The organism is Micromonospora taraxaci (assembly GCF_007830095.1).
GTDB lineage: Bacteria > Actinomycetota > Actinomycetes > Mycobacteriales > Micromonosporaceae > Micromonospora > Micromonospora taraxaci.
In genome coordinates this window covers 3943005-4390493 of the sequence record NZ_VIWZ01000001.1, presented here as the reverse complement: position 1 = coordinate 4390493, position 447489 = coordinate 3943005, and the positions used below count along the sequence as shown (strand labels likewise).

The 447489-nt window shown below is 71.1% G+C and carries 437 protein-coding genes, 6 pseudogenes and 3 riboswitches (1 of these 446 cut by a window edge); of the genes and pseudogenes, 231 read left to right on the top strand and 212 right to left on the bottom strand.

Annotated elements, in window-relative coordinates; translation table 11 throughout:
- A protein-coding gene (locus FHU34_RS20370) for a sulfotransferase family protein (protein WP_145783009.1) crosses the window boundary here: on the bottom strand, nt 1-110 show its beginning. 670 nt of this gene lie to the left of the window's left edge; the window shows 110 of its 780 coding nt (coding positions 1-110); its start codon is at nt 108-110; the stop codon falls past the left edge of the window.
- Nucleotides 103-1065, bottom strand: a complete 963-nt coding sequence (locus FHU34_RS20365; protein ID WP_145783007.1) for a sulfotransferase — start codon at nt 1063-1065, stop codon at nt 103-105. Before FHU34_RS20365 ends, FHU34_RS20370 begins: the two co-directional genes overlap by 8 nt.
- Before the next feature lie 262 nt (nt 1066-1327).
- On the opposite strand from FHU34_RS20365, the gene FHU34_RS20360 reads away from it, so the two are divergent.
- Genes FHU34_RS20360 through FHU34_RS20350 form a run of 3 tightly spaced genes read left to right on the top strand, consistent with a single transcriptional unit; the run spans nt 1328 to nt 4539 of the window.
- Nucleotides 1328-2611, top strand: coding sequence for a glycosyltransferase (locus tag FHU34_RS20360; RefSeq protein WP_145783005.1), 1284 nt, complete (start codon nt 1328-1330; stop codon nt 2609-2611).
- Nucleotides 2608-3624: a sulfotransferase gene (locus FHU34_RS20355; protein WP_145783002.1), complete on the top strand. Its 1017-nt coding sequence runs from the start codon at nt 2608-2610 to the stop codon at nt 3622-3624. The genes FHU34_RS20360 and FHU34_RS20355 overlap by 4 nt, the downstream gene beginning before the upstream one ends.
- 3 nt (nt 3625-3627) lie before the next feature.
- On the top strand, nt 3628-4539 hold the full coding sequence (locus tag FHU34_RS20350; protein WP_145783000.1) for a sulfotransferase family protein: 912 nt from the start codon (nt 3628-3630) through the stop codon (nt 4537-4539).
- Between the two features lie 41 nt (nt 4540-4580).
- Here FHU34_RS20350 and FHU34_RS20345 read toward each other — a convergent pair whose 3' ends face one another.
- Both FHU34_RS20345 and FHU34_RS20340 read right to left on the bottom strand, forming a co-directional pair.
- Nucleotides 4581-5312: a TIGR03943 family putative permease subunit gene (locus FHU34_RS20345; RefSeq protein WP_145782998.1), complete on the bottom strand. Its 732-nt coding sequence runs from the start codon at nt 5310-5312 to the stop codon at nt 4581-4583.
- Complete coding sequence (locus tag FHU34_RS20340) at nt 5309-6274, bottom strand: permease (RefSeq protein WP_145785702.1); 966 nt, start codon at nt 6272-6274, stop codon at nt 5309-5311. Before FHU34_RS20340 ends, FHU34_RS20345 begins: the two co-directional genes overlap by 4 nt.
- 332 nt (nt 6275-6606) lie before the next feature.
- Here FHU34_RS20340 and FHU34_RS20335 point away from each other — a divergent pair, with 332 nt between their 5' ends.
- Nucleotides 6607-7023, top strand: coding sequence for a Fur family transcriptional regulator (locus FHU34_RS20335; RefSeq protein ID WP_145782997.1), 417 nt, complete (start codon nt 6607-6609; stop codon nt 7021-7023).
- A gap of 151 nt (nt 7024-7174) precedes the next feature.
- Here the strand turns inward: FHU34_RS20335 and FHU34_RS20330 are convergent, their stop codons facing one another.
- Nucleotides 7175-8452, bottom strand: coding sequence for a CobW family GTP-binding protein (locus FHU34_RS20330; RefSeq protein WP_145782995.1), 1278 nt, complete (start codon nt 8450-8452; stop codon nt 7175-7177).
- Nucleotides 8453-8606: 154 nt separating this feature from the next.
- Between FHU34_RS20330 and rpmB the strand changes: the two genes are divergently transcribed.
- The 7 genes from rpmB (at nt 8607) to FHU34_RS20295 (ending at nt 12811) form a co-directional block, all read left to right on the top strand.
- A complete protein-coding gene (gene rpmB / locus FHU34_RS20325) occupies nt 8607-8843 on the top strand; it encodes a 50S ribosomal protein L28 (protein ID WP_145782993.1) in 237 nt (78 codons plus the stop codon).
- A complete protein-coding gene (rpmG, locus tag FHU34_RS20320) occupies nt 8843-9010 on the top strand; it encodes a 50S ribosomal protein L33 (RefSeq protein WP_145782991.1) in 168 nt (55 codons plus the stop codon). The genes rpmB and rpmG overlap by 1 nt, the downstream gene beginning before the upstream one ends.
- A gap of 1 nt (nt 9011) precedes the next feature.
- Entirely contained in the window at nt 9012-9317 is a 306-nt protein-coding gene (gene rpsN, locus FHU34_RS20315; RefSeq protein ID WP_145782989.1) for a 30S ribosomal protein S14, read from the top strand.
- Between the two features lie 140 nt (nt 9318-9457).
- Nucleotides 9458-10135: a hypothetical protein gene (locus tag FHU34_RS20310; protein ID WP_145782987.1), complete on the top strand. Its 678-nt coding sequence runs from the start codon at nt 9458-9460 to the stop codon at nt 10133-10135.
- Nucleotides 10136-10312: 177 nt separating this feature from the next.
- Nucleotides 10313-11131 (top strand): basic amino acid ABC transporter substrate-binding protein, encoded by an 819-nt coding sequence (locus FHU34_RS20305; protein WP_145782985.1) that lies wholly within the window; start codon nt 10313-10315, stop codon nt 11129-11131.
- A 76-nt stretch (nt 11132-11207) separates the two neighbouring features.
- A complete protein-coding gene (locus tag FHU34_RS20300) occupies nt 11208-12002 on the top strand; it encodes an amino acid ABC transporter permease (protein WP_145782983.1) in 795 nt (264 codons plus the stop codon).
- A 5-nt stretch (nt 12003-12007) separates the two neighbouring features.
- Nucleotides 12008-12811 carry an amino acid ABC transporter ATP-binding protein gene (locus tag FHU34_RS20295; protein ID WP_145782981.1) on the top strand — a complete coding sequence of 268 codons (804 nt, stop codon included), beginning with the start codon at nt 12008-12010 and terminating at the stop codon, nt 12809-12811.
- On the opposite strand, the gene FHU34_RS20290 is transcribed toward FHU34_RS20295, so the two are convergent.
- Nucleotides 12808-13335: a GNAT family N-acetyltransferase gene (locus tag FHU34_RS20290; RefSeq protein WP_145782979.1), complete on the bottom strand. Its 528-nt coding sequence runs from the start codon at nt 13333-13335 to the stop codon at nt 12808-12810. The two genes, FHU34_RS20295 and FHU34_RS20290, sit on opposite strands and share 4 nt — an antisense overlap.
- A 278-nt stretch (nt 13336-13613) precedes the next feature.
- On the opposite strand from FHU34_RS20290, the gene FHU34_RS20285 reads away from it, so the two are divergent.
- The 4 genes from FHU34_RS20285 to FHU34_RS20270 all read left to right on the top strand — a co-directional run bounded on the left by FHU34_RS20285 (nt 13614) and on the right by FHU34_RS20270 (nt 21125).
- Complete coding sequence (locus tag FHU34_RS20285; RefSeq protein WP_145782977.1) at nt 13614-14618, top strand: multicopper oxidase domain-containing protein; 1005 nt, start codon at nt 13614-13616, stop codon at nt 14616-14618.
- Between the two features lie 155 nt (nt 14619-14773).
- Entirely contained in the window at nt 14774-18580 is a 3807-nt protein-coding gene (locus FHU34_RS20280) for a ThuA domain-containing protein (protein ID WP_244311747.1), read from the top strand.
- Nucleotides 18581-18588: 8 nt separating this feature from the next.
- Nucleotides 18589-20115, top strand: a complete 1527-nt coding sequence (locus FHU34_RS20275) for an OmpL47-type beta-barrel domain-containing protein (RefSeq protein ID WP_145782974.1) — start codon at nt 18589-18591, stop codon at nt 20113-20115.
- A gap of 32 nt (nt 20116-20147) precedes the next feature.
- Nucleotides 20148-21125 (top strand): hypothetical protein, encoded by a 978-nt coding sequence (locus tag FHU34_RS20270; protein WP_145782972.1) that lies wholly within the window; start codon nt 20148-20150, stop codon nt 21123-21125.
- Between the two features lie 169 nt (nt 21126-21294).
- Here FHU34_RS20270 and FHU34_RS20265 read toward each other — a convergent pair whose 3' ends face one another.
- Both FHU34_RS20265 and FHU34_RS20260 read right to left on the bottom strand, forming a co-directional pair.
- The gene (locus FHU34_RS20265) at nt 21295-21618 is read right to left on the bottom strand and encodes a hypothetical protein (protein ID WP_145782970.1); all 324 of its coding nucleotides are present in this window, start codon (nt 21616-21618) and stop codon (nt 21295-21297) included.
- 87 nt (nt 21619-21705) lie between these two features.
- Nucleotides 21706-21921, bottom strand: a complete 216-nt coding sequence (locus FHU34_RS20260; protein WP_233578732.1) for a winged helix-turn-helix domain-containing protein — start codon at nt 21919-21921, stop codon at nt 21706-21708.
- A 439-nt stretch (nt 21922-22360) separates the two neighbouring features.
- On the opposite strand from FHU34_RS20260, the gene FHU34_RS34180 reads away from it, so the two are divergent.
- Both FHU34_RS34180 and FHU34_RS33005 read left to right on the top strand, forming a co-directional pair.
- The gene (locus FHU34_RS34180; RefSeq protein WP_145782967.1) at nt 22361-22579 is read left to right on the top strand and encodes a flavin reductase; all 219 of its coding nucleotides are present in this window, start codon (nt 22361-22363) and stop codon (nt 22577-22579) included.
- Between the two features lie 461 nt (nt 22580-23040).
- Nucleotides 23041-23670 carry a hypothetical protein gene (locus tag FHU34_RS33005; protein ID WP_167524733.1) on the top strand — a complete coding sequence of 210 codons (630 nt, stop codon included), beginning with the start codon at nt 23041-23043 and terminating at the stop codon, nt 23668-23670.
- Nucleotides 23671-23759: 89 nt separating this feature from the next.
- On the opposite strand, the gene FHU34_RS20240 is transcribed toward FHU34_RS33005, so the two are convergent.
- Nucleotides 23760-24857, bottom strand: a complete 1098-nt coding sequence (locus tag FHU34_RS20240; RefSeq protein WP_145782963.1) for a DUF1996 domain-containing protein — start codon at nt 24855-24857, stop codon at nt 23760-23762.
- A 469-nt stretch (nt 24858-25326) separates the two neighbouring features.
- On the opposite strand from FHU34_RS20240, the gene FHU34_RS20235 reads away from it, so the two are divergent.
- The 4 genes from FHU34_RS20235 (at nt 25327) to FHU34_RS20215 (ending at nt 28477) form a co-directional block, all read left to right on the top strand.
- Nucleotides 25327-25986, top strand: coding sequence for a hypothetical protein (locus FHU34_RS20235; RefSeq protein ID WP_145782962.1), 660 nt, complete (start codon nt 25327-25329; stop codon nt 25984-25986).
- A 77-nt stretch (nt 25987-26063) separates the two neighbouring features.
- Nucleotides 26064-27332: a L,D-transpeptidase gene (locus FHU34_RS20230; RefSeq protein WP_145782960.1), complete on the top strand. Its 1269-nt coding sequence runs from the start codon at nt 26064-26066 to the stop codon at nt 27330-27332.
- Between the two features lie 57 nt (nt 27333-27389).
- Nucleotides 27390-27842, top strand: coding sequence for an Rv0361 family membrane protein (locus tag FHU34_RS20225; protein ID WP_145782958.1), 453 nt, complete (start codon nt 27390-27392; stop codon nt 27840-27842).
- A 251-nt stretch (nt 27843-28093) separates the two neighbouring features.
- Nucleotides 28094-28477, top strand: coding sequence for a MerR family transcriptional regulator (locus FHU34_RS20215; RefSeq protein WP_145782956.1), 384 nt, complete (start codon nt 28094-28096; stop codon nt 28475-28477).
- Between the two features lie 73 nt (nt 28478-28550).
- On the opposite strand, the gene FHU34_RS20210 is transcribed toward FHU34_RS20215, so the two are convergent.
- Entirely contained in the window at nt 28551-29645 is a 1095-nt protein-coding gene (locus FHU34_RS20210; RefSeq protein WP_145782955.1) for an ROK family transcriptional regulator, read from the bottom strand.
- A 50-nt stretch (nt 29646-29695) separates the two neighbouring features.
- On the opposite strand from FHU34_RS20210, the gene FHU34_RS20205 reads away from it, so the two are divergent.
- Complete coding sequence (locus FHU34_RS20205) at nt 29696-30913, top strand: MFS transporter (RefSeq protein ID WP_341874446.1); 1218 nt, start codon at nt 29696-29698, stop codon at nt 30911-30913.
- A gap of 27 nt (nt 30914-30940) precedes the next feature.
- Here the strand turns inward: FHU34_RS20205 and FHU34_RS20200 are convergent, their stop codons facing one another.
- Together FHU34_RS20200 and FHU34_RS20195 are read right to left on the bottom strand one after the other, a co-directional pair.
- Entirely contained in the window at nt 30941-32269 is a 1329-nt protein-coding gene (locus FHU34_RS20200) for an alpha/beta hydrolase (RefSeq protein WP_145782951.1), read from the bottom strand.
- A 93-nt stretch (nt 32270-32362) separates the two neighbouring features.
- Nucleotides 32363-33748 carry a serine hydrolase domain-containing protein gene (locus tag FHU34_RS20195; protein WP_145782950.1) on the bottom strand — a complete coding sequence of 462 codons (1386 nt, stop codon included), beginning with the start codon at nt 33746-33748 and terminating at the stop codon, nt 32363-32365.
- Between the two features lie 231 nt (nt 33749-33979).
- On the opposite strand from FHU34_RS20195, the gene FHU34_RS20190 reads away from it, so the two are divergent.
- Nucleotides 33980-35356 carry an FAD-dependent oxidoreductase gene (locus FHU34_RS20190; protein ID WP_145782948.1) on the top strand — a complete coding sequence of 459 codons (1377 nt, stop codon included), beginning with the start codon at nt 33980-33982 and terminating at the stop codon, nt 35354-35356.
- A gap of 46 nt (nt 35357-35402) precedes the next feature.
- Here FHU34_RS20190 and FHU34_RS20185 read toward each other — a convergent pair whose 3' ends face one another.
- The 6 genes from FHU34_RS20185 to FHU34_RS20160 all read right to left on the bottom strand — a co-directional run bounded on the left by FHU34_RS20185 (nt 35403) and on the right by FHU34_RS20160 (nt 42446).
- Entirely contained in the window at nt 35403-35879 is a 477-nt protein-coding gene (locus FHU34_RS20185) for a heme-degrading domain-containing protein (protein WP_145782946.1), read from the bottom strand.
- 29 nt (nt 35880-35908) lie between these two features.
- Entirely contained in the window at nt 35909-37381 is a 1473-nt protein-coding gene (locus FHU34_RS20180) for an SDR family oxidoreductase (protein ID WP_145782944.1), read from the bottom strand.
- A 181-nt stretch (nt 37382-37562) separates the two neighbouring features.
- Nucleotides 37563-38468 carry a siderophore-interacting protein gene (locus FHU34_RS20175; protein WP_145782943.1) on the bottom strand — a complete coding sequence of 302 codons (906 nt, stop codon included), beginning with the start codon at nt 38466-38468 and terminating at the stop codon, nt 37563-37565.
- Nucleotides 38469-38490: 22 nt separating this feature from the next.
- Nucleotides 38491-40590, bottom strand: coding sequence for an iron ABC transporter permease (locus FHU34_RS20170; protein WP_145785701.1), 2100 nt, complete (start codon nt 40588-40590; stop codon nt 38491-38493).
- A gap of 5 nt (nt 40591-40595) precedes the next feature.
- Complete coding sequence (locus FHU34_RS20165) at nt 40596-41579, bottom strand: ABC transporter substrate-binding protein (protein ID WP_145782939.1); 984 nt, start codon at nt 41577-41579, stop codon at nt 40596-40598.
- A 33-nt stretch (nt 41580-41612) separates the two neighbouring features.
- Nucleotides 41613-42446 carry an ABC transporter ATP-binding protein gene (locus FHU34_RS20160; RefSeq protein WP_145782937.1) on the bottom strand — a complete coding sequence of 278 codons (834 nt, stop codon included), beginning with the start codon at nt 42444-42446 and terminating at the stop codon, nt 41613-41615.
- A 113-nt stretch (nt 42447-42559) separates the two neighbouring features.
- Between FHU34_RS20160 and FHU34_RS20155 the strand changes: the two genes are divergently transcribed.
- The gene (locus tag FHU34_RS20155) at nt 42560-45739 is read left to right on the top strand and encodes an ATP-binding protein (RefSeq protein WP_145782935.1); all 3180 of its coding nucleotides are present in this window, start codon (nt 42560-42562) and stop codon (nt 45737-45739) included.
- Nucleotides 45740-45900: 161 nt separating this feature from the next.
- On the opposite strand, the gene FHU34_RS20150 is transcribed toward FHU34_RS20155, so the two are convergent.
- A complete protein-coding gene (locus FHU34_RS20150; RefSeq protein WP_145782934.1) occupies nt 45901-46728 on the bottom strand; it encodes an ABC transporter permease in 828 nt (275 codons plus the stop codon).
- On the bottom strand, nt 46725-47705 hold the full coding sequence (locus tag FHU34_RS20145; RefSeq protein WP_145782932.1) for an ATP-binding cassette domain-containing protein: 981 nt from the start codon (nt 47703-47705) through the stop codon (nt 46725-46727). The genes FHU34_RS20150 and FHU34_RS20145 overlap by 4 nt, the downstream gene beginning before the upstream one ends.
- A 160-nt stretch (nt 47706-47865) precedes the next feature.
- On the opposite strand from FHU34_RS20145, the gene FHU34_RS20140 reads away from it, so the two are divergent.
- Nucleotides 47866-48477: a dihydrofolate reductase family protein gene (locus FHU34_RS20140; RefSeq protein ID WP_145782930.1), complete on the top strand. Its 612-nt coding sequence runs from the start codon at nt 47866-47868 to the stop codon at nt 48475-48477.
- Between the two features lie 51 nt (nt 48478-48528).
- Here the strand turns inward: FHU34_RS20140 and FHU34_RS20135 are convergent, their stop codons facing one another.
- On the bottom strand, nt 48529-48993 hold the full coding sequence (locus FHU34_RS20135; RefSeq protein ID WP_145782928.1) for a GNAT family N-acetyltransferase: 465 nt from the start codon (nt 48991-48993) through the stop codon (nt 48529-48531).
- A 151-nt stretch (nt 48994-49144) separates the two neighbouring features.
- Between FHU34_RS20135 and FHU34_RS20130 the strand changes: the two genes are divergently transcribed.
- From FHU34_RS20130 to FHU34_RS20120, 3 genes are read left to right on the top strand one after another with little or no spacing between them, the layout of a single operon-like run.
- Nucleotides 49145-49540, top strand: coding sequence for a GntR family transcriptional regulator (locus tag FHU34_RS20130; protein ID WP_145782927.1), 396 nt, complete (start codon nt 49145-49147; stop codon nt 49538-49540).
- Nucleotides 49537-50436 carry an ABC transporter ATP-binding protein gene (locus FHU34_RS20125; protein WP_145782925.1) on the top strand — a complete coding sequence of 300 codons (900 nt, stop codon included), beginning with the start codon at nt 49537-49539 and terminating at the stop codon, nt 50434-50436. Before FHU34_RS20130 ends, FHU34_RS20125 begins: the two co-directional genes overlap by 4 nt.
- On the top strand, nt 50433-51410 hold the full coding sequence (locus FHU34_RS20120; RefSeq protein ID WP_145782924.1) for an ABC transporter permease subunit: 978 nt from the start codon (nt 50433-50435) through the stop codon (nt 51408-51410). Before FHU34_RS20125 ends, FHU34_RS20120 begins: the two co-directional genes overlap by 4 nt.
- A 182-nt stretch (nt 51411-51592) precedes the next feature.
- On the opposite strand, the gene FHU34_RS20115 is transcribed toward FHU34_RS20120, so the two are convergent.
- From FHU34_RS20115 to FHU34_RS20065, 11 genes are all read right to left on the bottom strand, one after another.
- On the bottom strand, nt 51593-52396 hold the full coding sequence (locus FHU34_RS20115; RefSeq protein WP_145782922.1) for a class I SAM-dependent methyltransferase: 804 nt from the start codon (nt 52394-52396) through the stop codon (nt 51593-51595).
- Between the two features lie 6 nt (nt 52397-52402).
- Nucleotides 52403-53200 (bottom strand): ABC transporter ATP-binding protein, encoded by a 798-nt coding sequence (locus FHU34_RS20110; RefSeq protein WP_145782920.1) that lies wholly within the window; start codon nt 53198-53200, stop codon nt 52403-52405.
- Nucleotides 53200-53943: an ABC transporter ATP-binding protein gene (locus tag FHU34_RS20105; protein ID WP_145782918.1), complete on the bottom strand. Its 744-nt coding sequence runs from the start codon at nt 53941-53943 to the stop codon at nt 53200-53202. The genes FHU34_RS20110 and FHU34_RS20105 overlap by 1 nt, the downstream gene beginning before the upstream one ends.
- Entirely contained in the window at nt 53940-54950 is a 1011-nt protein-coding gene (locus tag FHU34_RS20100) for a branched-chain amino acid ABC transporter permease (RefSeq protein WP_167524850.1), read from the bottom strand. Before FHU34_RS20100 ends, FHU34_RS20105 begins: the two co-directional genes overlap by 4 nt.
- Complete coding sequence (locus tag FHU34_RS20095; protein ID WP_167524964.1) at nt 54947-55840, bottom strand: branched-chain amino acid ABC transporter permease; 894 nt, start codon at nt 55838-55840, stop codon at nt 54947-54949. Before FHU34_RS20095 ends, FHU34_RS20100 begins: the two co-directional genes overlap by 4 nt.
- Nucleotides 55840-57033 carry an ABC transporter substrate-binding protein gene (locus FHU34_RS20090; RefSeq protein ID WP_145782912.1) on the bottom strand — a complete coding sequence of 398 codons (1194 nt, stop codon included), beginning with the start codon at nt 57031-57033 and terminating at the stop codon, nt 55840-55842. The genes FHU34_RS20095 and FHU34_RS20090 overlap by 1 nt, the downstream gene beginning before the upstream one ends.
- A gap of 51 nt (nt 57034-57084) precedes the next feature.
- Nucleotides 57085-57489, bottom strand: coding sequence for a roadblock/LC7 domain-containing protein (locus FHU34_RS20085; RefSeq protein WP_088989969.1), 405 nt, complete (start codon nt 57487-57489; stop codon nt 57085-57087).
- Nucleotides 57490-57505: 16 nt separating this feature from the next.
- Complete coding sequence (locus tag FHU34_RS20080) at nt 57506-59887, bottom strand: sensor histidine kinase (RefSeq protein WP_145782910.1); 2382 nt, start codon at nt 59885-59887, stop codon at nt 57506-57508.
- A 254-nt stretch (nt 59888-60141) separates the two neighbouring features.
- Nucleotides 60142-60651 carry a helix-turn-helix transcriptional regulator gene (locus FHU34_RS20075; protein ID WP_145782908.1) on the bottom strand — a complete coding sequence of 170 codons (510 nt, stop codon included), beginning with the start codon at nt 60649-60651 and terminating at the stop codon, nt 60142-60144.
- Between the two features lie 239 nt (nt 60652-60890).
- Nucleotides 60891-62183 carry a cytochrome P450 gene (locus tag FHU34_RS20070; RefSeq protein WP_145782906.1) on the bottom strand — a complete coding sequence of 431 codons (1293 nt, stop codon included), beginning with the start codon at nt 62181-62183 and terminating at the stop codon, nt 60891-60893.
- Between the two features lie 469 nt (nt 62184-62652).
- Nucleotides 62653-65007 (bottom strand): AbfB domain-containing protein, encoded by a 2355-nt coding sequence (locus FHU34_RS20065; RefSeq protein WP_208745043.1) that lies wholly within the window; start codon nt 65005-65007, stop codon nt 62653-62655.
- Nucleotides 65008-65218: 211 nt separating this feature from the next.
- Between FHU34_RS20065 and FHU34_RS20060 the strand changes: the two genes are divergently transcribed.
- From FHU34_RS20060 to pdxY, 3 genes are all read left to right on the top strand, one after another.
- Nucleotides 65219-66235: a LacI family DNA-binding transcriptional regulator gene (locus FHU34_RS20060; protein WP_145782904.1), complete on the top strand. Its 1017-nt coding sequence runs from the start codon at nt 65219-65221 to the stop codon at nt 66233-66235.
- 177 nt (nt 66236-66412) lie between these two features.
- Nucleotides 66413-67207, top strand: a complete 795-nt coding sequence (locus FHU34_RS20055; protein WP_145782902.1) for a S1 family peptidase — start codon at nt 66413-66415, stop codon at nt 67205-67207.
- Nucleotides 67208-67346: 139 nt separating this feature from the next.
- Nucleotides 67347-68198: a pyridoxal kinase PdxY gene (pdxY, locus tag FHU34_RS20050; protein ID WP_145782899.1), complete on the top strand. Its 852-nt coding sequence runs from the start codon at nt 67347-67349 to the stop codon at nt 68196-68198.
- 107 nt (nt 68199-68305) lie between these two features.
- Here the strand turns inward: pdxY and FHU34_RS20045 are convergent, their stop codons facing one another.
- The 4 genes from FHU34_RS20045 to FHU34_RS20030 all read right to left on the bottom strand — a co-directional run bounded on the left by FHU34_RS20045 (nt 68306) and on the right by FHU34_RS20030 (nt 72337).
- Nucleotides 68306-68638 carry a putative quinol monooxygenase gene (locus FHU34_RS20045; RefSeq protein WP_145782897.1) on the bottom strand — a complete coding sequence of 111 codons (333 nt, stop codon included), beginning with the start codon at nt 68636-68638 and terminating at the stop codon, nt 68306-68308.
- Between the two features lie 98 nt (nt 68639-68736).
- Nucleotides 68737-70155, bottom strand: coding sequence for a WGR domain-containing protein (locus FHU34_RS20040; RefSeq protein ID WP_145782895.1), 1419 nt, complete (start codon nt 70153-70155; stop codon nt 68737-68739).
- 120 nt (nt 70156-70275) lie between these two features.
- Nucleotides 70276-71214 (bottom strand): acetamidase/formamidase family protein, encoded by a 939-nt coding sequence (locus FHU34_RS20035; protein WP_145782893.1) that lies wholly within the window; start codon nt 71212-71214, stop codon nt 70276-70278.
- Between the two features lie 97 nt (nt 71215-71311).
- Nucleotides 71312-72337, bottom strand: coding sequence for a polysaccharide deacetylase family protein (locus FHU34_RS20030; RefSeq protein ID WP_145782891.1), 1026 nt, complete (start codon nt 72335-72337; stop codon nt 71312-71314).
- Between the two features lie 453 nt (nt 72338-72790).
- On the opposite strand from FHU34_RS20030, the gene FHU34_RS20025 reads away from it, so the two are divergent.
- The gene (locus FHU34_RS20025; protein ID WP_145782889.1) at nt 72791-73870 is read left to right on the top strand and encodes a glycoside hydrolase family 19 protein; all 1080 of its coding nucleotides are present in this window, start codon (nt 72791-72793) and stop codon (nt 73868-73870) included.
- 247 nt (nt 73871-74117) lie between these two features.
- The gene (locus FHU34_RS20020; RefSeq protein WP_145782887.1) at nt 74118-79733 is read left to right on the top strand and encodes a GH92 family glycosyl hydrolase; all 5616 of its coding nucleotides are present in this window, start codon (nt 74118-74120) and stop codon (nt 79731-79733) included.
- Nucleotides 79734-79852: 119 nt separating this feature from the next.
- Here FHU34_RS20020 and FHU34_RS20015 read toward each other — a convergent pair whose 3' ends face one another.
- Nucleotides 79853-80482, bottom strand: a complete 630-nt coding sequence (locus FHU34_RS20015; RefSeq protein ID WP_244311746.1) for a TetR/AcrR family transcriptional regulator — start codon at nt 80480-80482, stop codon at nt 79853-79855.
- Nucleotides 80483-80662: 180 nt separating this feature from the next.
- Here FHU34_RS20015 and FHU34_RS20010 point away from each other — a divergent pair, with 180 nt between their 5' ends.
- Nucleotides 80663-82165: an MFS transporter gene (locus FHU34_RS20010; protein ID WP_145782885.1), complete on the top strand. Its 1503-nt coding sequence runs from the start codon at nt 80663-80665 to the stop codon at nt 82163-82165.
- Nucleotides 82166-82237: 72 nt separating this feature from the next.
- Here FHU34_RS20010 and FHU34_RS20005 read toward each other — a convergent pair whose 3' ends face one another.
- From FHU34_RS20005 to FHU34_RS19995, 3 genes are read right to left on the bottom strand one after another with little or no spacing between them, the layout of a single operon-like run.
- Nucleotides 82238-82825 (bottom strand): histidine phosphatase family protein, encoded by a 588-nt coding sequence (locus FHU34_RS20005; RefSeq protein ID WP_145782884.1) that lies wholly within the window; start codon nt 82823-82825, stop codon nt 82238-82240.
- A complete protein-coding gene (locus FHU34_RS20000; RefSeq protein WP_145782882.1) occupies nt 82822-83595 on the bottom strand; it encodes a CbtA family protein in 774 nt (257 codons plus the stop codon). Before FHU34_RS20000 ends, FHU34_RS20005 begins: the two co-directional genes overlap by 4 nt.
- Nucleotides 83586-83789, bottom strand: a complete 204-nt coding sequence (locus FHU34_RS19995; RefSeq protein ID WP_088989954.1) for a CbtB domain-containing protein — start codon at nt 83787-83789, stop codon at nt 83586-83588. The genes FHU34_RS20000 and FHU34_RS19995 overlap by 10 nt, the downstream gene beginning before the upstream one ends.
- A gap of 34 nt (nt 83790-83823) precedes the next feature.
- A riboswitch (cobalamin riboswitch) is annotated at nt 83824-83978 on the bottom strand.
- A gap of 258 nt (nt 83979-84236) precedes the next feature.
- On the opposite strand from FHU34_RS19995, the gene FHU34_RS19990 reads away from it, so the two are divergent.
- From FHU34_RS19990 to FHU34_RS19970, 5 genes are all read left to right on the top strand, one after another.
- Nucleotides 84237-85115 carry an amidohydrolase family protein gene (locus FHU34_RS19990; RefSeq protein ID WP_145782880.1) on the top strand — a complete coding sequence of 293 codons (879 nt, stop codon included), beginning with the start codon at nt 84237-84239 and terminating at the stop codon, nt 85113-85115.
- 510 nt (nt 85116-85625) lie between these two features.
- The gene (locus FHU34_RS19985; RefSeq protein ID WP_145782878.1) at nt 85626-86633 is read left to right on the top strand and encodes an ABC transporter permease; all 1008 of its coding nucleotides are present in this window, start codon (nt 85626-85628) and stop codon (nt 86631-86633) included.
- Between the two features lie 40 nt (nt 86634-86673).
- A complete protein-coding gene (locus FHU34_RS19980; protein ID WP_145782876.1) occupies nt 86674-87726 on the top strand; it encodes an ABC transporter substrate-binding protein in 1053 nt (350 codons plus the stop codon).
- On the top strand, nt 87726-88544 hold the full coding sequence (locus FHU34_RS19975) for an ATP-binding cassette domain-containing protein (RefSeq protein WP_145782874.1): 819 nt from the start codon (nt 87726-87728) through the stop codon (nt 88542-88544). Before FHU34_RS19980 ends, FHU34_RS19975 begins: the two co-directional genes overlap by 1 nt.
- Nucleotides 88545-88584: 40 nt before the next feature.
- Complete coding sequence (locus FHU34_RS19970) at nt 88585-89583, top strand: aldo/keto reductase (RefSeq protein WP_145782872.1); 999 nt, start codon at nt 88585-88587, stop codon at nt 89581-89583.
- A gap of 9 nt (nt 89584-89592) precedes the next feature.
- Here the strand turns inward: FHU34_RS19970 and FHU34_RS19965 are convergent, their stop codons facing one another.
- Together FHU34_RS19965 and FHU34_RS19960 are read right to left on the bottom strand one after the other, a co-directional pair.
- Nucleotides 89593-90318 (bottom strand): FadR/GntR family transcriptional regulator, encoded by a 726-nt coding sequence (locus tag FHU34_RS19965; protein ID WP_145782870.1) that lies wholly within the window; start codon nt 90316-90318, stop codon nt 89593-89595.
- Nucleotides 90319-90325: 7 nt separating this feature from the next.
- The gene (locus FHU34_RS19960) at nt 90326-91720 is read right to left on the bottom strand and encodes an enolase C-terminal domain-like protein (RefSeq protein ID WP_145782868.1); all 1395 of its coding nucleotides are present in this window, start codon (nt 91718-91720) and stop codon (nt 90326-90328) included.
- Between the two features lie 634 nt (nt 91721-92354).
- Nucleotides 92355-92568, top strand: a riboswitch (cobalamin riboswitch).
- 190 nt (nt 92569-92758) lie between these two features.
- On the opposite strand from FHU34_RS19960, the gene FHU34_RS19955 reads away from it, so the two are divergent.
- Together FHU34_RS19955 and FHU34_RS19950 are read left to right on the top strand one after the other, a co-directional pair.
- A complete protein-coding gene (locus FHU34_RS19955) occupies nt 92759-95092 on the top strand; it encodes a ribonucleoside-diphosphate reductase subunit alpha (protein ID WP_244311978.1) in 2334 nt (777 codons plus the stop codon).
- Between the two features lie 50 nt (nt 95093-95142).
- The gene (locus FHU34_RS19950; RefSeq protein ID WP_145785697.1) at nt 95143-96138 is read left to right on the top strand and encodes a ribonucleotide-diphosphate reductase subunit beta; all 996 of its coding nucleotides are present in this window, start codon (nt 95143-95145) and stop codon (nt 96136-96138) included.
- Here FHU34_RS19950 and FHU34_RS19945 read toward each other — a convergent pair.
- Complete coding sequence (locus FHU34_RS19945) at nt 96135-97049, bottom strand: MerR family transcriptional regulator (RefSeq protein ID WP_145782866.1); 915 nt, start codon at nt 97047-97049, stop codon at nt 96135-96137. The two genes, FHU34_RS19950 and FHU34_RS19945, sit on opposite strands and share 4 nt — an antisense overlap.
- 119 nt (nt 97050-97168) lie before the next feature.
- Between FHU34_RS19945 and eno the strand changes: the two genes are divergently transcribed.
- Together eno and FHU34_RS19935 are read left to right on the top strand one after the other, a co-directional pair.
- Nucleotides 97169-98440 carry a phosphopyruvate hydratase gene (gene eno, locus FHU34_RS19940; RefSeq protein ID WP_145782863.1) on the top strand — a complete coding sequence of 424 codons (1272 nt, stop codon included), beginning with the start codon at nt 97169-97171 and terminating at the stop codon, nt 98438-98440.
- Nucleotides 98440-98937, top strand: coding sequence for a GNAT family N-acetyltransferase (locus FHU34_RS19935; protein ID WP_145782860.1), 498 nt, complete (start codon nt 98440-98442; stop codon nt 98935-98937). Before eno ends, FHU34_RS19935 begins: the two co-directional genes overlap by 1 nt.
- 14 nt (nt 98938-98951) lie before the next feature.
- On the opposite strand, the gene FHU34_RS19930 is transcribed toward FHU34_RS19935, so the two are convergent.
- The gene (locus FHU34_RS19930; protein WP_145782858.1) at nt 98952-99305 is read right to left on the bottom strand and encodes a TraR/DksA family transcriptional regulator; all 354 of its coding nucleotides are present in this window, start codon (nt 99303-99305) and stop codon (nt 98952-98954) included.
- 115 nt (nt 99306-99420) lie between these two features.
- On the opposite strand from FHU34_RS19930, the gene FHU34_RS34070 reads away from it, so the two are divergent.
- Both FHU34_RS34070 and FHU34_RS19920 read left to right on the top strand, forming a co-directional pair.
- Nucleotides 99421-100011 carry a TetR/AcrR family transcriptional regulator gene (locus FHU34_RS34070; protein ID WP_167524849.1) on the top strand — a complete coding sequence of 197 codons (591 nt, stop codon included), beginning with the start codon at nt 99421-99423 and terminating at the stop codon, nt 100009-100011.
- A 123-nt stretch (nt 100012-100134) separates the two neighbouring features.
- Nucleotides 100135-100485, top strand: coding sequence for a DUF1330 domain-containing protein (locus FHU34_RS19920; RefSeq protein WP_145782850.1), 351 nt, complete (start codon nt 100135-100137; stop codon nt 100483-100485).
- A 51-nt stretch (nt 100486-100536) separates the two neighbouring features.
- On the opposite strand, the gene FHU34_RS19915 is transcribed toward FHU34_RS19920, so the two are convergent.
- From FHU34_RS19915 to FHU34_RS19895, 5 genes are all read right to left on the bottom strand, one after another.
- A complete protein-coding gene (locus tag FHU34_RS19915) occupies nt 100537-101748 on the bottom strand; it encodes a sulfurtransferase TusA family protein (RefSeq protein ID WP_145782845.1) in 1212 nt (403 codons plus the stop codon).
- Nucleotides 101745-102590 carry a phosphate/phosphite/phosphonate ABC transporter substrate-binding protein gene (locus FHU34_RS19910; protein ID WP_145782840.1) on the bottom strand — a complete coding sequence of 282 codons (846 nt, stop codon included), beginning with the start codon at nt 102588-102590 and terminating at the stop codon, nt 101745-101747. Before FHU34_RS19910 ends, FHU34_RS19915 begins: the two co-directional genes overlap by 4 nt.
- Complete coding sequence (locus tag FHU34_RS19905; protein WP_145782836.1) at nt 102590-103759, bottom strand: acyl-CoA dehydrogenase family protein; 1170 nt, start codon at nt 103757-103759, stop codon at nt 102590-102592. Before FHU34_RS19905 ends, FHU34_RS19910 begins: the two co-directional genes overlap by 1 nt.
- Nucleotides 103760-103836: 77 nt before the next feature.
- Nucleotides 103837-104784: an ion transporter gene (locus FHU34_RS19900; RefSeq protein ID WP_145782831.1), complete on the bottom strand. Its 948-nt coding sequence runs from the start codon at nt 104782-104784 to the stop codon at nt 103837-103839.
- Nucleotides 104785-104924: 140 nt separating this feature from the next.
- Nucleotides 104925-105758: an alpha/beta hydrolase gene (locus FHU34_RS19895; RefSeq protein WP_244311745.1), complete on the bottom strand. Its 834-nt coding sequence runs from the start codon at nt 105756-105758 to the stop codon at nt 104925-104927.
- Between the two features lie 63 nt (nt 105759-105821).
- Between FHU34_RS19895 and FHU34_RS19890 the strand changes: the two genes are divergently transcribed.
- Both FHU34_RS19890 and FHU34_RS19885 read left to right on the top strand, forming a co-directional pair.
- Nucleotides 105822-106511, top strand: coding sequence for a TetR/AcrR family transcriptional regulator (locus FHU34_RS19890; protein ID WP_145782822.1), 690 nt, complete (start codon nt 105822-105824; stop codon nt 106509-106511).
- 116 nt (nt 106512-106627) lie between these two features.
- Nucleotides 106628-106987 (top strand): hypothetical protein, encoded by a 360-nt coding sequence (locus FHU34_RS19885; RefSeq protein WP_244311744.1) that lies wholly within the window; start codon nt 106628-106630, stop codon nt 106985-106987.
- 64 nt (nt 106988-107051) lie between these two features.
- Here the strand turns inward: FHU34_RS19885 and FHU34_RS19880 are convergent, their stop codons facing one another.
- Nucleotides 107052-107909, bottom strand: a complete 858-nt coding sequence (locus FHU34_RS19880; RefSeq protein ID WP_145782818.1) for an SDR family oxidoreductase — start codon at nt 107907-107909, stop codon at nt 107052-107054.
- Nucleotides 107910-108005: 96 nt separating this feature from the next.
- On the opposite strand from FHU34_RS19880, the gene FHU34_RS19875 reads away from it, so the two are divergent.
- A complete protein-coding gene (locus FHU34_RS19875; RefSeq protein ID WP_208745182.1) occupies nt 108006-108401 on the top strand; it encodes a winged helix-turn-helix transcriptional regulator in 396 nt (131 codons plus the stop codon).
- Here FHU34_RS19875 and FHU34_RS19870 read toward each other — a convergent pair.
- Together FHU34_RS19870 and FHU34_RS19865 are read right to left on the bottom strand one after the other, a co-directional pair.
- Nucleotides 108398-109051, bottom strand: a complete 654-nt coding sequence (locus FHU34_RS19870; protein ID WP_145782811.1) for a DUF6624 domain-containing protein — start codon at nt 109049-109051, stop codon at nt 108398-108400. The two genes, FHU34_RS19875 and FHU34_RS19870, sit on opposite strands and share 4 nt — an antisense overlap.
- A gap of 46 nt (nt 109052-109097) precedes the next feature.
- The gene (locus tag FHU34_RS19865; protein ID WP_145782809.1) at nt 109098-110060 is read right to left on the bottom strand and encodes a helix-turn-helix transcriptional regulator; all 963 of its coding nucleotides are present in this window, start codon (nt 110058-110060) and stop codon (nt 109098-109100) included.
- 463 nt (nt 110061-110523) lie between these two features.
- Between FHU34_RS19865 and FHU34_RS33785 the strand changes: the two genes are divergently transcribed.
- The gene (locus FHU34_RS33785; protein ID WP_244311743.1) at nt 110524-111150 is read left to right on the top strand and encodes a hypothetical protein; all 627 of its coding nucleotides are present in this window, start codon (nt 110524-110526) and stop codon (nt 111148-111150) included.
- 125 nt (nt 111151-111275) lie between these two features.
- Nucleotides 111276-112787, top strand: a complete 1512-nt coding sequence (locus FHU34_RS19855; protein WP_145782806.1) for a CehA/McbA family metallohydrolase domain-containing protein — start codon at nt 111276-111278, stop codon at nt 112785-112787.
- 83 nt (nt 112788-112870) lie between these two features.
- On the opposite strand, the gene FHU34_RS19850 is transcribed toward FHU34_RS19855, so the two are convergent.
- Complete coding sequence (locus FHU34_RS19850) at nt 112871-113425, bottom strand: MarR family winged helix-turn-helix transcriptional regulator (RefSeq protein WP_145782805.1); 555 nt, start codon at nt 113423-113425, stop codon at nt 112871-112873.
- 114 nt (nt 113426-113539) lie between these two features.
- On the opposite strand from FHU34_RS19850, the gene FHU34_RS19845 reads away from it, so the two are divergent.
- From FHU34_RS19845 to FHU34_RS19835, 3 genes are all read left to right on the top strand, one after another.
- Nucleotides 113540-115198 (top strand): LLM class flavin-dependent oxidoreductase, encoded by a 1659-nt coding sequence (locus FHU34_RS19845; RefSeq protein ID WP_145782802.1) that lies wholly within the window; start codon nt 113540-113542, stop codon nt 115196-115198.
- Nucleotides 115199-115261: 63 nt separating this feature from the next.
- Nucleotides 115262-115855, top strand: coding sequence for an ArsR/SmtB family transcription factor (locus tag FHU34_RS19840; RefSeq protein WP_145782800.1), 594 nt, complete (start codon nt 115262-115264; stop codon nt 115853-115855).
- A complete protein-coding gene (locus FHU34_RS19835; protein WP_145782797.1) occupies nt 115852-117117 on the top strand; it encodes an MFS transporter in 1266 nt (421 codons plus the stop codon). Before FHU34_RS19840 ends, FHU34_RS19835 begins: the two co-directional genes overlap by 4 nt.
- 115 nt (nt 117118-117232) lie before the next feature.
- Here the strand turns inward: FHU34_RS19835 and FHU34_RS19830 are convergent, their stop codons facing one another.
- The 4 genes from FHU34_RS19830 to FHU34_RS19815 form a co-directional block, all read right to left on the bottom strand.
- Nucleotides 117233-117928: an alpha/beta fold hydrolase gene (locus FHU34_RS19830; RefSeq protein WP_145782793.1), complete on the bottom strand. Its 696-nt coding sequence runs from the start codon at nt 117926-117928 to the stop codon at nt 117233-117235.
- Nucleotides 117929-117968: 40 nt separating this feature from the next.
- Complete coding sequence (locus FHU34_RS19825; RefSeq protein WP_145782788.1) at nt 117969-118349, bottom strand: VOC family protein; 381 nt, start codon at nt 118347-118349, stop codon at nt 117969-117971.
- Between the two features lie 23 nt (nt 118350-118372).
- Nucleotides 118373-119413 (bottom strand): L-dopachrome tautomerase-related protein, encoded by a 1041-nt coding sequence (locus tag FHU34_RS19820; RefSeq protein ID WP_145782783.1) that lies wholly within the window; start codon nt 119411-119413, stop codon nt 118373-118375.
- Between the two features lie 129 nt (nt 119414-119542).
- Complete coding sequence (locus FHU34_RS19815; RefSeq protein ID WP_145782780.1) at nt 119543-119962, bottom strand: MmcQ/YjbR family DNA-binding protein; 420 nt, start codon at nt 119960-119962, stop codon at nt 119543-119545.
- 152 nt (nt 119963-120114) lie between these two features.
- Between FHU34_RS19815 and FHU34_RS19810 the strand changes: the two genes are divergently transcribed.
- On the top strand, nt 120115-121917 hold the full coding sequence (locus tag FHU34_RS19810) for an acyl-CoA dehydrogenase (RefSeq protein ID WP_145782777.1): 1803 nt from the start codon (nt 120115-120117) through the stop codon (nt 121915-121917).
- A gap of 4 nt (nt 121918-121921) precedes the next feature.
- Here FHU34_RS19810 and FHU34_RS33000 read toward each other — a convergent pair whose 3' ends face one another.
- The gene (locus FHU34_RS33000) at nt 121922-122098 is read right to left on the bottom strand and encodes a hypothetical protein (RefSeq protein ID WP_167524848.1); all 177 of its coding nucleotides are present in this window, start codon (nt 122096-122098) and stop codon (nt 121922-121924) included.
- 116 nt (nt 122099-122214) lie between these two features.
- Nucleotides 122215-122934 (bottom strand): polyamine aminopropyltransferase, encoded by a 720-nt coding sequence (locus FHU34_RS19805; protein ID WP_145782775.1) that lies wholly within the window; start codon nt 122932-122934, stop codon nt 122215-122217.
- Between the two features lie 130 nt (nt 122935-123064).
- On the opposite strand from FHU34_RS19805, the gene eccB reads away from it, so the two are divergent.
- Complete coding sequence (eccB, locus tag FHU34_RS19800; protein WP_145782772.1) at nt 123065-124441, top strand: type VII secretion protein EccB; 1377 nt, start codon at nt 123065-123067, stop codon at nt 124439-124441.
- Between the two features lie 5 nt (nt 124442-124446).
- Here eccB and FHU34_RS19795 read toward each other — a convergent pair whose 3' ends face one another.
- Genes FHU34_RS19795 through FHU34_RS19780 form a run of 4 tightly spaced genes read right to left on the bottom strand, consistent with a single transcriptional unit; the run spans nt 124447 to nt 128311 of the window.
- On the bottom strand, nt 124447-125052 hold the full coding sequence (locus FHU34_RS19795; protein ID WP_145782771.1) for a class I SAM-dependent methyltransferase: 606 nt from the start codon (nt 125050-125052) through the stop codon (nt 124447-124449).
- A gap of 45 nt (nt 125053-125097) precedes the next feature.
- Nucleotides 125098-125964, bottom strand: a complete 867-nt coding sequence (locus tag FHU34_RS19790) for a carbohydrate ABC transporter permease (RefSeq protein ID WP_145782769.1) — start codon at nt 125962-125964, stop codon at nt 125098-125100.
- Nucleotides 125964-126920: a carbohydrate ABC transporter permease gene (locus FHU34_RS19785; RefSeq protein WP_145782767.1), complete on the bottom strand. Its 957-nt coding sequence runs from the start codon at nt 126918-126920 to the stop codon at nt 125964-125966. The genes FHU34_RS19790 and FHU34_RS19785 overlap by 1 nt, the downstream gene beginning before the upstream one ends.
- The gene (locus FHU34_RS19780) at nt 126917-128311 is read right to left on the bottom strand and encodes an ABC transporter substrate-binding protein (RefSeq protein ID WP_145782765.1); all 1395 of its coding nucleotides are present in this window, start codon (nt 128309-128311) and stop codon (nt 126917-126919) included. Before FHU34_RS19780 ends, FHU34_RS19785 begins: the two co-directional genes overlap by 4 nt.
- Before the next feature lie 115 nt (nt 128312-128426).
- Between FHU34_RS19780 and FHU34_RS19775 the strand changes: the two genes are divergently transcribed.
- The 6 genes from FHU34_RS19775 to FHU34_RS19750 all read left to right on the top strand — a co-directional run bounded on the left by FHU34_RS19775 (nt 128427) and on the right by FHU34_RS19750 (nt 133788).
- The gene (locus FHU34_RS19775; protein ID WP_145782763.1) at nt 128427-129464 is read left to right on the top strand and encodes a zinc-binding dehydrogenase; all 1038 of its coding nucleotides are present in this window, start codon (nt 128427-128429) and stop codon (nt 129462-129464) included.
- Nucleotides 129465-130286: a sugar phosphate isomerase/epimerase family protein gene (locus FHU34_RS19770; RefSeq protein ID WP_145782761.1), complete on the top strand. Its 822-nt coding sequence runs from the start codon at nt 129465-129467 to the stop codon at nt 130284-130286.
- On the top strand, nt 130283-131638 hold the full coding sequence (locus FHU34_RS19765; RefSeq protein ID WP_425280539.1) for an MGH1-like glycoside hydrolase domain-containing protein: 1356 nt from the start codon (nt 130283-130285) through the stop codon (nt 131636-131638). Before FHU34_RS19770 ends, FHU34_RS19765 begins: the two co-directional genes overlap by 4 nt.
- Nucleotides 131639-131693: 55 nt before the next feature.
- Nucleotides 131694-132092 carry an NUDIX hydrolase gene (locus tag FHU34_RS19760; RefSeq protein WP_145782759.1) on the top strand — a complete coding sequence of 133 codons (399 nt, stop codon included), beginning with the start codon at nt 131694-131696 and terminating at the stop codon, nt 132090-132092.
- A gap of 42 nt (nt 132093-132134) precedes the next feature.
- Nucleotides 132135-132551, top strand: coding sequence for a DUF2267 domain-containing protein (locus tag FHU34_RS19755; protein WP_145782758.1), 417 nt, complete (start codon nt 132135-132137; stop codon nt 132549-132551).
- 88 nt (nt 132552-132639) lie between these two features.
- Nucleotides 132640-133788, top strand: a complete 1149-nt coding sequence (locus tag FHU34_RS19750) for an FUSC family protein (protein ID WP_244311742.1) — start codon at nt 132640-132642, stop codon at nt 133786-133788.
- 10 nt (nt 133789-133798) lie between these two features.
- Here the strand turns inward: FHU34_RS19750 and FHU34_RS19745 are convergent, their stop codons facing one another.
- Nucleotides 133799-134437 carry a TetR/AcrR family transcriptional regulator gene (locus tag FHU34_RS19745; protein WP_145782756.1) on the bottom strand — a complete coding sequence of 213 codons (639 nt, stop codon included), beginning with the start codon at nt 134435-134437 and terminating at the stop codon, nt 133799-133801.
- 71 nt (nt 134438-134508) lie between these two features.
- On the opposite strand from FHU34_RS19745, the gene FHU34_RS19740 reads away from it, so the two are divergent.
- Nucleotides 134509-135273: an SDR family NAD(P)-dependent oxidoreductase gene (locus FHU34_RS19740; RefSeq protein WP_145782754.1), complete on the top strand. Its 765-nt coding sequence runs from the start codon at nt 134509-134511 to the stop codon at nt 135271-135273.
- Here FHU34_RS19740 and FHU34_RS19735 read toward each other — a convergent pair whose 3' ends face one another.
- Together FHU34_RS19735 and FHU34_RS19730 are read right to left on the bottom strand one after the other, a co-directional pair.
- Nucleotides 135274-136515 carry a hypothetical protein gene (locus tag FHU34_RS19735; RefSeq protein ID WP_145782752.1) on the bottom strand — a complete coding sequence of 414 codons (1242 nt, stop codon included), beginning with the start codon at nt 136513-136515 and terminating at the stop codon, nt 135274-135276.
- Between the two features lie 26 nt (nt 136516-136541).
- On the bottom strand, nt 136542-137057 hold the full coding sequence (locus tag FHU34_RS19730) for an NUDIX hydrolase (RefSeq protein WP_145782750.1): 516 nt from the start codon (nt 137055-137057) through the stop codon (nt 136542-136544).
- A gap of 51 nt (nt 137058-137108) precedes the next feature.
- On the opposite strand from FHU34_RS19730, the gene FHU34_RS19725 reads away from it, so the two are divergent.
- Entirely contained in the window at nt 137109-137600 is a 492-nt protein-coding gene (locus FHU34_RS19725; RefSeq protein ID WP_088989909.1) for a type II toxin-antitoxin system PemK/MazF family toxin, read from the top strand.
- A 25-nt stretch (nt 137601-137625) separates the two neighbouring features.
- On the opposite strand, the gene FHU34_RS19720 is transcribed toward FHU34_RS19725, so the two are convergent.
- Entirely contained in the window at nt 137626-138276 is a 651-nt protein-coding gene (locus tag FHU34_RS19720; protein WP_145782748.1) for a flavodoxin family protein, read from the bottom strand.
- 118 nt (nt 138277-138394) lie between these two features.
- Between FHU34_RS19720 and FHU34_RS19715 the strand changes: the two genes are divergently transcribed.
- Both FHU34_RS19715 and rox read left to right on the top strand, forming a co-directional pair.
- Nucleotides 138395-139411, top strand: coding sequence for a phosphotransferase enzyme family protein (locus tag FHU34_RS19715; RefSeq protein ID WP_167524847.1), 1017 nt, complete (start codon nt 138395-138397; stop codon nt 139409-139411).
- Between the two features lie 162 nt (nt 139412-139573).
- Complete coding sequence (gene rox, locus FHU34_RS19710) at nt 139574-141004, top strand: rifampin monooxygenase (protein WP_145782744.1); 1431 nt, start codon at nt 139574-139576, stop codon at nt 141002-141004.
- 4 nt (nt 141005-141008) lie between these two features.
- Here the strand turns inward: rox and FHU34_RS19705 are convergent, their stop codons facing one another.
- The gene (locus tag FHU34_RS19705) at nt 141009-141650 is read right to left on the bottom strand and encodes a GGDEF domain-containing protein (RefSeq protein ID WP_145782742.1); all 642 of its coding nucleotides are present in this window, start codon (nt 141648-141650) and stop codon (nt 141009-141011) included.
- A gap of 263 nt (nt 141651-141913) precedes the next feature.
- Here FHU34_RS19705 and FHU34_RS19700 point away from each other — a divergent pair, with 263 nt between their 5' ends.
- The 7 genes from FHU34_RS19700 to FHU34_RS19670 all read left to right on the top strand — a co-directional run bounded on the left by FHU34_RS19700 (nt 141914) and on the right by FHU34_RS19670 (nt 147744).
- On the top strand, nt 141914-142153 hold the full coding sequence (locus FHU34_RS19700; RefSeq protein ID WP_074309213.1) for a DUF397 domain-containing protein: 240 nt from the start codon (nt 141914-141916) through the stop codon (nt 142151-142153).
- Nucleotides 142154-142299: 146 nt separating this feature from the next.
- Nucleotides 142300-143181 (top strand): helix-turn-helix domain-containing protein, encoded by an 882-nt coding sequence (locus FHU34_RS19695; protein ID WP_425280579.1) that lies wholly within the window; start codon nt 142300-142302, stop codon nt 143179-143181.
- 121 nt (nt 143182-143302) lie between these two features.
- Nucleotides 143303-144346 carry a LacI family DNA-binding transcriptional regulator gene (locus FHU34_RS19690; protein ID WP_244311741.1) on the top strand — a complete coding sequence of 348 codons (1044 nt, stop codon included), beginning with the start codon at nt 143303-143305 and terminating at the stop codon, nt 144344-144346.
- A 2-nt stretch (nt 144347-144348) separates the two neighbouring features.
- A complete protein-coding gene (locus FHU34_RS19685; protein WP_167524846.1) occupies nt 144349-144552 on the top strand; it encodes a hypothetical protein in 204 nt (67 codons plus the stop codon).
- 97 nt (nt 144553-144649) lie between these two features.
- Nucleotides 144650-146104, top strand: coding sequence for a serine/threonine-protein kinase (locus FHU34_RS19680; protein ID WP_145782734.1), 1455 nt, complete (start codon nt 144650-144652; stop codon nt 146102-146104).
- A gap of 33 nt (nt 146105-146137) precedes the next feature.
- The gene (locus tag FHU34_RS19675) at nt 146138-146779 is read left to right on the top strand and encodes a histidine phosphatase family protein (RefSeq protein WP_145782732.1); all 642 of its coding nucleotides are present in this window, start codon (nt 146138-146140) and stop codon (nt 146777-146779) included.
- A gap of 89 nt (nt 146780-146868) precedes the next feature.
- The gene (locus FHU34_RS19670) at nt 146869-147744 is read left to right on the top strand and encodes an alpha/beta fold hydrolase (RefSeq protein WP_244311740.1); all 876 of its coding nucleotides are present in this window, start codon (nt 146869-146871) and stop codon (nt 147742-147744) included.
- Nucleotides 147745-147754: 10 nt separating this feature from the next.
- On the opposite strand, the gene FHU34_RS19665 is transcribed toward FHU34_RS19670, so the two are convergent.
- The 4 genes from FHU34_RS19665 to FHU34_RS19650 are packed head-to-tail and all read right to left on the bottom strand — an operon-like array spanning nt 147755 to nt 150331.
- Nucleotides 147755-148261: a DinB family protein gene (locus FHU34_RS19665; RefSeq protein WP_145782730.1), complete on the bottom strand. Its 507-nt coding sequence runs from the start codon at nt 148259-148261 to the stop codon at nt 147755-147757.
- A gap of 44 nt (nt 148262-148305) precedes the next feature.
- Nucleotides 148306-148746, bottom strand: coding sequence for a VOC family protein (locus FHU34_RS19660; protein ID WP_145782728.1), 441 nt, complete (start codon nt 148744-148746; stop codon nt 148306-148308).
- Nucleotides 148743-149576 carry an MOSC domain-containing protein gene (locus FHU34_RS19655; RefSeq protein WP_145782726.1) on the bottom strand — a complete coding sequence of 278 codons (834 nt, stop codon included), beginning with the start codon at nt 149574-149576 and terminating at the stop codon, nt 148743-148745. Before FHU34_RS19655 ends, FHU34_RS19660 begins: the two co-directional genes overlap by 4 nt.
- Nucleotides 149577-149632: 56 nt before the next feature.
- Nucleotides 149633-150331: a carbon-nitrogen hydrolase family protein gene (locus tag FHU34_RS19650; protein ID WP_244311976.1), complete on the bottom strand. Its 699-nt coding sequence runs from the start codon at nt 150329-150331 to the stop codon at nt 149633-149635.
- A gap of 82 nt (nt 150332-150413) precedes the next feature.
- On the opposite strand from FHU34_RS19650, the gene FHU34_RS19645 reads away from it, so the two are divergent.
- From FHU34_RS19645 to sigJ, 5 genes are all read left to right on the top strand, one after another.
- The gene (locus FHU34_RS19645) at nt 150414-151196 is read left to right on the top strand and encodes a DedA family protein (RefSeq protein ID WP_145782722.1); all 783 of its coding nucleotides are present in this window, start codon (nt 150414-150416) and stop codon (nt 151194-151196) included.
- Nucleotides 151197-151290: 94 nt separating this feature from the next.
- Nucleotides 151291-152415: a sensor histidine kinase gene (locus FHU34_RS19640; RefSeq protein ID WP_244311739.1), complete on the top strand. Its 1125-nt coding sequence runs from the start codon at nt 151291-151293 to the stop codon at nt 152413-152415.
- Nucleotides 152406-153050 (top strand): response regulator, encoded by a 645-nt coding sequence (locus FHU34_RS19635; RefSeq protein WP_145782720.1) that lies wholly within the window; start codon nt 152406-152408, stop codon nt 153048-153050. The genes FHU34_RS19640 and FHU34_RS19635 overlap by 10 nt, the downstream gene beginning before the upstream one ends.
- A 521-nt stretch (nt 153051-153571) precedes the next feature.
- Entirely contained in the window at nt 153572-154306 is a 735-nt protein-coding gene (locus tag FHU34_RS19630; RefSeq protein WP_145782718.1) for an SDR family oxidoreductase, read from the top strand.
- A gap of 81 nt (nt 154307-154387) precedes the next feature.
- A complete protein-coding gene (gene sigJ / locus FHU34_RS19625; RefSeq protein WP_145782716.1) occupies nt 154388-155380 on the top strand; it encodes an RNA polymerase sigma factor SigJ in 993 nt (330 codons plus the stop codon).
- 89 nt (nt 155381-155469) lie between these two features.
- Here sigJ and FHU34_RS19620 read toward each other — a convergent pair.
- Nucleotides 155470-155735, bottom strand: a pseudogene (locus tag FHU34_RS19620) (ISAzo13 family transposase); the annotation flags it as partial.
- Between the two features lie 210 nt (nt 155736-155945).
- On the opposite strand from FHU34_RS19620, the gene FHU34_RS19615 reads away from it, so the two are divergent.
- A complete protein-coding gene (locus tag FHU34_RS19615) occupies nt 155946-156365 on the top strand; it encodes a protein-tyrosine phosphatase family protein (protein ID WP_208745042.1) in 420 nt (139 codons plus the stop codon).
- Nucleotides 156366-156430: 65 nt separating this feature from the next.
- Here FHU34_RS19615 and FHU34_RS19610 read toward each other — a convergent pair whose 3' ends face one another.
- Nucleotides 156431-158725 (bottom strand): ATP-binding cassette domain-containing protein, encoded by a 2295-nt coding sequence (locus FHU34_RS19610; RefSeq protein WP_145782714.1) that lies wholly within the window; start codon nt 158723-158725, stop codon nt 156431-156433.
- Nucleotides 158726-158892: 167 nt separating this feature from the next.
- Here FHU34_RS19610 and FHU34_RS19605 point away from each other — a divergent pair, with 167 nt between their 5' ends.
- The 3 genes from FHU34_RS19605 to FHU34_RS19595 all read left to right on the top strand — a co-directional run bounded on the left by FHU34_RS19605 (nt 158893) and on the right by FHU34_RS19595 (nt 161783).
- The gene (locus tag FHU34_RS19605; RefSeq protein WP_145782712.1) at nt 158893-159648 is read left to right on the top strand and encodes a MerR family transcriptional regulator; all 756 of its coding nucleotides are present in this window, start codon (nt 158893-158895) and stop codon (nt 159646-159648) included.
- A gap of 10 nt (nt 159649-159658) precedes the next feature.
- Nucleotides 159659-160867, top strand: a complete 1209-nt coding sequence (locus tag FHU34_RS19600) for a D-alanyl-D-alanine carboxypeptidase family protein (protein WP_145782710.1) — start codon at nt 159659-159661, stop codon at nt 160865-160867.
- A 70-nt stretch (nt 160868-160937) separates the two neighbouring features.
- Nucleotides 160938-161783, top strand: a complete 846-nt coding sequence (locus FHU34_RS19595) for a peptidylprolyl isomerase (RefSeq protein ID WP_244311738.1) — start codon at nt 160938-160940, stop codon at nt 161781-161783.
- Between the two features lie 133 nt (nt 161784-161916).
- On the opposite strand, the gene FHU34_RS19590 is transcribed toward FHU34_RS19595, so the two are convergent.
- Nucleotides 161917-162954 (bottom strand): LacI family DNA-binding transcriptional regulator, encoded by a 1038-nt coding sequence (locus FHU34_RS19590; RefSeq protein WP_145782708.1) that lies wholly within the window; start codon nt 162952-162954, stop codon nt 161917-161919.
- A 338-nt stretch (nt 162955-163292) separates the two neighbouring features.
- Between FHU34_RS19590 and FHU34_RS19585 the strand changes: the two genes are divergently transcribed.
- From FHU34_RS19585 to FHU34_RS19575, 3 genes are all read left to right on the top strand, one after another.
- Nucleotides 163293-164132 (top strand): M15 family metallopeptidase, encoded by an 840-nt coding sequence (locus FHU34_RS19585; RefSeq protein ID WP_244311737.1) that lies wholly within the window; start codon nt 163293-163295, stop codon nt 164130-164132.
- Nucleotides 164133-164181: 49 nt separating this feature from the next.
- Nucleotides 164182-164688 carry a DinB family protein gene (locus tag FHU34_RS19580; RefSeq protein ID WP_145782706.1) on the top strand — a complete coding sequence of 169 codons (507 nt, stop codon included), beginning with the start codon at nt 164182-164184 and terminating at the stop codon, nt 164686-164688.
- A 281-nt stretch (nt 164689-164969) separates the two neighbouring features.
- Nucleotides 164970-166439, top strand: coding sequence for an arabinofuranosidase catalytic domain-containing protein (locus tag FHU34_RS19575; protein ID WP_208745041.1), 1470 nt, complete (start codon nt 164970-164972; stop codon nt 166437-166439).
- A gap of 50 nt (nt 166440-166489) precedes the next feature.
- Here the strand turns inward: FHU34_RS19575 and FHU34_RS19570 are convergent, their stop codons facing one another.
- Nucleotides 166490-167677, bottom strand: a complete 1188-nt coding sequence (locus FHU34_RS19570) for a spore photoproduct lyase family protein (protein ID WP_208745040.1) — start codon at nt 167675-167677, stop codon at nt 166490-166492.
- Between the two features lie 157 nt (nt 167678-167834).
- Here FHU34_RS19570 and FHU34_RS19565 point away from each other — a divergent pair, with 157 nt between their 5' ends.
- The 3 genes from FHU34_RS19565 (at nt 167835) to FHU34_RS19555 (ending at nt 171181) form a co-directional block, all read left to right on the top strand.
- The gene (locus FHU34_RS19565) at nt 167835-169142 is read left to right on the top strand and encodes an RICIN domain-containing protein (protein ID WP_244311736.1); all 1308 of its coding nucleotides are present in this window, start codon (nt 167835-167837) and stop codon (nt 169140-169142) included.
- A gap of 21 nt (nt 169143-169163) precedes the next feature.
- Nucleotides 169164-169625: a hypothetical protein gene (locus tag FHU34_RS19560; protein ID WP_145782703.1), complete on the top strand. Its 462-nt coding sequence runs from the start codon at nt 169164-169166 to the stop codon at nt 169623-169625.
- Between the two features lie 356 nt (nt 169626-169981).
- Entirely contained in the window at nt 169982-171181 is a 1200-nt protein-coding gene (locus tag FHU34_RS19555) for an RtcB family protein (protein WP_145782701.1), read from the top strand.
- 41 nt (nt 171182-171222) lie between these two features.
- Here the strand turns inward: FHU34_RS19555 and FHU34_RS19550 are convergent, their stop codons facing one another.
- The 6 genes from FHU34_RS19550 to FHU34_RS19525 form a co-directional block, all read right to left on the bottom strand.
- A complete protein-coding gene (locus tag FHU34_RS19550) occupies nt 171223-172014 on the bottom strand; it encodes a maleylpyruvate isomerase family mycothiol-dependent enzyme (RefSeq protein ID WP_145782699.1) in 792 nt (263 codons plus the stop codon).
- 110 nt (nt 172015-172124) lie between these two features.
- On the bottom strand, nt 172125-173618 hold the full coding sequence (locus FHU34_RS19545) for an MFS transporter (RefSeq protein WP_145782697.1): 1494 nt from the start codon (nt 173616-173618) through the stop codon (nt 172125-172127).
- A 34-nt stretch (nt 173619-173652) separates the two neighbouring features.
- Nucleotides 173653-174282, bottom strand: coding sequence for a TetR/AcrR family transcriptional regulator (locus FHU34_RS19540; protein ID WP_145782695.1), 630 nt, complete (start codon nt 174280-174282; stop codon nt 173653-173655).
- A gap of 141 nt (nt 174283-174423) precedes the next feature.
- Entirely contained in the window at nt 174424-175320 is an 897-nt protein-coding gene (locus FHU34_RS19535) for a Gmad2 immunoglobulin-like domain-containing protein (RefSeq protein ID WP_167524845.1), read from the bottom strand.
- Nucleotides 175317-176699 (bottom strand): sensor histidine kinase, encoded by a 1383-nt coding sequence (locus FHU34_RS19530; protein WP_145782693.1) that lies wholly within the window; start codon nt 176697-176699, stop codon nt 175317-175319. The genes FHU34_RS19535 and FHU34_RS19530 overlap by 4 nt, the downstream gene beginning before the upstream one ends.
- Nucleotides 176700-176713: 14 nt before the next feature.
- Nucleotides 176714-177394, bottom strand: a complete 681-nt coding sequence (locus FHU34_RS19525; RefSeq protein WP_145782690.1) for a response regulator transcription factor — start codon at nt 177392-177394, stop codon at nt 176714-176716.
- A 166-nt stretch (nt 177395-177560) separates the two neighbouring features.
- Here FHU34_RS19525 and FHU34_RS19520 point away from each other — a divergent pair, with 166 nt between their 5' ends.
- Complete coding sequence (locus FHU34_RS19520) at nt 177561-177899, top strand: L-rhamnose mutarotase (RefSeq protein WP_244311735.1); 339 nt, start codon at nt 177561-177563, stop codon at nt 177897-177899.
- A 129-nt stretch (nt 177900-178028) separates the two neighbouring features.
- Here the strand turns inward: FHU34_RS19520 and FHU34_RS19515 are convergent, their stop codons facing one another.
- Nucleotides 178029-178541, bottom strand: coding sequence for a hypothetical protein (locus tag FHU34_RS19515; protein WP_145782687.1), 513 nt, complete (start codon nt 178539-178541; stop codon nt 178029-178031).
- Between the two features lie 190 nt (nt 178542-178731).
- Between FHU34_RS19515 and FHU34_RS19510 the strand changes: the two genes are divergently transcribed.
- Nucleotides 178732-179628, top strand: coding sequence for a hypothetical protein (locus tag FHU34_RS19510; RefSeq protein ID WP_145782685.1), 897 nt, complete (start codon nt 178732-178734; stop codon nt 179626-179628).
- Nucleotides 179629-179700: 72 nt separating this feature from the next.
- On the opposite strand, the gene FHU34_RS19505 is transcribed toward FHU34_RS19510, so the two are convergent.
- Together FHU34_RS19505 and FHU34_RS19500 are read right to left on the bottom strand one after the other, a co-directional pair.
- Entirely contained in the window at nt 179701-182868 is a 3168-nt protein-coding gene (locus FHU34_RS19505) for an AfsR/SARP family transcriptional regulator (protein ID WP_145782683.1), read from the bottom strand.
- A 357-nt stretch (nt 182869-183225) separates the two neighbouring features.
- Entirely contained in the window at nt 183226-183807 is a 582-nt protein-coding gene (locus FHU34_RS19500; protein ID WP_145782681.1) for an AMIN-like domain-containing (lipo)protein, read from the bottom strand.
- 308 nt (nt 183808-184115) lie between these two features.
- Between FHU34_RS19500 and FHU34_RS33780 the strand changes: the two are divergent.
- The 3 genes and pseudogenes from FHU34_RS33780 to FHU34_RS19490 all read left to right on the top strand — a co-directional run.
- Nucleotides 184116-184523: pseudogene (locus FHU34_RS33780) on the top strand (snapalysin family zinc-dependent metalloprotease); the annotation flags it as partial.
- Nucleotides 184524-184541: 18 nt separating this feature from the next.
- Complete coding sequence (locus FHU34_RS33775) at nt 184542-185234, top strand: S1 family peptidase (protein WP_244311975.1); 693 nt, start codon at nt 184542-184544, stop codon at nt 185232-185234.
- 121 nt (nt 185235-185355) lie between these two features.
- A complete protein-coding gene (locus FHU34_RS19490) occupies nt 185356-185988 on the top strand; it encodes a hypothetical protein (RefSeq protein WP_145782677.1) in 633 nt (210 codons plus the stop codon).
- 24 nt (nt 185989-186012) lie between these two features.
- Here FHU34_RS19490 and FHU34_RS19485 read toward each other — a convergent pair whose 3' ends face one another.
- Nucleotides 186013-186849, bottom strand: a complete 837-nt coding sequence (locus FHU34_RS19485; protein ID WP_145782675.1) for a DUF3152 domain-containing protein — start codon at nt 186847-186849, stop codon at nt 186013-186015.
- A gap of 138 nt (nt 186850-186987) precedes the next feature.
- Here FHU34_RS19485 and FHU34_RS19480 point away from each other — a divergent pair, with 138 nt between their 5' ends.
- Together FHU34_RS19480 and FHU34_RS19475 are read left to right on the top strand one after the other, a co-directional pair.
- Nucleotides 186988-187488: a SigE family RNA polymerase sigma factor gene (locus tag FHU34_RS19480; protein WP_145782673.1), complete on the top strand. Its 501-nt coding sequence runs from the start codon at nt 186988-186990 to the stop codon at nt 187486-187488.
- A complete protein-coding gene (locus FHU34_RS19475) occupies nt 187485-188237 on the top strand; it encodes a hypothetical protein (RefSeq protein WP_145782671.1) in 753 nt (250 codons plus the stop codon). The genes FHU34_RS19480 and FHU34_RS19475 overlap by 4 nt, the downstream gene beginning before the upstream one ends.
- 31 nt (nt 188238-188268) lie before the next feature.
- Here FHU34_RS19475 and FHU34_RS19470 read toward each other — a convergent pair whose 3' ends face one another.
- Entirely contained in the window at nt 188269-191073 is a 2805-nt protein-coding gene (locus FHU34_RS19470; RefSeq protein WP_145782669.1) for an ATP-binding protein, read from the bottom strand.
- A gap of 204 nt (nt 191074-191277) precedes the next feature.
- Between FHU34_RS19470 and FHU34_RS19465 the strand changes: the two genes are divergently transcribed.
- On the top strand, nt 191278-192729 hold the full coding sequence (locus tag FHU34_RS19465) for a M28 family metallopeptidase (RefSeq protein ID WP_145782668.1): 1452 nt from the start codon (nt 191278-191280) through the stop codon (nt 192727-192729).
- A gap of 63 nt (nt 192730-192792) precedes the next feature.
- Here the strand turns inward: FHU34_RS19465 and FHU34_RS19460 are convergent, their stop codons facing one another.
- Complete coding sequence (locus tag FHU34_RS19460) at nt 192793-193491, bottom strand: SDR family oxidoreductase (protein ID WP_145782666.1); 699 nt, start codon at nt 193489-193491, stop codon at nt 192793-192795.
- Between the two features lie 149 nt (nt 193492-193640).
- Here FHU34_RS19460 and htpG point away from each other — a divergent pair, with 149 nt between their 5' ends.
- Both htpG and FHU34_RS19450 read left to right on the top strand, forming a co-directional pair.
- Nucleotides 193641-195569, top strand: a complete 1929-nt coding sequence (gene htpG / locus FHU34_RS19455; protein ID WP_145782664.1) for a molecular chaperone HtpG — start codon at nt 193641-193643, stop codon at nt 195567-195569.
- A 328-nt stretch (nt 195570-195897) separates the two neighbouring features.
- Nucleotides 195898-196038: riboswitch (cyclic di-AMP (ydaO/yuaA leader) on the top strand.
- On the top strand, nt 196039-196704 hold the full coding sequence (locus FHU34_RS19450) for a LysM peptidoglycan-binding domain-containing protein (protein WP_145782662.1): 666 nt from the start codon (nt 196039-196041) through the stop codon (nt 196702-196704).
- Between the two features lie 88 nt (nt 196705-196792).
- Here FHU34_RS19450 and FHU34_RS19445 read toward each other — a convergent pair whose 3' ends face one another.
- The 3 genes from FHU34_RS19445 to FHU34_RS19435 all read right to left on the bottom strand — a co-directional run bounded on the left by FHU34_RS19445 (nt 196793) and on the right by FHU34_RS19435 (nt 198935).
- Nucleotides 196793-197128, bottom strand: a complete 336-nt coding sequence (locus FHU34_RS19445; RefSeq protein WP_145782660.1) for a hypothetical protein — start codon at nt 197126-197128, stop codon at nt 196793-196795.
- A gap of 124 nt (nt 197129-197252) precedes the next feature.
- Nucleotides 197253-198461: a DNA polymerase IV gene (gene dinB / locus FHU34_RS19440; RefSeq protein WP_425280538.1), complete on the bottom strand. Its 1209-nt coding sequence runs from the start codon at nt 198459-198461 to the stop codon at nt 197253-197255.
- Nucleotides 198462-198497: 36 nt separating this feature from the next.
- Complete coding sequence (locus FHU34_RS19435; protein ID WP_145782656.1) at nt 198498-198935, bottom strand: VOC family protein; 438 nt, start codon at nt 198933-198935, stop codon at nt 198498-198500.
- A 95-nt stretch (nt 198936-199030) separates the two neighbouring features.
- Here FHU34_RS19435 and FHU34_RS19430 point away from each other — a divergent pair, with 95 nt between their 5' ends.
- Nucleotides 199031-200005, top strand: a complete 975-nt coding sequence (locus FHU34_RS19430) for a helix-turn-helix transcriptional regulator (protein WP_145782654.1) — start codon at nt 199031-199033, stop codon at nt 200003-200005.
- Here FHU34_RS19430 and FHU34_RS19425 read toward each other — a convergent pair.
- From FHU34_RS19425 to FHU34_RS19410, 4 genes are all read right to left on the bottom strand, one after another.
- Nucleotides 199900-200484, bottom strand: coding sequence for a GNAT family N-acetyltransferase (locus FHU34_RS19425; protein ID WP_145782652.1), 585 nt, complete (start codon nt 200482-200484; stop codon nt 199900-199902). The genes FHU34_RS19430 and FHU34_RS19425 overlap by 106 nt on opposite strands.
- Nucleotides 200481-201008 carry a GNAT family N-acetyltransferase gene (locus tag FHU34_RS19420; RefSeq protein ID WP_145782649.1) on the bottom strand — a complete coding sequence of 176 codons (528 nt, stop codon included), beginning with the start codon at nt 201006-201008 and terminating at the stop codon, nt 200481-200483. Before FHU34_RS19420 ends, FHU34_RS19425 begins: the two co-directional genes overlap by 4 nt.
- Nucleotides 201009-201353: 345 nt before the next feature.
- Nucleotides 201354-202928 carry an FMN-binding glutamate synthase family protein gene (locus FHU34_RS19415; RefSeq protein WP_145782648.1) on the bottom strand — a complete coding sequence of 525 codons (1575 nt, stop codon included), beginning with the start codon at nt 202926-202928 and terminating at the stop codon, nt 201354-201356.
- Nucleotides 202929-203037: 109 nt separating this feature from the next.
- On the bottom strand, nt 203038-204168 hold the full coding sequence (locus FHU34_RS19410; protein WP_145782647.1) for a peptidoglycan recognition protein family protein: 1131 nt from the start codon (nt 204166-204168) through the stop codon (nt 203038-203040).
- A 187-nt stretch (nt 204169-204355) separates the two neighbouring features.
- Here FHU34_RS19410 and FHU34_RS19405 point away from each other — a divergent pair, with 187 nt between their 5' ends.
- Nucleotides 204356-205396 carry a mechanosensitive ion channel family protein gene (locus tag FHU34_RS19405; RefSeq protein ID WP_145782645.1) on the top strand — a complete coding sequence of 347 codons (1041 nt, stop codon included), beginning with the start codon at nt 204356-204358 and terminating at the stop codon, nt 205394-205396.
- A 208-nt stretch (nt 205397-205604) separates the two neighbouring features.
- Nucleotides 205605-206858, top strand: a complete 1254-nt coding sequence (locus tag FHU34_RS19400; protein ID WP_145782643.1) for an MFS transporter — start codon at nt 205605-205607, stop codon at nt 206856-206858.
- A 46-nt stretch (nt 206859-206904) separates the two neighbouring features.
- Here FHU34_RS19400 and FHU34_RS19395 read toward each other — a convergent pair whose 3' ends face one another.
- The 3 genes from FHU34_RS19395 to FHU34_RS19385 all read right to left on the bottom strand — a co-directional run bounded on the left by FHU34_RS19395 (nt 206905) and on the right by FHU34_RS19385 (nt 208615).
- Nucleotides 206905-207291 carry a VOC family protein gene (locus FHU34_RS19395; protein ID WP_208745039.1) on the bottom strand — a complete coding sequence of 129 codons (387 nt, stop codon included), beginning with the start codon at nt 207289-207291 and terminating at the stop codon, nt 206905-206907.
- On the bottom strand, nt 207291-208013 hold the full coding sequence (locus tag FHU34_RS19390) for a hypothetical protein (RefSeq protein WP_167524844.1): 723 nt from the start codon (nt 208011-208013) through the stop codon (nt 207291-207293). Before FHU34_RS19390 ends, FHU34_RS19395 begins: the two co-directional genes overlap by 1 nt.
- Before the next feature lie 188 nt (nt 208014-208201).
- Nucleotides 208202-208615, bottom strand: a complete 414-nt coding sequence (locus tag FHU34_RS19385; RefSeq protein ID WP_145782639.1) for a YchJ family protein — start codon at nt 208613-208615, stop codon at nt 208202-208204.
- A gap of 76 nt (nt 208616-208691) precedes the next feature.
- Here FHU34_RS19385 and FHU34_RS19380 point away from each other — a divergent pair, with 76 nt between their 5' ends.
- Entirely contained in the window at nt 208692-209402 is a 711-nt protein-coding gene (locus tag FHU34_RS19380) for an MBL fold metallo-hydrolase (protein WP_145782638.1), read from the top strand.
- Between the two features lie 10 nt (nt 209403-209412).
- Here FHU34_RS19380 and FHU34_RS19375 read toward each other — a convergent pair whose 3' ends face one another.
- From FHU34_RS19375 to FHU34_RS19360, 4 genes are all read right to left on the bottom strand, one after another.
- Nucleotides 209413-210513, bottom strand: coding sequence for a magnesium and cobalt transport protein CorA (locus tag FHU34_RS19375; RefSeq protein WP_145782636.1), 1101 nt, complete (start codon nt 210511-210513; stop codon nt 209413-209415).
- A 95-nt stretch (nt 210514-210608) separates the two neighbouring features.
- Nucleotides 210609-211220, bottom strand: a complete 612-nt coding sequence (locus FHU34_RS19370) for a class F sortase (RefSeq protein ID WP_145782634.1) — start codon at nt 211218-211220, stop codon at nt 210609-210611.
- Nucleotides 211221-211306: 86 nt separating this feature from the next.
- Entirely contained in the window at nt 211307-211792 is a 486-nt protein-coding gene (locus FHU34_RS19365; RefSeq protein ID WP_145782633.1) for a hypothetical protein, read from the bottom strand.
- Between the two features lie 278 nt (nt 211793-212070).
- The gene (locus FHU34_RS19360; RefSeq protein WP_145782631.1) at nt 212071-212898 is read right to left on the bottom strand and encodes an ArsR/SmtB family transcription factor; all 828 of its coding nucleotides are present in this window, start codon (nt 212896-212898) and stop codon (nt 212071-212073) included.
- A 134-nt stretch (nt 212899-213032) separates the two neighbouring features.
- Here FHU34_RS19360 and FHU34_RS19355 point away from each other — a divergent pair, with 134 nt between their 5' ends.
- Both FHU34_RS19355 and rnhA read left to right on the top strand, forming a co-directional pair.
- Nucleotides 213033-214271: a lycopene cyclase family protein gene (locus FHU34_RS19355; RefSeq protein ID WP_145782628.1), complete on the top strand. Its 1239-nt coding sequence runs from the start codon at nt 213033-213035 to the stop codon at nt 214269-214271.
- Nucleotides 214272-214403: 132 nt separating this feature from the next.
- Nucleotides 214404-214877 (top strand): ribonuclease HI, encoded by a 474-nt coding sequence (rnhA, locus tag FHU34_RS19350; protein ID WP_145782626.1) that lies wholly within the window; start codon nt 214404-214406, stop codon nt 214875-214877.
- Nucleotides 214878-214880: 3 nt separating this feature from the next.
- Here rnhA and FHU34_RS19345 read toward each other — a convergent pair whose 3' ends face one another.
- The 3 genes from FHU34_RS19345 to FHU34_RS19335 form a co-directional block, all read right to left on the bottom strand.
- Entirely contained in the window at nt 214881-215117 is a 237-nt protein-coding gene (locus FHU34_RS19345; protein ID WP_145782624.1) for a preprotein translocase YidC, read from the bottom strand.
- Between the two features lie 151 nt (nt 215118-215268).
- Nucleotides 215269-216156 (bottom strand): pentapeptide repeat-containing protein, encoded by an 888-nt coding sequence (locus tag FHU34_RS19340; RefSeq protein ID WP_145782622.1) that lies wholly within the window; start codon nt 216154-216156, stop codon nt 215269-215271.
- A gap of 69 nt (nt 216157-216225) precedes the next feature.
- On the bottom strand, nt 216226-217323 hold the full coding sequence (locus FHU34_RS19335) for a DUF5919 domain-containing protein (protein ID WP_145782620.1): 1098 nt from the start codon (nt 217321-217323) through the stop codon (nt 216226-216228).
- 179 nt (nt 217324-217502) lie between these two features.
- On the opposite strand from FHU34_RS19335, the gene FHU34_RS19330 reads away from it, so the two are divergent.
- Complete coding sequence (locus FHU34_RS19330; RefSeq protein WP_145782618.1) at nt 217503-218111, top strand: hypothetical protein; 609 nt, start codon at nt 217503-217505, stop codon at nt 218109-218111.
- Nucleotides 218112-218117: 6 nt separating this feature from the next.
- Here FHU34_RS19330 and FHU34_RS19325 read toward each other — a convergent pair whose 3' ends face one another.
- Nucleotides 218118-218924, bottom strand: a complete 807-nt coding sequence (locus tag FHU34_RS19325) for an SDR family oxidoreductase (protein ID WP_145782616.1) — start codon at nt 218922-218924, stop codon at nt 218118-218120.
- A 61-nt stretch (nt 218925-218985) separates the two neighbouring features.
- Between FHU34_RS19325 and FHU34_RS19320 the strand changes: the two genes are divergently transcribed.
- Nucleotides 218986-219588, top strand: a complete 603-nt coding sequence (locus FHU34_RS19320; protein WP_145782614.1) for an MBL fold metallo-hydrolase — start codon at nt 218986-218988, stop codon at nt 219586-219588.
- 113 nt (nt 219589-219701) lie between these two features.
- Complete coding sequence (locus tag FHU34_RS19315; protein ID WP_145782612.1) at nt 219702-220733, top strand: extracellular catalytic domain type 2 short-chain-length polyhydroxyalkanoate depolymerase; 1032 nt, start codon at nt 219702-219704, stop codon at nt 220731-220733.
- Nucleotides 220734-220767: 34 nt separating this feature from the next.
- Here the strand turns inward: FHU34_RS19315 and FHU34_RS19310 are convergent, their stop codons facing one another.
- The 7 genes from FHU34_RS19310 to FHU34_RS19280 all read right to left on the bottom strand — a co-directional run bounded on the left by FHU34_RS19310 (nt 220768) and on the right by FHU34_RS19280 (nt 230139).
- A complete protein-coding gene (locus FHU34_RS19310) occupies nt 220768-222189 on the bottom strand; it encodes a DUF6297 family protein (protein WP_145782610.1) in 1422 nt (473 codons plus the stop codon).
- Nucleotides 222186-222809 (bottom strand): ABC transporter ATP-binding protein, encoded by a 624-nt coding sequence (locus tag FHU34_RS19305; RefSeq protein WP_088989846.1) that lies wholly within the window; start codon nt 222807-222809, stop codon nt 222186-222188. Before FHU34_RS19305 ends, FHU34_RS19310 begins: the two co-directional genes overlap by 4 nt.
- Before the next feature lie 220 nt (nt 222810-223029).
- Entirely contained in the window at nt 223030-225336 is a 2307-nt protein-coding gene (locus FHU34_RS19300; RefSeq protein WP_145782608.1) for a tetratricopeptide repeat protein, read from the bottom strand.
- Nucleotides 225337-225395: 59 nt separating this feature from the next.
- Nucleotides 225396-227162: an ABC transporter permease gene (locus FHU34_RS19295; protein ID WP_145782605.1), complete on the bottom strand. Its 1767-nt coding sequence runs from the start codon at nt 227160-227162 to the stop codon at nt 225396-225398.
- Complete coding sequence (locus FHU34_RS19290; RefSeq protein WP_145782603.1) at nt 227159-228439, bottom strand: type 2 periplasmic-binding domain-containing protein; 1281 nt, start codon at nt 228437-228439, stop codon at nt 227159-227161. The genes FHU34_RS19295 and FHU34_RS19290 overlap by 4 nt, the downstream gene beginning before the upstream one ends.
- Nucleotides 228436-229068, bottom strand: a complete 633-nt coding sequence (locus FHU34_RS19285; protein ID WP_167524843.1) for an ATP-binding cassette domain-containing protein — start codon at nt 229066-229068, stop codon at nt 228436-228438. Before FHU34_RS19285 ends, FHU34_RS19290 begins: the two co-directional genes overlap by 4 nt.
- Before the next feature lie 93 nt (nt 229069-229161).
- Nucleotides 229162-230139 (bottom strand): helix-turn-helix transcriptional regulator, encoded by a 978-nt coding sequence (locus FHU34_RS19280; protein WP_145782599.1) that lies wholly within the window; start codon nt 230137-230139, stop codon nt 229162-229164.
- Nucleotides 230140-230183: 44 nt separating this feature from the next.
- On the opposite strand from FHU34_RS19280, the gene FHU34_RS19275 reads away from it, so the two are divergent.
- The 4 genes from FHU34_RS19275 (at nt 230184) to FHU34_RS19260 (ending at nt 233630) form a co-directional block, all read left to right on the top strand.
- On the top strand, nt 230184-230663 hold the full coding sequence (locus FHU34_RS19275; RefSeq protein ID WP_145782597.1) for a hypothetical protein: 480 nt from the start codon (nt 230184-230186) through the stop codon (nt 230661-230663).
- On the top strand, nt 230663-231121 hold the full coding sequence (locus FHU34_RS19270; protein WP_145782595.1) for a hypothetical protein: 459 nt from the start codon (nt 230663-230665) through the stop codon (nt 231119-231121). Before FHU34_RS19275 ends, FHU34_RS19270 begins: the two co-directional genes overlap by 1 nt.
- 62 nt (nt 231122-231183) lie before the next feature.
- The gene (locus FHU34_RS19265) at nt 231184-232692 is read left to right on the top strand and encodes a flavin-containing monooxygenase (RefSeq protein WP_145782593.1); all 1509 of its coding nucleotides are present in this window, start codon (nt 231184-231186) and stop codon (nt 232690-232692) included.
- A gap of 20 nt (nt 232693-232712) precedes the next feature.
- Nucleotides 232713-233630 carry an SDR family NAD(P)-dependent oxidoreductase gene (locus FHU34_RS19260; RefSeq protein WP_145782591.1) on the top strand — a complete coding sequence of 306 codons (918 nt, stop codon included), beginning with the start codon at nt 232713-232715 and terminating at the stop codon, nt 233628-233630.
- Between the two features lie 12 nt (nt 233631-233642).
- Here the strand turns inward: FHU34_RS19260 and FHU34_RS19255 are convergent, their stop codons facing one another.
- Nucleotides 233643-234824 (bottom strand): low temperature requirement protein A, encoded by a 1182-nt coding sequence (locus FHU34_RS19255; RefSeq protein ID WP_208745038.1) that lies wholly within the window; start codon nt 234822-234824, stop codon nt 233643-233645.
- Nucleotides 234825-234849: 25 nt separating this feature from the next.
- Entirely contained in the window at nt 234850-235269 is a 420-nt protein-coding gene (locus tag FHU34_RS19250) for a DoxX family membrane protein (protein ID WP_145782590.1), read from the bottom strand.
- Between the two features lie 184 nt (nt 235270-235453).
- Between FHU34_RS19250 and FHU34_RS19245 the strand changes: the two genes are divergently transcribed.
- Together FHU34_RS19245 and FHU34_RS19240 are read left to right on the top strand one after the other, a co-directional pair.
- On the top strand, nt 235454-236539 hold the full coding sequence (locus tag FHU34_RS19245) for an S-(hydroxymethyl)mycothiol dehydrogenase (RefSeq protein WP_145782589.1): 1086 nt from the start codon (nt 235454-235456) through the stop codon (nt 236537-236539).
- A complete protein-coding gene (locus tag FHU34_RS19240; protein WP_145782587.1) occupies nt 236539-237168 on the top strand; it encodes an MBL fold metallo-hydrolase in 630 nt (209 codons plus the stop codon). Before FHU34_RS19245 ends, FHU34_RS19240 begins: the two co-directional genes overlap by 1 nt.
- A 21-nt stretch (nt 237169-237189) precedes the next feature.
- Here the strand turns inward: FHU34_RS19240 and tsaA are convergent, their stop codons facing one another.
- Nucleotides 237190-237618, bottom strand: coding sequence for a tRNA (N6-threonylcarbamoyladenosine(37)-N6)-methyltransferase TrmO (gene tsaA / locus FHU34_RS19235; RefSeq protein WP_145782585.1), 429 nt, complete (start codon nt 237616-237618; stop codon nt 237190-237192).
- A gap of 48 nt (nt 237619-237666) precedes the next feature.
- Between tsaA and FHU34_RS19230 the strand changes: the two genes are divergently transcribed.
- The 3 genes and pseudogenes from FHU34_RS19230 to FHU34_RS34265 form a co-directional block, all read left to right on the top strand.
- Nucleotides 237667-238131, top strand: coding sequence for a VOC family protein (locus FHU34_RS19230; RefSeq protein ID WP_145782583.1), 465 nt, complete (start codon nt 237667-237669; stop codon nt 238129-238131).
- Between the two features lie 526 nt (nt 238132-238657).
- Nucleotides 238658-238850 (top strand): annotated as a pseudogene (locus tag FHU34_RS34270) (hypothetical protein); the annotation flags it as partial.
- Between the two features lie 80 nt (nt 238851-238930).
- Nucleotides 238931-239371: pseudogene (locus FHU34_RS34265) on the top strand (hypothetical protein); the annotation flags it as partial.
- 60 nt (nt 239372-239431) lie between these two features.
- Here the strand turns inward: FHU34_RS34265 and FHU34_RS19220 are convergent.
- A complete protein-coding gene (locus FHU34_RS19220) occupies nt 239432-240802 on the bottom strand; it encodes an alpha/beta hydrolase family protein (protein WP_145782579.1) in 1371 nt (456 codons plus the stop codon).
- Between the two features lie 339 nt (nt 240803-241141).
- On the opposite strand from FHU34_RS19220, the gene FHU34_RS19215 reads away from it, so the two are divergent.
- From FHU34_RS19215 to FHU34_RS19195, 5 genes are all read left to right on the top strand, one after another.
- Nucleotides 241142-241453, top strand: coding sequence for a MazG-like family protein (locus FHU34_RS19215; protein WP_145782577.1), 312 nt, complete (start codon nt 241142-241144; stop codon nt 241451-241453).
- A 959-nt stretch (nt 241454-242412) separates the two neighbouring features.
- Nucleotides 242413-242979: a hypothetical protein gene (locus FHU34_RS19210; RefSeq protein WP_145781693.1), complete on the top strand. Its 567-nt coding sequence runs from the start codon at nt 242413-242415 to the stop codon at nt 242977-242979.
- A gap of 263 nt (nt 242980-243242) precedes the next feature.
- Entirely contained in the window at nt 243243-244211 is a 969-nt protein-coding gene (locus FHU34_RS19205) for a hypothetical protein (RefSeq protein ID WP_244311734.1), read from the top strand.
- 97 nt (nt 244212-244308) lie between these two features.
- Complete coding sequence (locus FHU34_RS19200) at nt 244309-245283, top strand: pirin family protein (RefSeq protein ID WP_145782575.1); 975 nt, start codon at nt 244309-244311, stop codon at nt 245281-245283.
- Nucleotides 245284-245365: 82 nt separating this feature from the next.
- A complete protein-coding gene (locus FHU34_RS19195) occupies nt 245366-246034 on the top strand; it encodes a hypothetical protein (RefSeq protein WP_145782572.1) in 669 nt (222 codons plus the stop codon).
- Nucleotides 246035-246318: 284 nt separating this feature from the next.
- Here FHU34_RS19195 and FHU34_RS19190 read toward each other — a convergent pair whose 3' ends face one another.
- Nucleotides 246319-246984: a DUF1345 domain-containing protein gene (locus FHU34_RS19190; RefSeq protein ID WP_145782570.1), complete on the bottom strand. Its 666-nt coding sequence runs from the start codon at nt 246982-246984 to the stop codon at nt 246319-246321.
- 42 nt (nt 246985-247026) lie between these two features.
- Complete coding sequence (locus FHU34_RS19185; protein ID WP_088989827.1) at nt 247027-247299, bottom strand: DUF2795 domain-containing protein; 273 nt, start codon at nt 247297-247299, stop codon at nt 247027-247029.
- Between the two features lie 155 nt (nt 247300-247454).
- On the opposite strand from FHU34_RS19185, the gene FHU34_RS19180 reads away from it, so the two are divergent.
- From FHU34_RS19180 to FHU34_RS19160, 5 genes are all read left to right on the top strand, one after another.
- Nucleotides 247455-247865, top strand: coding sequence for a DUF2267 domain-containing protein (locus FHU34_RS19180; protein ID WP_145782568.1), 411 nt, complete (start codon nt 247455-247457; stop codon nt 247863-247865).
- Nucleotides 247866-248082: 217 nt separating this feature from the next.
- Complete coding sequence (locus tag FHU34_RS19175) at nt 248083-249108, top strand: TerC/Alx family metal homeostasis membrane protein (RefSeq protein ID WP_145785680.1); 1026 nt, start codon at nt 248083-248085, stop codon at nt 249106-249108.
- Between the two features lie 75 nt (nt 249109-249183).
- A complete protein-coding gene (locus FHU34_RS19170) occupies nt 249184-249783 on the top strand; it encodes a sulfite oxidase-like oxidoreductase (RefSeq protein ID WP_145782566.1) in 600 nt (199 codons plus the stop codon).
- Nucleotides 249784-249790: 7 nt separating this feature from the next.
- On the top strand, nt 249791-250555 hold the full coding sequence (locus tag FHU34_RS19165) for a ferredoxin reductase (protein ID WP_145785679.1): 765 nt from the start codon (nt 249791-249793) through the stop codon (nt 250553-250555).
- Between the two features lie 24 nt (nt 250556-250579).
- The gene (locus FHU34_RS19160) at nt 250580-250873 is read left to right on the top strand and encodes a DUF6510 family protein (protein WP_145782564.1); all 294 of its coding nucleotides are present in this window, start codon (nt 250580-250582) and stop codon (nt 250871-250873) included.
- A 16-nt stretch (nt 250874-250889) separates the two neighbouring features.
- Here the strand turns inward: FHU34_RS19160 and FHU34_RS19155 are convergent, their stop codons facing one another.
- Both FHU34_RS19155 and FHU34_RS19150 read right to left on the bottom strand, forming a co-directional pair.
- Entirely contained in the window at nt 250890-251534 is a 645-nt protein-coding gene (locus FHU34_RS19155; protein WP_145782562.1) for a hypothetical protein, read from the bottom strand.
- A gap of 83 nt (nt 251535-251617) precedes the next feature.
- Nucleotides 251618-252205: a CGNR zinc finger domain-containing protein gene (locus tag FHU34_RS19150; RefSeq protein WP_145782560.1), complete on the bottom strand. Its 588-nt coding sequence runs from the start codon at nt 252203-252205 to the stop codon at nt 251618-251620.
- Between the two features lie 122 nt (nt 252206-252327).
- Between FHU34_RS19150 and FHU34_RS19145 the strand changes: the two genes are divergently transcribed.
- A complete protein-coding gene (locus FHU34_RS19145) occupies nt 252328-253320 on the top strand; it encodes a LacI family DNA-binding transcriptional regulator (protein ID WP_145782558.1) in 993 nt (330 codons plus the stop codon).
- Between the two features lie 98 nt (nt 253321-253418).
- Nucleotides 253419-253946 (top strand): GNAT family N-acetyltransferase, encoded by a 528-nt coding sequence (locus FHU34_RS19140; protein ID WP_167524842.1) that lies wholly within the window; start codon nt 253419-253421, stop codon nt 253944-253946.
- Between the two features lie 120 nt (nt 253947-254066).
- Here the strand turns inward: FHU34_RS19140 and FHU34_RS19135 are convergent, their stop codons facing one another.
- Nucleotides 254067-255536 carry a M1 family metallopeptidase gene (locus tag FHU34_RS19135; protein WP_244311733.1) on the bottom strand — a complete coding sequence of 490 codons (1470 nt, stop codon included), beginning with the start codon at nt 255534-255536 and terminating at the stop codon, nt 254067-254069.
- Nucleotides 255537-255694: 158 nt separating this feature from the next.
- Between FHU34_RS19135 and FHU34_RS19130 the strand changes: the two genes are divergently transcribed.
- Nucleotides 255695-256996, top strand: a complete 1302-nt coding sequence (locus FHU34_RS19130; RefSeq protein WP_145782554.1) for an NAD(P)/FAD-dependent oxidoreductase — start codon at nt 255695-255697, stop codon at nt 256994-256996.
- On the opposite strand, the gene FHU34_RS19125 is transcribed toward FHU34_RS19130, so the two are convergent.
- The 3 genes from FHU34_RS19125 to FHU34_RS19115 all read right to left on the bottom strand — a co-directional run bounded on the left by FHU34_RS19125 (nt 256967) and on the right by FHU34_RS19115 (nt 260007).
- Nucleotides 256967-258061, bottom strand: coding sequence for an AI-2E family transporter (locus FHU34_RS19125; RefSeq protein WP_145782552.1), 1095 nt, complete (start codon nt 258059-258061; stop codon nt 256967-256969). The two genes, FHU34_RS19130 and FHU34_RS19125, sit on opposite strands and share 30 nt — an antisense overlap.
- Before the next feature lie 58 nt (nt 258062-258119).
- Entirely contained in the window at nt 258120-258914 is a 795-nt protein-coding gene (locus FHU34_RS19120) for a spermidine synthase (RefSeq protein ID WP_145782550.1), read from the bottom strand.
- Nucleotides 258915-259029: 115 nt separating this feature from the next.
- Entirely contained in the window at nt 259030-260007 is a 978-nt protein-coding gene (locus FHU34_RS19115; RefSeq protein ID WP_145782549.1) for a DUF2267 domain-containing protein, read from the bottom strand.
- Between the two features lie 201 nt (nt 260008-260208).
- Here FHU34_RS19115 and FHU34_RS19110 point away from each other — a divergent pair, with 201 nt between their 5' ends.
- Nucleotides 260209-260523 (top strand): hypothetical protein, encoded by a 315-nt coding sequence (locus FHU34_RS19110; protein WP_145782547.1) that lies wholly within the window; start codon nt 260209-260211, stop codon nt 260521-260523.
- 71 nt (nt 260524-260594) lie between these two features.
- Here the strand turns inward: FHU34_RS19110 and FHU34_RS19105 are convergent, their stop codons facing one another.
- Entirely contained in the window at nt 260595-260921 is a 327-nt protein-coding gene (locus FHU34_RS19105; RefSeq protein WP_145782545.1) for an STAS domain-containing protein, read from the bottom strand.
- Between the two features lie 174 nt (nt 260922-261095).
- Here FHU34_RS19105 and FHU34_RS19100 point away from each other — a divergent pair, with 174 nt between their 5' ends.
- From FHU34_RS19100 to FHU34_RS19080, 5 genes are all read left to right on the top strand, one after another.
- Nucleotides 261096-262853, top strand: coding sequence for a PP2C family protein-serine/threonine phosphatase (locus FHU34_RS19100; protein ID WP_145782543.1), 1758 nt, complete (start codon nt 261096-261098; stop codon nt 262851-262853).
- Nucleotides 262850-263887 carry a cobalamin B12-binding domain-containing protein gene (locus FHU34_RS19095; protein ID WP_145782541.1) on the top strand — a complete coding sequence of 346 codons (1038 nt, stop codon included), beginning with the start codon at nt 262850-262852 and terminating at the stop codon, nt 263885-263887. The genes FHU34_RS19100 and FHU34_RS19095 overlap by 4 nt, the downstream gene beginning before the upstream one ends.
- Before the next feature lie 117 nt (nt 263888-264004).
- A complete protein-coding gene (locus tag FHU34_RS19090) occupies nt 264005-264355 on the top strand; it encodes an STAS domain-containing protein (protein WP_145782539.1) in 351 nt (116 codons plus the stop codon).
- 68 nt (nt 264356-264423) lie between these two features.
- Complete coding sequence (locus FHU34_RS19085; protein ID WP_145782537.1) at nt 264424-264870, top strand: response regulator; 447 nt, start codon at nt 264424-264426, stop codon at nt 264868-264870.
- Nucleotides 264871-264984: 114 nt separating this feature from the next.
- The gene (locus FHU34_RS19080) at nt 264985-265506 is read left to right on the top strand and encodes an ATPase (protein WP_145782535.1); all 522 of its coding nucleotides are present in this window, start codon (nt 264985-264987) and stop codon (nt 265504-265506) included.
- A 30-nt stretch (nt 265507-265536) separates the two neighbouring features.
- Here FHU34_RS19080 and FHU34_RS19075 read toward each other — a convergent pair whose 3' ends face one another.
- From FHU34_RS19075 to FHU34_RS19065, 3 genes are all read right to left on the bottom strand, one after another.
- Nucleotides 265537-266388, bottom strand: coding sequence for a hypothetical protein (locus tag FHU34_RS19075; RefSeq protein ID WP_167524841.1), 852 nt, complete (start codon nt 266386-266388; stop codon nt 265537-265539).
- Nucleotides 266389-266934: 546 nt separating this feature from the next.
- On the bottom strand, nt 266935-267360 hold the full coding sequence (locus tag FHU34_RS19070; RefSeq protein WP_088989808.1) for an OsmC family protein: 426 nt from the start codon (nt 267358-267360) through the stop codon (nt 266935-266937).
- A 68-nt stretch (nt 267361-267428) separates the two neighbouring features.
- Nucleotides 267429-268361 (bottom strand): serine/threonine-protein kinase, encoded by a 933-nt coding sequence (locus tag FHU34_RS19065; RefSeq protein ID WP_145782533.1) that lies wholly within the window; start codon nt 268359-268361, stop codon nt 267429-267431.
- A 211-nt stretch (nt 268362-268572) separates the two neighbouring features.
- Between FHU34_RS19065 and FHU34_RS19060 the strand changes: the two genes are divergently transcribed.
- The 5 genes from FHU34_RS19060 to FHU34_RS19040 all read left to right on the top strand — a co-directional run bounded on the left by FHU34_RS19060 (nt 268573) and on the right by FHU34_RS19040 (nt 274699).
- Nucleotides 268573-268803, top strand: a complete 231-nt coding sequence (locus FHU34_RS19060) for a hypothetical protein (protein WP_088989807.1) — start codon at nt 268573-268575, stop codon at nt 268801-268803.
- A 119-nt stretch (nt 268804-268922) separates the two neighbouring features.
- On the top strand, nt 268923-269663 hold the full coding sequence (locus FHU34_RS19055) for a response regulator transcription factor (RefSeq protein WP_425280578.1): 741 nt from the start codon (nt 268923-268925) through the stop codon (nt 269661-269663).
- 10 nt (nt 269664-269673) lie between these two features.
- Nucleotides 269674-271146, top strand: a complete 1473-nt coding sequence (locus tag FHU34_RS19050; protein ID WP_244311732.1) for a sensor histidine kinase — start codon at nt 269674-269676, stop codon at nt 271144-271146.
- A 44-nt stretch (nt 271147-271190) separates the two neighbouring features.
- Nucleotides 271191-273446 (top strand): ArnT family glycosyltransferase, encoded by a 2256-nt coding sequence (locus FHU34_RS19045; RefSeq protein ID WP_145782528.1) that lies wholly within the window; start codon nt 271191-271193, stop codon nt 273444-273446.
- A complete protein-coding gene (locus FHU34_RS19040; protein WP_145782526.1) occupies nt 273443-274699 on the top strand; it encodes a bifunctional glycosyltransferase family 2/GtrA family protein in 1257 nt (418 codons plus the stop codon). The genes FHU34_RS19045 and FHU34_RS19040 overlap by 4 nt, the downstream gene beginning before the upstream one ends.
- A gap of 10 nt (nt 274700-274709) precedes the next feature.
- Here FHU34_RS19040 and FHU34_RS19035 read toward each other — a convergent pair whose 3' ends face one another.
- The 3 genes from FHU34_RS19035 to FHU34_RS19025 are packed head-to-tail and all read right to left on the bottom strand — an operon-like array spanning nt 274710 to nt 277453.
- Entirely contained in the window at nt 274710-275828 is a 1119-nt protein-coding gene (locus FHU34_RS19035; protein WP_244311731.1) for an FUSC family protein, read from the bottom strand.
- Nucleotides 275829-275864: 36 nt separating this feature from the next.
- Entirely contained in the window at nt 275865-276239 is a 375-nt protein-coding gene (locus tag FHU34_RS19030; protein WP_208745037.1) for a sensory rhodopsin transducer, read from the bottom strand.
- Nucleotides 276239-277453, bottom strand: coding sequence for a D-arabinono-1,4-lactone oxidase (locus FHU34_RS19025; RefSeq protein WP_145782525.1), 1215 nt, complete (start codon nt 277451-277453; stop codon nt 276239-276241). The genes FHU34_RS19030 and FHU34_RS19025 overlap by 1 nt, the downstream gene beginning before the upstream one ends.
- Nucleotides 277454-277572: 119 nt before the next feature.
- Here FHU34_RS19025 and FHU34_RS19020 point away from each other — a divergent pair, with 119 nt between their 5' ends.
- The 5 genes from FHU34_RS19020 to FHU34_RS19005 all read left to right on the top strand — a co-directional run bounded on the left by FHU34_RS19020 (nt 277573) and on the right by FHU34_RS19005 (nt 284678).
- Entirely contained in the window at nt 277573-279381 is a 1809-nt protein-coding gene (locus FHU34_RS19020) for a glycoside hydrolase family 15 protein (protein WP_145782523.1), read from the top strand.
- A gap of 158 nt (nt 279382-279539) precedes the next feature.
- The gene (locus FHU34_RS32995) at nt 279540-279689 is read left to right on the top strand and encodes a hypothetical protein (RefSeq protein WP_165947858.1); all 150 of its coding nucleotides are present in this window, start codon (nt 279540-279542) and stop codon (nt 279687-279689) included.
- 17 nt (nt 279690-279706) lie between these two features.
- On the top strand, nt 279707-281137 hold the full coding sequence (locus FHU34_RS19015; protein ID WP_145785674.1) for a class I SAM-dependent methyltransferase: 1431 nt from the start codon (nt 279707-279709) through the stop codon (nt 281135-281137).
- The gene (locus tag FHU34_RS19010; protein WP_145782521.1) at nt 281130-283163 is read left to right on the top strand and encodes a sulfatase-like hydrolase/transferase; all 2034 of its coding nucleotides are present in this window, start codon (nt 281130-281132) and stop codon (nt 283161-283163) included. The genes FHU34_RS19015 and FHU34_RS19010 overlap by 8 nt, the downstream gene beginning before the upstream one ends.
- 231 nt (nt 283164-283394) lie before the next feature.
- A complete protein-coding gene (locus FHU34_RS19005) occupies nt 283395-284678 on the top strand; it encodes a citrate synthase (RefSeq protein WP_145782519.1) in 1284 nt (427 codons plus the stop codon).
- A gap of 220 nt (nt 284679-284898) precedes the next feature.
- On the opposite strand, the gene FHU34_RS19000 is transcribed toward FHU34_RS19005, so the two are convergent.
- The 3 genes from FHU34_RS19000 to FHU34_RS18990 all read right to left on the bottom strand — a co-directional run bounded on the left by FHU34_RS19000 (nt 284899) and on the right by FHU34_RS18990 (nt 287499).
- The gene (locus tag FHU34_RS19000; RefSeq protein WP_145782516.1) at nt 284899-285543 is read right to left on the bottom strand and encodes a maleylpyruvate isomerase N-terminal domain-containing protein; all 645 of its coding nucleotides are present in this window, start codon (nt 285541-285543) and stop codon (nt 284899-284901) included.
- A gap of 246 nt (nt 285544-285789) precedes the next feature.
- A complete protein-coding gene (locus FHU34_RS18995; RefSeq protein ID WP_145782514.1) occupies nt 285790-285969 on the bottom strand; it encodes a hypothetical protein in 180 nt (59 codons plus the stop codon).
- 84 nt (nt 285970-286053) lie between these two features.
- Entirely contained in the window at nt 286054-287499 is a 1446-nt protein-coding gene (locus tag FHU34_RS18990) for a glycosyltransferase family 4 protein (protein ID WP_145782510.1), read from the bottom strand.
- 291 nt (nt 287500-287790) lie between these two features.
- On the opposite strand from FHU34_RS18990, the gene glgX reads away from it, so the two are divergent.
- Genes glgX through treZ form a run of 3 tightly spaced genes read left to right on the top strand, consistent with a single transcriptional unit; the run spans nt 287791 to nt 293937 of the window.
- Nucleotides 287791-289908 (top strand): glycogen debranching protein GlgX, encoded by a 2118-nt coding sequence (glgX, locus tag FHU34_RS18985; RefSeq protein ID WP_145782508.1) that lies wholly within the window; start codon nt 287791-287793, stop codon nt 289906-289908.
- A 1-nt stretch (nt 289909) separates the two neighbouring features.
- Nucleotides 289910-292216 carry a malto-oligosyltrehalose synthase gene (gene treY, locus FHU34_RS18980; RefSeq protein ID WP_145782506.1) on the top strand — a complete coding sequence of 769 codons (2307 nt, stop codon included), beginning with the start codon at nt 289910-289912 and terminating at the stop codon, nt 292214-292216.
- Nucleotides 292213-293937 carry a malto-oligosyltrehalose trehalohydrolase gene (treZ, locus tag FHU34_RS18975; RefSeq protein ID WP_145782504.1) on the top strand — a complete coding sequence of 575 codons (1725 nt, stop codon included), beginning with the start codon at nt 292213-292215 and terminating at the stop codon, nt 293935-293937. Before treY ends, treZ begins: the two co-directional genes overlap by 4 nt.
- Before the next feature lie 95 nt (nt 293938-294032).
- Here treZ and FHU34_RS18970 read toward each other — a convergent pair whose 3' ends face one another.
- Nucleotides 294033-294914, bottom strand: coding sequence for a DUF4231 domain-containing protein (locus tag FHU34_RS18970; RefSeq protein ID WP_167524840.1), 882 nt, complete (start codon nt 294912-294914; stop codon nt 294033-294035).
- 365 nt (nt 294915-295279) lie between these two features.
- Here FHU34_RS18970 and FHU34_RS18960 point away from each other — a divergent pair, with 365 nt between their 5' ends.
- The 5 genes from FHU34_RS18960 (at nt 295280) to FHU34_RS18945 (ending at nt 299916) form a co-directional block, all read left to right on the top strand.
- A complete protein-coding gene (locus tag FHU34_RS18960; RefSeq protein WP_208745036.1) occupies nt 295280-296581 on the top strand; it encodes a hypothetical protein in 1302 nt (433 codons plus the stop codon).
- A 166-nt stretch (nt 296582-296747) separates the two neighbouring features.
- Nucleotides 296748-297890, top strand: coding sequence for a helix-turn-helix domain-containing protein (locus FHU34_RS18955; RefSeq protein WP_145782500.1), 1143 nt, complete (start codon nt 296748-296750; stop codon nt 297888-297890).
- A 265-nt stretch (nt 297891-298155) separates the two neighbouring features.
- Nucleotides 298156-298371, top strand: a complete 216-nt coding sequence (locus FHU34_RS33770) for a helix-turn-helix domain-containing protein (protein ID WP_244311729.1) — start codon at nt 298156-298158, stop codon at nt 298369-298371.
- Between the two features lie 27 nt (nt 298372-298398).
- Nucleotides 298399-299391 (top strand): XRE family transcriptional regulator, encoded by a 993-nt coding sequence (locus FHU34_RS18950; RefSeq protein WP_244311728.1) that lies wholly within the window; start codon nt 298399-298401, stop codon nt 299389-299391.
- Between the two features lie 132 nt (nt 299392-299523).
- Nucleotides 299524-299916 carry a hypothetical protein gene (locus FHU34_RS18945; RefSeq protein ID WP_145782499.1) on the top strand — a complete coding sequence of 131 codons (393 nt, stop codon included), beginning with the start codon at nt 299524-299526 and terminating at the stop codon, nt 299914-299916.
- Between the two features lie 90 nt (nt 299917-300006).
- Here the strand turns inward: FHU34_RS18945 and FHU34_RS18940 are convergent, their stop codons facing one another.
- The 3 genes from FHU34_RS18940 to FHU34_RS32990 form a co-directional block, all read right to left on the bottom strand.
- Nucleotides 300007-301044, bottom strand: coding sequence for a fatty acid desaturase family protein (locus FHU34_RS18940; RefSeq protein ID WP_145782497.1), 1038 nt, complete (start codon nt 301042-301044; stop codon nt 300007-300009).
- Complete coding sequence (locus FHU34_RS34065; RefSeq protein WP_280116491.1) at nt 301041-301175, bottom strand: hypothetical protein; 135 nt, start codon at nt 301173-301175, stop codon at nt 301041-301043. Before FHU34_RS34065 ends, FHU34_RS18940 begins: the two co-directional genes overlap by 4 nt.
- A gap of 115 nt (nt 301176-301290) precedes the next feature.
- Nucleotides 301291-301449, bottom strand: coding sequence for a hypothetical protein (locus tag FHU34_RS32990; RefSeq protein WP_167524839.1), 159 nt, complete (start codon nt 301447-301449; stop codon nt 301291-301293).
- On the opposite strand from FHU34_RS32990, the gene FHU34_RS18935 reads away from it, so the two are divergent.
- Complete coding sequence (locus tag FHU34_RS18935; RefSeq protein ID WP_145782494.1) at nt 301448-302296, top strand: alpha/beta fold hydrolase; 849 nt, start codon at nt 301448-301450, stop codon at nt 302294-302296. The genes FHU34_RS32990 and FHU34_RS18935 overlap by 2 nt on opposite strands.
- 56 nt (nt 302297-302352) lie before the next feature.
- On the top strand, nt 302353-302883 hold the full coding sequence (locus FHU34_RS18930; RefSeq protein WP_145782492.1) for a VOC family protein: 531 nt from the start codon (nt 302353-302355) through the stop codon (nt 302881-302883).
- A gap of 4 nt (nt 302884-302887) precedes the next feature.
- Here the strand turns inward: FHU34_RS18930 and FHU34_RS18925 are convergent, their stop codons facing one another.
- On the bottom strand, nt 302888-304129 hold the full coding sequence (locus FHU34_RS18925; protein ID WP_145782490.1) for a DUF6357 family protein: 1242 nt from the start codon (nt 304127-304129) through the stop codon (nt 302888-302890).
- 4 nt (nt 304130-304133) lie between these two features.
- Complete coding sequence (locus FHU34_RS18920) at nt 304134-304787, bottom strand: hypothetical protein (RefSeq protein ID WP_145782488.1); 654 nt, start codon at nt 304785-304787, stop codon at nt 304134-304136.
- A gap of 142 nt (nt 304788-304929) precedes the next feature.
- On the opposite strand from FHU34_RS18920, the gene FHU34_RS18915 reads away from it, so the two are divergent.
- A complete protein-coding gene (locus tag FHU34_RS18915; protein WP_208745035.1) occupies nt 304930-305271 on the top strand; it encodes a GlsB/YeaQ/YmgE family stress response membrane protein in 342 nt (113 codons plus the stop codon).
- 25 nt (nt 305272-305296) lie between these two features.
- Here FHU34_RS18915 and FHU34_RS18910 read toward each other — a convergent pair whose 3' ends face one another.
- The 3 genes from FHU34_RS18910 to FHU34_RS18895 form a co-directional block, all read right to left on the bottom strand.
- Nucleotides 305297-305674 carry a hypothetical protein gene (locus tag FHU34_RS18910; protein ID WP_145782486.1) on the bottom strand — a complete coding sequence of 126 codons (378 nt, stop codon included), beginning with the start codon at nt 305672-305674 and terminating at the stop codon, nt 305297-305299.
- Nucleotides 305675-306076: 402 nt separating this feature from the next.
- The gene (locus tag FHU34_RS18905) at nt 306077-307528 is read right to left on the bottom strand and encodes an aldehyde dehydrogenase (RefSeq protein ID WP_145782483.1); all 1452 of its coding nucleotides are present in this window, start codon (nt 307526-307528) and stop codon (nt 306077-306079) included.
- 142 nt (nt 307529-307670) lie between these two features.
- A complete protein-coding gene (locus FHU34_RS18895) occupies nt 307671-308510 on the bottom strand; it encodes an oxidoreductase (RefSeq protein ID WP_145782481.1) in 840 nt (279 codons plus the stop codon).
- 167 nt (nt 308511-308677) lie between these two features.
- Here FHU34_RS18895 and FHU34_RS18890 point away from each other — a divergent pair, with 167 nt between their 5' ends.
- Nucleotides 308678-309223: a TetR/AcrR family transcriptional regulator gene (locus FHU34_RS18890; protein WP_145782480.1), complete on the top strand. Its 546-nt coding sequence runs from the start codon at nt 308678-308680 to the stop codon at nt 309221-309223.
- Between the two features lie 104 nt (nt 309224-309327).
- Here FHU34_RS18890 and FHU34_RS18885 read toward each other — a convergent pair.
- Nucleotides 309328-309700 (bottom strand): annotated as a pseudogene (locus tag FHU34_RS18885) (transposase); the annotation flags it as partial.
- Nucleotides 309701-309714: 14 nt separating this feature from the next.
- Between FHU34_RS18885 and FHU34_RS18880 the strand changes: the two are divergent.
- Nucleotides 309715-310053: a YciI family protein gene (locus tag FHU34_RS18880; RefSeq protein ID WP_145782478.1), complete on the top strand. Its 339-nt coding sequence runs from the start codon at nt 309715-309717 to the stop codon at nt 310051-310053.
- Nucleotides 310054-310085: 32 nt separating this feature from the next.
- On the opposite strand, the gene FHU34_RS18875 is transcribed toward FHU34_RS18880, so the two are convergent.
- Complete coding sequence (locus FHU34_RS18875; RefSeq protein ID WP_208745034.1) at nt 310086-310292, bottom strand: hypothetical protein; 207 nt, start codon at nt 310290-310292, stop codon at nt 310086-310088.
- A gap of 59 nt (nt 310293-310351) precedes the next feature.
- On the opposite strand from FHU34_RS18875, the gene FHU34_RS18870 reads away from it, so the two are divergent.
- A complete protein-coding gene (locus tag FHU34_RS18870) occupies nt 310352-311020 on the top strand; it encodes a class I SAM-dependent methyltransferase (RefSeq protein WP_145782476.1) in 669 nt (222 codons plus the stop codon).
- Nucleotides 311021-311141: 121 nt separating this feature from the next.
- On the opposite strand, the gene FHU34_RS18865 is transcribed toward FHU34_RS18870, so the two are convergent.
- Entirely contained in the window at nt 311142-312215 is a 1074-nt protein-coding gene (locus FHU34_RS18865) for a glycoside hydrolase family 43 protein (RefSeq protein WP_244311727.1), read from the bottom strand.
- 64 nt (nt 312216-312279) lie between these two features.
- Between FHU34_RS18865 and FHU34_RS18860 the strand changes: the two genes are divergently transcribed.
- The gene (locus FHU34_RS18860; RefSeq protein ID WP_145782473.1) at nt 312280-312966 is read left to right on the top strand and encodes a Type 1 glutamine amidotransferase-like domain-containing protein; all 687 of its coding nucleotides are present in this window, start codon (nt 312280-312282) and stop codon (nt 312964-312966) included.
- A gap of 13 nt (nt 312967-312979) precedes the next feature.
- Here FHU34_RS18860 and FHU34_RS18855 read toward each other — a convergent pair whose 3' ends face one another.
- The 5 genes from FHU34_RS18855 to FHU34_RS18830 all read right to left on the bottom strand — a co-directional run bounded on the left by FHU34_RS18855 (nt 312980) and on the right by FHU34_RS18830 (nt 315858).
- Nucleotides 312980-313651 (bottom strand): acetoacetate decarboxylase family protein, encoded by a 672-nt coding sequence (locus FHU34_RS18855; RefSeq protein WP_244311726.1) that lies wholly within the window; start codon nt 313649-313651, stop codon nt 312980-312982.
- A gap of 260 nt (nt 313652-313911) precedes the next feature.
- The gene (locus FHU34_RS18850) at nt 313912-314334 is read right to left on the bottom strand and encodes an SHOCT-like domain-containing protein (RefSeq protein ID WP_145782471.1); all 423 of its coding nucleotides are present in this window, start codon (nt 314332-314334) and stop codon (nt 313912-313914) included.
- An 11-nt stretch (nt 314335-314345) separates the two neighbouring features.
- The gene (locus tag FHU34_RS18845) at nt 314346-314603 is read right to left on the bottom strand and encodes a hypothetical protein (protein ID WP_145782468.1); all 258 of its coding nucleotides are present in this window, start codon (nt 314601-314603) and stop codon (nt 314346-314348) included.
- Nucleotides 314603-314980 carry a DUF2089 domain-containing protein gene (locus FHU34_RS18840; protein ID WP_208745033.1) on the bottom strand — a complete coding sequence of 126 codons (378 nt, stop codon included), beginning with the start codon at nt 314978-314980 and terminating at the stop codon, nt 314603-314605. The genes FHU34_RS18845 and FHU34_RS18840 overlap by 1 nt, the downstream gene beginning before the upstream one ends.
- Nucleotides 314981-315192: 212 nt before the next feature.
- Entirely contained in the window at nt 315193-315858 is a 666-nt protein-coding gene (locus FHU34_RS18830) for a TetR/AcrR family transcriptional regulator (protein WP_145782454.1), read from the bottom strand.
- 101 nt (nt 315859-315959) lie between these two features.
- Here FHU34_RS18830 and FHU34_RS18825 point away from each other — a divergent pair, with 101 nt between their 5' ends.
- The 6 genes from FHU34_RS18825 to FHU34_RS18800 all read left to right on the top strand — a co-directional run bounded on the left by FHU34_RS18825 (nt 315960) and on the right by FHU34_RS18800 (nt 320678).
- Nucleotides 315960-316874: an SDR family NAD(P)-dependent oxidoreductase gene (locus tag FHU34_RS18825; RefSeq protein WP_145782447.1), complete on the top strand. Its 915-nt coding sequence runs from the start codon at nt 315960-315962 to the stop codon at nt 316872-316874.
- Between the two features lie 170 nt (nt 316875-317044).
- Nucleotides 317045-318022 (top strand): RNA polymerase subunit sigma-70, encoded by a 978-nt coding sequence (locus FHU34_RS18820; protein WP_145782441.1) that lies wholly within the window; start codon nt 317045-317047, stop codon nt 318020-318022.
- Nucleotides 318023-318062: 40 nt separating this feature from the next.
- Entirely contained in the window at nt 318063-318497 is a 435-nt protein-coding gene (locus tag FHU34_RS18815) for a DUF6069 family protein (protein ID WP_145782434.1), read from the top strand.
- A gap of 80 nt (nt 318498-318577) precedes the next feature.
- Nucleotides 318578-319201 (top strand): DUF6518 family protein, encoded by a 624-nt coding sequence (locus tag FHU34_RS18810; protein WP_145782427.1) that lies wholly within the window; start codon nt 318578-318580, stop codon nt 319199-319201.
- A gap of 328 nt (nt 319202-319529) precedes the next feature.
- Nucleotides 319530-319862 (top strand): hypothetical protein, encoded by a 333-nt coding sequence (locus tag FHU34_RS18805; protein WP_145782420.1) that lies wholly within the window; start codon nt 319530-319532, stop codon nt 319860-319862.
- A 72-nt stretch (nt 319863-319934) separates the two neighbouring features.
- A complete protein-coding gene (locus FHU34_RS18800; protein WP_145782414.1) occupies nt 319935-320678 on the top strand; it encodes a hypothetical protein in 744 nt (247 codons plus the stop codon).
- A gap of 40 nt (nt 320679-320718) precedes the next feature.
- Here FHU34_RS18800 and FHU34_RS18795 read toward each other — a convergent pair whose 3' ends face one another.
- The 6 genes from FHU34_RS18795 to rph all read right to left on the bottom strand — a co-directional run bounded on the left by FHU34_RS18795 (nt 320719) and on the right by rph (nt 328967).
- Nucleotides 320719-321363, bottom strand: coding sequence for a dihydrofolate reductase family protein (locus FHU34_RS18795; RefSeq protein WP_145782408.1), 645 nt, complete (start codon nt 321361-321363; stop codon nt 320719-320721).
- Nucleotides 321364-321463: 100 nt separating this feature from the next.
- Nucleotides 321464-321994 carry a hypothetical protein gene (locus tag FHU34_RS18790; protein ID WP_145782402.1) on the bottom strand — a complete coding sequence of 177 codons (531 nt, stop codon included), beginning with the start codon at nt 321992-321994 and terminating at the stop codon, nt 321464-321466.
- A 79-nt stretch (nt 321995-322073) separates the two neighbouring features.
- Nucleotides 322074-323582 carry a DUF1996 domain-containing protein gene (locus tag FHU34_RS18785; RefSeq protein ID WP_145782397.1) on the bottom strand — a complete coding sequence of 503 codons (1509 nt, stop codon included), beginning with the start codon at nt 323580-323582 and terminating at the stop codon, nt 322074-322076.
- A 332-nt stretch (nt 323583-323914) separates the two neighbouring features.
- Complete coding sequence (locus tag FHU34_RS18780) at nt 323915-325102, bottom strand: MFS transporter (RefSeq protein WP_145782390.1); 1188 nt, start codon at nt 325100-325102, stop codon at nt 323915-323917.
- A gap of 293 nt (nt 325103-325395) precedes the next feature.
- The gene (gene bla / locus FHU34_RS18775; RefSeq protein WP_145785670.1) at nt 325396-326331 is read right to left on the bottom strand and encodes a class A beta-lactamase; all 936 of its coding nucleotides are present in this window, start codon (nt 326329-326331) and stop codon (nt 325396-325398) included.
- Nucleotides 326332-326357: 26 nt separating this feature from the next.
- Complete coding sequence (gene rph, locus FHU34_RS18770) at nt 326358-328967, bottom strand: rifamycin-inactivating phosphotransferase (protein ID WP_145785669.1); 2610 nt, start codon at nt 328965-328967, stop codon at nt 326358-326360.
- Between the two features lie 269 nt (nt 328968-329236).
- Here rph and FHU34_RS18765 point away from each other — a divergent pair, with 269 nt between their 5' ends.
- Nucleotides 329237-329680 carry a DUF5990 family protein gene (locus tag FHU34_RS18765; protein ID WP_145782384.1) on the top strand — a complete coding sequence of 148 codons (444 nt, stop codon included), beginning with the start codon at nt 329237-329239 and terminating at the stop codon, nt 329678-329680.
- A gap of 14 nt (nt 329681-329694) precedes the next feature.
- On the opposite strand, the gene FHU34_RS18760 is transcribed toward FHU34_RS18765, so the two are convergent.
- The gene (locus tag FHU34_RS18760) at nt 329695-330786 is read right to left on the bottom strand and encodes a winged helix DNA-binding domain-containing protein (protein ID WP_145782382.1); all 1092 of its coding nucleotides are present in this window, start codon (nt 330784-330786) and stop codon (nt 329695-329697) included.
- Nucleotides 330787-330812: 26 nt separating this feature from the next.
- A complete protein-coding gene (locus tag FHU34_RS18755) occupies nt 330813-331529 on the bottom strand; it encodes a carbonic anhydrase (RefSeq protein ID WP_244311725.1) in 717 nt (238 codons plus the stop codon).
- Between the two features lie 217 nt (nt 331530-331746).
- On the opposite strand from FHU34_RS18755, the gene FHU34_RS18750 reads away from it, so the two are divergent.
- Nucleotides 331747-332346 (top strand): hypothetical protein, encoded by a 600-nt coding sequence (locus FHU34_RS18750; protein WP_145782379.1) that lies wholly within the window; start codon nt 331747-331749, stop codon nt 332344-332346.
- 8 nt (nt 332347-332354) lie between these two features.
- Here the strand turns inward: FHU34_RS18750 and FHU34_RS18745 are convergent, their stop codons facing one another.
- Nucleotides 332355-333038 (bottom strand): DUF4396 domain-containing protein, encoded by a 684-nt coding sequence (locus FHU34_RS18745; RefSeq protein WP_145782377.1) that lies wholly within the window; start codon nt 333036-333038, stop codon nt 332355-332357.
- Nucleotides 333039-333218: 180 nt separating this feature from the next.
- Here FHU34_RS18745 and FHU34_RS18740 point away from each other — a divergent pair, with 180 nt between their 5' ends.
- The 3 genes from FHU34_RS18740 to FHU34_RS18730 all read left to right on the top strand — a co-directional run bounded on the left by FHU34_RS18740 (nt 333219) and on the right by FHU34_RS18730 (nt 336019).
- The gene (locus FHU34_RS18740) at nt 333219-333887 is read left to right on the top strand and encodes a HEAT repeat domain-containing protein (RefSeq protein ID WP_145782375.1); all 669 of its coding nucleotides are present in this window, start codon (nt 333219-333221) and stop codon (nt 333885-333887) included.
- Nucleotides 333888-333891: 4 nt separating this feature from the next.
- Nucleotides 333892-334893 carry a HEAT repeat domain-containing protein gene (locus tag FHU34_RS18735; protein WP_145782373.1) on the top strand — a complete coding sequence of 334 codons (1002 nt, stop codon included), beginning with the start codon at nt 333892-333894 and terminating at the stop codon, nt 334891-334893.
- A 136-nt stretch (nt 334894-335029) separates the two neighbouring features.
- Nucleotides 335030-336019 (top strand): hypothetical protein, encoded by a 990-nt coding sequence (locus FHU34_RS18730; RefSeq protein ID WP_145782371.1) that lies wholly within the window; start codon nt 335030-335032, stop codon nt 336017-336019.
- Between the two features lie 60 nt (nt 336020-336079).
- On the opposite strand, the gene FHU34_RS18725 is transcribed toward FHU34_RS18730, so the two are convergent.
- The 7 genes from FHU34_RS18725 to nhaA form a co-directional block, all read right to left on the bottom strand.
- Nucleotides 336080-338137, bottom strand: coding sequence for an amylo-alpha-1,6-glucosidase (locus FHU34_RS18725; RefSeq protein WP_145782369.1), 2058 nt, complete (start codon nt 338135-338137; stop codon nt 336080-336082).
- Between the two features lie 3 nt (nt 338138-338140).
- A complete protein-coding gene (locus tag FHU34_RS18720) occupies nt 338141-338494 on the bottom strand; it encodes an SCP2 sterol-binding domain-containing protein (RefSeq protein WP_145782367.1) in 354 nt (117 codons plus the stop codon).
- A 69-nt stretch (nt 338495-338563) separates the two neighbouring features.
- Nucleotides 338564-339763, bottom strand: a complete 1200-nt coding sequence (locus FHU34_RS18715) for a WD40/YVTN/BNR-like repeat-containing protein (protein ID WP_145782365.1) — start codon at nt 339761-339763, stop codon at nt 338564-338566.
- Nucleotides 339750-340301 (bottom strand): RNA polymerase sigma factor, encoded by a 552-nt coding sequence (locus tag FHU34_RS18710; protein ID WP_244311724.1) that lies wholly within the window; start codon nt 340299-340301, stop codon nt 339750-339752. Before FHU34_RS18710 ends, FHU34_RS18715 begins: the two co-directional genes overlap by 14 nt.
- Nucleotides 340302-340368: 67 nt before the next feature.
- Nucleotides 340369-342006, bottom strand: a complete 1638-nt coding sequence (locus FHU34_RS18705) for an ABC transporter permease (RefSeq protein ID WP_208745032.1) — start codon at nt 342004-342006, stop codon at nt 340369-340371.
- Nucleotides 342003-342893 (bottom strand): ABC transporter ATP-binding protein, encoded by an 891-nt coding sequence (locus FHU34_RS18700; protein WP_145782363.1) that lies wholly within the window; start codon nt 342891-342893, stop codon nt 342003-342005. The genes FHU34_RS18705 and FHU34_RS18700 overlap by 4 nt, the downstream gene beginning before the upstream one ends.
- Nucleotides 342894-343007: 114 nt before the next feature.
- Nucleotides 343008-344327, bottom strand: coding sequence for a Na+/H+ antiporter NhaA (gene nhaA / locus FHU34_RS18695; protein ID WP_145782361.1), 1320 nt, complete (start codon nt 344325-344327; stop codon nt 343008-343010).
- Between the two features lie 151 nt (nt 344328-344478).
- Between nhaA and FHU34_RS18690 the strand changes: the two genes are divergently transcribed.
- The 5 genes from FHU34_RS18690 to FHU34_RS18670 all read left to right on the top strand — a co-directional run bounded on the left by FHU34_RS18690 (nt 344479) and on the right by FHU34_RS18670 (nt 348594).
- Entirely contained in the window at nt 344479-344982 is a 504-nt protein-coding gene (locus tag FHU34_RS18690; protein ID WP_145782355.1) for a DUF6584 family protein, read from the top strand.
- 220 nt (nt 344983-345202) lie between these two features.
- A complete protein-coding gene (locus tag FHU34_RS18685) occupies nt 345203-346153 on the top strand; it encodes an SRPBCC family protein (protein WP_145782349.1) in 951 nt (316 codons plus the stop codon).
- Nucleotides 346154-346182: 29 nt separating this feature from the next.
- The gene (locus FHU34_RS18680; protein ID WP_145782344.1) at nt 346183-347355 is read left to right on the top strand and encodes a zinc-dependent alcohol dehydrogenase; all 1173 of its coding nucleotides are present in this window, start codon (nt 346183-346185) and stop codon (nt 347353-347355) included.
- Nucleotides 347356-347514: 159 nt separating this feature from the next.
- Nucleotides 347515-348099, top strand: coding sequence for a GNAT family N-acetyltransferase (locus tag FHU34_RS18675; protein ID WP_145782338.1), 585 nt, complete (start codon nt 347515-347517; stop codon nt 348097-348099).
- 108 nt (nt 348100-348207) lie between these two features.
- Nucleotides 348208-348594: a DUF2267 domain-containing protein gene (locus FHU34_RS18670; RefSeq protein WP_145782332.1), complete on the top strand. Its 387-nt coding sequence runs from the start codon at nt 348208-348210 to the stop codon at nt 348592-348594.
- Nucleotides 348595-348637: 43 nt separating this feature from the next.
- Here the strand turns inward: FHU34_RS18670 and FHU34_RS18665 are convergent, their stop codons facing one another.
- Together FHU34_RS18665 and FHU34_RS18660 are read right to left on the bottom strand one after the other, a co-directional pair.
- Nucleotides 348638-349720, bottom strand: a complete 1083-nt coding sequence (locus FHU34_RS18665; protein ID WP_244311723.1) for a S66 peptidase family protein — start codon at nt 349718-349720, stop codon at nt 348638-348640.
- Nucleotides 349721-349818: 98 nt separating this feature from the next.
- Nucleotides 349819-351297, bottom strand: a complete 1479-nt coding sequence (locus FHU34_RS18660) for a glutamate-cysteine ligase family protein (RefSeq protein ID WP_145782326.1) — start codon at nt 351295-351297, stop codon at nt 349819-349821.
- A 155-nt stretch (nt 351298-351452) separates the two neighbouring features.
- Between FHU34_RS18660 and FHU34_RS18655 the strand changes: the two genes are divergently transcribed.
- Nucleotides 351453-351791 carry a DUF3817 domain-containing protein gene (locus FHU34_RS18655; protein ID WP_145785665.1) on the top strand — a complete coding sequence of 113 codons (339 nt, stop codon included), beginning with the start codon at nt 351453-351455 and terminating at the stop codon, nt 351789-351791.
- 39 nt (nt 351792-351830) lie between these two features.
- Here FHU34_RS18655 and FHU34_RS18650 read toward each other — a convergent pair whose 3' ends face one another.
- Nucleotides 351831-352379, bottom strand: coding sequence for a hypothetical protein (locus tag FHU34_RS18650; protein WP_208745177.1), 549 nt, complete (start codon nt 352377-352379; stop codon nt 351831-351833).
- Nucleotides 352380-352521: 142 nt separating this feature from the next.
- On the opposite strand from FHU34_RS18650, the gene FHU34_RS18645 reads away from it, so the two are divergent.
- Genes FHU34_RS18645 through FHU34_RS18635 form a run of 3 tightly spaced genes read left to right on the top strand, consistent with a single transcriptional unit; the run spans nt 352522 to nt 356555 of the window.
- On the top strand, nt 352522-353646 hold the full coding sequence (locus FHU34_RS18645; RefSeq protein WP_145782316.1) for a baeRF2 domain-containing protein: 1125 nt from the start codon (nt 352522-352524) through the stop codon (nt 353644-353646).
- Nucleotides 353639-355393: a thiamine pyrophosphate-binding protein gene (locus FHU34_RS18640; protein ID WP_145782309.1), complete on the top strand. Its 1755-nt coding sequence runs from the start codon at nt 353639-353641 to the stop codon at nt 355391-355393. The genes FHU34_RS18645 and FHU34_RS18640 overlap by 8 nt, the downstream gene beginning before the upstream one ends.
- Nucleotides 355394-355442: 49 nt before the next feature.
- Nucleotides 355443-356555, top strand: coding sequence for an iron-containing redox enzyme family protein (locus FHU34_RS18635; protein WP_145782304.1), 1113 nt, complete (start codon nt 355443-355445; stop codon nt 356553-356555).
- 334 nt (nt 356556-356889) lie between these two features.
- Here FHU34_RS18635 and FHU34_RS18630 read toward each other — a convergent pair whose 3' ends face one another.
- Entirely contained in the window at nt 356890-357120 is a 231-nt protein-coding gene (locus FHU34_RS18630; RefSeq protein ID WP_145782301.1) for a CDGSH iron-sulfur domain-containing protein, read from the bottom strand.
- Between the two features lie 145 nt (nt 357121-357265).
- Between FHU34_RS18630 and FHU34_RS18625 the strand changes: the two genes are divergently transcribed.
- Both FHU34_RS18625 and FHU34_RS18620 read left to right on the top strand, forming a co-directional pair.
- Nucleotides 357266-358708 (top strand): hypothetical protein, encoded by a 1443-nt coding sequence (locus tag FHU34_RS18625; RefSeq protein ID WP_244311722.1) that lies wholly within the window; start codon nt 357266-357268, stop codon nt 358706-358708.
- 223 nt (nt 358709-358931) lie between these two features.
- Complete coding sequence (locus tag FHU34_RS18620) at nt 358932-360074, top strand: SigB/SigF/SigG family RNA polymerase sigma factor (RefSeq protein WP_088989760.1); 1143 nt, start codon at nt 358932-358934, stop codon at nt 360072-360074.
- A gap of 91 nt (nt 360075-360165) precedes the next feature.
- On the opposite strand, the gene ctaD is transcribed toward FHU34_RS18620, so the two are convergent.
- The 5 genes from ctaD to FHU34_RS18595 all read right to left on the bottom strand — a co-directional run bounded on the left by ctaD (nt 360166) and on the right by FHU34_RS18595 (nt 365893).
- Complete coding sequence (ctaD, locus tag FHU34_RS18615) at nt 360166-362154, bottom strand: aa3-type cytochrome oxidase subunit I (RefSeq protein WP_145782290.1); 1989 nt, start codon at nt 362152-362154, stop codon at nt 360166-360168.
- 124 nt (nt 362155-362278) lie between these two features.
- Nucleotides 362279-363001, bottom strand: coding sequence for an ATP-binding protein (locus FHU34_RS18610; RefSeq protein WP_145782286.1), 723 nt, complete (start codon nt 362999-363001; stop codon nt 362279-362281).
- A 111-nt stretch (nt 363002-363112) separates the two neighbouring features.
- Entirely contained in the window at nt 363113-363571 is a 459-nt protein-coding gene (locus FHU34_RS18605) for a DUF4383 domain-containing protein (RefSeq protein WP_145782281.1), read from the bottom strand.
- Between the two features lie 77 nt (nt 363572-363648).
- Nucleotides 363649-364806: a glycosyltransferase gene (locus FHU34_RS18600; RefSeq protein ID WP_145782272.1), complete on the bottom strand. Its 1158-nt coding sequence runs from the start codon at nt 364804-364806 to the stop codon at nt 363649-363651.
- A 22-nt stretch (nt 364807-364828) separates the two neighbouring features.
- Nucleotides 364829-365893 carry a glucosyl-3-phosphoglycerate synthase gene (locus FHU34_RS18595; RefSeq protein ID WP_425280536.1) on the bottom strand — a complete coding sequence of 355 codons (1065 nt, stop codon included), beginning with the start codon at nt 365891-365893 and terminating at the stop codon, nt 364829-364831.
- A 144-nt stretch (nt 365894-366037) separates the two neighbouring features.
- Here FHU34_RS18595 and FHU34_RS18590 point away from each other — a divergent pair, with 144 nt between their 5' ends.
- From FHU34_RS18590 to FHU34_RS18555, 8 genes are all read left to right on the top strand, one after another.
- Nucleotides 366038-367048 carry a Gfo/Idh/MocA family protein gene (locus FHU34_RS18590; protein WP_145782262.1) on the top strand — a complete coding sequence of 337 codons (1011 nt, stop codon included), beginning with the start codon at nt 366038-366040 and terminating at the stop codon, nt 367046-367048.
- A complete protein-coding gene (locus tag FHU34_RS18585) occupies nt 367041-368129 on the top strand; it encodes a zinc-dependent alcohol dehydrogenase (RefSeq protein ID WP_145782258.1) in 1089 nt (362 codons plus the stop codon). Before FHU34_RS18590 ends, FHU34_RS18585 begins: the two co-directional genes overlap by 8 nt.
- Nucleotides 368130-368222: 93 nt before the next feature.
- Complete coding sequence (locus tag FHU34_RS18580) at nt 368223-369998, top strand: ABC transporter ATP-binding protein (protein ID WP_145782254.1); 1776 nt, start codon at nt 368223-368225, stop codon at nt 369996-369998.
- Between the two features lie 72 nt (nt 369999-370070).
- A complete protein-coding gene (gene secA2, locus FHU34_RS18575; protein ID WP_145782248.1) occupies nt 370071-372362 on the top strand; it encodes an accessory Sec system translocase SecA2 in 2292 nt (763 codons plus the stop codon).
- A gap of 181 nt (nt 372363-372543) precedes the next feature.
- Nucleotides 372544-373284, top strand: coding sequence for a GAF and ANTAR domain-containing protein (locus FHU34_RS18570; protein ID WP_145782244.1), 741 nt, complete (start codon nt 372544-372546; stop codon nt 373282-373284).
- A gap of 228 nt (nt 373285-373512) precedes the next feature.
- Entirely contained in the window at nt 373513-374010 is a 498-nt protein-coding gene (locus FHU34_RS18565; RefSeq protein ID WP_145782239.1) for a DUF2231 domain-containing protein, read from the top strand.
- 100 nt (nt 374011-374110) lie between these two features.
- Nucleotides 374111-374305 carry a helix-hairpin-helix domain-containing protein gene (locus tag FHU34_RS18560; RefSeq protein WP_145782233.1) on the top strand — a complete coding sequence of 65 codons (195 nt, stop codon included), beginning with the start codon at nt 374111-374113 and terminating at the stop codon, nt 374303-374305.
- A 128-nt stretch (nt 374306-374433) separates the two neighbouring features.
- On the top strand, nt 374434-375192 hold the full coding sequence (locus tag FHU34_RS18555; RefSeq protein ID WP_145782229.1) for a class I SAM-dependent methyltransferase: 759 nt from the start codon (nt 374434-374436) through the stop codon (nt 375190-375192).
- Nucleotides 375193-375276: 84 nt separating this feature from the next.
- Here FHU34_RS18555 and FHU34_RS18550 read toward each other — a convergent pair whose 3' ends face one another.
- Both FHU34_RS18550 and FHU34_RS18545 read right to left on the bottom strand, forming a co-directional pair.
- On the bottom strand, nt 375277-376224 hold the full coding sequence (locus FHU34_RS18550; protein WP_167524837.1) for a DUF3500 domain-containing protein: 948 nt from the start codon (nt 376222-376224) through the stop codon (nt 375277-375279).
- 32 nt (nt 376225-376256) lie between these two features.
- Nucleotides 376257-376649, bottom strand: a complete 393-nt coding sequence (locus FHU34_RS18545; RefSeq protein ID WP_145782224.1) for an ankyrin repeat domain-containing protein — start codon at nt 376647-376649, stop codon at nt 376257-376259.
- 225 nt (nt 376650-376874) lie between these two features.
- Between FHU34_RS18545 and FHU34_RS18540 the strand changes: the two genes are divergently transcribed.
- The 11 genes from FHU34_RS18540 (at nt 376875) to FHU34_RS18485 (ending at nt 384535) form a co-directional block, all read left to right on the top strand.
- Nucleotides 376875-377252, top strand: a complete 378-nt coding sequence (locus tag FHU34_RS18540) for a cupin domain-containing protein (protein WP_145782219.1) — start codon at nt 376875-376877, stop codon at nt 377250-377252.
- A gap of 111 nt (nt 377253-377363) precedes the next feature.
- Entirely contained in the window at nt 377364-377819 is a 456-nt protein-coding gene (locus tag FHU34_RS18535; RefSeq protein ID WP_145782205.1) for a cysteine dioxygenase, read from the top strand.
- A gap of 46 nt (nt 377820-377865) precedes the next feature.
- On the top strand, nt 377866-378351 hold the full coding sequence (locus FHU34_RS18530; protein ID WP_145782200.1) for a rhodanese-like domain-containing protein: 486 nt from the start codon (nt 377866-377868) through the stop codon (nt 378349-378351).
- A gap of 50 nt (nt 378352-378401) precedes the next feature.
- A complete protein-coding gene (locus FHU34_RS18525; RefSeq protein ID WP_145782194.1) occupies nt 378402-378953 on the top strand; it encodes a winged helix-turn-helix domain-containing protein in 552 nt (183 codons plus the stop codon).
- 246 nt (nt 378954-379199) lie between these two features.
- Nucleotides 379200-379805, top strand: coding sequence for a winged helix-turn-helix domain-containing protein (locus tag FHU34_RS18520; protein ID WP_145782189.1), 606 nt, complete (start codon nt 379200-379202; stop codon nt 379803-379805).
- Nucleotides 379806-379846: 41 nt separating this feature from the next.
- Nucleotides 379847-380509, top strand: coding sequence for a nucleoside/nucleotide kinase family protein (locus FHU34_RS18515; RefSeq protein ID WP_145782184.1), 663 nt, complete (start codon nt 379847-379849; stop codon nt 380507-380509).
- 163 nt (nt 380510-380672) lie between these two features.
- On the top strand, nt 380673-381071 hold the full coding sequence (locus FHU34_RS18510; protein WP_088989739.1) for a TraR/DksA family transcriptional regulator: 399 nt from the start codon (nt 380673-380675) through the stop codon (nt 381069-381071).
- 48 nt (nt 381072-381119) lie between these two features.
- On the top strand, nt 381120-381992 hold the full coding sequence (locus FHU34_RS18505; protein WP_145782183.1) for a DUF72 domain-containing protein: 873 nt from the start codon (nt 381120-381122) through the stop codon (nt 381990-381992).
- A gap of 290 nt (nt 381993-382282) precedes the next feature.
- Nucleotides 382283-382711, top strand: a complete 429-nt coding sequence (locus tag FHU34_RS18495) for a DUF2267 domain-containing protein (RefSeq protein WP_145782179.1) — start codon at nt 382283-382285, stop codon at nt 382709-382711.
- A gap of 234 nt (nt 382712-382945) precedes the next feature.
- Complete coding sequence (locus FHU34_RS18490; RefSeq protein ID WP_145782174.1) at nt 382946-383251, top strand: hypothetical protein; 306 nt, start codon at nt 382946-382948, stop codon at nt 383249-383251.
- A gap of 9 nt (nt 383252-383260) precedes the next feature.
- Nucleotides 383261-384535, top strand: a complete 1275-nt coding sequence (locus FHU34_RS18485; RefSeq protein ID WP_145782169.1) for a cupin domain-containing protein — start codon at nt 383261-383263, stop codon at nt 384533-384535.
- Between the two features lies 1 nt (nt 384536).
- Here FHU34_RS18485 and FHU34_RS18480 read toward each other — a convergent pair whose 3' ends face one another.
- The 7 genes from FHU34_RS18480 to FHU34_RS18450 all read right to left on the bottom strand — a co-directional run bounded on the left by FHU34_RS18480 (nt 384537) and on the right by FHU34_RS18450 (nt 392997).
- Nucleotides 384537-385052 (bottom strand): trypco2 family protein, encoded by a 516-nt coding sequence (locus FHU34_RS18480; RefSeq protein WP_145782166.1) that lies wholly within the window; start codon nt 385050-385052, stop codon nt 384537-384539.
- 40 nt (nt 385053-385092) lie between these two features.
- Entirely contained in the window at nt 385093-387687 is a 2595-nt protein-coding gene (locus FHU34_RS18475; RefSeq protein ID WP_145782161.1) for a CHAT domain-containing protein, read from the bottom strand.
- 82 nt (nt 387688-387769) lie between these two features.
- Nucleotides 387770-388432, bottom strand: a complete 663-nt coding sequence (locus FHU34_RS18470) for a hypothetical protein (protein ID WP_145782156.1) — start codon at nt 388430-388432, stop codon at nt 387770-387772.
- The gene (locus tag FHU34_RS18465) at nt 388429-391104 is read right to left on the bottom strand and encodes an FtsK/SpoIIIE domain-containing protein (RefSeq protein WP_145782151.1); all 2676 of its coding nucleotides are present in this window, start codon (nt 391102-391104) and stop codon (nt 388429-388431) included. Before FHU34_RS18465 ends, FHU34_RS18470 begins: the two co-directional genes overlap by 4 nt.
- The gene (locus FHU34_RS18460; protein WP_145782147.1) at nt 391097-392185 is read right to left on the bottom strand and encodes a hypothetical protein; all 1089 of its coding nucleotides are present in this window, start codon (nt 392183-392185) and stop codon (nt 391097-391099) included. Before FHU34_RS18460 ends, FHU34_RS18465 begins: the two co-directional genes overlap by 8 nt.
- 6 nt (nt 392186-392191) lie before the next feature.
- A complete protein-coding gene (locus FHU34_RS18455; RefSeq protein ID WP_088989728.1) occupies nt 392192-392452 on the bottom strand; it encodes a hypothetical protein in 261 nt (86 codons plus the stop codon).
- A gap of 152 nt (nt 392453-392604) precedes the next feature.
- Nucleotides 392605-392997, bottom strand: a complete 393-nt coding sequence (locus FHU34_RS18450; protein WP_145782143.1) for an NYN domain-containing protein — start codon at nt 392995-392997, stop codon at nt 392605-392607.
- A 140-nt stretch (nt 392998-393137) separates the two neighbouring features.
- Between FHU34_RS18450 and FHU34_RS18445 the strand changes: the two genes are divergently transcribed.
- Genes FHU34_RS18445 through FHU34_RS18435 form a run of 3 tightly spaced genes read left to right on the top strand, consistent with a single transcriptional unit; the run spans nt 393138 to nt 396249 of the window.
- Nucleotides 393138-395696, top strand: coding sequence for an ATP-dependent Clp protease ATP-binding subunit (locus FHU34_RS18445; RefSeq protein WP_145782139.1), 2559 nt, complete (start codon nt 393138-393140; stop codon nt 395694-395696).
- Nucleotides 395693-395899, top strand: a complete 207-nt coding sequence (locus tag FHU34_RS18440; protein WP_145782138.1) for a hypothetical protein — start codon at nt 395693-395695, stop codon at nt 395897-395899. Before FHU34_RS18445 ends, FHU34_RS18440 begins: the two co-directional genes overlap by 4 nt.
- Complete coding sequence (locus FHU34_RS18435; RefSeq protein WP_088989725.1) at nt 395899-396249, top strand: DUF3140 domain-containing protein; 351 nt, start codon at nt 395899-395901, stop codon at nt 396247-396249. Before FHU34_RS18440 ends, FHU34_RS18435 begins: the two co-directional genes overlap by 1 nt.
- Before the next feature lie 55 nt (nt 396250-396304).
- Here the strand turns inward: FHU34_RS18435 and FHU34_RS18430 are convergent, their stop codons facing one another.
- From FHU34_RS18430 to FHU34_RS18420, 3 genes are all read right to left on the bottom strand, one after another.
- Entirely contained in the window at nt 396305-396550 is a 246-nt protein-coding gene (locus FHU34_RS18430) for a hypothetical protein (protein WP_145782136.1), read from the bottom strand.
- A gap of 46 nt (nt 396551-396596) precedes the next feature.
- The gene (locus tag FHU34_RS18425) at nt 396597-397577 is read right to left on the bottom strand and encodes a LysR family transcriptional regulator (RefSeq protein WP_145782134.1); all 981 of its coding nucleotides are present in this window, start codon (nt 397575-397577) and stop codon (nt 396597-396599) included.
- An 86-nt stretch (nt 397578-397663) separates the two neighbouring features.
- Nucleotides 397664-398272 carry a hemerythrin domain-containing protein gene (locus FHU34_RS18420; protein ID WP_145782132.1) on the bottom strand — a complete coding sequence of 203 codons (609 nt, stop codon included), beginning with the start codon at nt 398270-398272 and terminating at the stop codon, nt 397664-397666.
- A 183-nt stretch (nt 398273-398455) separates the two neighbouring features.
- Between FHU34_RS18420 and FHU34_RS18415 the strand changes: the two genes are divergently transcribed.
- Both FHU34_RS18415 and FHU34_RS18410 read left to right on the top strand, forming a co-directional pair.
- On the top strand, nt 398456-399784 hold the full coding sequence (locus tag FHU34_RS18415; RefSeq protein ID WP_145782130.1) for a M20/M25/M40 family metallo-hydrolase: 1329 nt from the start codon (nt 398456-398458) through the stop codon (nt 399782-399784).
- Nucleotides 399785-399841: 57 nt separating this feature from the next.
- Nucleotides 399842-400504 carry a hypothetical protein gene (locus tag FHU34_RS18410; RefSeq protein WP_145782128.1) on the top strand — a complete coding sequence of 221 codons (663 nt, stop codon included), beginning with the start codon at nt 399842-399844 and terminating at the stop codon, nt 400502-400504.
- A 44-nt stretch (nt 400505-400548) separates the two neighbouring features.
- Here FHU34_RS18410 and FHU34_RS18405 read toward each other — a convergent pair whose 3' ends face one another.
- The 3 genes from FHU34_RS18405 to FHU34_RS18395 all read right to left on the bottom strand — a co-directional run bounded on the left by FHU34_RS18405 (nt 400549) and on the right by FHU34_RS18395 (nt 402193).
- A complete protein-coding gene (locus tag FHU34_RS18405) occupies nt 400549-400740 on the bottom strand; it encodes a DUF5703 family protein (protein ID WP_088989720.1) in 192 nt (63 codons plus the stop codon).
- A gap of 227 nt (nt 400741-400967) precedes the next feature.
- On the bottom strand, nt 400968-401777 hold the full coding sequence (locus FHU34_RS34060; protein ID WP_145782126.1) for an SseB family protein: 810 nt from the start codon (nt 401775-401777) through the stop codon (nt 400968-400970).
- Nucleotides 401774-402193: a YbaB/EbfC family nucleoid-associated protein gene (locus FHU34_RS18395; protein ID WP_145782124.1), complete on the bottom strand. Its 420-nt coding sequence runs from the start codon at nt 402191-402193 to the stop codon at nt 401774-401776. Before FHU34_RS18395 ends, FHU34_RS34060 begins: the two co-directional genes overlap by 4 nt.
- A 93-nt stretch (nt 402194-402286) precedes the next feature.
- Here FHU34_RS18395 and FHU34_RS18390 point away from each other — a divergent pair, with 93 nt between their 5' ends.
- Genes FHU34_RS18390 through FHU34_RS18380 form a run of 3 tightly spaced genes read left to right on the top strand, consistent with a single transcriptional unit; the run spans nt 402287 to nt 404607 of the window.
- A complete protein-coding gene (locus FHU34_RS18390) occupies nt 402287-402619 on the top strand; it encodes a hypothetical protein (RefSeq protein WP_145782122.1) in 333 nt (110 codons plus the stop codon).
- Nucleotides 402616-403677, top strand: coding sequence for a WXG100 family type VII secretion target (locus FHU34_RS18385; RefSeq protein ID WP_145782120.1), 1062 nt, complete (start codon nt 402616-402618; stop codon nt 403675-403677). Before FHU34_RS18390 ends, FHU34_RS18385 begins: the two co-directional genes overlap by 4 nt.
- Nucleotides 403678-403698: 21 nt before the next feature.
- The gene (locus FHU34_RS18380; RefSeq protein WP_145782118.1) at nt 403699-404607 is read left to right on the top strand and encodes a hypothetical protein; all 909 of its coding nucleotides are present in this window, start codon (nt 403699-403701) and stop codon (nt 404605-404607) included.
- Between the two features lie 37 nt (nt 404608-404644).
- Here FHU34_RS18380 and FHU34_RS18375 read toward each other — a convergent pair whose 3' ends face one another.
- Entirely contained in the window at nt 404645-405616 is a 972-nt protein-coding gene (locus FHU34_RS18375) for an aldo/keto reductase (protein WP_145782116.1), read from the bottom strand.
- A 177-nt stretch (nt 405617-405793) separates the two neighbouring features.
- Here FHU34_RS18375 and FHU34_RS18370 point away from each other — a divergent pair, with 177 nt between their 5' ends.
- The 6 genes from FHU34_RS18370 to mshC all read left to right on the top strand — a co-directional run bounded on the left by FHU34_RS18370 (nt 405794) and on the right by mshC (nt 411456).
- On the top strand, nt 405794-406846 hold the full coding sequence (locus FHU34_RS18370) for an LLM class F420-dependent oxidoreductase (RefSeq protein WP_145782115.1): 1053 nt from the start codon (nt 405794-405796) through the stop codon (nt 406844-406846).
- Nucleotides 406843-407679 (top strand): undecaprenyl-diphosphate phosphatase, encoded by an 837-nt coding sequence (locus FHU34_RS18365; RefSeq protein ID WP_145782113.1) that lies wholly within the window; start codon nt 406843-406845, stop codon nt 407677-407679. Before FHU34_RS18370 ends, FHU34_RS18365 begins: the two co-directional genes overlap by 4 nt.
- Before the next feature lie 186 nt (nt 407680-407865).
- Entirely contained in the window at nt 407866-408579 is a 714-nt protein-coding gene (locus tag FHU34_RS18360; protein WP_145782111.1) for an MSMEG_4193 family putative phosphomutase, read from the top strand.
- Nucleotides 408580-408751: 172 nt separating this feature from the next.
- Nucleotides 408752-409336, top strand: coding sequence for a DUF3090 domain-containing protein (locus FHU34_RS18355; RefSeq protein WP_145782109.1), 585 nt, complete (start codon nt 408752-408754; stop codon nt 409334-409336).
- Nucleotides 409333-410151, top strand: coding sequence for an SCO1664 family protein (locus FHU34_RS18350; protein WP_145782107.1), 819 nt, complete (start codon nt 409333-409335; stop codon nt 410149-410151). The genes FHU34_RS18355 and FHU34_RS18350 overlap by 4 nt, the downstream gene beginning before the upstream one ends.
- A gap of 66 nt (nt 410152-410217) precedes the next feature.
- Complete coding sequence (gene mshC / locus FHU34_RS18345) at nt 410218-411456, top strand: cysteine--1-D-myo-inosityl 2-amino-2-deoxy-alpha-D-glucopyranoside ligase (protein ID WP_145782105.1); 1239 nt, start codon at nt 410218-410220, stop codon at nt 411454-411456.
- Nucleotides 411457-411582: 126 nt separating this feature from the next.
- Here the strand turns inward: mshC and FHU34_RS18340 are convergent, their stop codons facing one another.
- The 3 genes from FHU34_RS18340 to FHU34_RS18330 form a co-directional block, all read right to left on the bottom strand.
- Nucleotides 411583-412797 carry an alpha/beta hydrolase family protein gene (locus tag FHU34_RS18340; protein ID WP_145782103.1) on the bottom strand — a complete coding sequence of 405 codons (1215 nt, stop codon included), beginning with the start codon at nt 412795-412797 and terminating at the stop codon, nt 411583-411585.
- A 174-nt stretch (nt 412798-412971) separates the two neighbouring features.
- Complete coding sequence (locus FHU34_RS18335) at nt 412972-413763, bottom strand: GntR family transcriptional regulator (RefSeq protein ID WP_145782101.1); 792 nt, start codon at nt 413761-413763, stop codon at nt 412972-412974.
- 123 nt (nt 413764-413886) lie between these two features.
- The gene (locus FHU34_RS18330) at nt 413887-414756 is read right to left on the bottom strand and encodes a PAC2 family protein (protein ID WP_145782100.1); all 870 of its coding nucleotides are present in this window, start codon (nt 414754-414756) and stop codon (nt 413887-413889) included.
- Nucleotides 414757-415033: 277 nt separating this feature from the next.
- Between FHU34_RS18330 and metH the strand changes: the two genes are divergently transcribed.
- From metH to FHU34_RS18315, 3 genes are all read left to right on the top strand, one after another.
- A complete protein-coding gene (metH, locus tag FHU34_RS18325) occupies nt 415034-418534 on the top strand; it encodes a methionine synthase (RefSeq protein ID WP_425280577.1) in 3501 nt (1166 codons plus the stop codon).
- Nucleotides 418535-418711: 177 nt separating this feature from the next.
- On the top strand, nt 418712-419431 hold the full coding sequence (locus tag FHU34_RS18320) for a hypothetical protein (RefSeq protein WP_244311721.1): 720 nt from the start codon (nt 418712-418714) through the stop codon (nt 419429-419431).
- 220 nt (nt 419432-419651) lie between these two features.
- A complete protein-coding gene (locus FHU34_RS18315; RefSeq protein WP_145782098.1) occupies nt 419652-420032 on the top strand; it encodes a hypothetical protein in 381 nt (126 codons plus the stop codon).
- Nucleotides 420033-420118: 86 nt separating this feature from the next.
- Here FHU34_RS18315 and FHU34_RS18310 read toward each other — a convergent pair.
- Nucleotides 420119-420439, bottom strand: a pseudogene (locus FHU34_RS18310) (helix-turn-helix domain-containing protein); the annotation flags it as partial.
- Nucleotides 420440-420644: 205 nt separating this feature from the next.
- Between FHU34_RS18310 and FHU34_RS18305 the strand changes: the two are divergent.
- Entirely contained in the window at nt 420645-421196 is a 552-nt protein-coding gene (locus tag FHU34_RS18305) for a CbrC family protein (RefSeq protein WP_145779620.1), read from the top strand.
- Here the strand turns inward: FHU34_RS18305 and FHU34_RS18300 are convergent.
- Nucleotides 421169-422992, bottom strand: a complete 1824-nt coding sequence (locus tag FHU34_RS18300; protein WP_244311972.1) for an IS481 family transposase — start codon at nt 422990-422992, stop codon at nt 421169-421171. The genes FHU34_RS18305 and FHU34_RS18300 overlap by 28 nt on opposite strands.
- Before the next feature lie 1074 nt (nt 422993-424066).
- On the bottom strand, nt 424067-424708 hold the full coding sequence (locus tag FHU34_RS18290) for a hypothetical protein (protein WP_145782096.1): 642 nt from the start codon (nt 424706-424708) through the stop codon (nt 424067-424069).
- A gap of 207 nt (nt 424709-424915) precedes the next feature.
- Here FHU34_RS18290 and FHU34_RS18285 point away from each other — a divergent pair, with 207 nt between their 5' ends.
- A complete protein-coding gene (locus FHU34_RS18285) occupies nt 424916-425479 on the top strand; it encodes a dihydrofolate reductase family protein (RefSeq protein ID WP_145782094.1) in 564 nt (187 codons plus the stop codon).
- A 587-nt stretch (nt 425480-426066) separates the two neighbouring features.
- Here the strand turns inward: FHU34_RS18285 and FHU34_RS18280 are convergent.
- The gene (locus tag FHU34_RS18280) at nt 426067-426564 is read right to left on the bottom strand and encodes an N-acetyltransferase (RefSeq protein WP_145782092.1); all 498 of its coding nucleotides are present in this window, start codon (nt 426562-426564) and stop codon (nt 426067-426069) included.
- Between the two features lie 93 nt (nt 426565-426657).
- On the opposite strand from FHU34_RS18280, the gene FHU34_RS18275 reads away from it, so the two are divergent.
- Nucleotides 426658-427002: a hypothetical protein gene (locus tag FHU34_RS18275; protein ID WP_145782090.1), complete on the top strand. Its 345-nt coding sequence runs from the start codon at nt 426658-426660 to the stop codon at nt 427000-427002.
- A gap of 183 nt (nt 427003-427185) precedes the next feature.
- Here the strand turns inward: FHU34_RS18275 and FHU34_RS18270 are convergent, their stop codons facing one another.
- Nucleotides 427186-427611 carry a DUF6924 domain-containing protein gene (locus FHU34_RS18270; protein ID WP_145782088.1) on the bottom strand — a complete coding sequence of 142 codons (426 nt, stop codon included), beginning with the start codon at nt 427609-427611 and terminating at the stop codon, nt 427186-427188.
- A gap of 108 nt (nt 427612-427719) precedes the next feature.
- Nucleotides 427720-428118 (bottom strand): hypothetical protein, encoded by a 399-nt coding sequence (locus tag FHU34_RS18265; protein ID WP_145782086.1) that lies wholly within the window; start codon nt 428116-428118, stop codon nt 427720-427722.
- 100 nt (nt 428119-428218) lie between these two features.
- On the opposite strand from FHU34_RS18265, the gene FHU34_RS18260 reads away from it, so the two are divergent.
- Entirely contained in the window at nt 428219-428695 is a 477-nt protein-coding gene (locus FHU34_RS18260; RefSeq protein WP_145782084.1) for an SRPBCC family protein, read from the top strand.
- A 19-nt stretch (nt 428696-428714) separates the two neighbouring features.
- Here FHU34_RS18260 and FHU34_RS18255 read toward each other — a convergent pair whose 3' ends face one another.
- Nucleotides 428715-429125, bottom strand: a complete 411-nt coding sequence (locus FHU34_RS18255; RefSeq protein WP_145782081.1) for a hypothetical protein — start codon at nt 429123-429125, stop codon at nt 428715-428717.
- 358 nt (nt 429126-429483) lie between these two features.
- Here FHU34_RS18255 and FHU34_RS18250 point away from each other — a divergent pair, with 358 nt between their 5' ends.
- Together FHU34_RS18250 and FHU34_RS18245 are read left to right on the top strand one after the other, a co-directional pair.
- Nucleotides 429484-430254: a hypothetical protein gene (locus tag FHU34_RS18250; RefSeq protein WP_145782079.1), complete on the top strand. Its 771-nt coding sequence runs from the start codon at nt 429484-429486 to the stop codon at nt 430252-430254.
- Nucleotides 430255-430326: 72 nt separating this feature from the next.
- Nucleotides 430327-430995 carry a hypothetical protein gene (locus FHU34_RS18245; RefSeq protein ID WP_145782077.1) on the top strand — a complete coding sequence of 223 codons (669 nt, stop codon included), beginning with the start codon at nt 430327-430329 and terminating at the stop codon, nt 430993-430995.
- A 62-nt stretch (nt 430996-431057) separates the two neighbouring features.
- Here the strand turns inward: FHU34_RS18245 and FHU34_RS18240 are convergent, their stop codons facing one another.
- Nucleotides 431058-431627, bottom strand: a complete 570-nt coding sequence (locus FHU34_RS18240) for a TetR/AcrR family transcriptional regulator (protein WP_145782074.1) — start codon at nt 431625-431627, stop codon at nt 431058-431060.
- 85 nt (nt 431628-431712) lie between these two features.
- Between FHU34_RS18240 and FHU34_RS18235 the strand changes: the two genes are divergently transcribed.
- The 3 genes from FHU34_RS18235 to FHU34_RS18225 all read left to right on the top strand — a co-directional run bounded on the left by FHU34_RS18235 (nt 431713) and on the right by FHU34_RS18225 (nt 433827).
- The gene (locus FHU34_RS18235; RefSeq protein ID WP_145782072.1) at nt 431713-432675 is read left to right on the top strand and encodes a zinc-dependent alcohol dehydrogenase family protein; all 963 of its coding nucleotides are present in this window, start codon (nt 431713-431715) and stop codon (nt 432673-432675) included.
- 57 nt (nt 432676-432732) lie between these two features.
- Nucleotides 432733-433275 (top strand): carbonic anhydrase, encoded by a 543-nt coding sequence (locus tag FHU34_RS18230; RefSeq protein ID WP_145782070.1) that lies wholly within the window; start codon nt 432733-432735, stop codon nt 433273-433275.
- 111 nt (nt 433276-433386) lie between these two features.
- A complete protein-coding gene (locus FHU34_RS18225; RefSeq protein WP_145782068.1) occupies nt 433387-433827 on the top strand; it encodes a VOC family protein in 441 nt (146 codons plus the stop codon).
- Nucleotides 433828-433929: 102 nt separating this feature from the next.
- On the opposite strand, the gene FHU34_RS18220 is transcribed toward FHU34_RS18225, so the two are convergent.
- On the bottom strand, nt 433930-434649 hold the full coding sequence (locus tag FHU34_RS18220) for an SDR family oxidoreductase (protein WP_145782067.1): 720 nt from the start codon (nt 434647-434649) through the stop codon (nt 433930-433932).
- Nucleotides 434650-434796: 147 nt separating this feature from the next.
- Between FHU34_RS18220 and FHU34_RS18215 the strand changes: the two genes are divergently transcribed.
- Nucleotides 434797-435651, top strand: coding sequence for a LysR family transcriptional regulator (locus FHU34_RS18215; RefSeq protein ID WP_145782065.1), 855 nt, complete (start codon nt 434797-434799; stop codon nt 435649-435651).
- A 44-nt stretch (nt 435652-435695) separates the two neighbouring features.
- Complete coding sequence (locus FHU34_RS18210) at nt 435696-436145, top strand: GNAT family N-acetyltransferase (protein ID WP_145782063.1); 450 nt, start codon at nt 435696-435698, stop codon at nt 436143-436145.
- Here FHU34_RS18210 and FHU34_RS18205 read toward each other — a convergent pair.
- Nucleotides 436102-437046, bottom strand: coding sequence for an NAD-dependent epimerase/dehydratase family protein (locus FHU34_RS18205; protein ID WP_145782061.1), 945 nt, complete (start codon nt 437044-437046; stop codon nt 436102-436104). The genes FHU34_RS18210 and FHU34_RS18205 overlap by 44 nt on opposite strands.
- 64 nt (nt 437047-437110) lie before the next feature.
- On the bottom strand, nt 437111-438139 hold the full coding sequence (locus FHU34_RS18200; protein WP_145782059.1) for a trypsin-like serine peptidase: 1029 nt from the start codon (nt 438137-438139) through the stop codon (nt 437111-437113).
- Nucleotides 438140-438341: 202 nt separating this feature from the next.
- Between FHU34_RS18200 and FHU34_RS18195 the strand changes: the two genes are divergently transcribed.
- The 3 genes from FHU34_RS18195 (at nt 438342) to FHU34_RS18185 (ending at nt 440448) form a co-directional block, all read left to right on the top strand.
- Entirely contained in the window at nt 438342-438770 is a 429-nt protein-coding gene (locus tag FHU34_RS18195) for a VOC family protein (protein WP_145782056.1), read from the top strand.
- 82 nt (nt 438771-438852) lie between these two features.
- On the top strand, nt 438853-439437 hold the full coding sequence (locus FHU34_RS18190; RefSeq protein ID WP_145782055.1) for a hypothetical protein: 585 nt from the start codon (nt 438853-438855) through the stop codon (nt 439435-439437).
- A gap of 66 nt (nt 439438-439503) precedes the next feature.
- Complete coding sequence (locus FHU34_RS18185; RefSeq protein WP_145782053.1) at nt 439504-440448, top strand: acyltransferase domain-containing protein; 945 nt, start codon at nt 439504-439506, stop codon at nt 440446-440448.
- 81 nt (nt 440449-440529) lie between these two features.
- On the opposite strand, the gene FHU34_RS18180 is transcribed toward FHU34_RS18185, so the two are convergent.
- The 5 genes from FHU34_RS18180 to FHU34_RS18160 form a co-directional block, all read right to left on the bottom strand.
- The gene (locus FHU34_RS18180; protein WP_145782050.1) at nt 440530-443361 is read right to left on the bottom strand and encodes a PQQ-dependent sugar dehydrogenase; all 2832 of its coding nucleotides are present in this window, start codon (nt 443359-443361) and stop codon (nt 440530-440532) included.
- 86 nt (nt 443362-443447) lie between these two features.
- The gene (locus FHU34_RS34260; protein WP_425280576.1) at nt 443448-444599 is read right to left on the bottom strand and encodes a ThuA domain-containing protein; all 1152 of its coding nucleotides are present in this window, start codon (nt 444597-444599) and stop codon (nt 443448-443450) included.
- Nucleotides 444600-445075: 476 nt separating this feature from the next.
- Nucleotides 445076-445792 (bottom strand): alpha/beta fold hydrolase, encoded by a 717-nt coding sequence (locus tag FHU34_RS18170; protein WP_145782045.1) that lies wholly within the window; start codon nt 445790-445792, stop codon nt 445076-445078.
- A gap of 105 nt (nt 445793-445897) precedes the next feature.
- Nucleotides 445898-446707 (bottom strand): CPBP family intramembrane glutamic endopeptidase, encoded by an 810-nt coding sequence (locus FHU34_RS18165; RefSeq protein ID WP_145782044.1) that lies wholly within the window; start codon nt 446705-446707, stop codon nt 445898-445900.
- Between the two features lie 37 nt (nt 446708-446744).
- On the bottom strand, nt 446745-447488 hold the full coding sequence (locus FHU34_RS18160) for an SAM-dependent methyltransferase (protein WP_145782041.1): 744 nt from the start codon (nt 447486-447488) through the stop codon (nt 446745-446747).
- Between the last annotated feature and the right edge of the window lies 1 nt (nt 447489).

Sequence of the window (447489 nt, the reverse complement as noted above, 5' to 3'; positions counted from 1 at the left end):
CCGCAGCTGATGCTGGAGTGGGAGTCCAGGACGAGGCGCACCATGGTCGTGCCGGAGCGCTGACATCCGACCAGGAAGATCGGTGCGGTACGGGTCGCTGGTTCAGCCACGGTCGGCCGCCTTCGTCTCGGACCGGGCGTCGGCGGCGCACCTGTCGAGCCGGTCGGTCAGCTCGTCGCAGAGGGCCCGCACGCGCCTGTCGATCGGTAACGGCTGGTGGCCCGTTCCGGCGTCGTGGAACTGGCGCGGGGCGATGTGCGCGTGCAGCCCCGGCCGGTAGGGGAAGTCGAGGAAGGCGCAGAGCCGCCGCAGTTGCGCCGCTGGCTCCGCGACGACCGTGTCGTAGCGGCAGAGCAGCACGTCGGCGCGCTGGTCCAGGCCGAGCTGGAAGACGAGCGAGTTGCGGACGTACCAGAAGAGGGCCGCGCCGCTGTGCGGGTCCAGCCTCTGCGGGTCGTGCGCCCGGATCAGCTCTACGGCGTCGGCGTCGAGGCGCTGCCCCTGCCACCGTCGGCCGATGCTGCCGTCGGCGATGGCGCGTAGCGCCCGCAGGTTGGCGTCACCGAACTTGGCGACCTCGGAGCGGGCCCGGTCGTCGACGTCGCGGTAGACCCAGAGCGCGCGGCCGGGCGTCGACCCCGGCAGGGCCAGCAGCTCGTCCACGCGGTGGCTCTCGCAGAGGGGCTTGACCAGGACGTACGCGTGCCGGCTGCGCTGGATCGTGGCGGTCAGCACCGCGTCCGGGCGGAGCTGGAAGCGGTGGAAGAGGGTGCTGTCGTTCTCGTTGCGGACCTCGACCTCGGGGGCCGCGTCCAGGCCACGGACCAGCATGTTCGTGCCGGATCGTTGCAGCCCGACCAGGTAGACCGGCATCGCGGAGCCGGGAGCCCGGCCGGCCCGCCGCCGCCAGCGTCGTTTCGCCAGTGCGGTGCGGACCCGCTCGACGGGGTCGAGGCGGTCCTCTTCGATCAGCCGCCCGATCCCCTCGGTGCGCGCCCAGCGCAGATGCCGCCTGATCCGGCGGGCGGTGTACGCGACTGTGGAGACCTCGTCGTCGGCTGCCACGGGTCCTCCTCGGTCGGGCGCCGGTCCGGCGCACTGGGAAACGGGGGACGACCGGCGGCGCAGCCAGGCTATCGGGAGATCATGGCGGGAGGCCAGGCCGCGGGCCGCACGGGCATACGAAGATCAACCGTTCAGGTACATGCCATAGGTGAACTGGACTCGCAGACCTGCCCTGCATACGGTGGGCCCTGGCCGGGGCGGGCAGACCCCGGTCGTCACCTCCGGGCCCGGTTCGCCCGATCGACGTGAGCAGGCCGAGTCGATGCGCGTGCTGCATGTGAACAAGTTCCTCTACCGCCGTGGCGGCGCAGAGGGTTACCTGCTCGACCTCGCGGACCTGCAGCGGGCGGCGGGGGACACTGTCGCCTACTTCGGCATGAGCCATCCGGAGAACGAGTCGCCGCTCCCGTACGCGCAGCGGTTTCCGACCGAAGTGGAGCTGGAGCCGGCGCCGAGCGGGCTACGACCACGCGCGACGGCCGTCGGTCGGATGCTGTGGTCACCGACGAGCCGCCGAGGGCTGGCCCAGGTGATCGACGACTTCCGGCCGGACGTGCTGCACCTGCACAACATCTACCACCAGCTCTCGCCGTCGGTGCTCGCCGCGGCACGGTCGGCCGGCGTGCCGTGCGTGTTGACCATGCATGACTACAAGCTCGCCTGCCCGAGCTACCAACTGCTGGACCGGGGCCGACCCTGCCAGGCCTGCGTCACCGGAGGCCCCCTGCAGGCGGCCCGCCGCCGCTGCAAGGACGGATCGTTGTCGCGCAGTGGCCTGCTCGCGGTCGAGTCGTGGTTGCACCGGCAGTTCGACGCGTACGACCCGGTGCAGGTCTTCGTCAGCCCGAGCGAGTTCCTGGCGGACGTGATGCGTCGCGCCGGCGTGTACCCGGACCGGCTGCGGGTGGTGAACCACTTCGTCGACCTGGGCGGCATCGCCACCAAGCAGACGCCCGGCGGCGGTGTCGTCTTCGCCGGCCGGCTGGCTGCGGAGAAGGGCGTCGACGTGCTGGTCGAGGCGGTGGCCGCGCTGCCGGACGGAGTCACCGTCGACATCGCCGGGGACGGCCCGGCCCGGCCCGACCTGGAGGCGCTCGCCGCGCGCCGCGCGCCCGGCCGGATCCGGTTCCACGGTCGCCTGGACAAGCCGCGCCTGCACGAGCTGATCCGGTCGGCGGCGGTGGCCGCCGTGCCCTCACGGTGGCACGAGAACCAGCCGATGGCGGTGCTGGAGGCGTTCGCCTGCGGTGTCCCGGTGGTCTCCACCGACCTCGGTGGGCTCCCCGAGCTGGTGGACCCCACAGTGGACGGCAGCATCGTCGGGGCGGACCGGCCCACGGACCTCGCCGACGCGTTGAACGCGCTGCTGGCCGACCCCGAACGGGCGTACCGGATGGGGCAGGCCGGCCGGGCGAAGGTCGCCCGACAGTTCGCCCCCGACCTGCACCTGGCCCGGATCCGCGCGCTCTACGCGGAGGCCGCCGAGGCGCTGCCGACCCGGCGGCGTGAAGACCGCGCGACGGCCGGTGGGGGAGCGGCCCGGTGAGCGCGGTCCGAGTGCTCTACCTCGCCGGCAGCGGTCGCAGCGGCAGCACGCTGGTCACCAACGTCCTGGGGCAGGTCCCGGGTTTCTTCGCGGCGGGTGAGCTGCGCTACCTGTGGCGGCGCGGCATCGTGGAGAACCGGCCCTGCGGCTGCGGGTCGCCACTGGCCGACTGTCCGCTCTGGACGCGGGTACGCGCTGACCTGGCCGGAGCCGACCCGGCCGGGATCGCCGGCCGGTTGGCCGAGCGGCTGCGCCTGCGCGGGCTGCCCGCACTGCTGCTTCGACGGCGTCGCGGTCAACGGCCGGTCGCGGTGCACAGCGACGACACACACCTGACCCGGCTGTACGCCTCGATCGCCGAACACGCCCTCGCCGACCTGCCCGGCGGGGTCATCGTGGACTCCTCCAAGCTGCCCCCGTACGGGGCTCTGCTGGGCTCCCTGCCCGGCATCGACCTGTACGTCCTGCACGTGGTCCGCGACTCGCGGGCCACCGCGTACTCCTGGCGACGGCGACGCCCCCTGGACGGGCACGTGGACGACCGGTTGATGAGCCGGCCACCGGTCTGGAAGGCCGCCCTGCTCTGGCTGGTGTGGAACACCGCCACCGTCCGACTGTGGGGCCGCCGGCCCGCCGACGGCCGCTATCTGCGGGTGCGGTACGAGGACTTCGTCGCCGACCCGGCCGGCACCACCACACGGATCGTCCGGTTCGTCGGCGCGACAGCGAACGACCTGCCCTTCCCGACACCGGGCACGGCGCGACTGGCGCCCACCCACTCGGTGGCCGGCAACCCCTCGCGGCACCGCACCGGCCTGGTCCCCGTGGTCGCCGACACCGAGTGGCTGACCGGGCTCTCCACCCGCGCGTACGCGGTGGTCACCGGACTGACCGGGCTGGCCCTGTCCCGGTTCGGCTACCCGTTGCGCCGCCGGACGGCCACGCCTCCCGCCGCCACGTCCCGTCCGGACCCGGTCGTCCCCTCGTCACCCGCTACCCGGCAGGAAGGCTGAACGATGCTCTCACTGGTGGTGGGTACCGGTCGCTGCGGCTCGACCCTGGTCCAGGAGCTGCTCTCCCGGCATCCCGCTGTCGGTTTCGTCTCCGGCCTGGACGACAAGCTCGCCCGGCTCAACCTCAAAGGCCGGTTCAACGGGACGCTCTACCGGCGTTCGGCGCCGCGCCCGCCGGGGATGACCTCGCTGCGACACAGCCGACGGTTGCTGGAGCGGGGCCGACTGCGGGTGGCGCCGTCGGAGGCGTACCACCTGCTCGACAGACAGGTGCTCGGCGGCTTCTCCCGCCCGTGCCGGGACCTGGTGGCCGAGGACCTGACGCCGTTCGTGGCCCGCCGGCTGCGGGCCTTCTTCGACGAGCGGATCGCCCGCCAGGGCTGCCAGCAACTGGTGCAGCACGTCACCGGCTGGCCACGCACCGGTCTGCTGCACGCCGCGTACCCGGAACTGCGGGTCGTCAACGTGGTGCGCGACGGCCGGGCGGTGGCCAACTCCTGGCTCCAGATGGGCTGGTGGGACGGCTGGCGGGGTCCGGACAACTGGATCTTCGGCCCGCTCCCGTCGGACCTGCGCGAGGAATGGTTCGAGTCGGGCAGGTCCTTCCAGGTGCTCGCCGCCCTGGGCTGGAAGATGCTGATGGAGGCGTTCGCGCAGGCCCGCCTGCGTCATCCCGCCGAGCAGTGGCTCGACGTGCGCTACGAGGACCTGGTTGAGCAGCCCCGCGAACAGGTCGGCCGGATGCTCGACTTCCTGGAGTTGCAGTGGTCCCCCGCGTTCGAGAAGGGCTTCTCCCGGTACGACTTCCCGGCGGGTCGGGCGGCGGCGTACCGCGACGAGCTCAGTCCGGCGCAGCTCGCCGCGATCGAACGGTCGCTGGAGAAGCCACTGGCCGAGTGGGGTTACCCGGTCTGAGTTCGGGACGGTGTCCTCGCCCGAAAACCTCGACAAGGGACTCACTCGTAGGGGTTCTTCGGCGGGGACACCTGTCGCCAGGACTCCACCTCGAGGTACGGGATCTCCTCGTTGTTCACGGGATCGCGGGTGACCCGGTCAGAGTACCGGCCGGTGACCTGGATCCAGGTGTCGCCGGCCAGGCCGACCGGCGGGTTGCCGGCCATGCCGAGTTTGATGGGCCGACCGTCGGCCGCGCAGCAAGACATGATCATGCGGGCGAGGAGGGGCTCTCCGTCCGGCCCCGGGGTGACGAAGCCGGTGAGCTCGACCCGGCGGTTGCCGATCGACCGACCCTTGTCGAACAGGGCACGGCCGGCGTAGTCGAAGACGGTGGTCCTCGCCGGATCGCCGGCGGGCAGCGGAGGCCAGTCGTAGCTTTCCTGGTCGCCGAGCGCCGTGCCCGTCTGCCCGGCGGAGTACGAACCGAGAGCGGGCGGGGCCACCAGCAGCAGGCCGAGGGCTGGCAGGAGCAGCAACCACGCGACTCGGGGCTCGCGGTGGGCGTGTTCGTGCTTGTCGTCTGGTTCGGCCAGATCCCCGCGCCCGTCGACGGGGGGCCGCAGCTCGTGCCAGAGCGTCATCACCGCGGCAGTGATCAGCAGCAGGCTGGCGGCGATGAGGAACGGTCGCAGCTCCGCCTTGACATAGCGCAGGTAGAGGTCGGTGACGGTCGCGCGGAGCACCGCACCGGCAAAGAAGATCATGATGCATGCCTGGGCCAGACGGTTCACCACACCACCATCCCGGTGATGCCCGCGACCGCGACGGCGACCGTGAAGGTGGCCGGGGCGAATCGGGCGGCGAAGCGGCGGCCGAAGACGCCGGCCTGCATGGAGACGAGTTTCAGATCGACCATCGGGCCGACCACCAGGAAGGCCAACCGGGCCGTGAGGGAGAACTGCGACAGCGAGGCGGCGACGAAGGCGTCCGCCTCCGAGCAGATCGACAGCAGGACCGCGAGCCCTGCCAGGGCGAGCACGGACAGCACCGGCCGATCGGCGAGGGTCTGTAGCCAGCGTTCGGGGACCAGGACGTTGATGCTGGCTGCGGCCATCGCGCCGATGACCAGGAAGCCGCCGGCGTGCACCACGTCATGTCGTACGGCGGACCAGAAGGCCTCGCCGCGCCGGAGCCCGTCCAGATCGGGTCGGCGCGAGAGTCGAATCCAGTCCGCGCGGCCCAGGCGCAGCCAGAGCCAGCCCATGACCATCGCCACGACCAGGCTGGCGACGGCGCGGGCGAGGACCATCTCGGGATTGTCGGGAAACGCCACCGCCGTGGCGACCAGGACGATGGGGTTGATCGCCGGTGCCGCGAGCAGGAAGGCCAGCGCCGCCGCGGGTGTGACGCCTCGGTGGATCAGCGAGCCGGCGATCGGGACCGCACCGCACTCGCAGCCGGGCAGGACCACGCCGGCGACGCTGGCGACCGGGACGGCGAGCGCGGGATGCCTGGGCAGGGCCCGGGCCCAGAACGAGCGGGGTACGAAGACCGCGATCACGGCGGAGAGCAGCACCCCGAAGACCAGGAATGGCACGGCCTGCACCATGACCGAGACGAACACCGTCATCCAGGTAGCCAATGACGGTGCGGACAGCAGGCCCGCCACGGGATCGCGCAGGAAGATGAGCAGCACGAGCACTGCCGCGAGGATCTCGACGGAACCGATCCGGCCGCTGAAGAAGGGTTGCAGCCCCTGACCGCGATGGTGCTGGCCAGCGTCGTGGTCGGCGGGCCGGCCGTTCGGGTCGCCTCGGTGGTCCGGCGCTACCGGTTGATCGGCCGCCGTGCTCGTGCCGGACGAGGTCGCGCGCTCGGATGCGGCCACGCCGCCCCCTCCTTTGCTGTGCGGGTGTGACGTCTCTCTGAGCTGCCGAGATGCGAGGAAGGCTCACCGCGGAGGCTGCCAGTGCAGGGCTCGGAAGGCGGCACGTCGTCGGTGCCGGACGGCGACGCATAATGGTCGGACCGGTAGCGCGACGCAACGACGGCACGACAGGCCGACGGCGGCCGCGACAACGGAGGATGGCGGCCACGGTGAATCAGACGATGTCGAATCTGACCCGGAACACCCGGCAGCGCGGGGAGGTGCTGGCGCTGTTGCGCGAGGTGGAGGGGTTCCACTCGGCGCAGCAACTGCACCAGATGCTGCTGGCGCGCAAGGCGGGAGTCGGTCTGACCACCGTCTACCGGACACTGCAACTGCTGGTGGACGCCGGCGAGATCGACTCGACCCGGCTGCCGGGCGGCGAGCAGCTCTTCCGTCGGTGCAGCCAGAGCAAGCATCATCACCACCTTGTCTGCCGTGACTGCGGGCGCACCGTCGAGGTGGCCGGCCCGGCGGTGGAGCGGTGGGCCGACCAGGTCGCCGCGCAACACGGATTCACCGACGTTGGTCACACTCTGGAGATCTTCGGCACCTGTGCCGCGTGCGTGCGCTGAACCGCCCCGTCGATCTCGAAATGGAAACCGTTACCACTGTCAGCACTGTATCGGCTCCGCCGTCCGGACGGTGGCAGGTCCACCGCGGCGGCGCGTCGTCCTCGTGCGCCGACGTCCAGGCTCGCGTCGTGACCGCCCGGACCGCCGAGCTTCAGCCGGGAACCGTGCCCTCGGTGTCGACCGCGATGGGCGGGAAGCAGCCGGCAAAGGGGTCGACGTAACGGAGCCAGGTCTCCTCGCCGTCGGCGAGTTCCGCGTCGGTGAGAAGGCAGCCGCTGAGCGTTCGGTGCAGGTCGGCCGGGTCGAGGTCGAGACCGACGAAGACCAGGTTCTGGTGACGGTCGCCGTAGTACGGGTCCCAGTCCAGGGCGGCGGCGAGGCGTCGTTGGTCGGACACGTGGTCCCAGGAGTCGTCCGGCTGGGCGGTCAGCCACCGGCCCAGTGATGCCATGCTCAGGCCGCCACCGGCGAACTCCCACGCCACCACGGTCTCGGGTTGGCTGGCCAGCCAGAGGTGCCCCCGGGAGCGGATGACGTCGGCGTTGACGGCCTCCAGCGCCTCGTGCAGCCGCCAGGGGTGGAACGGTCGGCGCGAGCGGAAGACGGTGGAGACGACGCCGCAGTCGGCTTGCGGTTCGTGCACTCCCAGCGCGTACCCCTCCAGGCCGCGAGCCAGCACGGCCGGCGTCTCGGGTCGGTGCCGGTCGGTGTCGCGGAGCTGCCGGGACAACTCGGTGGCGTCGACAACGTCGGCGCCGACGTGGACCTGGGTGGCCCACGGTGCCATCCGTTGCAGCAGGACCGACATCCGGCTGGTGTCGAAGGGGCCCTCCGGCGAGGTGCCCCAGAGCACCAGGGTGTCGGCGTACTCGATCTGGCGGACCACGACGTCGGCCAGGGTGCGGTGGTCGTCCGCGGCGGCGTGGATGCCGAGGTCCCGCAGGTCGTCGGTGCTGGCCAACCCGTCGAGAAGATGCTCGGTGTCGACCACTGTGACGTAGGAGTCGACGCGGACCAGGTCGGTGACCGGGGCCCCGTCGACGAGGCAGTGCGCGCAGGCGGCGGCTACCGCTTCCGGTTCGACCACCTCGGGCAGCATCAGCACCAGGTCCCGGTCGGGGTGGGTGCGGGCGAGACGGGCCAGGGTGGGCAGCACGTCTTCGCGCAGCGTGCAGGAGACGCATCCGTGCCTCAGCTCGACGCGCTCGTCGGAGACGATGCCGGCGCCGCTGCGGATGACCCGGCGCACGACGCCCTCCCGAATGCCGCTGATGTCGTGCCGGACCAGTAGCAACGACGGGTCGGCGGCGAGCAGCGTCCGGGCCACGGCGAACGTGGCCGTCGACCAGAAGCCGCCGAGCACGGTGAGTGAGGGGCGGGCCGGTGAATTCGTGGTGGTGCCGGTTGGAGCCAGTGGTGACGACGACATCGCACTCCCCTCGATGCAAATGAAAACCATTGTCATCATAGGTGGGGTCGGAGGTGTCGGTGTCGAGGCCCCCCGGGGTGAACTCGTCGCCACCGGTTGCGGTAGAAACGAAAACCATTGTCGTTATGGTCAGTCCCGACGTGAAGGAGTCCGTGTGTCCCGACGATGTGAGGTCACCGGCGCGAAGCCGAGCTTCGGCAACGCCGTGTCCCACTCCCACCGCCGCACCCGCCGCCGGTGGAACCCGAACCTGCAACGCCACCGCTACTGGCTGCCGTCCGAGCGCCGATGGATCCGCCTCACGCTCACCGCCAAAGCGCTGCGGACTGTGGACCGTCAGGGCGTCGAGATGGTCGTCGCCCACCTGCGCTCCCGGGGAGTGCGGGTCTGATGGCCCGGCAGACCGACATCCGGCCGGTGATCAAGCTGCGCAGCACCGCCGGCACCGGTTACACGTACGTCACGCGCAAGAACCGCCGGACCAGCCCGGATCGCCTGGTGCTGCGCAAGTACGACCCGGTGCTCCGTCGGCACGTCGACTTTCGCGAGGAGCGCTGACGTGGCCAGGAAGAGCCTCGGCCTGCGCCAGGCCCGCCGGGAGACGCTCGTCGGCCGGCACGCTGACCGACGCGCCGAGCTGAAGGGCGTCGTCGCCCACCCGGACACCGACCCGCAGGCGCGGGCCGACGCGGTCCGCCAACTGGCGCGGCTGCCGCGAGACTCCAGCTCCGTACGACTGCGCTCCCGCGACCAGATCGACGGCCGGCCGCGCGGCGTGCTCACCCGGTTCGGCCTGTCCCGGGTGCGGTTCCGCGCGCTGGCGCTGTCCGGCGAACTTCCCGGCGTCCGCAAGGCCTCCCGGTGACCAGCACCCGGGCATCGATCATGCCCGGGTGCTGCTCCGCGAGAGGAAACCGGCTCTGGCGGCCCCGGTCGGCACTATCGACGGGCGTACTCGGGGACCGTTACCCTGTGGCCCCAAGACCATCGATGTGAGGAGATGCGATGGCGCGTCGCACCGGCCGGCCTTCCTACCTGTCCGACAGAGCCGACGAGCGTCGTCGTCGCACAGTGCGCTTCGTGGCGGTCGCGGGGGCGATCGCACTGGTCACCGCTCTGCTGGGAGGTCTGGTCGGCTACCAGGTGGGCCGCCCGGACGCCACCGCGGAGACCATCGCGAGCATCCAGGAAGCCGACGCGAAACGGGACGCCCAGCAGATCGTGGAGCTGACCGAGACGGCCCGCCGCGTCCGCGACCAGGTCGCCCCTGTCCTGACTGCCGTCAAGGAGGAGAAGACCGCCGGACGGGCGCCGGACCCGGGCCGGGCGCGCACCTGGCAGGAGACCATGCGCAAGGCTGCCGAGCCGTTCGCCGACCCGCCCTCGGGGAGTACCGCCACCAACGTGGCCCGGGGTGGTCTGCGCGGAGCAGTGCAGCAGGCGTCGCTCGCCGTCGACACCTACGCGCTGGCCGCCGGTGTCCCCGCCGCCCACCAGGCGGCCCTGCTGGACATCAGCACGCGGCAGGCGGCCGAGGCGGCCACGATCTGGTCGGTCGCGGCGACCCAGCTCGACCAGATCAGCGTCGACGCCGGCCACGGCCACCAGCACGTGTTCCTGGACACAGACCCCCATGAAGGGGCGCTCACCCCGGACGGCGCGGCCGAGGGGACCGGCGGCTGAGACCCGTTGCTGCGCATGTGTCGGGTTTGCCGACGGGTGGTAGCCAGCCGCCCCGATCCGACGGCTGCAGCGTGATCTTGGGGACGACTCGCCGGATCGGGTACGGTCGCTAATCGCAAAGTCTATGAACCAGATTGGCTTTCTATGCGATGGAAGCCGAATCGGAGGGACACAGCCGTGAGGTTCCCAAGCGCCGTGCGTCAGGCCGGTCTCGTCGTGGCGATCGCCGCCCTCGCGGTGACCGCGGGCTGCGCCAAGAAGGACGACAGCGAGGTCCAGGCGAGCGGGGTCAAGCTGGTCACGGCGGGCAAGCTGACCGTCTGCACCCACCTGCCGTACCCGCCGTTCCAGTCCAAGGACGCCAGCGGCAAGGTCACCGGCTTCGACGTCGAGATCATGGACCTGGTGGCCAAGGAGCTGGGTGTCGAGCAGACGATCGTCGACACCCCGTTCGAGGGGATCAAGTCCGGTCAGGACCTGAACACCGGCAAGTGCGACGCGGCCGCCGCCGGCATGACGATCACCGACGAGCGGAAGAAGGTTCTGGACTTCTCCGACCCGTACTTCGACGCCACCCAGGCGCTGCTGGTGAAGACCGGCAAGGCGTACAAGTCCCTCGACGACCTCAAGGGCAAGAAGTTGGGCGTCCAGGCGGCCACCACGGGTCGTGACTACGCCAAGAAGTTCGAGGCGGAGAAGGGCCTGCAGCTCGTCGAGTTCGAGGACCTCGCCGCCCTGCAGCAGGCTCTCGCCAACGGCCAGGTCGAGGCCGCCGTCAACGACCTGCCGGTCTGGACCGAGTACCTGAAGAAGAACCCCGGCGGGTTCGAGGTGACCGCCGAGTTCGACACCGGCGAGCAGTACGGCTTTCCCGTGAAGAAGGACGCCAACCCGGAGTTGCTCAAGAAGATCAACGAGGTGCTGGCCAAGGCCAAGCAGGACGGCACGTACAACACGATCTACGAGAAGTGGATCGGCAAGCGGCCGAGCGCCTGATCACACGTGTAGTGCCGGAGGGCGCGCGTCCCGCGCGCCCTCCGCGTCGGTAACTCCGGGAAGGCAACGAGCCAACGTGAAGCTGCGACGCCGCCAGCGGGAGCGGCTGTCCCTCGGGATCCAGTACCTGGTCTTCATCGCCGTCATCGCCGCGGTGGCCTTCGCCGCGGACTGGGGCCGGTTGGCCGACGCGTTCTTCCGTGTCGACATCATCTCCTCGATGTTCCCGACGATCATCACCGTCGCGCTGCGCAACACCGTCCTCTACACGCTCGGCGCGTTCGCCTTCGGCCTCGTCTTCGGCACCGTCCTCGCACTGATGCGGCTGTCCCGGGTGGCGCCGTACCGGTGGGTGGCGACGGCGTACATCGAGCTGTTCCGGGGTCTGCCCGCGCTGCTGGTGCTCTTCCTCGTCGGCTACGGCATCCCGATCGCCTTCCCGGAGCGGGAGATCCCGGGTGGCGTGTTCGGGTCCATCGCGATCGGCCTCGGGTTGACCGCCGCGGCCTACATGGCCGAGACCATCCGCGCTGGCATCCAGGCCGTCCCGAAGGGGCAGATGGAGGCGGCACGCACCCTCGGCATGTCGCACTTCACCGCGATGCGCACGATCGTCATCCCGCAGGCGTTCCGGATCGTCATCCCACCGCTGACCAACGAGCTCATCCTGCTCACCAAGGATTCGTCGCTGGCCTACGTGCTGGGGGTGACGGCGCAGACCATCGAGATCACCAAGTTCGGTCGGGACATGCTCAACGACCGGGTGAACGCCACTCCGCTCCTGGTGGCCGGCCTGGCCTACCTGATCATCACCCTGCCGCTGTCCCAGGTGGTACGTCGCCTCGAACTCCGCTACGCCAAGGCCCGGTGACCCGCATGACGACCGCACCGACCCGCCCCGCCGTCGAGATCCGCGACCTGCACAAGTCCTTCGGGCCGCTCGAGGTGCTCAAGGGCATTGACTTCGAGGTCGGCCAGGGCGAGGTGGTCTGCGTCATCGGCCCGTCCGGGTCCGGCAAGTCGACGCTGCTGCGCTGCGTCGACCTGTTGGAGGAGCCGACCGCCGGCAAGATCTGGGTCAACGGGGTCGAGATGACCGACCCGGACGTCGAGATCGACGCGGTACGCCGCGGCATCGGCATGGTCTTCCAGTCGTTCAACCTGTTTCCGCACCTGACCGTCCTGAACAACCTCACCGTCGCTCAGCGCAAGGTGCTGCGGCGTGGTCGCGCCGAGGCCGAGCGGATCGCGCGGGCCAACCTGGAGCGCGTCGGGCTGAGCGACAAGGCCGACGCGTTCCCGGCGCAGCTCTCCGGCGGTCAGCAGCAGCGGGCGGCCATCGCCCGGTCGTTGTCGATGGAGCCGAAGCTGATGCTCTTCGACGAGCCGACCTCCGCGCTCGACCCGGAGTTGGTCGGGGATGTGCTCACCGTCATGCGCAAGCTGGCCGAGGACGGCATGACGATGATGGTGGTAACGCACGAGATGGCCTTCGCCCGCGACGTCGCCGACCGGGTCGTCTTCATGGACGGCGGGGTGGTGGTCGAGCAGGGGCCGCCGCAGGAGGTGCTCGGCGCTCCGAAGCACGAGCGGACCCGCGCGTTCCTCTCCCGGGTCCTCGACCCGACCCGGGTCGCCCAGCTCGGTCAGACCGACGACTCACCCGGCTCGCCGGACTAGCCGATCGTGCGGCCTCGCCCCATGCCCAGGCGCTGGTCCACTTTCTTGCCAAGGGATACGCCGGCGTCGGTGTAGCCGTGCCGACCGTAGAAGCGCACCGCGCCGGCGTTGCGGTGGTGGATGCCGGCCGACAGGTAGCGGACCCCCCGGCGGGTCGCCCACCGTTCGGCGGCGAGCACCAACGCTGATCCCACCCCGAGGCCCCTGGCATCGGGCAGCACCACCGTGTGCACCTGCGCCGACGGCTCAGGACGCAGGATCTGGTGCTCCGGCGGGGCCGGGTGCGGTGACACCTCGACCATCCCGACGACCCGGCCATCGATCTCGGCGACGAGAATGCCGTCGCGACCCGTGTCGTCGGCCAGCACGGCCGTGAAGTGGCTGACCACCGCCTCGCGCTGCGGAACGCGGTAGGCGTCGGCGTCCAGAGCGAGGTGAGCCTCGGCGTTGGCCAGGCGCAACAGCACCAACGACGGGACATCTGCCGGACGCGCCGGCCGGACCTCAAGTCGTGCTTCCTGCATCGACCCGATCGTATGCTCGACGCAGCCGTCCCGGGGCCCTGGCCATGCGTGTCAGCTTCATGTCAATCGAAGGCCGTCGTGATGTCAAGGTAATCTTTTTGCAATCAGACCTGTACTTTCGTCGATGGATTACATAAGTTGCTGTCATCCACCGAAAGTTCTGAGCCTTCCGAGCAAAGTTCGCGACGAGCCTCACCCTCAGTCGTGCTACCGCCCCCGTGCTCGGGTCGATGCACCCTGCCCTCGTCGCGTCTTCGCCCGGTTGGGAACGGAGACCCATGGACGATCACGCTGGTGGCCCTCACCGCCACCTCTCCCGCAGATCGCTGATCGCCAGCGGAGCGCTCGCCGCCGGAGCGTTGGGCGCGTCCGCCCCGGCGATCGGCGCCGCGTTCGGAGGCAGCCCTGCGCGGGCCGCCGCGGGCGTCACCAAGAAGATCACTATCTACGCCGAGCAGTTGCCGGGCAACCTGTTCGGCTACGGCCTGGCACCCGGCCAGGCCACCGTCCCAGGGCCGGTCCTGGAGATGTACGAGGGTGACACCCTGGAGATCACCCTGGTCAACACCACCACCCAGCGGCTGTCCATCCATCCGCACGGGGTGGACTACAGCACCGACTCCGACGGCAGCCCGTTCAACGCCTCGTTCAACAACCCCGGCGAGACGCGGACGTACGTCTGGCGCTCCCACGAGATGGTGGCCGCCGCCGGCCGGCGGTACATGCCGGGCAGTGCCGGCTACTGGCACTACCACGACCACGCGATGGGCACCGACCACGGCACCGGCGGTGTCGCCAAGGGCCTGTACGGAGCGCTGATCGTCCGGCGGCGCGGCGACATCCTGCCGTCGAAGCAGTTCACGGCCGTGTTCCACGACATGATGATCAACAACAAGATGGCCCCGGCGACCCCGATGTTCGAGGCGAACCTGGGCGAGCGCGTCGAGTGGATCGCCATCGGGCACGGCAACCTGTTCCACACCTTCCACCTGCACGCCCACCGTTGGGCGGACAACCGCACCGGAATGCTGGAGGGGCCGAGCGACCCCAGCCTGGTCGTCGACAACAAGGACCTCAACCCGGGCAGTTCGTTCGGTTTCCAGGTGCTGGCCGGCGAGGGCGTCGGACCAGGGGCGTGGATGTACCACTGCCACGTGCAGACGCACTCCGACGGCGGCATGGCCGGGATCTTCCTGGTGCGCAACGCCGACGGCAGCATGCCACCGGGCGCCGAGGAGGCGATCCACCGGTTCCAGGGCCACACCCACACGCACGGAAGCTGACCGAACCGAAAGTGGGGACGGGGATGACCAGGAAACTACGACGAACCCTTGCCGCGGTAGCGGCCTTGGCGACACTGATTCCGGCAATGCCGGCGGCTGCGGCCGCACCACGAACGGCAGCCGCCCCGCAGGCGGCGCAACCACAGAAGACAGCGGTGCTGGTGTTCCACGGGCCGGTGGCCGAGCAGCAGGACCCGGTGTCCCGCGCGGTGGACACCATCAAACAGCTTGGTGCCGGTCATGACATCGATGTCACGGCCACCACGGACCCCGGCGTGTTCACCACGGCGGGGCTGTCCGCGTACCGCAGCGTGGTCTTCCTCTCCGCGACGGGCGCCGCGCTCAACCGCGACCAGGAGTCGGCGCTGCAGAGCTACATGAAGGCCGGCGGCGGCTTCGTCGGCATCGCCGACGCGGCGCGCGCGCAGGTCGACTCGACCTGGTTCACCGGCCTGATCGGCACCCGCCCGGCCGGCGCCATCCCGGTGGCCGAGCCGGTGGCCCGGGTGACCGCCAGCGGCGAGAACGCGCCGAACGAGACCAAGGAGAAGCTGACCGACGGCGACGCCAACACCAAGTGGCTGGCCCGCACCCCGACCGCCTGGGTGGCGTACGAGCTGGCCGCCGCCAAGCGGGTGACCGGGTACGCGTTGACGTCGGCCAACGACTCCTCCGGCCGCGACCCGAAGGACTGGACCCTGCAGGGCTCCACCGACGGCCAGAGCTGGTCCGATCTGGACCGGCGCACCGGCCAGGCCTTCCCCGACCGGTTCCAGACCCGCCGGTTCGACATCGCCACCCCGCAGGAGTTCACCCGCTACCGCCTGAACATCACCGCGAACAGTGGGGAGCCACTGACCCAGTTGGCCGACCTGCGCCTGTTCACCGGCAGCACCACCGCCCCGGAACCGCCCGCCGTGAACCGCGCGGTGGTGAACATCCTGGACCGCAAACACCCGGCCACGGCCTCGCTGCCGCTGACCATCACCCGTTCCGACCGGTGGGAGAACTGGGACCCGAACCCGATCGGCACCGTGCACACCCTCGCCCAGGTCGAGGAGCGGCACTACAACCCGGGGGCGGCCGCCAACGGCCCCTTCCACCCGGTGTCCTGGTGCCGGGACTACGACGGCGGCCGGTCGTTCTACACCGGCATGGGCCACACCGAGGGCAGCTACGGTGAGGAGGCGTTCCGCACCCACCTCACCGGGGCGCTGAACTGGACCACCGGCCGAGTGCGCGGTGACTGCCAGGCCACCATCGCCGCCAACTACAAGGTGGAACGGCTCACTGCGGCCAACCAGACCGGCCAGCTGGACCAGATCGGCGAACCGCACGGGCTGACCATCGCGCCGGACGGCACTGTCTTCTACGTCGGCAAGGCGGCCTGCCCGAGCGGCCCGATCGCGGACTGGAACAACCCCAAGGTCGGCCTGGGCTGCGGCACCATCCACTCGTGGGACCCGCGGACCAAGCAGGCCAAGCTGCTCACCACCCTGGAGGTGATGGGCAACCGGGGCAGCGGCTCCGAGCTGGTGAAGAACGAGGAGGGCCTGCTCGGCATCGTGCCCGACCCGAAGTTCGCCGAGAACGGCTGGCTCTACGTCTACTGGATGCCGCACGACTCGGTCGACCGGGTGAAGCGGGTCGGGCAGCGCACCGTCTCCCGGTTCACCTACGACCGGCAGGCGCAGACCGTCGACCAGAGCACCCGCAAGGACCTGCTCCAGTTCCCGGTGCAGATCCACAGCTGCTGCCACGCCGGCGGCGGCATGGCGTTCGACGCCAAGGGCAACCTCTACGTCGGCTCCGGCGACAACAACTCCTCCGAGGGGTCGCAGGGCTACGCCGGCAACAACTGGACCCAGGAATACGAGGGGATCTCGTTCCAGGACGCCCGCCGCACGTCGGGTAACACCAACGACCTCGCCGGAAAGATCATCCGGATCCACCCGGAGGCGGACGGCACGTACACCATTCCCGAGGGGAACCTGTTCCCGCCGGGCACCGAGAAGACCCGCCCGGAGATCTACGTGATGGGCGTCCGCAACATCGCCCGCCTCCAGATCGACCCGAAGCACCAGTGGCTGACCGCCGGCTGGGTCGGCCCGGACGCCTCGTCGCCCAGCCCCACCCTCGGCCCGGCGAAGTACGAGACGGCCACCATCATCACCTCGGCCGGCAACCAGGGCTGGCCGTACTGCATGGGCAACCGGCAGCCGTACCGGGACCGCAGCAACACCGACGCGACGGTCCTGACCGGCTGGTACGACTGCGACAACCTGAAGAACGAGTCGCCCCGCAACACCGGACTGGTGGACATCCCGGCCGCCCGGGACAACATGATCTGGTATTCACCCGACGGCGGCGGCCCGGTGTTCCCGAAGCGCACCGACGGCAGCGGCCTCCCGACCTACGTCGCGGCCGACGCCACCTACACCCAGCCGTACCTGCGCGGCGGCGGCCAGGCCATCATGTCCGGCCCGACGTACCACCGCGACCTCGTCGACACCGACAGCGGCGTGGCGTGGCCGGAGCACTGGGACGGCAAGTGGTTCATCGGCGACCAGTCGAACGCCGCCAACCGGGTCGCGGTGACGGTCGACCCGGCCGGTGTGCCGCAGGCGGCCCCACCGGTGTACGCCGAGTCGCTGCGGACCATCATCCCGGGCGGCAACGGCGACGCGCGCCTACAGAGCTGGATGGACGCCAAGTTCGGCCCGGACGGCGCGCTCTACCTGCTGGACTACGGCGGCGGGTTCTTCAGCCTGCACCCCAACCAGAAGCTGATCCGGATCACCTACACCGGTGGCGCACCCACCCCCGTACCGGCGGCGAACTCTGTCGCCGTGCAGAACAAGCCCCTGACCATCGCCTTCGACGGCGCACGCTCCGGCGGTGTCAGCCACCGGTGGGAGTTCGGCGACGGTGCCACGTCGACCGAGGCGAACCCCCGACACACGTACGCCAATGTCGGCACCTACACCGCGAAGCTGACCGTCACGTACGCCGACGGTGAGACGGCGACGGTGCAGAGCACCGTCACGGTGGGCTGCACGGTGCCGGACGACCGGCAGAACGTCTGGCTCGGTGACAGCGACACCGGCGTGCCCAGTCGCACGGTCGGGCAGGGCTGCACGGCCAACGACCTGATCGACGACGAGAGCACCTGGGCCGACCACGACGGTTTCGTCCGGCACGTCAAGGCGGTGGCCCAGGCGTTGCAGGACGACGACCTGCTCAGCGCCCGGGAGGCCGGCACCCTGACCCGCCTGGCCGCCGCGTCGGAGATCGGCCGGGACGGGCACACCGGGTACGAGCCGCTCTTCGACGGCACCGCCGATTCGCTGCGCGGTTGGCAGCAGGCGCCGACCGGATCGTTCGCGATCCAGCCGGACGGTTCGCTGCGGCCCAGCGGAGGTCTGGGCATGCTCTGGCACACCAAGGAGCTCGGCGACTTCTCGCTGCGGCTCCAGTTCAAGGACATCGCACCGGGCACCGGCCGGGCCAACACCGGCGTCTTCATCCGGTTCCCGGACCTGCGAACCCCTCTGGAGCAGCGCCCACCGGGCAGTTGCGGCACTGTCGGCTCGGCCCGGACCTCGACCGCGTGGATGGCGATCTACTGCGGACACGAGATCCAGATCTACGACGGCGACACCGGTGAGCCGCAGAAGACCGGCTCGGTCTATAACTTCGACCCGGTGCCGCTCGCCCAGGCCGGCGTGACGCCGAAGAACGAGTGGAACGACTACGAGATCCGCGTCGTCGGGCAGCACTACACGATGATCCGCAACGGCGTGGTGATCAACGAGTTCGACAACACACCCGGCAAGCAGTCGTCGCGTGCCGGCGACCCGCCGACCGATCTGCGGCAGTTCCTGCGCGGCTTCATCGGTCTGCAGAACCACGGTGACAACGACCTGGCCGAGTTCCGCAACGTCCGCGTACGGGAACTCTAGGAGAGACGATGCCCCGACGAATAACGGCAGTGCTGGCGGCGCTCCTGCTCACGGTGACCCCGTGGGCGGCGACGCCGGCCTCCGCCGCCCCCCGAGCCGCGGCACAGGTGCTGACCTGGACCGCCGACGGCGACATCACCCGCTACAAGTCCGCACCCGCCCAGGCGGTGGCCGGCGAGACCACGATCATCTGGGAGAACAGCGAGGCCACCGGCAACACCATCGGGATGCCGCACACGCTGACCTTCGATACCAGCACCGAGGGCTACAACCACGACGTCACGCTGAACATCCTGGCCAGTCCGTTCGACGTCAACAACGGCCGCCACCAGGCGACAGTGACCCTCACCCCGGGCCGGTACCGCTACTTCTGCTCGATCCCCGGCCACAGCCAGATGGTCGGCGAACTGGTCGTCACCGAGGGCGGAGGGGGTGGCGACACCACACCGCCGACGGTGGCCGCCACCGTGGCAGGTGACCAGCACCCGGACGGCAACTACCTCGGCGCGGCCACGGTGACAGTCACGGCCACCGACGCCGACTCGGGTGTGGAGACCGTCGAGTACCAGGTCGACGACACGAGCTTCCATCCGTACACCGAGCCGGTGCGGGTGACCGCGATCGGCGACCACTCGGTGCAGTTCCGGGCTACCGACCAGGCCGGCAACACCAGCGCCGTCGGGTCGGTGTCGTTCCGGATCGTCGAGCCGGGGGAGGAGGACACCACTCCGCCGGAGGTGAAGGCCGCGCTGGCCGGCGACCGCGACGGCGACGGCAACTACGTCGGTACGGCCACCGCCACGCTGACCGCGACCGACGCCGGGTCCGGTGTCGCCACCATCGAGTACTCGTTGGACGGGGCCGCCTTCACCGCGTACACGAGCCCGGTCGTCGTGACCGCTGTCGGGATGCACATGCTGCACTACCGGGCCACCGACGTCGCCGGTAACACGTCGGCCGAGCAGATGTCCCACTTCACGGTCGTCGAGCCGCAGGCCGAGGACACCACGCCACCCACTGTCACCGCCACGGTGGCCGGCGACCGGAACGACGACGGCGCGTACGTCGGCGGCGCGACGGTGACCGTCACTGCCACCGACGCCGAGTCGGGCGTGGCGACAGTCGAGTACGCGCTGGACACCGGCGCCTGGACCGCGTACTCCGCTCCGGTCACCGTTCGCGCCACCGGGGCGCACACGGTGCGCTTCCGGGCGGCGGACACCGCGGGGAACTCGTCCGCCGAGCAGTCGACGACGTTCACAGTGGTCGCCGACGGCACCGACGCCTGCCCGGAGTCCGACACCCGGGCGACGGTGGTCATCGACGGTGACGACACCGGTGTCCGCAACGTCGACACCGGCAACGGCTGCACCATCAACGATCTGATCGACGAACACGCCGACTACCCCGGCCACGCCGACTTCGTCCGGCACGTCGAGGCGGTCACCCTCGCGTTGGTGACCGGCGGAACGCTCGACCGGCGACAGCAGGGCGCCATCGTCCGGGCCGCGGCCCGATCGGACGTCGGCGCATGAGTCCTCGAATCTTCTCGACAGGGAGTACCACGATGCCCGGACGTACCGCCGCCAAGCTGGCCACCGTGACCGCCGTCGTCGCCGCCTCGGTGCTGACCGTGGCCCCCACCGCCCACGCCGACCTGGTCACCCACTGCATCGGCACCGGCGGTGCGGTGACCGTTCCCAACGACCTGTACGTGCCGGCCGGCGAGTCCTGCGCGCTGACCGGCACCACGATCACCGGCAACGTCACCGTCGCCGCCGGCGGCAACCTGGTGGTGACCGGCGGCCGGATCAGTGGTGAGGTACGCGTTTCCGCGGACGGCTACCTCGACGCCACGGAGACCACGGTCGACGGCCAGGTGGTGCTCGCCGCCGGTGGGTACGGCATCTTCCTGAAGGACGCCCGGACGGGCACCGTGACGGTGCGGCCGAAGGGCAGCGCGACCATCGACAGCTTCCTCTTCGCCGAGGAGTCGACTGTCGCCGGCAACGTCACGGTCGGAGCCGGCGAGGTCCGGCTCGACCGGGGCACCCAGGTGGAGCGCAACCTCAGCAGCACCGGCACCTACTACACCGACCTGCACGACTCGTTCGTCGACGGCACGCTGTCGGTGCTCAACAGCGCCACCGGCAGTGTGGTGTGCGGCAGCGCGGTGCGCGGCAAGGCCACATTCGCCGGCAACCTGGGCGGCGTGCAGGTCGGCCCGAACGGTGGGCTCGACAGCTGCGCCTCCGGTGGCTACTGGGGTGCCGACGTCAGCATCACCAGCACCACCGGTGGTGTCACGGTGGACGACAACATCATCAACGGCCAGTTGACGGTGACGGGCAACGACCCGGTCGCCCAGGTGGCCGCCAACAACCGGATCCGTGGTGGCGTGACCGGTGACCAGGCGGCGGCGACCACCAACCGGGCGGCGCGGATGGCCGCACCGGACCGGGAGGACGCCGGCGACCAGCGCGCCGAGACCCGCCGTACCTCGGCGGTGCAGGAGGCCACCGAGGCGGGTGCGGCGAAGCTCTGACCGATCGATGCGACGGCGGCCGGTCACCTTTCGGGGTGACCGGCCGCCGCTTTCCAGGTTTGGCGGCCCTGGCGGCTGCGTTTCGCCGATGTGGCGGTATCCGGTGCTGGGGACACCCCCACATCGGCGACCTGGGGTGGATCACCTCGTGGCGGGCTCGCGGCATGACCTATCGCGCTGCCCGCAACGCGGTCGCGACCTGGACGACATCCAGGTCGACGACGACGTCCTCACCATCCCGCATGCCGCGCTCACCGATCGCCAGACCGATCAAGGCGAGTTCGGCGGCATCGTCACGCAGTTCGTACTCTTCGCGGCTCTCCTCGCCGATCCCGCCCGGCTCTTCGCGATTCCAGGCGGCGACGGCTGACTCGGCCAGCGACCGAGGCATCCGCACACTGATTCGACCGACTTGGGGATCGAGACGAGCACCGATCGCCGCAAGCACGGTCCGGTCCTGCTGATATCGCAGGTACTGTTCGCGATCCTCCACGCGCCGAGGTTACGCGAGCCCGAGCGAGCCACCGGCCCCAAGCCGGTTAACGTTGGTGGTCGGGGTACTAGCGACCTGCGGAAGGATCTACTCGGCGACGAAGACCCCAACGCCGGGAAGCGTTTCGGTCATCCCCTTGATCCGTAGCACCTGCATGGCACGATCGATCACGGGCTCCGTGACCCCGTAGTGCTCAATCAGCTCTCGCCGGCTGGGCAGCTTGGAGCCGGGCTGGAACTCGCCTGACGCGATGCGTTCGGCGAGGTCGTCGGCAATCTGCTCGTAGCGGTAACGCGGTGGCACGTGGCTCTCCTCGGTTGGCAACACGAGTAGACCACCTACGTCAGCCCTTGACTACCCAACGGTACCTATGGGAGGTTGCCAAGGAGGTCGATTCCCTCGGTTGGCGCTGTGGGCCGTCCTCGCCGGCGTGGATGTTCGGCGCGTCCCCCGCGCTCGGGCATCCACGCCTCCAGATTGCTCCGGCACAAGGAGGCGGCAGTGCTCCCTTCGACACGGGCAGGGCAGACCCAGGCGCGAGCGGGCGAGGCGAACCGGTGAAGCGAGTCTCGTACGACGAGTACGTGCTGGCAGTGGCACTGACTTTCGCTCGCCGTCATCGGCCGGTCTGGTCCTGGCGACACTGGCGGCGCATCTGCCGCTGCGGAGGCGATCTGCCATGCCGAAGCCGCCACTGCATCCCGATCAACCGCTGCCACTGGCCCAGCCAGGACGGCCCGCAGTGACCACTCACCATCCGATCAAGCCAATCTGGACGTGCGGCGGCTGTGCGGGGGAGTGGCCATGCCAGACCCGACGCCGAGAACTGCGAGCGGAGTACCACCGCGCGCCGGTGTCACTGGCCCTCTACCTGGCCGCCCAACTCGTCGATGCAGCCCACGATCTGGCCCACGTTCCCGCATGCCACCTGCATTACCGCTTCCTCGGCTGGACTCGATGAGCATCCTGCGACCCGGTGACGAAAAGTTCCACAACAGTGACGGCTCGCACAAGTGGATTCCACCGGGCCCGGACTACGACCAGGAGGTCTGGGACGAACAGGTCCGCCAACACAAGCACGGACACCTGAGAAACGAGCGCCCGAAGGTGCGGATCCAGCGCCTCACATCTGATCTCGGCAGTGCAGCAGGGAAGTACAGCAACCGTGCCGGTCCGCCCGAGCCAAGTCTAAGGTGGTCACCGCGGACGTGCGCGGCGGTGTCGTCACCGTCCGCGCTTACGCGGCCTCCGACTACGCCAGGTCTCGGCTGCCTAAAGTCCGCCCGGGTGGACCTCGCTAGGATTCGATCACCGGCCCCGCCGATCCGCGGACCATCTCAGATCGACCGACGCCCTGGCCGGGCCCGTGTCGGAGCGGCCCGTGCTTGCGTGGCGGCGTCGGCGTCGGAAGAATCCCCGGCCATGGCGGAAGATCATCAGTCGGGGCATGGCGGGGACGAGACGGACACCGAGGACCACGTCGCCTCGTGCCCCATCGGCGCGGAGTTGGCCGATCAGCTCATCGGGCTTGCCGACCTGCCCTGGCACGAGCCGGCCGCCACCAGCCGGGCGATGCGGACCCTCGACTGGTCCACCGACGGGGTGCCGACCGACGAGGCGCGCTTCGTCACCCCGGCCGGCCACGCCGTGTACACCGACTACGGCCTCTACCTGCCCTTCGTCCACTACTACGTGGTGGGCGGAGAGTTGTGGCCGGACGACTTCTGGGGTTCGCAACCCGGCTGGACGAGTGAGCGGGGCGCCGGGCGCGTGGAGTTCGAGGCGTACCTCGACGCGGCGATCGACCGGTTCGCCGAGCGGCTCGGCCCACCGGAGTGTGACGTCCGGACCGAGGGCAGGTACCTCGCCATCGGTAGCTACTCCTGGCGGTACGCGGCCTGGCGGCGGGGCGGCACCATCCTCGTGGTCGGCCCTGCCCTGGACGGCTACTCCTACGGCCAGGACGAGGAGGCCGTCGTCTACATCGGGGAGTTTGCCCAGGATCGGGCGTTCCCGGCAGCCGCGGAGTTCCTCAACCTGCTGCGCAAGTAGGTAGGCACCTCGAACGGTGCGAGGCCTCCGGCATCGGGTTCGGCCTGGAAGCCGAACCGTCCACCGGAGACCTCGCAGGACCGGTCAGCTCAGAAGTTGCCGGCCGAGTTGCACTTCACGCCCTGGTCGAGGCAGTTGCGCACCCGTGCGGCGAGCGCCTCGTCCTTCCACGCGTTGAAGAAGTCCGCGTGCATGGAGAACGAGGTGCCGGACGCGAGGGTGATGCCGTCGGTGTTCGCGCTCAACGGGTACGAGATCACGAAGGACACCGAGGGGACCGGCACCGGGTGGCTCTTCGGGCACGCCCCGGTGTGGTCGCCGTTGGCCATGTGGGCCTTGTGGTTCGGGCTGTCCAGATGCTTGCCGTCCCAGCAGTCCGGGAAGGTGATCTGGCGGACGATGTTCGCGGTCTTGGCGCAGACCGGGAACGTCTTGTCCGCGCTGCGGCCGATCTCGCCGCCGATGCCGGCGCACCAGAAGTGGTTGCCCTGCTTGTCCGGGGTGTCGACCTGGTTCTTCGCGTCGCCGGTGATCATGCGTAGGCCGAACGGGAAGGGCTGGGTCTTGCTCGGGTCCTTCAGGCGGGATCCGTAGTAGACGGTCACCTCCGTCGGGTCGACGACCTTGCCGTTCTGGTACATGGTCGGCACCCAGTAGGCGGACTGGTCGTCCGGCGAGTTGCAGGTGGTCGCCTTCGACGCCCGCAACGACTCGGCGGTCGAGTTGGCGTCGGTCGACTTGTTGCCCCAGAACGTGTGGTTGTGGGAGCCGCCGACCAGCTTGGGCAGCACGATCGGGTCGTCGCTGTTGTGGTGGCTGACCTTGCAGCCGACGTTGAACTCGGGCACCTTGACCGGGTTGCCGGTCACCGCCTTGGGCTTGCGCGCGAAGAAGGCCTTCGTCGCGGCGGCCTGCCCGGCGGCGTCGATGGTGATCCAACCACCGGAGGCGGTGGGCGGCGCGGTGCTGGTCGACGGGGTCGCCGGCTTACCGGAGGCGGACGGGGTGGCCGAGGTGCTCGGAGCGCCCGGCGTGGCCGACGCGTCGCCGGGAGCGGCGGACGTGGGCGTCTGCGGGCCGGAGGAGCCGATGCCGGTGTCGCTGGAGGGGCTCGACGCGCCGGGTGTTCCCGGAATGTCCTTGCAACCGCCGGCGAACGCCACGCTCACCAACAGCAGGGCGGTCACGGAACGGCGGAGCCTGGGAGTGGATCGCACATTGAACAAGAGGGGTCACCTTTCTTCCGAGAACGAAGAGTACGAGTCGACCCCCTGCTCCATTCCAACTGAGACGATTAAGTCTCCCTTAAATATCGCTCTGCGATTGCTCGCTCCGCTGTGCGGAGTGGTCGCGCTGTCGTATCAATCTCATTTCCCTGATTTTCTTCGAAAAACTGTAATCGAGGGCGGTGTGGATACTCCACTCTCAGGCGGGCGACTGCCTCGCGCGGGGCAGCGTCGCGCGGCGTTCGTGACTGCCGGTCGCTGGCCTGACCCAGACTCCTCACGTGGCCCCTCACGCGGTGGACGGGGGCCAAGGTCTTGATGATGCCCCCCGCGGTGCGGGTCGGGCTACGGTGTTGGCTTGCGGGGTGCCGGGTCGGGGTCAACTGGTGCAGGCGTGTCCGCGCCTGGTGACGACAGGTAGGAGCCGGCGGTGGAGATGGTCGAGCAGCTCATATCCCGGACGGACGCCACCTACCAGCGATGGTTGGCCTCGGTCACCGACGACGTCGTCGCCGATGGAGTGGTCGTGTACTGCCGGGAATCCGTGCTGGAGCGCAACACGACCTACGAAGTCGGCGAGTGGCTCACGGGCTACCTCATGATCGGCCAAGAAGGCGATCGGGGGTTCTTCCTCAGGTGCGACGGCAGCGGCGGCCCTGTGTTCTGGGCCGACCTGGGCGCTTTCGGCGACGTCGACCTCGATGGTGCCGCCCCGGCGTTCGAGGTGTGGCTGCGTTCCGGCTTCGCCCTGGCAGCCGACCCGGCGCCGGACCTGCCGCCAACCGCCGACGTCTATGTGGGCGGGATTCCGATCGACGCAGTTCAGCTGCTGGCACGGGCAAGGAAGCTGCTGGGTGTGGATTGGCGGTTCGGGGATCTCCGGGGCCTGCTCGCCGCCCAACCGTTCCTGGCGGCGAGGTCAGCTCATCTGTACGCGCTGCGTCGCGCCCTGGCATACGCCCCTGAGTTGCGGCCGTACCTGCTCTACGCCACCGCCCACGGCCTGAAAACGGTATGGCCGACCGACAGCAAAGAGAGTACTGGTCGCGGTCGACGCGTCGACGAAAGCGTTTCCGACTTTTCTTCGTGATTGCCGGAAACGGCGCGATATCGCCTCCCGGCGGGGAAGAATTGCGGCCACGGAAACACGAGAGCCGGGGGCGTTCGATGGGGTTGTGGCGACGGATGGCGCTGGTGGTGGTGTCCGTCGTGGCCACACCGCTGGTCCTCGGTGGATGCACCACCGAGCGCAAGGCCCCCGTGCGGCTCGCGGAGCGGGAGGTGCCGGCGCCGGAGTTGACTCTGACGCCCGCCGACCGATCCCGCGACGTGCCGGTTAGCGCCGAGGTCACCGCACAGGTCACCGGCGGAAAGGTCGTCGTCGTACGCATCGCCGACGACAAGGGCATGCTGGTCAGGGCGGAACGACGGGAGGACAGCTCGGCCTGGGTGCCCACCGTTGCGTTGCGACCACGGAGCACCTACACCGTCGAAGTGATCGCCGTCGGCGACGCCGGCCGGACCACCACCCGTACGACGACCTTCACCACGATGCCGACGTCGACGAAGCCGCAGGTGACCAGCACGCTGTACGTCGCCAACGGCCGGACGTACGGCACGGCCATGCCGGTGACCATCGGCTTCGATCCGCCCGTCGCCAGGGCGGCCCGCGCCGACGTGCAGCGTCGGCTGTTCGTCACGACGAACCCACCGCAGCCCGGGGTCTGGTCCTGGCTGGACGACGGCAGTCAGGTCTACTACCGCGCCCCCGACTTCTGGCGACCGGGCACCACGATCAGCGTCCGCGCCGCTCTGGAGGGTCTGCCGATCGGCGAGAACCTTGTCGGAGACGCCGACCGCACCGCGACGTTCCGGATCGGACGTCAGGTGGCACTCGAGGTCGACAACGCCACCAAGCAGATGCGCGTGCTGCGCGACGGCAAGGTGATCCGCAGGATCCCGGTCAGCCTGGGCAAGCCGAGCACTCCGACCTCCAGCGGCAAGATGGTGATCATGGAGAAGCACCAGCGCACCACCTTCGACACCCGCGGCGAGCCGAACGGCGGCTACGTGGTGAACGTCGCGGACGCGCAACGCCTCACCTGGGGCGGTGAGTTCATCCACGGAGCGCCCTGGTCCGTGTCGGATCAGGGACACCGCAACGTGTCGCACGGCTGCACGAACGTCTCGCCGGCCAACGCCGACTGGCTGATGAAGGTCACCCAGGTCGGTGATCTGGTCACCTTCACCGGCACCGAGGTCCGGCTGGAGGCGGGCAACGGCTGGACGGCCTGGAACACCAGTTGGGAGCAGTTCGTCAAGGGCAGTGCTCTGCCCGTACCCGCTGGTCCTCGGCCGGGACCGCCCGCGACGCCGCGCCCGGGCGCGGTCGCGGACGGCTCGCCGACGCCGGGGCCTACCGCCTCCACCGACTGAACCGGCAGGCGTCCGGCGGGAGTACGACGGTTGCCCGCCGTGCCTACCCTCCGGGCCATGACGTACGAGCCCATGATGGTTGCCCGCCAGAAGCCGAACCGGACCACTCGTACCGTCCTGATCGTCGTCGCCGCGGTGCTCGTGGTGTGCTGCGCGGTCGGTGCCTGCGGAGGTTTCTGGTTCTACCGCAGTGTCAAGGAGGCCGTGGAGCCGGCCCGGGCGGCGACGGTGGCGTTCCTCGACGACGTTCAGGCTGGCAACTACCCGGGCGCGTATGGGCGGCTGTGCGACGAGGTGCGCGAAACGATGACGCTGGAGGAGTTCGCCCGGATCCAGGCCGCCCAGCTGAAGATCAGCAGCTACGAGATCGTCGGTGTGAACGTCAGCAACTACAACGGGCGGGTTACCGCGACGGCCACCGTCCAGGCGGTCCAGGAAACCACGGGAGCGCAGTTCACGCAGGGCATGAGGCTGGTGAAGGAAAATGGTGAGTGGCACGTCTGCCAGTGAGCACGACGTCGTGGGCGACGCCCGCACATGCCCTGACGACTATCGCCCGGTTGGGGCGTAGAAGGCGCTCGGATCGTTGGCGAGGGACGCCTTGACGTGTGCGCTCCACTCGTCGGCAAGGACCTCGATCTGGCCGGCTTCAAGCCTCCTGAGGAGTTTCAAAGACGAGCGGTACGCGCGCTACGCTGAAACCTGACGTGAACGTGAGGGACAAGGTCGTGTGGCAGGCGTCACCGGCCGGGGGAGGATCCATGCGCATCGGCGAACTCGCCACGGCTGCCGGGGTGTCGGTGCGCGCCCTGCGCTACTACGAGGAGCAGGGCCTGCTGACTGCCGCACGCAGCAGTGGCGGGCAGCGTCACTACGGCGACAGCGCTGTCGAGCGGGTACAGCTCATCCAGACGTTGTACGCGGCCGGCCTGTCCAGCCGCACGATCCTGGACCTGCTGCCCTGCGTCGACGCGAAGGTCAACACGCCGGAGTCCCGGGCGCTGCTGCGCGCCGAACGTGCCCGCATCGACGAGCAGATCAGCCAACTCCGCAGCGCGCGGGACCGGCTCGACGCGGTCATCGCCCTCAGCGAGAGCCCGGCCAGCGGATGCACCCACGTGGAATCCGCCGCACTGGTGGCGTAGCGGTTCGACGGCGCGGCACGCCTGGGCGCCGCCGACCGGTGTCGGTGGCCGCGCCCGCACGGTCCGGCGGCGCTCAGATCGGGGCCAGCGCCGGCACGCCGTAGTGCTGGTCGAGGACCTGCATGGCGGCGCCCGCGGCGATGGCGTCCGCGCCGAGGCTGGACAGGGTCACCGTCGTGGTGAGCCAGTCCGCGCGTCGCGCGTCGGCCCGGACGGCCTCGGTCACCGCTGTGAGATAGGTCTGCGGATGCCGAAGGAGGTCCGCGCCGGCCAGCACGACGTGGGCCAGGTCGAGAGTCTGGAGCAGGTTGACCACGCCCACCGCCACGACGCGGGCGGCGCGGGCGATGTCGCCGGCGTCGGTGGCGTGGTTGTGCACGATCTCCAGGCACCCGTGGCGGCCGCAGACACAGCGGGGTCCGTCCAGGTCGACGACAGTGTGGCCGAATTCGCCAGCGTTGGTGTGCGCGCCCCGGTGGGCGGTGCCGCCCAGCCAGAAGCCGCCGCCGATACCCGACTCGATCATGATGAGGGCCGCGTCGCCGAATGTCGCGCCGTGCCGCCAGGCCTCGGCCGTGATCCCCGCGGTGACGTCCTTGTCGAGGTGGACGGGCAGGTCGAGGTGCTTTTCGGCGATCTCGCGCAGCGGTACGTCGTGCCAGTGCCGCAGGCCGTGGGCACCCCGGACCAGGCCGTTGGCGTGGTCCAACGGGCCGATCATGCCGATGCCCACGCCGGTGAGTTTGCCCCGCACGCCGCCGCTGTTGGTCATCGCATCGACGCCGGACGCCAGGGCGTCGAGAAGCTGTTCGGGGGTGAAGTCGTCCGGCAGCGGACTCACCGCCGAGTGGCGCACGGCACCGGCCAGGTCGACCAGGACCAGCCGCAGTGTGCGGCGGGCCACGTGGGCCCCGATCGCGTACCGGCTGTCGGGGACGAGTTCGTAGACGACGGCAGGCTTGCCGATGCCCGCACGACGCACACCGACGGGACGGATCAGGCCATCGCCGGTCAGACGGGCGATGACCTTGGAGACCGCCTGCGGCGTCAGCCCGGTCGCCTCGACCACCGTCGACCGCTCGAACGTCCGCCCGGTACGCCCCAGCGCCATGACCCGCGCCTGGTTGTAGCCGCGCAGGAACGTGACGTCGGCAGTGATGCGAGTCATCTCGCCACTCTATTACGCAACGCTGTTGCTAAATTTTCTCGGTGATCGGGATGAGCAGAGGACGACAGGTGGCGGCGCTTGTCGCGTTGGCACTCGGTGGTGTGGCGATCGGTCTGACCGAGTTCGTGGCGATGGGCCTGCTGCCCGACATCGCGCGCGGTCTGCTCCCGCAGGAGTACGCCCAGTCGTCGTCGAACGCGGTCGCCCGCGCCGGCTGGATGATCACCGCGTACGCGCTCGGCGTTGTCGTGGGCGCACCCCTGATCGCCGCGCTGAGCGCACGCCTGCCACGCAAGAAGCTCGTACTCGGACTGCTCGCGCTCTTCGCCGTCGGCACCGTCGCGTCCGCGATCGCCCCCACCTTCGACCTGGTGATGGTGGCCCGGTTCGCGGCGGCGTTGCCGCACGGCGCGTACTTCGGCGCGGCGGGCCTGCTCGCGGCCACCCTGATGGGCCCCGGCAACGAGGCCCGCGGCTTCGCCATCGTGCTCAGCGGTCTGACCGTGAGCAACGTGGCCGGCGTACCCCTCATCACGCGGCTCGGGCAGGCGGCCGGCTGGCGCCTCGCGTACCTGGTCATCGCCGGTGTCTTCGTGCTCACCCTGCTGGCGGTCCTGGCGGTCGTCCCGGAGGTCGCCGCGGCGGTCGACGGCTCGCCGGCCGCCGAGTTGCGGGCGCTGCGGACGTCGCAGGTCTGGTTGGTCGCCGCGACCGGCGCGATCGGCTTCGCCGGGTTCTTCGCTGTGAACACCTACATCGCACCGGTCACCACCGACGTCACCGGTCTCTCGGCCGCGACGGTGCCCTGGGCGCTGGTGGCGGTGGGTCTCGGCATGACCGTCGGCAACGCCCTGGGTGGTTGGTTGGCGGACCGTGACCTCCGGCGCAGCATGGTCATCGGTTTCGTCGCGATGATCGTGAGCATCACGACGTTCAGCCTCGTCGCGTCGAGCCCGGTCGGCCTGTTCGTCGGCGCGTTCCTGGTCGGCGCGACCAGCCTCTACCTCGGGCCCGTCCTCCAGGCGCGCCTGATCACCGTCGCACCCGGAGCACAGCTGATGGGCGCGGCGCTCAACCAGTCGGCCATGAACATCGCGAACAGCCTGGGCGCGGCCCTGGGCAGCGTCGCCATCGCCGCCGGCCTCGGCTACCTCGCACCGGCCCGGGTGGGCATCGTCCTGGCGGTCGTCGGCCTGGCCCTGGGAGTGGTCAGCTTCGCGGTCGGGCGACGCGAGCGCGAGCGAACCCCGGCCACCGTCGCGGGTTGAGGCAGCCGGGCTGCCCGTCGGACCAGGTCAGAAGTCGTCGACGTTGACCGACACGCGATGGGCGCTCGACCTCCAGTTCGGCACGTTGATCACGTCGTGTCCGCCGCCGCGTTGACCCACGGTGATCCGTACGAGGCCGAGGTGCGCCGGTGCCGCCGGGATGAACAGGTCCATGCCGGTGATGAAGGTCTGGCTGAAGAACTCCGGCAGGGGAGCGGTCAGGTCGCTCACGCCGTCGCTGCCGTCGTCGAACGCGAAGATCGCAATCGTCCGCTTGGTCCGTGGCGCGTTCGCCGCGTTCAGGACGTCAGTGCCGTTGATCCAGAGGTGGTCGCCGGCTTCGCCCTGGTCGCCCCACCATTCCTTTTGGCGTTGGATCGTCAGCGCCGTGTGCCGGTCGCTGGTGTCCACCAGCGCGCCGAGCCCTTCGCCGGGCACGCTCGTCGCGAGGCGTACGAACGAGTCCGAGCGAAGGAACGGCTGGAAGTAGAAGTGGTGCGTCGGTGCGCCGGAGCGCACGATCGCGAACTCGTAGCGGGCCGTGGCGAGCACCGGGACGGGACCGAACGAGCCGTCGCCACTCAGTGCCAACCGGTGCGTGGGCCGGTGCGACAACCGACCGCCGGTCAGGGAGCTGACCGGGTAGACCTCGACAGTCGCGTCGGCGACGCCGGCGTTGCTCGGGAAGAGCACCGCGCGACCGGAGACCCGGGCGGTGCCGAAGAGCTGGGGCGTGATCCGTGTCGTGTGCGGCGCCCGACCCTGGAGGAACCGGAAGATCTCGCCGAACGACTCCGGCGACGACACGGTCTGCGTGTGGGACTGGTCGGGGAGGTGCACGTTCGTCGCGCCGACGACGGCGCGGGCCGGGTCGCCCTCACCCCAGATGGCGAGGGTGGGCACACCACCGGGCAGGGAGGCGGCGGGGCGCCCGTCCAGGTTGACGTAGTGGGCGACGCGGGCGGCGCGTGCCGGTGAGCTGTTGAGATAGCCCTGCATGACGAAGGTGCCGAGGGAGTGCGCGAGCAGGTCGACCCGGTCCGCGCCGGTCGCCGCCAGCAGGCGGGTGATCCGTGCGTCGAGCCCCGCGTACACCTGGGGCAGGATCGTGGCGATGTTCGGTGAGTCGTACTCGTGGGCCTCAATGACGTCGATCGGGTAGCCGTTGCTGGCGAGACGCTTGGCCTGGGACTGGAACTGCGTCGCCGACCCGGCGCTGCCGTGCACGAAGATCACCGGGCGGTACGTCGGTGTGGTGGCGGCGTCGGCGGCCCGTGGGACGGGAGCGACGGACAAGCCGACCGCGAGGGCGCCCCCGGCCAGTACGGAGAGCAGTCTCCGGCGAGACACGTGCATCGGTCCTCCACCCTGAGCGACGAAGTATCTGCACTGATAGCGCAAGTATCGTGTCAGGGTGCGGCGCGGCGGTCTACACCTGACGGTCGTCGATCAGTTGACCTCTTTCGCGAGCAGGTCGCCGAGAGCGGCGCGGACCGGATCGGGATTCGACCAACTCCAGTTGGGGTGCGCGCGGTTGGTGAGCAGCGCGAGGACGAGCTTCCGGGCCGGGTCGACCAGGAGTGACGGGCCGGCGAAACCGGTGTGGCCGAAGGTCCGGGCGGAGGCGAGCCGGCCCATGAACCAACTCTGGTTGAGCACGACCCCGAGTCCGTGGGCGGCGGTCCGGTTGGGCCGCTCCGGGTCGATCGCTGGTTTCCCGGAGTTCTGGTTGGTGAGCATCCGACGCACCGTCGTCGCGGCGAGGATCTTCCTGCCCTGGTGGGTGCCGCCGTTGAGGAGCATCTGCCCGATGACGGCCAGGTCGCCGGCGGTGGCGAAGATGCCGGCGTGACCGGCCACGCCGCCGAGGTGGTTGGCGACGTCGTCGTGGACGGTGCCCCGGAGCAGACCCCGGGACGAGCGGGCGTCGGTGGCGACGAGCCGGCTGGCCTTCGCGCTGCCCGACAGCCAGGTGTTCGGGTTGAAGCCGGTGTCGCGTAGGCCGAGCGGGCCGGTGAGGTTGCTCTTGAGCGCCTGGTCGAGCCGCTGGCCGGTGACCTTCTCGACGATCTTGCCGGCGACCATGAGCCCGACGCTGGAATAGCGGAACGTGGTGCCGGGCACGGCGCCGGAGACCAGCCCGGTGGTGAGCACGGCGTTCCAGCGGGCCGTGTTGTCGGCAAGCCCGGTGACCTTCGCGCCGACCGGGAGACCGCTGGTGTGGGTCAGCAGCATCTCGACGGTGATCCGCTCGGTGCCGGCTCCGGTGAAGCCGGGCAGGTAGTCGCGCACCGGCGCGCCCAGCTCGACCCGACCCTTGTCGACCTGTTGCAACAGCAGGATGGCCGTGTACACCTTCGTGACCGAGGCGAGGTCGAAGATGGAGTCCGGGCGCATCTCGACGCGCTGCCCCGCCGGCAGCAGTTTGGGCCCGGCGCCGTAGCGCAACGCCTCCCCGACCGCGGTGTGCACAGTCGTCTTCCCGTCGACCAGGACGACGGCGACCGCGCCGGGAAAGCCCTTGTGCTGCACGGTCTGCGGCGTGGCGGGCAGGTGCCGCCGCAGCAGCGCCGTCACCTCCTGCGCATAGCGGGCCTGGCCGGCGGGCGCGGCACCGCCGCTCGCGGAGGCCGCGGCGCTCGGCGTACCCGACGGCGGTGTGGTCTTCCCGGCCGCGCCGAAGCCCACCCGGTTGCCGGCGGCGTCGGTCGCGGTCACCGCGTCACCGGGCCCGGCCACACCGGATTCCGGCGCGCCGTTGTCGCCGCAACCGGTGACGGCGGAGGTCGCGGCGGCCAGGCCGGCGAGAAGGAGGGTACGACGCGCAACGGGCATGCCGGAGATCGTGACAGTCGGCATCGTCGCACGCCAATCGGCCGTCCGAACGACGGTCGTGTCCACCCCGTCGTCCGACACGTGGTCATCTGGCAGACACAGACGGTTGCCCTTCAGGTGGTTGTGCGACGATCGGCGGGCGTCACGCCGGACGACCGTCCACCGGTCCGCCCGCCCACCGAACGCCGGCGGCACGGAGGGCACCACACCTCGTATCCCTTGGAGAGCACGATGTCCCTCTCCCCATCCCGGGTCTTCGCGGAGCTGAACGCGGTCCGACCCCCTGACCAGACCTCCCCGACGATGGGTCGGGCCGTCGTGGTCGGCGGCAGCGTCGCCGGCCTGCTGGCCGCCCGGGTGCTGTCCGACCATGCCGACAGCGTCGTCATCATCGACCGGGACGACCCGCAGGTGGCCGGGGCGCGGCCCGGCGTACCCCAGGGGACGCAGCTGCACGCGTTGCTGCCCGGCGGCTTCCTCCAGCTGGAGCGCCTGTTTCCCGGCTTCCGCGACGCGGCGCTGGCACGCGGGGCGGTCGAGGCGCCACCCGAGGCGCGGCGCAACTACCTCGACGGCCGCCCGAAGGTTGTCGTCCCCGACGACGCCGACAGCCTGGCCGGCAGCCGCCCGCTCCTGGAAGGGCTGATCCGCCAACAGGTGCTCCGGCTCCCCAACGTCAAGACGATCACCGCACGCGCCACAGGTCTCGTGTTCGACGGCGCGGCGGTCACCGGGGTCCGCTGCGAGGTCGCCGGGGTGACCGGCGTGGAGACCGGTGACCTCGTGGTGGACGCCATGGGTCGGTCGAGCAGACTCTCGGACTGGTTGGAGCAGGCCGGCTGGGAGCGGCCGGCCACCCGGCGGATGACAGTGCACCTGAACTACGCGACAGCCCTGTTCCGCCGCCCGGAGGTCACCCCGGCCACGACCGTGGTGTTGGCGCTGCACACCCCGAGGATGGCGATGGACGTGGCCGGGGCCGCGTTCTTCGCCATCGAGGACGGTCGGTGGATGGCCATGATGGCCGGCTACGGCAACGACCGACCGGGGCGTACGCCGGAGGACTTCGTCCGTCGCCTGCGCGAGCAGTTCCCGCCGGAGTTCGGCGAGGTCGCCGACCAGGAGATGCTGGGCGACGTCCAGACCTACCACCACGCCGACAGCCGCCGACGGGACTTCCACGCGCTGAAGCGGTTCCCGGCCGGCCTGGTCAGCGTCGGTGACGCCGTCGCGTCATTCAACCCGGTGTACGGGCAGGGGATGACGTCGGCGGCCCTGCACGCGGCCTGCCTGTCGACGTACCTTCGGTCCAACCCGGATCCGCGGACGCCCGCGCGTCACTTCCTCGCGTTGCAGCAGGTCGTCGTCGACGCCGCCTGGTCGATCTCGACCTCCGCCGACCTGGCGTTGCCCCACGTCGACGGGCCCTACCCGCGCGGCTACCGGATCTCCAGTTGGGCGAGCCGCCAGATCATCGAAGCGACCGTCACGGACGTGGCGACAGCACGACGGTTCAACGAGGTCGTCTCCATGCGTGAACACCCGCGCTCGCTGGCCCGACCCGGCGTGCTCCTCGGTGCCCTGCGCGCCAACCGACGGGCGCGTTGACGACCGAACCCGGCGGCCTCGTGTGAGGGCCGCCGGGTCCGCAGCGTCAGCGGGGAAGCTTGCGGAGGATGTCGACGACGAAACGGTGGTCGTCGAGCTGCGGCAGCCCGGAGACACCGACCCAACCCACCACGCCGGTGCCCCGGACGCGTAGCGGCACCGCGCCCCCGGCCGCCGCGTACCGCTCGGCCGGGAGGCCGTACCGTTCGGCCAGCGTCACCTGCTTGTCCTGGCACAACCGGGCCATGTACAGCGACGAGTGCTCGAAGCGCATCACCACCCGCCCCTTGCGGCGCAGCCACGCGTCGTTGTCCGCCGTCGAGCCCGGCAGACCACAGTGGAAGAGCTGGCGTCCCGCCCGCCACACCCCGATCGACACCGGCAGTCGCTGCTCACTCGCGGCGGCGACGGCGAGCATCCCCAGCTCGTACGCGTCCGTCTCGGACAGGCCCGCGAGTTCCAGCTCGCTCTCCTCGCGCAGCAGCTCGTCCAGCGTCGGCCACGCGTCACGGTCGTCTGACATGTTCTTCTTCTCCTCGTCGTTGCGGGCGATCACCAGGCGCAGGGCGCGTAGTCCTTCAGGAAACAGCCGTACAGGTCTTCGCCCTGCTCACCACGGACGATCGGGTCGTACACCCGGGCGGCGCCATCGACCAGGTCCAGCGGGGCGTGGAAGCCCTCGTCGGCCAGGCGCATCTTGGTCGGGTGCGGCCGTTCGTCGGTGATCCAGCCGGTGTCGACGCTGGTCATCAGGATGCCGTCGGTCAACATCTCCTCGGCGCTGGTACGGGTCAGCATGTTCAACGCGGCCTTGGCCATGTTGGTGTGCGGGTGCCCCGGCCCCTTGTAGCCACGGCCGAACTGGCCCTCCATCGCCGACACGTTCACCACGTACTTACGGCGGGCCGACGCGGCGGCCATCGCCGGGCGCAGCCTGCTGACCAACACGAACGGCGCGGTCACGTTGCACAGCTGCACTTCGAGCAGCTCGACCGGGTCGACCTCCTGCACCCGCTGAACCCAGCTGTTGACCGAGTCGAGGTCCGGTACGAGGCCCCCGGCGTCGATTGCCGTGGACGCCGCGATCCGCTCCGGCGAGGCGGAACCGCTGGTCAGCGCCAACGCGGTGAGCGCGTGCGGGGTGAGCCCGGCGGTGAGCGCGCCTGCCGGGGCGTCTTGCCCACCCGGCTTCGCGAATGTGATCAACTCCGGCAGTGGGCCGTCCGGCAGTGCCGCGGCCTCAGCGGCGACCAGCTGCGCGTACGCCCCGGGGGAGCGGCGGACGGTCTGTGCCGCGTTGTTGATCAGGATGTCCAGAGGGCCCTGACTGCTCACCGAGTCGGCGAGGGCGATCACCTGCGCCGGGTCACGCAGGTCGATCCCGACGATGCGCAGGCGGTGCAGCCAGTCGGCGCTGTCCGGCATCGCGGCGAACCGGCGTACCGCATCGTGCGGGAACCGCGTGGTCACCGTCGTGTGGGCGCCGTCGCGCAGCAGCCGCAACGCGATGTACATGCCGATCTTCGCTCGGCCGCCGGTGAGGAGCGCGCGCCGGCCGGTCAGGTCGGTACGGGCGTCGCGGCGCTCCCGGTTGAGCGTCGCGCAGGACGGGCAGAGCTGGTGATAGAAGGCGTCCACCTGGTGGTAGCGCTGCTTGCAGACGTAGCAGCCGCGCGGGTTGTGCAGGAAGCCCGCCGTCTCGCCCGCGACCGATGACGCGAGCGGGATGCCCTGGGTCTCGTCGTCGATCCTCCCGGGAGCACCGGTGGCGGTGGCCTCCGTCACCGCCCGGTCGGCGGCGAGGACGGCGTCTCGCCGCTCATCTCGTCGCCGCTGCTTGACCACCTTGTAGAGCCGGGCGGTGGCCCGCTGCACCCGCACCACGTCCGGGTGGTCGGAGGGCAGCGCCTCCAACGCCTCGAAGACGCTGAGGCAGGTCTCCAGCCGTTCTCGGTCAATGCCCTGCTGACCGCGTTCGCGGTCAAGGCCCTTCTGACCGTTTTCGGTAATGTTGTCCACCGTCATGCGTCGTCGTCTCGTCCCGTATCCCGTGCCGGGTCACCCCAGCTCGCCCCAAGTCCGACCCGAAACTGTACGCACCGCGCGGCCACCGACGCACCTCACGGCCGCCCCGGCCTTCGGACGGACTCGGCGGCTGCCCCCGCCGGCGGCGTGGCTGCCGGGGCGGCGGCGCGGTTCGCGGCGGTCAGGCGGGGTCGGCGTGCCCGAGACGCCAGTAACCCATGAAGGCCACAGCCCGTCGGTCCAGCCCTCGCTCGGTGACCAGGTGCCGCCGCAGGGTGCGGATCACGCCGGCCTCCCCGGCCAACCACGCGTACAGGGGCGCCGCGGCCACCTCCTCGGGGACCTCCCACAGAATCTCGGTGTCCACGTCCAGGTCGACGACGGGTTGCGCGGCCCCGGACGGGCCCGGGAGCAGCAGTTCCTCCGCTGCGGCGGCGACCGCGGGCACCAGCCGGCTGCCGTGTGCGTCGAGGCCCCGAGGAAGCCAGCGGACCTCGATGCCGGGGGGTGTGATCAGCGACAACACGTCGTCGGCGTCGGGCACCTCCAGCAGGACCGTGCCCCGGGTGTCGAGGGGGAGCCGCTCGCAGATGCTGGCGATCGCCGGTACGGCGGTCTCGTCCCCGGCCAGCAGCAGGCAGCTCCCGGTCGACGGCCGGAACTCGATGCCGCCGTGGCTGCCGTCGTAGCCCGCGTCCGGACCGACGAGGGCGATCTCGTCGCCGACGCTCGCGCGCCGAGCCCAGCGCGTCGCCGGACCACCATCGCCGTGCAGCACCAGGTCGACGTCGACCTCGGCCAGGTGGGGCCGAACCGCCCGCACCGTGTAGGTGCGAATCGGGTTGCGCAGGTGCTCGGGCAGAGCCCGCCAGGCCGCGTACCAGTCCGCGCCACCGGCGAGGTTCACCCCGTGTTGGCCGGGCATTGGCAGCACCAGCTTGATCCGCTGGTCGTACCCGTTGTCCGCGAAGCGGTCGAGGTCGACGCCGCTGAAGGTCACCCGGACGAAGGACGGGCTGAGTCGGCGTAGCGCCGCGACGGTGACGGTGAACACGCGCCAGGGGGCGATGGGCAGGGTCTCGGTCATGGTGCCTCTCTCGGCTCGGCAGCTAGCGGGGGTTGTTCGTCATGGCGCGGGAGCGCCACAGCAGCCAGACGAAGTACGGGGTGCCGATCATGGCGGTGACCAGGCCGGCGGGGACCTGGGCCGGAGCGATGATCGTCCGGCCGAGGGTGTCGGCGATGCTGACCAGCGCCGCGCCGAGCAGGGCGGCCACCGGAAGCACCCGGGAGTGCCGCCCGCCCACCAGAGCCCGCGCGGCGTGCGGGGCGACCAGGCCGACGAAGCCGATGACCCCGACGGCCGAGACCGCTGTGGAGGTGAGCAGCGCCGCCGCGCCGAGCGCTACCAGCCGGGTGCGTTCCAGGCGGACGCCCAGCACCCGGGGGGTGTCGTCGTCCAACGCCATCAGGTCGAGCTCCCGACGGGCGGCGACCACTGCCGGGGTGAGCACCAGCAGGGCGATCAGCACCGGCAGCACCTGGGTCGGCATCCGGCCGTAGGTGGAGCCGGAGAGCCAGGTCAACGCCTTCCCGGTGTTCCATGGGTCGAAGGCGACGATCAGGAAGGTGATCACTGCCATGCCGCCCTGCCAGGCGCCGAAGCCGATCAGCACCAGCCGGTCGGAGCTCAGTCCGCCGCGCCAGGCCAGGCCGTACACCAGGGCGAACGCCACCATCGCGCCGAGCCCGGCGACGCCGGAGACGGCCCACACCCCGGCCAACGGCACGAAGGTGAGCAGGGAGACCGCTCCGAGCCCGGCGCCGGCGGTGATGCCGAGGATGCCGGGTTCGGCCAGCGGGTTGCGGCAGACCGCCTGCACTGTGGTGCCGGCGACCGCGAGCGCCGCGCCGGCCAGGACCGCCGCGGCGACGCGCGGCCACCGCTGGTCCAGCACGAAGGTGTACGCGGGCCCGGTGCTGCCGTTGATCCAGTTGACGACGTCCCCGAGCAGCACCCACGTGTCGCCGACGAGCATGCCGACCGTCACGGCGGAGATGGTCACGACGGCGGTGATGGCGACGACGCCGCGGTGGAAGGCAGCGGAGCGGACGGCCGCGTGCCCGCCGGGCGGGCGGCGGGTGGGGCCCGCGTCGCGGTGCCGGCGGGCCAGCCAGATGAGGATCGCCGCGCCGAACAGGGTGGTGACCACGCCGGTCGGAATGTCGACGCCGGCCTGCCCGCCCATCGCGGCCCGGAGCAGCACGTCGGAGCCGAGCACGATGATGACCCCGGCGATGCCGGACAACGGCAGCAGGACGCGGTGCCGGTGCACCCCCGGCACCACGGGGGCGAGCAGCCGGACGATCACCGGGGCGCACAGGCCGACGAAGCCGACCGGGCCGGTGAGGGTGACCGCCGCGGCGGAGAGCAGTACGGCCAGCACCATGACGGTGAGCCGGGTACGCCGCACGTCGAGGCCGAGCACGGTGGCGGTGTCGTCGCCGAGGGCGAGGATGTCGAGGCGGTGTCCGAGCAGCACGAGCACGAGGGCTGCGCCGACGATCACCGGGGCGAGCTGGGTCAGCGCGGTCAGGTCGCTCTGCACCAGAGAGCCGTTGCCCCAGGCGAACAGACCGATGGTGGCCTGCTCGAAGAGGAGCAGCAGCAGGGTGGTCACCGACCCGAGCGCCAGCGCGGTCGCCGAGCCGGCGAGGATCAGCCGGGTGGTGCCGGCCTGCCCACCGGAGGACATCGCCATCACCAGGCCGGCGGCGGCCAGCCCGCCGCAGAAGGCGAGGCCACCGGAGGGCAGCGCTGGCAACGAGATGCCGAACGCGGCGACGGCGACGATCGCCAGATGGGCACCGGCGTTGACCGCGAGGGTGTCGGGGGAGGCGAGCGGGTTGCGGGCGATCGACTGCAACGCCGCGCCGGCGAACCCGAGTGCCACGCCGATGGCCAGCCCGGCGAGCAGCCGAGGCAGCCGGGAGGCGATCAGCACGCGGGCCGCCTCGTCGTCGTCGCCGGTCGCGAGCCGGAGCAGGTCGAGGGCCCCGACGTTCGAGGTGCCCTGGGTGAGGTGCACCGCGCCGACCACGAGCAGCAGCAGGAGCGCCGCGACGAAGACCCCGGCGACGCGGGGTACGGCCAGGCGTCCGCCCGGAGCCGGCCGGGTGGCCGGCTCCGGGCGTGGGGGTGCGTTCAGCACGCTCACACCGTGTACGTCTTGACGAGTTCGTCGATGTACTGCTTGCCGGAGAGCGGCCCACCGAAGGTCCAGATGCCGTTGGGCATCTTGTGCAGGTTGCCCTTCTGCACGAAGGGCAGCGACTTCCAGATGGCGTTGCTGGCGAGCCCGTCGGCGAACACGTCGTCGCCGTCGGAGGCGTTGTAGAAGAGACGCATGTTCGGGTCCTTGAGCACGGTCATGCCCTCGACGTCGGTCTGGCCGAGGCCCCACACCTCATCGGTCTTGCCGGTCCAGGCGTTGGTGAGGCCGAGTTGGATGCCGATCTGGGAGACGAGCGCGCCCTTGCCGAACATCCGGATGCTGACGGTGCTGCCCTCCTTCCAGCCGTCGGCGATGGCGAACGGCTGGCCGGCGGCGCCCGCGTCGGCGATCTTCTTCTTGCCGTCGGCGATGGCCGTGTCGAAGTCGGCGAGCAGCTTCTCCGCCTGCGCGGTCTTGCCGACGGCCTTCGCGATCATGTTGAGGTCCGCGCGCATCCGGCCGAGGTTGTCGGTGGCGTCACTGGCCTTGGCGACCACGACGGGGACGAACTTCTCCAGCTGACTGACGATGGTGCCGCCCCGGTCGTCCTCCATCACGACGAGGTCGGGCTGGAGGGCCACGATCGAGTCGATGCTGGGTTCGCCGCGAGCGCCGACGTCCTTGACGCTCGGGTCGAGCTTCGCGGAGGTGACCCAGGTGCCGTAGCCCTTCGGGTCGGCCACACCGACGGGCATGACGCCCAGGCTGACCAGCATCTCGACCTCGCCCCACTCGAGCCCGACGACCTTGGTCGCCGGGGCCTTGAGGGTGATCTCCTTGCCCCGGCTGTCGGTGATGGTGACCGGCCCGCCGGCCGCCGAGGCGGAGGTCTCGGGAGTGGCGGCCTTCTCGGTGGTGCCGCAGGCGCCGAGTGTCAGGGCGGCCACGACGGCGATGAGGGCTGTGAAACGGGTACGGGTCATGACGGTCTTTCTCTGCTGGGGATGAGGGGTGTTTCAGACCAGGGCGCGGACCGCGTGCCGCCCGACGGGGCGGGTGGTGACCAGTCCGCTGATCGGATCGGTGGTCACCTCGATGCGGATTCCGTAGGTCTCGGTGAGGGCTTCCTCGGTGAAGACGGTGGCCGGGGTGCCGGTGGCACGGACCCTGCCCTGGTGCAGCAGGACCACCTCGTCCGCCACGGCGGCGGCCTGGTTGAGGTCGTGCAGGACGACACCGACGGCGACGCCGTGGTCGTCGGCGAGGTCACGGACCAGGTCCAGGATCTCCACCTGGTAGCGCAGGTCGAGGAAGGTGGTGGGTTCGTCGAGGAGCAGCACCGGAGTGTCCTGGGCCAGGCAGGTGGCCAGCCACACCCGCTGCAACTCGCCGCCGGAGAGTTCGTCGACCGGCCGCTCGGCCATCGCGGTGACGCCGGTGACGTCCATGGCGCGGGCGATGGCGGCGGGACCGTCCGGATCCTCGGTGCGCCAGCGCCCCCGGTAGGGGTGCCGGCCGTAGCCGACGACATCGTGGACGGTGACGCCGCTGGGCACCGGACGGCTCTGGGCGAGCAGGGTGACCCGCCGGGCGAACTCCCGGGACGGGAGGCTGGCGGCCGCGACGCCGTCGGCGAGGTGGACCAGACCGGACTCGATCGGGTGCAGGCGGGCCAGGGCCCGCAGCAGGGTGGACTTGCCACTGCCGTTGGGCCCCACGAGGGCGGTCACGGCGCCGGCGCGAAGGTTGATCATGGCGCCGTGCACTACCGGCACGCCGTGGTAGCCCAGACGGAGGTCGACGCCGGACAGGCTGCGCTCCCCGTTGGCCGACGCCAACTCGTTCTGCATGAGGTTAGGCTAACCTAACGAAATGCCGGCGTGTCAAGTCGGCCAACGGGTCAGCTCACCGGGGACGGACCGGCGGTCGTCGCGGGCTCGCATGCGTGGGGGATGCTGGGTCCGTGCAGATCACCACCCTCGGTCCGTTCGCAGTCGACGGTCAGCCCGTTCGGGGTGAACGTCTCGCGGCGGTGGTCCGCGCGCTCGTCGACGCGCGGGGACGGGCGGTCTCCACAAGCCTGCTCGTGGACGCCGTGTGGGGCGGCACCCCACCCGACGACGCGACAGGTGCCGTGCAGGCACTCGTGTCCCGGGTGCGCCGCCTCGGGCTGCCCGTGGTCGCGGTGCCCGGCGGATACCGGCTGCCCGCCGAGGAGGTCACCGTCGACGCGGTCGAGGCGCGGGGCCTCGTCGACCGGGCGCGGACCGTCTTCGACAACGGCGATCTGCCGGCCGCCCGCAGCCTCGCCGACCAGGCGCGCGCCCTCTTCCCCGAGGTGCCCGAGCTGGTCAGCGCCGAGGACACCCGCCTGTTCGCCGATGTCGCCGCGCTTCGCGCGCAGGCGGCACTCGCCGGTGTGGGCCCGTTCGACGAGGCCGACCTGAGCCGGCTCGTCGCCCGTACACCGCCGGACGAGCCCTCGGCCGCCCTGCTCGTCCGGATCCTCGCCGCCCAGGGACGGGAGGCGGAGGCGCTGGAGGTGGTCGAACGACTCCGGGCCGAGCTGGCCGAGCGGTACGGCACCGACCCGTCGCCGGTGATCACACAGGTCCACCTGGCGCTGTTGCGCGGCGAGCTGACCACCCCGGTCGTCGCGGAGACACCCCGGCAACCGACGCGGATCGCCCTGCCGACCGCCTGGCGTCGGCCGATGACCGCCCTCGTCGGCCGGGAACGAGACGTCGAGGCCGTGGTGGAGGCACTGGTCGACGCGGCAGTGGTGACGATCGTGGCATCCGGCGGCGCGGGCAAGACCCGCCTCGCCGCCGAGGTGGCGCGGCGCACGGGGGCGGCCGGGCAGTCGGTACGCGTGATCGAACTCGCCGGCCTGCGCGCGCCCGACGAGGTGCTACCCACAGTGCTCGCAGCCCTCGGGGGCGCGGACACCTCGTCGACCGGTGGCAATCTCGGCCTGGAACGGCGGGTGCTCAGCCCCGAGGAACGCCTTCGCGCCGTCGCACCCGACCTCGACGGGCTGGTCGTGCTCGACAACTGCGAGCACGTCCTCGACGCGGTGGCCACCGTCGTGGCGGACCTGGTCGCTGTGGCGTCCCCGGAGGCCGCGGTGCTCGCCACGAGCCGGGCCCCACTGGGTCTGGCCGGTGAACTGGTGCACCGGCTGACCGTGCTGCCCGACGCCGACGCCCTCGCCGTCCTCGAGTCGCGCGCCCGGGCCGGCGGCGCGGTGCCCACCTGGGACACCGCGCGGGCGCTGGCCCTCTGCCACCGGCTCGACAACCTGCCCCTGGCCCTCGAGTTGGCCGCGGCGCGACTGCGACACATGCCGATCGACGACGTGCTCGCCGGGCTGACCGACCGGTTCGCGCTGCTCGACGACGCTCTGCGCGGCCTGCCGGAGCGGCACGCCAGCCTGTGGGCGCTCGTCGACTGGAGCAGGGAACTGCTCGCTGAGGACGACCGCGACCTGCTGCAACGGGTCGCGGTCATTCCCGCGCCCTTCACCGCGGATCTCGCCGCCGCCGTCGCGCAGACCCCGGACGTCCGTCGCGGCCTGGCGACACTCGTCGAGCAGTCCCTGTTGACCCTGGTCGAGGGGGACGGCCCGCCGCGCTACCGGATGCTCGAAACGGTCCGTGAGTACGGCGAAGCCCGGCTCGACGCGGTCGGTGCCCGAGGGGCGGCCATGACCGGGCTGGTCACGTGGGCCCGGGAGCGGGCCGTCGCCCTCGCCGGCCGCTTCGTCGGACCCGGCCAGGTCGAGGCGCTGCACCGCTGCGCCGCCGAGCAGGACAACCTGCTCGCCGCCCTGCGCTGGGCGCTCGCCCAGGACGACGAGGCGGCCACTGTCGACGTCGCGACGGCGCTGTTCCACCTCTGGACAGTGCGCGGCCTTCACCTGGAGGTCCTCGGGTGGGCGCGCGGGATAATGGGTGTCGCCGACCCGGTCCGACGACGCCACTCGGCGATCCTGCAGGGTCGTGGTGCCGGGCGACCACTACCCGACGCTGACCGGCTCGCCTGGCTGTGCCTGCTGACCGGGGTGAACTCCGGCATCAGCGGTGAACTCCGGCTCGCGGTGCTCGCCCGGCGGGCACTGCGCACGCTCCTCGCCGAGCGACCCGACGAGGTCTCGTCCCGGTTGACAGCGCTCGCGTCGGCGCTGCCCGAGTTCGACGCCTCCGACGTGGATCGCAGCATGAAGGCCGCTGACGAACTGGTCGCGCACCCCGACCCGCACGTGCAGGCACTCGGCCTGTTCGCCCGCGCCGCGGCCCGGGAGAACGGCGGCATGCCCGAGGCGTCGGTCACCGATGCCGAGCAGGCCTACCACCGCTTCGCGATCGCCGGTGACCACTGGGGCATGGCGATGGCGGCGGGTGCCGTCGGGCAGTTCCTCAACCCCAGCGGGGACACCGGGTCGGCCGAGTGGCTGGCGCGCAGCGTCCACCACATGGAGATGATCGGTGCCGCCCAGGACGCCCGGTCGATCCGGGTGCGCCTGGACGTCCAGCTTGCCCTGACCGGTGACGGGGAGGCCGAACGACGACTGGCGGAGACGGCCGCCCCGGGCGACGGCGAGGCGGTGGACGCCGCCGTCGCCTGCCTCGGGCTGGCTCACCTGGCCTGGCAGCGTCAGCAGTACGACGAGGCCCATGCGTACGGCGCTCGGGTGACCCGGATCCTGAGCGGCTGGACGAGCCCGCAGCCACAGCCGCAAGCCATGCTGCGCGTCGCCGTGGCGGTCCTCGACCTGCGGGTGGCGCAGGCACGGCCAATGCCGGGGGAGAACCCCGACGCGCACGCGGTCGCCCTGTTGACCCTCGCCCGGGAAGACGCGCTCTCCTCGAAGGACCTCCCCATCATCGGCGCGTGGGCGCAGGGCGGCGCCGAACTCGCGGCGTACCGCGGTGACGACGAGACCGCGCGGGAACTGTTCACGCTCGCAACGCGTGTCGGTACCCACGTCGGGATGTTCTTCCCGCCCGGGCAGGCCGAACGACTCGACGCCGCCCTCGCTGACGAGGAGCGGCGCGAGTCGTTGCTGGTCGCGTGGCGGGGGCGGCCGGTCGCCGCAGCCGCCGCCCGGATCCGCGAGCTGATGAGCGACCTGCTCGCCTAGGGCCTGTTTCATAAGGGCGGTCGAGCCGAGGCGGAGTCCGGGCGGCGATCCGGCAAGGCGCGGTTTCGTCCGGATACCGGTGTCGTATCCGGACGAAACCGCAACGCCGCCGGGCGTCGTCCGGGCCCGCCGCAGGCCGGCCAGGTCTTATGAAACAGGCCCTAGATCTTCTTCCGGTATGCGCGCAGCGCGAGTGGCATGAACAGCACCACGAAGCCGGCGCACCAGGCGAGTGTCCACCACACGTGCGAACCGAGCGGGGTGCCGAGGAACAGACCCCGGACCGACGCCACCAGGTGGGTCATCGGGTTGACGTCCACGAACGCCTGCATCCAGCCGGGCAGGGTGTCGGCGCCGACGAACACGTTGGACGCGAAGCTCAGCGGCATGATCAGCGCGAACATGACGCCCTGCACGGCACCCGCGGTACGCACCTTCATCGACACGAGCACCGGCAGCCAGCTCAGGCAGAGCGCGAACAGCACCGCGAGCAGACACCCGGCGATGGCCCGGAACAGGTCGGTCTCGATCCGGAAACCCATCACGTAACCGATCGCGAGGGTCGACACCGTGACGATCACGTACCGGACGACGTCGCCGAGGACCGCGCCGACAAGTGGTGCGGAGCGGGGAATCGGCAACGACCGGAACCTGTCGAAGATGCCCTTGGAGATGTCGGTGTTGAGGTTGACGCCGATCGCGATGGCACCTGTCGCGATGGTCTGCGCCAGGATGCCGGGCAGCAGGAACTGCAGGTAGTCGTGGGTCGATCCGGCGACCGCGCCGCCGAAGACGTACACGAAGATGACGAGGAACAGCACCGGCTGCAACGTGACGTCGATGAGCGCCTCGGGCGTACGCCAGGTCTTGATGAGGCTGCGCTTGGCGAGCGCCAACGAGTGCCGGACCAGTCGGAACGGTCGCGGCTGCGCGGTAATCGTCGACAGTGCCCGGTTCCGGGTGGGTGGTGCGTCGGTCAGTGTGCTCATGCCGCGACCTCCGTGGGGCGGGTGGTGTCGTCTTCGGACGCCGTACGCCCGGTGAGGGTGAAGAACACCTCGTCCAGGCTCGGCAGGTGCAGGGACAGTTCGGTGACCGCGATGCCGGCCGTGGCGAGACGCGCGACGCTCTCGGTCAGGGCCGCGTCGTCGGTGACCGGCACCGCGAGCACGCCCTTGCGGATCTCGTCGGCCGGCGCGCCGGAGCCGACCTGGGTCAGGATCTCCGCGGTCCGGGGCAGGTGCGCCGGGTCGGACGGCCGGACCTCGAGGGTCTGCCCGCCGACCACCCGCTTGAGCCCTTCGGGTGTGTCGTGCGCGATCACCCGGCCGTGGTCGATCACCGTGATCGCGTCGGCGAGCGCGTCGGCCTCCTCCAGGTACTGCGTGGTGAGCAGCACCGTCGAGCCGTTGCCCACCAGTGAGCGGACCACGTCCCACATGTCCTCGCGCTTGGCCGGGTCGAGCCCGGTCGTCGGCTCGTCCAGGAAGATCACGTCGGGCGAGCCGACGAGGCTGGCGGCCAGGTCGAGCCGTCGCCGCATGCCGCCGGAGTAGGTCTTGGCCGGCCGGTTCGCGGCGTCGGTCAGGTCGAACCAGTCGAGCAGCTCGGCAGCCCGCCGCCGGGCGCCGCCGCGCCCCAGCTCCAGCAGGGTGCCGAACAGCTCCAGGTTCTGCCGTCCGGTCAGGTCCTCGTCGACCGAGGCGTACTGGCCGGTCAGTCCGATGCTCTGCCGAACGCGCTCGGCGTCCCGTACCACGTCGAAACCGCCGATCCGGGCGGTTCCGCCGTCCGGGGTCAGCAGGGTGGAGAGGATGCGTACGGCGGTGGTCTTGCCGGCGCCGTTGGGGCCGAGCACCCCGAGCACCGTGCCCCGGGGAACCGCGAGGTCCACGCCCTGCAGCGCCCTCGTCTTCCCGAAGGTCTTGACGAGGCCCTCAGCCTCGATCACCAGGTCAGCTGTCATGCGTACAGCATGCGTGGGCCCGCTGACACCGCCCCGACACGCCACCGACACCGGCTGACACGGTCGAGTCGATCAGCATTGCGCCCCCTCGGCAACATCGAGTGACGTCATACTCCTGCTGAACGTCCACCTGACGGACCCGAACGATGAGGAGTACGCGATGAGCCGCGTTCTGTTGAGCATGAGCGTGTCGTTGGACGGCTTCGCCGCCGGACCCGACGTCACCAAGGAACAACCGATGGGCGCAGGCGGCGAGCGGTTGCACGAGTGGCTGTTCCGGGCTGACGGAGACCGCGCCGTGGCGGCGGACGGCGTCACCCCGGTCGGCGTCGACGCCGCACAGGTACGAGAGGTCCATGCGACGACGGGCGCCGTGGTGATCGGCAAGCGGACGTTCGATGTCGGTGTGGACCTGTGGGAGGACACCCCGTTCCCGGTGCCCTGCTTCGTGGTGACCCATCAGCCGCGCGAACCGTTGACGATGAAGAGCGCCGCCTTCACCTTCGTCGACGACGGCCTGCACAGCGCGCTGCGCCAGGCGCGTCACGCAGCGGGCGACCGCAACGTCCTCATCATGGGCGGGCCCACCACCGCGCAACAGTTCGTCAAGGCCGGGCTGGTGGACGACATCCACATCCAACTCGTACCGGTGTTCCTCGGCACCGGCACGCGCCCGTTCGACCACCTCGGCACCGACCACATCGAGCTCGAACGAACCGCGGTGATCGAATCACCACACGTCACGCACCTGCGCTTCCACGTACCGAAGTAACCGCCGGACGTCCGCCTGCAGACCGGCCGGGCGGGCCACCGGTCGCGTGGATCAGGTGACGGCCAAGCGAAAGACCTGCCGGGATCCCCCTTCCGGACCGGGCTCGACGGCCTCGGCAGGAGCGAAACCAAGTCGTTCGTAGAAGACACGTGCGCCGCTGGCGTGGGCCCCCGGGTGATCGGCGCCAAAGCTCACCACCTCCACGGACCCGGGGCCCCGCACGAACCTGCGCAGGGCTTCTGCCATCAGCGCACGACCAACGCCCTTCCCCCGTGAACGCTCGGATACGACAAGCCAGTGAACGTGATGGGTCGGGGCCTTCGCCGCGAACAACACCCCGCCCAGCAGATCGGGCCCTTCGGAAGCAGCAACGATCGCTGTGCACCGACGAATGTGCTTGCGTACAGCGTCGTGAAAGCCGACATCCTCGACCATCGAGCCGAACCAACACTCGACCTGGGCCGCCAGGCCAAGGAAGCCATTGAAGTCCTGCTCCTCCGCAAGCCTGACGATCACCCGAGCAGTCTGACATTGACGCGGTGAACCCGGCCCGACGGCGTCCTCGGCTCATCACTGGCGGCGCGACGCGGTCGTGGGGGCCCGTCTGCTTCCTTGACCACCCATTTACTGCTTTACTATGGTGCTAGGAAAGCAGTAAGGGGCTACCGTGTTCGTCTTCCGGCTCGACACCCACTCCGGTGTGCCGCCGTACCTGCAACTCGTCCAGCAGGTCCGCCAGGCGGTGCTGCTGGGCTTTCTCCAACCCGGTGACCGCCTCCCGCTCATCCGCGAGGTGGTCGAGGACCTGGCAATCAATCCGAACACCGTCGCCAAGGCGTACCGGCAGATGGAGCAGGAGGACCTGGTCACCGGCCGGCCCGGTCAGGGCACGTTCGTCAACGAACAGCAGTCGGCCGTGATGTCGGCATCGACGTACACGTCGCTGCGCCGCGGCCTGGCGACCTGGTTGCGCCGCGCCTACGCGGCCGGCCTCGACGAGCAGGCGGTCGACGCGCTTTTCACCTCCGTCCACCAGCAGACGAGGAATGAGGAAGTGGCGTGACAGCGACGGAGTTCGCGCTGCGCACCGACGGTGTGGGCAAGCGGTACCGGAAGGGATGGGCGCTGCGCGACTGCACCCTGACCCTGCCGACGGGCGGCGTGATCGCCCTGGTCGGGCCGAACGGCGCGGGCAAGACCACGCTGCTGCGCCTGGTCGTCGGGTTGCTGGCACCGAGCACCGGCACGGTGGAGGTCCTCGGCCACGACGTCACCGCCAGCACCCCGCAAACTCTGTCCCGGATCGGGTTCCTGGCCCAGGACCACCCGCTGTACAAGCGCTTCACCGTCGCCGAGATGCTCCGCTTCGGCCGGGCCTGCAACCTGCGGTTCGACCAGGGGCTGGCCGAGCGCCGGCTGGCGAAGCTGGGCATCCCGCTCGACCGCAGGGCCGGCACGCTCTCCGGCGGGCAGCAGGCCCAGGTCGCGTTGGCGCTGGCCCTGGCGAAGCGACCGGACCTGCTCGTCCTCGACGAGCCGGTGGCCAGCCTCGACCCGCTGGCCCGGCACGAGTTCCTTCAGGTCCTCATGGGCGCGGTGGCCGAAGACGGGGTGACCGTCCTGTTCTCCTCCCACGTCGTGCACGAGCTGGAGCGCGTCTGCGACCACCTGATCGTGCTCAACCGCGGCCGGGTCACGCTCACCGGTGACATCGACACCCTCCTCGCCGAGCACCGGCTGCTCGTCGGCCCGCGCACGGCCACCGACCTCGACCGGGCTGGCACCGTCGTGGAGGCCGTCCACAGCGATCGACACTCGACAGTGCTGGTACGCGACGGAGGGCTCCCGGCCGCGCCCGGGTGGCAGGCCCAGCCGGTCGCGCTGGAGGACCTGGTGCTGGCGTACCTGCGCCGGCCGTCCGAGCCGAGCGCCCAGCTCACGTCGGGGGTGGCGGTGTGACGTGGTTGATCTGGCGCCAGCACCGGACCGAGGTCTGCGTCCTGGGTCTGCTTGTCGGCATGTTCGGCATCGCCCTGCTCGTGCTCGGGACGCAGGCCCACGACCTGTTCCCCGGCGGTCCCGCCCGATGTGCGGGAGAGGCCGGTGTCACCGAGGACTGCGCGGCCTCCTTCCGCCGGCTCGACGAGGAGTACGGGTACGTCGAGAATCTCCTGGCGGCCTTCTATCTGGTCCCCGTCGTCATCGGTGCGTTCCTCGGTGCGCCGCTGCTCGCGCGCGAACTGGAGGACGGCACCTGGCAGCTCGCCTGGACGCAGGCCGTGCCGCGGATGCGCTGGCTGGCGGCCAAGCTCGCGGCGCTGGCCGGCGTCACCGTCGCGCTCACCGGGATGTTCACCGCGGTGCTCACCTGGTTCCGTCAGCCATTCGACGCGTGGGAAGGGCGGTTCCAGTACGACGCCTTCGACCTGGAGGGACTTGTGCCGGTGGCGTACGCGCTGTTCGCGTTCGGCGTCGCCACCGCCGCCGGGGCGATCCTCCGTCGCAGCCTTCCGGCGTTCGGCGTCGCGTTCGGGGCGTTCCTCGCCGCCCGGATGTCGGTGGCGCTGTTGGCCCGTCCCGCGTACGCCACGCCGCTCACCACCATGGAGCCGGTCCCCGTCGGGGGCTCGAAAGACCAGGCTGGGCACGGGCCGGTGTCCGGCTTTGCTGACTGGGTGATCGAACACGGCTACGCAGACGCCGCCGGGCGCAGGCTGAGCTGGACCGAGTACTACGAGCTGGAGGACGCGGCCAACCGGGCCGGCACCAACCTCAACCAGTTCCTGCACGCGCGAGGCGTCCAGCAGTTCGGGGTCTACCACCCCGCCGACCGGTTCTGGACGTTCCAGCTCATCGAGGCGTCCCTGTTCGTCGCCGTCGCGGCGGTCCTGATCGGTGTGGTGGTGTGGCGGGTACGGCGCCGTATCACCTAGTGCACCTGTTCGCCGCCGGACGGGGCCTCTCCGACTGGCTCGCGCACAGACCGGCCGGGCTCCTCACAAGGAACCCGGCCGGTGCGGTCGACGCCTCCGTAGAGCTGTCCGGCTCAGCGGGGGGCGTGCTGCGGCGGGAGCTACGGGCGGCGCGACCGCTCTCCACGCGGTGGTCTACCTGCTCACTCCGGCAGGCGGCCACGCGTGGAGACGAAGTGGTACGACATGACGGCGAACCCCGGGTCACGGACCAGCCGCCGGAAGGCGTTCAGTTGGTTCGGCGACAACCCGGCGGCGAGCAGGTCCGGCTCCAACTGGCGGGAGTTCGTCTCGTAGAGCGACGTTCCGGTCGAACCACCGGCCCAGCTCTGCGAGTGGGTGATGGTGTCCACCTCGGTCAGGCCGGCGAGGGCCATCTCGGTGTGCACGTCCTGCGCCCAGCCCAGGTCGGCGCCGTGGTCCTCCAGGACCCCCATCATGGCGTCCATCACCTGCCCGAAGAGCTTCGCGGCGTCGTCACTCGGCGCGGTCAGCACCCGTGGCGTCGCGGTGCAGTCGAACTCCTCGACCACCAGCCACCCGCCGGGAGCCAGCGTGCCGGTGAGCGTACGCAGGACCCGCCGTCGATCGGGGAGGTGCAGCAGCACCAGCCGGGCGTGGATCAGGTCGTACGCGTCCCCGGGTGGCGGTTCGGTCCGGACGTCGTGTCGGCGTACGTGCAGGTTGCCCTCGGCCACCAGGTGTGTGGGGTCGATGTCGGTGGCGAGTACGGACCCGTCGTCGCCGATCGCGCGGGCGATCCGCCGGGCCATCGAACCGCCACCCGCGCCGACCTCCCAGCAGGTCGCGCCCGGTCCCAGCACCGGGCGGGCGAGTCGGCGCGTCGTGATCGGGTCCAGGAAGGACTCCAGGGCGTGCATCTGGGGAACGGCTTCCGGTTGGCCGTTGTCGAACGTGTACGTGCCATCGCTCGTAGCGGTTGCCATCGGTGTCTACCTCTCCGAGGGGTCGGGTGACGTGGGGGTGTCGGCCCAGAGCCGAGGGGCCGATCGGTTCGGTGGCGGCGGCATGGGGGCGGCGGCGACGCTCAACATCGCCGCCAGCGGGGCGGGGTCGACGCGGGCCTCGGCCGTCGGTCGGTCGTAGACCACCCGGCCGTACTCCAGCACCGCCACCCGGTCCGCGATCTCGATCGCGTGTTGGAGTTGCTGTTCCACGAGCAGCACGGTCAAGCCGTCGGCGGCGAGGCCGTTGACGAGTTCGCGAACCCGCGCCGCCAGGTCGGGCGACAGGCCCTCACAGGGCTCGTCGAGGAGCAGCACCCGTGGTTGGCCGAGCAGTGCGCGGGCGATGGCGAGCATCTGCTGCTCACCGCCGGACAGTTCGCAGCCGCGGTGTCGCAGCCGTGCTGCCAACCTCGGCAGCAGGTCGAGGGTTCGGGCCACCGTCCAGCCCTCGCCGCCGGAGGTGGGGGCCCGCCACGGCGCGGCCGCCAGGTGCAGGTGCTCGGCCACCGTCAACCGGGAGAAGACCCGTCGACCCTGCGGAACGAGACCGACGCCGGATTGGGCGATGCGGTGCGGTTGCCGGCCGGCGAGGTGCACCCCGCCGATCTCGATGCGGCCACTGGGGGCGCGCACCAGCCCGGCGATGGTGTGCACGAGAGTGCTCTTGCCCGCGCCGTTGCGACCCACCACGGCCTGGATGCTGCCGGGGCGTACCCGCAGGCTGACCTCGTGCAGCACGGTCCCTCCGGCGTAGCCGGCGCACAGGCGATCCACGGACAGCATCAGGCCACCCCGTCGGCGTAGGCCTGCCGCACCAGCGGCGAGGTTCGGATCTCGTCCGGCGTGCCGGCGGCCAGGGTGCGACCGTCGCGCAGCACGGTGACCGTGTCGGAGAGGGCGTACACCAGGTCCAGTCGATGTTCGACCAGAAGGACGGCGACCGCCCTGGGCAGCGTCCGCAGCACCTCGGACAGGCGGCCGACCTCGATGGCGGACAGTCCGGCGGCCGGTTCGTCGAGAAGCAGCAGGCGGGGGCGACCGGCAAGGGCCATCGCGATCTCCAACTGGCGTCGTTGCCCGTGTGCGAGGTGCCCGGCGGGCACCGCCGCGACGTCGGCGAGGCCCATCTGGTCCAGCAGCGTGCCCGCCCTGTGGTGCGCGATGCGGCGACGTCCGCCGGGCCACCATCTGCGCCGTGGGATGACCCGCGGCAACGCCGCGACCACGATGTTTTCCGTTGCGGTCAACGTCGGGAAGACCGCAGGACGTTGGTGGATGCGGTTGATGCCCCGGCGGGCGCGGGCCGCCGGTCCCAACTGGCCGACGTTGCGCCCGTCGAAGCTCACCGTGCCGCGCTGCGGTCTCGTGGACCCGCCGATCACGTTGAGCAGGGTCGTCTTGCCGGCGCCGTTCGGGCCGATCAACGCGTGCCGCTGGCCGTCGTGGACGCACAGGTCCACGCTGTCGAGCGCGGCGAGCGAGCCGTACCGCACCGTGACACCCTGGGCTTCGAGCAGGCCGGTCATCGGTGCGACTCCGCGACGGCGGCCTGCTCAGGAGCAGCGGGCTGGTGTGACGGGGCCTCCGGCGGGCGCAGCCGGCTCCGGGCCCGGTTCACGCCGGTGGGCAGCAGGTAGACCGTGGCCACGAACAGCAGGCCCAGCACCAGCGGCGCATGCCCGGGCAGCAGCCCGAACAACCAGTCCCGGGCGGCGATGACCAGCGCCGCGCCGACCAGGGCGCCGCCCACCGAGGCGGTGCCACCGATGACGACTCCGAGCAGCAGCAGCGCGGACGTGTCGAAGCCGAAGTCGGCGGGGGAGATGTACTGCTGGGCGACGACCAGGAGCGAGCCGGCGGCACCGGCGATCGCCCCGGCGGCGATGTGCGCGCCGGACAGGTACAGGGGCACCCGATGCCCGCTGGCCCGCAGCCGCGCCTCGTCGTCGCGGCCGGCCCGCAGCAGCAGCCCGGCCCGGGTACGTAGCAGCAACAGCACCGCGCCGACCAGCGTGGCCGTGACGACCAGGGCGTACAGGTAGCGGGACTGGTCGTTGGCGAGGGTCGGGAGCCCCCAGAAGGGGCGGACCGCGGCGATGCCGGCCAACCCGTCCGTGCCACCGGTCACCGACCGCCAGCGGCCGAGGACGACGACGGCGAGTTCGCCGATCGCCAGCGTGATCATCAGGACGACCACCCCTCGGGCGTGCACGACCAGCGGCACGGTGAGCGCGGCCAGTACCGCCCCGGCGCCCGCCGCGACGGCGAGCTGCACGATGCCGACGTCGGAGACCCGGCTGCCGACCACGGCGCACGCGTAGGCGCCCGCGGCGTACGGCGCGGTCTGGCCGAGGGTCGGCAGGCCGGCGACACCGGTGAGCAGGGCCACGCTCACCCCCACCAGGGCCAGCGCCAGCGTCCGGGCGAGGATCGCCGTGGTGTAGTCGTCGACCACCCAGGGCGCCACGACCAGGCCGGCCAGGACCAGTGCGGCGATCGCGCCTCGTGCCCGCCGGATGACCTCGTGCCTCACGTCGTCCTCCACCTGCTGGCCAGGCCGCGTGCGCGCACGGCCAGCACCGCGGCCATGGCGGCGAACAACAGGAACGGCGCGGCGGACGGCAGCAGCGCCACCCCCAGCGTCTGGATCTCGCCGATCGCGAGCGCGGCCAGCAGGGTGCCTCCCATGGACCCGAGGCCGCCGAGGACGACGACGACCAGGGACAACAGCAGCACTGTGTCGGCGGTGTCCGTGCCGGGGCCGATGATGGGTGCGCCCAGGACCCCGGCCGCGCCGGCCAGCGCGCCGGCGGCGGCGAGCACGCCGGCGCGGATCCGCGCCGGGCTCACACCCAGACAGGCGACCATCTCCGCGTCGTCGACGGCCGCGCGGACCAGCATCCCGGCCCTGGTGCGCCGCACCACGAGGTAGAGCGCGGCGGCGATCACCGCGGCGACGACGATGAAGACCAGCCGGTACGCGGCGTAGCGGTGACCGGCGACCACCACCGAGCCCTCCAGGGCGGCGGGCACCTTGACCTGTGGGTCGTCGGGGCCGAAGCCTGCGACGAGCAGGCTGCCGCCGGCCAACGCCACGCCGAACGTCAGCAGCGCCTGACCCAGGTGGTTACCGGCGGCGACCGGCGCGAGCAGGCCGGCGAGGAGCACCCCCGCCGCGGCGGCGGTCAGCACACCAACCCCCAACGCCAACGCCAGACTTGCCCAGCCGCCGTCGAGCAGCGCCGCGGCGGTGTAACCGCCGATCGCGTAGAGCATGCCGTGCGCCAGGTTGAGGATGTTGGCGACGCCGAAACAGAAGACCAGGCCCGACGCGGCGACGAACACGAGCAGCCCGTAGGCGACTCCGTCCAGCGCCGGTATCAGGTACGGGTCGATCCGGTTCGTGCCGGCCGCCACCGCCATCACCGGCCGACGGTCGCGAGGTCACCCACGACGGTGTTGGACAGCGCCCGGCCGTCCTGGCGGACCTGCCGCAGATACCACTTCTGTACGGGTGAGTGCGTGCTGGTGGAGAACTGCCAGGTGCCGCGCGGGCTGGCGATCTGGCCGAGCTGGCCGATGGCCGTGTTGATGGCCTCCGGGGTCGGGTCGTTTCCGGCGGCGCCGATCGCCCGGTCCAGCACCGCCGCCGCGTCGTACGAGGCGAGCGCGTAGGTCGTCGGCGAACCGTCGTGCTTGGCCTTCCACGCCGCCACGAAGGCGCGGTTCTCGGCGTTGTCGAGGTCGGGCGAGTAGTTGAGTACCGAGTAGATACCTCGGGCCGCGTCGCCCTGCGCGTTGAGCACACCGCCCTCGGTGAGGAACCCGGCCGCGTACAGCGGGATGTCCTTGATCTCGGACTGCGCGTACTGCTTGACGAAGTCGACGGCGGCGCTGCCGGCGTAGAACGTGAAGACGGCCGCCGCGCCGGAGGCCTTGATGCGGGCGAAGTACGGGGTGAAGTTGGTGGTCGCCGGGAACGGGGTGAAGGTCGTCTTGCCGTCGGCGTTCGCGAGCTTCCCGCCGATCTTGCCGAAGGCGTCGGTGAACCCCCGCAGCTCGTCCCAGCCGCCCTGGTAGTCCGGGCCGATCGCGTACACCGATCCCTTCACGTTGTCCCGGACGTGTTGGGCGATCGCCGCTCCGGGCTCGTCCGACAGGTACGAGGTGTGCCAGACGCGGGAGACGTCCTTGAGTTCCGGGCGCCCGTTGGAGCCGACGAGGGGCACCTTGGTCTCCTCCAGCAGGGGGACGACCCCGGCGACCGAGCCGCCGCCGACGATGCCGGTGAGCACGGACACCCGGTCCTGCTTGAGGAGCTTGGTGGCCGCCGGGACGGCGGTCTGGGCGCCGTTGCCCTCGTCAGCGACGACCAGGTCGACCTGTCGGCCGCCGAGCTTGCCGTCGTGGGTCTCGAGGTAGAGCTGGAAACCGTCGCGGATCTCCGTACCGACGGCCTGGTACGTCCCGGACAGGGACGCGAGCAGGCCGATCTTTATCGAGCCGCCAGCGCTCGTGCCCGGCGCGTCGTCGCCGCAGGCCGCGCTGCCGGTCAGGACGACCGCGAGCAGTGCGGCGGTGAGGGCACGGCTGCGCCGAGGGGTGGTGAGAGGCATGTCTTTCTCCAGAGGAAGGGAGGGGTCTCCGGCGTGGGGGCGCCGGGATTGTCAGCGGCTGCGGGCGAGTGCCGCCCGGGCCGCGGGGGTGAGGGCGTCGCCGATGCGGTTGGCCAGCTCGGTCATCTCGTAGGAGACCTTGCCGACGTCGCACTCGGGCGCGGCGAGCACCAGCAGCGAGGCACCGTCGTTGAAGGCCATCGAGAACATGAATCCGCCCTCGAGCTGCGTGACGTTGGAGATCACCGCGCCGGCGTCGAAGAAGGCCGCCGCCCCGCGCAGCAGGCTGACGAGCCCGCTACCCGTCGCGGCCAACTGGTCGGCCCGGTCCGGCGGCAGGTCGCGGGTGGCGGCCACCATCAGGCCGTCACTGGAGATGGCGATCGCATGGCTGACCTCGCTGGCGCGCGCCGCGAAGTTGTCCAGCAGCCAGCCGAGATCCTGTTGGTCGCTCACGTGCTCTCCTGTCGCGTCATTTGTTGCCGAGGTTGATCGGGGTGCGCCGGCGGTTCGCCACACCCCGCGCGTACGCGGCCATCGCCGTCGCCACCTGGGCCGGGTCGCGGTACTCGGATCTCTGCTGCTGGGGGACGGTCACGCCACCGGGCACGAGATGCCGCTGCGGCTGCCGTTTGGGCAGGCCGGAGGTGGTGGTCGTGGTGACGTCGGGGGTGGTCGCCTGGGCGGCGGTGCGCCAGGCGGCGTCGGCGGGGCTGGACCATTCCCGGGCCTCGTCGACGACGTCGCTCTGGAACCAGTGATTGACCTGCTCGAAGATGAGGAGCTCCTCGGTGGGGGCGTCACCCCGGTCCGGGGGCGGGGGTGTCGCTCGGAACACCGGGGCCGCGGGCAGGGTCCGCTCGGCCGGTGGGTGCCCGGCGGTGGGCTCGGGGCGCGGCTGGTACGGCGGTGGAGCGCTGGTCGTGCGGGCCGCCCTCCGGGAGAGCCGTCCGGGGGCGAGCAGGTACTCCTCCGGCGGCAGCGACCGGATGATCGCTGCGGGAAGCGTCGCCTCGGCGAGGGTGCCGCGTCGAGGGCCGCGTCGCAGTTGGACGGTGACGCCCAGGCGTTGTGCGAGCTGACCCACGACGACCAGCCCCATCGCCCGTACTGCGGCCACGTCGATGGCCGGTGGGCGGGCCAACAGCTCGTTGAGCTGCTGCATCCGCTGGGGTGACAGCCCGACGCCCTCGTCGCTGATCTGGATGATGACGCGGTCGCCCAGGCTCCGGCCGCTCACCCAGGTCTCACTGCCCGGCGGTGCGTACGTCGTCGCGTTGTCCATGAGTTCGGCGAGCAGGTGCACGACCTCGTCGACGGTCTTCGCCGCCACGGCGACGTCTCCGTCGATCATGCCGAGCCGGATCCGCGCGTAGTGCTCGATCTGGGACAGCGCCGCCTGGAGCACCTGTTGCAGGGGGACGTCGCGCTGGCGTACGCGGCCGACGCCGACGCCGCCGAGCACCAGCAGGCTCGCGTTGATCCGTCCCATCCGGGTCGCCAGGTTGTCCAGCGTGTACAGCTGGTGGAGCCGGTCGGGGTCGGTCTCGTCCCGTTCGACCAGGTCGACCTGTGCCAGGACGGCATCGACGAGTCGTTGTTCACGGCGGCTCAGGTGGATGAAGATGTCGGCGGTGTTGGCACGCATGACGGCCTGCTCGGCGGCGGTCCGTACGGCGGCCTGGTGGACGGCGCTGAACGCCTGGCCCAGTTCGCCGATCTCGTCGTCGCTGGACGGTTCGAGGGCGGCGGTGGACTGCTGGTGGGCCAGCTTGTCCGGGTCGACGGCGGCGCTGCCCGGTTGCTGGAGCTGGGCCACCACAGCGGGGAGCTGTTCGAACGCGACAGCGTTCGCTGCGTCCCGCAGGCGACGCAGGCGCCGGGTGATCTGTCGGGCGACGACCCAGGTCACCAGCGCGGTGAGGGCCAGCGCCAGGAGGACGCCGACCGCCTCGGCTACGGCTCGGCGGCGCTGGTCGGCGTGCGCGGCCCGCACGTCGTCACGGACGGCGGCGTCGACCCGTGCCCGCAGGTCGGCCAGGCGGGCGACACGCGTCTGCGTGGTGGACACCCAACTGCCGGTCTCCAGTTGCAGCCGTGAGCCCGGCTGGGCGCGGGACACCTCGTCCTGCATTCGTTGCAGGGCGAGCGCCTCCTTGCCGGTGCCGGCCTGCTCCCACCAGCTGCTCCATTCGGGTGGGGCCAGGGCCAGGAACGACAGGCTCGACTCGATGTAGCTGGTACGGGCGGCGGTGATGTCCTGCTGCATGGCCGGGGTCAGCTCACCGCCCGCGACGGTCCGCAGTACGGCGACCTGCTGCTGACCGATCGCCTCGGCGGTCTTCGACAGTGCCGCCGAGGCGCGGATCCCGTCGGCGAGCTGGGCGTCGACCACGCCGTGCGAGACGGCTTCCCGGAAGTTGATCAGATCGGCGATCGCGATGCGGTAGCTGAAGGTCATCGCCGACACCGATGCGTGCGTCGCCGTGCGCACCTGGGTACGCAGCGGGGCGAGGCCGTCCAGGGCCGCGTCGATGCGGCGCAGGAGGTCCCGGTTGGCGTCGGCGTCGGCGGTCAGCCGCTCGCGCTGCGCGCGGTAGCGGCTGACCGCGTCGTCGGTGGCGGTCATCTCCGCGCTGAAGGCGTCCTGCTGCTCCGGCGCGCCGTAGGTGAGCAGGTCGGCGGCGGCGATCCGCTCGCGTTGCAGGCGGTAGGCGAGGTCGCCGGCCTCGGCGCCGACCTGGGCGAGGATCCGAAGGTCGCTGGCACGGGCCGTCTGGCGGGCGCTCTCGGTCAGCGCGAGCCCGGCGAAGCCGATGACGGCGACGAGCGGTGCCGCGACGATGAGGCGCATCCGGCCGGCAATCTTCCAACCGCGTCGGCGGGTCGGGTAGGGTCTGGCCGCGTGGGACCGGGTGCTCGACGCCAAGATTGACTCCCACGACTCGTCGATGACGGTCTATCCGCACGTTGCCGAATGCAAGTCCCATTCGGCCGGAAGCCGCGCTCGTAGACCAGACCTGGCCGTGGTACAAACTGCCCGTACCAGCATCTGTACCCAACGTCAGCAACCGGTGACGCCCTGAGACGGGAGCTGGATCCGTGGGGTCAGCGCTGGTCGTCGTGGGGGTCGGAGGTCAGCTTCGTGCCCTCCGGTGTCTGCCGTCGCTGCGCGTCGCTCGACTCGCCAGAGTCGGCTGGGGCGTTGAGCACCTGGCCGATCAGCTCACGCAGCTCGTCGATCGCGTCCACCACGGCGCCCGGATCACGGGCGTCGCGCCGATCACGTTGACGCGGCACCCTCCGCTGCTGGTGAGGTGGTTGCGAGTCGCGGGGACCCCGGCGGCCGTCGGCCGCCAACTGCTCGGCCGCCACCTGCGGCCAGAGGGCCGCGAGCCGTCCACCGGTGCCGAGCACGTCGTCGCAGCGCAGCGCGAACTCGTGGCTGCCGAACCGGCGACCCGACTCGACCGCCGCGACCGTCTCCCGGCTGAACCGCACCAGATCCGCCAGGGCCCGCTGGGTCAGGCCCCGCCGGACCCGGCAGTCGCGCAGTTCCCACCGGAACCGTTGGCTGGCCGCGGAGTGAGCAGAGCTCGACGGGGACGTGTGCTCCATGCGCTCACCTTCGTGGCTACGGGAATCAGCAGCGAACGCCAGATCGGGATTGGCGGATGAGCTGAACATTCATAGAGAGCAATTCTTAACCCAGGAAGCGATCAGTGTGAAGACGTTCGCCGACATCGATCGTCGGGCAAAGCGTGAAGGATGCGTGCCGGACCGGTTGCGTGCCGCCGGGTGGGGCGGGCAACGCTACCCGACGCACCCTCGGTTCGATCTGCTGGCGCTCGCCCATGTCACGCGGCGTGCGCTTCGGCAGCCACCTCGTCGCGCGCCGCCGGTATGTCGGCAGACGTGCGCGTGTCGATTGTCGCGAGCAGCGTGCGGTGCGCACGGAATGCGACGTTCGGCTTGTACGAGCGCTGCTGCTCGCTCGCCAGACGGAGGCCGGGAATGGAGTCGGCGAGCCGGGTGATGGCGATCTCGGCCTCCAGTTTCGCCAATCCCGCTCCGACGCAGAAATGTGGTCCGTGGCCGAACGACAGATGATTGCCCGCGTCCACCCGGTGTGGGTGGAACTGGTCCGGGTGGGCGAACACCGCGGGGTCGCGGTTCGCGGCTCCGATCAACAGCAGGCAACGCGCCCCGGCGGGAATCGTCACCGTTCCCACTGTGACGTCCCGGCTGGTCACCCGGAGCCAGCCGTCGATGGCGGGCGCGAACCGGAGGGTCTCGTTCACGAACGCGGCGGCGCCTCCCGGGTCCGTGGTCAGCGCCGACCAGTGCTGCGGGGTGGACAGCGCCTGGTCGAGGGCGTGCGCGAGCAGCCCGGCGGTGGTCTCGTGGCCGGCGACCAGGAGATTGAAGGCGAGGCTCGCCACCTCGGGCACCGTCAGCACCGTGTCGTCGTCGTCGCGGTACGCCAGGGCGCGGCTGATGAAGTCGTCGCCCTCGTGTCCGCTGGCCACGCGCTGCCGGACGAGATCCTCGCAGTAGTGCCAGAACTCCAGCAGGTCCCGTGCCAGGCGTACCTGCTCGGCCGGGTCGGGTTGCCCCCACACGAGGGCGATCTGGCCGTCGGCCCAACTCCTGATCCGTCCGATGTCGGCGTCGGGCACCCCGAGGATGTCCAGGACCACCAGCAGGGGAAGCTCGGTGGCGAACTCCGGGATCAGGTCGACCTGGTCGCCCTGGCGGGCGGCGAGCCGGTTCACCAGTTGGTCGACCCTGCGCCGGACGATCGCGCCGTAGTCGGCCTCGACCCGCTCGGCGGTGTTCGCGAAGGTCGCGCGGAGCGCCCGACGGGTTCGGGGGTGCACCGGCGGGTCCGCGGCGGCCGTCGTGGGGGGCGCGTCGATCTGCATGAGCACGCTCAACGCCTCCGGGCAGACCTCGTAGACCGGGGCGAGGGTGAGGGTGTTGGCGAAGGTCGTGACGTCGGCGAGGGCCCGCCGGACGTCGGCGTGCCTGCTGATCAACCACAGGCCCAGATCCTCGGCGTAGTGCACCCCGTCCGGATCGTCGAGAATACGCCGCCAGATGCTTGCCGGATCGGTGAGATAGGTCCCGGTGAACGGATTCAACCGCATGGAACGCCTCCTGATGAACGCGGCGCGAAACCGGCAGCGTCCCCATTCAACGATCCACGTCCAGTTGGGCCGATAATGGCGCGCATCTGCCTATGGCTCTTTACGGTGCGCTGAGCGGCTGCACAAGTCAAGATAGGTCAACGTCTATTTAATGCGCGACATAATGCGGGTTGCAACGGCGAGGTGAACACGGCGGTTTGCAACTTGCGAGTCGGTCCTTGTCGTCAGTCGGCCCAGGCGGGCGGGCCCTCGAACGTCAGGGTCGGGCAACCGGCCATGACGGACTGTGGATTCGACGTGCCGCTCTCCCTCATGACCGGAAGAACGATCTTCCTGTCGCCCGGTGACGTCGCCGTGCCGTCGCGGTCCCGACAGTGGGTGCTCCGCGCTGAACCCGCGTCGCGGGGGCCTCCGGCCAGGCCGGATACCCCCGCGACGTCCTGTCGTGACGACCTTCCCGCGTGCGTGGTCAGGGCGCCCAGGGTGTGGTGATGTTCCAGGTGCTGTCGGCGGTCCACAACGTCGGTGTGTTGTACGCGTCGCCACCCGCGCCGTTGCTGAGCCAGATCTCCGAGTTGTAGTGCCGCAGGTACCTACCCCGGAAGTTGTACGACTCCAGCGAGACCCCAGCGCCGGTCAGCCCGACCCGCGCACACCAGGTGGCGTCGGCACGCATCAGCGTCGAGCCGTCGTCCGGAGAGTTGCGGACCCGGGAGTTCTGGTGGCGTAGGTACTGCCCGGGGAAGTTGACCGACTCGAACGAGTAGCAGCCGGCGTCGGCCAGGCCGGTCCGGACGGTGTACGTGGCGTCGGCCTTGAGCAGGCTGGAGCTCGCGGCGTCGACGACCTCGGTGAAGGCCAGGCTGTCCTGGTGACGCAGGTACCTGTTGGTGTAACCGGGCGTCGTCACCTGCAACGACCGTCGGGTGTTCACCGGCAGGGCCACGGGCGCCGAGCTGCCGATGGTCTTCGAGGCGTTGATCAGGGCGGTGTTGGCGGCGCGGACCCGCGCCTGATCCATCTTGACCACCTGCCGGTCGTAGGTGAGGAAGCCGTTCAGCTCGCCCTCCAGGTCGGTGATCTCGGTGTAGACCGAGGCGCTGAGTCCCTTGCCCAGCATCAGGTTCTGGCTGCCCTGCACCAGACCCACGTACCTGTCGGTGAGGGCGTTCGAGCTGGTCTGCCACTCGTAGGCGAAGAAGCCGCCGCTCGGGCTGTACTCGTGACCGGGGGTGTGCAGGCCCAGCCCGCCGAACTCACCGAGGACGGCGATCCGGCTGCTCGACGGCACGGGGGAGTCGGGTCCGAGGTAGACGTGCCAGTCATCGATGTCGCCGTTGCCGGGGTTGCCGAGGGACTGGCAGCAGTTGTGACCGCTGTGCGGGTTGACCAGCCGTGTCGGGTCCTGGTTCTTGATGTTCTGCGCGACCCGCCGGGTGTCGGCGAGGGAGCGCTCGCCCCAGCCCTCGTTGTACGGCGTGTACGCGACCACGGCGGGCGAGCTGCGGTGCTCGTCGACGATTTCGCGTGCCTCCGCCTCGAACTGGGCCTGCTGGGCGTCGGTGGGGTTGATGTCCTGGGCGGTCAGCGACGGGATGTCCTGCCAGACCAGCAGGCCCAGCCGGTCCGCGTGGTAGAACCAGCGCTGCGGTTCGACCTTGATGTGCTTGCGCACCATGTTGAAGCCCAGGTCCTTGTGCTTCTGCAGGTCGAAGGCGAGAGCGGCGTCGGTCGGCGCGGTGTAGAGGCCGTCCGGCCAGTAGCCCTGGTCGAGTGTGCCGACCTGGAACACGAATTGGCCGTTGAGCTTGGGGCGCAGCACCCCGTTCACCAGACCGGTGCTGATCTCCCGCATGCCGAAGTAGTGCGTGGTCCGGTCCACTGTGGCGCTGCCGGAGTTGCGGAGAGTGATCCGCAGGTTGTAGAGGAACGGGTCGTCGGGCGACCAGCGGCGGGCGTTGGGCACCGGCACGCTGAAGTCGGTGAAGCCGCCGGTGGCCGTTCCGACCACGGTGCTGCCGTTCAGCGCCTCGGCGAGCACGCTGTGGCCGCTCACGTTGCCCCTGGTGAAGACCCGGACCCGCACTGTGTTGTTGCCCAGGTTCGGGTAGACGTCCACGCTGCTGATGGAGGCCGCGGGCACCGGCTCCAGCCACACCGTCTGCCAGATGCCCGAACTCGGGGTGTAGAAGATCCCGCTGGGTGTCTTGGTCTGCTTGCCGATGGCCGGCAGGCTGCCGTTCTGACGGGTGTCGGTGGGATCCCAGACCTTGACGACGATCTCGTTCGTGCCGGTGGTGAGCTGGGGGGTCACGTCGAAGGTGAAGGCGTCGTAGCCGCCGGTGTGCGCGCCGACCCGGGTGCCGTTGACCCAGACGGTGCTCTGCCAGTCGACGGCGCCGAAGTGCAGCAGGGTGCGGCGGCCCGACCAGTTCGCCGGGATGGTGACCGTGCGCCGGTAGAACAGGTAGTTGCGGTTGTCGTTGGCGGCCCGCTGGATGCCGGACAGCGCGCTCTCCACCGGGAAGGGCACGTTGACCCGCTCGGGCAGGTCGGTGCCGAACTGCGGGGCGTCGTCGGTGGCCGACTGGCGCAGCTGCCACTCGCCGTTGAGGTTGAGCCAGTCCGGTCGCGTCATCTGCGGTCGCGGGTACTCGGGCAGCGGCGTTCCGGCCAGGGCCTGGCTGGTCCAGGGGGTGGTCAGTGGTGGCGTCTTGGCCGGCGCGGCGTGCGCCGGCATGGCTGGCGCGGCGAGGATGCCGGCGACCAGGGTGAGGATGAGCAGCAGCGGCAGGGTGGGGCGGATGGGGACCTGACGTGTCATGCCGTCTCCGGGGGGCGAGTCGCCGCGGGCGGTGCAGCCAAGCCCGAAGCGCGTGGGCGGTGGGCATCGGGTGGTCGTCGACGACGGACGGTGGTGGGCATATTGACATCCGTCATCGCCTGTATAACGTTATAGAGCCGCACCGGCCCTCCCGTCAATCCTTGTTCGTCGATGTCTCCGGTCCGGCGGTCCCTGCGAGAAGGGTCGGTGGATGGGCGTCAACCTCAAGGACATCGCCCAACGCGCCGGGGTGTCGCTGGCCACCGTCTCCAACGTGGTCAACGGGTACCGGCCGGTGGGGGAGCGGACCCGGCAACGTGTGCAACAGGCGATCGACGAACTCGGGTACAGCCCCAACCTGGGTGCCCGGCACCTCCGACGGGGGCGTACCGGGCTGATCGCCCTGGCCATCCCGGAACTGAACAACCCCTACTTCGCCGAACTTGCCGAGATCGCCATCTCCGAGGCCGCCGCGCTCGGCTACACGCTCGTCATGGAGAACACCGCCGCCGACCGCAAGGCCGAGCTGGCTCTCCTCGACGGAACCCGGCGGCACATCATCGACGGCCTGATCCTCAGTCCGGTGCGGATCGGCCGGGAGGAGGTGCTGGCCCGGAGCGCTGACACCCCGCTCGTGCTGATCGGTGAGGGTGTCTCCGACGTGCCGTACGACCACATCGCCATCGACAACGTCGCCGCCAGCCACGCGGCGATCCAGCACCTCGTGGCGATCGGCCGCCGACGGATAGCGTTCATCGGCGCCACGCCCGGTGGTGACCGGCAGTCGGCGCACCTGCGGGTACGCGGCTACCGGGAGGCCCTGGTCGCCGCCGGCCTGCCGTACCGCCCCCGGTTGGTCGCCCGCACCGACGCGTTCGGCCGACTCGACGGCAAGCGCGCGATGCGTGACCTGCTCGCCCTCGGTGACCCGCCCGACGCGGTGTTCGGTTACAACGACCTGGTCGCCATCGGCGCGCTGCGAACGTTGGCCGAGGCCGGTCTCCGGGTGCCGGAGGACGTCGCTGTGGTCGGGATCGACGACATCGAGGAGGGGCGCTTCGGTACGCCGACCCTCACCACCATCGCGCCGGACAAGAGGGAGATCGGCCGTCTCGCCGTACGCCGCCTCGTCGCCCGCATCGAGGGCACGGCGGTCGCGGCGCCGCTGACCGTGCAGACGCCGTTCCGGCTCGTCCGACGAGAGAGCACCGGCACGCCGGGCGGATGACGAGCGATCGCCCGCGAGCTGTCCGACGAGCCCGTGCGGTGCGTCTGCCGAGATCCATAGCGCCGGTGGTACGACCCAGAGAGGATGACCCGCCAGATCCAAAGATCTCAATATGATGACCGCTATCTCGAATGCCGGTGCGCTCACGAGGCGTGCCATCCTGATGCGGAGGAATGCATGGTTCGCTGGCGTACCCTCACTGGCCTGCTGGCCACCGCGTTGGCCGCGGTGACCGCGGCCAGCCTCACCCTCACCGCGCCGGCCGCCGCGGCCGACAGCCCCATCACGCCGAACGTCGTCGGCGGCACCCGCGCCGCCCAGGGCGAGTTCCCGTTCATGGTGCGACTCTCGATGGGATGCGGCGGGGCGCTGTACAGCCCCCGGCTGGTCCTCACCGCGGCTCATTGCGTGGGCGCGACCGGCACGAACACCAGCATCACCGCCACGCTCGGGGCGGTGGACCTCCAGTCGTCCAGCCGGATCACCGTCCGGTCGAACTACGTCTACCGGGCCCCCGGCTACAACGGGGCCGGCCGGGACTGGGCGCTGATCCGGCTGGCCAGCCCGGTCACCGGGCTGAGCACGCTGCCGATCGCCAGCACGACCGCCTACGACAGCGGCACCTTCACCGTCGCCGGGTGGGGCGCCGCCCGCGAGGGTGGCGGGCAGCAGCGGTACCTGCTCAAGGCGGCCGTCCCGTTCGTGAGTGACTCCGTCTGCAACGCCAACTACGGTGGCGACCTCATCCCCGCCCAGGAGATCTGCGCCGGCTACGCCAGCGGTGGCACGGACACCTGCCAGGGTGACTCGGGTGGCCCGATGTTCCGGCGCGACGCCTCCAACGCCTGGATCCAGGTCGGCATCGTCAGCTGGGGCAACGGCTGCGCCCGACCCAACTACCCGGGCGTCTACACCCAGGTGAGCTACTTCGCCTCGTCGATCGCCTCGGCGGCGGCGAGCCTCGGCGGCTGACCGTACGACCACTCGGGCGGCCCGGACGACGGTGTCCGGGCCGCCCGCTCGTGCCGTCACCGACGGGCGGCGAGTGGGCCAGCCGACAGAAACGGCGGGCCGCGCGTGCGGTCACCGCCGCGACGGCCATGATGGGCCGGTGAAGATCCTGTCCATCCAGTCGTCGGTCGCCTACGGACACGTCGGCAACTCGGCGGCGGTGTTTCCCCTGCAACGGCTCGGGCACGAGGTCTGGCCGGTCCTGACGGTGCACTTCTCCAACCACACCGGGTACGGTGCGTGGCGCGGACCGATGCTGGCGGCGGCCGACGTGGCCGAGGTGATCGCGGGCATCACCGACCGTGGGGTCCTCGGTAGCGCGGACGCGGTGTTGTCCGGCTACCAGGGTGACCCGGCCATGGGGGCGGTGATCCTGGACGCGGTCGAGAAGGTCAAGGCCCTCAACCCGGCAGCTGTGTACTGCTGCGACCCGGTGATGGGCGACGCCGGTCGTGGCATGTTCGTCCGCCCGGGAATCCCGGAGTACCTGCGCGACACCGTCGTGCCGCGTGCCGACATCATCACGCCGAACCACTTCGAGCTGGACTTCCTCGCCGGGCGTACGACGACCTCGTTGGCGGAGGTGCTCGACGCGGTCGACGTCGTACGCGCGACCGGCCCCCGGCACGTCCTGGTGACCAGCGTGCTGCACGGCGACCTGCCGCCGGACGCGCTGGAGGTGGTGGCCGTCTCGGACGAGGGTGCCTGGGCGGTGACGACACCGCTGCTGCCGATCAACCCGAACGGCGGGGGCGACATCACCGCGGCGTTGTACCTCGCGCACCTCTGGACGACGGGCTCACCCGCTATCGCGTTGGAACGCACGATCGCTTCCGTCTTCGCCGTGCTCGAAGCGACAGTCGCGGCGGGCACCCGGGAGATCCAGCTCGTCGCCGCGCAGGACGTGATCGCCGACCCGCCGGCCCGGTTCACCGCCCGCCGGCTCCGCTGACGGCAGGTCGGCCCCGCTGCCGGCGGTGCGGCGCTCCTGTCGGCGGTGCGGCGCCGCTGTCGGCGGGTCGCCGACGGACCCGCCGACGGCCCGAGGATCCGATCCGGTCAGCGGCCCTCGGGGACGGCCATCTCGCCGAGCAGCGACCAGTCGTCCTGCGGCACAGTGGCGTTCACGATGCGCGGGGTCTCGGCCAGGTGCGGCGGCAGGGTCTCCTGGGCCTTGCGGAAGTGCGCCGACTGCACGTGAGCCCCGCCGGCCTCGCCGTCACGGAACGCCTCGACCAGCACGTACTCGGTCGGGTCGTCCACGCTGCGCGACCAGTCGAACCACAGGCAACCCGGCTCGGCCCGGGTCGCCTGGGTGAACTCGGCGGCGATCTGCGGCCACTGGTCGGCGTGCTCGGGCAGGATGCGGAACTTGGCGGTAATGAAGATCATGGCCCCAGGCTACCCAGAACGACCGGGCGCGGACGGGCCAGCCGCCCAGCGTGGCGTGCGTGCCGCCCCGGCCGGGACGGCACCATCACCCGTGACGGTCAGCGCAGCCGGCGGATGTCGCCGTACGCGCGGTAGTAACCACCGCGGCTGGACTCGCGCACCTCGGTCACCAGATAGCGGGCACCCGGCTCGCGAATCCCCTTGGGGAACTGCACCGACCAGTCGTGCCGGTAGCCGTCGGAGAGCACCTGGACCCGCAGCCGCCCCCGGTCGTCACGGCACTGCACGACCACGCCCGCGCCCGAGTCGCTGGTCACCTCGACGATCGTCGGTTGCACCGGTTGGGGCGCCTGCCGGGGCGCCTTGATGTCGCGTACCTCGGGCACGTCACCGGCCTGGGCGGCGCGGATCGCCGGCTCGCTCGCGTCGATGCAGGCCAGATGGCCGCCGGTGGTGACGACGTAGAGCCGGTCGTCGTGGTACTGCATCGAGTACGCCGAGCCGCAGCCGGTGCCGAGCTTCCACAGCCGGGTGCCGTCCGCGTCGAAGCAGTAGATCGAGGACTGGCTGTCGCCGGCGAAGACGTACCGACCCCCCTCGGCGGTCGCGCAGGAGAACACCGGGGCGTCGCAGAGGTAACTGCGCTCGTGCCGACCCGACTTGGACAGGCGTACCACCTCGCGGCTGCTCGTCCCGGCGAACACACTGCCGTTCTCCTGCCAGCCGAACAGCACCGCGCCGGTCTTGGTGTGCCACAACTCGCTGCCGGTACGCCACTCGTAGCCGGTCACGCCCTGCGAATGGCCGTGGTAGATCGCGTCGCGGTCACACCGCACCATCCAGGCCGAGCGCCCCCGCCCGGGCCTGCGCCACAGGAACTCGTCCTCGTGGTCGACGGCGGTTATCCCACCGTCGGCGTCCGAGACGCCCAGGACGCCGTCGTGGATGTCGAGCCAGTAGATGTCGATCTCCGGAGCGATCGCGTACGCCACCCGGGGCACCTTGCCGGAGAGGTCGTAGACGTTGCCGTCGTCGCAGCCGGCGTAGACCCATGCGTCGTCGGCGACGATGCATTTCACCCCGTCGGGCAGACGCACCTGGCTGCGCACCCGGGCGTCGTGGTCGAGCGTGGTGATGACGCCGTGCTCGTTGCCGACCATGCAGTGCTGCCCGTCGACGAAGATGCCGAAGGCGGGAGCGCCGGAGTCGTAGCGCCAGAGCACCGGGGCGGTGTGCGCGGTCGAGCGGGTGCTGACGATCTGCCGCCGGGAGACGGAGCGCTTCTGCCGGACGCCCGGGACGGCCGGCGCGTACCCCTTGCGGACCTTCTCCCCGATCTTCTTCGCCGCGGCTGCGCGGGCGCGGGCGTTGTCCGGGTAGGCGCTCGCCTTGACCTGACCCTGGTCGCCGATCCGGCCGTAGCGAACGGTCAGCGTGGCGTTGTCGACGATGACCTCGTAGAACTTGTGTGCACCGTCCACTTCGGACAGTTCGAGGTAGGTCGTCTCCTGGGACATGGGCGGGCCTCCGAGGGGTCAGCGACCGGCTCGACGTGGCCGGCGTGGCGACAGTGACCACACGCTAACGACCGCCCCCGACAGAACCGGCAGGCGCTCGTCGGCGCGGACCCCGCGTCATCACCGCCCCGGCCAGCCCAGCGCGTCGTCGCGTAGCACCGCGTGCGCGCCGACGGTCTGGTTCACGATCTGCGTCACCCGGACGTCGACCGCGATGCTGGCCAGCGCCACCGCGTCCGCGCGGCTGAGCCCGTGCAGCCGCTGCATCACTGTCAGCATCGAGTCCAGGGCCGCGAACGTGGCGTCGTCGAGGGACGCGCCGACGCCCAGGGTCAGCCACGCATCCGCGGTGCGCGCCACCGGCCCGGTGAGCGGAAAGTCGTCCCGAACGTCGAGGGTCACCGTCACCTCGTCCATCGGGCACTCGATCGCGGTGCCCCCGACCTCGCCGTCGCCCTGTGCGGCGTGCCCGTCCCCGACCGAGAAGAGCGCGCCGTCCACCGGGATCGGCAGAAACAGTGTGCTGCCGGCGGTGAGGTCCTTGCAGTCCAGGTTTCCGCCGCATGGGCGCGGTGGGATCGTCGAGTGACGTCCCGGCTCGGCCGGTGGCATGCCGAGCACCCCCATGAAGGGACGCAGGGCGACAGTGTGGCCGTGTTGGTTGCGGCCCGTCATCGTCGCCGGGTCCAGCGTCCAGGCGTGTACCACCGGGTGTTCCTCGACGCCGTAGTGCTTGTTGAAGTCGCTCGGCCAACCGCCGGCGACAGTCGTCCCCCAGGTGGCCGGGACGACCGCGTCGATGCGTACCGCGAGGGTTTGGCCGGCGCGCGCACCGCGGAGGGCGACCGGACCGACCAACGCGTGTCCGTGGTCGGGGCGATGCTGCGCGACCCGGGGGCGGTCCCGGTTCGGTCCGCCGGGGTACGGGCCGGCCGACCACCAGCAGTCCAGGGTGCGGTAGGTGACGGTGTCGCCGGGATCGATGGTGAGCACCGGTCGGAAGTCGGGGGAGAAGTGGCCGTGCAGGGTGTCGTCCCCGGGCGTGAGGGTGTGGCGCATGAGGTGCAGGTTAGTGGCGTCCGGTCGGCCCTCATGGGGTGCGCGGTGCGCGGCGGGTGCCGGGCGCACCCGCCGCGCACGTCTCGCCCCGGCGGTGTCAGCCGGAGGTGCAGGAGCGGATCTGTGGACGGGCGCTGCTGTTGCCGTTGGTCATCGTGGTGAAGCCGAAGGTGTTGCCGCTGCCGTTGGACCGCATGGTCATGACGGTGCCGCTGCTGTCCCAGGTGGCGGTGCCGTTCCAGATGGTGGAGACCCGCTGCGGTGAGGTGAGGGCCACGACCACCGTCCACGTGGTGGCGCCGCTGACCGTCACCGACGTGTTGTACCGGTCGCCCCAGACGTTCGTGGTCGTCGCCGTCGCGGTGCAGCTACCGCCGGTGGGGGGTGGGGTGCCGCCGTCGGGCGGCGGGGTCGTGCCGTCGGGCGCGACGGCCCGGCCGGTGGACGGCGAGATCATGCCGGGGCACAGGTTGCGGCTGGTCAGGTTGGCCACGATCTGGGGAATCGCGTCGCGGGTGTTCTGGATCCCGTCGTGCATGAGGATGACCTGACCGGCTTGCAGGCGGCTCGCGTTGGAGACGATCTGGCTGACGCTGGCCCCGTTCCAGTCCTGCGAGTCCACGTCCCACAGCACCTGGCGCATGCCGAGCGAGGACGCGACGGACTGGAGCGTGGAGTTGGTCTCCCCGTACGGAGGCCGGAACAACACCGGCCGGCTGCCGGTCGCCGACTGGATCGCCGAGCTGGTCTGGGACAGGTCCGACTGCATCTGCGACTGACTCATCGAGGTCATGTGCGCGTGGTTCCAACTGTGGTTGGCGACCCACATGCCGGCGGAGACCTGCGCCTGCGCGGGCGAGCGGTTGTTCTGGACGTTCTGCCCGACGTTGAACATGGTGGCCCGTACGCCGTTGCTGCGCAGCACGTTCAGCAGCGCGCCGGTGCTGCCGGTCGGGCCGTCGTCGAAGGTGAGGCCGACGTACCCGTTGCAGGTGGCGGCGCTCGACGGGGTCGAGGTGGCCGCGAGGACGACGCCGCACATCGCGACGGCGGTGGCGAGGACGGCGAGCGCCGCGCGCAACCGCCTCGACCACAGGGCCGTGCGGGGGAAGAGCCTGCTCATCTGGTGCCCCTTCGCGCAGGCCCGGCCGGATGCCTGGGCAGCACGGTCCGGACGGGTGTGGATGAGTGGGGAGGTCATGCCGGCCGACGTGGCTCACATTGACCTCGATGGATCGGAGTATTACAGCGGGAATTCCAACGCGTCAACAACTTCCGGAACAGCTCCGGAACGCGTCAGGGGGCACTGTGGGCAGCCGATCCGTCCCTGTGCTGCATGTCTGGCTGGACGGGAGGCTTCCGCTCAGCGGCTCGGCCGCACCTGCCGTCCCACCCGCCGCGACATGATCCGGAAAGCTGCCGGAAATACCGGTGTCGATCCCGGTGCGACCCCTGCCCACCACCCGCAGCTGGCGTCAGGGGAAACAGTAAAGACTGTGAACAGAAGATGTTACAGTCACTGCCATCGATATCCGGCTGGATTCCGGCCAATGGAGTTCCAGGAAGGAGTGATCACATGACGAGACTGCGCGCGCTGGTCGCGCTGGCGGCACTGATCGTCGCCGGCACGTTTGTCGCGGTCATCCCGCCCACCGCCGCGTCGGCGGCGGCCTGCTCGGCATCGTGGCAGGCCTCTGCCGTCTACTGGGGAGACGCCCAGGTCTCCCACAACGGCCGCAACTACCGGGCGAAGTGGTGGACCCAGAACGAGGCGCCGCCCGGCACGACAGGCGTCTGGGAGGATCTCGGAGCGTGCGGGGGAGGCACCACACCGCCCACCGGCGGCACCTGCAACCACCCGAACTGGGTCGCCGGAACCTGGTACGCCGCCGGCGCGATAGTGCGGTACACCAACGGTCTCTACTACGTCGCCGAGCACGACAATCCCGGGTACGACCCAATCGTCAGCACCTGGTACTGGGAGCCGTACACCTGTGGTGGCCAACCGCCGACCACCCCGCCGCCCACCAACCCGGGAGGCTTCGTGGTCACCGAGGCCCAGTTCAACCAGATGTTCCCGGGTCGCAACTCCTTCTACACCTACTCCGGGCTCGTCGCCGCGCTCAGCGCCTATCCGGCGTTCGCGAAGAGCGGCAGCACCACAGTGCAACGTCAGGAGGCCGCGGCCTTCCTGGCGAACGTCTACCACGAGACCGGTGGGCTCGTGCACATCGTCGAGCAGAACACGGCGAACTACCCGCACTACTGCGACCCCAACCAGTCGTACGGCTGCCCGGCCGGACAGGCGGCCTACTACGGGCGCGGGCCGATCCAGCTCAGCTGGAACTTCAACTACAACGCCGCAGGCAACGCCCTCAACCTGCCGCTGCTGACCAACCCGTGGCTGGTGCAGACCGACGCCGCGGTGGCCTGGAAGACCGGGATCTGGTACTGGATGACCCAGAACGGGCCGGGCACCATGACCGCCCACAACGCGATGGTCACAGGTGCCGGGTTCGGCCAGACGATCCGCAGCATCAACGGCTCGATCGAGTGCAACGGCGGTAACCCCGCCCAGGTGCAGAGCCGCGTCACCAGGTACCAGCAGTTCGTCGGCATCCTCGGTGTGTCGGCCGGAGCCAACCTCTACTGCTGATTGCCCGCCGGGCCTCGGCGTCCCGCCACCGTGCGGCGTCGAGGCCCGGTACGCGTCGCTCCGGGCAACCCGTTGACAGGGCCGTGGTACGCCCGGAACTATCAGCGAACAGTTCACCGCTCCGACTTTCGTTGATCGCCAACCGGTATGACAACGATGTCAGGGCCTGACCAGCACCACCGCACGCTCCACACTGCCCCGACCTTCGACGTACTCGACCGGTTCGAGTCGAAAGGCACCGTCCCCCATGTCACATAGCCCCCCTGCACGTTCCCTGTCTCCCCGCCTGGTCGCCGCGACGACAGCCGTCCTGCTGCCGCTGGGCCTGCTCGTGGCCGCACCCCTGGCCAACGCCGCTCCCTCCTCGGCGACGCCGGGCAACTTCAGCTCCTCGTTCGAGACCGCCGACCCGCAGCCCGCCACCAGCACGGTGGAGGTCGGCGCGAACGGCAAGCCGATTCAGGCGAACCTGAGCGGCACTGTCACCACGTTGCCCGGCAGCCTGCTCGGGCAGGTCAGCGCGGTGACCGCGAGCGACGAGTACCAGCCCCGCGAGATCGCCGCGAACCTCGCCGACGACGACTCGTCGACCAAGTGGCTCGTGTTCCAGACGACCGGCTGGGTGACCTACCGGTTCGCCGAGCCGGTGACGGTCAAGCGCTACTCGCTGACCTCGGCCAACGACGCGCCGAGCCGCGACCCCAAGGACTTCGTCGTGCAGGGGTCGACCGACGGCACCTCGTGGACCGACCTGGACAAGCGCTCCGGTGAGAAGTTCGGCGGCCGGTTCGCCACCAACCGCTACAGCGTCACCAACACGAACGCCTACGCCTACTACCGGCTGAACGTCACCGCGAACTCCGGCGACTCCCTGCTGCAACTCGCCGACTGGAACGTCAGCGACGGCTCGGACGTCCGCCCGCCGGCCACGCCGATGGTCAGCGAGGCCACCGCCGGACCGAACGGCGGCTACACCACGAAGCCGGACGCCGGGTTCACCGGGCTCGCCGCGCTGCGCTACTCCGGCGGCGCCGAGGGCGACGGTCGCTCGTACGCCACCAACAAGCTGTTCGACGTCAACGTCCCGGTGGGGCCGAAGACCCGACTGTCGTACAAGATCTTCCCCGAGTTCACCACCGGGAACGCCCGGTACCCGTCCACCTACGCCGCCGTCGACCTGCACTTCACCGACGGCAGCTACCTGAGTGGACGCTCGCCAGTCGACCAGCACGGCAATCTGCTCACCGCCGCCGGCCAGGGCGCGTCGAAGGTGCTCTTCGCCGACCAGTGGAACCTGGTGCAGGCCGACCTTGGCACCGTCGCCCGCGGCAAGACGATCGACCGCATCCTGCTCGCGTACGACAACCCGCAGGCCACCGGTGACACCCAGTTCCAGGGCTGGCTCGACGACATCGAACTGACGGCCACGCCGGCGTCGATCGACGGCTCGAAGCTGACCAACTACGTCGACACCCGACGCGGCACCAACTCGACCAGCGGTTTCTCGCGCGGCAACAACCTGCCGATCACCGCCGTGCCGAACGGGTTCAACTTCTTCACCCCGGTCACCGACGCGACCTCGGACTCGTGGGAGTACGAGTACCACCGGATCAACAACGCGGCCAACCTGCCCATGCTGCAGGGCCTCGCGATCTCCCACGAGCCGAGCCCGTGGATGGGTGACCGCAACCAGATGTCGGTGATGCCGGTCGTCGGCGGCGGTTCCCTGACCGGTCAGCCGGCCAGCCGCGCGCTCGCCTTCCGCCACGACGACGAGATCGCGCAGCCCGACCTCTACCGGGTCACGCTGCAGAACGGCCTCGTCGCGGAGATGTCACCGACCGACCACGCCGGGATCATGCGGTTCACCTTCCCGACCGGGCAGGCGACCGGAAGTCTCGTCTTCTACAACGGCACGTTCACCATCGGCACGGACGGCACGCTCACCGGCTGGGTGGACAACGGAAGCGGCCTGTCCGCCGGCCGTAGCCGCATGTTCGTGGCGGGTGCCTTCGACCGGGCGCCCACGGCGTCCGCCGCGACGTCGGCCACCTTCGACGTCTCCACGAACCGGGAGGTGACGATGCGCCTCGCGACGTCGTTCCTCTCCGTCGACCAGGCCCGCCGCAACCTCGACCTGGAGGTCACCGGTAGGAGCTTCGACCAGGTCCACGCCGCCGCGACGGCAGCGTGGAAGGACCGGCTCGGCCGGGTCGAGGTGCGCGGTGCCACCGAACCGCAGCTCGTCACGATGTACTCCAACCTGTACCGGTTGAACCTCTACCCGAACTCGCAGTCGGAGAACACCGGCACCGCCGCCGCCCCGCGGTGGCAGTACGCCAGCCCGGTCTCCGCGCCCACCGGCGCGTCGACCCCCACCCAGACCGGCGCGAAGATCGTCGACGGACAGATCTACGTCAACAACGGCTTCTGGGACACCTACCGCACCGTGTGGCCCGCCTACGCGCTGCTGTACCCGGACGTCGCCGCGAAGATCTCCGACGGGTTCGTCCAGCACTACCGCGACGGCGGCTGGATCGCCCGCTGGTCGTCTCCCGGGTACGCCGACCTGATGACCGGCACCAGCGCCAACGTGGCCCTGGCCCAGGCGTACCTCACCGGGGTCAAGCTGCCCGACCCGCTCGCGGCGTACGACGCGGCGGTCAAGGACGCGACGGTCGCGTCCGGGCGCAGCGCGGTCGGCCGCAAGGGCATCGAGACCTCCCTGTTCCTCGGCTACACGCCCACCTCCACGGGCGAGTCGGTGTCCTGGGCGCTGGAGGGGTTCATCAACGACTACGGCATCGGCAACATGGCCGCGGCGCTCGCCAAGGACCCGGCCACGCCGAAGTCCGAGCGCGCCCGGCTCAAGGAGGAGTCCCGCTACTTCCTGGAGCGGGCCCGCAACTACGTCCACCTGTTCGACCCGAAGACGAAGCTCTTCCAGGGCCGCGACGCCGCCGGCAACTTCCTCGCCGGCGACCCGCTGGACTGGGGTGGCGTCTACACCGAGACCAACGGGTGGAACTTCGCCTTCACCGCCCAGCAGGACGGGCAGGGCCTCGCCAACCTGTACGGCGGGCAGAAGGCACTGCGGGACAAGCTCGACACGTTCTTCGCCACCCCGGAGAACGCCGACCGCCCCGGTGGGTACGGCGGCATCATCCACGAGATGGTCGAGGCGCGCGCGGTGCGGATGGGTCAGCTCGGCATGAGCAACCAGCCGTCGCACCACATCCCGTACATGTACAACTTCGCCGGCGCGCCGGCCAAGACGCAGGCGGCGGTACGGGAGATCCTGCGCCGCCTCTACGTCGGCAGCGAGATCGGCCAGGGCTACCTGGGCGACGAGGACAACGGCGAGATGTCGTCGTGGTACATCCTCAGCTCGCTGGGCATCTACCCGCTGCAGGCCGGATCGGCCGAGTGGACCATCGGATCGCCGCAGTTCACCAGGATGACGGTGCGTCGCCCCACCGGCGACATCGTCGTCAACGCGCCGGCCAACAGCACGCGCAACATCTACGTGCAGGACGTCAAGGTCAACGGCAAGAAGCAGCACGGTCTGTCGGTGGACGTGACCGCGCTCGCCAAGGGCGGCACCATCGACTTCCAGATGGGCCCCAACCCGTCGTCCTGGGGCAGCGGCAAGAAGGACGCGCCGCCGTCGCTGACCAAGGGCGACGATGCGCCGAAGCCGTTGCAGGACACCACCGGGCCCGGTCTCGGCACCGCGACCGCGACCGGCGGCCAGGACGCGTCGAAGCTGTTCGACGACTCGTCGACGACGCAGCTGACCTTCACCTCGGCGACGCCGCAGATCACCTGGACCAACCGTGGTGGCAAGCAGAAGCCGACGTACTACACAGTGACGTCCGGGGCCGGTGCCGGCGACCCGGCGGACTGGCGTCTGCAGGGCTCCAACGACGGCATCACCTGGACCACTGTGGACTCCCGCAAGGACCAGGCGTTCCGGTGGCGCAACCAGACCCGCCCGTATACGATCGACAAGCCGGGTCGGTTCGCGCAGTTCCGGCTCGCCGTGACGAAGACCGTCGGCGCCGCGCAGACCAACCTCGCCGAGATCGAGTTGCTCGCCGGCGGGGACCTGGCCATCGGCGGTGGCGACATCACGGTGACCGCCGAGGGCAAGGTCCACGCGACGTCCGGCGTACCGGTCTCGGTGCCGCTGGCATCCGTCACCGGCGGCACCGCCGACGGCTACCGGGCCACGATCGACTGGGGTGACGGCACTCCGGTCACCGAGGGCACCCTGACGCTCAGCTCGCGCGCCGTCTACAGCGTCGGTGGATCGCACACCTACGCCACGCCGGGCTACCACCAGGCCAACGTCACGGTGACCGACGGCGAGAGCCAGAGCTCCGCGACGGTCGGCGTCGAGGTGGCGTACGCCCCGAAGTCCGGCCTCACCGCCGCCTTCGACACCGTCTGCGTCGGCGACGAAGGGGTCCTAGCGGCCGACTGCGACGCCAAGTCGTGGGCGTACTCGCGGGCCGCCCTCACGGCGGGCGGCGCGGTCCAGGGCCAGCGGCAGCAGGTTCCCGGAACGGCACTGCAGTTCACCCTGCCGGTGATCCCGCCCGGACAGCCTGACAACGCCACCGGCAACGGCGCGACTGTCGTTCTCGACCTGCCGGCCGACGCCCGGAACATCTCGTTCATCGGCGCCGGAACGCAGGGCAACCAGAGCACCACCGGCACGGCGACGTTCAGCGACGGCAGCACCGCCAGCATCCCGATCCAGTTCAGCGACTGGACGCTGGGCGGCAACGCCAACGGCACCCCGTCCTACGGCAACATCATCGTCGCCAAGACGGCGTACCGACTGCACGGCACCAGCCGGGACGGCGCCCAGCCGTTCCTGTTCGCCACCGCGCCGTACCAGATCCCGGCGGGCAAGACGCTGGTGTCGGTGACCCTGCCGACGCAGACCGGCGACCCCCGCTCGGCGGGCCGGATCCACGTGTTCGCCGTCGCCAACGACGGCACGCCGGCCCCCGCGCTGACCACCGACGCACCGAAGGACCAGACGGCGAACGTCGGGCAGGCCCTCACGGCGAGCCTCGGTTCGGTGACCGGCGGCGTTCCCGGCACGACGGGCTACCGCGCCCGCGTCCAGTGGGGTGACGGCACGGCTCCGGAGGACGTCACGATCGACGCGTCCGGTGCCATGACCGGGCAGCACACCTACACCAGCGAGGGCACCTACACGGTGCACGTCACCGCGTGGGACACGCTGTCCAGCAGCACCAAGGCGTTCACCGTCACCGTGGCGAGGGGTGGATCGCAGCCGGCGATCGCACTCTCCTCGGCGGGCAGCGTCACCACCGGCGGAGCGATCACCGTCGACGGCAGCGGGTTCGCCGCAGGCGAGCAGGTGACCGTCAGCGTCGGCACCGACCCGGCCCGGACCACGAAGGTCGCGGCCTCGGCGAAGGGAACAGTACGAGTGTCGGTTCCGACGTCCGATGACGCGCAGCCCGGCCGGTACGCGGTCACCGCAACCGGCGCGTCCTCCCGTACGCCGGCCACGGTCACCGTCCAGGTGACCGAGCAGGCGCAGGCGCGGACCTACCAGCCGAGGGTGGCGCTGTTGACGGCCTCGGGGCCGCGCGGAACGGCGATCACCGTCGACGGTCTCGGGTTCGTGCCGAACGAGGTGGTCACGATCGCCTTCGGCAACGGCGTCGCGGTCACCACCGTGCGCGCGAACGGTGACGGTGTCATCTCGGGCGCGACGGTGAGCGTTCCGGGAGCGGCGAAGCCTGGCGCGACAAGCGTCACGCTGACCGGCGAGACGTCGGCCACGAAGGTGTCCCGACCGTTCACCGTCACCGGCTAGAACCGGAGTCGACGCGTCGGGCGGGCCGTGCACACGGCCCGCCCGACGCGGGGCGGAACTGACCGCCGCAGTGCCGTACCGTCGCCCGCGATGGCGGAATACGTGCTGCTCGCGTCCCGTCAGTGAGGTGGCAGCAGTGCGTCGACCAGCTCGCGCAGCGGCCCGACCAGGTCCTGTTCGGTGGCGGCGCTCAGCGGCTCCAACTGGATCGACGACGACCGCAGCACCGCGACGCCGATGCCGGCGGCGAGGGCCATCTGGGCGCGGAGGAGGATCTCCTCGCTGCCTGGTTCACCGGGACGCCACCCCCGGGCTGCCGCCAGTTGTTCGCTGGCCCGGCTGAGGACACCACGCCGGATCTCGTCGGCCCCCGCGTCGCCGGACGAGCGCAACAACAGGGTGAGCTGGCTGGACAGCCCCGCCGTGCCGAGGTCGGCGATGTGCCGGGCGATGGCCTCCGGGACCCGCTCGGCAGGCGTCTGACCGGCCGTCCGGTGCAGCTCGTCGCCCGCTGCCCGCAGGCACGCCTCGAACAGGCCCTCCTTCGACGAGAAGTAGCGGCTGATGAGCGCGACGTTGACTCCCGCGTCGTCGGCGATGTCCCGGACGGTCGTCGCCGCGTAGCCGTCGCGGGCGAAGCGCTGCCGAGCCGCGTCGAGCAGGAGCTGCCGGGTTTCGGTCGCATCCCGGCGGCGACGGGGGGCAGGTTCGCCAGCTGTGGCTGAGGGGACGGGTGGTTCTGCTGTCACGGCGCGTCCTTTCTCGCTCTCTGTGGCGGTGCGGCCGACACAATGTAAACATATGTTGACTTGTGGCTCGAAGCAAGGTCGTCGACCTTCGCCGGGGTGACGTAAACGACTGTTGACATGGCTCTGTGGCTGCGGATACTGGTAAGTCAGCAAACGTTTACATCTAGTTTCGGGAATCTCATGACCCACACCATCGAGGAGCCGACCCGCGTCGGCTCCGCGCCCAGCGCCGCTCCGCGTGCCAACAGCACCCTCCTGGTGCTGTATCTGTCGCTGGGTGGCCTGGCGTTCGCGGTGCTGCAGTCGCTGGTGGCGCCCGCGCTGTCGACCATCGGAAGGGACCTGGGCGTCTCGACCGGAGACATCAGTTGGGTGCTCACGGCGTACCTGTTGGCAGCCTCGGTACTGACGCCCATCCTCGGCCGTCTCGGTGACATGGTCGGTAAGCGCCGGGTCCTCATCGGCGTCCTCGCCGCCCTCGCCGCGGGCACCCTGCTCGCCGCCCTGGCCCCCAACCTGACCGTGCTGATCGTCGCCCGGGCGCTACAGGGCGCCGCCGGCGCGATCCTGCCGCTGTCGATCGGCATCGTGCGCGACGAACTGCCCCGGGAGAAGGTCGGCGTCACCGTCGGCCTGCTGTCGGCGATCTTCGGTGTCGGCGCCGGCGTCGGCATCGTGGCCGCAGGCCCGATCGTGGAGCACCTGTCCTGGCACTGGCTCTTCTGGCTGCCGCTGGTCCTCGTCGTCGTCGCGCTGCTCGGGGCCATCTTCGGGATGCCCGAGTCGCGGGTGCGTACGCCCGGACGGCTCGACATGCTCGGCGCCGCCATCCTGTCGGTGTCGCTGGTCTCGCTGCTGCTGGCTGTGAGCAAGGGGCAGTCCTGGGGTTGGGGGGAACCGAAGACCGTCGGCCTGTTCCTGCTCGGCGTGGTCGCGTTGATCGTGTTCGTCCTGGTCGAGCTGCGGGTGAGCGAGCCGCTCATCGACATGCGCCTGATGAGGATTCGCGGTGTCTGGGCCACCGACCTCGTTGCCCTGATCCTCGGGTTCGCGATGTTCGGAACCTTCGTGCTCGTGCCGACCCTGCTCCAACTTCCCGCGGTCACCGGCTACGGCTTCGGCAAGACGGTGTCCCAGGCCGGCCTGTTCCTGCTGCCCACCGTCCTGATGATGGTGATCTTCGGGCCACTCGCCGGTCTGCTGGACCGTCGCTTCGGTCCCAAGGTCCCGATGTTCCTCGGCGCGGTCCTGGTCGTCGTCGCGTTCGTGCTGCCGGCACTCGCGCACGGCGCGACCTGGCAGGTGCTGCTCTCCGGAGTGCTCACCGGTGCCGGCATCGGCCTGGCGTTCGCGGCGATGTCCAACGCCATCATCGAGAGCGTCCCGGCCGGGCAGACCGGCGAGGCGAGCGGCGTCAACACCATCGCGCGAACCATCGGTAGCAGCATCGGCGCCGCGGTCGTCGCGGCCGTCATCACGTCGCACAGCACACCTCAGGGTCTGCCCACCGACGCGGCCTTCACCGCCGGCTTCTGGGTCTGCGCGGGCGTCGCCGTCCTGGCCGTCTTCGCGGCGCTCGCACTGCCCTCGGCGCGTCGCCGTCACCAGCAGGCCGTCGACGCGGGTGTCGAGGACCTCCCACCCGAGCCCGTCGAGGTGCACCTGCCGCACCGGCAGCGCTGAGAAGCGACACTGTGACGGCTCAGGCCGTGACCACCCACTGTGGCGGTCACGGCCTGAGCCGTCAGCACGATCTCAATCCACCCGAGGCGCACTCAGTCGGAGGTGCCACCGTGCCCCACGGCCGGTGAGCCGGACGATCGCCAACGGCTCCACGTCCACCTGCCGGTACGTTGCCAACGGCAGGTCGAGGGCGTGCACGACCGCGACCCGGATCACCAGCGGGTGCGCGATCGCGGTGAGCCGCCGGTCGGCGCCGCGTTGCCCGTCCAACCAGGCACCGACCCGGTCCCGCACCCCAGCGACGGACTCGCCGCCGTGCGGTGCGGACTCCGGTTCGGACATCCACTCGTGCAGCGCCTGCGGCTGCTCGACGGCGATCTCCTCGACCGACCGTCCGGTCCAGTCGCCGTAGTCGCAGTCCGCCAACGCTGCCTCGATGGTGGGCAGCAGACCGAGTGCGTCGGCGGTATCGGTAGCCGCCGCGGCGGGACTGGACACGCAGGCGTCGTCGACGCCCAGGTGCCCACGTCCGGCCTGGGCCAGGGCGAGGGCGGCACGCAGGCCGCCCTCGTCCAGGCCGTCGTCCGATCCGCCGAAGCGGGCCCGACGCAGGGCAGTGGTGTGCGCGTGGGCGACCAGCCGGAGGCTGGTGGCGGTCACGTGCCCGGAAGTGCAGCGGCGGCCCGGCGACGCCGGTCGTGGTGCATCAGGGCCGCGAACAGCAGGCCGATCCCGGTCCAGAGCACCACCTGGGTGCCGAGCGAGGCCAGCCGGAAGTCCCACAGCAGCTTCGCGGGGAAGTCGGCGGGGACCTCCTGGAACGACGGAAGCACCACATAGGAGACCACGGTGACCAGCAGGAATCCGCCGACCGCCGCGGCGACGCGCTGCCACAGCGGTGCCTGCGCGCCGACCGATCGGTAGCCCAGCGAGCCCGCCCACACAGCAACCAGACCGAGCACCACCATCAGCAGGTAGGTGACGGTGCGTTGGTTGATGGTGGCCGGATCGCCGACCGCCGGCGGGTTCGCCGGGTACTTGAGGAACGGCACGACCACCGCGCCGAGCAGCGCCGCGCCGGCCAGCAGCAGGCCCGACCGTCCGTCGTCGTAGGTCCGCCGTCGGCGTGCCAGCAGGACGTACGCCGTGGCCAGCAGGCCACCCATCGCGGCACCGAACAGGCCGGTGGCCAGGAACAGGCCGCCGCGCTGGCCATTGCGGCTGACCAGGGCATCCTCGTGGTCGTGCGCACCGGCGACCGGCTCGGCATGCGCCGACGCCGCCTCCTCGATCGCGATGGCCGCGTCGACGTGCGGTTCGCCGGCGAGATAGGCGAACGTCCCGGCGAGCAGACCGGCGATCAGGCCGGCGAGCAGACCGCGGACGAGGACGGTGACGAACGGGGGAGCGGTGGCACCCGTCAGTGGCACGGAACACCCAGCAGGTGCCGGCCGTCGTGCATCAGCTCGTGCAGGTACATGCCACTGCGCGACACCGCGCCCTGGTCGAAGGCGACGAGGTAGGCCAGCAGCGCGAGCGCGGTGACGGTCGCCAACACCGTCCACAACAGACGCGTGGTGCCAGCGGGATTCACCAACGGCTGGCTGGACGTGGAACTGGACATGTGATCACGAACCTCCCCGGGGATGACGCGTCCCCATCGCAAGGCTGCGGACGACCGAGCGTCCTGGCTCGCGGTCCCTCTCGAAGTGGGGGAACCGCTCACAGTGGCGCGACCGCGCCGGAATCACACCGGCTTCCCTCGCGTCGCCGCAGATAGTGGGTCGACGGTATCGGTGCCGCCTCAGGCGGTCAACCCGGTCCGGGACAGCGACCCGCCGGCTCGCCGACGTGCGGGCACCGACGCATCGTCACTTCGGCCAGTCGACGGTATTCGTCTGGCCGGAGTGCTGGGGAGTTCCGGCTGGTACGCGCGTTCTGCGGCCTGCGCCTGCCCTGTTACCGCTAACATGGTCACCCTGCAAAATCTGTCGACGGCACCGGGCCTCGCCGGAGGCCCGACCAGTGGCGGAGCGGGGTGGGTGGACGTGAGCGCGCCGGGACGGGTCCGATGACGACCGGTGCGGCCGTGCGGCAGCCGGGGATCGTCGACGCGCACCATCACCTCTGGGTCCGAGCCCGGCACCCGCAGCCCTGGATCGACCCGCACACCATGGCCGCGATCGACGACGACTTCACCCCGGTCGACCTCGGCCCGGCGACCCGGGTCGCCGGAGTCACCCAGACCGTCGTCGTGCAGACCGTCGCGGCCCGGTCGGAGACGCCCGAGCTGTTGGGGATCGCGGCCGACGACCCCCTCATCGCCGGGGTCGTCGGGTGGGTCGACCTCACCGCCGGCGATGTCGTCGAGCGCCTGGAGCGACTTCGGGCGGCGCGGGGTGGCGAGCGGCTCGTCGGGATCCGTCATCTGGTCCAGTCCGAGCCCGACCCGGCATATCTCGACCGCCCCGACGTCCGGAGGGGTATCGCCGCGGTCGGTGCTGCCGGCCTCGCCTTCGACCTGCTCGTACGCCATCATCAGTTGCCGGCGGCCACCCGGCTGGTCCGCGACCTGCCCCAGGTCCGGTTCGTCCTGGACCACCTCGGTAAGCCGTCGCTCGGCGCCGGCGGCCTCGGCGACTGGCCCCGGGACCTGCGGGCGCTCGCCGCCGAACCCAACACGACGGCGAAGCTCTCCGGCCTGGTGACCGAGGTGAGCGGCAGTTCCTGGACGGTCGCGGACCTGCGGCCGGCCGTCGAGCACGCACTGGACGTGTTCGGGCCGGGCCGGCTGATGTTCGGCTCGGACTGGCCGGTGTGTCTGCTCGCCACCTCGTACACCCGCTGGGTCAGGGTGCTCGGCGACCTGCTGGATCCGCTGACCGACGACGAGCGCGCGGCGATCTGGCGACAGACAGCCAGCCGGGAGTACCGGCTCGCGGCGTCGTGACCCGCCGGAGGGCCGTCGGTTGACCGGCCGGGAGTTCGGTGGAGAAAGAGGTGCCCGCAAACGCCACCGGGCATAGCATGTTATCGATAACATGCTCGCGATGGTCCGCCGGATCGAGTCGGGGGCCACCCTAGGGTGCGGGGTGCGCATGGTCGTCGGGGCCGGGCCTGTCGATCCAGTGTGGACTGTCGCTGGTCCAGCGTCCCCTGACGAACCGTCGGCGGATGGTGCCGCGCCGCTCGGCCGCAGTTGTGCCGATTTGATCAGACGTATGCGCGGGATGGCTCGGGTAACGATGTCAAAACATGGTTGTAAGACCTTGGCAACCCACGCGGGTGCATGGCATGGTAACGGCTGATCAAGGGAAACATCCGATCTATCGTCACGGTGCGGCAGGTCCACGCCAAGCCCTCTCCTCTGCGGGGAGGCTCGGTCGCTCATAGGTGCTCGGCACGACGGCGGGTCCTCCGTCGAGTGCCGGCCCCACGCATGGGGAGGTCAGGTCCGACGATGAGTACCGCCGAGGCATCCGCCGGCACGCAGCGCGGCGACATCGGTGACTGGCTCCGGGAACGGATCTCCCACGCCGTCTCCGAGTTCACCGCCGCCACCGCGTTGGTCGTCCTGTTCATCGCGTTGACCATCGCGAGTCCCTACTTCCTGACGGCTGACAACCTCTTCAACATCGGGGCGCAGACAGCGGTGATCGCCATCATCGCCACGGCGCAGACGATGGTCATCATCACGAAGGGCATCGACCTGTCCGTGGGGTCGGTGGCCGCACTCTCCGGTGTGCTGGGAGCGATGGTCGTCCGCGACCTCGGCTTCTCGCTCTGGGCGGCGACGGCGGTCGCGATCGGCGTCGGCGCGCTGGCCGGGCTGTTGAACGGCCTGCTGGTGACGGCAGCCCGGATTCCGCCGTTCATCGCGACGCTCGGAACGATGTCCGTCGGGCGCGGACTGGTCTTCATCATCACCGGCGCGGTCGGCGTCTACGGCCTGCCCCGCTCGTTCCAACTGCTCGGCAACGGGGAGATCATCGGCATCCCGTTCGCCGTCGTGATCACCGTCCTGGTCGCCGTCGGGGTCGCCTTCCTGCTCTCCCAGACCCGCTTCGGTCAATACACCTACGCGATGGGCTCCAACCTGGAGGCCGCGCGTCGCTCCGGCATCCGGGTGGGCCGTCACCTGACCGGGGTGTACGTGCTGGCGGGTGTGCTGGTCGGCCTCGGCGGCATGATCGCTGCCTCCCGGGTCAACTCCGGCCAGCCCAACTACGGGATCTCGCTGGAGCTCGACGTCATCGCCGCCGCGGTCATCGGCGGCGCCAGCCTGTTCGGAGGCCAGGGTCGGATCGTCGGGACGATCATCGGCGCCTTCCTCATCGCCCTGGTGCGCAACGGGGCCGTCCTGCTCGACATCAGCATCCACTACCAGCAGGTGATCGTCGGCCTGATCATCTGGGCCGCCGTCTACTTCGACCAGTACCGCCGCCGGCGGCTGGAATCGCGGGGTTGACATGCCATTCCACGAGTCCGAACGAGGAAGGACACACACCATGGCACACACCACCACCAGTCGACCGGCGCGCACGCGTCTCCTTCGTGCACAGGCCATCCTGGCCGCGGTCGCGGCCACCGCCCTACTCAGCGCCTGCGGCGGAGTGGAGGTCCGGGACGGCGGCGACGGCGCGACGAAGGACGCGAGCGGGCCGTTGAAGCTCGCCGTCGTACCGAAGGCAGTCGGCGCCGACTACTGGAACACAGTGAAGGCGGGCGCGGAGTGCGCCGCGCAGCGCGCCGGGGACGTCACCGTCCAGTGGGACGGGGTGACCACCGAGACCGACGTCGAGGGCCAGGTCAACCTGATCCAGAACTTCGTCACCAAGAAGGTCGACGGCATCGTCTACGCGGCGACCGACTCCAGCGCGCTGGCGCCCGCCACCGACCAGGCGCTGGCCGCCAAGATCCCGGTCGCGATGATCGACTCCGGCACCAGCCCGCAGCCGTCGGGCGTCCCGCTCTTCGCCACCGACAACCGCGCGTCAGCGACCGAGGCGGCGAAGCTGCTCGCCAAGGAGCTGGGCCCCGGCAACCACGACGTGGCCCTGGTCGAGTTCCAGCCCGGATCACAGACCAACACCGAGCGGGTCGACGGCTTCAAGGCCGGCCTCGCCCAGTTCCCCAACCTGAAGCTGGTCGGTCAGCAGCCCAGCAAGAGCGACGTCAACGAGGCGCGGCGGGTCACCGAGAACATCCTCACCGCCAACCCCAACCTCAAGGGCATCTTCGCCGCCAACGAGCCGAGCGTGCTCGGCGCCGCCCAGGCCATCCAGGCGGCGGGCAAGTCGGGCAAGATCGTCATCATCGGTTGGGACGCCGCCCCGGACGAGGTCGCCGGGTTGCGCAGTGGTCAGATCTCGGCGCTGGTCGTGCAGAACCCGTTCAAGATGGGCTACTTCGGCGTCGACAAGATGGTCAAGCACCTCCGGGACAAGGCGCCACTCGCGTCTGCCGACACCGGCGTCACCTTCGTCACCAAGGAGAACATCGATTCGGCGGAGATCAAGGCGGTGCTCGAGCCCAGCTGCGCCAACCCTCCGGTGCAGTGATGGGAACGACTCCGGCGGCCACCGCCGACACCGACAACCTGCCGTCCGGCGGGGAACCGCCGGTCCTGGAAGCGCGCGGCATCGTCAAGCGGTTCGGACACGTCGAGGCGTTGCGGGGCGCCGACTTCACCGTCCACCGAGGTGAGGTCGTCGCGCTGATCGGCGACAACGGCGCCGGGAAGAGCACTCTGATCAAGACGCTTTCCGGCGTGCACCCACCGGACGAGGGCGAGATCCTCGTGGGCGGTCGCCCGGTGCAGTTCTCGACCCCGGTCGACGCCCGGCGGGCGGGGGTGGAGACCGTCTACCAGGATCTGGCCGTCGCCGACGACCTCAGCGTGGCTGCCAACCTGTATCTCGGGAGGGAGATCCTGCGCTCCGGACCGCTCGGTCGGCTGGGCTTGCTGGACAAGCGCGCCATGCGGCAGGGCGCGGCGGCGGCCCTGGACGAACTCGGTGTGCGGATCCCACGGGTCACCACCCCGATCGCCATGTTGTCCGGTGGGCAACGGCAGTGCGTCGCGGTGGCCCGCGCCATCATCTGGGCCACCAACGTGGTCATCCTCGACGAACCCACCGCAGCGCTCGGCGTGGTCCAGACCGGGCGGGTTCTCGACGTCGTCCGACGCGCCCGCGACGCCGGCATGTCGGTGGTGCTGGTGAGCCACAACATGCCGCAGGTGCTCGACATCGCCGACCGGGTCGAGGTGCTGCGCCTCGGCCGCCGCGCGGCCCAACTCCGCGCCGACGAGGTCACCACCGACGACCTGGTGGCGGCGATGACCGGGAGCACCAGCACGGACCGGGACGAGCGGTGACGGCGAACGTCCTGGCCGACGGCGACGGCTGGCGCGGCCGATGACAGGCCCCCTCGGTCGGCGGACCACAGTGGATGCCGCTCGCCCACGGGTGCGGTTCAGCCCACTGGGATTCGGTGCCTCGCAGGGCGGCAATCTCTATCGAAGGACGTCGGACGAGGCGTTCGCCGCCGCGGTGGACACCGCGTGGGCTGGGGGTGTCCGATACTTCGACACCGCGCCGCACTACGGGCTCGGCCTGTCCGAACGGCGTCTGGGTGCCGCCCTCCGCTCCCGACCCCGTGCCGAGTACGTGGTGTCCACCAAGGTCGGCCGGCTGCTCGTGCCGTCGCCGGAGACCGCGCACCTGCGTGACCCGGAGGGGTTCGACGTGCCCGCCGATCACCGACGGGTCTGGGACTTCAGCCGGGACGGCGTACACCGCTCGGTGGAGGCGAGCCTTCGACGCACCGGCCTGGACCGGATCGACGTGGTGTACCTGCACGACCCGGACGACCACTGGGAGCAGGCCGCGTACGAGGCGGTGCCAGCGTTGGTGGAGCTGCGCGAACAGGGCGTGATCGGCGCGATCGGCGCGGGGATGAACCAGTCCGCGATGCTGGCCCGTTTCGTGACGGAGACCGACGTTGACGTGGTGATGTGCGCCGGCCGGTACACGCTGCTGGAGCAGGGCGCGTTGACCGACCTGTTACCCGCCGCGCAGGCCCGCCGCGTCGGTGTGGTGATCGCCGGGGTCTACAACTCCGGGCTGCTGGCCCGGGACCTGCCGCCGAGCGACGCCGCCTACAACTACCAGCGGGCGCCGGTGGAGGTGGTCGGTCAGGCCCGGCGGATAGCGCGGGTCTGTCAGACGTACGGCGTCACGCTGCCCCAGGCGGCGTTGGCGTTCGTCCGTCGGCACCCGGCCGTGGTCTCGACAGTGGTCGGCGTGCGTGACGCGGTCCAGGTGACCGAGACCCTGCGCCGATTCGACACCGACGTCCCGGACCAGCTCTGGGCGGCGCTGTACGAGGCGGGGCTGCTCGACGTGCAGCAGTAGCGTCAGCGATCAGGGTCGCGTCGTCTCGGTGCTGGTCGGGTCGGCGTCGTCGGGCAACCCGTGCAACGACTCCTCCACACCGATCAGGTGGTTGGCCATCCGGGTGCGGGCCCGCTCCGGGTCACGCGCCACGAGGGCCTTCAGGATCGCCACGTGTTCGTCATGGGTACGCCGGTCCGCGCCCTCCTCGTGCAGGCTCCGCCAGAGCCGCCCGCGGATGGTGCGACCGGCGAACGCCTCGATGAGCCCGACGAGCACCGGGTTGTCGGCGTGCACGGCGATGATCCGGTGGAAGGCGATGTCGATCTCGAGGATGCGTTCGTGGTCCTGCGGTGACTGGCCGACCATCCGGGCCGCCTCGTCGAGGAGTTCCCCGGCCTGCGCGAGGGCCTCGTCCGTGATCCTGGTCGCGGCCAGTTGGGCTGCCTCGCACTCCAGTAGCCGCCGGACGGTGTGGATGTGCCGCGGGTCGCCCTGACCCTGGAAGTCGACCACGAAACCCATCGGGGCCAGCAGTTGCGGCGCGTCGAGGTTGGTGACGTACGTGCCGTCACCCTGGCGGATGTTGACGATGCCGAGGATCGACAGGGCCGACATCCCCTCGCGCAGCGAGCCGCGCGAGACGCCGAGCGACTCGGCGAGGTCCTTCTCGATCGGCAGGCGGTCCCCGGGCTTGAACTTCCCGTCCAGGATCATCCGCTTGATGCCGTTCACCACTTCGTCGGTGCGTGACATGGTCCCCCTAGCGGCCAGCGGATGTGGCCGTCCCACCCGCGATCACGTACGGCTCCGGAGATGACACGGTAGTCGGGTCCGCCGCCGCCCAGTAGTGGCCGTCGGGAAAGCGGTAGAGCGCGATCGACTCGGGGCGCATCCGGGTGGAGTAGCCGGGTTGGTCGGGCAGGACGTAGCCGCTGCCCGAGCCGGTGTCACGGATGACGCACGGGTCGGTGAAGTGCTCGTGCAGGTGGTCGACGAACTCGGTGACGCGGTTGGTGAGATCTCCCGAGACCGCGACGTAGTCGAGCACCGACACGTGTTGGACCATCTCGCACAGCCCGACGCCGCCGGCGTGCGGGCAGACCGGTACGTCGAACTTCGCGGCGAGGAGCAGCACGGCGACGATCTCGTTGATGCTGGCCAGCCGGCCGGTGTCCAACTGGCAGAAGTCGATGGCCCCGGCCTGGAACAGCTGCTTGAACATCACCCGGTTGTGACAGTGCTCGCCGGTGGCGACGCCGATCGGGGCGACGGCCCGGCGGACGGCCGCGTGGCCCAGGATGTCGTCGGGGCTGGTCGGCTCCTCGATCCACAGCGGCGTGAACCGGGCGAGGGCGGTGACCCACTCGATGGCCTGGCCGACGTCCCACACCTGGTTGGCGTCGATCATCAGGTTGCGGTCCGGGCCCAGGATCTCCCGGGCGATCGCGCAGCGGCGGATGTCGTCGTCGAGGTTGGCGCCCACCTTGAGCTTGACGTAGCCGTAGCCGCTGTCGACGGCTTCCTGGCACAGCCGGCGCAGCTTGTCGTCGCCGTAGCCGAGCCAGCCGGCCGAGGTGGTGTAGGCGGGGTAGCCGGTCCGGTGGAGCTCGGCGAGGCGGTCGGCCTTCGTGCTCTCCTTGGCCCGCAGGATGGCCAGTGCCTCGTCCCGGGTCAGCGCGTCGGACAGGTAGCGCAGGTCCGCGATGTCGACGAGTTGTTCGGGGGACATGTCCACCAGTAGCCGCCACAGCGGCTTGTCGGCGAGCCGGGCCACCAGGTCCCACGAGGCGTTCAGCACGGCCGCGAGCGACAGGTGGACGACGCCCTTCTCGGGCCCGAGCCACCGCAGCTGCGAGTCGGACGTGAGGAGGCGGTAGACAGCGCCCATGTCGGCCGCCATCGTCGCCACGTCCATGCCCACGAGGAGCTGTGCCTGGTGGACCGCTGCGGCGGCGACGATGTCGTTGCCCCGGCCGATGGTGAAGGTCAGGCCGTGGCCCGCGAGCGGCGCGTCCACGCTGTCGGTGCCGTCGGTGTGCAGGACGACGTAGGCCGCCGAGTAGTCGCCGTCCTTGTTCATGGCGTCTGACCCGTCAGCGGTCAGGGAGGTGGGGAAGCGGACGTCCTCGACGGTGACAGCAGTGATCTGCGGCATGCGCTCCTCGCCCGACTAGGCAAAAGATCAGATGATCATTCGGAGTATACGGAGGCTGGTTCAGGTGCGTCAACGACGTCGATCACCCGACCGGTGCAGACATCCAATGTTTCTGATGGGGACCGAACGTCTGACGAGAGGTGCCTCCCGCGTGGCGTGTTCGGATGCCGGGCGACCGCCGCGACGGCGGTGGTACCCCGTCGTCGCGGCCCGCGTTTGCGCGTGGGCATCGTGGCCGAACACCAAACCGCTGGTGGGTGGCGTTCGCTGTTCCAAGTGGAACTCCGGCCCGTCGAGTGTGTCGAATGGTGGGCGGCGGTCCACCGGTCGGAACGAGGGTCGGAGTCGGCGGCCGAGCCGGGGGTTTGAAGATTGGATGTTCATCTCGACCACCCGCATCGACGGCAGATTATGAGCAACGTTCCTTACATCTGGATCCTGCATACATCGCATCTTTGTGGATCGTCGCCGGCTTTTCCGCGGTCTTGTCGCGCCGCTGGCCGCCGCCTCCCGCTGGCGTCGGCCGGCCGGGGACCGGCGGTCGGGGGCGCGGTCGGGTGACGGTCGTCACCGCCTCCGCCGCCGACACGCCGACACCGACATGTGGGGTGTGACAACCGCTGGGTCCCTATATATGGTGTCGAGCGCAGCTGGTTCGACTGCTCATCCAGGGCGGTCGAGGCAAGAGGGAACCCGGTGGAAATCCGGGACTGTCCCGCAGCGGTGAGTGGGAACGACAGCCGTCATCAGCACTGGACCACACGGTCTGGGAAGCGACGGCCGGTAGGAGACCGGTGAGCCCGGTCGCGCCCACGAGTCCGAAGACCTGCCAGCGCGCCGCGTACCCGCACCCGGGTGTGCGGCGGTCCGAGGCCGCGTGGGACGGCTGACGCCACCTGACCCACGCCGCCGGCGTGGCGTCCGTCGGTGTCTGTCTCCGCGCGTTCGGGCCTCCAGGTCTCGAACTCCGAGGAGCGAGTGGTGACAGTCACCGAGGTAGTCCCGGCCAGCGCCGACGCGGCACTGCGACGGACGCCGATGCAGGTCCGCAAGCGTGACGGCGGCACCGAACCCGTGGACGTGAACAAGATCGTCCGGGCGGTCGAGCGGTGGGCCGACGACCTGACCGACGTCGACCCGATGCGCGTCGCCACCCGCACGATCAGCGGCCTGTACGACGGCGCGACGACAGCCGAACTGGACCGGCTGTCCATTCAGACAGCGGCCGAGATGATCGGTGAGGAACCGCAGTACTCGCGCCTCGCCGCCCGGCTGCTCGCCGGCTACGTCGACAAGGAGGTGCGTCGGCAGGGCATCGCCTCGTTCAGCGCGGCGATCCGGACCGGCCACACCGAGGGCCTGATCGGAGACGACACCGCCGCGTTCGTCGCCACGCACGCCGCAGTGCTCGACGATGCCATCGACCCGGACGGCGACCGGCGGTTCGAGTACTTCGGGCTGCGCACGGTGTACGACAGGTACCTGCTGCGCCATCCCACCAGCCGGCTGGTGCTGGAGACCCCGCAGTACTGGCTGCTGCGGGTGGCCTGTGGCCTGTCCCGTACGCCGGACGAGGCGGTCGGCTTCTACCGGTTGATGTCCAGCCTGGCCTACCTGCCCAGCTCACCGACGCTGTTCAACTCCGGCACCCGGCACACCCAGATGTCCTCCTGCTACCTGGTCGACTCACCGCTCGACGAGTTGGACTCGATCTACCAGCGCTACGCCCAGGTCGCCAACCTGTCCAAGTTCGCCGGCGGCATCGGCATCGCGTACTCCCGGGTCCGGTCCCGGGGCGCGTTGATCCGTGGCACCAACGGGCAGTCCAACGGGATCGTGCCGTGGCTGCGAACGCTGGACGCGAGCGTCGCGGCGGTCAACCAGGGCGGCCGGCGCAAGGGCGCGGCGTGCGTCTACCTGGAGCCGTGGCACCCGGACATCGAGGAGTTCCTGCAACTGCGGGACAACACCGGCGAGGACGCCCGCCGCACCCACAACCTGAACCTGGCCAACTGGGTGCCGGACGAGTTCATGCGCCGGGTCGAGGCCGACGAGATGTGGTCGCTGTTCGACCCGCACGAGGTGCCCGAGCTGCCCGACCTGTGGGGGGAGCGGTTCGACGCCGCGTACCGCGAGGCCGAGGCGCAGGGCCGCTACGTCCGGCAGGTCCCGGCGCGGGAGCTGTACGGGAAGATGATGCGAACCCTGGCCCAGACCGGCAACGGGTGGATGACCTTCAAGGACGCGTCGAACCGGCTGTGCAACCAGACCGCCGAACCGGGCAACGTGGTGCACCTGTCCAACCTCTGCACCGAGATCGTCGAGGTGTCCAGCGACGCGGAGACCGCCGTGTGCAACCTCGGCTCGGTGAACCTCGCCGCCCACCTCGTCGACGGTGACATCGACTGGGAGCGGCTGCGCGCCACGGTGCGTACCGCGGTGACCTTCCTCGACCGGGTCATCGACATCAACTACTACCCGACCACGCAGGCGGCGGCGAGCAACCCCCGCTGGCGGCCGGTCGGGCTCGGGCTGATGGGCCTGCAGGACGTCTTCTTCGCACTGCGGCTGCCGTTCGACTCCCCGGCCGCGCGGGAACTGTCCACCCGGGTCAGCGAGGAGTTGTACCTGACCGCGTTGGAGACCTCCGCCGACCTGGCGCGACAGTTCGGCGCGCACCCGACGTACCCGCAGACCCGGGCCGCGCGGGGCCAGTTGCAGCCCGACCTGTGGGGTGTCGAGGGTACGCAGACCGCGCGGTGGGACGCCCTGCGGGAGCGGGTCGCGGCGCACGGGCTGCGTAACTCGCTGCTGGTGGCCGTCGCCCCGACCGCGACCATCGCCTCGATTGCCGGATGCTACGAGTGCATCGAGCCGCAGGTGTCGAACCTGTTCAAGCGCGAGACGTTGTCCGGGGAGTTTCTCCAGGTCAACACCGCTCTGGTCCGCGAATTGAAGGCCCGTGGTCTGTGGACCGACCGGATCCGGTCGGCGATCAAGCGGGCCGAGGGATCGGTGCAGGACATCGCCGAACTTCCGGCCGGCGTCCGGGAGTTGTTCCGCACCGCGTGGGAGCTGCCGCAGCGGGCGCTGATCGACCTCGCCGCCGCCCGCGCCCCGTTCATCGACCAGTCCCAGTCGCTGAACCTGTTCCTGGCGGCACCGACCATCGGCAAGCTCTCCTCGATGTACCTGTACGCCTGGAAGGCCGGTCTGAAGACCACCTACTACCTGCGTTCGCGCCCCGCGACCCGGATCCAGCAGGCCACCGTCAGCGCCGTCGCGCCCGTAGCCCTCGCGCCCGTCGCCCTCGACGCGGAGGCGCTGGCCTGCTCGCTGGAGAACCCCGAGTCGTGCGAGGCCTGCCAGTGACCCTCGCCGACACCACAGTCACCGACACCTCCGAGACGAGGACCACGCACATGCTGCTCGACCCCGGGATGGACCTCACCCTCCGCCCGATGCGCTACCCGCACTTCTTCGACCGTTTCCGCGACGCCATCCGCAACACCTGGACCGTCGAGGAGGTCGACCTGCACGCCGACCTCGCCGACCTGGACAAGCTGTCGCCGGCCGAGCGGCACCTGGTCAGCCGCCTGGTGGCGTTCTTCGCCACCGGCGACACGATCGTCGCGAACAACCTGGTGCTCAACCTGTACCAGCACGTGAACAGCCCCGAGGGGCGCCTCTACCTGTCCCGGCAACTGTTCGAGGAGGCGGTGCACGTCCAGTTCTACCTCAACCTGCTCGACACGTACGTGCCCGACGAGAGCGAGCGGTTCGAGGCTTTCGCCGCGATCGAGAACATCCCCTCGATCCGCCGCAAGGCCGAGTTCTGCTTCCGCTGGATCGACTCCCTGGGCGACCTTCGGGAGCTGCGCTCGCGCGAGGACCGGCGAACGTTCCTGCTCAACCTGATCTGCTTCGCCGCCTGCATCGAGGGGTTGTTCTTCTACGGCGCGTTCGCGTACGTCTACTTCCTGCGCTCCCGTGGCCTGCTGCACGGCCTCGCCTCCGGCACCAACTGGGTGTTCCGCGACGAGAGCATGCACATGGCGTTCGCGTTCGACATCGTGGACACCGTTCGCGCCGAGGAGCCGGACCTGTTCGACGACGACCTCGCCGAGCAGGTGCGGCAGATGCTCACCGAGGCCGTCGAGTGCGAGGTGCAGTTCGCCGAGGACCTGTTGGGCCACGGCGTGCCCGGCCTGACGTTGGCCGACATGCGGGAGTACCTCCAGCACGTCGCCGACCGTCGGCTCGCCCAGCTCGGCATCGCCCCGCACTACGGGTCGAGCAACCCGTTCGCCTTCATGGAGTTGCAGGACGTGCAGGAGCTGTCCAACTTCTTCGAGCGCCGGGTGTCGGCGTACCAGGTCGGGGTGACCGGCACCGTCGCCTTCGACGACGACTTCTAGGCGGCAAACGATCCGGGGGCCTGGCGTCGCTTGGTGAGCCACCGCATCACGTGCAGGGGGTGCGACGCCGGGTCCGGGATCGGGTGGAAGACGTGTTCCACCACGCCGTCGGCGATGATCAGGGTCAGCCGCTCGTAGAGCGTCATGTCACCGGCGGTGCGGGTCGGCAGGCGCAGCGCGTCGGCCAGGGTCAGTCTCGGGTCGGGGATCAGCGGGTAGGGCAGCCGCAACCGGTACGCCAGTTCCCGCTGGTACCCGGTCGACTGCGCGGACAGGCCGTACACCCGGGCGGCGCCGGCCGCGCGGAGTTCCGCGTGGTGGTCACGGAACCAGGCTGCCTGCTCGGTGCTGCCCCGGGCGCCGTGGACCTCCAGCAGTCCGTTGGGCAGGTCGACGCCCGGCCGCCCGGTCAGTGGGTAGACGAAGATGACGGTGCGCCCGACGCCGAGCGCGCCGAGGTCGACCGGGCGGCCGTCGGTGCCGTAGAAGGACAGCGACGGCAGGCTGGTGCCGACCAGCGCGGCGGGGTCGCCCCCGACCTCGCCGCCACCGGGTACGACCTGGGTCGCTGCCGCGTCCAGGCGCGCGTCCAGGGCGTCCCGCTGGGCGGTCAGCCTGCCGATCCGCTCCTGGAGGGTGGTGATGGTGCTGCGGTACGTCGCCACCGCCGCCGCACACACGTCGGTGTCGTCGGCGCCACCGGCAATCGACTCGACGAACGGGCGGGTTTCCTCGACGGTGAGGCCGAGCGCCATCAGCTCGCGGATCTGCGCGACCAGCCGCACCGCGATCGCGTCGTACTCGCGGTAGCCGTTGCCGAGCCGCCGGGGCACGACCAGCCCCGCCGACTCGTAGTACCGCAGTGCCCGGACCGTCGTCCCGGTCCGTCGTGCCAGCTCACCCACCCGCATCCCGCGACCCTAAACCCGCACCCTGGGGTACGGGTCAACGTGTCCATCGTCGCGGTGCCAGGACCGCCGTTTCCTGCCAGTCTGGGCGACGAAAAGGCAGTGTGACCAGGGAGTGTGTGATGACGGCAGTCAATCGGGTGCGTGCTCGGCAGATCCTCGACAGCAGGGGCAACCCGACCGTCGAGGCCGACGTGGAACTCAGCGACGGCTCAGTCGGCCGGGCGGCCGTACCCTCGGGCGCGTCGACCGGGGCGAACGAGGCGGTCGAGCTGCGCGACGGGGACCCCGCCCGCTTCCACGGCAAGGGCGTCACGACGGCGGTCGCCGCCGTCAACGGCGAGATCGCCGACGCGGTGATCGGGCTCGACGCCGAGGACCAGGCGCTGATCGACGCGACGATGATCGACCTCGACGGCTCGAAGGACAAGGGTCGACTGGGCGCCAACGCGATCCTCGCGGTGTCCCTGGCGACGGCGAAGGCAGCGGCGTCGGCCCACCGACAGCCGCTCTACCGCTACGTCGGCGGCGTCGGCGCCCGCCTGCTGCCGGTGCCGATGATGAACATCATCAACGGCGGCGCGCACGCCGACAACCCGCTGGACTTCCAGGAGTTCATGATCGCCCCGGTCGGGGCACGGACTTTCGCCGAGGCGGTCCGGGTCGGCTCGGAGGTCTTCCACACCCTGAAGGCGTCTCTGGCCGCGGCCGGTCACCACACCAACGTCGGCGACGAGGGCGGGTTCGCGCCGGCCTTCACGACCGCCGACGAGGCGCTGGGTTTCGTGCTGCGCGCCATCGAGGAATCCGGCTACGAGCCCGGCACCGACATCACGATCTGCCTCGACCCGGCCAGTTCGGAGTTCTACCGTGGCGGCGTCTACGACTACGTCGGCGAGGGTCGTCAGCGCTCCGTGGAGGAGCACATCGACCACCTGGTGGATCTGGCCGCCCGCTACCCGATCAGCTCGATCGAGGACCCGATGGCGGAGGACGACATCGCCGGCTGGCAGCGGCTGACGGCACTGGCGGGGGAGCGGGTGCAGTTGGTCGGAGACGACGTCTTCTGCACCGACGTCGACCGGCTGCGCGACGGGATCGAGGGCGGTTACGCCAACGCGATCCTGGTCAAGGTCAACCAGATCGGCACGCTCACCGAGACCCTCGCGACGGTGGACGCCGCCCACAAGGCGGGGTACCGGGTGGTGATGTCCCACCGCTCCGGCGAGACTGAGGACACCACCATCGCCGACCTGGCCGTGGGCGTAGGCTGCGGCCAGATCAAGACTGGCTCGCTGTCGCGTTCGGACCGCACGGCCAAGTACAACCAGCTCATCCGCATCGAGGAGGAGCTCGGCGACCGCGCCGTCTACGCCGGGAGGGGAACCCGCTGATGGTCGACGTCACTGTCCGGCCGATGACCGACGCCGACGCCGGACGGGTCCTGACGATCTACCAGGCCGGACTGGACGCCGGCAACGCCAGCTTCGAGGTCACCGCGCCGACCTGGGCGGCGTTCGACGCCGCGCGCCTGACCGCGCACCGGTTCGTGGCCGTCGACCCCCTCGGCGCGGTCCTCGGCTGGGTCGCGGTCTCGCCGACCTCGACCCGGGAGGTGTACGCCGGCGTGGTCGAACACTCCGTCTACGTGGACCCGGCCGCCCAGGGCCGTGGCGCCGGCCGACTGCTGCTGGACGCGCTGGTCAGCTCCACCGAGGCGGCCGGCATCTGGACGATCCAGTCCGGAGTCTTCCCGGAGAACACCGCCAGCCTGGCACTGCACCAGCGGACCGGGTTCCGGGTGGTCGGCGTACGCGAGCGGGTTGGTCGTCACCACGGACGCTGGCGTGACGTGGTCCTGCTGGAGCGGCGCAGCCCCACCATCGCCTGACAGGCCCAGGGCCGTCAGCGTCGGCTCGCGCAGGCCACGCAGGTGCGCGCCGACGGGCGGGCGACAAGCCGCTCGGCGGGAATCGGACGCAGACACCGTTCGCACACCCCGTAGCTGCCGTCGTCGACCCGTCGCAGCGCGACGTCCAGCTCCGCGAGGCGTCGGCGGGCGGCGTCCAGGACGGCGGTGAGCTGTGCGCGTTCGAAGGCGATCGTGGCGCCCTCCGGGTCGTGCTCGTCGTCGGCGTTTGACGCCCGGGACGCTTCGAAGAGGCTGCGCAGGTCACCGTCGAGGGCGGTGACCTGCGCCTCGGTCTGCTGGCGCAGCCGCAGCAGTTCCTCGCGGATCGCGTCGGAGTTCCTGTCCATGGCCGTTCCACGGTACTGCCGAATGAGCGTGGTCACAGTATTTGCATTCCGAGACGACCGGTCATATCGTTGGCGGTGCCAGCAAGCCGGAACCGCCATCGGAAGGAGCCCCGCCATGCCACGACCGAAGTCGCCAGCCTCCGCCGGGACGCGGCAACGGTTGTCCGACGCCGCGTTGGACCTGTTCCACCTGCGCGGCTACAACGGCACGAGCGTCCAGGACATCGTCGCCGCCGCCGGAGCGCCCAAGGGCACCTTCTACAACCACTTCGCCAGCAAGGAGGACCTCGCCCTCGACTCGGTGGCGAGATACTCCGCGGCGATGGGGTTGGAGATGCTCGACGAGAAGCAGGGCGGCACGCCGCGCGAGCGGATCGTCAACCACCTCCGCTACATCACCGGCCTCGGCGACACCATGGGAGACCGGGGCTGCCTGCTCGGCAACTTCGCCAGCGAGATCCCCGCGCACAGTGACGTCCTACGCGCCGCCGTCGACGCCGGCTTCGGCCGGTGGGTCGCCGCTCTCAGCGTGGCGATCGAACAGGCACGCGCCGCCGATGAGCTGCACGGCGACGAACCGGCCCGCGACCTCGCCGGCTTCGTGGTCTCCGGCTACGAGGGGGCGGCAGCGCGGGCGAAGGCTTCCGGCAACCCGGATGCCCTGCGGGAGTTCTTCACGATCACCACGACGCGGATCCTCACCTGATCCCAGTCGATCACCAGCCGTGACGAGGGGTGTTGTCCCTGAGTCTCAGTTTTTACCAGTTGTAAGACGACCGGTCGTACGCCTTCGGCCGGTAGGCCCATCACCCGCACTGAGGAGTCGGACATGAGCACCTACCTGATCAACCACCTGCGTATCCCCGGCGGCGTGCCCACCGAGGAGTCGCTGCGGTACCTGGAGCAGGTCCAGGCCACCACCGAGGCGTACGGCGCCAAGTGGCTCGCCGTCGACGCCGAGGTGCAGGTCATCGAGGGCGCCTGGCCCGGTTCGGTCGTACTGATCGAGTTCCCGGACGCGGAGACCGCGAAGGCCTGGTACAACTCGCCCGAATACCAGGCGATCCTGTCGCTGCGCACCGCACACACCATCAACGACCTGATCCTGGTGGACTCGGTCGGCCCGGAGTTCACGGTGGCCGGCTACGCGCAGCAGATCCGGACCCTGCTCGGCCAGTGACGTGCGAGGCGTCGGCCCCCGCGTGCACAGCGCCGTGCGCGGGGGCCGCGCCTACATGAAGTTACGGGTGTGCAGGGCCGAGAGCGCGGCAGCCTCGTCCGGCCGGAAACCCAGGCGGACCAGCCGGCGCTGGCGGCCCTGGTCCATCGCCTGTTGCAGGGCCTGCACCCGGTCGAAGCCGGCGGCCACGTCGTCGGGATGCCATCCACCCGCGGCGAGCACCACCAGCGCGTCGAAGACGTCCGCGTTGAGGCCGGCGGTGTCGGCGAGCGCGTCGTGGCGACGGTGGATGGCCGCCCGCAGCCGGTCGCGCAGCAGCGGGTCGAGCCGTGCCTGATGCTCCAGGTGGGCCATGCCGAATACCACGTGCCGGCGCTCGTCCTGCATGGCGAGCCAGCAGATCCGGCGCGTCACCGGGTCCGGCGCGAACTGGTGCAGGAACGAGAGCAGGTCGACGAAGCTGCCCTCCCCGAGCACGGAGAGCAGGAACGAGGCCAACGCGAAGTCGGACTCCGCGACGAGCGTGAACAGCGACTGTCGACCGCCGGCGGATGACGTGCCCATTTCGCTGCCGCGCAGCAGCGCCCGCCGGCTGAAGACCTCCATGTGCCGGGCCTCGTCGGCCATCTGTACGGCGAGGAGCTGCACCACCTCCCGGAAATGCGGGTGGATGCGCCCCACGAACCGGGCCGGCACCACGAGAGCGGCCTGCTCGTTCTCGACCAGGTAGGTCATCACCTGCACCACAGCGGCCTCGACGTCGGCCGGTAACGCGAACGGGTCGTCCCACGGCACAGCGGTCTGCGGGTCCCACTGCCGTGCCGCCGCCTGGGCGTAGAGATGCGGAGCGACGTCGGCCCACACCAGGTCACGGTCGTCCAGATCGAACCGGGCCTCGGGGCCACCGGCTTCGAGCAGCGCGCCCCGGGCACCCAGCCCCCACCGCGCCGGCGGGCGGCTGCTGAGCGCCGTCGACAGGGCTGGCCCGGCCCGCTCCGCGCCGAACCAACGGTCGTCGTCCGCCGTACCCCGCACGATCACCGCGACCAGGTCGCTCCGGTCGTCACGCTCGGGCGACTCGACCCGATGGCCCCGGCCACGGCACCAGGCGGGCAGGTGTACGCGCAACGCCGGGTCGCGGCCGGAGACCGCCAACCGGCCGCCGGGCGGCAGCCCGGCCAGGGCGCGTTGCACCAGCAGGTGCGCGCCCCGGCCGAAACCCAGGTCACCGAGGTCGACCTCGGCGGCCGGTGCCGCGCTCACGGCCGGTAGTCCGAGGCCGTCACCCGCCCGTCGGGGGAGTAGAAGCCGGTGGCATCGACAGCGCCGGCCAGGGCGTCGTACCCGGTGGTCCGGCCGTCCTTCCAGGCCGTCAGCCCTTCCAGGTCGAGCAGCGGGCGCACCTGCGGATCGGCGTACGACATGCCGAGCAGCAGCGTGCCGAAGAGCCGGACCCCGGCGGACTCCGGTTCGCGGACCGTCATGTTGCAGTGGTCGTACGGTGTGGTCTGCGCGATGATCCGGGTGCCGTCGGGCGGCAGGGTGCCCTCCCGGACGAACGCCAGGTGGTTGGCGTCGATCATGCAGGCGGCGCCGACCTCCCCGGCCGTCAGGGCGCGGGCGGCGTCGCGCTCACCACCGATGTGGTCGCCGTGCAGGCCGACGCCGACGTCGAAGCGGCGTACGTCGACAGCGACGCCGGCCGCCGCGAGGTGACCCAGCGGAATCAACGTCGCCTGGGGGCTGTCCACCGCTCCGACGGCGACCGTCATCCCGGCCAGGTCCGCTGTGGTACGCACCGGTGAGTCGGCTCGGACCACCACGACCGAGGTGAGGTCCTGGTCGGTGTCGCGCATGGTCAGCGCGCGCACGCTCGTGCCCGTGGCGACCGCCAGTCGCTCGGCGCGCAGCCAGGCCAGGGGAGAGTTCCACGCCGCGTCGATCCGCCCGGCGACGAGATCCTCGACCTGCCGTTCGTAGTGCGAGTAGAGGACGAAGTCGAAGTCCAGGCCACGGCCGCGCAGCCAGGCGCGGAAACCCTCCCAGATGGTCACCACCTTGGGGTCGTACGCGACCGCTCCCATCAGGACGCCGGGCGCCGGCATCAGCGATTCGCCTCGTCGAGCAGTGGCAGACCGGTGGCGACCCGGCCGACGAAGTCGTACAGCGCGTCGGTGGTGGGTGCCATCACCCGGGCCGCGCGCGAATCGCGGAAGCGACGCTCAAGGCCCAACTCTTTGCGGAACGCGCTGCCACCGCAGAGCTGCATCGCGCCGTCGGTCACCTCGGCGACGGTCTCCCCGGCGAGCGCCTTGACCTGCAGCACGCGCAGCATCGCGTCGTCACGCCCGGTCTCCAAGGCGGTGAGGGTGTCGCCCAGGAAGGCGCGCAGCGCATGAGTGCGGATCATCAGTCGGGCGAGGTCCCGGCGGGTGACCGGCGCGTCGCGCAGGGCGGCGCCGGTGTGGGTGAGCGTCGTCGCGGTGAGGTGCCGGCCCGCCTCGGCGACCGCGCTGTCGGCGAGGCCGAGACAGAACGCGGCGTTGAGCACCAGGAACCAGGGCAGGACCGCGCCGAGCGCGGTGTCGAGCCCCGCCCCGTCGGCAGCCATCATCGCCGTCGACGGGATCCGCAGCCCGTCGGCGGTCATTGGCCGGGAGCCGTTGCCGCGCAGGCCGAGCCCGTCGAAGCTCCCGGTCACGGTCAGGCCGGCGCTGTCGGCCGGTACGAGCCACAGCGTCATCGGGCCGGCGTCGCGGGACAACGGGAGGCTCGACCAGACGTAGCTGGTGGCTTCGCCGGCCGAGGTGACCCAGCTCTTGCGGGCGTCGAGGCGGACGCTGTCCTCGTCGGTGGCGGTGGCGGTGCCGGTCGGTGACCAGAAGTGGCTGCGTGACCCGTACTCGGAGAAGGCCAGGGTGGTGAGGTGGCCGCCGGTCGCGATGGCCGCGCGGACCTCGCGCGGGCCGTGCGCCTCGATCACCGCGGTCGCCGCGTAGTGCATGAGCACCACCATCGCTGTGGAGCCGCACTCGGCGGCCAGCCGCTCGACGACCTCGGCGACCGTCCGCATGCCGTGGCCGGCGCCGCCGACCTCGGTGGAGGAGGCCAGACCGAGCAGGCCGGCCGCGCCGAGGGCGTCGACACCCGACCGGGGGAAGACGCCCTCCCGGTCGACCGACGCCGCCTGCGGCCGGATCACCTCGTCGATGACGGCGCCGAGCGTGTCGGCGACGTCGGGGGTGGACTGGGCATTGTCGACAGTGGACGTCATGCTGGTGCCCCTTCGGCCGAAGCGGTGGGACCGCGGCCGACACTATCCGAACCGGAGTACGCAGCGCGAGTGTCGGATCACCGTCTGGTGCGGGTGCCGTCCCGGTGCGGCCGGCCGTGCCCGTCCTCCCGGTCGATCCGCAACTCCCGCTCCAACTCGGCGATGACCGCCCGCAGGTCGTCCAGCCGTTGGGTCAGCGCGATGCGGTCCACCTCGTCCGGTACGCCGTCGCCGTCCTCGTCGTAGTCGGGGGCCAACCGCTCGGTCATCTCCAACCGGCGTGCCTCCTCCATCGAGTTGACGATGACGGCGATGAGGATGTTGAGCAGCAGGTTGACGGTGATGACGACGTAGCTGACGTAGTAGAGCAGCGTCCACGGCGAGATGGCCATGCCCTGCTCGATGAGGTCCGGCAGCGTCTCCAGCGACAGCAGCACGAACAATGTCAGCAACGACCGGCCGATGTCGCCGTACTCCTCCGGATACCTGTTGCCGAAGATCAACCAGCCGGCCATGCCGTACACGTAGAGCGTCACCACCGCCAGGGCGAGGAAGCCGGTGACGCCCGGCAGGCTGCGCCACAGCGCGGAGACGATGGTCCGCAGACCCGGCGAGAACCGCACCAGCCGCACCATGCGGGCGACCCGCACGACCCGCAGCAGTGCCGGATCGCCGTGCAGGCCCGGTATGAAGATGGCGGCGATCACCACGAAGTCGAAGACGTTCCAGCCGTGCCGGAAGAAGTCCTGTGGACGCCTGCCGTACGCAGCGAGTCGGACACCGATCTCGACGACGAAGACGGCGCGGAAGAACAACTCCAGCCAGTGCAGTGCCGTGCCGGCCGGGCTGAGGTCGTCGTAGGTCTCCAGGCCGAGCACTATCCCGTTGGCGAGGATGACCACGACGATGGCGATCTCGAAGGGGCGCGACCGGGAGAGTCGGGCGCAGCGGGCGGCCCAACCGGATCGGTGGGGTGGGACTGTGGCCGGCCCGCCTCGCTGGGCGGGCGCGGGTGCGTCGCTCACCAGCCGGCCGGCTCGATCGGGCGCGCCGGGGCCGTGGCGTGGGCCCACCTCCGGCCGTCGTCGTGGCGGTGCGGCTGGTGTGCGGGCATGCCCACCAGCCTAGCCAAGATCCATGACGGTGTGCGATCGTGCGCCGCTCGTCAGTGACGCGCCCGCTCCGGCGTGACCGGCGCTGCGAAGAACTCAACGAGCGGGTCGACGATCCTCGGGTGCGCCCGGTTGATGGCGTCGTGGCCGCTGCGCGCGATCGTCAGCGTCCGGGCGCGCGGCAGGGCACGGGCCAGCGCCGCGTTCTGGTCGACGTAGTAGGGCGGACCGTCGGCGCCGCAGGCCAGCAGCACCTCGGCGCTCACCCCGGCCCACCGGGTGGCCGGCCCGTCGTGCGCCAGGATCAGCGCCGTCTCCTCCAATGTGGTCGGTAGCAGGTCACCCATGGTCCGGCCGATCGGCGTCCGCAGGAAGGCGCGGATGATCGCGGTCCGGACGCCGAGCGGGAGTCGTCCCGCTGCCATGTGCGAGTTGATCCCCGCGGTCGTGATGGCGAGACTCTTGGCGGTGTCACCGGCCTCCGCTGCCGCCCGCGCGGCCGGCAGCCACGCCGACGGGAAGCTGCCGTCGATCGAGATCGCGGCGTCGTAGAGGGCGAGCCGGTCGATCGGCAGTCGACGTGCGGCTTCGAGCGCCAGGAAACCTCCGCTGCTGTGGCCGATGACGTTGCCCGACCCGGTGTGCTCCAGCACGACGGCGAGGTCGTCGACCTCCTGGTCCGCGGTGTAGGGCATCGGCCTCGGTGGCGCGTCGGCCCGCCCCCGCCGGTTGTAGAGGTGCACGGTGAACCGGTCGGCGAGCGCCCGGGCCAGCCGTCGGTAGACGTCGATGGTCGTGCCGCCGCCGTGCACCACGACGATCCCCGGCTCCACCCCCGTGGAGTGCAGCACGATCGTCGCGCCGTCCCGTGCCCTGACCTGCTCCATGGTCGCCCACCCTTCCGACACCGACAACAACTGCGAACGACGTTTGCAGTTTACAGTAGATCGGTGAGCGACGCACCCGCCAGTGCCGGCCCCGACCGGCAGCCGATCTGGAGCAGGCCCGAACGCGGCACCCGTGGCCCCACCCCGGCGCACAGTCGGGACGCCATCGTCGTGGCCGCCATTGCCCTGGCCGACGCCGAAGGGCTGGCCGCGGTGTCGATGCGCGCCGTGGCGGGCGCGCTCGGCACGGGGGCTGGATCCCTCTACCGGTACCTGTCGTCCCGCGACGACCTGCTCGACCTGATGACCGACCGGGCGGTGGGGGAGTTGCGCCCGTACCCGCAGGTGGACGGCGGCTGGTTGGACACGATGGTGCTGCTGGGACGTCGACAGTTGGCGCTGTTCGGCGCCCACCCGTGGCTGCTCGACGTGATCCACCGGCCGTCCGGGGTCGGCCCGGAGAGCCTGGCCTGGTTCGACAACTGCATCCGGATCCTGGAGCCCGTACGCTGTCCCGCCGCGGCCAAGTTCGAGGCCATCGCGATGATGACCGGCGTGGTGAGCCTCTTCGCCCGTCGCGAGACCGCCGCCGGGGCGTTCAGCCTCTCCGGGGTCGATCTCACGGCGTACCCGCACCTGGTTGCGGCGTTCGGTCAGCCCTCCGGGCCGGCGCCCCGGGCCGACCTCGTCGAGCGGACCCTGCGTGGTCTGCTGACCGGTCTGCTGCTCCCCGGGTCGACCGAGGCGGGCTGACCTGATCGACGTACCGGTGGTGTCAGTCGACCCACGGCGAGGACGGCTGGTCTAGGTTCGCGTTGGTGGTCGGGGCTGGTCGACGTGGTCCCGCGTCAGCTGCGGAGAGGTGCGGGATGTCCGATCCTGATCTGGTCGACCTGCGAAAACGTGCCGGCAACGGTGACCGGGACGCCGTGGACCAGCTCGTCGAGCTCGCCACCGAACGCGGTGACCTCGCCGAGCTGCGTCAGCTCGCCGAGAACGGCAACGCCGACGCGGCCGCTCAGCTGGTCGAACTCGCCACCGAACGCGGCGACACGGCCGAACTGCGGCGTCTCGCCGACCAGGGCGACCGGGATGCGGCCGACCAGCTCGTCGAGCTGGCGGCAGAGCGGGCGGACGTCGGCGAGCTGCGGCGTCTCGCCGACGGCGGGAATCGGGACGCGGCCGACGTGTTGGCCGAGCTCACCGAGGAGCAGGACGAGGGCGAGTAGGCCCGGGCGGGCGACCGGGCGTCTGCCCGTCACCCGCCCGGAATCAGCGTGGACGACGATCAGGTCAGGCCTGCGCGGCCCGGATGGCGTCACGCAGCGGGGTGCTCGGCCGCCCGATCAGCCGGCTGAGGTCGTCGCTGTCGGTCACCAGCTCGCCGATGGCGATCGAGTGGTCGAGTGCGGCGACGAATCCGGCCGTGCCCGCGTCGAGGCCGACGTTCTCCAGAGCCGAGGCCAGCTCGGCGGCGGACAGGTCCCGGTGGGCGATCGGGGTGCCGGTCACCTCCGTGACGGCCTCGGCGAGCTCGTCGAAGGTGAACGAGGTGCCGCCCAGCTCGTAGACGGCGTTGCCGGCCTCCTCGCGGGTCAGCGCGGCCACCGCGGCAGCCGCGTAGTCGGCCCGGGTCGCGGCAGAGATCTTGCTGCCGCCGGTGGCGCCGAGGATGGTGCCGGACCCCAGGTACTGCGGCAGCTGGTCGGTGTAGTTCTCGGTGTACCAGCCGTTCCGCAGAACGGTGTAGGTCAGGCCGGATGCGGCGAGGACCTCCTCGGTGGCCTTGTGCTCGGGGGCGAGGGGGTTTGTGGTGGTGTCCGCCTTCAGGATGCTGGTGTAGACCAGCCGTTCGACCCCGGCGAGCTTGGCGGCGTCGATGACCGCGGTGTGCTGCGGGACGCGCTGACCGGGGGTGTCGCCGGAGATGAGCAGCAGACGGCGTACGCCGGCCACGGCGCCGGGCAGGGTCGACGGGTCGTCGTAGTTCGCCTTGCGGATCTCGACCCCGCGCGCGGCCAGGTCGGCGGCCTTCTCCGGGCTGCGGACGACGGCGGCGATCTCGGCGGCCGGTACGCCGCTGTCGAGCAACTGCCCGATCACCAGGCGGCCCAGGCGGCCGGTGGCCCCGGTCACGGCGTAGGTGGGCATGGGAACCTCCGATGAGTGGTGTCAATTCTGCATGCACTTACGAATCTACAGCACTATCGCTGAGTAACCGTAAGGTAGGCTGGTGAGGTGAGCGACATGCCCGCCCAGGACCCGGCGGGGCCTACCCAGGAATTCGTCAGCGATGTCTTCGCCCGGGGGTGCACCTCCCGGGCGGCCTTCGAGGACGTGACCTCGAAGTGGGCCTCGCTGGCGCTGTTGGCGCTCGGCGAGGGTCGCTACCGGTTCAACGCCCTACGCCGCCGGATCGACGGGGTCAGCGAGCGGATGCTCTCCCAGACCCTGCAGACACTCGAACGGGACGGAATGCTGACCCGCGAGGTGCTCACCGCGATCCCGCCCCGTGTCGAATACTCGCTGACGCCCCTCGGCGCTCAGGTCGCCGAACAGCTACGCGGCCTCGCCGACCTGCTGGAGGCCTCGGTGCCCGAGGTGCAGGCCGCCCGCGACACCCGCGAGCGCGACCGGAGCTAGGGCGTGCCCTGGTTGTCCTGCGCGCAGATCGTGGTCATCTCGGCCAGGTAGCTGGCCAGGGTGGGCAGACCCGCCTCGGCCCGACGCCGTTCGACACCCGGCTCGTCCGCGATCGGAGTCGTCGGGGAGGGGCCGTCCGGACCGCACTGGACCTGTGTGCCGTACACCTGGGGCTCGCCCTTGCCCACCGCGACCCGGTCCTCGAGATAGGCCAGGTTGCCCGGCGACGCCTGGCGGCTGGCGACCGCCGTGCGCAGCAGGCCCAGGGCCTCCAGTTGGAAGGCCGGGTCCAGGTCGGAGTGTTGGGCGATGGCCCACGCGGCGTTGGCGCCGTCTTCGCCGACCTGCGCGAAGGTCGGCCAGCCGTGGGTGCTGATGATGTCCTTCAACCGTGCGGTGCGGGCCTGGTCGGACTCGGTCTGTGGCGTGCCCCCGCGGTCGGCCTGGTCACGGTCCAGCATCGCGACCAACTCGTCGTGCAGCGCCTTGTCGAAGGCGGCGGGGGAGCGGACGGCCGCGGACGGGGCTGCGCCGGTAGGTGCCGTCGGCGCACCGGTCGGCGGGTCGACGGTCGGGTTCGACGAGGTGCCGCAGCCGGCGAGGGCCATCAGTGTCACCAGCGACACCGCGACCTGCGGGGGGACCCTCACATCGATGATTGTCGTCCGGCTCTGGTCGGCTCACAAGGTCCAGCCTTCAGGCGTGCAGCGTCTCGCGCGGCGGTACGCCGTAGCTCGCGTGGTAGCGGGCCGTGAACCTGCTGTGGCTGGCGAAGCCCCACCGACTGGCGATCGCCGAGACGGTCTCCTGGTGGGGATCGGCCCGCACCAGGTCGTGGTGCGCCCGGTCGAGGCGGATTCGCCGCAGGTACGCCGTCGGCGTGGTGCCGAGGTGGCGGCGGAAGGCGAGTTGCACCGCCCGCAGGGAGACCCGGGCCGCGGCGGCGATGTCGGCGGCGCTGATGTCCTGGTCGGCGTGCTCCTCCAGGAATGTGATGGCCCGCCGCAGCGTGGTGGTGCTGGCGTCGTGCCGGTCACCGATGGTCGGTTCGGTGAGGGCGGTGTTGGGGAAGACGGTGAGCGCCGCCGCGGCGAGCATGCGCGCGGCGTTGCCGATCACCAGTGGTTGCGCCCCGGCGGCCGGGCTGTTCAGCACCACGCCACTGACGAAGCTGGTGGTGTTGCGCCACTGGCGGGCCAGTGCCGCGCTGGCGGGGCCCAGGTCGGTGAATCGGATCGGACCGGGCCGCCGGGTCGGCGCGGTGGTGGCCACTTGCGCCAGGACAGACAGGTCCAGCACGCAGAGTTCCACCTCACCGGGATGCCACTGGACGCGGCACGGCTCCTCCGGCCTGGTGACGAGGAAGACGTCGCCAGGCCCGAAACGGTCGGCCGGTCCGTGGCAGGCGCGATCGACGCGGGCGGTTCGGGTGCGGCCGACGACCAGACCGCGGAGGCTGCTGGCGTCGATGTCGAGATGCCCGTTCTGGCCGGTGGTCGCGATGGCGAACGGCCCGGCGTCGACGCGGTGATGACTGAGTTGGTAACCGTTCCTGCTCTGGACACGCAGTTTCGGGTCGTACGTCCTGGACAGGAACTGGTGGATGGCCACCGGGTCGTGGCTGTCGAACTGGTGTGTCTGCACTGGTGTTGACGTCATCCGCTGCTGCCTCCGTCCGGTGCGGGTGCCGCCGGTGGACGAAACGGTGCCGGCGGCGGGATCGGGACGTGCCGGGGTGTTCGGCGGTGACCCGGCACGTCATGGCCGGCGGTGCGGTGGATGAAACGTCGCGAGCGGGACGGCAGCGACCGGTCGTGGCGTCGGAAGTGGCCTGACCGTAGGGCGGCTTGGGGGCGCAATATCTGTCGATGGGAATATCACCATACGACAACGGCAGCTGCGCCGTCCCGCGAATCGTTGACGCGTGTCGGCAGGCCGACTTCGCTTTTTGACTAACGCCTGACGTCGTTCTACGCCTGCTGTCCTAGCCGCCCGTGCGGCCGACAACGAAATGTTATTCACGATCACCCCGGGCGGTCGCCTGACGAATGGGCCACCGCCCGTGGATCGGCCCACGGAGGGATGAGCGTTGGACAGTACTGACCCTGAACGCGTCGTTCGGTTGGCAGTGGCCGAAGCGCTGGCCCGGGTGGCCGACGAGGACAGCCTGGGACTGGGCGAGGGCGACGCGGTGCAGCGACTCGGCGGTGCTCTGCGCGAGGTGCTGCGCCGCGCGCTCGACGACCGGGTGCCCCTGACCACGCCGGACTTCGTCGACCTGTGCCGCGAACTGCGTCTCCACCGCGACGCCTTCGACCTGCTGGGGCACTATCTGATGACCGCGTTGCTGGCCCAGCACGTCGGGCCGGACGCGCTCATCCGCGTCGGAGTGCTCCTCGGCACCGTCGGGCGCTACCTTCCCGGTGCCCGCCCGACGCACCGCAACGCGGGCCCCGCGACGCGGCGACGCGACGTGCGTTCGGACAACAGCGTCGTCGGCCGGTACCGCCGGGTGAAACTGCCGGAGCACCTTCCCAGCCCGCCGAGCTGGACCTGCACCGGATGTGGTCGGGAGTGGCCCTGCGCCACGAAGCAGAGCCAGCTGCTCGCCGAGTTCGGTGGAGCTCGCGCCGCCCTCGCGGTCTACCTCGGCTCCTGCCTCGTCGCCGCAGCCCAGGACCTGCCCATGCTGCCCCTGCCCCGGGTGCGGCACCGGTTCCTGGGCTGGCTGCCCCGCGCCCGGATCTGACGGCTGGCACCCTGACTGGGCAGGGTGTTCATCGTGGACACGCATTCCGTACGGCGGGCGTTCACCGCGCTCTTCAAGGCTCCTTGATCGAAAGAGCAATCGCTTGATCGAGGAGAGGCTCTCACGTGAGAGACAAGCAAGCCGAAGAGACCGAGCAGGCGCAGTTGTCACGGCGCAAGCTGGTCAAGTACGCGGGCGTCGGGGCGACGCTGGCTGCGGCCAGCCCTCTGGTCGGTGCCAGCGCGGCGTGGGCCGACGAGGACCGCAGGCCGGGCGACGACGACAAGGACGACCGGGGCAACTCGAAGAACCGGGCGTGGCGGGCCGGCGATCACCACATCCACTCCGAGTACAGCGGCGAGTTCGACACCACGAAATCACCGATCGTCTTCCACAAGGGCGCGGACGCGGTCTACCCGATCGTCACCAACGCCATCATGGCGAAGAACTTCGGCCTGACCTGGGCGATGTGCACCGACCACGGTGGACCGACCCACTCGAAGGTGAACATCGAGCAGGCGTACCCGGACCTGCTGCGGTCGCGCAAGCTGGTCCCCGAGGTGCTCCAGTTCTGGGGGATGGAGTTCGACGCGCCGTCGCTGGACCACCACACGCTGATGATCCCGCGTCACGACGACGAGGCGAAGCAGCTCTTCGAGCTGGAGAGCCGGTTCGCCAAGTACGACGCGTTCCCCACCGACCCGGCCCGGGACACCGAGGCGAAGATGGTGGAGTTCCTCAAGGTGGCCCGGGGCATGCCGCACAAGCCACTGGTGATCGCCCACCACGCGTCCCGTTCGGCGCCCGGCCTCGGCGTCTACGGCCAGGACACCCCGCGCGAGTTCCGCAACGGCAACAACGCCGCGCCGGACGTCTACATCGGCTTCGAGGGCGCGCCCGGCCACCAGGCCGGCCCGCTCAACGGCGGCAAGCGCGGCGGGTACGGCAACCACCCGACCTACGGCGGCTTCGACCAGATGACCGCGCGGGTCGGCGGGCTGTGGGACTCGCTGCTCGGCGAGGGCCGGCGCTGGTGGATCACCGCGACGTCGGACTCGCACGTGCACTGGACCCGCGGTGGCTCCGACTTCTGGCCGGGCGAGTACAGCAAGACGTACGTGCACGCCCGTCAGGACTACGGCGACATCATGGACGGTCTGCGTAACGGCCGGATCTGGGTCACCACCGGTGACCTGATCCGCAGCCTCGACGTCACCGCCACGTCACAGGGCAAGACTGCCGAGGTGGGTCAGACCATCACGGTCAGCCGTCGGAGCCGTACCGACGTCGAGATCGAGATCACGTTCCGTCCGCTGGGCGGTGTGAACGCGAACGGGGACCGCCCCGAGGTCCGCCGGGTCGACCTGATCGTCGGCCAGATCACCGGCCCGAGCGCCAGCCTGGACGCCGACACCAACCCCACCACCACTGTGGCGGCCCGGTTCGGCCCGCGGGACTGGCGTCGGCACGGCGACAGCTACGTCATCCGACACACCCTGCGCAACGTCGAGGCCGACACCTACGCGCGGGTTCGCGGCACCAGCACGGACGAGGCCGAGCCGCTCGCCGACGGGCTGGAAAGCCCGTGGGACGACCTGTGGTTCTACTCGAACCCGGTGTTCGTGCACGTGCGCTGACCAGCGCGGTAGCGGTAACGCGGGTGCGGTCGGTGCCGCTCGACGGAGGACTGTCGAGCGGCGCCCACCCGCTGTGGCGGGAGTCAGCCGCGGCGGCGTGCTCGGGCGTCCGGCCGGTCCGTCGGCACCGCCGGGCCAGGATGCACCTGCGTCACCACCTCGCAGAGATCACGCAGCGGGTCCGCCGCCTGGGCCGAGCAGGCGACCCGTTGAAGCAGGGCCCGCAGCGTCGCCGCGTCGGCCGGCGTGAGCGCACCCAGCAGGTGCGACTCGACCTGCCGTAGCGCGGAGCGCCGCTTCTCCCAGGCCGCGCGGCCGGCGTCGGTGACGTCGATCAACCGGTTGCGTCGGTCTGCCGGGTCCGCCCGACGCGCGACGAACCCGGGCCGCTCCAGGTCGTCGATGAGGTACGTCAGGACGGTGCGGTCGAGGCCGAGTTCCTCGGCGATCGCCCCCTGGTTGCGGGCTGGCCCGTTGATCGCGGCGGTGAGCACCTGGTAGCCGCGTGGGCCGCCGGGGAAGTCGGTGAGCGCGTGGTCGGCTGCCCGGACGTAGCCACGGAAGACGATCCCGAGCATCCAGCCCAGGTCGTCGTCGAGAGGATCGGGCCGGTCCGGCCGGTGGGTGGCACCCGTCATGCCTCGACAGTAGCGCAGTGACGCAGACCTTGTTGGCAGAAGATGTTCTGACTGGCATAAGGTTTAGGTCGTGGCGCATCGTCCGACGCGTCGTGTGAATCGGGAGGCTCGCAGATGAGCGACTACGGCCATGACCTGGTCTTCGGATCCTTCGTCACCCCTGGTGCCGGCGATCCGGACCGCACGGTCGGCCTCGCCGTCCTGACCGAGCAGGTCGGTCTGGACCTCGTCACCTTCCAGGACCACCCGTACCAGCCGGCGTTCCTCGACACCTGGACGTTGCTCAGCTTCGTGGCGGCCCGCACCAACCGGGTGCACCTGGCGGCGAACGTGACGAACCTGCCGCTGCGCCCACCGGCGGTGCTCGCCCGCAGCGTGGCCAGCCTGGACCTGCTCAGCGACGGCCGGATCACCCTCGGCCTCGGCGCGGGAGCGTTCTGGGACGCCATCGAGGCGATGGGCGGCCGACGGCTGACCCCCGGCCAGGGCGTACGCGCGCTGGAGGAAGCCATCGAGATCATCCGGCAGATGTGGGACACCGAGACCCGCGGTGGTGTTCGTGTCGACGGCGAGTTCTACCGGGTGGTGGGCGCCAAGCGCGGTCCGGCTCCGGCGCACCCGGTGCCGGTCTGGCTGGGCGCGTACAAGCCCCGGATGCTGCAGCTCACCGGACGACGGGCCGATGGTTGGTTGCCCACGCTGGGCTACCTCCAGCCGGGTGACCTCACCAAGGGCAACGCGATCATCGACGACGCCGCGCAGGAGGCCGGCCGGTCCCCCCGGGACGTGCGCCGGCTACTCAACGTCGCCGGCCAGTTCTCGGCCGTCGGTCGTGGCCCGTTGAACGGGCCCGCCGAGCAGTGGGTGCAGGAGTTGGCCGAGTTGGCCCTGGGTGAGGGCGTGAGCGCCTTCATCCTCGCCGGCGACGACCCCGACGACCTGCGCCGCTTCGCGGGTGAGGTCGCCCCCGCCGTCCGCGAGTTGGTCGCGGCCGAACGTGACCGTGGTGTGGCCGAGCGCCCCCAGGGCACGGCCGAACGCGACCCTGGCACGGTCGAACGCGCCCAGAGCACGGCGGAGGGCGACCGCGGCGCGGCAGCGGGCGACCGGGGAGCGGCAGCGGAGCCGGTTGCCGCCCCTGCGGTACGGCCGAGTCGCGCGTCAGCGAACGGCGGCGCGTTCGCGGTGGTGCCGACCCCCGACGACGGCGTACGGCGTAGCGACCAGCAGGTCTGGGACGAGTCGACCCGGCCGACCGGGCCGGCGCCCGACCCGGATCGCACCTACACGCCGCAGGAGCAGGCCACCGGTGCGCATCTGGTGCAGATCCACGATGGGCTGCGTGCCGAGCTGGCCCAGATCCACGACCTGATCGAACAGGTCGCGGCCGGTGAGATCGATGCCGGCGCGGCACGGTCGCACATCAACACGATGACCATGCGGCAGAACCGGTGGACGCTCGGCGTCTACTGCGAGTCGTACTGCCGCATCGTCACCACCCACCACACGATCGAGGACCAGTCGTTCTTCCCTCGGCTGCGGGCGCGTGACCCGCGGCTCGGCCCGGTCGTGGACCGGCTGGAGCAGGAGCACCACGTCATCCACGACGTGTTGGAGGGTGTCGACCGAGCCCTGGTGGCGTACGTCGGGTCGCCGGACGGGCTCGCCGACCTGCGGGCGGCGGTGGACCTGCTGACCGACGCCCTGCTGTCGCACCTCAGCTACGAGGAGCGTGAGCTGGTCGAGCCGTTGGCCCGGCTGGGCGTCGCCTGATCGTCGTGGTCGGTCGCGCACGGAGGGGTTGCCGGGGTAAACCTGAGAGAGTACTTTCGAAACATGTCTCTCAAGAATCCGTACGGGGACTTCGAGATCAACGAGCCGCAGGCGCTGCGGGCGTTGGCCCACCCCGTCCGGCTGGCCATCCTCGAACACCTCCAGCGGGAGGGCCCGGCCACCGCGACCGGGCTCTCGCCGCACGTCGGCGCCACACCGTCGGTGGTCAGCTGGCACCTGCGGCACCTCGCGACGTTCGGCCTGGTCACCGACTGGGACGGTGCCGCCAGCAAGCGGGAACGCTGGTGGCAGGCGGCGGCCCGTGGTTTCCGCTTCGTCCTGCCCGACGACGCCGAGGGGCAGGCCGCCGGCCGGCAACTGCGCGGCGAGATGTTCGCCCGGCGGGCCGAGGTGCCCCAGCAGTGGCTGCTGAACGACGAACCCCGACTCGACGCCGAGTGGCGCGGGCTGGCCGGTGTCGCCGACACCCGATTCGTGGCCACCGCCGACGAGCTGCGGCAGTTGGAGGAGTCGATCGAGGAGCTGCTCGCTCCGTACGTGCGGCGCAAGGAGGAGTCGGCCCCGGACGGCGCGCGAATCGTCCGGATGCTGCGTTACCTCCTGCCCGAGTCCGGCGACGACCAGGCCGAGTCATGACCGCCACCACCGCCGCTGTCACCGACCCCTCGCCGCCTCTGCACCGCGACCGACGGTTCCGCACCTTCTGGGCCGGCGAGACGATCTCCCAGTTCGGCGATCGGGTCAGCGAACTGGCGCTGCCGCTGATCGCCGTCTCCCTGCTCACCGCGACGCCCGTGCAGGTCAGCGTCCTCACCGCGCTGATCTGGCTGCCCAACCTGCTGGGCCTGTTCCTCGGCGCCTGGGTGGACCAGCGCACCCACAAACGCCGGCTTCTGATCATCGCGGACCTGGTCCGCGCGGCGGTGCTGCTCAGCCTGCCGGTGGCGTACCTGTTCGACGCGATCACCCTTGCCCAGCTCTACCTGGTGGCACTGCTCACCGGCTTCGGCGCGGTGCTGTTCGCCATGGCGCGTCAGGCCTTCTTCGTCGCCCTGGTGCCCCGATCGGCGTACGTGGACGCGAACAGCAAGCTGAGCATGAGCCGATCGCTGTCCTTCATCGCTGGCCCTGCCGTCGGCGGTGGGCTGGTCCAGGCGCTCAGCGCGCCGGTCGCGATCCTCGTCGACGCGGTGTCGTTCCTCGGCTCGGCGTTGCTGCTGCGCCGCATCCCGGTGACGGAGTCGCCTCCGCCGCCGCGCCAAACGTCCACTCTCGGTCTGGTCCGCGAAGGGCTCGTGCTGGTGCTGCGGCACCCGGTGCTGCGGGCGGCCCTCGGCTGCACCAGTACCGTCAACTTCTTCACCTTCATCGCCACCGCGCTGCTGGTGCTCTACGCCAGCCGGGACCTCGACCTGTCGGCCGGCGCGATCGGCGTCGCCCTCGGGTTCGGCGCGCTCGGAGGCCTCGCCGGCGCGGGGCTCGCCCCACGGATCTCCCGCTCCATCGGGTTGGGGCGTACCGCCATGATCGGCGCGGTGCTCTTTCCCGCACCGCTGGCACTGACCGCACTGGTGACGGGCCCCACCTGGACGAAGGTGGCCATGCTGGCGGCCATCGAGCTGGTCTCCAGCATCGGTGTGATGCTGATGGACGTCAACCTGAACGCCCTGCTCACCGCCGTGACACCCGAGGAGGCGCTAGGACGCCGTGCCGGGGCGTACAGCGCCGTCAACTACGGCATCCGACCGATCGGCGCGTTGGTCGGTGGCGCGCTGGGCACCACCATCGGGCTGCGACCCACTTTGGCCATCGCCGGGCTGGGTGGCATGCTCGCCGTGCTCTGGCTGGTCGCGTCGCCGGTGCGCCACATCAGAACCCTGGACGACCAGACTGCTTGACCCGGCACACCCCGAGGGTGGGATACCTCGGAGCCAGCGGTATCCCACCCGTCAGATCGGCACCGCGCCGTCGGCGGCCTGGGTGCCCGCGCCGACGCTCACGCGCCCGGCGCAGTCAGTCGGCTTGCGCCGCCAGGATCCGGGCCAGCTCGGTGGGCTGCGAGAACATCGGCCAGTGGCCGGTGTCCATGGTGACCAGTCGCCAGTTGTCGCTGGCCAGCAGCGTGGCCACGGTGTCGTTGGGCTCAGGCCCGTCGAGCAGGCACTTGATGTACGTTGCCGGAAGCTCACCCAACGGGCGGGTCAGCACGGCCGGCTCGGTCAGCGTGGCCCCCGGGTGCGGCACGGAGCCCTCGATCAACCGGGCGACCTGCTCGTCGGCGAGCCCCTGACCGTCGAGGTCGGCCGCGCCGATCGGCGGCCAGTAACCCCCGTTCTCGGTGAGCTGCGCTTCGAACGCCTCCTGGCCCTGCCACCAACCGGACGCAAACGACCCGCCGTCGACCGGCACTTCCGCGTCGACGAAGACCACAGTGGTCAACCGGTCACCGATGCGCTGGGCGGCCTGACCCACCGGAATGCCGGAGTAGCTGTGCCCGACCAGCACCACGTCGCGCAGGTCGCGACGCTCGACCTCGTCGACGATGTCCTGCACGTGGGTCTGCTGCCCAGCGGGCATGCCCCGCTTGTCACCGAGACCGGAGAGGGTCAACGCGTGGGCGCCGTGGCCGGCCGCCCGGAGTGGCGCGACCACGTCGTCCCATGCCGAAGCCCCCAGCCACGCCCCCGCCACCAACACGAATTCAGCCATGGGCGGGACCCTAGCGGCACCCTCCGACAGCCCTGGCGTGTCAGGACCAGGTGCGGGCCTCGGCGGCGAAGAGCTCCGGCGGACTCTCCACCGGCAACACGCAGAGCAGGTGACCGCCGGGCGCCCGCAGGATCCGACACTCGAGCCACCGGGACACCTCGGTGGCACCCAGGCCGATCAACCGCGCGGTCTCGGCCGGCACGTCATCGGTCTCGATGTCGAGGTGGAAGCGGGGCTCGTCGTCGACTGCCTGGACTGCGGCGACCAGCCCCGGCAGCGCCTCGTGGAGGCCGACGAACTGCGGCTCCGCCGGATGGGTCCGGGTGCTGACGCCGAGCGCGGCGGACCAGAACTCCGCAGCCCGGGTGGCCTGCGCCGCGGGGGCGTCGATCAGCAGGGCGTAGACGCGACTTCGATGCATGCGAGGCAGCATATCGACGCCCGTCAGCTGGAGTGATCCAGAACGGGCGGCCCGGCCGCGACCGCCATCCGGTAGATGTGCACCGGGTAGTCGACCGCCGACCGCCCGCCGTTGAGCCCGGCGGTCAGGTGCAACTGGGCCGCGGGCATCCAGAGCCGGGCCTCGGCGTCGAGCCACATCGCGTCCACCCAGACCAGCCGGGGGTCGGCGACGAGGGTACGCACGCTGCCGTCCGGAGCGACGGTGAGGATGCGCCTGCGGTCCACGTCGCTGAGGTAGATGGTTCCGGTGTTGTCGATCGCCGTGCCGCCGGTGCTGGGAGTGTCGCACCACCGTTCGACCCGCCGGGCCACCTCGTCGGCCGACACCGTCGGGTCGTCCACCCAGCGGGTGCCGATCCGGGACATCCCACCGGAGGCCGGTTGGTAGTAGAGCCAGCGACCGTCGGGCGACACCTCAAGCTGGTCGACGTGCAGGCGCACCTCGGCGCCGTCCGGATCGCGCAGCACCCGCCCGTCGGCGACCACCGGACCGCCCACGGTGCTCGGGTGTCCGTCCAGTACGCGCCGAAGCCGACCCGATTCGAGGTCGAGCACGACAAGGCCGGGCATCCCCACGTCGCTGAGGTACGCGATCGCCCCGTTGAAACGGACATCGTCGACGTAGCTGGTGGGGTGCAGCGCCTCGCCGAGGTGGTAGACGCGTTCCACCCGGTCGTCGTGCGGGTCGACCGCGATCAGCCGGGCACCTCCCGGCACCTGCTTCCCGCCGATCTGCGGCGTGCCCGAGTCGACGATCCACAGCCGACCGTCCGGGCCGCCACGCAACCCGTTGACGTGCACGAACGCGCCGTCCGGTGGCTGGTTCGTCCGGTTCCACGCGGCGTCCGGGTACGGGTTGCGGCGGCCGTCCGGGAGGGCCTCGACCACCTGGACGCCGGGCCCGTCCGCCGACGGGTAGCTCAGGAAGACCCGCCCACGCACTGACGTCACCCCCGTGCACACCCGGCCCTCGCTGAGGATCGGGGTCAGCCGGGGGTCCTCTCGGGTGGGCAGGGTGGACATCGACCCGCTCCTCACCCGCCCTGCGGCGTCGTCGGCACTCCGGCGGGGAGCCCGACTGACCTCGGCCACCCAGCGCGGTATCCCCGGAGCATGCCGGGCGAAACCGCCTGCTCGCCGGACGCCGTCCGCTCAGTGGTGCGGGGCCGGCGGGCCGACCAGGGCGGCGAGCCGTTTCGGGGCGAGCATGCAGTAGCTCTCGGTGAGCAACTCCGCGATCTCGACCCAGTCGGCGCCCCCGTCCAGGACCATGCCCATCACCGTCGGACTCCAGTCCGGCTTGTAGAAGGGGTGCCCGCCGCTCAGCAGCCCGGCGATCTCGTCGAGCGGTGAGCGGAAGGTCAGCAGGCAGGCGGGCCGGTCGAGCTCGGCGGCCCGCGCGTGCACCACCTGCCGGGCGGGATCGACGGTGAACACGTGGGCGACGGTGCGCTTGCGGATCCGCCAGCGGATGCCCACCCAGGCAGGCTCCTCGTACGTCTCCGGCAGGCCGAGACAGATCGGGCGCAGCTGGTCGAGGACCTCGGGCGGGACATCTCCGGGTTCGGTCACGGGCAGCGACCCTAGCCGCCCGGTGTGACAGATTCCGCTCGCCCGACGCCGCCCGCGCCGGTGGTGCCCGCTCCCACGATCCGTCAGGATGGGCCGGGGCGACAGTGGGCCGTCGTCCCGGCAGTCCCACCCCGTGCCCGCTGAGGAGTTCCGTGCCGTCCACCCTGCTCTCCCGCCGCGACCTCGACTTCCTGCTGCACGACTGGCTGCGGGTGTCACAGCTGGTCGAGCGTCCCCGCTACGCGGAGCACTCCCGGGAGACGTTCGACGACGCACTGGACCTCGCCGAACGGGTGGCCACCGAACAGTTCGCCCCGCACAACCGGGCCGCCGACCTCGCCGAGCCCACGTTCGACGGGCAGCGGGTGCGGCTGATCCCGCAGGTTCGCGCCGCGCTGGACAGTTTCGCCGAGACAGGCCTGCTCACCGCCGGGCTGGACTCCTCGGTCGGCGGCCTGCAACTGCCGCACGCGGTCGCGGCTGCCTGCTTCGCCTGGTTCCAGGCGGCCAACGTGGCCACCTCGGCGTACCCGTTCCTGACCCTGGGCAACGCCAACCTGCTGCTGGCGCACGGGAGCGCCGAGCAGGTGGACACCTACGTCCGGCCGATGCTGGACGGCCGGTTCTTCGGCACCATGTGCCTGTCCGAGCCGCACGCGGGCAGCTCGTTGGCCGACATCACCACCCGCGCCGAACCCCAGTCCGACGGGTCGTACCGGCTCTTCGGCACCAAGATGTGGATCTCCGGGGGTGACCACGAGCTGGCCGAGAACATCGTGCACCTGGTCCTGGCGCGGATCCCCGGCGCGCCGCCCGGGGTGAAGGGCATCTCGCTGTTCATCGTGCCCAAGGTGCTGGTCGGCGCGGACGGGTCGCTCGGGGAGCGCAACGACGTGGTGTTGGCCGGTCTCAACCACAAGATGGGTTTTCGGGGCACCACGAACACCCTGCTCAGCTTCGGCGACGGTGGGCACACCCCGGGCGGCCGGCCCGGCGCGGTCGGTCAGCTCGTCGGGCCGCCGCACCAGGGCCTGGCGCAGATGTTCCACATGATGAACGAGGCCCGGATCGGGGTCGGGGCGGGCGCCACCGCGCTCGGTTACACCGGCTATCTCAAGAGCCTGGCGTACGCCCGGGAGCGGCCGCAGGGCCGGCCGGTCGGCGCGAAGGACCCGGCCACGCCGCAGGTGCCGATCATCGACCACCCCGACGTACGCCGCATGCTGCTGGCACAGAAGAGCTACGTGGAGGGGGCGCTGGCACTGGTGCTGTACTGCGCGCGGCTGCTCGACGAGCAGAGGACCGCACCCGCCGAGGCGGACCGCGAGCGTGCCCACCTGCTGCTGGACGTGCTCACCCCGATCACCAAGAGCTGGCCGTCGCAGTGGTGCCTGACCGCCAACGACCTGGCGATCCAGGTGCTCGGAGGCGCCGGCTACACCCGGGACCACGACGTGGAGCAGCACTACCGGGACAACCGGCTCAACCCGATCCACGAGGGCACGCACGGCATCCAGGCGCTGGATCTGCTGGGGCGCAAGATGACCATGCAGGGCGGCGCCGGTCTCACGCTGTTGACCACGACGATCGAGGACACCATCGAGCGCGCCCGCAAGGCCGGTGGCGAGGCGGCCGATCTGGCTGATCGGCTGGCCGAGACGGTGGACCGGGTCACCTCGGTCACCGCTCGGCTGTGGGCCGACGGTGACCTGGTGCTCGCGCTGGCCAACGCCAGCGCCTACCTGGAGGCCGTCGGGCACGTGGTGATCGCGTGGATGTGGCTGGAGCAGGTGCTGGCCCTGCCGCCGGAGGGCACCGGCGACGCGTTCCACGCCGGCAAGCGACAGGCCGCCCGCTATTTCTTCGCGGTCGAGCTGCCCCGTACCGGGCCGCAGTTCGACCTGCTGGACAGCCGGGACCGCACCACGCTGGACATGCGGCCCGACTGGTTCTGACCGGTCAGCGTCGTCGGCCCTGGTGCTGCACCGCCTGCCGCCCCTTCACGACGCCCCAGACGATCACGATCACCAGCGCGATCACACCGATGATGATCAGCCAGCGGACCGCCTCGAGGATCAACCCGAGCAGGATCAGCACACCGGCGACAACGCCGACGACCCAGAGCAGCGCACGCATCTCGACCTCCCGAAACCGGCCGCGCCTGGTGCGGCCGGCCCGCCCCAACGTTCCCCGTCTGGCCGACACCATGCCGATTGATCGACTCGGGTTCCGGCCCCGCCGTACTGAGGAGGTCAGGGGCCGGTACGCGCCACGTAGACGGTGTTGGCAGACTCCCCGCCGGTCAGCGGGTTGGCGAACGGCACGACGTGCGCCCGTACGCTCGCGAACACCTCGCTGAGCGCGTCGGTGAACTCGGCGTCCGGCGGGTCGTCCGACCAGAGCGCGAAGACCCCCTCCGGGCGCAGCAGCGCGGCCAGGCGGCGCAGGCCGGCCGGCGGGTAGAACGCGGCGTGGCTGGGGTGCAGGACGTTGCGCGGGGAGTGGTCGACGTCGAGCAGGACCGCGTCGAACCGCCGCCCGGGCACCTCGGTGTCGAAGCCGACGTCACCGGCGACCGCCGCGAAGAAGTCGGCCTGCACGAACCGGGTCCGCGGGTCCTCGGCGAGCCCCGCCGCGAACGGCAGCAGCCCTCGCCGGTGCCAGTCGATCACGTCCTCGATCGCCTCCACCACCAGCAGCGACCGCACCCGGGGGTCACCCAGCGCCGCGCAGGCGGTGTATCCCAGGCCGAGACCGCCGACCACCACGTCGACCGACTCACCGGCCACCTCGGCGAGACCCAACCGGGCCAGCTCGATCTCCGCGACGGGGAAGAGGCTGGACATCAGGTATTCGTCGTCGAGCTTGACCTCGTACACCTCGACCTGCAGTGCCGGGTCCCGGCGTCGGCGCAGGCTGATCGCGCCGATCGGGGTCTCCCGCCAGGCCAGCTCCTCGAAACGCGCGCCCACGGGTGCCCTCTCGCCGCCGGATTCGTCCACGGATGGTACCGGTTGCCCTGCGACGGGCGGCCACGCAGGGTCCGCAGGACATCGACGCAACGCATATCCTGTGCCCGGCCGATCCACCGGAAGGGACCTCATGCCGTCGCGGCAGGACCAGCTGCACTCCTACCAGTTCAGCGTCCAACGGGCGGTCGCCGCCCTGGTCATGCGGGAGACCGACCCCGCGCAGTCTCCGTTTCGGCGGCTGGCCGGCGCCGGTCTGGCCAGCGTCCTGGTCGCGGCGATCCTGCTGGGCGGTTTCGCGCTCTACGGCCTGTTCGCTGGCGGCGGCAAGGGCTGGCGCGACCCGGGCGCGGTGATCGTGGAGAAGGAGTCCGGCGCCCGGTTCGTCTACCGCGAGCAGAAGCTGCACCCGGTGCTCAACTACGCCTCCGCGCTGCTCATCGTCGGCGCGGACCGGTCGAAGACCGTCCTCGTCTCCCGACGCACCATCGACGGCGTGCCGCGTGGTCTGCCGCTGGGCATCGCCGACGCACCCGACTCACTGCCCGCCCCCGGCCGGCTGGCCACCGCGGCGTGGACGGTCTGCTCGACCGTCCCGGCCGGCGAGGCGCCCCGCTCCGTGCTGCTGATCGGCACCGAGCCCGACGGCGGCCGACAGTTGGGGGACGAGGCACTGCTGCTGCGCCACCCCGACGGCGGTCTGCACCTCGTCTGGCACCAGCGGCGCTACCTGGTCCGCGATGCCAGCAGGGTCCTGGCGGCGCTCGCCACCACCCGGGCGCAGGCCGTGCCGGTGGCGCCCGCCCTGCTCAACTCGCTGCCGGCCGGCACCGACCTCGCCCCGCTCGACCTGCCGGACCTGGGCCGGCCCGCCACCCGCGTGCCGGGCACCGCCATCGGCACTGTCTACCTGGTGAGCAACTCCGGTGGCGGCCGGCAGTACGCGGTGGCCCTCGACGCCGGGCTGGCCGGCATCACCGAGTTGCAGGCGGGGTTGTTACTGGCCCGCACCGGGCAGGGCGCGCCGGTGCCGCTGACCCTGGGCCAGTTCGCCGCGCTGCCGACGGTGCCCGACCTCGCGCCGACCGGCCAGGACGCCCCGCCGCCGACCCCGCCCCGGCTGGCGGCCGGCGGCGACGGGGCGCTCTGCACCCGCGTCGCCGACGACGGCGGGGTGGGTGAGGTGCGGTGGGGCGTACCGCTGCGGGACCTGGCGGCTTCTCCACGGACCGCGCCGGCCGGTGACGCGGTGCTGGCCGACCATGTGCTGGTCGAGCCGGGTCGCGGCGCGGTCGTCGAGGCCGCCGCGGCGCCCGGCGCGACCGGCGGCGCGGTCTCGGTGGTCACCGACCTGGGCCGGCGGTACGTGCTGGCCGACCGTGAAGTGCTGCCGATGCTCGGCTACGGCGGTGTCCGTCCGTTGCGGTTGCCGGCCGGTCTGGTCAGCCTGGTGCCGGCCGGCGCGACCCTGGACCCGGCCGCCGCCCGGGCCGTCGCCGCCGGAGACTGAGGCCGTCAGTCGGCCGGACGGCGCAGGATGGTGACCGCGAACGGGGCGTCGTCGCGCCACGGGCGCAGGTCCCAGGTCGCGAAGCGGTGCTCCACGCGCAGCCCGGCGGCCACCGCGTCGGCGTCGAACGCGGTCAGCGGGTAGCCCCGTTCGGTGCCGAAGCCCACGGTCAGCACCCCGTCCGGCCGCAGGTGGCCGGCGACGCGGCGCAGCACCTCCGGTTCGGTGCCGACGGCGACGAAGGCGAGGACGTTGCCGGCCAGCACCGCCGCGTCGAACGGCTCCGTCTCACCCAGCGCGGGCAGATCCAGCTCGGCGAGGTCGGCGACCAGCCACGTCGGGCCCGGATAGTCGGCGCGGGCCGCCGCCACCAGCGCCGGGTCGGCGTCGACCCCCACCACCGTGTGCCCACGCTGCGCCAGCGCGGCACCGACCCGGCCGGTGCCGCTGCCGGCGTCGAGGATTCGGGAGCCGGGCTCCACCAGGGTGTCGACCAGGCGGGCCTCGCCGGCCAGGTCCGCTCCCTCGGCGGCCAGCTTGCGGAACCGGTCGATGTACCACTGTGAGTGCTCGGGGCCGGTGTCGGTCGCCCAGCGGGTCGGGTTGGCCATGTGGCCACCGTAACCGGGCCGGTGGGGGAGCGGCGGGGGACCCGATCATCCCTTCTCCGCGCCGCTGGTCAGCCCCTCGGTGAGGAGTCGCTCGCTGGCGAAGAAGAGGATCACGATGGGCAGGGTGAGCACTACCGACCCGGCCATCAGCACCGTCTTGGGGACCTCCACCCCGTCGGCGAGCAGGGACAACCCCAGCGACACCGTCCACCGGTTGGGCTTGTCGACCAGGAACAGCAGGGCGAAGAGGAACTCGTTCCAGGCGATCATGAAGTCGTACAGGGCGACCGCCATGATCGACGGTGCGGCGAGGGGCAGGCTGACCCGCCGGATGATGCCCAGCCGACCGGCGCCGTCGATGGCGGCGGACTCCTCCAGACTGACCGGGATCGTCTCGAAGTAGTTCTTCAACATGTAGACGGACACCGGCAACGTCTGCGAGATGTAGACAAGCACCAGACCGAACAGCGAGCCGCGCAGCCCGGCCTGGGTGAAGACCACGAATAGAGGGATCGCGATGACGATCGACGGGAACAGGTAGACAGCGAGGAACAGGAAGTCGACCTGCCGCCGGCCGAAGAACCGCAGCCGGGCCACCGCGTACGCGCCGGGGATCGCCACCAGCAGGGTGAGCACGGTCGCCGCGACCGCGACCAGCCCGCTGTTGCGGATGAAGGTCAGGAATCCCTGGCCGCCGTCGTCGGTGGCCTTGAGGACCTCGGCGTACGTGGCCACGGTCAGCTCACCGAAGCCGACCACCAGCGCGCCCGGGTCGAGCAGCAGACGCTCGATGGGCCGCACCGAGAGCACCAGCATGTAGTAGAAGGGGAAGACGGTGACCACCAGGAACGCGGCGATCACCAGGCGGCGCAGCCAGCGCAGGCTCACCGTCTCGATGACGTCCCGGTCCATCAGCTCACCCTCCGTCCGAAGAAGCGCAGGTAGATCAGCACGAACACGATGAGGACCACGGCCAGCACGACCGCCTGCGCGGCCGCCGCGCCGATGTCGGTACGGGCGGTGAGGAACTCGTACACCCGCACGCTGACCACCTCGGTGCCTGCCGCGCCGCCGGTGAGCAGGTAGACGTCGTCGAACTTGTTGAACGTCATGATGAAGCGCAGGACGCCCAGCAGGGCGATCACCGGCAGCAGTTGGGGCAGCAGGATGTGCCGGAACCGCTGGGTGGGGGTGGCCCCGTCGACGCGGGCGGCCTCCTCCAACTCACCGGACACCGCCTGGAGCCGGGCCAGCAGGAACAGGAAGGCGAACGGGAAGTACCGCCACGCCTCGAACACGATCACGGTGGTCAGCGCTGTCGACTCCTGGGACAGGAACGGCACCGGAGCGTCCCAGCCGAGCAGCCGCTGACCCCACGCGTTGACGATGCCGAGCTGCGGGTCGAGCATCACCTGCCAGACGAAGGTCACCGCGACCACCGGCGCCACGTACGGCAGCAGCATGGACGCCCGCACCAGGGTGCGGCCCCGGAACGGCCGACGGACCACCAGCGCGGCGACCAGGCCGAGCACTATCGACCCCACGGTGCCGCCGATGCTGTAGACCACTGTGATCCAGAGCGTGTCGGCGAACCCGGGGGTGTGCAGCACTCGGTCGATGTTGTCCATGGTGAACTCGCCGAACAGGCCGGTCTTGCGCAGCGTGGCGAGCCGGACCCGCTGGAAGGCGAGCACCACTGTCCACACGATCGGGATGCCGATCACGGCGATCGTGACGAGCAAAGTCGGTGCGACCAGCCCGAGCCCGGCACGGGACTCGCGGCGGCGCAGGGTCATCGGTCTGCGGCGGGCCCGCCCCGGCCGCTCCCGGGTGGGGGAGCGGCCGGGGCCGGGCGCGGTCGTGGTCAATTGACGCCGGCCTTGATCGCGTCCACGTCCTTCTTGGCGCGGTTGGCGGCGGCTGCCGCGTCGGACTTGCCGGAGACGAGGTCGCCCAGCACCTTGGGCACGGGCAACTCCCCGAGCATGGCGCCGACCAGCTTGCCCTGCCCCTGGCTGAGCCCCCACCGGCCGAAGGTGTCCGGGCTGCGGCGCAGCGTGGCCAGCACCTCGTCGCCGTACACGTCGGCGAGGGGCTTCTTCGCGTCCACGCCGGCCTGGCTGGTGTTCCAGGCCGTCAGGAACGCCTCCGGCTCGGCGGGGGTGCCCTTGCGGACCGGGAAGCGGCCCTCGGGGGACATGCCGAACCAGCGCGGGTAGCCGTCGTCGAGCATGTACTCCACGAAGGACTTCGCCGGGTCGGTCACCGCGCCGTCCAGCACGGCCCAGGAGCTGATCTCTCCGTACTGGGCCGGCTCGGTGCCGTTCGGGCCTTTGATCGCGGTGACGAACCCGCTGTTCTTCGCGAGGAAACCGGGGTCGGTCTGGCACTGTGGGCAGGTCGGCTTGGCGTCGTTGCGCAGCCCGGCCAGCTCGTCGAGGATGAACGGCGACCAGATCACCATGGCCGCCTTGCCGGCGAAGTAGGTGGCCCGGGTGGTGTCCACGTCCTGTGCGCCCTTCACCGAGCTGGTGCGGATGAGGTCGCCGTAGAAGCGGAACGCCTCGACGCACTGGGGCGAATCCAGGGTGATCTTTCCCGAGTTGTCGGTGAGCTGACAGCCGTTGGCCAGCGCCAGGTGCTCGAACGTCTGCTGGGTGAACACGTCGCTGGGCGCGGTCGCCGCGGTGATCCCGGCGACGCCGCCGGTGTTCAGCGCCGCCGCTGCGGCGGTGATCCGCTCGTACGTGTCCGGGGCGGGCAGGTTGGCGGCGGCGAACAGGTCCTTGCGGTAGACGAGCAGCTGCCCCCACCCATCGCTGGGCACGGAGAGCTGTGTGCCGTCGTCGGAGGTGAGCTCCAGCGCCCGGGGCGAGAACGTCTGCCGGCCCAGCTTGTCGACGACCTCCGCGTTCGCCGAGGCGTGCAGCAGCTCGTTGCCGGCGAGCGTACGGATGCCGGCGAGGGAGACCGACCCGACCACGTCGGGCAGGTCACCGGCGGCGGCGTTTGCGGCGATCAGCGAGGGGAACTGGTCCTCGTTGACGGTCACGAGGTCGACCTGGATCCCGGTCTTGGCGGTGAAGTCCGCGATGATCGCCTTGGTGGCGGTGACGCGGTCGGCGACGTCCTCCAGGCTCCAGACGGTGATCTTTTTGCTGTTGCTGTCGGATCCGTCGTCTCCGCAGGCCAGCAGGGTGGACGTGGTCAGTGCCAGGATCACTGTGGTGGCGAGTATCCGCCTCGGAGGTGCAGACATCGGTGGCACTCCTCTCGAAGGGTACATGACGGATTCAACGCCTTCGATTGATCAATGACAAGACATATGGCGATTTTTTGCTATCCTGGAGCCCAGTGCTACCGGGATGTGACACATGGGCAACTGGGTGGTCTCTCTCGCCGGGCCTCGACGGATCAGCCTCGAGCCCTGCCCACCGGATCCGCTCGGCCCCGGCCAGGTTCGTGTGCGCACCTGCTACTCGGGCATTTCCGCCGGCACCGAGCTGACCCTCTACCGGGGCAGCAATCCCCGGCTCAGCAAGGACTGGGACGACGCGGCCCGGATGTTCGTTCCCCGACAGACACCGGTGCCCTACCCGCTGATCGGCTTCGGCTACGAGGAGGTCGGCGAGATCGTCGAGGTGGCGCCGGAGGTCACCGACCGGCACCCGGGGCAACTGGTCTGGGGCATCTGGGGGCACCGGGCCGAGGCCGTGCTCGCCGCCGAGGCGGTCCGTCCGCTCCCCGCCGGGCTGGACCCGCTCGCTGCGGTCTTCGCCCGGCCCGGCGCCATCGCCCTGACCGCCGTGCTCGCCGGCGACCTGCACCTCGGCGACTGGGTAGGTGTCTTCGGGCAGGGCGTCATCGGCCTGCTCGCCACCCGACTCGCGGTGCTCTCCGGGGCCCGGGTGGTGGCCGTCGACCCGGTGCCCGACCGGCTGGAACACGCCGCCCGATACGGTGCCGCTTCCACGGTGGACGCCCGCGCCGAGTCCGCCGCCGCCGCGCTGCGCCGGGCCACCGACGGCCGGGGCGCGGACGTCTGCCTGGAGTTGTCCGGCGCGTACTCGGCGTTGCACGAGGCGATCCGATCCACCGCACACGCCGGACGGGTCGTCGCCGCCGGTTTCTACCAGGGCCAGGCCGACGCGCTCGGCCTCGGCGAGGAGTTCCACCACAACCGCATCCAGTTGGTGGCCGCTCAGGTCTCCGGGCCCACCCCCGCGCCGAGCATGGCCGGGCGGTGGACCGGGGACCGGGTCGCGCAGACCTTCATGGACCTGGTGGCCGACCGCAGCGTCGATCCGTTGCCGCTGGTCAGCCACATCGTCGACGCCAGCGCCGTCGCCGACGCCCTCGCGCTGCTCGACCGCGGCGCCGGTGACGTCCTCCAAGTGGTGCTGAGGTTCTAGATGACCACCATCGCGCTGGCCTGCCAGGAACAACTCCTGCCGGGCACCAACCTGATCCAGAAGTACGCCCTCGCGACCGCCCTCGGCTACCAGGGCATCGAACTACGCGGACGTGGCGACCTCGCGTTCGCCCGCCGTCTGCCGGAGCTGCGTCGGGCCCGCGCCGCCGGGGTGGTGATGCCCACCGTCTGCGTCGAGATGGACCACTTCATCGGCGACTTCGACAGCGACCGTTCCGCCGACGCTGTCCGCAACCTGCGCTCGCAGCTCTCGGTGATCGCCGAGCTGGGCGGTGTCGGGGTGATGACCCCGGCATCCTGGGGGATGTTCTCCCGGCGGCTACCGCCGTTCGAGCCGCCCCGCCCGCCCGCCGGCGACCGGCAGGTTCTCCTCGACGCCCTCGGCGAGCTGGGTGAGCACGCCCAGGCCGAGGGCGTCACCCTCTTCCTGGAGCCCCTCAACCGGTACGAGGACCACATGGTCAACCGTCTCGATGAGGCGGTCGGGCTCTGCGCCGCACTCGCACTGCCCTCGGTCCGGGTCGTCGCCGACACGTTCCACATGAACATCGAGGAGGACGACGTGCACCGTGCCCTGCGCGCCGCCGCGCCCTACCTCGGGCACGTACAGGTCAGCGACTCCAACCGGTACCAGCCGGGCGCGGGGCACCTGGACTGGCCGGCGCTGGTGCGGACCCTGCTGGAGCTGGACTACCGGGGTTGGCTCGCACTGGAGTGTCGGTTGCGCGGCGACCCGGTCCGGGCCCTCCAGGAGGCCGCCACGGTGCTGCGGCACGCGCTGCCCCGGCGGGCCGCCGCGTGACCGCCGACGCCGGGGCGACACACGCCGCCCTCACCCGCACCGGCGGCCCCGCCGAGCCGGCCGCGCTGCGCCGGCTCGCTGTCGACACGCTCGACGCCAACTGGGAACACGACCACACAGTGCCGTCTCGCACGCTCTACCCGCACCAGTGGAGCTGGGACTCCGCGTTCATCGCGATCGGGCTCGCCCAGGTCCACCCCGAACGGGCCTGGCGGGAGTTGGCGAGCCTGTTCCGAGCCCAGTGGGCCGACGGCAGGGTGCCGCACATCGTGTTCAACCCGGCGCTGCGCGTCGGCGCGTACTTTCCGGGCCCGGAGATGTGGCGCAGCGCCGACGCCCAGGGCACCCCCACCGTGGACACGTCCGGCCTGGTCCAGCCGCCTGTGCACGCGCTCGCCGCGTTGCTGGCGTACCAGCGGGTGCCCGGGGCGGCCGGCCTGGCCGCGCTGCGCCAGCTCTACCCCGCCCTCGTCGCCCAGCAGCGCTACCTGGCCGACCGGCGTGACGTGGCCGGCGACGGACTCGTCTGCATCGTGCACCCGTGGGAGTCCGGGTTGGACAACAGCCCCGCCTGGGACGCGCCGATGGCCGCGGTGCCGGCCGAGGGGGCGGTGATGCGCGCGTACCGTCGGCACGACACCGCGCACGCCGACGCCGCGCACCGCCCCACGGACCTGGACTACGCGCGCTACCTGGCGATCGTCGCCGCCTACCGCGAGCACGGCTACGGTGACGGGGACCTCGCCGACGACCATCCGTTCCTGGTCGAGTGTCCGCTGTTCAACGCGGCCTTCGGGTCCGCCGAGCACGCGCTCGCCGAGATCGCCGCGCTGCTCGGGCACGACCCCGGGCCGCACCGGGCCCGCGCGGCCCGGATCACCGAAGCCCTGGTACGACGGCTCTACGACCCGGCCACCGGCACGTTCCAACCCCGCGACCTGCGCGCCGGCCGGCTGATCGGGGCCCGTACCGTGCTCGGGCTGACCCCACTGGTCCTGCCCGACCTGCCGACCCGACAGGTCGACGCGCTGGTGGTCGAGGCCCGGTCGGCGCGCTTCGGGGTGGCCCGGCACATGGAGCGGCCGTTGCCCACCTACGACCGCACCGCGCCGGACTTCGAGCCCCTGCGCTACTGGCGGGGGCCGAGCTGGCTGAACATCGGCTGGCTGGTCCGGCGCGGGCTGCTCACGCACGGGCACCCGGAGCTGGCCGCCGGGCTGCGCCACTCGATGATCGGTCTGGTCGCCGGGGCCGGTTGCCACGAGTACTTCCATCCGGACACCGGCGTCGGACTGGGTTCACCGGCGTTCAGCTGGACCGCAGCGCTGGTGCTCGACCTGCTGAGGGAGTGAGTCCGCTCCGGCTGCGGGTGGTAGCGTGCCCGGTCCGCCGGCCGGAAGGAACATCGTGCGCGAGATCGACAAGGTGGCCTGGATCCTCATCGAGAACGGACGGGTGCTGAGCACCCGGTCGCAGGACAAGGACGTCTGGTATCTGCCGGGGGGCAAGCGCGAGCCGGGCGAGACCGACCTGGAGACTCTGCGCCGGGAGATCCACGAGGAGCTGAGCGTCGAGGTGGACGTGCCCGGCGCGGTGCACATCGGCACCTTCACCGCTCAGGCGCACAGTCACGCGGCCGGCATCACCGTACGGATGACCTGCTATCGAGCCGGATATCGGGGACAGTTGCAGCCGGCCAGCGAGATCGCCGAGATGGCCTGGCTGGGGTACGCCGACCGGCACCGCACCTCTGCGGTCGACCAGATCATCTTCGACCACCTGCTGGCGGAGGACCTGCTGCGCTGAGGGCGCAGTTTGTCGCCGCCGGCCGGGGGTAACCGCCCGGACGTGACCGACGGCGACGGCTTTCCGTACTTCATCGACGCGGTGTCCCGGCGGTCCGGCCTGCCGACCGAGCAGGCCGCCGCGCTCGCCCGCGCCGTCCTCCAGACGATGGCCGAACGGGTGACCGGTGGTGCGCCCGACGACCTCGTGGGACACCTTCCGAACAACGTCGGCGGTTATCTGACCGGCCCGGCCCCGGTCGACGGCGGCGCCGGGGCTGCACCACCACCGCCGTCGGACGCCGGCCCGGCCGAGTTCCTGCGTCGGGTGGAGCAGCGGGCCGGTGTCGACCCGGCCGCCGCCCGCGCCGGAACCGGAGCGGTCTTCGCGACGCTGCGGGAGGCGATGACCGTACGGGAGTTCCGCGAGATGGTGGCGCGACTGCCGCGCGACGACGGCGGCCGACCAGGTCCTTTGTAATCGACTCGCGGGGGCCCTCCCGGTGCCGGACATGCCGATTAGCGTGAACCCGGACTGATCGGCAGTCGGTGCGTGGTACGAGTGCTCGGTGAAACGCGTCAAGACGGCCGTCGCGCAGATCCGCAGTCGCGGTGGCCGGGCGAGCCGACTGCGGCTCAGCCAGTTGGAGGCCGCCCTGGTCATCTCAGTGCAGGCCGGGCTGGCCGCGGCACTGGCCTGGTCGATCGGGCACGACCTACTGGGCAACCCCGCGCCGATCTTCGCCCCCTCCGCCGCGGTGGGCACGATCGTCGCCGCGCTCGGCCAACGCGCCCACCGGACCATCGAACTGCTGCTCGGTGTCGGCCTCGGCATCGCCACCACCGATCTCCTGTTGAGCTTTCTGGGCACCGGGTTCTGGCAGACCGGATTCGTCGTCGGGTTTGCCGTCCTCGCAACGCTCGTGCTGTTCGGGCGCAGCGGTGCTGCCGTCGGCCAGGCCGGCGGTACGGCGGTGCTGCTCGCGACCCTCGCCCCGGCACAGAACGACCTCGAATGGCCACGGATCGTCGAGGCGATGGTCGGCGGCGCGGTGGGTCTCGTGGTGGTCGCGTTGCTGGTGCCGTTGAACCCGATGCGGATCCTCGACCGGGACGCGGCGCCGATCTATCAGCGGCTCGCCGGTCAGCTGCGGGAGGCGTCCGGCGCACTGACAACGGGGGACCAGCAGCGGGCGATTCGGGCCCTCGATCTCCTTCGCGACATGGGTCCCGCGTTGGACCGGATGCACCAGGCGCTGAGCGGCGCCGAAGAGGTGGTCAGCCTGGCCCCTGCCCGGTGGTTGCGCCGACAGGACGTGGAGCGGTTCGCGCGGGCGAGTCAGCAGGTCGAACGGGTCATCGAACACAGCCGTGGGGTCGCCCGCCGATCGGCGATGGCACTGCAGTACCGCGAGCGGATTCCCCCAGACCTGTCCGCCAGCGTCGCACGGCTCGCCGACGCGGTCGAACTGCTGCGCCGCGAGCATCGTGCCGGACGTCCGACCGAGAGGACCCACCAGGCGGTACGCGACGCCGTCTACCGGGCGGGCCGTGCCCGCGCCCAGGGCGTCGACGAGTTCGGCGACGCGGTGGTGACCCAGCTGCGTACCGCTGCCAGCGACCTCCTCCGTGCGATCGGGTACGACGCGACGTCAGCGAACGACGAGGTGCGCAAGGGGGTACAGGACGGCGAAGCCTCTCTCCACCCGGACGGGTGAGGCTGGCGGCTCAGCGCGCGTCCGACCGGACCTGGACGGCGTCGTCGCCGAAGGCGGCGGTGAGGGCCCTCGCGATCAGGTCGGGCAGCTCGCTTCGTCCGTCGTCCTCGGCCCACCGCACGAGTGCCGTGTGCATGGCGGCCAGGCAGGCGCTCGCCGCCGCGTGGGCGTGGAACGCGGCGTCGGGATCGGTGGTGTCGTCCCCGAGCGCGGTGACGATGGCCTGCTGGAGTGCGTAGTTGTTGTCCAGGTGCTTGGCCCGCAGGGCCGGCGTCGAGATCATGAGCCGGAGTCGGGCGAGCAGGAACTGCCCGCTCGTCGAGAGATCGCCCCCGCCGTGGCCGCCCGTCACTGTCGTTGTGGATTCGATCAGCGCGCCGCCGATGCGGCGTACCAGGGGCTGGGTGGCGGGTGACGCGGCGATCCGGTCGGCGACGAGTTGGGCGTGCTGGTCGATGAGGACGAGGTCCTCCTTCGTGGGGAAGTGTCGATAGACGGTCATGGGGGACACGCCCGCGGCCTCGGCGACGTCGTTCACGGTGGTGCCGTCATACCCGCGTTCGGTAAACAGCCGCACCGCGTGCGCCTGGATCGCGCGTTGCGTCTCGGCTCGGCGGTGAGCGCGCAGGGTCGACTGCTGATCGGGCATGTGATAGACACTACCTCAGTGGTAGTCACTACCAGATTGGTAGCGACTAACTGATACGTGAGGTGGTTGACGTGGGCGATCTGACCGGCACAACGGCTCTGGTGACCGGCGCGTCGCGCGGCATCGGGCAGGCGATCGCGGTCCGCCTGGCGGCGAGCGGCGCGATGGTCCTCGTCCACTTCGGCACCGACGAGGACGGTGCGACGGCGACAGTCGGCGAGATCGAGCGCGCCGGCGGAACGGCGCTCGCCGTGCGCGCGGAGCTGGGCGTGGACGACGACGTCGAGACCCTCTTCGCGGGAGTGGAGACCGGCCTGGCCGGGCGTCCACTCGACATCCTCGTCAACAACGCGGCCACCGCGCCGGCCGGCCCACTCGGCGTCACGACGCGGGCGCAGTTCGATCACCTCTTCGCGGTGAACGTGCGAGCGCCGTACTTCATCGCCCAGCGGGCGTTGCCACTGCTGCGCGACGGTGGCCGCATCATCACGATCTCGTCGGTGGCGACCAGGATGGCCAACACCACGCAGACGTCCTTCGCCATGACGAAGGGCGCGGTAGAGACGATGAGCATGACCTTGGCCAACCAGGTCGGGGTCCGGGGGATCACCGTCAACGCAGTCGCCCCCGGCGCCACCCGCACGGCGACCAACGGACCGGCCTTCGAAGCGCCGGGCCTGGCCGACCTCATCGCCGCGACGACCGCCCTGAACCGGTTGGGGGAACCCGACGACGTCGCCGAGGTGGTCGCGTTCCTCGCTTCCGACGCCGCGCGCTGGATCACCGGCCAGGTCATCGACGCGAGCGGCGGCCTGTTCCTCGGGCCGCGCTTCTGATCACCTGTCGGCGGCGTCGGCCTCGGACAGGTCGTCCGGCTCACCGATCCAGGCGGAGAAGACCGGCAGCCCGTGCCACGGACCGGTGCCACCGTCGGCCCGCGTGTCGGTGGCGACGGCCACCACCGCGTACGGGTGACCGAAGCGCAGCTCGGCGGTGCGGGCGACGCCCTCGGGGGGCAGGCTGGTCCGCCCGAACATGGCGGTCACCGCCGCCGCTTCGAAGCCGTACCTGTCGAAGCGCGCCACCGCCGACTGCCGCGCCTCGAAGCCTTCCACAGGCGTGGCCAGCGCCTTCGCCAGCGTCGCGGTCGCGGCCGGGAAGCCGAGCGTCGGGGCTGCCAGGTCGTGTTGGCTGCGGGCCGACCAGCAGGGGAGCACGGCGTGGTGCCGCTCCTCGCGGCCGTCGCGGGCCCGGGTCCGCACCCGCTCCTCGCGTACCTTCCACAACGGAGCGTCGCCGAGCGGCACGTCGAACAGCGAGCGGGCGCCGGCAGGTTGCGCGCCGTCGGCCGCGCCGGCACTGAGGTCGTACGCGACGGCCAGCACCTCGGTGGACGGCACGTGCGGCGCGGCGGCCACCGAGAGGACCACCAGCCCTGCGCCGTCGGCGGTCTGCGCCGGGGCGGCGTGCACGATGACGTCACCGACCCGCGTGGTTGACACGATGGCGCACCGGTGGCCGTGGCTGGGGCTGCGCAGTGCTCGCCGAAGCAGACCCGCCCACGGGCTGTCGACGCCGAGCGTGCGGGCGTCGGCGACCTCGAACGGCGTCGCCCAGGACACCCTGGTGGCCAGCGCGCTGGCCAGGGCGAAGGCCACATCCGGGCCGACCTTCAACGGAAACGTCTCGATCAGACCGTCGGTGTGCGCACGCGCCCACGCGTCCAGGCCGGCCTGATCGGGCAGCAGGCCGACCTCGGTGCTCCGGGGCAGCGCGGCCCGCCACCCGCCCGACCCGACCTCGCCCCGCCCCGACCGCTGCCAGAGCGCGGTGGCGGACCTGACCAGCGGGTGCGGTGAATCCAGCAGCGCGCGGGCGGCCTCGGCGGCACCGGCCAGGTCGGTGCCCAGCGCGCGGGCCAGATCCTCGGCCGCCGGGTCGTTGTCGACGGCAGTCGTGGCGCAGACCGCCAGCAGCAGCCAGGCACCGAGCGGGGAGGCGACGTGGTGCCCGTCGCCGACCGTGGCGTGCAGCCGTGCGGCGTACGCGGACAGTGGCCCGTGCAGATCGGTCGTCATGCCCCTACTCTGCCCGCCAGCCCGGCTCACGACCACAGCTCGAACGGCTCGTCGATCTCCTCGCCGTCGAGGAAGGAGGTGATCAGCCGGGGAAGCTGCCCGGGATAGAACCGTTGCGTGCTGGCGACCACCTCGTGCAGCGGCCACCAGCGGAAGCCGAAGTAGTCCTCCCGCTCGTAGTCGAGTCGGTGTGCCTCGTCCACGTCGGGGCCGGGGCTCGCCAGCCGTACGGTGACGACGACCTCGTCCTGCACGTGCCGCACCTGGCGGTGCAGGAAAGTAGCCCGCCGACGCCAGGTCGGCGAACCGACCTGGTCGGCGGCGACCACGATGCCGGTCTCCTCGCGCAGCTCCCGTACGGCGGTGTCGCGATAGGTCTCCCCGGGATCCATGCCACCACCCGGCAGCTCCCACCAGGTGCCCAGCCGGGGATGGTCGGGGTCGCGGGTGTGGAACAGCAACACCCGGTTGGAGCTGTCGGTGACCACCACCCGTACCGCGCGTCGTTCCAGGATCGGCAGGTCACGGGGTACCTCGTTCATCGGGCCAGTCTCTCGCACCGCCCCGCTCGGGCGGCGGGTAGGCTGCCCGCCGTGGCTGGTCTGTTGAGGAATGTCGCGGCTCGCATCTCCCGGGTGGGCGCGGTGATCCCGTCGCCCCGACGCAGCGGGCCCGCCCCCGCCCAGGTGGCCCGGCGCCGCCAGGTGAGCGCGTTGCAGCGTCGGGAGCTGACGTACGCCCCGGAGCGCGACGGGCAGGCCGACCCGGGCGAGATCGTCTGGACGTGGGTGCCGTACGAGGACGACCCCCGGCAGGGCAAGGACCGGCCGGTGCTGGTCGTCGGGCGGCACAGCCGGACGCTGTTCGGGCTGATGCTGTCCAGTCAGAGTGAGCGCGACGGGCAGCGGCACTGGTTCGCGCTCGGGCCGGGCGAGTGGGACCGGGACAACCGGCCGAGCTGGGTTCGGTTGGACCGGGTGCTCACCATGCGCGAGGACAGCATCCGCCGCGAGGGCGCCGTACTGGACCGGCCTCGGTTCGACCGGGTCGGGCAGGCGCTACGCGCCGGGTACGGCTGGCGCTGACCGTATCGCTGTCGGGCGGGGTCGGTCAGGCCGATTCGCGACTCGGGCCGACCGCGGCGCTGCGGGCGTCCGGCGGCGGGTACGGCTGCTCGGTGAGCAGTCGGGCGAGGTGTGCGCTGTTGAGCGCCAGTGCCTTTGTGGTGCGGCCGGTGGTGTCCGGCTTCGGACCGGCGTCGCGGTAGTCCACAGTGTGCAGTGCCTCGCCGACCCAGTAGGTAGCAGCGGCGGCCGCGAGGGTGAACCCGACCTCGTTGAGTGCCTGCTGCACCTCGCCGATCGTGTGGTGCGCGCCGTCCTCGTTGCCGACGACGGCCACACCGGCCACCTTGCCGTAGGTCAGGAGCCGGCCCTCGTCATCGGTCTCGGAGAGTTCGGCGTCGAGCCGTTCGAGGACCATCTTGCAGACGCTCGATGGCTGGCCGAGCCAGATCGGCGTGGCGATGACGAGCACCTGGGCCGCCAGCAGTTTGGCGCGGATCGCCGGCCAACCGTCGCCGTCGCCCTCGTCGGTGGACACCCCGAAGCGCACGTCGTGGTCGACGACCCGGATCAGTTCGCCCTCCACGCCCTGCGCGGCCAACTCGGCGAGCACCTCCCGGCCGAGCTGCTCGGCGCTGGACGGCGCGGGTGACGGCTTGAGGGTGCAGTTGAGCACGAGGGCGCGGATGCTCGCCACGTCGATTCCCTTCGGCCGTCGGGTGACTGCTGCCTCCCCATACCCGGACGCCGTCCCGGGACACCTCCGCACGACTAATGCGCTGGGTGGCTCGGCCGGCCGGTGGCATGGTGACCGCATGATCGAGGACGTCCCGCGGCGGGTGGCAGAGCAGGTCCGGGCAGGCTTCGGCCTGAGCATTTCCGCGATGGAGATGGTGACCCACGGCGCGGACCAGCACGCCCGACTGTGGTTGGCCAGAACCCTCGACGGTGGGCGGTACGCGGTCAAACTGAGCGGCGGTGGCACCGTCGCCGGTCTGGTCGTCACGGCGTACCTGGCCGATCAGGGGGTGCCGGGGATCGCCGCGCCGCTGCGGACCAGGGACGGTGGGCTGGCCGTCGACCACGACGGGTGTCGTCTCTCGGTGGTGCCGTGGGTCTCCGACCAGCGGGCCCTCGACGGCCCGATGACCGACGCGCACTGGCGCGCGTACGGCGAGGTGCTGGCCGCCGTGCACGCGGTGCCGGTGACCGAGGAGTTGCGGCGACTGTTGCCGGCGGGCGGCGCGGCGTACCCCTCGATCGTGGCCTCGACCCGCGCGGTGGCGGAGCGGCTGCGCGACCCGGACGACCCGGCCGGACCGCTCGCCGGCGAGCTGGCCCGGGAGTGGTCCGCGGTGGCCGACCGCGTGGATGCTCTGATCAGGGACGTCGAACGTCTCGCCGTCGACCGGCGGGCCGGCCTCGGCCCGGACGTGGTCTGCCACGGTGACCCGCACCTGGGAAACCTGCTGCTCGGCGCGGACGGGCAGGTCTGGTTGATCGACTGGGACGACGCGGTGCTCGCGCCGCCCGAGTGTGACCTGATGTTCGTCGTCGGCGGGGTGCTCGCGTTCGCCCCGGTCAGCGCCTCACAGCAGGCGGCCACCCTCGACGGCTACGGCCCGGTCGACATCGACAGGGCCCGTCTCGCCTGGTTCCTCGCGGTCCGCGCGCTGGACGACCTCAGCGACTGGACCCGACAGGCGTTGGATCCGGACGCCGAGGCAACCGACCGTGATCGGGCGGCGCGGATCGTGCGGGGGTTGGTGTCCGAGGTCGGTCTGGTCACTCTCGCCGACGTGGCGTTGCGCGACCTCGACCGGCGGAGCTGAGCGGGGACCGCGTCCGTCCGGGCCGGAAAAGAAGAAAGGCAAGGAGGTCACGCACTCCTTGCCACCTCCAACATATATCGCACCCCGGGTCTTGCCGCAAGACCCGGGGTGTGCTGCAGAATCTCCTGCCGAAGCCCAAAACTGGGAAAATCGGGGGATTTCATGATCGATGTGATCATTGCCGGCGGTGGACCGACCGGCCTGATGCTGGCCGCCGAGCTGCGGCTGCACGGCGTGCAGGTGCTCGTGGTGGAGAAGGACAGCGAGCCGACCCCGTTCGTCCGCTCGCTCGGCCTGCACGCGCGCAGCATCGAGGTGATGGACCAGCGCGGTCTGCTGGAGCGGTTCCTCGCGCTCGGCCAGCAGCACCCGGTGGGTGGCTTCTTCGCCGCCATCCCCAAACCGTCGCCGGGCGGGCTGGACACCGCGCACGGGTACGTCCTCGGCATTCCACAGACCACCACCGACCGGCTGCTGGCCGAGCACGCCAGCGAGGTCGGCGTCGAGATCCGGCGGGGCTGCGAACTGGTCGGTGTCAGCCAGGACGAGCACGGGGTGACAGTGGAACTCGCCGACGGCACGCGGGTGCGCTCGCGTTACCTCGTCGGCTGCGACGGCGGTCGCAGCACCGTACGCAAACTGCTCGGCGTCGGCTTCCCCGGTGAACCCAGCCAGGTCGAGTCGCTGCTTGGCGAGATGGAGGTGGGCGTAGCGCCGCAGACGGTGGCCGACGTGGTGGCCGAGGTCCGCAAGACCCACCTGCGCTTCGGTCTCGGACCGCTCGGCGACGGGGTGTACCGCGTCCTCGTCCCCGCCGAGGGGGTGGCCGAGGACCGGTCCGTCCCGCCGACCATCGAGGAGTTCAAAGAGCAACTCCGGGTGTACGCGGGCACCGACTTCGGCGTCCACTCACCGCGCTGGCTGTCCCGCTTCGGCGACGCCACCCGGCTGGCCGAGCGCTACCGGACCGGCCGCGTGTTCCTGGCCGGCGACGCGGCGCACATCCACCCACCGACCGGTGGGCAGGGGCTCAACCTGGGCATCCAGGACGCGTTCAACCTCGGCTGGAAACTGGCCGCCGCGGTGAACGGCTGGGCGCCGGAAGGGCTGCTGGACAGCTACCACGCCGAGCGGCATCCGGTGGCGGCCGACGTGCTGACCAACACCCGTGCGCAGATGCTGTTGCTGTCGCCGGAGCCGGGGCCCCGGGCGGTGCGTCACCTGTTGTCGGAGCTGCTGGACTTCGAGGAGGTCAACCGGTTCCTGATCGAGAAGATCACCGCGATCGGGGTCCGGTACGACTTCGGTGCGGGCCACGAGCTGCTCGGCCGGCACCTGCGCGACGTACGACTGAAGCACAACAGTCGTCTCTACGAGCTGATGCGTGGTGGTCGAGGTCTGCTGCTCGACCAGACCGGCCGGCTTTCCGTCGACGGGTGGGTGGACCGGGTCGACCACGTCGTCGACGTCAGCGACGAGCTGGAGGTGCCCGCCGTGCTGCTGCGGCCGGACGGCCACGTGGCGTGGGTGGGCGACGATCAGACGGACCTGCTCGGCCGGTTGCCCAGGTGGTTCGGTGCGCCCGTCGGGTGACCCGTCAGCGCTCGGCGCTGTCAACCAGTTGCCGGGGTGAGCGGGCGCCGCCGAGGCTCTTCGCCTGGTACATGGCGGCGTCGGCGCGGCTGAGCGCTTCGGTGAGCTGGGCCGGGCCGGTCACCGGGGCGAGCCCGACGGAGGCGGTGACCCGGACGCTGCACCCACTCAGTCGGATCGGCGCGGCGACGGTCTCGGCGAGACGGCGGGTGGAGTACTCGATCCAACGCCGGTCGACGGTCGGGCTGGCGAGCAACCCGGCGAACTCGTCCCCGCCGAGGCGGGCGACGAGATTGTCCCCGGCGAAGCCGGCGAGCCGTTCGGCCACACTGATCAGCACCTGGTCACCGGCGGCGTGCCCGTACCGGTCGTTGATCTGCTTGAAGTCGTCGAGATCCAGCACCACGGCGATCAACGGCTGGCCGGCCGCGTCGGTGAGCAGGGCGGCAGCCAGGCGGTAGAAGGCACGTCGGTTGGGCAGCCCGGTGAGGGGGTCGTGGCTGGCGGCGTGGCGTTCGGCGGCGAGCTCGGCCTGGAGGTGCTCGATCTCGGCCTCGGCGCGGACCGCCCGGCGGCGTAGTTGCCAGGAGGAGAGAAGCGCGCCGGCCGCGCAGATGCCGGAGGCGACACTCATCGGATCCGGCACGAACCCTCCCATCGCCGCGACCGCCTTACCCCTTCGGTCGACGCGGTGCGCCGCGTCGGGCCAGTTTTACCTGCTGAGTGCCCCTACGGGGTAACTCAACGTGAACGGATGCACACCGATCATGTGCGTTATCATGCTCGCCGTCCGGTGCATATGCAATAGCAGATGCACGTGCAGAACCGTCCGATGTCGATACCGCACCCCCTCGCCGTCACCGCTCCTCCCACGGCCACCGGCGGGCTCGTGAGCAGAAAGACGCCTCCATGCAGCAGCCACCCAATGGCGTACCGATCCATCAGTTGCCCCCACTGAGCTGGCAGAAGAGCCGCCGTAGCAACCCCAGCGGCAACTGCGTCGAACTCGCCGAACTGCCCGGGGGAGCGGGCATCGCGGTTCGCAACTCGCGGCACCCGGAGGGGCCGGCGCTGATCTACACAGTGGACGAAATCGCCGCCTTCGTTCTCGGCGCGCGGGACGGGGATTTCGACCATCTGATCAACTGACCGTCCCGGGTGGGGTCGTCCCGGCGACGGGACTGAATCACCGGCGCGGAGGAGTTCACCTCACTGTCGGTCCATGGCATGCTTACACGTCGGCCGGGCCAGGTACCCGGCCGCGTGGGTCGGTGTCCGGAGGTCCGCACGTGACGATGGTTCCCGCCGAGGGTGGCCCGACAACCGGGCCGACCGTGCTGCGCATGCTGCTCGGTGCCCAGTTGCGTCGGCTGCGGGAAACCAGTGGGGTGACCCGGGAGGGTGCCGGCTGGGAGATCCGTTCCTCCGAGTCGAAGATCAGCCGGATGGAGCTGGGTCGGGTCGGCTTCAAGGAGCGCGACGTCTCCGACCTGTTGACCCTCTACGGGGTCACCGAGGAGCACGAGCGCGAGGCGCTGCTGAAACTCGCCCGGGACGCCAACAGCCCCGGATGGTGGCACCGCTACGGCGACGTGTTGCCGACCTGGTTCCAGTCGTACCTGGGCTTGGAGGCCGCTGCCGCATTGATCCGTAGCTACGAGGTGCAGTTCGTGCCCGGCCTGTTGCAGACCGGGGACTATGCCCGGGCGGTCGTGCTGCTCGGGCACGGCGCGGCCGGTCCGGCCGAGATCGACCGACGAGTCGCCCTGCGCATGCAGCGGCAGCAGTTGCTCCACCGGGAAAATCCGCCGCAGCTCTGGGCCGTGGTGGACGAGGCGGCCCTGCGGCGCCCGATCGGCGGCCCCGCCGTCATGCGCGGCCAGCTCACCGCACTCATCGAGGCGACCAAGTCGCCCAACATCCGGCTCCAGGTCATCCCGTTCGCCGCCGGCGGCCACGCCGCCGCCGGGGGTGCCTTCACCATCCTGCGCTTCGGTGACCAGGAGTTGCCCGACATCGTCTACATCGAGCAGCTCACCAGCGCCCTCTACCTCGACAAGCGTGACGACCTGGATTACTACGCGGTGGCCATGGAGCGGCTCTGCGTCGAGGCCGAGCCGCCGGAGCGTACCCCGGACATCCTCGGCCGTATGTTGGACGACCTCTACCCGGCCTGATCGCGGCGCGGACGACACCGAACGCATGGTATTGACCGACGCCAACTGGTCGGGCTAGTCTCTGTATCGATACAGACTGGATCGATACAGAGGGGTGCCGGTGAAGCCAACACTGCAAGCCGTGGCCGACGCCGTCGGCGTCTCCCGCAGCACCGTGTCCAACGCCTACAGTCGCCCCGACCAGCTCTCCACCAGCCTGCGCGGGCGAATCCTGGACGCCGCACGCCAACTCGGCTACCCCGGTCCCAACCCGACCGCGCGTTCCCTGCGCCGCGGCTTCGTCGGGTCGATCGGCGTCCTGTTCACCTCGCAACTGTCGTACGCCTTCACCGACCCGTTCGCCGTCCGCTTCCTCGCCGGGGTCGGCGAGGCGGCCGAGCGGCACAGCACCAGCATGTTGCTGGTGCCGCTGCCCACGGCGGTCACCGACGCCCGGCGGGCGGTCGAGAACGCGGCCGTGGACGGTTTCTGTGTCTACTGCGTCGCCGACGAGGAATGGGCGCTGGACGTGATCCGGGCGCGGGGCCTGCCGTTCGTCAGCACTGCCCGCCGCGACGACGCCAGCCCCGACGAGCGGTACGTCGGTATCGACGAACGGGCCGCCGCGTACAGCGCCGCCGCACACGTGGCGGGCCTCGGTCACCGCCGCGTGGCGTTGCTCGCCGACTCCGTGCTGCCGGACGCCCCGGCCGGCCCGCTCACAGTGGCCGGGGTGGAGCAGGTTCCGCACCCCACCACCCGGGGCCGGCTCAGCGGTTTCGCCGACGCGTTCGCCGAGGTCGGCGTCGACTGGGCCGAGCTGACCCTGGTCAACGCTCCGGGCAACAGTCGCCACGCCGCCGCCGCAGCCGTCGCCGGACTGTTCGACCAACCCGACCCCCCGACCGCCGTGCTGGCCGGCTCCGACGTCCTCGCACTCGGTGTGCTGGACGCCCTGGCCGCCTGGCCGACCAGTGACCGTCCACCCGTCTCGGTGACCGGGTTCGACGACGTTCCCGAGGCCGCCGCGGCTGGCCTCACCACCGTCCGGCAGCCAGCCGAGGAGAAGGGCCGCATCGCCGCCGAACTGCTCCTCGACCCGCCCGCGAATGCGGCGGACGGTCATGTTTTGTTGCCCACCGCACTCGTCGTCCGGGACTCCACCGGACCTGTCCCGAGGAGTTGACCATGGAACTTCCCACCGGATACATCACCGCCCTCGACGCGATGAACAGGCATGTCAACTCGGCCCGACCGGACGCCCCGGTCCAGCTCGAACGGGTCCGCCGGGCTCCGCTCGACCCGACTCGGCGGGCCGCCGCCGTCGCCCTGCGTCGGCTCGCCGACCGCATCCAGCCGCGACCGCTGCCTGCCGCCCCGCGCTGCTCCTGACCCCTTCGCACTCATTCGGGCACGCACGGGACGAACAGTGTGGGCTCGGGCACGGAGGGTGGTCGAGAAGGGCTCGGCCAGGCAGACTGGTGAAGCCATGTCGCCTTTCACGTCCACTCTCCGTCTCCACGACCGCTACGTTCTGCACGAGCGGATCGGTCTCGGCGGCATGTCCGAGGTGTGGCGTGCCGACGACGACGTGCTCGGCCGACCGGTCGCGATCAAGGTCCTCGCCGGGCAGTTCGCCACCGACCCGCAACTGCGGGCCACCATCCAGCGCGAGGCCCGCGCGGCCGCCCGGCTGACCCACCCGCACGTCACCCAGGTGTACGACTACGCCGAGGCGACCCTGGCCAGCGGGGCGGTGGTCCCGTACCTGGTGATGGAACTTGTCGAGGGCCACAACCTGGCCGACCGGCTGCGCAACGGCCCGATGCCCTGGCCGGAGGCGGTGCGGGTGGCCGGGCAGATCGCCGCCGCGCTGGCTGCCGCGCACCGCATCGGCGTCGTGCACCGTGACGTCAAGCCCGGCAACGTCATGCTCACCGACACCGGGGCCAAGGTGCTCGACTTCGGCATCGCCGCCCTCGGCGGCCTCGACGGCCAGTCCGGCGAACCGCTGATGGGCACACCCGCCTACTTCGCCCCGGAGCGGTTGAGAGCTGGCCCGCCCGACCCGGCCAGCGACGTGTACGCCCTCGGCGCGCTGCTCTACCGCACCCTCACCGGCCAGGCCCCCCTGCCCGTGCAGAGCTGGGAGGACGCCCTGGAGGTGCACCGGCGCGGCACTCCGGTGCCGCCGCTGCGCGTGCCCGGCCTGCCCGCCGACGTCGCCGAACTGACCGTCGCCTGCCTGGCCGCCAACCCGGCCGACCGGCCGAGCGCCGCGCACCTGGCCCGTCGATTCGGCGCGGGCCAGCCGGTCGAGCCGCCCACCGAGTTGCTCCGCGTCACGCCGGCAGCCCACCCACCCACCCTGATCGACCGCTCGGCTGCCCGCCCCGCCCCGGTTGTCGCCGTGGCGGCCCGCCGCCGATCGCGCCGGCCCCTCGCCGTGCTGGTCGCGGCCGGCCTCGCCGTGCTCGTCGGCCTCGGCGCCCTGCTCACCCAGGGCCAGTTCGGCCCCTCGGGCACCCGCGACCCCGCCGACGTCGCCGGTGCGCCCTCGGCCTCCGCGCCGGCGCCCAGACCCACGACGCAGTCGCCGACACCGAAGCCGCCACCCTCGCCGTCACCATCCGCCAGCACCGCGCCCCCGACCAGCGGGCAGCAGGTGCCGGTCAGCCTCCGCGAGGTGACCGGCGAGTTCGCCGCCGTCCTCGCCAGCGCGCTGGCCCGCGGTGACATCGACCGCAAGACCGCCGAAGACCTGCGCGACGAACTCGCCGACCTGAACCGCCACACCAGGGACCGGACCAAGCGCATCGCCGAGCTGCGGGAACACATCGCCGAGTTGGTGGAGCGCGACCGGCTACCAGCGCGGACGGGCGCCCAGCTGGACAATCTCCTCGCGCGGACCAGCAGCATCTTCACCGGCCGTACGGACGACTGATACCTGCGTCTATACCGCTGGCATGATGTCCCGATGCGGACACGTCTGATCTTCGTGCGACACGGCGAGTCGCTCCACCAGCTCGAAGGAATCGTGGGCGGACCACGTGGTTGCCGGGGCCTCACCGCCCTCGGTCACGAGCAGGCGAACGATCTCGCCAAGCGGCTCACCGGTGAGGTCGCCGCCGACCGACCCGTGGCGGTCTACTCGTCCGTGCTGCGGAGGGCTGTCGAGACAGCGCAACCGATTGCCACCGCGTTCGGCGTCCGGCCCGTGGCCGACTGTGGCCTGTGCACCTGGCACACACCCCCGTACGCCGACGGCCTTCCGACCGCCCGCTTCCGCACCGAACACGCGGTGGCCGGCGGCGGTGTGTTCCGGCCGTTCGAGGAGGGCAACGAGAGCTGGGCCGAGCTGGTGGTCCGCGTCAGCCGAGCGATCATGGAGATCGCCCATCGGCACCGGGGTTCCACGGCGATCCTGGTCGGTCACAGCGAGACCGTCGAGGGCGCGTTCCACGCGCTCGCCGCGCAGCCTGTCTTCCGGGCGTTCGACCTGGACGTGCCCCCGGCCTCGATCACCGATTGGACGACCGACCACGACCCGGGCGGGTGGCCGCCGGCCCGCTGGACGCTCCGTCGTTTCGCCGACACCGGCGGGTGGGCCCGAGCGTGACCCGTTCGTCGACGACCGACGGCCACCTGATCGTCGTCGCCGGCACGGCGTGGCCGTCCGCCCGCTCCCGCCGGTCGTAGTCTCACCGGATGACGACAATGCAGACGCACACCCTCGCCGTACCCGGCGTCGACCTGGTCTACGACGTCCGAGGCCCGCTGCCCCCGGCCGGCGGACACCCCGTGCTGCTGATGATCGGCCAGCCGATGGCGGCGGAGGGCTTCACCGCGCTCGCGCCGCACTTCAGCGACCGCACCGTCGTCACCTACGACCCGCGTGGCCTCGGCCGCAGCGTCCGCACGGACGGCCGGACCGACCACACGCCGCAGCAGCAGGCGGCCGACCTGCACCTGCTGATCGAGGCGCTCGGTGCCGGCCCGGTCGACGTCTTCGCCAGCAGCGGCGGCGCGGTGACGGCACTCGAACTCGTCGCTGCGTACCCCGGAGACGTCCTGACGTTGGTGGCGCACGAACCCCCGATCAACGCCGTGCTCCCCGACGCCGACGCCGCCGAACGCGCCCGCGCCGGGTTCTACGACGCGTACCAGGCGAAGGGGGCCGGCGCCGGCATGGCCGCGTTCATCGCGATGACGTCCTGGCAGGGCGAGTTCACCGATGCCTACTTCGCCCAGCCCACCCCCGATCCGGCGATGTTCGGCATGTCGACGGACGACGACGGCACCCGCGACGACCCGCTGCTGTCAAAGAACTCGTGGGCGATCACCGACTACCGGCCGGACACGGGCCTGCTCGCCGCTGCACCCACCCGGATCGTCATCGCGGTCGGGGAGGAGTCGGCGGGGACGTACACCGCGCGGACGGCCCACGGCATGGCGGCTGCGCTCGGTCAGCAGGCCGTGGTGTTCCCCAGTCACCACGGCGGTTTCCTCGGCGGCGAGTTCGGTTACGCGGGCAAGCCCGAGGAGTTCGCGGTACGGCTGCGGGAGGTGCTGGACGCCGGCTGACCGGGCCGGGTCACCCGCGCTGCTCGCTCAGGATCTGCTCACGCAGGATCTCGGCGTGCCCGCAGTGCTGGGCAAGCTCGCGCAGCACGTGCAGGTACACCCAGCGCAGCGGCTGCGGGCCACTGCGGTGGCCGCGCAGGAGGTCGTCCAGGCCCAGGGCGGCCGTGGCCCGGCGGGACGCCTCGCACGCCTCCCGGTGTGCCTGCCGGATGCTGGCGATGGTGTCGTCGTCGTCGAGGAGGAACGAGTCGCCAGGCGTGGGTGGGATGCCGATCTCGGCGCGTGAGCGGCACGTGACGGCCTCGTCGAACCAGACCTTCTCCACGAAGGTGGCGTGCTTCACCAGGCCCAGCAGGGTGGTCCGGGACGGCACCAACGACCGGCGTGCCTGCTCCTCGGTCAGCCCGTCCAGGTAGCCGTCGAGCGCCCGGCGGTGTTCGTCGATGAACGCCTCGAACTGCGCCTGCTCCGGCAAGGCGATGACGTCGGGTGCGAAGGTCCCCGGCAAGGAAGTCATCCGCGAAGCATTCCAAGGTCATCGTCCGCTTGCAAACACCATGTTCAGCCGAAGGAGAGGAGAGCACCGCGCTCGTCGAAGCGGGCCGTGCCCGCCCAGGCGATCTCCCAGCGGTTGCCCTCCGGGTCGGCGAGGTAGCCGGAGCGCCCACCCCAGGGTCGGTCGGTCGGCTCCGCCACCACCGTCGCGCCCGCCTCGACGGCCGCTGCGAAAGCCGTGTCGACCTCCTCGCGGCTGTCGACGTTGCAGGCCAGGGTGACGCCGGACCAGCCCGCGGCCGGTTCGGGCATTCCCGGCGCGGCCTCGGCGGCCAGCTCCGGCAGCGGGTAGAGCGCGAACAGGACGCCACCGAGCAGGAAGGCCGACCACCCGTCGTCACTGGCCGGTACCTCCGGCCACCCCAGCGACCGGTAGAACGACCGTAGCGTGCCGATGTCGCGTGCTCCCAGGGTGACCACGGACAGGCGGGAGGGAACGGTGCTCATGGTCCGACCGTAACGCGATCGCCGTCCGCCACCCGCCCGGGACGGACCACCCGGGCGTACGCGCCGACACACGGCTGGGGACCCATCCCGGGCAGGGGCTCGATCCGGTTGAGCCGGGCGGGTACCCGCAGCGCCTCGGCCTCGCGGCGCAGCGGTCCGTGCGCGAGCGTCGGCACCGCGCAGCGCGGCGTCGGGGCGAGCACTGCGAGCACCAGGTCCGGGCCGACGCGCAGCTCCCGGCCGACCCAGCCGTTCTCGGCGAAGGCATCCGTGTCCGTGTCGAGCACCAGGTTGGGCCGGTAGCGCTCCACTGTCCCGGCTCCGGGCGGTAGGTGCCCGGCGATCCGATCCAGGGTCGCGGTGGTGACCAGGTGGATCGGAGCGAAGTCGAAGAAGGTGCCGGGCAGCACCGATCCGAGCCGGCTCTCGTCGGCCGGAACCTCGTCGTCAAGACCGGCGGCGAGCACCGCCTCCGGGTTCGACCGCAGCAGGGTAGCGCCGGCCGGTACGGCGTCGACAACGGTCACCGGGCGACCCACGGCCGCGCTGAGCGCCCTGTCGATGTCGAGGTCCTCGACCGACAGGTGTCGGCCGTCGGGCAGAGTGATCCGTACCGGATCGGTCACCCCTCCTGTCGCCTGCAGCGCGAGCAGGCCGCGCCACCGATGCGGTTGCTTGGCGCTGGCCACCCGTCCACTGGTCTGATCCAACAGGGCCAGCACGCGGTCACCCACGACGCCGGTCGCGCCGATGTCGGCGGCCGGGATCCGCTCTCCGAGCAGCGACTTCACCGGGTGCCGCCGCAGCTGCACCACTCGTCCGGAGATCATTGCGTCACCCTAACCGCGCCTGTCGCCGCCAGGGTCGGGCCACAGGTGGAGACCCGTCAGTCGAGGCTGACGCTGACCGACTGGCCCGGCTCGGTGCCCGCGCGCCCGACGACCTCGCCCTCCGGCGTCCACACCGCCGACCGCCCGGCCGCCTCGGTGAAGCCACCGCCGGTCGAGCCGGCGAAACTCGCCACCGCCACCCAGACCCGGTGGGTCGCGGTGATCCGCTGCGCCCGCTGGTCCGTCACGGCGGCGTCGCGCGCGGCCTCCACGACACCCGCCGCGTACACGTCGATCCCGAGGGCCGCGGTCCGCGCCGCGTGCGCGGCGACCCCGGTGTCCTTGCAGATCGCCAACCCCACCCGCCAACCGTCCACATCGAGCACTGCCGGCGCGTCGCCCGGTCGAAAGCGGCGGGACTCCGCGCCGCCCAACCACATCTTCCGATACGCCACCGTCGCACCGCCCCCGGTCACGGCCAGCATCGCGATGTGGTCGCCCGCGACCGGCGCACCGGCCAGGGCCAACGCGCCCGTCTCGGCGCACGCCTCGACCAGCGGCGTCAACCGCGCGTCGTCGACCGACACGACCGGCGCGTCCAACTCGTACCCCGTCAGCGACAGCTCCGGAAAGACCACCACCCGGGCGCGCGCCGCGCGGACCGCGGCGGCGTGCGCCCGCGCGTTCTCCGCGACATCCAGGGGTACGCACGCCGGCTGCGCCACCGCGAGCCGCAGCGGGGTGCGGTTTTCCACACCCTTACCGATGTGGTCGACCCGCGTGGTCGGGCGGTCGGCCTCATGGTCGACTCTCAGGATCGCTTCGTACCGTGGGGGCATGATTCGAACGTCCCACGCCCTGCTCGCCACCGGAACCCCCACCGCCGCAGCGGAACCGCCGCAGGGCGGGATCGTCGGTTACGTCACTGACCTGGTGGAACGGCTCGGCGGCCCCGGTGCCGGCCTGGCGGTGGCGCTGGAGAACCTCTTCCCGCCGATCCCCAGTGAGGTGATTCTGCCGTTGGCCGGGTTCGTCGCCGCGCAGGGACGGATGAGTCTGGTCGGTGCGATTTTCTGGACCACGCTGGGCTCGGTGGTGGGTGCGCTCGCGCTTTATCTGATCGGCGCGTCGTTGGGGCGCGACCGGATGCGCGCCATCGTGTCCCGGCTTCCCCTGGTGAAGCTCAGCGACGTGGACCGGACCGAGGCGTGGTTCCTCCGGCACGGTGTGAAGGCCGTCTTCTTCGGCCGGATGATCCCGATCTTCCGGAGCCTGATCTCCATTCCGGCCGGGGTGGAGCGGATGCCGGTGAGCACGTTCCTGATCTACACCACGCTGGGCAGCCTGATCTGGAACACCACGTTCGTCCTCGCCGGCTACCTGCTCGGCGACAACTGGCATCTCGTCGAGGGCTACGCCGGCATGCTCCAGAAGGTGGTGATCGTCGTCTGTGTGGCGGCGGCCGCCTGGTTCGTCGGGTCCCGTGTGCTGCGAGCCCGCCGCGCCGCGCAGAACCCCGAACCGGTCGAACCCGAGTCGACCGCACTGAATGGTGTGCCCGACCCGGCCGGTCGCGGCACGCTCTACCGCAGCGGGTCGTGGGGCTCGGACGACCGCTAGTCGACCCTCTCCGGTTCCCAGAGCAGAGGGGGACAGGCCGGTGCGAAAGGCGGACGAGGTGGCGGGCGAGCGGCGAACCGACAGATGGTGGGGCGTGCTCCGGCTTCCGGTCGGCGTCGCCGCCGGCATCGCGACGGCCGGTGTCGGGTTCGCCTTCCTCGCCGTCGCGGCCGCCGCGTTCAGCCTGGTCGCGGTCAAGCCCGCGGCCCGCTGTCGGGTCGCTGCCCTGACCAAGAGGTACGCGGGGCGGCTGGTGCACATGGAACGTCGCCGCCTCGGCGGGCTGCTCGCCGCCGAGGAGTTGCCCACGACGGACGATGTGGCGACCCGACGGCAGGTCGGCTACCTGGCCGCCCGACTGCTGACCGGCACGCTCGGCGTGCTGGCGTACGCCGTGCTGGGTGTCGGCGTGGTGCTGGCCTGGATCGTGCTGCGCGCGGCGGTGCGCGGAGAGTTGACCCTCCTCGACGCGCTGGCCCAGGTCGGTGTCGGTGTGGTCCTGCTACTGCTCAACGTTCAAGCCTTCGTCAGTATCGCGGCGCTGGACGTCCGGCTGGCGCGACGACTGCTCAGCCCGGGAACTCGGGCGGAGCTGACGCGACGGGTCCAGGAGCTGACCACCAGTCGGGCCGGGGTCATCGCCGCCGTCGACGCCGAACGGCAGCGCATCGAACGTGACCTGCACGACGGCCTGCAGCAGCGACTGATCGCCCTCGGCATGCTGCTCGGCCGTGCCCGCCGTGCCCGCGACGCCGACCGCACGCACGCGCTGATCGTGCAGGCACACGAGGACGTGCAGCGGGCCGTCGAGGAGTTGCGTGAGGTGGCGTGGCGGGTCTACCCGTCGGCATTGGACAGCAACGATCTGGGCGAGGTCCTGGCCATCGCGGCGCGCGGATCCGAGGTGCCGGTGCGGATCCGCTACGAGCTGCCGGTCCGCCCCGAGCGGCAGATCGAGACGGTGCTCTACTTCGTGGCCTGCGAGGCGCTCACGAACGCCGCGAAACACGCCGCCGCTACCCTGGTCATGATCGATTTCGAGGCACAGGACGGGTGGATCCGGATGCGCGTGCACGACGACGGCGTCGGCGGGGCGGAACCAACAGGGCGCGGCCTGTCCGGGCTGGCGCGACGGGTCGCCGCGCTGGACGGCCGGCTGCGGGTGACCAGCCCCGGTGGCGGTCCGACGACACTGCTGGCGGAGTTGCCGTGCGGCTAGTCCTCGCCGAAGACTCGACACTGCTCCGGGAAGGCCTGACGCGCCTCCTCGCCGAGGAGGACCACGAGGTGCTCGCGGGGGTCGGGACCGCCGACGAGCTCGTCGAGACGGTCGGACGAACCCGTCCCGACGTGGTCGTCACCGATGTCCGGATGCCGCCCACCCACACCGACGACGGGCTGCGGGCAGCCTTGGAGATTCGTCGGCGGTGGCCCGACACCGGCGTCCTGGTGCTCTCCCAGTACGTGGAGCGGCGGTACGCCGGCCGGCTGCTCGCGGACCGCCCTGAGGGGGTCGGCTACCTACTCAAGGACCGGGTCGCCCAGGTGGACGACTTCCTCGACGCACTCGACCGGGTCGCCGCCGGAGGCACCGCCCTCGACCCGGAGGTGGTCCGGCAGGTGGTGGCCGGCTCGGGGCGGCCCGACCCGCTCGGTCGGCTGACACCGCGCGAACGGGACGTGCTGCACGAGATGGCGCAGGGCCACACGAACCTCGCCATCGCCCAGCGGCTGCACGTGTCGCAGAGCGCTGTCGAGAAGCACGTCAACGCCATCTTCGACAAACTCGATCTCGCCCACACGACCGGCTACAGCCGGCGGATCCTCGCCGTCCTCCGCTACCTGGGCACCTGACGCATTCGCCGCAAACCTCCTCCCCGCCGCGCGAGTGATCGACTCGCCTTCCTTGATGTCGGGGTGTCCTAGGCGATCCGATGCGGCGACTTCACGGAAACCGAGTCGATCATCGCGGTGCTGGTCAGGGTCGGCAGGCGGCGATCAGGCATCAGTGTCCGTTTTCGGATCTGGTGGGCGCGTGTGTGTCCGGCGGTGCCAGGTCGAAGGTGATCTCGACGACGAGGGGGGTAAGTCGTTCCCCCGTCGCGACAGGCGCGACCGGGAGTCAGGTGATGTCGATCATGCCCGAGACCAGGCTCCGCACACCTTCGCTTCGGGGCAACTGGGGGCGGACCACACCGGTGAGTGCGGGCCGTGGGGGCTCCGGCGCGCCTTGCATGGTGAGGCGTATGCCAACACCGCCGGTCGCAGCGGCTGAGGGGCTCTGAGAAAGATCTGCCTCGGAGCCTGACATCTTCCTGGCCTGCGTCGTCATATTGGTGAGGGCCGGCGACCGGTGGCCCGGAACGGAGTGAGAAATGAAGGTTCTCATCGCTGGTGGGCGCGGCCGTGTCGGCTCCCCCCTTGCTGACAAGCTGGAGGCCAGGGGCATCGAGGTGGTTTCGGGAGGACTTGATGACGGGATCGACGTGATCTCTGGCGAGGGGCTCGCCGAGGCCCTCGTCGGAGTAGACACCATCGTGAACGTCCTGAACACCCCCCGTTTTGATGCGGAGGGGGCCATTTCGTTCTTTGAGGGATCGATCAACAATCTGAATGCGGAGGGCAAGCGGGCAGGTGTGCGTCATCACGTCCTGCTGTCCATCGTCGGCGTCGGACAAGGAGACGCGTCTGAGATTGGGTACTACCTCGGCAAGGTAGCGCAGGAGAAGGCCGCACGATCCGGTTCGATCCCCGCAACCATCATCCGAGCCACTCAGTTCCAGAGCTACATCCCCATCCTCATTGACCAGCACACTGTGGAGGGAAAGGTTTTCGCTCCCAGGTCGTTCATCCAGCCCGTCGAGCTGGACGAGGTCATCGAGCTGCTCGCCGAGGCTGCCACGACATTGGAGCCGGGAAGCGAGGTCGAGATCGCTGGGCCCGACCGCTTCTACCACGATGACCTCTTCCGTGCCACGTTGGCTGATCGTGGAGACGACCGCGAGGTTGTGACCGTGGACGCGGAAGGTGCACCGGATGCCATGGTTCCACGTGGCGCTCACCGGGTAGGCACTGTGAGGTACCCCATTTCAGGAATCTCTCTCGCCTGAAACCAAAATAGGATGAGGATGGATCGCTCGACTGTCAGACGATAGTTGGGGCATGCCGCCTTAGATCGGAAAGGGTGCCCAATGTCGGAAGACTTTCCTGCCGAATCCGAATCCGTAGGGTTTGGAGGAGCCGAGCGTGATGAATCGCGGATTCTCGATTCGGTCGCGGCCGAGCGACGCCGTTTGATGTCGCTGGCCTTTCGTATGATGGGCACCCTGGCCGATGCTGAAGATGTTGTGCAAGAGACGTATGTCAGATGGTACCGCCTTGAGGCCGAGGAACGCGAAGCGATTGCCACGCCCGCTGCGTGGTTGATGCGAGTTGCGAGCCGTATCTCACTCGACATGCTGGGCTCCGCGCGGGCACGACGGGAGACGTACGTCGGACAATGGCTACCGGAGCCAGTCCCATCTGACCTCTTTGCGGACGCAGCGAAGGAGCCAACGAGCTCCAGTCATATCGCCGCCGATCCGCTCGATCGCGTTTCCCTCGATGATACGGTCAGTATGGCTTTGTTGACGGTCCTCGAGTCTATGACCCCAGCGGAGCGAGTGACGTTCGTACTGCATGATGTATTCGGCGTGCCGTTTGGCGAGATTGCTAGTGTTGTAGGCCGTTCACCAGGAGCTGTAAGGCAATTGGCGACGTCCGCACGTCGGCACGTTCGAGGAGGAAGGCGAGCACGAGTTTCTCCTCAACAGCATGATGAAGTTGTTCGGGCATTCCGCGACGCAACGGTTGGAGGGAATATTGAAGACCTGTTGCGCGTACTGGCTCCAGATGTCGAACTGCGAGTAGATGGCGGCGGATTCGTCAATGCCGCACCTCAGGTTATCCGTGGTTCGGATCGTGTAGCGCGGTGGCTCATGGGAGTGATGCGTAAGCAACCCGCCCTCCGTTTTGAGCGACGAGACACGGCTGACGGTCTCGGATACATGCTTCGGAATGAGGCGCGCCGATATGGGATGGCCACGTTTGACGTCAGTGCTCAATGTGTCACGAACGTTTGGCTGATGCTGAATCCGCTGAAACTGACGAATTGGTCACTCGACCAGCGGATTGCAGATCATTAACACGTTGTTTTGATGCTCTGTGCCTGGATCCCGGTCCTGGAGGGCGGCGTGCAGTGCATATTCCCAGGCACCCTGGAACGCGTGCCGGCAACCCGTTTGCGTCCTCCGCCGGGACGCCGGACCCGCCCCAACGGCTCCTCTCCGGATTCCAGCTCGAACACGCCATTGCGGACCGTCGTCTCGCTGACCGTCGTCTCGCTGACCTGAGCCGCCCGAGCGACAGCACGGATGCCACCATGCCCCAGCAACCGGGCCTCGGTTCCCATCAACAGCCGTCGCTGCTGCTCGTCCAGATGTGGAAACAGCACCGCGAACTTCGCGGAGAGTTGTCACAGGTCTCGTCCGGGATGCGCATTCCAGACCAACGAGCCCCAGGTCGGCAAGCAACACCTTGATGATCTGCAATCCCTAATATCGCCTTCGCGGAATACCGTTCGGCTGGAGCCGCGTCGTGCCACTCGCCGAGAGGCGACCTGCACACCGACACCAGCGCCGCCCCCGGCCCGCCAGCCGGGGGCGGCGCTGTCTGCGCTCATCCGTCAGCGCGTCGCGGCACAATGTCCGGATGATTGACGCGCAGCAGTGGTCCGAGCAGTCGGGCGTACTCGTACTCCCCAGTGGGGCGACGGTGCGCGGACGCCGCGTCGCTGCCGCGACCTCGCCCGCCGACTTCGCCGTGCTGTTGGCACCTGGTCCGGTGCCGGCCTGGCCGCATCGGCGGATCCGGTGGCCCGATTTCTGGATTCCGCTGGATCGCGCCGACGCCCTCGATGCCCTGCGGGAGGCGCTGCGGCGGGCGCACGACGGTGAACGCGTCGAGGTGGCCTGCCGGGGTGGGGTGGGCCGCACCGGAACGGCCCTGGCCGCGCTGGCGATCCTCGACGGTCTTCCGGTCGAGCGTGCGGTGCCGTTTGTTCGGGCCGGCTACCACCCGAAGGCGGTGGAGACCCCCTGGCAGCGGCGCTGGCTGCGCCGCGTGTCCTGAGCCGCAACCTCCACACGCCCTGGTCGGTCGCGCGCACAGCCCGGAAAGCCCCGAACCCGCAGGCGTCACCCCCGGTCGACCGCTGCGGGCTCGGTGACGTACTCGCGGAGGTGGGTGGCCGTGAGGGTGTCGCCGTGGGCGACCAGGTCGGCGGGTGTGCCGGTGAAGACGATCTGGCCGCCGTCGTGACCGGCGCCCGGGCCGAGGTCGACGATCCAGTCGGCGTGCGCCATGACCGCCTGGTGGTGCTCGATGACGATCACCGTGTTGCCGGCGTCGACCATCCGGTCGAGCAGGGCCAGCAACTGGTCCACGTCGGCCAGGTGCAGGCCGGTGGTGGGCTCGTCCAGCACGTACGTGGTGGTCTTCTCCGCCAGGTGGATGGCGAGCTTGAGCCGTTGCCGCTCGCCGCCGGACAGGGTGGTCAACGGTTGGCCGAGGCTGAGGTAGCCCAGCCCGACGTCGACCAGCCGGCCGAGGATGAGGTGCGCCGGCCCACCCGGGAAGAACGCGTGCGCTTCGGTGACCGACATGGCCAGCACCTCGCTGATGTTCTTGCCGCGCAGCGTGTACGTGAGCACCTCGTCGGTGAAGCGTCGGCCCTCGCACCGTTCGCAGACGCTCGCCACGCCGGCCATCATCGCCAGGTCCGTGTAGATCAGGCCGATCCCCTTGCAGGCCGGGCAGGCACCCTCGGAGTTGGCGCTGAACAGGGCGGCCTTGACCCCGTTGGCCTTGGCGAACGCGGTGCGGATCGGATCGAGCAACCCGCTGTAGGTGGCCGGGTTGCTGCGCCGGGAGCCGCGGATCGGGGCCTGGTCCACGATCACGACGCCCTGACGGCCGCGCAGCGACCCGTGGATGAGCGAGCTCTTGCCGGAGCCGGCCACGCCGGTGACCACGGTGAGCACGCCGAGCGGGATGTCCACGTCCACGTCGCGCAGGTTGTGCAGGTCGGCCTGGCGGATGGAGAGTTGGCCGGTGGGTCGGCGTACGTCGGCGCGCAGGGTGACCCGGTGGTCCAGGTGCCGGCCGGTCAGGGTGTCGGAGCGGCGTAGCGCGGCGACATCGCCGGTGAAGCAGATCCGACCGCCGTCGGTGCCGGCCCCCGGGCCGAGGTCGACCACGTGGTCGGCGATCGCGATGGTCTCCGGTTTGTGCTCGACCACCAGCACCGTGTTGCCCTTGTCGCGCAACCGCAGCAGCAGGTCGTTCATCCGGGCGATGTCGTGCGGGTGCAGGCCGACGGTGGGCTCGTCGAAGACGTACGTGACGTCGGAGAGGCTGGAGCCGAGGTGCCGGACCATCTTCACCCGTTGGGCCTCGCCGCCGGAGAGGGTGGCCGACTCGCGGTCCAGGCTGAGGTAGCCCAGCCCGATCTCGACCAGGGACTCCAACAGGTCGCGGAGGTTGGCGACGAGCGGCGCTGCTCCCGGGTCGTCGACGCCCCGGACGAACGCGGCCAGGTCGCTGATCTGCATGGCCGAGCACTCGGCGATGTTCTGCCCGGCGATGCGCGACGACAGGGCCGCCGCGTTGAGTCGGGTGCCGCCGCAGTCACCGCAGCTGGTGAAGGTGACCGCCCGGTCGACGAAGGCGCGGATGTGCGGTTGCATCGACTCGCGGTCCTTGGTCAGGAGGAGCCGCTTGACCTTGACCACCAGACCCTCGTACGTCCAGTTGTTGCTGCCCACCTTGATCTTCGTGGCCGGCTTGTGCAGGAAGTCCTCCCACTGCTGTGGGGTGAAGTCCTGGAGTTTGACGTCCGGGTCGAACAGGCCGGAGCCGACGATGGTCTGCCAGTACCAGGAGTCGACAGCGAAACCGGGCGCGGTGATCGCGCCGTCGTTGAGGGAGCGCTCGACGTCGACCAACTCGTTGATGTCGAGGTCGGAGACCCGGCCCAGCCCTTCGCAGGTGGGGCACATGCCCTCGGGCAGGTTGAAGCTGAACGCCCCGGCGCCGCCGATGGACGGCTGGCCGAGCCGGCTGAACAGGATCCGCAGCATCGCGTACGCGTCGGTGGCGGTGCCGACGGTGGAGCGGGAGTTGACGCCCATCCGCTCCTGGTCGACGACGATGGCCGCGCTGAGGTTGCGCAGCGAGTCGACGTCCGGCCGGTTGAGGTTCGGCATGAACGACTGGAGGAAGGCGCTGTAGGTCTCGTTGATCATGCGCTGGGACTCGGCGGCGATGGTGCCGAAGACCAGCGACGACTTGCCGGAGCCGGAGACGCCGGTGAAGACCGTCAACCGGCGCTTGGGGATGTCGACCGAGACGCTGGCGAGGTTGTTCTCCCGCGCTCCGCGTACCTCGATCATGTCGTGGCTGTCGGCGGCGGACCATGCTGGCTGCGACATGCGAACCCTTCACGGAATCGTGGCGGGACCCCTGCCCCGCCGATGCTGGCGGCTTCCATTGTCTCATTCATCCCCATGTAGAGACTTTTGCCGAAACCGCCGCGCCGGCCGTAGCGAAGTGTTCGGGAAAGTCTCAAATCACGTGGTAACCGGTACGGTTACCCGTCGTGAACTCCGAACCCGTCGCACGGCTGCGCGCCGTCGACCTCGCGGCCACCGTCGGGATCTCGGTGCAGCAGGTGCGCAACTACGTCGAGCAGGGGGTGTTGCCGCCGGCGGGCCGTACCGCCAGCGGGTACCGGATCTTCACGACGGAGCACGCGCGGGCGCTCACGGTGGCGCGCCGGCTGGCCGAGGGGCACGGCTGGATCCGTACCCGGGAGATCATGGCGGCGGTGCACTCCGGTGACCTGCCGGCGGCCCTGGCGGCGCTCGACGGTGGGCATGCCGAGCTGGACCGGGAACGCGCGGAGATCCGCCGGGTGCTCGGCGCCTTCGAGACCGTGCTGGCCGGCCCGTCGCAGGCCCGGCCCGCGCCGCGCCGCGACGCCCGCATCGGTGAGGTCGCCGCAGTGGTCGGGGTCCGGACCTCGCAGCTTCGGCTGTGGGAGGAGCGCGGGCTGCTGCGGCCGGGACGCGCCCCGGGCACCAACTACCGGGTGTACGACGAAGTGGAACTACGCGCCGCGCAGGTCATCGCGCTGCTACGCCGTGGTGCGTACCCGTTCGAGATCATCGAGGCGGTGCTGGGCGAACTGCGGACCACCGGCAGCCCGCAGCGGGTCCGTGCCGAGCTGGCCCGCCGTGAGCAGGAGCTGCACGCCCGGAGCCTGCGCAGGCTGCGGGGCAGTGCCGCGTTGCACGACTATCTGAGCGCTCGGGTTGACCCGCATCCCATCCCGCGGAGCGAGCGTCGTGACTAGGGTCGGGCACATGAGAGCTGCGCTGCTGGCGGCCACGACGTCCGCCCTCCTGCTCGCTCCCGCGCCGGTCGCCGTGGCGGGAGCCTCCGCCGTGCCCACGGTCCGATGCCCCCGGGTGCCGGCACCGGCGATGTCCCGTCCACCCCGGCCGTCGCCCCCGCCCGCCGTGCCCGCGCAGCGGGTCGTCGGCGGGGCCGGGCTGGACACCGTCGGCCTGGTGGTGCCGACCGGCGCCCCTGCGCCACCGGGGGTCACCGCCACGTCGTGGCTGGTCGCCGACCTGGACAGCGGCCAGGTGCTCGGCGGTTGCGGCCCCCACGAGTACGGCACACCCGCCAGCGTGCAGAAGCTCTTGCTGGCGGCCACCATGCTGCCCCGGCTGGACCCGAACAAGACGGTCACCGTCACCGACGAGGACATGGACATCGAACCCGGATCCTCGGCCGTGGGCCTGGTCGCGGGAGGCCGGTACACCATCGAGACCATCTGGCTCGGGTTGCTGCTCAACTCGGGCAACGAGGCCGCCAACGCGCTGGCCCGACTCGGTGGCGGCACGGACAGCGCCGCCGGTGTACGCGCCATGAACGAGCACGCGCACCACCTCGGCGCGCTCCAGACGCACGCTGTCACCCCGTCCGGGCTGGACGGGGCGGGCCAGTTCACCAGCGCGTACGACCTGGCGTTGATCGCCCGGGCCTGCTTCGCCCAGCCGACCTTCCGCCGGTACGCGTTGACCGAGCAGACGTCGATTCCGGCCCAGCCGGCGCAACGCACCAAGGGTTTCGACATCCAGAACGAAAACCAGCTCATCTACCGGTACCCGGGTGCGCTCGGCGGTAAGACCGGCTTCACCGACCTGGCCCGGCACACCTACGTGGGGGCGGCGGAACGGGGAGGACGGCGGCTGGTGGTGACCCTGCTCGGCGCGGAGTCGGCGCCGAAGCGTGGCTGGGAGCAGGGTGCCGCGCTGCTCGACTGGGGGTTCACAGTGCCCCGGGACGCCTCGGTCGGCCGGCTGGTCGAGCCGGGCGAGCTGACCGCGACGCCGTCGGCGGCACCGTCCGCGCTGGCGGCGCCCGGTGCGCCCCGGCCGGCGGCGGCCAGCGGGCCGGGACACAGCGGATCGGGATGGCTCTGGTCGGTGACCGCTGCCAGCGGGGCGGGCCTGCTGGCATTGATGGGCGGGCTGCTGTGGCGGCGACGCCGCCGGCTGCCCTGACGAATCGACATCGGGCGCTGCCCTCCATAGACTCCGGTCTTTGTGGCACCACGAGTCCAGGAGGATCCCTGTGTCGAGTGAACTCCCACCGCGCCCCCGCGTGGCGGCACCCCGCCGCGCCCTGACCCGCCTCGCGGGGGTGACCGTGCTCGCCGGGGCGCTGGTCGTCGGCGCGTCGGCCGCCGCGGTCGCCGCGCCCGGCCCGTCGGCAAACGCGTCCGGCCTGTCGGCCACCGCGTCCGCTGCGCAGCGCATCGACGCCGCCACCCGACCGCCGCGCACCACGCACGGCCCGTGCGCGTACACCGAGACGCCGGACGAGCCCGCTGCCCGACCGGTGCCGCTGCCGCCCGACCCGCGACGCACCCCGTCCCGGGGAACGGTGCGGGTGACCCTGGCGACCAACCACGGGCCGATCGGGCTGACACTGGACCGGGCCGCCGCGCCGTGCACCGTGCAGAGCTTCCTGCACCTGGTCGGCAAGCGTTTCTACGACCGCACGTCGTGCCACCGGCTCACCGCGTACCCGACGCTGAGCGTGTTGCAGTGCGGTGACCCGTCCGGCACCGGCGAGGGCGGCCCGGGATACCGGTACCGCGACGAACTGCCCACCGACCTGCCGCCGGCGCCCACCGACCCGACCGGGGAACGCCGGGTGTACGCCCGGGGCGTCCTCGCGATGGCCAACGCCGGGCCGGACACCAATGGCAGCCAGTTCTTCCTGGTGTACGCCAACTCGGCGCTGCGCCCCAACTACACGATCTTCGGTGAGGTCGACGCCGCCGGGCTGGCCACCCTGGACCGGATCGCCGCCGGGGGAGTGGCCCCGACCGCCGAGGATCCCGCGCCTGTCGACGGCGCGCCCGCGCTGCCGGTGACGATCCGCAAGGCCGTCCGCGCGCACCACCACCACTGACAGTGCGGCGCGGTGGGCGACTCGTCGTCGCTCACCGCGCCCAGCGGCCATCGGCCGGGTTCCTAACCGGTCGCCGCAATTACCGGAACCGGATCGGAAGTGCTCCAACCGGTCTCCGGCGCAGTTCCGGCCGTCACGACGGGTCGGGCGACCCGGTCGGCGGGGCGGCGGTGCTGTCCCGCACGACCAGTTCGGTGGCGAGTTCGACACGTGGCGAGTCGATGCCCTCACCCTGCGACAGGCGCAGCACCGTCCGTGCCGCCAACCGTCCCATCTCGACCAACGGCTGACGCACCGTGGTCAGCGGCGGTGACGCCCAGCGGGCCTCCGGCAGGTCGTCGAAGCCGACGACGCTGACGTCGTCCGGCACTCGCAGCCCTCGGCGTCGAATGGCCTCGTAGACCCCGAAGGCCATCTGGTCGCTGGCGGCGAAGATGGCGGTCGGCGGGTCGGGGAGGTCGAGCAGCGCCGTACCGCCGGAGAACCCGGAGGCGTGGTAGAAGTCACCCGGGTAGATCAACGCGTCGTCCACCGGAACCCCGGCGGCCTCCAGCCCGGCCCGGTAACCGTCGAGTCGCGCACGGCTGCACAGCAGGTGCGTCGGGCCGGCCACGAAGCCGATGCGTCGGTGCCCGATGGAGAGCAGGTGTTCGGTGGCGGCGAGCCCACCGGCCCAGTTGGTCGCCCCGATGGTCGGCACGTCCATCGCCGGAACGCCGGCCGGGTCGACCACCACCACCGGCACGTTGAGGCGGCGTAGCTGCGCGTGCAGCGGCGGGCTCAGGTGCGAGGTCACGAAGATGACACCGTCGGTGGCCCGGGTGCGTAGATTCTGCAACCACTGCCGGGCAGCGGTGGGCTGCCGGTGGATCGCGGAGACCACAGTGCCGAGGCCCGCGCCGTGCCCGACATCCTCCACGCCACGGATGATTTCCACGGCCCAGGGGCTGTCCAGGTCGTTGAAGACCAGGTCGACCAGGCCGGCGCGGCGAACGCTGCGGCTGGTGCGACGCCGGTAGCCGTGGTGACGCAACAACTCCTCGACCCGCTCCCGGGTGCCGGGGGCCACATCGGAGCGACCGTTGAGCACTCGTGACACCGTCGGCACCGAGACCCCGGCCTCCCGTGCGATCGCGGTGATGGTCACCCTGCGTCCGTCGTCCGCGCCCACCCGCGTCTCCTTCACCGAGCCGGAGGAACGACCACCAGGTGCCGTCCGCCGTGTGTCCCGGAACGGCGTGCCCGTTCCACGCGTCATCTTGCCTCACCGGTAGGGGTTCACGACACGCCAGGTCGGCTCGGGACCCCACCAGAGTTGCGGAAAAGTTCCGGAAGCCTATCGGGCGGATGGCATCGGCCAGCCCGTCAAGGGACCGCCCGGCGTCTTGATCGACTCGGGTTTCGTGATGTCGCGGTATCCGAGCGTCCTCAACACCACGGTAAGCAGGAACGCGAGTGGATCATGGTCACCGTCTGCGGCAGCCCGAGTGGGGCTGATAGACAGGACTGGTGCGTACCCGGGTCGCCGTCGTGCTCGCGTTCGCCGCGCTGCTCGGCGGCTGTTCGCGGCCGGAGCCCCAGCCCGCGCCGGCGTCGTCGGCCGCGTCGCAGCCGCCGCCGGTACACCCCACGCCGTCGCCGAGCCCTGGCGAGCGGCTGCCCGGCTTCGTCGTGCTGACCGACCTCGACCCGCGCATCCACGCCGACATCCGCTACGCCACACCGCACAACTTCGTCGGCCGTCCGATCACCGGCTATCGCGAGCCGCTGTGCCTGCTCACCCTGCAGGCCGCGGAGGCGCTGCGGCGTGTGCAGGACGCCGCACTGGCCGGCGGGCACAGCCTCAAGGTGTACGACTGCTACCGCCCGCAGCCGGCGGTGGACGACTTCGTGGCCTGGGCGAAGCGACCCGACGAGCAGCAGACCAAGGCCGAGTTCTACCCGGACGTGGCCAAGAACCGGCTCTTCGCCGACGGGTACATCGGGGCGCCCACCGCGCACAGCAGAGGCAGCACCATGGACCTGACCCTCGTCGACGAGCCACCCGCCCGCCAGCCCTCGTACCGGGTCGGGCAGCCGCTGGTCGCCTGCACCGCACCACGCGGGCAGCGTTTCGCCGACAACAGCATCGACATGGGTACGGGGTTCGACTGTTTCGACTCCCGGGCGCACACCGCCGACGCCCGCATCGCCGGCGCACCCCGGGACAACCGCCGATTGTTGCAACGGCTGATGACCGACGCCGGGTTCGTCAACTACGACCGCGAGTGGTGGCACTACAGCCTGCGCGACGAGCCGTACCCGGACACGTTCTTCGCCGCGCCGGTGGCCCGTTCCTCGGTCGGCTGACCCACGGCCGACACCGCAGCCGCCGGCGCCATCCGGCATGATCGTTTCAATGACCACCGAACGGATCGGCCCCCCGGTCACCGGCGACGAGCGGGAAACGCTGCGCGCGTTCCTCGACTTCCACCGCGCGACGCTGGCTCTCAAGTGCGAGGGCCTGTCCGACGAGGAACTGCGCCGGCAGTCCATGCCGCCCTCCACGCTCTCCCTGCTCGCCCTGGTGCGGCACATGGCGGAGGTGGAACGTGCCTGGTTCCGGCGGGTCATCGACGGCGAGGACGTTCCGTTGGTCTGGTCCGAGGTCGGCGACTTCCAGCAGGCCTACGACGCCAGCTCGGCCACCCGGGCGGAGGCGTTCGCCGCCTGGGAGCGTGAGGTCGAACAGGCTCGCCGGATCGAGCGCGCGGCTCCATCGCTGGACGTGACCGGCCGCAACGTCCGCTCCGGCGAGATCGTGTCGCTGCGGCTGGTGATGCTGCACCTGATCCACGAGTACGCCCGGCACAACGGCCACGCGGACTTCCTCCGGGAGGGCATCGACGGCGCCGTGGGCGTGTAGTCGGTGGTGGTGGCCCTGGCCACCACCACTCACACGTCGTACGCCACGGCCCGCGCAACGACGCTTTTCGATGACAAACAATAGACGTATGATGTCTATCCCATCAGGAGTATCGTCGAATCGATTCGCCTGAACCCGCCCGGATCATCGACGATTCTCGCTCCCAGGATTACCCGCACATCGGATCCAGGCGACCGCTGGGCTCCACTCCGGCGGGCCGGCGTCGCCGGCCACCGGCACGCGCCACGCCCCCATCACCCGTTCGAAAGGATTCGCCGAACGTGAGAAGAAGACTCGGTCGCTTCCTGGCCGCCGCAGGAATCCCGTTGCTCCTCGCCGTCGGTGCCGGTGGTTACGTGGTCTCTGACCCGCCGCCAGCCCGCGCCGCCACCACCGGCCCGTGCGACATCTACGCCTCGGGTGGTACGCCGTGCGTGGCCGCGCACAGCACCACCCGAGCGTTGTACGGCGCGTACAACGGACCGCTCTACCAGGTCCGGCGATCGTCGGACAGCACCACCCGCGACGTCGGCGTGCTGAGCGCCGGAGGCTACGCCAACGCCGCCACCCAGGACACGTTCTGCGCCAACACCACCTGCGTCATCACCGTCATCTACGACCAGTCCGGCCGCAACAACCGCCTCACCCAGGCCCCGCCCGGCGGCTTCGCCGGCCCCGCCCCCGGCGGGTGGGACAACCTCGCCGACGCGAAGGCCGCGCCGGTCACCGTCGGTGGCCAGAAGGCGTACGGCGTCTACATCGCCCCCGGCACCGGCTACCGCAACAACAACACCAACGGCGTCGCCACCGGTGACCAACCCGAGGGTATCTACGCGGTCGTCGACGGCACGCACTACAACCAGTGGTGCTGCTTCGACTACGGCAATGCGCAGACCAACAACCTGGCCGACGAGCGCGCGATCATGGAGACCGTCTACTTCGGCGCCAACAAGCAGTGGGGCTACGGCGCGGGGGCCGGCCCGTGGATCATGGCGGACCTGGAGTGGGGGCTGTTTTCCGGGGTGAACGCCGGTTACAACAACATCGCCTCGATCAACCACCGCTTCGTCACGGCCATGGTCAAGGGCGAGCCGAACCACTGGGCGATCCGGGGCGGCAACGCGCAGTCGGGCAGCCTCACCACCTACTTCGACGGGCCACGCCCCAACGGCTACCACCCGATGAAGAAGGAGGGCGCCATCCTGCTCGGCATCGGTGGCGACAACAGCATCACCGGCCGCGGCACCTTCTTCGAGGGTGTACTGACCTCCGGCTACCCGTCGGCGGCCACCGAGAACGCCGTGCAAGCCAACATCAACGCCGCCGCGTACGCGCCCGCCGGAGGCGGCAACCCCCAGCAGAACGTCCAGGTCGTCGGCGGCCAGTCCGGCCGCTGCGTCGACGTGCCGAACGGCACCACCACCAACGGCACGCAGGTGCAGCTCTGGGACTGCATCAGCAACAGCACCGCGCAGCGTTGGACCTACACCGCCGGCAGACAACTCCAGGTGTACGGCAACAAGTGCCTCGACGCCAATGGCCAGGGCACCACCAACGGCACCCAGGCCATCATCTGGGACTGCCACGGCGGCACCAACCAGCAGTGGAACCTCAACGCCAACGGCTCCATCACCGGCGTGCAGTCCGGACTCTGCCTCGACGCCAACGGCGCCGGGACCGCGAACGGCACCAAACTCATCCTGTGGGCCTGCAACGGACAACAGAACCAACAGTGGTCCACCCGTAGCTGAGCACTCGGCGACACCCCGGGGCCGGGCCGCCCTCGTGCAGTGAGGGCGGCTCAGGTCCAGTAGAGGATCCGGCAGGCCGGTACGCGGGCGGTCAGCTCAGCGGTGAACCAGTCACGCAGCTCGGCCATCGTGTCGCGCGGGTAGACGTACTTCACCGCGCCGAACTTGCCGTGCTTACGGCTGCGGGACTCCTCGTCCATCTCCAGCCGGGTACGCGGGTACCAACCGAGCAGCACCTCCTTGCTGCCGGGGGTGAACCGATGGGTGATCAGCTCGGCGGTCAGGTCCAGCTCCGGCACCCCGTCGACAGCCGCGCGGACCTGGTCGATCAGCCCGCCGTAGGCCTCCCGCCAGTCGGGTAGCGCGATGATCGGCGCGATGGTCAACCCCACCGGGTAGCCGTCGAGCGCGAGCCGGCGCAGCGCGGCCAGGCGGTCCGGCACCCGGGCGGTGCCGCCCTCGAACCGAACGCCTACCGGGGCGCAGTTGACGCTGAACCGGACCCGGGTGCGGCCGGCGTGCGGCAGCCCGACGAAGGTGTCCACGTCGGCGTACTTGGTCGTCCAGCGCAACTGCACCGGTGCGTCCCAGTCGGCGAAGTGCTGCACCGCCCGCCGCCAACTGCCGGTCAGGTGCTCCAACGCGAGTGGGTCGGTGTAGCAGGACGCCTCGAAGGTGGTGCCCTCGTCGGCGCGCCGCGCGTTGCGGCTCGTCACCGTGCCCCGCCCGGCGTACGGGGCCAGTCCGGCCAGGATGTCGTCGAGGTCCGCGTACACCCGGGTGACGGGTGGGCCGGACAACGAGCCGGCCAGGTAGCAGTACTGGCAGTGCGCGGGGCAGCCCTCGGCCAGGTCGACGCGCCAGTCGGCGCTGGGCGCGATCGGTTGCAGGGTGCGCCGCGAGGGTGGGCTCACCACGATCGCCATGGTCGCCTTGGCCCGCGCGTACGTCTCCCGGTCGGTAGGTCCGCGTACCCCGGTGAGCCGGTTGGATTTCAGGTGTTCCACCTCGATGCCCAGGGCCCGCACCCGTTCGACGATCCGTTGCCCGTGGGGGTGTTCCAGCGCGGCGGGGGTGGCCACCACGCGGCCCGGGGTCCAGCGGCGAGCAGGCCTGGCCGGCGGCGCGAGACCGGCCAGGTCGCGGGTCGACACCCGCTCGCCGCTGGCGTCGTGCGGGGCTGCGGGTACGTCCACGGCGAGTGGCTGGTCGACGTCGACGGCGTCCGGGCTGGTCACCGGGCCGGGGTACCCGCTGCCGCAGGAATCCCACCCGTTCGGGCGATCGGTGATTGACGTGATCAGGTCAGAGGAATAACCTTTCGTCTATCTGTAAACAATGTGAACAGATGCATCTCGACGCGGCGGCGCGCGTCCCCACCGAAGGGACGATCAGGTGATCGCAGAACTCTCCTCCCGTACCAGACGAATCCTGTCGTTGTTCGTCGCCCTGGTCGTCGCGCTGACCGCCGGTGTCGCGGTCAGCGCCTCGCGCTCCGCGCAGGCCGCGCCGACGTTCAAGGTCCTGGCCTTCTACAACGGCACCTGGGACGACGCGCACATCGACTTCGTCAAGGACGCCCGGGCCTGGTTCCCGCAGGCCGCCGCCCAGCACGGCTTCTCTTGGGAAGCCACCAACAACTGGAGCCTGCTGAACACCTCCAACCTGGCCCAGTACAAGGTCATCATGTTCCTGGACGACGCGCCGCCCGCTGCGCAGCGGGCCGCGTTCCAGCAGTACGTGCAGAACGGCGGGGGATGGCTGGGCTTCCACGTCAGCGCGTTCACCACCAACCCGTCGAGCTGGAGCTGGTACTACAACACGTTCCTCGGCACCGGCTCGTTCCAGACCAACACCTGGGGGCCGACCCGGGTCACGATGCGCGCCGACAACCGCACCCACGCCGCGACCCGCAACCTGCCGGCGACGTTCCCCTCGTCGATCAGCGAGTGGTACTCCTGGAGCAACGACCTGCGGCAGAACCCCAACATCGACATTCTCGCGTCGGTCGACCCGTCCAGCTTCCCGGTCGGCACCGACCCCAACCAGTCCTGGTACGGCGGCTACTACCCGCTCGTGTGGAGCAACCGGCAGTACAAGATGCTGTACGCCAACTTCGGCCACAACGCGATGAACTACAGCACCAAGACCGGTCTGTCGTCCACCTTCGACAGCCCGCAGCAGAACCAACTGCTGATCGACGGCCTGCACTGGCTCGCCGGGGTCAGCAGCACGCCCCCGACGACGCCCCCGCCGTCCGACGGCATCTCGCCGACCGCCTGGCACACGGTGGTCAACCGGGGCAACGGCAAGTGCGTGGACGCCCGGGCCGCCGCCAGCGCGAACGGCACCGCCATCCAGCAGTACACCTGCAACAACAGCACCGCCCAGCAGTACCAGTTCGCGCCGACCAGCGGCGGGTTCCTGCGAATCAACAACCGCAACAACAGCGCACAGGTGCTCGACGTGACCGACCGGTCGACGGCCGACTCGGCGCCGATCCAGCTCTGGAACTACAGCGGCGGCAACAACCAGCAGTGGCGCGCCGAATCCGAGGGCAACGGCTACTACCGCCTGGTCAACCGCAGCAGCGGCAAGTGCCTGGACGTGCCGGGAGCGTCCACCGCGGACAGCGTCCAGCTCATCCAGTACACCTGCAACGGCACCGCCGCGCAGTCGTTCCGCCTGGTGGCCATGTCATAACTCCGCTGTAGCCTCGCGGCCATGGCGATTCCCGACCTGGTGCCGATCGCGCACGAGCCCGACTACCGCACCAGCACCATCGGCCACTACGACAAGGGTCAGTTCTTCGGCTCCGTCACCGCCACCCTCACCGACGGTGCCGGAGCCGAAGACGACTGGTACCGCCACAAGCGCTGGTACGCGGTACTGCACCGGTTCGACGCCGACGGCGCGCACATCGACTCGGACATCTGGTTCGCCGGCACCAGCGAGACCGAGGACGCCTCCATCGACCGGGCCGAGGCCCGCCTCGCCGAGTGGCTGGACGCGCTGCCCGGCCGGCACTTCGCCGACATCGCCATCCGGCTGTTCCAGGTCGAGGTCGACGGGCACGTCTTCGGGCTGGTCGACTGGTCCCACGAGTACGACGGCGAGGACCACGCCGAGTTCCTCCCCGACGACCTCGGGTTCGACCCGCCCTGGGACGGCTGTTACGACACCTGAGCCGCCCACCGACCCAGCCGGCCACGCTCGGGCGGCGGCGAAATCCCATTGCGGACGCGCCGCCGCCCTCCTACTGTCAGCGGTGCAAGGTCAACCGATCAACCCGAAGGGAGTACGCCGTGTCGCGACGCGTCCGCACCAATGCCCTCCGGCGGCTGCTCCCTGCCGGCACCCCTGCGTGTGACACCGCCAAAACCCGTGCGTACCGCCCGTTGCGGGGCGTGCCGGGGTGGCGCGACTGACGCCGACGCTGACGCGTCCGCCGGCCGCCCATCCCCACCGGGATCGGGCGGCCTCTTCGTATCCGCGCACCGCGCCTGACCATTTCGGTCACCATTCGACAGAAGGAACCCACGATGGGATTCACCCCTCTCGCCGGCACCCGGGCTCCGGTCCGGGTCTGGACCGACCCGTACGCCATCGAGGCGCAGGCCGCCAAGCAGCTGCGCAACATCGGCGCGCTGCCCTGGGTGCAGGGTGTCGCCGTCATGCCCGACGTGCACTTCGGCAAGGGCGCCACGGTCGGCTCGGTCATCGCGATGCGGCAGGCCGTCTCGCCGGCCGCGGTCGGCGTCGACATCGGCTGCGGGATGTCGGCGGTGCGAACCTCGCTGACCGCCGCCGACCTGCCGGACGACCTGGGTGGGCTGCGCTCCGCGATCGAGGCCACCATCCCGGTCGGCTTCACCCAGCGGCAGGACCAGGTCGACACGCGTCGGGTCCGTGGCCTGGAGCAGGCCGGCTGGGACGACTTCTGGGGGCGGTTCGCCGGCCTGGACCGGCGGGTGGCGCAGCTGGAGACGCGGGCGCGGCGGCAGCTGGGCACCCTCGGTGGGGGCAACCACTTCATCGAGGTCTGCCTGGAGCAGGGTGGGGCCGACGAGGGCCGGGTCTGGCTGATGCTGCACTCGGGGTCCCGCAACATCGGCAAGGAACTGGCCGAGCGGCATATCAGTGTGGCCCGGGGCCTGCCGCACAACGCCGACCTGCCCGACCGGGACCTGGCGGTGTTCCTCGCCGGCACGCCGGAGATGGACGCGTACCGGCGGGACCTGTGGTGGGCGCAGGAGTACGCGCGGCGCAACCGCGCCGTCATGCTGGCCCTGCTGTGCGGGGTGGTGCGGGAGCACTTCCCGCACGTCTCGTACGACGAGTCGATCTCCTGCCACCACAACTACGTCTCCGAGGAGAGCTACGACGGGGTGGAGGTGCTGGTCACCCGCAAGGGCGCGATCCGGGCCGGTCGGGGTGACCTGGGCATCATCCCCGGGTCGATGGGCACCGGGTCGTACATCGTGCGGGGTCGGGGAAACCCGGACGCGTACTGCTCGGCGTCGCACGGCGCGGGGCGGCGGATGTCGCGGGCGCAGGCCAAGCGGACGTTCAGCACCGACGACCTGGCCGCGCAGACCGCCGGGGTGGAGTGCCGCAAGGACGCCGGGGTGGTCGACGAGATCCCCGGCGCGTACAAGGACATCACCGAGGTGATGGCCCAGCAGGAGGACCTGGTCGAGGTGGTCGCCCACCTCAAGCAGGTGGTCTGCGTGAAGGGCTGAGAGGTCGCGCGGGCCGGGTCACCGGCCCGCGCGACACCCGCTCAGAAACCGGCGAAGACCCGGCGCAGGTCGTCCAGGGTCACCGGGCCGGTCACCCGCACCCCGTCCGGGGTGTACGCGGGACCGAGCCGGCCGACCGCCAGCCGCAGCCACGCCTCGGCCGGCGCGACCAGCTCGCCGTCGGGCTGCTCCGGCGCGTCGACGATCTCGACCGTCTTGCCGAGCCGCAGCCCGAACGTGCGCTCCGGCGCGTGCAGTCGCAGCAGCAGTGTGGCCTCCCGGCCGGCCAGCTCCTGCGGCCGGCTGGTCCAGGACAGCATGCCGCCGACCTGGTCGAGCAGCAGCGCCACCGCAGCCGGCGTCACCGCGGCGAACGTATTGAACGCCACCTCGGCGTCCCACTGGTGCAACGCGAACTCGCTGAGCCGGAAACGGCCCGCGGTGGCCACGTCGACCGGCTCCGGCAGGAAGCCGAGGTCGATCCGCAGCGACGCCCGCGTCTCGGCGTCCAACGCCTCGTACGCCTGGACCAGCCGCTCGTTGGCGGCGAGGAACCCGGCGGCGTGCTCGGCCGGGGACATCGCGTCCCAGCGGGCCCAGACGCCACGGTTGAAGTCGCCGTCCGGGCCGGGCGTGCCGGCGCGGGCGGCGTCCAGCGCCGCCAGGTTGATCTCGGCGCCGCTGCCCAGGTGGCTCAGCACCTGGGACACCTGCCACTCGCTGGCCCCCGACGGGCGGAGCAGGTCGTCTTCCTTGAGGTCCCGTACGAGCGCGGCGAGCTCCTCGTGGCCCGCGCGCAGAGCTGTGATGATCTGGTCAGCTGGGGTGGACATGGGTCTCCTCAAACGGACTTTCGACGATGGTCGGGACGTTACCGGAAGCGGTCGCCGGCCGGGCCGCCCCAAGGGTCGGGGCGGCCCGGCCAGCAGCCGTGTCGGTCAGCTCAGCCCATGTGCACTGTGTTGCCGGTCGGGATGTCCTCCTTGCGCACCTTCACCAGGAACACCGTGGCCAGACCGGCGAGCACGATCAGCACCGCGCCCCAGGCGAACGCCACGCTGTAGCCCTGCACGAGCGCCTCGACCTGGTTGACCGGGGTCGGGGCCCGACCGACGAGGTAGGTGGCGACAGCGCTGGTGTAGAGGGTGTTCAGCAGCGCGGTGCCCAGCGAACCACCGATCTGCTGGGTGGCGTTGAGCGTCGCGCTGGCCGCGCCGGCGTCGTGCTCCGGCACCCCGACCAGGGCCAGGCTGGACAGCGGGACGAAGGTGAAGCCCAGCCCCAGGCCCAGGATGACCTGGGCGGGCAGCAGGTGGGTGAGGAACGACGTGTTCACGTCGATCTGGGTCAGCACCAACATGCCCACGGCGGCGAGCGCCGAGCCGGCGACCATCAGGGGCTTGGCACCCAGTCGCGGCATCAGCTGGCTCGCGCCACCGGCGGCGATCAGCACACCTGCGGTGACCGGCAGCGACGCCAGACCGGCTTCGAGGGGCTTGTACTGCAGCACCACCTGGAAGTAGAAGGTCAGGAAGAGGAACGCCCCGAACAGGCCGGCACCGATCAGCGTCGAGGTGAGGAACGCCCCGCCCCGGTTGCGGTCGAGGATGATCCGCAGCGGCAGCAGCGGGTGGCTGGAGCGCATCTCGATGACCACGAAGGCGGCGAGCAGCGCCACACCCGCGGCGATGAAGCCGAGCGTCGCGGTGGCGTCCCAGCCGTCCTCGGCGGCCTTGGTGAAGCCGTAGACCAGGGAGACCAGGCCGGCGGTGACCACGATCGCGCCGGGTACGTCGTAGCGGGTGTTGCCGTGCGCCCGGCTCTCCGGCACCAGCGGGATCGCGAAGGCGATGGCGATCGCGGCGACCGGGATGTTGACCAGCAGGCACCAGCGCCAGTCGGCGTACTCGGTGAGGACCCCGCCGAGCAGCAGACCGACCGCCGACCCACCGCCGGCGATCGCGCCGTACACCGCGAAGGCCTTGGCCCGCTCGGTGGCCTCGGTGAACAGGACGGTGAGCAGTGCCAGCGCGGCCGGGGCGAGCAGGGCGCCGAACGCGCCCTGCAGTGCGCGGGCGGCGAAGAGCATGCCGCCTGTGGTGGCGAGGCCGCCCAGCGCGGAGGCGAGGGCGAAACCGGTCATACCGACCAGGAAGGTGCGCTTGCGCCCCCAGTAGTCGGCGATCCGGCCGCCGAGCAGCAGCAGACCGCCGAACGCCAGCGTGTACGCGGTGACGACCCACTGCCGGTTCGCGTCGCTGATGCCGAGGTCGACCTGGGCCTGCGGCAGCGCGATGTTCACGATGGTGGCGTCCAGGACGACCATCAGTTGCGAGACCGCGATGACCGCCAACGCGATCCAGCGCCGCGGGTGCGGCGCGCCTGTCGACGTCCCGGCGCCGGGCGCGCCGGGGGCGGTCGAGGTGGTTCCGGGCATGGTGAAGCCTTCCGTGTTGCGAGATGTCGGTGAATCAGGCCTGGGACGGGCGGTCGTGCTGGTAGCGGAGTACCGGGATCAGCACCTGGTCGACGACCTGGGTGAGGAACGCGTCGTCGGCGGGTAGGCCGTGCGCGACGATGCGGGACATGGTGAGCGCGGGCGCCAGATCGTGGAACAACTCCCGTTCGCCGGCCTCCGGCGGGATCTCCCCCCGGGCGGCGGCGCGGACCAGGATGGCGGTGCTGGCCACCCGCCCGGCCGGCAGCACCTGGTGGCGCACCAGACGTTCCAGCTCGGGGTTGGTCCGCATGGCGAAGGTCAACGCCTGCATGAGGTCGCAGTCGGCCGCGCAGATCGCGACAGTGGCCCGCAGCAGCTCGATCAGGTCGCCGCGCAGCGAGCCGGTGTCGGGTGGGTTGTGCACACCCACCTGCCGGTCGCGCAGGGCGGCGACGACCAGTTCGGCCTTGCCGTCCCAGCGGCGGTAGATGGTGGCCTTGCTGACGTGGGCGCGAGCGGCGACGGCGTCGATCGTCAGCCGGTCGTAGCCGACCTCGCGCAGCAGGGCGATGACCACGGCGAACAGGTCGGTGTCGGTGCAGCGCGGAACACGAGCCGCCGGTACCCCGGCGCTCGTGCCCACCTGCTGACCACCCAGCATCCCCGACGACCCCCCGCGAAACGATGTCGTACTGACACTAGTTCGCGGTTGCCCGAACGTGCAGGCTTTCGTGAGTTGCGTCGCACGCAGACTGCGGAACGATTGCGTTTCCGTGCGCGGTCCGGCGGATGAACGAGCTGGTCAGTCGGCCGGTGCGAGGATCACCGGCACGCTCGTCGTGTTGATCCGTGAGCCGTCGCGCGCGGACACCTCGTACACCTCGATCGTGCCCTTCTGCTCCCGGGTCGTGCGCCAGCCGACCAGCACCCGGTAGCCGCCCCGGCAGCCGCTGCCGCAGCTGGCGGTGCCGAACCCGGTGGCCACCTCCCGGCCGGCGGAGTCCAGCACCCGGACGCTCACCGTGGCCTCGAACACGTCGGCGGTCCCGGTGACGACGAGTGGGGTGGTGACGCGTTCGCCGGCGGTCGGCCCGGTGACCACGATCGGCGGCAGCAGGTCCGCGTAGTCCGCCCGGTCGACCGGGTCCGCCCCGTCGAGGCGGACCCGGCGCACGGTGGGGAACTGAGTGAGTGTCCACACCACCTGGGCCTCGCGGAGCCGCCGTCCCGCACTGTCGCCGGACGGGCCGCGCAGGGTCGCCGTGCCGTCGGTGATCCGGGTGACCTCGACGTCGGCCGGGACGAGGGTGCGCAGCCCGACGGCTTCCTCCGCCGGTGTCGGGCCGCGGGCCAGCTCGGTCAGCGCCAGCCGGGACGTGGCCACGGTGGCCGGCCGGGACCGCCTGGTCGGTACGAGCTGCTCGGCGCGGACGAACCACAACTCCACTGTCACGGTGCCCCCGGCGGGAGTGCTCGTCGGCGACGACGGCGTGGTCGAGGGCGGCTTCGGTGGATCCGTCGGCGGGGTCGGCTCGGGTCGCTCGGAGGCCGCGGCGCTGGACGGCGTGACGACCACCGGTGCCGTACCGGACGGCGCTGCCGTGGGCGCCGGGCCGAGCGCTCCGGAGCGCGGGCTACCGCACCCGCCCACGAGCAGTGCGGCGACGAGCGTCGCCCCGGCGACACCGCGCGGGCTCACGCCGCACCGTCCGCCGGCAGCTCCAGCCGGAAACAGGCACCGGCGTCGGGCCCACTGCGGACGCTCAGCACCCCACCGAGCAGCGCGGCGTGCTCCCGCGCGATGGCCAACCCGAGCCCGCTGCCCGGCGCCGAGCGGGACCCGTCGACCTGGTGGAAACGGTCGAACACCAGGGACAGGTGCTCCACCGGGATGCCCGGCCCCTGGTCGGTGACCTCGAAGACGACCAGCGGGCCCGCCCCGACGACGGTGGCCTGGATCTCCCCGCCGCCGTGCTCGACCGCGTTGGCGACCAGGTTGGCCAGCACCCGTTCCAGCCGACGCCGGTCGGTGCGCAGCGTGACGGCGTCGCCGCCCACCAGCACCCGATCCGACCAACCGCGCGCGGCGACGATCCCGTGCAGCAGCGCCGACCCGTCGACCGGCCCGACCTCCAGCTGCTCCCGTCCGGCGTCCAGTCGGGAGATCTCCATCAGGTCCTCGACCAGCCGGCGCAGCCGGACCACGTCGTCGACCAACAGCCGCGCGGCTGGCCGGGCGTCGTCGGGCAACTGGTCGAGGTGCTCACGCAGCAGCGACGCCGCGGCCACCAACGAGGTCACCGGGGTACGCAACTCGTGCGCGACATCGGCGGTGAACCGCCGCTCGCGGGCCTGCGCGGCCGACAGTGCCCCGATCTTCGACTCCAGTGCCTCGGCCATCTCGTTGAACGTCGCCGCCCAGACGCTGAACTCGTCGCGCCCGCGCACCGGCAGGCGGGTGGCGAGCAGGCCCTCGGTGAGCGCTCGGGCGGCCCGGCTGGCCCGGCCCACCGGCTCCAACGTGCGCCGCGCCAGCGCGTGACCGACCCCGGCGGCGAGCAGCACCACGAGCACCCAGCCCGCCACCAGGGCGGTACGCAGCTGACCCAGGTCGGTGGCGACGTCGTCCTCCACGGTGAGGACGTACAACTCGGCGGTCGAGCCCGGGATGCGCCCACCGACCACGAGCAGCCGGGGACGCTGCGCCGGGGCGGAGCGCTGGTAGCCGAGCTGCCCGCCCGCCACCGTGGCCCGTAACCCGGTGCCCAGCTCCGGGGCGTACGCGGGGTGCGAGGCGCGGGCCGGGCCGTCGACGAGCACGACGTGCCGGCCGCTGGCCTCGAAGCTGGTGAGCAGGTCGGCGCTGCGCTGGTCGCTCAGGGGGAGGAACTGCCCGGCGAGGACGAGTTGGTAGCGGGCGTCGGCGGTGGCCTCCCGCAGCGACGCGTCCCACCAGGACTGCCGCAGCAGCAGCCCGGTCCCGCCGGCGAGCAGCCCGGCCGAGACCCCGGCAACCAGGATGAACGCGATGGTCAGCCGGCGCCGCAGGCGGCCCGGGGGCACCGCGCGTCCGGCCATCGCTGTCCCTCCCGTCAACCCGTCGACAACTTGTAACCGGCGCCGCGCACGGTCTGGACCAGTCGTGGCCGCGCCGGGTCCTCCTCGACCTTGGCGCGGAGCCGTTGCACTGCCACGTCGACGAGCCGGGAGTCGCCCAGGAAGTCGTGGTTCCAGACCAGGTGCAGCAGCAACTCCCGGGTGAAGACCTGGCCGGGTCGACGGGCCAACTCCAGCAACAGGCGGAACTCGGTGGTGGTCAGCGCCACCTCCCGGCCGTGCCGGCGGACCACGAAGCCGCCGGGGTCGATCTCCAGGCCGCCGACCTCGATGAGCGTCGACGGGACGGGCGCGCTCACCCGGCGTAGCACGGACCGGACCCGGGCGACCAGCTCGGGCAGGTCGAAGGGCTTACGGAGGTAGTCGTCGGCGCCGCACTCCAACCCGACCACCACGTCGATGGTGTCGGTGCGCGCGGTCAGCATGAGGATCGGCACCTGACTGGTCCGCCGGATCTCCCGGCAGACCTCCAGGCCGTCCAGAACGGGCAGCATGACGTCGAGCACGATCAGGTCGACGGGATGAGCCCGCCAGGCTGCCAGGGCCCGCCGCCCGTCGACGGCGCTGTCGACCCGGAAGCCGGCACGGCGCAGCCCGAGGACGGTGACCTCCCGGATGGAGGCGTCGTCCTCGACCACCAGCACGCGGCCCTCCATCACCTGAGGGTAGACCCGTCGCCACGCTGCGCAGCCTGCCGAAACGGCTGATCCCAGAGACCAGGCAGCCCCTCTGCGAAGCACCGTCCAACCGCTACGGTCAGATGATTTCGGCACCCCTCGATCAGCTCACACGAAAGGGCACGACGTGCAACGTCATGGCTGCGTGATCCGACTCCGCCCGGACCAGCGGGAAACCTACCTGCGGCTGCACGCCGAGGTCTGGCCGAGCGTCGAGCAGACGCTGCGCGACGCCAACTTCCGCAACTACACCATCTTCCTCCACGGCGACCTGCTCTTCGGCTACTACGAGTACGTCGGTGACGACTACGACGCCGACCTGCGGTTCATCGCCGCCGACCCGCAGACGCAGGAGTGGTGGAAGCTGACCGACCCGTGTCAGGAGTCGATCGCCGAGCCCGGCTCGGGGGACTGGTGGGCTCCGATGCGCGAGGTCTGGCACCTGACCGACGACGCGGCCGCGGGGGCGTCCGGCCAGGCCTGACGCCGGGCTTCTCGGCCGGCTCTCGCCGGTCGGACGGTAGGGGAGCCCCTGCCTGACGGCTTCGCCGGTGCAGGGGCCCCTCGTCGATACCTGGTCGTGACTACCGAGTCACCCCGTGACCTGATACGCCTAGGGCAGCCACCACGGCGCGAAGTACGGCGCCGACGCTCCCTCGGTCGCAAAGGACCACCCGCCCGCCGGTGCGCTCTGCAGCCTGATGACGACGTTCGCCACGTAGGTCGAGCTGACCGGGCTGAAGTCGACCTCGCTGTACCAGGTCCGCCCGTTCGGGGCGCAGAAGTCCGACGCGTTGTCGGTGTAGGTCACCACCACGCCGTTCTGGTAGGTGACGACCATCTGCACCCGGACGCACTCGCCGGACGCGTTGTTGATGTAGATGCGCCCGAGCAGCCGAGGCGCCCAGGTGCCGTTGACGAGATCCCACTCCAGCCGGCCGTCAGCCTTGGGATCCCCGGAGATGTTGCCCAGGTCGCCGTCGCCGAAGTCGAAGTGCTGCTCGGTGATGGAGAACCGGTCGGTCCGCTGCACCGCAGCCTGCGCCGGGCTCGCCCCGATCAGCCCGAGTGCGCATACCACCAAGGGCACCGCCAGGAGCCGGGTCGCCGTTCTGCTGATCCGCATGTCTTCCTCCTCGATCGCGCCGCGACCACTGCGCGGCGTCTGACATCGAGTCTCGGCAGGGACCTCAGGGTCACGTCACGATCCGCTCCGGGTCGCGACTCGGCGCGGGCACACCATGACGCCACCCTGAGGTTCGCCCGGACCATGGTGATGCCCGGCCACAGTGGGCCGGCGAGAGCGAGGGAGCGACATGCGCACGGTGGACATCGCACGACGGACGGTGGCGGGCACCGTCGCCGTCGCGCTGGGCGTGGCAGCAGGAGCGGCCGCACCGGACCGGCCCGCCTTCGCGGGAGGGTTCGCACCGGTACGGGTCGCGGAGGCCAGCGACAGCGACGGAAGCGTGACCAAGATCGTCACCGCGGCCTGCCCCGGGGCGAGCTCCGTCTTCGCGGCGGGCGCTCGGATCGTGAATGGAAATGGCGGTGTCGTGCTGACCGCGATGGAGCCCGACGCGGAGCTGACCTCGGTGACCGTCACCGCGACAGCCCGGACGGGACACGTCAGCGCATGGTCAGTGGTGGCCTATGCCACGTGCGACTTGTCCACGAGCCCACCGGTGCGGGCGACGGCCACTGTCGCATCGACGTCGACGGTGGAGGTGAGCTGCCCGGGCAGCACACGGTTGTTCGGCACCGGTTTCCGCACCGAAGGACCGGTGGACCAGACGTACGTCGACGAGGTCGCCTTCGGCCCCGGGCTGCGGACGGTGCGGGTGCACGCCGGCGGCACCGCCGAGCCGGCGAGTCTCACGGCCGTCGGCGTCTGCAAGGAGCCCACTCAACCGACCGGGCCGCCCGGCGTGCGCGTCGAGGCCGCCAGCGGGCACGACGGCACGTGGCCGAAGACGGTCGTCACCCCCGATGCCGGCCCGAACGCCCACGTGTACGGCGTCGGCGCGCGCGTGACGGGCGAGGGCAACTTCTTCCTCAGCGCGCTCGTCCCCAGCGCAAACCTCCGCCAGGCGGGCGCCGAGGCCGTCCGGGCGAGCCAGTTACCCGGGGCGGCCGCCGCCCGGGACGATGCCGAAGGGGACGGTGAAGGCTCGCTCACCGTATCCGCCCTGGAGTCGTCCGTCTTCCACTGACCGGTCGCCGTTCGCGGGCCGGCGACCTCGGTTGGGCGCCGGAATCCGGCGGCCGGCAGGGGTCCCCGCCGGTCAACGCCCGCGATCGGGCGCCGGATCCCGCCGGCCGTTGCCGGCCGCCGGTGGACTCTGGCGAGCGGCGGCCTGTGGTTGTCGGCCTGGCCGGGGTGACGCGAGGATGATCTCGTCCGGCGGGTGCACTCCGATGGCGAACATCGCTTCGCGGTACCGGGCGAGGGCCCGGCGTGCCTCGCCGTGCTGGCCGCCGGCGACCAGCGTGCGCACCAACGCCCGGTGCGCCGGCTGGTCGTACGGATCCCGTTCCAGCAGCCGCAACAGGTACGTCACCGCAGCCGCCGGGCCCGCCGTGGCTCGGCTGACCTGGGCCAGCATGCGCAGCAGGCCGAGGTACGCCGCCCGCGCCTCCTCGCGCAACGGACCGGACCAGTCGGCGTACGGCTCGTCCTCGAACGCGTCGGCACGGTACAGCCGGTCGGCGGCCAGCAGCACCGTCCGCCCCTCCGCCAGCGCCCCCCGCTCCACCAGGCGACGCGCGTGCGCGACGTGCGCGAGGAACTCCTCGACATCCACCCGCAACCGGCTGACGTCGAGCGCGATGCAGGCATGATCGGCGACGAGGAAGTGGTCGGGGGCGAACGTCTTCGTCGGGTCGAACACCCCGCGGACGATCGAGAGCAGGACCGACAGCCGGTGCCCGGTGCGATCCGGGTCGTCGTCCGGCCACAGTAGTTCGCACAGCTCGCCCCGCGGCACCGGGCGGCCGCGTCGCGCGACGAGGATCCGTACCAGGTCACGCGCCTTGCGGGACTGCCACTGCGAAGCCGGCACCGGGTGGCCGTCGAGGTGCACCTCGAACCGGCCGAGGGCCCGGATCACGACGCGCTGATAGATCGGCCCGGTGCCGGGCGCCCAGCCGCCGGAACTGCTCGCCGTCCGATCCACCAGGGCGCCGGCGAGAGCGACCTGCTCGCCCGCGAGAAGGCCGGCCAGCCGATCGTCGATGTCAGCCCCGGGCAACCGCCCGAGTACGACCAGCAGCCTGGCCGCCTCGACCGCCGCACCGGCCCGAGTCCAGATCACGCACGCCTCGCGCAGCGCCTCGCGGGCCCGCCCGAGGTCCTGCTCGGCGGCAGCCCGCAGTTCGAGCGCGTCGGCCAACCCGGCCAGGTCGCCCTGAACGCGCGCGATGCGGGCCGCCTCGCCAGCGAGCGTGGTGGCCCGGTCGGGCGCGGCCATCCGGAGCGCCACCCAGCCCTGGGCCAGCAGTGCCGGCACGACGATCTCGTCCGCGACGCCCCGGGCGGCCCGGTCGGCGTGCTGCGCCGCTGCCGGCACATCGTCGTCGAGTCGCACCAGCGCCAGCCCGGCGAGCGCGGCCACCAGGACATGCGCGTTGCCGGTCTCCTCGGTGACCCGGATCGTCTCCTCGTAGGCGGCGCGCGCCTGCTCGCGCCAGCCTCGCCGGCGGTACAGCTCACCCAGTCCGAGCAGCGCGTGGATGAACCGGCGGGAGCCTTTCTGCTGGTAGAACGCCAGCGCTGCCTGGTACCGCTGCACCGCCTCGTCGTACCGACCGAGCATCGCCAGCGCTTCCGCCTCATTGCTGGTGGCGATGGCGCGCAGACTGGGTGCGCCGGCCAGTGCGGCATACCGGGCCGACCGCTCGGCCATCGTCAGCGCCTCGGCGAAGCGGCCGGTACGCAGGAACTGGTGCGTACGGTTGGTGTGGATCCGGGTGAGCAGCAGGACGTCACCGGTGCGTTCCGCGATCGGCAGTGCCAGGGCGAAGTGCTCCTCGCTGCCCGCGCTGTCGCCGGCGACACTGAGGCACAGGGCGACGCTGAGGTGGGTCGTGGCCAGTACGTCGTCCTGCCCGGCGCTGGTCGCGCCGGCGAGCGCCTGCCACGCGTAGTCGATGGCGGTCTCGGTGTCGCCGGCCAGCAGGTGTGCGTGTGCGGTCCAGGCGAGCAGTAGCGCCTGATCGGTGGGCGGGGCGGCCCGGTCGAGTGGCTGGCCGAGGATCGCCAGGGCCGCCCGGGCGTCACCCCGCTGGTAGTGGATCCGACCCATCCGCCAGGCCAGGCCGGCGTCCCAGGACTCCGCGGCGACGGCGTCGTACTCGTGGGTGGCCGCGCCCAGGTCGCCGAGGGTGCGCAATGCGTCGCCGAGCAGAAGGCGCAGCCGCCGGCTGCGGTGCCGTTCCGGCAGCATGCGGACCAGCTCGATCACCGCGGAAGAGCGACCCGCTGCGATCATCCGATCGCCGTGCGCGTCGAGCACCCGGGAGCCCGCCGCGTGGTCCCCGGCGCGCAGGTACTCGCGGGCGGCGGCGACCGGCGGTCCGTGCTCGTCGTACCAGGCTGCTGCGGCGACGGCCGTGTTGCGGACCCGGTCGGCGGTCGGCGCTCGGTGCCCGTGCCGGGCGGTCTCGACGACGATCGGCACGAGGTGCTCCTCCGGCGTCGGTGCGCCCGGACCGGCCGCCGCCCAGGCCGGCCGGGTCAGCAGACCAGTGCGACGCAGCCCGTCGACAATGCGCGCGGCGCCGCGGTGGCCGAGGGCACGGCACAACCCCACGTTCACCGGCGTCAGCGTACCGACCTGGCGGAGCAGCCGGCTCGCCTCCGCTGGCAGCGCGGCGAGCACCTCGTCGGCGACGTACCGCGCGATCGGCCCATCGGGCTCGCTGAGGATCGGGGCGAGCGGCCCGGTCGGCACCCCGCCCAGCCGTAGGGTCTCAGCGGACAGATGGACGAGCGCCGGCCAGCCGCCGGTCGCCGCGTGCACCCGGTCGGCGAGGTCCGGAGTGGAGAGGCCGTACTCCTCGGCGATCAGGTCGGCGACCCGTTCCGGAGAGAGCGCCAGGTCGGCGGGGCCCAGCTCGGTCCAGAGACCGCTGCCGAGCAGGCGGGTGGCCGGCACCGACATCGGCCACCGCGAGGCGAGGACGACTGTGACGTCGTCCGTCCAGCGCCCGACCTCCTGTAGCAGGAGGTGCAGATGCTCCGCCGAGGTCGGCGGCAGGTCGTCGACCACGACCACGCGGTCGCCGGCCGCGACGGCGTCGGCGACGAGTTGGCGTACGGGTCCCTCGTCCCCTCGGCGCCAGCGGGCACCGGCGAGGGGGAACCAGCGGCGCAGCGCGGTGGTCTTGCCGTAACCGGCGGCGGCCACCACGCAGCAGACTCCCCGCTGACGACCTGCCCGTAACGGGTGCACCGCGCTCCTCCCGGCCGTGCCGCGTGAACCCGGACGACCAGATCGGTGTCCGTGGATTAAGGTTCACCGGCGGCCTCGGGTGAGGCAAGACCCTTGTTGGTCGCGTACCCGATCCTGGACGCGCAGGCGTGTTGCACCACGCGTGACCGCGTATCTGCTGGCCAGGGCGCTGCAGCGCCGTGGACGACCTGTGGTGGCTCTCCGTGGTCGACGACCTGCCGCCACCACTGGAACGTGTCCAGCACTGGCTACGGACGCTGCCCGCAAAGCCACCGCAAGAGCCTGGATCCGCACTGGTGGCCCGACGATCTGTGGGCTCCCCATCGCGCTACCCGTGGACGTCACCGCGTCGGCAGGTCACCACTGGTGCGCGACGTCGAGCACGATCCGGCTGTGGGTGCCCGGTCCGGTGAGCACGAGCACGCGGAACGGCAACCGCGCCCGAACACCCACCGCGAAGGTGCTGTAGCCCTCGAAGCTGCCGCCGAAGACGACGTCCCGCACCGTCGGGTAGCGCAGCAGGTTCGCGACGTGCTCACCGACCGCGTAGGGCACGGTGCCCTGGTGCGCGTCGTCGTACGCCGGGGCCCGCAGCGAGACCCGCAGCAGCGCGCCCCCGGCGGTGTACGGCGACAACGCCAACCCCTCGCCCTCGGTCCAGGTCTCGCCGTAGCCGATGGCGTAACCGTCGACCGGCCCGGCGAACTCGAACACGACCCGGTCGTAGCAGTCGTGCCGGCCGGTCCGTACCTCGGTCAACGGGGCGTCGCTCAGCGTGCCGGCCGACTTCTCCGCGCTGCCCCAGGTGATCCCGCAGTAGGCCGCCGCGCTGCTGCTGCCCGCCGCGTTGCTGCTGCCTGCCGCGCTGCTGCTGCCCACGCCGGCGACGAGTCCGGCGAGGACGACCGCCACCGCGGTCAGTGCGCTCCTGATCCTCATCGTGGTCCCTCCGTTCGATCCTCGGGGTCACGTCGCGGCGACGCTGCCGGTGGCCCTCTGTCGCCACCGTCGTCCCGCCTCGGCACGGGCGCTTCGCTGCGGTGTAACCGCTGGGTAACAGCCGTCGCCAGCGCCGGTATGACGCTTCCGCTATGACAGTCGCCGACCACTCACGGCCTAGCATCGACATATCTCAATGACTGGTGGCCGTTGGTCACCGGACGACCGCAGGGGAGTGCGTGATGTTCCGACGACAACTGCGACGTGTGGCGCTGGCCATGCTCGCGGCGACCCTGGCGGCAGCCGGGGTGCAGCTCACCACCGGCGCACCGGCCGCCGCCGTCCGCACCGTCTACTACGACGCGAGCCGGACCGGCGAGTTCCGCACCAACTTCGACCAGGCCGCGCAGATCTGGAACAGCCGGGTCAGCAACGTCCGGCTGTTGGCCGGCACGCCGGCCAGCATCACCATCTACGTCGACGACGGCTGGCCCCGGGCGCAGCCGACCGGCCTCGGCTCGGGGCGGATCTGGATGGGTCGCACGGCCGTCAACCAGGGCTACGACCGCAACCGCATCGCCGCCCACGAACTCGGTCACATCCTGGGCCTGCCGGACCGGCGTACCGGCCTCTGCTCCGACCTGATGTCCGGCAGCAGCGCCCCGGTGTCCTGCCGCAACGCGAACCCCAGCTCGACCGAGGCGAGCCGGGTGAACTCGCTGTTCGCCGGTAGCCTGGCCGCGCCGGCCAGCACCACGTACACCTGGGACGGCACCTCCTCCGACGTCGAGCCGCTGGTGGTCGGCGGCCGTCCGGCCTCGGAGAACTACCCCTTCATGGTGTACGTCTCCGGCTGCACCGGCACCCTGATCAAGGGCAACTGGGCGGTCACCGCCAAGCACTGCTCGACGCCGTCCTCGGTGCGGGTGGGCAGCATCAACCGCAGCAGCGGCGGCACGGTGGTGCGGGTGACCCGCGCGGTCAACCACCCGAGCGTCGACGTGAAGCTGCTGCAACTGGCCAGCTCCGTCACGTACGCCCCGGCCCCGATCCCGAGCACGTCCGGCGCGGTCGGCACGGCCACCCGGATCATCGGTTGGGGCCAGACCTGCGCACCCCGGGGCTGCGGCTCCGCTCCGACGGTCGCCAACGAGCTGGACACGTCCATCGTGGCCGACAGCCGGTGCTCCGGCATCAACGGCCCGTACGAGATCTGCACCAACAACACCAACGGCAACTCCGGCGCCTGCTACGGCGACTCCGGCGGTCCGCAGGTGCGCCGCGTCAACGGGGTGTGGAACCTGATCGGCGCGACCAGCCGGGCCGGCAACAACAACTCCACCTGCGCCACCGGCCCGTCCATCTACGTCGACCTGCCCTCGATCCGATCGTGGATCTCGACCCAGGTCGGCGGCCTGCCGGTCTGACCACGGGAGACGCCGGAGGCGGGGGCGCGACACGTCTCCGCCTCCGGCGTGGCAGGGTCACCCACCCGTTCCCACACTGCGGTACGGTGCCTGGCACATCGACACACCGGAGGTGGCCGTCGTGCCTGCCGTCTTCGCCCTCGTGCTGACCCTCGCCCTCGCGCCCACGCCGTCGCCGTCGGCCACCCCTGGCCCGGTCGGCGAACTCCTCGGCGGTGTCGGCCGGATCGTCGACGACCTGCTGGACGGCGACCGCCCGCCGAGTGTCACCCCGGCCCCGCCGCCCACGCCCGGCCCGCCGTCGGCCACCCCCCGGCCCAGCTCCGCCGTGCCCACGGCCACCGCCCCGCCCGCCGTGTCGCCGGCCGACGCCCGACCTCCGGCGGCACCCGTCGCACCCGCCCGTACCGGTGGTGGTGGGAGCAGGGGCAGCCACGAGGCCGGGGTGCCCGTGCGCGACGCGGACGCCCCCGCTCCGGTCGCCGCGCCGCCCGCCGACTCCGACCGCGACCGGTGGCCGCCCGTGTCCTACCTGCTGCTCCTCGGTGTTCTGGCGGTGCTGGCCCTGCTGTTCGTGCGTCGCCGTGCCCCAGGCCCCTCCGCCGCGCCGACGCCCGCCCCGGCCCCCGCTCCTGATCCCGGTCCCGGTCCCGTGCCGGACAATGTCAGCCGTCTGCCGACCAGCCTCAACGCCGTCTACGAGTTGGGCAGACTGGACGAGCGCCTGGAGCGGGAACGTGGCCGCCGCCCCTGAGGCGCCGCCGTCGGTCGATCGGGGTCAGTGCGCGGAATACGCGCCTTCGCGACGCGGGATCCTGTCGTCGTACGCCCCGACCGGCCCGCTGTAGCGGACCTTGCCCTGCGGGTACGGCCAGGCGTTCGCGGTGCAGCCGTGCAGACCCAGCGTCTGTTGCTGCATCACCGGCGCGGGTCGGCCCCGCCCGGGGCACCGCTCGTGACCGAACCCGAGTTTGTGCCCCACCTCGTGGTTGACCATGTACTCCCGGTAGGTGGCAAGACTCGCCCCGTACCCGGGCACCCCCTTGACCCAGCGCGCCACGTTGAGCACCACCCGACCACCGTTGCGGCACGAGGTGTAGCCCTCCGGCTGGTCCTGGCAGAGAGTGTCGCGGGTGCCGGGAGTGGCCAGGTAGATGGTGAAGTCGGTCGGATCGTCGGCGCCCACCCGGCGCAGTCGCCAGGCCCCGCCAGCCGTCCAACCGCGTGGGTCGTTCAGGGTCTCGGTGACCGCGGTGGCGATGTCCTCCACCGGCAGACCACGGATGTCGCGTTCCACGGCGACGCGGTACCGCATCAACGTGCCACGGCCGGTCCGCGCCGGCGCCGTCTCGGCGGGCGCTGTCGCCCACCGGTTCCCGCCGGAGGCGGGGTAGCTGATCGGGACGACAGGCACCGAACTGGGTACCACGTCGACGACCCCGGTCGGTCCGCCAGTGGCGACCGGCGCGAGGGGTCCGTCGGGCGACGGTCCGTCGGCGACGGGATCGTTCGCAGGTCGCCCGTCGGCTGGCAGTCCGCATCCGGTGAGCAGCGCCACCACCAGTAGCAGCGTCGCCGAGGCGGAACGCCATCGGTGGGTAGCCTTCGTCGACATGTCTCTCCCCTCGCGCAGCCTTCGGCGGCGGCGCGGAGGAGAAGACGGGTGACCGTGGCGAAAAGTTGATGTGACCCACCGCTCAACCTTTCGCCGACCTGACCCGTCCATAGCGGTGTGGCACGGGGGAGGTTCACGGTGGCGCGGGGCGACGCGGAGTTCGTCGAGTTCGCGCGGGCGGCGTCCGCGCGACTCGTTCACGCCGCGTTCCTGATGACCGGCGATCACCACCTGGCCGAGGACGCCGCGCAGACCGCCCTTGCCCGCACGTACGCGTCCTGGTCGCGGGTCCACGACGACGACGCCTACGGGTACGCCCGGCGCACCCTGGTCAATCACCTGGTGGACGGGTGGCGCCGGCCGATGCGCGAGTACGCGACCGACGAGGTGCCGGAGCAACGGCGCGGAGACGTGGCCGACGAGGTCACCACCCGGCGCTGGCTGATCAGCATCCTCGGCGCGCTCAGCCCTCGGGAGCGGGCCATCGTCGTGCTGCGGTACTACTTCGACCTACCGGAGGCGCAGGTGGCCCGGGAGCTCGCCGTATCCGTGGGCACGGTCAAGAGCACCAGCTCGCGGGCCCTGCAGAAACTACGCGCCGCGGCGCCGCGGCACGCCGACGAGGAGGCGCGCCGATGAGCGAGCTGGAGCAGCTCCGCCACGCCATGCGGGAGACCGAGCGCCCCGACACCGTCCTCGACCTGGCCGCCGTGATGCGCGACGGGCGACGGTTGCGTACCCGTCGGCGGCTTGCCGGAGCCGGCGCGGCGACGCTCGCTGCCGGGTTGGCCGTCGTCGTCGTGGTGGCGGTCGACGCCCGGACCGGCGGTCCGCCGACGGCCGATCGACCACCGCCGACGGCCGTCGCCCCGACACCGTCCGGTTCCCCGCCGACGCTGGCGCGGTCGATGGAGCCCACCCCTCCGCCGCCGGCCGGCGACGTGCCGTCCCCGAAACCGCTGGGCCAGGTGATCGACAGCAAGGTGCGGTACGGCACCGAGCAGCGGGTGTACTACGTCGTTCGGGTGTCCGTGCCCGGCGAACCGAAGGTGACCATCGGGCTGGCCGCCGGTCGTCGCCTCCCGGACGGCATGCTGACCACGGACATCCTGGTCAACGACGTGGAGGGGGCTGACCGCCGCCCCGGGTTCCACCAGATCGGCTACGACGAGCGTTCGTCGACCACGCCGGTGCCCACCTTCGGCTACTTCGTCGGCCCCGCCCACCGCGTCATCGGCACCGTGGACGGGCGGCAGGTCGATGCCCGCCTTGCCCGGTGGAGTGTCGACAAGCAGGTGGTGATCTTCTGGTTCGATCCGACACTGCTGACCCCGGGGGAGCGGCTCGACGGCATCATCGCCCGCGACGCCGCCGGTGGTCAGCTCTGACGCAGACTGCTGGTTGCCCCGGGCCGGCCACTCAGGCCGGGTCGTCCAGCCGGCGTTCGATCGTCACCGTCGTCCCCTCGGCGGTGGAGACCAGCCGCACGTCGCCGTAGGCGTTCATCAGCAGCGCGCCGCGGCCCCGGTCCATCGCCGGTCGGCGGTCCCGCCAGGTGCCGAAGTCCCGCACCGAGATCCGGACCAGACCGTCACCCACCTGGACCCGTACCCGTACCTCCGGACGGCTGGGCCGCTGTGCGTGCTCGACGGCGTTGTTCACCGCCTCGGACGCGGCCAGTAGCAGATCCTCCAGCACGTCCGGGTCGACGGCGAGGTCGCACAGCGTCCGTCGGACGTCTCTGCGCATCACCGCCGCCGAGGTGGGCTCGGACGGGTACGCCCAGCTGGTGTCCAGGACGTCGTCGGTGCCGTTCCGGTCGGCCAGAGCATCGCGCGCGGACGCGCCGGAGTCCGGCCTGCCGGTGGCGACGCCGTCCGCCGTCCCCCCGACCGCCGTCCCCCCGTCCTCGGCCGTCGGCTCCGCGACCGCCGCGACCGCGCCGGCTCGTGCCGATGGGGCGTCGCCCGTCCCCGTGCCGGCCGGGTCGTGGCGGTCGCGGGCCCGCCGGATGGCGGCCCGGATCCGGGCGATCAGCTCGGTCGCGGCGAACGGCTTCACCAGGTAGTCGTCGGCGCCCAGGCCAAGGCCCTCCACGCTGGCCTCACCGCCGGCACGGGCGGACAGCACCAGCACCGGCAGCGTCCGGGTCGTCGGGTCCGCGCGGAGTTGGCGCAGCAGGTCGAAACCGTCCAGCACCGGCATCATCACGTCGGTGAGGACCAGGTCGGGTCGTTCGCGGTGGATCTCGTCGAGGGCCTTCCGACCGTCGGTGACGGCCCGTACCCGCCAGCCCTGCCCGGTGAGCAGCCGGCTGAGGTACGCCCGCATGTCGGTGTTGTCGTCGGCGACCAGGATCCGCGCGCCGGCCAGCTCGTCCACTGTCGGCCCGGAGGCGTGCTCGGGCTCCGTCGGGTTGTCGCTGGCCTCGGCGAGCCAGCCGGTCGCCTCCTCCACGGCGGCGCGGGCCGCGTCACCCCGCCGTTCCACCGGAGGGTCGGCCACCGCGTTACGGCGTGTCGCCGACCAGGGCAGCACCACGGTGAAGGTGCTGCCGACACCCACCCGGCTGGTCACCCGCACCTCGCCGCCCTCCAGTCGGGCCAACTCGTGCACCAGGGCCAGGCCGATGCCGGTGCCCTCGTGGCTGCGCGAGCGCGCCCCCCGCACCCGGTGGAAGCGGTCGAAGAGCTTCGGCAGGTCCTGCTCGGCGATGCCGATGCCGGTGTCCGCGACGGTGAGGCGTACCTCGTTGTCGTCGGCGTCGAGGGCGACCCGGATCCGGCCGATGAACGTGTACTTCAGGGCGTTGGACAGCAGATTGGTGACGATGCGTTCCCAGTTGACCGGGTCGATCGTGACCGGCCGTGGCAGCGGCGGGCAGACCACCTCCAGGGTCAGCCCGGCCCGCTCCACGGCGGCCCGGAACACGCCGGCGAGCTCCGCGGTGAGCGCGGACAGGTCGACAGTCCGGGCATCGCTACGAGCGCGACCGGCTTCCAGGCTGGAGAAGGTGAGCAGGCTGTTGACGAGCGTCAGCAGCCGGGTGGCGTTGCGCCAGGCGGTCTCCACCCGCTCCCGCTGCACGGTCGCCAGGGGTGCGGTGGCGTCGGTGAGGGCGTCGGCCAGCGGGCCGAGCATGAGTGTCAACGGGGTACGGAACTCGTGGCTGACGTTGGCGAAGAAGTCGGTCTTCACCCGATCGAGCTCGGCCAACGCCTCGATCCGGCGCCGCTCCTCCTCGTACTCCTGGGCGTTGCGCAACGCCAGGGACGCCTGTTGCGCCAGGAGTTGGTGGAAGGCCCGGTACGCCTCGTCGAGCCGTCGGCTCGGGCTGACCCCGGCCAGCAGGACACCGAGCGGTTGGTCCTCGTCGCCGGACGGCAGTGGCAGCGCCAGCGCGGTGTGGACCGGGTCGTCCCACGCGCCGGCGGGCAGCGTCATCCGGTCGGCGACGTCGGAGACCTGAGCCGGGCGACCCTCCGCGGCGTCCGGCAGCCCCCAGGCGTGCGCGATCGGGCCCGCGTCGGCCAGGTCGACGGTGTCCGGCAGCGCGCCCTGGACGCCGCCGGTGTGGGCGACCCGCCGCAGGGACGCGCCGTCGCGCAGGTAGATGGCGGCGAACGGCACGTCCAGCGGGTGACCGCCGATCGTGTCGATCAGCCGGGCGCCTGTCGCGTCCACGTCGACGGTGCGACCGTCTCCGAGGACGGACAGGTCGCGCAGCAGCCGCAGCCGACGTTCGCCGACCACCTGCTCGGTGACCTCGCTGCACACGGTGAACACGCCGACGGTACGGCCGTCGTCGTCCCGGGCCGGGGCGTGCGAGACGCTGAAGTACGCCTCCTCGCGGTAGCCGGCCCGCTCCAGCAGCAGCCGCAGGGCGGGGACCCAGCTGGCTACCCCCGTCGTCATGGCCTGCTGGACCAGCGGGGCGAGCACGTCCCAGCCCTCGGCCAGGGTCACCCGCACGTCGTTGCCGAGCGCGGCGGGGTGCTTGTCGCCGATCAGGGTGGAGTACGCGTCGTTGTAGAGCTGGGAGAACCCCTCGCCCCAGAGCAGCAGCATGGGGTACCGGGAGGAGAGGAGCAGCCGGACCGCGACCCGCAGGCTCTGCGGCCACCCGTCGACCGGGCCGAGCGGCGTACGGGCCCAGTCCAGCCCGGCCATCAGCCGACCGGTGTCGCCACCGCCGCTGAACAGGTCAATGCTGGGTCGTGTCACGCTCGACCCGGCTCCATCGCAAGCCCCCGTTCCGGGCCCGACGACCCCTGCTGGCGTTACCTACCCATCCTGGCACCTCTACTCACCTGTGCCGACGCCGGTACCCACCGTCGAACCGTCGGTGGTTCGGGACGAACGACCGATGCCCAATGCATCGACATCTGTAAGTGTCTCGGGTATCCCTTTAACCCCCGAGGAGCCCCCATGAGAGGCAGAACGCTGAGCGCGGGAGTCGCGCTCGCCGTGTTCGCCGGGATGACGGTGGTGCTGGCCGCACAGCCGGTGGCCGCGTCACCCACGACCGCGACGACGATGGCCCGGCCGATCGCCGCCACCGTTGCCGCGCTGGCTGCACCGGACATTTCGGTCACAAATGTCCAAGCCCACCTCACCCAGTTCAACAGCATCGCCACCAACAACGGCGGTAACCGGCGGGCCGGCTCGGCCGGCTACACGGCCTCGCTCGCCTACGTCAAGAGCAGGCTGCAGTCCGCCGGCTACACCGTCAGTGAGCAGTACTGCTCCAGCTGCCGGTACCCGTCGAACAACCTCATCGCGGAGTGGCGAGGCGGTCCGACCGACCAGGTGGTCATGTTCGGCGCCCACCTGGACGGTGTCTCGGCCGGTCCCGGCATCAACGACAACGCCACCGGCTCGGCGACCCTGCTGGAGAACGCGCTGGTCCTGGCCGCGCAGAACCCGACCATGACGAAGAAGGTCAGGTTCGCCTGGTGGACCGACGAGGAGCAGGGCCTCAACGGCTCCCGCTTCTACGTCAACTCGCTCAACTCCACCCAGCGCGGCTACATCAAGGGCTACTACAACTTCGACATGGTCGGCTCGATCAACGGCGGCTACTTCATCAACCGGGTCACCTCGACCACGGCGGCGCCGCTGAAGGCGTACTGGGACTCGTTGGGTCTGCAACCCGAGGAGAACGTCGAGGGTCAGGGCCGCTCCGACGACTACTACTTCCAGCAGGCCGGCATCCCCACCTCCGGCTACGCCGCCGGCGCCAGCGCCCGCAAGACCAGCGCCCAGGCGGCCAAGTGGGGCGGCACCGCCAACGCCGCATACGACCCCTGCTACCACCGGTCCTGCGACACCACCGCCAACGTCAGCGCCACCGTGCTGAACCGGGCGGCCGATGGCGTCGCGTACGCGTTGTGGCAGCTCGCCGTGAGCGGCGGCACCCCGGCCTGCACCGGTGGTCAGGTGATCGGGAACGGCGGCTTCGAGAGCGGCAGCACCCCGTGGACCGCGTCCTCCGGCGTGATCACCAATTCCAGCAGCCAGCCGGCCCGGACCGGGTCGTACAAGGCGTGGCTGGGCGGCAACGGCAGCTCCAGCACTGAGAGCCTGTCGCAGTCGGTGACGGTGCCGGCCGGCTGTGCCAGCTACACGCTGTCGTTCTGGCTGCACATCGACACCGCCGAGACGACCGGCTCCACGGCGTACGACCGGCTCACCGTGCAGGTGGGCTCCACCACGCTGGCGACGTACTCGAATCTGAACGCGGCCGCCGGCTACACCCAGCGCAGCTTCAACGTGGCCGGGTTCGCCGGTCAGACGGTGACCCTGAAGTTCACCGGCACCGAGGACTCGTCGTTGCAGACCAGCTTCGTGCTCGACGACGTGGCGTTGCAGGCGAGCTGAGCGCGTACCCGTGCAGGTGGGCCGCCGCCGGTGCTTGCTGGCGGCGGCCCGTCGCGTCGTGGGTCAGGGGAGCTGGGGGTAGAGCGCCGCCACGCCCCCGGGGAACCCGGCCTGCACCCGCCGGCTGACGTCGTCAGCGACGATCTCGTACGCGTCGGCCTCGATACCGTCCACGGTAAGCCGGGCGATCACCGCCGGGTCGGACTTCGGGCCGGTCACATTGGCGGCCATGTCGGTGTCCAGGTAGCCGACGTGCAGGCCGGCGACCCGGACGCCCCGCTCGGCGAGCTGGAGGCGCAGCGCGTTGGTCATCGCCCACTCGGCGGACTTCGCGGCACCGTAGGCGGCGTGCATCGGGAAGTTCACCCAGGACAGCACGGAGAGCACGTTGAGGATCGTTCCGCCGCCGTTGCCGGCGATGACCGGCGCGAACGCCCGGACCGTGGACAGGGTGCCGATGTAGTGGGTCTCCAGCTCCAGCCGGACGAGGTCCAGGTCGCCGTCGAGGAGGTCGGTCCGGGTGTCGATGCCCGCGTTGTTGATCAGCAGGTTCACGCCGCCGGCAAGCTCGGCGGCGGCGGCCACCGAGGCGGGGTCGGTGATGTCCAGGCGCACCGGCGTCACGCCGGGGAGGTCCACGGCGTCCGGGTTGCGCGCGCCGGCGTAGACGGTGGCGCCACGGGCGAGGAGTTCGGCGGCCAGGTGGCGGCCGAGGCCACGGTTGGCGCCGGTGACGAGGGCGGTGCTTCCAGAGATCTTCATGGCGGTCACGCTATCCCACCTGACTTCTGCTAACCAAAGTCAGCCATCTCACACCGACGCCCCCCTCAATCGGGAATGCGACCCGGACGCGGCGGCACCCCGGCCCGTGACGACTCGTATCCTTTCCGCGAAACCCCGCACGAGCCGAGATGGGAGACGGTGTGAGCAACCAGGCCGAAACGTTGGAGTTCCAGGCCGAGGCGCGTCAGCTCCTCCAGTTGGTGGTCCACTCGATCTATTCGAACAAGGACGTCTTCCTGCGGGAGCTCATCTCGAACGCCTCCGACGCCCTGGACAAGCTGCGGCTGGCCACTCTCGTCGACAAGGACCTCGTCGCCGACACCGACGACCTGCACGTGACGATCGAGGTCGACAAGGACGCCCGCACCCTCAGCGTGCGGGACAACGGCATCGGGATGACCCGCGACGAGGTCGTCCAGTTGATCGGCACCATCGCCAAGTCGGGCACCGCCGAGCTGCTGCGCCAACTGCGGGAATCCGCCGACGCGCGCGCCTCGCAGGACCTGATCGGCCAGTTCGGCGTCGGCTTCTACGCCGCGTTCATGGTCGCCGACCGGGTCACCCTGGTCACCCGCAAGGCCGGCGAGACCGGCGGCACCCGCTGGGAGTCCACCGGCGAGGGCACGTACTCGATCGAGGCGGTGGACGAGGCCCCGCAGGGCACCACTGTGACCCTGCACCTCAAGCCGGCCGACACCGAGGACAACCTGCACGACTACACCGCAGAGTGGACCGTCCGCGACATCGTCAAGCGCTACTCCGACTTCATCGCCTGGCCGATCCGGATGACCGTCGAACGCCCCGGCGCCGACGGCGAGGCCGCCACCAGCGAGGTGCAGACCCTCAACTCGATGAAGGCGCTCTGGGCGCGGCCCCGCGACGAGGTCGACGCCGCCGAGTACAACGAGTTCTACAAGCACGTCAGCCACGACTGGGCCGACCCGCTCGAGGTCGTGCACATGAAGGGCGAGGGCACCTTCGAGTACGAGGCGCTGCTGTTCCTGCCCAGCCACGCCCCACTGGACCTGTTCTCCCCGCAGGGTCGCCGAGGTGTGCAGCTCTACGTCAAGCGTGTCTTCATAATGGACGACTGCGAGGCGCTCGTCCCGACCTACCTGCGCTTCGTCAAGGGTGTGGTCGACGCGCACGACCTGTCGCTCAACATCTCCCGGGAGATCCTCCAGCAGGACCGGCAGATCCAGATCGTCCGTCGCCGCCTGGTCAAGAAGGTCCTCGCCACGGTGAAGGACCTGAAGGCCAACCACGCCGAGCGCTACCGCACCTTCTGGACCGAGTTCGGCGCGGTGGTCAAGGAAGGGCTGATCGACGACACCGACAACCGCGACACCCTGCTGGACATCCTCTCCGTCGCCTCCACCCACGACGCGACCGAGCCCACCGACCTGGCCGGTTACGTCTCGCGGATGAAGGACGGCCAGAGCGACATCTGGTACGCCACCGGTGAGTCCCGGGCCGCCATCGAGAACTCGCCGCACCTCGAGGCCTTCCGGGCCAAGGGTCACGAGGTGCTGCTGCTCACCGACCAGGTCGACGAGGTGTGGGTCGAGCGGGTCGGCGCGTACGACGGCAAGACGCTGCGCTCGATCGCCAAGGGCGAGATCGACCTGGACACCGACGAGGAGAAGCGGCAGGCCGAGGCCGAGCGCGAGCAGCAGCGGCAGGAGTTCGCCGGCCTGCTCGGCTGGCTCGGCACCACGCTGACCGACAGCGTCCGGGAGGTCCGGCTGTCGTCGCGACTGACCACCTCACCGGCCTGCGTCGTCGGCGACGCCCACGACCTCACGCCGACCCTGGAGAAGATGTACCGGGCCATGGGGCACGAGGTGCCCCCGACCAAGCGGATCCTGGAGATCAACCCCGGGCACCCGCTGGTCTCCGGGCTGCGCAAGGCCCACGAGCAGGGGAGCGACCAGGCGGCCCTGACCGAGACCGCCGAGCTGCTCTACGGCCTGGCCGTGCTCGCCGAGGGCGGTGAGCTGACCGACCCGGCCCGCTTCACCCGGACGCTCGCCGACCGGCTGGCGCGCACTCTGTAGACGGTCGACCTCCCGGCCGGCGGGCCACCCGACCAGGGACCCGCCGGCCGGTTCGGCGTACCGGCGTCGTGCATCCGATCACCAACGGACACGTCGAGTCGCTCGGTGCTACACCGTGGCCTGGCTGCGTCACGAGGCCTGATCGGTACCGGTCCACAGTGCTCTCTGCACAGTGTCCGGCCGGCCGCAACCGCTGCGGACGGCGCCCCGCGTACCCCGGTGAAGAACTTCACAGGGGTTGGGCGATCGTCACCGAACGTGCCTAACGTCGGTCGGGTTCGCCACTGCGGACACCGCGGCCGGCAACGCCAAATCCTGCCCCCGGCCGTCGGAACCCAGTCACCCGGGCAGGAGCGGGGGACCCACACGTTCCTCGGTGCACGTCACCTCGGGGTGAAGCCGCCACCGTGCGGCCGGGCTCCTCGGCCCGAACCCGACAGCTCACCTCGCCGGCGTGGAGGAAGCTCACATGACGTCTGTTCACACGCCCCGTCATCGACGGGTCACCACCCGCCGCCTCGCCGTCGGCACCCTGGCCGTCGGTGCCGTCACCGGCGCTGTCGCCCTCTTCGGCCCGGCCGCCCCGGCGCAGGCCGGAGTCAACTGGGACGCGATCGCCAAGTGCGAGTCCGGCGGTAACTGGAAGATCAATACCGGCAACGGCTACTTCGGTGGCCTGCAGTTCTCGCAGAGCACCTGGGCCGGTTACGGCGGCAAGAAGTACGCCGCCCGCGCCGACCTGGCCAGCCGTGGCGAGCAGATCGCCATCGCCGAGAAGGTGCTCGACGGGCAGGGCATCGGTGCCTGGCCGACCTGCGGCAAGAAGGGCGGCTCGTCGGGAGGCTCCGGCACGAAGTCGACCAAGTCCACCGCGAAGTCGACGAAGTCCACCGCGAAGCCCACCGAGCGGCAGGAGCGGCCGTCGCGCGGCGAGCAGCCGGCGACCCGCAACCATGAACGCACCGCGGCGCCGGCCGGCGGCCAGACGTACCTGGTCAAGCCGGGCGACACCCTGTCGGAGATCGCCGACGCCCGTCGGGTGTCCGGCGGCTGGCAGGCGCTGTACGAACACAACCGGAAGCTGATCGGGGCCGACCCGGGTCTGATCTTCCCCGGTCAGAAGCTCAGCCTCTGACGGACGGCACACGAACGCTCGGCCGGGTCATCGGCCGAGCGTTCGTGTGTTCGGTGCTGGTCAGCCCGAGTGCCGGGCCGGGTTCGAGTCACGCCGCCGAGGCGGACGCCTTCGGCGCTCGACGCGACGCCACCGGGCCGGCGTTGCGACCCCAGCGAGAGGTCGATGCCAGATCGGTCCCGCCGTCGACGGTCACCTCGACGGAGTCAGACCCGCCGCGGGACAGACGCAGCGAATGCTCGGCGCCCTGACGGGCAGCGCAGGGCCAGGCCTGCCCGGCGCACTGGAGATTGCGGCAGTGACCCTCGTCGTCCGGCTCGTGGGCGCTCAACACGTCGATCGCCAGTTGCCAGAGCAGCGGGTCGGTCACGTCGTGCGGGCGCTCGGCGCCGCGGCTCGCTCGGTTGCTGGTGTCCTCGGACATGGTGGGTCCCCCCTTGTCAGGCTGTACCCCCCAAGGGTCACCCGTCGGCTGCCGGCTAAACCGCCGACCTGCTGTGATGTGTCTCCTGTCGCAACTCCGCGCGTGGACACCGCACGCAGATCGGTCAATCCGGCAGCAGCGGCATCTCGACACCCGGCTCCCGGCCGAGCAGGACCGCACGGGTGAGCGCCGTCGAGCCGAACCGGTCGCGGACCGCGTCGACAGCGGCGTCCAACTCCGCGCCCGGGTCGCGGTGGAACGGCAACTCCGGCTGCACCGGACTGTCGTCCAGGTTGCCCACCGACACACCGATCAGCGTGACACCACGACTGTCGATCTCGGACTGGGCCGCCCGCAGCAATGCGCGCGCGGCGGCGAGCAGCGGCGTCGTGTCCGCTGTCGCCTTGCCGATGGTGTGCGAGCGGGTCGCCCGGCTGTAGTCGCCGAAGCGCAGCCGCAGCACCACAGTGCGACCGGACCGCCCGGCCGCGCGCATCCGCCGGGTGACCCGGTCGACCAGACCGGCGAGGATGGCGTCCAGTTCCGCCGGGGCGCGCGGGGTGCGACTCAGCGCGTGTTGGGCACCCATCGAGCCGCGTCGGCGACCAACCTGCACCGCGCGTGGGTCACGGTTGTGCGCCAGGGCGTGCAGGTGCCGGCCGGCACCGGACCCGAGCAGCGACACCAACGCGGCCTCACCGAGCCGGGCCACCTCGCCGACGGTACGGATCCGGTGCTCCCGCAGCTTCGCGGAGGTGACCGGGCCGACGCCCCACAACCGTTCGACCGGAAGCGGGTGCAGGAACGCCACCTCGGCGTCCGGTGCGACTACCAGCAAGCCGTCCGGCTTCGCCACCCCGCTGGCCACCTTCGCCAGGAACTTCGTGCGGGCCACACCCACCGTGATCGGAAGGTGGACCCGTTCACGAACCTCCCGACGCAGCCGCGCCGCGACGTCGGCCGGTGGCCCGACCAGCCGCCGCAGGCCACCCACGTCCAGGAACGCCTCGTCTATCGAGATCCCCTCGACCAGCGGAGTGGTCTGCCGGAAGACCTCGAAGACCGCGCGGCTCGCCGCCGTGTACGCCGACATCCGAGGCGGCACCACGATCGCGTCCGGACACAGCCGGCGTGCCTGCTGGCCGCCCATCGCGCTGCGGACGCCCCGCGCCTTCGCCTCGTAGCTGGCCGCGAGGACCACGCCCCCGCCGACGATCACCGGCCGGCCGCGCAGGCGTGGATCGTCGCGCTGCTCGACCGACGCGTAGAAGGCGTCCAGGTCGGCGTGCAGGATGCTGGCACCGGGCGACACGTACACATGTTCGCATGGCATCCGGTGATCGCGGCAGTGACCTGGGCGGACGTGGCGTCAGTCGAGGCAGAACTCGTTGCCCTCCGGGTCGACCATGACGAGGTGACCGGCACCCAGCGGGGGAGCGGGCTCGTGGCGACCGAGCCGGGTGGCGCCGTGCGCGGCGAGCCGCTCGGCCTCCTTCTCCAGGGCCGCCATCCGCTCGTCACCCTCCAGCCCGGGTGCGGCCCGCACATCGATGTGTACGCGATTCTTGACCTGCTTGGGCTCGGGAACCCGTTGGAAGAACAGCCGTGGTCGCGAGCCCTCGGGGTCGACCACCGCCGACGCGTCGTTGCGGTGCTCCGGCGGCACCCCCATCGCGTCGAGCGCCTGCTCCCAGGACTCGAAGTTCCCGGGCGGGCCCTGTACCTGGTAGCCGAGGGCCTCGGCCCAGAACGCCGCCAACGCGGCGGGGTCGGCGCAGTCGAAGGTGATCTGCATGTCGCGGGCCATGTCAGCTCCCTGTCTCGTGATCCTGGTCGGTCATGGGACCAGCCTCTCGTGGATAGCGGACAGAACCGTTCCGCATTCTGTGTAACGATCGGCGCGTGACCGTCGAGGCGACGACCGAGCGGGTGTTGCGGCTGCTGGCGCTGCTCCAGCGGCGGCCATCCTGGACGGCCGCGGACCTCGCCGCCGAGCTCGGCGTCACCGACCGTTGCGTGCGTCGTGACGTGCGGCGACTACGTGCGCTCGGCTATCCCGTGCACGCGGTGCCGGGGGTCGGTGGTGGCTACCAGCTCGGTGCGGGCACCCGCCTGCCACCGCTGCTCCTCGACGACGAGGAGGCGATCGCGACGGCGGTCTCGCTGCGCCTCGCCTCGGGCGGCACGATCGCCGGCGCGGGCGAGGCGGCCCTGCGGGCCCTCACGAAGCTCGACCAGGTCATGCCGGCACGGTTGCGCGCCGAGGTACGGGCGGTGCACGGGTCCACGGAGACGCTCATGGGTCCGGTGGCCGAGATCGACGCGGAGGTGCTGGTGACGCTGGCCCGGGCCTGCCGCGACGCGGTGCGGGTGCGATTCACCTACGAGGCACGCAACGGTGGGCAGCACGAGCGGACGGTCGAGCCGGTCCGGATGGTCACGACAGGTCGCCGCTGGTACCTGATGGCCTGGGACGTGGACCGCGACGACTGGCGGACGTTCCGCCTGGACCGGATGGCTGCCGCGTTTGCGACGACCTGGCGTTTCCGGGCGCGCGAGCACCCGGACCCGGTCGCCTTCGTGCAGCGGGCCGTGACCGAGGCGTCGTACCGGTATCTCGCCCGGGCACGTGTGCGCGCGACGGTCGACCAGGTGCGGGAGGTGGTGCCGCCCCAGGTGGGGCGGGTCGAGGACGACCGCGACGGGTGGTGCGTGCTGGTCGTCGGCGGGGAGCGCCTGGACTGGCTCGCCGCGCACCTCGCCCGTCTGAGTTACGAGGTGGAGGTGGTGGAGCCTCCGGAGTTGCGCGACGCCGCGGCCCTGCTCGCCCGCCGGCTCGCGGCGATGGCCGGCACGGCGTCACCGGACAGCGTGTAGTGACGCAGCGACACCGCGCTGCCGTCGGGTGCGGTCCACGCAGCGGTGCTGGTCCCGGTGCACCGCCATCCGGTCCGCTCGTAGAGGGCGGTGGCCGCGGCGCCGTCGGACGTCACCTCGAGCGTCAGATCGGTCCCATGTGCGCTCGCCCACTGGTGAACCCGGTCCAGCAGCGCACCGCCCAGCGCCAATCCCCGGGCGCTCGGCGTCACGAACAAACGTGCCACCTCGGCCGTTGGCCGGCCCAGCGACGCGCCCGCCGGCCCGGGCACCACCCGGTGCACCGCGACGTGCCCGACGATCGCCGCGTCGTCGGCGACAGCGACCCAGGCGTGGTCCGGGCGCGGCTCACTCAGCCAGCGGCGCGGGTCGGCGGGCCAGTTCAGGGGATACCTGTCGACCCGGTGGACCTCGGCGAGCGCCGTGACACATCCGTCGAGGTCGGCGGCACGCCGTCGGCGGATGCGCGGTGTGGTCACAGGTCGTCGAACGGGCGTGCGTAGCGGAACTCACCCCGGATCGAGTCGCGCCACGCGGCCATCGGACGGGCCATGAAGTACTGCGGCCCCCAGGGCTGTGGCGGAGTGACGCCCAGGTCGACGGCGGGCCCGAATCCGAAGCGCGGGTAGTAGTCGGGATGCCCGAGCAGCACCACGAGCGGCTCGTCCCGCGCGTCGGCCGCGCCGAGCACCGCGTGCATCAACGCGCTGCCGACGCCGCGTCGCTGCGAGTCGGGCAGCACGCCGAGCGGCCCCAGGCCCAACGCCACCGGCTCGCCGCCCACCAGGCCGCGGGTGGCCACCACGTGACCCACCACCTGGCCGTCCGAATCTACAGCCACCAGGGAGTACGCGGGCAGCCAGCCCTCGTCGGCGCGCAGCGCGTCGACCAGTGTCGCCTCCACCGGAACGCGGTCGCCGTCGCCGTCGGTCTTGGCGAAAGCTGCGGCGTGCACCGCCCGGATGGCGTCGACGTCGGCGGGTGTCTCACGTCTGATCAGCATCGCGCCACGATACGGGTATCCCCGGCGACGGCTCCATGCGTTTACCGCGTTCGACCGCCGACGACGCGGCGCTCTCGGCCTGCTGCCGCCAGCGCCGCCAACGCCGTGCGTCCGACGCCTGCGCCGACGGCGTTGGTCATCGGCGAAAGGCCGCGGTCTGGCGGGTATGTCCTCGGAACGCTTGATGCCACAGCGGCATCAAGATGCCACAGCGGCATCAAACGTTGGGAACATGGTTCTGGGGCCTCCGTTTCCCGATGAGCTGTCCGCCGTGCCCGGCCATGCCGTGCCCGGCGGACCTGTGTGACGCCGGGTCGGGCGGGCATGGCGCGGTCGGGTGGTTCGTCAGCCCACCGCGGTCGGCGAGGGTGGGGCGCTGCCGCCCTGCGGTGCCTCCGGCGTCATCAGTCGCACGATCTCCGCCTGGTCGGCTGCCGAGGGTAGACCCCAGTGCCGCTGGTAGCCGTACACCTCGTGCAGGGGGGTGGAGCCGGTGCGGCCGTCCAGGATCCCCACGGCATCCGTGTCGATCAGGCCGGGGTGTTCGACGCCGCAGGCCTCGGCGACCTTGGTCAGGTCGCGGCGCAGCGTTCGCAGGTAGTTGGCCGCCCGCACCGACTTCAGCGACGGGTCCAGGCCCCGGGCGAGCCACGCGTTCTGGGTGGCGACGCCGGTAGGGCAGGCGTCGGTGTGGCACTTCTGGGCCTGGATGCAGCCGATGGAGAGCATCGCCTCCCGGCCGACGTTGACCATGTCGCAGCCGAGCGCGAAGGCGACGATGGCGTTGTCCGGCAGGCCGAGCTTGCCGCCACCGACGAAGACCACCTGTTCGTGCAGGTCGTGCTCGGCGAAAATCTTGTACACCCGGGTGAAGCCCTGCTGGAACGGGAGTGACACCGAGTCGGTGAAGATCAGTGGCGCGGCGCCGGTGCCGCCCTCGCCGCCGTCGATCGTCACGAAATCCACACCGCGGCCGGTGTCGCGCATCAGCGTGGCCAACTCCTGCCAGAAGCCAAGGTCGCCGACCGCCGACTTGATACCGACCGGCAGGCCCGTCTCGGCTGCCAACAGTTCCACCCAGTCGAGGAGGCTGTCGCAGTCGGAGAACTCGGCGTGCCGCGACGGGCTCACGCAGTCCTGCCCGGCCGGGATGCCGCGGGTCGCGGCGATCTCGGCGGAGACCTTCGCGCCGGGCAGCAGACCGCCGAGGCTCGGCTTCGCGCCCTGGCTCAGCTTGATCTCCAAGGCCTTCACCGGTGCGCCGGCAACCAGGTCCTTGAGGCGGTCGAGACTGAACCGGCCCTGCTCGTCGCGGCAGCCGAAGTACGCCGTCCCGAGTTGGAAGACCAGGTCACCGCCGTTGCGGTGGTACGGCGACAGGCCGCCCTCGCCGGTGTTCTGAAAGCAGCCGGCGAGCGCCGCCCCCTTGTTCAGCGCGGCGATGGCGTTGCCGGAGAGCGAGCCGAAGCTCATCCCGGAGATGTTGACCACCGACTCCGGGCGGAACGCGTGGGCCCGTCCCCGGGCCGCGCCGAGCACCTTCGCGCAGGGCAGCCGTACGTCGTGCCCGGCGGTCGGTGTCGACGGCGGAACGGCCCGGCCGAACGTGCGGTGCTTGATGATCGGATAGCCGGGGGTGTACTCGATGTCGTTGTCGGTGCCGAACCCGAAGTAGTTGTTCTGCTGCTTCGCCGAGGCGTACACCCAGCGGCGCTGGTCGCGGGTGAACGGCCGCTCCTCGTTGTTGCCGGCCACGATGTACTGCCGAAGCTCCGGCCCGATCGCCTCCAACAGGTAGCGGGCGCGTCCGAGCACCGGGAAGTTGCGCAGCAACGCGTGGTCGCGCTGGATCAGATCCCGCGCGGCGAGGGCCGCGACGGCGGCGGCAGCAGCGGGTACGGCTCGACGGGCCCAAGTCATGTCCGGCACTTTCTCCGCCCGCACATCGGCTCAAACCGTCCGGCGGCGCGTTCGCGCTGGTGGCCGGGCCGGCGGCGGCGCGGGTCGGACCCGCACCGCCGCCTCGGGCTCAACGGCGCCGGTACGACTGGCGGACCGACCCGCCGACGATCGTGCACCACGTGCTCGTGCTGACCTTGCCGTTGCGGGGCAGGCCGTGCAGCGCCTGCAGGTCCTGCACGGCGGCCCGGGTGGCGTGGTCGTACGCGCCGGTGACGGTGACCGCGTACCCCTTGGTGGCGAGCATTTCCTGGACGGCCGTGACGGGCGCGCCGGTGGCGTGCTGGTCCAGCTCCGGTGCCAGCGTCTCCCAGGTCGGCGGGGTGAGGGTGGCGTCCACGTCCACCGGGATGCCGTTGCGGGCCTGCCAGTCCTGCACGGCCGCCACGGTCGCGGCGTCGAAGGTGCCGCTGACCGCCACCGCGTAGCCCCGGTGTGCGAGCAGGTGCTGCACGACCCGGACCGAGGGGGAGTTCACGAAGCGCCACAGGTCCGGCCAGCGGCGGGCCGGCACGTCGCCCAGCTTGGTGCCGAGGGCGGCGTGCACCCGGCGACGGAGCTCCGGGAACTGCCGGTAGAAGGCGGCGCCCGGGCACTCGGTGGTGCGGAAGTCCCAGTGGCCGAAGATGTCGTACGCGTGCAGCCCGTACTGTCGGCAGATCGCAACGCAGAGCTTGACCAGGGAATCGGTCAGGGCCTTCGGCGGGGTCTCGGTGACGTAGGTGCCCTCGTTCTCGATGCCGATGGCCCGCCCGTTCTCGCCCGGGCAGTGCGCAGAGATCATCTGCCGGTCGCCTGCTTCCAGACGCTCCAGGCTGCCCCGGCGCCCCTCCAGCACGTAGCCGCCCCGGCTCACCGTGAAGTGCTGGCCGGTGTCCGACCAGCCGTTGCCGTCCATGTGGAGGTCCTGGCAGTCGTGGGCCAGCTTGACCGCCTGCTCGCGGGAGTAGTCGGTGACGTTCGGGAACGCCATGTGATGCACGATGATCTTGTTGGTGGCGACGGCGCTGACCGACAACGGGTCCTTCGGCGGGCGGGCGGCCCACTCGTCGCAGCTGATGATCCAGTCCAGGTCGGTGCCGGGGGCGGCCTGTGCCGAGGCGGGGAAGGCGAGTTCGCTCCCGACGACGGCGACAGTGGCGGCGCCGAGACCGGCCCGCAGCAGCGTCCGGCGATCCAGTTCGGAATGGTCGACGTGCATGACATCTCCTCCTGCGGCCGACGGCGGGGGGATGAAAAGTAGCTCCAGTGGCCGCACGCACTCCGGAGAATATTGCCAAGACGAGTCCGCGCGCTAGACCCCGCCCAACCAGGGCGGCGTTTCCCCACGGGCGGGTGGGGGTAGGTCGGGAACGACTGTCCCGGCTGCCCCGTAGAGGAATGACCACATGAGTGACAACGTCAGCGACGCGGTGGGTGACGCCCTCCGCTCGGTGATGCTCTTCCTGCCCAAGGCCGTCGCCTTCCTGGCGATCCTGGTGGCCGGATGGCTGATCGCCAAGGCCGCGCTGAAGATCGTGGAGAAGGTCCTGGAACGGGTGGGCTTCGACCGGGCCGTCGAACGCGGCGGCGTCCGCCGCGCGTTGAGTCGCTCCCGGTACGACGCCAGCGACATCGTCGCGAAGCTCGTCTACTACGGCTTGCTGCTGTTCACCCTCCAGCTCGCCTTCGGCATCTGGGGGCCCAACCCGATCTCCGACCTGCTCGGCGCGGTGATCTCGTGGCTGCCCCGCGCCTTCGTCGCGATCGTCATCGTCGTGGTGTCCGCCGCCATCGCCAACGCGGTGAAGGACATCATCAGCGGCGCGCTCGGCGGCCTGTCGTACGGCCGGGTGCTGGCCACCACCGCCTCGGTGTTCATCCTCGGCCTGGGCGTCATCGCCGCGCTGAACCAGATCGGTGTCGCCACCGCGGTCACCACCCCCGTGCTGATCGCCGTGCTCGCCACGATCGGCGGCATCCTCGTCGTCGGGGTCGGCGGTGGCCTCATCCGTCCGATGCAGAGCCGGTGGGAGGGGTGGCTGACCCGTGCCGAGCAGGAGTCGCAGCTGATCGCCGAGCACGCCCGCGCCTACCGGGCCGGTCGCCGCGACGCCGAGGCCGAGCTGGCCCGCGCGGCGGCTGCCCCCGCCACGCCGGATGCCGAGCCGGCGCGGCCGTCCTTCGTCGGCACCGATGCGGAGGCCACGCAGGTGGTGCCCCGACCGTCCGACCCGGAGGCCACGCAGACGGTGACGCGACCGTCCGATCCGGAGGCCACCCAGGTGGTGACCCGACCGTCCGACGCGGACGCGACCCAGGTGGTGCGCGCGGGCGACGCCGACACCACCCAGGTGGTGAGTGCCGGCGGCGCGGTGCCCGGCCCGCGTACCAGCGACGACAGTGAGACGACCACCGTCCTTCCGCCGGTCGACCCGAACCGGCGCTGACACGCACGTCACCGGCGGGGTGGGATCCTTCGGGATCCCACCCCGCCGCACGTTGTCCGGCACGCCGAAAGCGCTGGCGAGCATGACGGGGCGCGGCTAGCATCCGGGCATGACCTGGCGACATTGATCCCGCCGCGTAGGCCGATCCCGTGGGCCACCGCGGGCACCGCACATCCGGTGTCCGTCTCCACTCCCACGGGAAGGCCCCATGATCCACATCGCCTCGCGCGTGCCCGAGCCGGCGGTCCGCCGGCTGACGGCCACCCTCTACGGGTACGCGTTCCTCAGCGACCTTGTCCTGCTCTACCCGCTGTACGTGGTGTTCTTCGCCGACACCGGGCTGTCCGTCGGGCAGATCTCGTCGCTCTTCGTCATCTGGTCGGCCGCCGGCATCCTGTTCGAGGTGCCGTCCGGCGCGTGGGCCGACGTGGTGTCCCGCCGACTGCTGTTGTGCCTCGCCCCGCTGGTGAGCGCCGCCGGGTTCGCGCTCTGGGTGCTGGTGCCCTCGTACCCGGCGTTCGCTCTCGGGTTCCTGCTCTGGGGAGCGGGGGGAGCGTTGGTCTCCGGAGCGCTGGAGGCGCTGGTCTGGACCGAACTGGACCGGCTCGGCGCTGTCGACAGGTACGCCCGGGTGCTCGGACGCTCCCGGACAGCCGGCGTGCTGGGTGTGGTGCTCTCCGGGGTGCTCGCCGGCCCGGTGCTCGCCGCCGGCGGCTACCCGGTGGTGGGTGCCGCCAGCGTGCTCGCCTGTCTGCTCGCCGCGGCGGTCGCCGCCCGGTTCCCGGAGCACCACCCAGCACCCGACGCGGCCGGGCCGGACGACGATGGCGACCTGGGGTGGTGGGAGACGTTGCGGGCCGGGGTGGCCCAGGTCCGCACCCGCCCGCCGGTACGGGCCGCAGTCCTGCTGGTCGCCGTGGTGGCCGCGGACTGGGGTGCCCTGGACGAGTACACCCCGCTGCTGGCCCTGGACACCGGTGTCGGCGCGCAGGCCGTGCCGTTGCTGCTCCTGCTGCTCTGGGCCGGGGTGACGGTCGGCGGACTGCTCGCCCCGGTGGGGGAGCGGTGGGGCAGCCGGGGTTACGCCGCGCTACTGGGTCTGGTCGGTGTCGCGCTGGCCGGGGGTGCTCTGCTCCGACACCCGGCGGGGTTCGCGCTGCTCGCGGTCGCGTTCGGCGCAGCGCAGCTGGCCACCGTGCTGGCCGACGCGCGGCTCCAGGGCCGGATCAGCGGCGGCAGCCGCGCCACCGTCACGTCACTGGCCGGAATGGCCACCGACATGTTGATCATCGTGACGTACGCCGGCTATGGCCTGCTTGCCACGGTGGCCGGCAACGCGGTGGCGTTCGCGCTGACCGCCGGGGCGTACCTCGTGGTGGCGCTGGTGCTGGTGACCCGCCGCCGACGACGGACTGCCGTGCCCACCGGCGTCGCCGCGGCGGTGACGCGCGGCCCGGACTGACCGGGGCCCGGCGGCGTCCTTCTGCGGCCGCCGCCGGGTTGCGCGGTCAACCGGCCATGTGGATGAACGACCACTGGTGGCCGTCGAGGTCCCGGAAACCGCGCATGTACATCGGCCCGTTGGCCATCCCCGGCCCGAGAGACTCCCCACCGGCGACCGCCGCCAGGTCGACCAGCTCGTCGACCCGCTCCCGGCTCGGCGCCGACAGCCCGACGACGACCTCCCGGCTGGTCTGCGTGTCGGTGACGGCGACCCCGGTGTACGACTCGAAGCCCGAGCGGAGGTGCAGCACCAGCCTGGTGCTCTCGGAGACGGTGAGCACCCTGGTGCCGCCGTCCGGCTCGGCCTGGTCGCTGGCGAAACCGAGCGCTCGGTAGAACTCGGCAGCGTTGGTCAGGTCGCGCACCGGCAGGTTGATGAAGGTCATGCTCATCAGTGGTCTCCGTTCGTTTCGAGCAGCACCTTCAACGCGGCGAGCCGCTCGCGCCAGTACGCCTTCAGCTCCGCGGCCTGCTCAGCTCCGGTCAGCTTCTCGTGCAGGACGTTGACCCGGGCCTTTGACTCGCCGACGGCGTCAATGCCGACGACGATCCTGGTGGGGCCACCGGCCCAGTCGGCCCGGAAACTGCGCGGCGCGGTGGCGGTACGGACACGTACCTCGACGTCGGGCAGCCAGCGGGCGCGTGCCGTCTCGTCGGCGAACGCCTCGAACAGTCGCACCGCCGGCGCGGCCACCGTCCGGCTCGCGCTGGCCTCGAAGCCACCGCCGCGTCGTTGACCCGGCGCGCGCAGGCCGCGTGCCTGCTCGTACCCGACGGTGATGGTCTGTGCCCACCAGCCCGGCACCTCGTGTTCGGTGACCAGGTGACGGGCGATCCGGGTGTGCGTCCACTCGGTGGCGGACGTGGCGTCGAGCAGGGCGAACCATCCGTCCCAGCCGCGGCCGGTCCGGGCGCGGATCAGGTCGTCGGCGATCCGCTCGGTCTGTGCAGCGGCAGCCGTGGCGTTCGGCTCGGTAGGTGCTGGAGTGGACGCGGCGGTGGACGCCGGCTCGGCGGCCCGATTGATCAGGTGCCGGCGGGCGGTGGTGTAACTCTCGCCGGTCTTCTCCATCCGGGTCCGGACCCGGGCCTTGAACGATCTCTGGTTGGTCATCACATGCTCCCGGTCAACGGCACGGTCACCGGGACTCACGCTCCCGCCGACCCCGCCGGAGTGGGGCATGTGGCACCACGTCCCGAGGGCTCCGGGCCCCCTTTGCCTCCGCGTTGCCGGCGGCGTGAGCGCCGGGAGGGAGGTGCGGCGTAGGACGACGCCGACCTCATCCTACGCCAGATCGGCGGTCAGGGCTGGTCACCGTCGAGGTAGACCCATCGGCCTTCCTCGCGGACGAATCGGCTGTGCTCGGTCAAGGTGCCGGGTTGCCCCGCGTCGCGGTAATGGGCGTGGAAGGTCACCGTGCCGGCGGTGTCGAGCAGACCGCCCCGCTCGGTGTCGACGATCTCCAGTCGGATCCACCGCTGCCCCGGGTCAAGCTCCAGCGACGCGGGCCGGGTCGACGAGTGCCAGCTGCGCAACAGGTAGCCGGTGTCGCCGAGGGCGAAGGCGCTGAACCGGGAGCGCATCAACGCCTCGGCCGTGGGCGCTGGCTTGTCGCCGCCGTGCGCCGGAGCGCAGCAGTCCGCGTACGCCTGCCCGGAGCCGCACGGGCAGGCCCGTCCCGTCGTCGTGTTCGCCCGTCGGCGTGCCTTACCCACCTCGCCATCCTGCCGTACCGGCCGTACCGCCCGAAGGTGACCCGGGCCGGTTGACGACCGTTCCTAGACTCGCGGCATGACGCGATCGCCCGCTGTGCCGCTCGCCCCGAACGTCTGGCGCATCCCGACTGTGGGCCGTTCGGCAGTCAACTCGTACGCGTTCGTCGACGACGACGGCAGCGTCACGCTCGTCGACTGCGGGCTGGCCAAGGCACCGGCCCGGATCGTGCGCGGGCTGGCGGCGATCGGCAAGGTGCCCGCCGACGTCACCCGGATCGTGTTGACCCACGCACACCCCGACCACGCGGGTGGCGCGGCGGAGATGTCGCGGCGTACGGGTGCCCCGGTGGCGGCGCACGTCGGCGACGTTCCGTACGCCGAGGAGGGCCGCGCGCCGGTCAGCGACCCGACGGTGACCGGCGGGCGGCTCTTCGCCCGGCTCAACAGCGGCCGGTTTCCGGCGGTGCGGGTGGCGCAGCCGCTGGCCGACGGTGACGTGCTCGACGTCGGTGGTGGCCTGCGGGTGGTGCACACCCCCGGGCACTCGCCGGGTCACGTGTCGCTGCTGCACGAACCGACCCGACTGTTGATCACCGGGGACGCGCTGTTCAACATTCTCGGGGTCCGCTATTCGCCGAAGGTGCTGTGCAGCAACTTCCAGATGACCCAGCAGACCGCCCACGTGTTCGGCGAGTTGGAGTACGACCTCGCCGCCTTCACCCACGGCCCGGAGTTGACCGACAAGCCCCGTGACCGCATTCGCGCGTTCCTCTCCGCGCACCGCTGAACAAGCGGCCTCACAGCCAGCCGGAGCGGCGGAACAGGCGGTACAGGGCCAGGGCGGCGGCCGCCATCAGGGCGAGAGCGCCGGCGTACCCGTAGCGCCAGGCCAGCTCGGGCATGTGGTCGAAGTTCATGCCGTAGATGCCGGCGATGCCGGTCTGGGTGGCCGCGATGGCCGCCCACGCCGCGATCTTGCGCATGTCGTTGTTCTGCTCCACGGCGAGCTGCGCCAGCCGTGACTGGACGATCGAGGTGAGCAGGTCGTCGTACGCGGCCACCCGATCCACCGCCCGGCTCAACCGACCGTCCACGTCGACGAACCAGCGGTGCAGGGCACGGGGCGCGCCGTCGGGGTCGAGCAGCGTGCGCAGGGGCGCCTGCAACGGCAGGACCGCCCTCTTGAACTCGACCACCTCCCGTTTGAGCTGGTAGATGTGCTGGATGTCGGCCGTACGGTCGCGGGCGAACACCGCCTCCTCGACCCGTTCCAGGTCCCGCTCGACGTGCCCGGCCACCTCCAGGTAGGAGTCGACCATCCGGGCGCAGACCGCGTACGCCACCGCCCACGGACCGGCGGCCAGCAGGGCGGGGCGGCCCTCGATGCCGGCGCGGACGCTGCGGAGCGCCCCGGCGGCGCCGTGCCGCACGGTGATGGCGAACCGGTCCCCGAGCAGCACCATCACGTCCCCGGTGTCGATCACCTCGGAGGTGTCGGTCAGCTCGTCGTGTTCCACGTACCCGGCGGTGCGCAGCACCAGCAGCGTGACCGGCCCGTGGCGCTGCACAGTGGGTCGATGCCCGTCGGCGAGGGCCTGTTCGACGGTCAGCTCGTCCAGGCCGAAGGTGCGGCCGACCGCGGCGAGGACTGCCGGACCCGGGTCGTGCAACCCCAACCAGACGAAGGAGTCACGGCCGTGCTGGACGCGGGCGTACGCGTCGGCGTAGTGCGGTCGGCCGGGCTGGCGTCGACCGTTGACGTAGACGGCGCAGTCGACCACCGCGTCCGGGTTGGACCGGCGAGGGGTAGGGACGTCGCTCTCGACCCGGCCGAGCAGTCGACGGGCCAGGGCGCGTACGCCTCGACCGGCCCGGTCCCGTGTCGCTCGCTGATCCACCGTGTGCCCCCCCGTCGCCGACGCACCGTCTCGATCAGGGATGGTGCCACCGCATTGTGCCGAGCACGGTCCGGCGTACGACAGCGGGGCGTGGCTCAGGAGGTGCGGGTGGCGAAGACGACGACGTTGTCGACGTAGTTGCCGGTCGCGGCGTCGAACCGGCCGCCGCAGGTGATCAGGCGCAGCGCGGCGGTGTCCGCCGGGCCGTAGACGAGCGTGGTCGGAAAGTGCTCCTTGGGGTACGCCCGCACGTCGTCCACTGTGAACGTGGCGACCTGCGTGTCGGCCCGGGTGACCTGGATCTGCTCGCCGGCGCGCAGCCGCCCGAGGTCGAAGAAGACCGCCGGGCCGGCCGGTGAGTCGACGTGTCCGACCAGGACGGCGTTGCCCATCTCACCAGGGCTCACCCCGTGCCGGTACCAGCCGGCGAGGGTGGGCCGGTCCAGTGGTGGCACCTCCAGTACCCCGGCCGCGTCGGCCCCGACGGGGACGACCTCTGCGCGTACGCCGATGGCGGTGATCTGCACCAGGACCGGCGCGGCGCGCGGGAGCGGCACCAGGTCCGGTGCCGGCTCGGTGCGTCGTGGCGCGTCGGCGGGCGGTCGTGGCGGCGTCGCCGGGTCGGCGGTGAGGCCGACCGTGATCAGCCCCAGCCCGCTCACGGCGAGCAGGGCGACCGCCGCCGGTAGGGTCCGCCGCCACCACACGTGGGCACCTCCGTTGGGATCGTCGGGATGCCCGCGCCGGTGTCGCCGGCGCGGGCACCCGTCCTCAGGGATGGAACAGCCGCCGGTCAGGCGACAGTGGACACCGGGCGGCGCCGGCGGACCAGGATCACCGCGCCGGCCAGGGCGGTGCCGAGCAGCGTGCCTCCGGCGGCCAGAGCGCCGTTGTCGCGGCTGTCGCCGCCGGAGCCGGCGGGCGCGCCGCCGATCGGGGTGACGGTGAACGTCGCGCTGCCTGCCGAACTGCCGTCGCCGCAGGTCGCGGCCACCGTGTACGTGCCCAGGGTGAAGCCGGCGGTGAAGAGTTCGGCGCTCAGCCCACCGCCGGCGGCGGCCGTCGTGGACCTGACGTTCTGGTCGCGGTTGGGGCCGGTGACCCGGAACAGGGCGTCACCCGACTTCGGGTTGCAGGTCGTCGCGGTGAGCACGACGGTCCCTCCGACCGGGGTGGTGGCCGGTGACACCGTGGTGTCGGCCAGTGCGGCGCCTGGCAGCAGGAGTGTGCCGAGGCCCACGCCGAGCGCCGCCGAGCAGAGTGCTGTTGAGACCTTCATACGCGTCTTCCCTCACTTTTCGTCCGCTGACTGCGTGGGACGTCGTTCGGGTGGCCAACTCCGTGACTAGCACCGGTGTGCCCAACACTAGGTGGGTTGGGCCCACGATCAGGTGAAAATGAGAATTCCTCGTTGCCGTCACGTGTCCACCCGAAGGCGGGGAGAGCTGCGCAAAGGCCCGGACGGCCCGAGCAGCGCCGGTCCTCCGGTCGATGTCGGGCTGTCGCGGCTGGGTCGATGGCGAGGTATCTACAGAAATACGCCGGCTGGGCGTCCGGTCAGCCGGCCGGGGTCGGCTCGGGCATCGGCTCGCCGGTTTCGAGGAGCGTCTTGAGGCTGGCCAGCAGCTCCGGCCAGCCTCCACTGCCGTCGAGTTGGCCGCTGATCGCCCGGTGCATCTCGCTGTCGGGGGAAAAGTCTGCGTGGATCACGGTCAGCCGGACAGCCGCCGGGCCGTGCGGCTCGATCTCGAACGTCACTGTCGACCGACGCTCGCCGAGTCGGGCGGCCAACTCCTCGGCGGACCAGCCGAAGTGCTCGGCGTGCTCCGGTTGGAAGCCGTGCCAGCTGTAGGAGAGGCGACGGTACGGCTCCGCGGCCAGCACCCGCTGGCCGAGATCGCGGGGCTCGTCGCCGGGCGCGTCCTGCCACAACACTGGTGACCCGACCTGCCAGTCCGACACGAGCGCGATCCCACCCCAGTAGCGACGGGTGAACGCCGGTTCGATGAGTGCGGCCCACAGTCGCTGCGGAGTCGTCGTGACGTACGTCGTGTAGGCGAAGGTCGGGCTCTCCATGGGTTGTCGCTCCAATGCGGTGGTCAGGTCGGCGAGGGTGGCGGCGCGCTCGCGGTCGTAGCGGCTGAGCCACCGGTCGGCGATGGCGTTGATCGGGGCAGCGTTGAGGTAGTGCACCTTTTCCCGGCCTCGCCGCACGCTCGTGACGAGGTTGGCCGCCTCCAGGACCGAGAGGTGCTTGCTGACCGCCTGCCGGGTCGTCGCCAGCCCGTCGCAGAGCTCCCGCAGGGTCTGGCCGTTGCGCACGTTGAGCCGGTCGAGCAGCTGACGTCGGCTGGGGTCGGCCAGCGCCCGGAACGCCTCGTCCACCGACCCTCCCCCAACAGGCAACCGTCTGGTTGCCAATGACGATATGCAACCGAATGGTTGCCCGTCAAGCGTCGCACCGCGCGCCGGCCGGAGCGGCGTGACCGTCCGCTCAGCGATGTGGCAGCGTGGGGCGGGTGACCGAATCCGCGCCGCTGGACGTCGACCTCGCGCTACTCGGCGGCGGGGGCGCGGCGTCCTTGCTGCTCGCCGCGCTGGACCGGCACGGCGTCCACGACCTGCGCATCGCCGTCGTCGACCCCGTCCGCCGGCGCGGTCAGGACCGCACCTGGGCGTTCTGGGGCCACCCGGGCACCGACCTGGACCCGCTGCTCAGCGCGAGCTGGCAACAGGTTGAGGTGGCGACCGCGGCGCGACGCCGCGTCCTGGACCTGACCCCGCTGCGGTACGCCATGCTCCGCTCCGGCCCGGTCTACGACCGGGCTGCCGCGGCCGAGCGCCGGCTCGACGCCACCCGGATCGTCGCGCCCGCCGACACGGTGACCGACGACGGCACGCGGGTGCGGGTACGCACCGGCGACGGGCAGACCGTCCGGGCCGGATGGGTGCTCGACTCGCGCCCCCGCCCACCGGCGCGCGCCGGACGGACCACCTGGCTGCAGCACTTCCGCGGCTGGTGGCTGGAGGCCGACCGTCCCGTCTTCGACCCGGCGCGCGCGGTGCTGATGGACTTCCGTACCCCGCAGCCGCCCCGGGGCGTCTCCTTCGGGTACGTGTTGCCGGTGAGCGACCGCTACGCCCTGGTCGAGTACACCGAGTTCTCGCCCGACCTGCTCACCGACGCCGGGTACGACGCGGCGCTGGCCGCCTACCGGGACCTGCTCGGGCTGGACCCGGCCGGACTGCGGGTACGCGAGGTGGAGAACGGCGTGATCCCGATGACCGACGCGCCGTTTCCCGCCCGGCCCTCGCCCCGGGTGATCCGACTCGGTACCGCCGGCGGCGCGACCCGCCCCTCCACCGGCTTCACCTTCTCCGCCATGTACCGCCAGGCCGACCAGGTGGCCCGCGCCCTCGCGGCGGGGCGACCGCCGGTGCCCCAGGCGGCGTACCCCCGCCGACACCGCTGGATGGACGCGGTGGCGTTGCGGGCGTTGGACCGGGGCGGGGTCGGTGGCCCGGACTTCTTCGACCGGCTCTTCGACCGCAACCCCGCCGAGCGGGTGCTGCGCTTCCTCGACGGTGTGACCACCCCGGCCGAGGAGGTCGCCATCATGAACTCCACCCGGCTGCTCCCGATGATCGCCGCCACCGCCGGCGACGCGGCGCACCGCGTCCGCGATCGGCTGCGGCCCACCCGACCCGCGCCGGCCGTCCCGCCCGCCGTGGTCGGCGCGGAGCCCAGCGGCGGATAGGGCTCCGCCGGGCCCACCGGCGTCGCCTGTGCCGGAGCCTGTCGAGCTGCCCCGCAGGTGGGGCATGACGTCCCGGCGCGCCCGAGCCCCCGGACAGCGAGGACGACGTCACCGCGCGGTAGGTTGCCGGGCATGGTGGACGCGGCGGCCGGCAGGGGCGTGCAGATCTGGACCGACGGGGCGTGCAGTGGCAACCCCGGGCCGGGCGGTTGGGGCGCCCTGCTGCGCTACGGCGACCACGAGCGGGAGCTGTGCGGCGGCGAGGCCACGCCGACCACCAACAACCGGATGGAGCTGATGGCGGCCATCCAGGCGTTGGAGAGCCTGAACCGGCCGGTCACCGTGGAACTGCACACCGACAGCACCTACGTGCGCAACGGCATCACCAGTTGGCTGGCGTCCTGGAAGCGCAACGGTTGGCAGACCGCCGCGAAGCAGCCGGTGAAGAACGCCGACCTGTGGCAGCGGCTGGAGGCGGCCTGCGAGCGGCACCAGGTCACCTGGCTGTGGGTGAAGGGGCACAACGGTCACCCGGAGAATGAGCGGGCCGACGGGCTGGCCAACAAGGGCATGACCGAGGCCCGGGCCGCGCTCGCCAGCCGCTGACCGTCAGCGGGTCGCGTCCGGGTGCCCGGGCATGCTGGACCCACCGCCGCTGCTGCCCGACGAGCCGCCGGTCATGCCCGAGCTGTTGTCCTCGGTCACGATGTCCGGGCGCGCGTCGGTGTCGGCCGGCGCCGGAACCTCGGTGTCCGCCTCGACCTGCACCAGCGGCACCTGGCCGGCCTCGTCCTCGCTGTGCTGCGGGTCGCCCGGCAGCTCACCGTCGCGTTTTCGGAAACCCACGCCGTGCCCCCCGTCGATACCGGTCAGCGTCGGCGCTGGCTACCCGGCGTCGTCCCGGCCGAAACCTTGCGGTGTGGGCGTGTCGTCACGCGGTGGCCGGGTGCGCGATTCGCGCTGCTCAGCGGTACCGGCTGCGTTGGCCGACGGAGGTTCAGCGTCGCCGGCCGCGCCGGGCGGGGGCACCGGCCCGCGACGGCTGGCGGACCGGGGTGAGAGTCAGGGCCGTCCAGTGCGGCGGCCGGGTCACTGTCGCCGGCAGGCCGGTACGCGCGTCACCCCGGGCGGCGTCCAGTTGCGCCTGGTGCAGGAAGAGAGTGCGGCGCAGGTCGGCGCCGCGCAGGTCGGCCCCGCGCAGATCCGCCCCGGTGACGTCGGCGAGACCCAGGTCGACGTCGCGGAGGTCGGCGCCGATCAGCAGCGCCCCGCGCAGGTTGGCCCGGCGCAGGTCGACCCGGCGCAGGTCGACGCCGAGCAGGTGCGCGCCCCGGTGGTCGACGCCGCCGGGGGAGCGGGCCACGTCGCTGGCCCGCGACAGCAGGGGGTTGATCCGGGCCCGGTGCGCGGCGACGTCCACCGCACGCAGCTGCGAGACGTCATCTGCGGTGAGCACGGCGGTCTCGGCGCGGGCATGCGCCAACTCGTCGCGCAGGTCGGCCGGCGGGTGCAGCGCCACCGCCGCGTCGAGATACCAGAGCAGTTCGTGCAGCGGTCGCAGCACGGCGAACGCCTCCGCCATGGCCGGCAACGTCTCCGGCGCGTCCCGCCAGTCCCGTCCGCCGAAGGTGACCTGCGCGACCTGCTGCCCGGCGCCGAAGCAGTCGAACACCGTGCAGCCGGGGAAGCCGCGTTGCCGCAGCTCGGTGTGGATGCCGCACTTGTGGTCCGTGCCCAGGTTGGGGCAGGGCTGCCCGGCCGGCTTGTCGATGGCGAAGTCGGCCGACGCGGCGAAGGCGGGCACCACGCAGCACAGCCCGAAGCAGCGCCCGCAGTCCGCGCGTAACTGCGTCGACTGCGGCGGCGGTGCGGGGCTGGGCGACACGCGGACGTCCTCCTGGTGCGGGCGAGGCCTCCATTGTTCCGCGTACCGAACCGACCTGACCGTCGGGGGTCACCGTCCGTGGTTGTCCCCGGCCGTCGCGGACCGGGGTTCCGGCATACGGGAGGCGCCCGGCGGCGGCACCAGCCGATAGACAGCCCGGCGGCCGTCGTCGTGCCCGTACTTCTGGTCGAGGTGCCGTTTCACGACCTCGGCCGGCGTGTGGTCACCGTCGGCCGGCTCTGCCAGCGCGAACACGGCGGGTGCCGCCGCGGGTGCGCGGGGCGGCAACACGGCTCGCACGGTCAGCGGCCCGGTCACCCGGAAGTCACGGCAGTCGACGTAGTGCTGCCCGTCCACCGTCACGTACGGCACGCGTACCTCGACCACGTCCGAGTCGTCGTGGCGCAGGGTGACCGTGACGGACCAGTACCGTTCCAGGTTCAGGGTGGCCTGGTCGTGCTCCCACAGCTCCTCGAACCGGGCGTGCACGAACCCGCCCCACGGGCTGTCCATGTCGACTTCCAGTTGAGGAACGTTGAACGACAACTTCCCGATCGGGAAGAACGAGATCAACGCCCGCCCGTCCCACTGGTAGAGCTGGATCGACGGCGAGGCGTCGTAGAGCCGGACCTGTAGGCGGTGCCGCAGACGGCTGTCGAGGGCGTCGGCGAAGGCGGAGAGGTGACGCAGGTTGGCGCGGATCTGCCGGGGTACGTCCACCCGCTGCCGCTCCAACTCCTCGGAGCGCTGCTGGGCGGCGGTGCAGTCCGGGTCGAGCAGGAGCAACTGCACCTGTGCCCCGTTGGCGAGCGCCGCCCGGATCGCGGTCAGGGTCTCCTCGCGGTGCCGTTGCTCCAGCAGGATCGTCCAGGTGTCGAGGATGCGGACCCGGCGGCCGGAGCGGTGCAGGCGCGTCACGAAGGCCTGCTGGTCGAAGCTCAGGTGCTCCTGCACCCGCGCCTTGCGGGCCTCCTCGAACAGCGGGTCGAAGATGACGTACGAGATGGCCGCGAGCACCACGCTGGCCCCGAGGTTGAGCAACAGGTCGCTGAGGAAACCGGTGCTGCGCCAGGCGCCCAGCAGCATCACGACGGCGATCCCGAGCAGCGCCCCACCGACGCCGAAGGCGCGCCGCTGCCGGCCACCTCGACCAGCCCACCCCGGCATCCGATCCCCCTCCGCCGTCGGCCGGCCCGGCCGCCGCCCACCGATCCGAAACGCGGACGATACGTGCCGGCTTCGTCGGCCGCTGTCCCGTTCGGGGGCGACGGTTTCGCCGCCCTTACCGACTCCACCCCTCATAGGGTGACGGTAACGGGGTGGCGCGACCACGGAGGGTAGGCGCGGTGGACGACAGTGAACGTGAGCAGGCGTTGCTCAGCGCGTTGACCACCGAGCACTACGCGTTGGAGAGCGCCCGCGCCGGCACGATCGCCGAGGCCACCGGCCGGGCCACCATCTTCCTGTCCGTCCTGTCGGCAGGCCTGATCGGGCTCGGTTTCGTGGCCACCAACGAGACGCTGGTCCGGCCCTACCTCGGCGCGGTGCTCCCGACCCTGCTCGTCGTCGGGTTGCTGACCTTCCTGCGGCTTGTCGAGACCACCGTCGAGAACGCGTTGGACCTGCGGCGGATCCAACGCATCCGCGCCTACTACCACCACCGGTTCGCCAGCGAGCACGACTTCTTCAGCGATGCGGTCACCGACGAGGGCACGATGCGCTCGGCCTGGAAGCTGGTCGGCATCAAGCGTGGGTGGTGGGAGTTCCTACTCACCACTGCCGCTCTGGTCGGTGCCGTGAACGCGGTGCTGCTCGGCCTCGGGGTCGCCCTGCTGGCCGGGCTGGCCGGGGTCGAGCACGTCCTGGCGATCCCAGCCGGGGTGGTGGCGGCGCTTGTCGCGTTCGCCGCCCAGTTCGTCTACATCCTGCGCACGGCGGCGGTCGAACCGCTGTGACGGCGATCAGACCGAACGCCAGTCGTTCGAGGTCAGGCTGTTCGCCTGCGGGCCCATCAGCAGCATGCCGCCGTCCACCGGCCAGGAGGCCCCGGTGACATAGCTGGCCGCGGGAGAGGCGAGAAACGCCACCACGGCGGCGACCTCCCGGGCGTCGCCCGGCCGCCCCACCGGTACTCCAGGACGTTCCCGGGTGAACGGGTCGACGTCCTCCTGGCCCGTCATCGGCGTGGCGATCTCGCCCGGGGCGACCGCGTTGACGGTGATCCCGTCGGCGGCCAGCTCCTGTGCCATCACGCGGTTCAGCAGACCGAGCCCGCCCTTGGCTGCGCAGTAGGCGGCCGAGCCCACCCGGGGCGCGTGTTCGTGCACGCTGGTGATGGTGATGATCCGCCCGCCGGTGCCGGCGTCCCGCATCCGTCGGGCGGCCCGCTGCGCGCACAGGAACGGTGCGTCGAGGTCGACGGCGAGCACCTCGCGCCACTGCTCCCACCCGGTGTCGACGAACGGCGCGGACCCGCCGATGCCGGCGTTGTTGACCAGCACCCCGATGCCGCTCAGCCGATCGGCCAGGTCGTCCACCACCGCCGCCGCCCCCGGCAATCGACGCAGGTCCACCTCGGCGACCTCGCAGCGACGACCGGCGGCGCGGACCTCGGTCGCGGTCCGCTCGGCACCGTCGGGGTCGCCGTACCAGGTGATGCCGATGTCGAAGCCCGCCTCGGCCAGGGCGATGGCGCAGGCCTTGCCGATGCCGGAGTCCGCGCCGGTGACCACGGCGATTCTCGGGTAGTTCTCGTATCGCTGGGGCATGGTGCCGCACTACCCGTCCGGGCTCGGCCCAACCGTCACACCGGCGGCGTACCGTCGCCGGATGCGGATCACGCGGTTCACCCATGCCTGCGTCCGGGTCGAGCACGACGGCGGGGTGTTGGTGATCGACCCGGGGACGTGGAGCGAGCCACGTGCCCTGGTCGGCGCGGACGCCGTCCTGGTCACCCACGAGCACACCGACCACGTGGACGTGCTGCGCCTCGCCGGTCTGGGCGTTCCCGTGTACGCTCCGGAGGGTGCCCGACTGCCCGACCTCGCGCCGCTGCCGGTTACCCGGGTCCGCGCGGGGCAACGCTTCACGGCGGCCGGCATCGAGGTCAGTGCCCACGGCGGCCGGCACGCGGCGATCCACGAGGGACAGCCGGACTGCCCCAACCTGGGCTACCTGGTCGGTGACGGGCTCTACCACCCCGGTGACTCGTTGCACGTGCCGGACGAGCCGGTCCGCACAGTGCTCGTCCCGGCCCAGGGGTCGTGGCTGCGCCTCGACGAGGCGATCCGGTTCGCTGCCGCCGTCGGTGCCGCCGCGGCCTACCCGATCCACGACGCGCAGCTCAACGAGCGTGGCCTGGCCAGCGTCGCCGGCTGGTTCGGCGAGACGATCCCCGGCTACCGCCACCTCGCCCCCGGCGACACCGCCTGAGGGACCACACCGGTGGCGGCGAACGTGTCGGCCGCCCTCATATCTGATGTGGTCTATGTCACGGTAGCTTCGGCGCGCGTCGACGCCCCTGTCGGCGCTGTCGAGGAGCGCCCATGTCCACACCGCGGAAGATCGCCACCACCCTCGCCGCCGTCCTTCTGCTGGCCCTGACCACCGCGACCCCCGCCCAGGCCGCCACCCCGCCCACCAAGACCCCGGTCGCCGGGTCGTTGGGCACCTACAACGTCTCCGGCGTCTACGTCGCCGGTGTCTCCTCCGGTGGCTACATGGCCACGCAACTGCATGTCGCCTACTCGTCCCGTATCCGCGGCGCGGCCGTGTTCGCCGCCGGGCCGTACTACTGCTCCCAGAACACGGTCGCGCAGGCGCTCTACGGCTGCGGCGACAACGTGTACCCGACGAATCTCACGGCGCTGCAGGCCTACACCCGCACGTGGGCGTCGTACGGCTGGGTCGACCCGGTCGGCAACCTGTCCGGCGATCCGGTGTACGTGTTCCACGGCGTCAACGACACCACCGTCAAGAAGTCCGTCACCGACGACCTGGCCCGCTACTACCAGCACTTCGGTGCCAGCGTGCAGTACGACAGCGGTTCCGCCGCCGGTCACTCCTGGGTCACCCCGTACGGCACGCTCGGCTGCACGGCGACCGCGACGCCCTTCCTCAACGACTGCGGCACCGACCCGCAGAACGCGCTGCTGCGCAAACTGCTCGGCGGGGTGAACGCACCGAACACCGGCGCGCTCGGCGGTACGCTCGTCCGGTTCAACCAGAACACCTTCGCGGTGAACGGCTGGGCCAACGGGCTGAGCATGGACGCCAACGGCTACGCCTACGTCCCGTCGGCCTGCGCGGCCGGCCAGTCGTGCCGACTGCTGGTCGCCCTCCACGGCTGTGCGCAGGGGTCCGGCGCGGTGGGCACTGCCTTCGTCGACCGGGCCAACCTCAACCAGTACGCCGACACCAACAACCTGATCGTCCTCTACCCGCAGGCGGGCACCAGCCTCAGCAACCCGAACGGCTGCTGGGACTGGTGGGGCTACCTCGGCGCGACCAACTTCCCGATCAAGGGCGGCGCGCAGGTGGAGACCATCATGAACATGGTCCGTCGCCTGGACGGCTGAGCGCCCGGGCTGGCCGGTCGAGGGTGCTGGCCGGTCAGCCCAGGAACAGCTGGACCAGGACGAGCACGGCCAGCAGCGCCGGCCCCCGTGAGCCCTGACGCAGCAGGTCGACCGGGACCATCCCGAACGGGGTGTTGACGGTCGCGCCGCCGTAGTCGATCGGCGGGCGGGTGCCGGCCCGGAACGCGGCGGCCACCACCCCGAGCGCCAGCGTCGGCGCGAGCCACGCCGGCCCCGGGCCGACGGTCGGCACTGTCAGCAACCACCACAGAGCCGCGCCGACCGCCGGCACCACCACGTGGATACCCCGGAGCAGGTTGTCGCTGCCCCCGAGCGCCCGACGCAGCCCGGGTGAGCGGCTGATCGACCGCAGACCACCGGTCAGCCGGTCGACGGCGAGGTACGCGAACACCACCTGCGCGGCCCCGGCCAACCCGGGCATGGCGAGCGCGGCAGCGTACTGCACCCCGATCAGCGCCGCCCAGATCAGCACGGCGCTCGGGTGGCGGCGCAGTCGTCGTACGTCGGCCTGGAGCAGCGCCCACCAGCCCGGACCGGGCCGGAACCGGCTGCTGCGGACCTTGCCGACCCGACGCCACCGCCGGCTCTCCACCAGCCCGGCGAGGAGACTCGGGTCCAGCAGGATCATGGCCGTGGAGGCGGCGTTGGCGAACTGGGCGCCGGTGGTCAGCGTGGCCCGGTCGACGCGGGGCAGCGCGCGCACCGCGAGGACCGTGCCGAGGCCCACGAGCGGCACCGCCACGGCGAACAGCGCGATGGTGGGCGTCGTCGTCGGTCGGGGCAACGCGTCGCCCAGGCCCCCGACGAGCACCACCGCGCCGGTGATCACGGCGGCCGCCACCAGCGGGACCGCACCGACCAGCGTCGGCCACCGTCGGCCGGCCCGGCTGCTCTGGGCGACGACGCTGAGCGCCAGCGCTGCCGCACCCCACCCCGCGCCGGCCGCGGCCGCCCAGCCCAGGGCGCCCGGATCGCTGACACCGCCGAGCGCGGCGACGGCCACGCCGAGGGCCGCGGTGCTGGCCGCCGCGCCGATCAGCAGCAGGACGAAGCGCGGCGCCAGCCAGGCCCGCCGGTCGACCGGGGCGCTGGTCGCCCAGCTCTGCGTGGCCGGGGTGACCAGCAGCGGCCCGAGCGCGCGCAGACCTCGCCAGGCGAGGCCGGCGCCGGCCAGCAGCGCCGCGACCGCCAACCACCAGCGCACGCCCGGCTCGGCCTGCCCCACCGTGGGGGAGTCCAGCAGGTCACGGCTGGCGCTGACCGCGAACCACCCGTACATGCCCACGAACAGGACGATCACGTACGCGTCGCCCAGGACGTCGCCGAGGGAATGGTCGTGGTGCCGGCTGCGCGCCTTGCGCAGGTGCGTCCGCAGCTGCCGTGCGGTGGGCACGCCGGTCGGCGTGTCGGCGATCGTGGCCGTCAGGGCGGTCACCGGCCGATCTCGATGCGCTCGTCGACCACCGCGTCGATCAGCTCGGGGTCGTGCGAGGCAAGCAGCACGGCGGTGCCCGCCTCGCGCTCCCGGAGCAGGCGCTCGGTGAGCCACTGCCGCCCGCGGACGTCCAGCCGCTGCTCGGGCTCGTCCAGGATCAGCACCCGACGGGGCCGGACGAAACACGAGGCGAGCGCCAGCCGGCGGCGTTGCCCGCTGGACAGCGTCACCGGCAACTGGTCGCGGGCCGCCTCCAGGCCCAGCTCGGCGAGGACCTCCTCGACCGGCTCGGCGTCACCACCGTGCGCGTACGCGACCAGTTCCAGGTGCTCGACCACGGACAGGTCGGGGAAGAAGTCGATGTCGTCCAGGGCGGCAGCCATCAACGCCCGCACCTGCGGGTCGGTCTCGTCGGCCCGTCGGCCCTGCACCAGCACCTCGCCCGCGTCCGGCCGGTCCGCGCCGACCACACAGCGCAGCAGGGTGGTCTTGCCGCTGCCGTTCGGGCCCAGCACCACAGCGATCCGACCCGCCGGGAGTGTGAAACTCACGTCGTCGAGCACCACCAGGTTGCCGAAGTTGCGACTGAGTCCCCGTACCGCGAGCGCGTCCACGATCACAGAGTCTCCCAGAGGCGTGCCACCGGCCAAGCCGAGCGACCTACGTCACGCGGTCCGCGGCGTCGTCCTCCAGGGCCTGCTTCATAAGGACTGGCCGGCCTACGGCGGGTCCGGACAACGACCGGCGGCGTTGCGGTTGCGTCCGGATACAACACCGGTATCCGGACGCAACCGCGCCTTGCCGGATCGCCGCCCGGACTCCGCCTCGGCTCGACCGCCCTTATGAAGCAGGCCCTAGCCGGGCGTCGGCGGCGGCCAGTGCCTGCCCGTCGGCGACCTCCTCGGCGACCGTCGCCGCGTCCGCCCAGTGCCGCCGCGCGTCGGCGTGCTCGCCCAGCGCCGCGCAGGCGTCACCCAGGTAGAGCAGGTTGCGCGCCAGCCCCGCCGTGGGCTGCGTCTCCTCGCGCAGCCGCCGGCTCTCGGCCAGCAGGTCGTACGCCACCCGCGCCTGCCCCGGCGAACTGGTCAGCAGCGTCGCCCCGGCGTTGAGCAGGGCCGTCGCCCGGCTCGTCGGGTCGTTGACCGACTCGTACTCGCGCAGCGCCGCCCGCCACGCCTGCGCGGCGTCCAGGTGCTCGCCGAGACCCGCGTGCACCAGCACCAGGTTGGTCAACGCCGCCGCGTACCCCCGGGCGTCACCCACCGACCGGAAGGTGTTGGCCGCCCGCACCAGGTGGTGGTGTGCGCTGTCCAACTCACCCCGGGCGAGCTGCGCCGCGCCGAGACCCAGGTCGGTGAGGGCGTGCCCGGCCCGGTCCGCCCCGGAGCGGTGCCTCCGGGACATCTCCAGGTGCTCCACCGCGTCGTCCAACTGCCCCAGATCCAGCAGAGCCAGGCCGAGGTTCATCCGGGCCTGGGCGGTGCCCCCACGTCCGCGCTCGTTCACCGCGAGGGTGAGCGCGGCCGCCGCCCCGTGCGGATCGTGCCGACGCCGCCGCAGCACACCCAGCTCGTTGTGCGCCCACCCGGCGATCTCCGGTCGGTCGTCGGCGGTCGGGGTAGCCAGCACGGTGCGGCAGACCTGCTCCCACTCGTCGAGCCGCTCGGCGTACGCCAGCCACCCGCAGAGCGCCACGGCCAGCCGGAACCACCACCGGCGTACCCGTCGGGGCAGTGTCTCGGCCGCGCCGGACGGCACCCGCACCACCGCCAGCAGCAGCTCCTGGTGCAGGTCGAACCAGCCGTACGGGTCGTCGTCCAGAGGCAGTGACCACTCCCGGTCCGGTGGCGAGCCGAGCACCGCCAGGTTGGCGGCATGCCGTTCGGCCCGGCGGGCAAGGTGCCGGGTCAACCGGGCCTGCGCGGCGACCCGGGCCCGGACCGGATCGGCGTCGCGCAGGTGCAGCCGGGCGCTGTCGGCGAGCAGCGGGCGGATCTCGTACCGGTCGCCGGGCGCGCCGACAACGAACGCCGCGGCGGCCAACTGGTCGAGCAGCGCGGTCACCCGCTCGGGATGCCGGCCGGCCAGCGCGGCGATGGTCGGCCGGTCGACCGGGGCGGGGATCAGCGACATCACCCGGTACAACCGTCGAGCCTCGCGGCTCAACGACCGGTACGCGGTGTCCCGTTCGGTGATCAGACGTGCTGCTGGCGACACTGTGAGCCGTTGGTGTGGTGGTGTCTGCACCGCGCGGCGCAGCGCGTCCAGCACGTCGGCGTGTCGCCAGCCGTGCTGGGCGGTGCGATAACCGAGCGCGCGGACGGTGCGGGGCTGTCGGCCGCACAGGTCGACGATGTCGCGTACCGCCGGGTCGGTGCGTGGATCGGCACGGCGGACCCGGGCGGCGGGTGCGGCCCCGCCCGCGGTGGCGAACAACTCGACCGCCTCGGAGGTGCCCGGCTCGGCGATCCAGTGTGCGACCACGCCCTTGAGCCCCATCAGCGCCGGGCCGCCGGCGAGCAGCAGTCGGCAGGTGCGCGCGGTGGGCGGTAGGAGGGGACGGACCTGGTCGGGCCGGTCGACGTTGTCCAGCACCAGCAGGATCCGGCGGCCGTCGAGCTGGCCGCGCACCGCGTCGGCGGCGGCGACGAGCGCGTCCGGTCGGCCGGAGGTCGGTGGGGCGGTGCCCAGGATCCGGGCCAGTGCGGTGAGCACCTGTTGGGCCGAGCGGGATCGGCCGTGTCGGCGCAGGTCGAGGTAGTACTGCCCGTCCGGGAAGTCGTCCCGGCACAGGTTCGCGGCCTGGACGGCGCACGCGGAGGTGCCCACCGCCCGCCGGCCCAGCACCGCCACCGCGTGTTCCCGGGAGAGCAGTTCGAGGACCGCCTCGACGTGCTCGTCACGACCGGTGAACTCGGCCGTGTAGGGCAGGTTCGGCGCGCCGGCGGCCGGCGTGGTGAGCACGTCCGTCGGTTCGGGGTCGACCTCCCGGTCGGCCCGGCGGCGACGGACCTCGTACACGACGAAGCCCACGATGCCGCCGGCGGCGAGCGCGATGCTCGTCGGTCCGAGCACACTGGCCGCCAACTCGGAGAGCAGGTTGCTGGCGAGGTTGCTGACCACGTTGGCCAGGACGCCGCTGACCACCCCGCCGATCGCGATCAGCGCCGGCCAGCGCGGGCTGCGGCGGCCACCGCCCGGCCTGGTCAGCGGACACCCCCGGAGACGAGCCCGGCGACCAGGTGCCGCCGCGACACCACCACCAGCACCACCGGCAGCACCGAGGCGAGCACCGAACTGGCGGCCAGCGCGCCGCTGTTGCTCACGAAGCTGCGCGTCTGCTCGGCCAGGAACGGCCCGAGCGGCGACGCCCCCGGGCCGCTGAACAGGCGGCCCACCACCAGGTCGTTCCAGACCTGGACGAATTCCAGCACGGACACCGCCACCACCGCCGACAGGTTGTGTCGGGCCAGGCGGCGCAGGGTGTGCCACCATCGACGGCCGCCCAGCCGGGCGTCGCGCACCTGCTCGACGGGCAGGTCGGCGAACGCGTTGCGTAGCACCAGCACGGCGAACGGCACACCCAACGCGGTGTGCACCAGGGCCAGGCCCTGGGCGGTGCCGGAGGACAGCACCAGGCCGAGCACCTCGTTGACCGGGCCGGCGATGACCTGGACCGGCACGACGCTGGCGGCCAGCAGCAACAGCCCGGTGGCCTGCGCGGCCGGCCCGGTCAACCAGGCCAGCGGGTACGCGGCCAACAGCGCGACCACCAGCACCGTGGCGGTCACCGCGGTGGCCAGGAGCAACGTGAAGCCCAACGTGCGCCACAACTCGGTGCCGGTGACCAGATTCCGGTAGGACTCGCCGTCGGGTGCCGTCGACCACCAGCCACGCGCTGCGGCGTCCACCCTGCCGTGTGCCGAGGTGGCGACCAGCACCACGAGTGGCACCAGCCACGCCACCGCCGCGCCGACCGCGAGCAGCCGGATGACCCGCCGGGGCGGGGCGACCGGACCCGGCTGCGGGGCCGCCTCGGCGCGCGGCGGCGGCCAGGCCTGCCGGACGAAGAGCGCGGCCACCATGATCCCGCCGACGACCGCCACCAGCCACACCACGCCGAGCGCGGCGCCGTCGCCGGTGGTGGTGCCCCCCGAGGTCTGCCAGATCCGCAGCGCGAGCACCGACGCCTCGTCCCGGACCGAGCCGGGGGTCATCACCAGGATCAGGTCGAACGTGCGGCTGGTGCCGACCGCCACCAGCGCGAAGACCACAGCCGTGGTCCGCAGCAGCAGGGGCCGCCACTGGGCGTCCCACAGGACGTGCCGACGCCGCCCGCCGTAGGCGCGGACCGCGTCGGCGAGACTCGGCGGCACCGTGTCCAGCGCGGATCGGAACACCAGCACGGCCAGGCCCACCCAGGCCCAGACGAACGCCGACATCAACGCCACGGTGACCAGCCCCGGCCCGAGCAACTGCGGCGCGTCCTCGGCCGAGCGGCCGGTCAGGCGGGCGGCGACCAGGGTGGCCAACCCTCGGCTCGGGTCGGGGTCGTACATCAGCCGGAAGGTGACCCCGGTGACGACCAGCGGCAACGCCACCGGCACCAGGAGGATCAAGCGGACCAGGCCGCCCTCCTCGGAGCGGCGGGACGCGGCGGCGAGCAGGTAGCCCAGCGCGGTCACCACCGCCGGCACCAGCAGGGCCCACAGCACCGTCCGGCCGACCACCGCGCCGGTGCCCGGGGCGGCGAGCGCGGTCCGGAAGTGCTCCGCGCCGACCCAGCGGCCGTCGGTGGTGACGCTGGCGTGCATGGTCCGGAGCACCGGCCACAGCACGAGCCCACCGAGCAGCACGGCGGCCGGCAGCAGCAGCGCCGAGGTCGCCCCCGCCGCCGGATAGGCACGCCCCCGCCGGGGTGGCCCGACGTCGTCGAGCACGGCCAGTTCGCCGAGGACCCGCGGCTGGCTCATCGGCCGCCGCCCGCGTTGCGGGCCGCCAGGGCGAGCTGACCGGTGGCGCGGCGGATCGCCTCGTTGGCGCCGACACCGTCGGTGACGTCGGCGAAGAAGCCCTGCATGATGCGCCAGATGCCGACGCCGTCCGAGCCGGTGAACGCACCCGGCAACTGGTCGGAGAGGTCGAAACGCAGCGTGCCGGGCGCCTGCATCTCCCGGGCGAGCTTCCGACCGTCCGCGTCGGTGTAGCTGGTGATCGGCACGTTGGTGTTGGGCGAGAGGTAGCCACCGGCGCGCAGCCAGGGCCGGAACGAATCGGCCTTGGTGAGCCACTGGACTAGCTCCACCCCGCCCTGGGAGCCCGCGAACGCCACCGCCGCGTCCCCGCCGACGATCAAAGGGCCGCCTCCCGGTCGGGTGCCCGGGAACGGGAAGGTGGTGGGCGCTTCCGGGCCGCGCTGGAACGGGACGACGACGTCGGCCGTGAAGTCCGCCCCGCAGAGCATCACCGCACGCCGGGAATACACCACCTGGATCACCGACTCCTCGTACTGGGTGAGCAGGGCGCGACGGCCGCCGCCGAGGAACGCGCCGTCGATGCTCCAGAGCCCGGCCAGCCGGTCCAGGGCGTCGCGCACCGGACCGCCCTGCCAGTCCGCGTCCGACCTGGCGAGAGCGTTGTAGCTCTCGGGTGCCACGTCGGCCAGGACGTTCTCGAACCAGTCGGTGAGCACCCAGCCGTCGGCGGCGCCGATGGCCAGGGGTGCCGGACCGCCGTCACGCCGGGCGATCGCGCCGAGCTGTCGGGTGCGCTCGACCAGCGCGTCCCAGTCGGTCGGTTGCTCGGGCAGCATCGACGGCAGGTGCCAGACCAACGACTTGTGCGCCGCCTTGACCCACACGCCGTAGCGCCGGCCGTCGGCGGTCAGCAGGTCGCCCAGCCCGTTGGGCACCGCGTACTCGTTGGACGGACGCACCGGGCTCAGCCAGCCACGCTGGGCGTACTCGGTGACCAGGCCGGGGCGGGGCAGGATCGCCACGTCCGGGCTGGTGCCCGCGAGGTGCCGGGCCCGCAGGAAGGCGTCGATGTCATTGCCGGCGCTGACCACCTGCACCGAACCACCGGGGTAGTCGCCGACGACCTGGCGGAACCGGTCCAGCTCGCTGGTGCTCCAGACCACCGCGACCTGCACCGACCGGGTCCCGCCGGAACAGCCGGCGGCCATCGCGGCGACGCCCGCGGCGGCGGCGCGCAGCAGGGCGCGACGGCTCGTACGGGCGACCGGTCTCATCGGGTCGCCTCGCTCGGCTCGGTGACCAGCTCGTGCCGCACCGGGATCTCGGCAAGGGTGGCCGGGTCGGCGGTGCAGACCAGCACCGCCACCCCGGGGGCCTCGGGTGGGGAGAGTCGGGGCATCAGGTCGGCGAGGCGACTGTCGCCGGCCGAACCCGCCGGCAGGTCGACCACGAGCACCTCGGGCAGGCAGGCCGCCGCCCGGGCGAGGGCAACCCGGAACCGTTGGGCGGCGGAGATCTGGTGCGGCAGCAGGGTGAGCGACAGCGCCAACTCGAGCCGGTCGACGACGGTGGTCGTCCAGTCGTCGGCCACCTCGTGCACACGTTCGCGTTTGCGCTGGCCGTACTCGATGTTGCGGCGCACGCTCAGCTGCGGCAGCAACGCGCCGCCGGCCGGCACGTAGCCGATCTGCCGGCGTGGCGGCGGCAGCGCGGTGACGTCCCGGTCACCGACCAGGATGCGACCGGTCACCGGAGCGGCGAGGCCGACCAGCACCCGGGCGACAGCGGTGCCGAACCGGGGTGGGGCGACCAGGGCGGCGAGCGTGCCGGCGGGAACGTCCAGGGTCACCGGCCCGGTGCCGGGGACGGCGACCAGTGCGCGTAGCCGTAACGTGACCCTCACCTCCGGTGACCGCTGGGAGAACGCACCCAGGGTGGCACACCATGCCGACAATCGATGCCCTCGGACACCTCCATTGTGGAGGTGTCGGTCCGCTCAGCCGGTGGAGTAGAGCGCGGCGAGGCCGACCGCCGTGGCGGCCAGGCGCTCGCGCAGCGCCGCCGGGGCCAGCACCTCGACGTCGGCGCCGAGGCGTAGCAGCTCACCGTGGGCGTGGGTGAGCGACTCGATCGGCAGCACCGCGGTCACCCAGCCGCCCGCGTCCGGCGGCCCGGCGCTGGCCTCCACTGCTGTCACCACCGGGTCGCCGGCGATCTCCCGCAGCCGTTCCCGACCGCCCGGGGAGAGCCGTACGGTGGCCTCGTCGCGGTGCAGCCGGGCGCGGAACCGCACCACGTGCGCCCGCCACCACGACGGCAGGTCGAAGTCGGCGGGCCGGTCGAACTCCTGCGGGAGCGGAGTCAGGGCGAGGATCTGGCTGACCCGGTACGTCGCCGGCGCGCCCCGGCCGGGCTGGTCGGCCACCACGTACCACCGGCCACCCTTGAGCACCAGGCCGTACGGCTCCAGCACCCGGGTCACCTCACCGTTCCAGCTCCGGTAGCGCACCTCGACGCGGTGCTGCCGCCAGACCGCCTCGGCCGTACGCGCCAACTCCGGCGAGGCGTCGCCGTCGGCGTACCAGCCGGGCGCGTCGAGGTGGAAGCGCTGCTGGAGTCGGGTGGCCCGGTCGCGAAGCGGCGCGGGGAGCGCGGCATGCAGCTTGAGTTGCAGCGCGGCCACCACGTCGCCGTAGCCCAACTCGTCGGCCGGGCCGGGCAGGCCGGCCAGGAACAGCCGGTCGGCCTCCTCGGCGGTCAGCCCGGTCAGGCGGGTCCGCCAGCCGTCGACCAGTTGGTAGCCGCCGGCGTGCCCGGCCTCTCCGTAGAGCGGGATGCCGGCGGCGTGCAGCGACTCCACGTCGCGGTAGATGGTGCGGGGGGAGACGGCCAACCGCTCGGCGAGCTGCACGGCGGTGAGCCGACCGTGTGTCTGGAGCAGCATCAGGACGGAGAGAAGTCGACTGGCCCGCACTTCACTGACACTAGCTGTCAGGGGAGTGGTCCTACTGTCCCGACATGGCCTTTCGGGACAAGGATCTGAGCACACCGGGATCGATCACGGTGGACGGTCGACAGCTCAAGCGTTACCACATCGACCAGCCGGAACAGCGCATCGAGCCGGAGGTGGAGAAGGCGGCGTACGACCTGCTGCCCGCGCTGCTGGCCGACGTCATGGAGGACGGCACCCCGGCCGCCGGGTGGGTGGTGCTGCACCGGGGCGCGGACACCGGCGCCTACCTGCTGGCGTACACCTGGATGTTCGACAACGCGGTGGAGGTCCGCGTCGCGGTGGCCGGGCAACCGGCCCTGGACTGCCCCGACGACGACCCGGCACACTTCGTCGCACTGCACCGCCCCGGGATGGGCTGCGTGTGGGAGTTGTCGGTGCTGGAGCACGAGCGGGCCGCCTGGGTCCGACACATGCTGGCGCCGGAGAGCCCCGACCTGACCGACTATCTGAGCGACACGCGAGCGGAAGGGCCGGTAGGCCACTGATGGGCGACTTCGACTTCTTCACCGGCACCTGGAACGTCGTCAACCGGCGGCTGCGCGAGCGGCTGGTCGGCTCGGACGAGTGGGAGGAGTTCCCCGGGGTGTCGGTCGCGCACGGCTTCTTCGCCGGAGGCGGCCACTTCGACGAGATCACGTTCCCGACCAAGGGCTCCGCCGGCGCGACGATCCGGATCTTCGACCCGGCCCGGCAGGAGTGGTCGATCTACTGGATGACCAGCGGCAGCGGCGTGCTCGAACAGCCGCCGATGGTGGGCCGTTTCGTCGACGGGGTCGGCCACTTCTACGCCGACGACCAGCACGAGGGGCGACCGGTGCGGTGCCGGTTCATCTGGTCGGACATCAGCGCGACCACCGCCCGCTGGGAGCAGGCGTTCTCCGTCGACGGCGAGCAGACCTGGGAAACCAACTGGATCATGATCTTCACGCGTGCGTCCGACTAGCAGCTTCCGGCCGTCCGGGTGCGGTGTTAGGGTCCGTCCACCGCCCCGGATGGAGGGACGTCATGGCCTCCGACCACGTCGATGTGCTGATCATCGGCGCTGGGCTGTCCGGCGTCGGCGCGGCCTGCCACCTGACCCGGGACTGCCCGGACAAGACGTACGCGGTGCTGGAGGCACGCGACTCCGTCGGCGGCACCTGGGACCTGTTCCGCTACCCGGGCATCCGCTCGGACTCGGACATGTTCACCCTCGGCTACGCGTTCAAGCCCTGGACCGCCCCGAAGGCCATCGCCGACGGCGCGACCATCCGGGAGTACGTCCGCGAAACCGCCCGGGAGTACGACGTGCAGCTGCACATCCGCTTCCGGCACCGGGTGCTGCGCGCCGAGTGGCACAGCGCCACCGCCCGCTGGACGGTGTACGCCGAACGGGCCGACACCGCCGAGACCGTGGTGCTGACCTGCTCGTTCCTGTTCGCCTGCACCGGCTACTACCGCTACGACGAGGGCTACACCCCGCCGCTGCCCGGTCTCGACGCGTACACCGGGAGGCTGGTGCACCCGCAGCACTGGCCCGACGACCTCGACCACACCGGTAAGCGGGTGGTGGTCATCGGCAGCGGCGCCACAGCGGTGACCCTGGTTCCGGCGATGGCGCGGCGGGCCGCCCACGTGACGATGCTCCAGCGCTCACCCACGTACGTCATGGCGTTGTCGTCGCGGGACCGGCTGGCCGACGCGTTGCGGCGCTGGCTGCCGGCGAAGGCCGCGTATCCGGTGGTGCGCTGGAAGAACGTGCTGCTGTCCACAGTCACCTACCAGCTCAGCCGGCGTGCGCCCGGCCTGGTCAGGCGGAGGCTGCGCCGGGTCGCCACGGGCCGACTCCCGGTCGGGTACGACGTCGACAGGCACTTCTCACCCCGCTACGACCCGTGGGACCAGCGGCTCTGCGTCGCGCCCGACGGTGACCTGTTCACCGCCGTGCGGCAGGGCCGGGCGTCGGTGGTCACCGACACCGTCGACACCTTCACCCCGGACGGTGTCCGACTGACCTCCGGCGACATGCTGCCCGCCGACATCGTGGTCACCGCTACCGGGCTCAACCTGCTCGCCGTCGGCGGCCTGACGCTGCGGGTGGACGGCGTCGACGTCGACCTCGCCAGCACCGTCGCCTACAAGGGCATGATGTTGTCCGGGGTGCCGAACTTCGCGCTGACCCTCGGTTACACCAACGCGTCGTGGACGCTCAAGGCCGACCTGGTCGCCGGGTACGTCTGCCGTCTGCTGCGGCACCTGGACCGCACCGCACAGCAGGTCGTCACGCCGCTCCCGCCGCCCGACGCGCGACGGGTGCCGCTGATCGACCTGCGCTCCGGCTACGTGCTGCGCGCCGTCGACACGCTGCCCAAACAGGGTGCGGACGCGCCGTGGCGGCTGCACCAGAACTACCCCCGCGACGTGCTGCTGATGCGGCACGGCAGGCTCACCGACGAGGGTGTGCGGTTCTCCCGGGTCGGCGAGACCGACGCGCCCACCGGCACCCGACGTCCCGTGTCGTCCGAGCGTCGCTGACCGCCAGGAGAGGAGCACCCGTGCAGAGGTTCGAATTCGCCGGGGCCACGGCCGTGGTCACCGGCGCGGCCAGCGGCATCGGGGCCGCGCTGGCGCACGCGCTGGCCCGCCGGGGCAGTGACCTGGTACTGCTGGACCGCGACGCGGAGCGGCTGGACACCGTCGTCACCGCGATCCGCGTGGCGCACCCGGACCGCCACGTGCACACGTACGTGGTGGATCTCGCCGATGCGACGGCCACCGCCCGGGTGGCCGCGGAGATCGGCCAGCGGCACCCGCGCGTACGGCTGCTGGTGAACAACGCCGGCGTCGGCCTCGGGGGCCGGTTCGACCAGGTGACGTTCGACGAGTTCAGCTGGGTGATCGACGTCAACTTCCGGGCCGTGGCGCAGCTGACCCACGCGCTGCTTCCCACCCTCCGGGCGGAACGCGGCGCGCACCTGGTCAACATCTCCAGCCTCTTCGGGCTGATCGCGCCCGCCGGGCAGGCCGCGTACTCGGCGAGCAAGTTCGCCGTGCGTGGCCTCACCGAGGCGCTGCGCCACGAACTGGTCGACGATGGCATCGGGGTGACGTCGGTGCACCCGGGCGGGATCCGCACCCGCATCACCGAGAACGCCCGCATCGGTAGCGGCGTCTCCCACGAGGAGTACGCGGCCGGCCGGGCGCAGTTCGAGAAGCTGCTGACCATCGCGCCGGAGCGGGCCGCCGAGGTGATCCTGCGTGGCGTTGAGCGGCGTCGGGGCCGGGTGCTGATCGGCTGGTCGGCGAAGCTGCCCGACCTGCTGGCCCGGGTGCTGCCGGCCTCGTACAACCGGCTCCTGGTCACCGGCCTGAACCGGGGCGTCGTCCGCCCGACCCCACCGCCCGCCGCCGGCGTGCCCGCGCAACGCCCCGCCGCCGACGCCGCTGTCGACGCGGCCCGCGAGGTGGCGTGACCGTCGGCGCGGCTACGCCGGGTCTGCGACCCTCGCGCTGGGCCCGACGTCCCGGCTGCGCAGCAGCACTGTCACCGTCACCAGGGCGACCAGCAGGGCCGCGAGCACATACACCGGGGCCGGGCCGAGCGGCGCGAGCAACGCCAGCAGCGCGACGACCGGGAAGGCGACGACCACCACGCCGTGCTGCTGCCGACGTACGTGCAGCACCCAGATCGTGAGCAGGAAGACCGCGACGGGGATGCCCACCGCGTACCCGGCGGTGGTCTCGGAGATGTGCGCGAGATTCCGGTCGACGTCCACCGCCGCGCCCAGCCCGGCCCCGATCGCCGCGATCGCCGCGAAGACCAGGTAGTGGCCATAACCCCAGATGAGGGAGTACGGCAACCGGTCGGGCGCCTCGATCGGCCGGTCGAAGTAGAGCCACCACAGCGCGAACACGATGATCGCGCCCGCTGCCGCGAGCGACCAGAGGTCGTGCTCCCCGGCGTCGAGCCCGGCCTGGATCGCCATCGAGATGGCCAGGACAGTCTCGCCGAGCACGATGAGGGTGAACAGCCCGTACCGTTCGGTGATGTGCCGGGGGTGCCAGGGCGTCATCCCGGGGCGCTCGGCCACCGCCGGCACCAGCAGATCGGCCAGCACCAGCAGCAGGAACGACGCGAGGCCCCACTCGGCGGGCAGCAGCAGCCGCAGCAGCCACCCGATCTGCACCACTGTCACGCCGATCGCGTAACGACGGGCCGCCGGACGGTGTCGGGGGTCGCCGACGGCTGCGCGGCTCCAGTGCACGACGGCAGCCAGCCGCATTACCACGTACCCGTAGGTGATGACGCTGAAGTCGCCGTCGGCGAAGGCGCGCGGCACCCCGGCCGCCAGGATCAGCGCTCCGCAGATCTGCACCAGCGTGGTGATCCGGTAGACGTCGTCGTCGGTGTCGTAGGCCGAGGCGAACCAGGTGAAGTTCACCCACGACCACCAGATCGCGAAGAACACCATGAGGTAGCTGCCGACGGCGTGCCCGAGGTGGCCCTCGGCGACGTCGTGGTGCAGGCTGCTGGCCGCCTGCGCCACCGCCACCACGAAACACAGGTCGAAGAACAGTTCCAGCGGGGTGGCCGCGCGGTGCGGCTCGTCGCGTCGACGCGGTCGCATCGGCCTGTAGAACGGCCGCACCGACCGAGGCTGGGTCACCGCGGCTCCTCAGACCGTTGGCCGGTCAGCCGCGCCGACGGCCGTGGGTCAGCCCCTCCAACACCAGGGTCAGGCCGGCGCCGACCAACCAGACGTCCTTGGCAAGCCCCGCACCCTGCTGGGTCGGGCGGATGCTGCCGGGTTCCCGCAACCCCGGCGTCTTCAGGTACAGCTGCACCAGGCCCGCGCCGAACGCCGTCAGACCCAGCCCGACCAGGGGCGCCGGGACGAACGGCGCGATCAGCGCGGCCCCGAGGGCGACCTCCGAGTACGCCAGCAGCTTCGCGAAGCGCGCCGGCTCGAACTGACCCAGTTGCGGCACGGCCGTCACCGCCATCCCGTGCATGCTCTCCGCGGCGGCGCCCTCCAGGTTCCGTTTCTGCAGACCCGAGTTGAGGAAGTACGCACCGATGCTGACCCGTAGCGGCAGGTGTGCGAGTTTCATGGTCACTCCCGTTGGCCGTGGTCGAATGCGGCCCGCGTACCCCGGACCGCCCGCGATAACCGCCAGGCGGGCTGGGCTGGCCGTGGTGGTCGCGGTAGGTTCGCCGAGGGCCCACCGCCGAGCCCGTGGCACCCCGCCCCCGCTCGGCGTCCGGCCCTGCCGCAGACCACCAGCAGGAGGCGAAGTGAGCCAGGAAGTCCGGGGAGTCATCTCCCGCAGCAAGGGCGCGCCGGTCGAGGTCACCACCATCGTGGTGCCCGATCCCGGCCCAGGTGAGGCCGTCGTCCGGATCCAGTCCTGCGGTGTCTGCCACACCGACCTGCACTACCGCGAGGGTGGCATCAACGACGACTACCCGTTCCTGCTGGGCCACGAGGCGGCGGGCATCGTGGAGCAGGTCGGCGAGGGCGTCACCGACGTGGCCCCGGGCGACTTCGTGGTCCTCAACTGGCGTGCGGTCTGCGGCGACTGCCGCGCCTGCCGCCGAGGCCGCCCCTGGTACTGCTTCAACACCCACAACGCGAAGCAGCGGATGACGCTCACCGACGGCACCGAACTCGCCCCGGCGCTGGGCATCGGCGCGTTCGCCGAGAAGACCCTGGTGCACGCCGGGCAGTGCACCAAAGTGGACCCGGCCGCCCGACCGGCCGCCGTGGGGCTGCTCGGCTGCGGGGTGATGGCCGGGCTGGGCGCGGCGATGAACACCGGCAACGTCACCCGGGGCGACTCGGTCGCGGTGATCGGCTGCGGAGGTGTCGGAGACGCCGCCGTCGCCGGTGCCGTCCTCGCGGGCGCGACCACGATCGTCGCGGTGGACACCGACAGCCGTAAGCTCGACTGGGCCCGCCAGTTCGGCGCCACCCACACCGTGAACGCCTCGGAGACCGACCCCGTCGAGGCGATCCGTGCCGCCACCGGCGGCTTCGGCGCCGACGTGGTGATCGACGCGGTGGGTCGACCGGAGACCTGGAAGCAGGCGTTCTACGCCCGCGACCTGGCCGGCACTGTGGTGCTGGTCGGCGTACCGACCCCGCAGATGCAGATCGAGCTGCCCCTGCTGGACGTCTTCGGACGCGGCGGCGCCCTCAAGTCGAGCTGGTACGGCGACTGTCTGCCCAGCCGGGACTTCCCGATGCTCACCGAGCTGTACCTGCAGGGCCGGCTCGACCTCGACGCGTTCGTCACCGAGGAAATCGCACTCGATCAGGTCGAGAACGCGTTCGAGCGGATGCACCACGGCGACGTGCTGCGCTCGGTGGTGGTGTTCTGATGACCGCCCGCATCGATCGCGCGGTCACCGCCGGCACGTTCTCGCTGGACGGCCAGACGTTCGACGTGGACAACAACGTCTGGGTGATCGGTGACGACAGCGAGTGCGTCGTCCTGGACGCCCCGCACGACGTGGCCGCGATCCTCGCCCTGGTGGGTGACCGGCAGGTCCGCGCGATCCTGGCCACCCACGCCCACGACGACCACGTCCGGGTGGCGCCCGAACTGGCCGAGGCCACCGGCGCGCCGGTGTTGCTGCACGCCGCCGACCGGGTGCTGTGGGACATGGCCCACCCGCACCTGCCGCCGCACGGCGAACTGCACGACGGGCAGAGCATCGAGGTGGCCGGCACGACGCTGCGGGTGCTGCACACCCCGGGGCACAGCCCCGGGGCGTGCAGCTTCCACGCCCCGGACCTGGGCGTGGTCTTCACGGGGGACACGCTCTTCGCCGGCGGTCCGGGCGCGACCGGCCGCTCGTACAGCGACTTCGACACCATCGTCAGGTCGATCCGTACCCGCCTGCTCACCCTGCCGCCGGAGACGGTCGTGCACACCGGCCACGGTGACGACACCACCATCGGCGCGGAGGCCCCGCACCTTGAGGAGTGGTTGGCGCGCGGCCACTGAGCCCGCGTGCGGGTGCGCGGCTCAGCGCTCGTCGGCCGCGCCCAGCACCGGCTTGACGTCCAGGATCGGGGTGCCGTCGAGGGCCTCCAGGTCGGCCACCTCGATGCGCAGCCCGTCCACGCCCAGGACCCGCACCCGGTGCAGGCCGATCGGATTGGGCCGGTGCGGGGACCGGGTGCTGAACACCCCGGTCTCCGGCCGGCTCTGGTCGCCGCGCGGGTGTACGACCAGCACGTCGCGCCGGGCGCGGTCCAACCAGGTCAGCACCAGCAGATCCGCACCTCTCCGCAGGTCGCGCAGAGCCGGGCCGACCTGCGGGTCGAAGACCAACCAGGCGGTCGGGGCGCCCTCGTCACCCTGGCGCGGGGCGTCCGCCGCGTCCGTCAGCGGTGAGGCGACCCGGCCGACCGGGCGCACGGGGTACGTCTCGTCGTGCGTTGTCCCAGCCATGACGCTCCCTTCCCGGCGGTGCGAGCCTACGGCGTTAGGATCGCGCGCATGGCCGCCGAGCACCCCGCACCTGTCGTCCGTCAGCTGCGCCTCGTGGTGGAGGCCGAAGACTACGAGGCCGCCGTCGCGTTCTTCCGGGACGCGCTCGGCCTGCCCGAGGAGGCGGAGTTCGTCAGCGACGGCGACGCCCGGGTGATGATTCTGGACGCCGGCCGCGCCACCCTCGAACTCGCGAACCCGGCCCAGAAACGCATGATCGACGACGTCGAGGTGGGACGGCAGGTTGCCCCCCGGATGCGTGTGGCCTTCGAGGTGGACGACACCGAGGCGACTACCTCCCGGCTGGTCGCCGCCGGGGCGAGCGAGGTCGCACCGCCGACGCGTACACCGTGGGATTCTCTCAACTCCCGCCTCGACGCCCCCGCCGGCCTGCACATCACCGTCTTCCAGGAGCTGCTCACCCTCGACGAGGGTGCCGGGACGCGGGGCGCGGAGTCCGGACGCGACGGCTGACCGGAGGCTCTTCCGCGCCAACGCCCTCACCCGGGCGGTCACCGAGCCGCACGGCGACCTCACCCACCGTGCTGGCCCGGGACGCCCACGCACGGTAGCGACAAACCGCCCACCGCCCGCCTCCCCAAGACGGTGCAGGCCCCCTTTGCTCTGCATCCATATACGCACCATGTGCCGCGAGCTGCGGATGGGCCTTTTCCGTCAAGCCCGGGCGCTTCTCACCGCCGTCACCGAACGTGTCCGGCGCGTATGTGGGTGCAGAGCAAAGGCTGCCGGGCGGATCCATCCTCCGCCTGCCGAAATCACCCTGCGTCACCATCGTCGGACCTGGCGTGCGCTGAGCCGCCACGTCCGGTTCCGCGCCGTGACCGGGACCGCACCGGGCCGACGCGAGGGCATTTCCGGAATGACCGACACGTCAGCCTGGTTGTGTCCCCCGTACCGCCGAAGCCCAAACCCTTTCCGCGGTCATCTCCCGAGGAGTGTTCACCCCGGAGCGCTCCGCACGATCGAGAGGGCAACCATCGTGAAGGTCGACTTCACTCGATGGCTCCCCGCCATCGCTAAGGACTCGTACCGCAAGACCGCGCTGAGCGTCGCGGGTGTGGCCGCCCTCGGCGGCCTGGCCCTCGCTCCGACCGCAGTCGCCGCTCCGGTCACCACCGGACCTCACCAGGGCGCCGTCGCCGCCATCGACCTCGCCACCGGCAAGGCCGCCACGTCGGCTCAGCAGGACGACCAGCCCGTCGAGTCGGGCCTGACCACCGGCTCCGCCACCGGCAAGCCGCCGGCCGGCAAGCCCAGCCGAGCGCAGCTGATCCCGCACGGCATCGAGGGCGCCCAGTCGCGCATCCCGCTCGACGACGCGCAGCTCGCCAACGCCCGGAAGATCGTCGACGCCGCCAAGAAGACCGGCGTCGGTGACCGGGGCGCAGTGATCGGCGTGGCCACCTCGCTGCAGGAGTCGAAGCTCTACAACCTCGGCCACCTGGGCGCGTACAACGACCACGACTCGCAGGGCCTGTTCCAGCAGCGCCCGTCGTCCGGTTGGGGCACGCCTGACCAGATCACCGACCCGGAGTACTCCGCCACCGCGTTCTTCAGCGCACTCAAGAACGTGGGCGGCTGGCAGGACCTGCCGCTGACCACCGCCGCGCAGACCGTCCAGGTCTCCGCGTTCCCGTACGCGTACGCGCAGTGGGAGGAGCAGGCGGCGGACATCGTCCAGCAGCTCTGGTGACACCCGCACACACACGCGCCGGCCGGCCCCCACGCGGGGGCCGGCCGGCGTCGTCGTGTCTCAGCAGGCCGGGTAGAGGCGGCGGGTGCCGACCCCAGCGGCGTACGCCTCCCGGTCGCTGAACCGGCAGCCGTAGTCGGGCCGCGCCACCACCGCCGGGTCGGTCACGGTGTCGCCGGCCGGGCGCTTGCCGGTGCGTACCCAGGACATCAGGTCGTCCCAGGCGGCGCCGGCCTCCGCCGGGGTGAACTCGCAGTGCTGCGTGGCCCGGATGGCCCGTTGGACCACCAGCTTGCTACGACCGTGCCGTGCCACGTCCGTGGCATACGCCTGCTCCATGCTGAAGGGCACGAACAGGTCACCGAGGCCGTGCAGGCTGAGCACCGGCGCGGTGGGCCGACCGGCGATCCGTGGCACCTCGGTCAGCGTCGGCAGGAGCCGCTGCACCGGGTTCTCCGGCGCGACCCGCCGCACCGTGGCGTTGACGTCGACCGGGCTGTTCGGGGCGTACCGGGTGAGCAGGTTGGTGGAGAGCTGACCGGGCCGCTGGGCGGGGGAGTTGCCACTCCCGGTGGGCACGCTGATCGAGAAGAGGAAGTCCTTCCAGACCGCGAACGCCGCGTCCGCGCCCGGACGCGGCCCGCCCGAACGGTTCACGGTGATGGCCCGCAACTGCTTACCCCGGTCCGTGGTGGTGTCCGGCCCGGTGGGGGTCAACCCGGCCAGACCGAGCACCACCTGGATCCGGGGTACGGCGTTCGTCAGGTAGTCGGCCGGCGTCGGGTACGCCGGCACCCCGGCGAGGGTCTGCGCAACCAGGTTGTAGTCCAGGTAGAAGTCGAGCAACGTCTGGTCGCCGAGCACCCCGCACATCGGCAGCGCCCCGTCGTAGAAGCCGGGGTACTGCTCCAGCGAACGACCGATGACGTACCCGCCCATCGACACCCCGGCGACGTACGTGTGCTGCGGCCGGCGGACCGTCCGTCCGAAGTGGTCGGCGAGATCCTTGGTGCCCAGCACCCCCGAACGGATGTCGAAGCCGTTCCTGTCGTACGAGGACGACGCCCAGGCGTACCCCTGCTCGAGCAGACGCTGGCGCAGCCCGAAGGCCGGCGGCTCCGGCGAGAGCACAGTGCCCTGGCCGCGGTAGCCGTGCGCCCACATCACCAGGTCGCCGTTCCACCGGGCGGGGACCTCGATGATGTACCCGGCGTGGCGGTGCACGCCCTGGCGTACCGTCGTCGGCTTGCCGCCCACGACCAGCGGCGTCAACGGCGGATTCTCGATGGTGTACCCGGGTAGCGGCTCCCCGACCCTCGGGTCGCGACCGGTGGCGCTCGCCGGCGTGGCACCGGCCAGCCCGACCGCGAGAGTCAGCGTCGCGGTGGCGGCGAGCAGCCGGCGGAGGGTACGAACGGGTGCGGACAGCATCGATGCTCCCCATCGGACGGACGTCGCCCCGGGGGCGACCAGGCGGGACGGTTGCCTACCGGCCGGTAGCGCCCTGAACCTAGGACCGCCGTCGACCAGTGTCAATGGCTGCGCTGATCGGCCGGTCAAGCCCGACTGTCCGGCTGATCAGGCCCGCCCGTGCGCCTTGTTCGGTCAGCCTGTGCGGGCGGTCAGCTCATGCGTGCGTTGACCCGCCGCTCGTGCGCGCGGGATGCAGACCGCCGTCGGCCCCGGGCCAGCCGGCATGCTGGTCGGTGAGGGTCCGTCCCCGGTACCCGGCTGCGTGGGCAGGCAGACCTGTCGGGTTGACTTGTCGCCGTGGACGAGTCGATCTGGGAGGCGGCCCGCGCGTCGCGGAGCTGGTTGGACAACGCGAACGGCACCGGGCAGACCGAACTGACCTGCCGCATCCTGAAGCTGACCGAGGAGGCGGGGGAGGCGTCCGCCGCCTGGATCGGGCTGCTCGGGCAGAATCCGCGCAAGGGCGTCACCCACACCCGCGAGGACGTCGCCGCCGAGCTGGCCGACGTCGCCTTCACCGCGTTGGTGGCCATCGAGAGCCTGGGGCTGGACGCGCAGACGGTCCTGGGTGCCTGCGCCGCAAAAGTCCGCTCCCGCCTCGCCAGCTGAACGAGCCCGCCACCCGGTCGTCCCCGTCCCGGCTCGGCTCGCTTGGCTCGCTCGGCTCGCTCGGCTCGTTTGGCCGGTTTGTTCGCCTGGCCCGCTGGCCCGCTGGCCGCCTGGCCGCCTGGCCGCCTGGCCGCCTGGCCGCCTGGCCCGTTGGCCGGTTGGCCGCGGCTTGCCTCGCTCGCTTCGGCCACGTTTCCTGTGGCTCTGTTCTTACGCGCCCGCTCGGCGCGGCTCTGATTCGTGATCGACTCGGTTTCCGTGAAGTCGGGGTGTCAGACCGTCTCGGATGCCACGGTTTTCACGAAGTCGAGTGGATCACGCGCGGTTGTGAGGTCCGCTGCCCTACGTGGTGCCCTGTCCTGACGGTGCCTGGCCTGCATCCAGTCGTTACGCGAGTCCGGATTGTCGGCATTGGCTCACCCGCGCGCCTTGATCGACTCCGTTTCGGCGAAGTCGCGGTATCAACCCCTCTCGGATACCCCCACATCAGCGAAGTCGTGTGGATCATGCGTGAGCTGGGTGCGTTCCGCCCGCCGCCCTGGGTGCTTTGGGGTCTGAGGTGGGGTTGGCTGGTGCGGTTTGTTCCGTTTGGGTGGTATCGGCGTGTGGTCGGGGCCACTTCGCGGCCGGAATCGTGGCCGGGTCGGGGTCGTTACACACCCTGACGATCGCAGGACCACGGCCTGTCGGCGCGATGGTCCACCCCCGGGAATGACCCCCGACCCCGGGTCGTTACACCTGGACCCCGCCCCGACCGGCACCCCGCTCCATCGGGTGCCAGCGGATGGGCCGCCCCAGGAATGACCTCGGCCCCCGGGTCGTTACAGATGGACCCGGCGCCGCGAGCCCCCGTTCGCAGGCCGCCGATGAACCCCTAAGACTTTTGTTGCAGCGCCGGACGAGGTGCTCACACCCGTGGCACGTGTGCGGGTGTCCTTACCCCCGAAGGAGCTTCCCCCATGAACACGATCATGCGTAAGAGTGTGCTGTCTGTTGCTGGTCTGGCGTTTGCCGGTGGTGTGTTCGCCGGTCCGATCGCCGCCCACGCCGCCACTCCGGCTGTGGACGCGAAGCCTGTTGCTGTTGCGGTGCAGTCGGCGGCGCCGAAGCCGCAGGGCGAGCAGTCGCACATCACGGTGAACGGCGAGCAGACGGCGAACGTGAAGGCGATCATCGCCGCGACGAAGAAGGCCGGTCTCCCGGAGCGGGCTGCGGTGATCTCGATCGCGACGAGCCTGCAGGAGTCGAAGCTGGAGAACCTCGGCCACCTCGGCGACGCCAACGACCACGACTCGCTGGGTCTGTTCCAGCAGCGCCCGTCCTCGGGTTGGGGTACGCCGGAGCAGATCACCGACCCGGCCTACTCGACGACGGCCTTCCTGAAGGGCCTGCGTCAGGTTGACGGGTGGCAGGACATGCCGCTGACCGACGCCGCGCAGACCGTCCAGGTTTCCGCTTACCCGGACGCGTACGCGCAGTGGGAGCAGCAGGCCACCGACCTGGTCGGCCAGTACTGGAACAGCTGACCCCACCGAAACTCTCCGACCGCTGGCCGGCACCCCACAACGGGGTGCCGGCCATCGGCATATCCACCGCCACGCGAAGGCGGCGGCGGGCCATCCACTCCGAGATCTTGGACAGTTTCCGTTACGCGAGAACGGAAACTGTCCAAGATCTCGTGATGCGGCGACCGTTCGGCGACGTAGTGGAGTGGCGCTGGCGGCGCGGAGTGATCCGATCGGCCGGCGGGTACGTACCTCCCGTCGGGGACCGGCGGAGGGACAGAGGTATGACCGCGGTGGGGTACGGCACGAATCGTGAACCGGAGGCGCCGCCGGAACCCGCCGGTGACGACGTACCGCTGCGGTGGTCCACGGGCTCCCGCCTGCTGGTGGCTGCTGCGGCTGTCGTGCTGCTGCTGGGTGCGGCTGCGGTGGCCGTGATTATCGCGGACCCCGGGCGACTCGGCACGACCCACGCCGGTGGACGCGACGGCATCCGCCCCGACGGCACCCGGCCCGACGGCGTTGGGCGCGCGGGAGGCGTCGCCGACCCGGACGCGGCTGATGGTCGACCCGGTGGGACGGCTACCGACGATCGGCTGCTCACGGCGCCACTGGCGGGTCGGCAGAAAGGCACCTTCGTGCTCGCGGACGGGGTGTCCTCGTTCGACCTGCGGATGGCCGAGCTGGGGAACGACCTGTACCGGATCAGCAGCCCGGCCGACTCGTCGGTGGTGGGTCGACCGACAGTCACCGGGGAGACCGTCCGACTCGACCTCGCGGAGTCCGGGGAGCGTGGCACACGGGCCGTGCGGGTGCTGCTCAACGAGCGGGTCGCCTGGCGTCTGCACCTCGCCGGCGGGGTGAGCCGTCAGGTCCTGGACCTGGCCCGGGGCCGGTTGCTGGGCGTGGAACTCGTTGGCGGGTCGGCCCACACCGAGATCCTGCTGCCACCGGTCACCGCGGCCGGCACCGGCAGCGCGTCCGGTGCCGGCAGCCCGGAGGGCGCCAGCATCCTGACGGTACGACTCATCGGTGGAACTAGTCAGCTCGACATCCGGCTCGCCGGGGAGACGCCGGTGCGGGTTCGCGTGGGAGTGGGCGCCGGTTCGGTCGCGCTGGGCACCGACCGCTGGGATGGGGTGGGCGCGGGTGCGGTCCTCAGCACGCCGGGTTGGGATCGTGCGACCGAACGGCTCTACCTGGACCTGGTCGCGGGTGCGAACCGGGTGACGGTGTCCGCCGGCGGCCGGTGAGCCGAGTAGCCAAAGGCCAAGGCCAAGGCCGGTGAGCCAAGCAGTCGGCGAACCGAAGCGCTGCGGCCGTGGGTGGGCGTGAGCGTACAGTCGGGCGGTGGAGCGTACCGAGTCGATGCTGGCGCAGACCCGACCGCCTGGTGTGGCCGACGTTGATCCCGGCAGTGTGCTGTTGCCCGGCCACGACGTGCCGTTGGGGCGGTACACCACTGTGCGGCGACTGTTGCCACAGCGTCCCCGCCGCATGGTCGGCGCGTGGTGTTTCGTCGACCACTTCGGCCCGGACGATGTGGCGCAGCGGCCCGGCATGGAGGTGCCACCGCACCCGCACACCGGTCTGCAGACGGTGACCTGGCTGCTGGAAGGGGAGATCCTGCACCGGGACAGCCTCGGCAACGTGCAGCCGATCCGGCCCGGCCAGTTGAACGTGATGACCTCCGGGAACGGCATCGCCCACTCCGAGCGGTCGCCGGCCGACCATCCGCCGGTGATGCACGGCGTACAGCTCTGGGTGGCGTTGCCGGACCCGGCGCGAGCCGGTGCGGCGGACTTCGCGCACCACGCCGACCTGCCGCGCTGGCGCGACGGCGAGGTGGACGTCACCCTGCTGGTCGGTGAGTTCGGTGGGCAGCGGTCACCGGCGGTGGTGCACACCCCGTTGGTGGGGGTGCAACTGGAGCTGGGCGGTGAGGCGCCGACGACGTTGTCGTTGCGGCCCGATTTCGAGTACGCCGTGCTGGCGATGTCCGGCTCGGCGGAGGCCGCCGGGGTGGGGTTCGAGCCGGGGGCGTTGCTCTACCTGGGTACGGGTCGCCGCGAGCTGACCGTGCGGGGAGGGTCGGGGGCCCGGTTGCTGTTGCTGGGCGGTACGCCGTTCGAGGAGCCGCTGGTGATGTGGTGGAACTTCGTGGGCCGCTCGCACGAGGAGATCCTCGCCGCCCGGGAGGACTGGATGGCGGGGGACGCGCGCTTCGGCGTCGTCGCCGACGATGCGGCGCCGCCGCTGCCGGCACCCGCCCTGCCCACCACCCGCCTCAAGGCCCGCGACCGCACCGGCGGCCTGCACGGCTGACGGGCCGGCAGGGCTGACGGGCCCGTGACCGCACCGGCGTGCACCCCGCGTGTGACAGTCGGTCGCGCGGGTAGTCGCCGGCATGCCGACCACTCTGATCACCCCGATGGCGGACCGGAAGCGCCTGGCGCGCCGGCTTGCCGGCACCGGGCGGGGCTTCGCCGAGCAGTACGGCTTTCGGGTGACCAACAATCCGGCGAGCCTGTTCCAGGTGCTCTATCTGGCGGTGCTGCTGGCCCGTCGGGGTGACTTCCGCCGGGCGTTGGACGGTGCCCGGGCGTTGCGCGACGAGGGCTGGGACAGCGCGGCAGGGCTGGCCCGTTCGCTGCACGAGGACCGGGTGCGGGTGCTGCGTGCCAGCGGTCAGCGAGGCGACGTGGACGCCCTCGCCGCCGTGCTGGGCGACCTGGGTCGCACCGTTGTCGAGCGATACCGGGGTGATCTGCGGAGGTTGCGGGCGTTGGCGCACCACGATCCGGCTCGGGAGCGGGAGCTCCTCGCCGAGCTTCCCGGTGTCGACGGCCAGGTCGTCGACCTGTTCCTCCGCGAGGCGCAGGCGTTGTGGCGGGAGGTCGCCCCGGTGGCCGACCGGCGCGCGTTGGCGGCGGCTCGTCGGCTCGGGCTGGGCAGGTCGGCGGATGATCTGGCCGGCCTGGCCAGCGGGGAGTCGGAGCAGCTTGCCTGGCTGGTGGGGGCGCTGGCGCGGGTCGACCTTGAGCACCGGTACGCGGAGGTGACGGGCCGATCATGACGTGTGGTGGCCCACACTTCGCCAAATACTGACCGAATGGAGGATGTTCTGTCGTATGGTTGGACCCGGCAGTGCTGGCCGCTCGGTTCGAGCGGCCATCCACCGCCTGGTGACGGCACCCGGTTCGGGTGCGGTTCACCGCCTGGGCAGGTTTGCGTGGCGCCCCGGGTCGCGGTTCGTGACCAGGGGGCGCCCGCCTGTCCCGGCGATTCGTTCGACCCTCGCCCCCGTGTCGTCCCCGGGGCCGCCACGGTCGCTCCGTAGGCCGGACCGCGAGGAACGACTCAGCGCGCAAGACCCGCCAGCAGGTTCACTGTCACGGCGATGATGAACGCCCCGAACAGGTACGACACCATTGAGTGCCGCAGCACCGTACGACGCATCTCGTTGCTGGTCAGGTTGGTGTCGGACACCTGGAACGTGGTCCCGATAGTGAACGCGACGTACGCGAAGTCGGAGTAGCAGGGCGGCTCGGGCTGGTTGAAGTTCACCCCGCCGTCCGGGCCGGTGTAGTAGATCCGGGCGTACCGGGCGGCGAACACGGTGTGCACCACGAACCAGGAGAGCACCACGCTCAGCACGCCCAGCCCGCTGTGCAGCTCGCGGGTCACACCGGGAGGCGCGCTCTGGGCGCTGGCCACGACCAACCCCACGGCCAGCAGGCTGGCCAGGCAGGCGACGAGCAGGAGCGCGTCGCGGACCGCCCGGTTCGGGTCCTCGTGCACTGCCAACTGGGCGGTCCGCTCGGCGTCCATCGGCCAGATTTTGCGCCACACCAGCACGAGCCAGCTCAGGGCGCCCACGTCCCAGCCGGCCAGCGCGGCGAGGGGCACTGGCAGCAGCAGCGCGAAGAGGCCGCCGGCGACGACGCCGGCCACCGCCACCACGGCGAGTTGCCGCGCGGCGGGGAAACGCACCTCCACGGGCCGGGATGGGCTGGTGTGGGTCATCGGTGACGAGTCCGTGTCCGGGCGGTCGACGTCACCGCCGGGTCAGATGCCGCGCAGATGCTGCGAGACCCGGTTGTGCTTCTTGTCCCGGGCCTGCTCGGCCCGCTGGGCGGCGCCCACCTCGGGTGCCGCTTCGATGCCGGCCGACCGGGCGACCTCGGTGCCGTTGGCGTAGTCCACCGGCGGCAGCGCGCGCAGCGCCTTCAGCACGTCCGGCGGGGCGCCCTCCCGTTCGGCCTCACGGACCACGTCGGCCTTCTCGGCCGGGTAGTCCAGGCTCGACAGGTACTGCAGGACCTCGGCGTAACTCGCCATGGCAGGGGCTCCCTCGGGCATCGATGTGGTGACGACCGGCGGCGGTTACCCGCCCGCCGGCCGGTCACGCCCGCCGGGCGCAGGAAACCCCGCCGTTTCCGCTGGGTCGCCGCGGGTAGTCGCAGACGCCGACGCGAGCCCAGAGGGAGTACGCGATGAACTACGACACCTTCATCGACCAGGTTTCCCAGCGCACCGCGACGTCGTCCGAGCGGGCGGTGGAGTTGACCCGGGCGGTGTTGGAGACGCTCGCCGAGCGGTTGACCGGCGGTGAGGTCCTGGACCTGGCCGTTCAACTGCCGCAGCCGTTGCAGTTGGTGCTTAAGCCGAGCCCGAGCACCGAGCAGGCCGACCGGTTCGGTGCGGCCGAGTTCGTCGCGCGGGTCGCGTTACGTGCCGGTGTGGAGGAGCCTGCCGCCGACGACGCCGTCCGGGCGGTCTTCACCACTCTGCGCGAGGCGATCACCGGTGGTGAGTTCGACGACGTGGTGACCCAGTTGCCGCGTGACTACCGGGGTCTGGTCGAGCAGGCGATGGCGCCGGGCGTGACGCTTCGTCGCGCCTGACAGCGGCCTTCCCGGTCACACACAGCTGTTTACCAGGGCAACCATCAATGTCCCGCTTGGCATGGCGATTCGGCCTGGCCTAACCTTGTCGTGCGAGGGGAGTACTTCCCACGAACCATTCCGGTCAGTACGGCGCGCCCGGCGCGCCTCGGGTGGTTGCCCATCACGGTGATGGGTGAAGGAGACCTCGAACATGACGGTGTTCGAGGAGACCCCAATGCGCGAAGTGTCGTATCTGTCCGCCGCCAGTGACCTGTCGTCGGTCGGCACGCCCACGCTGTGGGCGGTCACGATCATCGGCGTGGTCCTGCTGCTGGTGCTGGACTTCCTGGTCACCCGTCGCCCGCACGAGGTGTCCATGCGGGAGGCCATCGGCTGGTCGGCGTTCTACATCGCCCTGCCGTTGGCGTTCGGCGCCTGGATCTGGTCCCGCTACGGCTCCCAGCAGGGCGTGGAGTACCTCACCGGTTATCTGGTGGAGAAGTCGCTCTCGGTCGACAACCTCTTCGTCTTCATGCTGCTGCTGGCCGCGTTCGCGGTTCCGGCGGTGCTGGCCCAGCGGGTGCTGCTCTACGGCATCGCCGGCGCGTTGGTGCTGCGGGCCGTGTTCATCGCCCTCGGCGCGGCCGCCCTGCAGACCCTCGACTTCGCCTTCCTGCTCTTCGCGATCATCCTCATCGCCACGGCGGTGAAGCTGCTGCGTGACGCCCTGTCCGGGCACCAGCAGGAAGTCGACATCAACAAGATGCGCTCGGTGAAGCTGCTGCGCAAGGTCATGCCCGTGGTCGACGACTACCACGGCACCAAGATGACCGTCCGCCAGGGCGCGAAGCGGGCACTCACCCCGTTCGCCCTGGTGGTGGTCGCGGTGCTGGCCACCGATGTCGTCTTCGCTGTCGACTCGGTGCCGGCGGTCTACGGCATCACCGAGGACCCGTACCTGGTCTTCGCCACCAACGCGTTCGCCCTGCTCGGCCTGCGGGCGCTCTACTTCGTCCTGCACGCGGCGCTGAGCCGGCTGGTGCACCTCAGCTACGGCCTGGCCATCATCCTCGCGTTCATCGGCCTCAAGCTGGGCCTGCACTGGGCGCACGGCATCTGGGACAGCGTGCCGCAGATCCCCACCCTGGCCTCGCTCGGCGTGATCATCGGTGTGCTGGTGGTGGTCACCGTGACCAGCCTGCGCGCCACCCGGGGCGGCGACCTGCCCGAGGACCGCAAGGTCGTCGCCGAGCGGCACTGACCGCGCCGCGCCGGGCGACGAGGGGGTACGCGGGAAACCTCCCGCCCCCACCGGTGCGGGTGGTACGACTGTGCAATGGGAATCGTGTCACCGGGTTTTCAGGGTCGGCCCCGAACGCAGGAGCCGGCCCTGCCGCCTGGTCAGTACCTGACCGAGGACTTTCCGGTGCTTTCGGCCGGCCCGACGCCCCGGGTCTCCCTGGACACCTGGGAGTTCGTCATCTCCGCCGAGAACGGCAGCGAACACCGCTGGTCGTGGCAGGAGCTGATGGCTCTGCCGCAGGAGACGCCGCACGTGGACATCCACTGCGTCACCCGCTGGTCGAAGCTCGGCACCACCTGGCAGGGCGTCTCACTGGACACCCTGCTCGCCGACGTCGACACGGGGGCGCACTTCGCGCTCGCGCACTCCTACGGCGGCTACAGCACCAACCTGCCGCTGGACGACCTGCGCGGCGGCCGGGCCTGGGTGGCGCACACCTTCGAGGGTGCCCCGCTCGCCGCCGAGCACGGCGGCCCGGCGCGGCTGCTCGTGCCGCACCTCTACTTCTGGAAGTCCGCCAAGTGGGTTCGCGGCATCCGGCTCAAGACGATGGACGAGCCGGGGTTCTGGGAGACCGCCGGCTACCACGACTACGGGGACCCGTGGCGCGAACAGCGGTACCAGGGTGACTGAGCGCGCCGTGGCGACGAGCAGCCCGCCCCGGACGGCCAACCGCTGGCAGGTCGGTCGGCTGGTGGAGCGCCGGGTGGAGACACCTACCGCGCAGACCCTGGTGCTGGAGGTGCCGGACTGGCCGGGTCACCTGCCCGGGCAGCACGTCGACCTGCGCCTGACCGCCCCGGACGGCTACCAGGCGGCCCGGTCGTACTCCATCGCCGGGCCGGTCGTGGACGGCCCGGGCGGCCCGCGCATCGAGGTGACCGTCCAGCGCGTGCACGACGGCGAAGTGTCCCCGTACCTCATCGATGTCTTCGGCGAGGGCGACCCGGTGGAGGTCCGCGGACCGCTCGGTGGGTGGTTCATCTGGCGGCCGGAGGAGACCGCGCCGGTGCAGCTCGTCGCCGGCGGCTCCGGGATCGTGCCGCTGATGGCGATGATCCGGGCCCGCCGCGCCGCCGGCAACAAGGCGGCGTTCCGGCTGATCTACTCGGTGCGCACGCCCGGTGACGTGATCTACGCCGACGAGCTTCGCCGCCGGGTCCGCGACGACTTCGGCCTGGACGTCGCGTACGTCTACACCCGCGAGGCGCCCGAGGGTTGGCGCGGCGACCCGCACCGCATCGGGCTCTCCGACGTCAACACGCACGGGTGGCCACCGGACCTGCAACCGCTCACCTACGTGTGCGGCCCGACCGCGTTCGTGGAGACCGTCGCCGACCTGATGGTGGGGCTCGGGCATCCGTCGCGGCGGGTCAAGACCGAACGCTTCGGCCCCACCGGCTGACGCACGCCCTGTCGAGGAGATCCGATGACCGAGATGTCGTACGTGGACGGCAACATGCTCGACGGCCCGATGCGCGAGCTGTTGACCGTGGACCTGAGCAGCGCGACGGGTCGCTGTGAGAACTGCGGGATGACCGGCTCGATGGCCAGCCTGCACGTCTACTCGCACGCCCCGGGTCTGGTAGCGCGCTGCCCGTCCTGCGAGGCGGTGATGATGCGACTGGTCCGTGGGCCGGACCGGGCCTGGCTGGACATGCGCGGCACGACCTTCCTCCAGGTCCCCATGCCGATGCAGCAGCCGTTCTCCGGCCCGCTCTGACGAGCAGGCGCCCCGGTCAGCGGCGGAGGAGGTCGTAGGCCCGGGCGAGGTCGTCGGCCCAGGCCGAGTCGTGGTCCCGTTCGAACGCGCGGTGCAGGCGGTCGCGTACCGCCTCTCGGCGTAACCAGTCTCCCAGGAGGCTCGGCTTCCTCTTCAGGAAGTCGACTCTGCTGACCATCTCGGCCAGGTGACGGTCTGCCGACGAGGTGGGCGTGGCGTCCCAGACGTCGAGGAATCGTTCGACGCGCTCGCCGGCCGCGCGGGCCGCGTCGAGGAACGTCGCTGCGTCCTCGAAGGCCCCCAGTCGCGGCGGGTGGTGGGCGAGTAGCGACCGCCACACCGCGTCGAGGTACGCGTCGATGGCCTCCTGCTCGTCCTGGGGCCAGGTGCGCCACTCCTCGCGGGGGAGCTTGCCCAGGATGATGCCGGGGTACAGGTCCTCGGACACCACCAGCGACTCGAGGAACACCGGGAGCAGGCTCTTCACGTCGTCGCGGCTGCCGACAGTGTTGCCGAGGCTGATGGTCAGTGAGAACAGGTCGTGCTCGTCGACCAGCACGTCGCCCTTGCAGTGCGGGCAGCCGTCGAGCACCGCACGGCGCGGGTAGCGGGCGAACACGTCCCGAACGCGTGCCAGGGCAACCGCGAGATCGTCGTCCATCGGCTGATCCTCGCATCCACTGTCGACGACGGGCTCGCCGATTACTCGCGGGTGCGGGGTGACCTGACCTGTCTTCGGCCTCCTCAGGGGGCATCAGGGCGTCGGGGTTGGGCCGACGGCCGACGGCCGGTGCGGACGGCGTACGCCCGTTTCATCTTGACGTAGTTGCCGCACCCGGCCATGGAGCACCAGCGGCGGGTCTGGTTGCGGGAGGAGTCGTAGTAGGCCCAGCGGCAGGTGTCGCGGGCGCAGACCTTGAGCCGTTGCCACGTGCCGTCCTCGGCGGACTGCCGGATGGCGTCGACCAGACCGGCGACGGCCTGGCCCAGGGGGGTGCTGGCGGCGTCGACCAGGCGATGACCGTCGTCCGCGAAGCGCAGCGCGATGGGCATCCCCGCCAACGCCTGGTTGAGCCGATCGAGCGCGCCGGGGTCGGATTCGTGGCCGGCGTGGCCGAGCAGCACCGCGCGCAGGCCCTCGCGGATCGTCGTGGCCAGGTCGAGGTCCGTCGGCCCGAGGTGTGCGTCGGCCGGCATCAGGTGCCGTTCGGCGAACCAGTCGCGGAGGAGGCCGGGGCTGGTCAACGTCTCGTGGTCGATCTGTGGCTCGACGGTGTTGACGAAGTCCCGGATCAGCCGGGCGGCGGCCGGCACGGCAGCGTCGTCGTCCACCGGTAACCCCCTGTCATTGACACCACCGTACCGCCTTGACAGGTGTGTCATCGCCTGCGAGGGTCGGAACTACACCAGTGAAACTGTTTTGCCGGTGTGACATCGGTCGGGAAGGGCGGGTCGTGGCCTCCACGCTCAAGGACGTGGCCCGGCTCGCCGGGGTGTCGATCAAGACCGTCTCGAATGTGGTCAACGGCTACCCCCACGTCAGCGCCGAGGTGCGGCGGCGGGTCGAGGCCGCCGTGGTCCAGCTGCGCTACCGGCCCAACGCCTCCGCCCGGACCCTGCGTACCGGGCGTACCGGGGTGCTCGCCCTCGTCCTACCGGCCACCCACCTGCCGTACGCCGACGATCTCGCCACCGCTGTCGTCCACGCGGCCGGACAGCGGGGGTTGCGCGTGGTCGTCGCGCACGACGACCAGCCCACGTCGTCGGGGCTCGACGACGTCCGCACGATGCCGGTGGACGGGATCCTGGTCGGTGCGTCCGGCACGCTCGACGAACCGGACGGCCCGCTGGCCGCCACCGGTCCACCCGTCGTCCTGATCGGGGGCGCATCGCACGACCAGCGGTGCGACCAGGTCCGGATCGACGCCGCACAGGCCGCCGAGGACGCGACGAACCACCTGCTGGGCGTCGGTCGCCGACGGGTCGCCGCAATCGGTGTACGCGCCACCGCCGCGCCGCAACCGGGCTCGACGGGATACCACCGGGCGCTGCGACGGGCCGGGCTGGTGCCCGGTCCCGTGCTGTCGGCGCAGCACCACCGGCGGGCCGACGGCTACCGCGCGGCCCGTGACCTGCTCAGCGGACCGGACCGGCCGGACGCGATCCTCTGCTCGTCCGACCCGCTCGCCATCGGCGCGATGCGGGCGGCCTTCGACGTGGGGCTGCGCGTCCCCGCCGACGTGGCGGTGATCGGCATCGGCGACATCGAGGAGGGACGCTATTCGCGGCCCACCCTGAGCACCGTCGCTGTCGACACCGGCTTCGTCGCCCGGGAGGCCGTGGCCCGCCTCGCCATCCGGATCAACCGACCGGACGCCGCGGTCGCCGACATCATCGCGCCGCACACAGTGCTTCCCCGGGAGAGCACCGACGCCGGGACGCGATGACCCGCGGCGGCCGGTGCACCCACCCAGCATGATCGTGCTGCGCGACGACGCCCGGTCGGTTGGACAACAGCCGCCTCGGTCGGTCAGAGTGGTCGGCCGTGAGATACCTGCGTACCGGCGGTCCCGCCGCGATCCGCCGGCCCCGGCCCGCCGACGCCGACGAGTTCGTCGCCGCCGCGCGGCGTAGCCGGGACCTGCACCACCCGTGGTTGGCCGCGCCGGGCACCCCCGAGGAGTACGACCTCTACCTTCGCCGGATCCGCCGCCGCGACAGCGCGGGCTACCTGATCTGTGACCGGGCCAGTGGTGCGATCGCCGGCTACGTGAACATCAGCGGGATCGTGCTGGGCGCGCTGCGCGGCGGGTTCCTGGGGTACGCGGCGTTCCTGCCGTACAGCGGGACCGGCCACGCCTCGGCGGGCGTCTCCCTGGTGATCGACCACGCGTTCACCACTGCCGGGTTGCACCGCCTGGAGGCGAACATCCAGCCGGGCAACGAGCCGTCCCGGCGGGTGGCCCGCAAGCTCGGTTTCCGGTTGGAGGGCTTCTCCCCGGACTACCTGTTCATCGATGGCGCCTGGCGCGACCACGAACGGTGGGCGATCACCGCCCAACCCACCGCCTGACCGGTCGGCCCGCCGATCCAAGATCCGCGCAACATCGGGGAAAGTGCTGCCTCACGAGCCGATGAGGCAGCAACATCCGGGATATTGCGCGGATCTTGCGGGCCGCCGGGCCGCCGGTCGTCACCGGGCGAGGGGACCGGTTTCCGGGGGCGTGGTGGGGGAGTCCAGCCACGTGTCGATGAGCGCGGTGAAGTCGTGGCCGGTCTTCTTGTTGACGTACGCGGTGAACGACGCCCGGGTCTGCTGGGTGTGCAGGTTCTCCTGCACCCAACCCCGTGCCAGGTCGAAGAACCGCTCGTCGCCCAGCGCCTGGTGCAGTTGGCGGAGCATCGCCGCGCCGCAGGTGTAGACGTTCGTCGCACCGAACTCGGCCGGGTCGGGCTTGCTCGGCGGGCCGTACTCCCTGCGCAGTTCCCCGTCGCGTTGCCGGCTCGACGCGACCAGCTCGGCGTCGGACAGCCCGTACTTGTCCTGCTCGTAGAGCTTCTGCACGTAGAGGGCCCAGCCTTCGTTGAGCCACATGTCGCGCCAGTCGGTGAGCGTGACGGCGTCGCCGAACCAGTGGTGGGCGTACTCGTGCACTGTGGTGAGGTCGAACATCCTGTCGCCGCGTTGCGGTTGGACCTCGCCCAGGGTGACCATCTGCTGGGTTTCCATGGCGGAGCCGGACTCGGCCATGACGAGGCCGGCGGAGTCGAACGGGTACGGCCCGAAGCGCTCCTCCAACCAGGTGAGGAAGCCCGGGGACCGCTTGAGCATCGGCAGGTACCGGGTGTCCTTCGCGCGGTACCAGGTGGTGACGGGGATGCCGCGCGGGCCGGTGGCGGCGAGCTTCTTGTACCTGCCAACGGCCAGGGTCGTCGCGTACGACGCAACGGGGACGGTGCTGCGGTAGGTGAAGGTGGTGCCGCTCTGCCCGACCGGGGTGCCGCTGGCGACTCCCGTCCAGCCCTTGGGCGCGGTGATGGCGATGTCGTAGAGCGCCTCGTCGGAGGGGTGTTCGTTGGCCGGGTACCAGGTGAAGGCCCCGAACGGCTCCTGCATCGTCCAGATTCCGCCCTCGCTGTCGACGGTCAGCCCGAGCGGGTGGGCATCGCCGCGCTTGGACGGCATCGGCGTGGTCGACGGCTTGCCGTGGTAGCCGACGACCACTGTGATCGGGACGTCCGCGCGGACCGGGGTCTCGACCACGAGCTTCTCGTGGGTGACCGCCGCCTTGGCGCTGGTGCCGTCGACGGTCACGGTGTCGAGGGTGTACGGCGTGAAGTCCAGGCTCACCGACGACGCGTCCCGGGTCGGCCGCAGGTGCACTGTCGCGGTGCCGGTGAGGGTGCGTTTCGTCGGTGACCAGTCCAGGTCGAGTCCGTAGTGCAGCACGTCCACGGCGTCGGTGCCACGCTCGGGGTAGAGCGGGTCAACGACCGGCTTCGACATGCCCGCCGCGAACGCCGCGTACGGGCCGGAGAGCGTGGGAGCACCGGACGGGGTCGCGGAGGTGCCGCCCTTCGTCGGCGCCGCCGGTGGGTCGGCCGTGCAGCCGGCGAGCAGCGTCATGGACGCCAGCACGGCGACGGTGGATCGGTAACGCACCTGTTCACTCCGGAGGTCGGGGACGTGTTACGCGAGCTCAAACGCTGTGGGCGCGGCCAGGAGTTGCCGGCGCCACTGTTGCGATCCGGTGAACACCCGGAAGGCGACCGGCCGGTTCGGGGACGTTTGTCCGGGCCCGCGACGGGAAACGGCCCGCAATGACGAAACCTCGTGTGGTGATCGTGGGGGCCGGGTTCGCCGGTTACCACGCGGCGAAGACGTTGAGCCGGATCGCCCGGGACCGGGCCGAGATCGTGGTGCTGAACTCCACCGACTACTTCCTCTACCTGCCGTTGCTGCCCGAGGTGGCCGCCGGGGTGGTCGAGCCCAAACGGATCGCGGTGCCGCTGACCGGGACGCTCAAGAACGTCCGGGTGGTGATCGGCGAGGCGGACCACGTCGACCTGCAGAACCGCTGGGTCGGCTTCACCCAGGCAGAGGGGGACAAGAATCGGCTGGCGTACGACCGGTTGGTGCTCGCCGTGGGCAGTGTCAACAAGTTGCTGCCCATCCCCGGGGTGACCGAGTACGCGCACGGCTTCCGTGGCCTGCCCGAGGCGGTCTACCTGCACGACCACATCATCCGGCAGATCGAGCTTGCCGAGCAGGCCGAGGATCCGGCCGAGCAGCAGGCGCGGGCCACGTTCGTGGTGGTCGGGGCGGGTTACACCGGCACCGAGGTCGCCGCGCACGGGCAGTTGTTCACCGACGCGTTGCACGCCCAGCGGCCCCGGCTCACCGTCCGGCCCCGCTGGATGCTGCTCGACGTCGCGTCCCGGGTGCTGCCGGAGCTGGACAAGCGGATGTCGGACACCTCGCACCGGGTGCTCGAACGGCGCGGTGTGGACGTCCGGATGGGCACGTCGGTGGCCGAGGCGACCTGCGACGGGGTGAAGCTCACCGACGGCGAGTACGTGCCGACCTGCACCCTCGTGTGGTGTGTGGGGGTGCGGCCCGACCCGTTCGTCAACGAGCTGGGGTTGCGTACCGACCGGGGCCGGTTGGTGACCGACGAGTTCCTCAACGTCCCCGGCTACCCGGAGGTGTACGCCATCGGTGACGCCGCAGCGGTGCCTGACCTGGTGAACCCGGGCAAGGTTTGCGGGATGACCGCCCAGCACGCGCAACGGCAGGGCAAGCGCGCGGCGCACAACATCGCCGCGTCGTACGGTTTCGGCAAGCGCAAGCCGTACAAGCACCACGACCTGGGCTGGGTCGTCGACCTGGGCGGCAAGGACGCGGCGGCGAACCCGTTGCACGTCAACCTGGGCGGGCTGCCGGCGAAGGCGGTCACCCGGGCGTACCACCTGATGGCGATGCCGGGAAACCGCACGCGGGTGAGCGCCGACTGGGCCCTGGACGCCGCGCTGACCCGGTCGGCGGTGCAGCTGGGGCTGGTGCCGGCCAACGCGGTCCCGTTGGAGAGCACCTCACCGGAGGTCGCGAGCCGGGCCCGCTGAGCGGGCACCGCCCGGCGGGGCCGGATCGGGCCGGAGCCGACGCGGCCCGTACTCCCGCAACAGGGTCTGGACGATGCCGGCGGCGGGGATGGCCAGCAGCGCGCCGAGCAGGCCGGCCAGCTCCGCCGCGAGCAGCACGCTGACCAGCACGGTCAGCGGGTTGAGCCGCACCGCCCGGGACAGGATGAACGGTTGCAGCAGGTGGTTCTCCACCTGCTGGTAGACCACGAAGAAGACCAGCACCACCACCCCGGCGGTGGGGGAGTGCAGGAATCCCGCCCCGGCCGCGATCACCGCGCCCAGCGTGGCGCCGACCAGCGGTATCAGGTCGGCCACCGCCACCAGCAGGGCGATCACGGCCGCGAACGGCACCCCGGTGAGGGCCAGCACCAGGTAGGTCAACAGCCCGCAGATCACGCTGATCAGCAGGTTGCCGGTGAGGTAGCCGGTGACCGTCCGCGACACCTCCCGGCCGACCCGGCGCAGTCGCTCGCCCTGACCGTCCCCGGCCGCCGCGAGCACGCCGCGGGTGATCCGCGGGGCCTCCAACACCATGAGGTACGCCAGCACGATGACCGTGACCAGCCCGGCGACCGTCTCGACCACGCCCCGCAGCACGCCCACAGCGGGTTGGCGCAGCCGGGTCCCGAGGTCACGCAGTTGGTCGGAGTGTTCGTCGACGTAGCGTCGCGCCCCGGTGCGTTCCAGCAGGCGCCCCAGCGGGCCCTGGCCGGCGCGGGCCTCGTGCAACAGTCCGGGTGCCCGGTCGGCGAACCGGCCCACCTCGTCGAACAACGGCACCAGGATGAGCGCGGCCAGGATCGCCAGCAGCACGAACGCGACGAGGAACACCAGCAGCGTGGCCACTGACCGGCGCCGGACGAGGCGGTGTTGCAGCCGGTCGACGAGGGGCTTGAGCGCCACGGCGAAGAACGCGGCGACCACGGCCCAGGCGAGCACCCGGCGGGTCGCGTACACGAACGCCAGCGCTAACGCGCTCGCCAGCACCAGACCGATCACGATCAGGGTCCGGCGGGCCGTCGCTCGATCGTCGGCGTTGCTCATCCGCCGCGCCTTCCCCGCCGGGGGCGTCGGAAACCCGGCATTGCGGACGCATCGGTGATCAGCGGCCGACGGTGTCGTCCATGTCGGTAACGGGACGGGCGCCGGCCACGAACGTGTCGAGCGCGGCGGCGTGCAGCAGTCCACCGGGCACCGGGTCGCGCAGGGCCGCCACCGCCAGCCGGCCGACCGGCAGACCGCCGGGGCGTGACGTCGCGGCCAGCACCAGGTTGCCGTACCGCCGGCCGCGCAGCATCCGCCGGTCACCGACGACGCACACGTCGGCGAAGACCGCCCGCACCGTCGCGACCTGCGCCCGGGTGGCGACCAGTGGCGGCAGGTCCGTCACGTTGAGCAGGTACGTCCCGTCCGGGCGGAGGACACGGGCCACCTCGGCGGCGAACTCGACAGTGCGGACGTGCCGGGGCATCTGGGCGGCCCGGTAGATGTCGGCGATCACCACGTCGTACCGGCCGGCCGGGGTGGCGGTGAGCGCGTCCCGGGCATCGGCGACCTCCACCCGTACCTCGGGCGGCAGCGGCGGCAACTCCCGGGCGACCAGCTCGACCACCGCCGGGTCCCGTTCGACGACCCGCTGCGGGGAGCCGGGTCGGGTGGCGGCCAGCCAGCGGGGCAGCGTCAACGCGCCGCCGCCCAGGTGCAGGACGTGCAACGGGGTGCCGGCCGGGGCGGCCACCCGCACCGCCGAGGCGATCCGCCGGACGTACTCGAAGTGCAGGTGTCGGGGGTCCTCGACGTCCACGTACGACTGTTCGACGCCGGCGGACAGCAGCGTCCGCCCGGTCCGCCGGACCGGGTCGACGACCAGTTCCAGCCGGTCGGCGGCGCGGTTCATGACCGGCACGCTAGCCGAGCCGGCGGTCCGGCCCGGCGGTGGCCCGGCACGGCCGACGGGCCGGCGGAGCGGGGTGTGACCCCGCCCGCCGGCCCGCCCGGGTCACGGTGGCCGGTCAGCCGCCGGCCATCCCGGCCCCCACCTCGTCGATCGCGTCGTCGACCTGGTGGGCGAGGTCCACGTCGAGCGCGGTCACCCCGTTGGCCTGACTGGTGCGTACGGTCAGGACCGCGGCGGTGTCCCCGGGACGCCCGATGCTCGGGCCGCGGCCGTTGTCCTGGCGCAGCCGGTCGAGGCGGGCCAGCACCCGGTCCAGGTTGTCCGGCGGCAGCGCGACGACCCGGTAGAGGCCGTCGCTGTCGCCGGACCAGTAGGGCAGGTCGTCCAACGCCGCGTCGATCTCGTCGGCGTCCAGGGTGGGTGTGGTGGTGGACGCGCCGACCAGACCGCCGCCGGCCTCCGGCGGATTGAGCAGGTCGCGCAGCCCGTCGGGTACGTGCAACGACTCGACCAGGTCGCCGTCCTGCTCGGCGAGCGCGGCCATCGTGGCCTCCGCCTGGTATCGGGCCTGCTCCGGGGTGTTGCCGCTGATCCGACCCACCTCGGCCAGGAAGCCGGGAAGGTCCTGGTGCCGTTCGATGCCGTCGACGGGCAGCACGTCGTGCAGCGACGCCGGCACCGCCGCGAGCAGCCGCTGCCGCTCGGCGGTCTCCAGGGCGAAGGCGAGGACCAGAACGGTCGCCTCGGTACCCACCTTGGCGGTCTTGAAGTCGACCCCGGCGCGACGCCGGACCTCGTCGACCAGGTCGTGGTAGCCCATCGTGCTCACGCCGGCCGCGCCGCTCGGCGGGGACGGTTGCGGCCGCGGATTGTCGGCGCTGCCGAGTTGCGGCGGGGCCGGGCCGCCGCGCGTACTGTCCGGTTTGTGGGGTCCGGCCGGCGGTGGGCCGGCTCGCTTGCCTGCCTCGAGGCTCGTGAGTTGCTTGGAGGCGCTCAGGCTGGCGCCGATCTCGCTGGGCTGGCGACTCTGTTCGCGGGCCTGCCGGGCCAACGCCCGACGCCTCTGGTTGTCGCCTTCCATCTGCTTGCGCATCGTGGCACCCCTTCCGCTGGGGATCGTGGCTGCGCCAGTCGCCTTCCCGCCGTCGAAGAGAAGGAAACGGGGACCGCCGGCCGGGTCGGCAGGGCCTTCGTCGACGCTTCATCCGGCGGGGGTGAGGGGTGCTCACCCGCACGGCCCGCACGATCACCTCAGGACCAACGTTCTTCCGAGGTACGCGGAAGGAAGGTCGTCATGAAGCAGATCGTCGAGATCGTCCCCGCCCGACCCGGCTGGTACGCGCGCTGGCAGGTCACGCCCGAGGCCACCAGGTGTTACCCGGTGAGCCTGTGGGCGCTGCTGGAGGAGGCCGACGGGACCGGCCGTGAGGTGGTCGGCATGGACTGCATCGGCCAGTGGCCCGGCGCGGACGACAATGAGGCGGGTGGGCAGTTCGTCCGCTATCTGTACCAGACGCCCGATTCGGGAGAGCCCGAGGACGTTGAACCGCCTCCGACCGGCGAACTGCGTGAGAGCGGGCCCCGGCTCCAGCCGATGACGGCACCCTAGACATTCCTCCGGCCCCCGACCCCAGGTCCCAGGGTCGGGGGCCACCCCGGCCCGCCCGGGGTGGCCGACGATCAGCCGGTGGCGCGGAGGTCGTCGTGGTCGACGGCCAGCAACTCGGCCAGGCCCGTGCGGTCGAGCATCCGTTGCAACTGGGGGCTGACCCCGGTCAGGTGAATCACCCGAGCGCTCCGCTGCACCACCAGCAGCGCGCTGAGCCCGGAGGAGTCGCAGATGCTGACCCCGGTCAGGTCGATCAGCACCTCGTCGTCGCCGCGCAGGTCGGCTGCCACGGCGGTCAACTCGGGCGCGGTGTCGTAGTCGAGGTCGCCGGTCAGCCGGAGTCGGACGTGCCCGGCGTCGAGCCGGGTTGCCTCGATGGTCAACAGCTGATCGGACATCCCGTCATTTTCCCAGTCGAGCGGCGAAACGCAAAGCGGGGCGCGGCCGATCGCCCTCCGAATGCCCTGAGGTGCCACTATCCGCCGACCGGCGTAGTGTGGCCTGAAGGGTTTCGACAATGCGCCGGTCTCCGGCGCGCGCACGGGCAGACGACAAGGAGTGAGGCTCAGCTGGTGACTGCTTCCGACGTCAGGGACATAGACCCGGGCGACGGACGGCTTCCCACGCCGAGTACGACACGGTCCCCGGCGTGGTCCGCCGACGTGCCGCCCCGGTCCTCCGCCGCGCTGCCGCCGCTCGCCCCGGACCGCGATCTCGCCGCCCCCGACTGGTTCGAGGTCGTCGAGCATTTCCGGGAGGGACTGATCGTCTGCGACGCCGACGGCGTCGTGCGGCACGTCAGCCCGATGGCGGAACGCCTGCTACCCGAGGTCACGTCCGGCGAGACGCTGGACGCGGCCGGTGTGCCCGAGATGGCCGAGGGCGACTTCACCCATCGCGGGCGCCGGCTCAGCGCCCGCCAGGTGCCCCTCTCCGGAGCCCGCTGCTGCTGGTACGTCGAGGACGTCACCGACCGCGTCAGCGGCGCCGACGCGTTGCTCGCCGAACGGGCGCGTTCGACGTTCCTGGCCGTCGTCGGCGACAAGCTGGGCAATCCGCTGCACCCCGACCGGGCTGCCGCGGCGGTCGTCCGTCTCGCCGTACCGACCCTGGGCGAGGTGGCCGTGCTGGTGCTCGCCCCACGTGGCGGTCGGGCTCGCTGGTGGCGGGCCTCGCGCACCGACGACGAGGCCCCGACGGTGGACAGCGGGACGCTGGCCGGCGGTGACCTGCCGGCTGCCATCGCCGACGGGCTGACCGGGGTCGAGCCGCACGCGGTCGACTGGCTGGTCGAGCAGGCGGTCGACGCCGGCTGGCTGCCCGCCCTCGCCGGCACCGAGAGCGCCGCCCGGGTCGTTCCGTTGCCCGGTCGGGACGCGCCGGTCGGTGTGCTGCTGGTGGCCCGCCGCGCGACCCGCTGGTACGACGACGCCGACGTGGACCTGATCCGCGCGTTCGCGGCCCGCGCCGGCGCGGCGCTGACCACCGCGCTGCTCTACCGCGACCAGGCGGAGGTCGCGGACACTCTCCAGGCCAGTCTGCTGCCGGTCGAGCCGGCCGAGGCCGCGGGCGTGCAGTGGGGCACCGCGTACCGGCCCGCGCAGGCGGGGCTGCGCATCGGCGGCGACTTCTACGGCTCGCACCGGCTGGCCGACGGAGGCTCGGTGTTCTTCCTCGGCGACGTGTCCGGCAAGGGCGTCGAGGCGGCGGTCTTCACCGGCCAGTTGCGGCAGTGCCTGCAGGCGTTGCACCGGCTGGAGTCGCACCCTGGGCGGTTGCTGCGGTTGCTCAACGACGCGCTGTTGGAGACCACCCAGGCGCACGGCCAGGGCCGCTTCGCCACGATCGTGCTCGGCGTGGCCCGCCCGCAACGCGACGGAGGCCTGACCCTCACCATGGCCGGCGGCGGGCACCTGCCGCCGCTGGTGTTGCGGACCTCCGGCGAAGTGGAGTCGGTGCCGCTGCGCGGCATGCTGATCGGGGTGGTGCCCGACCCCCGCGTCGGTGAGGTGACCGTACGACTGGCGCCGGGGGAGACCTGTCTGCTCTACAGCGACGGGGTGACCGAGGCCCGTGGCGGTCGACGCGGCGACGAGCAGTTCGGCACGGAACGGCTCGTCGCTGCCGTGACCGGCTGTCAACGGATGCCCGCGCCGGCCCTCGCCGAGCGGGTGGAACAGGTCACCTGCGACTGGTTGGGGCACGGCGACCACGACGACATCGCGGTGCTGGCGCTGCGGGCGACCGCCCCGGGCGGGCGTGGGTCGCGGCACCTGCACTCGGTGCCTGAACTGACCGATACCGCCCAGCAGGGGGAGACCGACGCGTGACCATCGCCACAACGGCCGCCGACCCGGCCGGGGCTTTCGCTGGCTACCTGGACTGCCTCGCCGACGCCGACGAGTACGGCGCGATCGACCTGGCGATCGGCCTGCTCGACGATGGCGTACCGGCCGAGCGGGTGCTGCTGGACCTGGTCGCGCCCGCCCAGGCCGAGGTGGGCGAGCGGTGGGCGCGCAACGAGTGGAGCGTCGCCCAGGAGCACGCGGCCACCCACATCAGCGAGCAGGTGGTGGCGGCGGTGGTCGCGCACGTCAACCCACGCCCGACCGGCGGACGGGTGGTGGTGGCCTGCATGGACGGCGAGTGGCACGCGCTGCCGCCCCGGCTGGTGGCCGAGGTGCTGCGGTTGCGTGGCTGGCAGGTGACCTTCCTGGGCGCCAGCGTGCCGGCGGCACATCTCGTGTCGTACCTGCACCGTTACGACGCGCACGCTGTCGCGTTGGCGTGCGCGCTGCCGATGCGGCTGCCGTACGCCCACCGGATGATCGAGGCCTGCCGTCGTTCAGACGTACCCGTGGTGGTCGGCGGGCGTGGGTTCGGCACGGACGGCCGGTGGGCGCGTCGGCTCGGCGTGGCCTGGGCGCCGGACGCCCCCGCAGCGGCCGACCTCATCTCCGACGAGGGGGCGCTGCGCGCGGTGCCGCCGGCGCGGTTGGCGCACCTGGCCGACGACGAGTACGCCAGCCTGGTGCGGCGTCGGGGTGAGCTGATCGACGGCGCGTTGGCCGACCTGCTGGAGCGGGTGCCGGCGGCGCGCTCCTACAGCGCCACCCAGCTCGACTCGACGGTGAGCGACCTGGGTCACATCGTGGATTTCCTGGCCGCGGCGGTCTACGTCGACGACTCGTCGTTGTTCACCGAGTTCGTCGAGTGGCTGGTGGAGATCCTGGTGAGCCGTGGGGTGCCCGTGGAGGCCGTGGCCCTGCCCTTCGACCACTACGGTGTCGCGTTGCGTGACTTCCCCCGAGCGGCGCGTGTGCTGGCCCTGGGACGCGCCGCGCTGCCCGTCGTCAACCGCTGACGGGGCCGTTCGGCGGCCGCTCTGGGTCGATCACCGCGCCCTCGGCCGACGAGTCAGCTCTGCGTATACTTGCCGCACTGCAAACGTCCCACCACGGGTGGAGCGAGGGGGAGTACGGTGACGTTCAGTGTCAGCCACGTCGAGCGCGACGGCGGGGGCGCCGCCCGTTTGCGGCTCACGGGCGAGCTGGACCTGAGCACGGCCCCGCAGTTGACCACCGCGATCGAGGAGCTCGCCGCCGCTGGCGAGACACGGGTGCTGCTCGACCTCACCGACCTTACGTTCTGCGACTCCACCGGCATGGCGGTCTTTGTCCGGGGAGACAACCAGGCGGCAGCCGAGGGAGGCTGGCTCCGGCTCACCGGGGCCAGCGGGCGGGTCGAGCGGGTGTTGCGGGTCACCGGCCTCGCCGACGTGTTGCGCCACGACCCGGAGTCACTCGACCCGGCGTCGCAGACCGCCCAGTGATGGGCTAGATTTCCCCGCCAGCGCGGTGACCGTCAGGTCCCGTCCCCGCCGACCCGAGGCAGGTAGTGATGGGCGCAGACAGCCCGCAGCCGGTACGCATCCTGGTGGTCGACGACGACCCGGGTGACGTGCTCATGATCGAGGAGGCGTTGGCGGATTCCGACGTCGACAAGGTCATCGACGTGGTCAGCGACGGCGAGGAGGCGATGGAGTTTCTCCGCGCCGAGGGCCGGCACCAGCAGGCCCGCCGGCCGGACGTGATCCTGCTCGACCTCAACATGCCGCGGATGGACGGTCGGCAGGTGCTCGGCGCGGTGAAGCAGGACGAGGACCTGCGGACCATCCCGATCGTCGTGCTGACCACCTCCAACGCCGACACCGACATCGTGGGCAGTTACACGTTGCAGGCCAACGCGTACGTCACCAAGCCGATCGACCTGGACGACTTCAACGACGTGGTGCGCCGCATCGACGAGTTCTTCGGCCGGGTGGTCGTGCTGCCCAAGCGCGTCTGACGCGCGACTCCCGCGCACGCATGCTGAACATTTTTCCCGAACCCCCTCGGCCGTCGTGGTCTGGGCCGAGGATCCAGGTGGGGAAGTAACAGCAGCTGCCTGGGGGGCGACAGTATGAGGTTCTCCGTCGTTGAGACCGGTTACGACCAGCGGCAGGTGGATTCCTGCCTGGACGAGCTGGGCATCCGGTTGGCCCGGCTCGCGGCGCGGGCCCAGGGCGCGGCCGGGGCGGGCCGTGAATGGGACGAGATCCGCGAGGAGGCCGCCTGGCTCAGCGGGCTGCTCCGACGGCTCGACCTGGGCGACACCGCCGGCAGGCGGCACGCCGGTGACGCGACGCGGCGCGAGGCCGCCGACCTCCTGGCCCGCGCCCGCGTGGAGCTGGACGAGGCCCGCGAGGAGGCCCGGCGGGTACGGGAGCAGGCGTACGCGGAGGCCGTGCAGGCCCGCCGTGACTTCGAGGCGGCGCTGTACCTCCGCCGGCGGCGTGAGGCCCGGGTGGACGAGATCCTCGGTCAGCTCACTGTCGACCAGGTGCCCGCCGACACCCCGACCGCGGCTGCGGGCGTACCCGGGAGTCGGGTGGGAGTCGGCGGGCTGGACACGAGCGCGGAACCGCCCTCCGGTCGTCGCTGACCCGGCGGGGCCGCGACGTGGGGGGCCGGCTCAGGCGGTGAGCGCCGACGCGACGATCGTCGCCCGCTCCTCGTGCTGGGCGTACGCGTCGGGGTAGGCGGAGATCTGCACCGACTGGGCGGCGTAGGTGACGCTCATGTCCTGCCAGCCGGGGACCTCGTTGAGGGCCGTGTAGAAGGCCCGCGCGGCGTACGAGGGGCGCATCAACTCGGCGACCGTGCCCCAGCCGCTGCTCGGGCGCTGCTGGAACAGGCCGACCGAGTCGTGGTCGGACCCGCTGCCCTGGTTCGGGTAGTTGGCCGACTCCGGCAGGACGTCGCTGGCCAGGTTGTAGAGGTTGCTCTCCTGCATGGCGGTGGCCAGTGCCACCACCAGGGCGCGGCGGGGCATCTTCATGTCCAGGCCGACGTCAACAATGATCTTCGCGTTGTCCATCTGCGCCTGGTCGAGGCCGGCGACCGGTCGGGGTCGGCGCGGCTTGACCGGCTTCTTGGGTGCCTTGCGCGCGACGGTGGGGCTGGGTGTGGGCTTCGCCGTCGGGCTGGGCAGGATCCGCGCGGGGGCGACCTCGCGGTCCAGCGATCGGGAGGCGCGCTCGTCGGCGATCGCCGCACGGTCGGCCACCGCCTCGGCGAGTGGCTCCACCGGGCGGGACGTGTCGTCGCTGCTGCCCCGCGCGGTGGCCACCGCGACGAGGCTGAGGCAGCAGGTGACACCGGTGGCCAGCGCCACCCGGACCGGGGTCGAGCCCAGCAGGCTGCGACGGGGCGGCTCGGAGGCGCGGTGACGGCCGATCGTCCGTTCGGTTGATGCGGCGTCGTCCGATTGGGTGGTCGGGCGCGCGTCGGTCAGCTTCTGGTCGGAGGGGTCGTCGGGATGCACCTGACGAGGCTAAAGACCCAAATGCTCGATATCGTCCGCCGGTACGGTGGCATGCGCCACACTTTGCCCCGATCAGGGGGACTCGATGGCGCAAAACGTCAGCGGAGCGGAGCAACCCCACAGATCAGGCGAGACGGTTATTTCCGATTCGGGGCGTGATTGCGGTCGCCATGCCGGCCGCTGCACCCGCCAACCTCGCCCTGGGTGAGGGTCCGTCGAACGGTCAGCTGCGAGTCCACCGAACGGCCCGCCGGATTGTTGACCGAACGATGCCAGCGCGAAACGCTCCGATTCAGCTTGATCCACTCGGGTTCCCCGAAGTGGGGGTATCCGAGCCGTACGGATACCCCCACTTCACCGATACCGAGTGGATCATCGTGTCGAGGAGGTGCTGCCGACCTGTCGCGCCCTGCTCTCGCCGTCAAACCCGCCCATGATCGTGCTCGAACCAGGAAATAGTGGCCTCGACCGACGCGCGAGGCCACCACAACCAGGATCGAGCACGATCATGCAGCGGCGCGGCCGCGCGGCTGGCGGGTCGCCGGGTCAGTGTCGGCCGTTCTCGGCGGGCGTGACGGTCAGCCGGTGACGGCTGGCGTCGCTGCTGGAGAACGGCCACAGCCGGTCGGCGTACTCGACCAGGTCGGCCAGTTGCTCCCGACTCAGGCCCGCCGAGCTGATCTGCGCGTGTACGTCGGCCCGGTACCGGCCGTCGTCGTCGCGCCCCAACTTCGCCTCCGCCCGCACCTGGACGGTGTGCGCCTCGTTGGTGATCTCACCGGCCGCCTCCACCGCCGCGTGGTGCAGGCAGGAGGCGAAGGCGGCGGCCAGCAGCTGCTCTGGTCTCAGCCCCGTGCAGTGCGCCGCCAGCGGCGAGGCCAGCGCGGTGGAGAGCCCGCCGTCGTCGGTGCGTACGTGACCGCCCTCGGCGGTCGCTGTGGCCTCACGCAGCCAGGAACTCTGATCCGGCATCGCGTTTCTCCCGTCGCTCACCGGCGGGCTACCCGCCCGCAGCCCGGCGAAACGCCGAAGCGACGGTCTCAGCGCTGCTCGTCGAAGACCGCCACCGCCTCGGTGACCTCCGTCGCGGCCTGTTCGGTCCACGCTGAGGGTGGGGCGGGCCGCCGGGCGGTCGGGATCGTCATCGGCACGTACACCCGGGCGTCCACGGCCTCGGCCAGCAGCAGTGCCGCCATCAGGCTGGTCGGGCGCCGCTCGGGCTCGTCGGCGAGGCAGGAGTGGCACAGGTCGGCCACCTCGGGCGGGAGCCCCTCGATGGCGGGTAGCCGCTCCGGCGGCTGTCGGCGGCGTACGCCGAGCAGTTCTCTGGCGGTGACCGCGTGGTACGGCAGGCGGGCGGTGAGGCTGTAGTAGAGCAGCACGCCGAGGGCGTACATGTCGGCGGCCGGGGTGGCGGGCTCCCCGTCCAGCTGTTCGGGGGCCAGGTACGCCGGGGTGCCGACCACGATCCCGTCGGGCAGCGGGTCCGGGGTGCCGGTGGGGACGGCGATGCCGAAGTCGAGGACCTTCACCCCGGCCGGGGTGAGCATGACGTTCGCCGGTTTGACGTCGCGGTGGACGATGCCCTCCGCGTGTGCGGCGGCCAGCGCCGCGGCGACCTCAGCGCAGACCCGCACCGAGATCCGCCAGTCCAGCGGCCCGGCCCGCAGGTGCGCGGCGAGCGTCTCACCCTCGGCCAGTTCCATCACGATGTACGGCACCGGGCGGCCGGGCAACGTGGAGGAGGTGCCGAAGTCGTGCACGCTCGCCACGTTCGGGTGCACGAGGCGGGCGGCGGACCGGGCCTCCGTGCGGATCCGTTCCACCGGGCTGTCCTGGTCGTGGGGACCGGGCAGGATGAGCTTCACCGCGACCGGCCGGTCCAGCACCTGGTCGTGTGCCCGCCACACCTCGGACATGCCGCCCACGCCGATACGCTGCTCGAGCTGGTACCGCCCGTCCAGCGTGCGCATCGACCACTCCTCGTTCACGCCCCGCCGACGACGGGTGCTGGGGTCGCGGTACCCGAGCGCCGAGCTGGGCAAACCGGCGCGGGTCGCGCTGGGCACACCGAGGGCGGGCCGGCCTGCGCACGTCGCTGCGGCGCGGCGGCCGGTGCGGTAGCTTGCGAGCCAGAGCCGGTGTCACCCACTGTGCCGGCACGGTCACCCGAGAGGCGCCGCGATGAGCGAGGTCACCGTACGCTTCGTCGGCGGGCCCGCGGACGGCCTGGTCCGGCTGCTGCCGGCCGGGTCGGACGGCGCCCCACCGCAGCGTTGGATCATGCGGCATCCGGACGGCACCGGTCCGGTGCAGCCCGGCCCCGACCACCTCTACGAACGCGACCGCCCGGATGGGACGGGCGGTTGGAGCATGCGCTTCGTGCGCACCGACGCGTACGGGGTGTCCGAGTGACCACGAGGCGGTGCTGACCGGTGGCGACGCCGGAGTCCCGTCGACCCGGCCGCACAGCTGGCGCACAGGCTCCGCAGGGGCGCGGCACAGGCGTGGCGGCCACGATGGGCGGCATGGTCATGAACGGGCAGGCCGCACCGAGCCGGATCGAGCTGCGCCGCCCCGACGGGGAACCCGTCCGGGTGCTGGTGGTCGACGACGAACCCACGCTCACCGACCTGCTGTCGATGGCCCTGCGCTACGAGGGCTGGCAGGTCCGCAGCGCCGGCAACGGGATGGCGGCGCTGAGTGCCGCCCGGCAGTTCCAGCCGGACGCCGTGGTGCTCGACGTGATGCTGCCCGACCTGGACGGCTTCCAGGTGCTGCGACGGCTGCGCGAGTACGCCCCGACCGTGCCGGTGCTCTTCCTGACCGCCCGCGACGCCGTCGAGGAACGCATCGCCGGGTTGACCGTCGGCGGCGACGACTACGTGACCAAGCCGTTCAGCCTGGAGGAGGTGATCGCCCGGCTGCGCGCGCTGCTGCGCCGCTCCGGGTTCGCGGTCGCCGCCCGGGAGGACGCCGTGCTGACCGTCGGCGACCTCAGCCTCGACGAGGACAGCCACGAGGTACGCCGAGCGGGCCAGTTGGTCACGCTCACCGCCACCGAGTTCGAGCTGCTGCGCTACCTGATGCGCAATCCGCGTCGGGTGCTCAGCAAGGCGCAGATCCTCGACCGGGTGTGGAACTACGACTTCGGCGGCCAGGCCAACGTGGTGGAGCTGTACATCTCGTACCTGCGGAAGAAGATCGACGTCGGCCGGGCACCGATGATCCACACGCTGCGCGGTGCGGGCTATGTCCTCAAACCCGCGGAGTGACCGCCGACCGATGCGTGCCGCCCGACAGTGGCTGGCCGGCCGCTCCCTGCGTACCCGACTGGTGTTCGCCCTGCTCGCGCTGCTGGCGGTGGTCAGCGTCGCGCTCGGTGGCCTCACCACGGTGGCGCTGCGGCACTTCCTGATCGACCGGCTCGACGCCCAGCTGGCGCCCGCGACGGCCATGCGGGGTGACCGCCCGGGGCGGCCGGCCTTCCCGGGCAACGGACCCGGCGTGCCACCCGGGTTGCCGTCCGGCACGGTGGTCGCCGTGATCACCGACGGGCGGGTGACCAGCGCCCGGACCCTGACCGACAGTCCGTCCAGCGGCGACCCGTTCCCCGACGAACAGGCCGTCCCGGTCGGGGACGTCGCCGCGCTGGCGGGCCTGCCCGTGGACGCCGAACCGCGCACCGTCGACCTCGGGGCGCGCGGCGACTACCGGGCTGTGGCCCGGCAGTACTGGGACGGCCGGGTACGCGTCGTCGCGATACCGCTGTCCGGGGTGCAGGAGACCGTCTGGTGGATGGTGGCGGCGCAGGCCGCGGTGGCCGCCGCCGGGCTGCTGGTCGCCGGCGCGGCCGGCGCGCTGATCGTCCGGGCCACGCTGCGCCCGCTCAACCGGGTCGCCGCCACCGCCACCCGGGTCACCGAGCTGCCGCTGGACCGGGGCGAGGTGGCGCTCGCCGTCCGGGTTCCGGAGGCGGACACCGACGCGCGCACGGAGGTCGGTCAGGTCGGCGCGGCGTTGAACCGGATGCTGGGGCACGTCGCCGACGCGCTCTCCGCCCGGCAGGCCAGCGAGACCCGGGTACGCCAGTTCGTGGCCGACGCCAGCCACGAGTTGCGGACTCCGCTGGCGGCGATCCGCGGCTACGCCGAGGTGGCACGGCGGGGTCGGGACGAGGTTCCCCCCGACGTGGCGCACGCGTTGCGCCGGGTGGAGTCGGAGAGCACCCGGATGACCAGGCTCGTCGACGACCTGTTGCTGCTGGCCCGCCTCGACGCCGGTCGGCCGCTCGCGGCGGACCCGGTGGACCTGACCGCGCTGGTGGTGGACGCGGTCAGCGACGCGCACGTCGCCGGCTCTGATCACCGCTGGCAGCTCGGCCTGCCCGAGGTGGCGATCCGGGTGCCCGGCGACGCGGCCCGGCTGCACCAGGTGGTCGCGAACCTGCTGGCCAACGCTCGGGTGCACACCCCACCCGGCAGCACGGTGACCACCACGCTGGCCGTCGAGGACGACAACGCCGTGCTCACCGTCGCCGACGACGGGCCCGGGGTGCCGGCGGAGCTGCAACCGGAGATGTTCGAACGGTTCGCGCGCGGCGACAGCTCCCGCTCCCGGGCGCACGGCAGCACCGGCCTCGGCCTGGCGATCGTGGCGGCCGTGGTGGAGGCCCACCGGGGAACGGTGGGTGTCGACAGCCGCCCAGGTCGGACGGTGATCACGGTGCGGCTGCCGAATCCCACAGCTGACGCATAGTCGGCGCACGGCGTCCCGCCAGCCCCGCCGCCGAGGCTGACCGCATGGACAGAACCGAGACCCTGCCGACGGCACCCGCCGAGCCCGAGCCGTCGACGACCACGCGCCCCGACGAGCACCCACCGCCGCGTCGCTCGCCGGCCTGGGCCCGGCCCGCGCTGGCTGGCCTGCTGCTCGCCACCGCTGTGCTCTACCTGTGGGGCCTGGGCGCGTCCGGCTGGGCGAACTCCTTCTACGCCGCCGCCGTGCAGGCCGGCTCGGTCAGCGGGAAGGCGTTCCTCTACGGCTCGTCGGACGCCGCCAACTCCATCACCGTCGACAAAACCCCCGCGTCCCTGTGGCTGATGGCCATGTCCGTGCGGGTCTTCGGGTTGAACAGCTGGGCGATGCTCGTCCCGCAGGCGCTGTGTGGCGTCGCCTCGGTCGGCGTGCTCTACGCGACGGTGAAGCGTTGGTACGGGCCGGCCGCCGGTCTGATCGCCGGCGCGGTCCTCGCGGTCACTCCGGTGGCGACGCTGATGTTCCGGTTCAACAACCCCGACGCGTTGCTGGTCCTGCTGCTGGTCGCCGGGGCGTACGCCACCGTCCGGGCGGTGGAGTCTGCGAGCACCAGGTGGATCGTGCTCGTCGGTGTGCTGGTCGGCTTCGGCTTCCTCACCAAGATGCTCCAGGCGTTCCTGGTGGTGCCGGTCTTCGCCGGTGTCTACCTGCTGGCCGCGCCGACCGGGCTGTGGCGACGGATCCGGCAACTGCTGCTGGCCGGCTTGGCGGTGGTGGTCTCCGCCGGCTGGTGGGTGGCGCTCGTCGAGCTGGTCCCGGCCGGCGCCCGCCCGTACATCGGAGGGTCGCAGGGGAACAGCATCCTGGAGCTCACCCTCGGCTACAACGGCCTCGGCCGGATCACCGGCGACGAGGTGGGAAGCGTCGGCGGCGGAGGCGGGCGCCCGGGAGGCGGCGGTCCGTTCTCGGGCCAGACCGGCATCCTGCGCATGTTCGGTGGCGAGGTCGGCGGTCAGGTCTCCTGGCTGCTGCCGGCCGCCGCGATCCTGCTGGTCGCCGGGCTGCTGGTGGCCGGCCGGGCGGCCCGTACCGACCGGACCCGAGCCGGGTTGCTGCTCTGGGGCGGCTGGCTGCTGGTCACCGGTCTGATCTTCAGCTTCATGTCCGGGATCTTCCACGCGTACTACACAGTGGCGCTCGCCCCGGCGATCGGTGCGTTGGTCGGCATCGGTGTCACGATGCTCTGGCACGAGCGGCGCCCGGCTGTCACCGGGAACCCAGCGGGTGATCCGGTGCCGGCGTCCGCCGACAGTGCCGCTGCCGGTTCGCGACGGCAGCGATGGCGTCCATTGGCGGCCACGGCGACGCTCGCCGGCACTCTCGCGGTCACCGTCTGGTGGGCATGGGCGCTGCTCGGGCGCAGCCCCGACTGGTACCCGTGGCTGCGGGCCGTCGTGCTCGTCGCCGGTCTGGTCGGCGCGGCGCTGCTCCTGCTGGTGACCCGGCTTCCCCGCCGGTCGGTGCCGGTGGTGCTCGGCCTGGGCATCGCGGCGGCCCTCGCGGGCCCGGCGGCGTACGCGGTGCAGACCGCGGCGACCCCGCACACCGGGTCGATCCCCAGCGCCGGCCCGTTCGTGGCGGGCGGATTCGGCCGGGGCGGCTTCCCCGGCGGGCGACCACCGGGCGGGATGGAACTTCCGGACGGCGGTCAGTTCCCGGGCGGGGGCCAATTCCCGGGCGGGGGCCAGAACGGTGGCGGTCAGTTCCCGGGCGGCTTCCCGGGCGGGGGCCAGTTCCCCGGCGGCGGTCGAGACGGCGGGGGCCAGAACGGCGGCGGTCAGAACGGCGGCCAGGGGCCGGGCTTCCCCGGCGGTGGCCGCAACGGCGGGCCCACCGGCGGCCAGGGACGCTCGGCCGGTGGGGGAATGGGCGGGCTGTTGGACGCCCGCGAGCCCAGCGCCGCACTGCGCGAGTTGCTGGAGCGCGACAGCGCCGACTACACCTGGGTGGCCGCCACCATCGGCTCCAACAACGCCTCCGGTTACCAGCTCGCCACTGGAGATCCGGTGATGCCGATCGGCGGGTTCAACGGCAGCGACCCGTCGCCCACCCTCGCGCAGTTCCAGCGCTACGTCGCCGATGGAAAGATCCACTACTTCGTCGGTGGTGGCGGCTTCCGGGCCAACGGCGGCAGTTCCTCCTCCCAGGAGATCGCCACCTGGGTCGCGGAGACCTTCACGGCGCAGACCGTCGACGGTGTCACCGTCTACGACCTGAGCACCGGCACGGAGGCGTCGTGACCGCGCTGAACGCACAGCGGGCCGCCGTCCAGGCCCGACCCAGCGCCGCCGGCGCGGTGCTGGACGTGGTGATCCCGGTCTACAACGAGGAGACCGACCTCGGCCCGTGTGTACGACGGCTGCACGCCCACCTGACCGAGCACTTCCCGTACCCGTTCCGGATCACCATCGCGGACAACGCCAGCGTCGACGACACCCCGGCGATAGCTGACGGTCTCGCCACCGAACTGCCCGGCGTCGACGTGCTGCACCTTCAGGCCAAGGGGCGGGGAAGGGCCCTGTCGGCGGCCTGGTCCGCGTCGTCCGCGCCGGTACTGGCGTACATGGACGTGGACCTCTCCACCGACCTGGCGGCGCTGTTGCCGCTCGTCGCTCCGCTCATCTCCGGGCACTCCGACCTGGCGATCGGCACCCGCCTGGCGCGTACCTCCCGGGTGGTACGCGGTGCCAAACGGGAGGTCATCTCCCGGGCCTACAACTTGTTGCTGCGTGGCGCGCTGGCGGCGCGGTTCTCCGACGCGCAGTGCGGGTTCAAGGCGATCCGCGCCGACGTGGCCGGTGAGCTGCTCCCGTTGGTGCGCGACACCGGCTGGTTCTTCGACACCGAGTTGCTGGTCCTCGCCCAGCGGGCCGGTCTGCGCATCCACGAGGTGCCGGTGGACTGGGTGGACGACCCGGACAGCCGCGTGGACATCGTCGCCACGGCCCTGGCCGACCTGCGCGGGGTGGGCCGACTGGGTCGGGCGTTGCTGACCGGCGCGCTGCCGTTGACCGCCCTACGTGCCCAGTGGGGCCGGGGGCCGCTGACCGTGTCGCCCGGCCGTGCGCCGCTGGCCGGTCCGGCGACTCAGGTGCCCGTCGGGTTGCCCCGGCAGTTGTTCCGGTTCGCGGCGGTCGGGGTGGCCAGCACCCTCGTGTACCTGGTGCTGTTCGTGGCCACCCGGGGCGCCCTCGGCGCGCAACCGGCCAACCTGCTGGCGCTGCTGGTGACCGCTGTGGCGAACACGGCCGCGAACCGTCGGCTGACGTTCGGCATCACGGGGCGTCGGCACGTGGGGCGGCACCACGTGCAGGGTCTGCTGGCTTTCGCGCTCGGTCTGGCATTGACCAGTGGCTCGTTGGCCGTCCTGCACGTGGTCCACGCCGTGCCGGCCCGGCCGGTGGAGCTGGCCGTGCTGGTGGCCGCGAACCTGGCCGCGACCGTGCTGCGCTTCGTGCTGCTGCGCCTCGGCATGCACCATCGGCGCGGCTGAGCGGCGGCGGTCAGTCGGCGGCGGCCTCACGGACCAACCGGCGTGCCTCGTCGTGGGGCACGCCGGTGGCCCGCAGCAGGTCGTTGGCGGCGGTACGCAGCTGGGACACCACGATCGTCCCGGAGAAGCCCAGACCCTGCCGGCACGCCCCGCCCGCCTCCCGGACCGCGCGCAGCACCCGCGCGCGGGCCTGCACGGGCTCCTGGCCGGCGAGGAACTCCCGGTTCAGCAGTCGGACCGCCTGGCCCAGGTGCTCCACCGCCGCCGGCAGGTCCGCCGGCACCGGCTCCTGGTCGCGCAACGTGGTGCCGATCCGGCGGACCAGCCCGCGGCTGTTGCGGAAGGCCCGCTGCATGTGGGTCACCCCGCCGCGGTACGCGGCGATCGCGCGTCGCCGACGCCACCGCACCGGCGAGAACCGGACCACCTCGTCGGCGGCGTTCGCCACTTCGGTGAGTCGTTTGAGTGTCGGGTCGGCGGCGCGCATCCGCTCCAACGTCGCCTGCGCGCGTCCGGTGTCCGCCTCCGCGAGGGCCTGCGCCGACGCGGTCATCTCCCGGGCGAACAGGTCCAGGGCGGGTTCGGCGGCCCGGCGTACCGTCCGCAGCGGGTTGATCGGCAGGAGCACGAGCATCACCAACAGGCCGGCCGCCCCGCCCACCAGTGCGTTGATCGTGCGCGGCCACTCCAGGTCGGGCGCGCTCGGGGTGAGGGTGGCGATCAGCACGGCCGTACCGCCGGCCTGGGTCATCAGCGCTCCGGTGCCGCGTACCAGCACCGCGGCCGCGATCGCCAGGAAGACGATCACGCCGGTCTGCCACGGCCCGGTGCCGAAGAGGCCGATCAGCAGGTCACCCGCGCCGATGCCGAGCACCACCCCGGCGACCAGCTCCAGCGCGCGGTGGGCGCGCCGCCCGAGGGACGCCGCGATGACGGCGACGGCGGCGGCCGGCGCGAAGGTCGGTTCCGGGTTTCCGAGGACCTCGCGGGCCACCACCCAGGCCAGGGCGGCGGCCAGCCCTGCCTGCAACGCCACGATGAGGTACGTCTGCAACCGCCGGTAGCCGCCCCGACCGGCCTCGACGAGCCGGGCACGCAGCCCTCCGGGCGACCCGGCCGTCGTCGTCATGGTCGCGGTTACCCGACGCGACCGGGCGCGAACCTGTCAGGCCGGGTACGCCATGGTCGCGGCCAGCGCCACCACCCCCGGCAGGCGGGTGTCCTGGCGCAGGAACTGCACCACCACCGGCACCGGGGACCGCAGCAGGGCGCCGTACGGTCGGTCCAGCCGTACCGCCTCCGGGTCGATCAGGTCGTTGAGCCGGACGTGGCGTACCCGGCGGGCGTCCACGGGCAGCGCGTACGGGCCGACGGGCTCGGCGTCCTCGTAGTAGATGTGCAGCTCCACGTCGGCGCGCCTGTCGGTGGTGTTCAGGACGCAGAGTTGGTCGAAGCCGGTGAACTCCGGCTCCGGGCCGTTGCTGGGGAACGGGATGTGCCCGCCCGGCACGACCCAGAGGCAGGCGCCGACGTCGGGCATCAGGTCTCCTCCAGCAGTCGGGCGAGGTCCGGGCTGAGGAACACACCGTCCGGGTCGAGCCGGCGGCGGGCCGCCTGGAAGTCGTCCCAGCGGGGATAGAGGGGCCGCAGGTCGCCGGCGGTCAGCCAGTGCTTCTTGCCCCAGTGCGGTCGGCCCCCGTACTGGCGGAACACCGCCTCCATGTCCCGGAAGTAGTCCTCGTACGGCAGGGAGGTGTTCTGCAGGCACGCGATCGTGGTGGTCGGCCGCCCGTACGCGTTGCTCAGCCAGATGTCGTCGGCGGCGATGCTGCGCACCAGCACCCGCCAGCCGGCGACCTTGCGGTGCCGTTGCATGATCCGGGCTCGGACCTCGGCGAAGCAGGCCGGGAACGCCTCCGACGGCAGCATGTACTCGATCTCCTCGAACCGCAGGTCCCGTTCCTGGGGGATGGTGCGGTGGATGGGCCCGGACCGGATCTCGTGGGGCGCGCCCCACGGGCCGGAGTCCGGCACCCGCGGCGCGGCCCACACCCGCACGTCGGGCCCACCGTCGACGCGGTTCAGGGTGCGGATCTGGGTCTGGTCGCTGCGCGGGTACCAGTAGAAGTCCATGTTGCGGTTGGTGTGCTGCAACTCGGCCAGGTGGTCGAGGGTCCACTCGACGTGCGCGCACCACGCTCGACGGCGCAGCTCGTAGCGGGGCTGCACGTCCAGGGTGACCTGGGTGACCACCCCGAGCGCGCCCAGCGACAGACGGGCCGCCGGCAGCAGGTCGGCGTTGTCGTCAGCCGAGATGTCCAGCACGTCGCCGGTGCCGGTGACCAGGCGGACGCCGGTCACCTGGGTGCACAGGTTGCCGAAGCCGAGGCCGGTGCCATGGGTGCCGGTGGCGGTCGCCCCGGCGATCGACTGGTAGTCGACGTCGCCGAGGTTGTCCATGGCCAGCCCGGCGTCGTACAACCCCTCGCCGAGGGTCTTGAGTTTGGTGCCCGCCCACACCCGTGCCCGGTCGTGGTCCTCGTCGATGACACCGGCGAGCCGGTCCACGCTGAGCAGGATGTCGTCGGTACGCGCCAACGGGCTGGACGAGTGACCGGACCCGACCGGGCGGATCGTCCGGCCGGCCTCCCGCGCGCGGACGACCAGGTCCCGTACCGCGTCCTCGTCGGCCGGCTCGGCGTGCTCCCTCGGGGTGAACGAGAGGCTGCCGGACCAGTTGACGAACCGTCGCATGCGGGGGACTACCCGGCGGCGCGACCGGTAGTCGCCGACGGCTGTTTCCGGGGTCCTGCGCCGGGTAAGCGCGCCGCGTGCCGGTTCCCGGCTTGACCACCCCCGTGCCGGTCCCCGGCTTGTCCAGCTCTGTGCCGCCGATCGACTCGTACGCGTTCCTCTCCGACACCCACACCGGGGCACTCGTCGGCGCGGACGGCACCGTCGACTGGTTCTGCGTGCCGCACTTCGAAGGTGACGCGGTCTTCGCACGCCTGCTGGACCGGCGCGTGGGTGGCGCGTTCACGCTCGCGGTCGACGGCTGTGCCGAGCCGGTCCGCCGCTATCTGCCCGGCACGCTGGTGCTGGAGACCGTGTACCACGCGACCGGGGGCAGCGCGGTCGGTCAGGACTTCCTGGCGGTCCGCGCCGGCGACGCCGCCCAGCCGTTCCGCGCGGGCATGCTGCTGGTACGCCGCCTCACCGTGCGCCAGGGTTCGGTGCGGGTGCGCGCCGAGGTGACACCTCGCACCGGCTACGGCGCCCACGCCGTCGAGTGGCACCGCGACGGCGACCGGTGGGTGGCCGCCGACGCCGGGCTGGGGCTCCGCTCGACGCTGCCGTTCCGCGTCGACGGGGCGACGATGCGGGCCGAGGCGGTGCTGCACGAGGGGCAGACGGTCGACGTGCTGCTCGACTACGGCGCAGGCCCGGCCGAGGCGGTCGACTCCGCCGAGCTGTTGGCGCAGAGCTGCCGGACCTGGCGCGAGTGGTCCGACCGCGCGGACTACACCGGCCACGGCAGCGACCAGGTGCGGCACAGCGCCACCGTCCTGCGGGGGCTGTCCTTCGACGAGACCGGGGCGTTGCTCGCCGCGCCCACCGCCGCGCTGCCCGAGGAGATCGGCGGGGTCCGCAACTGGGACTACCGCTTCACCTGGCACCGCGACGCCGCGCTGCTGCTGCTCGCCCTCTTCCGGCTGGGCCACGCCGAGGAGGGCCGTCGCTACCTGCGCTTCCTGCTGACGACCTGCGCCGGTGCCGGCGCCGACCTGCCCCCGCTCGTCGGGATCCACGGGGCGACCGGCGAGGAGAGGGTCCTCGACCACCTCGACGGCTACGCCGGCTCCCGCCCGGTGCGCGTCGGCAACGAGGCCGCCCACCAGGTGCAGTTCGACACGTACGGGCACGTGCTCGACGCCGCGCTGTCGTACCAGCAGCTCACCGGCGAGTTGACAGGTGCGCAGTGGCGGGTGCTGCGCCGGCACGTCGACACGATGGCCGCCCGGTGGCGGGAACCCGACCACGGCATCTGGGAGATCCGGGGACCGCGCCGGCACTACGTCAACTCGAAGGTGATGGCCTGGGTCTGCCTCGACCGGGGCATCCGCCTCGCCGACCTGCTCGGCGACGGCGACGCGCCCGTCGACAGGTGGCGCACCAACCGCGACGCCGTCCACGCCGAGGTGATCGCGCGCGGTTACGACACCGGCATCGACAGCTTCGTGCTGGCGTACGACTCGACGCAGCTCGACGCCTCGCTGCTGCGGATACCGCTGGTCGGGTTCCTCCCCGGGGACGACCCGCGGGTGGTCGCCACCATCGACCGCGTCCGGCGGGACCTCGCCGTCGCACCGGCGCTGATCCGGCGGTACGCGATCGACGACGGCCTGCCCGGTGAGGAGGGCGCGTTCCTGCTCTGCTCCTTCGAGCTGGTCTCCGCGTTGGTGCTGGCGGGGCGGCGCGACGAGGCGGGGGAGCTGTTCGACCGACTGTGCGGGTACGCCGGGCCCCTCGGCCTGTACGCCGAGCAGGTCGACGCCGCCGGCACCGCGCTGGGCAACTACCCGCAGGCCTTCACCCACCTCGCGTTGATCGAGGCGGCCCTGAACCTCGACGGTGCCGGCGACCGCGACGCCCTGCACGCGTGGGCGGACCGGAGCGTGTGAGTCACATCCTGTGGCGAGGCTGAGAGTCCGCCAATGTGCCCGCGACGCGGATGGCGATCGGCGTACGGTGAGGGACAAGTCCGGCTTTCTGGGTCAAAAGCCTCACCGCTGCATGCTCGGGACGCCGGTGTCGAGACGGCGAGCGCAAGGAGCGATCGGTGGAACATCTGGCCTACCTGGACGCGGGATCCGGCAGCCTGATCGTGCAGGCGGTCGTCGGCGGGGTGGCCGGCGCAGCGGTCGCCGCGAAGCTCTACTGGCGACGCCTGGTCGACCGGTTCCGCCGGCAACCCACCGACCAGCGGTGAGCCGGCCGACCCCGACGATGGCGATCTCACCCACCGAGGTACGGCCCGAGCCGGCCTCCTTCCGCGACCCGGCCAACCGGGTGTTCCACGTCGGCGACGAGGTGCTGCGCGGGCTGGACCCCCAGGCCGCCGAGCACTGGCGGGCGCTCAACGGCAGCACGTTCTTCCCGGCGCTCGTCGCCGCGCGCAAGGTCTGCGCCACCGAGGACGCCCCGCCGACACTGGTACCCGCCGCGACCGGCAGCCCGTGGGCCGCCGTGCTGCGCCACGAGCGCATCCCGTTCGTCTCCCACCCGTACGAGTGGTCGTTCAGCATGCTGCGCGACGCCGCGCTGCTGCACCTGGAGATCCTGCGCGCCGCGCTCGGCGAGGGCTTCACCACCAAGGACGGCTCGGCGTACAACCTGCAGTGGCGCGGCGCCGACCCGGTCTTCATCGACATCGGCTCCTTCGAACCGGTCCGCGACGGCGAACCGTGGGCCGGCTACCGGCAGTTCTGCCAGACCGTGCTCTACCCACTGATGCTCACCGCCCACCTGGGCGTCGACTTCCAGCCGTGGCTGCGCGCCCGCGTCGACGGCATCGAGGCCGACGAGCTGCGACCACTCTTCGGCGGGACCCGCCGACTGCGCCCCGGCGTGCTGACCCACCTGCACCTGCACGGGGCCATGCAGCACCGCAACGCCGCCGCCAGCACCACCGAGGTACGCGACCAACTGCGGGCCGCCGGCTTCTCCCGGGAGTTGCTGCTGGCCACCGTACGCGGCATCGAGAGGCTGGTCCGCAAGCTGGACCACCGCCCGGCCGGCAGCCACTGGTCGGACTACCAGGTCACCTGCGGCTACTCGGCCCGCGACCGGGTGGCGAAGGAGCAGTTCGTGGTCACCTCGGTGGCCGCGGGCTCCCGTTCCCGCCTGGTGCTCGACCTCGGCGCCAACGACGGTCGGTACTCCCGGTTGGCGGCCGGGCACGCCGACTACGTGGTCGCCGTCGAGCAGGACCCGGCAGTGGTCGACGAGCTGTACCGCAAGCTGCGCTCCGAGGGGCAGCGCCGGATCCTGCCGCTGGTGCTTGACCTCGCCGACCCGTCACCGGGTGGCGGCTGGCGGGGCGTCGAACGGGCCGGATTCGCCGACCGGGCGTCCGCCGACGTGGTGCTCGCTCTGGCCGTCGTGCACCACCTGGCGATCGGGCGCAACGTGCCGCTGCCGGAGGTCGTCGACTGGCTGGCCGGGCTGACCGCGCCGCGCGGCACCGTGGTGGTGGAGTTCGTCCACCCCGAGGACCCGATGGCCACCCGGCTGTTGGCCAACAAACCCGCGGGCCTCTTCCCGGACTACCGGCGCGACACCTTCGAGACGCTGCTCGCCGCCCGGGGCCGGATCACCGAGCGGCTGGAACTGCCCTCGGGCACCCGCACGCTCTACCGAACGGTGATCGGTGGCTGAACCGCCCGTCGCCACCCCGTCGCCTGCAGTCCTGCGGTGGGACCGGGGCTGGCGCGGTGAGCTGGGCCGGCTGCTGGAGGTGACCGCGCTGGTCGGGCTGGTGGTCACCCAACCACTGCTGGACGTGCTCGGCCGCAGCCCCGACTTCTTCCTGTTCCACCGCGCCGACCCGGCGCAGATCCTGCTCCTGGTCGCCCTGGTGGCGGTGCTGCCCACGACCGGGATGGCGCTGCTCGGCGCCCTCAGTCGACTGGCCGGCCGGACGGTCCGCGCCGTCACCCACACCGGGCTCGTCGGGCTGCTGATCGCCGCCCTCGCCGTGCAGGTGGGCCGACACGTGACGCCGCTTCGGGGCGTACCGCTGCTGGTGGTGGCCCTGCTGGTCGGAGCCGGGGGCGCCGTCGCACACCGGCGGTGGCGGGCGCCGCGCCTGGTCCTGCGTCTCGCCGCCGCCGGGCCGGTCGCCTTCGTGGCGCTGTTCCTGTTCGTCTCGCCCACCTCCGCGGTGGTCCTGCCGCGCGGCGACGGCGGCGCGGCCGGCACCGCGCAGGGCGGGGGCGTGCACCCGCCGGTGGTGATGCTGATCCTCGACGAGCTGCCACTGGTCAGCCTGCTCGGCACCGACGGGACGATCGACGCGACGCGGTTCCCGCACTTCGCGGAGCTGGCCGGCGCGTCCACCTGGTACCGCAACGCGACAGGCGTCAGCGGGTGGACGCCCAACGCGCTGCCCGCCATGCTCACCGGCCGCTACCCGGCGAGGCCGGTCGCCCCGCACTACTCGCAGTACCCGGACAACATCTTCACCGCCTTCGGCGGCCTCTACGACATCAAGGCCGAGGAGAGCATCACCCGCCTCTGCCCGCCCAGCCGGTGCGAGCAACCGGTCACCCCGGAGCAGGGGCTCGGCGTGCTGGTCCGGGAGACCGGCACGCTCCTCGGCCGGATCGCCGGGCCCACGGAGAGCGCCGTCGACCCGGAGGACTCCTACCGGGAGCAGACCCGCGTCGAGGCCGGCCTGGACGCCGCCGAGCCGGTGCCGGCCGACCCGAAGTTCCGCTGGGACAGCCTGGACGACAACCAGCCGGCCCGGTTCACCAGCTTCCTGGCCGGGCTGAAGCCGACGCCCCGGCCCACACTGCACTTCCTGCACCTGCTGATGCCGCACTCGCCGTGGGCGTACCTGCCGTCCGGGGCCCGCTACGACGCCCCCGAGGACCTGCCCAACGACGGCGCCGGCTGGGTCGACCTGGCCCGGCAACGCCACCTCGCCCAGCTCGGCTACACCGACCGGCTGATCGGCGAAACCCTGCGGACGCTGCGCGCCAGCGGCCTCTACGACCAGTCCCTGCTCGTGGTGACCGCCGACCACGGCGTCAGCTTCCGCCCTGGCGCTCAGGGCCGGGGCATGGACGCGATCAAGGCCGCCGCCGGCGAGGTCGCCTGGGTGCCGATGTTCGTCAAGGAACCCCGGCAACAGACCGGCCGGGTGGACGACCGCAACTGGGAGCACGTCGACCTGCTGCCGACCGTCGCCGACGAGGCCAACATCCGGTTGCCCTGGCGCGTCGACGGCCGCTCCGCCCGGCAGGCCCCGCGTACCGACGGCACCAAACACTTCTACGACCGCCCCGGCGAACCGACCACCTTCCCCGGCGGCGTGCCCAGCCCGCCACCGCTGCCGACCCCGCACCCCCTGGTCGGCACGCAGGTGCGCGCCGGCCCGGCCGCCGGCAACGCCCGGGTGGCCGACCTGGCCGCGTTCACCGCCATGGACCCGGACACCGGAACCCTCCCGGCGCTCGTCTGGGGCGACGTCCCGGACCAGATCCCGGACGGCACGCTGCTGGCCGTGGCCGTCAACGGCCGGATCGGGGCCGTCGTCCCGGCGGTGCCCGCCGACCCCGGCGGCCGCCGGTTCGCCGCACTGCTCACCGACGACACGCTGTTCCGCGCCGGCACCAACCAGCTCGACGTCCTCCAGGTCGCGCCGGACGGTACGCTGCGACGCCTCGCCCTGTCGTGACCTGGCAGTCGGGTCGGTGCGGCCGGTGTCCCGGCTGGGTTTCGGCCGGCGTCCCGGCTGGGTTTCGGCCGGCTCCCGGCTGGCGGGATGCCGGGTTTCCCGGCGGCCCGGTCGGGAATCGGGTGACGCATGCCTCACCGCAGAACCACGGCGGGCGTTGTCCACCGAGCCGCAATTACGGTAGAAGCGAAGGCAATTCAACGTAGATCTGCCGGCGAAGCGAGGAACCACATGACGGAAGTCAAGCTCGATCACCCCGGTGGGCAGCTGTCGATGCCGGTACATCCCGCGGTCGAGGGCCCCGCTGGTATCGGGGTGAGCAAGCTGCTGAAGGAAACCGGGATGACCACGTACGACCCCGGTTTCGTCAACACCGCGGCTGCCTCATCCGCGATCACCTACATCGACGGCGACGCGGGGATCCTGCGTTACCGGGGATACCCGATCGAGCAGTTGGCCGAGAAGTCCTCCTTCCTGGAGGTCTCGTACCTGCTCATCTACGGTGAGCTGCCGACCGAGCAGCAGCTGACCGAGTTCACCGAGTGGATTCGGCGGCACTCGCTGCTGCACGAGGAGATGCGTCGCTTCTTCGACGGCTTCCCCCGGGACGCCCACCCGATGGCGGTGCTGTCGTCCGCGGTGAGCGCCCTGTCCACCTTCTACCAGGACAGCCTGGACCCGTTCGACTCCGAGCACGTGGAGATCTCCACGGTCCGGCTGATGGCGAAGGTCCCCACCATCGCCTCGTACGCGTACAAGAAGTCCATCGGGCAGCCCCTGCTCTACCCGGACAACTCCCTCGGGTACGTGGACAACCTCCTGCGGATGACGTTCGGCGTGCCGGCGGAGCCGTACGAGGTCGACCCGGTGATGTCGAAGGTGCTGGACATGCTCTTCGTCCTGCACGCCGACCACGAGCAGAACTGCTCCACGTCGACCGTCCGCCTGGTCGGCTCCAGCAACGCCAACCTGTTCGCCTCGGTCTCGGCCGGCGTGAACGCGCTGTTCGGTCCGCTGCACGGCGGCGCGAACCAGGCGGTGCTGGAGATGCTCCAGCAGATCCACGCCGGCGACGACGACGTCCGGTCCTTCGTCCGCAAGGTCAAGGACAAGGAGGACGGCGTCAAGCTGATGGGCTTCGGCCACCGGGTCTACAAGAACTACGACCCGCGCGCGGCGATCGTCAAGAAGGCCGCGCAGGACGTGCTGGGCCGCATGGCCAAGCCGGACCCGTTGCTGGACATCGCCATGGAGCTGGAGGAGATCGCGCTCGCCGACGACTTCTTCGTCTCCCGCCGGCTCTACCCGAACGTGGACTTCTACACCGGCCTGATCTACAAGGCCATGGGCTTCCCGACCAAGATGTTCACGGTCCTCTTCGCGCTCGGCCGGCTCCCCGGCTGGATCGCCCAGTGGCGCGAGATGATCAGCGACCCGGAGACCAAGATCGGCCGTCCGCGGCAGGTCTACGTCGGTGCCGCCGAACGGGACTACGTCCCCTTCAACGAGCGCTGACCTCCATCGCTCTTGGCTCCACCGCTCGTCGTACCACCGCAGGCCGTCGACCCGCTCGGGTCGGCGGCCTGTCGCCTTCCGTCGGTCGCGTCGGCCCCGGCCCGGTCAGGTGGGGCTTGATCGACTCGGCTTCCTGGAAGTTGGGGCATCGGCGGCGCTGGGATACCGCGCCTTCACGGCAGCCGAGTCGATCAAGCGCGACTGCCGACCCCGGCGGGTGTCAGAAGGCGGAGATGTCCTGTGCCCGCTCGCTGCGGCTCAACGCGCTGATCAGCGCGGACTGGCCACGGCGGCGAACGGCCAGCCGTACCAGCAGGTCGCGGACGGGCTCGAAGACCTCCGCCGGGAACTCCGGCGTGGGTACGCCGATGCTCACCGCGAGGTCGTCGGAGTGGACCACGACCTCCAACTGGCGGGTCAGCAGGAAGTCACCGCGCCGCAGGGCCCAGCCCTGCCACGGAATGGGTACGACGTCCAGAGCCGCGCCGCGCGCCAGCAGGTTTCCCGCCGCCTCCAGTGCGGCGGCGGAACGGGCGTGCAGGTCGGCGGGGCCTCGGGCCGCGTCGGCTTCGTCGTTGCTCGCGGCGACCGAGGCTTCGTCCGGGGTCCCCTCGCTGACCCAGGCGGCCCGCTCGTAGTGGTTGTCGGCCGACTCCAACACCGGCAGGTCGCTCGGCGTCGGCAGCAGCTCCGCCACCCGAATCGCCTGACGTCCCAGGTGGCACGCCAAGCCGCCGATGGACAGGTGTGGCAGCACACTCGGACGCGACCACTGCTCCGACACCTCGGGGCGGCGAATCAGGTCCAGAGCGATGGAAGCGGCAACCGGGAACGCGGAATCCAGGGCGTCGACAGGGCGAGACATTCGCACATTCTGGCAGCCCCGACAGGTCCCCGCCGCGCGGCAGGACGCGGCGGTCACCGGGCGTTGGGGTCACGGACCAGGGCGGTGGACCGGGGTCGTGGACCGGGGCGGTGGACCGAGGCCGGCCCGGCAGGCCCGAATCGGGGCCGTGCGTCGGCACCCGGGCCGGGGCCAGCCCGGGGGTCATGGACCGGGTGGGCCTTGATCGTCTCCATGTCGCCGATGTGGCGGCATCCCGGCGCGGCGTTACTGCCACTTCGGCGATATGGAGTCGATCGAGCGCGGCGCCGGGGCGTGCGGGGCGAGCGTGGCGTCGGGGGCGCGGGCCGAGCGCGACCGGGCGTCGGTGTGCGTCACGCTCGGCGGCCGGGCGCGCGTGATCGTCTCGGGTTGCAGGAAGTCGGGGTGTCCCAGACGCAAGGACACCCCGACTTCAAGGAACGCGAGTTGATCAAGGGGTCAGCGCGACCCCGAGGTCAGCGCGACCCCGAGGTCAGCGCGACCCGCGGGTCAGCGCAGGCCGGCGGCGGCCAGCAGGTTGCCTTCGGGGAGCGCCGGTAGCGCACGGCCCTGGGACATCCGCCGCTCGGCCCGTTCGGCCGTGAACGCGGCGTCGGAGTGGATGGCGGCGGCGTAGCTGGCGGCGGTGCGTTGGGCGATCGCGGACCAGCCGTACTGGTCGTGGACCATCCGGCGGGCACGGCGGGCCATGACGCGGGACCGGTCGGGGTCGGACAGGAGCGCGTCGATGGCGTCGGCGAGCCCGTCCGGGTCGTGCGGGCGGAAGGTCATTCCGGTGACGCCCGGCTCGACGATCTCGGCGAGGCCGCCGGTGGCGGCGACGGCGAGGGGAGCGCCAGCGGCGGCGCCTTCCAGTGCCACCATGCCGAACGGCTCGTAGATGCTCGGCACGGCGAAGCAGTCGGACGCGGCCATCAGCGCCGGCAGGTCGGTGCCGCCGAGGAAGCCGGGCATGGTGACCATGCCGCCCAGACCGCGGCGGTGCACCTCGGCCTCCAGTTCGGCGCGGTACGGGCCGTCACCGGCGATCACGGCACGTAGCCCGGGGTGGCGTTCGCGCAGTCGGGGGAGCGCGGCGATCAGGTGTTGCACGCCCTTCTCGTAGACGAGGCGGCCGGCGAAGGTGACCAGCGGGCCGTTCCCGGCGAACCGGGCCCGGGCGGCGGCCACCGCGCGCGAGGGCACCCGCCAGCGGTGCGGCTCGACGCCGTTGGCGACCACGTCGACTCGTCCGGCCGGTACGCCGAACAGCGCGTTCACCTCGTCACGCATGTATCCGGAGCAGACGATCACCCGGTTGGACTCGCTGCTGAGCCACTGCTCGACACCGTGGATGGTGCGGTTCATCTCCTCCGGCAGCCAGCCCTGGTGCCGGCCTGCCTCGGTGGCGTGGATGGTGCTGACCAGCGGGATGTCCAGGTGGTCGCGCAACGTCATCGCGGTGTGCGCGACGAGCCAGTCGTGGGCGTGGATGACGTCGTACGAACCGGCCTGGGTGGCGCGCAGGGCGGTGCGGGTGAGGGTGTGGTTGAAGGCCATCGTCCACGCGAGCAGGGAGTCGGTGGCGAGGGGGAAGGTCACCGGGTCCTCGGGGGCGCGCAGGATGCGCACGCCGTCGGCGTACTCCTCCAGGGGTGCGCCCTCGGAGTGGCGGGTGACGACGGTGACCTCGTGGCCGGCGGCGGCCAGGGCCACCGACAGCGCGTGTACGTGTCGGCCGAGGCCGCCGACGAGCACCGGCGGGTACTCCCAGGACAGCATGAGGATGCGGCGGGTCTGCGGGGGCACCCCGGGGCCGGGCCGCGTCGGCACGACCGCGCCGGGCTGCGCGGACGGAGCAGGCGATGTCGAAAGCTGGGGCCGGGAGGTAACGGTGGGCCGGTGGGTTCGGTCCTTGGTGGCAGCGAGCTGCTCGTCGACCCGCAGGGTCGTCACATCAATCTCCGTCCATGCATGGTGGTACGCGCCGGCGTCAGTGGCGGCGGAGTGAGTGGTGAAAGGGGGTGGCCGAGGGCCCAGGGCGTGCGCGCGGGCGCTTGTCCCCGAACAAGGAAAGTCCATCTGGCCCAAGAACGCACCTCGAAAACGGCCATCGTGACGGAGGACACCTGAGGGTTTAACGCGCATCAGACAGGTGGTTTCCGGGCACTGCCTGAAAGGATGGATTGGTGCGCCCGGGGGCAGGGCAATACCCGCGCGCACATCACCATGGGTTGAAGGAGCGACATGCAGGTCTGGCCGGGCGAGCGGTACCCCCTGGGCGCTACCTACGACGGGATGGGCACCAACTTCGCCATCTTCTCCGAGGTCGCCGAGCGGATCGAGCTGTGCCTCTTCGACGAGTGGGACACCGGCGCGGAGCGGCGTGTGGAGCTGCGCGAGGTGGACGCGTACGTGTGGCACGCGTACCTGCCGGGCATCGAGCCGGGGCAGCGCTACGGCTACCGGGTGCACGGCCCGTACGACCCGGCGAACGGGTTGCGCTGCAACCCGCACAAGCTGCTGATCGACCCGTACGCGAAGGCCATCGACGGTGACATCCAGTGGGACCCGGCGGTCTACGACTACGACATGAACGAGCCGGAGCGGATGAACGAGACCGACTCGGCGCCGTTCATGCCGAAGTCGGTGGTGGTGAACCCGTACTTCGACTGGGGCAACGACAAGCCGCCCCGCACGCCTTATCACCACTCGGTGATCTACGAGGCCCACGTGCGCGGGTTGACGATGCGGCACCCGGACATCCCGGAGGAGCTGCGTGGCACGTACGCGGGCATCGCCTCCCCGCCGATGATCGACTATCTGACCCGGCTCGGGGTGACGGCGATCGAGCTGATGCCGGTGCACCAGTTCGTGCACGACCACCGGCTCAACGATCTCGGGTTGCGCAACTACTGGGGCTACAACACGATCGGCTTCTTCGCCCCGCACCACGGCTACTCCGCGCTGGGCCGGACCGGTCAGCAGGTGCAGGAGTTCCGGGGCATGGTCAAGGCGCTGCACGCGGCCGGCATCGAGGTCATCCTCGACGTGGTCTACAACCACACCGCCGAGGGCAACCACCTCGGGCCGACGTTGAGCTTCAAGGGCGTGGACGCCCCGAGCTACTACCGGCTCAGCGAAGAGGATCGGCGCTACTTCGTCGACTACACGGGCACCGGCAACAGCCTCAACGTGCGTAGCCCGCACTCCCTGCAACTGATCATGGATTCGTTGCGGTACTGGGTGACCGAGATGCACGTCGACGGGTTCCGGTTCGACCTGGCGGCGACCCTGGCCCGGGAGTTCTACGAGGTGGACCGGCTGTCCACGTTCTTCGAGGTGGTGCAGCAGGACCCGGTGGTCAGTCGGGTGAAGCTGATCGCCGAGCCGTGGGACGTCGGCCCGGGCGGCTACCAGGTGGGCAACTTCCCGCCGCTGTGGACGGAGTGGAACGGAAAGTACCGGGACACCGTGCGGGACTTCTGGCGCGGTGAGCCGGCCACCCTTGCCGAGTTCGCGTCGCGGATCTCCGGCTCGGCCGACCTCTACCAGGACGACGGCCGTCGACCGTTCCACAGCATCAACTTCGTCACCGTCCACGACGGGTTCACACTCAACGACCTGGTGTCGTACAACGACAAGCACAACGAGGCCAACGGCGAGGACAACCGGGACGGCGAGAGCCACAACCGCTCCTGGAACTGCGGCGTCGAGGGCGACACCGACGACGAGGCGATCCTCGCCCTGCGGGCCAAGCAGCGGCGCAACTTCCTGGCCACCCTCATGCTGTCGCAGGGTGTGCCGATGATCGGCCACGGCGACGAGCTGGGTCGCACCCAGCGGGGCAACAACAACGTCTACTGCCAGGACAGCGAACTGGCGTGGGTCGACTGGGACAACGTCGACGAGCAACTGTTGGAGTTCGTCCGGACGCTCACCGACTTCCGCAAGCGGCACCAGGTGTTCCGCCGCCGCCGGTTCTTCACCGGCCTGCCGGTCGGCGGGCGCGGCACCGACGAGCCGCTGCCCGACCTGGCCTGGCACACCCCGGACGGGCGGGAGATGACCGGCGAGGACTGGGGCAACGACTTCGGCCGTTCGGTGGCCCTGTTCGTCAACGGCGAGGGCATCCGGGAGCGCGGCCAGTACGGCCAGAAGCACCACGACGCCTCGTTCCTGCTCTGCTTCAACGCCCACGACGCGCCGTTGGACTTCACGCTGCCCGGCAGCGAGTACGGCCAGAAGTGGGAACGGGTGATCAGCACGGCCGACCCCGAGCCCGACGACGCCACGGTGATCAGCGCGGGCGGCACCATCCGGGTGCCGGACCGCTCCCTCGTCGTGCTGGAGAGGACGATCTGACATGCCGGCCACCCCTCCCAAGGCCACCTACCGCATCCAGGTCCGCCCCGGCTTCGACCTGGACGCCACCGCCGCGATCGTCGACTACCTGGACGACCTCGGCGTCAGCCACCTCTACACCGCCCCGCTGCTGACCGCCACGCCCGGCTCCCAGCACGGCTACGACGTGGTCGACCACCGGGCGGTCAACCCGGAACTGGGCGGGGAGGCCGCCCGGCAGCGGCTGCTGCGCGCCCTGCGGGACAAGCAGCTCGGCCTGGTCGTCGACATCGTGCCCAACCACGCCGGGATCGCCGTCCCGGTGACCAACCCGGCCTGGTGGGACGTGCTGCGCCGGGGGCGCGACTCGTCGTACGCCGACTGGTTCGACATCGACTGGGACCGGGGCCGGCTGCTGCTCCCGGTGCTGGCCGACGACCCGGCCGCCCTGAACGACCTCAAGCTTGTCGACGGCGAGCTGCGCTATCACGAGCACCGCTTCCCGGTCGCAGACGGCACCGGCGACGGCGACGCCCGCGCGGTGCACGACCGGCAGCACTACGAGCTGGTGTCGTGGCGTCGCGGTGACGCCGAGCTGACGTACCGCCGGTTCTTCGCCATCACGACCCTGGCCGGTCTGCGCGTGGAGGACCCGGCGGTCTTCGCCGCCACCCACGAGCTGATCCTGCGCTGGGCCGCCGACGGTGAGGTCGACGGCATCCGCGTCGACCACCCGGACGGGCTGCGCGACCCGGCCGGCTACCTGGCCCGGTTGCGGGAGGCCGCGCCGGACGCCTGGCTCGTGGTGGAGAAGATCCTGGAGTACGGCGAGGAGCTGCCGGACTGGCCGGTGGACGGCACCACCGGCTACGACGCCCTGGCCATGGTCGGTGGGCTCTTCATCGACATCGACGCCGAGGGCGACTTCACAGTCCTGGACACCCAGCTCAACGGCCGGCAGACCTCCTGGGAGGACCTGACCCACTCCACCAAGATGGCCGCCGCCACCCAGTTACTCGCCGCCGAGCTGACCCGGTTGGCAGCCCTCGCCCCCGAGGTGCCCACCGAGCAGGCCCGCGCGGCGCTCGCCGAGCTGGCCGCCGCGTTCGACGTCTACCGGGGCTACCCGCCCGACGGCGCCCGGCACCTCGCCGCCGCCCGCTCCGAGGCGGGCCGCCGCCGCCCCGACCTCGTCCGCGCCCTGGACGCGGTGACCCGCCGCCTGCGCGACCCCGACGACGAGCTGAGCCAACGGTTCCCGCAGCTCACCGGCGCGGTGATGGCCAAGGGCGTGGAGGACACCGCGTTCTACCGGTGGACCCGGTTCGTGGCGCTCAACGAGGTCGGCGACAGCCCCACCCGCTTCGGGGTGCCACCGGCGGAGTTCCACCGCTTCGCCACCGCCCAGCAGGTCCGCTGGCCCGCGAGCATGACCACCCTCTCCACCCACGACACCAAACGCAGCGAGGACATCCGCGCCCGCCTCGCCGTGCTCAGCGAGCTGCCGGGCCGCTGGGCGGAGCAGGTCAAGAGCTGGATGGAGTACGCTCCGCTGCCCGACCCGGCGTTCGCCCACCTGCTCTGGCAGACCGCCGTCGGCGCGTGGCCGATCGAGCGGGAGCGGCTGCACGCGTACGTCGAGAAGGCCGCCCGGGAGGCCGCGGCCTCGACCAGTTGGGCGGACCCGGACCCGGTCTTCGAGCAGGCGCTGCACGACGTGGTCGACCGCATGTACGACGACCCGAGCCTGCACGACGAGCTGACCGAACTCGCCGCCGCGATCGCCCCGGCCGGCTGGTGCAACTCGCTGGGGCAGAAGCTGGTCCAACTCACCATGCCCGGGGTGCCGGACACCTACCAGGGCACCGAGCTGTGGGACAACTCCCTGGTCGACCCGGACAACCGCCGGCCGGTCGACTTCGACGTACGCCGAGAGATGCTGGCACGCATCGACGCCGGCTGGCGTCCCCCGGTCGACACCGACGGAGCGGCGAAGCTGCTCGTCGTGTCGCGGACGTTGCGGTTGCGGCGGGCGCACCCGGAGCTGTTCACCACCTACCGGCCGGTGGCCGCGCACGGGCGGGTGAGCCGCCACGTGGTGGCGTTCGACCGGGGTGGCGCGATCACCGTGGCGACCCGCCTGCCGCTGGGCCTGGCCCGTGCCGGCGGGTGGTGTGACACAGCCCTGTCGCTTCCTGTTCACGATGTGAAGGACCTGTTCACCGGCCGGGTCTACAGTGGCGGGGAGACTCCGCTGGACAATCTTCTGGCCGACTATCCCGTCGCTCTCCTGGCTCCTCTCACCGCCGCCGAGGAGGCCGCTCCATGACCGAATTCTCCGTCTGGGCGCCGGACGCCACCCGGGTGCGGCTGCGCCTGGCCGGCGACACCGACCACGAGATGAACGCCGCCGCCGACGGCTGGTGGCGGGTCGACGTGCCCGACGCCGGCCCCGACTACTCCTTTCTGCTGAACGACGACGAAACCCCGCTGCCCGACCCCCGTTCCCCGTGGCAGCCTGCGGGTGTGCACGGGCCGAGCCGCCGCTACGACCACGCCGACTTCGCGTGGTCCGACAGCGCGTGGACGGGTCGGCAACTGCCCGGCAGCATCCTCTACGAGCTGCACATCGGCACCTTCACCCCGGAGGGCACCTTCGACGCGGCCATCGACCGCCTCGACCACCTGGTGACCCTCGGTGTCGACCTGATCGAGCTGCTCCCGGTCAACGCCTTCAACGGCGAACACAACTGGGGGTACGACGGCGTCTGCTGGTATGCCCCGCACGAGCCCTACGGCGGCCCTGACGGCCTGAAACGGTTCGTCGACGCTGCTCATGCTCGCGGTTTGGGGGTGATCCTCGACGTTGTCTACAACCATTTCGGGCCCTCCGGGGCCTACGCGCCGCGGTTCGGCCCGTACCTGGCAGAGCAGAGCAACAGTTGGGGCCGCTCGATCAACCTGGACGGCCCGCACTCCGACGAGGTACGCCGCTACATCATCGACAGCGTGCTCATGTGGCTGCGCGACTACCACGTCGACGGGCTGCGCCTGGACGCCGTGCACGCGCTACCCGACTCGCGGGCGATCCCGCTGCTCGAAGAGCTGGCCATCGACGTCGAGTCGCTGTCGACGCACCTGGGCCGCCCGCTGTCCCTGATCGCCGAGTCCGACCTCAACGACCCCCGGCTGATCACCCCTCGGGAGGCCGGCGGGTTCGGGCTGCACGCCCAGTGGAACGACGACGCCCACCACGCGCTGCACACGTTGCTGACGGGGGAGCGGCAGGGCTACTACGGCGATTTTGGCTCGCTGGAGACGCTGTCGGACGTGCTGACGGGTGGGTTCTTCCACGCTGGCACCTGGTCTAGCTTCCGTAACCGGCACCATGGGCGGCCTCTGGATTCCCGCGTTCCTGGGCATCGGTTGGTCGCTTACCTGCAGAACCATGATCAGATTGGGAACCGGGCTGCCGGGGATCGGATCTCTGCTTCTCTCTCGCCTGCGCTGTTGCGGGTTGGCGCTGTGTTGCTGCTGACCGCGCCCTTTACTCCGATGCTGTTCATGGGGGAGGAGTGGGCTGCCTCTACGCCGTGGCAGTTCTTCACGTCGCACCCGGAGCCGGAGTTGGCTTCTGCGGTGCGGACCGGGCGGCGGCGGGAGTTCGCGTCGCACGGGTGGCCGGAGGGGGACGTGCCCGACCCGCAGGACCCGGAGACGTTTACCCGGTCGCGGTTGGACTGGGCCGAGCTGGACAAGCCTGGGCATGCTTCGATGCTGTCGTTCTATCAGCGGTTGATCGGGTTGCGGCGGTCTGTTCCGGATCTTTCTGATCCTCGGTTGCATGCGGTGTCGGTGCAGCACGGGGATCAGTTCCTGCTGATGCGGCGGGGAGACACGCTGGTGGTGGCGAACTTTGCTGGGCGGGGGCAGGGGGTGTCGCTGCCTGGGGTGGCTCGGCGGGTGCTCCTGGCTACGGGGGAGGGAGTCACGGTGATGCGGGACCGGATCGAGTTGCCTGCGGAGACCGCGGCGATCGTGGCGCTCTGATAGGCAGCTCGATGTCCGTACGGTGTACTTGATGAGGACGAGACCACGTGCTTTGGAATTATCGACATGCGTTAGGGGTGAACCCGCTCTGGGCGTTATTCCGCAAGGCGGGGCTGCACTCTGCGGGCGAGCCACATGGTGTGCTCCCGGCTTATTGCCTGTTCGGCCCGCCGGACATATTCACTCCAACTCTCACTATTGGCAACACTGAGTCCGTCGGCCTTGACAAGTGATAGCTCAGTTGCAGTCAGAGCGTATGCGTTTGACAAATTGTCGAACTGCTTGATGCCGAACCATGCTCCGATTGCTGCAACGATCGAGGCGATAAGCGCCTCAGCATTCAAATCCAATAGTTGAGCTACTTGGCAAACGGCCAAGGCGCCTCCAGATGCTTCGAGCGCAAGCAAAACTGCCCGCCAAACTTTCGCTCGCTTCTCATTCCAGGCCGCTCTTCTTGCATACCATTCGAGCTGTCCAGTTACCCGTTCCGCGAGATATAACTGCTTGCGCCGGTCAAAAGAGTAGCGGCGGAGCGCTCTCATCTTGCTAGTGATCTCCGCTCCTGCGCTCGCCTCGACTCTGGTGCCCGCCGGAATGCCCCCTAGGACCTCTCGAATCCTCTGTAGAAACAATCTATCGGCATCGAGATTAGATTGATTCGGGCCGAATGGGTCGGCTTGCATGACGTAAGACCAAGTCAGCGTCTTTACAGACTCTGCTACGGCTCTGCCGTGGTACCAAGCTTCTTCTGGCCGAAAAGTTAGCAGCAATATTTCGACTACAAGCGCAGAGATGAACGCAATGACCGCTAGAATTCCAAATAGCAAAAACGCGTTTCTGTTATCCTTTGAGCTTGCACTAACTGTGCCAGTTATAGCCGCGACCACGATAGAGGCAAGCCTCATCAGGCTCCACCTCATGTATGAACGTTGGCCGGTCTCTGACGCCCGGTCGGAAGCTCGGTAGATGCCTGGCATGTCCTCATAGCTGAGGGTAAGTGTATCGTGGGCGTAATTCCATGTCATTCTGCTGGGCCGCAGTCGCCTCATCATTGATAACGCACTCCCGCCAAAGCCCGCGGCCTATAGATAATCCAATCACGCTACCATAGATGGTTCGACTACTCAGGGTCATTATTTGCCTACTTAGAGTGTTCGGATGTCATTGTGTCTGATTCTTTCCACTAAGAGTTAATTAACCCGCCCTGGCAGCTAGCCTCTCGCTGCGTTGCTCTCGCCGGCCGGCGTGCCAGGGCGGGTGTTGCTTGTTCGCTCTTTAAATCAACGCGATTCGGGTCGTTCTACGAGATTTCTGAAGGTAACTCACAGATTGGGGCGTGTAATTGACTGAGCCGCACGAGCCGCGCGAAAGTAGTCCGAAGTCCGAAGTCGTCGAGTCGGCAGAGCCGCATGTGGGCGACGGGCGGCCTATCGGTGAGGCGGCGCAAGCGACCTCCAAGGATGCGCCGGTCGAGCAAACGGGTGCGAAAGCTGCCCCAAAGAGGGCGGCAGCACCGAAGAAGGCGACGGCCAAGAAGACGACGGCCAAGAAGGTGACGGCCAAGAAGGTGACGGCCAAGAAGACGATGGCCAAGAAGACGACGGCCAAGAAAGGGGCCCCGACGGCAGGCGTTGCTGGCAAGTTTGTTCCGCCGGCAAAGTTTCCTCGGCATGCTGTGGAACGGGCGCTACGCATACCAAGGGCAATATATGAACAGAATGGCGGTAGGCCGGCCACGCCACGAGAGGCGGTGGCCTTTGCTGGTGGAACTTCTCTGACGGGCGCCTACGAGCTAGAAATAAGCTCCAGCAAGAAGTACGGGTTTCTCGAGTCCGAGTCGGGAAGGCTCGCTCTGACTGACAGGGCTCGCAAGGCCATCGCGCCTCAGTCGGAGAATGATCGGCTCGGCGCTCTTCGCGATGCCGTATTGGCGGCTCCTGACATCTCAACCGTCTATAACTACTATCGAGGTGAAAACCTCCCCGATCGACCATTTCTTGTAAATGCATTGGTTGACAGGTTCAACATTCCAAGTGACAAAGTCACTGAATTTCTGGAAATATTCGAAGAGTCGATAAAGTCGGCTAAATTAATTGACGAGACCGGTGAACGCCCTAAGCTGATCGATGCAGGAAGGGATGACGCCCACAAGCCACCTGCGGGGGTGGCGGCTCCACGGGCGGCGGTGGCAGCCGGGACGACGTGTTTCGTGATGCAGCCTTTCTCTGGAGCGCTCGGCGGATACTACGAATCTATCTATAAGCCCGCCATTGAGCAGGCGGGCCTCACGGCAATTCGAGCCGACGATGATATCTTTGCGACAGGGAAGGTGATCGATCAAATCTGGCGTGGCATCCGCGGTGCGCGTGTTTTGGTTGCTGAGTTGACAACGAAGAACCCGAATGTGTTCTACGAACTCGGCCTCGCACATGCCTTGCAGAAGCCTGTAATTTTGATCTCGTCAAATCAGGATGATGTCCCATTTGATCTCCGGCATATCCGCGTAATCCTTTATGATCAAACGGATCCGTGGTGGGGTGCCAAGCTGGTAGATAAGGTGGCTGACAATATTCGGTCAGCGATCAGCGACCCTGAAGACGAGATATTTCGACTAGATAGAGGAATTAGCCGGTCCGAATATTGAAGGCACGTTGTTCTAGTCATCAAGCTGGTAACTGACTCACCGCGGTTAATCGTTGGAGCGAAGCTTGTGGCGAGGCGTTCTAAGAGATGCTTCGTCAGCAGCCAGTCGAAGAGCGGATATTGGACTAGGGTGAGTACCGCAACTCTGCTTCCGTAGGAGTCTTGGGATGCCCGCACGCGCGAAGACCATTGTCGCCCCGAACTTCGCTGCTCAGTTGCGGCGCTTCCGGCAGGCGCGGGGCTTGTCCCTGCGGCAACTCGCCGTCGCTGTCAACCATGGCAAGAGTCTCATCCATCAGTTCGAGATGGGTCAAACGCATCCGACGGTAGAGGTGGCGGCGAGGCTGGATGTAGCACTCGAGGCGTGTGGCGCTTTGGCGGCGCTGGTTGCCGAAGCGCCACACGGTGGCGATCGTTTGGCCTACGCGAAGACTCACCCCCGGCGGGTCGACCGGGCCGCCGCTCAAGCCCTTTCCGACCTGCTTGCTGGGTATCGCCGGCTAGAGGACGTTGTTGGCTCCGGCCCTATCATGAAGCCACTCCATGCCCACCTTGACACGGTCACCGACCTGCTGCGGGAAGCGCCCGACGGTGTGCGGGCCAGCATCGTGGACGTCGCTGGTCAATGGGCGCAGTTTGCCGGCTGGCTGAGCATTTCGCGGGGTGAGGAGCGCGCCGCCACGGTCTGGAACGCGAGGGCCTTACGGTGGGCGAATGAGGCGGGCAACAGGGAACTCACCGCCACCGTACTGTCCTTCAAGGGGCACCAGGCGGAGTTGCGGCACGATCTCCCAATCATGATTGAACTGTCGCGCGAGTCACGGCGGGACCACGGCGTAAACGCCGCCCTACGTGCCTACTGCGCAGGGCAGGAGGCGCGGGGTTTAGCCATGGCCGGAGCAGCTAGCGCTGACATACTCGCGCGGCTTTCGGAGGCATCGGATCTATCAGCTCAATCGGCAGCGGAAACGCTTTCGCCGTGGGGTTACTGGTACACCCCATCGTTCTTCGCTATCCAACAGGGGAGCGTCTGGAGGTATCTCGGCGCTGTGGATAGTCGTGCGAACGATCGCGCGCTGGAACTGCTGACGGCCGGTGTCGCGGGCGTCAACGAGGAGGTCGGCGGTGCGGAGTGGCACGGTCGCAACCTGGTGCATCTTGCAGTCGTTCAGGCGCAAGCCGGGGACACGTCGGCGGCCCGCGAAACCCTGGCGGCGGCGGATGCCATTGCCCTTGCCACAAAATCCCGAGAGCTCACCCGCCAGGTGACCAACGCTGTCCACCATCTTCGACTGTCCGCTATGCCGTAACGGACGCGTTTCGCCTGGTACACCGCCGATCGTCAGGCCGACGATGACGCTGGGTGACGGCATTGGTGGCTACTCGAAGTCCGATGTCGCGCCCGCTGTCCGATGGAGGTGGGCATGCAAGGCGACGGGGCATCGAGCAAAGGCGAGCACAACAGCGAGGCGGCCGAGCGGGAGGCTGCCAAACAGCGCCTCCTCGCTCAGGCCGAGGCGGAGCGCGTACCCGTTGAGGACACGACCCGCGCGGTCCCGGACCGGCGGTGGCGGCGTGACCAACGATGACGTTCCGATCGGTCGTCGGGTGGCCCGGTGGCGGGTGCGGCGGTCGATGACGCAGCAGATGCTTGCCGACCGGTTGCGCAGGTCGAAGAGTTGGGTGGACAAGATCGAACGGGGTGCCCGAACCCTGGACCGGTACTCGGTGATCCAGGAACTGGCCCACGTTCTGCGGGTCGACCCGGAGGTGCTGCTCGGCCAGCCGTAGGCCACCCCGGCGGGCACTCCGGACGGGGTGGACGACATCCGGGCCGCGCTCGCCCGCTACGACATCCCGCAGGTTCCACCGCAGACGGACGAGCTGCGACGGCAGGTCGGGCATGCCTGGTTGACTTACCAGCACGCGCACTACGGGCAGTTGGTGCGGGTGGTGCCGGGTTTGCTCGACGCCGCTCGGGGTGCGAGGTCGGCGGAGGTGCTGGTGCAGGCGTACCGGATCACCTCGTCGCTGCTGGTCAAGCTCGGCGAGGCCGACCTGGCCTGGCTGGCCGCCGACCGCGCGATGTCCGCCGCCGGCGACGACCCGTTCCTGGCGGCAACGGCGGCCATCTCGGTCGCCCAGGCGCTCCGCGCGTCCAACCGCGACCGCCTGGCCCTGGCCGCGACCCTCAGCGCCGCGAACCGCATCCTTCCCTCCCTGCCCGGCCCCGGCGATCAAGAGATTTGCGGGACTGTTGGAGATCAAATCGCCCGCAAACCTCTTGATCACGGGGGCGATGGCCGGGGCGGGAGCGCGGGGGAGCGGGCCGTGGGTGGGACGCTGCTTCTCCAGGCTGCGCTGGCCGCCGCCGGCTGCGGCGACGCCCTCCGCGCCCACGAGCTGACCGACCGGGCCGCGGGCGTCGCCAGCAACCTTCGGGGGTACGACGACACGCACCGCACCAGCTTCGGGCCGATCGCCGTCGACCTGGCGCGGGTGCTGTCAGCGGCGCAACGGGGTGACTCCGATGAGGCGCTGCAACGGCACGTGACGGTGGTTCGGCGGGAGGCGTTCCGGCGGTTGCCGGCCGAGTATCGGGGCGCTTACCTGGTTGATGTCGCTCGGGCGTACCTCCAGGTGGGTGACCTGCGCGGGGCTGCCCGCGCCCTGGTGGACGCGGACAGTGTCGCGCCAGCCGAGGTTCGGTGCCGGCCGTTGGTGCGTACGGTGATCGCCGAGATCGCCCGCGCGAACCCGGCGCCGGCCGGCGTGGCGCGACTGGCCACGCTGGTCGGCCTGACCCGCTGACCGGCCTGTGGGTGAGAGCGACGCCTGCCTGGCTCTCCTCGATCGGCATCTCGTTTCAGGCGCTTGACCTGTCAACTTTCCGCAGGTAGTTTAAATTTACAACGACGAGCATCTATGTAAAGCAGGTGAACCGTGCTGTTGAAATCCATCGCCATTGCCGCGTCCGTCGCGGGCATGCTGGCCGCCGCCCCCGCCCCAGCCGCCTCGGCGGCAGCACCCGAAATGTCGATGCAAGGCTGGGGGGCCGGGAACTGCCCGCAGGGCATGCTCTGTATCTGGCCCAACTGGAATCACCCGCCGCAGGGTCCCGTGGAGACGCCGTCTCTGACGACCAACAGCGAGTGGACCGGCAGCATCCAGGGATTCAACTTCTACAACGGCACGGGCCGCGACGCCGTAATATCCGGGTTCGCTTTTGGCTCGTCGATTCCCTTCAAGACCTGTGCTCCTGCCGGCGGGAGCGGGGGTGACCTGTATATACCGGTCAACGTGACGAAGGTGACGTGGCAGATGACCCCCTGCTGATCCTCCACTGGGCTTTCCGAGGTTAATGACTTGGATTAGCTGGCTCGAAGGGCGGTCCGGACGCGCCCAGCGATCGGTGGCCAACCAGTCTCAGCGGTTGCCCGCTCGGGTCGCTCCGGCGCCCATTGCCCGTAGGTGAGCCAGCCCTTGAGCCCAGGATTGAATGAGGGTCGTTTCGCGGTAGGCGATGTCGTGTTCCGCGCAGAACTGACGGATCAGCGGCTGAGCGTGGTGGAGGTTGGGTCGGGGCATGCTGGGGAAGAGGTGATGTTCGATCTGGTAGTTGAGCCCACCGAGTAGTGCGTCGATGAGCGGGCCGCCGCGCACGTTGCGGGAGGTGAGGACCTGTCGGCGTAGGTAGTCGAGGTTGTCGGCCTCGGTCAGGATGGGCATGCCCTTGTGGTTCGGGGCGAAGGAGCTGCCCAGGTAGAGGCCGAACACGGCCTGGTTGACCAGGATGAACACGATCGCCTGCGGCCCGCTCAGGACCAGGAACACGGCCCCGAGGTAGCCGGCGAAATGCACGACGAGCAGGGCGGCCTCGGTTCGTCGACGCCTGAGTCCGCCGCGACGGACGACCGCCCGGACGCTGGCGCCGTGCAGATGCAGACCCTCCGCCAGCAGCAGAGGGAAGAACAGCGCCGCCTGGTGCCGGACGAACAGCGCCCGCAGGCCGCGCTGCGCCGCAGCCTGACCCGCTGTGAAGGACAGCGGAGCCACCATGAGGTCGGGGTCGCGGCCTTCGGTGTTCGGATGCGCATGGTGGCGGTTGTGCTTGTCGACCCACCAGCCGAAACTGATCCCGGTCACCAGGTTGGCGCACACCAGGCCGACCACGTCGTTCGCCCGGCGGGAGCGGAAAATCTGCCGATGCCCGGCGTCGTGACCGAGAAACGCCAGCTGCGCGAGGAGCACCGCGACGCCGGCCGCGGTGACCGTCTGCCACCAGGACGGCCCGAGCCGCACGAACAGCACGCCCAGCAGTACGAGACCACCCAGCACCGCCGTCACCCGCGCCGCGTAGCGGCGGGGTCGTCGGTCGAGGAGGCCCGCGTTTCGGACCAGGCGGGAAAGGTCGGCGTACTCGCTGCCCCGGTCGCTGCGGGCGCCAAGATCCGTGTCACTCAACGTCGGAACTCCTTGTCCACCACGCCGACCAGCTCGCCGGCTACGCCGTCAGCCACGACCAGGCACTCGCCCTCTCGGGTAAGTCTGCCGATCGGCTGCCAGCTTTGTTCGTCGAGTCCGACAATCAGCACTATGCAGTCACGTTGGATTCAGGGGCTGACGTCGGCGCAGGGCGAATCCGGCCGGGTTGTTGAGCTGTCCCGGACGGTTCGACCCCAGGTACTACCTGGTCGCGGTAGCTTGGTCTCAGACGCCTGAGAAATGCTCAATCATGGCGGTTCGTGGCGGCGACAGCAGCGATATCGACGCCTGGCGCGACATCACGATTGCCACCGGTGTCGACCAGCCCTGAGCGTTGGCCGCGAGCTCTGTTCGAACGTCGACATCTGCCTGGAAAGCGATCATGATCGCAGCTTTGAAGGGGTTCACCCAGCAACTGGTGCCGGTGAATGGCATCAAGATCAACGCCGTCACGGGCGGCTCGGGCCCGCCGGTCCTTCTGCTGCACGGATGGCCGGAAACATGGTGGGGTTGGCACCGGGTGATGCCGCTGCTGGCCGAGCATTTCAGCGTGGTGGCCATCGATATGCGCGGCGCGGGCTTTTCCGACTGCCCGCTCGACGGCTACGACAAGGCGACGATGGCGAGCGACGCGCACGACGTCATGGCTGCCCTTGGGCATGAACGCTACGCCGTGTGCGGACATGACATCGGTGGGATGGTCGCCCTGCCGCAGGCCGCCACCTATCGGCAGGCTGTCACCCACCTGGCCGTCCTCGACGTTCCGCTGCCCGGCTGGACCGGATGGGAGGCGGCGACCGCGAGCCTCTGGCACTTCAGCTTCCACATGAACCGGGATCTACCCGAGCGCCTGATCCACGGCCGTGAGTACGACTATGTGTCGACCTTCATGGCTGAGCGGTTCTACGACCACAGCAGCTTCGATCCGGCGGACATCGACGTCTACGCGACAGCGATGGCGCTTCCTGGCCGCACCCGCGGCGGCCTGGAGTGGTATCGGACCCTCACTGCCGACCATGCGGCCGCGCTCGAGTACAAGAAGAAGCCGCTGGAGATTCCGGTGCTGGGTCTCGGCGGGGACCAGCGCTTCGGTGCGCAGATGGTGCCGATGCTCAAAGAGTTCGCCGGCAACGTGACGGGCGGCCCGGTTACGCGGTCCAGTCACTATCTCGCGGAGGAACGGCCGGATGACGTCGCGGCCGCTCTGACCGATTTCCTCAGGGCCACGTGATCCTCTGCGCCCGCACCTGTCCCGGTCGATCGGTTAGATCAGAGAGGAGAGCTGTCATGACCGCACCTGTCATTCGCGGCGTCAACCACATCGGCATCACGGTGCCCGACATCGAAGCCGCAAAAACGTTCTTCGTGGAAGCCTTCGGCGCCCAGGTGATCTATCAGTCCTTCGGACCGCAGGATCCGCCGCGGCAGGGACCCGAATTCGAGCGGGCCGTTGGTGCTCACCCTGGAACGGTCGTGCGCGCGCAGGCGATGGTCAAGATCGGCACCGGACCCGACTTCGAGCTCTTCGAAATGCACGGCCCCGAACAAGCCCAGCCGGTCCGACCGAGCGACTTCGGCATCACGCACTTCGGCCTCTACACCGACGACATCGACGCATCGGTTGAGCGCCTCAGAAGGGCCGGAGGCACCCCCCTCACGGAGCCTCGCCCTATTCCTTATACAACTGAACAAGGTCCGGGAAACAGAGTCTGCTACTGCCGCACGCCGTGGGGCACGACGATGGAATTCATCACCACGCCGGACCGGATGCCCTATCACGACCAGACGGATGTGCGCAGGTGGCAGGACGGGGACTGAGTACTCACCGACGACGCGCGCGTTCGAACTCGGCGGCGTCGGACATCCAGGGACCGTGCTGGTCGAGCGCGGCGCAGCCGCCGTGCACGAACGCGTTCACCAGGTGTCGGTACCCGCCGAGCCCGTCGACCAGGCTGTACTCGACCTGGTACTCCGGATCCGACCCGTCCTCCCCCTGCCGCACCGTCGTGATCCGGGCGATGGAGTCCGCGTAGAAGTGCAGCTGGATCCCCTCGCCCATCTCCTCGTCCTCGATGGTGAACACCTCGTTGTCCCCGGCGGAGCGCTCGGCGACGAACTCCCAGAACTCGGCGGAGGCACCGCGAGCGCCGTCGCGCAGCCACCTCTTCTCGCCGCCCTTGTCATCGGTGAAGGTCAGGGCCGTCTTGCGCGTACTCGCACCGGAGTCGCCGGCCGCGTTGTCGTCGTCTTCCGGCGGCGCGCTCTTGGCGCGGGCCGCGGCCTCCGAGCACATCAGGAAGCTCACCGTCCGCACCGCGTCATCGACAAGCTGGGGGTACGCGCGGCGCACGGCCGCGTCCACCGCCGCCGTCATCCGCTCCCAGTCGCGTTTGTCAGTGGCCCGGTTTCCCCGTCGCGGGTCGAGGTTGATCCGCATGCCGGCGCACGCCTGCTCGGCGGTGGCCATCACCCGCATGACCTGGGGGAGCAGCGCGCTGTTGACGGCGTCGGGGTTCCGCCGCGGAATCGTCGCGCCGTGCAGATACTGGCCCGTGTACCGCAGGATCGCCGCGTCGAGTGGCCCGAGGACTGTTCCGCGCTCGGCGCGACGGCGGTCCGCGTGATGCTCCTGGGCACGTTTCTCGTTAGCCGTCGCGGTCGCCGCGCGCATCGCGTCGCAGACCTGCCCGCGTTCCAGGAGGCGGATGTCGGCGCCGTGGGCGACCAGCCGGCTCCGGTCCCAGGGGATGTGCCGGAAGAGCGCGTCGACGTCAGCGGGCGGGGCAAGTAGGACCGGGTCCAGGAGTGCGACGGCAGCGGCCTCGTCGAGCTGGCCCTCGGTGCCGGCGGCCTCGGACAGGGGAAGGACAGCACTCCACAGCAGCAGGTGTCTGGCCAGGTCCTCCCGGATCACCGCGAGGTGGGCTTCGGAGATCGGGAACGTGAACTCGCGAGGGTCGTGGTTGGCGTCGGCCCCGGCGGCGAGCATCAGCTTCAGCTCGCCCGCCTCGTGGATCACGCTCGGGATCCAGCCGCTGCGACGCGTGAAGACGACGTCCCTCATCTCGTCACGCCCACTGTTCGCATTGGGCGTCGAGGCGTGGGTCGGAGCGCACCCAGACCTCGCCCCCGGCGGCTCCGGCCGGGGCGTCGACCCGTTCGAGACCGAGAAAATCGATCAACTGGAGCAGTTCGGCGCGGTCGGCCCGGTCGTCGTCGACGTCCGTGGAGTCAAAGAAGATGTAGTACTGGTCGGTCGGGTCGACGTAGCCGGAATCCGCCCAGATCCGGCCCACTTCGTCGATGGCCGCTGCCTCCGTCGTGAACGTGGCGGCGCGGGCGGCACCCCGGGTCTCCGGTGACGCGTCGAGATCGGCGAGGTCGGCGAACCACTGGCCAAAGTGGTCGAGGCCGGCGTATCCGTTCTCGAAGAACAGCATCGCGCTCGGCAGGTAGCGGTTGGGCCTGTCGACCCGGAGGTGTTCCGACCGCTGGTGGTCCGCCTCAGCGATCCGGGAGATCACCCCCAGACGGGGCATGAGCACCAGGCTCTGCCTCGCCGGTGCGTCAGTGACGGTGTACGTGTCAGCCTCTCGACCCCGGAAGAACGTGGAGAACGCCACGTATGCCTCCTGCGGGTCGCCGACCGTGACGTGGTGGTCGTCGCCGTCGCCGGCTGCGAAGACGAACTGCTTCGGGCCGGGCTTGTAGGGGCGGGCCATGGGCGGTCCTTCGTTCGGGTGTGAAAGCTCCGCCAGAGTAGTGGGTCCGGGTGACATCACCGCGGCCCCTGATCGGGGCGGGGTTTCCGGGAACGTGAGATTCGGGCATGTATGTCAGCACTGCTGGAGGGGAGAGACAGCAATGCTGGTAACCGGTTATCTCGGTGCGGTGCTCATCGGCGCCCTCGTCGGCCTGCTCGGGCGACTCATCCTGCCGGGCAGGCAACGGATCGGCGTCTTCGCCACGTTCGTCCTCGGCGTCGGCTCGGCGGTGCTGGGCACAGTGGTCGCCCGGGCACTCCACGTCGACGACGACGCCGGCGTGAAGGTGTGGGTGCTGCGCTGGGACTGGATCGTGCTCGCCATCCAGGTCGGCCTCGCGATCGTCGCCGTGGCGCTGGCGAACGTGCTCACCTTCACCCGGCTTGCCGGCGGTGACGAAACCCCTCGTCGGCGGACCCGTCGCAGCAAGGCCAAGAGCTGACGAGCCGACCCCGTTCAGTCGGCCGTCATCCGGCCCTACGCCGGGCCAGGGTGTCGCGGACGGCGAAGGCCACCAGCGACAGCGGCACGAAGACCCAGAGCTGAAGCACTGTGTACCGGCGCAGTTCCCCGTCGATGTCGGCGCCGGCCAGTTCGGCATCGAGGGCGCCGGGCCGCATCAGCGCGAGCGCGTACAGAGACAGTGGCGCGTAGTTGAGACCCGCGCCGACCAACCACAAGCCGATCGCCCGGGTGCCGAAGCCGTTCGCTGACGCCACCAGCCAACCGCCCCACGTCACCATCAGCACCACGCCGACGAGGAACTCGGCGAGGATGATGCGCCGTCGGCGGATGGTTCCTCGGCTGCCGTGCATGTCGATGGCCGCCAGGCGACGAACGTTCATCGGAACGATGGTGCCAACGGCGGGCAACCCGTGCTCGGGGCGTGGCTGCCTGAACAGGCCCCGGCGCGGCCCGACTGGACAGCGGATGGGAGAGCCTGACCGAGGCCGAACTCAAGGTCGTGCACTTCAAGCTCTTCGCAGAGCGGGCACAGTCCCGGGTCGAAAATGCGGCACGCGGCCGGTGACGACGGTTGCGATCCGCCCGGCCACCGGCAGGAGAAAGGTGGCCGGGCGGAGCTGATGCAACGCGGCCGGGGTCAGGCCGCATCGCAGGTCAGGCCAGTTTGACGCTCAGGATTATCCCAGCACCCGGGGAGCAGGGCAGATTCAGCCCGTCGAAGCATGTGACTCTACGAGTTCGGTGAATACCTCGGAGGGCTTCTTCCATCGAAGATCTTACGATCACCGGGTGCGGGTGATCGACTTATGCTCGACGTATCCGGTCAGGCCGACCTTGCCGTACTCGCGGCCGAGACCGCTGGCCTTGTAGCCACCGAAGGGTCCGTCGAAGCTGATCGGCGAGCCGTTCAGCGTGACGGTGCCCGTACGCAGCCGGCGGGCGACGGCCAGGGCGCGGGCAACGTCCGCGGACCAGATTCCGCCGGACAGGCCGTACTCGGAGTCGTTGGCGATCCGCACGGCGTCGTCATCGTCGTCGTAGGCGATGACGACCAGGACCGGGCCGAAAATCTCCTCCTGCGCGATGCGCATGCCGTTGTCGACGTCGGCGAACACGGTCGGGGTGACGTAGTTGCCCTTCTCCAGGCCGGCGGGGATCTGCGGGCCGCCGGTCACCAGACGCGCGCCGTCCTCGATGCCGATGGTGATGTAGTCGATGACACGCTGCTGCTGGTCGCGGCGGATCATCGGGCCGATGAAGGTGTCGGATGCGGCGGGGTCGCCGACCTTCAGCGACTCGACCATGTCTTTCACAGCGGTGACAACCTCCTCGTAACGGCTGCGTGGAGCCAGGATGCGGGTCTGCAGGATGCACGCCTCGCCGTTGTTGCCCAGCGAGCCGAACCGCAGTCCCTGCATCGCGGCGGCCAGGTCCGCGTCGTCCAGGATCAGTGCGGCGGACTTGCCGCCCAGTTCCAGACCGACTCGCTTGAGTTGCTGCCCGGCGATCGCCGCGATCCGCCGGCCGGCGCGGGTCGAGCCGGTGAAGGAGATCTTGTCGACGTCGGCGTGCGAGACGAGGTGCTCGCTGGTCTCCCGGTCCGCCGGGAGCACACTGAGGACGCCTTCGGGTAGCCCGGCCTCATGCCAGAGGTCCGCCAGCAGCATCATGCTCAGCGAGTTCTCCGGGGAGACCTTGAGCACGACGGTGTTGCCCGCCAGCAGAGCCGGGATCAGCTTCGCGGTGGCGGCGGAGAACGGGGAGTTCCACGGGATGACCGCGGCGACCACACCGATCGCCTCGCGCCGGACGATGGTGTCGAAGGCCACCGAAGGGTCGGACGGCGCGACGATCTCCTCCCAGCCGAACTCCTCGGCTGCCTGAAGGTAGGCGTTGGTCTGACGGGTCAGGAAGGGTTGACCGATCTTGGTGAACCAGCCTGCCGAGCCGTTCTCCGTGGAGATCGCCGCGGCGATCTCGTCCGCCCGGGCGGTACGCAGCGCGTCGTAACGACGTACGACGTCTTGGCGCTCCTTCGGCGAGGTGCGCGGCCACGGACCGTGGTCGAACGCCTCACGCGCGGCGGCGACAGCCTTGTCGATGTCGGCTGGTGCGGCCTGCGCGACGCGGCCGAGCACCGACTGGTCGTGCGGGGACAGGATGTCGAGCATCAGCTCCGGCGCGCTGGGAGTCACCCAGGAACCACCGATGTAGAGCTTGTCGCGCACAGTCATGTTTAGTTCCTTGAGATGAGAAGGGCGGAGGAGCCGAGCAGATGCCGCATCGGCGGTGCCGGCTCTTCGGTGAGCCTCAGGATCGCGGCGGCCATCGTGGCCGGGTCGCCCCGCTGCACGTACCGAGCCACCACGGTGTCGGTCAGGCGGTGGGGTAGTCCGTGGACCGGCTCACCTTGGCCCACGAGTTGGCTTCCGCAATACGGCCTTCCTCTGAGCTGATCGCGATCCCTAGTGCGTCGCTGCCGAGCAGCAGCCGGCGCGGAGGCTCCGCGGCGTCCACGGTGTCGACGATGGCGCGGGCCATGCGGTCCGGGTCGCCGGGCTCGTTCCCGGCATACTGCGCGAATCGATCCAGCCACGCGCCAACCGTTTGCTCGTAGTCAGGCGTGATGGGACCGGAGGCCTCGGCGGCCCCGGTGGCCCAGCCGGTGCGGATACCGCCCGGCTCGACGATGGTGACCTTGATGCCCAAGGGGGCCACTTCGTTGGCGAGGACCTCGGAGAAGCCCTCCACAGCAAACTTCGCCGTCTGGTAGGCACCCAGGCCGGGGGTGCCGCCTGCGCGGCCGCCGATCGAGGAGATCTGCACGATATGCCCGGAGCGCTGCCCGCGCATCACGGGTAGGACCGCCCTCGTCACATTGACTACGCCGTACAGGTTCGCCTCGACCTGCGCGCGGAATTCCTCCTCGGGGAAGTCCTCGATCGAGCCGCTGGTGGCGTAGCCCGCGTTGTTGACCACCAGGTCGATGGAGCCGAACCGCTGCACCGCCGCGGCGACCACCTCTCGGGCCTGCGCCGGGGAGGTGACGTCGAGCGCGACGGCCGCGAGACGCTCGGGGTGCTCTGCCACCAGGGAAGCCAGCGCTTCCGGCTTGCGGGAAGTCGCCACTACTCGGTCGCCGGCCTCCAGCGCTGCGAGCACCAGTGCCTTGCCCAGGCCCTGCGAGCCACCGGTGATCAGCCAAGTCCTTGTCATCGTACGTCTCCTCGCTTGTCATTCCTCGCCACCCGAAGCGGGTAGCTACACAACCGTAGAGTTACGGTCGCTAAATGCAACACGACTGAGGCGAAAATATTCTGTTCCGCAGCTCACATGCAGAAGATTGCCGGGTAGCTAAAACAGTCGAGTAAGATCGCAGCACCATGAGAGCCGACGCCGCCCGCAACCTAGATGCCGTCCTCCGCGCCGGAGCTCGACTTCTGGCCGAGGACCCCGGCACCTCCATGTCAGCCGTCGCCGCTGCCGCCGGAGTGGACCGCACCACCCTGCACCGCCGCTTCGCGAACCGCGAAGCCCTGCTCAGCGCCGTCTTCCAGGCCAAGCTCGACTCCGCCGAAAACGTCCTCGACGAGGCCCGCCTGACCGAGGCTCCCGTGCCCGTCGCCCTGCACCGCTACGTGGAGGGAATCGTCCCCGTCAGCCGCGAATGGCCTCTCGACACTCGCCGCATGATGCAGAACGACCCTGCCGCCAGCATCCGCCGTCAGGCGCAGAGCGCCCGAGTCGACGCCTTCATCCGCCGATCACGAGACGAGGGATACCTCCGCGGCGACGTGGACATGACCTGGGCGCGAACGGTCCTTGACCAACTCGTCGACGCCGCCGCCCACCAGTTCCCCACCCTGACGCCACCGCAAGCCGCCGACCTCGTCGTAGCCACCTTCATGAACGGCCTCGGCGCGGCCTGACGGTCGGAGCGATCACCACCCGCCTGGCACAGCTGGCGACTACCGGGCAGCCTCCGCTCCCGGCTGACTGAGAACTCCTGACTCTTTGAGTGTTGGAGTCGGCACCAGCAGATGATGGCGCAGGCGAGGGTGAGGACGGCTTCGTGGATGTCGTCGCGGATCTCCCAGCGGATGCGCAGACGGCGGAACCAGTCCAGCAGGGCGATGGTCTGCTCGACGACCCACCGGTCGGGTACCGAGCCCGGAGCCATGTGTGACACCGCGTCGGGCGATGACGGGTGTGATGCCGCGGGTCCGTAGGTCGCGGCGGCACTTGTCGAAGTCGTAGCCGCGATCTGCGTAGATCCGGTCTGGTCGTTGCCGCGGTCTGCCTTGGGCGCCCTTGATTGGTGGGATCTTGTCGACCAGGGGCAGGAGTTGGGTGACGTCGTGGCGGTTGCCGCCGGTCAGGCTGGCGGCGAGGGGGATGCCGCCCGATACGATGCGGGGATATGGGCAGATTCCTCGCGCTCTTTCACGGCGCGGCTGACGAGGCCGGCAAGACCGACCTCACCGAACAGCAGCAGACCGAGTTCATCAACGCCTGGGCGTCGTGGGCGCAGGCCAACGAGAAGGCCATCGTCGACCCGGGCGCTTCGCTGAACGCAAAGAAGCTGGTCACCGCGCAGGGTGTCGAGGACGTCACCGACTCTCTGACCGGCTACACCATTGTCGAAGCGGGCTCGCACGACGAGGCCGTTCAGATCTTCTCCGGGCACCCGCACCTGGGGCTGTTCGTCGGGAACTCCATCGCGGTCCTGGAGTGCCCGCCCCCGCCCGGCGCGCCATGACGAGTCGCGCCAGACGCGCGGCGCGTACCCGATCACGCTGACGCGATCAGGCAGATCATCATGCCGAGCTGAGCAGCGCACGCGGCGCCGAACCACTCACGATCCATTGTGGCGACCGGCTCGGGTGTCCCCGGCGATGGACGTGTCGACGACGTCCTTGAACGCGTGCGCTTGATGCCGAAAACGAAGTAGACCGTCTGGACGGCCACGCCCGCCCGGTCCGCGACCTCCTTGTCCACATGCGAGTCGAACTCTAGAGTGAGTCACTAGAGTCCAACTCTAATTCTTGGAGGAGACGATGGGTCAGCCCGACGCCAGCCAGAGGTCGGAACCGGAGCTCGCCCTCGCGCAGCGAGACCCTGAGGAGGAGTCCGTCCACCGTGCACTGGAGGGCTACTACCGCACCGGTAAGCCACCGTGGGACACCGGCGTGACGCCGCCCGAGCTGGTCGAGCTGGTAGAGGGGCGCGGCGCGCTGCCGCCCGGCCGCGCCCTCGAACTCGGCTGCGGCACGGGGACCAACGCCACCTACCTCGCACGACACGGCTGGGAGGTGGCCGCTGTCGACCTGATCGACAGCGCCGTCGACCAGGCCAGGGAGAAGGCTGCGGCGGCGGGAGTGGCGGTACGGCTGCTGCACGGAGACGCCACCCGCCTCGACGAGCTGGACGTGCCGGGCCCCTTCGACCTGTTCTTCGATCTGAACTGCTACTGCGGAATCCCGCTGCACCGCCGCGACGCCTACGCTGCCGGGCTCACCCACCGCGCCGCTCCCGGTGCGCGGTTGCTGATGTTCGGGTACGGCCCCGAGCCGCTCGGCAATCCGATGCCCGAGGTCACGTCGTGGGCGGCGGGCGTCACCGCCGACGAGCTCCGCGCTAGGTTCCCCGGCTGGGCACTGATCGACGTCACACCGGGCACCAACTCGGTGCCGACCTTCTGGTTCACGCTGCGCCGCGACGCCTAGCAATGTCGACGGAAGGGCGCACGGGCGCCGACTAGCCCGGCTTGCGGGCCAGGACGAGGGGACGGCGCTTGGCCGTGTAGCGCGGAGACAGCTGCCGCCGCACGTCTCCTTGTCCGTGCGATCACTCGAAGAACTTGATGCTGAACCCGGTGTCGGTGGTCGGGCCGGGCACGTTGGCGCGGCGGTAGGTGGTGTTGCCCCACCAGCAGAACGTGCCGGTGTACCAGTACCGGTTCGCCCAGGAGTACGTGGTGCCCTTGGGTACGGCGTGGAACATCAACGGGAACTTCGGCCCGGCGGGCGGGCTCGTGGCGATGTCACCGTTGAGCAGCACGAAGCTGTGGTGGCCGGGCCCGTTGACGTGCAGTGTGGGATCCCAGCCGGCCATCATGGTGGCCCGGTTCGACCCGAAGAGGCAGCCGTTGGACTTGTACCAGTCCCAGACGTACGTCGGGTCGCCGCCGGCGCGCAGTCGCAGGTCGGCCAGACAGTACTGGTCACTCCAGCTGCCATTGGCGGAGTAGACGATGTGGAGCTGCCCGTTGGGGTCCCTGATCGCCTCGGGGGACTCGTTGATGTACGGGTTGCCGACGACGCGCTCCCAGCTCTCCCGTGGTTGGGAGATGACGTACCGATTGCCGGTCGGGGTGAGCGGGTCGCTCATGCGGCTGAGGTAGATGTTCTGTTCGATGTTGGTGTCGCCGGCCCAGCCCGACCAGACGAACCACCGCTGCCCGTTGAAGGTGAACAGGCTGCCGTCGATCGCCCACTTGCCGTCGGGCAACGCAAGCTGCCGCTCTGCCGTGTAGCCGCTGGCCGGCGACGCCGAGTGGATCGCGTACATGCGGTGGGCGGCACCGCGCCCGGCCGAGAAGTAGATGTAGTACCTGCCACCATCGGTGATGATCTCCGGGGCCCAGACCTCACCGAGGTTGCGGGTGTCCGTCCACACCTGGCGTGCGGGTGCGGCGGCCAGCGCGTCGGGTGACGACGCCTGCCGCACGGTGACCCCGCCGTTGAGCGACTGGACGGAGATGTAGGTGGCACCGACGCGGATCACGCTCGGGTCGGCAGCCCGCAGGCTGGTCTGCCCGGCGGTCGCCGGTCCGGCACCGACGGCGGACAGGCCGGTGGCGAGCACGGCAGCCAGCAGGGCGGAGAGGATTCGTGGGAGGGTTCGGTTACCGATGGACACGATCGGGGCCCTTTCCTCGGTCAGCATCGACACTTGTAGATTAGCTTCAGGAGGGCGGATCGGCATGAAGTTCCTTCTCACCTCGGGGGGCATCAGTAACCCGAGCATCTCCGACGCGCTCGTCGACATGCTGGGCAAGCCGATCGCCGAGTCCACGGCCCTGTTCATTCCCACAGCTGTCCACCCCTTCCCCGGCGGGGCGGAGAAGGCGTGGAAGGCGGTTCACGGTCGGGCCGACATCCCGCTGTGTCAGCTGGGTTGGAAGTCCCTGGGGCTGTTGGAGCTCACCGCGCTACCGACCATCCGGGAAGAGAACTGGGTCCCGGCGGTCCGGGAGGCCGACGCCCTCCTCGTCTGGGGCGGCGACGTGCTGTATCTGACGCACTGGATGCGCCAGTCGGGCCTGGCCGACCTCCTGCCCTCGCTGAGTGACACGGTCTATGTGGGGGTCAGCGCCGGGAGCATCGCTGTCACCCCGTACAACTGCGACGCCGAGTTCGATCTCGGGTTCGTCCCGGACGGCAGCGACATGGCGCAGGACGCCGACCGGGCGTTGGGGCTGGTGGACTTCACGCTGTACCCCCACCTCAACCATCCGGACATGGAGGACACCACATTGCCCGACATCCAGAAGTGGGCGTCCGGAATCCCGGTCCCGACGTACGCCATCGACGACGACACCGCCATCGCCGTTGTCGATGGCAGTGTCGACGTCGTCTCCGAAGGCGAGTGGAGACTGATCAACCCCTGACCGGGGCGTCCCGTCAGTCGAGCACCGACTCGCCGCCTGGGTAGGCGAACGACGCGCGCGGCGAGTAGAAACCCCAGACGATGGTCAGCGGGTCGGCCGGGCGCAGTGCGTACACCGGGTGGTCGGGTTCGAGGAACTCCAGCGACTCGACAGCGAACGGGTCGACCGGCGCTGCCACGAACGGGTAGTTGCCGCTGTGCAGCCTGCCGTCCAGCCGGGTGAGGTAGCGCAGTTGGCCCTGGTTGACGGCGTCGCCGGTGCGCCCGACGCGGGCCGTCGTCCTGATCACGGGTACGCCGTCCGCCTCGGTGGTGGCGATCAGCCGATGTCCGCGTACCTCGATGGTGGTCTTGCCCGGGGTTGCCGGCACGCCCCGGGCGGTGGCGTAGGCCCGGACGACCGGGCTTGAGTTGACGTAATGGGTCCACCAACGACCGGGCGTCACACCGTCGGGGGCGTCGACCCCGGAAAGATCCGGCCCGATGTACGTCAGGGAGTACGCGCCGAAGCCGGAGGTCTGGCCGGCGTCGTCGACGACGTACTGGTTCATGAAGACCTGGTGGTTCGGTGCCGGCGTGAGCCCGTCGGGCACCAGGGCGGCCACCGCGTCGGGGTCGGCCGGTAGCCAACCGAAGTAGATCATTCTGCTGTTCACGACGAGCTGCGGAGCGACGAGTTCGGACACGAGGGGTCCTTCCGCTGGGCATCGATACGTAGCCGCGACGCTACGGAGTGGCCCGACGCCCCGACAACGACGGATTGCCGACATGCGAACCGTTTGGCGGGACGCGGCGGAGGGACCACCCGTCCGAGTGGTCCCTCCGCTGGTGTGCTGGTGCGTGGCTAGACTTCAGGTTGGCAGTTCACCTGTGCTCTGCTGCGGCGGGCGCAGCCTCGGGAGGGTGTTCCAGCACCCTCTCGAGGGGCCGTCCCATCGGACGGCGCCTACTCGCAGAAGACCCGCACTGTGGCATCGGGGGAGTCCACCTCCACTGTCACGTCGTCGAGGTGCTCCACGAGCGCCTCCAACTGCTCCGGCTTGAGCTGCGTCAGGTCGATCGGCACGCCCGAGTCGCTGAGTGAGGCGTTGGCCTTGACCAGGGCCTGCGGCGGGACCAGCGCCGCCAGCCGTACGCCGGCCCGCAGCAGTTGCAGTGGCACCCGCACGTTGACCCGCGACGGCTCGCCGTTGTCGGTGGCGTCCACCACCACCCGCAGGTACTTCACCTTGCCCTTCGGTCGAAGGTCGTGACCTGCCACCGCCGGTGCCTGGTCCCGTTCGAGGGCGGCGATGAGCTGCTCCGCCTCCTCTGCGGTGATCTTGCCGGCGGCCAGCATGTCGAGGATGTCCTTGCGTTGTTCGGTCATGCGAACCTCTCCTATCGGATGGCCACGAGCACGGCCAGGCGGCCCTGCTCGATGTCGAAGCGGGCGCCGGGCAGCGCGGAGATGACGCGCCAACCGGCACCGAGCGCCCGCACCACACGGATGCGGAACACGAGGCAGGCCACGATCGCCGCGAGGACGACCAGGACCACGACCGGCAGGAGTACGAGCGCCACGGGGAGCACCGGAACCCAGAAGTGGAGGGGCCGATGGTCCGGGCGGTTGACCTTGACGGTCACCAGCTGCGGCATCACGATCGGCCGTCCAACTCGGCCAACGCCTGCTGGGCGGTGATCTCACCGCGGCGGAGCCGGTCGATGATGTCGGCCCGCGAGGGTGCCGGGTCGGTCTCGACGAAGTCGAGCATCTGCGTGATCCGGTTGAGCCGTGACTTGATCGTCGGGTAGCTCACCCCGAAGATGCGTTCCATCTCCTTGATCGAACCGTGGCAGCGCACGAACGCCGTCACGAAGACCTGGTCCTCGACGTTGAGCTGAGCCAGTTGCGGTAGCTCGAACTCGCCCTCGATCGCGACGCCGTTGCTCGCCAGGCGCACCCGCTCGACGACGAACGGCTGGCCCCGCGTCAGGCTGGTCAGTTCCTGCCAGTCCATCGCCTGCTCTGTCATACCTAAATTTGTACCTCAAGAATCTTTAACTTCAAAGAGGTCCACCTTAACTTTCTTAAGGTCGTGCTCATGGTCGCCTCCGCGCAGGGTGTGATATCCACTCGCCTTCACGGAAACCGGGGTGTCCTGGCTCCTCGGACAGGCCGATTTCACGGAACCCGAGTCGATCTCGCCGGGTGGGGAAACGAACCGCAGCGACGTGCGCGTCGGACTCAGGAGCGCGGCAGGACGCCCACGAGCGACGTGATGATCGCGAGCCGCAGGGCTGTCCGCAGGTCGACATGGTGGACCGCGAGCGCCGGCTCGGACTCGTATACGGCGAGCAGGCTCGGTGGCGGCGAGGCGTAGGCGGACAGCGTGCCAGCCATGAACAGGGCGTGCAGGCAGAACAGCTCGGCGCGGTCGCCAACCTCGGGCAGGTGCCGCCGGACGAGGCCCGCCATCACCGCGAGGTTACCCAGCGAGGCCCGCTTGTGCCGGCGGATCACCTCGACCGAGACGTTGTGCTCGAGCACCCCACCCTGCGCGCCGATGAGGTCACAGAGCACCGTCTGGGTAGCGAGCGACCGGCTGAGCACGTCGGCCGCCTGCTCCGCCCGTTCCATCGCGGACCCGCTCAGGTCGACACCGTGGGCCAGCTCCCGCTCCAGCTCGACCAGCCAGGTCGTCGTCCGGTCGTCCATCAGGTCGAGCAGTATCGCCTCGCGGGACTCGAAGTAGCGCAGCACCGCCGTCTTGGCCAGGCCGACCCGCCGGCTCAGCTCGTTGAGGGTCACCTCGGCCACCGACATCTCGTCGAGCATCGCCGAGGTCGTCTCCAGGATCGCCTGCCGCCGGACCGCACGCTGCTCCTCGCTGCGCGCCCGCTGGAACGTCATGACGCCAACCCTAGCTTAGGTACCGGCGGTCTCTTGACAACGTACCGGCGGTACTTTAGCGTTTCAAGCATAAGTTACCGGCGGTACATTGGGGAGCAGAGATGAAGTGGACCGAGCAGCAGATTCCGCGCCAGGACGGCCGGGTGGCCGTGGTCACCGGCGCCAACACCGGACTGGGCTTCGAGACCGCCCGGCGGCTCGCCGAGCGCGGGGCGTCGGTCGTGCTGGCCGTGCGCGACACCGCGAAGGGCAAAGTGGCCGCAGCCCGGATGAACGGCGACGTCTCCGTGCGGGAACTGGATCTGACCTCGCTGGACTCGGTGCGCGCCGCCGCGGCAGGGCTGCGCGCCTCCCACCCGCGGATCGACCTGCTGATCAACAACGCCGGCGTGATGTACACCCCGAAGCAGACCACCCGCGACGGCTTCGAGATGCAGTTCGGCACCAACCACCTGGGCCACTTCGCGCTCACCGGCCTGCTGCTCGACCTGCTGCTGCCCGTGCCCGGCTCGCGGGTGGTCACGGTCAGCAGCACCGGCCACCGCATCCGCGCCGCCATCCACTTCGACGACCTGCAGTGGGAACGTTCCTACGGTCGGGCCGCCGCCTACGGCCAGTCGAAGCTCGCCAACCTGATGTTCACCTACGAGTTGCAGCGCCGGCTCACCGCCCACGGCACCACCGTCGCGGTGGCCGCGCACCCCGGCATCTCCAACACCGAGCTGGTCCGCAACACCCCGGCTGTCGTCCGCCGACCGGTCACCCTGCTCGCCCCGGTGATCACCCAGCCCGCGACGGCGGGCGCGCTGCCCACCCTGCGGGCCGCCACCGACCCGTCCGTCCTCGGCGGGCAGTACTACGGTCCCGACGGCCTGGGTGAGGTGCGCGGCTACCCGAAGTTGGTCACGTCCAGCCCCGAGTCCTACGACCTGACCGTGCAGCAACGCCTCTGGGCCGTCTCGGAAGACCTGACCGGCGTGCGGTTCCCGGTGGGCCGGGCAGCCGCCGCGGCGTGACAGTGCCACGGGCAGGTAGGTGGTCCAGCTCGCGGCGGGACCTGAAGAGGTCCCGCCGCGGCCGAAGGGGTGTTGTGCTGACGAACCCCGTTCGCCGAGCCCGGTGATGAGTTTTCCGACCCGGGCCCGTCATACCTGGGACAGGACATGACGAGGCGGAGGATGACGTGATGAGTGCGAATGTGAGGGACCTCGCCGAGGTCGACGAGCCGGAGTTCACAGGGCTGGCGCAGCGGCACCGGCGGGAGCTGCACGTGCACTGCTACCGGATGCTCGGGTCGTTCGAAGACGCCGAGGACACCGTCCAGGAGACGTTCCTACGGGCCTGGCGGCGGCGGGAGACCTTCGAGGGGCGGTCGACGTTCCGGGCCTGGCTGTACCGGATCGCCACCAACGCCTGCCTGGACTTCCTCGCCAAGCGCCGCCCGGAGCCGGCGACCGGTGGCGAGGCGCGCTGGTTGCAGCCCTACCCGGACCGGCTGCTCGACGAACTGCCGGCCGGCGACGCCGACGAGCCGGAGGCCGTCGCCGTCGCGCGGGAGACGATCGAGCTGGCGTACGTGGTCGCCGTCCAGCACCTCGCGCCGCGCCCACGGGCCGCGCTGATCCTGCGCGACGTGCTCGGCTGGCCGGCGAAGGACGTCGCGGAACTGCTCGGCGACTCCGTCAACTCGGTGAACAGCGCGCTGCAACGGGCCCGCGCCGGCATGCGGGAACACCTGCCCGCTGAACGGCAGGACTGGACCGGCGGCGACGAGGACGCCGGGACCCGCGAGTTGGTGCGCCGCTTCACCGAGGCCAGCGTCGCCACGGACATCGGCCAGCTCACCACGATGCTGCGCGACGACGTGCGCTGCTCGATGCCGCCCACGCCGGGCCTGCACGTCGGCCGTGACCCGGTGCTGAAGGACTGGATCGACGGCGGCTTCGACCGCATGACGGGCCTACGCGGCGTCCCCACCTCCGTCAACCGGCAACCTGCCGTCGCCTTCTACCACTGGCGGGAGCGGGAGAACGCGTACCTGCCGCTGTCGATCGACGTCCTACGCATCACCGGCGGGGCGATCACCGAAGTCACCATCTTCGACAGCGGTCAGTTCCCGAGGCTCGGGCTGCCGGAGCGGCTGCCGGCGCAAGGCACGGAGTAGTGCCGTTGTCCGCCCGTAACCGAACCGATGGAGCACTGACATGACCAGCACGAACGCAGCCCCCGCGTCTACTCAGACCAACCGCCGCATCCTCGGACTCGCCGGCACCGGCCTCGTCGCCACCCTCGCGGCGATGGTGGCCACCACAGCCGCCGCTGCGCTCGCCCAGGCCGCCGGCGTCAACTTCGAGATCCCCGACGGCGGCGAGGCGATCCCGCTGGGCGGGTTCGCCGTGGTGACCGGCTTCTTCTCAGTCGTCGGCATCGTCATCGCCGTCGCTCTCCTGCGGTGGAGCGCCCGCCCCGCCGAGCGGTTCCTCTGGACGGCCGTGTCGCTGACCGCGATCTCGCTGGTCCCGCCCCTGCTCGCTGGGGCGAACACCGCCAGCACCGTCGCCCTCCTGGCGCTGCACCTCGTACCGGCGGCGGTGGTGATCCCCACCCTGACGCGAAGCCTCCGCGCCCGGGCCGGTTGACGGCTCACCCCGGCGGCCCCGACCCTTCGGGTTGCGGGGGCCGCCGGGGTGGTGCCGCATACTCGGTATGCTCTGTGATCATGCGACCTGGTGATCGGACGGTGGCGCTCGCCTCCGTGGTGGGCGGCTTCCTGCTCGGCGTCCTCGACTTCTGCTGGATCAAGTGGCTGCCGTTCCCCGTCGCCGAACTCGGCAACTCCACCGCCACCTGGGCGGTTGCCGCCTTCTTCTTCGGATACTGGGTACGGTCCGGGCGGCTACGCGCCGCGCTCGGCGCCACCGCCCTGCTCGTCGTCGCGGTGCCTAGCTACTACCTCGCGGCGGCACTCCTGCAAGGCGACGACCTCGCCGTGCTCTGGTCGCCGTCGTCGCTGGTCTGGATGTTCTTCGGGGTGCTCGCGGGGGTGGTTTTCGGCACCGCGGGAATCTGGGCGCGTGGCACGGGCTGGTGGCAGGTCGTCGGGGCGGCGCTGCCGGCAGCCGTGTTCTTCGAGGAGGCCACCCGGTTCGCCGGCAGGGCGACCGACCCCGACTACTCCTCCGGCGCGTGGTGGAACGTCGCCATCGACCTCGCGCTGGGCCTGCTGATCGTCGTACTGATCGGCGGTTCCTACCGTCGGCGGGCACTTGTCGTCGCGGTGGCCGTGCCACTGGCCGCCGCGATCCTGGCGAGTTTCGCGCTGGTCGGCGGGGCGCTCTCCTAACACCCTCGCGCCGCACCGCGCGCCCAAGATCCGCGCAACTTCCGGGATGTTGCTGCCTCCGGCAGGCAGGAGACACCCACATCCCTGATGTTGTGCGGATCCGCCCGCGCCGTCGGCGCGCAGCGACCTGGCCACGCTGCTCGTACTGCTGCTGATCTCGGCCGTGCTACTGGCCTTGCTCGTCTGCTGCGGCGCCGCCTGGCTCTACAACTGATCCCGGCTCGGCCTGGCAACCGACGGGGCCCCGCCCGTTGCCGCCGTTGCCGTTCTCAGGCGGCCGCCCGACGTGCACCTGCTGCGCGGGCGTCCGTCGGATAGCCTGTCGCCCATGGAATCCGTGGACGTGGTTCTGGCCGTCGCGTGCCTCGCGGCCAACCTGGCCATGGCCGCCGTGCTGCTCTACCGCAGCCGTGGCGGCACGCAGGTACCCCGGATCTTCGGCCGCTCACAGCCCCTCCCGCGCCTGCGGGCCGCTATGCATCTCTGCCTGGGCCTCGGGCTGGGCGGTGGCTGGCTCGTGAAGGACCTCTTCCCGCCCCACTCCACAGGCGACACGCTGCTGTTCAACGTGGTACGGATCCTGCTCGTGGCTGCCGTCGTGACGGCCCTGCTGAGCGCCTTGCGGCACCCGCGATCCCATTCTGACGGGGCCGCCCGCTAGGGGAAATAGTGTCTCCCCGCAATGGCGAGAACCGTTACGCTGCCCCGGTTGTCGATCAACGGGGGTTGAGCCATGGTGCGTAGATGGATGCTCGTCGGGCTGCTGGTTCTGCTGGCAGGCTGCGACTCGGGCGGCAAGGTCAACCCGGCGCCGGCCCCCGCCGATCCGCTCGCGCAGGTACGCGCCGCAGCCGCCAAGACCGCGGGGGTGCCCGCGCACCTGACGTTGAGCGTGCCCAACGTCGAGGTTGCCGGTGACACTGACCCGGTCGGCAGGACGCTGGCCCTGACGGTTACGACGGGTACCGGCAGCGAGACCATCGAGTCCAAGGTGCGGGTGGTCGGCGACGACGCGTGGATGACGCTGGGCAAGACCTACCTGCCGAACCTCGACCCGACGAAGTTCATCTGGTTCCCGACATCGGACTTCGCCGCAGCGTCACTGCTGCATCTGGGGGACACGTTCGATCCGGCGGGGATCAAGGGCCTCTCTGCGGCGATGACGACCGCCACGCGTACGGGTGAGGGCGTCTACGCCGGCAAACTCGACTTCACAGTGGCGTCACCGGGGGTGTCCCGGGGCCTGCTGCCGGTGACGGCCGAGCAGTTGGAGCGCCACGGTGGCCTGTCGCAGTCGGTGCCGTACGAGGCGTCGGTGGACCCTCAGGGCTACCTGACCGCGCTGACGGTCACACTGCCGACCTTCGCGAGCACCGCCAGGTTCTCCGCGTTCGCCAAGCCGGTCGCGATCGGCAAGCCAGGGGCGACGGAGGTTGTCGAGGTGCCGGACGCGCTGCGGCGCTTCCTGTCGAGGTAGGCGCCACGCCGGTGCCAACGGCGGTTCCCCCGGTGCGACGTCAGTCGTCGTGCCGGGCACCGCGATCGGCTGCGGCCATGTCGCCCGTGGCGGGCGTGCCGTCGGCCAACCCGTAGCGCAGGTAGACAGTGCCCTTCGCGCTGGCCACCGGCGGTTCGAGAAGCGTGAGGTTCGTGGGCACCTCGCCACCGTCGAACACCTTCTTCCCGACGCCGAGCACGATCGGGTGCACCCACAGGTCCAGGCGGTCGAAGAGCTTCTCGCGCAGAAGGGTCTGCACCAGGTTCAGGCTCCCGACGACCTTCACGTGCTCGTGCCGGTTCCGGATCTCGCGCACCGCGCCGGCCAGGTCCGGGCCGAGCTGGGTGGACCCGGCCCACGAGAGGTCGGGCGTGCCCCGGGAAGCCACGTACTTCGGGACGCTGTTGAAGAGCGTGGCGATGTCGTCGTCCTGGCCGCCCTCCTGGTGCGGCCAGTAGGCGGCGAAGATGTCGTACGTCCGCCGGCCGAGCAGGAGAGCGTCGGTGCCTTCGTAAGCTGCCGCGACCTGCGCTCCGGCGACCTCGTCCAGCAGTGGCGCCTGCCAACCTCCGAACGGGAACCCCGCCGGGTCCTCCTCGGGACCGCCGGGCGCCTGCGCGACGAGGTCGAGGGTCGCGAACAGCTCGATGTGGACGAGGCCCATGCCCTACTCCTCACGAGGTGGTTGTGTCGACCCAGAGACTAGACCGGTGCGGGAGCGTGGATCCGTCATCAACTCGCCCGGACGGTGGCGCGTCCGCTGATCAGTCGGCGCAGGGCGTGAACCGGCTCGACCAGCCCTCGTCGGGCCGCCCGTCGAGGGCGAACAGTTCGAAGCCGTTGCCGTCGTGGCTGACGAGCAGCGTGTCGCCGAACTCGTACGGGTCGGGGGCCTCCTTCTCGTGCCGATCCGCGGACGCGCGTTTCCCGAAGTCGAGTCGCACCCACCAACGGGGGTCGACGTTCTGGTCGCCTTCGTTCTCGTATTCGCTGAGCAGCCACGTGCCGTCCGTTGACGTGGGCTTGCGGCCGTCGAAGTAGGTACGCCAGATGAACTGGTCGGTCCACGTGTGGCTGAGGTCGCGAAGGAGGTGCGAGAGGTAGGTGTCAGACATCGGTTCGACCCGCGACGACCCGTCCTGGCGCAGGTCGATGCGGTCGCCGGAGGAGCCGCACCAGGCTCTCGTCAGGTCGGCGTTCGTGGGGATCGGCGGGGGAGTGGCTGGCGTACAGCCGACCGCGAGGGTCGCCACCAGGGTCAGCGTGGCCGTCGCGGCACCAGTCTTGATCCACACGCCGGCCACTCTAGGACCCCCTCCCACAGACGGACGGCCCCCGCACCGGAGTGCGAGGGCCGTCTCGGTCAGGCGTCGGTCAGCCGCCGGCGAAGGTCACCTCGGTGCCGCACTTGGCGTTCTGGTTGAGGCAGGACTTCACCAGACCGCCGAGGCGGGCGGGCTCCCAGGCGTTCATGAAGTCACCGTGCATGGACGACGGCTTGCCGGAGGAGAGGCTGAGGCCGTCACCGCCCAGCGACTGGTAGTTCACCATGAAGGACAGATCCGGCACGGCCACCGGGTACTTGCCGGTGCAGACCCCGTTCACCGGGTCGCCCATGTGTGACTTGTGGTCGGGCGAGTCGATGTTCTTGCCGTCCCAGCAGTCCTTGAACACGAGCTGGAAGATGAGGTTGCCGCCGGGGGCGCAGACCGGCCAGTTGCCGTCGGCGCTGCGGCCGATCTCGGCGCTGCCGGCGCACCAGAACTGGTTGCTGCCGGCGTTTTTCGGGGTGTCCACCTGCTTCTTCGCGTCACCCTCGACGACCCGCAGGCCCGGCGGGAACGGCTTGACGGTCGACGGGTCCTTGACCCGCGAGCCGTAGTAGACGCGGAAGCTCTTGACCGGCACGGCCTTGCCGTCCTTGCGCAGCTCCGGGACCCAGTAGGCGCTGTTGTCGCCCGGAGCGTTGCAGTTGGTCGTCGCGGAGAGCAGCTTGTCCGTCGTGGTGAAGGCGTCGATCTTCGTACCGAAGAACGTGTGCATGTGCGAGGCGCCGGGCAGGCCGGGCACGACGATCGGGTCGTCCGGAGCGGAGTTTGCGACCTCGCAGTCGGTGTGGAACTCCGGGACCCGGGTGGTGCCCGGCGTCACTGCCTTCGGCGTGATCGCGTTGAACGCGGCCAGTTCCCTGTCCCATCGGGCCTGGTCGACAGGCACCCAGCCGCCGGCCGGCGCGCTCGGCGGCACCGACGCGGAGGCGGACGACGACGGGGTGGCGCTCGGGGTGGCCGAGGCGCTCGACGACGTGCTCGGCGTGGCCGAGGCGCTGGGCGAGGCACCGGTCGCGGGGCCGAACGTGAACCAGTTCAGGTTGACGAAGTCCGACGTCGACGTGCTCTTCAGCACGGCGAAGACGGTCTGCGGGCCGGCCGGCACGCTCGACGCCTTCGCGGCGACGGTCGTCCACTTCTGCCAGCCGCCGGTCTGGGCGATCGGGAAGCTGGCCAGCACCGCGCCGTCCTGCGCGCCGAGGCGCAGTTCGACGGTGCCACCGGCGGAGTTGTGCGAGGACACCCGGGCGGTCAGGTCGGCACCGGTGATCGACACGCCGTCGTACCGCAGCCAGTCGCCGTTGGCCAGCCAGCCGACGTTGCGGCCGCCGTCGGCGTCGCCGGTGCTCTCGGTCTGCGCGCCGGACTGCGCTGCGAAGGCCTCCGCCTGGACCCGGCCCGGGACGGCGACCTCCTCGGCCTGGGCGCCGGCGATGTAGATGCCGCTGGCGGTCAACGCGGCGGCGACCGCGCCGGCCAGCGTGAGGCGGGTGATACGACGACGCTTGCGCGCCCGGTCCGGCGGTGCGACATGCGCGGGGGGAGTCCGCATTACCAATTCTTCCTTTGGGTCGACGGCACAGCTGATGGCGAAAAGAAGTATGAGTGGGTCGGGGGATTCGCATCAACTCGTGGGCGAAGATTTAAGGAGATCATTTTAGATGCGCGCTGGTGGCCGGCCTGCTGGCGGCGAATAACAGTTTTTCGGGTGCCCGTTCCTTATATTTTCTTTAAGCGCGCTGCCGGGTCGGACCGCCCGTCAGGTCTGTAAGCTGGGCGTGCGCTTGCCGACCCCACTGGTGAGCGGCAGGCCGACGGATGCAATCCACTGTGATTCTGCCGACCGCCAAAAACGGTAATGTGTGAGCGGTCAAACCATTCCGCTCATCCGCCGTGGTCCGCGGCAGCGAATTCGGGGCGGGTCGCTTTTCGGGCGACGGCAACCATGACGAGGGTGCTGAGCAACGCCGCGACGGGGGCGAGCGCCAGGCCGTAGCGGACGCCGTTCGCCACCACCAGACCGGTGAGCGCCGAGCCGGCGGCGCTGCCGACGGTGAACGCGGTGGCGACCCAGGCGAACGCCTCGGCGACGGTGCCCGGCATCGCCAGCTCGTCCACCTTGAGGAAGATGGCGGTCAGCGTCGGCGGTAGGGCGAGGCCGCTGATCGCCAGCAACACCGCCATCAGGGCCGGCGGCGGGGTCAGCAGCAGCGGCACGAAGCCGAGGGCCAGCCCGGCGGTGAGCAGCGGCAGACGTCGCGCCCCACCGGGCCGTGCCCGGGTGTAGAAGAGGCCGCCGACCAGGGCGCCGGTTGCCTGGGCGGCGAGCAGCCAGCCGGCCAGGTGCCGGTTTCCGGCTGCTTCCGCGTAAGCGGTGACCGCCACCGCGATGCCCCCGACCGCCGTCCCCGCGCCAGCCACCCCCACCAGCAACACCGTGAGCCGATGCACCCGCAGCGGGCCGGCCCAGTGCCGTGCCGCCGGAACACCGCGCCAGGCGCGGACGGCGGGAGCCCGCACGAACGCGATGGTCCCGGCGAGTTGCAGTAGCGCGGCCACGACCAACCCCGCGACCGGGCCCCCGACCGCCACCGCGAGCAGCGTGCTGAGCGGGCCCACCACAAAGATCACTTCCTGTACGGCGACATCCAACGCGTACGCGGCCGGCACCGCCGTCGGAGGTAGCAGGTCCGGCCACAGCGAGCGCAGACACGCCTCCAGCGGGGGAGTGCCGAGCCCGGCGACGGCGGCACCGACGGCGGCACCGCTCGCACCGAACGCGCCGGTGGCCACGAAGCCGAACCCGACACCGGACAGCACCGCCGAGAGGCACAGCACTGGCGGCTGACGCCAGCGGTCCACCGCCCGCGCGAGCAGCGGCGTACCCACCGCCATCCCGGCGGTGTACGCGGCGACGAGCAGGCCGGCCGCTACCAGGCTGAACGACTCCCGCGCGAACAGCAGGAGGGCGAGCGGGCCGGAGGCCGACGGCAGCCGACCCAGCTGGGCGGCGAGCAGAACCCAGAGCACCTGCGGGGCACGTAGGACTACCCGGATACCGGTTGAGGACACGAGACATCGCTCCCGATGCGATGGAAGGAATCAAGGACCAGCGGGCAACTGCCAGCACGGGTCAGGGAGCGAAGTCGGACCGATCGTGATCGTTGCCGTACAGCGGCAGAGCGGGCACGGCCCACCGGGCGTACGACGCCGCGACGGCCTCCACCGGAATCACCCGCTGACGGTAGCGCACGAATCCGCCCCGGTGCTGGCCCGGCGGAGCTGGTGTCCGCCGAACCGTTCGCCTCCGGGGTCGTCCTCCTGACGTACCGCCCCGTCGACGACACCCCGGTCGCCCCCTGAGGTCAGAGTCGGGCGACGACCACTCTGGTGGCCTCGGCGATGAGGGCGTCGTCGGGAGTGGCGTCCTTCGTGTCGCGGCTGGACAGCACGGCCAGGACGATCGGGGCGCGATCGGGCGGCCAGATCACCGCGATGTCGTTGCGGGTGCCGTACCCGCCGGTGCCGGTCTTGTCGCCGACCACCCACCCGGCGGGCACCCCGGCGCGGACCAGCGCCGCGCCGGTGGTGTTACCCCGCAGCCAGCCGCGCAGGACGTCGCGGTCCGCGGGCGTCAGGGCATCCCCCACGGTGTACGCCCGGAGGTCGCCCGCCAGGGCCCGCGCGGTGCTGGTGTCCCGCCTGTCGCCGGGTGTCGCCTCGTTGAGCGCGGTCTCGTAGCGGGCGGCGTCGGTGGTCGTGTCGCCGACCGCCCGCAGCTTCCTCTCGAACCCCTCCGGCCCGCCGAGGTGGCGCAGCAGCAGGTTGCCGGCCGTGTTGTCGCTGTAGCGCACGGCCGCGTCGGCGACGGCGCGCAGGCTCATGCCCTCGGCGACGTGCTTCTCAGTGATCGGTGAGTGCGCCACCAGGTCCCGTGCCGGGTAGCGCACCACCCGGTCCAATTCGGCGTCCGTGGTGTCGTCCAGCACCTCGGCGGCGGCCAACGCCTTCCACGTCGAGGCGTACGCGAACCGTTCGTCGGACCGGTGTTCCACAGTGCGGCCGGTGCCGGTGTCGACGGCGTAGACACCCAACCGTGCCCCGAACGTCTTCTCCAGCCGTTGGAACTCCTGCTCGGCGGCCGGCGACGCGGTGGTGGTGGGCGGCGGGGCGGCGGCGGTCACCTCGGGGCTCGGTGTCGGGCGCGCCTCGGGAGCGTCTCCGGTGCTGCACGCCGCCACCGCCACCACTGTCGACGCCGCGACCATAGCGGTCGCCAGACATCGGACAGGGATCCTCATCATGGTTCCTCCTCGGGTGCCGTCGGTCAGGGCAGGATCTCGACGTACCCGTCGCTGCCGTGCACGCGGATCCGCTGTCCGTCGTGGATCAGCCGGGTGGCGTCGAGGACGCTGACGACAGCCGGCAGGCCGTACTCCCGGGCGATCACCGCACCGTGCGTCATCAATCCGCCGACCTCCGTCACCAGGCCGGCGATGCCGACGAACAGTGGCGTCCAGCTGGGGTCCGTGTGGGCCGTGACGAGGATGTCACCCGCTTCGAGATCGGCCTGGGCCATGTCCAGGATGACGCGGGCGCGTCCTTCGACAGTCCCGGCGGACACCGGCACACCGATCAGAGCGCCGGCCGGCACGTCGTCACGGCGGTAGGCCCCGGTGAGGACCTCGCCGTCCGAGGTCATCACCCGGGGAGGCGTCAGCGCCTGGTACGACCGGAAGGCGTCACGGCGCTGCCGGATCAGGTCGTCGTCCAACTGGTGCGAGCGCACGACCTCGTGGAACTCCTGGAACGTGAGGTAGAAGACGTCCTCCCTCTCGGTGAGGACGCCGGCCCGCACGAGGCGTTCGGCCTCGTCGAGCAGGGCCTGCTTGTAGACGAAGTAGCGGCTGACGATGCCGTACTTCGGGTACTCCCGATAGCCGACGAAGGTCCGCACCCGGTCGATCATCCGCTCGGTCTCGTCGGCCTTCTGCTCCCCGTCCGGCAGCGCCCGCAGGCGCGTCAGCACCTCCTGCGCCTTCTCGCGCGCCTGCTGCTGCCCCTGCTCGAAGCGCCTCCTGGCAGCACCCGGCTCGAAGAGCCGGACGTTGTCGAGGATCACCGGCACGAGTGTGCTGGGACGTTCGCTCCACCGTGGCCTGGTGATGTCGATCTCCCCGACGCAGCGCATGCCGTACCGGTCGAGGTACGCCTCGATGGCGTCGCGCGCGGTGGCCCCGCCCGGGAGTTTCGGCAGCTCGTCGAGGAAGCCGTCGTCCTCGACGCCGCGCAGGAACGCCACCACCTCCGGATGCGGACGGATCTGGTCGGCGACGTCCAGCAACGCCAGCCCCATCTCCGACGTGATGTTGCCGGGGGCGGACAGGGTGAGGGTGTCCGCCGCGTTCTTCTCGCCCAGCCACTCGTACAGCCGGTCGTTGAGCCACCAGGTGGCCTCCATGCCGGCCATGATCGCCTGCATGTTCAGCGGCTCGGCGAGGATCCGTTTGTGTTCCTCGAAGGCCTCCAGCAGGAAGTCGAACAGCGCCGTACCGGTCACCGTCGCGATGTCCCGCCGCAGGGCGGCGAGGGACGCCTCGTTGCGCTCGATCAGCTCGGTCACGATGGCCGGGTCGGTCTCGATCGACGCGCCGCCGGTCGGCAGCCTGGCAGGACCACCGTCGTCCACGGGCGTCGTCGGAACGAAGCCCGGGCGGTCGAGGAGCGTCTGCAACGCGTCCCTCATCAGTGGGTCGGACTTCCCGACCATCTCCAGGAACCCAGCGCGGCCCGGCGACGCCAGCAGCCGGATGGCGTCGACGAACAACCTGCCGCCGGCCTCCAGCATCGGCGCCATGGCCGTCAACTGCCACATGGACAGGCCCAGCGGCCTCATGGCGTCGGTCATCATCTGCTGGTGACCGACGGAGAGGTAGACGTGGTTCTCCTGGTCACCGGCCGGGGGTACGGGGAACAGCGTGGTGATCGGCCGGCTCTGCACGATCAGGAAGTCGTCGTCGACCAGGCACCATTCGATGTCCTGCGGACGGCCGAAGTGCGCCTCGATCCGTCGCCCGAGCCGCACCAGCCGCACGACCTGCGCCTCGGTCAACGCCGGCTGCTCCTGCCGCTGCGGGTCGATCGCCACCTCCCGCGTACCGCCGCCTGGAAGAGGGACGACGGCACGCTGTTTGGCGGCCACCGCCCTGGTGACGACCTCGCCGTCGCGCACCGTGAAGACGTCCGGGTTCACCAGGCCGGACACCAGGGCCTCACCGAGGCCGAAGCTGGCGTCCACCGTCGCGACCCTCCGGTCGCCCGAGACCGGGTCGGCAGTGAACAGGATGCCGGCCGCGTCCGGAAAAACCATCTGCTGTACGACGACAGCCATCTGCACCGCACGGTGGTCGACGCCGTTGCGCAGCCGGTAGACGACGGCCCGCTCGGTGAACAGCGACGCCCAGCACCGGCTGACGTGCCGCAGGATCTCCTCCGGCCCCACCACGTTCAGGTAGGTGTCCTGCTGACCGGCGAAGGAGGCCGTGGGGGAGTCCTCGGCCGTCGCGCTGGACCGGACGGCGTACGCCGCCTCCTCGCCGAACCCCGCGAGCGCGCCGGTGATCGCGGCCACCAGGTCGCCCGGGATCGGGGTCTCCTCGATGCTCCGGCGGATCTCCGCGCTGACCGTGCCGATCGCCTCCCGGTCGTCCGGGCCGAGGCGTGAGAGCTGGTCGAACAGCTCGTCGACCGACGGGGTCTGCGCCATGACCCGCCGGAAGGCGGTCGTCGTCACGCAGAACCCGGCCGGCACGCGGACCCCGTCGATCCGCGACAGCACGCCCAGGTGCGCGGCCTTGCCCCCGACGACCGCCACCTGCGTCTCGTCAACCTCCCGGAGATCCACCAGCGTTGCGAGGTCGCTGCGGCCCTCGTCCATCGACAACACACCCACGTCGTGCCCCCCGTTGCGTCCTGATGCTGGTCCGGCCGCAGATTCTGCGCCAGGACCGGGGTCTTGCCGCAAGCCCCCAGGTGCGATATACGTTAGAAGTGGCAGGGAGAGTTATCTCCTTGCCTTTACTTTTTGCCCCCTCGGGCGGTGCGGTGACCCGCCCGACCGCCGCACACCTCGGCCGGCCCCGTCAGGCCGACACCGCCACCACCGACCGGCGCACCTGCACCGGTCGAGGAACGAGAATCGCCAGCATGCGGATCCGGATCGACGGCACCGACCTCCCCGGTCGCCGTACCGGTGCGGAGGCCGACGCGCTACGGCGGGGCAACGTGCACGTCGGCGTCCAACGCAAGGCCGAGGTGATCGATCCGGTGCCTGCCGACGCCGCCGACGCCACGTGGCACGTCGAGGTGTCCAGCCGTGAGGTCGACGGGATGCTCGACGTCGGCGGCCCGTGGGTGCACGGCCGGCCCGGTGCGCGATTCCTGTACCTGAGCTGGGGAGCGGTGACCGAGGACGGCTTCGCGATGTTCCGACGAGCGAAGCTGATGTTCACCGACGTTCCGGCCGAGCTGCTGCGCGCCGCACACGAGGGCGGCGGGGTGCTGGTCGGCCGGGTCGGGCTGACCGACGCCGCCGGCGGGCCGCTCTGCGCCCGGGTGCCGCCTCCCGCCATCGCCTGGACGGTGGAGTGAGCGGCCTCCCGGCGTTAGCCGGCGAACTCGACGCCGGCCAGGGAGACGGCCCGGTGCGCGGCGAGGTGTTCGGCCTGGGCGGTGATGGCGTCGCGTGTCGCGCCCGACAGCCGCTGCCAGGGATGCACGGCGACCGTGAACGTTCTGCCGGACTTGCGCGGTCGCCAGGTGCCCACCAGCTCGCCGTCGACCAGGACGGCACCGGGGCGACCCAGCACCGGCCACAACTCCTTGGCCTGGGCGGCGTCCGGCACCAGTGTCGCCCGGTCCTTCGCCTGCAGGAACAGGTCGTACGGGCCGAGGAGGCGGGTGCCCCTGCCGTCGGCCGACTCCAGCGCCTGTTCGTCGGCGGCCAGCAGTGAGCGCACCTCACCGTCGACCGTCACCTCGACCACGTCCCTGGGCCAGAGCGCCTTCACGTCCTTGACCGGGGCGTCGAGATAGTCGGCCACCTGTTTCGGGGTGGCCGGGCCGAGCAGGCGAAGGTACGCGCGGATGAGGTCGAACCGGTCACCCGGAGCCTGTGCTTTCGTGAACCCGGCGATGCGCCGCAGGATCGGAGGTGAGGTGTCGAGCTGGAGTTCCAGTCCGGCCCGCACGGCGGCGAGCCGGAACGGCATCTCGTAGAGGTGGGTGGCGTCGCACGGCCGGCAGGACCGCAGGTACGGCGCGGGCAGCATCGTGGCCAGGCGGCCGGACACGTCCCCCTTGACCGTCGGCCTGGTGACGACGGCCCGCATGCGGGCGGCCACCTCGTCGAGGGCCGCGAGGTTGCCGATGCCAGCGGCTTTCAAGGGTCGGGACGCGTCGTAGATGCGCTTGCCCGCGTCGGCGTCGCTGAAGGGTTCGACGGCGGCCGCCACCGTGCCGACGTCGGCCCGACGGTAGAGGTGTGGGGCGCCCCGCACGGTCCACAGCAGGACCACCTCCGTGTCGGACAACGCGGTCACGTCGACCCCGCGCACCGCCAGCGCCCACCGGGCACCGTCCGGCCCGGTGTTCTGCACCCCGATGTCCAGCACGGCAGTGTCGGCGAGCGTGCCCGCGCTCCGGTCGAGCTGCTGGGCGTGGACGCGGAAGTTCAATACCTGGCGCCGATCCACCATGCCTGAACCCTAGTCGGCGGCGGTCGTCAGGCCACCAGCGAAACTCGCCCGTTGTCCAGGTCGTAGCGGGCACCCACGACGCGCAGCGCGCCCTGGTGCACCTTCTCCGAGATGATCGCGCTGCGGGCACCGAGCGCCGACACCTGGGCGACGATGTTGGCGCGGACCCCGTTCTCCACCGGGTCTCCGGGCTGGTCGAGGACCGGCTCGACGGCCGGGCGCAGGGCGTCCACGATCGTGCCGATGTGCCCGGGAGCGGTGCCGCCGCTGTGGATGGCGTCGATGGTGGCGGTGATCGCGCCGCAGCGTTCGTGGCCGAGGACGACGATCAGCAGGCTGCCGAACTCCTCCACGGCGAACTCGATGCTGCCCAACAGCAGGTCGTCGACGATGTTGCCGGCCACCCGGTTGTCGAACAGGTCACCCAGCCCCTGGTCGAACAGGACCTCGGGGGCCACCCGGGAGTCCGCGCAGCCGACGGTGACGGCGAACGGGTGTTGCCCGGCGGCGAGACGGTGCAGGTCCGCCAGACCCTGGTGCGGGTGCCGGCCGTGCCCGGAGGTGAACCGCCGGTTGCCGGCCCGCAGCCGGAGCAGCGCCTCGGCCGGAGTGTCGACCGGGTCCTCGGCCGGCGTGGCAGCGGCTGCCGACGGGCTGGCGGTGGCTGCGCCGAGCGCGACGGCGGCGGCGCCACCGGCGGTCAGCAGCGAACGGCGGGACAGGTGGGAACGCGCCACGGTCATCTCCCTGAGGTGAGGCAACTCTTTCCTTCCTACCAGGCCGCCGTCCACAAGGGTGGAACGCGCGGTGATCAATAGATGACAGTGCTTCCCACGCCCTCGGCCGGGCTGACGTCCCCGGGCCCGGGGAGGCGGCTCCCTCGGCGTGGGGATCCGCTCGTCCTGCCGTTGCGGAAGCGTCATCTCCGCCGACGTCCACCACCGAGACGGAGTAGTCACAGTGACCCGAACACCACCAGCGCAGACCGGGACAGTCGACGCGCCGCGTACGCCACCACCGCCGACCTGGGCGCGTCGAGCGGGTCACGTGGCGTGGATCGCACCCGTGTTGGGGTTCATCCCGATGCACATCCCGTGGATCCTCGGCATTCCGCTGTTCGCCAACCCCGAGCCGTTCGAGGAGTGGTACCACGGTCGCGGGCCGGGCGTCGGGGACCATCCGGTCGACGGGTTCCTGGGCCTGCCCGCCGGTGCGTTCTACCTGGGCCTCCTGTGCGTCCTCGCCGGGCTCGGCGGAGTCCTGGCGCTCGGGCTCATCAGTGACTGGGGGCTGACCTTCCCCCGGTGGGTTCCGTGGCTGCGTGGACGCCGGGTGCCACGGTGGTTCCCGCTGACGCCGACGGTGCTGGGATCCGCCCTGATGATCGGCTACTCGGCGACCCTGCCGTGGCAGTTCGCGGCGGACCTGTCCGAGCCCAGTTCACAGGACATCTTCACCCCGACGGGTGTGCTGGTCGGTCTTCCGCTGCTGCTGGCCTGGACGATCGCGTTGCCACTGGCCGGATGGTCTTACTACCGCCGTACCCGGCTGCCACGCTGAGCGGCCGGCTACTCTGCTCGACCGGCCCCTCGGTCGAGCTGCCAGGAGGCGACCGGCCATGCTGCGACGAAGCCGGCGATCAGCCCCAGCTGGCCGGCGAACCAGAAGACCGGGCTGTCCGGTCGCAGCGGTGGCTCGGGGAAGACGACGTGGTGCGCGAGCGTCAGCCACGCGAACAGCGCCAGCTCGAACGCGGTGATGGTCACCAGCTCGACCGTCACCACGGTTGACAGGGCACGCCAGATCTTCGTGACGCCGCGACCGGGCCCCCCGACGTACCGGAAGAGGACAGCGATCGTCACGGCCGCCAGGTAGTCGCCGGCGTAGTCGACCCACAGCGTCTCCTGGGCCGGGTGGGCCTTGAGGGCGAACAGGGCGACCTCGGCGACGACGAACCCCAGCGCGCAGTGCGCGCCGCAGCGGGACACCTGCGTGACGACGAGTCCCCGCCGGGGCTTACGGACCTGGCCGCCGTGCCGCCGTCGGGCGAAGACCTCGGCCCTGCCCCAGTTCCAGTAGAGCCGGACGGCCGCCGGGCCGATGTAGAGGACGGTCACCAGCCAGACGATCTCCATGACCCGCGCCGGCTGACGGTGCCCGCGCAGATAGGTGTCGGCGACCACGATCGCGAAGCTGACGAACCCCGCCGCGAGCGCGGCCCAGGACAGCGCCAGCAGCCAGGTTGGTGGCATCCTCGCCCCTTCCGCAGCTGGGCGCCGATCCGCCGCCCGCAGCCGAACGGGCCGCCCGCCGAGGACCTCTCGGAGTGTGGCACGCCGTACCCGTCCGCAGTGCGGAAAAGGCGCAGGCGAGGATCGCTTGACCTTGACACAGTGACAAGGTCTGCACTGGGGTCCGAGGAGGTGGGTTCGATGACCGGTCCGCAACAGGACACGAACACCATGAGGGCACTCGAGGGGCTGAAGCACACCGACGCGTCGGTGCGGTTGCGCGCGGCCCTGGCTGTCGGCACGACCCCGGATCCGCGAGGCGTCGACCCGCTCGTCGCGCGGTGCGGGATCGAGCCCGACTTCTCCGTACGCGAAATGCTCACCTGGGCCCTGACCCGCCACCCGGCGGCGCTGACGGTCACCAGGTTGCTTCGTGAACTCGGCTCGGAGCATGCGCAGGCGCGCAGCCAGGCGCTGCACACGTTGTCCAAGATCGGGGACCGGCGGGCGTGGCCGGCGATCACGAGCGCGCTGCTCACCGACGCCGACGACGAGGTGGCGCGTAGCGCCTGGCGGGCGGCGGTCGCCCTGGTGCCCGACGGCGCGGCGGCCGAGCTGGCCGGGGTGCTGTCGACGCAGTTGGGGCGCGGCAACCGGGAGACGCGGTTGAGCTTGAGCCGAGCGCTGATCGCGCTCGGCGAGGTGATCATCCCGATCCTGCGGGCCGCGGCGACCGATCCCGACCCTCGGGTACGCGCGCACGCGACCGCCACGCAGCGGCTGTGGCAGGACCCGGACTCCGGTTTCGAGTACGCGACCGACGAGGCCATCCGTGTGGTGGCGCTCGGCCCGGCGGCGACGAGCGGGTGACCGGGTGCTGATCGGCGAGGTGGCACGGCGGTCCGGGGTGAGCGCGCGCATGCTCCGGCACTACGACTCGCTCGGGCTGGTCCGACCAACCGGTCGGACCAGCACCGGCTACCGCGAGTACACCGCCGCGGACATCCGGCTGATCTTCCAGGTCGAGAGCCTGCGGTCGCTGGGGCTGTCGCTGCGCGACGTCCGGCGGGCGCTCGACGACCCCGGGTTCGCTCCCTCGGCCCTCATCGACGACCTGATCCGCCAGACCCGGGACCGCATCGCGGGCGAGATGGAGTTGCTGAACCGGCTGCGTCGGATCGGTGCGGCGGAACCGGCCGACTGGGGGGACGTCCTGGAGACCGTCGCCCTGCTGCGCGGCTTGGGTTCGGAGAGCGCCGGCCGGCGTCAACGCGCGGCCCTGGCATCGGTGGAGAAGGTTTCCGTGGAGGCCCTGGTCGAGGCGGTGCTCGGCGAGGCCGACCCGCACGTCGCCGGCGCCCTGCGCTGGGCTCTGGCGCAGTCCGCCGACAGCGGGCTGGCCCTGCTGGCGGAGGGGCTCCGGTCGCCGCAGGCAGAGGTACGCAGACGTGCCGTCGAGACCGTCGCCGAGATCCCGCACGACGCGGCGACCGATCTGCTGCGCGACGCTCTCACCCACATCGACATCGTGGTCCGCCAGCACGCGGCTCTGGCGCTCGGCGCGCGGGGGGTGGCCGACGCGGTCCCGACACTCGTCGACATGGTCGTGGGGGAGGCCCACGACGTCGACGCCGCCGACACGTTGAGCGCGTTGGCGAGCGACACCGCGCTGGCGGACCAGATCACGACGGCGCTCGTCGACCGTCTCGCGCACGAGTCGGTGCCACCGGCGGCCCGTCGACGGTTGACCCAGGCCCTCGCGGACATCCCCGGGCCGGCCGCCTCCGGTGCCCTCGCCGAGCTGACCCGGGACCAGGACCGGGTCGTCGCCATGACGGCGACGTACGTCCTCGGGCTGCGCGGCGTCGACGGCTGACGGACCGCGTCCGACCACAGTGGAGGTCGGCGGACGGAATCCCGACGTTGCGTGTGCGATGCCCCTCCGATGGTCCAGCCTGGTAGTCGACTCGCCACCGCGAGTGACCGTACACAAGGGACTGTGGAGGTTCGGCATGCTGTTCATCGCCGAGGACAAGGCGACGTACCCCGATGGCCAGATCCCCAACCTGGAGGACGACGAGAAGGCCTGCGGCGAGATCGCCAGGCGGATCGAGCCGCTGCTGCCGAAGAACTTCGAGGGGGAGGCGCTCGGGCAGTTGGTCACCTGGTCGGCGACCAGATTCGGAGACGACAAGCGCTTCGACACCTGGGTCGACGCCGTCAAGGCCGCGACCGACTACGCGACGACGGGGTTCGCCAGCGGCCCCGACCAGCGGCAGCGGGACCAGGCCCTGGACAACGCCGACCGGGACAAGCTCGGGGTGGCGTTGCTGAGCACCGGGCGGACCGACGACAAGCAGCTGACACTGCGCGACAAGAGCCGCCGGTGGGCCAACTGCGGCCTGGCCGCGTTCCAGATCCGTGAGCAGTTGAGCGCCAAGGGCGGCGAACTCGTCGGCCAGCCGGCGGAGACCTTCGGGGCAGGTAAGGGTGCCGAGCTCAGGAAGGCACTGCTCGTCAAGCCCGCCAGTGCCAGGACCGTCCTGCTGCTGGACTGTCAGTTCCCCCAGGTGCACAACTTCATCATCGAGGTGCACAACGACGGGTCGCGCTACCTTGCCCAGGGCTACCAGGGCGCGTACTTCGCCCACTGGTGGCTCGGGCTGGACGACAGCTACGCCGGCACGGTGGGCGCCGACATCCTCGCGCTGCGCGATCGATACGGGCGGGGTCGGCCGATCAGCCCCGAGGACTACACGAGCCTGGTCGACAGCCTGGTCACGGCAATCTCCTCCACCTGGCCGGAGGTCGCGGAACAGTGGCGGACGCTGCCCTTCAACCCCGACCGGCAGGAGGTGGACGGCATCAAGGGTCGCGCCGGCTCGCCGACAGTCGTGGTGGAGGCGTTCGAGGTGCGCAAGCCGGAGGCGGCTCGCACGGCACTCGGCGGCGGTGACGGGTCGCTCAGCGAGCTGGCGACCCGAGGGCTGTCCGCCGACTGACCGACGCATGACCGGGCGCAACCGGAGGTGGTCCCCGGTTGCGCCCGTCCGCTGTCGTCGCTACGACGCGGGATGGTCCGGGCGTTGGCGGGCGAAGGCGTCGGCCTTGCCCCAGCGGCCGGGAACGTCCAGGAGTGCGATCCGGCCGAAGGCGGACGGCAACGCGGGGTCCACCGCCAGATGGTCCTCGTGCGGGTTGAGACCGAGCATGGTGCGGATCAGCAGCATGCATGCCCCGCTGGACCACGCCTGTGGGCTGCCGGCGGTCGGGTACCGGACCGGGTACCGGGTGGTGGCGCGGTCGAACCCGCCGAACGCCTCGGGCAGCCGACCCTGGAAGTAGGTGGCCGCGGAGAGGATGCTCTCGGCGATGCGGCCGGCCTCGTTGGTGAAGCCGTACCGGCGCAGACCCCAGGCGATGAACGAGTTGTCGAACGGCCAGACCGTGCCGTTGTGGTAGCCGAGCGGGTTGTAACGGCGCTGCCCCTCGGCGAAGGTGCGCACCCCCCAACCGGAGAAGAGCGCCGGACCCATCAGGTGCTCGACGACCCTCGGGGCCCGCTCCGGCGGCACGATGCCGCTCCACAGGAGATGCCCGATGTTGGAGGACAGACTGTCGACGGGAGTGCCGTCGTGGTCCAGCGCGAGGGCGTAGAAGCCACGGTCCTCCAGCCAGAAGTCCCGGTTGAAACGGTCGTACAGCGCCGCCGCCTCCTGCTCCAGGCGCTCGGCGAAGGCGGGGTCGCCCCAGACGGTACGCGCCAGCCGCGCACCTCGGATCTTGGCGTCGTACGCGTACCCCTGGGTTTCGCAGGTGGCCCTCGGGAAGCCCGGCAGCCGCCCGTCGGCGTAGGAGATGCTGTCCCAGGAGTCCTTCCAGCACTGGTTGTCCAGGCCGGTGGCGCGGTTGCGCCGCTCATACCAGATGTAGCCGGTGGAGGTGAGGTCCGCGTACCTGTCGATCCAGGTCAGGGCGGCGCGGGCATCCTGCTCCAGCTCCAACGCCAGAGCGGTGTCGCCGCTCCACCGCTCGTACTCGTCGAGCAGCACCACGAACAGCGGCGACGCGTCCACGGTGCCGTAGTAGGGGGAGTGCGGCTGCTCCTCGAACGCGGCCGACTCCCCGTAGCGCAGCTCGTGCAGGATCCGCCCGGGATCCTCCTCCAGCACGTCGTCGCGCCGAGCGCCCTGAAGCGACGCCAGGATCCGCAGCGTCGGCGGGGCCAGCGACGGTGTCACGGCCAGGGTCTGCAAGCAGGTCAGCAGGCTGTCACGGCCGAACAGGGTCATGAACCAGGGCAACCCGGCAGCCGGCACGGCCGCCCCGCCCAACGACAGCGGGGCGAAGCGCAGCGCGGCCAGGTCCACCAGGCTGCGGGCGTACACCTGTTGGAGGGCAACGCTGTCGGTGTCCAGCTTCGGGGCCGCCGCGACCCAGGCCTGCAGGCTGGTGGGCAGGGTGGAGTCGTCCGGGCGCTGCGCCCGCAGGGCGGAGCGCAGGTCGACGCCGTCCGGGCGCAGCGCCCGCATCGCCGCCTGCAGGCGTGTCGACCACTGCTCCCCGGGGCCCAGCTGGACCGTGAACCGGAGACCGTCCGAGTCGTACTCGGCGGGTTCGGTGGCGGAGACCACCACCTGGCGGTGGTACGTGGCCCGCCGGTAACCCAGTCGCAGCTCGTTCGGGCCGACCTCGGTGTAGTGCGTGCCGACCTTGTCGCTGACGTCGAACTTGATCTCGAAGATGTCGGCGAAGTCGGCGGCCACCTCCAGGCGGATGTCGAGTTCCATCTCCCGCTCGCCGTAGTTGAAGATTGTCAACGACTCGGTGAGGTCCGGGCCGATCCGCCTGCGCCGGATGGCGGACACGTCGGCCTGCACGTAGTCCACCGCCGCGCCCGGCACCACGAAGAACGTGGCCTCGTAGTACTGGCTGTCGTCCACCGACAGCGCGGTCATGCACTCGCCGTTGACGAAGAGCATCCAGCGGGACAGGAAGCGGGTGTCGGCGGCGAACAGCCCGACCGGAGCGGCGGGGGACGACTCCACATCGCCGCTGGCGTCGGACACCATGAAGGTGTTCCCGTCGATGCACGCCACGGTGCCCTGGATGTCCTGCATCGGTCACCGGCCGCCGTCCGGGCCGGCGTGCTCCGACTTGCGCGGGAACAGGCGTCCTATCCGCAACGCCAGGCCGAGGTCACCGTCGACCATGATCTCGCCCCGGGTGATCGCCGCCAGCCCGTTCACCTCGCCACGCGCCATCGCGTCCGCGACCTGCGCCGAAACCATGATCACGGTGGTGGCCGGCGCGCCGCTCCTCGTCACCCGCATCTGGCCGTGGTCGATGTCGAGGAGCCACTGGTCGAGGCGGTCCCCGTCCCTGATGTCGAAGCGCACGCTCCCACAGACCTTGCTGAAACGTGGGTCCTGACCGGCGACTGTCAACCGTTCGAAAAAGGCGCTGGTCGCCGTCATTCCACCTCCCCGGCCGCTGGCAGAAGCCCGGGTGCCTACCCGCTGTGGGCCGCTGTTAACTCGTCTTGTTCACGGTTTCAGCGCGAAGCGGCTCCAGGTGGTCGCGTCAGTGGTGACGAGGATGTGGTCGGGCTCGCCCGTCGACCCGTCGCGCCCGTAGAGCCAGGCGTAGCCCGGTGCCACACTGGCCGCCCCGACGCTGGGGCCGTACTCCCGGGCCACGGTGAAGTGCTTCCCGTCGTCCCGGCTGACCAGGAGCCGCGCGAGCCGGTCGGGCTCGTCGCCCTCGCCCGTGGATATCGCGAGCAGGGAGCCGTCCGACCCCACCGTGAGGTCCCACGTCCACGGCAGCTCGACGCCGACGTCCGTCCAGGTCTTCGCGCCGTCCGTGGTGTGCAGCAGTCGCAGCCCACCGCTCGCTGTCGTGGGTGGGTTGATCAGCGCGTACCCTTCCCGGTCGTCGAGCCCGACCACCGCGGCGACGTTGACGTCGTCTCCCACCTCCCGGGCGGTCCAGGTCGCGCCGCCGTCGGCGCTGCGGGCGAGCGTTGCCCCCGAGGTGGACCCCATCTGGTACGCCGCCCAGATGGAGCCGTCGGTGGCCGGGTAGAGGCTGTACAGGGGACGCCACGAGGGTGCCTTCGCGGTGAGCCGGTACACGGTCCCGCTCGCCGGATCCACTGCCAGCGGCTCGGACAGTGGCCGACAATCGAAGCCGCAGAAGACCGGCCGGGCCGTCGCCGGGAAGGCGGGTACGGCGACGATCGCGGAATTCGCGTCCCGCCAGGTTCGGCCGAAGTCGGTGGAGAGGTGCAGCGTCCCGGCGTCGCTCACCAGGTACGACCGCTCACCGAGCACGGCGACCTCGTTGCGACCGGACGGCGTGCCGGTGGCGACGTTGGCCGTGCACCTGCTGCCCTGGAACCGGGCCGCGTCCCAGTCCGACCAGGTCCGGCCGCGGTCTCCCGTGTACGTGAAGCGCGCGACGCAGCTGTCCTCCGACAGGTCGACGTCGACCCCGGAGTCCGGTCCGGTCAGCGTGAAGGTGTCCCCCTGGGTGGGCGACGGATCCGCGGGCACCACCGGGTCGGGCCGGTCCGACCCGGTCACCAGCGGTACGACAGCCAGTGCGACAAGCGCGGCCGCCACCATCGCGACCGACCGGCGACGGCGGGACCGGGCGGCGGACCGCAGTACGTCGAGGGACGGTGGCGAGACGGCCTCGGTGAGGGTGTCCACGTCGAACCCGGCAAACTCACGACCTCGCATCGATCCTCCCGGTCTCGGTGTGGTCGGTTTCAGTGGTGTCGATGTCGGTGTCGGCGAGCAGCGCCGCCAGGGCGGTCCGACCCCGGGACAGGCGGGACTTCACAGTGCCGGCCGAGACGCCCAGCGTGTCGGCGATCTCGTCCACCGGCAGGTCGACGAGGTAGTGCAGCGCCAGGGCGTGCCGCTGCCCCTCCGGCAGTTCCCGCAACGCCGCGAGCAGAGCGAGGTGCTCCGGGGAGTGGTCGGCGACGTCCGGCGGCGGACCGATCCGACGCAGCAGCCCGTCGAGCACCCGACGACGGCGAAAGCGGCTGCGGGCCCAGTTCACGGCGACCCGCCGCAACCACGCCTCCGGGTTCTCCAACGCGGCGAAGCGCCGTGGCGACACCAGAGCCCGGGTGAACGCCTCCTGGACCGCCTCCTGCGCCTCGCTGAGGTCACCGGTCACCGCGTACAGCTGGACCACCAGGCGCCGGAAACAGCTGGCGTAGAGGACCGAGATCAGATCGCCGTCGGCCACCGTCACCTCCCTTCTCACCACTCCCACCCACGGGCCGGGAAGAAGGTTCCGGTGGCCGGTTAATTTATGTCGGCCGGCACCGGATCTATCCCTGGAGGTCGCGCCGCTGGTAGCCGAACAGTCCCAGTGCGGCGAGCGCACCGGCGATGATCACCATGAGGGCGCTGGCGGCCCAGTTGGGCGCCGCGTCCGGAACCGGGGCGAGGTGCGCGTACGGGGACAGTTGGCCGACCCAACCCGGTGCGCCGGTGCTGTCGGCGACGACCTGTAACAGGAACCCGCCCGCCGCCGGTAGAGCGCCCACGATTGCTGCCGCGCGTGGCAGCCAGCCCACTGCGAACGTCGCCGCGCCGAGGCTCAGCAGGGCGACAGGCAGCACGTTCAGCGTGCCGGCCAGAGCGGCGAGGAGCCCGAGGGGAGCGTCGACGGTCGACGCTCCGGCCCAGGTGGCAAGGCCGGCTGCGACGAGCAGCGCCGTCGTGCCACTCCCGGTGACGACCAGCTCGGCCAGCAGGAAGCGGGTACGCGTCAACGGCTGGGCGTGCAACAACGTGAGCCGGCCGGCGGCCTCGTCTGCGGCGAAGGCAGCCGACCGGACCGCGGCGAACACACCTGCCGGGATCGCGAGCAGCGTCACCATCGCGGCCACGTACCCCTCGACCGAACCCAGCCCGGCGAAACCGGCCTGCGCGGCAAGATCCGCGAAGCGGGCGTTCTCCGTCAGGAATTCGGTCATCGACACCGTGAGTACGCCGATGAGCAGGTAATAGGCACCCACCCCGGCCGCCCAACCGGCGAGCGGACGCGCCAGCCGACGGGCGGCGAAGCCGCTCACCGAGCCGAGGAGGCCCAGACGGGGTCGACGGCCCGCCGAGGCGGCCAGCCAGCCGCCGCCGAGATCGCGTGGCCGAGCGGCCAGCACGGCCACGACGAGCAGCGTGACGGCGAAAGCTGTCAGCACGACCAACGGCAGGACCCGGTTCGCCGCGTACGGTTGCGCCAGCGCGACCAACCCGAACGGCGACAGCCAGCGCAGCCAGCCGAGCGCGTCGACGCCATCGCCGACCATCCGGAGCAGCAGGCCAGCGCCGAGCAGTGCCGTCGCGGCACCACTGGCCGCGGCACGGGACGCGAAGACCTGCGCCATCAGTGCGCCGGCGGCGACGAAGTACACCCCGACCAGGGCCAGGCCGACGCCGTGCAGCACGGCACCGGCCGGTGACGTGCCGACGGCGAGCAGGGCGGCGCCCGCCGCGACGCCCGCCGTCAGCACCGCGCCGGTCAGGACGGCGACGTGCCGGGCCACGATCGCGGTGACCGGGAGCCGGCCAGCGGCCACGAGGGCCCACCGGCCGGCGTCCTCCTCGCCCCGGGTGACCCGGGTCGCCGCCAGCAACCCCCACGTCCCGACGAGGACCGACAGGACCGTGCCGGTGCGCCACACCGTGAATCCACCCGCGTCGTCGAGGGCGACCGGCTGACCGAACAGGGTGCGGATTGCGGGATTCTCGGCCAGGGCGGCCAGCGCGGCGGCGTCCAGCGCGTCGCCGACGGTACTGGCGTAGGTGGCCGCCACCATCGCGGACATTCCGGCGACCAGCGCGACGATGATCAGCGCACCCCGGCGTACCTGCCGCAGGGCCAGTCGGGTCACTGTCGAACCGATGACGCGGGCGCCCGGAACCGTCGGGACCGGCTCCGGGCGGGTGACGACGGCGGTCACCGGGACGGCTGCTGGTAGTAGTCGAGGAAAATCTCTTCCAAGGTCGGCTCGTGAATCCGCAGCGCGGTCACCTCCACTGCGGACAGTGCCCGCAACGCCGGTGCTGGCGGGCCGGTGAGGGTGAACCGCAGCCGGGCGGGACCGACCTGCTCCACCGTCTCGACGCCGGCCACCCCACTCAGGTCCGGCGCGACCTCGGCGAAGCTCACCTCCACCTGGCTGCGGTGCAGCCGCCGCAGTTCCGCGACCCCGGCGACCTCGACGAGGCGGCCCCCGCGCAGGATCGCCACCTGGTCGCACACCGCCTCGACCTCGGCCAGCTGATGGGAACTGAGGAACACCGTCTGCCCGCGTTCGCGGGCCTGCGCGACGGCGACCTGGAACTCCCGTTCCATCAACGGGTCCAATCCGCTGGTCGGCTCGTCGAGCACGAGCAGCGGCACGCGGGTGGCGAACGCCGCCACCAGCGCGACCTTCTGCCGGTTCCCGGTCGAGTACGCCCGACCCGGCTTGGACGGGTCCAACGCGAACCGGTCCACCAGCTCGTCGCGGTAGACGCGGTCCACTCCCGGGCCGAGCCGACCCAGCAACTCCAACGCCTCGGCACCGGTCAGGGCCGGCCAGAGCGCGACATCGGCGGGGACGTACGCGATCGAGCGGTGTGCCGCCGCCACGTCGGCCGCGTCGGCATCGAAGATCCAGGCCCGTCCGGAGGTGGGCCGCGCCAACCCGAGCAGCATCCGGATCGTGGTGGACTTTCCGGCGCCGTTGGGCCCGAGAAAGCCGAACACCTTACCGGCCGGCACCGTCAGGTCGAGTGCGTCCAGTGCGCACAGCGGACCGTAGCGTTTGGTCAGACCGGCGGTGCGGATCGCGGGAACAGCCATGGGAAACCCCCTGGGACGACGACGAGTACGACGCCGACCAGACTTCCCGGCACACCGAAGCTGAGCGTACTCCTCGGTCACCTGGGCGTGAAGTGCCCGTTCCGGGACACCGGATCAGGCAGGACCGGGCCTGTTCGCCGACGCCTCGTAGACGTCCGGTACGCCGTCGGCGTCGGTGTCGCGCTCCTCCAGGGCGCACACACCCTCGTAGTGGCGGTTGCGGGCGCGCAGGACGATGCTGGCCAGCAACGCCGACACCAGCGACCCGAGCAGCACACCGATCTTGGAGTGGTCGTCCCGTTCGGTGCCGGCACCGAACGCCAGCTCGCCGATCAGCAGGGACACGGTGAAGCCGATCCCGGCCAACAGGGACAACCCGACGATGTCCCTCCAGGCGAGCCCTTCCGCGAGCCGGGCCCGCGTGAACCGCTGCACGAGCCAGGTGGCGCCGAGAACCCCGGTCACCTTGCCCGCCACCAGACCGACCGCGATGCCGAGAGTGACCGAGTCGGTGAGCGTCGCGCCGAGGCCGCTCGCGCCGGCGATCGACACTCCGGCGGCGAAGAACGCGAACACCGGCACCGCCACCCCGGCGGACAGCGGCCGGATCCGGTGCTCGAAATGCTCCGCCAGGCCTCGGCCCGGCCCCGGCGTACGGCGGATCACCGGCACCGTGAAGGCGAGCAGCACCCCGGCGACGGTGGCGTGCACGCCCGAAGCGTGCACGAGTGCCCAGGTCGTCACGGCCAGTGGCAGCAGCAGCCACCACGACCGGACCCGCCGCTGCACCAGCAACCCGAACAGGGCCAACGGGACCAGCGCGAGCAGCAGCGGGCCGAAGTGCAGGGAACTTGTGTAGAACACCGCGATGATCACGATCGCCAGCAGGTCGTCCACCACCGCGAGGGTCAGCAGGAACGTCCGCATCGCCGCCGGCAGGTTGGTGTTGATCACCCCGAGTACGGCGAGGGCGAACGCGATGTCGGTGGCGGTGGGGATCGCCCAACCCGTCAACGCCCCGTCGCCCGACCACAGGTTGAACCCGACGTAGATCAGCGCCGGCACCGCCATTCCGCCGACCGCGGCGGCGACGGGCAGGACCGCACGTCGGGGCTCCCGCAGGTCACCGGCGACGAACTCACGCTTGAGCTCCAGCCCGGCGACGAAGAAGAAGATCGCCAGGAGGCCGTCGGCGGCCCACTGACCCAGGGTGAGATCCAGGTGCAGCGCCTCGGGGCCGACCGTCAGGTCACCCAGCGACTGGTAAGCCCCGGACCAGGGCGAGTTAGCCCAGGCCAGCGCGAGTAGCGCGGCGACCAGGAGCAGCACCCCGCCGACCGTCTCGGTGCGGAGGATGTCGCCGATCCGGCGTACCTCGGGCCAACTGCCGCGCGGAAGGAGCTGCGGCTCGTGGGGAGCGGGCGGCGGGGTCATCGGGAGCCTCCGGAGGGGTCGCTGACGGAACCGCCGACCAGTCTTCCCGGCACACCACTGATCATTTTAGCCGAACGACCAGCATCGGCCCGAATCGCACGCAGCGAAATCGGCTTTCGGTGCGGCCGGAATGCCGCTCAGAATAGCCACCATGCCGAAGGAACACGTGCTGGCGAAGGTCGACGCCGACCTACGGCGAGGGCACGTCCACCCCGCGATGCAACGGCTGGCCAGCCTCACCGCCGCGTACCCCGACGACCTGGAGCTGCGCGCCCGGCGTGCCGCGCTGTACCGGCAGGTGGGCAACGTGGCCGAGGCCGGCCGGTGGGGTTTCCTCACCGAGGACGCCAGCGTCGAGGAGGTCGCCGCGTTCGAGCGGTCCTACCCGAACGCCTGGCAGCGCCTGCGCGTGTTGACGGTGACCGCCGATCCCAGCGGCAGGCTGGGGCCGGTGGCGAGCGGGCGGCTCGCTCGGCTGGTCGAGCAGGCCGAACAGGGAGGTGCCGGCGTCACCTGGACGGAGGTCGGGCCGCGACCGGGCGAGCCCAGCTCGTGGCGCGACGATCTGGGCTGCCTGGTCGCCGCGGTGGTCGGCCTGGTCCTGGTGGCCCTGACCGTCCTCGGTCTGGTTACCGCGATCCGGTGGGTGCTGTAGGCGGTGGGTCACCCCAGGTCGAAGCCCACGACGCGGGGACGACGGTGCCCGGCGGGTCGAGCCGGACGGTCGGCGCTGGGCCGGCAATCCGCGCGAGCCGTGCGCAAGGGGCCTTGTGTGCGAATCGGGCGCACGGGTCACGAGTACCGCATAGCGTCACGGGGCAGGTCCACCGCGCTCCGCGGCGGACCGGTGGTGACGTTCACCGGAGGAAACGGACATGAGTCAGGTCGAGACTGTGCTCCTGCCGGAGTTGGACGGGCCGGTGCCGGCGACGCTGCCGAGCGCGCTCGGCCTGCTGAGCCTGGCCCTGGGCGTGGGCGCCCTGGTCGCGCCCGGCCCGCTCGCACGACTGACCGGGGTGGACGACTCTCCAGCCGCGCGGGCCGTGCTCCCGGCGATCGGCCTGCGTGAGCTGGGCAGCGCCGCCGGCCTGCTCAGCGGCCGTCGCCCCGCCGGCTGGGCGTGGAGCCGGGTCGCCGGCGACGCCATGGACCTGACCCTGCTCGGGCGTGCCCTCGCCGACCGGGGCGGTGAACGTCGCCGCCGGGCCGCGTTGACCACAGTCGCGATCGCCGGCATCACCGCCGTCGACGTGCTCTCGGCCGTGCGCATCGGCCGGGCCCGCCGGGCTCGCGCCCGGGTGATCCGGATGGAGATCGCCGTGACGGTCAACCGGTCTCCCGCCGAGGCGTACCGGTTCTGGCGCGACGTGGAGAACCTGCCCCGGTTCATGGCGCACCTCGAATCGGTACGCGCCGACGACCTGCGCCGCTCGCACTGGGTCGCCCGCGGCCCGGCAGGTCGACACGTCGAGTGGGACGCCGAGATCATCGACGACCAGCCGAACAAGTCGATCACCTGGCGATCGTTGCCGGGCACCGGCGTGCCCAACGCCGGTCGGGTGCGCTTCGTGCCCGCGCCCGGTGACCGGGGCACCGAGGTCCGGGTGGAGTTGCGCTACGCGCCACCGGCCGGAGCGCTCGGCCGGGTGGTGGCGAAGCTCTTCGGCGAGGAACCCGAGCAGCAGGTCCGTGACGACCTGCGCCGGTTCAAGCAGGTGCTGGAGACCGGCGAGGTGGTCCGCTCCGAGAGCAGCCCCAACGGCATCTCCGTACGCCAACAGGCCGCACAGCGCCCCGCCCAGCCGCTGCCGCCGTCCCGCCGCTGATCCGTCCACGCTTTCGAGAGGGACCGAGAATGAAGGCCACCGCCTGGATGGGCACCGACAGCGTCAAGGTGATCGACGTACCCGACCCCACGATCATGAACGCCCGGGACGCGATCGTGCGGATCACCACCACCGCGATCTGCGGCTCCGACCTGCACCTCTACCACGGCTACATCCCCGCGATGCGCAAGGGCGACATCCTCGGTCACGAGTTCATGGGCGAGGTGGTCGAGGTGGGCCCGCAGGTCCGCAACCTCAAACCGGGCGACCGGGTGGTGGTGCCCTTCCCGATCGCCTGCGGGCACTGCTCGTCCTGTCAGCGCGGCCTCTACTCGGTGTGCGAGAACTCCAACCCCAACGCCGGGATCGCCGAGAAGATCATGGGGCATTCGCCGGCCGGCATCTTCGGCTACTCCCACCTGCTCGGCGGCTACGCCGGCGGTCAGGCCGAGTACGCCCGGGTGCCGTTCGCCGACGTCGGCCCGCTCAAGGTGCCCGACGAGGTCACCGACGACCAGGCGGTCATGCTCGCCGACGTGTTCCCGACCGGCTACATGGGCGCCGAGATGTGCGACATCAAACCCGGTCAGGTCGTCGCGGTCTGGGGTGCAGGACCGGTCGGGCTGTTCGCCGCGGCCAGCGCCCGGCTGCTCGGCGCCGAGCGGGTGATCATCATCGACCGCTACCCGTACCGGCTGCGGCTGGCCGAGGAGCACATCGATGCCGAGACCATCAACTACGAGGAGTCCGACGTGTTGGACACCCTCAACGAGATGACCGCCGGCCGGGGCCCCGACGCGTGCATCGACGCGGTCGGCCTGGAAGGACACCACGGCAACGCCGCGATGTACGCGTACGACCGGGCGAAGCAGGCCGCGCGCGTCGAGACGGAACGGCCGTTCGCGCTGCGCCAGGCGATCCTGGCCTGCCGCTCGGGCGGGGTGGTGTCGGTCGTCGGCGCGTACGGCGGGTTCGTCGACAAGTTCCCGATGGGCGCGTTCATGAACCGCTCCCTGGTCATGCGGACCGGTCAGTGCCACGTCCAGCGCTACACCCGGCCGCTGCTGGAACGCATCCAGCGCGGCGAGATCGACCCGAGCTTCATCGTCAGCCACCGGATGCCGCTGCGCGACGCCCCGAAGGGCTACAAGATCTTCCAGAAGAAGCAGGACGACTGCACGAAGGTGCTGCTCAAGGTCTGACCGGGCGGCCACCCTGCCGGCCGGGGAGTGCTTCGCGCGCTGCCTTTGGAGCTGATGCCGTAAACGATTCAGGTCCAAAGGGGCCGACCGCCACCCTAGGTCGCCCTGCGCCGCAAGCTCCGGGCGCGTCTCCCGTTGTCCGGCGGCTAGCGTGTCGTCATGGACAGTGGTGGCACGTCGGTGCCGGTCTCGGCCGACCTCACCGTCCGGCTGCGGCCGGTTACCGAGCCCGACCTGGGAATGCTCCGGCGGTTCTGCACCGAGCCGGGCCTGATCGGGCTGGACTGGGCCGGCTTCCGCGACGCCGGCGCGCCGGCCAGGCGGTTCGCCGTAGACGGCTACCTCGGCGAGGACGACGGACGGCTCGTCGTGGAGGTCGAACAGGAACGGGCCGCCGTCGGCATCGTCAGCTACACCGCTGGGCGTTACGCCGGGCGGGCGTCGTACTGGGAGATCGGCATCGTCCTGCTGCCGCCGTGGCGGGGTCGGGGCATCGGCTGGCGGGCGCAGGCGCTTCTCTGCGACTACCTCTTCCAGCACACGCCGGCACAGCGCATCCAGGCCGGCACCCACCCGGAGAACCTGGCCGAGCAGCGGTCGCTGGAGAAGGCCGGCTTTCAGCTCGAAGGCGTCATCCGGGCCTGCGAGTTCCGGGCCGGCCAGTGGCGCGACGGCTACCTCTACAGCCGACTGCGCGACGACCCGCCGCCCGCGGAGCTCGCCGAAGCCCTGCCCGTTAGATGACGGAACGTCCGGGTCGTTGGGCGTCCCCGTTTGTGACCCGGGACCCGGGGAACTCGCCGGGTTCGCCCGCTGGCCGGACGGTCGGCGGTCGAGGGGAGGGAGCGCGTCATGGAGTACGAGCAGATGATCGCCACGGTCCGGCAACGCGCCGGTCTCGGGGAGAACGAGGCTGTCCGGTCCGTGCAGGCCGTCCTGTCGGTGCTCGGGGAACGGCTCGCCGGCCAGGAGGCCGACAACCTGGCGGCGCAACTGCCGGAGCGACTCAACGGGTCCGTCACCCGCAACCCGCAGGGCCGTCGGTGGGACGTCGGCGATTTCCTGAAGCACGTCGGCGACCGCGAGCAGGTCCAGAACGCGGACCAGGTGCGCGAACACGCCCAGGCGGTGCTTCGTACCGTCGCCGAGGCGCTCAACGACGACGAGCGGCACGACCTGCTCGCCCAACTGCCCGGCGGCATCACCGATCTCTTCGGCGTGCCCGCCCCACGCGGCTGAGCACCGAGGCGTCGCGGCCGGCGCGGCTGCGCGGGCCACGCGGTCAGCGGGCGCGGACCCCGGCCTCCACGGTCAGGGTCCCCGCCTCGGCGTCGATCGTTGCCCGCGCGCCGAGCGGCACCGTGAGCTGCCCGTTGCCGTGCCCCAGACGCAGTCCGCCCAGGACCGGCACACCCAGGTCGTACAGGCGGTCCTTCAGCACCGCCGCCGCATCCCACTCGTCGACTTCGCCGACGCTGTTGGTGATCTGGCCGATGACCACCCCGGCAACCCGGGACAGCACGCCCACCCGGCGCAGCTCCGTCAGCATCATGTCGATGCTGTACGGCGCCTCGTCCACGTCCTCGAAGAACAGGATGGCGCCGTCGAACCTCGGGGCGTCGCCCGCGCCGAGCGAGGTGGAGAGCAACGTCAGGCAGCCGCCGAGCAGCGGACCCGACGCCCGCCCCGGCACCACCACCGGGGCGGCCGTCTCCGCCGGATCCCTGGTGATCGTGACGGGCTCGGTGGTCATCACCGCCCTGCGCAGCGCCTCGGCCGACTCGGGGCCGGTGCGACTGTCACTCCAGTTGACCATCGGGCCGTAGAAGGTGGACAGACCGGTCTCGCGCCAGAGTTTGCCGTGGATGCTGGTGATGTCGCTGAAGCCCACCACCACCCGGGGGTCGCGCCGGACACCCGCCACGTTGATCTGGTCCACGATCCGCTGCGTGCCGTAGCCGCCGCGAGCGGCGAAGACGGCCCGGACACCCGGGTCGTTGAGCGCGGCGTTCAGGTCGGCCAGCCGCTGGGCGTCGGTGCCGGCCAGGTAGCCGTACTTGCTGAAGACATGGGTGCCCAGCTCGACCTCCAGCCCCCAGCCGCGCAGGATCTCGATGCCACGGGCCATGTTCGTCGGGTTGGGAGTGCTGCCGGGCGACACGACCCGAACCCGGTCACCGGGGGCCAACGCCGGTGCCCGCAGCACCCGCTTCGGGCCTCCCGGCGCGGCCTGTGCCGCCTCGACCGGGCCGACGAGCACTGCGCCGCCGGCGGCTGCCGCGCCCATCCCCAGCACCCGCCGCCGGGACAGGGCTGCCCGCGCGGGTCCCTCGGTCAAAGAGTGATCTGTTCCAGACGTGGCCATCGGCGTCTCCTCATCGTCCCCGAAGCGATGTGCGAGCCGCTACAGCCTACGACAACCATCGATCAACCGGAGTGTCCACAACGGACGGACGGACGGACCTAGGGGATGGGCCACTCGTGCACCGGGCGGTTGCTGTGCATCAGGTCCACGTAGTGACGGACCACCTCGCGCAACGCCTCCGGCCGGTCCAGGTGGTCGGCGGACTCCAGTCGGTGCAGCGTCTCCACCTGCCAGCTCGCGCCGTTGCGGCCGGTCAGGCAGCGCTGCTCGATGATGCCGAGCAACCGGTCACGCTCAGCCGGGTCGAGACCCCACCGGTCCAACCCGTGATGCGCCAGCGGCAGCAACCGGCGCAGCACCAGTTCGGTCACCGGAAGGTAGCCGAGGCCGGGCCAGAACACCTGCGCGTCGATGCCGTGCCGGGCGCAGTTGGTGAAGTTCTCCTCGGCGGCGCTGAACGACATCTGCGACCACAGTGGTCGGTCCGACTCGGCGAGGGCCCGGACCAGCCCGAAGTAGAACGCGCCGTTGGCGACGGTGTCCAACACGGTCGGGCCGGCCGGCAGCACCCGGTTCTCCACCCGCAGGTGGGGCCGGCCGCGCGACACGTCGTACACCGGGCGGTTCCACCGGTAGACGGTGCCGTTGTGCAGGCGCAACTCGTTGAGGTTGGGCACCTCACCGGCCGCCAGGGCGTGCGCCGGGTCCTCCGGGTCGCAGACCGGCAGCAACGCCGGGAAGTAGCGCACGTTCTCCTCGAACAGGTCGAACACGCTCGTGATCCAGCGTTCACCGAACCACACTCTGGGGCGTACCCCCTGGGCTTTGATCTCTTCCGACCGGGTGTCGGTGGCCTGCTGGAACAGCGGGATGCGGGTCTCGCGCCACAGCTCCCGGCCGAAGAACAGCGGCGAGTTCGCGCCGACCGCGACCTGGATGCCGGCGACCGCCTGGGCGGCGTTCCAGTAGTCGGCGAACTGGGGTGGGCTGACCTGAAGGTGGAACTGGGTGCTGGTGCAGGCCGCCTCCGGGGTGATCGTGTCGGCGGTGACCGCCAACCGTTCCACGCCGCTGATGGCGATCGGCAGATCCTCACCGCGAGCCGCGAAGATCTGCTCGTTGAGCAGCTTGTAACGAGGGTTGGCCGAGAGCGTCTCGGCGGTCAGGTGCTCGGGGCGCAACGTCGGCAGGATGCCGATCATGACCATGTGCGCGCCGATCGTCCGCGCCTTCACCTCGGCGGCGTTGAGGCTGGCCCGCACGTACTCCTCGAAGTCGGCCGTGCCGGTGCCGGTCAGCCGGCGCGGTGGCACGTTGATCTCCACGTTGAACTGGCCCAGCTCGGTCTGGAAGCTCGGGTCGGCGATGGCCGCGAGCACGTCGGCGTTGCGCATCGCCGGGTTCGACGACTCGTCGACGAGGTTCAGCTCGATCTCCACGCCGGTCATCGGCCGGTCGACGTCGAAGCGCGACTCGCGCAGCATCTCCGCGAAGACATCCAGGCAGCGGCGGACCTTGTCGCGATAGCGGGCCCGATCTTCTCGACTGAAGGTTCGTACGCCGACGTCCTCGCCCATGGTCACCACCCTGTCACCGCTGGCCACCCCTAACCTCGCACGTCATCGGCGGACGGGGGAAGACCCGATGGTCTTCTCCTACCCAGCCGCACGCCTTGATAGCCCAGTCAGCCCGCCCCGATAGCATTGCGGCTCCGAGAGGTGGTGGCGTGCGGATGCGCGAGAAGGTGACCCGGTTGTTCGTCGCGGCGGCGATCGCCGAGGCCTGCTCCTGGCTGGCTCTGCTGGTCGGCATGCTGGTCAAGTACGGCCCGCCGGAGAACGAGCTGGGCGTCAAGATCTTCGGGCCGATCCACGGCGGCCTGTTCGTCGCGTACGGCCTGTTGGTATTGGCCGTGGCCCGGCTGCACCGGTGGAGCCTGCCGGCCACCGCCCTGGCGTTGGCGTGCGCCGTGCCGCCCTTCGCCACTCTGATCTTCGAGCGCTGGGCCCGCCGCCGGGGCATGCTCGGCGTCGACCGCCAGCCCGCCCGCGAGCCCGCGCCGGTCGGCTGAACGGGCTGATCCGTCAGGTTTGATCCGGGTCGGGGGCGGTCAGGTCAGCGCGGAACAGGCCACGACCCCGGCCAGCAAGAGCCCGCCCAGGAACGCCTGCAACAGCAACGGCGGCCCGAGGTGCGACCAGAGCGTCGCGGTACGCGGGGTCAGCAGTTGCCCGGTGGTGAGGTTGACGATCCGCTCGATCCGGGGCGGCAGCTCCGGGTCCCGTTGCGGACGCAGGGTGAGTTGCACCTGGTCCGCCGGGTGCAGCGCACTCTGCGGCAGATGGCCGTGCAGCTCCACCTCGCAGAGCTGACCGGCGGTGTTGCGCAGTCGCACCGGTGTGACCAGATATTCCGGGCCCTGCTTCAACTGCTTCCAGCGGCGACGGGAGCCGCCACCGCCGAACGAGAAGAGCGAGCGCAGCAGCAGCGCGGGCAGGCTGGCGATCGCCGCCGCCGCGAGCACCGCCACCAGCACCGGCTGCCCGATGCGTACCTCGCGGGTGTAACCGTCCAACAGGCGGATCAGGCGCCCCGTGACGATTCGCTCCGTCGGGTGCACGATCCGTCGGGTATCGAGTCCGCTGTCCATCTCCACCACCGAGAGTCCGCTTGTGTTCACAGATCGTATCGACGTCCTCGGTTGAACGACGTGAATGAAACCTGGTCACGGGCTCACGGCAGCGAGGTGACATCCCGGGCGACAGGGGTAAGCGGGGGGCCGAGCTGGAAAGGGGTCGAGCATGCAGCTGTCCTTCCTGCGCCCGCTCTACGACCGTCCCGGGCCGTGGTGCTCGGTGTACCTGGACGCCTCCGCGGACACGGAGGACGCCCATCCCGCGTTGGACCTGCGCTGGCGCGCCTTGCAGGGTCAACTCGCCGACCAGGGGGCCGACGAGGCGAGCATCGCCGCGCTGGACCGGGTGATCCGTGGGCACGACCCGATGGTCGGGGACTACGGCCTCGCGGTCTTCGCCAGTCACGGCCGGGTGGTGCTCTCCGAGTACCTGTCCGCGCCGCCACGGCGCGACCTGGCCAGTTTCGCGCCGCTGCCACACGTCATGCCGCTGCTCGCCCAGCGCGGCGAACAGGTGGCCTGGGTGCGGGTGATCGCCGACCGGATGGGCGCCGATGCCATGGCGGTCAGCGCCGGAGGGGTTCCCCGGCGGGCGCACGTCGCAGGTCGGGACGAGTTCCCGCTGCGGCGGACGAAGCCGGGTGGCTGGTCCCAGTCGCGGTATCAGCGGGCGGCCATGGAGGCCTGGCACCAGAACGCCGGCGACGTCACCGCCGCGACAGTGGACCTGGCCGACAGGGTCGGCGCCGACGTCGTGGTCGTCGCCGGTGACGTCCGCGCCACCGGAATGATCGCCGCGCAGATGCCGGAGCGGTGGCAGGACCTCGTGGTCCGTACCGACGCCGGATCCCGGGCCGGCGGCGCCGACCAGACGATGCTCGACGACCTCACCGTGCAGACCATCGCGGAGGTCGCCGACCAGCGGATCGCCGCCGCGCTGGACAAGTTCGGTGTGCAGGAGGACGTCGGCGGCGGTCTCGACGCGGTCGTCTCGGCCCTGCAACGCAACCAGGTGGACACGATGATCATCGTGGACGACCCGTCGGCCAACGGTGAGCTGTGGATCGGCGCGGAGCCCACCGAGATCGCCGTCGACCCGGGGCAGCTCGCCGCCATGTCGGTGGACGACCCGCAACGGGTACGCGCCGACGCGGCGCTGGTCCGGGCGCTCGTCGGCACCGACGCCGCGCTGACCGTGCTCGGACCGGACGAGGCGCCCGAGCTGACCGACGGCGTCGGCGCGGTGCTGCGCTACGTCGACCCCAGCACACCGGGGCGCGGCAATGGCTGAGCGCCGCGTCGCGGACCTGGTGGTGGAACGGCTCCTGGCCTGGCGGGTACCCCGTGCCTTCGGCTACCCGGGGGCGGCGATCGCCCCGTTGGTCGAGGCGTTGGAGAGCACCGGAGGCGAACCGGCGTTCATCCCGGCGCGACACGAGGAGACCGCCTCGTTCATGGCCACCGGGCACGCCAAGTTCACCGGCGGCATCGGGGTCTGCCTCGCCACCCAGGGGCCCAGCGCCGTCCAACTGCTCAACGGCCTCTACGACGCCAAGCTGGACAGCAAACCGGTGGTCGCGATCGTCGGGGAGGACATCTCCGGGCCACTCGGCGGCGCGCACCAGGAGATCGGGTTGAGCCGGCTCTTCGGAGACGTGTGCAACCAGTTCGTCCGGTACGGCCGCAGCCCCGAGGACGTGGCGGCACTGCTGGACCAGGCGTTCCGTACGGCGGCGGCGACCCGCAGCCCGACCTGTGTGGTGCTGCCCCGGCAGTTGCAGGAGGCCGTGGTGCCCGACCTGCAGCCGTCCGCCGTCGGGGTGGTCTCGGCGACCCCGGGTGAGCCGCTGGCCCGGGTGCTGCCGCACGACGTGGACCTCGACGCCGCCGCCCAACTGCTCAGCGGCGGCCAGCGCGTGGCGATCCTGGTCGGCCAGGGCGGCCGCGACGCGGCCCCCGAGATCATCGAGGTGGCCGACCGGCTCGGTGCCGGCGTGGCCACCTCACTGCTGGGCAAGCCGGTGCTCGACGAGCGGCTACCGTTCCACACCGGTGTCCTCGGCGAGGTCGGCACCCCGGCCGCGGCCGAACTGATGGGCGGCTGCGACACGCTGCTGATGGTCGGCACCAACGACCCGTGGACCGAGTACTTCCCGATGCCGGAACAGGCCCGCACGGTGCAGATCGACATCGACGGACGCCGGATCGGCGCCCGCTACCCGGCCGACGTCCCGCTCGTCGGTGACGCCGCCGAAACCCTGCGAGCGCTGCTGACCCGTCTGCGCGGCCAACCCGAGCAGCGGTGGCGCGCCACCGTGGAGGCCTCGGTGGACCGGTGGCGTGACGTCGCCGCCGACCGGGTCGCCGCGCCCGCCGACCCGGTCAACCCGCAACTCGTCCTCCAGGAGCTGTCCGCGCGGCTGCCGGGCACCGGCGCCGTCGCGGTCGACGTCGGCTCGGTCCTCTACTGGTACGCCCGACACCTCACCCTGCCGCCGGGGGTGAACGCCCAACTGTGCGGCACGCTCGGCTCGATGGGCTGCGCCCTGCCGTACGCGGTGGCCGCCAAGCTCGCGGCCCCCGACCAACCGGTGGTAGCGCTGGTCGGCGACGGGGCGATGCAGCTCAACGGGCTCGCCGAGCTGATCACCGTCTCCCATCACTGGCAGCAGTGGCGGGACCCTCGCCTGGTGGTGCTGGTGCTCAACAACCGGGACCAGAGCGGCATGGGCGGTGGGCTGGCCCCATCGTCCGACCCGACCCGACGCCGCCCCGACGTCCCGTACGCCGGCTGGGCACGCCTGCTCGGGCTGCACGGGGTGCGGGTGGACCGCCCGGAGCTGGTCGGCGCCGCGTGGGACGAGGCCCTCGCGGCGGACCGTCCCTGCGTACTGGAGGCGGTCGTCGACCCGGCGGTGTCGTTGGCGCCGCCGGAGCCGGCGTTCGCCGATCTGCGGGGCCTGTATGCCGACGGCGCTCCCGCCCGGAAGGTCCGGGAGCAGGTGGAGGTCACCGCGAACGCCCAGGACTTCGTTTAGTCACCCCTGGCCAGGGCATCAGAAGCGGCCCGACGACGCTGGAGGTCCCATGTCCGAGCCCGCTGACCGCCGCTACGGTCCCGCGACCCTTCCGCGGCCGCGCGGCCCGCTCTCTGCGGCTGTGGTCGAGGCTCTGCGGCGTCCGCCGCACGACCTGCCAACCGGTCTCGGCGTCGACCTCGACCCTGCGGACCCGATCACCGACGAGGACCTCCAGCTGACCCTGTTCCTCTGCTACGAGCTGCACTACCGGGGCTGGCGTGGTGTCGACGAGTCGTGGGAGTGGCAGCCGACGCTGCTCGCCCTGCGCGCCCACTGCGAACGGCTCTTCGAGGCGGCGCTGCGCCGGCTGGTCGGCACGCCGGTGGTGCCCGTCGCCGGGGTGGCCGCCGGCCTGGCCGAGGTGGTCGCGGCCGACGACGGACCGTCGCTGGCCGCCGACCTCCAGCGACGCGCCGACCTCGCCCAGTTCCGCGAGTTCGTCGTACACCGGTCGGTGTACCACCTGCGCGAGGCGGACCCGCACAGTTGGGCGCTGCCCCGCCTCGGTGGCCCGGCCAAGGCCGCGCTCGTGGAGATCCAGACCGACGAGTACGGCAACGGCCGGCTGGACCGGATGCACGCCGAGCTGTTCCGGAGCACCCTCGACCGGCTCGGGCTGGATGTCGGGTACGCCGCCCACCTGGACGCCGTACCGGCCGTGACCCTGGCGACCAACAACCTGATGTCGCTGTTCGGGCTGCACCGGCGACTGCGCGGCGCGCTGCTGGGACACCTCGCCGCGTTCGAGATGACCTCCTCCTTGCCGAACCGTCGCTACGGCAACGGGCTGCGCCGGCTGGGCTTCGACGAGGTGGCCACCCGCTTCTACGACGAGCACGTCGAGGCCGACGCGGTGCACGAGCAGATCGCCGCCCACGACATGTGCGGTGGCCTGGTCGCGGTCGAGCCGGCCCTCGCCCCCGACGTGCTGTTCGGCGCGGCGGCCGGGCTCGCGCTGGACCGGTTGTTCGCCGCGCACCTGCTGGACAGTTGGGCCGCCGGCCGCAGTTCCCTGCGGCCACCTACTCCGCCGGCGCTGCCGCCGACCGTCTCACTCGTTGCGTCGACCCCGGCCCCACCGGGGGTGGTCGCCCCGCAGGCCCCGACCGCGCTCGTCTGACGAGCCCGCTGGTCGCGCTGCTCGCGCTGGTCGCGCTGCTCGCGCTGTCCGCCGAGAGCCGGTGGCGTGTTGCCGCCAGCCCTCAGGCGTAGGGCCGCCGCCAGCCTTCAGGCGTAGGTCTCTTGCTTTCGTCCTTTGCTCTGCACCCACCGAGGCGACGGTCACGGACCGTGCCTGGTGCCTGGGTGGGTGCACAGCAAAGGGGGCGAGCAGGGGGGATGGGTCCTGACGACGAGCCTGCGCTGAGCAGGGCGGGCGCGGAGCAAAGGTGGCGGCGTGATGGTCGGGCCTGCCGGAGCGCGCTCTCGGAGCGTGATGTGGCGACGTCGGGGCATCAGCCCTCGCGGGTGGTGCCCGCCCGGAACCGGATCGCCTTGTGGGTGCCGTCGCAGAACGGCTTGAGCGCCGACTTGCCACACCGACACAGCGCCACCGTGCCCCGGCGCGCGTCGATCCGCTCGCCGCTCGGAGTGACCAACGCGAAATCACCCCGGACCAGCAACGGTCCGTCCTCGTACGGGGTGATCGTGGCGGCGGCTGGCTCGCTGGTGTCGTCGGTGCCCATGGACCCGGAAGTGCCCACCCTGACCCCACCGAAACCCGAGTGACCGAACGCCATTGATGACCGCCGCACCCCTCTGACCAGCGGAATGTGCCGCCGGGTGGGTGATGCCCCGTTTGAACCCCATCGGGACGGGAAGCCGGGCCGCGTGGTGAGCGAACGAGGCAAGGTGGGGCCGGTGCACAAGGTGCACAAGGGGCTCACGGCCGATGGCGCCGGTCTGGCCGGCGACCGGGTCGTGGCCGCGGGCAGCGCGGCCCGGGTGCTGGTCGCCGCCACCGCCCGGGCGCTGCGTGGAGCGGACTGCGCCGACCTCGGGCACACCGGGCCAACGTCGCGCTTCCCCGGGGCTCCGGAACCGGTACGCCGGGCCGCGGTCACTCGGGCCGCCGGACGGGTCGCGCTCACCGTCGCCCAGGTCGACGAGGTGGACGCCGCCCGGGTCGCCCGCTGGTTCGTCGACCAGTACCCCCGCCGGCGCTACCCCGGGGTGCTGATCGGCTCTCCGCACGGCGGCCTGGCACACCTGGCGGTGGCTCTCGGCGTGCCCTGGCTGCCGGCCAGCTTCGAGATGACCGTGCACTGGTCCGACGGCGCGGTGGACCGCCCGGCGGACGCCCTGGAACACGGGGCGGCACTGGCCACCCGGCTGCTCGCGGGCAACGCCGACCTGCACCTGCGGCAGGTGCACTGCCCGGCCAGCCGCGGCCCGCTGACCGGGGCCACCGTCACGCTGGCCGCCTCGTGGAGGGCCCTGCCGGCCGCGTACACGCGGTTTCTGGCCGACCGGCTACTCCCCGGCGCCCCCGTGCTGCTGGTCCGCGACGCGCGCACCTGGCCGGTCCTGGAAATCGGTCCGGGGCACAGCTTCCAGGTCGGCTGCCCGGCCAGCGGGCTCGACCCGGTGGACTTCCACCCGGACAGCCACGCGCTGCGGCAGGTACTGCGCTCCGTCGGCGGCGACGCGGCCCGGTGGGCGCCGCCGGAGGTGACCGTGTCGTCGGGGAACGCCGAGCACGGCGTCGACTCGGGCTTCGAGCTGGCCGCGCGGGACTGGTCGACGCGCCACCAGCACCCACTGCACCGGGTGCTGGTACCCCGCCCGGCGGCACTGAGCGCCGCCGTCGCCGACCTGTACCGGCGGTGGCTGCGCGCCGCCGGAAAGACCGGTAACCGGCTCGTGGTGGAGTGTGGGCGTCTGCTCGACCCGTGGCAGGTGGTGCGGGCGGGGCTGGTGCCGTACTGGTGCGAGAACGCCACCCGCCGCAGCGTCGACGAGGCCGAGTGGTGGCTGGCGGGCAGTGAGGCGTTCAGCTCGGTGGACGTGCTGCCCGAGCCGCCCGGGATGCGCTCACCCGCCCTGGCCGGGCTGCCGCAGTGGCTGGCCGTGGCCGGCTTCGGGCAGCGGCGTCGGGCGTTGGACCGGACCACCGCGCGCGGCTACCCGGTGACGTCCGTGCCCACCCGCCGGGCCACCGAGGTCCTGCGTGCCCAGCCGTACGACCTGCCCGTCCCGCCCCCGCTGCGGGCCGACGAGGTCCTCGCCGTGCTCAGCGACAGCGGCGGCCACCAGGGGTTGTTGGTCTCCTGAGACGGAGCACGCCGAAACATCCTCGCGAACCCGGGGTCCCGTGATTGAGTACCTACGGAGCGGGAACATCGCTGGCTGCGACGGCCTGATTGCGCTGCGTGGACGCGTTGTCGCCCGCTGGCATCCCAGTCACTGACCCACTTTTCCGGCCCGGTGCGTGGCTCGACCACGCGCACGACCGGTTTCCCGATCCGGGCGGGGGACCTTCCTGAGGGAGGCGCGGATGTTCGGACAGACGAGTACGACCACGACCACACCACCGCCCACCGATCGGGGTCTGGAGGACCTCGACGCGGCGGCACTGGCGTACGCGGCCCGGATCGAAGGGCTGCCTCCGGAGCGTCGGGGGGAGGCCCGTGACGACCTGGTGCGCTTCGCGCTGCCCTTCGCCGGGCGGCTGGCCCGCCGGTACCGGGGTCGTGGGGAGCCCCTGGAGGACCTGGAGCAGGTGGCCCGACTGGGGCTGGTCAACGCCGTCGACCGGTATGACCCGGAACGCGGGTCCTTCACCGCGTACGCCGCGATCACCATCGTGGGCGAGATCAAACGGCATTTCCGGGACCGCACCTGGGGCGTGCACGTGCCCCGCCGGCTGCGGGACCTGATCCTCGAGGTGGGACAGGCCACGGCCGCGCTGACCAGTGAGCTGTCCCGGGCCCCGTCGGTGGCCGAACTGTCGGCCCGACTGGAGACCCCGGAGGAGGAGATCCTCGCCGCGCTGGAGTCGGCGGCCGGCTACAGCCCGGCCTCGCTCAACGCCCCGGTGGGCGGGGAGAGCTCGGCGGAGTTCGGTGACCTGGTCGGCGAATCGGACAACGCGCTGGAGTCGGTCGACGACCGGGTCACGGTGAGCGGTCTGCTGCACCGACTGCCCTGGCGGGAGCGGCGCATCCTGGCAATGCGCTTCTACGGCAACCAGACCCAGGCGGAGATCGCCGCCCGGTTCGGCATCTCGCAGATGCACGTGTCCCGGTTGCTGTCGCGAGCGCTCACCTGGCTACGTCAGGCGATGCTCGCCGACGCGCCGCCGCCGTGGCAGAACGGCGCGGCCGAACCCGACCCGGGCAAGACCCGGATCTCGGTCAAGCAGAACGGCGACCGGGTGGTGGTCGAGGTCGGCGGCGAGATCGACCGCGACGGCGCGGACCAACTGCGGCGGGCCATGCTGGAGGCCGTCACCGGGCAGCCCAGCGAGGTGGTCGTCGACCTGGTCGGCGCGGGTGGGTTCGACGCCGGCGGGATCGCCGCGCTGATGGCCGGACGGGACGCGGCGGAGCGGACCGGGGTGCCGCTGCGGCTGACCCGGGTCCAGCCCGCGGTACGCCGCTCGCTCACCGCCGCCGGCCTGGCCCCCGCCCGCGACTGAGCCGCCGAATCCGGACCGGAGCGCCGCCGTCGGGAACACGAACGACGAGGGCCGACACCCGCCGGGTGTCGGCCCTCTCGGCGTACGCCGGTCAGCGTTCTTCGGGTTTGTCACCGTGCGGGTGACGCCAGCGTTCGTGCGGCTTGGGCGCGTCCTCGGCGTCCTTCGGCGAGTCGCTCTGCTCAAAGCTCGGACGCCGTATTCCCTCGGGTTCCGGCACGTCCACGGGGCGCGCGCCGGAGCGCGGCGCTGGCTGGAAGTCGGCGGCCTCGCGGGCGCCGTGCGCGCCCTCGGCGGCCGGCGACTCCGGGGCGTGGTGCTCCAACCGCAACTCCTCGGCGAACTGCTGCGGCGGCTTCGTGGTGCGCTGAGGGAGGTCCCGGCCCAGGTCGGCGACGAGCGGGCCGTACTTCAGGTCGAACGCGGGACGCTCGGACCGGATCCGCGGCATCCGGTCGAAGTTGCGCAGCGGGGGAGGGCAACTGGTGGCCCACTCCAACGAGTTGCCGAAGCCCCACGGGTCGTCCACTGTCACCACCGCCCCGTACCGCCAGGACTTCCAGGCGTTGTAGATGAAGAACAGGGTGGACAGTCCGAGGATGAAGGCGAAGATGCTGGAGATCGTGTTCAGCGTGGTGAAGCCGTCGGTGGGCAGGTAGTCGGCGTAGCGGCGGGGCATGCCCTCATTGCCCAGCCAGTGGTGCACCAGGAAGGTGCCGTGGAAGCCGATGAACATCGTCCAGAAGTGCGCCTTGCCGAGCCGCTCGTCGAGCAGGCGGCCGGTCATCTTCGGCCACCAGAAGTAGTAGCCGCCGAACAGGGCAAAGACCACGGTGCCGAACACCACGTAGTGGAAGTGCGCCACCACGAAGTAGCTGTCGTGGGTGTGCCAGTCGGCCGGCGGGCTGGCCAGCAGCACCCCGGTGAGGCCACCGAGCAGGAAGGTGACCAGGAAGCCGATGGCGAACAGCATCGGCGTCTCGAAGGTGAGTTGCCCCTTCCACATGGTGCCGATCCAGTTGAAGAACTTCACGCCGGTCGGCACCGCGATCAGATAGCTGAGGATGCTGAAGAACGGCAGCAGTACCTGGCCGGTGGCGAACATGTGGTGCGCCCACACCGTCATGGACAGCACGGTGATGGCGATGGTGGCCAGCACGATCCCGGTGTAGCCGAAGAGCGGCTTGCGGGAGAACACCGGGATGATCTCGGTGATGATGCCGAAGAACGGCAAGGCGATGATGTACACCTCGGGGTGGCCGAAGAACCAGAACAGGTGTTGCCAGAGCATCGGCCCGCCGGTCGCCGGGTCGTACACGTGCGCGTTGAGCAACCGGTCGGCCGACAGCGCCAGCAGCGCGGCGGCCAGCAGCGGGAAGACGAGGATCACCAGAACGCTGGTGAACAGCATGTTCCAGGTGAAGATCGGCATCCGGAACATGGTCATCCCGGGTGCGCGCAGGGTGAGGATCGTGGTGATCAGGTTGACCGCGCCGAGGATGGTGCCCAGCCCGGAGACGACCAGGCCGAGCACCCACATGTTCGCCCCCACGCCGGGGCTGTGCTCGACGCTGCTGAGCGGGCTGTACGCGGTCCAGCCGAAGTCCGCCGAACCCCCCGGGGTGATGAACCCACCGATGACCATGAGCCCGCCGAACAGGTACAGCCAGTAGGCGAGCGCGTTGAGACGGGGGAACGACACGTCCGGCGCGCCGATCTGGATCGGCACGATGAAGTTGGCGAACCCGAACGCCGCGGGCGTGGCGAACAGCAGCAGCATCACCGCGCCGTGCGAGGTGAACAGCTGGTTGTACTGCTCGGAGGAGAGGAACTGCATCCCCGGTCGGGCCAGCTCGGCGCGCATCACCATCGCCTGCAACCCGGCCACCACGAAGAACCCAAAGGAGGTCAGCAGGTACAGCAGGCCGATCTGTTTGTGGTCGGTCGTGGCCAGGAACTTGATCAACGAGTTGCCGGGGACCGGTGCTCGTACCGCTCCCGGGAACCCCCCGAACCGGGCCGGTGCCAGGATCGCCGGGCCCCGGTCGCGACCGGGTTCCGTGGTTACCCGCTTGGGCATGGCTGCTCACCCCGTCGTGACGGCAGAAAGGACGGGCGTGCCTACCCGACCCTTGCACCATGTAACCAGGCCAGAGCGGTAAATTCGGTCAGATCGCTGGTACCGGGCGCAAGCACCCGAACACTCAGGTTGCCGGCAGCATCGCCCAGACAGCCTTGCCCTGACCGGCCGGCACGCTGCCCCAGCGCTGGGCCAGCTCCCGCACCAGCATCAGCCCTCGGCCACCCTCGGCGTGCAGGTCCGTCCCGCCCGGCTGGGCCTGCGCGCTGCTGCCGTCCACCACCGCCAGGTGCAGGTACGGTCGGCGCAGGGTCACCGTCACCTGCATCGGGGTGCCGGCGTGGCGTACCACGTTGCCGACCAGCTCGCTCAGCACCAACGCGGCCGGTCCGGCCGCTTCGGGCAGATTCCACCGGGCGCACGCGTCGGTGACCAACTCCCGGGCCCGCCGGCACGCCTCGGCCACCGGCTCCAGCCGGGCCCGCATCCGCGGCGTGGCGCCCGCCATTCGGGTGGCCTCCGCGCAGTCCGCGGTGACCGGGACCACGCGGCAGGTGGTCGACTCGGCCAGCCAGCGCGCGGCGACCGGCGACGGGGCGCAGAGCACCACCGGCACGGCCGGCCACTCCTCGGCACGGCGTGCGGTCGCGGCGAAGACGGACAACGCGAGGCGGTCCTCGACGCTCACCTCGGCCATGTCGACCACCAACGCCTCCGGCTGGTCGACGAGCGCGTCGCTGAGCGCCCGGTGAACCGAGCGCATGGTGCCCAGATGCAGCGCACCAGCGAGTCGGACGACCGCCACCGGTGCCGTGGTGCGCACCTCGCAGGTGATCCGGCTCGACATCGGTGCCCTCGATTCGCTGCTGGGTCGGGAGCTCCCCACTACCCGTGGCCGCCCGCCGTCAAACCGGACCCACGGCGGAGCGGGGCGGCTGACCGGCCGCGATGACGCAGGTCACGGACGGGGTCGCCCGGTCAGGACGCCCAACGCGATCATGCCGACGCCGAGGCCCAGGTGCAGCCAACTGTCGGCGTCGTTCACCGGCAGCACGTTAGCCCCGGTGTCGTGGTCCACCGCCAGACCGTAGAGCCAGAGCACCAGATAGACGGCACCGCCGCCGATCAGGAACGTCCGGGCCCCGGCGACCGTCCGCGCCAGCACCAGCCCCGCCACCCCGAACGCCAGGTGCACCAGGTTGTGCAGCACCGACACCTGGAAGACCCCGAACAGGTACGCGCCCGAGCCGTGGCCCGCGAAGCGCAGGTCGTGCATTCCGCTGGTGATCCCGGGTACGAAGCCGAGCACGCCGATCAGCAGGAACAACACGCCCACCGTCGACGCGGCACGTCGGACCGGCGCCTTGCCGTCGGCCGGGTTGGGTCGGGCCCGGGAGTGGGCCATCGGTCCGACCATTCCCGGCTCCTCGCTGCGACGGCGGGTACGAGCGCTGCCGGCTACCCGCTGCCGCCGCCGGCAAACGCCTCCGACGGTCAGGCCGGCAGCAGCCTCGGCGCGCGGGACAGGTGGCGGACCCGCTCGTACAGCTCCACGTAGCGTTGGGCCATCACCGCCGGGGTGAACCGCTGCGCGGCCACCCGCCGACACTCGTCCGGGTCGAGCAGGTCGCTGGCGAGCACTAGCTCACCCAGCTCCTCCTCCTCGGCGGTGAGCAGCCCGGTGCGGCCGTGCTCGATCAGCTCCGGCAGGCAGCCCCGGGAGGTCGCCACCACCGGCGTACCCAGGGCGAGCGACTCGACCACCGCCGTGCCTCCCGGCTCCTCCCACCGCAGCGGGAACAGCGACGCGCGAGCGCTGGCGAGCAGGTCGTCCCGCTCCTGGCCGGCCACCGTGCCCACCCAGCGAACCAGGTCACCGTCGACGTGCGGGGCCACCTCGTCGAGGAAGAACCGCACGTCCGGGTTCTGCCGGGCCTCGTCGCCGGCCGCGGCCAGATCGGCCGGTCGGTGGTACGGCCCCACCGGGCCGGCCAACACCAGTGGAAACCCGACCCGGTGGGCCAGTCGGGCACCCACGTCCTGGCCCTTGCCCGGGTTGATCCGGCCCAGGATGAGCAGGTGCTCGCCCTTCTCCGGTCGGGGTCGACGGTCGGCGTCGACGGCGAGCGGGGTGGACAGGTGCACGTGCCCCACCGAGTGCTCCTGCAGCGCCAGCGGCGCCCGGGCCAGCTGCGACGCGGAGACCCCGTTGACCCGGACGCGGTCGCCGCCGTCCAGGCTGCCGTAGAGCGCCGGGTGCTTGGCCAGGTCCCAGTGCAGGGTGTGCAGGGTCGGCGGGCCGGCCGGTCCCATCGCGGCGAGCGTGGCCAGGCCGACCGCCTCCACGTGGTCGTGCACCAGGTCGATGTCGTCGCGGGAGTGCAGCTCGCGGACCACCCCGGCCAGGTGCGCCTGGGCGACACCACAGACCTGGTTGTACGGCCGCTGTAACGAGGCGAACTGCCCGTCGGCGAAGACCGACACCCGCTCGTCCACCGGCAGGGTGCTGCTGCCCACCGAGGCGAGCACCACCCGTACGCCCAGGCGGCGCAGCTCCGGCACGAGCGTGGCGATCACGTTCTCGATGCCGCCGTAGCCGGGCGGTGGCACGGACAGCCACGGCCCGGCGTTCATCAGCACGGTAAGGCTCATCCGGCTCGTCCCTCTCTCGTGTTCACGCGGCGGCCACCCGTCGGCGGGGCACCCGGTGGCGCAACTCGGCCAGCGGCGGGCGTTCCTCGATGGACACGTCGGTGACCACGATCTCGCGGTCCAGGTTGGGCAGGGTGTCCGAGCCGCCGCGACGGAACTGGGTCAGCAACGACTCCGGCGTCAACCCGGGGGTCGCCCAGCCGCGCCGCTGCAACCGGGACCAGGCGGTCAACATGATCTGCGCCGACATCCGGCCCAACGCCGCCGTGTCCTGGTGCCGGTGCTTGCGCTCGCCGAGGTCGACCTGCGCCATCGCGTCCAGGCCGACCAGGTCGAGCAGGTCGATCATCATGGCCGTCTCCACGCCGTACCCGGACACGAACGGCACCCGGGAGAGCACGTCCCGGCGGCCCGCGTACTCACCGGCGAGGGGCTGCACGAAACCGGCCAACTCGGGCCAGAACAGGTTGAGCAGTGGTCGGGCCATCAGCTCGGTCACCCGGCCCCCGCCGTCCTGCTCAACGCTGGCGGTGCCGACCAACGGCCGGTGGTAGAACCCCTTCACGAAGTCGACCGAGGAGTCGGTCAGCAGCGGGCCGAGCAGCCCGGTCACGAAGTGCGGCCGGAACTCCCGCAGGTCGGCGTCGATGAACGCCACCACGTCCCCCTCGGCGGCGGCCAGTCCGGCCCACAGGGCGTCGCCCTTGCCGGTGAGCCGGGGCAGCCCCCGGGTCATCGCGTCCTGGCTGACCACCTCCGCGCCGGCGGCCCGAGCCACCTGCGCCGTGCGGTCGGTCGAGCGTGAATCCACCACGATCAGCTCGTCAACCAGGGCGACCCGATCCATCAGGTGCTCTCGGATGGTCGACACGATCGCGCCGACGGTGGCCTCCTCGTTGCGCGCCGGCAGCACCACGCTGACCCGGGTCTCACCCTTGGCCCGCATCAGCCGACGTGTCGGCCAGTCGGCCGTCGTCGTCGTCCGATACGTGGCCCACGCCTCCACCACCGGTGAAACGCTCGATGTCGCATCCCGCACGGGCACCCCTCCATTCGTGCGTGGAAAACCAAAATTGGTTGTTCCCATTCCCTGCCGCGCGTTAACCGCTTTCTTGGCAACAGCTTGATCACAGAGGTGACGCCAGTGCGTTCCCGGGGGATGAACGTTTGATTGCGCACACCCCGGGGGACTGCTCCCATCGCACATGAATTGTCTTCGAAGGGGTGACGAATGCGTCAGTGCCGAGTGGGTCTGGTCGGAGCCGGCGGAGTGGCACAACGTCACGCGCGCGTGCTGTCCGGCTTCGACGACGTCGAACTGGTCGGGGTCACCGACGTCGCGCCGGAGGCGGCGTCCGCGCTGGCCACGCCGCACGGCGCGCGGGTCTGCGCCGACATCGCCGAGCTGCTGGCCACCAACCCCGACGCGGTGTACGTCTGCGTACCGCCGTTCGCGCACGGCCCCGCCGAGGAGGCGCTGGTCGAGGCCGGGGTGCCGATGTTCGTGGAGAAACCGGTCGCGGTCGACCTGGGCACCGCCGAACGGATCGCCGAGCTGGTCGCGCGCCGGGGGTTGCGCACCGCCGTCGGCCACCACTGGCGCTACCTGAACGTGCTCGACCAGGCCCGCGAGCTGCTCGCCGACCGTCCCGTCCGGATGGTCAGCGGCGCCTGGCTGGACAAGGTGCCCCCGGTGGCCTGGTGGTCGCGGCGGGACCGCTCCGGCGGGCCGGTGGTCGAGCAGGCCGCCCACGTGCTGGACCTGGTCCGCGTGCTGGCCGGCGAGGTGACCGAGGTCACCGCGTACGGCAACGGCACCCCGCCGCCGGTCGACGGCGCCGACATCGACTCGGTGACGACCGCCGTGCTGCGCTTCGCCGACGGGGCGGTCGGCACCCTCAGCGCGGCCTGCGTGCTCGGCTGGAAGCACCGCGCCGGCCTGGAGATCCTCGCCGACGGGCTGGCCCTCGCCCTCACCGAGGACGGCCTGTCGATCCGCGACGCCGACGGCGAACGACACGTTCCCGCCGACCCGGAGGCCGCCCGGGTGGCGGTGGACCGTGCCTTCGTCGACGCCGTCCGCGGCGTCGACGACGACGTGCGCGTCCCGTACGCCGAGGCCCTGGCGACCCAGCGACTGGCCCTCGCGGTGGCCGACTCCGCCCGCACCGGCACGACCGTACGACTGACCGCCCCGACCGCTCCGGCGGCGCTGCACACGGGGGTGACAGTCGATGCGTGACAGGGTCGTGGTGGTCACCGGTCCCGGCCGGGTCGAGCTGGTCGAGCAGGACGCCGCGCCGCTGCGCCCCGGCACGTTCCGGGTCGAGACGCTCTTCAGCGGCGTCTCCGCCGGCACCGAGCTGAGCTACGTCAAGGGCACGAACCCGTACCTCAACGTCACCTGGAACGCCGACCTGGGCCTGTTCCAGCCGGGCGCGGCGAGCACCCCGTACCCGGTGACCCGGCTGGGCTACATGCAGGTCGGCCGCGTGGTGGAGAGCGAGACCTCGGCCGTCGCGGTGGGCACTGTCGGCGCCATGACCTACGGACACCGGACCGGCTGGCTGGCCGACCCGGTCGCCGAGCGGTTCGTGCCGCTACCCGAGGACCTGGACCCGCTGCTCGGCGTCTACGTGGCGCACATGGGCCCGATCTGCGCCAACGGCCTCCTGCACGCGGCCGCCGACCTGCACGGCGCCGACGTCCGCGCGCTCGGCGACGGGGTACGCGGCCGGCGCGTCGCCGTCGTCGGCGCCGGTGTGGTGGCGCTGCTGACGGCGCTGTTCGCCCGGCGCAACGGCGCTGCCTCGGTGGTGGTGCTCGACCCGACCCCCCACCGCCGCCAGGCCGCCGAGGCGCTCGGCCTGGAAACCCTCGACCCGGACGCGGACGACCCGGCGGTCGTGCTCAAGACCCGCTGGGCGCACACCGCCGGCGACCGGGGCGCCGACGTGGTGTTCCAGTGCCGGGGGCAGGCCTGGGCGTTGCAGCTCGCCCTGCGGCTGCTGCGCCCCCAGGGCACCGTCATCGACCTGGCCTTCTACCAGGAGGGCGCGGACGCCGTCCGGCTCGGCGAGGAGTTCCACCACAACGGCCTCTCGCTGCGCTGCGCGCAGATCGGCCGGGTGCCACGCGGGCTCGCCCCCACCTGGGACCGCGAGCGGCTCTCCGCCGAGACCATCGACCTGCTCCGCGCGTACGGGGACACGGTCCGCAAGCACCTCGTCTCGGCGGTGGTGCCGTTCGACGAGGCACCCACACTGCTCACCGATCTGGCCGACCGTCGACGCCAGGAACTCCAGGTGGTGTTGTCCGCCTGAGCGCACCCCGGGCGGGTGCTGGACCGGCCCCCGTGCCGCTTGTCGGCCCGGACCCCGCCCGGGTGGGTGACGCGGCGGACTACCGTTCCCGGCATGAGCACCCCGAAGGACCGGCCGGTCAGCACCGCGAAGGAACGGCCGGTCGGCCTGGCCGCGCTGCTGCCGTACCTGCGTGAGCACCGCGGCACCCTGGTCGTGGTGGGTGTGCTGTCGCTGCTCGGCGCGGCGGCGTCGCTGGCGCAGCCGCTGCTCACCCGGTCGGTGCTCGACCGGATCGGCGTCAACCAGACGGTCTCCGCACTGGTGACGGTCCTCGTGGTTCTCGTGGTGCTCGGCGCGGCCATCGGCGGGCTGCGCGACTACCTGCTGCAACGCACCGCCGAAGGGTTGGTGCTGGGCACCCGCCGCCGGCTCGCCGGTCACCTGCTGCGGCTACCCATCGCCGAGTACGACAGCCGACGCACCGGCGACCTGCTCTCCCGGGTCGGCTCGGACACCACACTGCTGCGCGCGGTCGTCACCTCCGGGCTCTTCGAGACGGTCACCGGGGCGGTGACGGTGGTCGGCGCCGGCACGGCCATGGTGCTGCTCGACCCGCTGCTCTTCGGCGTCACACTGCTCGGCGTGGCGCTCGGGCTCGCTTTCGCGCTCACCTTCGTCCGCCGGGTGCGGGCGTTGGCCCGTGCCGCCCAGGAGCGGATCGGCGAGATGACCTCGGCGGTGGAGCGGGCCATCTCGGCGGCCCGGACCATCCGGGCCAGCCGCGCCGAGGCCCGGGAGACGCAGACGGTCACCGGCAGCGCGCGGGAGGCGTACACGGCCGGGCTGCGGGTGGCCCGGGTGCAGTCGGTGGTCGGCCCGATCGGCTCGATCACCGTGCAGGGCGCGTTCCTGCTGGTGCTCGGCATCGGCGGGGCGCGGGTCGCCGCCGGGGCGATCTCCGTCGGCGACCTGGTCGCCTTCGTCATGTACCTGTTCCTGCTGGCGCTGCCGCTGGGCCAGGTGCTGCGGGCGTACACCCAGTTGCAGTCCGGTCTGGGTGCCCTCCAGCGGATCGAGGAGATCCTCGCCGTGCCCGCGGAGGGCGCGGCGGATCGGCCCGCGCCCGCCGTGGCGACGACCAGCCCACGTCGGCCCGCGCCGATGATCGAGTTCGACCGGGTGGGGTTCGGCTACCCGGGCGGTGAGCCGGTGCTGCACGAGGTCACCTTCACGGTGCCCACCGGCACCCGTACCGCGCTGGTCGGCCCCTCCGGCGCCGGCAAGTCGACACTGCTGGCGCTGGTCGAACGCTTCTACGAGGTGAGCGCCGGCGCGGTCCGACTCGACGGCACCGACGTTCGGGATCTGCCCCGCGACGCGCTGCGGGCCCGGCTGGGCTACGTCGAGCAGGAGGCCCCCGTGCTCGCCGGCACGCTGCGGGAGAACCTGCTGATCACCACGCCGGACGCCACCGACGACCGCCTTCGCGAGGTCCTCGACGAGGTCAACCTCGCGCACCTGGCGCACCGCACCTCCGCAGGGCTGGACGTCCAGGTGGGGGAGGGCGGGGTGCTGCTCTCCGGGGGTGAGCGGCAGCGGCTGGCCATCGCCCGGGCCCTGCTCGCCGGCCCGCCGGTGTTGCTGCTCGACGAGCCCACCAGCAACCTCGACTCGCGCAACGAGGCCGCGCTGCGCCGGGCCATCGACGCGGTGGCCGTCCGCCGGACGCTGTTGATCGTGGCGCACCGGCTCGCCACCGTGGTCGACGCCGACCAGATCGTGGTCCTCGACGGCGGTCGGGTGGTCGCCGTCGGCACCCACGCCGAACTGACCGCGACCGACCCGCTCTACCGTGAGCTGGCCGCCCACCAGCTACTGGTCGGCTGAGCCCGTCTGATCCGCCAACTTGTCGGCGGCCGGGCCGCGCATGCCGGCCCGAATCGCGTACCGTTGCCGCTCATGGGTGTGTCGCAACGGTTCAAGAGCAAGTTCCGGCGGTTCCTTCAGCGCCCCGGCTCGACCGTGGATCTTGCTCCGCTGGAGAAGCTGCTGCCGGCTATCGAGGCGCGCGCGGACGAGCTCGCCGCGCTCGACGACGCCGAGCTGACCGAGGCCGCCGGTGCCGCCACCGGCTACGAGGAGATCTGCGCCGTCGGCCGTGAGGCCGCCCGCCGAGGCCTCGACCAGCGGCCGTACGACGTGCAGCTGCTCGGCGCGATGTCGCTGCTCTCCGGCAAGGTCGCCGAGATGGCCACCGGTGAGGGCAAGACACTCACCGCCACGATCGCCGCGTACGGGCACGTTCGGCTGGGCAACGGGCCGGTGCACGTGCTTACCATCAACGACTACCTGGCCCGCCGCGACGCCCAGTGGATGGAGCCGGTCTACACCCTGCTCGGCCTCACCGTCGGCTGGGTCAACGAGGCGTCCTCCCCGCAGGAGCGGCGCGACGCGTACGCCTGCGACGTCACCTACGTCTCGGTCAGCGAGGCCGGCTTCGACTACCTGCGCGACCAGTTGGTCACCGACGTGGAGGACCGGGTGCAACCCCCGCTGACCACCGCGATCGTCGACGAGGCCGACTCGATCATGATCGACGAGGCACGGGTGCCGATGGTCCTGGCCGGCGCGGTGCCGGGCGAGCAGGACCCGGTGCACGCCGCCGCCGCCCTGGTCCGCGGCCTGCGCAAGGGCAAGCACTACACGGTCGCCGAGGACGGGCGGAGCGTGGCGTTCACCTCCGCCGGCCTGGCCGCCATCGAGGCCAAGCTCGGCATCGACCTGTACGACGAGGAGCACGTCGCGCAGCTCTCCGCGGTCAACGTGGCGCTGCACGCACACGCCCTGCTGCACCGCGACGTGGACTACATCGTCCGGGACGGCTCGGTCGAGCTGGTCGACGAGATGCGCGGCCGGGTGGCCCAGCGCCGCCGCTGGCCGGACGGCCTCCAGGCCGCGGTCGAGGCCAAGGAGGGCCTGGACGCCACCGCCGAGGGCGAGGTGCTGGGCACCATCGCCATGCAGGCGTACATCGCGCTCTACCCGAAGGTCTGCGGGATGACCGCCACCGCGGTGCACGTCGGCGACCAGCTGCGGGAGTTCTTCAACCTCGAGGTCGCGGTGATCCCGCCGAACACCCCGTGCATCCGCGAGGACGAGCCGGACCGCATCTACGCCACCCGGGCCGAGAAGGACGAGGCGCTGATCGACGAGATTCAGCGCTGGCACGCCAAGGGGCGGCCGGTGCTGGTCGGCACCCTCGACGTCAAGGAGTCCGAGGGCCTGGCCGCCGGCCTCAACGCCGCCGGGGTGCCCTGCGTCGTGCTGAACGCCAAGAACGACGACGAGGAAGCGGCGATCATCGCCGAGGCCGGCGCGTACGGCTCGGTGACCGTCTCCACCCAGATGGCCGGCCGGGGTGTCGACATCCGGCTCGGCGGCAGCGACCAGAGCGACCAGGAACGGGTCGCCGAGCTGGGCGGGCTCTACGTGATCGGCAGCGGCCGGCACGACAGCCGGCGGGTGGACGACCAGCTGCGCGGTCGGGCCGGCCGGCAGGGCGACCCGGGTGGCTCGGTCTTCTTCGTCAGCCTGGAGGACGACCTGGTCGTCCGGCACGCCGCCGACTCGGTGCCGGCGTCGCCGCGGATGAACGCGGACGGCCTGGTGACCGACGAGCAGGTCGACTACGCAGTCGAGCACGCCCAGCGGGTCGCCGAGGGCGTCAACCACGAGATCCACCGCAACACCTGGCGCTACAGCGTGGTGATCGAGCAGCAGCGCAAGGCCCTCGCCGCCCGTCGCGAGCGGCTGCTGACCAGCGACGTGGCCGCGGTGATGCTCCTGGAGAAGGAGCCCGAGAAGGCCGGCGAGATGGACGAGGACCTGCTCGCCCGAGCGGCCCGTTCGATCGCGCTCTACCACCTGGACCGGCTCTGGGCCGAGCACCTGGCCGAGTTGTCGGAGGTCCGCGAGGGCGTGCACCTGCGCGCGCTGGGCCGGCTCGACCCGCTGGACGAGTTCCACCGGGCCGCCGTGCCGGCGTTCAACGACCTGATCCCGGAGATCGAGGCCCGCACCATCGCCACCTTCAACGAGACCGAATTCGATGAGGACTGGCAGGCCGACGACGGCACCCTGGTCCGGCCCACCGCCACCTGGACGTACCTGGTGCACGACAACCCGTTCGGCTCCGAGCTGGACCGGCTGATCGCGTCGATCGGGCGGCGGCTCAGCGGCACCTCCCGCTGACGTAGGCGTCCGGGGCCTCTCGCCGCGCGACCCCGCGCGCCGAGAGGCCCCGATTTACGTCGTTTCGACCAGGGTTTGCGAGGGTAGTAGGGCTGGTCGGTCAAGTCGGGAGAGAGCAGACGATGACACAGGTGACGATGCCCGGCGGGCAGGCGCGGACGGGCACGGAGGCTGCGAAGCGGTGAACATCGATACGCGGGAGCCGGTGGTGCAGACCCTCGGCGTCCTGGAGGCCGCCGCGCTGTTACGGGAACTGACCGCAGGCCTGATCGCCCTGACCGATTTCGACGAAGCGCTGCTGGCGCTAGTCCGGATCACCCGGGACGCCGTGGCCGGGGTGCGCTGGTGCGGCTTCACCGCCCTCCGCGCCGGCGAACCGGCCGGCGTGGCCGCCTCCGACGAGCGGCTGGCCGGGCTGGACGACCTGCGACACGGCCCGGACTCTCCGGCGATGAGCGCCATCCAACGCCGCGAGATGATCCTCGCCGCCGACCTGACCGCCGAGCCCCGCTGGCCGGTCTGGACGGCGCGCGCCCGCGACCTCGGCGTACGCGGGGTGATCTCCGCGCCGGTGGACATCGACGACCAGGTGATCGGCGCGATCAACCTCTACGCCGCCTCGCCGGACCTGCTGACCCCGCAACACCAGTTGACCGCGATGCTGCTCGCCGAACACGCCGGCCTGCTGCTGGCCGCCGTACGCGACCGCAAGCGGCAACTCACCGTCGCCACCGAACGGGACGCCGCGCTGCTCCACGAAGGGGTGGTGGGCCAGGCCGTCGGCGTGATCATGACCCAGCGCGGGTGCCCACCGGCCGAGGCCCTCGACGTACTGCGTACGGCCGCGACGTCGCTGGACATCCCGCTGCGCGAGGTGGCCGAGCGACTGGTCCACACGGTCTCCCGCCCCCGCGACGCCTGACCACGCCGCGCCTGCTCGCGCTGCACCTCCATGATCGACTCGGGTTCCGTGAAGGCGCGCTATCCGAGGCGTTGCGATGGCCCGGTTTCCTGAAACGCGAGGTGATCACGGCTTGTGGTGTGGTGTCCGTTCGTCCGGTCAGCGGCGAGTCGGGCGGCATCGTTTCGCCGCGAGCGTGCTCGGGTAGCACTCTGGTCAGGTGAGCTGCGCCGACCCGGGGGAGGACCGATGCAGAGCCGACTGCGAGTGCAGGGGCATCCGATCCAACCGATGCTGGTGACGTTCCCGCTCGGGCTGTTCGTCAGCGCCACGGTCTTCGACCTCACCGACGTCGTCGGCGGGCCGGCGTTCCTGGGCGAGGTGGGCTACTGGACGGGTGTCGCCGCCCTCGTCGCCGCTGCGCTGACCGCGGTGGCGGGCATGGTCGACCTGTGGGACGTACCGGGGGACCGCACCCGCCGCACCGCCGTCGCCTTCAACCTGGTGAACGCGGTGATGGCCGGCATGTTCCTGCTCACCTGCCTGGTCCGGTCGCAGTCGCCGCAACGAGGGGCGTCAGCCGCGATCCTGGTCACCGAGCTGGTCGCGCTGGCCATCGGCGGGGTCGGCGTCCACCTGGGCGCCCGGCTGATGCGCCAGTTCGACGGCCCTCGGGCCGAGGCCGGCGGCCTGGAGGCCCTCGGTGGCTCTACCGGCGAAATCCCGCGCCCCTGGCCCAGCCGCTGACCCGACCCGGCTTCCGGTTACGCACAGCCAGGCGTTGACCCGGTCCGCGGCGCGCATGAACGGGACGCCGCCGGTGCGGCTGGCCGGTTTATCATCACGGATGACCTCGTCCCTGGACGCGCTTCCCAAGATCGGTGCACCCGCCACCCGCGCCCTGCACGGCGCCGGCTACACCACGTTGCGTCAGCTCGCGGACGTCCCCCGAGCTGACCTGGCCAGACTGCACGGCATGGGCGACAAGGCGCTCGGCATCCTCCAGGCCGCCCTCGAGGAACACCAGCTCAGCCTCGGCTGAGGGCTGCCGCCGCCCAGGGGCATCGGCCAGCGGCGGCTCCGCGACGCGGCCGTCCCGACGCGACAGGCCCCGGCCGGTGCGGCGCAAATGGGTTGCCGGCGGGGTGACCGACCACGAGGCTGGCCGCCATGGACGCCGAGCGTGACGCCGAGGAACTGATCGCGGAGGCCGCTGCCGCCCCCGTCGACGGGTGGGGCTTCGACTGGCTTGCCGGGCGGGCCACCGAGGAGCGACCACCTTGGGGGTACGCCCGCATGGTCGCCGATCGGATGGCGCGTGCCACCGCCGCACTGGACGTGGACACCGGCGGTGGTGAGGTGCTCGCCGAGGTGCCACGGCCACCGAAGCTCCTGACGGCCACCGAGGGTTGGCCGCCCAACGTCGTGGTCGCCCGACGGACCCTGCGAAGAGTGGGCGCGACGGTGGTGGCCGTCGACCCGGCCGGGCCACTGCCCTTCCGCGACGCCTCCTTCGACCTGGTGGTCAGCCGGCATCCGGTACGCACCGACTGGGAGCAGACGGCGCGGGTGCTGCGACCGGGCGGCACGTTTCTGTCCCAGCAGATCGGGGCGGGCACCATGCGGGAGTTGAGCGAGGCGATCCTCGGTCCGCTGCCGCCGCCGGCCACCCGGCATCCCGACCACGCGGTCGGCGCCGCCGAGGCAGCCGGCCTGCGGGTGGTCGACCTGCGCCGGGCGACCCTGCGGGCGGAGTTCTTCGACATCGGCGCGGTGGTCTGGTTCCTGCGCAAGGTGATCTGGACGGTGCCCGGGTTCACTGTCGACCGCTACCGCGAGCAACTTCTGACCCTGCACGACCGCATCACCACCAAGGGCCCTCTCACCGGCCACGCCCAACGCTTCCTCATCGAGGCGACCCGGCCCTGACCACGGCGATCATGTACGTGTGGTGCCTCGCAAAAGTGGCGTAACGGGCCAAGTCGCCCACCGCAAGTCCATGATCGACAAGGGCTAGTGGTGGCTTCGGTGGTGACCGGCCAGGATGTCGGCACCAAAGTCGCTGGCGGGGCGGCGTAGCACGGTGTGCGCGTGGTTGCCGTCCGGGCTGGTGTTGTCGTACTCGATCAGCAGGTCGTCGCCCTGCACCCGGTAGTAGTGGCGCTGCCCGGCGCGGGTGGGACCGGCCCAGGCGAAGTGCAGCGGGCCGGCGTCCAGTCGGGCCGCCTCCCGGGTGGCCAGCTCGGGCGGCAGCCGGTCCAGGTAGAGCGCGACCACCTGGTGGAGCAGCGCGCGGCCGGTCGGGCCCATCCGGTCCGACGGTACGCCGAGCGGTTCCAGCGGTGCGTCGACCTGCCCTCGGGTGGCGCTGATGATGTCCGCCGGCGCGTCGTCGGCGATGATCGCGGCGGCCCGTTCGGCGGGGCCCAGCGCGTCGAGCAGCGCCAGGGCGAGGTCCTCCTCGACGCCGAGGGGGCGGGAGACCGGACGGCCGGCGTAGCGGACCGCCGCCGGGTTGGCGCCGAAGAAGATCGGGGCGGGGGAGACCTGGCCGGCGACCACCGTCATGGTCACCGACAGGTGATGCCCTTCGAACCGCCACGCCCAGCGGTCGTCGCGCGCCGGGTCACCGAAGACGGCCACCCAGTAGTCAGCGCTGTGCCGGCCGCGCTGCCAGTCCTCGGCCCGGTCCAGCACCTCCTCCAGCGCGATGATCGCCATCGCCTGCGCGTACGCCGAGGGGCTGAGCGCGGTGGCCAGCAGCCGGTGGGCGGCCTTGCGGCCGGCGACGTCCATCGCGGCGAGGCTGACGCCGGGTCGGGGTCGGGGCCGGTATTCCAGCCAGCGTCGGGCGGACTCGTCGTCGAACGGGTGCACGGCTTCGTCGCGGGCGGCGGGGTCGAGCGCGGCCAGCAGCGCGGTGCCGGCGGCCCGCATCTGCTCGGGCAGAGGATCTTCCACCGACCCTGTATACCGGCCCGTCGGGGTTGGTGTCAGCCGGCGCGCAGCAGCTCCGTCATCTCCGGCAGGTCGAAGAACTGCGCGGTCTCCATCGCGGACGGGTTGCCGTGGGCCGGGTCGGCCCCGGCGGCGAGGAGCGCGCGGACCGCGTCCGTGCTGCTGCGGAAGACCGCCGCGGCCAGCGCCGTCTGGCCCCGGTCGTTGGCCCGGGTGTGGTCGGCGCCGCGGGTGAGCAGGGCGGCCACGGTGTCCGGGTGAGAGTGGTACGCGGCCAGGATCAGCAGCGTGTCGCCCTTGTCGTTGGTGAGGTTGACCGGCAGGCCGGCGTCGAGCTGCGCGGCCAGCTCCTCGGTGGAGCCGGCGCGGGCCAGGTCGAACATCCGGTGTGCGAACGCCAGCGTCTCGGCGTCGAGGTCGTCGGTCACCCGTCCAGGCTAGGCCGGGTGTCAAAGCCCCTGGCCGGCCTGCGACGGGCCCAGACGCCGACCGGCCGCGTTGGAGCCTCGTCCGGATACGACACCGGTATCCAGACGAGGCTCCGCCTCGCCGGACGCCGTCTGGGCTCCGCCTCGGCTCGACCGAGGACTTCGACACCCGGCCTGGGCCTGTCCTGATAGGTTGCTCGGCCGGCGAGCTGGGGGAGGGGTCCGATGGTTGAGACGGTGTACGTGGGCAACGCGGGTGTCGACGGTGCCACCAACGCCGGCTGGCTGCTCGGGCACTTCGCGCCGCCGGGGGAGATCCGGCACAGCGCCGACGTCGAGGTGAAGTGGGGCGTGCACCCACCCGGGCAGGCCCGGTCGCGGTGGGCGACGGGGGAGCGGCGTACCACTCTGCTCGTCCTCGTCGAGGGTTGTTTTCGGGTGGAGTTGCCCGACCGCACGGTACGACTGGCGGTGCCCGGCGACTACGTGGTGTGGGCCCGGGGGGTGGACCACTCCTGGTTCGCCGAGCGCGCGTCGGTGGTGCTGACGGTGCGGTGGCCCTCGTTGCCCGGCTACCGGGTGGACCCGCCGGTGCTGCGCTGACCGACCGTGGAGCTGATCGGTGTCTCAGTGTGTGGAATTACCTACTAAACCTATAGGCTTTGCCGTCTAGAGTACGAGGGCACCCCGCCGAACGACCCGCGAGGAACCGCCATGACGCACCACCGTCCGGAGTCCGACCTGCTCACCGTCGCCGCCCGGTGGGCCGACCCGGCCGGCTGGCCGGTCGCGCTGCGTTTCGACCCCGCCGAACGTTGGTACGCCCGCCTCGCCGTCAGCGACGAGCACGAGGTGTGGGCGCTGAGCTGGCTGCCCGGGCAGGGCACCGACCTGCACGACCACGGCGGATCCTCCGGTGCGTTCCGGGTCGTCAGCGGCGTGCTCACCGAGGAGACGGTCAGCGCCGGTCGGCTACGCCCGCGGCTGCTGCCGGCCGGCGTCGGTCGCCGTTTCGGACCCCGACACGTGCACCGGGTGACCAACCACGGCCCCGATCCGGCGGTCAGCGTGCACGTCTACCGGCCCGCGTTGCTGCGGATGACCCGCTACGACCTCGTGGACGGCCGGCTGCGGATCGCCGAGGTCGCCGAGGCCGGCACGTCCTGGTGAGCCCGGCGAGTCACGACCAACCCCCTGTTACCGGAAGGAACCGATAATGCAGGTAACCGCCGAGCACTGTCCGGCACCCGTGCCGCCCGCGGGCTCCCGCGGCATCGACGAGATCCTGGCCGCCGCGCGGGCCCGGCTGGACCGGCTCGACCCGGAACAGGCTCACCTGGCGTACCGGGCCGGCGCTCTGCTGGTCGACATCCGGCCCGCCGCGCAGCGGGCCGCGCACGGCGTGGTGCCCGGCTCGCTCACTGTCGAGCGCAACGTGCTGGAGTGGCGCTTCGACCCGCGCTGCCCGGCCCGACTGCCCGAGGCCGTCGACTACGACGTACCGGTGATGATCCTCTGCCAGGAGGGCTACACGTCGTCGCTGGCCGCCGCCGCCCTGCAGGACGTCGGCCTGCACCGGGCCACCGACGTGGTCGGTGGCTTCGCCGCGTGGCGGATCGCCGGCCTGCCGGCTCTCGGCCCGACCCCGCTGCACACCTCTGCACTCGCGTCGCCCGTGAACACCGGGTGGGCGCGCCGCTGACCGTCACGCCGCACCAGGCGTGGCGGACGTACCGCCACTCAGGAGGCATCATGTCCGTCGTCGCCATCCCCACGCGCCGCCACCCGGGGACGCGCCCGACCCGTCCGCGCACCGCCCCGACCCTCACCATCACCCTCGACCTCGTCCCCGGGCCGCTGAGCCCACGGCTGGCCCGGCTGGTCCAGCTCCTCGGCGAGCTGGCCGAGTCGGGGGAGGGTCAGCTGCGTACCGTCGAGGACCTCGCCCCCGGGCCGCGACCGGCGCCGATCCCCGTCGGCGGCGGCGAGCCGTCCGCCGACGCGCCCCACGTCCGCATCCTGGCCGGCTCGCGGATGGTCCGCCAGGGCGACCGGGTCATCCCGCTGACCCGCATCGAGTACGAGCTGCTGCTGTTCCTGGCCGAACGGCCACGCCGGGTCTTCACCCGCCTGCAACTGCTGTCCAGCGTCTGGGGGTACGAACACGCGGTGGCCCGGACCGTTGACGTGCACGTCCGCCGACTGCGCGCCAAGCTGGCCGGGTCGGAGGTGGTGACCACCGTCTACGGGGTCGGCTACCGCCTGGCCGACGAGGCTCCGATCAGCGTGGACCACACCCGGTAGGCCCTGGTCAGGCGGCCTGCGACCACCTCGGTGAACCGGGCGGGGACCCCCGTATCGGGGCATCTCGGCGACTCTGCTGTAATCATCAAGCTCGTACGCAGAGCGAGCGCCCGGCTCCGATGTGTTCGTCAATTGTCACATTCATGCAACGCAGCCGCCTCTTGACCCTCGCCCGGGTGCCGGGAAGCATCGATGAAGCGGCGTCCCGGGCCGTGGGGAGATACCCGGACCAGCCCAAGGAGGACCATGTCGGTCAGCCCTGCCTCGTCGCGCGCCGGATGGCACACGTCGCAACCCGCGGTGCCCGGTCGACCGCCCGGCGGTCAGCGTCGCCCGGCGAACACCGCGACGCCAGTGCTCACCGTGACGCTGTCCATCCCGCTGGCCTGTGAGGAGTCGCTGACCCCGGCGGCACGTCGGCTGCTGGAGGCCGCCCGCGAGATGCTCGAACGCGGCGAGGGCGTGATCGTCGGGTCCGTGCCGGCCGAACGCCGCCCCGAGCAGACGCCCGCCAACCGGTCGCCGACCCGGGCGATCAGCCCGACCATCCCGGCCCTGCACATTCTCGCCTCGTCCCGCTCGGTGCTGCGCGACGACGAGCCGCTGCCGCTGACCCGGCTGGAGTTCGACCTGCTGCTGCACCTGGTCGCCCATCCGCGCCGGGTGTTCACCCGACTGCAACTGCTCAACGCCGTCTGGGGCTACGAGCACGCCGGCGTGCGTACCGTCGACGTGCACGTGCGTCGGCTGCGCGGCAAGGTCGGTGTGGACGTGCCCCTGGTCACCACCGTCTACGGCGTTGGCTACCGGCTGGCCGACGACGCCCGGGTGACCATCGACCGCACCGGCTGACCCGCCTCACCGACCTGCCCGACGCGGGGCAGGATGGTCCGGTGCGCATCCGCCCGATCTCGCCCGACCTGCTCGTCACCGAGCTGACCGGCCGGCTGGTCGACGCCGCGACAGGCACCGCGACCGCCGACTCCGGACCCGCCCGGCTGCGGGTGGCGATCGACGGCCCCTCCGCCGCCGGTCCGGACGAGCTGGCCGCCGCCCTCGTCGACCCGCTGCGCGCCCAGGGTATTCCGGTGCTGCACGTCCGGGCCGGCGACTTCCTCCGCCCCGCGTCACTGCGCTTCGAACTGGGCCGCACCAACCCGGACTCCTTCTACGAGGGATGGGTCGACGAGGCCGGACTGCGTCGGGAGGTCCTCGACCCCGCCGGCCCGGGTGGCACCGGCCGGGTGCTCCCGTCGCTCTGGGACGCCGACGCCGACCGGGCCAGCCGGGCCCGCTACGTCGACCTGCCACCCGGCGGCGTCGTCCTGGTCAGCGGTCCACTGCTGCTCGGTGGCGGGCTGCCGTTCGACGTCACCGTCCACCTGCAGGTGTCCCCGGCGGCGCTGCGTCGACGGACCGAACCCGCCCAGGCGTGGGTTCTGCCGGCGTTCGACAGGTACGCCGAGGAGGTCGTCCCGGCGAGCTTCGCCGACGTGGTGGTACGTGTCGACGACCCCCGCCACCCCGCGCTCGTGGAGCCCGCCACCGACGCCTGACAACCGCGAGAATTCGTCGGTTTGCCCCGCCGATCCGGCGGGTACTCGCCCGGCTCACAGAGCGCGGGTGATCGCCCGCGTACCGAATGCGACCGTGACCGGGGCTCCACGCCGCCGGCACCCGGTTCACCGTGAGCCACAGGCTTAGGAAAGGCAGGCAGCGATGCTCGTCCACGACACGGTCGACACGAACCGTTCCCAGAAGGAAATCGACCAGATCCGGAACTCACTCCAGGCGCGGTACGACGAGCTGACCGCCGAGTACGACCAGGCCGTGCTCCAGAGCCAGGTGCTGCGGCTGGTGGAGGTCGGCGACACCGCCGGCGACGACCAGGCCGACAGCGGAACCAAGACGGCCGAGCGGGACACCGCGCAGTCCCTGTTGCGCACCATCCTGGACCGCCGGGCCCAGTACGAGCACGCGCTGGGCCGGCTCGCCGAGGGCACCTACGGCTGGTGCGAGGGCTGCTCCGCGGCCATCCCGGTCGAGCGGCTGGAGATCTTCCCCTCCGCCACCACGTGTGTGACCTGCAAGCAGACCCGCGAACGGCGGGCGGCCTGAGCGACGCCAGCGGTTGCCGGTCGGTCCGCGGCGCGATGGACTTGAGCCATGGGTGACATCCTCGTGGGCACCGCGTCCTGGACCGACCGCACGCTGCTGGACTCGGGCTGGTATCCGCAGACCGCTGACAACCCGGAGAAGCGGCTGGCCTACTACGCGCGGCAGTTCCCGCTGGTCGAAGTGGACGCCACCTACTACTCGCCGCCCGCCGAGGCGACCGCGCGGCTGTGGGCCGACCGCACCCCGGCCGGCTTCACCTTCAACGTCAAGGCGTTCAGCCTGCTGACCGGGCATCCCACCAGGGTCAGCGCCCTCTACAAGGACCTGCGTCCGGAGACCGACAAGAAGAACGTCTACCCCGACGACCTGCCCGCGCAGTCGTACGAGGAGGTCTGGACGCGCTTCCTGTCCGCGCTGGACCCACTCGTCGAGGCGGGCAAGCTGGGCGCGTTGCTGTTCCAGTTCCCGCCCTGGTTCACCATCAAGCGGGCCAACAAGCAGTACCTGCTGGAGGTGGCGAAGCGCTGCGCGCCGCTGCGACCGGTCTACGAGTTCCGGCACGCCTCCTGGTTCGACGGCGACAACGCCGACGAGACACTGACCTTCCTGCGCGAGCACCAGCTGCCGTACGTCTGCGTGGACATGCCGCAGGGCCACCGCTCGTCGCTGCCGCCGGTGCTGGCCGCCACCGCGGACCTCGCTGTCATGCGCTTCCACGGGCACAGCGACAAGTGGACCAGCAAGGACATCCACGAGAAGTTCGGCTACCACTACTCCAAACGGGAGTTGGCCGACTGGGCGCCGAAGCTGCGCGAGCTGGCCGACGAGGCCGGTCAGACGCACGTCCTCATGAACAACTGTTACCGCGACTACGCGCAGACGAACGCCAAGACCCTCGCGGACCTCCTCGCCGTCGACTGAACTCACCCGATCCGGGTGGGGCCGCGTCACCCGCACCGCCGGCAGGGTGGAGACGGTGGGTACGACCGCCCCGAGGGTGGTCGACGCCGCAGACGACACGGAGGTGACGGGGATGACGGTTCGAGTGGTGACGGATCGGCGGCGCGGTGCCGTCCTGCACGTGGTCGGCACGGCCGACAACACGCGGCGCGCACCGCAGGGCAGCCCGGTGCGGGCCCGCCGCGGCCCGGTGGGGCCGCCACGGCGCGCAGACGACCGACGGTGGGACACCTCGGAACGGGGGTCGACCGATGGCTGACGCGATGATCTCGGCGTTCGAGTCCTCGCTGGACAAGACGAACCTCATTCTCAAGGACATCGAGGACGCCTACGGCTGGCCGAAGGATCGGCGCAACCAGTCGTACGCCGCCCTGCGCACGGTGCTGCACCTGCTGCGCGACCGGTTGCCGGTCGACGAGAGCGTCGAGTTCGCCCAGCAGTTGCCGGTCCTGGTGCGGGGCATCTACTTCGACGGATGGGTGCCGTCCGACGTGCCGATCAAGCTCAACCGGGACGACTTCCTCTACGAGGTCCGGCAGGGCTTCCCGTACGACGCGGAGGGCGGCCCGGAGCGGGTGACGCAGGTGGTGCTGGACACCCTGCGCCGACACGTCACCCAGGGCGAGTGGCAGGACGTGAAGGAAACGATGCCCAAGGACCTCGCCCTGCTGATGCCGTGACAGTGTGCTGTCCCTGAGCCCGCCCGACGACCGTCGGGCGGGCTCAGTCGTCTGACGTGGGTGCCCACCAGGATCACCGCCTCGTCCTGGCACTCTCCGCCGCCGCCCGCGAACTGCCCGTGTCGCCCCGGTTCGGCGTCTACGGTGAGGGTTAGAGAAGATCGCGCGTGGGGTACCACCCGCAGTACGACGGACCCCGGCGGATGGCGGGGCGGCACACCCGAGGGAGCACCGATGGCACTCAACGATGACGACATGCAGACCATGGGCGGCGGCGGCGCGGAGGGCCCGGCCGACGGTGGTGCCACCGCGGGTCAGCACGACGGTGGCGCGGACGGCAGCGCGGAGGGCCCCGCCGACGGTGGCGCGACCCCGGGTCAGCACGACGGTGGCGCGGACGGCAGCGCGGAGGGCCCCGCCGACGGTGGTGCCACGCCGGGCCAGCAGGACGGCGGTGCCGACGGTGGCGCGGAGGGCCCCGCCGACGGCGGCGCGACCCCGGGCCAGCAGGACGGCGGCGCTGACGGCAGCGCCCGGTAGGCGTACACCATGACGCACCTCGACCCGCCGGACGGCCACGGCCGTCCGGCGGTTCCGTCTGCCGGGGCCGCCGCGGCGCTGGCCCGCTGCGTGTCGGTCGAACCGGCCAAGTTCGCCGCCGCGCACTGGGGACACACCCCGCTGCTGTCCCGCGCCGCCGAGTTGCCCGACCCGGCCGGCTTCACCGATCTGCTCAGCCCCGCTGACGCCGACGAGTTGCTGAGCCGGCGCGGTCTGCGTACCCCGTTCCTGCGCGTCGCCAAGGACGGCCAGCTGGTCGCGGCCGCGCGCTGGACCGGAGGCGGCGGCGCGGGCGCCGAGATCGGCGACCAGGTGCTCGACGAGCGGATCCTGGAGCAGTACGCCTCCGGCGCCACCCTGGTGTTGCAGGGTCTGCACCGAATCTGGCCGCCGCTCGTCGACTTCGCCCGCGACCTGGGCCTCGCGCTCAACCAGCCGCTCCAGGTCAACGCCTACCTCACTCCGGCGGGCAGTCAGGGGTTCGCCACCCACTACGACACCCATGACGTGTTCGTCCTCCAGGTCGACGGCCGCAAACACTGGCGGATCCACCCGCCGGTGCTGCCCGACCCGTTGGAGAAGCAGCCCTGGGGCGGACGCGCCGACGAGGTCGCCGCCACCGCGCAGGGGCCTGCCGCGCTGGACGTGGTGCTCGCCCCCGGCGACGCCCTCTACCTGCCCCGGGGGTGGCTGCACAGCGCACAGGCGCAGGAGGCCAGCTCGCTGCACCTGACCGTGGGCATCCGTGCGCTCACCCGCTACGCGCTGGTCGAGGAGCTGCTCGCGCTGGCCTCCGAGGACCAGCGGCTGCGGGCCAGCCTGCCGTTCGGCACCGACGTCGCCGACCCGGACGCCATCGAGCCGGAGCTGACCGAGACGGTGGAGGCGCTGCGGGACTGGCTGCTGCGCGTCGACCCCGGCGCGGTCGCCGCACGGCTGCGGCAGCGCGCCTGGCCGGCCTCCCGCCCGGCGCCGATCCGACCGCTCGCCCAGGCCGACGCGCTCGCCACCCTGGACGCCGACACCCGGGTCACAGTGCGGGCGGGCCTGCGGTGGCAGTTGGTGCCGTACGGCTCGGACAGTGTGGCGTTGCGGTTGTTCGACCGGACGATCACCCTGCCCGCCGAGTGCGAGCCGGCGGCCCGTGCCCTGCTCAGCGGAGTGACCACCCGGGTCGGTGACCTGCCCGGCCTGCCCGACGACGCCGACCGGGTCACGCTCACCCGCCGACTGCTGCGCGAGGCCGTCCTGGTCCCGGCCTGAGCTATCCGGCGGTAGCCCCGAGCAGCTCGATCCGGAGCGTGTTGGTGACCTCGTCGGTCAACTCACCCTCCGCGCCGACCGAGATCGTGCCCTGGTCGGTGACGCCGAAGACGAGTTCGACAGTGCCGGTCTTCAACACCAGCGGGTCGTCACCCCCGCTGGCGGCGGCGACCACCGCGCGGATCGTGGTGATCGCGTCCACGAGGGTCGCCTCGACAGAGCCGTGGCGTAGCTCGTGCCGATCTTGGAGATCCTCGGCGACGAGCGTGATGTCGATCGTGTGGGTCCGCTGGCGGGCGTGGCTGCCGCCCACCTTGACCTTCCAGCCGATCACCGGGACCCGGAAATCCAGGCCACCGCCGAGCTTCGTGGTGACGACCGCGCTCAAGGTCAGTTGAACCGTGCCGACCCGGAGGTCCCGGCCCTCGTCGACAGTGGAGATGCCGGCCTGCCTCACCGCGTCCTTCACCGCCGACACCAGTTCCTCCACCGGCACGCTGTAGTCGATCACGTCCATGCCGCACCTCCCCTTCCGCGCGAGTTGAGTTGCCGACCGCTCAGACCGCGGCGGTGGCGAACGGGTCGCCGTACACCGTGTAGGCCAGCCAGGTCGGGTCGAGTGGATCATCCTGCTGCCCGACCCGTGCGGCGAGGGCCGCCGCACCGAGCGTGGCGCCGCCGGCCAGGGACTCGTAGAACTCCGTCGCGAAGCGCGCCGAGCTGTCCGAGCGCACCGCCCAGAGCGTGCCGACGAACGCACCAGCGCCCGACGACATGAACTGCTGCGCCCAGCCGAGCATCCTGGTGTACGTCGGTGCCACGCCCGCGCTCCGGCACGCGTTGATGAACACGAGGGGACCGGTCTCCGTCAGCACTTTCCGGACGCTGGCCTCGGCGAGCAGGGCCGGCTTGAACCGGCCACCGTCCAGGTCGATGAACGAGCCGTCCGAGGAGAACGTGTTGTGGCAGGCGAAGTGGGTCGCTCCCAACTCCCCGGAGTTGATCAGCGCGAGGAGTTCGTCCGCCCTGGTGATGGGCTCGCTGTCGGCCGCGCCGAGGATCGCGCGGATGGTGGTGACCTCCTCGTACGCACCGGTGGGAGCCTTCGGCGGCACCACGAAACGCGGGTTGCGCAGGCCGATCTTCGCGTTCCGGTGCTGACCATAGGTGCGGCGCACCACCGGGACCTGCTCGACGAGGAAGCCCTCGTCCCGTTGGGCGCTGAGCGGGTAGAGCAGTTCCCACGGGACCACGTCGTGGTCGGTGGCGATCGTGAAGGCGCTCATGTCGGCGCCGACTTCCCAGAACTGGTCCCGTACGTCGGCCGGCACCAGCTCCGACCACAGTTGGATGCCCGCCGACCGGATGACCTCGCGGGTCATCGCGGGGCTGTAGCGCGAACCGCCGCCGGCCAGTTGCTGCAACTCCCGGATGGTGTTCTCCACCGCGGCGTTCGGCGTGTTCGTGACCGACTCGACAACCGGGGCGAACAACGCGGCATCGGAGCGCAGCTGGAAGGTGTAACGGCTGCCGTCGAACCGGACCTCCATCGTGACCTCGCCCGGTCGTGCCTGCGGTGCACCTATCGGCAGGGTCTTCGGTTGGCCGTCGCGGAACGACCCACCGTCGGCGACGGAGACCTCGACGGACACCTCACCCAGGAACGTGCCGCCGGCCCATGCGGTCACGTCGATGCGATGCAGACCAGTGGTACGCGCTCCGAAGCCGAACCGGATCGGATCCGGATCGTCGTCGGGCAGGACCAGTACGGTCTGCTGAAGTGGGCCGTCAGCGTGCAGACCGGCGGGCGCGTGCACGGTCACTGTGACCGGCGTGCCGCCGTTCGCGACGAGAAGCCTCGGCATCGGTGCCACCATCCCGCCCGGGTGAACCGGTCGTCCCTCGGTGACGAGCCGAACCTCGACGCTCAGGTCCTGCCCCGCCGGGACCCGGGTGGGCGCACGCGCCACCAGCAGTCGCGCCGGCGCCGGGGTGACGCTCGGCGGTGGTGAGGTCTGCGGTGCGGTGATCGGCGGTGGCGAGGCCTCCGCTCTGGTGATCGGCGGTGGCGTACCGGCCCATCCGCCGGCGTACTCGTCGGAGAGCGGAACACCGCGTGCGACACGCCTGGATGACAGGTAGTGGACCAGGGGGTCGGGTGTGTCCGCGTCATCCCAGAGGACACCGGTCCGGCGGAGCCTCTCCCGCCGCCGCTGCTCGGCTCGCTCGCCCACTCCGGCGCGGTCGTGGACGAACAGCAATACGTGTCTCACCCGGACGGTGACGCCGTCCAGGGTGAACGTGTCGGAGGCGAGCTGTCGGTTGAGGGCTGTCTCGGCCGGGGACACCTCATCGACGGTGTACCGCGACGCGATCGGTCGGCAGACGCCCAGTAGGATTTCACGGACCAGGACCGCGGCATCCGTGACCGCGCCCTGGACGACCTGGACCGCGTCGGTCACCCAGAAGTCAACGGCGATGGACGACTCGACGTGGCCCGCGCCGCCGGTCGCGGGCAGCCGAAGGCCGAACACCCGTTGGTGGACGCTGGTGTCCACCTCGTAGCGCGTCTCGTACCGGGCCGCGAGCCCCGAATGGTGCCGGCCTGCGTCGGTGACCTCCAGACCACCCTGGTGCGTCGAGTAGACGATCGTCACCGATGGATGGCGGCTGGCCGGCGACGTGACCTGTCGCACGGGTTCCGTGCGGAGGATCAGCGGGATCGTGGGCCCGACTGTCGGGTCCTCGGAGCCCTGACTCTTGGCGAGTTGGTCACACAGCCGGCGGATGGTCCGACGGGCGGTGGCCGTACGGACCTCGGAGCGCCGCACCGTCAGTGTGCTGAGCGTGGGCTGCGCGCTGACGTTCGGTGCCAGGTGAGCATCGTCCACCAGCACCGCGACGACCGGAACCGACGTGGTGAGGGCGATGGCGAAGGTCTGGCGGAGCACCTTCGGCGCGGCCGGATCGAGCACGGCGACCAGCGCCGCCGAGGCTGCCAGGCGACGCCGCAGCTCGGTGGTGGACAGGGTCGCGCTCTGTTCGTCGCGCACGACCCTCTCGAGGCCGAACCGAGCGGTCAGCATGTCGTCGAGCAGACGCCCGACACCGGTGTCGTCGCCGGCGTGGTAACTCAGGAAGACGCTGACCATCGCACGTACCGTAGCGAAGATCGCGCTCTGCTCGTGGCCGTGCCGGGGGTCAGCTTCTCGACAGCCATAGTGGACCGATCGCTCAGCGGCCGAGCGTGAGCAGCAGCACCGTCGTGATCACCCCGGCGCCGAGGACCACGATGATCGGTCGTGGGCCGAGCATCGCGTGCCGGCGGTCGGCCAGCATCCGTGCCGGCGCGAGACCGATCAACGGGCCGAGCAGGGTCACCACCAGCGCCAGCACCGGCATTCCGACCGCTAGGTCGCCGCCGTACCCGACGCCCAACGCCCGCGCGCCGGCCCCCAGCCCGTACGCCAGTACGGCGCCCGCCACACCGCAGAGCACCAGCAGCGGATTGACCGAGCTTGGCAGCTCGCCCGGCTGACCAGCCCGGTCGAGCAGGTCCCGGACCTTCGCGAGCATCGGCACGGGGTCGGTGGCCGCGACGCCGTTCGCGGGGGCGGGCGGGCCTCCGAGGCGGCGGACGCCGAGGCGCGACCGGGCCTGCTGCCACAGGTGGGCCACCTCGGCGTCGACCCGTTCCTGCTGCTCACGCGCGGCAACCAACTCCATCTCGGCGTCTTGGAGCTGCGCGGCGGCCTCGGCGACGGCCCGATCGGCTGCCTCGCACTGCCGCTCGTACCAGGTGTGCGCCTCGGCGCGCTGCTCGGCCACCCGCGCGGTCAGCTCGGCCAACCGCCGCAGCTGCGCCGTGTACGTCTCACTGGTCACTGGTTGGTTCATCGCGACGGTCCATACGGGATGATCACCTGTCCGGTGCGGTGGACCGCCCGGTCGAAGAAGAGGCCCCGCCAGGGCCGGGGATACCAGTCCGGGCCGCCGGTGCCCGGGTAGAGCGAGGCCCCCAGCTCCCCGCCGTGGGTGTCCAGAGCCACCCAGGCGCCGATCTGGTCGGTACGCGCGGCGGGCCCGCCGAGGTCGGCGCGCATCCGGGCCACTCCCCGCCACCAGGCCAGCACGTGGGTGCGTCGTTCCGGCCCGTCGTGCAGGATCCGGCGTAGCTGCTCCAGCCCCGTGCGTCCGCCCGCACGGGCGGCCAGCGCGCCGGCTGCCGCGTCGACAGCGAACAGCAGCAGGTAGTGCGGGCTCCCCGGACCGGTCAACCCGGCGGCCGTCTCGGCCATCAGCTCGCCGACGGTCTCCTCGTCGTACCAGGCGGCGTCGTCGGCCAGGTCGTCGTAGAGCGCCCGGGCGATCGGGTCGGCGTCCGGGTCGAGGCAGGCGATGGAGAACCGGGCGGTGCCCGGCGGGTGTTGGCGGGCCAGTGACCGAGCCGCGGCGTCCAGCACGGCGCACGCCTCGTCCACCCGGGTGCCGAGAACCGCGAGGTTACGCCCCGGCGCGCGCGGTAGCCGCAGTGCCGCCGAGCGGGACTGCACGTCGATGATCTCGCCGACCAGGGCCACCGGGTTACGAGGCGCTGTGCCGTCCGGGGGCGCGGTCAGCGCCCGGAAGTCCGGGGCGTCCGCCAGCCGGGGGATCGCGTCGCCGTCGAAGAGCCGGGCCGGCGCGGCGTCGGCCGGGCGCATCCGCCACAGCCGGTGCTGCAACCCGCTCCACGTCTCCCAGTCGCTGGCCGACGGGATCCGGGCGACCTCGTTGCCCTCCACCATGCCCGACTCGGCGTTGACCACCGCGTGCCAGCGGGGCAACGACTGTGCCGCGTCGTTGCGCTCGGCGAGGATCCGCAGCGCCTTGGGCAGCGCGATGCGCAGGGTGAACTGGGCGACCAGCGCCGGGCGGCCCCACAACGCCTCGATGCCCCGTACGTCCTGCGAGGCGAGCACCAGGTGGATGCCCTGCGACCGGCCGCGCCGGGCCAGGTCCTCCAGCAGGTCGGCCGCCTCCCGGGCCACGACGTCCCGGCCGGCCAGCAGCATCTGGAACTCGTCGACCACCGCCACGATCCGGGGCCAGTGCCCGGTCGGGTCGACGGCCCGTAGCTCGGCCAGCTTGGTCACCTCGTGCTTCTTGGCCGCGTCGGCACGTCGGCGCAGCTCCTCGGTGAGGAACCGCAGCAGCGCCAACCCGAACTCCCGGTCGGTGTTGACGTTGATGCCGACCAGGCGCATGTGCGGCAACCAGCTCGGGTCACGCCGGCCCTGCGCGAACCGCGCGAAGGACACCCCCTCCTTGAAGTCCAACAGGTAGAACTCCAGCTCGGCGGGGGAGTAGCGGGCGGCGAGCGCGCCGATCCACGCGAAGATCAGGTTGGTCTTGCCGGTGCCGGACGGCCCGCCGATCAGCGCGTGCGGTGGATAGTCGCCCAGGGTGAGGCGTACCGGCCGGCCCTGTGCTCCCTCGCCGATTGGCGCGGTCAGCCCGTCGGCGGAACTCTCCCGCCACATCAGATCCGGCGGGGGCAGCAGGTCCGTGAACGGGGTCGGCGGTGGGCCGGCGTTCACCCGGGCGGCGATCTCCCGGCAGGTCTCGGTGACCAGCGACGCCGGCGGCGGCGGGTCGAGCCGCACCGGCAACCCGGCCGACCCGCCGATCCGCGCGCCGGAAACCTCGGCCACCACCCGGGTCACCGTCGGATCCTCCGGCAACGGCACACCGTGCACCACGAGGTGCACCCCGCAGGCGGCGCCGGCTCGTACCACCCGGTCCAACTGCCCGCGCTCGTGCCGGTTCAGGTCGTCACCACCGAGCAGCACCGCCACCCGCCACGGCTCGGGTCGACGACCGGTCGCCGCGGCCAGTTCGCGAAGGGAGGCGTACTCGCCGGCGAGCACCGTCTCGTTGATCCGGCGGATCTGCTCCACCAGGTCGTCCAGCAGAGGGCCCAACCCGCCGGGGCCGACGAAGGTGAGCAGCCCCGCCGTGCCCAGCGGGGAGAACCCGGCCAGACCGCCGCCGAGCTGCTCCGGGTCGTACCCGATCAGTCGTACCGCCCCCGGGTCGGCGCGGCCGGCGGCCCGCAGCAGCAACGCGGACACCACCGCGTCGCAGCCGGCGCGGTCGTCGCCGGAGAGGTGGACGTGCCCGGCGTCGAGCAGCGGCACCAGCGCGGGCACCGGCTCGACGCCGTCGAGATGGACCGTGCCGACCCGCAGCGCGCCGGGTGGTTCCGCCCGCCGGGTCGGCGTCGGCGTCCACCCCGCCCAGTCGGCCCCCGCGCAGCCCGGGGCCTCCTGACGGGCGGCGTCGGCGGCGCGTCGGGCCAGCTCGGCGATCCGGGTGGCGTAGCGGGCGTCGATCTCGGTGACCCGGCGGTCCCGTTGGGCGCCCACCCGCGCCGGCACGGCCGCCGCCGCCCGCTGGACCCGGGTCAGCCGTTCCCGCCCGGCGGTCAACTCGGCCTGGGCGGCGGACAGGCGGGTACGGGTGGCGCCCAGCGCCTCGGCGAGGGTGTCCCGGACCAGGCTGGCCAACTGACCGCGCCGGTCAGGCATCGGAGCCCCGTCGGACCGGCGCGTCCCGCCAGGGGCTTCCCGAGCGGGGCGGCAGCCCACCGGAGGGCTGCCCACCGGTGGTGCCCGGCCGCGCGGCGACACCGGCGGGGCGGGCACCCACACCACCCGAGCGCCCCGCCGCCGGTCGGCCGGAACCCGCCGGCTGCCGTGCGTCGGCCGGTCGGGCCGTACCCGTCGACCGGCCCGCATCCGCCGATCGGCCCGCGCCCGCAGGCTGCCCGCCACCCGAGGGGAGGTCCCGACCGAGACGGGCGAGCAGCAGCCCGGTCGCCACACCGGCGGTGACCGCGGAGTCGGCGGCGTGCGGTGGCTCCCCGGAGGCACGCGGTGGCGGCATCCGGCAGACCCGGGTGAGCAGGGTCTCCAGCACCGGGGGTGGCAGCCCGGGCAGCAGGTCGCGGACGCGTCCGTCCAGTTCGCCACGCAGCCGCCCGAGGTCGGCGGCGCGGGGCGGGTGCCCGAGCAGCTCACCGGCCAGTTCCCGCAGCAGCGGTGGTGCCAGCGCCGCCATGCCCAGGCCGACGTCGGCCGGGGCTCGGCGCAACTCCTTGCGCAGCCGGTCCCGGTCGCCGGAGCGGACGCCGCCCACCACTCGGCGCAGCAACTCCTGGGAGTCACCCAGCTGCTCGTCGGGTTCGTCGTCGGCGCCGGCCCGACCGCCGGTCAGCTCGGCCACCCGCACCGACCACCAGCGGCGCATCCGGACCTGCTCGGCCGGCTCCGGCGGCACGGCGGTGGGCCCGGCCTCAGGCGGCGTGTCGTGTCGAGGCGCGCGTTGCTCGGGGCGGGGCGCCGGGCCGCCGTCCCCGGCGAGACCGATCGCGGTTAGGTACGCCGACAGCTGCTCCTGGGCCACCCGCAGCGCGTAGCCGGCGCTCTCGGCGTGCTCGGTGGCGGCGCTCAGCTCCGGCACTCCCATCGGGTTGGCGGACTCCTGACGGACCCAGCGGAGTCGCTCCGCGGCCAGGCCGAACTTCTCCAGCGCCTGCCCGAGCAGGGCCAGCGGGAACTCCTCGGTGGCGGCACGGACCTGCCCACCGACGTCCTCGATGATGGACATGACGGCCTACAGGGTGGCGACGTAGAGCTGCGCCTGCTCCACCGCGACAAGTGTCGCGGCGAGACACTCCTCCAGCTCCTGGCTGGCCTGTGTCAGCGACGCCTGGGCCGCTTCCACAGTCTCATGCCCGCTGCCCTCCAGGGCGCCGGCGAGGGTCTGCTGCGCCTCGGTCAGTTTCTCGCCGGCCGCCTGCACGGCTGTCTGCCCGTCCCCGATCTGTTGGAGGGCGACATCGATGGCAGCCTTCAACTCGGCGACGCTCGCCACGGCGGAACCTCCTGGGGGCGGGGAGATCTCCATTAGAGCCTATCGGCGGTTCCGAAAGAACATCCGCCCTGTCGGTGTTCCTGCCCGCCTGTCCGGAAGGCACCCGGAAGTGCCGGGAGTCCGTTCTGTGGGAGTCCCAGTGCGAGAACTTCTCAGTTGTTGGTCGGTGTCTCGCGTAGCCAGCGCGGCCCGTACACCTCGGCGCCGAGCGCTGTCACCCGCCCGCGCAACTCCCGGTCGGCGGTGACCACCAGCCGACGGCGCTGCGGCGCGTCGGCCACCAGCTCGACAACCGTGTCGTCGCCGGACCCGGCGGCGGAGACTACCCGGACGCCCTCGGTGCCCGGCACGTCCCGCGCGGCCCCCTCGACCACCAGCACCACCTCCACCGGGGCGGGCAGACGCGCCGGCAACCCGACTGTCGCCACCGGGGCGAGCGAGTCGCGCAACCGTGCCGCCGCGCCGGCGCGGTCGCGCCACCACCCGTTCGGGCGGGAGCCCACCACGTTGGCGCCGTCCACGATCAACAGCGGTGTCTCGTTCATCCCACCAGCCTGCCATCACCGGCCGGCACTGGCCGGACGCCACACCCGGGACGCCGGTGCGCCACCGCCTGCGGCGTTTGTCGGGGCTCGCGTCGGGTAGCCCCTGCCGACCGTGCCGCGCCCGACTGCGGAGGACAGACATGATGGGACCCGGTGACATCGGCTCCGACCCGTGGGACGAATTCCTGGCCCGGTACTTCGGCCGGGGCGAGGGGGGACGCCGGCCACCGCACCGGGTCGACATCACCCGACTGATGACGGCCGACGCCCGGGAGATGCTGGCCGACGCGGCCCGGCGGGCCGCCCAACGCCAGAGCAGCGACCTGGACACCGACCACCTGCTCTGGGCGGCGCTGCAACGCGAACCCCTCCGTGACCTGGTACGCCGCGCCGGCGCCGACCCGGACACCCTGCTCAACGCCCTCGGTGGCAAGGGTGACGGCGCGCCGCGCGGGGAGGTGCCACCCAACCTGTCGCTGACGCCGGCCGCAAAGCGGGCGCTGCTCGACGCCCACCAACTGTCCCGGGCGATGGGCGCCAACTACATCGGCCCGGAACACATCCTGATGGCGCTGCCCCTCAACCCGGAGTCGCCGGCCGGACGGATGCTGGCCGCCGGCCGGATCCAACCCGAGTCGTTGCAGGCCGCCAACGCCGAGCGCGGGCCGATGACCGGCCCGAAGCCGGACCGTGGCACCCCCACCCTGGACCAGTACGGGCAGGACCTCACCGACCTGGCCCGCAACGACCAGATCGACCCGGTGATCGGACGGGCCGACGAGATCGAGCAGGCCGTGGAGATCCTGTCCCGGCGTACCAAGAACAACCCGGTGCTGATCGGTGAGGCCGGAGTCGGCAAGACCGCCATCGTCGAAGGGCTGGCCGAACGGATCTGCGACGGCGACGTCCCGCAGACCCTGCTCGGCAAGCGGGTCGTCCAACTCGACCTCGCCGGCCTGGTCGCCGGCACCCGCTACCGGGGCGACTTCGAGGAGCGGCTGAAGAAGGTCATCGACGAGATCCGGGCGCACCGCGACGAGCTGATCATCTTCCTGGACGAGATCCACACCCTGGTCGGCGCGGGTGGCGCCGGCAGCGAGGGCGGGATGGACGCGTCCAACATGCTCAAACCCGCCCTCGCGCGCGGCGAACTGCGGGTGATCGGCGCGACGACGCTGGACGAGTACCGCAAGAGCATCGAGAAGGACGCCGCGCTGGCCCGGCGTTTCCAGCCGGTCCTGGTGCCCGAGCCCAGCGTCGACGACACCATCGCCATCCTGCGCGGTCTGCGCGACCGGTACGAGGCCCACCACCAGGTGCGCTTCACCGACGAGGCGCTGGTCGCCGCCGCCGAGCTGTCCGACCGGTACGTCACCGACCGGTTCCTGCCGGACAAGGCCATCGACCTCATCGACCAGGCCGGCGCACGGGTGCGGCTGCGCACCCGGACCCCGGCCTCCGACGTGCGGGAGCTGGAGCAGGAACTCGACGAGGTACGCCGGGACAAAGAGCAGGCCGTCACCGACGAGCAGTACGAGCGGGCCTCCGCGCTGCGCGACCGGATCTCCGAACTGGAACAGGAGATCCGCCGGGCCAACGGCGAGGACGGGATGTCCTCATCGCAGGTGCCCGAGGTGAGTCCGAAGGAGATCGCCGAGGTGGTGTCCCGGGCCACCGGCATCCCGGTCAGCCAACTCACCGAGGAGGAACGGGACCGGCTGCTGCGCCTGGAGGGGCACCTGCACCAGAAGGTGGTCGGCCAGGACGACGCCGTCACCGCTGTCGCCGAGGCCGTCCGCCGCTCCCGGGCCGGGCTGGCCGACCCGGACCGGCCGATGGGCAGCTTCCTGTTCCTCGGCCCGACCGGCGTGGGCAAGACCGAGTTGGCCCGTGCCCTGGCCGAGGCGTTGTTCGGTGAGGCGGACCGGATGGTCCGGGTGGACATGAGCGAGTTCCAGGAGCGGCACACTGTCAGCCGGCTGGTCGGCGCCCCACCCGGGTACGTCGGCTACGAGGAGGCCGGCCAGCTCACCGAGGCGGTCCGCCGCCGCCCGTACGCGGTGGTGCTGCTCGACGAGATCGAGAAGGCCCACCCGGACGTGTTCAACATCCTGCTCCAGGTGCTCGACGACGGGCGTCTGACCGACAGCCAGGGTCGCACCGTGAACTTCAAGAACACCGTACTGATCATGACGAGCAACCTCGGTTCGGAGCTGATCACCGGCGCCCAGCGCGCGGTCGGCTTCGGCGCCGGCGCCGTCGGCAGCGAGCAGGAGAACGACGAGCTGCGCGAGCGGCTGATGCGTCGCCTGCAGGAGAACTTCCGCCCGGAGTTCCTCAACCGCATCGACGAGGTCATCATCTTCCGCCGGCTGGAGGCCGAGCAGTTGCGCGACATCACCGCGCTGCTGCTGGAGGAGACCCGCCGCCGCATGCACGCCCAGGACCTCCAGGTGGAGTTCACCACCGCCGGCATCGACTGGCTCGCCGAACACGGCTACCAGCCGGAGTTCGGTGCCCGCCCGCTGCGCCGGGTGATCCAGCGGGAGGTGGACAACCACCTGTCCCGAATGCTGCTGGAGTCGGCGATCTCCCCGGGGCAGAAGGTCACGGTGGACGTCCGCGACGGCGCGCTCACCTTCGACGTGAGCGCCGGCGAGCGCGGGTACACCCCCGCCACGACCACACACCCACGATGAGCGGGCCGGCACGACGAGACGAGAACGAGGACCCACACGAGCCCGCGAAACCCCGGGACGAGGACGACCATCCCGACCCGATCCTGGCGCCGCCCACCGCGAACCCCCGCCGAACGCGGGTGCCCGCCGAGGGCCTGCATCCGAAGACCGACCAGGAGGACGACCCGGAGACGTCCGGGCACCGCAGGCGAGAGGAGACCTGATGGTACGCGAAGCGCGGCTCGACCCCGAGGTGGAAGTGCTCTGGGAGGACTTCCACGCCGAGGTGAACGTCCCCTCGGAGCAGCTACGGACCTGGTTGTTGACCCGGGGCTCCGGGGAGGAGTCGTTCAGCCCGAACCCGAACCTCGACCTGCCGCAGCCGGGCCGGGAGATCCTCAAGGTGTTGAACAAGCGCAAGGTCGACCTCACCCCGGAGGACATCGAGGTCATGCGGGAGGCGGTCGAGCGGATCCGCGAGCTGATGGACGCCAAGCCGTCGCGCGGCAACGCCGACGACGACTGGCGGCACTCGCTGCTCGACCTGGGACACGACCCGCTCGTCGAACGCTGACCGCGCCAGTCGACGGTGCCGCCCCGCTCCGGGACGGCACCGTCGACGCGCGCCGCTACTGGCCCTTGTCGGGCTCCAGGCTGGCGATGGTCAGTCCGGCGGCGTCGGCCGCCGCGTCCCGGTCACCGCGGGTCTGGTCCTCCCGGGTGAGCAGGTTCGCGTACTCGGTGACGTCGGCCGGGTCGGGCACCGTCGGCAGGCGGCGCAGGAACGCCTCCACGTCGCGGGTGGCGGCGGTGTGCGCAGCGGCCGCCTGGCGCAGCAGTTCGCGGTCGTCGGCGGGCGGGTAGAGGTCCGTCATGTCCGCCAGATACCCGGCCAACGGCGGTTCGCACCCCACCTCGCGCTCAGACCGGTCGGATCCCGCTGGGCTGCCGCACCCCGAACCCGGGGTTGCTCAGCAGCCAGGCCAGGTACGCGGGATGCGGCGCCAACGAGTCGACGTACGCCGCCTTGGCCGTCTCCACCACCAGGTCGGCGCCCTGGGCGGCGGGGGAGTCCGGGTGCCAGCCGAGCAGGAGCCGCCAGCGCAGCGGTGTCCCGGCGAGCCGACGGGTCACCAACCCGGCCACCGGGCGGAACGTCGCCTGGCACAACGCCACCGCCACACCCGCGTCCACCAGGTCGATGCAGCCGCGGATGTCGGTCTCGTACACCTTGCGGGGGGTGAAACCGGCACGGGCGCACGCGGCGGCGAAGCAGTCGCCGAAGCAGCCGTCACCCGGCGCGGCCACCCACTGCTCGTGGCGCAGGTCCGCCAGGCGCACCTCGTCGTGGGCGGCGAGGGGGTGCGTCTCCGGCAGCAGCACCAGCACCGGGTCGATGGCCACCTCCTGCCAGCTCAACCCGAAACCGGCGGACGGGCTGGCGTCACCGCACACACCGGTGAGCGCGAAGTCCAGCCGGCCGCCGGCCACCAACTGCGCCAACTCGTCCACCGACCAGGACGCGAACGTGGTGATCTGGGCCGGAGGCTGCTCGGCGGCCAACCGGTGGACCAACCGACCCAGGATCGGGCTGTTCACCCCACCGAACCGGTAGCAGGTGGGGGCGCCGCCGGCCCCGGCCAACCGGGCCGCCTCGTCCTGCAACCCCTTCATCGCCGGCAGCAGGACCCGGGCGCGGGCCAGCACCAGCTCGCCCAGTGCGGTGGGTCGGGCACCGCGCCGGTCCCGGTCGAACAGCGGGCCGCCCAGGGTCCGCTCGATGCGTTGGAGCTGGGCGGTGAGGGCTGGCTGGGCCAGGCCGAGCGCCGACGCCGCCTTCGTCACACTCCCCGTCTCCGCGATCGCGCAGACCACCCGCAGGTGACGCAGCTCCAGGTTCATAGGGTGACGGTAGGACTACGCGTCAGCCTGCGGAATAGCCCGAGCGGATCGGTGATAATGAATGCATTGCCGGACGGGGTCCGCGCTCAGTCGCGAGGTGGCTCCGGCAGGTCCGCCAGGTAGGTCGGTCGCCGGGTCACCGCGTCGAGGACCTTGTCCACCACACCGACCGCCGGCTCCACGATCCGGTTCCACGGAGGGGTGGCCGGGGTGCTCGGGTGGGGGCGGGTCGGCGCGGCCTCCTCGGCGATCTCCAACCGGTTGCCCAGGCGGATCAGCTCCTCCTCGGTCGCGACCGCCCGCAGCTCGGTGACGAGCGCGCCGACACCCTCCACGTGCTGGCGAACCCGCCCGGCGACGTCGGTCAGCGCCTCGTCCGTCAGGCCCTTCAGGGCGTTGAGCAGGCCGGCGTCGGCGGTGATCTCGGCGTCCACCCGCTCACCGGCGGTCGGCAGCGCCGCGCGTACCGCCGGCAGCAGGTACTGCTCCTCGGCGGACAGGTGCCGCGACAACGCGGCGGTGAGCACCGCCAGCGCCTCCTGCGGTGTGGCCTCCGGGCCGGTCAACTGCTCCACCAGCGACAGCAGTTGCTGATGCTCCCGGTCGACGATGTCGGCGATGCTGCGACCGGCGGGCCGGTAGCCCTCCTCGGGTGCGGGCGTGGGCGGCAGCGGCGGCAGGGGAACGGCGGACATGATGCCCTCCTCGACTGGCGGGCGGAAGCTCCGGCAGGGGACGTTCGGTCGTGGGCGGCGGTACCCGAACGCGGTCACGGCGAAACCGACACGTCGATGTGTCGACCCGCGCGCGTCGGCGCGCCGGCCCGGCCACGCCGGTGCGCCGGTCCGTCGGACACCTCGGGCTGGTATGAAGAGGCGATGACGAGCGACGCCGCCTCCCCCCGAATCGACCCCACCGCAGAGGTCGTCGACCTCTGCCGCGACCTGCTGCGCATCGACACCACCAACACCGGGGACAACGACACCAGCGTCGGTGAGCGCCGCGCGGCCGAGTACGTGGCGGAGAAGCTCGCCGAGGTGGGCGTGGAGTCCGTCCTGCACGAGTCCGCGCCGGGTCGGGCGAACGTGGTGGCCCGCATCCCGGGCACCGACCCGAGCCGGGGCGCGCTGCTGGTGCACGGCCACCTGGACGTGGTGCCCGCCGACGCCGACGAGTGGTCGGTGCACCCGCTCTCCGGCGAGCTGCGCGACGGCTACCTGTGGGGTCGCGGCGCCATCGACATGAAGGACTTCGACGCGATGGTCCTGGCCGTCGTGCGGCACTGGCAGCGCACTGGCGTACGACCGCCGCGCGACATCGTTCTCGCGTACACCGCCGACGAGGAGGCGGGCAGCGACTACGGCGCCCGTTTCCTGGTGGACAACCACCGGGGCCTCTTCGACGGCTGCACCGAGGCGATCGGCGAGGTCGGCGGCTTCTCCTACTCGGTCAACGACAGCCAGCGCCTCTACCTGATCGAGACCGCCGAGAAGGGCATCGACTGGCTGCGACTGCACGCCAAGGGCCGCCCCGGGCACGGCTCGATGGTGCACGACGACAACGCGGTCACCGCGCTCGCCGAGGCGGTCGCCCGGATCGGCCGGCACCGCTTCCCGGTGGTGGTGACCGACACCGTACGGGCGTTCCTGACCGAGGTCTCCGACCTGCTCGGCATCGAGTTGGACCCGGAGGACCCGGAGACGGCCATCGCCAAGCTCGGCCCGATCGCCAACCTGATCGGCGCGACCATCCGCAACACCGCCAACCCGACCCGGTTGAGCGCCGGCTACAAGGACAACGTCATCCCCGGCCGCGCCACCGCCACCATCGACTGCCGCAGCCTGCCCGGCCAGTCCGAGCTGCTGGAGCGACAGCTGCGCGAACTGGTCGGCCCGGACATCGCGATCGAGTACATCCAGCGGCAGCCGGCGCTGGAGACCACCTTCGACGGTGACCTGGTCGAGGCCATGTCGGCCGCCCTGCGCGCCGAGGACCCGGGGGCGCGGCCGGTTCCGTACATGCTCTCCGGCGGCACCGACGCCAAGGCGTTCTCCCAGCTCGGCATCCGCTGCTTCGGGTTCGCCCCGCTCAAGCTGCCCGCCGACCTGAACTTCTCGGCGCTGTTCCACGGCATCGACGAGCGCGTTCCGGTCGACGGACTACAGTTCGGCGTGCGGGTGCTCGACCGGTTCCTGCGCACCTGCTAGCCGTGTCCGGCACTTGCCGTCGGCGCGCGACCTCCCCATCCGAAGGGACTGCCCCACATGACCGACCAGCACGGTGAGCTGGACGCCGCTCTCGAGCGCGTGATCGAAGCGGCCCGCCACCACCTGGCCGCTGTACGCGCCGCCCAGGGCCGCGTCGACGACGACGACGTCTGGCAGGCGTACGTGGCGTTGAACAACGCCTCCTTCGCATACGACGAGCGGCTGCTCGACGCCTTCGGCGAGGTGACGCCGTGGGATGTCGACTCGATCGACCCGGACGAGGCCGACGAGCGTTTCGGCGGCGCCGACGGTGCCGAGGCCAGCGACCCGCACCCGAGGGTGATCTCGGTGCGCCAGCGCCGTGACTACCGGGTGCCGAGCGTGGCCGCGCTGCTGCGCGTGGCCGAGGCGGCCCGGCGCGAGGGCACCCCGGAGGACGACGAGCCGGCACCGGTGGAGGGCGTCGGCGAGGCGGTGCTGGAGCTGCTGCAGAGCGGTGACGGCTCGCTCGGCGCGCTGGACGTCCCGGAGCTGGAACCGCTCGACGGGGTGGTCATGGTCAGCGAGGTGGGCACCCCCGTCGACCTGGAGTCGTTCGATGACGACGACGCGGTCGGCCCGTTCCAACCGGCGGCCGACGACCGGCTTGTCGGCCGGCTCGACGAGCACCCGTTCCTGGAGCTCGACGACGATCACGACCACGCCGGGCACCAGCACTAGGTGACGCCCGGGGCCCCGGCGGGCCCCGGGCCGTCACGGCCCGTTCAGTACGACAGGCCCGGCTGCGGCTGGTTGACCAGTCGACGACGCAGCACCACCTGCCGCGTGCCGTCGCGGTACAGCCGCACCCGGGCCAACTCCCATCCGGAGAACTCCGCCTGGATCGCCAACTGCGCCGCGGCGGTCAACCGGTCGACGTTCGGCGGCAACCGCAGCGGCGCGTATTCGTAGTCCATGCCATCCATGCTGCCCAGCCCAGCGGCCATTTGCCACCCCCTCGGGGGTGACCGACGCCGCTGATGTGCCCTCCCGTCGCGCCAAACCCCCCGCCCGCGGTGAACGGGCCCCACATCGCCGTGCCGATCATGGAGGTGTGGTGTCCGGATTTGCCTAGTTGAGGCATGTTCGTCACCCACTACAACTCCATGATCGGCGGTGGAGTTCGTCGCCGCCGTCCCGGAACTCAGCCTGCGGGAGCGTTCGCCGTCAGCAGGGTCGTCAGCGCCGGCGCGGTCAGGGCGACCGCCTGGGTGCTGCCCGGGTCGACCGCCAGCCCCCAGGAAGGGTCCGGCCAGTCCTCGAACAGGTCGGCGCAGGGCAGCGCGATGAACGGCACCCCGTCCCCGGTGAACGCGGCGAGCGCCCTCGGCGAGGTGAAGACCGGCAGCAGCGGCGCGCCGGTCGCGTCGCCGACCACTGTCCACGGGAACTCGGCATCCGGCGCCGGTTCCCCGGCCAGCGGCACGCACACCGTCGTGCCGGCCAGCACTCCGAGATAGCCGGGCAGGTCACGCCGGTCGACGGCCGCGCCGAGTACCGCCACCACCGCCGGCTCCGCCGCTCCGGTCGTAGTCGGCCCGGTCGCAGCCGCCTCGGTCGCAGTCGCCTCGGTCGCACCCGGCTGGGCGGCGGCCGGTCGCGGCGGCGGGCCCGGGCGCGCGGCTGCCGGCACCGCCCGACACGAGAGGGCATCCGGGCGGTCGGTCAACAGCGCGGCGGCGGTACGGGTCACGAGCACACTCACCCGCTCCACCTGCTCCGGGGTGCGCGGCACCTCGTACCACCAACCCTCGTCGCCGGTCGGACGGTGCCACCCGAGTGCGGCCAGGCGTGCCTCGTCGTGGCCGGGGCAGACCACCCGCACCACCTCGCGGCGCACCAGCAGGAGGATGCCGCGCGGACCGGCGGAGAGCTCCAGGTCGGTGTCCCGGTCGCAGCGGGCGATCGTGTCCCGCAGCCGCGTGACGATCTCCGGCCAGGTCGGCGACGTCACGCCGGTGGGCCGGGCAGGCGGGCGTCCAGCCGGCCGAGCCGGGCCACGGTCTCCTCCAGACGGCCCAGGGCCGAGAAGTCGCCCGGCGTGCCGAACAGGTCGCCCAGGCTCGCGCCGAGCGCGCCGTCCAACCCCTCGGTGTGCTCGTCGACGTGGTCGCTGGCGGCCGCACGGGCCCGCCGGTACGCGTCGAGCACCAGCTCCGCCACGCCCTCGGTGCCGGCGCGCAGCGCGGCGGGCGCGAGAGTGAGGCCGGTCAGGGCCCCGGTGGCGTCGACGGTCGCCGAGACCAGGCCACTCTCGTCGGTCGCCGTGCCCGACAGCTCGGCCAGGTCGTCGCCCAGCCCGGCGAACCGGCGCTCGATGTCGGCGATCCGCCCGGCCAGCGCGTCGAACGCGGACGTCGGGTCCGTCATGAGATCCCTCCCCAGTGGATCGTGCGACCGGGTGGTGCCCGGCGGCCGGGAGATCGTATCGTCGGTGCGCTCGACTCATGGGGGAGGAACGGCATGCCACCGGACATCGATGTCGACGTGCAGGCGGTCCGTCGACTGGAGACAGCCGCGAAACAGGTCGCCAGTTCGCTCGACGCGCTGGAGGCTCAGATCGTCTCGGCCGGTGACGTGCCGGCGGACGCCTTCGGCCACCTGCCGTTCGCCAGTGACCTGCTCCGCGCGAAGTACGCCGAGCAGGTCGCCGGCGGCCGCGAGTTGTTCGGCGCCGCGCACGCCGCGTTCGGTCGGGTCGGCGCGGCGCTGGGCGACACGGTCGAGGCGTACGAGCAGAACGAGCGGGACCTCGACGCCGGGTTCAAGGCCATCCAGTCGGGGCTGCCCGGATGAGCGGGCCGGCCGGCAGCGCCGTCCAGCTGTGGAACGGCCTCGACAACGCGCTCTCCGGAGTGGAGGACGCTGTCAACAGCGTCTGCCGGACGCTGGCCTGGCCGCTCATCCAGATCGTCGAGCTGGTCGACGGTGAGCCCGCCGTCCTGCGCGCCAAGGCCGCCGAGTGGGACGCGCTGGCCACGCAGGTACGCGACCTGGCGCAGGGCCACCGCGGGGTCCGCGAGTCCGCGCAGGCGGGGTGGCTCTCACCCTCCGGCGTGGCGTACGGGAAGCGGCTGGCCGAGGTCGAACAGCAGATGCTCGACGTCGCCGAGCAGTTCGCCGCGACAGCGGAGTACCTGCGCAGCGTCGCCGACGGTCTGCAGACCGTCCACGACGTACTCGTGGACCTCTGCGTCGAGTTCGTGAACTGGATGCTGGTGACGCTGGTGACGGCGCTCCTGATGGCGCCGGTGACCATGGGGGCGTCCTGGGTCGCCGGCGTGGGCGTGACAGTGACCAGGGCCCTGATCGTGGTCACCCGAGCGCTGAAGGTCTTGCGCCCGTTGGCGGCGCACCTGCAGAAGGTCATCCGCCTGCTCCAGCGGGTCATGCTGTCCCTGCGGAAGCTCCAGGCGCACCTCGACAAGCTGGTCACCATGCAGGACAAGCTGCTCACCGGCAGGAAGTACGTCGAGAAGCGCCACGCCGCGGGCAAGGCCGACAAGTGGTTCCACAAGATCTTCGACCCCACCAAGGGCACCTACAAGTTGGGCAAGTCCGGTACGCCGTTCGACATGGGTGTCCTCGACCGGGCCTCCGCGTTGCGGACGCACGGCGTCGCCGACGGCGCTCGGGTGATCGCGCGGGACTGGGCGACCAACCTTCCGTGGAACGTGCCGAACTCGGTCGTCCATGGTGTCACCTGGGGGACCGTCGCGTTCACCAGCGGGCTGTCCATCCCCGGCGGCGAGCAGGTCGGTGACCAGATCGACCAGGCGGTGCAGGGTGGCGCCGACTGGATCGACCAGAATGTCTTCGGGCAGCCGCCCGCGGGTCAACCCGCGGGCCGTTAGCCCCGGTCGAGGAGGTACGGCGTGACGGCAGAGCAGCGGGGTCGGCTGGGTCGGTTCACCGACGCGGTGCTCGGCGGTGCGCGGGCGGCCCGGGACAAGGCCCGTGAGCTGCGCGAGGAGTTCCGCACCAGCGACGAACCCGAACGTGCCCTGGTGGCCCCGCTCCTGCCCGGGGAGGAGCTGCGCTACGTCGGCCTCGCCCCGGTCCGCTGCCCGGACACGCACAAGGCTGGCCGGCAACTCGCCGACGTGATGGCCGACAAGTTCGTCGACTCCCTCGACCCGAAGGTGCTGTTCGGCCTGCTCAACATCGTCAACCCGGTGGTCTGGGTCGATGCGGTGCTCACCCCGGTGCGGATGGCGGCGGGTGTGCTGCTGCTGCCGGGCAAGGCGGGTGCCGTCGCCGCCGGCCTGCCGGAGGCGGTCGCGCCGGAGCCGGACCTGCCGCACCAGCCGGTCCAGCGGGAGCCGATCCCGCTCACCGAGGAGCAGGAGGCGTTCCGGGCGTTGTTCCGGCTCAGCCTGTACCGGCCCCTGGCCGACCAGCTCGCCGAGATCGCCTACCGACGTCGGTACGTCTTCAGCGGCGACCTCGCCACCCTCGCCGGCAGCCTCCTGCTCTTCCTGGATCGCTACACGGGCACCCCGTTCGCGGTGACCGACACCCACCTGCACCTGCTCAGAATGGGCTCCCGCCCGGACGCCGACCGGCCGGACCGGCGCCGACCACGGGTGCTCTGGAGTGTGCCGCTCAGCCGGGTGGCCCGGTTCGACTCCGAGCGCAGTGCGACCGGTCTCGTGCAGCTCTCGTCCACCATCGCCTTCGACGACGGCTCGTGGCTTCGGCTCACCCAGCCCGCTCTCCGCGACGACCAGTCGCGCTTCTTCACCGCGCTCGGCGACCTTCCCGGTCGGCGTCCGACGCCCTGACGCGGCCGGCGGGTCCAGCCTCGAGCCGGCTGGTCGGTCAGCCGTCGCGCTCGGGGTAGCCCACCGGCACCGCCGACACGTCGTCCAGCGCGGTGGTGATCTCCTCGGGCAGTGTGATGCGTTCCACTTGGAGAGCGCCGAGCAGTTGCCCCACCGTCCGCGCGCCGAGGATCGGCGCGGTCACCCCCGGCCGGTCCCGGATCCACGCCAACGCCACCTCCAGCGGCGACACACCCAGCCCACCGGCCGCGGTCGCCACCGCCTCCACGATGCTGGAGCAGCGCGGCTCCAGGTACGTGGCGACGAACCGCTCGAAGTGTGGCGACGCGGCCCGGGAGTCGGCCGGACGACCGTGCCGGTACTTGCCGGTCAGCACTCCCCGGCCCAGCGGGGACCACGGCAGCACGCCGAGGCCGAGCGCGTCGCACGCGGGCAGCACCTCCCGCTCCACGCCCCGTTCCAGCAGCGAATACTCCACCTGGGCGGCGACCACCGGCGCCCGGCCCGGCCAGGCGGTCTGCCAGGCGGCGGCCCGCGCGGTCTGCCAACCGGAGAAGTTCGACACACCGACGTAGCGGACCTTGCCGCTGGCCACCGCGTGGTCCAGGGCGGCCAGGGTCTCTTCGAGGGGGGTGTCCGGGTCGTACCCGTGCACCTGGAACAGGTCGACGTGGTCGGTGCCGAGCCGGCGTAGCGACGCGTCCAACGTCCGCAGCAGGTGCCCCCGGGAGCCGTCCCGGCGTCGGCCGCTGCCCGGCCGCAACCCGGCCTTGGTGGCGATCAGCAGCTCCTCGCGGCGCACGAGGGAGCCCAGCAGCGAGCCGATCACCGACTCGGCGTCGCCGTCGCCGTACACGTCGGCGGTGTCGATCAGGTTGCCGCCCGCGTCCAGGTAACTCTTCAGCTGGGCGGCCGCATCGTCGGCGTCGGTGTCCCGGCCCCAGGTCATGGTGCCGAGCGCGAGCCGGGAAACCGCCAGCCCGCTTCGGCCGAGCGGTCGCTGTTGCATGGGTGAACCTTATTTCGAACCTGCCGCCACGGATATCCTCGCTCCCGTATCTCTGCCGGTTCCGCCGCCCGGTGCTGTCCCGATGGAGGGGGGACCAAAGGGGTCGAGCCGGTGATCGACTCCGTTATCGGCATTGCGTAACCTGGTGCGACCTGTGCCACGGATGGGGGAGGACCAGTGCGACTCGGGCTCAGTCTTGGATATCAGACGGCGTGGAGCACACCGGCCGACCACCTGGCGCTGGCGCAGGAGGCGGACCGGCTGGGCTATTCGGTGGTGTGGGCGGCGGAGGCCTACGGCTCCGACTCGCCCAGCATGCTGGCCTGGATGGCCGGCCAGACCGAACGGATCGACGTCGGTGCCGCGGTGATGCAGATCCCGGCCCGTACGCCGGCGGCCACCGCGATGACCGCTGCCACCATCGACGCGCTCTCCGGTGGCCGGTTCCGCCTCGGCCTGGGCGTCTCCGGCCCGCAGGTCTCCGAGGGCTGGCACGGTGTGCGTTTCGCCAAGCCCCTCGCCCGGACCCGCGAGTTCGTCGACATCGTGAAGCTGGCCGTGGCCCGCAAGGAGGTGGCGTACGACGGCGAGCACTACACGCTGCCGCTGCCGGACGGCCCCGGTAAGGCCCTGCGGCTGGGCTTCCACCCACCCCGCGAGCACATACCGATCTACCTGGCCGCGGTCGGTCCGAAGAACCTGGAGCTGGCCGGCGAGATCGCCGACGGCTGGCTGGCCGTCTTCTACGCCCCGGAGTTCGCCGAGGAGCAGCTCGCGTCGGTGCGCGCCGGGCGGGCCAAGGTCGGCAAGGAGCTGGCCGGCTTCGACGTGGTGCCGTCGGTGCCCGTGGTGATCGGTGACGACGTGGCGTCCTGCGCGGAACTGGTGCGCTGGTACGCGGCGCTGTACGTGGGTGGCATGGGCAGCCGCCAGCAGAACTTCTACAACCAGCTCGCCACCCGGATGGGGTACGGCGACGCCGCCCGCGAGGTGCAGGACCTGTACCTGGCCAAGCGGCAGCGCGACGCCGCCGCCGCCGTACCGATGGAGTTCATCGACCGGACGTCGCTGCTCGGCCCGAAGGAGCGCGTCGCCGAGCGGATGCGGGAGTACGCCGCAGCCGGCGTCACCACGCTGTCGGTGACCCTGTTCGTGGCCGACCGGGAGAGCGGTGTGCAGACCCTGCGTACCGTCGCCGAGGCACTTGACCTTTCCGGAGTTGGCGAGTGACCTGGGTCGAGGCCATCGTCCTGGGCATCGTCCAGGGACTGACCGAGTTCCTTCCGGTCAGCTCGTCGGGGCATCTGCGGATCACCTCGGCGATCTTCTTCGACCGCGACGCCGGCGCGTCGTTCACAGCGGTCACCCAGCTCGGCACCGAAGCGGCAGTGCTGATCTACTTCGCCAAGGACATCTGGCGGATCACCCGGACCTGGCTGGTGGGCATCCGGGACAAGTCAGTGCGGTCCAGCCTCGACTACCGGATGGGCTGGTACGTGATCGTCGGCTCGATCCCGATCGGGCTGTTCGGTTTCCTGTTCAAGGACCAGATCAAGACGGCCGGGCGCAACCTGTGGGTGGTGGCGACCACGCTGATCGTGTTCGCGTTCGTGCTGGCGTTCGCCGAGTACTGGGGTCGGCAGACCCGCACCCTGGAGAACTTCCGGATGAAGGACGGCATCGTGATGGGCTTCGCCCAGGCGATGGCGCTGGTCCCCGGGGTGTCCCGCTCCGGCGGCACGCTCACCGCCGGCCTGCTGCTCAACCTGACCCGGGAGGCGGCGGCACGGTACTCGTTCCTGCTGGCCATCCCGGCGGTGGTGATGTCCGGCGTGTTCAGCCTCGGGGACGTCTTCGAACCGTCCGCCCCGGGCACGTCCACGCCGTCGGTCGCCCAGATGATCGTGGCCACGGTCATCGCCTTCGCCATCGGGTACGCGGCCATCGCCTGGCTGCTGCGCTACGTCGCCCACCACACCCTGTACGTCTTCGTGCTGTACCGGGTCGCGCTGGGCACCCTGGTCCTGGCCCTGCTGCTGACCGGCACGATCAGCGCCACCTGACCCACCCGTCGACGGCCCCGGCCCGCCTTCGGGCGGACCGGGGCCGTCGGTGTACCGCCCGACACCACATCGCCGATGTGGGGGTATCCGGGCAGCGGGACACCCCCAGATCGGCGAACCGGTGTCGATCAACCCGGACGGCCGGCCGTGGCCCGTGGAGGTTGACGCGGCGGGGGAGGCCCTAGGGTGGTCGGTGTGGCGACCCTTCTGCTTCTGCGACACGGCCGGACCACGGCGAACGCCGATGGCGGCCTGGCCGGCCGGCAACCGGTCGAGCTGGACGACACCGGGCGCGCCCAGGCCGTCGCGGTGGGCGAGCGGTTGCGGGCGGTGCCCCTGGCCGCCGTCGTGACGAGCCCGCTGATCCGTTGCCGGCAGACCCTGGAGCTGGCGCTGCCGCAGGCCACGCCGGTCATCGAGGACGGGCTGATCGAGTGTGACTACGGCAGCTGGGAGGGGCAGCCGCTGAAGAAGCTCGCCAAGGAGCCGCTCTGGCCGGTGGTGCAGCAGCGCCCCAGCGCTGCGGTCTTCCCCGACGGCGAGGCGATGGCGGCGATGTCCGCCCGGGCGGTGGCGGCGGTTCGCTCGTGGGACGCCCGGGTGAGCGCCGAGCACGGTCCCGAGGCGGTGTGGCTGGCGTGCAGCCACGGTGATGTGATCAAGGCCATCGTGGCGGACGCGCTCGGCGTACACCTGGATGCATTTCAGCGGATCGTGGCCGACCCGGCGTCGGTGACGGCGATCCGGTTCACGCCACTGCGACCGTTCCTGGTCCGGCTCAACGACACCGGCGGTGACCTCTCGGGCCTGGTGCCGCCGCCCCGCAAGCGGCGTCGGCGGGCGTCGCGGGCGGCTGATTCGGACGCCGCGGTCGGCGGCGGGGCCGGTGCCGCCTCGTGACGACGCCGATCGGCGGCCGCCAGGCCGCACCATCCCAGACCGGTCGTCGGTCGAGGCGCGCGCAGGCCGCCACGCCCGGGTGCAGCCACTGGTACGCCGGGCGCGCCGCCGCTGTGGCGATTCAGGTCGGTGGGGTGCGCGGTGCCCTGGCGGGCCGGATAGGGTCGTGGGTATGACCCACCAGGTGCACGCGTTCGAACCGCCGGAGCGGTTCGTCGCCGGGACTGTCGGCCCGCCGGGGGAGCGCGCCTTCTTCCTACAGGCCCGCGGCGGCGGCCGGCTGGTCAGCGTCGCGCTGGAGAAGGTCCAGGTGTCACTGCTCGCCGAGAAGCTGGAGGAGCTGCTCACCGAGGCGCAGCGTCGCTTCGGGGTGGACCTGCCCGAGCTGGCGCCGGTGATCGGTGACAACGAGCCGCTGGACACTCCGGTCGACGAGGAGTTCCGGGTCGGCACCCTCGGCCTGGCCTTCGACGTGGACACCGCGACAGTGGTGATCGAGGCGATCGCCGCCGGCGAGGTGGAGCCCGAGGTCGAGCTGGGCGACGAGGACGACGAGGACGAGGACGACGACGAGGACGAAGAGCCGGACGATGACCTGGATCGGCTCCGGGTCCGGCTCACCCCGCAGGCGACCCGCCAGTTCATCGAGCGGGCCCGGCGAGTGGTCAACGCGGGCCGGCCGCCGTGTCCGCTCTGCGGCCAACCGTTGGACCCCGCCGGGCACCTCTGCCCGCGGCACAACGGTTATCACCGGTGACCTCGTCCGGCCTCCAGCCTCGCCAGGACGGTGACGCCGCGCTTCGGCTGCTGCGCGACGGCGTGCTCGACCTGGAAGGTCGGCTGGTCGACGCGTCGAACACGACGCTGCGCGGCATCCTGACCCTGGACGGGGTCACCGCCCGCTGCGTCTACAAACCGGTGCGTGGCGAACGACCGCTCTGGGACTTCCCCGACGGCACCCTGGCCGGCCGGGAGGTCTCCGCGTACCTGGTCTCCGAGGCGACCGGTTGGGGTCTGGTGCCGCCCACAGTGCTGCGCGACGGCCCGTTCGGGCCCGGCTCCTGCCAGCTGTGGATCGACGAGCCGGACGACGCCGAGGCGCTGGTCGGCTTCCTGCCCGCCGACGAGCTGCCGCCCCGCTGGTTCCCGATCGCCGCGGCCCGGGACGACGACGGCAGCGCGTACGTGTTGGCCCACGCCGAGGACCCACGACTGGCCCGACTCGCCGTGCTGGACGCGGTGATCAACAACGCCGACCGCAAGGGCGGTCACGTTCTCGTCGGCACTGACGACCGGATCTACGGCGTGGACCACGGGGTGAGCTTCCACGTGGAGGACAAGCTGCGGACGGTCCTCTGGGGTTGGGCCGGTAGGCAGCTTCCCCCGGACGCCGTGGAGATGCTCGACGGGCTCGCCGGGCAGGTCACCGGGGCGCTCGGCGCGGAGTTGGCCGACCACCTGACGATCAGCGAGGTGGCCGAGCTGGCCTCCCGGATCGACCGGTTGCGGGAGGCCGGCCGTTTCCCGCAGCCGCCGGAGGACTGGCCGGCGATGCCCTGGCCACCCATGTGAGCCGCTGTCATCTTGATCACCCGTGGGGTGCTCCGGCGTCGTCGCCCGGCTGGTTAGGCTGATCTCATGGAGTCTTGGGCGGGACACGAGGTGCCACGGCTGCCGGGCACGGGCGAGCCGTTGGCGTTGTACGACTCGGCGCGGCAGGGCGTCCACCCGAGTGACCCGGCCGACGCGGCGAGCATGTACGTCTGCGGCATCACCCCGTACGACGCGACCCACCTCGGCCACGCCGCCACCATGATCACGTTCGACCTGGTGCAGCGGATGTGGCGCGACGCCGGCCGTCCGGTGCGGTACGTGCAGAACGTCACCGACATCGACGATCCACTGCTGGAGCGGGCTGCCCGCGACGGCGAGGACTGGGTGGTCCTCGCGATGCGGGAGACCGCGCTGTTCCGGGAGGACATGGAGGCGTTGCGGATCATCCCGCCGGCGCACTACGTGGGCGCCGTCGAGTCGATCCCGGACATCGCCGACAAGGTCGAGGTGCTGGTCAAGGACGGTGCCGCGTACCGACTCGACGACGGCACCGGCGACGTCTACTTCGACATCTCCGCCACCGGCCGGTTCGGCTACGAGTCGAACCTGACCCGCGAGCAGATGCTGGAGATCTTCCCGGACCGTGGCGGCGACCCGGACCGGGCAGGCAAGCGCGACCCACTGGACCCGCTGCTGTGGCGCGGGGCCCGCGAGGGTGAGCCGTCCTGGCCGGGCGGAGACCTGGGGCCGGGCCGTCCGGGCTGGCACATCGAGTGCGCCGTGATCGCCCTGAACCTCCTCGGCGACCGGATCGACGTGCAGGGCGGCGGAAACGACCTGCTGTTCCCGCACCACGAGGCCTCCGCCGCGCACGCCGAGCGGCTCACCGGTCAGGCGCCCTTCGCCGAGCACTACGTGCACGCCGGGATGATCGGCCTGGACGGCGAGAAGATGTCCAAGTCCCGCGGCAACCTGGTCTTCGTGTCCCGGCTGCGCGCCGACAAGGTCGACCCGATGGCGATCCGGCTGGCGTTGATCTCCGGGCACTACCGCAGCGACCGTACCTGGACCGACGAGCTGCTCACCGCCGCCCAGGAGCGCCTGGCCCGCTGGCGGCAGGCCGCCGCCGCGCCCGCCGGGCCGTCCGGTGCCGAGTTGCTCGCCGGGGTACGCGCACGCCTGGCCGACGACCTCGACACCCCCGGCGCCCTCGCGGTCGCCGACCGCTGGGCCGAGGCGACCCTCGCCGGCGCGGCGGACGACCCCGAGGCTCCAGCCCTCTTCGCGAACACGGTCGACGCCCTCCTCGGCATCCGCCTCTGACAGCCCACGCGCGTCGTGCGGTGCGCGCGCGTTGATCGACTCGGTTTTCAGGACGTCGCGGTGTCCTGACGACTCCGACGCACCGATTTCAGGAAGCCGAGTCGATCAACGGCTCAGCCCATCGGGTCACGGTATGAACCTCACCTCGGGGAAGGTCCGGCTCGGTCCGCTCAGCAGGTGCCCGCCCCGCTGCCGCAGGTGCAGGTCGAAGAAAGCCAGCGGGTACGCCTGCCCGATGCGGACCGCGCGGGTGGGGTCGAGGGTGCCGATCCAGTCGACGAGGTCCTCGTCGCTCATCCCGATGATGCGTGCCAGTTGCGGCACCAGCCACTGGTTGTCGCCGTACGACGAGTGGATTGCCTCCTCGGCCTGAATGTTGAGCCGCCATCCGCGCAGGTGCGTGAAGAACTCGGCGACGGCGGGCTTCGTGGTCCGGGTGTACTCCGCCGTCATCAGCATGAACGGTCGGTACAGGTCGGTAGCGGGCGGCGGCTGCGACACCATCGGGCCGTCGAGGCTCAGCCCTGCGCGGACCCGCCGGTCGGTGCCCATGGTCAGGGCCGTCGCGGTGCCGCCCTTCGACCAGCCGAACATGCCGATCCGGTTCAGGTCGAGGGCGCTTCCGAGCCCGGCCGGCAGCCGTGCGTGTCCGACGTCGGGGTTGCGCCCGGCGGCGAGGTCGGCGATCTGGTCGAGGACGAACCTGAGGTCCCGGCTGTAGGTCCACGGGGTGGCGTCGTAGTTGTCCTCCTGGACGGTGACCCGACCGTCGGGGAACTCGCTGAACCCGTCGTAGGTGTGGTCCACAGTGACCACCACGTACCCGTGGCTGGCGAGTTCCTGCACCACGATGGTGGTGTCCGAGCGGTGGCTTCCGGCGCCGTGCGAGTAGACGACCACCGGCAGCCGCCGACCCGGGTGCAGAACCGGGGCGCCCTCGTGCCCGGCGGTCAGCGGCGCCCGCGCGGCCTCGGGGTTGAACCCGGCGGAGTCCAGCAGCATGCGCATCGACGCGGCGGTCATCCATGGGGCGAGCGGGTACCGCCGCACGTCGCGAGCGGGATACCAGACGCTGATCATCAGCTCCCGATGCCGCCCCGGCCCGGCCAGTGGATCCGGCTGCGACCGGTCGACCAGGTGCAGCGGCACCGTACCCACCCGGTACGGCCCGGTCGGCGCGGGCAGGGTGAGCCGAGCCGGGCCCGAGTCGGCAGGGGCCGCTGCGGAGCGGCCGGCCACGCCGGCAATGCCGATCGGAACGCCGACCCCGGCCGCCAGCGCGGCCCCGACCAGGCCGCGGCGCGTCATTCCCCGTCCACCGAGAGCTTTCATGGTTGGCATGGGTTCTCCCCAGGGTTGCTCGACACCGGAACGGAGCGCCCGGCCATCGATTACACTCGCAGTATAGATACCGAGTGTATAGATGCAATGGTGGCGGCTCGTCGATGGCGGGAGCTCCGAGGGTCAGCCGGTTCTCGCGGATCTACCGGGCGGCTGCGATCCGCGCGGCGTCTGTCAGCCCAGGACCAGGCCGGGGTCGGGTTCCGGGTCGGGGGTGGGGCCGGGGATCTTGTACTCCTCGGTGAGGGTGGTCATCGGGCCGGGCCAGGTGGCCTGAGCAACCTCGATCGGTTTGCGGTTTGCGTCGTACGCGACGTGCAGCAGGTGCAGCACCGGGGTGTCCGGCCTGATCTGGAGGGTCTCAGCCTCCTCTCGGCTGGGCTGGCGGGCGCTGATCGTGTCGGTGGCCGAGACGTACCGCCGGCCGGTGACCTCTTCGGCCTCCTGGTAGAGGGGTCGGCCGAACGCCTCGGCGCGCTCCAACGAGGTGCCCGTGGTGTCGCGGGGCAGGAACCAGGAGGCGCCCACCTCGACGGGGGAGTCGTCGGTGCGGACGAGGTGCCGGCGGCAGAGCAGGTTGGTGCCGTCGGAGACGCCGAACGCGTCGGCGACCTCGGCGGGCGCGGGGGACAGGCCGACGGAGACGAGCTGCTGGCGGTACCGTGCGGCCAGGTCGGTGTGATAGCCGCGGAAGCCGCCGTACCGGCCCCGGGAGAGCCGGTTGAGTCGGCGTCGGGTGCCCCGGACGTACGTACCGGAGCCGGGTTTGGTGATCAGGATGCCCTCGACCCGCAGCTGGTCGACGGCGCGTTGCACGGTCTGCTTGGCGACGCCGAACATCTCGGCGATGGCCGGGATGGACGGCAGTCGCTCGCCCGGCCCCCAGTCGCCCCGGCGGACCTGGGCCTTGAGCTGCGCGGCGATCTGTCGGTGCGGGAACTCAGCGGCCCCGGGATTGATCTGCACACCCGCCTCCTTGATCACATCTAGGTTCCTAGGATGCCTTAGAGGGTGTGACGGCGCCACCCCGGACACACCAAAACGGGCCCCCGGACCACAAAAGGTCCGAAGGCCCGCAGCGGGGACGTGCTACCAGGAACCGGCGGTGGGGCCGGCCGAACCGCCCCGTCGGCGCAGGTACTTCTCGAACTCCTGGGCGATCTCGTCACCGGTCAACGGGGTGATGCCCTCGTCGCCGACCCGTTCCTCCAGCTCGCGAACGTATTCGCCCAGCTCGGCATCCTGCTCGGCGGCGCTGCGCACGCGCTGCTCCCACTCGGCGGACTCCTCGGCCAGGTCGGCCATCGGCACCGGCAGGTCGACGACCTCCTCCACCCGGTGCAGAAGGGCGAGGGTGGCCTTCGGGCAGGGCGGGTTGTTGGCGTAGTGCGGCACGTGCACCCAGAACGAGACAGCGTCCACCTCGGCGCGGGCGCAGGCGTCGTGCAGCACGCCCACGATGCCGGTCGGCCCGTCGTAGCGGGTGGGGGTGAGCTGGTAACGCTCGGCGGCCTGCGCGTCGGAGGCGCTGCCGCTGATCGGCAGCGGCCGAGTGTACGGAACGTCGGCGAGCAGCGCGCCGAGCAGCACGACCCGTTCCACCTCGAGGCTGTGGCAGATCTCCAGCACCTGCTCGCAGAACGTGCGCCAGCGCATGCTCGGCTCGATGCCGCGGATCAGCACCACGTCACGGTCGGTGCCCTCCGGGCTGGCCACCATGAACCGGGTCGTCGGCCACTCCACCCTGCGGGTCTCTCCGTCGGCCATCGTGATGGTGGGCCGGCTGACCTGGAAGTCGTAGAAGTCCTCCGGATCCAGCTCGGCGATCTGCCGGGCGTTCCAGACCTGCTCCAGGTGCTCGACCGCGGCGGTGGACGCGTCAGCGGCGTCGTTCCAGCCCTCGAAGGCGGCGATCGCCACCGGGGACCGCAGCACCGGCAGTCCGTCGAACTCGGTCACGCCGTCACCTCACCCTGCTCGTTGCGGTCGGCGCCGGGATCGCGCCCGGTCGTCGTACCGTGTGGCACAGTGGCGTCCCAGTTGTCCTTCACGTCCGCCAGCCTACGTGCCGGGCAGGGATGCGGCCCGTCGGCCGCGCCGGTCCACCGGACCGGCGACCGGTCATACACGAACGAACCAGACAGCGTGATCCCGGCGACACAATATGGGAACGCGCGCCGAGGGGCGCTGGGTGCGATGCGGACCGCACTAACCTGAACGGGTGCGGACTTCGTTGATGGATGTGCTGGCCGACCGGATTCTCATCGCCGATGGGGCGATGGGCACGATGCTGCAGGCCGCGGACCTCACGCTCGACGACTTCGACGGTCTCGAAGGGTGCAACGAGATCCTCAACGTCACCCGGCCGGACGTGGTGCGCGGCGTGCACGACGCCTACCTGGCCGCCGGCGCGGACTGCGTGGAGACCAATACCTTCGGCGCCAACCTCGCCAACCTCGCCGAGTACGACATCCCGCAGCGCATCCGGGAGTTGTCCGAGGCGGGCGCGCGGATCGCCCGGGAGGCCGCCGACGCGGCCAGCACCCCACAGCGACCCCGGTTCGTGCTCGGCTCGATCGGGCCGGGCACCAAGCTGCCCACCCTCGGGCACGCCGACTACGCGACCCTGCGCGACGCGTACCAGGAGAACGCGGCCGGTCTGATCGAAGGCGGCGCGGACGCGCTGATCATCGAGACCTGCCAGGACCTGCTCCAGGTCAAGGCGGCGGTGGTCGGCTCGAAGCGGGCGATGGCCGAGCTGGGCCAGTCGGTGCCGATCATCTGTCACGTGGCCGTGGAGACGACCGGCACGATGCTGGTGGGCAGCGAGATCGGTGCCGCCCTGGCGGCGATCGAGCCGCTCGGGGTGGACCTGATCGGCCTCAACTGCTCGACCGGCCCGGCGGAGATGAGCGAGCACCTGCGCTACCTGTCGCAGCACTCCCGCATCCCCCTGTCGGTGATGCCGAACGCCGGCCTGCCGGTGCTGACCGCCGACGGCGCGTACTTCCCGCTGACCCCGGTGGAGCTGGCCGAGGCCCTGGAGCGGTTCGTCACCGACTACAGCGTGGGGCTGGTCGGCGGCTGCTGCGGCACCACGCCGGAGCACATCCGGGTGTTGTCCGAGCGGCTGCACGGCAGCATCGCTCCGGCCCGTGAGGCCCGGCACGAGGCGGGTGTCTCCTCGGTGTACCACCCGGTGCCGTTCGCCCAGGACGCGTCGGTGTTGATGGTGGGGGAGCGGACCAACGCCAACGGTTCGAAGGCGTTCCGCGAGGCGATGCTCGCCGGCGACTGGCGTGCCTGTGTGGAGATCGCCCGCAGTCAGGCCCGGGACGGCTCGCACCTGCTCGACCTGTGCGTCGACTACGTGGGCCGCGACGGCACCCAGGACATGCGCGAGCTGGCCGGCCGGTTCGCCACCGCGTCCACCCTGCCGATCATGTTGGACTCGACCGAGCCGAACGTGGTCGAGGCCGGGCTGGAGATGCTCGGCGGGCGGTGCGTGGTCAACTCGGTGAACTTCGAGGACGGCGACGGCCCCAACTCCCGTTACGCGCGGGTGATGCCGATCGTCCGTGAGCACGGCGCGGCGGTGGTGGCGCTGCTCATCGACGAGGAGGGGCAGGCACGTACCCAGGAGTGGAAGGTGCGGGTCGCGGCTCGGCTCATCGACGACCTGACCGGCCGGTGGGGCATGGACCGCGCCGACATCCTCATCGACGCGTTGACCTTCCCGATCGCCACCGGGCAGGAGGAGACCCGCCGTGACGGCCTCGAAACCATCGAGGCGATCCGGGAGATCGCCCGGCGTTATCCGGGCGTCAACTTCACCCTGGGCATCTCGAACATCTCCTTCGGCCTCAACCCGGCCGCCCGGCAGGTGCTCAACTCGGTGTTCCTGCACGAGTGCGTGCAGGCCGGCCTGACGTCGGCGATCGTGCACGCCAGCAAGATCCTGCCGATGTCGAAGATCCCCGACGAGCAGCGCGAGGTCGCCCTCGACCTGGTCTACGACCGGCGCCGCGAGGGGTACGACCCGGTGCAGCGCTTCCTCGAACTCTTCGAGGGCGTGGACGTGACCAGCGCCCGGGCCAGTCGGGCGCAGGAGCTGGCGGCGTTGCCGCTGGACGAGCGGCTCAAGCGGCGGATCATCGACGGTGAGCGCAACGGCCTGGAGGCCGACCTGGACGACGCGATGGCCGGCGGCCGGTCCCCACTGTCGATCATCAATGACATCCTGCTGGACGGCATGAAGGTGGTCGGCGAACTGTTCGGCTCCGGCCAGATGCAGTTGCCGTTCGTGCTCCAGTCCGCCGAGGTGATGAAGACCGCGGTGGCCTATCTGGAGCCGCACATGGAGACCACTGAGGACGGCGGCAAGGGCCGCATCGTGCTCGCGACCGTGCGCGGCGACGTGCACGACATCGGCAAGAACCTGGTCGACATCATCCTGTCGAACAACGGCTACGAGGTGGTGAACATCGGCATCAAGCAGCCGATCAACGCCATCCTCGACGCCGCCGAGCAGCACCGCGCTGACGCGATCGGCATGTCCGGGCTGCTGGTCAAGAGCACCGTCATCATGAAGGAAAACCTGGCCGAGATGGCCACGCGCGGGGTCGCGGAGCGCTGGCCCGTCCTGCTCGGAGGGGCGGCGCTGACCCGCGCGTACGTCGAGGACGACCTGCGGGCGATGTTCCCCGGCCAGGTGCACTACGCGCGGGACGCGTTCGAGGGCCTGTCCCTGATGGACAAGGTGATGACCGCCAAGCGCGGCGGCGCCCCGGTGATCGACCCGGAGCGGGAGGCCGCCCTCGCGGCCCGACGCGCCCGCCGGGAACGGCAGCGCACCATGGTCACCGAGTCACTGCCCGAGCTGCACGACTCCTCGGTCCGCTCCAACGTGGCAGTGGACGTGGAGGTGCCCACCCCGCCGTTCTTCGGCACCCGGGTGGTCAAGGGCGTGCCGATGGCGGATTATGCGGCGCTGCTCGACGAGCGGGCCACGTTCCGCGGGCAGTGGGGCCTCAACGGCGCCCGGGGCGGCAAGGGACCCTCCTACGACGAGCTGGTCGAGACCGAGGGTCGGCCGCGTCTGCGGTACTGGCTGGACCGGCTGATCGCCGACCAGGTGCTCGAGGCAGCCGTGGTGTACGGCTACTTCCCCGCGTACTCCGAAGGCAACGACCTGGTGGTGCTCGACGAGAACGGGCACGCGGAGCGCGCCCGGTTCTCCTTCCCCCGGCAGCGGCAGGAGCGGCGGCTCTGCCTGGCGGACTTCTTCAAACCCAAGGGCGACCAGCTCGATGTGGTCGCGTTGCAACTGGTCACCGTCGGCCAACCCGTCAGCGAGTACGCGGCGAAGCTGTTCGCCCGCAACGAGTACCGCGACTACCTGGAGGTGCACGGGCTGTCGGTGCAGCTCACCGAGGCCCTCGCCGAGTACTGGCACCGGCGCGTCCGCGCCGAGATGACCCTGCCCGACGGCCGTCCGCTGGGCCACGACGACCCGACCGACCTGGCCGGTCTGCTGCGCAACGACTACCGGGGCTGCCGGTACGCGTTCGGCTACCCGGCGTGCCCCGACCTGGAGGATCGGGCGAAGATCGTGGACCTGCTCGGCGCGGACCGGATCGGTGTCGAGCTGTCCGAGGAGTTCCAGCTCATGCCGGAGCAGGCCACCGACGCGATCGTGGTCCACCACCCGGAGGCCAGCTACTTCAACGCCAAGTGACGAGTGCGGGTGCTGTGACCTGCAGGTACGACCGTCCCGACGGCAGATGACCCATGATCATGTCGTCCTCAGGCCGTCGAGGGCACCCCGGGGACCGGGCCGGCGTGACGGATTGGGTGTCGGCTGTTGAGTGACACCCCCGGCTAGGTCTGGTTGCGTATCCTCGATCATGGAGTCATGCATCACGTCCTGGACGACCCTTCTGGGTTGTCGCCGAGAGTCACTCGCTTCCTCAGGCATGCTGCGGAGCGAACGTCGTTCGACGTGTCGAATGGGCCAGCGACGGACGAGCTGCGGTCTTTGTTGAGCCAGATGCCCGGCGTGGACGTCCAGGCAACGCTGACCCTGTTCCGGCGAGCAGCGGCCCGGTACGGGGGTCTGCGGTACCGCAGCGTCGCCTGGTCGTTCGAAGAGACCGTCACGTTCGTGCCGGTCCCGTGGGCAGCAGACGACTACGCCCCCGAGGACCAGGACTCGATGGCCGACCTCATTGAGCATGACGTCGCGCACCCGTACGCGGTTTGGCTGCGCGGCGACGGCGCTGTCGTCCACTGCTTCACAGGCCCGCACTCGGCACCGGTGGTGCCCGTCTTTCCTGGCATCGACGCGATGCTCGAAGCCGAGGCGCTCTACCAGGATTGCGCCGCCTGGATCCCGGTATCGCTCGACGACGCGCCAGGACTGGCGGCGGTCGAGGCACACGCCGAGCACCTCACCCCGATACCCGAGGCGTGCGGATACACCGAGCGTTGGTGGGAGCAAGACGGCTTCCGGCTGCACATCTGGAAAACGTTCGCCACCGTGTTTCCCGGCTCTGGCGCCCGGTGGGCGGTGTGGGCCCGTAACCGTTCTGGCGAACTGGCCGCCCGATCCTTTCTGACGCATGCAAGGACGTAGCTACCCCTGCTTGATCTTGTAACCCATCAGCTGGAGCCAATCTGTAACCCATCAACCGGAGTACGACACCGGCCTGCTGGCAATGCCTGGTCTCGGATGATGTTTGACGGAACGGCGTCGGAGGATCCTTGACGCCAGGTCGTGATCGATGAGGTCTACTGCCTACGGCCGATGGTAGGGCTGGTCACCCGTGTGAGGCGGAAGGGCTAGCGTGTTCCGTGTGCCTGAGGAACCCGACGAATATTTTCTGATGCACGAGGAGTCGGTGTTGGCCAGTCTGGTCGAGCTGTCCGGCGTCGAGATTCTGTGGTGCGACGACTTCTACGACGGAGCGATCGACGGGCTGGCCCGGTGGGATGGGCGGGAGTTCTGGTTTGCGGGGGTCTATCCACTGGGCCATCGCCCCCGGCGCTATGTCCTGCATGAGATCAGGGCCGCGGGCGTCGAGGCCGCGTCAGCGCTGCACCGTCAGCTGGGCGCATACGCTGAGGCATCCCGCCACGGACGCCTGGACTCGACACAGGAGAGAGCGTGGGGCCAGGTGTGGGCGAGCCGGCCGGATTATCGCGGTGCCCCGGCTGTTGGGTGGTTCACCGCCTAGCCTCAGGCTCAAGGTTCAGCCAGTGGTGCTGATGCGGTGGTGCGCCTTGGTGCGGTTCAGGTCGGTGGTGCTGCGTCGGGGGACGGCAGGATCCGATACACAGTCGCCCGAGCCGGCGCAGGAGTCACCCCCCGACGCCCTGCCTCGAACCGCAGCCGACGCGGACCCCACCGCGGATGATCCCGCCGCAGCTCACACACCAACGCCTCCGTCGAGGCGTCAACCCGGTGCGGGCAGACATGCGGACGGTGAGATCGGTCCTCCAAGCCCCTGACGCCCGCGGCGGCATACCGGGCCAGCCAGTTGTGAATCGTCTGCCGCGACACTCCATACCGGGCGGCGACCTCCGTCTTCGGAGTCCCACCCGGTGCTCCTCCCGCCTGAGTTACAGACGCAACGTGCACCAAGCCGACCGGGTGTCAAACATCAACCGAGGCCGCAGTGTCAACCATCAACCGGTGCAGGACACCGGCCTGCTGGCAATGTCGGGTCTCAGGACCTGCGTGACAGATCAGTCTCGGGACGTAGGTGACACGTCCGGCTAGACGATCTTCGCTTCAGGGTAGCTGTTTAGGGCTCGGGTGGCCGCTCGTGACGTCCTAGGATCGGCGGGTGCTGGCTGACGAGGAACGTCTTCCGCAGTTTGCTTATCACCCGGATCCGGTGGGGACGGGTTCGATCGTGGCTGCTGAGGTGGTGTGCGCGTGTTGCCGACGGCGGCGGCCGTTCACGTATGTCGGCCCGGTCTTCGCGGTGGAAGAGTTGGCCAGGGCGCTTTGCCCTTGGTGCATCGCGGACGGCCGGGCGGCTGGGATGTTCGACGCGCAGTTCACCGACAAGAGCTGGCGGGTTCCGGACGACGTGCCTGCCGACGTGACCGAGGTGGTTCTCCGCCGGACGCCCGGCTTTCTGGGGTGGCAGCAGGAGCAGTGGATGCACCATTGCCGCGACGCGGCGGAGTTCCATGGCTTGGTCGGGGCGAACGAGTTGGCTGCCTTTCCTGACGCGCTGGAACACCTGCGGCTGGAGTTGGCCGGGTCTGGTTGGTCGGCCGATGACAAGGACTGGTATCTGCAAGCGCTGAGCAAGGAGGGCCCGGTCACCGCCTATCTCTTTCGCTGCCGGCACTGTGGTAGTCACCTCGCATACTCCGACTCGACCTGACCGTCTGTTTGCTGTCGCGGGGGCTCCGGCTTACGGACCTTGAACCGGGCGATCGGTTTGACGGTGGTGCGCGGGACTTCGGTGAGGAGCTGGTCGCCGTCGTGGACGCGGAAGCTGGTATCGGCGGCTTCGACGGTGAGCGTTCGGCCAGCGTGGGCGATGCCGACGTGGATGCGTTGGCCCGCGATGACCAGGGCTCCTCGGCAGCTGACGCGGCGTTCGACCCGCACGGGTTGCGGGTTCGGGGTGGGTGGTGGTCCAGCGGGGCGGGCGTCGCGGATGCTGGCGGTCTCGGCTGGTGTCAGGGGGTTGGGCAGGCTGCGCAGCAGGACGCCGTCGGCGGTGATCTGCAGGAGGCCGCGGTCGAGTCGGACGGTGACGCGCCTGCCGGCGAAGTGGTAGCCGACGGGATGCTGTCGGCCGGCGAGGCTGATCAGGCCGGTGGCGTTGACGAGCCGTTCGACCTCGATCGGGGCGCCGGATCGGACGGTGCCGGTGGTGATCGGTGGTGGCCCGGCGGGCTGACCGTTGTCGGCGCGGAGTTGCCGCAGGTGATTGGGGGTGAGCCGGGACGGGACGGTCTTGAGGCGGACGCCGTCGATGAGCAGGTGAACGACGGTGGTGTCGGCCCAGAGGGTGACCGGTAGTCCGGCTCGGGTGGGGCTGAGCCAGAACTGTTGTCCGCAGACGGTGAGGTTGCCCGAGGCGGGAACGAGGCGGGTGACCTCCACGGCTAGGCCGACGTCGTCGCCGGTTGCCGATGGTGCTGCTGCGGCGGTGGCCGATCTGGCGGCTGATGGAGACGTCGGCGGTGGCGCAAGCGGCGGCGTTCGGGGTGCGGGGATGGTGGTCAGCGGTGGCGGCAGCCGCAGGGGGATCTTCTCCTCGGCGGGCTGGGTGGTGAACCGGTCGGCCGGGACCGCCATCCCGAGGGACTGGTGGGGTCGTTCGTTGTTGTATTCGTGCCGGAACACGTCGATGGCTGCTTGAGCTTCCTCCGGGTCGGACCAGACTTCGACGTCGTCGAGGAGTTCGCGTTGCAGGGTCTGGTGGAACCGCTCGACCTTGCCCGTGGTGGTCGGTGAGCGAGGCTTGGTCAGCCGGTGAATGATGCCGTTCTCCCGGCAGATCCGGTCGAACATCACCTCGCCGCCACCGCGGCCGAACCGGGCGGTGAACTGCTTGCCATTGTCCGTGAGCACCTCCTCGGGCACCCCGAACCGTTGTAGAGCCTCGGCGAAGGCGAGACACACGGCCCGGCCTGTGGCCCGGCGGACCACGGCAGCGATGACGCAGAACCGGGAATGGTCGTCAACGCCGGTCACGACCTTCGCCTCACCACCGTCAGCCAGATGGATGCCACCAACGATGTCCATCTGCCACAACTCCATAGGCCGGCCACGTTCCCACCTCCGGTAGTCCTCTCGGCGCCGGCGGCGGGGTGTCGGATCGATCAGGCCATGTCGGATCAGCACCCGATGCACCGTGATCCGCGACGGAATCGGACCGGGACAGTCACGTCGGCCAAGCTCATAGAGCAGGCGACGGGCACCCCAACGCGGATGGTTCCGGCGCAGCTCACAGATCAGCGCCTCCACCTCCGGCGACGTCTGCCCCGGTGAAGAGCGCGGCCGGCTGGAACGATCGGCCAGACCTTCCAAACCCTCCTGCTCATACCAGGCCAGCCAGCGATGCACCGCCTGGCGGGAGACCCCGAATCGCTCGGCGACGTCCGTGACCGTCGACCCGGCAACCACGTCCTGGACGGCTCGATACCGCTGCTCCATCACGCTCATCTCCACCAACACTCGGCGGAGTGTCACCCAGGTCCTGATACCGATGTGTCACGCAGGTCCCGAGACCGGACACCGGCCTGCTGGCAAAGTGGTTGAGACTTTCTGTACGTCTTCAAAGCGGCCCTGAACGGGCCGCACGCGCCGCCGCCTGGGCGCGGGTCCGTCGCTCCGCTGGCGCTCCGACTCCGGTCACGCAACACGCCCGGCGGCTGGCGCGGAAGCGGGGAGCCCCAAGGGGCCGCCGCAGAACGACAGACCATTGGCGGGTGGTGCTGGGCCGGTAGCCGGCCGGGCCGCGCGGCCATAAAGCCTGCACGGCGTAGTGCAGCGCACGCCGGCCGCGTCGGCGAGCTGGCGGCAGGTGGCGTGGTTGTGGTTACTGCGCCTCCGGCGTAAGGATGACCCGTCGAGTGACATCTAGGTGCCGGGCGACGGTGTACCTGCCAGTGGCGCCGACGTTCGGGGCCTCGCTGCTCCATTCCAAGGATGACCAGCAGTCTTCGAACCTCACCACGCACTCCCTGTTCGAGACGAAGACGTCAGTGACAGTCGCGGTGACCACGGAGCCGATCGGAAATCGCGCCTTGATGGATAACCACTCCTGGTGGCTCAGCCAGTGGACAGGTAGGTCGGTGAACGGAATCGCTCGTCGAGAGGTAGGAGGCGAACCTGGCCCGTCCTGTGTTGGAGAACCTCAAACGTGGTCACTGTGCCAACCGCAGGCCAGTCAGCCGGTTCGTATGGCAAGACCACGACGTCAACGAAGCCCTCTGGCTCCTGGCCCAAGTCCACGAGCAATCCGGTCACTCCGGGCCTCGGTATACGGACGACCTGACCCGTGATGTGTTCTCCCACGGGGAAGTGACGACGAGCCGTGTCGAGCTTGTCCGGCTCCGACACGCCGCGAAACCTCCTCAACTATCCGTGGATCGATGCGCCAAGGTATTGCAGGCGAGTATCTCGATCATGTCAAGCGTCTGGTGGGAAGCGAGTGTCAAGCATGTTCCGTGGCGGGAGGGCCCGGGCTGCCCGTTACGGTCGAGCGGTTCGTTCGGACTTGTTTGGATGATGTGATCACCTCCGAGTCGGGTCCAACTCGGTCAGCACCCGAAGCCATGCGCGGACGTCAGCGACGAGGTGGGCGTCGGTCATGTGCCTGACGAGGGGTGCGAGGTCGGTCAAGATCCGCTCGATGGCGAGAAGTCGGTGGTAGTCCTGGTAGTCGTCGGTCACTGTGAGTGCTTGCCATCTCGCCCGCCAGTCCTCACCTGGCTGGACGAAATCATCCTCGGTAAGCGGGGTTGCGCGGAGGTTCGCTGCCCGGGCAGCAGCTTCTTCCCGTGTTATGCCAAAGCTGTCGACAGCCCGCCTGGCGACCGTGTCCGGCCGAGCGCTCGCTGGTAGCTCCTGGACTCGCTGACCTGCATCAAGGGCGATCGTGATGAGCGAGGTGAAGTGTGCGACCGCCAGCTCCATTGGGAAACCGTGGTCTGATGCCAGGTCGATCAGGAAGACCGCTAGGGGCATGTCGGCACGGGGCCGATGGCCGGGCCATCCGCGGTGCTGGCGGCGTACATCCGAGGTTGCTGAGTCGATCAGTGCGAGCCACCAGTACACGGGACTGACCGCGTCAGGCTTGCGATCGAGTAGCCACTGCCTGCGTAGTGGCGGATCAATCAGCAGAAGTTTGCGGTAGGTGCCCTCAAGCTCTGTCACCCCACGCCTCCCCGGCACCAGGCATTGCTGCGCTGACGACGGTAGCTTGCAATACGACGCCAGGTGACGGGTGCGGGTGCTCTGACCTGCTCCTGAGGTCCTCCGGAGAGCCGCTGAGCCATGGTCGTGCCGCCTCCGGGCCTGTCAACGGCTCTGACGGCGTGGTGATCTGTACGGCGAGGAGTCGCGTACGGGAGGCTGATCACCATGCGGAGACTGACCTTCGGTATGAACCTGAGCCTGGACGGCTACATCAACGCGCCGGACGGCGACCTGGGCTGGGGCGTACCGAGCGACGAATTGTTCCAGTGGTGGTCCGACCGGGTGGGGGCGACGGGCACGGCACTGTACGGGCGCAAACTGTGGGAGGCGATGAGCTCCCACTGGCCGACCGCCGACCAGCGGCCGGGTGCCACACCGGCGGAGGTCGAGTTCGCCCGTCGCTGGCGGGAGATGCCGAAGGTGGTGTTCTCCTCGACGACCAGCGCGGTCGACTGGAATGCCCGAGTGGTCACCGGCGACGCGGTTGCCGAAATCAGCCGGCTCAAGGCCGATGACGGCGGCCCTCTGGATATCGCCAGCGCCACCCTCGCCGCGGCGGCCATGCGGGCCGGGCTGATCGATGAGTACGCGGTCGTCACCCATCCGGTCCTGGTGGGTGGCGGCACGCCGTTCTTCGCGACACTGGACAGCTGGGTGAACCTGACCCTGATGGAGACCCGGACGTTCCCTGGCGGCGTGGTTCTGACCAGGTACGAGACCAGGCGCTGAGCACCCGGCCTCGGGGCGGCCGGGCTCCGGGCTGCCCTGACTGGCTGCGCTCCGAAGCCGCCCTGGCTCAACGCCTAGCAGCTGCCATCACCTGTGTCACCACCGCTGCCCCCATGCAGTGGAGGGCTGAACGGGAAGTCCCCGGCATCATCGTCTGCGTGGCGATGCCGTGATTTCCAGAAGGAGATCAGCGCGAGGACCACCACGGCGACCAGGACCCCAGCAACACCGACGAGGCCCACGGCCTGGATCACTGACGCCATCAGCCGAGTGCCTTGTCCGTCGAATGTGGCTCCTCCTGGGTCGGTTCCACCTCAGGACCGCGAGACCCACGCGACCAGTGAAGGGCGAGCAGAGATGCTCCCGTAAGCAGCCAAACTCCCAGGCCGTGCCAGCGGAGCAACAGCCCGATGCCCGCTGCGAGCCAGAGCGTCCCGCCCAGGAGCGCGAACAGGCTCTGGCGGCGTGCACGCGTCATAACGCGAGATTAGATCAGCGAGGCAATTTTCTGTCGCGTACCCGAAGCGTGCAGTTTCGGGGTTCGCGGGGTTGACATCCACGGGAGCATCGGGATGGCAGCCGCCGTGTCACGAGGCAGGCGGCAGCGCGATCCAGTCCTGCCAGGACATGTCGCGGCCCAGATAGCGGGGCTGCTGGAAGGGCCAGTCAGCGGCGATCCACTGCGGCACCAGCGCGTCGAGCGCGTGTTCCACCTCGCCGCCGACGAGGTCGTCCACCACCCACCAGGAGACCTCTCCGTCCGAGCCGGTGCGCTCAGGCGGGTCGATGTAGACGCAGCCGAAAATGGCCGTCTCTTTGTCGTCCAGCAGCGCGTAGTTGAACGACAGGTGCGCGGCTATCTCCTTCTCATGCCGCAGCAAGTCGATGCGGTCCTCTTCGTAGGTCATCGTCTCCGATGGCCAACCCCAGGCCGGCCCGAAGATCTCCCACAGGCGATCCCGGGAGCCCATCACGGCGGGGTAGTCGATCGCGGTGTCCGCCTCCCGGATCGGCCGCAGGTGAAGCGCGGTACTGGGCACGGGCACGTAGATGGGGTGGACGAAGTCCTCAGGCAGCCAGGTCACAACGGCCGAGGCTACAACCAGTCGGCACGACCGCTCACCACGTGACCAATCCGATCCCCACGCCGAGCGTCCGAGGCTGCGATGATGGTTGCCGTGAGCCAGACGGTGGAATGGGACCGCGTCGTCGAGGGCGCTCGTGTCAGCTTCATGTCCGGCGAGGGGGACGACCCTGCGACGGCGGACAACATCGATGCTCACGTCTACCTCGCCGACGGCACCCATCGCTACGCCACCTTCATGACGACGGTTGAGATCGGCCGGCTCCTGCGAAGGTGGGCTAAGACCGGGGAGGCGGGCGGCGGTCACTACTTCTGGTGCTCCGACCTGGTCATCATTCCGAGACCCGGCGTCGAGGCAATGGTGGCGGCCCTGGAGGAAATGATCCGGACCGGCGACATTGACGTGATGCTCAGCAAGGTGGAGGACAGCTCGATCTAGCTGGGTGACGTTCGGGTAGGACGTCGGCGGACTTGGCCGTCGCCTCAGAGCTTGCAAAAGAGCGGCGTCGGCGAGCAGTCGACGACGACCAGGTCTGGGCCGTACGAGCGGGAACCGGCGCGGCATGGGGCACGACCCGGAGGGATGGGCTCCAATCCACGCTTTGCAACGAGGTCCCAGACGTCAGTCTCCGTTGAAGCCCCGGTACGTGCCAGACTCGTCGACGGCGTCGGCGAACTCGGAGAAGTCCATGTTCGCGATGGCGAGGTTCGTCGAGACATCCGCGTACCAACGGGGTGGCACCCGGAAGGTGCGGCCGGGCTCGTCCGCCAGGTCGAGTGCGAGCAGCGGGCGCTCGACGTCGGCCATCGTTGTCGCGTCGGCAAGGAAGAGGTACGTGAGCTTGTCGTCGTTGCTCGCCGCGTTGTCCGCGTCGACCAGCTCTTGAGGGCTCACGCCTGCGTACGTCGGGTCGCTGACGAAGGTGGCGGCGTCGGCGCCCTTCCAGGTGCGTAAGGCCGCCTTCACGGATGCCCAGGCGGTGTCGTTGGTGAAGTCCGTACGGAGCACCAGCGACGTGAGGTCCTCAGGCTGAGGTAGAGAGATCACGATGCGGATCCTTCCCTGCCCCTCCGCTGAAGGAGCCAGCCGGGTCAGCTTCGGCCGCGGCATCTGGTTGCGATTCCGGTAGGAGCTATCAGATCCGCTGCACATCGCCTAGCAGCTCCGCAGGACGCGCTCCGCGTCGGCGCCTGCTGTGACGACCACGGCGTCGGCGCGAAGTTCCTCGGGAAGATGCTGCCTCTGCCCTTCGTGCGCGGGCAGAGTGGGGCAGCCAGGTGGAAGCACGACGGCATCGGCGAGCCCGATGTACCTGACGAGCGTGTCGAGAATGGAGCCGGCGGAGAATCGGCTGATCATGAGACTGTCAAGAGTGCCGCCGGCGAGTGCGGCGTAGACGTCTGCCGTGCCGCCCTCGTCGGCGCTGATATGCCAGTAGCGGTATTGAGGTTCCCTTAGGTCGACGTGAGGCTCGAAGACGGCCAGGAACGCCTTTCCCTCCATCGGCGCCGCCTCGCCCTGCTCGAACCGCTGGACGACCATGTCGTAGCTCATCGGAGGAAGCTAGCGCCCTCGGCCACAGGTGACCGAGACAACGCCAGGTAGTCCCTCCACCGGACAGTGCGCTGTCGATGCCAGGGCTACCGTTACCGGCATGATCGTGCGTACGCGCTGGATGATGCCCCACCCTCCGGAGGTGTTGTGGCCGGCGCTGTGCGACTCGCGCCTGGAGTTACAGCCCCGGTGTCCGGTCTTCTATCTGGGTACGCCCCGGCCGACGACGTGTCGCCTGCCGGACGGCCCGGGTGAGGTGGGCGCCGCCCGGCAGTGTGTGTCGCAGCAGGGTGTGGTGCGGCAGCGGATCACGACGTGGGAACCGCCGGCCCGGTTGGCGTTCCACATGGAGTCGACGGACCTGGGCTTCCACCGCTTCGTCGACCAGCTCGGGGATGTGTTCGAGTTGGCCCCGACAGCGCGCGGCACCCGGGTCACCCGGACGACGACGGTCACGGTGCGCGGGTTCGGCCGTGCGGCTCTGTATCCGGCCCTGTGGGTCGGGTTGAAGTCGGTACACCGCTTCGTGTTCCGCAACTGGCAGAAAATGCGGTTGTCGCCACCGGCGGCGGTGTGACGGTCGGCGCGAGCTGCTGTCAGGGCCCGGGCTGCGGCGTCCGGTGGCCGGCCCGGGTCACGGCCGCGTAACTGACGGTCCCGAGGAGGGACCCGATTCCGGCGCACAGGATGCCGTCCCACGGTTGGGGCAGCCAGCCCTGCAACATCCAGGCAGCAATCAATGCCACCGGCATTGCGGTCAGCCAGGCTGCGGCGACAGCCCAGCCCGAGCGTCGGTCACCCTGGTGGTGGACGAAGCCCAACGCGCTGAGGATCGCGAAGAAGCCCTCGGAGTAGAACCATGACAGGGCCAGGACGAGGAGAGTCCCGATGGCCAGGCCGATGGCCCATCGCCGGAGGGCGGTGGCGAGGGGCACGATCGACCGAGAGGCGCCCAGTCGACTGGCGGGGTCGTCAGGTGCCCTCGTGACTGGAGGCCGCTCGTTCATCGGACGATGGTCCCAGCGGTCGATGAACGGCGGAAGGCCTGCGACGGCTGGCAGCACGGCAGGATGGTGGCGTGAAGACCGAGCCCGTCACCGCAGGCCGAGCGGAGTTGGTGGACGACCTGGAGGGCTTGCCCAGCAGCTCTGACGGCTGTCGCCTTGCTCTGACCTTGGAAGCGCCGGTCCTCCTTCGCGCCGGCGACGTCTGATGGGTCGAGGATGAGGTGCTGTACGTCGAGCGCGGGGATGCCCCGACGGTGGCGCACCGGGGGCACCTCGAATGGCATCGGCGGTGGTAGCGCGCGGGTCCGGTGGTCGACCTCGTTGATCGGACCCAGCACCGGTACGGACAATGGCGACTGTGTCCATGGAACGGGTCGAGGACCCCGCCAGCTTGTTGACCTGGCTCGCAGACCGCCCTGATCACGAGGCGCTCACCGGCTACAACCCGGTCGGGTGGGAGTCGTCGACCTGGATCCTCCATGCGATGTACGAGAACCCTGGCCTCGCGCGTCTGGGCACGCACGACGACATCCTTCGCCGCGGGCTCGACGCCGGAGACCTTGCGCCGCTGGTCGTCGGTGGCATCAACCTCGACGAGGACACGACCGAGACCGGCATACCGTTGGGTTACGTGTCCCGGCCCGGTGGCCCCTGGCAACGGGTGCTCTGGTCGACGTACCTGGCCCGAGGGGCGGAGCCGGAACGGGATCGGACCCTCCCGCCAAGCTACAGCTGGTTTCCCCACAGCAGTTGGCCCGCTGACATCCAGCCACCACCTGAGGGTTCTCTCGACGAGGAGAGCCTCGATGCCCTGCTTGACGCCCTGAGCCAGCACTCGGTCGCCGGCCCTGGCACGGAGTGCGTCGCCTTCTACGCATCCGTGCCCACCGGGGATTTCGACAAGCTCCACGTGTGGCGCGGCCCGTTGTCGGCAGTGCCCGGCCTGATCGCGGAGCGCGGAGGACGCTACGGGTTCTCACCGACGAATCTGTGGCCCGTGGATCGGTCCTGGATGGTGTGGACGGACTACGACCTGCAGGGCAGCAAGGTCAGCGGATCTGTTTCGCTGATCGATGCCATCGAGCGTCACCCCGTTCTGGAGACGACGGACTGGTCGGCTCGGCGCTGACAGACGCGCCGGGACCGGGTCGTCCTCCCGGGCGGGGGAACTGGACTTGCCGGCGAGCTGCATCATGGGCGAGTGAAGGGGCGCGAGCGGCTGTTGCGGAACACCGCCAAGGTGCGGCGCCGCCGGATCGGTCTCGCTGTGTTCGGCGCGGGGGTCGTCTGGGCGGCGCGTGCGGCATTGGCTGATCCCGGCCACCATTTCCACAACAAGGCGCCGCTGTACGGGTTGTTGGGCGCAGTCACTGTCGTTCTCTCCCTCATTGCTCTGCTCGCACTTCTGTGGCCCTTCCTGATCGAGGTGGACGCCGCTGGGCTGACGCTCCGCCTGCGGGGGTTCACGACGCGACTGCCCTGGGAGTCGGTCGAGTCGCTTGCGGTGGTGAAGGTTGGGGAGAACTGGGACAGGGGGCGCCTGGAGCTTCGCCTGGCTCCCGGTGTCCGGCTGCGGGGACGGTCGGCCGGCAGACACGACGGGCGGCGGACGTACTCCTTGCTCTCCCTCGACGACTTCACTGTTGACGCCGAAGAGGTGATCGCGGTTCTGCGCCGGTACGGCAGAGGCAGGGTCGACGCCCTGGAGTACCTCCAGCGCCAGGCCACTCGGCTGGCCGTCGCGAGCTACCTGCGGGGCGATGCGCTCCAAGCCGATCCGCGGCTGGCCGACTACCTGGCCGACCAGCGCCGTATCGAGGAGGAGGGGAGTGGTGCCTCCACCTCGTCGGACCTGCCGGACGGCCGTTGAACCCGAGTCACTGAGCTGAGCGCTGGTGTCGCCGGAACCCCACCAGGAGGGCGCGGCATCGATCAGGCGCGAAACGCCTGGATGGCGAGCGCGGCGAACCGGCGGGAGGCGGCCACCCGGGCGTGCGTCGAGGTGGCGTGCAAACCGCCGTTGGCCATCAGGATGAGGATGAGGTCGTCCAGGACGAAGTCGGACCGCAGGTGGCCGGTGCTCTTGGCGCGACGGCTCAGTTCGGCGAGTGAGGCGAGCGCCGCTTCGCGCTTCGCGGCGAGATCCACGGCGTGCGGAAAGGCCGTCGTGAACGCGGTGGTGTAGCCACGGTCCCGGGCGTGCAGCTCGCAGAGCTTCTCGATCACCAGGCACAGGCCATGCCACGGGTCCGGGTCGGCGAGCCCTTCGTCGACGATGACGTGGCACGCGTCCATCTGCTCGGCGAACGCCTCGGTAGCCAACGCCTGCTTGGTGGGAAAGCGGCGGTAGAGGGTGGCGGGGCCGACTCCTGCCCTGCGGGCTATCTCGCGCATCGGCACGTCCATGCCGTCGGTGGCGAAGATCGTCCGGGCGGCTTCGAGGATGCGCTGGCGGTTGTCCAGCGCGTCCGACCGCAGGTTTCGAGTCACATGCTCGGTCACGCTCTCACTTTAGCTAAACGGACGCAGGCGTCCACTACCGTTCGTGCTGATCACCAGGCGATTCAGGTCGAGAAGAGGCACACCAGTGAAGGCAGTCACCATCAGGGAGTTCGGCGATCCTCGCGGGTTGGTGGTGACCGACATCCCTGACCCGGTTCCGGCTTCGGCACAGGTCTTGATCACCGTCGAGGCGGTCGGTGTGGCGGGTGCCGACGTCATGATCCGAAGCGGTGCTCTCGCCGCCTACGGCTTCCGAGAGGGGCACGTCCTCGGCGGCGAGGTGGCGGGGACGGTGACCGAGGTCGGCGAGGACGTCGACCCGGCGTGGATCGGGCAGCGGGTATGGGCGTTCACCGGTACCGGCGGTGGGTACGCCGAACAGGCAACAGCGCCGATCTCGGAGGTCCTGCCCGTCCCGGCGGGCCTCTCCGTCGTCGATGCCGTGACGCTCGGCAGCTCCGGGATCGTGGCCCACTTCGGTCTCGCCCACGCGCACTTCTCGGCCGGGGAGTCCGTGCTGGTACGCGGTGCGGCCGGCAGCATCGGGATCATGGCGGTGCAGGTCGCGAGCCGCCGTGGCGCCGGTGCCGTCGCGGTCACCACCTCGTCGCCCGAGCGTGGTCGGCGGCTGCGCAGCCTCGGCGCCACCCACGTGCTGGATCGTTCGGGTACGGGAGGCCCCGCCGACCCCTCCGCCTACGACGTGATCATCGACGTCGTCGCCGGCGACGGCATGCCCGCGTTCTTCGACAGGCTCAACCCCAACGGCCGCCTCGTGGTCGTCGGCGCGGTCGGAGGCCAGCCGCCAGCGGACTTCGGCGCGAGGCTGATGACGGCATTCCAGAAGTCGATGTCGTTCGCCACCTTCAGCGCCGCGACGGTGCCGGAATCCGCCCGCCAGGCCGTGCGACGCGAGCAGTTCACCGCCGCGACCCGTGGCGAACTGGTCGCCGTGGTGCACGAGGTGCTGCCGTTGCCGCAGGCGGCTGCGGCCCACCAGAAGATGGACGCCGGCCAGGTCTTCGGGCGAATCGTCCTCACCCCGTAGCGGCCCGACCGCAGCGTTCCGGGCCGGAGGGCGAGGCGCCTCGCTTAGGCTCCGCAAATGGGCACCATCGACGACCTGCTACAGCGCAACGTCCGTTTCGCTGCTACGGACGCCAAGGATCGCGTCCCGGTAATTCCCTTCGTCCCCAACCAGCAGCTGTACGTCATCACCTGTCTCGACCCGCGAGTCGACCCGGCCTTCATCTTCGGTCTGGCGCTCGGTGACGCCGTCGTCGCCCGCACCCTGGGTGGCCGGGTCACTCCAGCCGTGATCCAGGATCTGGCGTGGATCAGTTACCTGCACGAGGTCAAGGCGCCGGACGCCGACTGGTTCGATCTGGCCGTCGTGCACCACACGGGTTGCGGCCGGGGCCTGGACGATGATGCGCTGCTGAGAGGGTTCGCCGAGCGGGGCGGCGACGACGTCGCTCTTGCCGAGCAGGCCGTCTTCGATCCGGCCCAGACCGTGCCCGCCGACGTGCGGAAGCTCATCGATGCCCCGTTGGTGTCGGCCAAGATCAAAATATCCGGTTACGAGTACGACGTGGAGACTGGTTTGCTGAAAACCCTCGTACCTCCGAAGAGCCGCGCGGACGGCTAGCCCGCGACGACGCGACGGACCGGCTGCTCCGGATGTCGAGAACGGCCAAGCGGCTCCGTCCCCCGGGAGAACGCGGCGACCGTGACCGCACCGCACCCGAGGAGTTCCAGCATGGCGATCCAGCGGATGGACAACGTCCTCATCGTGGTCGAAGACCTCGACGCTGTCATTGCGTTCTTCGTCGAGCTCGGCATGGAGGTGGAGGGGAGAGGTCCGGTCGAAGGGCGGTGGGTGGAGCGGGTCATCGCTGTGGACGACGTGCGGCAGGAGGTCGCGATCCTGCGGACCCCGGACGGTCACGGCAAGGTCGAGCTGGCGATGTTCCACACGCCGAAGGCGATCAGCGCCGAGCCGAGGGATGCGCCGGCGAACACACTGGGCATCCGTCGCATCATGTTCGCCGTCGACGACGTCGAGGACACGATCGCCCGTCTGCGCGGCCACGGGGCCGAACTCGTCGGGGAGGTGGAGCGGTACGGGGACATCTTCCTGCTCTGCTACGTCCGCGGCCCCGAGGGCATCGTCGTCGGGCTGGCCGAAGAGCTTCGCTGAGAGCCGCCGCAGTCGTGCGGAAACCACAACTTCCGGGACGTAGGGGCCTCACGAGCGCGGATCTCGACGCCGGCTCCGGCGTCAAGATCCGCCTGTCGCGGGTCAGGCGAGGAGCGTGCCGCCGTCCACGGTCACGATCGTGCCGGTGGCGTAGGTCGACCGGAGGAGGTAGGTGAACGCCTCGGCGACCTCCTCGGGTTCGCCCACCCGACCGAGTGGCAGTGACGCGCTGAGCTGGGCGTACATCTGCTCTCGGGTGTCCTCGGGCAGCGAGTCCCACAGCGGTGAGCGGATGACGCCGGCGGAGACGGCGTTGACCCGGATCGGGGCGAGTTCGACAGCGAGCGAACGGACCAGCGCGTCGATCGCCCCGGTGATGCTGGACGCCACCGACCAGCCCGCGTTCGGCCGGTGGTTGGCGGTGCCGGTGGTGAGGGTGATCGACCCGCCGGGTCGCAGGTACGGCAGTGCCGCGTTGACAGCCGCCAGCGAGCCGAAGTAGCGCAGGTCGAAGGCGGTGCGGGCGGCGGCGAGGTCGAGGGCGTCGACGGACATCAGCGCGAGCGGTTCGCCGGCGGTGAAGACGAGGTGGTCGAACGGGCCGAGCCCCTGGAACAGGCGGGACACGTCGGTGGGGTTGGTGAGGTCCGCGACGTACCCCTGGGTGCCGGTCGGCAGGACGGCGAGGGCGCGGTCCACGCTGCGCTGGTTGCGGGAGGCGACCACGACCTGAGCGCCCTCGTGGGCGGCCCGGGTGGCGGTGGCGAGCCCGATTCCCGAGGTTCCGCCGAGGACGACGACGCGCTGGTCGGTGAGGGTCATGATCGGGTCCTTCCGGATCGTGTTTCGCTGACGGTTACCACCGTGCGTCGGTGCCCGTGCTCGCGTCCAAGACCTCTTTCACCTGCTGTGATACCCGACGGGTATCGTGGGGTGGGTCAGGCGCGTGCGAGGCGGACGGGGGGTCCGATGGACGTCGATCTGCGCAAGCTCCGCTACTTCGTCGCGGTCGCGGAGGAGTTGCACTTCGGCCGCGCCGCCGCGCGGTTGCACATCGCCCAGCCGGTCCTGTCGCGGCAGATCCGGGCGTTCGAACACGAACTCCGCGCCGAGCTCTTCGTCCGGGATCGCCGCTCCACAGTGCTGACCGAGGCCGGCCGGCAACTGTTGGCCGATGCCGGTCCGCTGCTCGCCTCGGCCGACGCGCTGCGTCGGCGGGTGCAGCGCGCGGCGCACGGCCGGCAGACGTTCACCATCGCGTTCATGCCGGGCATCATCGTCACCGCCGAGGCCCGCGCCATCGCCCAGCTGCACCCCGACCTGGCCGTCGGTGTCGTCCGCACCTCCTGGGAGGACCAGGCCGAGGTGGTCCGCGAGGGGCGCGCCGACGTCAGCTACGTACGGCTTCCGGTCGACCAACGTGGTCTGCGCCTACGCCCGCTGTTCACCGAACCCCGTGTCGTGGTCCTGCCCGACGAACACCGGCTGGCGGGTAAGGAGTCGGTCGACCTCACCGAGCTGGTCGAGGAGCGCCTGCTCCAGGACCCGGACGCGGTGCCCGAGTGGCGGGACCTGCCGAACCGTCCGATCGACTCCGACCCCCGCCCCCGGCCCGAGCTGAACTCCGTCGAGGAGAAGCTGGAACACGTCGCCGCGTACGCCGGTGTGGTGATCCTGCCGCTGTCGACCGCGACGTTCTACACCAGGCCGGGCGTCGTCCACGTGCCGGTCGACGACCTCGGGCCCAACCAGGTGTGTCTGGCCTGGGCCGAGGACAACCGGTCACCGCTGGTGCGGGAGTTCGTCGAGATCGCCGCGCGCTGACGCCCCGCACCGGCCGCGGTGGGGGCTCTGGTTAGGCTCAGGGCATGTTCCGTGCGGCAGGGCCCGACGACTTCGCGCAGATCATCCACCTCTACCGGCAGCTCAACCCGGACGATCCGGTGCTGGACGACGGCTCGGACGTGGCGGCCTACCAACGGATCCTCGACACACCCGGGCTGAGTCTCTTCGTCCTCGACCTGGACGGGGTCGTCGTTGCCACGACGTACCTCAACGTGATCCCCAACCTCAGCCGGTCGGCGTCGCCGTACGCCGTCATCGAGAACGTGGTCGTCGAGGAATCCCGGCGGGGCACCGGTCTGGGTCGGCAGATCATGGCCGGCACGCTCCAGGCCGCGTGGGACGCGGGCTGCTACAAGGCGATGCTGATGACGGGCTCGCGCACTCCCGCCACCCACGCGTTCTACCGCGCCTGCGGGTTCGCACCCGACGTCAAGACGGCGTACCTCGCTCGACCGCCGGCGTCGGACAGCTAGCGAAGGTCTCGCGTAGCGCGACGTCCAGCGACCGGCCGGTCGTCGGCTCGATGAACAGGTCGGTGAGCAGGAGGTCGGCGACGTAGGTGGGGTTGACCCCCGACTCCTTGCCCCCGAGGCCCTGCAACGCGCCGCCGAGACGCAGGGCGGCTCGTGCCGCGCCGGCCGGCAACCGGGCGACCCGGCGGCGTCGACCGACCGCCTCGGCGATGCGCGCGAGCATGTCGGACCAGGTGAGGTTCTCGTCGGCGACCGGAATGTCCGCACCGCTGGCCTGCTCCAGAGCGTCGGCCGCGACCTCGGCCACGCTGCGCGCCGAGGCCGCGGCGCTTCCGCCGGTCGGTGCGACCAGAGGTGTACGCGAGCGCGCCCACCGGTCCAGCGGACCGGCCCAGTTCGGCAGCCGGTCGCCGGCCCGACCGAAGACGAAGGGCAGTTCCAGGACGGCGACCGGCAGATCCGGACCGGCCGCCGCCCGTCCCTCCCGGGCCTGCTCGACACGGCACCGGATGTACGTGTGCCGCTCGGGGAGCCGCCACTGCGGATGCAACCTGTCGAAGTAGGTGTAGTACGAGCCCATCACCACCCCACGGGTGAGGCCCTCCGCGCGGGCGGCGGTGAACAGGCGTACCACCGGGTCGACGTTGTCGCGGCGGAACTGCGGGTAGATCGGCTTGGGCAGCGGCCGCTGCTCGTCGGTCCGGGTGGCGTACACGACGCCGTCGTGACCGGCGAGCAACGACCGCAGCTCCTCCGTCGAGGCGGACCCGACGTCCAGCAGATGGTCGACCCCCGGATGGGAGGTACGCGCCACAGCGGTCGTGGCGTGACCGCGCTCACGCAGCACCTCCACCACATGAGCACCGATCAGGCCGCTGCCACCCACCACGAGAATCCGCACGCCCCATCGTCCACTCTGGAGGCCTGTCCTTGTCAACCCACGACCGCCGCCGGCGCAGCGTCGGTCACTGCTTGTTCTTCGCCACGTTGTAGATGTCCAGGACGTCGTCGTCGAAGTAGGGGCCGTACATGTTGCCGGAGAACTTGTACGACATCACCGAGTTGACGAACCCGAACCGGAGGTCGTTGTCCCACGCTCGCAGGAACGGGCCACCGCTGGCGCCCCGGGTGAGCGGGCAGTCCTTCAGCTTGATCCGCTGCGCCCCGGCGGCCTTGGTGGTGCCCTGGTCGTAGTACTGCGACTCGCCGTCGTACGGCGGCTCTGCCGGGTAACCCAGCAGCAACACCGAGAGCTTCTTGGACTGGTTGACGCTGAGCCCCTGCCCGCCGGTGACGTGCACGAGCCGCTTGCCGCCCCGCGGGTGCATGGTGACGAAGGCGAAGTCCCACCAGAGGAAGCCCCAGTCGACCCAACCCTCGACCGAGGTGAACTCCTTGGGGAACCAGAGGCCGTGCACCGCGACGCCGTTGGTGAACTCCGGCGCGTACGCCCAGTTGTCGTACCAGACCGATCCGCCGTCACCGGGGTGTACGCAGTGACCGGCGGTGGAGACCAGATTCGCCTGCGGGTTGTTCACTGTCGCGCCGGAGCAGAAGAAGTCCTCGTTGTTGTGCCGGAAGAAGACTCGACCGACCCCGGGTGAGGCGTTCACCGCCTGGGTTGCCTGGCTCGTGCCCCTGGCGGTCACGCCCAGACCGGCGGCCGGCGACCGTGGGGCCGCCGGCTCGGCGACGTCGCGCGGCGCACCGACGCGGCCGGGGCGGTCGGCAGCCTCCCCGTCGGGGGCGTCGACCCCGTCCGGCAGGGGAGCGGGTCGTGCCGCTCGCATACGTTCGGGCGTCCAGTAGGCGTTGCCCACGGCCGCCGCGGTGTCCGCGTCGGTCGACGGCCGTCCGTCGACGGTGGCGCGCCCTTCGGCCACCGTCGCGGATCCGTTCGGCGCGGCGGTGCCGGCCTGGGCCGGGGCCTGCACGACGGTGACGCTGGCCAGCAGCATGATGCCCACCGAGGCGAATCCGAGTTTCCTGCGCACGTGACCTCCCGGGGATGGCGGCCGGAGACGGTCCGCTCCGACGTCGCGCCGTCCACGCTAGGTGTCCGTGTTCGATCCACAGTGGTCGTGTCGTATGCGTTCAGTGACGGGTGCTTGACTGCGAAACGCGCCGGTACGGCAGCGCCGCGAGGTGCGACCAGAGCGAGGTGCGACGACAATGGGCGCCTGGAGGTGATCGAGGATGGGCGATCAGGAGAGCGTTCCCCGATTGGGTTCGGTGGTGCTGGACGGCACCGACGCTCGGGTGCTGGCCGAGTTCTACCGACACCTGCTCGGCTACGTCTACCGGCCCGGCGACGAGCCACCGGCGGCCGGTCAGGCCGACGAGCGCGGTCGTGACTGGCTGGTCCTGAGGTCCCCCGACGGCAGCACCCAGCTCGCGTTTCAGCAGGTGGATCACCTGCCGGAAACGACCTGGCCGAAGAACGACGTGCCTCAGCAGCTGCACCTGGACCTGACCGTGGAGTCCGTCGAGGAGCTGCTGGTGCAGCACGAGCGCGTCCTGCGCCTCGGTGGCCGGCTGCGCTACGACCGCATCGAGGATCCCGACGAGCCGCTGCGCGTGTACGCCGACCCGGCCGGTCACCCGTTCTGCGTTCTCGTGGGGTAGTGGCGGCGAGGACACCGTCCGCGCCCGGCGTATGGCATAGGTTCGACGTGCTGAACACCATCGTCGGGAAACGGGGACGAGGATGCCGGAACCGCGCGCCTTCTGGCTGGACGAGCAGTTCGACCGCGAGCACGGCAGCGACGGGCGCGGCCGGTACGAGGCGGAGGTGCTCCGTCGGATCGGCGAGTTCGACGAGACCTGGGGTGACTTCGCGCCCGTGGCATTCGCGGCGACGGCCTGGCGGCTGGCCACCGAGCTGTCGCCGGGCTTCGTCCGCTGGCACCGGCGGATCATCTCGGCGACCTGCGCCCGCAGCCCCTGGGACGGCAGCATGATCTGCGCGGTCACTGTGGCCTCCCGCTGGCCCGCTGAGCTGACCTGGACCAAGCAGTGGCAACGCGACCGCGGCTGGCGGGACTGGCCGCAGCTGTTCGGCCAGTTCACCACCCCCACCGAGCAGGACCAGACGCGTAGTCCGCATCTGCGCGCGCTGCTCCAGGTGGAGGCGCCGCTGCCGCTCGACGACCTGCCGCCGACACCCACCGGGCCGGACGACGACGTCACCACCGCGGCGCGTCGGGCGGTAGTGGTGCTGACCCGGGAGCTCAACGAGCTTCTGGCACCGATGATCGGGCAACTCGACACCGAAGTGCCCGCCGACTCCTGACGTCGCAGGCGCCGACCGACATCGCGGGCACCCACCGGAGGACCGAACGCCGGTAGGGTCGTCGGCGTGGATCTGCACGACATCGCCGCTCGGCTCGCAGTGCCCGTCGAGGAGGTCGAACGCGTCGCGCAGCTCGCCGGCGATCGACCGTCTGTTCCACTGCCCGCCAGGGCCGACGCTCCTGAGCTGCTCGATCGGCTCGCGGTACGGCCGGACGACGCCGCCGAGGTCATGCAGGGCTGGCCGGACCCGTCCTCGCCACTCTGGACGCCCGAGCTGCGCTGGCTGCTCGACCGGTCGATCGCCCTGGTCCACGCCGACCTCGGAGGCCACGGTTGGCTGTCGCCCGGTCCGGAGTTGCCCCGCGAGCGGGGTCCCGCCTGGCGGCATCTCTACGTGTACGCGTACCTCGCCCTGGTCGACGTCGCCCGGGGCTACCACCGCGACCACGGCGTTCCCGACGACGTGTCCTGGCGGAGCCTCGCGGACCTCGGCCGCAACCTCGCGATCGACCGGCGGATGCGCGGTGAGGGCTGGCCCGTCATGCAGAGCTGGCTGACGCTGCACGTGCGCGGCAGCATCTACGAGCTGGGCCGGCTGCAACACCACCGCGGCGACACCGCCATCGGCCTGCACGTCCCCGACGCGGGGCCGTTGACCCCGGAAGCGGTCGTCGCGTCGCTGGACGAGGCGCGGGCGTTCTTCGCGCGCCACTTTCCCGACGAGCCCTACACCGCGTTCTCCTGCGGCTCGTGGCTGCTCGACCCACAGCTGCGGGAATACCTACCCGAGGGGTCCAACATCGTCCGGTTCCAGCAGATGTTCGAGCTGGTTCCCTACGAGGAGAAGGACGGCCCGGACGCCGACGTCGAGGTGCTGCGTTTCGTGTTCCGCACGCTGAGCACCCCGTTGGACCAGTTGCCCCGCCGCACCGCGCTCCAGCGCGCGATCGTCGACCACCTCAGGGCTGGTCGACACTGGCACTGGCGGCACGGCCGCTTTCCCATCTAGCGCCACCCACTGCCGACAACGCCGACAACCGGTGGATCGGTGGGCCCGGCCCGTCACCGACCGGGCCGGGCCCACCGCCGGTCAGCCGGTGGTCAGGATGAACTTCTCCCAGGCCCCGACCGACGTACGGTTGGCGATCAGGGATCCGGCCCCGGCGTTCTCAGCGCACACGATCTGGTTGTTGACAGTGGCCCGTAGGCTCACCGTCCCATCCGAGTTGGTGATGAGCTGGAAGGTCTCCCACGATCCGATCGACGTGGCGTTGGCGACCAACGCTGCGGCGCCCGAGTTCGTGGCCGAGACGTAGAGCCCGTTGGCGCGTGACCGCAGGGCGATGTTGCCGTTACCGGCGTCCACCCGGTCGAACTGTTCGGTGCTGCCGACGCTGGCCTTGTTGGCGATCAGCGCGGTGCTGCCGACCGCCGACACGTACTGGCTGTTGACCTGCGCCCGCAGCGTGCTCACCGGCGTGCTGCTACCGGTGCCGGTGGTGAAGGTGAACGCGTCGACGTCGAACAGGTAGCCGGACCCACCCTTGAACACCAGGTACAGCGTGGTCGACGCGCTCGGCGGGTTGCTGATCGTGCCGGACGCCTCGACGAACGTCTCCCAGTTGCCGGTCACCGGCACCGTGACGGTGCCCAGCAGGGTGCCGGTCGCCGACCCGGCCCGGACCTCGATGGTGCCGCCCGCGCCGGCCGACGACGCCCGCACGGTGATGCGGTTGGCGTTGGCCAGGTTGTACGGCTGGTACGAGATCCAGTCGTTGTTCTCGATGAACCCGGCCGTGCGGCCACCCTCGGCGTTGGTGTGGTCGGTGGCCTGGACGCCGGACTGAGCGCTGAAGTGCTCACCCTGGCGATGCTTGGGTTGCAGCGTCTTGATGCTGTGCGTGGTCAGCCCGCCGTTGTCGGTGTAGGCGGCGTCGAAGACCCCGTAGATGTTCGCCGCCGAGTCGTGCTCGCCGTCGGTCGGCACGGTGATCGAGCCGCTGCACCCGGTCTTCGAGGTGATCTGGTGGGCGTGGCTGTCATGGCCCAGCGCGTAGGTCAGGCTCACCTTGGAACAGTCGATAGTGCCGTCCTGCGGGTCGCTCACCGAGATCTGGTACGACACCGTGTCACCGAAGCTGAACAGCTGCCCGTCGGCGGGCGAGGTGAGCGTCACCGTCGGGGCCGTGTTGCCCACCGTGATGACCAGGCTCGCCGTGCCGGTCAGGCCATTCGGGTCGGTGACCCTCAACGTGGGGGAGTACGTGCCGTTCGTGGTGTACGTCTTGGTCGGGTTCGCCGCCGTCGACGTGGTGCCGTCACCGAACGTCCACAGGTAGCTCAGCGCCCCACCTTCTGGGTCCGAGCTGCCGGCCGACGAGAAGTTGACGGTCAACGGGTTGGCCCCCGACGTCGGGTTCGCCGAGGCGACAGCGATCGGGTTGCGGTTGCCACCACCGATGTACTCGATGCGGAACAGCGCCTGGTTGTTCGACCCGGTGCCGTAGTCCAGCACGTAGAGCGCCCCGTCCGGACCGAAGGCCATGTCCATGACCTGCGTGCCGGACCACGGGAAGTTGGAGATCTCCCCGCGTGACCCGTCGGAGTTGACAGCGATGGCCTTGATCCAGCGGCGGCCGTACTCACCGGCGAAGAACTGACCGTTGAGCGACTGCGGGAACTTGATGCTGGAGTTCAGCGACGCGTCGTAGCGGTAGACCGGGCCGCCCATCGGCGACTCCGAGCCGCTGCCGAACTCCGAGGGCGAACCGGAGTCGCCCGCGTACTTGATCCAGGCCGGCCTCGCCGCGGGCAGCGTGCCGAGCCCGGTGTTGCGGAACGAGTTGTTGGTCGGCCCGCCGGTGCAGTTGTACTTCGACTGCGACGGCCCGGACGGGAAGGTGTATTCATTGTATGTTTCGGTGCTGGTGTTGGCGCCGGTGCAGTACGGCCAGCCGTAGTTGCCCGGCGAGGCGATGCGGTTGAACTCGACCTGACCCTGGGGGCCCCGGCTGGAGTTCGTGGACCCGGCGTCGGGGCCGTAGTCGCCGAGGTAGACGACACCCGTGGCCTTGTCGACGCTCATCCGGAACGGGTTGCGCAAACCCATCGCGTAGATCTCCGGACGGGTGTTGGCCGTGCCGGGCGCGAACAGGTTGCCCGACGGGATGGTGTACGTGCCGTCGGTCTGCGGCTTGATCCGCAGCACCTTGCCCCGCAGGTCGTTGGTGTTCGCCGAGGTGCGCTGGGCGTCGAACTGCGGGTTGCGGTTGGTCCGCTCGTCCAGCGGCGCGTAGCCGGACGACTCGAACGGGTTGGTGTCGTCGCCGGTGGTCAGGTACAGGTTGCCGGCGGCGTCGAAGTCCAGGTCACCGCCGACGTGGCAGCACTGACCACGGTCGTTGGCGACCTGGAGCACGATCTTCTCGCTGCCCAGGTTGAGCGTGTCGTCGGAGTTGAGGGTGAACCGGGACAGCCGCAGGTGTCCCTTCCACCGGTCCCAGTCGGACTGCGAGCCGGTGGTCGGGGCGTCCCCGGACGGGGTGCTCAACGTGGGCGAGTAGTACAGGTAGATCCACCGGTTGCTGGCGAAGTTGGGGTCGACGGCGACGCCTTGCAACCCCTCCTCGTCGTGCGTGTAGACCGACAGGGTGCCGGAGGTCTTGGTGTTGCCGGCCACGTCGGTGATCCGCAGGACGCCGTTGCGGGCGGTGTGCAGGACCGAGCGGTTGGGCAGGACGGCCAGGGACATGGCCTCACCCAGCTCGGCCGAGCCGGTGGCGAGCTTGACCTGCTGGTAGTCGGAGGCGGGGATCACCGCAGCCTGCGCGGTGGACGGTGCGGCAACGGCCAGGGTCACGCTCGTGGCGGCGGTGAGCGCCGCCACGAGGGCCCGGGACCAGCGCCGGGATTTCGAGAACATGATCGTCCTTCCTCGACGATCGGGGGCCGGGCGTGCGGGGGCGCACCACGGCCTAAGGGGGTGGTGACGAGTGAGCCGCGGCGCGGTCAGTTCGTGACGAGGTCGAACTTCTCCCACTGGCCGATGGAGGTCCGGTTGGCGATCAGCGGGGAGGAGCCTCCGTTGTCGGCGGCCACGTACCGGCTGTTCACAGTGGCCCGCAAGCTCACCGTGCCGTCGGAGTTGCGCACGAGCTGGAACGTCTCCCAGGCGCCGGCGGAGGCGCGGTTGGCGATCAGCGCGGCGGCACCGGCGTTCTCCGCCGCGACGTACTGCCCGTTGCTCTTGGCGCGCAGCGCCACGTTGCCGTTGGCGAGGTTGACCACGTCGAACCGCTCACTGGTGCCGGCGGAGGCCTTGTTGGCGATCAGCGCGGTGGTGGAGTTGGGCGCGCTGACGAACTGGTTGTTGGCCCGGGCCTTCAGGGTGGAGCCGCTGGTGGTGGGCGGCGGGGTGGTGGGCGGCGGGGTGGTCGTCCGCGGCGAGCAGTCGGCGGTCACCGAACCCGCGGCGACCTGGAGGCCGCCGAGCAGCATCCGGGTGAAGTTCGGGTCGGTGTACGACGCCTCGGTGTGGCCCAGACCCGTGTACCAGGCCCGACCGCCGCCGTACGTCTTGCACCAGGTGATCGGGTGGTCGCCGCTCATGTTGCCGCCGCTGTAGGACGACTCGTCGAGGTTGGCCAGGACCCGCGCGCTCGACCGGGGGTTGGTGCGGTAGTTGTACCACTCGTCGGAGCGCACCCAGGTCGTGCCGAGGTGGGCCGTCGACGGGTTGGTCTGGTCCTCGATCCGCACGGTCGCGGTCTGGATCGCCGGGTGCGAGTCGAAGTACGCGCCGACCAGTTGGCCGTACCACGGCCAGCTGTACTCGGTGTCCGCGGCGGCGTGCACGCCGACGTATCCGCCGCCGGCGGCGATGTACGACTCGAAGGCCGTCTGCTGGCTGGAGTTGAGGACGTCACCGGTCGTGGACAGGAAGACCACCGCCTGGTACTGGGCCAGGTTGGAGGTGGTGAACTGGTTGGCGTCCTCGGTGGCGGTCACGGTGAAGCCGTTGGCCGAGCCGAGCTGCTGGATCGCGGCGATGCCGTTCGGGATGGACGAGTGGCGGAAGCCCGCGGTCTTGCTGAACACCAGGACCTTGGTCAGTGGTGCCGCCGAGGCCGGCGTCGTGAGGGTTACCAGGCTGGCCAGCATCACGGCCATGCCGGTGACGAGTGCCAACAGGCGGGAACGGGAACGCATGGGGGTGCTCCTCTGCTGAGCGTCGACCCTGGCGCGCGCGTCACGTGGGCGTGCGGGCTCGCCGAGGTCGCGATGGCGGTGGTACGGAGCCGGGCCGCCGATGCTCGGCTGAGATGCTGCGGGGTGGTGCCGTGCCGGTGGAATCGTCCCGCAGGGGGTGTGCGCGACGCTGCGCCGTGCGGGTTGCCGTGCCGGTGCTCCCCGCCCGCCGAGGGGGGAGCATCGCGTCGCTACCGACAGTGCCAGGAGACGGCTGGCGCACCGGCGTCGACCGATCGCGATCGCACCGCCGAGGAGCCCGCTCGCCCATAGTGGACGGACGAAGCCCATCGACTTCTATCGCTGACGCAGTAAACCTCCGATGTCTCCGCCCCGTCAAGCCCACGCCCGTCGGCGTCGACCGCCCGAGGTGGGTATTCCCGCCGTGGTTAACCCTGGCCGGACGGCATCGGATCGCGGGCGCCTCTGGTGGCCATGATGATGAGGTCGGCGATCGTCTCCGGGTGGGTGACCATGGCGAGGTGGGAGGACTCGACCTCGATCGTCGTCGCGTTCATCCGCTCGGCCAGGAACCGTTCCAGCTCGGGTGCCGTGGTGCGGTCCTGGGTGGAGACCGAGTAGTAGCAGGGCTTGTCCCGCCAGGCGGCGACAGTCGTGCGGCCCTTGAAGAGGCCGTCGGCGATCGGCCCCTGCACCGCGTAGAGCGAGCGGGCGCGGACCTCGTCGACTCCGCCCGCGAAGTCGTCGAGGAACGCCGCCTCGCTGAGCTGTGCGTACCCGTCGTGGTGGACGAGACCGGCGTTCGCCGGGGGCGTCGGATACGTCGCCGCGAGGGCGGCGTAGTCCTCGCCGGCGTCCGGGGCGCGGGCGGCGACGTACACCAGGGCGGTGACCTTCGGATGGTTACCGGCATCGCTGATGACCGTGCCGGCCCAGGAGTGGCCCACCAGCACCGTCGGCCCGTCCTGGCGGTCGAGGGCGCGGTTGGTGGCGGCGACGTCGTCGGCCAGGGAGGTCAGCGGGTTCTGCACCGCGGTGACGGTCAGGCCGGCCCGCTGGAGGATGGGGATCACGTCGGACCAGGACGAGCCGTCGGCGTAGGCGCCGTGCACCAGGACGACGTTGCTGGCAGGCTCGGGGCTCATTCGGACCTCCGCAGGCGACGACGCGGTGCCACCGCTGACAACTCTCGTCTGACACTCTTCCGCAGGCCGGCCGGGTCGGTGGGCCGAACGCGGAGGTTCAGCCGGTCACCGCACCGGCTCTGGTGCGACGGCCCGCCAGTCCAGGTGGTGCCGGTAGAGGTGTCGCACGACGATCCAGCTGACCGAGAACGGGATGGCCCCCATCGCCACGACTCCCAGGACGTCGGAGCCGACCACGTCGAAGACCGCCCCCACGTCGCCGAACAGTTGCGCGACAGTCTGGAAGGCGACGTGGAAGCCGATGCCTGCCCAGATGTCGCCGGTCGCGGCCCGGAAGGCGCCCAGCAGGAGCGCGAAGACGAAGAAGAGCGCGAGCCGGTCGACGGACCGGGCGGCCCCGACGAGGAACCCGAACACTGTGAACAGCAGGGCCTGCCCAACGGCGGCCTGCCACGCCGGCAACCGGGTGGCGAGGTTGCGCTGCAGGTAGCCCCGGAAGATCAGCTCCTCCGGCAGCGCCTCCTTGAGGAACACGAGCACCACCAGCAACGCCGCCACCCGCGACACGTCCCCGACGGACGTCCGCACGCTGATCTCGACCCAACCGAGGCCGAGGCAGAGCACGAACCCCACCCCGGCGGGGACCAGCCAGCAGGCCATGCCGAGCAGCAGACGCCGCCAGCCCTCGCGCAGCGACGGCAGTCCGAGGCCGGCCCACGGGCGTCGGTCCAGGAGGCGACGGGCGACAACCACCAGGGGTACGACGAGCACCGTGGTGAGAACGGCCCCGACGGCGTGGGTGGGTCGGTCGTAGTCGCGGTCGAGCAGGGCACCCACTGACAGCCACACCAGCACGGCGCCGGCGGACACGACGAGGATCCGCCAGGGCAGGGCGAGACGAGGTCCGGCGCTCACCACGCGCAGCGTAGCCAGCGGCGTCAACGGTGGGCCGTCAGCGGCCGAGGACGAGGTAGGCGAGGCCGAGCACCCCCCGGTAACCACCGACGTACTGGCGCAACCGGTCGTCGAGTTCCGCGCGGACGTCGGCCGCGCGGGGATCCTCCGGGTACCGCAGCAGCCACTCCTGCCGCCCGGCCAGCCAGGTAGACTCGAAGTCGTCCCACTCACGCTGGTCGGCGGTGCTCAGGTGCAGCACCCGCCAGCCGCGTTCCCGGGCGACCTCGACGAGGCCGGGCAGGTCAGTGACCTCGGGTCCGAAGATCTGCTCGGTGTCCGGTGTCGGGGGCCGTTCCCAGTAGGTGTCGCCGAACAGCAACCGGCCTCCCGGTCGGACCACTGTGGCGAGCGCGTCCAGCGCGGCGCCGGTGCCACCGAAGGCATGCGCCGACCCGACGCACAGGACCCGGTCGGCGGGCTCCTGCCAGGCGGCCGCCTCGCCCATCACGAAGGCGACGTGCCGGTCGAGGGACCGGCCGGCCGCCGCCCTCCGCCCCCGGGCGAGCGCGGCGTCATCGGTGTCGACGCCGACGCCCCGGGTGGCGAGCGCGCCTGACACGCCACCGGCGGCGACTGCCCGCAGCAGCAGCTCACCCCAGCCACAGCCCAGGTCGAGCACCCGCGCGCCGGGACGTACGTCGAGTCGCCGTAGCAGCAGCGCGGCGTGCTCCTCGGACAGGGGTGTGTTCCAGCGCATCCGCGCGTAGCGGCTGTCGGCGAGGTTGTCGGTTGCCTGCATG

Excerpts from the sequence above, each read along its gene's own strand:
- FHU34_RS19015 (WP_145785674.1), top strand. The coding sequence starts at position 279,707 with ATGGCGATCTCACCCACCGAGGTACGGCCCGAGCCGGCCTCCTTCCGC.
- FHU34_RS19390 (WP_167524844.1), bottom strand. The coding sequence starts at position 208,013 with ATGACCAACCAGAGATCGTTCAAGGCCCGGGTCCGGACCCGGATGGAG.
- rox (WP_145782744.1), top strand. The coding sequence starts at position 139,574 with ATGATCGATGTGATCATTGCCGGCGGTGGACCGACCGGCCTGATGCTG.
- treY (WP_145782506.1), top strand. The coding sequence starts at position 289,910 with ATGCCGGCCACCCCTCCCAAGGCCACCTACCGCATCCAGGTCCGCCCC.
- FHU34_RS18670 (WP_145782332.1), top strand. The coding sequence starts at position 348,208 with ATGGAGTACGAGCAGATGATCGCCACGGTCCGGCAACGCGCCGGTCTC.
- FHU34_RS19185 (WP_088989827.1), bottom strand. The coding sequence starts at position 247,299 with ATGGCGAGTTACGCCGAGGTCCTGCAGTACCTGTCGAGCCTGGACTAC.
- FHU34_RS18480 (WP_145782166.1), bottom strand. The coding sequence starts at position 385,052 with ATGGACGTGATCGACTACAGCGTGCCGGTGGAGGAACTGGTGTCGGCG.
- FHU34_RS18445 (WP_145782139.1), top strand. The coding sequence starts at position 393,138 with ATGATGGGACCCGGTGACATCGGCTCCGACCCGTGGGACGAATTCCTG.
- FHU34_RS18425 (WP_145782134.1), bottom strand. The coding sequence starts at position 397,577 with ATGAACCTGGAGCTGCGTCACCTGCGGGTGGTCTGCGCGATCGCGGAG.
- FHU34_RS18180 (WP_145782050.1), bottom strand. The coding sequence starts at position 443,361 with ATGTTCTCGAAATCCCGGCGCTGGTCCCGGGCCCTCGTGGCGGCGCTC.
- FHU34_RS19770 (WP_145782761.1), top strand. The coding sequence starts at position 129,465 with ATGACCACCATCGCGCTGGCCTGCCAGGAACAACTCCTGCCGGGCACC.
- FHU34_RS18470 (WP_145782156.1), bottom strand. The coding sequence starts at position 388,432 with ATGAACCAACCAGTGACCAGTGAGACGTACACGGCGCAGCTGCGGCGG.
- FHU34_RS19655 (WP_145782726.1), bottom strand. The coding sequence starts at position 149,576 with ATGATCTCCGGACGAGTGGTGCAGCTGCGGCGGCACCCGGTGAAGTCG.
- FHU34_RS19920 (WP_145782850.1), top strand. The coding sequence starts at position 100,135 with ATGAGCACCTACCTGATCAACCACCTGCGTATCCCCGGCGGCGTGCCC.
- FHU34_RS19080 (WP_145782535.1), top strand. The coding sequence starts at position 264,985 with ATGAGGTTCTCCGTCGTTGAGACCGGTTACGACCAGCGGCAGGTGGAT.
- FHU34_RS19005 (WP_145782519.1), top strand. The coding sequence starts at position 283,395 with ATGACGGAAGTCAAGCTCGATCACCCCGGTGGGCAGCTGTCGATGCCG.
- FHU34_RS18715 (WP_145782365.1), bottom strand. The coding sequence starts at position 339,763 with ATGCGAGGTCGTGAGTTTGCCGGGTTCGACGTGGACACCCTCACCGAG.
- FHU34_RS18340 (WP_145782103.1), bottom strand. The coding sequence starts at position 412,797 with ATGCCAACCATGAAAGCTCTCGGTGGACGGGGAATGACGCGCCGCGGC.
- FHU34_RS19930 (WP_145782858.1), bottom strand. The coding sequence starts at position 99,305 with ATGGACAGGAACTCCGACGCGATCCGCGAGGAACTGCTGCGGCTGCGC.
- FHU34_RS18435 (WP_088989725.1), top strand. The coding sequence starts at position 395,899 with ATGGTACGCGAAGCGCGGCTCGACCCCGAGGTGGAAGTGCTCTGGGAG.
- FHU34_RS20275 (WP_145782974.1), top strand. The coding sequence starts at position 18,589 with ATGCCCCGACGAATAACGGCAGTGCTGGCGGCGCTCCTGCTCACGGTG.
- FHU34_RS19840 (WP_145782800.1), top strand. The coding sequence starts at position 115,262 with ATGTCTCTCAAGAATCCGTACGGGGACTTCGAGATCAACGAGCCGCAG.
- FHU34_RS18525 (WP_145782194.1), top strand. The coding sequence starts at position 378,402 with ATGTCCGTCGTCGCCATCCCCACGCGCCGCCACCCGGGGACGCGCCCG.
- FHU34_RS19950 (WP_145785697.1), top strand. The coding sequence starts at position 95,143 with ATGCTGCTCGACCCCGGGATGGACCTCACCCTCCGCCCGATGCGCTAC.
- FHU34_RS19845 (WP_145782802.1), top strand. The coding sequence starts at position 113,540 with ATGAGCGACTACGGCCATGACCTGGTCTTCGGATCCTTCGTCACCCCT.
- FHU34_RS20090 (WP_145782912.1), bottom strand. The coding sequence starts at position 57,033 with ATGCCTCTCACCACCCCTCGGCGCAGCCGTGCCCTCACCGCCGCACTG.
- FHU34_RS19105 (WP_145782545.1), bottom strand. The coding sequence starts at position 260,921 with ATGTCCGATCAGCTGTTGACCATCGAGGCAACCCGGCTCGACGCCGGG.
- FHU34_RS18490 (WP_145782174.1), top strand. The coding sequence starts at position 382,946 with ATGGCACTCAACGATGACGACATGCAGACCATGGGCGGCGGCGGCGCG.
- metH (WP_425280577.1), top strand. The coding sequence starts at position 415,034 with ATGGATGTGCTGGCCGACCGGATTCTCATCGCCGATGGGGCGATGGGC.
- FHU34_RS20010 (WP_145782885.1), top strand. The coding sequence starts at position 80,663 with ATGACCCACACCATCGAGGAGCCGACCCGCGTCGGCTCCGCGCCCAGC.
- FHU34_RS19510 (WP_145782685.1), top strand. The coding sequence starts at position 178,732 with ATGCGCACGGTGGACATCGCACGACGGACGGTGGCGGGCACCGTCGCC.
- FHU34_RS20185 (WP_145782946.1), bottom strand. The coding sequence starts at position 35,879 with ATGTCAGACGACCGTGACGCGTGGCCGACGCTGGACGAGCTGCTGCGC.
- FHU34_RS18590 (WP_145782262.1), top strand. The coding sequence starts at position 366,038 with ATGCGTCAGTGCCGAGTGGGTCTGGTCGGAGCCGGCGGAGTGGCACAA.
- FHU34_RS19685 (WP_167524846.1), top strand. The coding sequence starts at position 144,349 with ATGGAACTTCCCACCGGATACATCACCGCCCTCGACGCGATGAACAGG.
- FHU34_RS19500 (WP_145782681.1), bottom strand. The coding sequence starts at position 183,807 with ATGAGGATCAGGAGCGCACTGACCGCGGTGGCGGTCGTCCTCGCCGGA.
- FHU34_RS18935 (WP_145782494.1), top strand. The coding sequence starts at position 301,448 with ATGATCGCAGCTTTGAAGGGGTTCACCCAGCAACTGGTGCCGGTGAAT.
- FHU34_RS19670 (WP_244311740.1), top strand. The coding sequence starts at position 146,869 with ATGACGACAATGCAGACGCACACCCTCGCCGTACCCGGCGTCGACCTG.
- FHU34_RS19195 (WP_145782572.1), top strand. The coding sequence starts at position 245,366 with ATGCCGACCACTCTGATCACCCCGATGGCGGACCGGAAGCGCCTGGCG.
- FHU34_RS18620 (WP_088989760.1), top strand. The coding sequence starts at position 358,932 with ATGTTCGGACAGACGAGTACGACCACGACCACACCACCGCCCACCGAT.
- eno (WP_145782863.1), top strand. The coding sequence starts at position 97,169 with ATGACGGCAGTCAATCGGGTGCGTGCTCGGCAGATCCTCGACAGCAGG.
- FHU34_RS19895 (WP_244311745.1), bottom strand. The coding sequence starts at position 105,758 with ATGGAGCAGGTCAGGGCACGGGACGGCGCGACGATCGTGCTGCACTCC.
- FHU34_RS18910 (WP_145782486.1), bottom strand. The coding sequence starts at position 305,674 with ATGAACGTTCGTCGCCTGGCGGCCATCGACATGCACGGCAGCCGAGGA.
- FHU34_RS19730 (WP_145782750.1), bottom strand. The coding sequence starts at position 137,057 with ATGAACGAGGTACCCCGTGACCTGCCGATCCTGGAACGACGCGCGGTA.
- FHU34_RS20165 (WP_145782939.1), bottom strand. The coding sequence starts at position 41,579 with ATGACCCGTACCCGTTTCACAGCCCTCATCGCCGTCGTGGCCGCCCTG.
- FHU34_RS18685 (WP_145782349.1), top strand. The coding sequence starts at position 345,203 with ATGAGTCAGGTCGAGACTGTGCTCCTGCCGGAGTTGGACGGGCCGGTG.
- FHU34_RS19630 (WP_145782718.1), top strand. The coding sequence starts at position 153,572 with ATGAAGGTTCTCATCGCTGGTGGGCGCGGCCGTGTCGGCTCCCCCCTT.
- FHU34_RS20095 (WP_167524964.1), bottom strand. The coding sequence starts at position 55,840 with ATGGCGGTGGCGGCCGGCACGAACCGGATCGACCCGTACCTGATACCG.
- FHU34_RS20110 (WP_145782920.1), bottom strand. The coding sequence starts at position 53,200 with ATGCTGTCCGTGGATCGCCTGTGCGCCGGCTACGCCGGAGGGACCGTG.
- FHU34_RS18785 (WP_145782397.1), bottom strand. The coding sequence starts at position 323,582 with ATGCGGACTCCCCCCGCGCATGTCGCACCGCCGGACCGGGCGCGCAAG.
- FHU34_RS18210 (WP_145782063.1), top strand. The coding sequence starts at position 435,696 with ATGTTCCGTGCGGCAGGGCCCGACGACTTCGCGCAGATCATCCACCTC.
- FHU34_RS18265 (WP_145782086.1), bottom strand. The coding sequence starts at position 428,118 with ATGAGCTACGACATGGTCGTCCAGCGGTTCGAGCAGGGCGAGGCGGCG.
- FHU34_RS18415 (WP_145782130.1), top strand. The coding sequence starts at position 398,456 with ATGACGAGCGACGCCGCCTCCCCCCGAATCGACCCCACCGCAGAGGTC.
- FHU34_RS19560 (WP_145782703.1), top strand. The coding sequence starts at position 169,164 with ATGGCGATTCCCGACCTGGTGCCGATCGCGCACGAGCCCGACTACCGC.
- FHU34_RS18390 (WP_145782122.1), top strand. The coding sequence starts at position 402,287 with ATGCCACCGGACATCGATGTCGACGTGCAGGCGGTCCGTCGACTGGAG.
- FHU34_RS19880 (WP_145782818.1), bottom strand. The coding sequence starts at position 107,909 with ATGCCCACCTACGCCGTGACCGGGGCCACCGGCCGCCTGGGCCGCCTG.
- FHU34_RS19290 (WP_145782603.1), bottom strand. The coding sequence starts at position 228,439 with ATGAGACCGGTCGCCCGTACGAGCCGTCGCGCCCTGCTGCGCGCCGCC.
- FHU34_RS19065 (WP_145782533.1), bottom strand. The coding sequence starts at position 268,361 with ATGCGCACGCTGGACGGGCGGTACCAGCTCGAGCAGCGTATCGGCGTG.
- FHU34_RS19775 (WP_145782763.1), top strand. The coding sequence starts at position 128,427 with ATGGGCAACTGGGTGGTCTCTCTCGCCGGGCCTCGACGGATCAGCCTC.
- FHU34_RS19265 (WP_145782593.1), top strand. The coding sequence starts at position 231,184 with ATGGCCTCCGACCACGTCGATGTGCTGATCATCGGCGCTGGGCTGTCC.
- FHU34_RS18260 (WP_145782084.1), top strand. The coding sequence starts at position 428,219 with ATGATCGTGCGTACGCGCTGGATGATGCCCCACCCTCCGGAGGTGTTG.
- htpG (WP_145782664.1), top strand. The coding sequence starts at position 193,641 with ATGGGAGACGGTGTGAGCAACCAGGCCGAAACGTTGGAGTTCCAGGCC.
- FHU34_RS18460 (WP_145782147.1), bottom strand. The coding sequence starts at position 392,185 with ATGTCCATCATCGAGGACGTCGGTGGGCAGGTCCGTGCCGCCACCGAG.
- FHU34_RS18760 (WP_145782382.1), bottom strand. The coding sequence starts at position 330,786 with ATGGTGGATCGGCGCCAGGTATTGAACTTCCGCGTCCACGCCCAGCAG.
- FHU34_RS19055 (WP_425280578.1), top strand. The coding sequence starts at position 268,923 with ATGAACGGGCAGGCCGCACCGAGCCGGATCGAGCTGCGCCGCCCCGAC.
- FHU34_RS19190 (WP_145782570.1), bottom strand. The coding sequence starts at position 246,984 with ATGACCCACACCAGCCCATCCCGGCCCGTGGAGGTGCGTTTCCCCGCC.
- FHU34_RS19420 (WP_145782649.1), bottom strand. The coding sequence starts at position 201,008 with ATGCTGATCAGACGTGAGACACCCGCCGACGTCGACGCCATCCGGGCG.
- FHU34_RS19380 (WP_145782638.1), top strand. The coding sequence starts at position 208,692 with ATGACGCGATCGCCCGCTGTGCCGCTCGCCCCGAACGTCTGGCGCATC.
- FHU34_RS33000 (WP_167524848.1), bottom strand. The coding sequence starts at position 122,098 with ATGCGTGCGCTGCTCTGGGTCGTCGGCGTTGTCGCCGGTGTGCTGATC.
- FHU34_RS20175 (WP_145782943.1), bottom strand. The coding sequence starts at position 38,468 with ATGACCGAGACCCTGCCCATCGCCCCCTGGCGCGTGTTCACCGTCACC.
- FHU34_RS18860 (WP_145782473.1), top strand. The coding sequence starts at position 312,280 with ATGAAGTTCCTTCTCACCTCGGGGGGCATCAGTAACCCGAGCATCTCC.
- FHU34_RS19660 (WP_145782728.1), bottom strand. The coding sequence starts at position 148,746 with ATGAGCACCGTTCCCTCCCGCCTGTCCGTGGTCACCCTGGGAGCACGC.
- ctaD (WP_145782290.1), bottom strand. The coding sequence starts at position 362,154 with ATGCCCAAGCGGGTAACCACGGAACCCGGTCGCGACCGGGGCCCGGCG.
- FHU34_RS18930 (WP_145782492.1), top strand. The coding sequence starts at position 302,353 with ATGACCGCACCTGTCATTCGCGGCGTCAACCACATCGGCATCACGGTG.
- FHU34_RS19885 (WP_244311744.1), top strand. The coding sequence starts at position 106,628 with ATGTCCGATCCTGATCTGGTCGACCTGCGAAAACGTGCCGGCAACGGT.
- FHU34_RS18895 (WP_145782481.1), bottom strand. The coding sequence starts at position 308,510 with ATGACAAGGACTTGGCTGATCACCGGTGGCTCGCAGGGCCTGGGCAAG.
- FHU34_RS18285 (WP_145782094.1), top strand. The coding sequence starts at position 424,916 with ATGCGGAGACTGACCTTCGGTATGAACCTGAGCCTGGACGGCTACATC.
- FHU34_RS19315 (WP_145782612.1), top strand. The coding sequence starts at position 219,702 with ATGTCCACACCGCGGAAGATCGCCACCACCCTCGCCGCCGTCCTTCTG.
- FHU34_RS18495 (WP_145782179.1), top strand. The coding sequence starts at position 382,283 with ATGGCTGACGCGATGATCTCGGCGTTCGAGTCCTCGCTGGACAAGACG.
- FHU34_RS18720 (WP_145782367.1), bottom strand. The coding sequence starts at position 338,494 with ATGACGGCGACCAGCGCCTTTTTCGAACGGTTGACAGTCGCCGGTCAG.
- FHU34_RS19745 (WP_145782756.1), bottom strand. The coding sequence starts at position 134,437 with ATGCCCGATCAGCAGTCGACCCTGCGCGCTCACCGCCGAGCCGAGACG.
- FHU34_RS19405 (WP_145782645.1), top strand. The coding sequence starts at position 204,356 with ATGAGTGACAACGTCAGCGACGCGGTGGGTGACGCCCTCCGCTCGGTG.
- FHU34_RS20060 (WP_145782904.1), top strand. The coding sequence starts at position 65,219 with ATGGGCGTCAACCTCAAGGACATCGCCCAACGCGCCGGGGTGTCGCTG.
- FHU34_RS19115 (WP_145782549.1), bottom strand. The coding sequence starts at position 260,007 with ATGCGCAAGCAGATGGAAGGCGACAACCAGAGGCGTCGGGCGTTGGCC.
- FHU34_RS20080 (WP_145782910.1), bottom strand. The coding sequence starts at position 59,887 with ATGCGCCTCATCGTCGCGGCACCGCTCGTCGCCGTCATCGGCTTCGCC.
- FHU34_RS19975 (WP_145782874.1), top strand. The coding sequence starts at position 87,726 with ATGGGAACGACTCCGGCGGCCACCGCCGACACCGACAACCTGCCGTCC.
- FHU34_RS19935 (WP_145782860.1), top strand. The coding sequence starts at position 98,440 with ATGGTCGACGTCACTGTCCGGCCGATGACCGACGCCGACGCCGGACGG.
- FHU34_RS18605 (WP_145782281.1), bottom strand. The coding sequence starts at position 363,571 with ATGGTCGGACCGATGGCCCACTCCCGGGCCCGACCCAACCCGGCCGAC.
- FHU34_RS20150 (WP_145782934.1), bottom strand. The coding sequence starts at position 46,728 with ATGAGCACACTGACCGACGCACCACCCACCCGGAACCGGGCACTGTCG.
- FHU34_RS19525 (WP_145782690.1), bottom strand. The coding sequence starts at position 177,394 with ATGGAGGGCCGCGTGCTGGTGGTCGAGGACGACGCCTCCATCCGGGAG.
- FHU34_RS18485 (WP_145782169.1), top strand. The coding sequence starts at position 383,261 with ATGACGCACCTCGACCCGCCGGACGGCCACGGCCGTCCGGCGGTTCCG.
- FHU34_RS18375 (WP_145782116.1), bottom strand. The coding sequence starts at position 405,616 with ATGCAACAGCGACCGCTCGGCCGAAGCGGGCTGGCGGTTTCCCGGCTC.
- FHU34_RS19460 (WP_145782666.1), bottom strand. The coding sequence starts at position 193,491 with ATGAAGATCTCTGGAAGCACCGCCCTCGTCACCGGCGCCAACCGTGGC.
- secA2 (WP_145782248.1), top strand. The coding sequence starts at position 370,071 with ATGGGTGTGTCGCAACGGTTCAAGAGCAAGTTCCGGCGGTTCCTTCAG.
- FHU34_RS18225 (WP_145782068.1), top strand. The coding sequence starts at position 433,387 with ATGGCGATCCAGCGGATGGACAACGTCCTCATCGTGGTCGAAGACCTC.
- FHU34_RS19990 (WP_145782880.1), top strand. The coding sequence starts at position 84,237 with ATGACGACCGGTGCGGCCGTGCGGCAGCCGGGGATCGTCGACGCGCAC.
- FHU34_RS19825 (WP_145782788.1), bottom strand. The coding sequence starts at position 118,349 with ATGCATCGAAGTCGCGTCTACGCCCTGCTGATCGACGCCCCCGCGGCG.
- FHU34_RS18520 (WP_145782189.1), top strand. The coding sequence starts at position 379,200 with ATGTCGGTCAGCCCTGCCTCGTCGCGCGCCGGATGGCACACGTCGCAA.
- FHU34_RS19395 (WP_208745039.1), bottom strand. The coding sequence starts at position 207,291 with ATGAGCATGACCTTCATCAACCTGCCGGTGCGCGACCTGACCAACGCT.
- FHU34_RS18840 (WP_208745033.1), bottom strand. The coding sequence starts at position 314,980 with ATGACAGAGCAGGCGATGGACTGGCAGGAACTGACCAGCCTGACGCGG.
- FHU34_RS19875 (WP_208745182.1), top strand. The coding sequence starts at position 108,006 with ATGCCCGCCCAGGACCCGGCGGGGCCTACCCAGGAATTCGTCAGCGAT.
- FHU34_RS19530 (WP_145782693.1), bottom strand. The coding sequence starts at position 176,699 with ATGGCCGGACGCGCGGTGCCCCCGGGCCGCCTGCGGCGCCGGCTGACC.
- FHU34_RS18890 (WP_145782480.1), top strand. The coding sequence starts at position 308,678 with ATGAGAGCCGACGCCGCCCGCAACCTAGATGCCGTCCTCCGCGCCGGA.
- FHU34_RS19415 (WP_145782648.1), bottom strand. The coding sequence starts at position 202,928 with ATGACTTGGGCCCGTCGAGCCGTACCCGCTGCTGCCGCCGCCGTCGCG.
- FHU34_RS20360 (WP_145783005.1), top strand. The coding sequence starts at position 1,328 with ATGCGCGTGCTGCATGTGAACAAGTTCCTCTACCGCCGTGGCGGCGCA.
- FHU34_RS19180 (WP_145782568.1), top strand. The coding sequence starts at position 247,455 with ATGAACTACGACACCTTCATCGACCAGGTTTCCCAGCGCACCGCGACG.
- FHU34_RS18830 (WP_145782454.1), bottom strand. The coding sequence starts at position 315,858 with ATGACGTTCCAGCGGGCGCGCAGCGAGGAGCAGCGTGCGGTCCGGCGG.
- FHU34_RS18395 (WP_145782124.1), bottom strand. The coding sequence starts at position 402,193 with ATGACGGACCCGACGTCCGCGTTCGACGCGCTGGCCGGGCGGATCGCC.
- FHU34_RS19675 (WP_145782732.1), top strand. The coding sequence starts at position 146,138 with ATGCGGACACGTCTGATCTTCGTGCGACACGGCGAGTCGCTCCACCAG.
- FHU34_RS18765 (WP_145782384.1), top strand. The coding sequence starts at position 329,237 with ATGCGGATCCGGATCGACGGCACCGACCTCCCCGGTCGCCGTACCGGT.
- treZ (WP_145782504.1), top strand. The coding sequence starts at position 292,213 with ATGACCGAATTCTCCGTCTGGGCGCCGGACGCCACCCGGGTGCGGCTG.
- FHU34_RS18230 (WP_145782070.1), top strand. The coding sequence starts at position 432,733 with ATGGGCACCATCGACGACCTGCTACAGCGCAACGTCCGTTTCGCTGCT.
- FHU34_RS19295 (WP_145782605.1), bottom strand. The coding sequence starts at position 227,162 with ATGAGCCAGCCGCGGGTCCTCGGCGAACTGGCCGTGCTCGACGACGTC.
- FHU34_RS18215 (WP_145782065.1), top strand. The coding sequence starts at position 434,797 with ATGGACGTCGATCTGCGCAAGCTCCGCTACTTCGTCGCGGTCGCGGAG.
- FHU34_RS18420 (WP_145782132.1), bottom strand. The coding sequence starts at position 398,272 with ATGTCCGCCGTTCCCCTGCCGCCGCTGCCGCCCACGCCCGCACCCGAG.
- FHU34_RS19230 (WP_145782583.1), top strand. The coding sequence starts at position 237,667 with ATGGCCGCCGAGCACCCCGCACCTGTCGTCCGTCAGCTGCGCCTCGTG.
- FHU34_RS19970 (WP_145782872.1), top strand. The coding sequence starts at position 88,585 with ATGACAGGCCCCCTCGGTCGGCGGACCACAGTGGATGCCGCTCGCCCA.
- dinB (WP_425280538.1), bottom strand. The coding sequence starts at position 198,461 with ATGCCATGCGAACATGTGTACGTGTCGCCCGGTGCCAGCATCCTGCAC.
- mshC (WP_145782105.1), top strand. The coding sequence starts at position 410,218 with ATGGAGTCTTGGGCGGGACACGAGGTGCCACGGCTGCCGGGCACGGGC.
- FHU34_RS19835 (WP_145782797.1), top strand. The coding sequence starts at position 115,852 with ATGACCGCCACCACCGCCGCTGTCACCGACCCCTCGCCGCCTCTGCAC.
- FHU34_RS18665 (WP_244311723.1), bottom strand. The coding sequence starts at position 349,720 with ATGGCCACGTCTGGAACAGATCACTCTTTGACCGAGGGACCCGCGCGG.
- FHU34_RS20210 (WP_145782955.1), bottom strand. The coding sequence starts at position 29,645 with ATGACTCGCATCACTGCCGACGTCACGTTCCTGCGCGGCTACAACCAG.
- FHU34_RS20285 (WP_145782977.1), top strand. The coding sequence starts at position 13,614 with ATGGACGATCACGCTGGTGGCCCTCACCGCCACCTCTCCCGCAGATCG.
- FHU34_RS18530 (WP_145782200.1), top strand. The coding sequence starts at position 377,866 with ATGCAGGTAACCGCCGAGCACTGTCCGGCACCCGTGCCGCCCGCGGGC.
- FHU34_RS18585 (WP_145782258.1), top strand. The coding sequence starts at position 367,041 with ATGCGTGACAGGGTCGTGGTGGTCACCGGTCCCGGCCGGGTCGAGCTG.
- FHU34_RS18970 (WP_167524840.1), bottom strand. The coding sequence starts at position 294,914 with ATGCCAGGCATCTACCGAGCTTCCGACCGGGCGTCAGAGACCGGCCAA.
- FHU34_RS19580 (WP_145782706.1), top strand. The coding sequence starts at position 164,182 with ATGACCACCGAACGGATCGGCCCCCCGGTCACCGGCGACGAGCGGGAA.
- FHU34_RS19955 (WP_244311978.1), top strand. The coding sequence starts at position 92,759 with ATGCAGGTCCGCAAGCGTGACGGCGGCACCGAACCCGTGGACGTGAAC.
- FHU34_RS19030 (WP_208745037.1), bottom strand. The coding sequence starts at position 276,239 with ATGCCCGACGTCGGCGCCTGCCTCTGGGTCGTGCCGGGCGGGCACATC.
- FHU34_RS18800 (WP_145782414.1), top strand. The coding sequence starts at position 319,935 with ATGGTGCGTAGATGGATGCTCGTCGGGCTGCTGGTTCTGCTGGCAGGC.
- FHU34_RS20180 (WP_145782944.1), bottom strand. The coding sequence starts at position 37,381 with ATGACGGTGGACAACATTACCGAAAACGGTCAGAAGGGCCTTGACCGC.
- FHU34_RS19965 (WP_145782870.1), bottom strand. The coding sequence starts at position 90,318 with ATGTCACGCACCGACGAAGTGGTGAACGGCATCAAGCGGATGATCCTG.
- FHU34_RS18630 (WP_145782301.1), bottom strand. The coding sequence starts at position 357,120 with ATGGGCACCGACGACACCAGCGAGCCAGCCGCCGCCACGATCACCCCG.
- FHU34_RS34260 (WP_425280576.1), bottom strand. The coding sequence starts at position 444,599 with ATGCTGGCCAGCCTGGTAACCCTCACGACGCCGGCCTCGGCGGCACCA.
- FHU34_RS18255 (WP_145782081.1), bottom strand. The coding sequence starts at position 429,125 with ATGAACGAGCGGCCTCCAGTCACGAGGGCACCTGACGACCCCGCCAGT.
- FHU34_RS33005 (WP_167524733.1), top strand. The coding sequence starts at position 23,041 with ATGGCGGAAGATCATCAGTCGGGGCATGGCGGGGACGAGACGGACACC.
- FHU34_RS19335 (WP_145782620.1), bottom strand. The coding sequence starts at position 217,323 with ATGCCGGGGTGGGCTGGTCGAGGTGGCCGGCAGCGGCGCGCCTTCGGC.
- FHU34_RS32990 (WP_167524839.1), bottom strand. The coding sequence starts at position 301,449 with ATGATCGCTTTCCAGGCAGATGTCGACGTTCGAACAGAGCTCGCGGCC.
- FHU34_RS19325 (WP_145782616.1), bottom strand. The coding sequence starts at position 218,924 with ATGCCCCAGCGATACGAGAACTACCCGAGAATCGCCGTGGTCACCGGC.
- FHU34_RS19615 (WP_208745042.1), top strand. The coding sequence starts at position 155,946 with ATGATTGACGCGCAGCAGTGGTCCGAGCAGTCGGGCGTACTCGTACTC.
- FHU34_RS19050 (WP_244311732.1), top strand. The coding sequence starts at position 269,674 with ATGCGTGCCGCCCGACAGTGGCTGGCCGGCCGCTCCCTGCGTACCCGA.
- FHU34_RS19540 (WP_145782695.1), bottom strand. The coding sequence starts at position 174,282 with ATGCTGGGTGGTCAGCAGGTGGGCACGAGCGCCGGGGTACCGGCGGCT.
- FHU34_RS19865 (WP_145782809.1), bottom strand. The coding sequence starts at position 110,060 with ATGACGTCAACACCAGTGCAGACACACCAGTTCGACAGCCACGACCCG.
- FHU34_RS20310 (WP_145782987.1), top strand. The coding sequence starts at position 9,458 with ATGGCGCGTCGCACCGGCCGGCCTTCCTACCTGTCCGACAGAGCCGAC.
- FHU34_RS18300 (WP_244311972.1), bottom strand. The coding sequence starts at position 422,992 with ATGAGCGTGATGGAGCAGCGGTATCGAGCCGTCCAGGACGTGGTTGCC.
- FHU34_RS18745 (WP_145782377.1), bottom strand. The coding sequence starts at position 333,038 with ATGCCACCAACCTGGCTGCTGGCGCTGTCCTGGGCCGCGCTCGCGGCG.
- FHU34_RS18220 (WP_145782067.1), bottom strand. The coding sequence starts at position 434,649 with ATGACCCTCACCGACCAGCGCGTCGTCGTCCTCGGCGGAACCTCGGGA.
- FHU34_RS18560 (WP_145782233.1), top strand. The coding sequence starts at position 374,111 with ATGACCTCGTCCCTGGACGCGCTTCCCAAGATCGGTGCACCCGCCACC.
- FHU34_RS19485 (WP_145782675.1), bottom strand. The coding sequence starts at position 186,849 with ATGTCGACGAAGGCTACCCACCGATGGCGTTCCGCCTCGGCGACGCTG.
- FHU34_RS18190 (WP_145782055.1), top strand. The coding sequence starts at position 438,853 with ATGCCGGAACCGCGCGCCTTCTGGCTGGACGAGCAGTTCGACCGCGAG.
- FHU34_RS20230 (WP_145782960.1), top strand. The coding sequence starts at position 26,064 with ATGGGGTTGTGGCGACGGATGGCGCTGGTGGTGGTGTCCGTCGTGGCC.
- eccB (WP_145782772.1), top strand. The coding sequence starts at position 123,065 with ATGCCGTCGCGGCAGGACCAGCTGCACTCCTACCAGTTCAGCGTCCAA.
- FHU34_RS20335 (WP_145782997.1), top strand. The coding sequence starts at position 6,607 with ATGGCGGCCACGGTGAATCAGACGATGTCGAATCTGACCCGGAACACC.
- FHU34_RS19170 (WP_145782566.1), top strand. The coding sequence starts at position 249,184 with ATGGGAATCGTGTCACCGGGTTTTCAGGGTCGGCCCCGAACGCAGGAG.
- FHU34_RS18320 (WP_244311721.1), top strand. The coding sequence starts at position 418,712 with ATGCATCACGTCCTGGACGACCCTTCTGGGTTGTCGCCGAGAGTCACT.
- FHU34_RS19160 (WP_145782564.1), top strand. The coding sequence starts at position 250,580 with ATGACCGAGATGTCGTACGTGGACGGCAACATGCTCGACGGCCCGATG.
- FHU34_RS18920 (WP_145782488.1), bottom strand. The coding sequence starts at position 304,787 with ATGGCCCGCCCCTACAAGCCCGGCCCGAAGCAGTTCGTCTTCGCAGCC.
- FHU34_RS18955 (WP_145782500.1), top strand. The coding sequence starts at position 296,748 with ATGCCCGCACGCGCGAAGACCATTGTCGCCCCGAACTTCGCTGCTCAG.
- FHU34_RS19850 (WP_145782805.1), bottom strand. The coding sequence starts at position 113,425 with ATGACGGGTGCCACCCACCGGCCGGACCGGCCCGATCCTCTCGACGAC.
- FHU34_RS18385 (WP_145782120.1), top strand. The coding sequence starts at position 402,616 with ATGAGCGGGCCGGCCGGCAGCGCCGTCCAGCTGTGGAACGGCCTCGAC.
- FHU34_RS19210 (WP_145781693.1), top strand. The coding sequence starts at position 242,413 with ATGAACACGATCATGCGTAAGAGTGTGCTGTCTGTTGCTGGTCTGGCG.
- FHU34_RS20330 (WP_145782995.1), bottom strand. The coding sequence starts at position 8,452 with ATGTCGTCGTCACCACTGGCTCCAACCGGCACCACCACGAATTCACCG.
- FHU34_RS18565 (WP_145782239.1), top strand. The coding sequence starts at position 373,513 with ATGCAGAGCCGACTGCGAGTGCAGGGGCATCCGATCCAACCGATGCTG.
- FHU34_RS18645 (WP_145782316.1), top strand. The coding sequence starts at position 352,522 with ATGCAGCTGTCCTTCCTGCGCCCGCTCTACGACCGTCCCGGGCCGTGG.
- FHU34_RS18465 (WP_145782151.1), bottom strand. The coding sequence starts at position 391,104 with ATGCCTGACCGGCGCGGTCAGTTGGCCAGCCTGGTCCGGGACACCCTC.
- FHU34_RS18655 (WP_145785665.1), top strand. The coding sequence starts at position 351,453 with ATGCGCGAGAAGGTGACCCGGTTGTTCGTCGCGGCGGCGATCGCCGAG.
- FHU34_RS18805 (WP_145782420.1), top strand. The coding sequence starts at position 319,530 with ATGGAATCCGTGGACGTGGTTCTGGCCGTCGCGTGCCTCGCGGCCAAC.
- FHU34_RS19130 (WP_145782554.1), top strand. The coding sequence starts at position 255,695 with ATGACGAAACCTCGTGTGGTGATCGTGGGGGCCGGGTTCGCCGGTTAC.
- FHU34_RS19700 (WP_074309213.1), top strand. The coding sequence starts at position 141,914 with ATGCAGCAGCCACCCAATGGCGTACCGATCCATCAGTTGCCCCCACTG.
- FHU34_RS19960 (WP_145782868.1), bottom strand. The coding sequence starts at position 91,720 with ATGCCGCAGATCACTGCTGTCACCGTCGAGGACGTCCGCTTCCCCACC.
- FHU34_RS19155 (WP_145782562.1), bottom strand. The coding sequence starts at position 251,534 with ATGGACGACGATCTCGCGGTTGCCCTGGCACGCGTTCGGGACGTGTTC.
- FHU34_RS20160 (WP_145782937.1), bottom strand. The coding sequence starts at position 42,446 with ATGCAGAACGAGTTGGCGTCGGCCAACGGGGAGCGCAGCCTGTCCGGC.
- FHU34_RS18355 (WP_145782109.1), top strand. The coding sequence starts at position 408,752 with ATGACCCACCAGGTGCACGCGTTCGAACCGCCGGAGCGGTTCGTCGCC.
- FHU34_RS18850 (WP_145782471.1), bottom strand. The coding sequence starts at position 314,334 with ATGACCGAACAACGCAAGGACATCCTCGACATGCTGGCCGCCGGCAAG.
- FHU34_RS19125 (WP_145782552.1), bottom strand. The coding sequence starts at position 258,061 with ATGAGCAACGCCGACGATCGAGCGACGGCCCGCCGGACCCTGATCGTG.
- FHU34_RS19175 (WP_145785680.1), top strand. The coding sequence starts at position 248,083 with ATGCGCGAAGTGTCGTATCTGTCCGCCGCCAGTGACCTGTCGTCGGTC.
- FHU34_RS19275 (WP_145782597.1), top strand. The coding sequence starts at position 230,184 with ATGGCCTTTCGGGACAAGGATCTGAGCACACCGGGATCGATCACGGTG.
- FHU34_RS18740 (WP_145782375.1), top strand. The coding sequence starts at position 333,219 with ATGACCGGTCCGCAACAGGACACGAACACCATGAGGGCACTCGAGGGG.
- FHU34_RS34070 (WP_167524849.1), top strand. The coding sequence starts at position 99,421 with ATGCCACGACCGAAGTCGCCAGCCTCCGCCGGGACGCGGCAACGGTTG.
- FHU34_RS19035 (WP_244311731.1), bottom strand. The coding sequence starts at position 275,828 with ATGACGACGACGGCCGGGTCGCCCGGAGGGCTGCGTGCCCGGCTCGTC.
- FHU34_RS18880 (WP_145782478.1), top strand. The coding sequence starts at position 309,715 with ATGGGCAGATTCCTCGCGCTCTTTCACGGCGCGGCTGACGAGGCCGGC.
- FHU34_RS19110 (WP_145782547.1), top strand. The coding sequence starts at position 260,209 with ATGAAGCAGATCGTCGAGATCGTCCCCGCCCGACCCGGCTGGTACGCG.
- FHU34_RS19945 (WP_145782866.1), bottom strand. The coding sequence starts at position 97,049 with ATGCGGGTGGGTGAGCTGGCACGACGGACCGGGACGACGGTCCGGGCA.
- FHU34_RS19025 (WP_145782525.1), bottom strand. The coding sequence starts at position 277,453 with ATGCGACGGTTCGTCAACTGGTCCGGCAGCCTCTCGTTCACCCCGAGG.
- FHU34_RS18660 (WP_145782326.1), bottom strand. The coding sequence starts at position 351,297 with ATGGGCGAGGACGTCGGCGTACGAACCTTCAGTCGAGAAGATCGGGCC.
- FHU34_RS20205 (WP_341874446.1), top strand. The coding sequence starts at position 29,696 with ATGAGCAGAGGACGACAGGTGGCGGCGCTTGTCGCGTTGGCACTCGGT.
- FHU34_RS20215 (WP_145782956.1), top strand. The coding sequence starts at position 28,094 with ATGCGCATCGGCGAACTCGCCACGGCTGCCGGGGTGTCGGTGCGCGCC.
- FHU34_RS18640 (WP_145782309.1), top strand. The coding sequence starts at position 353,639 with ATGGCTGAGCGCCGCGTCGCGGACCTGGTGGTGGAACGGCTCCTGGCC.
- rnhA (WP_145782626.1), top strand. The coding sequence starts at position 214,404 with ATGGTGGACGCGGCGGCCGGCAGGGGCGTGCAGATCTGGACCGACGGG.
- FHU34_RS18825 (WP_145782447.1), top strand. The coding sequence starts at position 315,960 with ATGAAGTGGACCGAGCAGCAGATTCCGCGCCAGGACGGCCGGGTGGCC.
- FHU34_RS19450 (WP_145782662.1), top strand. The coding sequence starts at position 196,039 with ATGACGTCTGTTCACACGCCCCGTCATCGACGGGTCACCACCCGCCGC.
- FHU34_RS18440 (WP_145782138.1), top strand. The coding sequence starts at position 395,693 with ATGAGCGGGCCGGCACGACGAGACGAGAACGAGGACCCACACGAGCCC.
- FHU34_RS19610 (WP_145782714.1), bottom strand. The coding sequence starts at position 158,725 with ATGTCGCAGCCAGCATGGTCCGCCGCCGACAGCCACGACATGATCGAG.
- FHU34_RS20075 (WP_145782908.1), bottom strand. The coding sequence starts at position 60,651 with ATGGAGCACACGTCCCCGTCGAGCTCTGCTCACTCCGCGGCCAGCCAA.
- FHU34_RS19045 (WP_145782528.1), top strand. The coding sequence starts at position 271,191 with ATGGACAGAACCGAGACCCTGCCGACGGCACCCGCCGAGCCCGAGCCG.
- FHU34_RS19070 (WP_088989808.1), bottom strand. The coding sequence starts at position 267,360 with ATGCCGGATCAGAGTTCCTGGCTGCGTGAGGCCACAGCGACCGCCGAG.
- FHU34_RS18845 (WP_145782468.1), bottom strand. The coding sequence starts at position 314,603 with ATGCCGCAGCTGGTGACCGTCAAGGTCAACCGCCCGGACCATCGGCCC.
- FHU34_RS18195 (WP_145782056.1), top strand. The coding sequence starts at position 438,342 with ATGGGCGATCAGGAGAGCGTTCCCCGATTGGGTTCGGTGGTGCTGGAC.
- FHU34_RS18610 (WP_145782286.1), bottom strand. The coding sequence starts at position 363,001 with ATGTCGAGCCGGATCACCTGCGAGGTGCGCACCACGGCACCGGTGGCG.
- FHU34_RS20195 (WP_145782950.1), bottom strand. The coding sequence starts at position 33,748 with ATGCCCGTTGCGCGTCGTACCCTCCTTCTCGCCGGCCTGGCCGCCGCG.
- FHU34_RS18820 (WP_145782441.1), top strand. The coding sequence starts at position 317,045 with ATGAGTGCGAATGTGAGGGACCTCGCCGAGGTCGACGAGCCGGAGTTC.
- FHU34_RS18730 (WP_145782371.1), top strand. The coding sequence starts at position 335,030 with ATGCTGTTCATCGCCGAGGACAAGGCGACGTACCCCGATGGCCAGATC.
- FHU34_RS20025 (WP_145782889.1), top strand. The coding sequence starts at position 72,791 with ATGACGAGACTGCGCGCGCTGGTCGCGCTGGCGGCACTGATCGTCGCC.
- FHU34_RS19790 (WP_145782769.1), bottom strand. The coding sequence starts at position 125,964 with ATGGACCGGGACGTCATCGAGACGGTGAGCCTGCGCTGGCTGCGCCGC.
- FHU34_RS18410 (WP_145782128.1), top strand. The coding sequence starts at position 399,842 with ATGACCGACCAGCACGGTGAGCTGGACGCCGCTCTCGAGCGCGTGATC.
- FHU34_RS19410 (WP_145782647.1), bottom strand. The coding sequence starts at position 204,168 with ATGCACGTCGACCATTCCGAACTGGATCGCCGGACGCTGCTGCGGGCC.
- FHU34_RS19905 (WP_145782836.1), bottom strand. The coding sequence starts at position 103,759 with ATGACGTCCACTGTCGACAATGCCCAGTCCACCCCCGACGTCGCCGAC.
- FHU34_RS20200 (WP_145782951.1), bottom strand. The coding sequence starts at position 32,269 with ATGCACGTGTCTCGCCGGAGACTGCTCTCCGTACTGGCCGGGGGCGCC.
- FHU34_RS20035 (WP_145782893.1), bottom strand. The coding sequence starts at position 71,214 with ATGCGCCACACCCTCACGCCCGGGGACGACACCCTGCACGGCCACTTC.
- FHU34_RS18540 (WP_145782219.1), top strand. The coding sequence starts at position 376,875 with ATGGTTGAGACGGTGTACGTGGGCAACGCGGGTGTCGACGGTGCCACC.
- FHU34_RS19320 (WP_145782614.1), top strand. The coding sequence starts at position 218,986 with ATGCGGATCACGCGGTTCACCCATGCCTGCGTCCGGGTCGAGCACGAC.
- FHU34_RS19985 (WP_145782878.1), top strand. The coding sequence starts at position 85,626 with ATGAGTACCGCCGAGGCATCCGCCGGCACGCAGCGCGGCGACATCGGT.
- rpmG (WP_145782991.1), top strand. The coding sequence starts at position 8,843 with ATGGCCCGGCAGACCGACATCCGGCCGGTGATCAAGCTGCGCAGCACC.
- FHU34_RS20225 (WP_145782958.1), top strand. The coding sequence starts at position 27,390 with ATGACGTACGAGCCCATGATGGTTGCCCGCCAGAAGCCGAACCGGACC.
- FHU34_RS18675 (WP_145782338.1), top strand. The coding sequence starts at position 347,515 with ATGGACAGTGGTGGCACGTCGGTGCCGGTCTCGGCCGACCTCACCGTC.
- FHU34_RS19910 (WP_145782840.1), bottom strand. The coding sequence starts at position 102,590 with ATGCCGGCGCCCGGCGTCCTGATGGGAGCGGTCGCGTACGACCCCAAG.
- FHU34_RS19085 (WP_145782537.1), top strand. The coding sequence starts at position 264,424 with ATGGGCGCAGACAGCCCGCAGCCGGTACGCATCCTGGTGGTCGACGAC.
- FHU34_RS19555 (WP_145782701.1), top strand. The coding sequence starts at position 169,982 with ATGGGATTCACCCCTCTCGCCGGCACCCGGGCTCCGGTCCGGGTCTGG.
- FHU34_RS18580 (WP_145782254.1), top strand. The coding sequence starts at position 368,223 with ATGAGCACCCCGAAGGACCGGCCGGTCAGCACCGCGAAGGAACGGCCG.
- FHU34_RS19120 (WP_145782550.1), bottom strand. The coding sequence starts at position 258,914 with ATGAACCGCGCCGCCGACCGGCTGGAACTGGTCGTCGACCCGGTCCGG.
- FHU34_RS19435 (WP_145782656.1), bottom strand. The coding sequence starts at position 198,935 with ATGGCCCGCGACATGCAGATCACCTTCGACTGCGCCGACCCCGCCGCG.
- FHU34_RS18430 (WP_145782136.1), bottom strand. The coding sequence starts at position 396,550 with ATGACGGACCTCTACCCGCCCGCCGACGACCGCGAACTGCTGCGCCAG.
- FHU34_RS19475 (WP_145782671.1), top strand. The coding sequence starts at position 187,485 with ATGAGCGAGCTGGAGCAGCTCCGCCACGCCATGCGGGAGACCGAGCGC.
- FHU34_RS20055 (WP_145782902.1), top strand. The coding sequence starts at position 66,413 with ATGGTTCGCTGGCGTACCCTCACTGGCCTGCTGGCCACCGCGTTGGCC.
- rph (WP_145785669.1), bottom strand. The coding sequence starts at position 328,967 with ATGGACGAGGGCCGCAGCGACCTCGCAACGCTGGTGGATCTCCGGGAG.
- FHU34_RS20115 (WP_145782922.1), bottom strand. The coding sequence starts at position 52,396 with ATGGCAACCGCTACGAGCGATGGCACGTACACGTTCGACAACGGCCAA.
- FHU34_RS18690 (WP_145782355.1), top strand. The coding sequence starts at position 344,479 with ATGCCGAAGGAACACGTGCTGGCGAAGGTCGACGCCGACCTACGGCGA.
- FHU34_RS20295 (WP_145782981.1), top strand. The coding sequence starts at position 12,008 with ATGACGACCGCACCGACCCGCCCCGCCGTCGAGATCCGCGACCTGCAC.
- FHU34_RS18505 (WP_145782183.1), top strand. The coding sequence starts at position 381,120 with ATGGGTGACATCCTCGTGGGCACCGCGTCCTGGACCGACCGCACGCTG.
- sigJ (WP_145782716.1), top strand. The coding sequence starts at position 154,388 with ATGTCGGAAGACTTTCCTGCCGAATCCGAATCCGTAGGGTTTGGAGGA.
- FHU34_RS18555 (WP_145782229.1), top strand. The coding sequence starts at position 374,434 with ATGGACGCCGAGCGTGACGCCGAGGAACTGATCGCGGAGGCCGCTGCC.
- FHU34_RS19830 (WP_145782793.1), bottom strand. The coding sequence starts at position 117,928 with ATGGCTGAATTCGTGTTGGTGGCGGGGGCGTGGCTGGGGGCTTCGGCA.
- FHU34_RS20105 (WP_145782918.1), bottom strand. The coding sequence starts at position 53,943 with ATGACCGGCCTGCTCGAAGCCCAGGGTGTCACGGTGCGGTACGGCTCG.
- FHU34_RS18170 (WP_145782045.1), bottom strand. The coding sequence starts at position 445,792 with ATGAGCCCCGAGCCTGCCAGCAACGTCGTCCTGGTGCACGGCGCCTAC.
- FHU34_RS18450 (WP_145782143.1), bottom strand. The coding sequence starts at position 392,997 with ATGAACGAGACACCGCTGTTGATCGTGGACGGCGCCAACGTGGTGGGC.
- FHU34_RS19980 (WP_145782876.1), top strand. The coding sequence starts at position 86,674 with ATGGCACACACCACCACCAGTCGACCGGCGCGCACGCGTCTCCTTCGT.
- FHU34_RS18810 (WP_145782427.1), top strand. The coding sequence starts at position 318,578 with ATGCGACCTGGTGATCGGACGGTGGCGCTCGCCTCCGTGGTGGGCGGC.
- FHU34_RS20040 (WP_145782895.1), bottom strand. The coding sequence starts at position 70,155 with ATGTCCCAGGAGACGACCTACCTCGAACTGTCCGAAGTGGACGGTGCA.
- FHU34_RS19795 (WP_145782771.1), bottom strand. The coding sequence starts at position 125,052 with ATGGCCAACCCGACCCGCTGGGCGACCGACACCGGCCCCGAGCACTCA.
- FHU34_RS19515 (WP_145782687.1), bottom strand. The coding sequence starts at position 178,541 with ATGCGGATCAGCAGAACGGCGACCCGGCTCCTGGCGGTGCCCTTGGTG.
- FHU34_RS18915 (WP_208745035.1), top strand. The coding sequence starts at position 304,930 with ATGCTGGTAACCGGTTATCTCGGTGCGGTGCTCATCGGCGCCCTCGTC.
- FHU34_RS19735 (WP_145782752.1), bottom strand. The coding sequence starts at position 136,515 with ATGACGACCGATCTGCACGGGCCACTGTCCGCGTACGCCGCACGGCTG.
- FHU34_RS19205 (WP_244311734.1), top strand. The coding sequence starts at position 243,243 with ATGACCGCGGTGGGGTACGGCACGAATCGTGAACCGGAGGCGCCGCCG.
- FHU34_RS18475 (WP_145782161.1), bottom strand. The coding sequence starts at position 387,687 with ATGGTCAGCGTCTTCCTGAGTTACCACGCCGGCGACGACACCGGTGTC.
- FHU34_RS19680 (WP_145782734.1), top strand. The coding sequence starts at position 144,650 with ATGTCGCCTTTCACGTCCACTCTCCGTCTCCACGACCGCTACGTTCTG.
- FHU34_RS19240 (WP_145782587.1), top strand. The coding sequence starts at position 236,539 with ATGACCGCCCGCATCGATCGCGCGGTCACCGCCGGCACGTTCTCGCTG.
- FHU34_RS19545 (WP_145782697.1), bottom strand. The coding sequence starts at position 173,618 with ATGCCCGGAACCACCTCGACCGCCCCCGGCGCGCCCGGCGCCGGGACG.
- FHU34_RS20020 (WP_145782887.1), top strand. The coding sequence starts at position 74,118 with ATGTCACATAGCCCCCCTGCACGTTCCCTGTCTCCCCGCCTGGTCGCC.
- FHU34_RS20070 (WP_145782906.1), bottom strand. The coding sequence starts at position 62,183 with ATGCGGTTGAATCCGTTCACCGGGACCTATCTCACCGATCCGGCAAGC.
- FHU34_RS19665 (WP_145782730.1), bottom strand. The coding sequence starts at position 148,261 with ATGACTTCCTTGCCGGGGACCTTCGCACCCGACGTCATCGCCTTGCCG.
- FHU34_RS18795 (WP_145782408.1), bottom strand. The coding sequence starts at position 321,363 with ATGGGCCTCGTCCACATCGAGCTGTTCGCGACCCTCGACCTCGTCGCG.
- FHU34_RS18680 (WP_145782344.1), top strand. The coding sequence starts at position 346,183 with ATGAAGGCCACCGCCTGGATGGGCACCGACAGCGTCAAGGTGATCGAC.
- FHU34_RS20145 (WP_145782932.1), bottom strand. The coding sequence starts at position 47,705 with ATGACAGCTGACCTGGTGATCGAGGCTGAGGGCCTCGTCAAGACCTTC.
- tsaA (WP_145782585.1), bottom strand. The coding sequence starts at position 237,618 with ATGGCTGGGACAACGCACGACGAGACGTACCCCGTGCGCCCGGTCGGC.
- FHU34_RS18600 (WP_145782272.1), bottom strand. The coding sequence starts at position 364,806 with ATGAGCCTTACCGTGCTGATGAACGCCGGGCCGTGGCTGTCCGTGCCA.
- FHU34_RS19600 (WP_145782710.1), top strand. The coding sequence starts at position 159,659 with ATGAGAGCTGCGCTGCTGGCGGCCACGACGTCCGCCCTCCTGCTCGCT.
- FHU34_RS18595 (WP_425280536.1), bottom strand. The coding sequence starts at position 365,893 with ATGGGAACAACCAATTTTGGTTTTCCACGCACGAATGGAGGGGTGCCC.
- FHU34_RS19645 (WP_145782722.1), top strand. The coding sequence starts at position 150,414 with ATGATTCGAACGTCCCACGCCCTGCTCGCCACCGGAACCCCCACCGCC.
- FHU34_RS20065 (WP_208745043.1), bottom strand. The coding sequence starts at position 65,007 with ATGACACGTCAGGTCCCCATCCGCCCCACCCTGCCGCTGCTGCTCATC.
- FHU34_RS18700 (WP_145782363.1), bottom strand. The coding sequence starts at position 342,893 with ATGGCTGTTCCCGCGATCCGCACCGCCGGTCTGACCAAACGCTACGGT.
- FHU34_RS18815 (WP_145782434.1), top strand. The coding sequence starts at position 318,063 with ATGACCAGCACGAACGCAGCCCCCGCGTCTACTCAGACCAACCGCCGC.
- FHU34_RS19465 (WP_145782668.1), top strand. The coding sequence starts at position 191,278 with ATGAGAGGCAGAACGCTGAGCGCGGGAGTCGCGCTCGCCGTGTTCGCC.
- FHU34_RS19400 (WP_145782643.1), top strand. The coding sequence starts at position 205,605 with ATGATCCACATCGCCTCGCGCGTGCCCGAGCCGGCGGTCCGCCGGCTG.
- glgX (WP_145782508.1), top strand. The coding sequence starts at position 287,791 with ATGCAGGTCTGGCCGGGCGAGCGGTACCCCCTGGGCGCTACCTACGAC.
- FHU34_RS18405 (WP_088989720.1), bottom strand. The coding sequence starts at position 400,740 with ATGGACTACGAATACGCGCCGCTGCGGTTGCCGCCGAACGTCGACCGG.
- FHU34_RS19060 (WP_088989807.1), top strand. The coding sequence starts at position 268,573 with ATGAGCGAGGTCACCGTACGCTTCGTCGGCGGGCCCGCGGACGGCCTG.
- FHU34_RS18905 (WP_145782483.1), bottom strand. The coding sequence starts at position 307,528 with ATGACTGTGCGCGACAAGCTCTACATCGGTGGTTCCTGGGTGACTCCC.
- FHU34_RS18925 (WP_145782490.1), bottom strand. The coding sequence starts at position 304,129 with ATGAGGGACGTCGTCTTCACGCGTCGCAGCGGCTGGATCCCGAGCGTG.
- FHU34_RS20350 (WP_145783000.1), top strand. The coding sequence starts at position 3,628 with ATGCTCTCACTGGTGGTGGGTACCGGTCGCTGCGGCTCGACCCTGGTC.
- FHU34_RS20270 (WP_145782972.1), top strand. The coding sequence starts at position 20,148 with ATGCCCGGACGTACCGCCGCCAAGCTGGCCACCGTGACCGCCGTCGTC.
- FHU34_RS19250 (WP_145782590.1), bottom strand. The coding sequence starts at position 235,269 with ATGAAACTCGCACACCTGCCGCTACGGGTCAGCATCGGTGCGTACTTC.
- FHU34_RS18510 (WP_088989739.1), top strand. The coding sequence starts at position 380,673 with ATGCTCGTCCACGACACGGTCGACACGAACCGTTCCCAGAAGGAAATC.
- FHU34_RS18725 (WP_145782369.1), bottom strand. The coding sequence starts at position 338,137 with ATGCAGGACATCCAGGGCACCGTGGCGTGCATCGACGGGAACACCTTC.
- FHU34_RS19780 (WP_145782765.1), bottom strand. The coding sequence starts at position 128,311 with ATGTCTGCACCTCCGAGGCGGATACTCGCCACCACAGTGATCCTGGCA.
- FHU34_RS20030 (WP_145782891.1), bottom strand. The coding sequence starts at position 72,337 with ATGAGCAGGCTCTTCCCCCGCACGGCCCTGTGGTCGAGGCGGTTGCGC.
- FHU34_RS19445 (WP_145782660.1), bottom strand. The coding sequence starts at position 197,128 with ATGTCCGAGGACACCAGCAACCGAGCGAGCCGCGGCGCCGAGCGCCCG.
- FHU34_RS19000 (WP_145782516.1), bottom strand. The coding sequence starts at position 285,543 with ATGTCTCGCCCTGTCGACGCCCTGGATTCCGCGTTCCCGGTTGCCGCT.
- FHU34_RS19365 (WP_145782633.1), bottom strand. The coding sequence starts at position 211,792 with ATGAAGGTCTCAACAGCACTCTGCTCGGCGGCGCTCGGCGTGGGCCTC.
- FHU34_RS20290 (WP_145782979.1), bottom strand. The coding sequence starts at position 13,335 with ATGCAGGAAGCACGACTTGAGGTCCGGCCGGCGCGTCCGGCAGATGTC.
- FHU34_RS18870 (WP_145782476.1), top strand. The coding sequence starts at position 310,352 with ATGGGTCAGCCCGACGCCAGCCAGAGGTCGGAACCGGAGCTCGCCCTC.
- FHU34_RS18160 (WP_145782041.1), bottom strand. The coding sequence starts at position 447,488 with ATGCAGGCAACCGACAACCTCGCCGACAGCCGCTACGCGCGGATGCGC.
- FHU34_RS20140 (WP_145782930.1), top strand. The coding sequence starts at position 47,866 with ATGAGCCGCGTTCTGTTGAGCATGAGCGTGTCGTTGGACGGCTTCGCC.
- nhaA (WP_145782361.1), bottom strand. The coding sequence starts at position 344,327 with ATGACCCCGCCGCCCGCTCCCCACGAGCCGCAGCTCCTTCCGCGCGGC.
- FHU34_RS19270 (WP_145782595.1), top strand. The coding sequence starts at position 230,663 with ATGGGCGACTTCGACTTCTTCACCGGCACCTGGAACGTCGTCAACCGG.
- FHU34_RS20045 (WP_145782897.1), bottom strand. The coding sequence starts at position 68,638 with ATGATCTTCATTACCGCCAAGTTCCGCATCCTGCCCGAGCACGCCGAC.
- FHU34_RS19550 (WP_145782699.1), bottom strand. The coding sequence starts at position 172,014 with ATGTCCACCCCAGCTGACCAGATCATCACAGCTCTGCGCGCGGGCCAC.
- FHU34_RS19995 (WP_088989954.1), bottom strand. The coding sequence starts at position 83,789 with ATGTCCAGTTCCACGTCCAGCCAGCCGTTGGTGAATCCCGCTGGCACC.
- FHU34_RS18755 (WP_244311725.1), bottom strand. The coding sequence starts at position 331,529 with ATGACCGTGGCGCGTTCCCACCTGTCCCGCCGTTCGCTGCTGACCGCC.
- FHU34_RS19820 (WP_145782783.1), bottom strand. The coding sequence starts at position 119,413 with ATGTCCACCCTGCCCACCCGAGAGGACCCCCGGCTGACCCCGATCCTC.
- FHU34_RS19695 (WP_425280579.1), top strand. The coding sequence starts at position 142,300 with ATGGTTCCCGCCGAGGGTGGCCCGACAACCGGGCCGACCGTGCTGCGC.
- bla (WP_145785670.1), bottom strand. The coding sequence starts at position 326,331 with ATGAGGATCCCTGTCCGATGTCTGGCGACCGCTATGGTCGCGGCGTCG.
- FHU34_RS19715 (WP_167524847.1), top strand. The coding sequence starts at position 138,395 with ATGATCGAGGACGTCCCGCGGCGGGTGGCAGAGCAGGTCCGGGCAGGC.
- FHU34_RS18635 (WP_145782304.1), top strand. The coding sequence starts at position 355,443 with ATGTCCGAGCCCGCTGACCGCCGCTACGGTCCCGCGACCCTTCCGCGG.
- FHU34_RS18535 (WP_145782205.1), top strand. The coding sequence starts at position 377,364 with ATGACGCACCACCGTCCGGAGTCCGACCTGCTCACCGTCGCCGCCCGG.
- FHU34_RS19220 (WP_145782579.1), bottom strand. The coding sequence starts at position 240,802 with ATGCTGTCCGCACCCGTTCGTACCCTCCGCCGGCTGCTCGCCGCCACC.
- FHU34_RS20190 (WP_145782948.1), top strand. The coding sequence starts at position 33,980 with ATGTCCCTCTCCCCATCCCGGGTCTTCGCGGAGCTGAACGCGGTCCGA.